Source organism: Serratia sp. 3ACOL1, assembly GCF_003668775.1.
Classification (GTDB): Bacteria; Pseudomonadota; Gammaproteobacteria; order Enterobacterales; family Enterobacteriaceae; genus Chania; species Chania fonticola.
This window is the reverse complement of record NZ_CP033055.1, coordinates 3,344,952-3,806,324: the sequence shown is the minus strand read 5'-3', so window position 1 is coordinate 3,806,324 and position 461,373 is coordinate 3,344,952. Positions and strand designations below refer to the sequence as shown.

At 53.5% G+C, this 461,373-nt stretch carries 392 protein-coding genes, 3 tRNA genes, 2 other RNA genes, 8 pseudogenes and 1 riboswitch (1 of these 406 cut by a window edge); of the genes and pseudogenes, 264 read left to right on the top strand and 141 right to left on the bottom strand.

All coding sequences use genetic code 11. From position 1 onward, the window contains the following. Position 1: 1 nt before the first annotated feature. Positions 2-256 carry a BolA family iron metabolism protein IbaG gene (ibaG, locus tag D9980_RS17100; RefSeq protein WP_021180689.1) on the top strand — a complete coding sequence of 85 codons (255 nt, stop codon included), beginning with the start codon at positions 2-4 and terminating at the stop codon, positions 254-256. 53 nt (positions 257-309) lie between these two features. After that, the gene (gene murA, locus D9980_RS17095) at positions 310-1,569 is read left to right on the top strand and encodes a UDP-N-acetylglucosamine 1-carboxyvinyltransferase (RefSeq protein WP_021180688.1); all 1,260 of its coding nucleotides are present in this window, start codon (positions 310-312) and stop codon (positions 1,567-1,569) included. 57 nt (positions 1,570-1,626) lie between these two features. Here the strand turns inward: murA and degS are convergent, their stop codons facing one another. The 3 genes from degS to zapG all read right to left on the bottom strand — a co-directional run bounded on the left by degS (position 1,627) and on the right by zapG (position 4,746). Next, positions 1,627-2,685, bottom strand: coding sequence for an outer membrane-stress sensor serine endopeptidase DegS (gene degS / locus D9980_RS17090; RefSeq protein ID WP_065684740.1), 1,059 nt, complete (start codon positions 2,683-2,685; stop codon positions 1,627-1,629). An 89-nt stretch (positions 2,686-2,774) separates the two neighbouring features. Further along, positions 2,775-4,148 carry a serine endoprotease DegQ gene (gene degQ / locus D9980_RS17085; RefSeq protein WP_121607931.1) on the bottom strand — a complete coding sequence of 458 codons (1,374 nt, stop codon included), beginning with the start codon at positions 4,146-4,148 and terminating at the stop codon, positions 2,775-2,777. A 199-nt stretch (positions 4,149-4,347) separates the two neighbouring features. Beyond that, on the bottom strand, positions 4,348-4,746 hold the full coding sequence (gene zapG, locus D9980_RS17080; protein WP_024483697.1) for a Z-ring associated protein ZapG: 399 nt from the start codon (positions 4,744-4,746) through the stop codon (positions 4,348-4,350). 230 nt (positions 4,747-4,976) lie between these two features. Between zapG and zapE the strand changes: the two genes are divergently transcribed. The 5 genes from zapE (at position 4,977) to sspB (ending at position 8,779) form a co-directional block, all read left to right on the top strand. Continuing rightward, positions 4,977-6,107 carry a cell division protein ZapE gene (gene zapE, locus D9980_RS17075; protein WP_121607930.1) on the top strand — a complete coding sequence of 377 codons (1,131 nt, stop codon included), beginning with the start codon at positions 4,977-4,979 and terminating at the stop codon, positions 6,105-6,107. 296 nt (positions 6,108-6,403) lie between these two features. Continuing rightward, the gene (gene rplM / locus D9980_RS17070; RefSeq protein WP_021180678.1) at positions 6,404-6,832 is read left to right on the top strand and encodes a 50S ribosomal protein L13; all 429 of its coding nucleotides are present in this window, start codon (positions 6,404-6,406) and stop codon (positions 6,830-6,832) included. 15 nt (positions 6,833-6,847) lie between these two features. Beyond that, positions 6,848-7,240 carry a 30S ribosomal protein S9 gene (rpsI, locus tag D9980_RS17065; protein ID WP_021180677.1) on the top strand — a complete coding sequence of 131 codons (393 nt, stop codon included), beginning with the start codon at positions 6,848-6,850 and terminating at the stop codon, positions 7,238-7,240. Between the two features lie 388 nt (positions 7,241-7,628). Continuing rightward, positions 7,629-8,270: a stringent starvation protein SspA gene (gene sspA / locus D9980_RS17060; RefSeq protein ID WP_024483694.1), complete on the top strand. Its 642-nt coding sequence runs from the start codon at positions 7,629-7,631 to the stop codon at positions 8,268-8,270. A 5-nt stretch (positions 8,271-8,275) separates the two neighbouring features. Further along, positions 8,276-8,779 (top strand): ClpXP protease specificity-enhancing factor, encoded by a 504-nt coding sequence (gene sspB / locus D9980_RS17055; protein ID WP_037376229.1) that lies wholly within the window; start codon positions 8,276-8,278, stop codon positions 8,777-8,779. Positions 8,780-9,168: 389 nt separating this feature from the next. Here sspB and D9980_RS17050 read toward each other — a convergent pair whose 3' ends face one another. Together D9980_RS17050 and gltB are read right to left on the bottom strand one after the other, a co-directional pair. Further along, positions 9,169-10,587 carry a glutamate synthase small subunit gene (locus D9980_RS17050; RefSeq protein WP_121607929.1) on the bottom strand — a complete coding sequence of 473 codons (1,419 nt, stop codon included), beginning with the start codon at positions 10,585-10,587 and terminating at the stop codon, positions 9,169-9,171. Positions 10,588-10,598: 11 nt separating this feature from the next. Then, on the bottom strand, positions 10,599-15,059 hold the full coding sequence (gltB, locus tag D9980_RS17045; RefSeq protein ID WP_121607928.1) for a glutamate synthase large subunit: 4,461 nt from the start codon (positions 15,057-15,059) through the stop codon (positions 10,599-10,601). An 819-nt stretch (positions 15,060-15,878) separates the two neighbouring features. Between gltB and D9980_RS17040 the strand changes: the two genes are divergently transcribed. The 4 genes from D9980_RS17040 to mtgA all read left to right on the top strand — a co-directional run bounded on the left by D9980_RS17040 (position 15,879) and on the right by mtgA (position 20,878). Then, complete coding sequence (locus D9980_RS17040) at positions 15,879-16,805, top strand: TIGR01212 family radical SAM protein (protein ID WP_121607927.1); 927 nt, start codon at positions 15,879-15,881, stop codon at positions 16,803-16,805. Positions 16,806-16,919: 114 nt separating this feature from the next. Beyond that, a complete protein-coding gene (arcB, locus tag D9980_RS17035; protein ID WP_121607926.1) occupies positions 16,920-19,259 on the top strand; it encodes an aerobic respiration two-component sensor histidine kinase ArcB in 2,340 nt (779 codons plus the stop codon). A gap of 237 nt (positions 19,260-19,496) precedes the next feature. Beyond that, positions 19,497-20,150 carry an isoprenoid biosynthesis glyoxalase ElbB gene (elbB, locus tag D9980_RS17030; RefSeq protein WP_121607925.1) on the top strand — a complete coding sequence of 218 codons (654 nt, stop codon included), beginning with the start codon at positions 19,497-19,499 and terminating at the stop codon, positions 20,148-20,150. After that, a complete protein-coding gene (gene mtgA / locus D9980_RS17025) occupies positions 20,147-20,878 on the top strand; it encodes a monofunctional biosynthetic peptidoglycan transglycosylase (protein ID WP_121607924.1) in 732 nt (243 codons plus the stop codon). The genes elbB and mtgA overlap by 4 nt, the downstream gene beginning before the upstream one ends. Positions 20,879-21,076: 198 nt before the next feature. On the opposite strand, the gene dolP is transcribed toward mtgA, so the two are convergent. Genes dolP through D9980_RS17005 form a run of 4 tightly spaced genes read right to left on the bottom strand, consistent with a single transcriptional unit; the run spans position 21,077 to position 24,667 of the window. Beyond that, entirely contained in the window at positions 21,077-21,652 is a 576-nt protein-coding gene (dolP, locus tag D9980_RS17020) for a division/outer membrane stress-associated lipid-binding lipoprotein (protein WP_021180667.1), read from the bottom strand. A 10-nt stretch (positions 21,653-21,662) separates the two neighbouring features. Beyond that, a complete protein-coding gene (diaA, locus tag D9980_RS17015) occupies positions 21,663-22,253 on the bottom strand; it encodes a DnaA initiator-associating protein DiaA (protein ID WP_021806942.1) in 591 nt (196 codons plus the stop codon). Positions 22,254-22,304: 51 nt separating this feature from the next. Then, on the bottom strand, positions 22,305-22,658 hold the full coding sequence (locus D9980_RS17010; RefSeq protein ID WP_024486687.1) for a YraN family protein: 354 nt from the start codon (positions 22,656-22,658) through the stop codon (positions 22,305-22,307). After that, the gene (locus D9980_RS17005) at positions 22,655-24,667 is read right to left on the bottom strand and encodes a penicillin-binding protein activator (protein ID WP_121607923.1); all 2,013 of its coding nucleotides are present in this window, start codon (positions 24,665-24,667) and stop codon (positions 22,655-22,657) included. The genes D9980_RS17010 and D9980_RS17005 overlap by 4 nt, the downstream gene beginning before the upstream one ends. 62 nt (positions 24,668-24,729) lie before the next feature. Between D9980_RS17005 and rsmI the strand changes: the two genes are divergently transcribed. Then, complete coding sequence (gene rsmI, locus D9980_RS17000) at positions 24,730-25,599, top strand: 16S rRNA (cytidine(1402)-2'-O)-methyltransferase (protein ID WP_121607922.1); 870 nt, start codon at positions 24,730-24,732, stop codon at positions 25,597-25,599. Positions 25,600-25,615: 16 nt separating this feature from the next. Here the strand turns inward: rsmI and D9980_RS16995 are convergent, their stop codons facing one another. Next, complete coding sequence (locus tag D9980_RS16995) at positions 25,616-26,110, bottom strand: ATP-binding protein (RefSeq protein WP_121607921.1); 495 nt, start codon at positions 26,108-26,110, stop codon at positions 25,616-25,618. Between the two features lie 235 nt (positions 26,111-26,345). Here D9980_RS16995 and rnpB point away from each other — a divergent pair. Continuing rightward, an RNA gene (gene rnpB, locus D9980_RS16990) (RNase P RNA component class A) lies at positions 26,346-26,724 on the top strand. Between the two features lie 54 nt (positions 26,725-26,778). Here rnpB and D9980_RS16985 read toward each other — a convergent pair. Then, entirely contained in the window at positions 26,779-27,480 is a 702-nt protein-coding gene (locus D9980_RS16985; RefSeq protein WP_098929722.1) for a pirin family protein, read from the bottom strand. Between the two features lie 107 nt (positions 27,481-27,587). Between D9980_RS16985 and D9980_RS16980 the strand changes: the two genes are divergently transcribed. Further along, a complete protein-coding gene (locus D9980_RS16980) occupies positions 27,588-28,493 on the top strand; it encodes a LysR family transcriptional regulator (protein WP_021180661.1) in 906 nt (301 codons plus the stop codon). 240 nt (positions 28,494-28,733) lie between these two features. Here D9980_RS16980 and D9980_RS16975 read toward each other — a convergent pair whose 3' ends face one another. The 11 genes from D9980_RS16975 to D9980_RS16925 all read right to left on the bottom strand — a co-directional run bounded on the left by D9980_RS16975 (position 28,734) and on the right by D9980_RS16925 (position 36,222). Beyond that, positions 28,734-29,720, bottom strand: coding sequence for a glutathione S-transferase family protein (locus D9980_RS16975; protein ID WP_121607920.1), 987 nt, complete (start codon positions 29,718-29,720; stop codon positions 28,734-28,736). Positions 29,721-29,798: 78 nt separating this feature from the next. Beyond that, positions 29,799-30,194: a DoxX family protein gene (locus D9980_RS16970; protein WP_099062123.1), complete on the bottom strand. Its 396-nt coding sequence runs from the start codon at positions 30,192-30,194 to the stop codon at positions 29,799-29,801. 278 nt (positions 30,195-30,472) lie between these two features. Then, positions 30,473-30,760 (bottom strand): YqjK-like family protein, encoded by a 288-nt coding sequence (locus D9980_RS16965; protein ID WP_024483096.1) that lies wholly within the window; start codon positions 30,758-30,760, stop codon positions 30,473-30,475. Continuing rightward, positions 30,738-31,157 (bottom strand): phage holin family protein, encoded by a 420-nt coding sequence (locus tag D9980_RS16960; protein WP_021180657.1) that lies wholly within the window; start codon positions 31,155-31,157, stop codon positions 30,738-30,740. The genes D9980_RS16965 and D9980_RS16960 overlap by 23 nt, the downstream gene beginning before the upstream one ends. A gap of 2 nt (positions 31,158-31,159) precedes the next feature. Continuing rightward, positions 31,160-31,465 (bottom strand): YqjD family protein, encoded by a 306-nt coding sequence (locus D9980_RS16955; protein WP_024483095.1) that lies wholly within the window; start codon positions 31,463-31,465, stop codon positions 31,160-31,162. 164 nt (positions 31,466-31,629) lie between these two features. After that, positions 31,630-32,001, bottom strand: coding sequence for a DUF1090 domain-containing protein (locus D9980_RS16950; protein WP_024483094.1), 372 nt, complete (start codon positions 31,999-32,001; stop codon positions 31,630-31,632). A gap of 213 nt (positions 32,002-32,214) precedes the next feature. Beyond that, complete coding sequence (gene mzrA, locus D9980_RS16945; RefSeq protein ID WP_121609042.1) at positions 32,215-32,586, bottom strand: EnvZ/OmpR regulon moderator MzrA; 372 nt, start codon at positions 32,584-32,586, stop codon at positions 32,215-32,217. Then, positions 32,586-33,260 (bottom strand): DedA family protein, encoded by a 675-nt coding sequence (locus D9980_RS16940; RefSeq protein WP_021180653.1) that lies wholly within the window; start codon positions 33,258-33,260, stop codon positions 32,586-32,588. The genes mzrA and D9980_RS16940 overlap by 1 nt, the downstream gene beginning before the upstream one ends. A gap of 132 nt (positions 33,261-33,392) precedes the next feature. Beyond that, complete coding sequence (locus D9980_RS16935; RefSeq protein WP_121607919.1) at positions 33,393-33,842, bottom strand: hypothetical protein; 450 nt, start codon at positions 33,840-33,842, stop codon at positions 33,393-33,395. Positions 33,843-34,029: 187 nt separating this feature from the next. After that, a complete protein-coding gene (gene exuR / locus D9980_RS16930) occupies positions 34,030-34,806 on the bottom strand; it encodes a transcriptional regulator ExuR (protein ID WP_024483091.1) in 777 nt (258 codons plus the stop codon). 117 nt (positions 34,807-34,923) lie between these two features. Beyond that, positions 34,924-36,222, bottom strand: coding sequence for an MFS transporter (locus D9980_RS16925; protein WP_121607918.1), 1,299 nt, complete (start codon positions 36,220-36,222; stop codon positions 34,924-34,926). A gap of 396 nt (positions 36,223-36,618) precedes the next feature. Between D9980_RS16925 and uxaC the strand changes: the two genes are divergently transcribed. The 3 genes from uxaC (at position 36,619) to D9980_RS16910 (ending at position 40,179) form a co-directional block, all read left to right on the top strand. After that, on the top strand, positions 36,619-38,031 hold the full coding sequence (gene uxaC, locus D9980_RS16920; protein ID WP_121607917.1) for a glucuronate isomerase: 1,413 nt from the start codon (positions 36,619-36,621) through the stop codon (positions 38,029-38,031). Positions 38,032-38,051: 20 nt separating this feature from the next. Further along, entirely contained in the window at positions 38,052-39,542 is a 1,491-nt protein-coding gene (locus D9980_RS16915) for a UxaA family hydrolase (protein WP_121607916.1), read from the top strand. A 76-nt stretch (positions 39,543-39,618) separates the two neighbouring features. Further along, positions 39,619-40,179 (top strand): YgjV family protein, encoded by a 561-nt coding sequence (locus D9980_RS16910; RefSeq protein WP_121607915.1) that lies wholly within the window; start codon positions 39,619-39,621, stop codon positions 40,177-40,179. A gap of 186 nt (positions 40,180-40,365) precedes the next feature. Here the strand turns inward: D9980_RS16910 and sstT are convergent, their stop codons facing one another. The 4 genes from sstT to D9980_RS16890 all read right to left on the bottom strand — a co-directional run bounded on the left by sstT (position 40,366) and on the right by D9980_RS16890 (position 44,210). Next, positions 40,366-41,601, bottom strand: coding sequence for a serine/threonine transporter SstT (gene sstT, locus D9980_RS16905; RefSeq protein WP_121607914.1), 1,236 nt, complete (start codon positions 41,599-41,601; stop codon positions 40,366-40,368). A 293-nt stretch (positions 41,602-41,894) separates the two neighbouring features. Continuing rightward, entirely contained in the window at positions 41,895-42,632 is a 738-nt protein-coding gene (locus D9980_RS16900) for a glutamine amidotransferase (protein WP_121607913.1), read from the bottom strand. 1 nt (position 42,633) lies between these two features. Then, a complete protein-coding gene (locus D9980_RS16895) occupies positions 42,634-43,614 on the bottom strand; it encodes a Gfo/Idh/MocA family protein (RefSeq protein WP_024483084.1) in 981 nt (326 codons plus the stop codon). An 89-nt stretch (positions 43,615-43,703) separates the two neighbouring features. Then, positions 43,704-44,210, bottom strand: a complete 507-nt coding sequence (locus D9980_RS16890) for a M48 family metallopeptidase (protein WP_021806929.1) — start codon at positions 44,208-44,210, stop codon at positions 43,704-43,706. A gap of 149 nt (positions 44,211-44,359) precedes the next feature. On the opposite strand from D9980_RS16890, the gene rlmG reads away from it, so the two are divergent. Then, the gene (gene rlmG, locus D9980_RS16885) at positions 44,360-45,499 is read left to right on the top strand and encodes a 23S rRNA (guanine(1835)-N(2))-methyltransferase RlmG (RefSeq protein WP_024483083.1); all 1,140 of its coding nucleotides are present in this window, start codon (positions 44,360-44,362) and stop codon (positions 45,497-45,499) included. A 39-nt stretch (positions 45,500-45,538) separates the two neighbouring features. Here rlmG and D9980_RS16880 read toward each other — a convergent pair whose 3' ends face one another. Beyond that, positions 45,539-47,560 carry an NADPH-dependent 2,4-dienoyl-CoA reductase gene (locus tag D9980_RS16880; RefSeq protein ID WP_121607912.1) on the bottom strand — a complete coding sequence of 674 codons (2,022 nt, stop codon included), beginning with the start codon at positions 47,558-47,560 and terminating at the stop codon, positions 45,539-45,541. A gap of 286 nt (positions 47,561-47,846) precedes the next feature. Between D9980_RS16880 and D9980_RS16875 the strand changes: the two genes are divergently transcribed. From D9980_RS16875 to D9980_RS16865, 3 genes are all read left to right on the top strand, one after another. Next, a complete protein-coding gene (locus tag D9980_RS16875) occupies positions 47,847-49,466 on the top strand; it encodes an ABC-F family ATP-binding cassette domain-containing protein (protein ID WP_121607911.1) in 1,620 nt (539 codons plus the stop codon). 74 nt (positions 49,467-49,540) lie between these two features. Then, positions 49,541-51,247, top strand: coding sequence for an amidohydrolase (locus tag D9980_RS16870; protein WP_121609041.1), 1,707 nt, complete (start codon positions 49,541-49,543; stop codon positions 51,245-51,247). 303 nt (positions 51,248-51,550) lie between these two features. Next, the gene (locus D9980_RS16865; protein WP_024483079.1) at positions 51,551-52,891 is read left to right on the top strand and encodes an APC family permease; all 1,341 of its coding nucleotides are present in this window, start codon (positions 51,551-51,553) and stop codon (positions 52,889-52,891) included. A 308-nt stretch (positions 52,892-53,199) separates the two neighbouring features. On the opposite strand, the gene D9980_RS16860 is transcribed toward D9980_RS16865, so the two are convergent. Next, positions 53,200-54,714 carry a PLP-dependent aminotransferase family protein gene (locus D9980_RS16860; RefSeq protein WP_121607910.1) on the bottom strand — a complete coding sequence of 505 codons (1,515 nt, stop codon included), beginning with the start codon at positions 54,712-54,714 and terminating at the stop codon, positions 53,200-53,202. Between the two features lie 120 nt (positions 54,715-54,834). Here D9980_RS16860 and D9980_RS16855 point away from each other — a divergent pair, with 120 nt between their 5' ends. Then, complete coding sequence (locus D9980_RS16855) at positions 54,835-56,100, top strand: 4-aminobutyrate--2-oxoglutarate transaminase (protein ID WP_121607909.1); 1,266 nt, start codon at positions 54,835-54,837, stop codon at positions 56,098-56,100. Positions 56,101-56,112: 12 nt separating this feature from the next. Next, positions 56,113-57,567 (top strand): NAD-dependent succinate-semialdehyde dehydrogenase, encoded by a 1,455-nt coding sequence (locus D9980_RS16850; protein ID WP_021180637.1) that lies wholly within the window; start codon positions 56,113-56,115, stop codon positions 57,565-57,567. Between the two features lie 110 nt (positions 57,568-57,677). On the opposite strand, the gene yfcF is transcribed toward D9980_RS16850, so the two are convergent. Together yfcF and D9980_RS16840 are read right to left on the bottom strand one after the other, a co-directional pair. Continuing rightward, positions 57,678-58,313, bottom strand: coding sequence for a glutathione transferase (yfcF, locus tag D9980_RS16845; RefSeq protein WP_121607908.1), 636 nt, complete (start codon positions 58,311-58,313; stop codon positions 57,678-57,680). A gap of 119 nt (positions 58,314-58,432) precedes the next feature. Continuing rightward, positions 58,433-59,086 carry a Qnr family pentapeptide repeat protein gene (locus D9980_RS16840; RefSeq protein WP_121607907.1) on the bottom strand — a complete coding sequence of 218 codons (654 nt, stop codon included), beginning with the start codon at positions 59,084-59,086 and terminating at the stop codon, positions 58,433-58,435. 204 nt (positions 59,087-59,290) lie between these two features. Between D9980_RS16840 and D9980_RS16835 the strand changes: the two genes are divergently transcribed. The 7 genes and pseudogenes from D9980_RS16835 to D9980_RS27050 form a co-directional block, all read left to right on the top strand. After that, the gene (locus D9980_RS16835) at positions 59,291-60,748 is read left to right on the top strand and encodes an EmmdR/YeeO family multidrug/toxin efflux MATE transporter (RefSeq protein WP_121607906.1); all 1,458 of its coding nucleotides are present in this window, start codon (positions 59,291-59,293) and stop codon (positions 60,746-60,748) included. A 103-nt stretch (positions 60,749-60,851) separates the two neighbouring features. Beyond that, the gene (locus D9980_RS16830; RefSeq protein ID WP_121607905.1) at positions 60,852-63,623 is read left to right on the top strand and encodes a DUF2339 domain-containing protein; all 2,772 of its coding nucleotides are present in this window, start codon (positions 60,852-60,854) and stop codon (positions 63,621-63,623) included. After that, positions 63,620-64,996, top strand: a complete 1,377-nt coding sequence (locus tag D9980_RS16825) for a DUF3999 family protein (RefSeq protein WP_121607904.1) — start codon at positions 63,620-63,622, stop codon at positions 64,994-64,996. The genes D9980_RS16830 and D9980_RS16825 overlap by 4 nt, the downstream gene beginning before the upstream one ends. A gap of 156 nt (positions 64,997-65,152) precedes the next feature. Further along, a complete protein-coding gene (locus D9980_RS26870) occupies positions 65,153-66,031 on the top strand; it encodes a hypothetical protein (RefSeq protein WP_202913961.1) in 879 nt (292 codons plus the stop codon). A gap of 10 nt (positions 66,032-66,041) precedes the next feature. Then, complete coding sequence (locus D9980_RS16815; RefSeq protein WP_162304283.1) at positions 66,042-66,494, top strand: hypothetical protein; 453 nt, start codon at positions 66,042-66,044, stop codon at positions 66,492-66,494. Between the two features lie 338 nt (positions 66,495-66,832). Continuing rightward, positions 66,833-67,390, top strand: coding sequence for a C39 family peptidase (locus D9980_RS16805; protein ID WP_121607901.1), 558 nt, complete (start codon positions 66,833-66,835; stop codon positions 67,388-67,390). A 113-nt stretch (positions 67,391-67,503) separates the two neighbouring features. Further along, positions 67,504-67,641, top strand: a pseudogene (locus tag D9980_RS27050) (Fic family protein); the annotation flags it as partial. Between the two features lie 3 nt (positions 67,642-67,644). On the opposite strand, the gene D9980_RS27045 reads toward D9980_RS27050, so the two are convergent. Continuing rightward, complete coding sequence (locus D9980_RS27045) at positions 67,645-67,803, bottom strand: hypothetical protein (RefSeq protein WP_238393648.1); 159 nt, start codon at positions 67,801-67,803, stop codon at positions 67,645-67,647. Between the two features lie 233 nt (positions 67,804-68,036). Next, positions 68,037-68,113 (bottom strand) — tRNA-Ile (locus D9980_RS16795). A gap of 148 nt (positions 68,114-68,261) precedes the next feature. Here D9980_RS16795 and mug point away from each other — a divergent pair. Beyond that, entirely contained in the window at positions 68,262-68,750 is a 489-nt protein-coding gene (gene mug, locus D9980_RS16790; protein WP_024483062.1) for a G/U mismatch-specific DNA glycosylase, read from the top strand. A gap of 49 nt (positions 68,751-68,799) precedes the next feature. Here the strand turns inward: mug and rpoD are convergent, their stop codons facing one another. The 3 genes from rpoD to rpsU all read right to left on the bottom strand — a co-directional run bounded on the left by rpoD (position 68,800) and on the right by rpsU (position 72,897). Continuing rightward, positions 68,800-70,638 carry an RNA polymerase sigma factor RpoD gene (rpoD, locus tag D9980_RS16785; RefSeq protein ID WP_024528266.1) on the bottom strand — a complete coding sequence of 613 codons (1,839 nt, stop codon included), beginning with the start codon at positions 70,636-70,638 and terminating at the stop codon, positions 68,800-68,802. A gap of 157 nt (positions 70,639-70,795) precedes the next feature. Next, on the bottom strand, positions 70,796-72,544 hold the full coding sequence (gene dnaG, locus D9980_RS16780; RefSeq protein ID WP_021179484.1) for a DNA primase: 1,749 nt from the start codon (positions 72,542-72,544) through the stop codon (positions 70,796-70,798). Between the two features lie 137 nt (positions 72,545-72,681). Then, a complete protein-coding gene (gene rpsU, locus D9980_RS16775) occupies positions 72,682-72,897 on the bottom strand; it encodes a 30S ribosomal protein S21 (RefSeq protein ID WP_001144069.1) in 216 nt (71 codons plus the stop codon). 324 nt (positions 72,898-73,221) lie between these two features. Between rpsU and tsaD the strand changes: the two genes are divergently transcribed. Then, positions 73,222-74,235 (top strand): tRNA (adenosine(37)-N6)-threonylcarbamoyltransferase complex transferase subunit TsaD, encoded by a 1,014-nt coding sequence (gene tsaD / locus D9980_RS16770; RefSeq protein WP_121607899.1) that lies wholly within the window; start codon positions 73,222-73,224, stop codon positions 74,233-74,235. Between the two features lie 31 nt (positions 74,236-74,266). Here tsaD and plsY read toward each other — a convergent pair whose 3' ends face one another. Beyond that, positions 74,267-74,905 carry a glycerol-3-phosphate 1-O-acyltransferase PlsY gene (gene plsY, locus D9980_RS16765; RefSeq protein WP_021179487.1) on the bottom strand — a complete coding sequence of 213 codons (639 nt, stop codon included), beginning with the start codon at positions 74,903-74,905 and terminating at the stop codon, positions 74,267-74,269. A 109-nt stretch (positions 74,906-75,014) separates the two neighbouring features. Here plsY and D9980_RS16760 point away from each other — a divergent pair, with 109 nt between their 5' ends. From D9980_RS16760 to lldD, 6 genes are all read left to right on the top strand, one after another. Continuing rightward, positions 75,015-76,145, top strand: a complete 1,131-nt coding sequence (locus tag D9980_RS16760; RefSeq protein WP_202913998.1) for an RNA-guided endonuclease TnpB family protein — start codon at positions 75,015-75,017, stop codon at positions 76,143-76,145. A 159-nt stretch (positions 76,146-76,304) separates the two neighbouring features. Next, a complete protein-coding gene (gene folB / locus D9980_RS16750) occupies positions 76,305-76,664 on the top strand; it encodes a bifunctional dihydroneopterin aldolase/7,8-dihydroneopterin epimerase (protein WP_024483059.1) in 360 nt (119 codons plus the stop codon). A 130-nt stretch (positions 76,665-76,794) separates the two neighbouring features. Beyond that, positions 76,795-77,622, top strand: a complete 828-nt coding sequence (bacA, locus tag D9980_RS16745; protein ID WP_071682113.1) for an undecaprenyl-diphosphate phosphatase — start codon at positions 76,795-76,797, stop codon at positions 77,620-77,622. Positions 77,623-77,890: 268 nt separating this feature from the next. Further along, entirely contained in the window at positions 77,891-79,546 is a 1,656-nt protein-coding gene (lldP, locus tag D9980_RS16740; protein WP_121607897.1) for an L-lactate permease, read from the top strand. Beyond that, positions 79,543-80,325, top strand: a complete 783-nt coding sequence (lldR, locus tag D9980_RS16735) for a transcriptional regulator LldR (RefSeq protein WP_121607896.1) — start codon at positions 79,543-79,545, stop codon at positions 80,323-80,325. The genes lldP and lldR overlap by 4 nt, the downstream gene beginning before the upstream one ends. A gap of 16 nt (positions 80,326-80,341) precedes the next feature. Further along, a complete protein-coding gene (gene lldD, locus D9980_RS16730) occupies positions 80,342-81,481 on the top strand; it encodes an FMN-dependent L-lactate dehydrogenase LldD (RefSeq protein ID WP_121607895.1) in 1,140 nt (379 codons plus the stop codon). A 29-nt stretch (positions 81,482-81,510) separates the two neighbouring features. On the opposite strand, the gene D9980_RS16725 is transcribed toward lldD, so the two are convergent. Together D9980_RS16725 and D9980_RS16720 are read right to left on the bottom strand one after the other, a co-directional pair. Continuing rightward, entirely contained in the window at positions 81,511-82,746 is a 1,236-nt protein-coding gene (locus D9980_RS16725) for a multifunctional CCA addition/repair protein (protein ID WP_121607894.1), read from the bottom strand. A gap of 244 nt (positions 82,747-82,990) precedes the next feature. Then, positions 82,991-83,608, bottom strand: coding sequence for a TIGR04211 family SH3 domain-containing protein (locus D9980_RS16720; protein ID WP_021179496.1), 618 nt, complete (start codon positions 83,606-83,608; stop codon positions 82,991-82,993). Between the two features lie 278 nt (positions 83,609-83,886). On the opposite strand from D9980_RS16720, the gene D9980_RS16715 reads away from it, so the two are divergent. The 4 genes from D9980_RS16715 to yjeH all read left to right on the top strand — a co-directional run bounded on the left by D9980_RS16715 (position 83,887) and on the right by yjeH (position 91,566). After that, on the top strand, positions 83,887-85,194 hold the full coding sequence (locus D9980_RS16715) for an inorganic triphosphatase (protein WP_121607893.1): 1,308 nt from the start codon (positions 83,887-83,889) through the stop codon (positions 85,192-85,194). 47 nt (positions 85,195-85,241) lie between these two features. Beyond that, positions 85,242-88,079, top strand: coding sequence for a bifunctional [glutamate--ammonia ligase]-adenylyl-L-tyrosine phosphorylase/[glutamate--ammonia-ligase] adenylyltransferase (gene glnE / locus D9980_RS16710; RefSeq protein ID WP_121607892.1), 2,838 nt, complete (start codon positions 85,242-85,244; stop codon positions 88,077-88,079). A gap of 598 nt (positions 88,080-88,677) precedes the next feature. Then, positions 88,678-90,108 (top strand): bifunctional D-glycero-beta-D-manno-heptose-7-phosphate kinase/D-glycero-beta-D-manno-heptose 1-phosphate adenylyltransferase HldE, encoded by a 1,431-nt coding sequence (gene hldE / locus D9980_RS16705; RefSeq protein WP_024483053.1) that lies wholly within the window; start codon positions 88,678-88,680, stop codon positions 90,106-90,108. A 207-nt stretch (positions 90,109-90,315) separates the two neighbouring features. Continuing rightward, entirely contained in the window at positions 90,316-91,566 is a 1,251-nt protein-coding gene (gene yjeH / locus D9980_RS16700; protein ID WP_121607891.1) for an L-methionine/branched-chain amino acid transporter, read from the top strand. A 32-nt stretch (positions 91,567-91,598) separates the two neighbouring features. Here the strand turns inward: yjeH and D9980_RS16695 are convergent, their stop codons facing one another. Continuing rightward, complete coding sequence (locus D9980_RS16695; protein WP_024528278.1) at positions 91,599-91,874, bottom strand: accessory factor UbiK family protein; 276 nt, start codon at positions 91,872-91,874, stop codon at positions 91,599-91,601. Positions 91,875-92,289: 415 nt separating this feature from the next. Further along, positions 92,290-92,451: riboswitch (FMN riboswitch) on the top strand. Positions 92,452-92,562: 111 nt separating this feature from the next. Between D9980_RS16695 and ribB the strand changes: the two genes are divergently transcribed. Then, positions 92,563-93,216 (top strand): 3,4-dihydroxy-2-butanone-4-phosphate synthase, encoded by a 654-nt coding sequence (gene ribB, locus D9980_RS16685; RefSeq protein WP_024483050.1) that lies wholly within the window; start codon positions 92,563-92,565, stop codon positions 93,214-93,216. Between the two features lie 59 nt (positions 93,217-93,275). Here ribB and zupT read toward each other — a convergent pair whose 3' ends face one another. After that, positions 93,276-94,043: a zinc transporter ZupT gene (zupT, locus tag D9980_RS16680; RefSeq protein ID WP_021806868.1), complete on the bottom strand. Its 768-nt coding sequence runs from the start codon at positions 94,041-94,043 to the stop codon at positions 93,276-93,278. A 207-nt stretch (positions 94,044-94,250) separates the two neighbouring features. Between zupT and ygiD the strand changes: the two genes are divergently transcribed. Beyond that, positions 94,251-95,033, top strand: a complete 783-nt coding sequence (gene ygiD / locus D9980_RS16675) for a 4,5-DOPA dioxygenase extradiol (RefSeq protein ID WP_024483049.1) — start codon at positions 94,251-94,253, stop codon at positions 95,031-95,033. A 25-nt stretch (positions 95,034-95,058) separates the two neighbouring features. Here ygiD and D9980_RS16670 read toward each other — a convergent pair whose 3' ends face one another. From D9980_RS16670 to D9980_RS16660, 3 genes are all read right to left on the bottom strand, one after another. After that, positions 95,059-95,634, bottom strand: coding sequence for a PIN domain-containing protein (locus D9980_RS16670; RefSeq protein ID WP_121607889.1), 576 nt, complete (start codon positions 95,632-95,634; stop codon positions 95,059-95,061). Then, entirely contained in the window at positions 95,634-96,095 is a 462-nt protein-coding gene (locus D9980_RS16665; protein WP_024483048.1) for a helix-turn-helix domain-containing protein, read from the bottom strand. Before D9980_RS16665 ends, D9980_RS16670 begins: the two co-directional genes overlap by 1 nt. Before the next feature lie 103 nt (positions 96,096-96,198). Continuing rightward, positions 96,199-97,209, bottom strand: coding sequence for a LacI family DNA-binding transcriptional regulator (locus D9980_RS16660; RefSeq protein WP_059201845.1), 1,011 nt, complete (start codon positions 97,207-97,209; stop codon positions 96,199-96,201). Between the two features lie 216 nt (positions 97,210-97,425). On the opposite strand from D9980_RS16660, the gene D9980_RS16655 reads away from it, so the two are divergent. The 5 genes from D9980_RS16655 to D9980_RS16635 are packed head-to-tail and all read left to right on the top strand — an operon-like array spanning position 97,426 to position 101,773. Next, positions 97,426-99,192, top strand: coding sequence for a class I mannose-6-phosphate isomerase (locus D9980_RS16655; RefSeq protein WP_121607888.1), 1,767 nt, complete (start codon positions 97,426-97,428; stop codon positions 99,190-99,192). A 4-nt stretch (positions 99,193-99,196) separates the two neighbouring features. Further along, the gene (locus D9980_RS16650; protein ID WP_024483043.1) at positions 99,197-99,625 is read left to right on the top strand and encodes a PTS sugar transporter subunit IIA; all 429 of its coding nucleotides are present in this window, start codon (positions 99,197-99,199) and stop codon (positions 99,623-99,625) included. A gap of 9 nt (positions 99,626-99,634) precedes the next feature. Then, entirely contained in the window at positions 99,635-100,135 is a 501-nt protein-coding gene (locus D9980_RS16645) for a PTS sugar transporter subunit IIB (RefSeq protein WP_024483042.1), read from the top strand. A 16-nt stretch (positions 100,136-100,151) separates the two neighbouring features. Next, entirely contained in the window at positions 100,152-100,952 is an 801-nt protein-coding gene (locus D9980_RS16640) for a PTS sugar transporter subunit IIC (protein ID WP_024483041.1), read from the top strand. Beyond that, positions 100,952-101,773, top strand: coding sequence for a PTS system mannose/fructose/sorbose family transporter subunit IID (locus D9980_RS16635; protein ID WP_024483040.1), 822 nt, complete (start codon positions 100,952-100,954; stop codon positions 101,771-101,773). The genes D9980_RS16640 and D9980_RS16635 overlap by 1 nt, the downstream gene beginning before the upstream one ends. 46 nt (positions 101,774-101,819) lie before the next feature. Here the strand turns inward: D9980_RS16635 and D9980_RS16630 are convergent, their stop codons facing one another. The 4 genes from D9980_RS16630 to D9980_RS16615 all read right to left on the bottom strand — a co-directional run bounded on the left by D9980_RS16630 (position 101,820) and on the right by D9980_RS16615 (position 105,114). Next, positions 101,820-102,602 carry a glucose-6-phosphate isomerase family protein gene (locus D9980_RS16630; protein ID WP_121607887.1) on the bottom strand — a complete coding sequence of 261 codons (783 nt, stop codon included), beginning with the start codon at positions 102,600-102,602 and terminating at the stop codon, positions 101,820-101,822. Then, positions 102,595-103,158 carry a glucose-6-phosphate isomerase family protein gene (locus tag D9980_RS16625; RefSeq protein WP_121607886.1) on the bottom strand — a complete coding sequence of 188 codons (564 nt, stop codon included), beginning with the start codon at positions 103,156-103,158 and terminating at the stop codon, positions 102,595-102,597. Before D9980_RS16625 ends, D9980_RS16630 begins: the two co-directional genes overlap by 8 nt. Before the next feature lie 132 nt (positions 103,159-103,290). Continuing rightward, complete coding sequence (locus D9980_RS16620) at positions 103,291-104,451, bottom strand: glutathionylspermidine synthase family protein (protein WP_121607885.1); 1,161 nt, start codon at positions 104,449-104,451, stop codon at positions 103,291-103,293. A 3-nt stretch (positions 104,452-104,454) separates the two neighbouring features. Then, the gene (locus tag D9980_RS16615) at positions 104,455-105,114 is read right to left on the bottom strand and encodes a DUF1190 family protein (protein ID WP_024483036.1); all 660 of its coding nucleotides are present in this window, start codon (positions 105,112-105,114) and stop codon (positions 104,455-104,457) included. Positions 105,115-105,453: 339 nt separating this feature from the next. On the opposite strand from D9980_RS16615, the gene D9980_RS16610 reads away from it, so the two are divergent. Genes D9980_RS16610 through dhaM form a run of 4 tightly spaced genes read left to right on the top strand, consistent with a single transcriptional unit; the run spans position 105,454 to position 109,747 of the window. Further along, positions 105,454-106,554, top strand: coding sequence for a glycerol dehydrogenase (locus D9980_RS16610; protein WP_121607884.1), 1,101 nt, complete (start codon positions 105,454-105,456; stop codon positions 106,552-106,554). A 50-nt stretch (positions 106,555-106,604) separates the two neighbouring features. Continuing rightward, positions 106,605-107,672, top strand: a complete 1,068-nt coding sequence (gene dhaK / locus D9980_RS16605) for a dihydroxyacetone kinase subunit DhaK (RefSeq protein WP_098929766.1) — start codon at positions 106,605-106,607, stop codon at positions 107,670-107,672. Positions 107,673-107,681: 9 nt separating this feature from the next. Beyond that, positions 107,682-108,320, top strand: a complete 639-nt coding sequence (gene dhaL, locus D9980_RS16600) for a dihydroxyacetone kinase subunit DhaL (protein WP_098929767.1) — start codon at positions 107,682-107,684, stop codon at positions 108,318-108,320. Next, positions 108,317-109,747 carry a dihydroxyacetone kinase phosphoryl donor subunit DhaM gene (gene dhaM / locus D9980_RS16595; protein ID WP_121607883.1) on the top strand — a complete coding sequence of 477 codons (1,431 nt, stop codon included), beginning with the start codon at positions 108,317-108,319 and terminating at the stop codon, positions 109,745-109,747. The genes dhaL and dhaM overlap by 4 nt, the downstream gene beginning before the upstream one ends. On the opposite strand, the gene dhaR is transcribed toward dhaM, so the two are convergent. Next, complete coding sequence (dhaR, locus tag D9980_RS16590) at positions 109,744-111,693, bottom strand: dihydroxyacetone kinase operon transcriptional regulator DhaR (protein ID WP_121607882.1); 1,950 nt, start codon at positions 111,691-111,693, stop codon at positions 109,744-109,746. The two genes, dhaM and dhaR, sit on opposite strands and share 4 nt — an antisense overlap. Before the next feature lie 158 nt (positions 111,694-111,851). Beyond that, on the bottom strand, positions 111,852-113,261 hold the full coding sequence (gene tolC / locus D9980_RS16585) for an outer membrane channel protein TolC (protein WP_046808021.1): 1,410 nt from the start codon (positions 113,259-113,261) through the stop codon (positions 111,852-111,854). A 283-nt stretch (positions 113,262-113,544) separates the two neighbouring features. Between tolC and nudF the strand changes: the two genes are divergently transcribed. From nudF to D9980_RS16555, 6 genes are all read left to right on the top strand, one after another. Further along, positions 113,545-114,177 carry an ADP-ribose diphosphatase gene (gene nudF / locus D9980_RS16580; RefSeq protein ID WP_021179513.1) on the top strand — a complete coding sequence of 211 codons (633 nt, stop codon included), beginning with the start codon at positions 113,545-113,547 and terminating at the stop codon, positions 114,175-114,177. After that, positions 114,178-114,603 carry a DUF1249 family protein gene (locus D9980_RS16575; protein WP_021179514.1) on the top strand — a complete coding sequence of 142 codons (426 nt, stop codon included), beginning with the start codon at positions 114,178-114,180 and terminating at the stop codon, positions 114,601-114,603. It abuts the gene before it with no gap. 27 nt (positions 114,604-114,630) lie between these two features. Next, complete coding sequence (gene cpdA, locus D9980_RS16570) at positions 114,631-115,458, top strand: 3',5'-cyclic-AMP phosphodiesterase (protein WP_024483030.1); 828 nt, start codon at positions 114,631-114,633, stop codon at positions 115,456-115,458. Beyond that, positions 115,458-116,033 (top strand): esterase YqiA, encoded by a 576-nt coding sequence (gene yqiA, locus D9980_RS16565; protein WP_121607881.1) that lies wholly within the window; start codon positions 115,458-115,460, stop codon positions 116,031-116,033. The genes cpdA and yqiA overlap by 1 nt, the downstream gene beginning before the upstream one ends. 89 nt (positions 116,034-116,122) lie before the next feature. Next, positions 116,123-118,018, top strand: a complete 1,896-nt coding sequence (parE, locus tag D9980_RS16560) for a DNA topoisomerase IV subunit B (RefSeq protein WP_021179517.1) — start codon at positions 116,123-116,125, stop codon at positions 118,016-118,018. A gap of 92 nt (positions 118,019-118,110) precedes the next feature. Beyond that, a complete protein-coding gene (locus tag D9980_RS16555; RefSeq protein WP_121607880.1) occupies positions 118,111-119,010 on the top strand; it encodes a LysR family transcriptional regulator in 900 nt (299 codons plus the stop codon). A 408-nt stretch (positions 119,011-119,418) separates the two neighbouring features. Here the strand turns inward: D9980_RS16555 and D9980_RS16550 are convergent, their stop codons facing one another. Together D9980_RS16550 and D9980_RS16545 are read right to left on the bottom strand one after the other, a co-directional pair. Continuing rightward, a complete protein-coding gene (locus D9980_RS16550) occupies positions 119,419-119,730 on the bottom strand; it encodes a putative quinol monooxygenase (RefSeq protein WP_024483026.1) in 312 nt (103 codons plus the stop codon). A gap of 45 nt (positions 119,731-119,775) precedes the next feature. Then, entirely contained in the window at positions 119,776-120,357 is a 582-nt protein-coding gene (locus D9980_RS16545; protein WP_024483025.1) for an NAD(P)H-dependent oxidoreductase, read from the bottom strand. Between the two features lie 278 nt (positions 120,358-120,635). Between D9980_RS16545 and parC the strand changes: the two genes are divergently transcribed. The 3 genes from parC to ftsP all read left to right on the top strand — a co-directional run bounded on the left by parC (position 120,636) and on the right by ftsP (position 125,457). Beyond that, entirely contained in the window at positions 120,636-122,909 is a 2,274-nt protein-coding gene (gene parC / locus D9980_RS16540; protein WP_024483024.1) for a DNA topoisomerase IV subunit A, read from the top strand. A 302-nt stretch (positions 122,910-123,211) separates the two neighbouring features. Then, positions 123,212-123,943, top strand: a complete 732-nt coding sequence (locus tag D9980_RS16535) for a 1-acylglycerol-3-phosphate O-acyltransferase (RefSeq protein ID WP_121607879.1) — start codon at positions 123,212-123,214, stop codon at positions 123,941-123,943. A 98-nt stretch (positions 123,944-124,041) separates the two neighbouring features. Then, complete coding sequence (gene ftsP, locus D9980_RS16530) at positions 124,042-125,457, top strand: cell division protein FtsP (RefSeq protein WP_021179523.1); 1,416 nt, start codon at positions 124,042-124,044, stop codon at positions 125,455-125,457. On the opposite strand, the gene D9980_RS16525 is transcribed toward ftsP, so the two are convergent. Then, positions 125,454-126,368: a LysR family transcriptional regulator gene (locus tag D9980_RS16525; protein WP_037411332.1), complete on the bottom strand. Its 915-nt coding sequence runs from the start codon at positions 126,366-126,368 to the stop codon at positions 125,454-125,456. The genes ftsP and D9980_RS16525 overlap by 4 nt on opposite strands. 130 nt (positions 126,369-126,498) lie before the next feature. Here D9980_RS16525 and xapA point away from each other — a divergent pair, with 130 nt between their 5' ends. Next, positions 126,499-127,320, top strand: a complete 822-nt coding sequence (xapA, locus tag D9980_RS16520) for a xanthosine phosphorylase (RefSeq protein WP_121607878.1) — start codon at positions 126,499-126,501, stop codon at positions 127,318-127,320. Positions 127,321-127,392: 72 nt separating this feature from the next. Continuing rightward, complete coding sequence (locus D9980_RS16515) at positions 127,393-128,652, top strand: nucleoside permease (protein ID WP_071682095.1); 1,260 nt, start codon at positions 127,393-127,395, stop codon at positions 128,650-128,652. A 36-nt stretch (positions 128,653-128,688) separates the two neighbouring features. Here the strand turns inward: D9980_RS16515 and D9980_RS16510 are convergent, their stop codons facing one another. From D9980_RS16510 to D9980_RS16500, 3 genes are read right to left on the bottom strand one after another with little or no spacing between them, the layout of a single operon-like run. Then, the gene (locus D9980_RS16510) at positions 128,689-129,618 is read right to left on the bottom strand and encodes a PfkB family carbohydrate kinase (RefSeq protein WP_121607877.1); all 930 of its coding nucleotides are present in this window, start codon (positions 129,616-129,618) and stop codon (positions 128,689-128,691) included. Further along, positions 129,615-131,012, bottom strand: coding sequence for a cytosine permease (locus tag D9980_RS16505; RefSeq protein ID WP_024483017.1), 1,398 nt, complete (start codon positions 131,010-131,012; stop codon positions 129,615-129,617). Before D9980_RS16505 ends, D9980_RS16510 begins: the two co-directional genes overlap by 4 nt. An 8-nt stretch (positions 131,013-131,020) precedes the next feature. After that, positions 131,021-132,037 carry an ADP-ribosylglycohydrolase family protein gene (locus D9980_RS16500; RefSeq protein WP_121607876.1) on the bottom strand — a complete coding sequence of 339 codons (1,017 nt, stop codon included), beginning with the start codon at positions 132,035-132,037 and terminating at the stop codon, positions 131,021-131,023. Between the two features lie 215 nt (positions 132,038-132,252). Between D9980_RS16500 and D9980_RS16495 the strand changes: the two genes are divergently transcribed. The 4 genes from D9980_RS16495 (at position 132,253) to D9980_RS16480 (ending at position 137,051) form a co-directional block, all read left to right on the top strand. After that, positions 132,253-132,987: a GntR family transcriptional regulator gene (locus D9980_RS16495; protein WP_121607875.1), complete on the top strand. Its 735-nt coding sequence runs from the start codon at positions 132,253-132,255 to the stop codon at positions 132,985-132,987. Positions 132,988-133,074: 87 nt separating this feature from the next. Next, positions 133,075-135,240, top strand: a complete 2,166-nt coding sequence (locus D9980_RS16490) for a YgiQ family radical SAM protein (RefSeq protein WP_121607874.1) — start codon at positions 133,075-133,077, stop codon at positions 135,238-135,240. 225 nt (positions 135,241-135,465) lie between these two features. Further along, positions 135,466-135,738 (top strand): type II toxin-antitoxin system antitoxin HipB, encoded by a 273-nt coding sequence (gene hipB / locus D9980_RS16485; RefSeq protein ID WP_024529137.1) that lies wholly within the window; start codon positions 135,466-135,468, stop codon positions 135,736-135,738. Next, positions 135,738-137,051 (top strand): type II toxin-antitoxin system HipA family toxin, encoded by a 1,314-nt coding sequence (locus tag D9980_RS16480; protein ID WP_121607873.1) that lies wholly within the window; start codon positions 135,738-135,740, stop codon positions 137,049-137,051. The genes hipB and D9980_RS16480 overlap by 1 nt, the downstream gene beginning before the upstream one ends. Before the next feature lie 9 nt (positions 137,052-137,060). On the opposite strand, the gene D9980_RS16475 is transcribed toward D9980_RS16480, so the two are convergent. The 4 genes and pseudogenes from D9980_RS16475 to yqhD all read right to left on the bottom strand — a co-directional run bounded on the left by D9980_RS16475 (position 137,061) and on the right by yqhD (position 141,074). Further along, entirely contained in the window at positions 137,061-137,666 is a 606-nt protein-coding gene (locus tag D9980_RS16475) for a transglycosylase SLT domain-containing protein (RefSeq protein ID WP_121607872.1), read from the bottom strand. A 139-nt stretch (positions 137,667-137,805) separates the two neighbouring features. Further along, complete coding sequence (gene dkgA / locus D9980_RS16470; protein ID WP_021179533.1) at positions 137,806-138,621, bottom strand: 2,5-didehydrogluconate reductase DkgA; 816 nt, start codon at positions 138,619-138,621, stop codon at positions 137,806-137,808. A gap of 87 nt (positions 138,622-138,708) precedes the next feature. Beyond that, positions 138,709-139,754, bottom strand: a pseudogene (locus D9980_RS16465) (NAD(P)-dependent alcohol dehydrogenase). A 156-nt stretch (positions 139,755-139,910) separates the two neighbouring features. Beyond that, positions 139,911-141,074, bottom strand: a complete 1,164-nt coding sequence (yqhD, locus tag D9980_RS16460) for an alcohol dehydrogenase (RefSeq protein ID WP_121607871.1) — start codon at positions 141,072-141,074, stop codon at positions 139,911-139,913. A 350-nt stretch (positions 141,075-141,424) separates the two neighbouring features. On the opposite strand from yqhD, the gene D9980_RS16455 reads away from it, so the two are divergent. Further along, the gene (locus tag D9980_RS16455) at positions 141,425-142,309 is read left to right on the top strand and encodes an AraC family transcriptional regulator (protein WP_235166928.1); all 885 of its coding nucleotides are present in this window, start codon (positions 141,425-141,427) and stop codon (positions 142,307-142,309) included. On the opposite strand, the gene D9980_RS16450 is transcribed toward D9980_RS16455, so the two are convergent. Continuing rightward, positions 142,306-143,328 (bottom strand): NAD(P)-dependent alcohol dehydrogenase, encoded by a 1,023-nt coding sequence (locus D9980_RS16450; RefSeq protein ID WP_121607870.1) that lies wholly within the window; start codon positions 143,326-143,328, stop codon positions 142,306-142,308. The two genes, D9980_RS16455 and D9980_RS16450, sit on opposite strands and share 4 nt — an antisense overlap. Before the next feature lie 105 nt (positions 143,329-143,433). Between D9980_RS16450 and D9980_RS16445 the strand changes: the two genes are divergently transcribed. Continuing rightward, complete coding sequence (locus D9980_RS16445; protein ID WP_121607869.1) at positions 143,434-144,339, top strand: LysR family transcriptional regulator; 906 nt, start codon at positions 143,434-143,436, stop codon at positions 144,337-144,339. On the opposite strand, the gene D9980_RS16440 is transcribed toward D9980_RS16445, so the two are convergent. Then, positions 144,334-145,818 (bottom strand): MFS transporter, encoded by a 1,485-nt coding sequence (locus D9980_RS16440; RefSeq protein WP_121607868.1) that lies wholly within the window; start codon positions 145,816-145,818, stop codon positions 144,334-144,336. The genes D9980_RS16445 and D9980_RS16440 overlap by 6 nt on opposite strands. A 111-nt stretch (positions 145,819-145,929) precedes the next feature. Between D9980_RS16440 and D9980_RS16435 the strand changes: the two are divergent. Further along, a pseudogene (locus tag D9980_RS16435) lies at positions 145,930-146,822 on the top strand (LysR family transcriptional regulator). 51 nt (positions 146,823-146,873) lie between these two features. Here D9980_RS16435 and D9980_RS16430 read toward each other — a convergent pair. Continuing rightward, the gene (locus D9980_RS16430) at positions 146,874-147,530 is read right to left on the bottom strand and encodes a DedA family protein (protein WP_021806837.1); all 657 of its coding nucleotides are present in this window, start codon (positions 147,528-147,530) and stop codon (positions 146,874-146,876) included. 590 nt (positions 147,531-148,120) lie between these two features. Here D9980_RS16430 and exbB point away from each other — a divergent pair. The 4 genes from exbB to cui all read left to right on the top strand — a co-directional run bounded on the left by exbB (position 148,121) and on the right by cui (position 152,240). Continuing rightward, on the top strand, positions 148,121-149,113 hold the full coding sequence (gene exbB, locus D9980_RS16425) for a tol-pal system-associated acyl-CoA thioesterase (protein WP_121607867.1): 993 nt from the start codon (positions 148,121-148,123) through the stop codon (positions 149,111-149,113). A gap of 3 nt (positions 149,114-149,116) precedes the next feature. Beyond that, complete coding sequence (gene exbD / locus D9980_RS16420; RefSeq protein WP_024483005.1) at positions 149,117-149,539, top strand: TonB system transport protein ExbD; 423 nt, start codon at positions 149,117-149,119, stop codon at positions 149,537-149,539. A 508-nt stretch (positions 149,540-150,047) separates the two neighbouring features. After that, the gene (ltrA, locus tag D9980_RS16415) at positions 150,048-151,436 is read left to right on the top strand and encodes a group II intron reverse transcriptase/maturase (RefSeq protein ID WP_121607866.1); all 1,389 of its coding nucleotides are present in this window, start codon (positions 150,048-150,050) and stop codon (positions 151,434-151,436) included. A gap of 279 nt (positions 151,437-151,715) precedes the next feature. After that, positions 151,716-152,240, top strand: a complete 525-nt coding sequence (cui, locus tag D9980_RS27315; RefSeq protein WP_121607865.1) for a colicin immunity protein Cui — start codon at positions 151,716-151,718, stop codon at positions 152,238-152,240. A gap of 17 nt (positions 152,241-152,257) precedes the next feature. Here cui and D9980_RS16405 read toward each other — a convergent pair whose 3' ends face one another. After that, entirely contained in the window at positions 152,258-152,770 is a 513-nt protein-coding gene (locus D9980_RS16405; protein ID WP_238393647.1) for a colicin-like pore-forming protein, read from the bottom strand. Positions 152,771-152,777: 7 nt separating this feature from the next. Beyond that, the gene (locus D9980_RS26720; protein WP_162304281.1) at positions 152,778-153,230 is read right to left on the bottom strand and encodes a hypothetical protein; all 453 of its coding nucleotides are present in this window, start codon (positions 153,228-153,230) and stop codon (positions 152,778-152,780) included. Positions 153,231-153,604: 374 nt separating this feature from the next. Here D9980_RS26720 and D9980_RS16400 point away from each other — a divergent pair, with 374 nt between their 5' ends. Then, positions 153,605-155,794 (top strand): TonB-dependent siderophore receptor, encoded by a 2,190-nt coding sequence (locus tag D9980_RS16400; RefSeq protein WP_121607863.1) that lies wholly within the window; start codon positions 153,605-153,607, stop codon positions 155,792-155,794. 42 nt (positions 155,795-155,836) lie between these two features. Here the strand turns inward: D9980_RS16400 and D9980_RS16395 are convergent, their stop codons facing one another. The 4 genes from D9980_RS16395 to D9980_RS16380 form a co-directional block, all read right to left on the bottom strand. After that, positions 155,837-156,655, bottom strand: a complete 819-nt coding sequence (locus D9980_RS16395) for a shikimate 5-dehydrogenase (protein WP_121607862.1) — start codon at positions 156,653-156,655, stop codon at positions 155,837-155,839. Positions 156,656-156,772: 117 nt separating this feature from the next. Then, positions 156,773-158,299 (bottom strand): p-aminobenzoyl-glutamate transporter, encoded by a 1,527-nt coding sequence (gene abgT / locus D9980_RS16390; protein ID WP_121607861.1) that lies wholly within the window; start codon positions 158,297-158,299, stop codon positions 156,773-156,775. A 96-nt stretch (positions 158,300-158,395) separates the two neighbouring features. Further along, positions 158,396-159,841 (bottom strand): M20 family metallopeptidase, encoded by a 1,446-nt coding sequence (locus D9980_RS16385; RefSeq protein WP_121607860.1) that lies wholly within the window; start codon positions 159,839-159,841, stop codon positions 158,396-158,398. Next, complete coding sequence (locus tag D9980_RS16380) at positions 159,838-161,154, bottom strand: M20 family metallo-hydrolase (RefSeq protein WP_121607859.1); 1,317 nt, start codon at positions 161,152-161,154, stop codon at positions 159,838-159,840. Before D9980_RS16380 ends, D9980_RS16385 begins: the two co-directional genes overlap by 4 nt. Before the next feature lie 259 nt (positions 161,155-161,413). Here D9980_RS16380 and D9980_RS16375 point away from each other — a divergent pair, with 259 nt between their 5' ends. Continuing rightward, entirely contained in the window at positions 161,414-162,310 is an 897-nt protein-coding gene (locus D9980_RS16375) for a LysR family transcriptional regulator (protein WP_024482999.1), read from the top strand. Positions 162,311-162,329: 19 nt separating this feature from the next. Here the strand turns inward: D9980_RS16375 and D9980_RS16370 are convergent, their stop codons facing one another. Further along, positions 162,330-162,806, bottom strand: a complete 477-nt coding sequence (locus tag D9980_RS16370) for a hypothetical protein (RefSeq protein ID WP_121607858.1) — start codon at positions 162,804-162,806, stop codon at positions 162,330-162,332. A 4-nt stretch (positions 162,807-162,810) separates the two neighbouring features. Further along, entirely contained in the window at positions 162,811-163,626 is an 816-nt protein-coding gene (locus tag D9980_RS16365; protein ID WP_121607857.1) for a winged helix-turn-helix domain-containing protein, read from the bottom strand. A 778-nt stretch (positions 163,627-164,404) separates the two neighbouring features. Here D9980_RS16365 and D9980_RS16360 point away from each other — a divergent pair. The 9 genes and pseudogenes from D9980_RS16360 to D9980_RS16320 all read left to right on the top strand — a co-directional run bounded on the left by D9980_RS16360 (position 164,405) and on the right by D9980_RS16320 (position 173,303). Next, the gene (locus D9980_RS16360; RefSeq protein WP_121607856.1) at positions 164,405-165,004 is read left to right on the top strand and encodes a LuxR C-terminal-related transcriptional regulator; all 600 of its coding nucleotides are present in this window, start codon (positions 164,405-164,407) and stop codon (positions 165,002-165,004) included. 208 nt (positions 165,005-165,212) lie between these two features. Next, positions 165,213-167,390, top strand: coding sequence for a hypothetical protein (locus tag D9980_RS16355; protein WP_121607855.1), 2,178 nt, complete (start codon positions 165,213-165,215; stop codon positions 167,388-167,390). Then, the gene (locus tag D9980_RS16350; RefSeq protein ID WP_121607854.1) at positions 167,360-168,136 is read left to right on the top strand and encodes a DUF3142 domain-containing protein; all 777 of its coding nucleotides are present in this window, start codon (positions 167,360-167,362) and stop codon (positions 168,134-168,136) included. Before D9980_RS16355 ends, D9980_RS16350 begins: the two co-directional genes overlap by 31 nt. After that, the gene (locus tag D9980_RS16345) at positions 168,129-168,383 is read left to right on the top strand and encodes a type II toxin-antitoxin system Phd/YefM family antitoxin (RefSeq protein ID WP_121607853.1); all 255 of its coding nucleotides are present in this window, start codon (positions 168,129-168,131) and stop codon (positions 168,381-168,383) included. Before D9980_RS16350 ends, D9980_RS16345 begins: the two co-directional genes overlap by 8 nt. A gap of 368 nt (positions 168,384-168,751) precedes the next feature. After that, the gene (locus tag D9980_RS16340) at positions 168,752-169,798 is read left to right on the top strand and encodes a LacI family DNA-binding transcriptional regulator (RefSeq protein ID WP_121607852.1); all 1,047 of its coding nucleotides are present in this window, start codon (positions 168,752-168,754) and stop codon (positions 169,796-169,798) included. 123 nt (positions 169,799-169,921) lie between these two features. Further along, positions 169,922-171,229 (top strand): MFS transporter, encoded by a 1,308-nt coding sequence (locus D9980_RS16335; RefSeq protein WP_046808016.1) that lies wholly within the window; start codon positions 169,922-169,924, stop codon positions 171,227-171,229. A 35-nt stretch (positions 171,230-171,264) separates the two neighbouring features. Further along, a pseudogene (locus tag D9980_RS16330) lies at positions 171,265-172,028 on the top strand (SDR family NAD(P)-dependent oxidoreductase). 145 nt (positions 172,029-172,173) lie between these two features. Continuing rightward, entirely contained in the window at positions 172,174-172,599 is a 426-nt protein-coding gene (locus tag D9980_RS16325; protein WP_024482990.1) for an RbsD/FucU domain-containing protein, read from the top strand. A 131-nt stretch (positions 172,600-172,730) separates the two neighbouring features. Next, complete coding sequence (locus D9980_RS16320) at positions 172,731-173,303, top strand: DJ-1/PfpI family protein (RefSeq protein ID WP_121607851.1); 573 nt, start codon at positions 172,731-172,733, stop codon at positions 173,301-173,303. A 32-nt stretch (positions 173,304-173,335) separates the two neighbouring features. Here the strand turns inward: D9980_RS16320 and D9980_RS16315 are convergent, their stop codons facing one another. Together D9980_RS16315 and D9980_RS16310 are read right to left on the bottom strand one after the other, a co-directional pair. Next, positions 173,336-174,115: a helix-turn-helix transcriptional regulator gene (locus D9980_RS16315; RefSeq protein WP_121607850.1), complete on the bottom strand. Its 780-nt coding sequence runs from the start codon at positions 174,113-174,115 to the stop codon at positions 173,336-173,338. A 115-nt stretch (positions 174,116-174,230) separates the two neighbouring features. After that, a complete protein-coding gene (locus D9980_RS16310) occupies positions 174,231-174,551 on the bottom strand; it encodes a FaeA/PapI family transcriptional regulator (RefSeq protein ID WP_024482987.1) in 321 nt (106 codons plus the stop codon). 761 nt (positions 174,552-175,312) lie between these two features. Between D9980_RS16310 and D9980_RS16305 the strand changes: the two genes are divergently transcribed. From D9980_RS16305 to D9980_RS26715, 8 genes are all read left to right on the top strand, one after another. After that, positions 175,313-175,849, top strand: coding sequence for a fimbrial protein (locus D9980_RS16305; RefSeq protein WP_024482986.1), 537 nt, complete (start codon positions 175,313-175,315; stop codon positions 175,847-175,849). A gap of 158 nt (positions 175,850-176,007) precedes the next feature. Then, positions 176,008-176,451: a fimbrial protein gene (locus D9980_RS16300; protein ID WP_121607849.1), complete on the top strand. Its 444-nt coding sequence runs from the start codon at positions 176,008-176,010 to the stop codon at positions 176,449-176,451. A gap of 122 nt (positions 176,452-176,573) precedes the next feature. Then, the gene (locus D9980_RS16295) at positions 176,574-179,150 is read left to right on the top strand and encodes an outer membrane usher protein (RefSeq protein ID WP_370454270.1); all 2,577 of its coding nucleotides are present in this window, start codon (positions 176,574-176,576) and stop codon (positions 179,148-179,150) included. 8 nt (positions 179,151-179,158) lie between these two features. After that, positions 179,159-179,908 (top strand): fimbria/pilus periplasmic chaperone, encoded by a 750-nt coding sequence (locus tag D9980_RS16290; RefSeq protein ID WP_121607847.1) that lies wholly within the window; start codon positions 179,159-179,161, stop codon positions 179,906-179,908. A 64-nt stretch (positions 179,909-179,972) separates the two neighbouring features. Continuing rightward, positions 179,973-180,509, top strand: coding sequence for a fimbrial protein (locus D9980_RS16285; RefSeq protein WP_237734198.1), 537 nt, complete (start codon positions 179,973-179,975; stop codon positions 180,507-180,509). A gap of 13 nt (positions 180,510-180,522) precedes the next feature. Next, positions 180,523-181,011 carry a fimbrial protein gene (locus tag D9980_RS16280; protein ID WP_121607846.1) on the top strand — a complete coding sequence of 163 codons (489 nt, stop codon included), beginning with the start codon at positions 180,523-180,525 and terminating at the stop codon, positions 181,009-181,011. A gap of 114 nt (positions 181,012-181,125) precedes the next feature. Beyond that, positions 181,126-181,557, top strand: coding sequence for a fimbrial protein (locus D9980_RS16275; protein ID WP_238393646.1), 432 nt, complete (start codon positions 181,126-181,128; stop codon positions 181,555-181,557). A 511-nt stretch (positions 181,558-182,068) separates the two neighbouring features. After that, a complete protein-coding gene (locus tag D9980_RS26715; protein WP_162304280.1) occupies positions 182,069-182,464 on the top strand; it encodes a hypothetical protein in 396 nt (131 codons plus the stop codon). 70 nt (positions 182,465-182,534) lie between these two features. Here D9980_RS26715 and D9980_RS16265 read toward each other — a convergent pair whose 3' ends face one another. Then, positions 182,535-182,939, bottom strand: a complete 405-nt coding sequence (locus tag D9980_RS16265) for a dTDP-glucose pyrophosphorylase (RefSeq protein ID WP_065684809.1) — start codon at positions 182,937-182,939, stop codon at positions 182,535-182,537. Between the two features lie 756 nt (positions 182,940-183,695). Here D9980_RS16265 and macA point away from each other — a divergent pair. The 4 genes from macA to D9980_RS16245 all read left to right on the top strand — a co-directional run bounded on the left by macA (position 183,696) and on the right by D9980_RS16245 (position 207,014). Then, entirely contained in the window at positions 183,696-184,805 is a 1,110-nt protein-coding gene (gene macA / locus D9980_RS16260; protein ID WP_121607843.1) for a macrolide transporter subunit MacA, read from the top strand. Further along, entirely contained in the window at positions 184,805-186,751 is a 1,947-nt protein-coding gene (gene macB / locus D9980_RS16255) for a macrolide ABC transporter ATP-binding protein/permease MacB (RefSeq protein WP_121607842.1), read from the top strand. Before macA ends, macB begins: the two co-directional genes overlap by 1 nt. Positions 186,752-186,920: 169 nt before the next feature. Further along, on the top strand, positions 186,921-206,285 hold the full coding sequence (locus D9980_RS16250) for a non-ribosomal peptide synthetase (protein ID WP_121607841.1): 19,365 nt from the start codon (positions 186,921-186,923) through the stop codon (positions 206,283-206,285). 69 nt (positions 206,286-206,354) lie between these two features. Beyond that, on the top strand, positions 206,355-207,014 hold the full coding sequence (locus D9980_RS16245) for a 4'-phosphopantetheinyl transferase superfamily protein (protein ID WP_162304279.1): 660 nt from the start codon (positions 206,355-206,357) through the stop codon (positions 207,012-207,014). 50 nt (positions 207,015-207,064) lie between these two features. On the opposite strand, the gene D9980_RS16240 is transcribed toward D9980_RS16245, so the two are convergent. Further along, positions 207,065-208,456, bottom strand: coding sequence for a Xaa-Pro peptidase family protein (locus D9980_RS16240; RefSeq protein WP_121607839.1), 1,392 nt, complete (start codon positions 208,454-208,456; stop codon positions 207,065-207,067). Between the two features lie 419 nt (positions 208,457-208,875). Between D9980_RS16240 and abiEi the strand changes: the two genes are divergently transcribed. Both abiEi and D9980_RS16225 read left to right on the top strand, forming a co-directional pair. Beyond that, positions 208,876-209,409: a type IV toxin-antitoxin system AbiEi family antitoxin gene (abiEi, locus tag D9980_RS16230; protein WP_115159334.1), complete on the top strand. Its 534-nt coding sequence runs from the start codon at positions 208,876-208,878 to the stop codon at positions 209,407-209,409. Next, a complete protein-coding gene (locus D9980_RS16225) occupies positions 209,402-210,322 on the top strand; it encodes a nucleotidyl transferase AbiEii/AbiGii toxin family protein (protein ID WP_121607837.1) in 921 nt (306 codons plus the stop codon). Before abiEi ends, D9980_RS16225 begins: the two co-directional genes overlap by 8 nt. Before the next feature lie 207 nt (positions 210,323-210,529). On the opposite strand, the gene D9980_RS16220 is transcribed toward D9980_RS16225, so the two are convergent. Continuing rightward, positions 210,530-210,605, bottom strand: a tRNA-Phe gene (locus D9980_RS16220). Positions 210,606-211,001: 396 nt separating this feature from the next. Here D9980_RS16220 and D9980_RS16215 point away from each other — a divergent pair. From D9980_RS16215 to D9980_RS16190, 6 genes are all read left to right on the top strand, one after another. Beyond that, positions 211,002-212,183: a NupC/NupG family nucleoside CNT transporter gene (locus D9980_RS16215; RefSeq protein ID WP_024483785.1), complete on the top strand. Its 1,182-nt coding sequence runs from the start codon at positions 211,002-211,004 to the stop codon at positions 212,181-212,183. Between the two features lie 68 nt (positions 212,184-212,251). Then, complete coding sequence (locus D9980_RS16210; protein WP_370454345.1) at positions 212,252-214,195, top strand: bifunctional 2',3'-cyclic-nucleotide 2'-phosphodiesterase/3'-nucleotidase; 1,944 nt, start codon at positions 212,252-212,254, stop codon at positions 214,193-214,195. A 17-nt stretch (positions 214,196-214,212) separates the two neighbouring features. Beyond that, positions 214,213-215,514, top strand: a complete 1,302-nt coding sequence (locus D9980_RS16205; RefSeq protein ID WP_121607835.1) for a pyrimidine-nucleoside phosphorylase — start codon at positions 214,213-214,215, stop codon at positions 215,512-215,514. Between the two features lie 111 nt (positions 215,515-215,625). Next, positions 215,626-216,972 carry an OprD family outer membrane porin gene (locus tag D9980_RS16200; RefSeq protein ID WP_121607834.1) on the top strand — a complete coding sequence of 449 codons (1,347 nt, stop codon included), beginning with the start codon at positions 215,626-215,628 and terminating at the stop codon, positions 216,970-216,972. Between the two features lie 485 nt (positions 216,973-217,457). Further along, positions 217,458-219,620: an ornithine decarboxylase SpeF gene (gene speF / locus D9980_RS16195; RefSeq protein ID WP_121609039.1), complete on the top strand. Its 2,163-nt coding sequence runs from the start codon at positions 217,458-217,460 to the stop codon at positions 219,618-219,620. 128 nt (positions 219,621-219,748) lie between these two features. Beyond that, positions 219,749-220,867, top strand: a complete 1,119-nt coding sequence (locus D9980_RS16190; protein WP_121607833.1) for a GGDEF domain-containing protein — start codon at positions 219,749-219,751, stop codon at positions 220,865-220,867. Between the two features lie 559 nt (positions 220,868-221,426). Here D9980_RS16190 and mltC read toward each other — a convergent pair. The 3 genes from mltC to mutY form a co-directional block, all read right to left on the bottom strand. Further along, the gene (mltC, locus tag D9980_RS16185) at positions 221,427-222,503 is read right to left on the bottom strand and encodes a membrane-bound lytic murein transglycosylase MltC (protein WP_024484084.1); all 1,077 of its coding nucleotides are present in this window, start codon (positions 222,501-222,503) and stop codon (positions 221,427-221,429) included. A 65-nt stretch (positions 222,504-222,568) separates the two neighbouring features. Beyond that, positions 222,569-222,841, bottom strand: a complete 273-nt coding sequence (locus D9980_RS16180) for an oxidative damage protection protein (protein ID WP_024484083.1) — start codon at positions 222,839-222,841, stop codon at positions 222,569-222,571. Further along, positions 222,838-223,938, bottom strand: a complete 1,101-nt coding sequence (gene mutY, locus D9980_RS16175) for an A/G-specific adenine glycosylase (RefSeq protein WP_121607832.1) — start codon at positions 223,936-223,938, stop codon at positions 222,838-222,840. The genes D9980_RS16180 and mutY overlap by 4 nt, the downstream gene beginning before the upstream one ends. Positions 223,939-224,118: 180 nt before the next feature. On the opposite strand from mutY, the gene trmB reads away from it, so the two are divergent. After that, positions 224,119-224,838 carry a tRNA (guanosine(46)-N7)-methyltransferase TrmB gene (gene trmB, locus D9980_RS16170; RefSeq protein ID WP_121607831.1) on the top strand — a complete coding sequence of 240 codons (720 nt, stop codon included), beginning with the start codon at positions 224,119-224,121 and terminating at the stop codon, positions 224,836-224,838. A gap of 439 nt (positions 224,839-225,277) precedes the next feature. Here the strand turns inward: trmB and D9980_RS16160 are convergent, their stop codons facing one another. The 7 genes from D9980_RS16160 to D9980_RS16130 form a co-directional block, all read right to left on the bottom strand. Further along, on the bottom strand, positions 225,278-225,637 hold the full coding sequence (locus D9980_RS16160) for a hypothetical protein (protein ID WP_024484080.1): 360 nt from the start codon (positions 225,635-225,637) through the stop codon (positions 225,278-225,280). Between the two features lie 23 nt (positions 225,638-225,660). After that, complete coding sequence (locus tag D9980_RS27185; protein WP_255417706.1) at positions 225,661-225,789, bottom strand: hypothetical protein; 129 nt, start codon at positions 225,787-225,789, stop codon at positions 225,661-225,663. A gap of 586 nt (positions 225,790-226,375) precedes the next feature. Continuing rightward, positions 226,376-227,020 (bottom strand): LuxR C-terminal-related transcriptional regulator, encoded by a 645-nt coding sequence (locus D9980_RS16150; RefSeq protein WP_024484079.1) that lies wholly within the window; start codon positions 227,018-227,020, stop codon positions 226,376-226,378. Then, on the bottom strand, positions 227,017-227,262 hold the full coding sequence (locus D9980_RS16145; RefSeq protein WP_121607829.1) for a hypothetical protein: 246 nt from the start codon (positions 227,260-227,262) through the stop codon (positions 227,017-227,019). Before D9980_RS16145 ends, D9980_RS16150 begins: the two co-directional genes overlap by 4 nt. Continuing rightward, positions 227,262-228,386 carry an O-antigen ligase gene (locus D9980_RS16140; RefSeq protein ID WP_162304278.1) on the bottom strand — a complete coding sequence of 375 codons (1,125 nt, stop codon included), beginning with the start codon at positions 228,384-228,386 and terminating at the stop codon, positions 227,262-227,264. The genes D9980_RS16145 and D9980_RS16140 overlap by 1 nt, the downstream gene beginning before the upstream one ends. A gap of 603 nt (positions 228,387-228,989) precedes the next feature. Next, positions 228,990-229,334, bottom strand: coding sequence for a hypothetical protein (locus D9980_RS16135; RefSeq protein ID WP_024484077.1), 345 nt, complete (start codon positions 229,332-229,334; stop codon positions 228,990-228,992). 143 nt (positions 229,335-229,477) lie between these two features. Beyond that, entirely contained in the window at positions 229,478-230,272 is a 795-nt protein-coding gene (locus tag D9980_RS16130; protein ID WP_121607827.1) for a winged helix-turn-helix domain-containing protein, read from the bottom strand. A gap of 490 nt (positions 230,273-230,762) precedes the next feature. On the opposite strand from D9980_RS16130, the gene D9980_RS16125 reads away from it, so the two are divergent. The 30 genes from D9980_RS16125 (at position 230,763) to D9980_RS15980 (ending at position 261,086) form a co-directional block, all read left to right on the top strand. Beyond that, positions 230,763-231,296, top strand: coding sequence for a fimbrial protein (locus tag D9980_RS16125; protein WP_024484075.1), 534 nt, complete (start codon positions 230,763-230,765; stop codon positions 231,294-231,296). A gap of 81 nt (positions 231,297-231,377) precedes the next feature. Further along, entirely contained in the window at positions 231,378-231,935 is a 558-nt protein-coding gene (locus D9980_RS16120) for a fimbrial protein (RefSeq protein ID WP_238393645.1), read from the top strand. Positions 231,936-231,984: 49 nt separating this feature from the next. Continuing rightward, positions 231,985-234,591: an outer membrane usher protein gene (locus tag D9980_RS16115; RefSeq protein ID WP_024484073.1), complete on the top strand. Its 2,607-nt coding sequence runs from the start codon at positions 231,985-231,987 to the stop codon at positions 234,589-234,591. Positions 234,592-234,661: 70 nt separating this feature from the next. Further along, a complete protein-coding gene (locus D9980_RS16110) occupies positions 234,662-235,393 on the top strand; it encodes a fimbria/pilus periplasmic chaperone (RefSeq protein WP_121609038.1) in 732 nt (243 codons plus the stop codon). 46 nt (positions 235,394-235,439) lie between these two features. Then, positions 235,440-235,856: a hypothetical protein gene (locus D9980_RS27040; RefSeq protein WP_024484071.1), complete on the top strand. Its 417-nt coding sequence runs from the start codon at positions 235,440-235,442 to the stop codon at positions 235,854-235,856. A 12-nt stretch (positions 235,857-235,868) separates the two neighbouring features. Further along, a complete protein-coding gene (locus D9980_RS16100; protein ID WP_121607826.1) occupies positions 235,869-236,369 on the top strand; it encodes a fimbrial protein in 501 nt (166 codons plus the stop codon). Between the two features lie 52 nt (positions 236,370-236,421). Beyond that, the gene (locus D9980_RS16095; RefSeq protein WP_121609037.1) at positions 236,422-236,943 is read left to right on the top strand and encodes a fimbrial protein; all 522 of its coding nucleotides are present in this window, start codon (positions 236,422-236,424) and stop codon (positions 236,941-236,943) included. 162 nt (positions 236,944-237,105) lie between these two features. Next, positions 237,106-237,603, top strand: a complete 498-nt coding sequence (locus D9980_RS16090; RefSeq protein ID WP_024484068.1) for a fimbrial protein — start codon at positions 237,106-237,108, stop codon at positions 237,601-237,603. Beyond that, positions 237,596-238,315 (top strand): hypothetical protein, encoded by a 720-nt coding sequence (locus D9980_RS16085; RefSeq protein WP_121607825.1) that lies wholly within the window; start codon positions 237,596-237,598, stop codon positions 238,313-238,315. Before D9980_RS16090 ends, D9980_RS16085 begins: the two co-directional genes overlap by 8 nt. 1,176 nt (positions 238,316-239,491) lie before the next feature. After that, a complete protein-coding gene (locus D9980_RS16080; protein WP_024484066.1) occupies positions 239,492-240,784 on the top strand; it encodes an HlyD family secretion protein in 1,293 nt (430 codons plus the stop codon). Continuing rightward, complete coding sequence (locus tag D9980_RS16075) at positions 240,777-242,900, top strand: peptidase domain-containing ABC transporter (protein ID WP_024484065.1); 2,124 nt, start codon at positions 240,777-240,779, stop codon at positions 242,898-242,900. Before D9980_RS16080 ends, D9980_RS16075 begins: the two co-directional genes overlap by 8 nt. A 927-nt stretch (positions 242,901-243,827) precedes the next feature. Beyond that, on the top strand, positions 243,828-244,439 hold the full coding sequence (locus tag D9980_RS16070) for a hypothetical protein (RefSeq protein WP_024484064.1): 612 nt from the start codon (positions 243,828-243,830) through the stop codon (positions 244,437-244,439). A 194-nt stretch (positions 244,440-244,633) separates the two neighbouring features. Continuing rightward, positions 244,634-244,867, top strand: coding sequence for a Flp family type IVb pilin (locus tag D9980_RS16065; RefSeq protein WP_024484063.1), 234 nt, complete (start codon positions 244,634-244,636; stop codon positions 244,865-244,867). A gap of 167 nt (positions 244,868-245,034) precedes the next feature. Beyond that, positions 245,035-245,460 carry a prepilin peptidase gene (locus tag D9980_RS16060; RefSeq protein WP_024484062.1) on the top strand — a complete coding sequence of 142 codons (426 nt, stop codon included), beginning with the start codon at positions 245,035-245,037 and terminating at the stop codon, positions 245,458-245,460. A gap of 27 nt (positions 245,461-245,487) precedes the next feature. Beyond that, entirely contained in the window at positions 245,488-246,315 is an 828-nt protein-coding gene (locus tag D9980_RS16055; protein WP_121607824.1) for a hypothetical protein, read from the top strand. Between the two features lie 104 nt (positions 246,316-246,419). Beyond that, positions 246,420-247,700: a type II and III secretion system protein family protein gene (locus tag D9980_RS16050; RefSeq protein ID WP_099049947.1), complete on the top strand. Its 1,281-nt coding sequence runs from the start codon at positions 246,420-246,422 to the stop codon at positions 247,698-247,700. Positions 247,701-247,874: 174 nt separating this feature from the next. Continuing rightward, entirely contained in the window at positions 247,875-248,921 is a 1,047-nt protein-coding gene (locus D9980_RS16045; RefSeq protein ID WP_024484059.1) for a hypothetical protein, read from the top strand. Positions 248,922-248,988: 67 nt separating this feature from the next. Then, entirely contained in the window at positions 248,989-250,275 is a 1,287-nt protein-coding gene (locus D9980_RS16040) for a CpaF family protein (protein WP_024484058.1), read from the top strand. Positions 250,276-250,278: 3 nt separating this feature from the next. After that, the gene (locus D9980_RS16035) at positions 250,279-251,154 is read left to right on the top strand and encodes a type II secretion system F family protein (RefSeq protein ID WP_121607823.1); all 876 of its coding nucleotides are present in this window, start codon (positions 250,279-250,281) and stop codon (positions 251,152-251,154) included. 131 nt (positions 251,155-251,285) lie between these two features. After that, entirely contained in the window at positions 251,286-251,993 is a 708-nt protein-coding gene (locus D9980_RS16030; protein ID WP_235166946.1) for a type II secretion system F family protein, read from the top strand. Next, positions 251,980-252,714 (top strand): lipopolysaccharide assembly protein LapB, encoded by a 735-nt coding sequence (locus tag D9980_RS16025; protein WP_051346258.1) that lies wholly within the window; start codon positions 251,980-251,982, stop codon positions 252,712-252,714. Before D9980_RS16030 ends, D9980_RS16025 begins: the two co-directional genes overlap by 14 nt. Further along, entirely contained in the window at positions 252,711-253,202 is a 492-nt protein-coding gene (locus D9980_RS16020) for a TadE/TadG family type IV pilus assembly protein (RefSeq protein ID WP_121607822.1), read from the top strand. Before D9980_RS16025 ends, D9980_RS16020 begins: the two co-directional genes overlap by 4 nt. Beyond that, the gene (tadF, locus tag D9980_RS16015) at positions 253,177-253,758 is read left to right on the top strand and encodes a tight adherence pilus pseudopilin TadF (RefSeq protein WP_080660672.1); all 582 of its coding nucleotides are present in this window, start codon (positions 253,177-253,179) and stop codon (positions 253,756-253,758) included. The genes D9980_RS16020 and tadF overlap by 26 nt, the downstream gene beginning before the upstream one ends. Positions 253,759-253,898: 140 nt before the next feature. Beyond that, positions 253,899-255,158, top strand: coding sequence for a TadE/TadG family type IV pilus assembly protein (locus D9980_RS16010; RefSeq protein WP_024484053.1), 1,260 nt, complete (start codon positions 253,899-253,901; stop codon positions 255,156-255,158). 193 nt (positions 255,159-255,351) lie between these two features. After that, a complete protein-coding gene (locus D9980_RS16005) occupies positions 255,352-255,894 on the top strand; it encodes a hypothetical protein (protein ID WP_024484052.1) in 543 nt (180 codons plus the stop codon). Between the two features lie 164 nt (positions 255,895-256,058). Continuing rightward, complete coding sequence (locus D9980_RS16000) at positions 256,059-256,454, top strand: hypothetical protein (RefSeq protein ID WP_152526584.1); 396 nt, start codon at positions 256,059-256,061, stop codon at positions 256,452-256,454. Positions 256,455-256,469: 15 nt separating this feature from the next. Continuing rightward, positions 256,470-259,052 (top strand): TcfC E-set like domain-containing protein, encoded by a 2,583-nt coding sequence (locus D9980_RS15995; RefSeq protein ID WP_202913959.1) that lies wholly within the window; start codon positions 256,470-256,472, stop codon positions 259,050-259,052. 7 nt (positions 259,053-259,059) lie between these two features. Next, a complete protein-coding gene (locus D9980_RS15990) occupies positions 259,060-259,755 on the top strand; it encodes a hypothetical protein (RefSeq protein ID WP_235166944.1) in 696 nt (231 codons plus the stop codon). A gap of 6 nt (positions 259,756-259,761) precedes the next feature. Next, the gene (locus tag D9980_RS15985) at positions 259,762-260,682 is read left to right on the top strand and encodes a hypothetical protein (protein WP_121607821.1); all 921 of its coding nucleotides are present in this window, start codon (positions 259,762-259,764) and stop codon (positions 260,680-260,682) included. Beyond that, positions 260,682-261,086 carry a hypothetical protein gene (locus D9980_RS15980; RefSeq protein WP_238393644.1) on the top strand — a complete coding sequence of 135 codons (405 nt, stop codon included), beginning with the start codon at positions 260,682-260,684 and terminating at the stop codon, positions 261,084-261,086. Before D9980_RS15985 ends, D9980_RS15980 begins: the two co-directional genes overlap by 1 nt. A 579-nt stretch (positions 261,087-261,665) precedes the next feature. On the opposite strand, the pseudogene D9980_RS27035 reads toward D9980_RS15980, so the two are convergent. Then, positions 261,666-261,904 (bottom strand): annotated as a pseudogene (locus D9980_RS27035) (IS630 family transposase); the annotation flags it as partial. Positions 261,905-262,205: 301 nt separating this feature from the next. On the opposite strand from D9980_RS27035, the gene D9980_RS15970 reads away from it, so the two are divergent. The 5 genes from D9980_RS15970 to D9980_RS26710 all read left to right on the top strand — a co-directional run bounded on the left by D9980_RS15970 (position 262,206) and on the right by D9980_RS26710 (position 265,015). Further along, the gene (locus tag D9980_RS15970; protein WP_021806298.1) at positions 262,206-262,532 is read left to right on the top strand and encodes a YggL family protein; all 327 of its coding nucleotides are present in this window, start codon (positions 262,206-262,208) and stop codon (positions 262,530-262,532) included. A gap of 80 nt (positions 262,533-262,612) precedes the next feature. Then, positions 262,613-263,536, top strand: coding sequence for a glutaminase B (gene glsB / locus D9980_RS15965; RefSeq protein ID WP_024484046.1), 924 nt, complete (start codon positions 262,613-262,615; stop codon positions 263,534-263,536). 40 nt (positions 263,537-263,576) lie between these two features. After that, positions 263,577-264,293, top strand: coding sequence for a DUF2884 domain-containing protein (locus tag D9980_RS15960; RefSeq protein WP_024484045.1), 717 nt, complete (start codon positions 263,577-263,579; stop codon positions 264,291-264,293). 106 nt (positions 264,294-264,399) lie between these two features. Then, positions 264,400-264,732 (top strand): DUF2645 family protein, encoded by a 333-nt coding sequence (locus tag D9980_RS27310; protein ID WP_121607820.1) that lies wholly within the window; start codon positions 264,400-264,402, stop codon positions 264,730-264,732. Between the two features lie 64 nt (positions 264,733-264,796). Continuing rightward, complete coding sequence (locus D9980_RS26710; protein ID WP_162304277.1) at positions 264,797-265,015, top strand: hypothetical protein; 219 nt, start codon at positions 264,797-264,799, stop codon at positions 265,013-265,015. Positions 265,016-265,098: 83 nt separating this feature from the next. On the opposite strand, the gene hemW is transcribed toward D9980_RS26710, so the two are convergent. The 6 genes from hemW to D9980_RS15925 all read right to left on the bottom strand — a co-directional run bounded on the left by hemW (position 265,099) and on the right by D9980_RS15925 (position 269,322). Continuing rightward, positions 265,099-266,250, bottom strand: coding sequence for a radical SAM family heme chaperone HemW (gene hemW / locus D9980_RS15950; RefSeq protein ID WP_121607819.1), 1,152 nt, complete (start codon positions 266,248-266,250; stop codon positions 265,099-265,101). Then, positions 266,240-266,836 carry an RdgB/HAM1 family non-canonical purine NTP pyrophosphatase gene (gene rdgB / locus D9980_RS15945; protein WP_121607818.1) on the bottom strand — a complete coding sequence of 199 codons (597 nt, stop codon included), beginning with the start codon at positions 266,834-266,836 and terminating at the stop codon, positions 266,240-266,242. Before rdgB ends, hemW begins: the two co-directional genes overlap by 11 nt. Before the next feature lie 16 nt (positions 266,837-266,852). Beyond that, positions 266,853-267,143 carry a DUF167 family protein YggU gene (gene yggU / locus D9980_RS15940; RefSeq protein ID WP_024484043.1) on the bottom strand — a complete coding sequence of 97 codons (291 nt, stop codon included), beginning with the start codon at positions 267,141-267,143 and terminating at the stop codon, positions 266,853-266,855. Beyond that, a complete protein-coding gene (locus D9980_RS15935; RefSeq protein ID WP_021179666.1) occupies positions 267,140-267,694 on the bottom strand; it encodes a YggT family protein in 555 nt (184 codons plus the stop codon). Before D9980_RS15935 ends, yggU begins: the two co-directional genes overlap by 4 nt. Before the next feature lie 82 nt (positions 267,695-267,776). After that, the gene (proC, locus tag D9980_RS15930) at positions 267,777-268,598 is read right to left on the bottom strand and encodes a pyrroline-5-carboxylate reductase (RefSeq protein WP_024484042.1); all 822 of its coding nucleotides are present in this window, start codon (positions 268,596-268,598) and stop codon (positions 267,777-267,779) included. Between the two features lie 10 nt (positions 268,599-268,608). Continuing rightward, complete coding sequence (locus tag D9980_RS15925; protein WP_024484041.1) at positions 268,609-269,322, bottom strand: YggS family pyridoxal phosphate-dependent enzyme; 714 nt, start codon at positions 269,320-269,322, stop codon at positions 268,609-268,611. 20 nt (positions 269,323-269,342) lie between these two features. Here D9980_RS15925 and D9980_RS15920 point away from each other — a divergent pair, with 20 nt between their 5' ends. The 6 genes from D9980_RS15920 (at position 269,343) to D9980_RS15895 (ending at position 277,470) form a co-directional block, all read left to right on the top strand. Next, positions 269,343-270,335, top strand: coding sequence for a type IV pilus twitching motility protein PilT (locus D9980_RS15920; RefSeq protein ID WP_021806291.1), 993 nt, complete (start codon positions 269,343-269,345; stop codon positions 270,333-270,335). Positions 270,336-270,512: 177 nt separating this feature from the next. Then, a complete protein-coding gene (locus D9980_RS15915; RefSeq protein WP_121607817.1) occupies positions 270,513-271,145 on the top strand; it encodes a response regulator transcription factor in 633 nt (210 codons plus the stop codon). A gap of 136 nt (positions 271,146-271,281) precedes the next feature. Next, positions 271,282-272,646 carry a transporter substrate-binding domain-containing protein gene (locus D9980_RS15910; protein WP_162304276.1) on the top strand — a complete coding sequence of 455 codons (1,365 nt, stop codon included), beginning with the start codon at positions 271,282-271,284 and terminating at the stop codon, positions 272,644-272,646. After that, positions 272,643-274,652: an ATP-binding protein gene (locus tag D9980_RS15905; RefSeq protein WP_121607815.1), complete on the top strand. Its 2,010-nt coding sequence runs from the start codon at positions 272,643-272,645 to the stop codon at positions 274,650-274,652. Before D9980_RS15910 ends, D9980_RS15905 begins: the two co-directional genes overlap by 4 nt. A gap of 122 nt (positions 274,653-274,774) precedes the next feature. After that, positions 274,775-275,218 carry a DUF1090 domain-containing protein gene (locus tag D9980_RS15900; RefSeq protein WP_021806288.1) on the top strand — a complete coding sequence of 148 codons (444 nt, stop codon included), beginning with the start codon at positions 274,775-274,777 and terminating at the stop codon, positions 275,216-275,218. An 83-nt stretch (positions 275,219-275,301) separates the two neighbouring features. After that, on the top strand, positions 275,302-277,470 hold the full coding sequence (locus tag D9980_RS15895; protein WP_121607814.1) for a fimbria/pilus outer membrane usher protein: 2,169 nt from the start codon (positions 275,302-275,304) through the stop codon (positions 277,468-277,470). On the opposite strand, the gene ruvX is transcribed toward D9980_RS15895, so the two are convergent. From ruvX to D9980_RS15865, 6 genes are all read right to left on the bottom strand, one after another. After that, positions 277,433-277,855, bottom strand: a complete 423-nt coding sequence (gene ruvX / locus D9980_RS15890; protein ID WP_121607813.1) for a Holliday junction resolvase RuvX — start codon at positions 277,853-277,855, stop codon at positions 277,433-277,435. The genes D9980_RS15895 and ruvX overlap by 38 nt on opposite strands. Then, positions 277,855-278,418, bottom strand: coding sequence for a YqgE/AlgH family protein (locus D9980_RS15885; protein ID WP_024484035.1), 564 nt, complete (start codon positions 278,416-278,418; stop codon positions 277,855-277,857). The genes ruvX and D9980_RS15885 overlap by 1 nt, the downstream gene beginning before the upstream one ends. 65 nt (positions 278,419-278,483) lie before the next feature. After that, positions 278,484-279,434 (bottom strand): glutathione synthase, encoded by a 951-nt coding sequence (gene gshB, locus D9980_RS15880; protein ID WP_024484034.1) that lies wholly within the window; start codon positions 279,432-279,434, stop codon positions 278,484-278,486. A gap of 32 nt (positions 279,435-279,466) precedes the next feature. After that, a complete protein-coding gene (gene rsmE, locus D9980_RS15875) occupies positions 279,467-280,198 on the bottom strand; it encodes a 16S rRNA (uracil(1498)-N(3))-methyltransferase (protein ID WP_024528354.1) in 732 nt (243 codons plus the stop codon). A 67-nt stretch (positions 280,199-280,265) separates the two neighbouring features. Continuing rightward, a complete protein-coding gene (gene endA / locus D9980_RS15870) occupies positions 280,266-280,964 on the bottom strand; it encodes a deoxyribonuclease I (protein WP_121607812.1) in 699 nt (232 codons plus the stop codon). A 114-nt stretch (positions 280,965-281,078) separates the two neighbouring features. Then, entirely contained in the window at positions 281,079-281,579 is a 501-nt protein-coding gene (locus tag D9980_RS15865) for a SprT family zinc-dependent metalloprotease (RefSeq protein ID WP_021806282.1), read from the bottom strand. A gap of 150 nt (positions 281,580-281,729) precedes the next feature. Between D9980_RS15865 and D9980_RS15860 the strand changes: the two genes are divergently transcribed. The 3 genes from D9980_RS15860 to D9980_RS15850 all read left to right on the top strand — a co-directional run bounded on the left by D9980_RS15860 (position 281,730) and on the right by D9980_RS15850 (position 286,897). Further along, a complete protein-coding gene (locus D9980_RS15860; RefSeq protein ID WP_121607811.1) occupies positions 281,730-283,691 on the top strand; it encodes a U32 family peptidase in 1,962 nt (653 codons plus the stop codon). A 508-nt stretch (positions 283,692-284,199) separates the two neighbouring features. Beyond that, complete coding sequence (gene fumA, locus D9980_RS15855) at positions 284,200-285,846, top strand: class I fumarate hydratase FumA (protein ID WP_024484031.1); 1,647 nt, start codon at positions 284,200-284,202, stop codon at positions 285,844-285,846. Positions 285,847-286,006: 160 nt separating this feature from the next. Next, positions 286,007-286,897, top strand: coding sequence for a helix-turn-helix domain-containing protein (locus tag D9980_RS15850; protein ID WP_121607810.1), 891 nt, complete (start codon positions 286,007-286,009; stop codon positions 286,895-286,897). Positions 286,898-286,951: 54 nt separating this feature from the next. Here the strand turns inward: D9980_RS15850 and D9980_RS15845 are convergent, their stop codons facing one another. The 3 genes from D9980_RS15845 to D9980_RS15835 form a co-directional block, all read right to left on the bottom strand. Next, positions 286,952-288,346: a sugar porter family MFS transporter gene (locus tag D9980_RS15845; protein WP_121607809.1), complete on the bottom strand. Its 1,395-nt coding sequence runs from the start codon at positions 288,344-288,346 to the stop codon at positions 286,952-286,954. Between the two features lie 261 nt (positions 288,347-288,607). Continuing rightward, positions 288,608-289,582: an XdhC family protein gene (locus tag D9980_RS15840; protein ID WP_024484028.1), complete on the bottom strand. Its 975-nt coding sequence runs from the start codon at positions 289,580-289,582 to the stop codon at positions 288,608-288,610. After that, on the bottom strand, positions 289,582-290,163 hold the full coding sequence (locus tag D9980_RS15835) for an NTP transferase domain-containing protein (RefSeq protein ID WP_121607808.1): 582 nt from the start codon (positions 290,161-290,163) through the stop codon (positions 289,582-289,584). The genes D9980_RS15840 and D9980_RS15835 overlap by 1 nt, the downstream gene beginning before the upstream one ends. A gap of 256 nt (positions 290,164-290,419) precedes the next feature. On the opposite strand from D9980_RS15835, the gene D9980_RS15830 reads away from it, so the two are divergent. The 3 genes from D9980_RS15830 to D9980_RS15820 are packed head-to-tail and all read left to right on the top strand — an operon-like array spanning position 290,420 to position 294,998. After that, the gene (locus D9980_RS15830; RefSeq protein WP_121607807.1) at positions 290,420-293,209 is read left to right on the top strand and encodes a xanthine dehydrogenase family protein molybdopterin-binding subunit; all 2,790 of its coding nucleotides are present in this window, start codon (positions 290,420-290,422) and stop codon (positions 293,207-293,209) included. Further along, complete coding sequence (locus D9980_RS15825; RefSeq protein ID WP_121607806.1) at positions 293,206-293,757, top strand: (2Fe-2S)-binding protein; 552 nt, start codon at positions 293,206-293,208, stop codon at positions 293,755-293,757. The genes D9980_RS15830 and D9980_RS15825 overlap by 4 nt, the downstream gene beginning before the upstream one ends. Then, complete coding sequence (locus tag D9980_RS15820; protein ID WP_121607805.1) at positions 293,757-294,998, top strand: cytochrome c; 1,242 nt, start codon at positions 293,757-293,759, stop codon at positions 294,996-294,998. The genes D9980_RS15825 and D9980_RS15820 overlap by 1 nt, the downstream gene beginning before the upstream one ends. Positions 294,999-295,014: 16 nt before the next feature. Here the strand turns inward: D9980_RS15820 and D9980_RS15815 are convergent, their stop codons facing one another. The 3 genes and pseudogenes from D9980_RS15815 to D9980_RS15805 form a co-directional block, all read right to left on the bottom strand. Next, on the bottom strand, positions 295,015-295,965 hold the full coding sequence (locus D9980_RS15815) for a family 43 glycosylhydrolase (protein ID WP_121607804.1): 951 nt from the start codon (positions 295,963-295,965) through the stop codon (positions 295,015-295,017). 9 nt (positions 295,966-295,974) lie between these two features. Further along, positions 295,975-297,375: a glycoside-pentoside-hexuronide (GPH):cation symporter gene (locus D9980_RS15810; protein ID WP_121607803.1), complete on the bottom strand. Its 1,401-nt coding sequence runs from the start codon at positions 297,373-297,375 to the stop codon at positions 295,975-295,977. 193 nt (positions 297,376-297,568) lie between these two features. Continuing rightward, a pseudogene (locus tag D9980_RS15805) lies at positions 297,569-298,944 on the bottom strand (amino acid permease). Positions 298,945-299,550: 606 nt separating this feature from the next. Here D9980_RS15805 and pdhR point away from each other — a divergent pair. The 5 genes from pdhR to tnpA all read left to right on the top strand — a co-directional run bounded on the left by pdhR (position 299,551) and on the right by tnpA (position 307,467). Next, a complete protein-coding gene (gene pdhR / locus D9980_RS15800; protein ID WP_021179689.1) occupies positions 299,551-300,315 on the top strand; it encodes a pyruvate dehydrogenase complex transcriptional repressor PdhR in 765 nt (254 codons plus the stop codon). Positions 300,316-300,480: 165 nt separating this feature from the next. Continuing rightward, positions 300,481-303,144, top strand: coding sequence for a pyruvate dehydrogenase (acetyl-transferring), homodimeric type (gene aceE, locus D9980_RS15795; protein WP_024484020.1), 2,664 nt, complete (start codon positions 300,481-300,483; stop codon positions 303,142-303,144). A gap of 13 nt (positions 303,145-303,157) precedes the next feature. Beyond that, on the top strand, positions 303,158-305,029 hold the full coding sequence (gene aceF / locus D9980_RS15790) for a pyruvate dehydrogenase complex dihydrolipoyllysine-residue acetyltransferase (RefSeq protein WP_065684542.1): 1,872 nt from the start codon (positions 303,158-303,160) through the stop codon (positions 305,027-305,029). Positions 305,030-305,386: 357 nt separating this feature from the next. Then, positions 305,387-306,811 (top strand): dihydrolipoyl dehydrogenase, encoded by a 1,425-nt coding sequence (lpdA, locus tag D9980_RS15785; protein WP_024484019.1) that lies wholly within the window; start codon positions 305,387-305,389, stop codon positions 306,809-306,811. A 197-nt stretch (positions 306,812-307,008) separates the two neighbouring features. Beyond that, positions 307,009-307,467, top strand: a complete 459-nt coding sequence (tnpA, locus tag D9980_RS15775; RefSeq protein ID WP_024531425.1) for an IS200/IS605-like element IS1541C family transposase — start codon at positions 307,009-307,011, stop codon at positions 307,465-307,467. A gap of 206 nt (positions 307,468-307,673) precedes the next feature. On the opposite strand, the gene D9980_RS27180 is transcribed toward tnpA, so the two are convergent. Continuing rightward, the gene (locus tag D9980_RS27180; RefSeq protein ID WP_255417705.1) at positions 307,674-307,796 is read right to left on the bottom strand and encodes a hypothetical protein; all 123 of its coding nucleotides are present in this window, start codon (positions 307,794-307,796) and stop codon (positions 307,674-307,676) included. Between D9980_RS27180 and D9980_RS26705 the strand changes: the two genes are divergently transcribed. The 10 genes from D9980_RS26705 to mdcH all read left to right on the top strand — a co-directional run bounded on the left by D9980_RS26705 (position 307,777) and on the right by mdcH (position 318,583). Beyond that, positions 307,777-307,923, top strand: a complete 147-nt coding sequence (locus D9980_RS26705) for a hypothetical protein (RefSeq protein ID WP_158006212.1) — start codon at positions 307,777-307,779, stop codon at positions 307,921-307,923. The two genes, D9980_RS27180 and D9980_RS26705, sit on opposite strands and share 20 nt — an antisense overlap. Before the next feature lie 682 nt (positions 307,924-308,605). Further along, positions 308,606-311,203 carry a bifunctional aconitate hydratase 2/2-methylisocitrate dehydratase gene (gene acnB, locus D9980_RS15765; RefSeq protein WP_121607801.1) on the top strand — a complete coding sequence of 866 codons (2,598 nt, stop codon included), beginning with the start codon at positions 308,606-308,608 and terminating at the stop codon, positions 311,201-311,203. Positions 311,204-311,423: 220 nt separating this feature from the next. Next, on the top strand, positions 311,424-313,085 hold the full coding sequence (gene mdcA, locus D9980_RS15760) for a malonate decarboxylase subunit alpha (RefSeq protein ID WP_059201743.1): 1,662 nt from the start codon (positions 311,424-311,426) through the stop codon (positions 313,083-313,085). Continuing rightward, positions 313,085-313,939 (top strand): triphosphoribosyl-dephospho-CoA synthase, encoded by an 855-nt coding sequence (locus D9980_RS15755; RefSeq protein WP_121607800.1) that lies wholly within the window; start codon positions 313,085-313,087, stop codon positions 313,937-313,939. The genes mdcA and D9980_RS15755 overlap by 1 nt, the downstream gene beginning before the upstream one ends. Positions 313,940-313,960: 21 nt before the next feature. Beyond that, positions 313,961-314,260, top strand: coding sequence for a malonate decarboxylase subunit delta (locus tag D9980_RS15750; RefSeq protein WP_021806268.1), 300 nt, complete (start codon positions 313,961-313,963; stop codon positions 314,258-314,260). Next, positions 314,253-315,089, top strand: coding sequence for a biotin-independent malonate decarboxylase subunit beta (locus D9980_RS15745; protein WP_024484328.1), 837 nt, complete (start codon positions 314,253-314,255; stop codon positions 315,087-315,089). Before D9980_RS15750 ends, D9980_RS15745 begins: the two co-directional genes overlap by 8 nt. Further along, complete coding sequence (gene mdcE / locus D9980_RS15740; RefSeq protein ID WP_024484329.1) at positions 315,086-315,892, top strand: biotin-independent malonate decarboxylase subunit gamma; 807 nt, start codon at positions 315,086-315,088, stop codon at positions 315,890-315,892. Before D9980_RS15745 ends, mdcE begins: the two co-directional genes overlap by 4 nt. 166 nt (positions 315,893-316,058) lie before the next feature. Next, on the top strand, positions 316,059-317,018 hold the full coding sequence (locus D9980_RS15735; protein ID WP_121607799.1) for an AEC family transporter: 960 nt from the start codon (positions 316,059-316,061) through the stop codon (positions 317,016-317,018). A gap of 12 nt (positions 317,019-317,030) precedes the next feature. Continuing rightward, a complete protein-coding gene (locus tag D9980_RS15730) occupies positions 317,031-317,654 on the top strand; it encodes a malonate decarboxylase holo-ACP synthase (RefSeq protein ID WP_121607798.1) in 624 nt (207 codons plus the stop codon). Further along, positions 317,654-318,583 (top strand): malonate decarboxylase subunit epsilon, encoded by a 930-nt coding sequence (gene mdcH, locus D9980_RS15725; protein WP_121607797.1) that lies wholly within the window; start codon positions 317,654-317,656, stop codon positions 318,581-318,583. Before D9980_RS15730 ends, mdcH begins: the two co-directional genes overlap by 1 nt. Here the strand turns inward: mdcH and D9980_RS15720 are convergent. After that, complete coding sequence (locus D9980_RS15720; protein ID WP_024484333.1) at positions 318,580-319,500, bottom strand: LysR family transcriptional regulator; 921 nt, start codon at positions 319,498-319,500, stop codon at positions 318,580-318,582. The two genes, mdcH and D9980_RS15720, sit on opposite strands and share 4 nt — an antisense overlap. A 208-nt stretch (positions 319,501-319,708) precedes the next feature. On the opposite strand from D9980_RS15720, the gene yacL reads away from it, so the two are divergent. From yacL to D9980_RS15695, 5 genes and pseudogenes are all read left to right on the top strand, one after another. Further along, positions 319,709-320,071, top strand: a complete 363-nt coding sequence (gene yacL / locus D9980_RS15715; protein WP_021179705.1) for a protein YacL — start codon at positions 319,709-319,711, stop codon at positions 320,069-320,071. 203 nt (positions 320,072-320,274) lie between these two features. Further along, a pseudogene (locus D9980_RS15710) lies at positions 320,275-321,230 on the top strand (2-keto-3-deoxygluconate permease 1). Continuing rightward, positions 321,227-322,498 carry a four-carbon acid sugar kinase family protein gene (locus D9980_RS15705; RefSeq protein ID WP_121607796.1) on the top strand — a complete coding sequence of 424 codons (1,272 nt, stop codon included), beginning with the start codon at positions 321,227-321,229 and terminating at the stop codon, positions 322,496-322,498. The pseudogene D9980_RS15710 and the gene D9980_RS15705 overlap by 4 nt, the downstream one beginning before the upstream one ends. Continuing rightward, a complete protein-coding gene (locus D9980_RS15700) occupies positions 322,458-323,471 on the top strand; it encodes a D-threonate 4-phosphate dehydrogenase (protein WP_237734009.1) in 1,014 nt (337 codons plus the stop codon). The genes D9980_RS15705 and D9980_RS15700 overlap by 41 nt, the downstream gene beginning before the upstream one ends. A gap of 13 nt (positions 323,472-323,484) precedes the next feature. Beyond that, positions 323,485-324,243 carry a DeoR/GlpR family DNA-binding transcription regulator gene (locus tag D9980_RS15695; protein ID WP_024484337.1) on the top strand — a complete coding sequence of 253 codons (759 nt, stop codon included), beginning with the start codon at positions 323,485-323,487 and terminating at the stop codon, positions 324,241-324,243. 36 nt (positions 324,244-324,279) lie between these two features. On the opposite strand, the gene speD is transcribed toward D9980_RS15695, so the two are convergent. The 3 genes from speD to D9980_RS15680 form a co-directional block, all read right to left on the bottom strand. Beyond that, positions 324,280-325,074 (bottom strand): adenosylmethionine decarboxylase, encoded by a 795-nt coding sequence (speD, locus tag D9980_RS15690; protein WP_121607794.1) that lies wholly within the window; start codon positions 325,072-325,074, stop codon positions 324,280-324,282. A 25-nt stretch (positions 325,075-325,099) separates the two neighbouring features. After that, complete coding sequence (speE, locus tag D9980_RS15685) at positions 325,100-325,963, bottom strand: polyamine aminopropyltransferase (protein WP_024484339.1); 864 nt, start codon at positions 325,961-325,963, stop codon at positions 325,100-325,102. A 154-nt stretch (positions 325,964-326,117) separates the two neighbouring features. Then, the gene (locus D9980_RS15680) at positions 326,118-326,465 is read right to left on the bottom strand and encodes a YacC family pilotin-like protein (protein WP_037375824.1); all 348 of its coding nucleotides are present in this window, start codon (positions 326,463-326,465) and stop codon (positions 326,118-326,120) included. Between the two features lie 171 nt (positions 326,466-326,636). On the opposite strand from D9980_RS15680, the gene cueO reads away from it, so the two are divergent. Further along, positions 326,637-328,253 (top strand): multicopper oxidase CueO, encoded by a 1,617-nt coding sequence (cueO, locus tag D9980_RS15675; RefSeq protein ID WP_121607793.1) that lies wholly within the window; start codon positions 326,637-326,639, stop codon positions 328,251-328,253. A 120-nt stretch (positions 328,254-328,373) separates the two neighbouring features. Beyond that, positions 328,374-328,910, top strand: coding sequence for a hypoxanthine phosphoribosyltransferase (gene hpt / locus D9980_RS15670; RefSeq protein ID WP_071681992.1), 537 nt, complete (start codon positions 328,374-328,376; stop codon positions 328,908-328,910). 41 nt (positions 328,911-328,951) lie between these two features. Here the strand turns inward: hpt and can are convergent, their stop codons facing one another. Then, complete coding sequence (gene can, locus D9980_RS15665; RefSeq protein WP_121607792.1) at positions 328,952-329,611, bottom strand: carbonate dehydratase; 660 nt, start codon at positions 329,609-329,611, stop codon at positions 328,952-328,954. Between the two features lie 389 nt (positions 329,612-330,000). On the opposite strand from can, the gene D9980_RS15660 reads away from it, so the two are divergent. From D9980_RS15660 to D9980_RS15650, 3 genes are all read left to right on the top strand, one after another. Beyond that, the gene (locus tag D9980_RS15660) at positions 330,001-330,924 is read left to right on the top strand and encodes an ABC transporter ATP-binding protein (protein ID WP_121607791.1); all 924 of its coding nucleotides are present in this window, start codon (positions 330,001-330,003) and stop codon (positions 330,922-330,924) included. Further along, complete coding sequence (locus tag D9980_RS15655) at positions 330,921-331,691, top strand: ABC transporter permease (protein ID WP_024484344.1); 771 nt, start codon at positions 330,921-330,923, stop codon at positions 331,689-331,691. The genes D9980_RS15660 and D9980_RS15655 overlap by 4 nt, the downstream gene beginning before the upstream one ends. A 175-nt stretch (positions 331,692-331,866) precedes the next feature. After that, positions 331,867-333,159, top strand: a complete 1,293-nt coding sequence (locus D9980_RS15650; RefSeq protein ID WP_121607790.1) for a polysaccharide deacetylase family protein — start codon at positions 331,867-331,869, stop codon at positions 333,157-333,159. 32 nt (positions 333,160-333,191) lie between these two features. Here the strand turns inward: D9980_RS15650 and panD are convergent, their stop codons facing one another. The 3 genes from panD to panB form a co-directional block, all read right to left on the bottom strand. Then, entirely contained in the window at positions 333,192-333,572 is a 381-nt protein-coding gene (gene panD, locus D9980_RS15645; protein WP_024484346.1) for an aspartate 1-decarboxylase, read from the bottom strand. A 136-nt stretch (positions 333,573-333,708) separates the two neighbouring features. Further along, a complete protein-coding gene (gene panC / locus D9980_RS15640; RefSeq protein WP_024484347.1) occupies positions 333,709-334,563 on the bottom strand; it encodes a pantoate--beta-alanine ligase in 855 nt (284 codons plus the stop codon). Between the two features lie 205 nt (positions 334,564-334,768). After that, positions 334,769-335,563, bottom strand: coding sequence for a 3-methyl-2-oxobutanoate hydroxymethyltransferase (panB, locus tag D9980_RS15635; protein ID WP_024484348.1), 795 nt, complete (start codon positions 335,561-335,563; stop codon positions 334,769-334,771). Between the two features lie 162 nt (positions 335,564-335,725). On the opposite strand from panB, the gene qseB reads away from it, so the two are divergent. Together qseB and qseC are read left to right on the top strand one after the other, a co-directional pair. Continuing rightward, positions 335,726-336,388, top strand: a complete 663-nt coding sequence (gene qseB, locus D9980_RS15630; RefSeq protein WP_024484349.1) for a quorum sensing response regulator transcription factor QseB — start codon at positions 335,726-335,728, stop codon at positions 336,386-336,388. Further along, the gene (qseC, locus tag D9980_RS15625) at positions 336,385-337,770 is read left to right on the top strand and encodes a quorum sensing histidine kinase QseC (protein ID WP_121607789.1); all 1,386 of its coding nucleotides are present in this window, start codon (positions 336,385-336,387) and stop codon (positions 337,768-337,770) included. The genes qseB and qseC overlap by 4 nt, the downstream gene beginning before the upstream one ends. Here the strand turns inward: qseC and folK are convergent. The 6 genes from folK to thpR form a co-directional block, all read right to left on the bottom strand. Next, a complete protein-coding gene (gene folK, locus D9980_RS15620) occupies positions 337,755-338,249 on the bottom strand; it encodes a 2-amino-4-hydroxy-6-hydroxymethyldihydropteridine diphosphokinase (RefSeq protein ID WP_121607788.1) in 495 nt (164 codons plus the stop codon). The two genes, qseC and folK, sit on opposite strands and share 16 nt — an antisense overlap. Further along, the gene (gene pcnB, locus D9980_RS15615; protein WP_024484352.1) at positions 338,249-339,565 is read right to left on the bottom strand and encodes a polynucleotide adenylyltransferase PcnB; all 1,317 of its coding nucleotides are present in this window, start codon (positions 339,563-339,565) and stop codon (positions 338,249-338,251) included. The genes folK and pcnB overlap by 1 nt, the downstream gene beginning before the upstream one ends. Before the next feature lie 292 nt (positions 339,566-339,857). Continuing rightward, positions 339,858-340,769 (bottom strand): tRNA glutamyl-Q(34) synthetase GluQRS, encoded by a 912-nt coding sequence (gene gluQRS, locus D9980_RS15610; protein WP_121607787.1) that lies wholly within the window; start codon positions 340,767-340,769, stop codon positions 339,858-339,860. 73 nt (positions 340,770-340,842) lie between these two features. Further along, the gene (gene dksA / locus D9980_RS15605; RefSeq protein ID WP_021179742.1) at positions 340,843-341,298 is read right to left on the bottom strand and encodes an RNA polymerase-binding protein DksA; all 456 of its coding nucleotides are present in this window, start codon (positions 341,296-341,298) and stop codon (positions 340,843-340,845) included. Positions 341,299-341,505: 207 nt separating this feature from the next. Further along, complete coding sequence (sfsA, locus tag D9980_RS15595; RefSeq protein ID WP_121607786.1) at positions 341,506-342,213, bottom strand: DNA/RNA nuclease SfsA; 708 nt, start codon at positions 342,211-342,213, stop codon at positions 341,506-341,508. Then, a complete protein-coding gene (gene thpR / locus D9980_RS15590) occupies positions 342,203-342,751 on the bottom strand; it encodes an RNA 2',3'-cyclic phosphodiesterase (protein ID WP_121607785.1) in 549 nt (182 codons plus the stop codon). Before thpR ends, sfsA begins: the two co-directional genes overlap by 11 nt. Before the next feature lie 67 nt (positions 342,752-342,818). Here thpR and hrpB point away from each other — a divergent pair, with 67 nt between their 5' ends. The 7 genes from hrpB to D9980_RS15555 all read left to right on the top strand — a co-directional run bounded on the left by hrpB (position 342,819) and on the right by D9980_RS15555 (position 354,642). Continuing rightward, positions 342,819-345,269, top strand: coding sequence for an ATP-dependent helicase HrpB (gene hrpB, locus D9980_RS15585; protein WP_238393730.1), 2,451 nt, complete (start codon positions 342,819-342,821; stop codon positions 345,267-345,269). Positions 345,270-345,489: 220 nt separating this feature from the next. Continuing rightward, a complete protein-coding gene (gene mrcB, locus D9980_RS15580; RefSeq protein ID WP_121607783.1) occupies positions 345,490-347,991 on the top strand; it encodes a bifunctional glycosyl transferase/transpeptidase in 2,502 nt (833 codons plus the stop codon). Between the two features lie 256 nt (positions 347,992-348,247). Then, entirely contained in the window at positions 348,248-350,449 is a 2,202-nt protein-coding gene (gene fhuA / locus D9980_RS15575) for a ferrichrome porin FhuA (RefSeq protein ID WP_121607782.1), read from the top strand. A gap of 47 nt (positions 350,450-350,496) precedes the next feature. Further along, on the top strand, positions 350,497-351,294 hold the full coding sequence (gene fhuC, locus D9980_RS15570) for a Fe3+-hydroxamate ABC transporter ATP-binding protein FhuC (RefSeq protein ID WP_121607781.1): 798 nt from the start codon (positions 350,497-350,499) through the stop codon (positions 351,292-351,294). Continuing rightward, positions 351,294-352,199, top strand: coding sequence for a Fe(3+)-hydroxamate ABC transporter substrate-binding protein FhuD (fhuD, locus tag D9980_RS15565; protein ID WP_121607780.1), 906 nt, complete (start codon positions 351,294-351,296; stop codon positions 352,197-352,199). Before fhuC ends, fhuD begins: the two co-directional genes overlap by 1 nt. Further along, positions 352,196-354,184 carry a Fe(3+)-hydroxamate ABC transporter permease FhuB gene (fhuB, locus tag D9980_RS15560; RefSeq protein ID WP_121607779.1) on the top strand — a complete coding sequence of 663 codons (1,989 nt, stop codon included), beginning with the start codon at positions 352,196-352,198 and terminating at the stop codon, positions 354,182-354,184. Before fhuD ends, fhuB begins: the two co-directional genes overlap by 4 nt. 305 nt (positions 354,185-354,489) lie before the next feature. Beyond that, on the top strand, positions 354,490-354,642 hold the full coding sequence (locus D9980_RS15555; protein WP_024484362.1) for a Hok/Gef family protein: 153 nt from the start codon (positions 354,490-354,492) through the stop codon (positions 354,640-354,642). A gap of 123 nt (positions 354,643-354,765) precedes the next feature. On the opposite strand, the gene metK is transcribed toward D9980_RS15555, so the two are convergent. Next, complete coding sequence (gene metK / locus D9980_RS15550; RefSeq protein WP_021806239.1) at positions 354,766-355,920, bottom strand: methionine adenosyltransferase; 1,155 nt, start codon at positions 355,918-355,920, stop codon at positions 354,766-354,768. Between metK and D9980_RS26700 the strand changes: the two genes are divergently transcribed. The 22 genes from D9980_RS26700 to D9980_RS15440 all read left to right on the top strand — a co-directional run bounded on the left by D9980_RS26700 (position 355,919) and on the right by D9980_RS15440 (position 379,404). Continuing rightward, a complete protein-coding gene (locus D9980_RS26700; RefSeq protein ID WP_021179752.1) occupies positions 355,919-356,065 on the top strand; it encodes a hypothetical protein in 147 nt (48 codons plus the stop codon). The two genes, metK and D9980_RS26700, sit on opposite strands and share 2 nt — an antisense overlap. A 749-nt stretch (positions 356,066-356,814) precedes the next feature. Continuing rightward, positions 356,815-358,791 carry a biosynthetic arginine decarboxylase gene (speA, locus tag D9980_RS15540; RefSeq protein WP_024484363.1) on the top strand — a complete coding sequence of 659 codons (1,977 nt, stop codon included), beginning with the start codon at positions 356,815-356,817 and terminating at the stop codon, positions 358,789-358,791. Between the two features lie 227 nt (positions 358,792-359,018). Then, positions 359,019-359,519 (top strand): peptide-methionine (R)-S-oxide reductase MsrB, encoded by a 501-nt coding sequence (gene msrB / locus D9980_RS15535; RefSeq protein WP_237737018.1) that lies wholly within the window; start codon positions 359,019-359,021, stop codon positions 359,517-359,519. Between the two features lie 20 nt (positions 359,520-359,539). Next, entirely contained in the window at positions 359,540-360,262 is a 723-nt protein-coding gene (msrA, locus tag D9980_RS15530) for a peptide-methionine (S)-S-oxide reductase MsrA (protein WP_121607778.1), read from the top strand. Positions 360,263-360,619: 357 nt separating this feature from the next. Further along, the gene (locus tag D9980_RS15525; protein WP_238393643.1) at positions 360,620-361,876 is read left to right on the top strand and encodes an HlyD family secretion protein; all 1,257 of its coding nucleotides are present in this window, start codon (positions 360,620-360,622) and stop codon (positions 361,874-361,876) included. A gap of 2 nt (positions 361,877-361,878) precedes the next feature. Continuing rightward, complete coding sequence (locus D9980_RS15520; protein ID WP_121607777.1) at positions 361,879-364,041, top strand: peptidase domain-containing ABC transporter; 2,163 nt, start codon at positions 361,879-361,881, stop codon at positions 364,039-364,041. Between the two features lie 142 nt (positions 364,042-364,183). Next, positions 364,184-365,104: an agmatinase gene (speB, locus tag D9980_RS15515; RefSeq protein WP_024484368.1), complete on the top strand. Its 921-nt coding sequence runs from the start codon at positions 364,184-364,186 to the stop codon at positions 365,102-365,104. Positions 365,105-365,251: 147 nt separating this feature from the next. Continuing rightward, positions 365,252-366,124 carry a 23S rRNA pseudouridine(2604) synthase RluF gene (gene rluF / locus D9980_RS15510; RefSeq protein WP_024484369.1) on the top strand — a complete coding sequence of 291 codons (873 nt, stop codon included), beginning with the start codon at positions 365,252-365,254 and terminating at the stop codon, positions 366,122-366,124. Between the two features lie 304 nt (positions 366,125-366,428). Further along, positions 366,429-366,746, top strand: a complete 318-nt coding sequence (locus tag D9980_RS15505; RefSeq protein ID WP_021179759.1) for a non-heme iron oxygenase ferredoxin subunit — start codon at positions 366,429-366,431, stop codon at positions 366,744-366,746. Between the two features lie 2 nt (positions 366,747-366,748). Continuing rightward, positions 366,749-367,057 carry a recombinase-like helix-turn-helix domain-containing protein gene (locus tag D9980_RS15500; RefSeq protein WP_024484370.1) on the top strand — a complete coding sequence of 103 codons (309 nt, stop codon included), beginning with the start codon at positions 366,749-366,751 and terminating at the stop codon, positions 367,055-367,057. A gap of 20 nt (positions 367,058-367,077) precedes the next feature. Beyond that, positions 367,078-368,121, top strand: coding sequence for an aromatic ring-hydroxylating dioxygenase subunit alpha (locus tag D9980_RS15495; protein WP_024484371.1), 1,044 nt, complete (start codon positions 367,078-367,080; stop codon positions 368,119-368,121). Further along, the gene (locus D9980_RS15490) at positions 368,118-368,873 is read left to right on the top strand and encodes an SDR family oxidoreductase (protein WP_059201723.1); all 756 of its coding nucleotides are present in this window, start codon (positions 368,118-368,120) and stop codon (positions 368,871-368,873) included. The genes D9980_RS15495 and D9980_RS15490 overlap by 4 nt, the downstream gene beginning before the upstream one ends. A gap of 36 nt (positions 368,874-368,909) precedes the next feature. Beyond that, a complete protein-coding gene (locus D9980_RS15485) occupies positions 368,910-369,704 on the top strand; it encodes an IclR family transcriptional regulator (protein ID WP_024484373.1) in 795 nt (264 codons plus the stop codon). 138 nt (positions 369,705-369,842) lie between these two features. Then, positions 369,843-370,784, top strand: a complete 942-nt coding sequence (locus D9980_RS15480) for a VOC family protein (RefSeq protein ID WP_021806231.1) — start codon at positions 369,843-369,845, stop codon at positions 370,782-370,784. Beyond that, positions 370,781-371,992, top strand: a complete 1,212-nt coding sequence (locus tag D9980_RS15475; protein WP_121607776.1) for an NAD(P)/FAD-dependent oxidoreductase — start codon at positions 370,781-370,783, stop codon at positions 371,990-371,992. Before D9980_RS15480 ends, D9980_RS15475 begins: the two co-directional genes overlap by 4 nt. Positions 371,993-372,016: 24 nt before the next feature. Further along, positions 372,017-373,279 carry an MFS transporter gene (locus tag D9980_RS15470; protein ID WP_021806229.1) on the top strand — a complete coding sequence of 421 codons (1,263 nt, stop codon included), beginning with the start codon at positions 372,017-372,019 and terminating at the stop codon, positions 373,277-373,279. A gap of 20 nt (positions 373,280-373,299) precedes the next feature. Further along, on the top strand, positions 373,300-373,824 hold the full coding sequence (locus D9980_RS15465; protein ID WP_121607775.1) for a cupin domain-containing protein: 525 nt from the start codon (positions 373,300-373,302) through the stop codon (positions 373,822-373,824). Beyond that, a complete protein-coding gene (locus tag D9980_RS15460; protein ID WP_121607774.1) occupies positions 373,824-374,642 on the top strand; it encodes an alpha/beta fold hydrolase in 819 nt (272 codons plus the stop codon). The genes D9980_RS15465 and D9980_RS15460 overlap by 1 nt, the downstream gene beginning before the upstream one ends. After that, positions 374,639-375,433 carry an SDR family oxidoreductase gene (locus D9980_RS15455; RefSeq protein ID WP_024528296.1) on the top strand — a complete coding sequence of 265 codons (795 nt, stop codon included), beginning with the start codon at positions 374,639-374,641 and terminating at the stop codon, positions 375,431-375,433. The genes D9980_RS15460 and D9980_RS15455 overlap by 4 nt, the downstream gene beginning before the upstream one ends. Positions 375,434-375,446: 13 nt before the next feature. Beyond that, positions 375,447-376,241, top strand: coding sequence for an aspartate dehydrogenase (locus D9980_RS15450; RefSeq protein ID WP_024484380.1), 795 nt, complete (start codon positions 375,447-375,449; stop codon positions 376,239-376,241). A 16-nt stretch (positions 376,242-376,257) separates the two neighbouring features. Beyond that, the gene (locus D9980_RS15445) at positions 376,258-377,727 is read left to right on the top strand and encodes an aldehyde dehydrogenase (protein ID WP_121607773.1); all 1,470 of its coding nucleotides are present in this window, start codon (positions 376,258-376,260) and stop codon (positions 377,725-377,727) included. A 39-nt stretch (positions 377,728-377,766) separates the two neighbouring features. Next, positions 377,767-379,404, top strand: a complete 1,638-nt coding sequence (locus tag D9980_RS15440; RefSeq protein WP_121607772.1) for a thiamine pyrophosphate-binding protein — start codon at positions 377,767-377,769, stop codon at positions 379,402-379,404. Positions 379,405-379,458: 54 nt separating this feature from the next. Here D9980_RS15440 and D9980_RS15435 read toward each other — a convergent pair whose 3' ends face one another. Continuing rightward, on the bottom strand, positions 379,459-380,211 hold the full coding sequence (locus tag D9980_RS15435) for a M48 family metallopeptidase (protein WP_024484382.1): 753 nt from the start codon (positions 380,209-380,211) through the stop codon (positions 379,459-379,461). A 226-nt stretch (positions 380,212-380,437) separates the two neighbouring features. Between D9980_RS15435 and tkt the strand changes: the two genes are divergently transcribed. The 4 genes from tkt (at position 380,438) to D9980_RS15415 (ending at position 387,003) form a co-directional block, all read left to right on the top strand. Continuing rightward, the gene (tkt, locus tag D9980_RS15430) at positions 380,438-382,432 is read left to right on the top strand and encodes a transketolase (RefSeq protein WP_024484383.1); all 1,995 of its coding nucleotides are present in this window, start codon (positions 380,438-380,440) and stop codon (positions 382,430-382,432) included. Between the two features lie 251 nt (positions 382,433-382,683). Further along, positions 382,684-383,769 carry an ABC transporter substrate-binding protein gene (locus tag D9980_RS15425; RefSeq protein ID WP_024484384.1) on the top strand — a complete coding sequence of 362 codons (1,086 nt, stop codon included), beginning with the start codon at positions 382,684-382,686 and terminating at the stop codon, positions 383,767-383,769. 401 nt (positions 383,770-384,170) lie between these two features. Further along, a complete protein-coding gene (locus tag D9980_RS15420) occupies positions 384,171-385,940 on the top strand; it encodes an iron ABC transporter permease (RefSeq protein WP_074029700.1) in 1,770 nt (589 codons plus the stop codon). Next, complete coding sequence (locus D9980_RS15415; RefSeq protein WP_121607771.1) at positions 385,933-387,003, top strand: ABC transporter ATP-binding protein; 1,071 nt, start codon at positions 385,933-385,935, stop codon at positions 387,001-387,003. The genes D9980_RS15420 and D9980_RS15415 overlap by 8 nt, the downstream gene beginning before the upstream one ends. 85 nt (positions 387,004-387,088) lie before the next feature. Here the strand turns inward: D9980_RS15415 and D9980_RS15410 are convergent, their stop codons facing one another. From D9980_RS15410 to D9980_RS15400, 3 genes are all read right to left on the bottom strand, one after another. Then, positions 387,089-387,694: a LuxR C-terminal-related transcriptional regulator gene (locus D9980_RS15410; protein WP_121607770.1), complete on the bottom strand. Its 606-nt coding sequence runs from the start codon at positions 387,692-387,694 to the stop codon at positions 387,089-387,091. A gap of 304 nt (positions 387,695-387,998) precedes the next feature. Then, on the bottom strand, positions 387,999-388,478 hold the full coding sequence (locus D9980_RS15405) for a hypothetical protein (protein WP_121607769.1): 480 nt from the start codon (positions 388,476-388,478) through the stop codon (positions 387,999-388,001). Between the two features lie 6 nt (positions 388,479-388,484). Next, positions 388,485-389,288 carry a winged helix-turn-helix domain-containing protein gene (locus D9980_RS15400; RefSeq protein WP_121607768.1) on the bottom strand — a complete coding sequence of 268 codons (804 nt, stop codon included), beginning with the start codon at positions 389,286-389,288 and terminating at the stop codon, positions 388,485-388,487. A 419-nt stretch (positions 389,289-389,707) separates the two neighbouring features. Between D9980_RS15400 and D9980_RS15395 the strand changes: the two genes are divergently transcribed. From D9980_RS15395 to D9980_RS15370, 6 genes are all read left to right on the top strand, one after another. Further along, complete coding sequence (locus D9980_RS15395) at positions 389,708-390,265, top strand: fimbrial protein (RefSeq protein WP_121607767.1); 558 nt, start codon at positions 389,708-389,710, stop codon at positions 390,263-390,265. Between the two features lie 135 nt (positions 390,266-390,400). Next, a complete protein-coding gene (locus D9980_RS15390) occupies positions 390,401-392,422 on the top strand; it encodes a fimbria/pilus outer membrane usher protein (protein ID WP_121607766.1) in 2,022 nt (673 codons plus the stop codon). Continuing rightward, the gene (locus D9980_RS27175; protein ID WP_370454344.1) at positions 392,347-392,931 is read left to right on the top strand and encodes a fimbria/pilus outer membrane usher protein; all 585 of its coding nucleotides are present in this window, start codon (positions 392,347-392,349) and stop codon (positions 392,929-392,931) included. The genes D9980_RS15390 and D9980_RS27175 overlap by 76 nt, the downstream gene beginning before the upstream one ends. After that, positions 392,928-393,653: a molecular chaperone gene (locus D9980_RS15380; protein ID WP_121607764.1), complete on the top strand. Its 726-nt coding sequence runs from the start codon at positions 392,928-392,930 to the stop codon at positions 393,651-393,653. The genes D9980_RS27175 and D9980_RS15380 overlap by 4 nt, the downstream gene beginning before the upstream one ends. After that, positions 393,650-394,882, top strand: coding sequence for a fimbrial protein (locus D9980_RS15375; protein ID WP_121607763.1), 1,233 nt, complete (start codon positions 393,650-393,652; stop codon positions 394,880-394,882). The genes D9980_RS15380 and D9980_RS15375 overlap by 4 nt, the downstream gene beginning before the upstream one ends. A 42-nt stretch (positions 394,883-394,924) precedes the next feature. Then, on the top strand, positions 394,925-395,431 hold the full coding sequence (locus D9980_RS15370) for a fimbrial protein (RefSeq protein WP_121607762.1): 507 nt from the start codon (positions 394,925-394,927) through the stop codon (positions 395,429-395,431). A 52-nt stretch (positions 395,432-395,483) separates the two neighbouring features. Here D9980_RS15370 and D9980_RS15365 read toward each other — a convergent pair whose 3' ends face one another. After that, the gene (locus tag D9980_RS15365; RefSeq protein WP_021806219.1) at positions 395,484-395,771 is read right to left on the bottom strand and encodes a putative quinol monooxygenase; all 288 of its coding nucleotides are present in this window, start codon (positions 395,769-395,771) and stop codon (positions 395,484-395,486) included. 573 nt (positions 395,772-396,344) lie between these two features. On the opposite strand from D9980_RS15365, the gene epd reads away from it, so the two are divergent. The 3 genes from epd to fbaA all read left to right on the top strand — a co-directional run bounded on the left by epd (position 396,345) and on the right by fbaA (position 399,832). Continuing rightward, on the top strand, positions 396,345-397,361 hold the full coding sequence (gene epd, locus D9980_RS15360; protein ID WP_021806218.1) for an erythrose-4-phosphate dehydrogenase: 1,017 nt from the start codon (positions 396,345-396,347) through the stop codon (positions 397,359-397,361). 72 nt (positions 397,362-397,433) lie between these two features. Then, positions 397,434-398,597, top strand: coding sequence for a phosphoglycerate kinase (pgk, locus tag D9980_RS15355; protein WP_024485678.1), 1,164 nt, complete (start codon positions 397,434-397,436; stop codon positions 398,595-398,597). A gap of 155 nt (positions 398,598-398,752) precedes the next feature. Continuing rightward, positions 398,753-399,832 (top strand): class II fructose-bisphosphate aldolase, encoded by a 1,080-nt coding sequence (fbaA, locus tag D9980_RS15350; protein ID WP_021179781.1) that lies wholly within the window; start codon positions 398,753-398,755, stop codon positions 399,830-399,832. Between the two features lie 173 nt (positions 399,833-400,005). On the opposite strand, the gene D9980_RS15345 is transcribed toward fbaA, so the two are convergent. Continuing rightward, positions 400,006-400,674 (bottom strand): DUF1345 domain-containing protein, encoded by a 669-nt coding sequence (locus D9980_RS15345; protein WP_121609033.1) that lies wholly within the window; start codon positions 400,672-400,674, stop codon positions 400,006-400,008. Between the two features lie 248 nt (positions 400,675-400,922). Between D9980_RS15345 and mscS (D9980_RS15340) the strand changes: the two genes are divergently transcribed. Both mscS (D9980_RS15340) and mscS (D9980_RS15335) read left to right on the top strand, forming a co-directional pair. Further along, complete coding sequence (mscS, locus tag D9980_RS15340) at positions 400,923-401,789, top strand: small-conductance mechanosensitive channel MscS (protein WP_121607761.1); 867 nt, start codon at positions 400,923-400,925, stop codon at positions 401,787-401,789. Positions 401,790-402,126: 337 nt separating this feature from the next. Continuing rightward, on the top strand, positions 402,127-402,993 hold the full coding sequence (gene mscS, locus D9980_RS15335) for a small-conductance mechanosensitive channel MscS (RefSeq protein WP_121607760.1): 867 nt from the start codon (positions 402,127-402,129) through the stop codon (positions 402,991-402,993). A gap of 44 nt (positions 402,994-403,037) precedes the next feature. On the opposite strand, the gene D9980_RS15330 is transcribed toward mscS (D9980_RS15335), so the two are convergent. Then, complete coding sequence (locus D9980_RS15330; RefSeq protein WP_121607759.1) at positions 403,038-404,237, bottom strand: NAD(P)/FAD-dependent oxidoreductase; 1,200 nt, start codon at positions 404,235-404,237, stop codon at positions 403,038-403,040. Between the two features lie 230 nt (positions 404,238-404,467). Here D9980_RS15330 and D9980_RS15325 point away from each other — a divergent pair, with 230 nt between their 5' ends. The 3 genes from D9980_RS15325 to D9980_RS15315 all read left to right on the top strand — a co-directional run bounded on the left by D9980_RS15325 (position 404,468) and on the right by D9980_RS15315 (position 406,598). Beyond that, entirely contained in the window at positions 404,468-404,974 is a 507-nt protein-coding gene (locus tag D9980_RS15325; RefSeq protein ID WP_021806214.1) for an Rrf2 family transcriptional regulator, read from the top strand. A gap of 124 nt (positions 404,975-405,098) precedes the next feature. Beyond that, on the top strand, positions 405,099-405,722 hold the full coding sequence (gene argO / locus D9980_RS15320) for an arginine exporter ArgO (protein WP_024485683.1): 624 nt from the start codon (positions 405,099-405,101) through the stop codon (positions 405,720-405,722). A 144-nt stretch (positions 405,723-405,866) separates the two neighbouring features. Next, on the top strand, positions 405,867-406,598 hold the full coding sequence (locus D9980_RS15315; RefSeq protein WP_021806211.1) for an oxidative stress defense protein: 732 nt from the start codon (positions 405,867-405,869) through the stop codon (positions 406,596-406,598). 37 nt (positions 406,599-406,635) lie between these two features. Here D9980_RS15315 and D9980_RS15310 read toward each other — a convergent pair whose 3' ends face one another. Next, positions 406,636-407,529, bottom strand: a complete 894-nt coding sequence (locus D9980_RS15310) for a LysR family transcriptional regulator ArgP (RefSeq protein WP_021179788.1) — start codon at positions 407,527-407,529, stop codon at positions 406,636-406,638. 215 nt (positions 407,530-407,744) lie between these two features. On the opposite strand from D9980_RS15310, the gene rpiA reads away from it, so the two are divergent. Both rpiA and serA read left to right on the top strand, forming a co-directional pair. Further along, positions 407,745-408,404 (top strand): ribose-5-phosphate isomerase RpiA, encoded by a 660-nt coding sequence (gene rpiA, locus D9980_RS15305; RefSeq protein ID WP_024485684.1) that lies wholly within the window; start codon positions 407,745-407,747, stop codon positions 408,402-408,404. A gap of 419 nt (positions 408,405-408,823) precedes the next feature. Beyond that, entirely contained in the window at positions 408,824-410,062 is a 1,239-nt protein-coding gene (gene serA, locus D9980_RS15300) for a phosphoglycerate dehydrogenase (protein WP_024486383.1), read from the top strand. Positions 410,063-410,136: 74 nt separating this feature from the next. On the opposite strand, the gene D9980_RS15295 is transcribed toward serA, so the two are convergent. The 3 genes from D9980_RS15295 to zapA form a co-directional block, all read right to left on the bottom strand. After that, positions 410,137-410,745, bottom strand: a complete 609-nt coding sequence (locus tag D9980_RS15295) for a 5-formyltetrahydrofolate cyclo-ligase (protein ID WP_024486382.1) — start codon at positions 410,743-410,745, stop codon at positions 410,137-410,139. Between the two features lie 52 nt (positions 410,746-410,797). After that, positions 410,798-410,981, bottom strand: a non-coding RNA gene (gene ssrS / locus D9980_RS15290) — 6S RNA. A 41-nt stretch (positions 410,982-411,022) separates the two neighbouring features. After that, the gene (zapA, locus tag D9980_RS15285) at positions 411,023-411,352 is read right to left on the bottom strand and encodes a cell division protein ZapA (RefSeq protein ID WP_021179791.1); all 330 of its coding nucleotides are present in this window, start codon (positions 411,350-411,352) and stop codon (positions 411,023-411,025) included. Positions 411,353-411,647: 295 nt separating this feature from the next. On the opposite strand from zapA, the gene D9980_RS15280 reads away from it, so the two are divergent. From D9980_RS15280 to ubiH, 3 genes are all read left to right on the top strand, one after another. After that, entirely contained in the window at positions 411,648-412,226 is a 579-nt protein-coding gene (locus tag D9980_RS15280; RefSeq protein ID WP_024486381.1) for a YecA family protein, read from the top strand. A 90-nt stretch (positions 412,227-412,316) separates the two neighbouring features. Then, the gene (gene pepP, locus D9980_RS15275; protein ID WP_121607758.1) at positions 412,317-413,630 is read left to right on the top strand and encodes a Xaa-Pro aminopeptidase; all 1,314 of its coding nucleotides are present in this window, start codon (positions 412,317-412,319) and stop codon (positions 413,628-413,630) included. A 1-nt stretch (position 413,631) separates the two neighbouring features. Further along, the gene (ubiH, locus tag D9980_RS15270) at positions 413,632-414,810 is read left to right on the top strand and encodes a 2-octaprenyl-6-methoxyphenyl hydroxylase (RefSeq protein ID WP_121607757.1); all 1,179 of its coding nucleotides are present in this window, start codon (positions 413,632-413,634) and stop codon (positions 414,808-414,810) included. Positions 414,811-414,892: 82 nt separating this feature from the next. Here the strand turns inward: ubiH and D9980_RS15265 are convergent, their stop codons facing one another. Continuing rightward, positions 414,893-415,081, bottom strand: coding sequence for a hypothetical protein (locus tag D9980_RS15265; RefSeq protein ID WP_121607756.1), 189 nt, complete (start codon positions 415,079-415,081; stop codon positions 414,893-414,895). Positions 415,082-415,259: 178 nt separating this feature from the next. On the opposite strand from D9980_RS15265, the gene ubiI reads away from it, so the two are divergent. The 6 genes from ubiI to D9980_RS15235 all read left to right on the top strand — a co-directional run bounded on the left by ubiI (position 415,260) and on the right by D9980_RS15235 (position 423,384). Next, entirely contained in the window at positions 415,260-416,462 is a 1,203-nt protein-coding gene (gene ubiI, locus D9980_RS15260) for an FAD-dependent 2-octaprenylphenol hydroxylase (protein WP_121607755.1), read from the top strand. 590 nt (positions 416,463-417,052) lie between these two features. Continuing rightward, positions 417,053-418,150, top strand: coding sequence for a glycine cleavage system aminomethyltransferase GcvT (gcvT, locus tag D9980_RS15255; protein WP_121607754.1), 1,098 nt, complete (start codon positions 417,053-417,055; stop codon positions 418,148-418,150). A 29-nt stretch (positions 418,151-418,179) separates the two neighbouring features. Further along, complete coding sequence (gcvH, locus tag D9980_RS15250) at positions 418,180-418,566, top strand: glycine cleavage system protein GcvH (protein WP_021806203.1); 387 nt, start codon at positions 418,180-418,182, stop codon at positions 418,564-418,566. An 85-nt stretch (positions 418,567-418,651) separates the two neighbouring features. After that, positions 418,652-421,531 carry an aminomethyl-transferring glycine dehydrogenase gene (gene gcvP, locus D9980_RS15245; RefSeq protein WP_121607753.1) on the top strand — a complete coding sequence of 960 codons (2,880 nt, stop codon included), beginning with the start codon at positions 418,652-418,654 and terminating at the stop codon, positions 421,529-421,531. Between the two features lie 121 nt (positions 421,532-421,652). After that, the gene (locus D9980_RS15240; RefSeq protein ID WP_121607752.1) at positions 421,653-422,618 is read left to right on the top strand and encodes a zinc-binding alcohol dehydrogenase family protein; all 966 of its coding nucleotides are present in this window, start codon (positions 421,653-421,655) and stop codon (positions 422,616-422,618) included. A 19-nt stretch (positions 422,619-422,637) separates the two neighbouring features. Continuing rightward, positions 422,638-423,384: an SDR family oxidoreductase gene (locus tag D9980_RS15235; protein WP_121607751.1), complete on the top strand. Its 747-nt coding sequence runs from the start codon at positions 422,638-422,640 to the stop codon at positions 423,382-423,384. 300 nt (positions 423,385-423,684) lie between these two features. Here the strand turns inward: D9980_RS15235 and D9980_RS15230 are convergent, their stop codons facing one another. After that, positions 423,685-424,293, bottom strand: coding sequence for an HD family hydrolase (locus D9980_RS15230; RefSeq protein WP_121607750.1), 609 nt, complete (start codon positions 424,291-424,293; stop codon positions 423,685-423,687). Positions 424,294-424,529: 236 nt separating this feature from the next. Here D9980_RS15230 and D9980_RS15225 point away from each other — a divergent pair, with 236 nt between their 5' ends. Both D9980_RS15225 and D9980_RS15220 read left to right on the top strand, forming a co-directional pair. After that, a complete protein-coding gene (locus tag D9980_RS15225; RefSeq protein ID WP_024486360.1) occupies positions 424,530-425,204 on the top strand; it encodes a hemolysin III family protein in 675 nt (224 codons plus the stop codon). A 232-nt stretch (positions 425,205-425,436) separates the two neighbouring features. Next, entirely contained in the window at positions 425,437-425,934 is a 498-nt protein-coding gene (locus tag D9980_RS15220; protein WP_021179803.1) for a DUF2165 family protein, read from the top strand. A gap of 39 nt (positions 425,935-425,973) precedes the next feature. On the opposite strand, the gene ygfZ is transcribed toward D9980_RS15220, so the two are convergent. Further along, the gene (ygfZ, locus tag D9980_RS15215) at positions 425,974-426,966 is read right to left on the bottom strand and encodes a tRNA-modifying protein YgfZ (protein WP_121609032.1); all 993 of its coding nucleotides are present in this window, start codon (positions 426,964-426,966) and stop codon (positions 425,974-425,976) included. A gap of 300 nt (positions 426,967-427,266) precedes the next feature. Between ygfZ and sdhE the strand changes: the two genes are divergently transcribed. The 5 genes from sdhE (at position 427,267) to creD (ending at position 431,538) form a co-directional block, all read left to right on the top strand. Then, the gene (gene sdhE / locus D9980_RS15210) at positions 427,267-427,533 is read left to right on the top strand and encodes an FAD assembly factor SdhE (protein ID WP_024486357.1); all 267 of its coding nucleotides are present in this window, start codon (positions 427,267-427,269) and stop codon (positions 427,531-427,533) included. Beyond that, positions 427,514-427,936, top strand: a complete 423-nt coding sequence (locus D9980_RS15205) for a protein YgfX (protein WP_024486356.1) — start codon at positions 427,514-427,516, stop codon at positions 427,934-427,936. Before sdhE ends, D9980_RS15205 begins: the two co-directional genes overlap by 20 nt. Continuing rightward, positions 427,936-428,631 (top strand): two-component system response regulator CreB, encoded by a 696-nt coding sequence (gene creB / locus D9980_RS15200; RefSeq protein WP_024486355.1) that lies wholly within the window; start codon positions 427,936-427,938, stop codon positions 428,629-428,631. The genes D9980_RS15205 and creB overlap by 1 nt, the downstream gene beginning before the upstream one ends. Continuing rightward, positions 428,628-430,046 carry a two-component system sensor histidine kinase CreC gene (gene creC, locus D9980_RS15195; RefSeq protein WP_121607749.1) on the top strand — a complete coding sequence of 473 codons (1,419 nt, stop codon included), beginning with the start codon at positions 428,628-428,630 and terminating at the stop codon, positions 430,044-430,046. The genes creB and creC overlap by 4 nt, the downstream gene beginning before the upstream one ends. Before the next feature lie 103 nt (positions 430,047-430,149). Then, a complete protein-coding gene (creD, locus tag D9980_RS15190; RefSeq protein ID WP_121607748.1) occupies positions 430,150-431,538 on the top strand; it encodes a cell envelope integrity protein CreD in 1,389 nt (462 codons plus the stop codon). 84 nt (positions 431,539-431,622) lie between these two features. Here the strand turns inward: creD and fldB are convergent, their stop codons facing one another. Further along, a complete protein-coding gene (gene fldB / locus D9980_RS15185) occupies positions 431,623-432,141 on the bottom strand; it encodes a flavodoxin FldB (protein WP_021179810.1) in 519 nt (172 codons plus the stop codon). A 93-nt stretch (positions 432,142-432,234) separates the two neighbouring features. On the opposite strand from fldB, the gene xerD reads away from it, so the two are divergent. The 7 genes and pseudogenes from xerD (at position 432,235) to D9980_RS15150 (ending at position 440,000) form a co-directional block, all read left to right on the top strand. Then, positions 432,235-433,134, top strand: a complete 900-nt coding sequence (xerD, locus tag D9980_RS15180; RefSeq protein WP_021179811.1) for a site-specific tyrosine recombinase XerD — start codon at positions 432,235-432,237, stop codon at positions 433,132-433,134. Between the two features lie 27 nt (positions 433,135-433,161). Then, complete coding sequence (gene dsbC, locus D9980_RS15175; protein ID WP_021179812.1) at positions 433,162-433,875, top strand: bifunctional protein-disulfide isomerase/oxidoreductase DsbC; 714 nt, start codon at positions 433,162-433,164, stop codon at positions 433,873-433,875. A 6-nt stretch (positions 433,876-433,881) separates the two neighbouring features. Beyond that, positions 433,882-435,614, top strand: a pseudogene (gene recJ / locus D9980_RS15170) (single-stranded-DNA-specific exonuclease RecJ). 184 nt (positions 435,615-435,798) lie between these two features. After that, a protein-coding gene (gene prfB / locus D9980_RS15165) for a peptide chain release factor 2 (protein ID WP_098929871.1) occupies positions 435,799-436,897 on the top strand; the annotation gives its coding sequence in 2 pieces (ribosomal slippage) (positions 435,799-435,873 and positions 435,875-436,897; 1,098 coding nt in all). Positions 436,898-436,906: 9 nt separating this feature from the next. Continuing rightward, a complete protein-coding gene (lysS, locus tag D9980_RS15160) occupies positions 436,907-438,424 on the top strand; it encodes a lysine--tRNA ligase (protein WP_021806189.1) in 1,518 nt (505 codons plus the stop codon). A 157-nt stretch (positions 438,425-438,581) separates the two neighbouring features. After that, a tRNA-Gly gene (locus D9980_RS15155) sits at positions 438,582-438,655 on the top strand. 577 nt (positions 438,656-439,232) lie between these two features. Beyond that, on the top strand, positions 439,233-440,000 hold the full coding sequence (locus D9980_RS15150) for a DUF1275 family protein (RefSeq protein ID WP_121607747.1): 768 nt from the start codon (positions 439,233-439,235) through the stop codon (positions 439,998-440,000). A 372-nt stretch (positions 440,001-440,372) separates the two neighbouring features. Here D9980_RS15150 and cfa read toward each other — a convergent pair whose 3' ends face one another. The 3 genes from cfa to aspT form a co-directional block, all read right to left on the bottom strand. Beyond that, positions 440,373-441,521: a cyclopropane fatty acyl phospholipid synthase gene (cfa, locus tag D9980_RS15145; RefSeq protein WP_121607746.1), complete on the bottom strand. Its 1,149-nt coding sequence runs from the start codon at positions 441,519-441,521 to the stop codon at positions 440,373-440,375. A 258-nt stretch (positions 441,522-441,779) separates the two neighbouring features. Then, the gene (locus D9980_RS15140; RefSeq protein ID WP_121607745.1) at positions 441,780-443,393 is read right to left on the bottom strand and encodes a bifunctional aspartate transaminase/aspartate 4-decarboxylase; all 1,614 of its coding nucleotides are present in this window, start codon (positions 443,391-443,393) and stop codon (positions 441,780-441,782) included. A gap of 19 nt (positions 443,394-443,412) precedes the next feature. Continuing rightward, a complete protein-coding gene (aspT, locus tag D9980_RS15135) occupies positions 443,413-445,098 on the bottom strand; it encodes an aspartate-alanine antiporter (RefSeq protein WP_121607744.1) in 1,686 nt (561 codons plus the stop codon). A 548-nt stretch (positions 445,099-445,646) separates the two neighbouring features. On the opposite strand from aspT, the gene D9980_RS15130 reads away from it, so the two are divergent. From D9980_RS15130 to D9980_RS15080, 11 genes are all read left to right on the top strand, one after another. Next, positions 445,647-447,434, top strand: a complete 1,788-nt coding sequence (locus tag D9980_RS15130; protein ID WP_162304275.1) for a sensor histidine kinase — start codon at positions 445,647-445,649, stop codon at positions 447,432-447,434. Next, the gene (locus D9980_RS15125; RefSeq protein ID WP_197724464.1) at positions 447,424-448,740 is read left to right on the top strand and encodes a sigma-54 dependent transcriptional regulator; all 1,317 of its coding nucleotides are present in this window, start codon (positions 447,424-447,426) and stop codon (positions 448,738-448,740) included. Before D9980_RS15130 ends, D9980_RS15125 begins: the two co-directional genes overlap by 11 nt. Before the next feature lie 244 nt (positions 448,741-448,984). Next, complete coding sequence (locus tag D9980_RS15120; RefSeq protein WP_121607741.1) at positions 448,985-449,710, top strand: type 1 fimbrial protein; 726 nt, start codon at positions 448,985-448,987, stop codon at positions 449,708-449,710. A 258-nt stretch (positions 449,711-449,968) separates the two neighbouring features. Next, complete coding sequence (locus D9980_RS15115; protein WP_121607740.1) at positions 449,969-450,592, top strand: fimbrial protein; 624 nt, start codon at positions 449,969-449,971, stop codon at positions 450,590-450,592. A gap of 71 nt (positions 450,593-450,663) precedes the next feature. Further along, entirely contained in the window at positions 450,664-451,395 is a 732-nt protein-coding gene (locus tag D9980_RS15110; protein WP_162304274.1) for a type 1 fimbrial protein, read from the top strand. A gap of 48 nt (positions 451,396-451,443) precedes the next feature. Beyond that, positions 451,444-452,277: a hypothetical protein gene (locus D9980_RS15105; RefSeq protein WP_121607738.1), complete on the top strand. Its 834-nt coding sequence runs from the start codon at positions 451,444-451,446 to the stop codon at positions 452,275-452,277. Positions 452,278-452,348: 71 nt separating this feature from the next. Further along, positions 452,349-454,766, top strand: coding sequence for a fimbria/pilus outer membrane usher protein (locus tag D9980_RS15100; RefSeq protein WP_121607737.1), 2,418 nt, complete (start codon positions 452,349-452,351; stop codon positions 454,764-454,766). 19 nt (positions 454,767-454,785) lie between these two features. Continuing rightward, complete coding sequence (locus D9980_RS15095) at positions 454,786-455,496, top strand: fimbria/pilus chaperone family protein (protein WP_197724463.1); 711 nt, start codon at positions 454,786-454,788, stop codon at positions 455,494-455,496. A gap of 49 nt (positions 455,497-455,545) precedes the next feature. Continuing rightward, positions 455,546-456,085: a response regulator gene (locus D9980_RS15090; RefSeq protein WP_121607736.1), complete on the top strand. Its 540-nt coding sequence runs from the start codon at positions 455,546-455,548 to the stop codon at positions 456,083-456,085. Between the two features lie 23 nt (positions 456,086-456,108). Then, a complete protein-coding gene (locus D9980_RS27305) occupies positions 456,109-456,222 on the top strand; it encodes a LuxR C-terminal-related transcriptional regulator (protein ID WP_370454269.1) in 114 nt (37 codons plus the stop codon). A 1-nt stretch (position 456,223) separates the two neighbouring features. Next, positions 456,224-459,772: a transporter substrate-binding domain-containing protein gene (locus D9980_RS15080; RefSeq protein WP_121607734.1), complete on the top strand. Its 3,549-nt coding sequence runs from the start codon at positions 456,224-456,226 to the stop codon at positions 459,770-459,772. 123 nt (positions 459,773-459,895) lie between these two features. Here the strand turns inward: D9980_RS15080 and D9980_RS15075 are convergent, their stop codons facing one another. The 3 genes from D9980_RS15075 to D9980_RS15065 form a co-directional block, all read right to left on the bottom strand. After that, complete coding sequence (locus tag D9980_RS15075; protein WP_121607733.1) at positions 459,896-460,543, bottom strand: DsbA family protein; 648 nt, start codon at positions 460,541-460,543, stop codon at positions 459,896-459,898. A gap of 373 nt (positions 460,544-460,916) precedes the next feature. Further along, positions 460,917-461,252: a low molecular weight protein tyrosine phosphatase family protein gene (locus D9980_RS15070; protein WP_121607732.1), complete on the bottom strand. Its 336-nt coding sequence runs from the start codon at positions 461,250-461,252 to the stop codon at positions 460,917-460,919. A 2-nt stretch (positions 461,253-461,254) separates the two neighbouring features. Next, on the bottom strand, positions 461,255-461,373 hold the 3' portion of the coding sequence (locus D9980_RS15065) for a hypothetical protein (RefSeq protein WP_024484986.1). The gene runs 100 nt beyond the window's last position; the window shows 119 of its 219 coding nt (coding positions 101-219); the start codon falls outside the window, past its right edge; its stop codon occupies positions 461,255-461,257.

The window sequence follows — 461,373 nt, the reverse complement described above, 5'->3', positions numbered from 1 at the left end:
TATGGAAAATAGCGAAATTAAAGACGTGCTGATGAAGGCGTTGGCACTGGAAGAAGCGCATGTGACCGGCGATGGCAGCCATTTTCAGGTGATCGCCGTGGGTGAACTGTTCGCCACCATGAGCCGAGTCAAGAAACAGCAAGCCGTCTATGCGCCGCTGATGGAATACATCGCGGACAACCGCATTCATGCTTTGTCGATCAAGGCATATACCCCAGAAGAGTGGCAGCGGGATCGCAAACTCAACGGATTTTAAGGCTGTTTGCCCGGCGGGCAGGCAGCTCAGAACAGATAACAGAGAGTAGTTAAATGGATAAATTTCGTGTGCATGGCCGGACCCGTCTTAGCGGTGAAGTGACCATTTCCGGGGCGAAAAACGCCGCCCTGCCGATCCTGTTTGCCGCCTTGCTGGCGGAAGAGCCTGTCGAACTGCAAAACGTCCCGAAGCTGAAGGACATTGACACCACCATCAAACTGCTCAGCCAGTTGGGTACCAAGATCGAGCGTAATGGCTCGGTCTATGTTGATGCCAGTGGCGTGAACGAGTTTTGTGCTCCCTACGATCTGGTGAAAACCATGCGTGCCTCCATTTGGGCATTGGGGCCACTGGTAGCGCGCTTTGGCCGTGGCCAGGTATCACTGCCAGGTGGTTGTGCCATTGGCGCACGTCCGGTTGACCTGCACATTACCGGCCTGGAGCAACTGGGTGCGGAAATCAAACTGGAAGAGGGCTACGTCAAGGCCTCTGTGGAAGGGCGCCTGAAGGGCGCACATATCGTGATGGATAAGGTCAGCGTAGGCGCGACAGTCACCATCATGAGTGCTGCAACCCTGGCGACTGGCACCACCATCATCGAGAACGCGGCACGTGAGCCGGAAATTGTCGATACCGCCAACTTCCTTAACACGCTGGGTGCCAAAATCAGCGGCGCGGGCACGGACAGGATCACCATCGAAGGCGTTGAGCGCCTGGGTGGCGGGGTTTACCGTGTGCTGCCAGACCGTATCGAAACCGGTACCTTCCTGGTTGCCGCTGCCGTTTCCGGTGGCAAGGTGCTGTGCCGTAATACCCGTCCAGATACGCTGGATGCGGTGTTGGCCAAACTGCGTGAAGCAGGGGCCGATATCGAAGTCGGTGAAGACTGGATCAGCCTGGACATGCATGGCAAACGCCCGAAAGCGGTAACCCTGCGTACAGCTCCACACCCTGGTTTCCCAACCGATATGCAGGCGCAGTTCAGCCTGTTAAACCTGGTAGCTGAAGGGACCGGTGTGATCACTGAGACGATCTTCGAAAACCGCTTTATGCACGTGCCTGAGCTGATCCGTATGGGTGCACACGCAGAAATCGAGAGCAACACCGTGATTTGCCACGGCGTAGAGCAGCTTTCTGGTGCACAGGTGATGGCGACCGATCTGCGAGCCTCTGCCAGCCTGGTATTGGCGGGTTGTATTGCCGAAGGCGTAACGGTGGTAGATCGTATTTATCACATCGATCGTGGCTACGAGCGCATCGAAGACAAACTGCGTGCGCTGGGTGCCAATATCGAACGTGTGAAAGGCGAGTAATCGAGAATTTTAGCCTGTTTGTGCGAATAAAGCCCGGCTTGCCGGGCTTTTTGCTGACTAATTATTATCCTCCGGGAACTCCCCCACCGCCATATGCAGCGTAATGCGTTGCCCATCGCGTAGCACCACCACCGGGATCTCCGTCCCTGGGCGGATCTCCGCCACCTGATCCATCGTCTCCAATACCGACACCGCCGGTTTGTTATCGACGTTAATGATGATGTCATTAATACGGAACCCCGCATTGGCGGCCGGGCCGTTAGGGGTAATTTCGGTCACGATGATCCCCTGCAGGCGATCGATGCCGGTCGCCGAGGTGCGCACCGGGATAATTTCTTTGCCCTGAATACCAAAGTAGCCGCGGATCACCCGGCCATCACGGATCAGCTTATCCATGATCTTGGTTGCCAGCTCTACCGGGATGGCAAAGCCAAGACCCTCTGGCGTTTCACCATCAGTGATCTTGTCGTAGGTCAGCGTGTTGATGCCCATCAGCTCACCCAGGGAGTTAACCAGCGCACCGCCGGAGTTACCTCGGTTGATTGAAGCATCGGTTTGCAGGAAGGTTTGCCGCCCGGTGGTGCTCAGGCTGATACGCCCGGTGGCGCTGATAATGCCCTGGGTAACGGTTTGCCCAAGGTTGTATGGGTTACCGATCGCCAGCGCTACATCACCTATGCGAGCGGGGCGTGCGGTATTGATTGGGATCACTGGCAAGTTGCCCGGATCGATTTTCAACACGGCCAGGTCGGTCAGGCTATCGGAACCGACCAATAACGCCTCATAGCGACGGCCATCTTGCAGTACGGCGGTGATCTGCTGGGCGTCTTTGATCACGTGGCGGTTGGTAATGATGTAGCCGCGATCGTTCATGATCACACCGGAGCCCAGGGAGAGCACGTTGGTCGCGCCGCTGATGTTGCGGTTGTAGATGTTGACGACGGCAGGGGCAGCCCGGCGCACGCCGGTGTTATAGCTGGCCGGCGTTTGATCGCTGGTATTCTCAGATTTGCTGGCGAATATGTTATTGGCGGAACGCAATACAGGCAGGGCGGCCAGCAGTATACCGGCAACGACCAAACCAATAACAATAGAACGCAAGAGCTTAGCAAACATAGAGTTTTAGTTAGTGTTGGGGAAGATGAACGGAGGATAGCACGAGTTAACCGGGCGCAGTATGCTGGCGCGCCCGGTTTCGCAACAAATTAACGTAGCAACAGATAAATGTTTTCGTCGCCACGAACGATGTTCAACGCCATCACCGCCGGTTTAGCCTCAAGCAGTTTACGCAGTGCGTTGATGTTTTCAACGCGCTGACGGTTGACGCCGATGATCACATCTCCTTTCTGCAGGCCAAACTGCGCCGCCGGAGTGCCTTTATCCACCTTGTCGATCTTCACGCCTTTATCACCGTTTGGCAGCGCACCGTTGGTGAGGGAGGCACCTTGCAGCGCAGGCGACAGCGTTTCGGCATTGGTTGATACGCTTTCGCTGTTATCCAGGGTGACGGCAACGTCCATGGCTTTGCCTTCACGCAGCAGGCCTATTTTAACGGTAGTGCCCGGTGCGGTGGTGCCCACTTTGGCACGCAGCTCGGCAAAGCTGCTGATAGGCTTGCCATCCAGGGAGACCAAAATGTCGCCAGCTTTGATCCCGGCTTTGGCGGCGGCGGATTTTGGCATTACTTCACTGATAAAGGCTCCGCGTTGGGCATCCGTATTGAATGCTTTCGCCATATCGGCGGTCATTTCACTGCCTTTGATGCCCAGCAGACCGCGCTTCACTTCGCCAAACTCAATCAACTGCTTGCTCAGGCTCTGTGCCATGTTACTTGGAATGGCGAAGCCGATACCGATGTTGCCGCCGCCCGGTGCCAGGATCGCGGTGTTGATACCGATCAGCTCACCGTTCAGGTTCACCAGCGCGCCGCCGGAGTTGCCACGGTTGATGGAGGCATCGGTCTGGATGAAGTTTTCCAGCCCTTCCAGGCTCAGGCCGCTACGGCCCAGTGCGGAGATGATGCCGGAGGTTGCCGTCTGACCAAGGCCGAACGGGTTACCGACGGCTACGGCGAAGTCACCAACACGCAGTTTGTCGGAGTCGGCGATTTTTACCGCCGTCAGGTTTTTGACATCGCTGACCTGCAGCAGGGCAATGTCAGACTGTTCGTCGCGGCCAATCAGCTTGGCGTCATATTCGCGGCCATCATTGAGCTGTACGCTGATCTTGTCGGCGTTGTTGATGACGTGATTGTTGGTGAGGATGTAACCCTTCGCCGCGTCAATAATCACACCGGAACCCAGCCCTTCAAACGGGCGAGTGCTTTCCTTCGGTGTAGGCATGTTCGGGCCAAAGAAGAACTTAAACTGCTCTGGCAGCTGTGGCTGGCGTTGTACCTGAGTGCCTTCTACACGCACGCTAACGACGGCGGGCAGCACTTTTTCCAGCATCGGCGCCAGGCTTGGCAGCGACTCACCAGCAACGGCGGCAGGCATGGCTGCGTTGGCTGCCGGGAGGGAGGCAAATGCCAGGCTAATGCTCATTGCTAATGCACTAAGAATTAAAGATCTTTTCTTCATTGGTTATAGCTCTCTCAAAATCTGCCGGTGAAATTTTTTACGATACTGCCATAGCAATACCATTTGTGAAGTCTAGGACAATGAATTTACGCGAAAAGTTCACTTAATCGTCAAGAGTAAGCATAGTCAGGGCGGGGAATTAGGGACGAACAAAGTGAACAACCCGTGGGTTTTCCCCACGGGTCAGTATAACGGGGAATTAATTGCTGCGTGGTGCGCCGCGCAGCAGGCCAGATGCCCCTTCGGAGTAGTCACGAGGCATCTCCACCGGAGCCTGATCGTTATCCGCTTCCGATTCGGACAGACGGTAGCGGAACGGGTTGTCCTGCATCGGCAGATCCGGCAGCAGGTTATTGGAGCTTTTCGCCATATGTTGATACAGCTGGCGATAGTCGCGCGCCATGTTATCCAACAGCTCGGCACTGCGGGCAAAATGGCCAACCAACTCCTGACGGTACTCTTCAAGCTCGGTTTTGCTTTTATCCAGTTCGTTTTGCAGCACCTGCTGCTGACGTAATTTACTGTTACCAAAACGCATCGCTACCGCACCGATCACGATACCGACCACCAAACCAATCAGCGCATACTCCCAGGTCATGATGACTCCTATTTTGACTTCGTTGTTCCGCAGGGATTTTTCACTTAATAATATCCACTATAACCGTTAACCTTGTCCGAGTGGAATCCTGATAAGCCAATACCTGCAGTTTGCAGGGGTTTTCTTGGGGTACAACGCCGATAAATGTGGCGATCAGGGTGCGAAGCGGCTGCCATCCGCCGCGAAAATTGGATAAATAAATTCTCAGCGTTGTTAGGGATTGCGAATACATGCAGGCACAGTCACCGTTATCACGCTACCAGCAGGCGCTGGATGCGGGGGAATATCAGGCCGATGCGGTTCAGCGCCAGGCCGTTACGCAGTTGGATCAAATTTTTCAGGCGTTGCAGCAGATCCCGGCTCCCGCCGCCGCTAACGCTGGCAAGCGCCGTAACCTGCTTAGCCGTTGGTTAGGTAAAAGTGAGGAAACCACCACGCAGCGGCCGGTACAGGGGCTGTATATGTGGGGAGGCGTTGGCCGGGGTAAAACCTGGCTGATGGACCTGTTTTTCCACAGTCTGCCCGGCGATCGCAAACTGCGGCTGCACTTTCACCGCTTTATGCTGCGGGTGCACGAAGAGCTGACGGAGCTGCAAGGGCAGGAAAACCCGCTGGAGATCGTCGCGGACGGCTTCAAGGCGCAAACGGACGTGCTGTGTTTTGACGAGTTCTTTGTCTCCGACATCACCGATGCCATGCTGCTGGCAACGCTGTTGCAGGCGCTGTTCGCTCGCGGTATTACGCTGGTGGCCACCTCTAACATTATTCCGGACAACCTGTATCGTAACGGGCTGCAACGCGCACGCTTCCTACCGGCGATCGATTTGATCAACGAGTATTGCGACGTGATGAACGTGGATGCGGGCATTGATTATCGCTTGCGTACCCTGACGCAGGCCCATCTGTATCTGACCCCGCTCAATCAGCAAACGCAGGACACGATGGACCACATCTTCCTCAAGCTGGCGGGCCACGCCGGGGAAGAGGCTCCGGTGCTGCAAATCAATCACCGGCCAATGCCTACCTTGCGTGCTGTGGAAGGGGTATTGGCGATCGATTTTCATACCCTGTGTGAAGAGCCGCGTAGCCAACTGGATTACATCGCGTTGTCACGCCTCTATCACAGCGTAATGCTGTATAATGTGCGCATTATGGGGCCGCTGAAGGAAAACACCGCCCGCCGCTTCCTGGCGCTGGTGGATGAATTCTATGAGCGCCACGTCAAACTGGTGATCGCCGCCGAAGCCTCGATGTTCGAGATCTACCAAGGCGAACAGCTGAAGTTCGAGTTTCAGCGTTGCCTGTCCCGCCTGCAGGAGATGCAGAGCGAGGGGTATCTGAAGCTGCCTCATCTGCCGTAAACGGCGTTCGGGCCTGGCTTTCAGGCCCAGTTTCATCCCCGATTATCGTCGCCAAATCGGTCCCCTGCGCTAAATCCGTTTTCCCGGTAAAAACAGGTCGACCTTTGTGAGCGACTTCTCTATAATCTTGCGACCCCACGTTACAACAAAGTTTTTTTCCCAAAACTTTGTATAGTGCCGGCAATGGCTATTCGAAGGGGTAGGTTTGCTGGACTTGTATGGTCGTGTGAGCCTCAACTGTTTTCGAGCGTTGGGTGAACACCTACGTGTAACTAAATTATTGGGTAAGCTTTCTAATGAAAACTTTTACAGCTAAACCAGAAACCGTAAAACGTGACTGGTACGTTGTTGATGCAGACGGTAAAACTTTAGGCCGTCTCGCTACTGAACTGGCTCGTCGTCTGCGCGGCAAGCATAAAGCGGAATACACCCCGCACGTTGATACCGGTGACTACATCATCGTTCTGAACGCAGAAAAAGTTGCTGTAACCGGCAACAAGCGTACAGACAAGGTGTATTACCACCACACCGGCCACATCGGTGGTATCAAGCAAGCGACCTTTGAAGAGATGATTGCCCGCCGTCCTGAGCGCGTGATTGAAATCGCGGTTAAAGGCATGCTGCCAAAGGGTCCGTTGGGTCGTGCAATGTTCCGTAAACTGAAAGTTTACGCGGGCACCGAGCACACTCACGCGGCACAGCAACCGCAAGTTCTTGACATCTAATCGGGATTATAGGCAATGGCTGAAAATCAATACTACGGCACTGGTCGCCGCAAAAGCTCCGCCGCTCGCGTTTTTATCAAGCCGGGCAGTGGTAACATCGTTATTAACCAGCGTAGCCTGGAACAGTACTTCGGTCGCGAAACTGCCCGCATGGTAGTTCGTCAACCGCTGGAACTGACCGACATGGTTGGCAAATTCGATTTGTACATCACCGTTAAAGGTGGTGGCATCTCTGGTCAAGCTGGCGCTATCCGTCACGGTATCACCCGTGCACTGATGGAGTACGACGAGACTCTGCGTGGTGAATTGCGTAAAGCTGGCTTCGTCACTCGTGACGCGCGTAAAGTTGAGCGTAAGAAAGTCGGTCTGCGTAAAGCACGTCGCCGTCCGCAGTTCTCCAAGCGTTAATTTTTTCTGCTTCGGCAGAACGATTTACGCGAAAAACCCGCCTCTTCGGCGGGTTTTTTTATGCCCGCAAAAAGATTAAAATTCATATAAATCAGTTTATTAGGTGATAAGGCAACGCATAATCACCACAAAACAGTCAAAATCTGGTAAACTATCATCCACTTTTGCGCCTGTTCGCCATGCAGTGCTGTCAGTCTACCTCCGAGGCCGTTTTCCAGACCTAAGGTTTATCTGTGAGCTGCGGGCTTGCGGTCACGATTATTCAGGATAGCAGCCTGAGATACCCAATCAATTTCACGTCGCAGCCAGGCGGCAACAACGCAATGGCTCGTGGAGTGATGGGTATTTTGGCTATTCGCCGTATTTTCTAGATAACTTGGAGGTTTTCATGGCTGTCGCTGCCAACAAACGTTCGGTAATGACGCTGTTCTCTGGCCCGACCGACATCTTTAGCCATCAAGTACGTATCGTACTGGCGGAAAAAGGCGTCAGCGTCGAGATCGAGCAGGTAGAACCCGATAATCTGCCGCAGGATCTGATCGACCTCAACCCATACCAAACGGTACCGACGTTGGTCGATCGCGAGCTGACGCTGTATGAATCCCGTATCATCATGGAATACCTTGATGAGCGTTTCCCTCACCCGCCGTTGATGCCGGTGTATCCGGTGGCACGTGGTGAAAGCCGTCTGATGATGCTGCGTATCGAGAGAAACTGGTACACGCTGATGTACAAAATCGAGCAGAGCAACGGCCAGGAAGCTGAATCAGCACGCCGTCAACTACGCGAAGAGCTGCTGGCGATTGCGCCAATCTTCGGCCAGACCCCGTATTTCATGAGCGAAGAGTTCAGCCTGGTAGACTGCTACCTGGCCCCGCTGTTGTGGCGTTTGCCGCAACTGGGTATCGAACTGAGCGGTGCCGGCTCCAAAGAGCTGAAAGGCTACATGACCCGCGTCTTCGAGCGTGATGCATTCCTGGCCTCTCTGACCGAAGCCGAGCGCGAAATGCGCCTGCAGACTCGGGGCTAAGCATCATGGATATGTCTCAGATGACCCCGCGCCGTCCTTATCTTTTGCGGGCATTCTATGACTGGCTGTTGGATAACCAACTGACTCCGCATCTGGTCGTAGACGTAATGCGCCCAGACGTGCAGGTTCCGATGGAATTTGCACGCGATGGTCAGATTGTGCTGAACATTGCTCCGCGTGCCGTAGGCAACCTGCAGTTGGGTGACGACGAAGTGACCTTCAACGCGCGCTTTGGTGGCGTACCTCGTCAGGTGCTGGTGCCAATGGCGGCCGTGCTGGCGATTTATGCACGGGAGAACGGGGCAGGTACCCTGTTTGAACCGGAAGCCAAGTATGAAGATGAAGGGGCTTTCGAAGGGTTGGAAGAGGTATCTAGCCCAACGGGTAGCCTGATGTCAGTGGTTGATAGCGATCGTCAGGATAGCTTGGAAGACGACAACGGCCCTGATGATGAACCGCCTCAGCCGCCACGCGGTGGTGGTCGTCCGGCGTTGCGTGTCGTGAAGTAAGCTACGGCAAGCAGGGAAAAAGGTGCAACTCAGGTTGCGCCTTTTTTATTGCCTGTAGATTGGGGGGATATCTAGGCTGCTGAGTCGTTGTTTCCCCTCACCCCAACCCTCTCCCAAAGGGCGAGGGGGCTGGCCGGAGCGCTTGGTTGGCCCGTGCGGCTTCGGGCAGTGGGGAGTAAGAAGGATGAGGCATATACTGTGAATTCGTTCGGCAAAGGGCAAGGTGGGGTGATTCGGTGGTGTGTTTGTAGGCTGTTTTACTACTCGTATTAAAGTTTGATGCAAGAGTTAATCGTGGCACATTCGGTTCCCTCTCCCTGTGGGAGAGGGTTAGGGTGAGGGGCATCACCTGAAGCATGACGCCACCTCTAGCCCTCAACCGATATAAATCACACTTCCAGATAACACATGATGCCTTCGGCAGCTTTGCGCCCTTCGGCAATCGCAGTAACCACCAGATCGGAACCGCGAACCGCATCGCCACCGGCGAAGATTTTCGGGTTGCTGGTCTGGAAGGCGTTATCGACCGATTCTGGGGCCACGATGCGGCCCTGCTTGTCCAACTGCACGTCGTGCGCGGCCAACCAGTCCATCTGGTGCGGGCGGAAGCCAAAGGCCATCACCACCGCATCGGCGTCGATCACGTGCTCAGATCCAGGTACCTGTTCAGCAACCTGGCGTCCATTGGCATCCGGGGCTCCCAACTGAGTGCGCACCATCTTGACGCCAGCGACGCGCCCCGCGCTGTTAAGCTCAATGCTCAACGGCTGCAGGTTGAACTGGAACTCGACCCCTTCCTCGCGCGCATTCTTCACTTCGCGTTTGGAACCCGGCATGTTCGCCTCATCCCGGCGATAGGCACAGATGACCTGAGTCGCGCCTTGACGAATAGAGGTGCGTACGCAGTCCATGGCGGTGTCACCACCACCCAGCACTACCACACGCTTGCCTTCCATGTTGACATACGGCTCGTGCTGTTCTGGCTGGTAGCCCATCAGTTGCTTGGTGTTGGCGATCAGGAACGGCAGCGCATCGTACACGCCCGGTGCCTCTTCGTTCTCCAATCCACCACGCATCGATTGATAGGTACCTACGCCGAGGAACACCGCATCGTATTCGCTCAGCAGCGCATCCATGGTGATGTCTTTACCGACCTCGGTATTGAGCTGGAACTCGATACCCATCTCGCTGAAGATGCCGCGGCGTTTTACCATCACCTCTTTTTCCAGCTTAAAGGCCGGGATACCGAAGGTCAGCAAACCGCCGATCTCTGGATGACGATCGTAAACCACTGCTTTCACGCCGTTACGGGTCAATACGTCGGCACAGGCCAGGCCCGCCGGGCCTGCACCAATAACGGCCACCCGCTTACCGGTTGGGTGCACGTGGGACATATCCGGCTTCCAGCCCATCTCGATGGCTTTATCGCTGATGTAACGCTCGATATTGCCGATGGTCACTGCACCAAACTCGTCGTTCAGGGTGCAGGAGCCTTCACACAGGCGATCTTGCGGGCAAACACGGCCACACACTTCCGGCAGGCTGTTGGTCTGGTGTGCCAGATCCGCCGCCTCCATGATGCGGCCTTCATTCGCCAGTTTCAGCCAGTTCGGAATATAGTTGTGAACCGGGCATTTCCATTCGCAATAGGGGTTGCCGCAGGACAGGCAACGGTCGGCCTGTGATTTCGCCTGGGTTTCCGAAAAGGGTTCATAGATCTCTACAAACTCAATTTTGCGGATCTTCAGCGGTTTCTTTGGCGGATCAACGCGCTGCAGGTCGATAAATTGATAAACGTTCTGACTCATTCAATGACCCCTTACTGCGCCTGAACCCGCAGCTCGGCTGCGGAACGACTACGGTGACCCAACAATGCTTTGACATCACTGGACTTCGGTTTGACCAGCGCAAACTTCGGCGCCCATACCGGCCAGTTAGCCAAGATCTCTTCTGCCCGTGATGAACCGGTCAGTTGCACATGCTCGGTGATCAAACCGCGCAAGTGCTCTTCATGGATCGCCAGTTGATCGACATCCAGCACTTCCACCAGTTCCGGGTTGACGCGTTTGCGGAACTCGCCGTCTTCGTCCAGTACATAGGCGAAGCCGCCGGTCATGCCCGCACCAAAGTTGATGCCGGTCTTGCCCAAGACGCAGACGATGCCACCGGTCATGTATTCACAGCCGTTATCGCCAATGCCTTCAACCACGGTAATTGCCCCGGAGTTACGCACGGCGAAACGCTCCCCGGCACGGCCTGCGGCGAACAGCTTGCCACCGGTTGCGCCGTACAGGCAGGTGTTGCCGATGATGCTGGCCTCGTGGCTGCGGAAGGCAGAGCCCACCGGAGGACGCACGGCTATACGGCCACCGGCCATCCCTTTACCGACGTAGTCGTTGGCATCGCCGGTCAGGGTCAGCTCAACGCCACCGGCATTCCATACGCCGAAGCTCTGGCCTGCGGTACCGGAGAAATGCGCCTTGATCGGATCGGCTGCCATCCCTTGGTCACCATGCAGTGTGGCAATGGCTCCTGACAAGGTCGCGCCGACGGAGCGATCGGTGTTACGAATATCGAAATAGAAGGTCTTGCTGTGCTTGGCCTCGATATGCGGTTGCGCCTGTGCCATCAGATCCTTGTTCAGCACGCCCTGATCGAACGGTGGGTTGCTGCTTTCGGTGCAGTGCAGGGCTTTGCCCGCGTGTGGCGTGGCGGTTTTCAGCAACGGCGACAGATCCAGCTTGTTCTGCTTGGCGGAGATCCCGTCGAGCTCGGTTAGGAACTCGGTGCGGCCAATCAGATCGACCAGTTGGCTGACACCCAACGTAGCCATGATCTCGCGGGTTTCCCGAGCGATAAACTGGAAGTAGTTGGTCACGCGCTCTGGCAGGCCGTGATAGTGATCGCGGCGCAGTTTTTCATCTTGAGTTGCCACGCCTGTCGCACAGTTGTTCAAGTGGCAGATACGCAGGTATTTACAACCCAGCGCGACCATCGGGCCAGTGCCGAAGCCAAAGCTCTCTGCACCCAGAATGGCCGCTTTGACAATGTCGACGCCGGTTTTCAGGCCACCATCCACCTGCAGGCGGATCTTGTGGCGCAGGCCGTTGGCCACCAGTGCCTGCTGAGTTTCCACTAGGCCAAGCTCCCACGGACAGCCAGCATATTTAACTGAAGATAACGGGCTTGCACCGGTGCCGCCGTCGTAACCGGCAATGGTGATCAGGTCGGCATAGGCTTTCGCTACGCCGGTGGCAATGGTGCCCACGCCCGGCTCGGAAACCAGCTTCACCGAAATCATCGCTTTCGGGTTCACCTGTTTCAGATCGAAAATCAGCTGTGCCAGATCTTCAATCGAATAGATATCGTGATGCGGCGGAGGCGAAATCAGGGTAACGCCTGGCACCGAATAACGCAGTTTGGCGATATACGGCGTGACCTTATCGCCAGGCAACTGACCGCCTTCACCTGGCTTGGCACCTTGGGCGACCTTAATCTGGATCACGTCGGCGTTCACCAGATAGGCTGGCGTCACGCCGAAGCGGCCAGAGGCCACCTGCTTGATACGGGACACCTTGTTGGTGCCGTAGCGCGCCGGATCTTCACCGCCTTCACCGGAGTTGGAGAAACCGCCCAGGCTGTTCATGGCAATCGCCAGCGACTCATGGGCTTCCGGGCTGAGTGCCCCGATGGACATGGCGGCGGTATCGAAGCGTTTGAACAGCGATTCGGCCGGTTCAACCTGATCGACCGGGATCGGCGCGCCTTTCGGGGTGATCGCCAGCAGATCGCGCAGTGTGGCAATCGGGCGCTCGTTCACCAGCTTTGCGTAAGCCTGGTAATCGCTGTATTCACCGCTGTGCACCGCTTTTTGCAGCGAGTTCACCACGTCTGGGTTATACGCATGGTATTCGCCATTGTGGACGAACTTCAGCAGGCCACCTTGATCCAGCGGCTTGCGTTTCAGCCAGGCGCGTTTGGACAGGTTTTGCAGATCTTGCTGGAAGTCGCTGAAGCTGGCACCGCCGATGCGGCTTACCACGCCCTGGAAGCAGAGCTCGGACAGGTCACGGTGCAGGCCGACGGCTTCAAACAGTTTGGAACAGCGGTAAGAGGCGATAGTCGAGATGCCCATTTTGGACATGATCTTGTACAGCCCTTTATTGATGCCGTTGCGGTAGTTGAGCATCACGTCGCGGTATTTCTTGTCGATCGCCTGGCTATCGACCAGCTTGGCCAGCGTTTCGTAGGCCAGATACGGGTAGACGGCGGTGGCACCAAAGCCCAGCAACACGGCGAAGTGATGCGGGTCGCGGGCGCTGGCGGTTTCAACGATGATGTTGGCATCGCAGCGCAGGTTCTTGTCCACCAGGCGGGTCTGGATTGCCCCCACCGCCATTGGCGCCGGTACCGGCAGACGCTGGTTGCTGATGGCACGGTCGGACAGGACCAGTAACACTGCACCGTCACGGACTTTACGTTCCGCTTCGTCGCACAGGGCATGGATGGTCTGCTCCAGATCCTGCTCCGCCGGATCGAAGGTCAGATCGAGGGTGTCGGCACGGTAATATTCGCCTTCCAGCGTCGTGAGCTGCTTGAAGTCTGAATAAAGCAGGATTGGCGATTTGAAGCTCAAGCGGTGAGCCTGGCCTTCGGCTTCGCAGAATACGTTCATCTCGCGGCCGATGCTGGTGGCCAGAGACATGACGTGGGCTTCACGCAGCGGATCGATCGGCGGGTTGGTGACCTGAGCGAACTGCTGGCGGAAGTAGTCATAAATAATGCGTGGACGGCTGGAAAGCACGGCGAATGGGGTATCGTCACCCATCGAACCGGTAGCTTCCTGGCCGATCTCGCCCAGTACGCGGATCACCTGGTCTAGCTCTTCGCTGCTGTAGCCGAACTGCTTCTGGTAGGTTTCCAGCGTGGCGTCATCCAGCTCGCGGCTGCCCACCTGATCTTCCGGCAGGTCTTCGAACGGCACCAGACGCTTAACGTTCTTCTCCATCCACTCTTTATACGGGTGGCGGCTTTTCAGATCGTTGTCGGTTTCGGCTGAGTGCAGGATCTTGCCGCTGCGGGTGTCGATCACCATCAGTTCGCCTGGCCCAACGCGGCCTTTTTCGATGACTTCATCCGGCTGGTAATCCCAGATGCCGACTTCTGAGGCACAGGTGATCAGCTTGTCTTTGGTGATGACGTAGCGCGCCGGACGCAGACCGTTACGGTCCAGGTTACAGGCGGCGTAGCGGCCATCGGACATCACGATGCCTGCCGGGCCGTCCCACGGCTCCATGTGCATCGAGTTGAAGTCAAAGAAGGCGCGCAGATCGGTGTCCATATCCGGGTTGTTCTGCCAGGCTGGTGGCACCAGCAAACGCATGGCACGGATCAGATCCATACCGCCTGCCAGCAACAGCTCCAGCATGTTATCCAGAGAGCTGGAGTCGGAGCCGGTTTCGTTAACGAAAGGCGCGGCGGCCTGCAAATCCGGGATCAGCGGGGTCTGGAACTTGTAGGTACGAGCACGTGCCCACTGGCGGTTACCGGTGATGGTGTTGATCTCACCGTTGTGCGCCAGATAGCGGAACGGCTGTGCCAAAGGCCAGCGCGGCACGGTATTGGTTGAGAAGCGCTGGTGGAACAGGCAGATGGCCGATTCCAGCCGCAGATCGGCCAGATCCAGATAGAAGCGTGGCAGATCGGCTGGCATGCACAGACCTTTGTAGATCGTCACCAGGTTGGAGAAACTGCACACATAGAAGCTGTCGTCCTGGACGCGCTTCTCGATACGGCGACGGGCCACAAACAGGCGGCGCTCCATATCACGTGGACGCCAGCCCGCAGGGGCGTTCACGAAAATCTGTTCAATACGCGGCAGGGAAGAGAGGGCGATCTCACCCAGAACGTCCGGGTTGGTAGGAACTTCGCGCCAGCCGACGATCGACAGCGTTTCGTTCTGCAGCTCTTCTTCAACAATGCGGCGGCTGGCACGGGCTTCCTCTTCGTTCTGGCTGAGGAACATCATGCCAACGGCGTAGTTCTTGGCTAAACGCCAGCCGCGCTCTTCCGCCACCATGCGGAAAAAGCGATCGGGCTTTTGCAATAACAGGCCGCAACCGTCGCCAGTCTTGCCGTCAGCAAGAATTGCACCACGGTGTTGCATGCGGGCCAATGCGTGAATAGCGGTCCTCACCACTTTGTGGCTAGGTTCGCCTTCTATGTGGGCGATCAGGCCGAAACCACAGTTGTCCCTCTCATGGGATTTATCGTACAGCATATCAGTGAACCTCCCCAGGCTCTGTGTGACTCTTACAACCCACTGCGAAGGGCCTGCTCAATTTCAGGCAGAAGTCCAATCAGCAAGGTTAATATCGCCAATCTGCTTTTCCGCCCTCCATCAATGGCCTCTCGTGACGGTTCTCACAAGTGGTAAATGACTTGTTTTAAGAGGGAGTCTTAAATTACTGCATAATTATGACGAGACGTTTGCCCGTCCAGAAAGCTTCCAGCGGACCTCCAACTTAGCGAGAAAGAATACGCAGGTCAAATATGGGCTTAACAGGGATTTCGATGGCTTGCATGAGGTTTATGATGATGAAAAATAAGTTTTTTCAGACGATTTTGGCTCGATGGAAAGGCAGGGGGAGTGCCGCAAAAATGTGAGCTGTCTCACTATAGTGCAATGCCTGAATCTCTGCACCATGCTAGTGCTGGCGGCAATGTCGGAATTTTATGCTGGGAAATTTATATTTATTGTTGTTTATAACTGTTTTTCATCGCTTTGTCATAAAGCTGTTAACAGTGCGCTGAGGATTAGAAACTTTCATCGAGATAAAAATGATTTTATTTGCACTAATAATGAATAGTTATGCCTGCGGCGGCCTTTGGGGAAAAGCGTTGATCCCTGTCATCGCGGGAAAAGCCTTATTATCATACCCTATGGAGTTCAAGTTGCAGCTAGGCGGCCAGCTTGCTCATCCCCAGGAGCTTACTTTTGGGTAAGTGACTGGGGTGTGCAAGTGCAGTCAACAACGCTGCGGCTTGAAATACGACGGGTATAGCGTAACGGCCTTCAAATACAGAGAACACCAAGATTATGCAGTTGCCGCAATTAGTCAATATGTTTGGTAGCGATCTTCAGCACCGTTATGGGGAGAAGATCCACAAACTCACGCTGCACGGTGGGTTTAGCTGCCCAAACCGCGACGGCACGCTGGGGCGCGGCGGCTGTACTTTCTGCAACGTGGCCTCTTTTGCCGATGAACAGATGCAGCAACAAAGCATTGCGGAGCAACTGGCCATTCAGGCGCAGAAGGTTAACCGGGCCAAGCGCTATCTGGCCTATTTCCAGGCCTATACCAGCACCTATGCCGAAGTTGAACTGTTGGCCAACATGTACCAGCAGGCGCTGACGCAGGCTGAGATGGTAGGCATCTGTGTCGGCACCCGGCCAGATTGCGTGCCGGAAGCAGCGCTCGATCTGCTGGCAGGCTATCGTGAACAGGGCTTCGAGGTGTGGCTGGAGCTGGGGCTGCAAACGGCGCACGATAAAACACTAAAGCGCATCAACCGTGGCCACGATTTCTCCTGTTACCAGCAGACCAGCCGCCTGGCGCGGGAACGCGGCCTGAAGGTATGCAGCCATCTGATCGTTGGCCTGCCCGGAGAGACTCATCAACACCATTTGGCCACGCTGCAAGCGGTGGCTGAGAGCGGGGTAGACGGCATCAAGCTGCACCCGCTGCATATCGTCACCGGTAGCACCATGGCGCGAGCCTGGCAGGCAGGGCGTTTGCCCGAGCTGTCGCTGGAGGATTACGCATTCAGCGCCGGGGAAATGATCCGCCATACGCCGAAGGAGATTATCTACCACCGCATCTCGGCCAGCGCCCGTCGCCCGACCCTGTTGGCACCATTATGGTGCGAAAACCGTTGGAACGGCATGCAGGCCGTCGGCGGCTATCTTCAGCGGCATGGTGGTCAGGGGTCGGCTTTGGCTGCAGACCAGCAATACCTGCCTTAAAACCCCGCTCTCAGGTTGTGAATTGCAACCATTCCCACAGTTCACAGTAAGGTTTCTTATCTTAACCGTATTTTACGGTATGATTTGAGAGATTATGTCTGTTGGGAATGGCTCATGAAGCAAATCCGGGTGTTAGCCCAGTACTACGTTGATTTGATGGTAAAACTGGGGCTGGTGCGCTTTTCACTGTTGCTGGCTTCAGCGCTGGTGATACTGGCGATGGTGGTGCAGATGGCGGTCACTATGCTGCTGCGTGGTGAAGTGGAAAGCATCGACGTGGTGCGCTCCATCTTCTTCGGCCTGCTGATCACGCCGTGGGCGGTTTACTTCCTTTCGGTGGTGGTGGAGCAACTGGAGGAATCGCGCCAGCGCCTGGCTAGGCTGGTGGATAAGCTGGAGGAGATGCGCAATCGCGATCTCGCGCTGAACCAACAGATGCAAGAGAACATCAGCCAGCTCAATCAGGAAATTGCCGACCGTATCAAGGCGGAGCAAGATCGCCAACAGGTGATGGATAAGCTGACCGAAGAGATGGAGCAGCGCGAACAGGCACAGGTGGAGTTGGGCCAACAATCGGTATTGCTACGCTCTTTCCTTGATGCCTCCCCCGATCTGGTTTACTACCGCAACGAAGAAAAAGAGTTTTCCGGCTGCAACCGGGCGATGGAATTGCTGACCGGAAAGAGTGAAAAACAGCTGATCGGCCTGACCCCCTTTGATGTCTACAGCAAAGAGATCGCCGAAAAAGTCATCGAAACCGATGAGAAAGTGTTCCGCCACAACGTCTCCCTGACCTATGAACAATGGCTGGTGTACCCAGACGGTCGCAAGGCCTGTTTTGAACTGCGCAAGGTGCCGTTTTACGACCGCGTGGGCAAACGTCACGGGCTGATGGGCTTTGGCCGCGATATAACCGAGCGTAAGCGCTACCAGGACGCGCTGGAGAATGCCAGCAGGGAGAAGACAACCTTTATCTCAACGATCAGCCACGAGCTTCGTACGCCGCTTAATGGCATCGTCGGCCTGAGCCGTATTCTGCTCGATACCGAACTGAACGATGAGCAACTGAAGTATTTGAAAACCATCCACGTCAGCGCCATCACCCTTGGCAATATTTTCAACGACATCATCGAGATGGATAAACTCGAGCGGCGTAAGGTCCAGTTGGACAATCAGCCGGTCGACTTTACCGGCTTCCTGGCGGATCTGGAGAACCTCTCCGGCCTGCTGGTGCAGCCGAAAGGGCTGCAGTTCGTGATGGAACCCGAGTTACCGCTACCGGAGAAAATCATTACGGACGGCACACGCCTGCGGCAGATCCTGTGGAACCTGATCGGCAATGCGGTGAAGTTCACTCAGCAAGGCCAGATCGTGGTGCGCGTCAGGCGTGAAGAGCAGGAACAGATCGTGTTTGAGGTTGAAGACTCAGGCATGGGGATCCCGCAGGATGAGCAAGACAAGATTTTCGCCATGTATTATCAGGTCAAAGACCAGAACGGCGGGCGTCCTGCGACCGGCACCGGGATCGGTCTGGCGGTCTCCAAACGGCTGGCGCAGAGTATGGGCGGAGATATCACGGTAAACAGCGCACAAGGGCACGGTTCTTGCTTCACCTTGACCATCAAGGCGCCAGCGGTGGAGGAAGTGGTCAATGAGGTCCAGGCGGTGGAAGAAATGCCGCTACCGGCGTTGCATATCCTGCTGGTGGAAGATATCGAACTGAACGTGATCGTGGCCCGTTCGGTGCTGGAGAAGCTGGGTAACAGCGTTGCGGTGGCCATGAACGGCCGCGATGCGCTAGCGATGTTCGACCCGGACGAGTTCGATCTGGCCCTGTTGGATATTCAACTGCCGGATATGAGCGGGCTGGATATCGCCCGTGAGCTGCGCGAGCGTTATGCGGGCCGCTCGCTGCCGCCGTTGATTGCGTTGACAGCTAATGTCCTGAAAGACAAGAAAGAGTATCTTGAAGCGGGCATGGACGATGTGCTGAGCAAGCCGTTGTCGGTACCGGCCTTGACCAAGATGATCAAACATTACTGGGATCATCAACCCCAACATACCACAAAGAAAACGGAGCAAAAGTCGATGCAGATTAATGAATCGTTATTGGATACCGCAATGCTGGAGCAGTACATGGATTTGGTGGGGCCACAGCTGATCCATCAGAGTCTGGCGATGTTTGAACAGGTGATGCCGGGGTATCTGGCGGTGCTGGATTCCAACATGACCGCGAAGGATGAGAAAGGGATCACCGAAGAGGGGCACAAAATCAAGGGTGCCGCTGGCTCCGTCGGGCTAAAACATCTGCAACAGTTGGCCCAGCAGATCCAGACGCCAACGTTACCAGCCTGGCAAGACAACGTGCAAGAGTGGGTCGATGAGCTGAAGCAGGAATGGCGCAATGACGTGGCGGTGCTGCGAGCTTGGGTAGAGAACGCTGAAAAAAAATGACCCCAGCCGAGGCCGGGGTGCGCGAATATTGCGCCAACACCAGGGAAATCATTAACCTGCGTATTGGTTTTTAGCGTTCTGGTAGAGCAGGTGGTACAAAATTCGTATACATCATACAGCGAACAACATAGCAAATGTAAGCGCTCTTGTTAGAAGAATCATTAAAATATGTGATGTAGTTAGTATTTGTCGCCTCTGGGCCTGCCTTTGCCGGCGGTCCTGGCTGGGAGAATGTCGATGAAACAGGTCGCTGTAGTGCTGAGTGGTTGTGGTGTTTATGACGGGGCAGAAATCCATGAGGCGGTGCTCACCTTGCTGGCTCTGGATCGTGCCGGTGCGCAGGCGGTATGCTTTGCACCCGATAAGGCACAACTGCATGTTATTAATCATTTATCCGGCGAAGAAATGCCAGAGAGTCGCAACGTTTTGCAGGAGTCGGCACGCATCGCGCGTGGCAAAATTCAGGCGCTTTCGCAGGCCGACGCCGAGCAGTTGGATGCCCTGATCGTACCCGGTGGATTTGGTGCGGCGAATAATTTGAGCAGCTTTGCCACGCAAGGGGCGGAATGTTCAGTGGATCCCGATTTGTCTAAGCTTATTCTGGAAATGCATAAGAGAAACAAACCAATGGGTTTTATGTGCATTGCGCCCACGCTGTTGCCGAAAGTTCTCGATCAACCGTTACGATTGACCATTGGTAACGATCCCGATCTGGGTGAAGTGATTGATGCCATGGGCGGTGAGCCGGTGATCTGCCCGGTAGATGACATCGTGGTTGATATTGAAAACAAGGTTGTCACGACCCCGGCTTACATGTTGGCCCAGTCGATCGGCGAGGCGGCGCAGGGAATTGATAAGCTGGTGTCACGAGTGCTGGATCTGGTGGAATGATAAGGTTTTCTCGTAAATCGTGGATTGTTCGCCTGTGGTTTTGGTTTAAACGAGGCGTTCTTGCGGTTATTGGCCTGTGGCTGGCGGGGATCATTCTGTTCGCTTTTCTGCCGGTGCCGTTTTCTGCGGTGATGGTGGAGCGGCAGCTCGGTGCCTGGCTGAGCAGGGATTTTGGCTATGTGGCGCATTCCGACTGGGTAGCGATGGACGATATTGCCCCCTCGATGGCGCTGGCAGTGATGGCGGCAGAGGATCAGAAATTCCCCGACCACTGGGGGTTTGACGTGGCGGCCATTGAAAAGGCGCTCAGCCACAATGAAAAGCGGCCAACGCGCATCCGTGGTGCTTCTACCCTTTCTCAGCAAACGGCAAAGAACCTGTTTTTGTGGGATGGGCGCAGCTGGGTGCGCAAGGGGTTGGAGGCTGGGCTAACGGCGGGTATTGAGCTGGTTTGGACCAAGCGGCGTATTCTGACGGTGTACTTGAATATCGTCGAGTTTGGTGACGGCATCTTCGGAGTGGAAGCGGCGGCTCAGCACTTTTTCCACAAGCCGGCAAGCCGTCTGACGGCGTCTGAAGCGGCGCTGCTGGCGGCGGTGCTGCCTAATCCGCATCGTTTCAAGGCTGGAGCTCCTTCGGGTTACGTAACCCAACGCCAACAGTGGATTATGCGTCAGATGCGCCAGTTGGGTGGGGAAGGGTTTCTTAAGGCCAACGATCTGAAATAATGACCCCTCACCCCAACCCTCTCCCACAGGGAGAGGGAGCTGAACGGAGCGCGTGCTTGGGTGTGAAGTTATTATTTAACTATTTGATATAAAGCAATTTACTGTCGTTAAGTGGTGGCTCGATCGGTCCCCTCTCCCTGTGGGAGAGGGTTAGGGTGAGGGCAGCCGACAACGCCGAACTCACCTCAGTTCGCGAGATTATTTAACGTAAGTAAACGCCGTTGTCACGTGTTTCACGCCGCTAACCTGGCTGGCAATCTGCGCCGCAGACTGGCCTTCCTGCTGTGTCACCAAACCTAACAAGAACACTTCGCCATTTTCGGTAGTGACCTTCACGTTTGAAGATTTGACGGTATCGCTGGTCAGGATCTGCGAACGTACCTTGGTGGTGATCCAGGTATCGGAAGAGGCGGTACCCAGGCTGACTGGTGTGCCCTGGCGGATCTCGTTATACACCTCAGCGGCACCATCGACGCCAAGTGCGATCTGCTTCGCCCGGCTGGCGAGTTCGGTGGTAGGAGCCTGGCCGGTCAACAGCACTTTGCCCTGATAGGCGGTGGCTACGACACGGGCCTCTTTCTTCAGTTGCTGATCTTTGCTGATGGCATTTTCGACCCGGGCTTCCAACGTGCCGTCATCGACCTGTGTGCCTACGGTACGTGGATCGGTCGCCGTTTTGGTGGCAACTGCGGCACTGCCAACGACAACGCCCGCGACGCAACCCTGCAACAATAGGGCGCTGAACAGCACTGCAAATGTGGCTCTTAGCTTCATCTCGGTTCCTTTAATCGTCCTGGTGGGGGAACAATGTGTTATCAATCAGGTCGCATAGGCAATTGACGGTAAGCATATGCATCTCCTGAATGCGTGCACTGCGGTGAGAGGGGATACGTATCTCCACATCCTGCTGGCCGAGTAAACCCGCCAACTCTCCGCCATCGTAGCCGGTAAGCGCAACAATGGTCATATCACGCGTTACCGCAGCTTCGACCGCTTTTACAATATCACGGCTATTGCCGCGGGTGGAAATTGCCAGCAGCACGTCACCGGTGTGGCCGAGTGCCCGCACCTGTTTGGCATACATTTCATCATGCAGACGATCGTTGCCGATGGCGGTCAGCACCACGTTATCGGCGTTTAGCGCGATCGCGGGCAGGCTGGGGCGTTCGGTTTCAAAGCGGTTGATCATGCAGGCGGCAAAATGCTGAGCGTTAGCCGCCGAAGTGCCGTTGCCACAGCACAGGATCTTGTTGCCGTTCAATAACGATTGAACCAGGGTCATCGCGGCACGGGATATCGCGTCAGGTAAGGCTTCCGCCGCCGCAATCTGGGTTTGGATACTCTCGGTAAAACAGACTTTGATTCTATCCAGCACGTTGTTTTAATCCACTAGGTCAAAGGGCCGGCATACACCGGTCAACAGGGTTTAATCCGCATTGAAGGCATTGGGTATCCATTCTAACTGGCTACCGGTAATGGCTAAAACATCAAAACGGCAAGATGATGTGTCAAAACTGGCTCCTCGCCCCGCCAGCCAAACGGCGGCGGCATGCAGCAATCGCCGTTGCTTGCGGTAAGTCACGCTGGCCGCTGCGTCACCAAAGGCGTCACTGCGGCGGTAGCGGACTTCGACGAACACCCAGGTTTGACCATCACGCATGATGAGATCGAGCTCACCCCCACGTACCGCCACGTTGGCGGCGGTGAAGGTAAGCCCCGCGCGCTCCAGGTATTGGCGGGCCTGGATCTCATAGCCCGCTCCCTTGGCGCGTTGACTCAGGAGACCGGAACGACCGAGCCCTGGCGGTATTGCAGCCAAGTCAGTTTCCTGGTGATCACGCAGTTAGGTGAAGATGTCAGCACACCTGTGGTTCCTGAAATCTGGAATCCTGGCAACTGGCGCATTTGAGCAAAGTGGTTGGCCAATGTCCAGGCATCCATCCCCATGGCGTAGAGACGCACTAGAGAATAGTCGTTGCGGAATTTGGCGGTAGCTTGCTGTTGCAACTGTGGATTGGCCCCTGCCAGCAGAGGAATATCACTGAATTGCAGGCCTTCCATTTCCAGACGGAAGTCTGGACCCGCACCGGCCTGATAGCTGCGCGAGCTGGCAAACATGGCAGGTTTGCTACGAGAGCTGGTGGTCATGTCGATCATCGGCTTGATCAGCGTCAACTGGTCTTGCGTGGCGACGATATACACCGAGTCCACGCCACCGCCGGTAGAGGCCGGGATATCGCTTGGTGGAGCTGGAATAGTCAGGCCAGCGATAGTCACCGACTGCTGCGCCGGAGTCTGTGAGGCCACAGGGGTGCCGCTCATGCGGATCCCGCCGCTGTTGACCATCTGGCGTAGCTCACCGGCAGAACCGATCCCTTGTTGTAGCACGGTCTGGCCACCGAGTTTCTGCCACTCTTCGGTGAAGGCTTTGGCAATGCGATCGCCAAACGTGCCGCGTGGCAGCAACAACAACGGCTGGCGCTTTTGTTGCTCCCAGATATGGCGAGCGGCGTCGCGGGCTTCATCTTCCGGTGACAGGGCGAAGTAACAGATATTCGGGCTGTCCTTCGGCTGCTCAGGTTGGTTGAGTGCCAGTACGTTCAGCGTCGTTGAGGTAGTGGCTAGCTGATCGACCTCGTTTTTCAATAGCGGCCCTACAATCAGGGTTGCGCCATCCTGTTGGGCTTGAGCCAACAACGCTGGCAGAGGCTGGCTGGTGGTATCGTAGACCTTCACTTGCCCACCGGTTGCCGGGGCTGGAGTGACCGGGAGCGGAGCAGGGGTAGCAGGTTGTACTGCGGCTACCTGAGTTGCATCCGCTTCAGGTGCTGAAGTACTGACGGCACCGTTGGCATTGTCTGGCGTTGCCGCCACGGTCTGGTCGGGATTAGTGGTTGGTTCCATTGCCTGAACAGGCGCGGTGAGTGCTATGCCACTTTGCGCAGCGTTAAAACCCTGTTGGATCGCATCGGCAAACACTTTGGCCTGGCCGTTCAGCGGCAGCAGCAGGGCGATATGCGAAGTTGAAGCCTGGGTGAAATTCAGCACCTGATTCAACTGGGCTGGCAGGCTTTTCGCCGCCGGATTCTGCGGATAGCGGTTCTGCCAGTCTTTGATCCCGGCCTTCAGCAGATCGGGATCCTGACGGTTGTCCTGATAGACACGTAACAGATCCAGCCAGCCTTGCAGCACGTTTTCGTTGGCGTTAATCACCAGGCTGTTCATGTCGGCCGGTTTCAGGCCAAGCAGCGTTTGCCAGGTTTTATCCAGATTATCCTGATGAGCCTGGCCGCTCAGTAACGGCTCCTGGGCAATATAGGCGCGGATCAGTGGCAGTGAGGCTTGGCCCTGATTTGCCGCGATCTGCGCCTGATACAGGCGAACCAGCTGATTCGGTGACAGCGCGCTACTGTCTATTTTATTTAACGCATCGCGGGCTGCGCCCAGATCCTTGTTGGCTACCTGCAGTTCTGCGCTCAAAAGCTGGCGCTCAAGCTGTTGTGTACTCGTCAGATTTTGCGGCAAGGTGCTCAGTTGCTCGTTAGCCTGTGGCAGTTTGCCTTCGCGAGTTAATGCGCGAATCGCAAGTAATTGCCAGTCAGCCTTGTTATCATCGCTGCTTTGCTGCAACTGTTGCAGATAGTAATCAGAGTTGGCACTGGCTTCGTCCTGGATATTTGAGGGCGGAGTTTGTGGAACCTGACTTGGACAACCAGCTAACAGCAAGGCTGCCAGTACAACAGGTACTAATCGCCCTGCTTTGGTACGAAGGAATGTTGAGGAAAGCATACTGTATCCAGTGATGTTTTTTTCAAGATGCTCAATATTAAATCGGCAATCCGGATGAAACAATGAATCAACACCAACAATCAGCTATTTCTGCATCGACACTGTACGTGGTGCCTACCCCCATCGGTAACCTGGGGGATATGACTCATCGGGCCATAGAGGTACTGAAAAGCGTCGATCTGATTGCGGCGGAAGATACGCGCCATACCGGGTTGCTGCTGCAACACTTTGCTATTAGCGCGCGGTTGTTTGCGCTGCACGACCATAACGAACAGCAGAAGGCGGACCAACTGCTGGCAAAACTGCAGGAAGGCCAAAGCATAGCACTGGTGAGTGACGCAGGCACGCCACTGATTAACGATCCGGGTTATCACCTGGTGCGCCGTTGCCGTGAAGCGGGGATCCGCGTCGTGCCGCTGCCGGGCGCCTGTGCTGCCACCACCGCGTTGTGTGCCGCCGGTGTGGCTTCCGATCGTTTCTGCTACGAAGGCTTCCTGCCAGCCAAAACCAAAGGCCGTAAGGATACCCTGCTGGCGCTGGCAGAGGAACCGCGAACGCTGATTTTCTATGAATCTACCCACCGTTTGTTGGAAAGTTTGCAGGACATGGTCACCGTGTGGGGGCCACAGCGCTACGTAGTGCTGGCGCGTGAACTGACCAAAACCTGGGAATCGATTCACGGTGCCCCAGTGGGGGAACTGCTGGCCTGGGTGCTGGAAGATGAGATGCGCCGCCGGGGGGAGATGGTGCTGATTGTGGAAGGCCACAAGGCGCAGGAAGACGATTTGCCGCTCGAGGCACTACGTACCTTGGCTCTGCTGCAAAAAGAGCTGCCGCTGAAAAAGGCAGCGGCGTTAACCGCAGAGATCCACGGCGTGAAGAAAAATGCGCTGTATAAACATGCGCTGGAGAAGCAGGAACAGGCTAACTGAGCCCCAGCTTTCTGACTCAGCTATGCCGAATGATGTTGAACCCTTCCTGGTCATTCGGCTCAACAAAATGGCGAATGATGAGATCAAACTGCTCATCGGTCGCGGCAAAATCATGAGTGCCCGACTGATTGCGGGCATGAAGTCTGGCCTTGCAGACATCATCGGGCACGTTGAGATAATGCAGTTGGTTATCGGCGCCCGACTCGCGGATGATATCCATCATCCATTCACGGCTGGCCACGGTATTGGCTGGAAAGTCCAGAATGAGGGTTACCCCGGCGTTAAGCAGCGCAATCAGATGGGGTTTGATGGTGTTTTTCAGCTTGGTACTACAGCGGACATAGTCTGCAACGGTCTGCATCTCATCGGCGTATAGCTGGGCAAGCCAGCGATCTTCCGCGATTATCACGCTACCAGGCTGGGTTGCCAACGTGGCTGAAAGCGTGGATTTTCCTGACGCTATTTTCCCGCATAGAAGATGTAGGGTTGGTTTCTGGGGCGAACGGGTCATGGTTAACCTCACTGGAGTGATGCCGGTAAGGCCCGCCTCACCGGCGGGAACAAACTGACGAGCGTCATCCCACCTTGGTTGGTAAGCGGTAAATAATAATCTCGACGCAAATCAGAGCTGAAGGTCTTTGTTTCATATCGCCAAGCTAGCATATCCATAGGGCGCGCCTCTAGATCTGTTTTCCTTTCCCCTAAAACGGTTGACCTGCCGCAACCACAACGCTACTATCCGCGCCGGAGTTGACCAGACAGTCGCCGCTTCATTGCCGTCCTCTTCGGGGGAGACAGATGGAGGGGAGGAAAGTCCGGGCTCCATAGGGCAGGGTGCCAGGTAACGCCTGGGAGGCGTAAGCCTACGACTAGTGCAACAGAGAGCAAACCGCCGATGGCCCGCGCAAGCGGGATCAGGTAAGGGTGAAAGGGTGCGGTAAGAGCGCACCGCGCGGCTGGCAACAGTCCGTGGCACGGTAAACTCCACCCGGAGCAAGGCCAAATAGGGGTTCACATGGTACGGCCCGTACTGAACCCGGGTAGGCTGCTTGAGCCAGTGAGCGATTGCTGGCCTAGAGGAATGACTGTCCACGACAGAACCCGGCTTACCGGTCAGCTCCCTCTATACAGATAACCCCGCGTGACGAGAGTCGCGCGGGGTTTTTCTTTATCTATATCCTACACTGGCAAATCAATCAGCAGTGCACGTAGCGGTGCTTCGGCCTGGATGGTTAGGCGGTTTTCCTCGCGGATAAACGCGCCGTCGCCACAGGTCAGGCGCTGGCTCTGGTGATGGTCGCCATTGACCTCAACGGTACCGTGGATCGATTGCAGGTAGGCACGTGGCCCATGCAAAGTAAGCGTCTGCTGTGCTCCCGCCGGTAAGTTCAAATGATGGATCCAGACCTGTTGGCGCAGTTGCAGGCTGCCTTGTGCACCATCCGGTGAGGCCAGCAGCGTATAGGGCTGATCTGGCAGGCTCAAACGCTGCACACGCTCATTGCTACGCTCTGGGCAGGCATCCAGCCACAGTTGCATCCGGGTCAGTGGCGTGCTGCTGCTGACGTTCTGTTCGCTATAGCTAAGCCCCGGTTGCGTAGCCAGCAATAACGCCTCTCCTGCCGCTGCGCGTACGGTATTGCCGTCGCTGTCCCGGTATTCGGCTTCACCCTGCAGGATCAGATTCAGGATATCTACGTTGGGATAGGTGCGTGGCTGGAAGGCGGCACCCGGTGCTAATACCTCTTGATTCAGTACCCGCAGCGACGCATAGCCCATCAGCTTGGGATCGAAGTAGTGGCCAAAGGAAAAGGTATAACGAGCCTGCAGCCAACCAAAGTCAGCTTGCCCGCATTGTTGTGCTGTTCTGCATGTGATCATGGCAATCGGCTCTCTAAATTCATTCTCTTGATGGTAAGCATCTGGACGGCGGATTGTTAGCCAGTTAATCTGGTCGGTATATTCAAATTTCCTGATAGAGAGTTTCGATGGCCAGAGATCGGGCGTTAACGCTTGAAGCGCTTAGGGTTATGGATGCGATCGACCGCCGTGGCAGCTTTGCCGCTGCTGCCGATGAGCTGGGGCGAGTGCCTTCGGCGCTCAGCTACACCATGCAAAAATTGGAAGAAGAACTGGATGTGGTGCTGTTTGACCGATCCGGGCATCGCACCAAATTTACTAATGTTGGGCGCATGCTGCTTGAGCGTGGCCGTGTATTGCTCGAGGCGGCGGACAAGCTGACTACCGATGCAGAGGCATTGGCGCGGGGGTGGGAAACTCATCTCACCATCGTCAGTGAAGCGCTATCCCCTGCCTACAAGCTGTTCCCTTTGGTTGATAAGCTGGCGCTGAAGGCCAATACCCAGGTTTCGATCTTTACCGAAGTGTTGGCCGGGGCATGGGAGCGGCTGGAGCAAGGGCGGGCCGATATCGTTATTGCGCCGGATATGCACTTTCGCGCCTCTTCTGAAATCAACACTCGCAAGCTGTATAAGGTGATGAGCGTGTACGTTGCTGCACCGGAACATCCAATCCACCTGGAGCCGGAGCCGCTGTCGGAGCTGACGCGGGTGAAATACCGCGGTATTGCGGTTGCAGATACCGCGCGGGAGCGGCCAGTGCTGACGGTGCAATTGCTGGATAAACAGCAGCGCCTGACGGTGAGCACCATCGAAGATAAGCGCCGCGCCTTGCTGGCCGGGCTGGGGGTTGCCACCATGCCATATCAGATGGTGGAGAAGGATATCGAGCAGGGGCGTTTACGCGTGGTGGGGCCGGAATATAGCCGTGAGGCGGACATTATCATGGCCTGGCGGCGCGACAGCATGGGCGAGGCTAAATCCTGGTTCCTGCGTGAGATCCCGCGCCTGTTTGCACGCGAGGAGAATCAGTAACTTCTTCGCACTTTCGCATAGTGTAAGGCCCCTCACCCTAACCCTCTCAGGGGGTTAGGGGACCGATCGAGTTCGCTAATTGCTCAGCGTTTTATCTTGCCTACTCCCTATTTTCCGAAGTTGTACGGGCTAATTACGCACTCCGGGCAGCTCCCTCTCCTTTTTGGGGAGAGGGCTGGGGTGAGGGGGGAATTGCGACGACGGAATAACAGACAGCACGCTATTTTCTCGCCCAACCTATCAACCAAAGCGCACATCGCGCCCGTGGGGTTCATCCAGATCCTGCGCGGGGCCGATCGAAATGATCCCGTGCGGGTTGATGGTGGCATGGCTGCGATAATAGTGGTTGCGGATATGCGCCATATCGACCGTTTCGGCAATCCCCGGCATCTGGTAGATATCGCGCAGGAAGCCGTACAGGTTGAGATAGTCGCTGATGCGGCGCTGGTCACATTTGAAATGAGTGACGTAGACCGCATCGAAACGGATCAGCGTGGTCCACAGGCGCAGATCGGCCTCGGTGAGTCGATCACCGGTCAGATAACGGTGCTGGCCGAGGATCTGCTCCAGCCGCTCCAAAGAGGCAAACACGCCGTTTACCGCTTCGTCATAGGCATCCTGGCTGGTAGCAAAACCGGCCTTGTACACTCCGTTGTTTACCGAGTCGTAAATCCAGCCGTTGAGCGAATCGATCTTTTCACGCAGTTCTGCCGGGTAGTAATCTCCAGCCCGTGCGCCGACGGCGTCGAAAGCGCTGTTGAACATGCGGATGATATCGGCAGACTCATTGCTGACGATGGTCTGTTGCTGTTTATCCCACAGCACTGGCACGGTAACGCGGCCGCTGTACTGCGGATCGGCCCGTAGATAGAGCTGGTAAAGAAAATCGGAGTGATACAGCGCATCGCCGGTTGCTGCCGGGAAATCCTGGCCGAAGGTCCAGCCGTTTTCCAACATCAGCGGATGCACCACGGAAACCGGGATGGTTTGCTCCAGCCCCTTCAGCTTGCGCATCAGCAGGGTACGGTGTGCCCAAGGGCAAGCCAGGGAAACATACAGATGGTAGCGATCTTGCTCGGCTTTAAAACCCGCTTTGCCATGCTCTCCCGCAGCGCCATCTGGGGTGACCCAATTGCGAAACTGAGAGGTTGAACGCTTGAAACGGCCCCCGGTGGATTTGGTGTCATACCAGGTGTCTTGCCAAACGCCATCAACGAGTTGTCCCATGAGATCCTCCAAAATATCCGAGAGTTAAAGTCAAAAGGCCCGGCATGAAGAGCCGAGCCTTTTGGCGATATTATAAGTTTACCATTTTTTGTTCAAAATGCGGTCAATGCTGAAGCCGCCAGGGCCTGCAACCGCCAGCACGATGAAGCCACCGGCAATGGTCAGGTTTTTCATAAACATCAGCTGGTTCACGCCTTCGGCAAAGTTGGTGTGGAACAGCAGCGCGGTCAGGATGGTGAAACCGGCAGTGAACAGCGCCACGGTACGGGTCAGGAAGCCGAACAGGATCGCCAGGCCACCGCCGAACTCCAGCAGGATGGTCAGTGGCAGCAAGAAGCCAGGTACGCCCATCGACTGCATGTATTGTTGGGTGCCGGCATAGGCATCACCCATTTTGCCGTAACCTGCAACGATAAACAGGATTGGCATCAGAATACGAGCAACCAGCAAACCTGTATCTTCTAATTTTTTCATCATTAACTCCAAAAAGTGTTGTTGCTTGCCAATCTTGGCATTGGTACCGCCAGGGGGTCTGTAGCCACCATGTCCGGTTGATGGAGTGAATGTTAGACGGGAACGCTGCGGGTTGTTAGCAAGTAAAACTGTCGTAATTTTTCAAAAAATCTGAATATCTGCCATGAGATAAAAGAATTTTTAAATCAATGCGTTAGCATGTTACGTTGGATTTTTGGATAGAAACCACGCAGAGGGGAAGGATTACCAACGGGATAATTGAACCTGTGGCAGCGCCGTTATTTTTTAGGAAGGGCGTTACGGATCAGGCGAACGGTGCCCCAGACGCTGAGCGCCCGCCGTGACCAGCGGATCAACTTGCTAGGATGGCGGATGCCGTACAGCGCAATCACACTGGAGCCAATAGCCATATATTTACGCAGACCATATAGGGTCTGCCAGCTGCGATCAAAGGATTCGGTCTTTTGCAGCCACTGACTTTTGTTGGCGGCCAGATCCAGACGTTGTTGCTGGATCTGCCGGATGAGTTGCTCTTTTCTGCGTTCACGGTACTGGCGGCGATTCATGTTTCTCCTCCAGTTCAGCACGGTCGAGTTCCAATTGCTGACGTGTTGCCCCTAACAGTGTCGAACGGCGAGCCTTGGATAGCGTCCAGACAAGCCCCACAACGGCCAGGAACAGCAGAACGGCGGTAGTCGTACCCAACGCCATCAGGCGATAAGCGGGGTCGATAGCCCAAAAGATGAGGATTAACAGGCTCATCAGGCCGAAGGCGGTAAACAGCAGGGTAAGCCCCGCCATCATCAGCAACTGGATGAGGTTGGCTTTCTCCTCTTCTAGCTCGATAACGGCCAGACGCACCCGGGTTTCCACCATGCCGACCATAATGGTGACAATCCGTTGGGCGATATCCAGGACCCCTTTACCGGGGCCCTGAGCGCGCGTTTGCGGCTGCTCTGCCATAATCAGCGGCGCGCGAGCAGAACGCCTAACACCACGCCAACCGCGGCGCCGATACCGATACCGGTCCACGGGTTTTCACGCACGTAATCATCAGCCTGGCCAGCCATCTGCTTGGTCTGGTGGGCCAGTTTGTCACTGGCATCGCTCAGACGGGCACGTGTTTCTTTCAGTGCACCTTCTGCTTTGGAGCGCAGTTTGTCCAGTTCAGCTTTAGGTTTATCGGTGGAAGAGTTCAGCACTTCTTCCAGCGTATCGGCCAGGGACTTCAGTTCAGCGCGTAAATTTTCTGCATGTGAATCATGTGCCATTTCGATAACTCCTTAACATTAACTTCGACAGACTTTTAACATAGCGGATTTATTCACTTAAGCAAAGGGCTTATCCCCGGTGGATATCACTAACCAATGTCATTATTGATTGGTAAAATCCCGCCAGATGGGGCTCTTAGCGATAAATCCGCTAATATAAAAAATTATTCGGCCTGCGCGGCTTTCAGCTCTGCCTGGGCTTCTGCCAGCTTTCTCTGCTTGTTGGCGATTTTATCTGCCTTGCCGGTTTCCTGAGCCTCTTTCAGCTCCTGCTCACGCTCGGCCACTTTCTCCTGCTTATCAGCAATCTTCTTCTGGCGATCGGCTTGTAAACCGGCCTCGGTGCAGTGGGTCTGTACTTCGCTCAAGGCTTTCTGCAGGCCTGCCACGCGGTGGCTGTTGCCGTGCTTAGTGGCATAATCGATCTGGGTCTGGATCTCCTGGGCTTTGCTGGCACAAGTCTCGACCGCTGCCTGTGAAAGCGCAGAAAAAGTGAACAGGGGGATGGCCAGTAACAATGTGTGGCGTAATTTCATGATTTCAATTCCTTAATGCTGGGAGATAACAAGGTTGCTCCCGGTTTCCTGCTGCCCAAGGGGCAGTACGACAGGTGGCCTACGCGGCTGACCCATGCAGACAATCAGCATAGTCACAAATTGCGTAGAACCCCAAATGTAGGGGCGCTGCATGCTGCGCCCGATTAGCCGGATGTAACGACAGCCAAGATAATCCCTTAAATGAGAAAGGGATTATCCCAGATTAAGTGGCGCACGTGCAAATTTACGCACCCAGCGGCTGGGGATAGGAGACTCGTTCAGGGCAATGGAATAACCGGGGGGCAGGATGTTTTCCAGGGCTTCACGGGCCAGCAACTGCTGTTCAGGGGAATCCAGGCGGATCACCAGGCCATCGCCCTCCGGCGTAATGCTCTTGATGCGGATACCGCGTTCATCCAGGCGCTGATAGACGTAAAAACCATCTGGCAACGATAAGCCCTGCTGAACCACGTGAATACGCAGTTCGTTTTCCGTACGCAAGATGTAAGGCGCCAGCACGGCGGCCAATGCCAGCAATGGTAATAAAAGCATCAGCGCGTATTGCCAGCGTGGGCGTTTGGCTATCACGCGTCTTTGCCTGCACGGTCGGCGCGCTTTTTGCGCCACAGTACCACTAGCGAACCGACCAGCCCGGCGACCAGTAGCACCAGTGGCAGCATCATCAGGCCGAACATCAACTGGTCTTCATACTTGCGGAACATCGGGGTTTTCCCGAGGGCAAAACCGACCGATACCAGGATCAGAACCCACAGTAAGCCGCTCATCCAGTTAAAGAACTGGAAGCGTGCGTTGCTCAAACCGGACAACCCGGCAATGGTAGGCAACAGCGTACGGACGAAAGCCAGGAAACGGCCAACCAGCAGGGCCGACAGGCCATGGCGGTGGAACAACTGGTGGGCACGTTGATGATAGTGGGCCGGTAGATGGGCTAGCCAACCCTGTACCGTAGGCGTATTGCCTAGCCATCGGCCTTGTATGTAGCTAACCCAGCACCCCAGGCTGGCTGCGGTGGTCAGGATAAGAATGGTCACCGGGAAATTCATGGTGCCTTTGGCGACCAGGACGCCGACCAGGATCAGCAGGCTATCACCCGGCAGGAAGGCGGCGGGCAGCAGGCCATTTTCCAGAAATAAAATCATAAACAGCAAGACGTACAGCGTCCAGACCAACGAGGGGTTGGCCAGCGTTTCAAAGTCTTGCTGCCATAAGGCATCCAACAGTTGCTTAATGATATCCATCCGGTGTTCCTAAAAACGTCATTGTTATTTTCGTTCAGCGGCTGGGGGGCGGTAAGCTCGCGGAGGGCCCTGGCTGCTGAAGATGATGAACGGTGTTGCTTTATTCTTTGGTTCTTTTGAGGCGACACCGGATCATGAGTGATACGTTAGCGAGCCACGGTAAAGTATGTTGCTTTCTTTCCAACCCCCGAGCCTGCTTTGCTGCTGCGGGAAGTTCAGCGTCCAATTGACCTGCCGCAACCGGTTAGGGGCTGGGTTATCTGCCTGCCGCTGAGGCCTCAGGCGGTAGCCCAGATCTGTTGCTAAAGTATAGGTCGGAACCGACTGGGTCGGGGCCTGCAACGAGCTGGGGTAGGAATGCATCCGGGGCAAAGACAGCAGTAGTTTGCTGAGGGGCTTGCGGCGGAGTTCACTGTGCGGACGGTAATCCTGATCGTAGGGGGAAACCACATGCTCATCAAATAATGCCTGAGCACTTAACGCGGAGGCTAAGGCTGCGGTTTGTGCTGCATAGAGCTTTGGGCCGGAGACCGAACCGGTCCAGCAGGAAAGAGCAATAAGCATGGCAAACAACCAGCGCATGTATTCGCGTTCCACCCCAAAGTCAGTCGATAAAAAAGTGGGCTAACTCTACCAAAATAGCACGATTGGCAACAGGGAAATCTACGTGGTCGCTGGGGAAATATCGCGCAGTGGGCGGCTGTACCGGGATCGATTCAGCCGTTTTTACAATACCTGACATTCGGTGCGATTTCTTGACGCCAAAACCCTATTTGGTGGTGGTGGCCATGTTATCCAAATGGATCACCGGATTCTCGGCAAACAGGTAGCGATCGGCGTTGTATTCGAAATCGTCGGTGGTGGCATTGAACAGCATCTGCTTGGTGTTTTCCAGATGTTGCCACATGGCCAGTTTGGCACCGTGAGGATCTTTACGTATCAGCGCTTTAAGGATCTCATCGTGATCGTCGCACCAGCTGGCAATGGAGCGCTCATCGATATGTTCGTGCAGTTTGATCCAGTAAGGGTTGCTGACACGCTGAGCCCACATTTTTTCCACTATGGTGGCCATGGCGGTATTCTGGGTCGCCAGTGCGACCTGAACGTGGAATTTGAGATCCCATTGCGAATCGCGGAAGCGATCCTCTTTGCGCGCCTGCTCCTGGATCTCCATCAGTTGGACGATATCCTGTTTGGTCACCTGGGTGGCGGCGAACTCGGCGATGTTACTTTCGATCAACTGGCGCGCCTGTAGCAGTTCAAAAGGCCCAGAGGTAGCGAATTCGAGGCTTTCGCCCGGAACCACCAGGTGCTTCTGCTGGTTGGAGATCACATGGATGCCCGAGCCTTTGCGCACTTCGACGTAACCTTCCACTTCCAGCATGATGATCGCCTCACGCACCACGGTGCGGCTAACGTTCATCTCTTCTGCGATATAACGCTCGGCTGGCAGTTTCTCACCGACCGGGTAGACCCCGCCCTCAATGCGCCGTTTTAGCTCGGCGGCCAATTGCTGATAAAGGCGTCTGGTTTCAGTGAATTCCATAGTGAATACTCGGTGGTAGAAGGGCGTGATGCCATAGGACCTGTTATACCACTTATCCGTTGTAGCTGCTAGCGAGTCAGATGCGAAAAACCCGGCACAAAGGCCGGGCTGTGGGGGTTAGCTGCTGGCATCTGCCGTTTGTAATCGTTCCTGTTCCAGTTCGGAAACCGGCTTGTTTTGCAGCACGGTCCAGATCACGATGGCGGCCAGGATATCGAACACCGACAGGGCGGCGAACAGCGGGCTGAAGCCCATGGTGTCAGCCAATGCGCCGACCACCAGAGCGAACATGGTGCTCGCCGTCCAGGCGGCCATCCCGGTCAGCCCATTGGCGGTAGCGACTTCGTTGCGACCAAAGACGTCCGACGACAGGGTGATCAGCGCACCGGACAGTGCCTGGTGGGCAAAGCCCCCGATGCACAGTAAGGCAATGGCGACATAAGGGCTGGTGAACAAGCCGATCATGCCTGGGCCAATCATCAACACGGCGCCCAGGGTGACCACCAGTTTGCGTGAGACGATCAGGTTGACGCCGAAATGTTTTTGGAAGAATGGCGGCAGATAGCCACCCAGGATGCAGCCGAAATCGGCGAACAGCATTGGCATCCAGGCGAACATGGCAATTTCTTTCAGGTTAAAGCCGTAAGCCTTGAACATGAATAGCGGGATCCAGGCGTTGAAGGTCCCCCAGGCGGGTTCAGCCAGGAAACGCGGCAGCGCGATGCCCCAGAACTGGCGGTTACGCAGGATCTGCCAGGCGGACATCTTCTTGGCATTGCTGGTCTGGTGGTGCGCTTCCTGACCATCCAGAATGTAGCTGCGTTCTTCGGAACTGAGTTTCTTCTGGTCTTTCGGGTGCTTATAGAAGATCAGCCAGCAGATGGCCCAGATCAGGCTCAGGACACCGGTAATGATAAACGCCATTTCCCAGCTGTGCGCCACAATCGCCCAGACCACCAAAGGGGGAGCGAGCATCGCGCCCACCGAGGATCCGACGTTAAAGTAACCCACCGCGATGGAGCGCTCTTTGGCCGGGAACCATTCGCTACTGGCTTTCAACCCGGCAGGGATCATCGCCGCTTCGGCCATACCGACCGCACCACGGGCCATAGCCAGACCGACCCAGCTGTTGGCCAGCGCGGTGCCCATACAGAAGATGGCCCACAGGATGGCAAACATCGCATAGCCGATTTTAGTGCCGAGCACGTCGAGGATATAGCCTGCAACGGGCTGCATCAGGGTATAGCAGGCTGAATAGGCGGCAACAATATAGGAATACTGTTGGGTCGTGATCCCCAGTGAACCTTCCAGCGAGGGGGCTGCGACGGACATCGCATTGCGGGTCAGATAACCGAGCACGGTGCCGATAGTCACCAGGCCGATCATATACCAGCGTAAGCCTTTAATTTTACGCATCCCAAATCTCTCCCAGTCTAAAAATTTCGGCCACCGGCAAGCCTGTGGCGGTCATGGTGGTGATTCCTTTTCATCTGGTTGCCGGTATTCCGCTTACCGACGCCGTCCTGCGCGTTGCCATTGAACCGTGGTTATAAACCAGTAGCAGGGTGGCGAGAAGATAACTTGTCATACAGATTTAAAAGTTGAGTGATATCACAAAAACCATTATTTTTTTAAGTGATAATGCTGGTCATCATAAGGCATTGGTTTAATGGGAGTCGTCTGGATAGGCGCTTGGAAGCCGTAATGATGGGTTAACCAAGGTGAAATTTAGCTAGACTCCACGATGAATTGGTGTGATAACTTTCCAAAAGTTGACAGCAAGGCTAGCCAGGAAAAAGGTGAGGAACCCATATGGCCACGTTTTTGAGCGATGATTTCTTGTTAGACAGTGAATTTGCCCGCCGCCTGTATCACGACTATGCAGCAGATCAGCCTATTTTCGACTATCACTGCCATCTGCCACCGCAACAGATTGCCGAAAACACTCGTTTTAAAAACATGTACGATATCTGGCTGAAGGGCGATCACTATAAGTGGCGCGCGATGCGCACCAACGGCGTGGCTGAACGCCTGTGTACCGGCGATGCCTCTGACCGGGAAAAATTTGATGCCTGGGCGGCAACGGTGCCGCATACCATTGGCAACCCCCTGTATCACTGGACGCACCTGGAACTGCGCCGTCCGTTTGGCATCACCGGCAAGCTGCTCTCCCCGACTACCGCAGATGAAATCTGGCAGCGCGGCAATGAACTGCTGTCGCAGGAGGCTTTCAGCGCTCGCGGCATCATGAAACAGATGAAGGTCAAAATGGTGGGCACCACCGACGATCCGATCGACGATCTGCGCCACCATCAAGCCATCGCCGCCGACAGTAGCTTCGATATCAAAGTATTGCCAAGCTGGCGCCCAGACAAGGCCTTCAATATTGAAGCCGCTGGGTTTAATGACTATATGCAACAGCTGGAAGCCGCCGCAGACACGTCCATCAGCCGCTTCAGCGATTTGTGCGATGCGCTGAAAAAACGCCTGGATCACTTTGCCGCTCACGGTTGTAAAGTTTCCGATCACGCGTTAGACGTGGTGATGTACGGAGAGGCCGATGAGGCCACGTTAGACAAGATCCTGGCTCAGCGCCTCAGCGGAGAGCTGCCAACGCAGCAGCAGATTGCCCAGTTCAAGACCGCCGTCCTGCTGTTCCTGGCTGCTGAATATCAGCGCCGCGAATGGGTGCAGCAATACCACATCGGCGCGCTGCGTAATAACAATAGCCGGATGTTCAAGACTATCGGCCCGGACATTGGCTTCGATTCCATTAACGATCAGCCGGTAGCCGAATCACTGTCCCGCCTGCTGGATGCTCAAGCCAAGCAGGGGGCGCTGCCGAAGACCATTCTTTACTGCCTGAACCCACGGGATAACGAAGTGATCGGCACCATGGTCGGCAACTTCCAGGGTGAAGGTACGCCGGGCAAGATCCAGTTTGGTTCAGGCTGGTGGTTTAACGATCAGAAAGACGGCATGCAGCGCCAGATGACGCAGTTGGCACAGCTTGGGCTACTTAGCCGCTTTGTGGGCATGCTGACCGACAGCCGCAGCTTCCTTTCCTACACGCGTCACGAATACTTCCGCCGCATCCTGTGCCAGATGATTGGCCGCTGGGTGGAAGATGGCGAAGCACCGGCGGACATTGCGTTGCTGGGTGAGATGGTGAAAAACATCTGCTTCGACAATGCCAAACACTATTTCGCTATCGAATTAGCGTAGTTCTAGCTCGAGGTTGGTTTATGCAAAGCATCATAAAGATCCATGCAAAAGATAATGTGGCGGTCGCACTGTGTGATTTGGCGGCTGGTGACCAGCCTGTCTGGGAAGGGCAGGCGATCGCACTGGCGCAAGACGTTGCTCGGGGGCACAAGTTTGCTCTTGAGCCGATCGCTGCCGGTGAGATGATCGTCAAGTACGGCTTGCCGATCGGGCATGCGCTGGTGGCCATCGCTGCGGGCGAACATATTCATTCGCAAAATGCCAAAACCAACCTGAGCGATCTCGACAGCTATCAGTATCAACCGGAGTTCCAGACCTTACTGGCGCAGGCGGCAGATCGTGAGGTACAGATTTACCGCCGCAGCAACGGTGATGTAGGGATCCGCAACGAACTGTGGATCATCCCGACCGTGGGCTGTGTGAACGGCATCGCCCGTCAGATCCTGCAACGTTTTTTGAAGGAAACCCGGGAAGCAGAGGGGATCGACGGCGTACATCTTTTTAGCCACCCCTTCGGCTGCTCGCAGCTCGGCCAGGATCATGAAAATACACGCACCATGCTGCAAAATATGGTGCGTCACCCCAATGCTGGTGCGGTTCTGGTGATTGGCCTGGGCTGTGAGAACAACCAGGTGGATGCCTTCCGCACTACGCTGGGTGAATATGATGAGCAGCGCGTGCGCTTTATGGTTTGCCAGCAACAGGATGATGAAGTTGCCGACGGATTGGCACATTTGCATGCGCTATACCAGATTATGCGCGACGATCGCCGCCAGCCGGGCAAGCTCAGCGAGCTGAAGTTTGGCCTGGAATGCGGGGGATCGGACGGTTTATCGGGGATCACGGCCAACCCGTTATTGGGCTGCTTCTCGGATTATGTGATTGCCAACGGCGGCACCACGGTACTGACCGAAGTGCCAGAAATGTTTGGTGCCGAGCGCATTCTGATGAGCCGCTGCCGCGATGAAGACACCTTTGAAAAAACTGTCAGCATGGTCAACGACTTCAAACAGTATTTTATTGCCCACAACCAACCGATTTACGAGAACCCTTCACCAGGCAACAAGGCTGGGGGCATCACCACGTTAGAAGAGAAATCTTTGGGATGTACCCAAAAAGCCGGGCAGAGCCAGGTGGTGGACGTGTTGAAATACGGTGAGCGCCTGCGTCTGCCGGGGCTGAACCTGCTGAGTGCGCCGGGCAATGATGCGGTCGCTACCAGCGCGCTGGCGGGAGCAGGGTGCCATATGGTGCTGTTCAGCACCGGGCGGGGGACGCCTTATGGTGGCTTTGTGCCAACGGTAAAACTGGCGACCAACTCGGAGCTGGCGGCGAAGAAACCGCATTGGATCGATTTTGATGCAGGCCGCCTGATCCATGGCTTGCCGATGGCGCAGATGCTGGAGCAGTTTGTCGATCTGATCGTGGGCATTGCCGATGGCGCTCCGGCGCGTAATGAAGTGAATGATTTCCGCGAGTTGGCGATCTTTAAAAGCGGTGTCACGTTGTAAAGCCTAGCCAGCGGGAGTAGCATAAAACGGCGTTTTGTTTTAAACGCCTTGCTACTTCCGCCCCAGGATCTCCCTAATGACGTTTTATTGGTTTGCGCAGTCCGTTGGCGTGCTGGCTTTTTTGGTTGGTATCACCAGCTTTTTTAATCGCGATGACCAGCGTTTCAAACTGCAACTGTCGGGTTACAGCCTGATTATCGGCATCCACTTTCTCCTGATGGGGGCGAATGCTGCAGGGAGTAGCGCACTGCTCAGCGCCTGCCGCAACCTGGTCTCGATGAAGACTCGCAGCCTATGGGTGATGTGGATCTTTATCTCCCTCACGCTCATCATCGGTTTATCCCGTTTTCACCACTGGATCGAAATACTCCCGATCTGCGGTACGACCGTCAGCACCTGGGCGTTGTTCCGCACCCGGGGTTTAACCACCCGCTGTGTAATGTGGTGTTCAACGGCCTGCTGGGTTACCCACAACATCTGGCTTGGTTCGATCGGGGGTTCGCTGATTGAAGGCAGTTTCCTGCTGATGAACGGTTTCAACATTATCCGCTTCCGCCGCCTGCAACTGCGCGGCATCGATCCTTTTGCGGTCGAAAAAAAGGTGTCTGCCGAAGAGTGTCAGCCTATTAAGCAATAAAGTGCAGGTTGCTGAGATTACCTCCACGCTTCCAACAGAGCAGAGGCTATCAGCTCCCTCTCTGTGGGAGAGAATGTCAGCCCATTAAGTAATAAAATGCAGGTTGCTGAGATTACCTCCACGCTTCCAACAGAGTAGAGGCTATCAGCTCCCTCTCCCTGTGGGAGAGGGTTGGGGTGAGGGGACTTAGCGAACTTTCAGCGGATCTTCATTGGCCAAGCGCTGGTCTTCCGCCTGACAGGCCGCTGCGGTAAACAGCACGTCGGTGGAGGAGTTGAGCGCGGTTTCAGCCGAGTCCTGCAGTACGCCGATGATAAAGCCGACGGCAACGACCTGCATCGCAATTTCGTTAGGAATACCGAACATGTTGCAAGCCAGCGGGATCAACAGCAGTGAACCACCGGCCACGCCGGAAGCCCCACAGGCACAGATCGCAGCAACCACGCTCAACAGCAGTGCAGTCGGCACATCGACAGGAATACCCAGCGTATGAACCGCCGCCAGCGTCAGTACAGTGATGGTGATCGCGGCACCGGCCATGTTGATGGTCGCCCCTAACGGGATGGAGACCGAATAGGTATCTTCGTTCAGATTCAGCTTTCTGCTAAGTTCCATATTCACCGGAATGTTGGCTGCGGAGCTGCGGGTAAAGAAGGCGGTAACGCCACTTTCGCGCAGGCAGGTGAACACCAGTGGATAAGGATTACGGCGGATCTTCCAGTAAACGATCAGCGGGTTCAGCACCAACGCCACCAGCAGCATACAGCCGATCAGCACGAACAGCAGTTGGGCATAGCCCCACAGTGCGCTAAAGCCGGTATCGGCCAGGGTTGACGCTACCAGGCCAAAGATACCCAGCGGCGCACAGCGGATCACCGCACGAACCACCATGGTCACGGCATGGGACATATCGGTGATCAGCGATTTGGTGGTATCAGAGGCATGGCGTAGTGCCAACCCCAAACCCACGGCCCAGGCCAGGATGCCGATATAGTTGGCGTTGATCAGCGCATTGAATGGGTTCGCCACCACGCTCATCAGTAAGCCTTTGAGCACTTCAACGATGCCACCCGGCGGGTTGATATCGGTGGTGCCTACAGCCAGCGCCAGCGTGGAAGGAAAAATAAAGCTGATCACCACGGCGGTAAGCGCGGCGGCAAAGGTACCCAGCAGGTAGAGGAACAGGATGGGGCGGATATTGGTTTTTTGGCCCTGCTTATGGTTGGCAATGGAGGCCATGACCAACACCAGTACCAGCAGCGGTGCCACCGCCTTCAGCGCGCCAACGAACAACGAGCCGAGCAGGCCAACGGCTGCTGCAGAGGCTGGCGAAACCAGTGCCACCACAATGCCCGCTACCAGGCCGATCAATATTTGCTTAACCAGGCTGCCCTGAGTGATGCGTAGTAAGAGTTTATTCATGATGCGTTTGCGTTTCCGCTCCCTGAGAATGTGATGTACAGATTGCTGCGCCTCGGCTGAAACGTGGCCGGGCAACTTATCGTCATATCTGTAACTAAGTATGTTTGCTATGCCAGTATTCAGTAAACGGGGGATCTTGAAAAGGGGAGATGATGAAATTACCTGCATGGATCAATGATTGATAACATGCTGTTTACATTTGTGTGATCGTCATAACATTTGGCGTTTATGGCTATTTGCCAAATAATCGTGGGGCGTCTAGCGCCCCGGATAACAGATTATGGCGGCTAACCTCAACCGACCCCGGCCAATGCCTGCTGGACGCCAAGGCTGGCGACAAAGTCCTGCAGCAACAACTGGCTGAACGGGGTATCGCTAACCTGTTGTTGTTTAAGCCGATAAGATTGCTGCTTGGCCGGTTCCAACTCGCTGAGCCAGCTCAGGTAGCGCTGCATGATCGCCCCGTTAAATTCCGGGTGGAACTGGGTGGTCAGGGCGTTATCGCCGTAACGCAGGATTTGGCAGGCGTCCTGTTGCGAGCGGGCCAGCACTTCAGCCCCTGGCGGCGGTGTTAGTACGCTTTGCGCATGGATCAGGTTCACGTTGAAGCGAGCAGGCAGGGTAGCAAGACGCTTATCTGAGCGGGCAGCGGGCAATAACTCGATCTCGAGAGTGCCAACCTCCATGCCCTGTGGGTGGTAGCCCACCTCGCCGCCCAGCGCATAAGCCAGAAGCTGGTGGCCGTAGCACACGCCAAAGATCGGCAGATTGATTTGCATTGCCTGGCGCAACCATTCTGCCGCCCGTTCGCTCCAGGGAAGTCGTTCGGTCACCATCGCAGCTGAACCGGTGATCACCACGCCGCAGTAATCTTCCGGAGGCAGCGGTGTTTCACCGGCGAGGACGTGCACGATATGTACTCGATCGGCGTCGATATTCCCCTGTTTTAGGAACATCTGCTCAAAGTTGTCCTGCTCCTGCTGGATCATCTGCGGTGCATCACCGGTTTGCATCAACAACAGCGGTTTCATTTCATTCTCCGTCAGCGGGGAACACTACGCCGGTCTGGCGGCGGATCTCCGTCAGCAGGCTGGCGACGATCAGGGAATTCTCCAGGCCCACATGCTCGACCTGCCGTTTTTCCACCAGTTCGGCAAACACTTGTGCTTCATACAGCATGGTATTGATGTGTTGCGGCTGGGTCAGTACCTGGCTATTTTCACCGCGTGGCGTCAGCACCACGCCTTGGGCTTCGGAGATTTTTTCAATCACCAGCGTGCCTTCTTCACCCTGGATCTCGCTCGGAATGTCCGAGTTGCTGACCTTGGAATGGCTGATCACCACGTCAAAGTCACCATAGTTCAGGCACACGCTGCCGTGGGCATCCACCCCGGTATCAAGCAATGTTGCGCTAGCCAATACCGTTTGTGGAGCACCAAACAACGCCACGGTGCTGGCCACGCAGTAATAGCCAATGTCCATGATCGAGCCGTTGGAAAAGTGCGGGTTGAAGGTATTCGGATTTTCACCGGCCAGGTAACGGGGATAGCGAGAGGAGTATTGGCAATAGTTGATAAATGCCTTACGCAGTTTGCCAATCTTCGGCAATGCCTGTTGCAGGATAAGAAAATTGGGCAAGTGGGCGCTTTTGAACGCTTCAAACAGCACCACCTGATTTTCCCGTGCGCAGGCCACCAGTTGTTCCACTTCGCGCAGATTTGACGCCAGCGGCTTCTCGCAAATCACATGCTTTTTATGGCTTAGGAATAGCAGAGATTGTTGGCAGTGCAGAGAGTTGGGGCTGGCAATATACACCGCATCAATCACGTCGGATTGCGCCAGCGCTTCCAACGAGTCAAAGAAGTGTTCGACCGGATAGTTGGCGCCAAAGGCCTGCGCCTGTTCGAGCTTACGCGAATAGATGGCGGTCAGCCTCATCTTGCCGCTTTCGTGAGCCGCATCGATAAAACGTTCGGTGATCCAGTTGGTGCCGACAACAGCAAAGCGAATCATGGGTGACTCCAGTTTCCACAGGAAGATAGCTCAAGGAACCAGATTATCACGCCGCAGAGATTAGGCGAATATTTGCTTAAAAAGGCTGATTATTCATAGAGTTCACCGAATAATGAGAGATGGGTCAGATACAGGCGGGTATCAAACTCCAACTGGTGATAGCTGGGTTCCATATGGCAGCACAGGCTGTAAAACGCCTTGTTGTGGTCTTTCTCTTTCAGGTGCGCCAACTCGTGGACCACGATCATGCGCAGGAAAGGCTCTGGGGCGTTTTTAAACACCGTCGCCACGCGGATCTCGGCTTTGGCCTTCAGCTTGCCACCTTGCACCCGGGAAATGGCGGTATGCAGCCCCAAGGCGTGCTTCATCACCTGGATTTTGCTGTCGTAGGCCACCTTGCTCAGCGGTTGAGCATTACGCAGATACTGATTTTTCAGATCGACGGTAAACTGATAAAGCGACTTGTCGGTGGTGCAGCCATGAACCTGCGGATAGCGTTGCAACAAAACCTCGCCCAGACGCTGTTGCTGGATGAGTTGTTGCACCTGCATTTGCAGATGATCGGGGTAGCCTTGCAGGTAGCTCAGTTCAGACATGTTATTCAGTATTCAGTGGTAAACCGGGGCGAGCATTGTATGACGTTTTCTTGCTCAAATCCCTTAAAGGGTAATTAATCCCAAAAAACATTTTACTGCCGAGCGTTTTTAGGGGATAAACAGCCCAAATTTACTATTCAGGAGGGGCAATGAGCCAACTCGATCTGGGAACACAGCAACTTGAGCTGGAGCGTTATCCCCAACAGGAAGAAGCCACCCAGCTGCAGGCGTGGGAAGCGGCGGACGAATATCTGCTGCAACAGCTGGAAAATGTCGATATCGGTGAACGCCCGGTACTGATTTTTAACGACAACTTCGGCACGCTGGCCTGTGCCCTGCATGGCTATAAGCCTTACAGCATCAGCGATTCTTACATGAGCCAGTTGGCGACGCGCCATAACCTCAAGCTGAACGAGCTCGATGTTGAACAGGTCACCTTGCAAGACAGCCTGGCCGAACTGCCTGCCAACCCGGCGGTAGTGTTGATCCGTATCCCGAAAGCGTTGGCGCTTCTGGAGCAGCAATTACGTGCCCTGCGTGACGTGGTGGCACCCGATACGCTGATCGTGGCCGGTGCAAAAGCACGTGACGTGCATACCTCGACCATGCAAGTGTTTGAGCGAGTGCTTGGCCCAACCCGCACCAGCCTGGCCTGGAAAAAGGCCCGCCTGATTTATTGCCAGGTAGCTGACATCGTGCCACCGGCAGCGCCGGAAACCACCGACTGGCTGCTCGACGGCACGGACTGGCTTATCCACAACCATGCCAACGTGTTCTCACGCGGCAGTCTGGATATTGGCGCACGCCTGTTCCTGGAAAACCTGCCGAAGGATTTGCAGGGCCATATTGTCGATCTCGGCTGTGGCAACGGTATTATCGGTATGCGTGCCTTGGTGCAGAACCCGCAAGCGCAGATGACCTTCGTCGATGAGTCTTACATGGCGGTGGCGTCCAGCGAGTTGAACGTGGCTCACAATCTGCCGCAGGAGATGGATCGCTGTCAGTTTGAAGTGAACAACTCGCTGGCGGGCATTGAGCGTGAAAGCCTGCAGGCGGTACTGTGCAACCCACCGTTCCACCAGCAGCATGCGATCACCGATCACACCGCCTGGCAGATGTTCTGCGACGCCAAGCGCTGCCTGCAAGTGGGTGGCGAGCTATGGATCGTGGGCAACCGCCATCTGGATTACTACCAGAAGCTGAGGCGTTTGTTCGGCAACTGCACCACCGTGGCCTCCAACCAGAAGTTCCTGATCCTCAAAGCGGTCAAGTCTGGCGCGCGTTATTAATGTAGAGGCGCAGCATGCTGCGCCCGTCTAATCAATAGATTACAGAGCCATGGCCAGCCGCGTGCCCTGATCGATAGCGCGGCGGGCATCCAGCTCGGCAGCCACGTCGGCACCGCCAATCAGATGCACCGTTTTCCCCATCTCCAGCAGTGGTTGCTGCAATTCACGGCGCGGTTCTTGCCCGGCACAAATCACCACCGTATCTACCGGCAAGCAGCTTTCCTGCTCAGCACGTAGGATATGCAGCCCTTCGTCGTCAATCCGTTGATAGTTCACGCTATTGAGCATCTTCACGCCGCGTACCGCCAGGCTGGTGCGATGGATCCAACCGGTGGTTTTACCCAGGCCTTCACCGACCTTGCTGGTTTTGCGTTGCAACAGAAATATCTGGCGTGGCGAGGCTGGTACTTCCGGCCCTTGGGCGCTCAGCCCCCCGCGTTGCTCTAGCAGCGAATCGATCCCCCATTCGCGGTTAAACGCTGCCGGATCCAGGCTACTGGAGGTGCCGTGCTGGCTGAGGTATTCGGCGACGTCGAAGCCAATTCCCCCGGCCCCAATGATGGCGACCCGTTGCCCAACCGGTTTTTTATCGCGCAAAACATCGAGATAGTTCATCACCTTGGCGTGTTCGATGCCCGCAATCGCTGGCATACGCGGCACGATACCGCAGGCGAGGATCACCTCATCGAAATCCGCCAGATCCTGCGGTTGCACCTGCTGTCCCAGTTTCAGTTCCACTTCATTGAGCGCCAACTGACGGCGGAAATAGCGCAGCGTCTGGTGAAACTCCTCCTTGCCGGGGATTTGCTTGGCGATATTGAACTGGCCACCGATCTGCTCGGCGGCGTCAAACAGGGTTACCTGATGCCCACGGCTGGCGGCGGTGGTGGCAAACGCCAACCCGGCAGGCCCGGCCCCCACCACGGCCAGTTTTTTAGGCATTGCCGTGGCGATGAGTGGCATTTCGGTTTCGCGGCAGGCGCGAGGGTTGACCAGGCAGGAAGTGAGTTTGTGATCGAAAATCTGATCCAGGCAGGCCTGATTGCAGCCAATGCAGGTGTTGATTTCGTCTGCACGGCCTTCAGCAGCTTTCTGCACGAACGCCGCATCCGCCAGGAACGGGCGCGCCATGGAGACCATGTCGGCACAGCCATCGGCCAAAACCTGTTCCGCCACCGCCGGATCGTTAATGCGGTTGGTGGTGATCAGCGGGATCTTCACTTTGCCCATCAGCTTGCGCGTCACCCAGCTGAACCCGGCGCGTGGCACCATGGTGGCGATGGTAGGAATGCGTGCTTCGTGCCAGCCGATACCGGTGTTGATCAGCGTTGCGCCAGCCTGTTCGATCGCCACGGCAAGCTGTTCGATCTCCTGCCAACTGGATCCATCCTCCACCAGATCGAGCATCGACAGGCGGTAGATCAGAATAAATTCCGGCCCGGTCGCTTCACGCACGGCCCGCACAATCTCGACGGCGAAACGCATGCGGTTGCTGAAGCTGCCGCCCCATTGGTCGGTGCGCTGGTTGGTGCGCGAGACCAGGAACTGGTTAATCAGGTAGCCCTCAGACCCCATGACTTCTACGCCGTCATAGCCAGCCTGCTGAGCCAATGCCGCGCAGTTGGCGAAGTCGGCAATGGTTTGTTCAACTTCCTGGGTAGTCAGCGCCGCTGGGCTGAATGGGTTAATCGGCGCTTGCAGCGCCGAAGGGGCTACCGGCTGTGGCTGATAGCTATAGCGCCCGGTATGCAGGATTTGCAGGGCAATCTTGCCCCCAGCCTGATGGACAGCCTCGGTCACGATCCGGTGATGGGCAACCTGCTGTGGCTGGTTCAGGACCGATGCCCCGCGATACACCACGCCTTTCTCATTGGGGGCAATACCGCCTGTCACGATCAGGGCGACACCGGCAGCGGCCCGTTCGGCATAGAATGCTGCCATACGCTCGGGGCCATCAGGCAGTTCTTCCAGGCCAGTGTGCATCGAGCCCATCAGCACCCGATTTTTCAGGGTGGTGAAGCCGAGATCCAGCGGCGCAAGCAGGTTGGGGTAAGCACTCATTGCAGTCTCCAATCGGGTTTATCGTTATAGTTATAGACGACCCTCAAGTGGTCGGATGAGATAAATTTAGCCGTTGTCGGCGTACTTGGGAAACGCGGATGTGCTGAATGTGATAGACCTCATGTTTGCAATCGGTATAAAAGATCGGCTAACATCGGTTCGCCTTATCCCTTTTCTCTCTGCGGAGCCATTACCGAAAATGAACAACCACACCTGCTGATATCTGGCCCTATACCGAGCACGCTCGTGCCGTATGGGGAGGTTTTGATTTCATTCAGGAGTGCTTATGGCTCATTTTGCGCAGTCCCCTTATTTCGTTTTACATCAATTAACCTGTCAGTTTGCCAATGGCGAAACGCTGTTTGGCCCGCTTAATCTGGCCGTTGAACAGCTGCACTGTGGCCTGGTGGGGCGTAACGGCGTGGGAAAAACTCGCCTGCTACGTCTGATTGCCGGGCTGGATCAACCCGCGTCAGGTCATATTGAGACGCAGGCAACCTTCGCCTATGTGGCGCAGCAGCCGCACTTCACCGAACAGACGACCCTGGCAACGCTGCTGGGCTACGGCGAGGTGTTTGCCGCCCAGGCCCGTCTTGAGCAAGGTTGCCCACGGCTGGACGATATCGATCGTCTTGAGGGCCAGTGGGATCTGGCGGATCGGCTGAGCACGGCTTTTGCGGCGGCGGGATTGCCTGATTTTGACCCGCAACGGTCAGCCGGTGAGTTGAGTGGCGGCGAGCGTATGCGTGCGGCTTTGTGTGGCGCGTTAATGTCGAGGGCCGATTTCCTGTTGCTGGACGAACCGACCAATCACCTCGATAGCACGGGCCGTGAATGGCTGTATCAGCAATTGGCACAGTGGCGGGGTGGTCAGTTGATTGCCAGCCACGATCGACAACTGCTGGCGCGGATGCAGCGGATCGTCGAACTGACCCCCGAGGCACTGCGCAGCTACGGTGGCAATTATCACGATTACCATCGGCTGCGGGAGCAAGAGCAACAGGCGGCGCGTGCCCAACTGGAACATGCCGCGTTGGAAAGACGGCGCGTCCGCGCCCGCCAGCAGAAAGAACATGACAATTACCAGCGCCATTCCGCCCGCACGCTGAGAACCGTGGATTCGCTGAATATCGCCTCTTTTGAGAAAGCGGCCCTCAAAGGGGCTGCGCGCGACACGATGGGCACCTTGCGTAAACAGCATCAGGGGCAAAAGAACACGCTGGATGAAGCGGTGCGCGAGGCGAGGGAACGGGTTGAAGAAGATAACCCGGTGATGCTGACCTTACCGGGCAGCGCGGTGGCTGCGGGTAAGCAGGTGTTGGTACTGGAACAGTTACAGCTGCCGTTTGTCAGCTTACCGCCGCTCGACTGGCGGATGGATGGCCCGATGCGCGTCGCCATCACCGGCCCCAACGGCTGTGGCAAATCCACGCTGTTGAAGGTGATCCTGGGGCAACTGGCTGCCAGCGCTGGTCATTGCCATTGCTCGGTATCGCTGGCCTATCTCGATCAAAACCTGTCCCAACTCGATCTGACGCGTTCGGTGGTCGATCATCTGGGTTTACAGGATACCCCGCTGGCCGAAGGAGTGTTGCGTAGCCAACTAGCGCAACGGCAACTGAATGCCGACCGGGTCACGCTGCCGTTGGTGGCATTGAGTGGCGGAGAGCGGTTGAAAGCGGCGCTGGCCTGTGTGCTGTGGCGGCGTGAGCCTGCGCAACTCCTGCTGCTGGATGAACCGACCAACCATTTGGATCTGGCCTCATCGCAGGCAATTGAAGCGGCGCTAGCGGAGTTCCCGGGGGCGATGCTGGTGGTATCGCACGATGAGGATTTTTTGCAGGCGCTGCGATTGACCCATCGTTTGGCTTGGTCGGCAGCGGGTTGGTGCTTTCAAGCAATGTAACCCCGCCTGAGGGGCCAAGCTGGGGAGTTTTTGGTATACTTAAGGTCATTTTGTGAGGTTTCGAGACAATGACTATGACTCCAGTGGCAACAGCAGCCGAGGTAATTTATTACAACGGCACTATCTTCACCGCAGATGCGGAAAATCGTGTTTGTAGTGCGTTGGCGATAGGGCAAGGATACATTCTTGCTGTAGGGACAGATGAGCAGGTGCTTGCGCTGGCGACACCCACCACCGAACGCATCGATCTGCATGGCAAAATGATGATGCCGGGCCTGATCGACAGCCATATGCACCCATTCTGGGGTGGCAAACAGCTCAAGGGGTGCAGCCTGCACTATGCGGCGCTGACGGCAGAACAGACCTTGCAGCATATACAGGATCATCTGGATAAGTATCCGGCTGGCGATGACGAATGGCTGACGGTGCGCGCCTGGCAGCGTCAGGCGATGATCCCGGTGGGTGCGGACATGAGCCGTGCGCTGCTGGACTCTCTGAACACCTGCCGCCCGGTAGCGTTGTTCGCTAACGATTGCCACACGCTGGCGGCTAACAGCCGTGCGCTGGAGATGTTGGGCATTGATGAAAATACGCCAGTGCCGCCAGATGGCAAGATCGCCCGCGATGCCAATGGCCGACTGACCGGGATCCTGGAAGATGCTCCGGCCATGCGCGCCTTCGACAGCATTCCTTCCGGCACGGCGGAACAGAACGTGCAGGTGGCGGCCCATGTGCAGCAGGTGTTGCATGAGCAGGGCGTAACCACGGTGATGGACACCCGCGTGTTTGCGGAACAGCTGGAGGCTTTCGCCGTACTGCGCGATCGCGGTGAGCTGACCTTACGCGTGCTGGGGGCTAAAGAAGTCACGCCAGACAGCGTACAAGGGCCGGAAGACGCTGCCCGTGCGGTGCAAGAGGTTGTCGCCTTTGCCGAACAGTGGAGCAGCCAGCCTTGGACGCCACAGGCCGGGATCTCTGTTGGCCATCTTAAGCTGTTTGTTGATGGTGTTTTGCAGCCACCCACTATGACAGCAGCGCTGCTGGAGCCTTACCGCGAACATCATGGGGAAGCCAAGAGTGAGCGTTATGGCGATCTCTACTTCACCACGCCGGTGCTGAACGCACTGATCGTCGAATGTGGTCGTGCTGGCCTGCATCCGCATACCCATACGGTAGGCGATGGGGCAATCGAGCAGGTGTTGGATGCGGTTGAGCTGATGCGTGCGGCCTGCCCTGGCAAGGATATCCGCCCAGGGTTGGCCCATAACGAACTGGTTGCGCCGCATCAGTATGCGCGCTTTGCCTCTTTGGCCGCGACGGCGGTACTTTCGTTCCAGTGGGCCGGTTTACCAGGCGTGCTGATCGATGAAGAGCGCGAGATGCTGGGTGAAGCTCGTTTCCCTCACCTGGAGCCCGCGGCACGCTTCCTGGATGCCGGTGCGCGGCTGGCCTATGGCAGCGACTGGCCGATCGATCGCCTGGATGAGTGGTATAACCTGCAGGTGGGGATGACCCGCCGCGCGTGGGATAGCGAAGGCAACCCTGCGGGGCCACGTCTGGATAACGATCGCGATCTGACCCTGATCGAGACGCTGCGCGCAGCCACCATCGATGCGGCCTATATGATCGCCAAAGAGCAGTATATTGGCTCACTGGAAGTGGGCAAATTTGCTGATGCGATCGTCCTGCACCATAATCTGTTTGAGCAACCGGCAGAGAAACTGTACCAAACCCGCATCGAGCGGACGTTGGTTGGTGGGAAGATCAGCTATCAATCCTGATAGCAATGTGAATTAAGCGGTCATTTTACCTGGAGGCGTTGCATGCAGCGCCTCTACAAATTCGGCAACATTGCCATGAAGGGTAATTTTTACCGCTTTTCCTCATCCTGCAAACAATAAATCAACGGGTTGTGCCCCAGTTCTTTACCTATTGCCACCTGGTTTTCTGAAAGCGGATTGTTAGCTTCCCCGGCAGCCTAACTTGTGCCAGAATCCGTCCCCTTGTTTTTACCGCAGCGAATCAAATAGCCTATTGGGATTGGCCCTGAATAGCGCTGAGCTGCGCCAGGAGATGATACGGTAATGCCGCAAAACATTCGGTTGCAACGAGTTCTTAAAACCCCCGCCCTGGTTGCGTTTGGCCTTGCCTATATGGTGCCACTGGGTGTGTTTACCACCTACGGTCAGGTTACCGTGTTAAGCCAGGGCCACTTACCCGTCGCTTATCTGGTTACCATCGTGACCATCCTGTTTACCGCCCTGAGCTATTGCCGGATGACCAACGCCATGCCGCTGGCAGGTTCGGCCTATTCCTACGTACAGCGCAGTTTTGGTGGTAAAACCGGTTTCCTGGTAGGTTGGGCGCAGATCCTCGATTATCTGTTCCTGCCGATGCTTAACTATCTGGTTTTAGGTATCTTCTTGCACGAGGCATTCCCGTCGATCCCTGCTTACGTGTTTATTCTTGGCTCCATTGCCAGCGTCAGCGCGCTGAATATTCTGGGCGTGCGCCTGCTTAGCTCGGTGAACTTCACGCTGATTGCCTTGCAGATGGTGTTTATCGTGCTGTTTATCGTGCTGGCGTTTAGCGAGGCCGATCTCAGCCCGGCGTCATTGATGAAGCCGCTGCTGGTGGATGCTGGTGATTTTTCCGGTCTGATCGCTGGGGCTGCGGTGCTGTGCCTGGCCTTCCTGGGCTTTGACGCTATTGCTACCATGGCTGAAGAGGCCGCCGACGCCAAACGCACTCTGCCGCGTGCGATCCTGATTACCGTGATCTGTGCCGGTGGCATCTTTGTTGCCGTCTCCTACGCCGCGCATCTGGCCTATCCTGACTGGCAATCACTGATCCCGCATCAGGACACCGCCAGCCTGATTATTTCGGAGCATGTCGGCGGCAAGTGGATGTACAACTTCTTTATGGCCACTTATCTCACCGGGGTGTATGCCTCTTCCATGTCTGCACAAACCGGCGTCTCACGTATTTTCTACGCCATGGGGCGTGAAGGCGTGTTGCCGCGCAAAGTGTTCTACCACCTTCATCCTCGTTTCCGCACTCCGTGGCGCGCGATTGTGTTTGTCGCGATCATCTCGTTGCTGGCGTTGTGGATGGATTTGAGCATGGTGGTGTCGATGATCAGCTTTGGTGCACTGGGGGCGTTCACCTTCGTTAATCTCAGCGTGATCAAACACTTCCTGATTAACCAAAAACGCCGTGGGCTGAACGCGATGTTCAAATACGGCCTGCTGCCGCTGATTGGTTTCGGTATGTCGGTATGGCTATGGGTCAACCTGGATCCCGAAGCGCTGAAAGTGGGCTTCACCTGGCTGTTTGCCGGTTTTATTTATCTGCTGTGGCTGACCAAGGGGATGCGTCAGGATCCTCCATCCACCCAGGATGATATCGGCGATTTGCTGGATTGATGCCCCTCACCCCAACCCTCTCCCACAGGGAGAGGGAGCTGTTAGCCCCTGCTCTTTTAGCAGTAACTCGCTCGGTTCCCACAATGGAGGGCGCTGTTAGTCTCTACTCTTTTTGCTGTAACTCGATCGGTTCTCAGAAAGGAGGGAGCTGTTAGTCTCTGCTCTTTTGGCAGTAACTCGCTCGGTTCCCAAAAGGGAGGGAGCTGTTAGTCTCTGCTCTTTTGGCAGTAAATAGGCAATCTCAGCAAACGCGAATGTCCCTTCAACCAAGGCGAATCAGCCGGTGCTCATGAAGAATCACGATACTTTCAGCCCACTCGATCGGTTCCCTCTCCCTGTGGGAGAGGGTTAGGGTGAGGGGAGCCTATACACTCCAATAACACGTCAAACGCCGCCGCCATCTGCTCTTCGGGCACGCAGGCAAAGCCCATTAGCAGCCCGCGCCGCGCGTTTGGCAGCATGTAATACCGTGACAACGCTCTTACCAACACCCCGCGTTCATTGGCCGCCGCAGCGATGGCGACATCGTCGGCATCATCCGGCAGATTGAGCACCAGGTGCAGCCCGGCATTGCTGTTGAACTCGCTTAACGCCTGCTTACCCAGATGCTGCTCAATCAACGCGGTGAGGAACCCACGGCGTTTGGCATACAGCAACCGCATGCGGCGGATATGCGCCGTATAGTGGCCCTCCTGAATAAACTGCGCCAGCGCCGCCTGAATGATCAGATGGCCACCACGGTAAAGCTCGGCGTGGGCCGTTTTTAACTCGTCCATCAGTGGCTTGGGAAGCACCACATAGCCCAGCCGCAGGGCCGGATAGAGCGTTTTGCTGAAGGTGCCGATGTAGATCACCGGCGCATCGGCTTCCAACCCCTGCAAGGCCGGGATCGGTTGGCCGGAGAAGCGGAATTCGCTGTCATAATCATCCTCCACGATCCAGCCGCCAGCCGCACGGGCCAAAGCTAGCAGCCGTTGCCGACGTGCCAGGCTCATCACCGAGCCCAACGGGTATTGGTGCGAAGGGGTGACAAAAATCAGCCGTGGCAAGGCCGCCGGTTGCTCTGGTGGCACCATCCCGGCCTCGTCCACCGCCCAGGGGCAGATATTGACGCCGTTCATGCGCAGGATATTGCGGATCCCCCAATAACCGGGCTCCTCGATCCAGACGTCATCTCCCGGATTACACAACATGCGGGTGACTAGATCGATCGCCTGGTGAATGCCTTCGGTGATCAGAATTTGTTCCGGTGAGCAGCGCACCGAACGCGACACCCGCAGATAGTCCACCAGCGCATGCCGCAGCTCCGGGCTGCCGCCCTGGTTGCTGTAGGTTAAGCGTTGCGATGTCGGGCGGCGGCTGATGCGTGCCTGGAGTTTGCTGAAGATGTGATGCGGGAATGCATTCACGTCGGGGACGCCGGGGATAAAGGCTCCCCACTGTTTCGGGCTGGCACTGGCGTGTTGCAGTAGCGTGATGCCACGTTGTGACAGCTCGGCACGCCGTGGCTCACCGTCACCACCAATCGGCTGGCTGGCGGTGGATAAACAGCTGTCGGGTACCGTTTCTGCGACGAAGGTTCCACTTCCCTGGCGCGAAAACACATATCCTTCCGCCAGCAATTGTTCATAAACGGTTAAAACCGTATTACGTGAGAGACCCAGCTCTTGTGCCAAATCGCGTGACGCCAGCAGGCGGCTGGAAGGGGGCAGGCTACCGTCCAGAATACTGGTACGAATGGCATTGTATAACCGCTTGTGCAGTTTATCATCGGGCTGCTCGCCGAGGCGTTGCAGCAGCAGGTCACCACTCAATGAGCGCAATTGGATCCCTCAATTAATCGTAACTGGCACTCGATTATAGGGCCACATCAGGTGTAAATAAACGCAATGTTTCACGTTTGTGAACAAAACCGATAACTGGTCCCGCCCGGAGAGAACAGCATGAAAAACGCAGAACTGAATCAACGTCGTCTGGCCGCTACCCCAAGAGGGATTGGCGTGATGTGTGGTTTTTACGCCGAGCGTGCAGAAAATGCCACCCTGTGGGATGTGGAAGGCAATGAGGTGATCGACTTTGCCTCGGGCATTGCGGTGCTTAATACCGGCCATCGTCATCCCAAAGTGATCGCCGCCATTGAAAAGCAGCTCCAGGCGTTTACCCATACGGCATACCAGATCGTTCCTTATGAAAGCTATATTTCGCTGGCAGAGCGTATCAACCAACGCGCTCCGATCGAAGGCACCTGTAAAACCGCTTTCTTTACTACTGGCGCAGAAGCGGTAGAGAACGCGGTGAAGATCGCCCGTGCTTATACCGGGCGCCCAGGCCTGATCACCTTCGGCGGCGGATTCCATGGCCGTACCTATATGACCATGGCGCTGACGGGTAAAGTGGCCCCTTACAAGCTGGGCTTTGGCCCGTTCCCTGGCTCCGTTTTCCACGGCCAGTATCCGAATGCGTTATATGGTGTCAGCACCGAAGATGCCATGAACAGCCTGGAACGCATCTTTAAGGCCGATATCGATCCCAAGCAGGTTGCCGCGATCGTACTGGAGCCGGTGCAGGGTGAAGGGGGCTTTAACGTGGCTCCGGCAGAATTCATGCAGGCGCTGCGTACGCTGTGTGACCAACACGGTATCCTGCTGATTGCCGATGAGGTGCAAACCGGCTTTGCCCGTACCGGCAAGCTGTTTGCGATGGACCACTATGCGGTGAAGCCGGACCTGATCACCATGGCGAAGAGCCTGGCTGGCGGTATGCCGCTGTCTGCCGTGGCGGGCCGTGCTGAAGTGATGGATGCCCCAGCCCCCGGTGGCCTTGGCGGTACCTACGCCGGTAACCCATTAGCCGTTGCTGCCGCGCTGGCGGTATTGGACGTAATTGATGAAGAGCAGCTGTGCCAACGCTCTCAGCGTTTGGGGCAACATTTGGTGGAAGTGCTGCAACAGGCACGTAGCCACTGCCCGGCGATTGTGGATATTCGCGCGCTGGGTTCCATGGTGGCAGTAGAGTTCAACGACCCGGCAACCGGTAAACCGTCGCCGGAGTTTACCCGTCAGGTACAGCAAAAAGCCCAGGAAGAAGGACTGTTGCTACTCAGCTGTGGGGTGAACGGTAACGTGATCCGTTTCCTGTACCCGCTGACCATTCCTGATGCCCAGTTTAACCAGGCGCTGGCAATCCTTTCCCGCGCGCTGGCCCAATAAGGAGCAATATCCATGAAACTGCAAAATCCCGATCTGCTGCGTAGCCAATGCCTGATTAACGGCGAGTGGTGCGATGCGCGCAGCGGCAAACGTGAAGCCGTGATCAACCCGGCCAACGGTGTGGAGCTGACAACGGTGCCTCTGGTGAGTGCAGAGGAAACTCAGCAGGCAATTAATGCCGCGCAGCAGGCACAAATCGGCTGGAAGCAACAGACCGCCAAGCAGCGTTCCGTATTGCTGCTGGCCTGGGCCGATAAAATCATGGCGGCTCAGGAAGATCTGGCGCAGCTGATGACCGCTGAGCAGGGTAAATCGCTGGCGGAAGCGCGTGGCGAAGTGGCCTATGCCGCCTCGTTTATTACCTGGTTCGCCGAAGAAGCCAAGCGTGTAGACGGTGCCGTATTACAGGCACCACAGGCTTCACAACGTCTGGTTGTGGTGAAACAGCCGATCGGCGTCTGTGCGGCGATCACTCCGTGGAACTTCCCGGCAGCGATGATCACCCGTAAGGCAGCACCTGCGCTGGCCGCAGGCTGCACCATGATCGTCAAACCGGCTGAGCAAACGCCGCTGACCGCATTGGCATTGGCCAAACTGGCGCAGGATGCCGGTATTCCCGCTGGCGTATTGCAGGTGGTAACCGGCGAAGCGGCACAGGTGGGTAAAGTGCTGTGCGATAGCCCGGTAGTGCGCAAGCTGAGCTTTACCGGATCGACCGAAGTTGGGCGCATCCTGATGGCCCAATGTGCGCCAACCATTAAAAAGCTTTCGTTGGAACTGGGCGGCAACGCGCCGGTCATCGTGTTTGACGACGCTAATTTGGACGCGGCCGTCGCCGGGATCATGGCCTCCAAATTCCGCAACAGCGGGCAGACCTGCGTTTGCGCCAACCGCATTTACGTTCAGGACGGTATCTACGATCGCCTGGTGGATAAGCTGGTGGCCGCGGTTGAGCAACTGAAAGTCGGTGATGGCACACAGGAAGGGACAACGCAGGGGCCGCTGATCGATGAGGCCGCGATAGAGAAAGTGCAGAGCCACATTGATGATGCGCTGATCAAAGGGGCGCAGATCGCCACCGGCGGGCAGCCGCATGCGCTGGGCCGTACCTTCTTCCAGCCAACGGTGGTTACCGGTGTGACCCAGCAGATGCGCTTCGCCAAAGAAGAAACCTTTGGCCCGGTGGCGCCGCTGTTCCGTTTCCATGATGAAGCGGAAGCTATCGCGATGGCCAATGATACCGAATTTGGTCTGGCTGCTTACCTGTTTACGCAAAACGCTGCCCGTCAATGGCGGGTGCCGGAGGCGTTGGAATACGGCATGGTGGGCATCAATACCGGTTTGATCTCTAACGAGGTGGCGCCTTTCGGCGGTATCAAACAGTCTGGGCTGGGGCGTGAAGGCTCTCGCTACGGCATTGAAGAGTATCTGGAACTGAAATATCTGTGTATTGACGTGAGCTGTTAACCCTCAAGACTTGAATGCTCCCCGCTGGCCTACGCTGGGGAGCGTTTCCTCCGAGCAAGAAGTGATGTTTCTCACCGTTGAGAACGGCGGCGTCGTGGCCGCCGGTTTTTTTAGCTCCGCATTTTCTCTGGTAATGCCAACCAAGCCTGCACCGATGGGCGCTGCCACTGTTTTTGCGCATAGTGGCGCAGCGGTTCCGGTACCTGATCGCCATGTATCACCAGCCGGTTGAGCATCAGGGCCAGATCGGTATCGGCGATGCACCATTCGTGGAACAGATGATCCTGGCCGTGGCTCAGCAACTTTTGCGCCGCGGTCAGCAGTTTGTTGGCTGCCCGTTGGGCATCCGCACTCAATGGGGCAAATTTGACCGCGCTGAAAATCACCTCGGTTGGGCGTTCGGCCCGCAGCGGCAACAGATCGCTACGCAACCATGCCTGGATCTCACGGGCTTTGGCTCGCTGTTTGATGTCACGCGGGTAGAGCGGATGGGCTGGGTGGAGTTCTTCCAAATATTCCTCAATGGCGGAAGACTCGGAAAGCTGGAAGCTGCCCATCACCAACGTCGGTACCCGCAGCGTTAACGACAGGCTGCCGTAGGCCTGGCTTTGCTGTTCCCCCAGTGAAAGATCCACCGGCTTGACGGTAAACGGCATGCCTTTCTCCGTGAGCGCCACGAAGGTAGACATGGCATAGGGGCTGAAAAAGTCGCTATCAGTGTAGAGAACAGTGGCCGATGGGTTCATACAGATCCTTGAGGATGGAAAAAGTATTTGGAATCATTGGCGAACGGCGCAATAAAATCAAGGCGATGGCCGATGATTAATCTTAATGGCGTATTAGGCACTGTGATGGCAGCTGGCAATCAGGAGTCACTGACCAGGATTATCCCCAGCCGATCGATTAGCCCAACGACTTGCTGGCTATCCAACTGTACCCCCTCCAGATCAACCTGGCGGATATCCATCTCCCCCAGCTCTGCGCCGGTCAGATTGCAGTGGTTGAAGGTGGCGGCCCGCCAGTCAAACTGATTGAACTCCCCGCCGGACAGATCGGAGCCAATAAAGCTGGCACCCAACACGTTAGCGCCACTCCAGCGGTTTTCCCACAGCTCACATTTCTCCAGCACCACCTTGGAGAAATTGCTGTAGCTCAGATTGCTTTTGATGATAAAGGCGCTGCAAAAATAGCTGCGCTGCGAAATCATGTTCATAAAGCTGGCGCCACGAAAATCGGCCCCCTGTGCCTTGCATTCGCGGATCTCCAGGCCGAGGGCCTGGGTATTTCTGAAATCGGCCAGCGAGAGATCGCAGCTTTTAAAGCTGGCATCTTTCAACACCGCGCGGCTGAAGTTGCAGCCGAGCTGGGTCTCTTCGTCATAGAAAACGCAGCCGATAAACTGGGTATCGGTCAGATCGGTGCCGGAGAAATCGCAGTTCAGAAACTTGCCGTTGGTGATGGTTTCACCACGGAATTGATCGCGGGAAATCTTGGCGGATTGCAGCAGTAAGGGTTGCATGTTTTTACCTGTTTTTTTATACAGTCTATGGCGATAGTACCCGAGGTGGGGGGGAAGGGAATGGTGGAATGTGGATTTTGGCGCCTGGATGGATAAATACTTTGTTGCCATTGTGTTGATATGTCGGGAAATAAAACCTTGCAGAATAAGCGCCGATAAACCATCATTTGAAACGACGTTTCACTTCCTTGCTACAGGCCAACCTTGAACTTACACGGGCTACTGCCCCAGCAGATTGCCAAGACGCATTGGCATGCCAAGCGAAAAAGCTATCGGGTGCTTTTTTGGCGCGAGATCACGCCACTGGCAGTACCGATCTTTCTAGAGAACACCTGCGTACTGCTGATGGGGGTGCTCAGCACCTTCCTGGTGAGCTGGCTCGGTAAAGAGTCGATGGCGGGTGTTGGCCTGGCAGACAGTTTCAACATGGTCATCATGGCCTTTTTCGCGGCGGTGGATCTGGGCACCACGGTGGTGGTGGCCTTTAGTCTTGGCACTCGCGATCGTAAACGGGCACGGGCCGCGGCACGCCAGTCGCTGGTATTAATGACCGTGCTGGCGGTGCTGCTGGCGGTTGGGATCCATTTGGCCGGGCAACAGATCATTAACGTGATCGCCGGTGAAGCCACGCCCGAAGTCAAAGCGCTGGCGCTCTCTTATTTGCAAACCACCGTCTGGAGCTACCCGGCAGCCGCCATCGCCCTGATTGGTAGCGGTGCTCTGCGTGGAGCTGGCAACACCAAGATCCCGCTACTGATCAATGGCGGCATGAATATCCTCAACATCCTCATCAGCAGTACGCTGATTTATGGGATATTTAGCTGGCAAGGGCTGGGTTTTGTTGGCGCGGGGCTGGGGCTGACCATTGCCCGCTATATTGGCGCGATCGCCATTATTGCTGTTCTGGCGGTGGGCTTTAATCCGGCGCTGCGTATTACGCTCAAAAGCTATTTTACGCCACTCAACAGCAGCATCCTGCGTGAGGTGCTGGGGATTGGTATTCCCGCCAGTATCGAATCAGTGCTGTTCAACGCGGGCAAACTGCTGACACAAATGTTTGTCGCCGGGATGGGCACCAACGTCATCGCCGGTAACTTTATCGCTTTCTCTATCGCTGCCCTGATTAACCTGCCGGGAAATGCTTTGGGATCTGCTTCGACCATCATCGTCGGCAGGCGTCTGGGGAAAGGGCAAATTGCTCAGGCCGAACGGCAGATGAAGCACGTCTTTTGGCTGGCGACGATTGGCCTGACGGTGATTGCCTGGGGAACCGCTCCCTTTGCCGGGCTGTTTGCCTCATTTTATACCCAGGAAGACGATGTTAAAGAGGTGGTCAAAATCCTGATTTGGCTTAATGCCGCGTTTATGCCGATTTGGGCTGCATCCTGGGTGTTACCCGCTGGGTTGAAGGGCGCGCGTGATGTCCGATTTGCCATGTGGGTGACTATGTTGGGCATGTGGGGCTGCCGGGTAGTCGCTGGTTATATCCTGGGCATCGTGCTGGGCATGGGCGTAGTGGGCGTCTGGCTAGGAATGTTCATGGACTGGGCCGTTCGCGGAGTCTTCTTCTACTGGCGTATGGTCAGTGGGCGCTGGCTATGGAAATATCCACGGCTCAGAAAAAACCAGCCTGAATCAGCCGAAGAACAGCCGCCAAGCTAACGGTATTTTATTAGCCTGAGCCGGGTTGGCAGTATCAATCCATTGTCGGCGGTTATGTTTTGGTGTAAGACTGATGCCACGATAAATGATCTAAAGGTGCACCATGGATGGATTGATATTTATCGCTGGTTTGGCGTTGTTCCTGTGCCTGGTGGTATTACCCATTTCAGTGGTGGTATCGCTCGGCCGTGGCAACCGCAACCAGCGGGAAATTGCCCAACTGACACTGACCATCACCCAGTTGCAAAAACAGGTGGATGATCTCCGCTTCGAGGAAACCGGGAGATCGCGGCCAACGCCAACGCCCGTTTCTCAGGTGCAACCTGTGGCTGCGAAGACAACGCATGACTTTGCGGCGCACGCGGCACAACAGTCTGCCGTTAAACCCGCAACTGACATGGCCGTTACCCCTCCGGTTATATCGCCATGGGAGCCCGCAGATCCAAAACCAGCCGCACCAGTAACAACCATTCCTCGCCCACCTATTACTGATAAACCTGCCATTGATAAGCCGCAGCAGCCGAAAAACGACCTGCTCAGCGGGCTGGTGGGCTGGTTTATGCAAGGTAACCCGCTGGCGAAGTTGGGTGTCTTGCTGCTGTTCTTCGGTTTGGCCTACCTGATGAAATACACCGTTGAACGCGACATGCTGCCTATTGAGTTCAGGTTAATGGGCGCGGCGGTGGCGAGCGGCGTTTTACTGTGGTTTGGCTGGCGTCTGCGTGTTAAACAGACGATGTATGCCCTGATCCTGCAAGGGGGCGCGGTTGGCGCGCTCTATATCACCGTATTTGGTGCCTTCCGGCTTTATCAACTATTGCCACATATGCTGGCATTTGGCCTGATGCTGGTGATCTGCGCCGCCAGCGTGGGCTTGGCCGTATTGCAGCGCGCCCTCAGCCTGGCGATGCTTGCCAGCATTGGCGGTTATCTTTCACCGTTGCTGCTGTCCACCGGTGGCGGTAGTCATATCGCGCTATTCTCCTATTATCTGCTGCTCTCGCTGGGCATTCTGGCGATCAGCGTCTGGCAGCCATGGCGGCCACTTAACCTGTTGGGTTTTGTTTTTTCCTTTGGCGTAGCCGGGCTGTGGGGAGTTAACAACTACCTGCCGGAATACTACCTGGGCTGCCAGCTGTTCCTGATTGCCAATATCGTGATTTTTGGCGTGCTATGCCTGGCTTTGACTCTACGTGCACAGTTGCCTGGCGAGAAGATTATCGATGGAGTGCTGCTGTTTGGCCCGCCGTTAATCGGTTTTGGCATGCAGTATCTGATCGTTCGCCAGTGGGAGTTTGGCCCGGCCTTCTCGGCGCTGGGCTTCGGTTTGGCTTACCTGTTACTGGCCTGGGCCGCATTGAAGCGCTACCCATCCCTGGGCCGCATGTTGGCGGTTTCCGGTTTGGCGCTGGGCGGAGTGTTCACTACGCTGGCGATCCCATTGGCACTGTCTGCTGAGTGGACATCCATGGCTTGGGCGCTGGAAGGGTTGGGCATTCTGTGGCTTGGTCGTGAACAAAAGCAAATCCGCATGAGCCTCAGCGGTTCTGGCCTGTTGGTGCTGGCCTTGGTTTCCGCCCTGGTCGCTCTTGGCGCTGGAATGACGACGCTCTCCTTCACGCTTGTGTTCGCCGTACTGGCATTAACTTGGCTCGTGGTGGCATTCCTCTGGCGCGATCTGGAGAGCGATGCTGCATTCAGGTTGGTGGTTAGCCGGTCCTTCCTGGCTGGTGGGATCCTGCTCTGGCTGGTTTGCCTGCTCGGTTTTGCCGGGCGATTGCCGCTTGATTATGGCTACGGGGCTTTCCTGGCGTTGGCCTTGTTGACGCTATCCGTAGTGCTGTGGCATTGGGTGGCACAAAGGTTGGCCTGGCTCGAACTGCGTTATAGCATTTGGCTGCTGTGGCCGGGCATGTTGGCCATGCTGTTGTTCCAATTAGTCGACTTTGATTCTTTATTGTTCTTCGGCTGGCCGAATCTGGTCTGGTTACTGACCTTGCCGGTGGCGTACTGGCTGCTGAAGCGCGAAGCAGGCTCTCTGCCGTTACTGCGCCTGCAGCAAGGATTACACCTGTCGCTGTTCTGGATGGTGGTGTTTGCGCTGGGTTATGAAGTTTTTTGGCGCACGATGCGCTTGCCGTGGGGTATGGATGAATGGCAGCTGGGCCTGCAAATGGGCTTCCTCTCCCTGATCATCTTGGCTACACATGGTGCGCTGCGCAAAGGATGCTGGCCGTTTGCCGAACATCGTCAACTGTATGGGGCGATTGCCCTGGCCCCATTGGCGGCGTTGGCTCTGCTGCTGTTGCTGGTAGGCAACGTGTTTGATGGGGTCAGTATAGGCTGGCGTTATTTACCGTTGTTGAACCCGTTGGAAGAGGGGGCTGGTTTTGCACTCTTGGCTCTGGTGACTCTGGGGCTGTTTGTCCGGCGGGAATACCCGCAATTTGCCGCATTGCTGAAACTGGCGCTGCCGCTGTTCACCCTCGCGATGCTGTTCTGGTGGGGCAATGGGGCGGTCCTGCGTGCGCTGGCCTATTACGCCGATATTGCCTGGCGGGCCGATACGCTCTGGGGCTCCCGTCTGGTGCAGACTACCTTCGCTTTGCTGTGGATGCTGATAGCGCTGATCGTCATGGTGTTATCAACCCGTCGTGGACAACGTGAGGTCTGGTTTGGCGGTGCGGCGTTGCTCGGTATCGTCATTGTTAAATTGATGCTGGTTGATAGCGCTCGGGGTGGGGGATTGGCTCGTGCCATCGCGTTTATCGGCGTGGCGATACTGGTGTTGATCGTGGGATATTTTTCTCCATTGCCACCCAAAGCGGTGCGCGGTAAGGAACCCAATGTGGCAAGCGAACGAGGGAATGTATGAAAGTAAAACTGAATAACTGGTTGCTGCTGGGATCGCTTTGTCTGGCTGGTGCGGCCCATGCGGAGCCGGTGGCTGAAAAACCGCAAGACTTTGCCTATGGCATATCGCTAACCACTGAAGGTAGCGCACCGTTTTTCCGTGTTGAACTGCCTGAGGCCGTGTATACCGAGAGCGTTTGGCCGGATCTGCGCGATGTGCGGGTGTTCAACAATCAGGGGCAGGCTGTCCCCTTTGCGCTGGCTGCGAACGTCACCACTCAGGAGAATAGCCAGACTTTCCCTCTGCGCCTGTTCCCGATGAAGGGTAAAAGGGTCACTAATCAGGAACAACAGGTGATTTCGTTAAAATCCGCGGGTGGTGTTGAAGTGACCTTGCCTGTGGATAGCGACCAGCCAATGGGGAACACCTATCTGCTGGAGATCCCGCAGCATGAGGGCAACTATCCCCGCCTGACCCAGTTGAAACTGGCCTGGGAGCGTCTGCCCGAAAATTGGCAGACCCGCGTTAGCCTGTTTCATAGCAGCGACTTAAAAGACTGGTCGAGCAGCGCTGAGGATGTGCCTTTGATGGATCTGGTTTCCGGCAGCGATCGGTTGCTGTTGGATACCATCGATCTTGATGACTATGCCAGACCTCGTTATTTGCTCTTGGTGTTCAACGATGCCAAAACGGCCCCTGATTTGAAGATCCAGTCAGTGCAGGGGATTGCGGCTTCCAGACACACCGAACAGCAAAGGATCGGCCTGACCGTCAACCAAAAAGCCATTACGGCTGGTGAGGCGGAATATAGTTGGCCGAATCCTCAGCCCTTGAACAATATCAGCATTCGGCCGACGCAGGGGAATACGGTGCTGCCACTCGAGATCGATTACCGCAGCGCAGCTAGTGACAGTTGGCACCCCCTGACCAAACAGGTGGTGTTCTCGGTGAATGGCCGCACCGCAGAGGCAATCCCTATGAACGGCTTGCTGGTGCAGGGTATCCGCTTGAAAGGTATCAACCAGCAATGGGGCGATTCACTGCCGGAAGTCTCGGCCCAGCGCGACAGCCAAACCTTGATATTCAATGCCCAGGGAACCACGCCATTCGTGTTGGCGTGGGGAAATAAAGCCGCCCAACCTCAGGCTATCCCTTTAGATAGCCTGATCCCGGCAGAGCTGCGTAAAACTATAGATGCCGATGCGTTGCCAGAAGCTGGATTGCAATCCCAAGTAACTCTGGGTGGCACCGAACGTTTGAGCGCGGTGGATGCCGCAGAAGAGGCCAGCATGTGGAAGAAAGGTCTGCTCTGGCTCCTGCTGGTTCTGGGGGCGGGGGGATTGGTGTTGCTGGCGCTGAAGTTGTGGAAAGAGGTTCAGCAGAAGCCGCAATAGGGGGGATGGCTGGTGGGATGGAAACCAAGGGGCGATGCTGCATGCGTTGCCCCTTGTGCATTGCAGGAAAAAAACGTACACAGTCATATTAAATTCTTGACATTTTACTTTCACGGTTGCAGTATCAAAAAATAGTCAATCGGAATGATTATCATTATGATTTCAAGAATCGTTTGTGTAACAGTAATGACAGGGATAGGAGTGGCTGCTTCAACTCAGGCAGCTGAAGTGTCTTCAACCCACCAAGCAGAAAGCCCAAAATCAATGCTCAAAATTGAGGATTTCTTCCCTGCCAAAAAGAAATGGTCGATAAGTGCCGGAACAAACATTCTTAATGGTAGCGACAAAGGAACCTCACCTGCATATTACATTAATCAAATATCGCCAGGCAACTTCACCATCGATCGTACTTCGCTTTCCTATAAGAAAGAGAATAATGGGGTTTCCGGTTATACCACGGTCATGTATGGGCTGACTAATCAATTATCTCTTGCGGCCACTCTCAACGGCCAATGGATGAATACGCGATATGTAACGGAAAATGGTTCTAGTGTAACGTCGAATAAATATTCTTTTAATGGAGTTGGCCTAGGAGGAAGCTATCAATTTTATCGTTTATCGGATTATACCGTTTTTTATGGTGGGTTGAATATCAAAAATGGGGACATCAATAGTTATGTTATAGGTTCATCTATGAACTGGATTTACGACCCTCTTGTATTAAGCTTTTCTCTGGGGTACTTGGATGGCATATCTAAAGAGAGGTTCTCGACAGGGTATAGAGCCTATACTACCACTGGTAATATTATCTTCGCTGTTAACCCCGAAGTGAATGTAAATTGGGGGGTGTCGAAAGATTATATATATGCTGATGAACCTTATGCAAAGAAAAAGGAAATTACGGCGAATACATCATTGCTTCTCGGTACATCAATTAATCTTATGCCAAATATTATAGGAAACATAAATGTAAAAGGAGGTGTAGGCGGTAATAATAACTCAACCCTATCTTTTAGCGCTACCTATAAAATATAGAGGGAATGTGATGACATATAAACAATATACACTATCAGTGATATCGATATTAACTTTGTTTTCTGCTTCATGTATTGCGATGGAAAACCGTCTTGAAAATGCGGAGGTAAATAGTAGTATCAGCATATTGCAATACGAAACATTCAAACGGCTCAATATAGAAGAACTTGAAGAAACAAAAGGGAAAATGGGGCCCGTAATCACCGGTGTTATTGGTGGTGTCGGTGGTGCGGCCACTTCCATTGCCGCGGATGTCAGCGCAAATCGGCCAATAAATTGGACCGGCGCAGGAATTAGTGCTGGGGCGGGTTTTGTCATGGGCGCGTCAGGAAACGTTCTAGGCGGTATTTCGGGAGGTATGGCAGGGGTTGCTCTTGGAACCAGTGCGTATGGTGGATTAAACGCTGCCTTTGGGGGGGCAGTGGGGGATGCAGTAGCTGTCACAGCATATACAGGTAAATGAAATAATAAGGGGGGCACGCTGATGTGGTTTTTGGTCAATGCTTTTATCATTTTTGCTTTTTTTGGTGTTTTCGCATTCAACAAGAATATAGCAAAATCAAAAAAGGTCTATTTGGCTATCGCAACAGGTGTTCTCAGTTATACGGTATATTATTATAGTGCTGCTAAATCGGTTTTCTTTGTTATTTGTCTTTTTGTATTTTTTGGTCTGGTTATTCAATGTCTAAATAATACTAACAGATTGTCATTGAAGTCTTTTGTGGATTTATATATGACCTACCTGATGCTACCTTTTTTATTCGTAATGCGCATTATTCTTTCATGGGCTGGAGTCATTTAATGGTGTTTATTAAAAAGACGCGGTTGTTTATCTTTTTACTCATATTGATCTCAAGTTGCTGTGCTAATAGTTCGTACTTAGAACGTAGGTTTCAAGGGGTAGATAGGCAACAGTTTGATAGCACCTGTGGTATAGCCTCTATCTCAAGTATATTGAAAAGGAATTATTCAGTAAACAAAACAGAGGCTGAGTTATTAGCTCTGATAAAAATAAAACCGGAATACTCATTTGTAGATTTAGCTCATGTAGCTAAAGCTCTTGGTATAGAAACTCTAGGTGTCAAGATAAGCCCCCAGCAACTGAAAGAGCTACACTCACCATCAATACTCTACCTCAATAGATTAGGGTATGGGCATTTTGTTATATTCAAAGGGATTAATAATGTTTGGGTTCAGATTGAAGATCCTGCATGGGGATTGCTAAATTACACCCATAGTCAGTTTGATGGGTATTGGTTACAGGCAGATGGGTTAGGCCGTGCCTTGATTTTCTTACAAGATAAGCCTAACCAAATTGATAATGAAAGGATATATTATAAGATGCTTTCATTATTATGATAAAATATCGCGTTTTAATGAATGTCTGATACGAACCTTGCTGGTGCAAGACATCTGTTTGAAAAGTATTAACCTTCAATAGTGCGAATCGCTGCCAGGAGTCGCTTTGTAGCGCTGAATGCTATGTGGAATTTATTCTTACCCATCCTTTTCGGGAAGGAAATGGGCGTTTATCGCGTTTGCTTTTTGATATCTTAGCTGTTCAGTCAGGTATATCTGGCAACTATAGTCCTATGATGCAATTGGTGAGCAGATTAACGAGCGAGGCCAACAGCTTTAGCCTGAGCCTGATTTTGTTTGAGTTGCTGCTCAATTTTTTGCACAGAAATGCCTGTTTCGATGGCGGTTGAACTGGCAACGGCACGGTAGATTTGAGTTTTAGTGGTGTGACTATGCGTTGTTTTTTTCGTCATGTTGAAAGCCTCGTGGTTTACGCTCCGATTCTAGTTCGGATAGATATAGCTCGCAAGGCAGATATTAGCCGGTAATGCTTCAGATAAGATTTGAGTTTGCAGAATATTAATTAAATGCAATCGCTCACAATTTTGCCTCACTGGGGGACGAAAAGGGGGGCACAGGTTGATATACCAACAAAAAAGCCACCTCGCGAGAAGTGGCTTAATCATATGATTTTACAGTAAAAATTTGGTGGCCCCTACTGGACTTGAACCAGTGACCAAGCGATTATGAGTCGCCTGCTCTAACCAACTGAGCTAAGGGGCCAGGCGGCGTGATTATACGGTAATCATGGGATGCAGGTCTACACCCATAAAACCATATGATGTTTTTATGCACAGTTCTAGCCTGTTGTAATTGCAGGCAGATTTTGCGATAACCGCTGTTAATTCTTTTTAACGGACTGGTGATACTCATGGAACTCTTGGCGCCAAACCTACAGGTGGTGTTCTGCGGCATCAATCCTGGCCTTTCCTCTGCCCATCAGGGCTATCCCTTTGCCAATGGCAGTAACCGCTTCTGGAAGGTGGTCCATCAGGCGGGCTTCACCGATCGCCAGTTGGCACCGGAACAGTGGCTACAACTGCAAGATAACGGTTGTGGGATCACCGCTCTGGTCGCGCGCCCAACGGTGGCGGCTAGTGAACTTTCACGTGATGAACTTCGCGGTGGTGGGGAGGCGTTAAAAGAAAAAATCCTGCGTTACCAACCCCGTGCTTTGGCGATCCTGGGAAAACAGGCGTTCAGCAGTGCGTTTGGCGTGCGTAATGCGGCCTGGGGGCGTCAGGAGATGATGCTGGGTAAAACCGAGGTGTGGGTATTGCCTAATCCCAGCGGATTGAATCGTGCCACGCTGGAGCAGCTTACCGAGAGTTACCGCGAGCTATTCCTGGCGTTAAAATAAGGCATAAAAAAACCCCGGCGAGCCGGGGTTCTTACGAGGTCGTTAAACCTTAGTCATCCAGGAAGCTACGCAGTACTTCTGAACGGCTTGGGTGGCGCAGTTTACGCAACGCTTTGGCTTCGATTTGACGAATACGCTCACGGGTAACGTCGAACTGTTTGCCCACTTCTTCCAGCGTGTGGTCAGTGTTCATATCGATACCGAAACGCATACGCAGCACCTTCGCTTCACGTGCGGTCAGGCCAGCCAGGACGTCGTGCGTGGCAGAACGCAGGCTTTCAGAAGTGGCAGAATCCAGTGGCAGCTCGAGGGTGGTATCCTCGATGAAATCGCCCAGATGTGAATCTTCATCATCACCAATCGGCGTTTCCATGGAGATCGGCTCTTTGGCGATCTTCAGCACCTTACGGATTTTGTCTTCTGGCATCAGCATACGCTCGGCCAGCTCTTCCGGCGTTGGCTCACGGCCCATCTCTTGCAGCATCTGGCGCGAAATACGGTTGAGCTTGTTGATAGTCTCAATCATATGCACCGGAATACGGATGGTACGTGCCTGGTCGGCGATAGAGCGGGTGATAGCCTGACGGATCCACCAGGTGGCGTAAGTTGAGAACTTGTAGCCACGACGGTATTCAAACTTGTCTACCGCTTTCATCAAGCCGATGTTGCCTTCCTGGATCAGATCCAGGAACTGCAGGCCACGGTTGGTGTATTTTTTGGCGATCGAGATAACCAGACGCAAGTTGGCTTCAACCATCTCTTTCTTCGCGCGGCGGGCTTTCGCTTCACCGATCGACATACGACGGTTGATGTCTTTCACCTGCTCGATGGTCAGGCCGGTTTCTTCTTCGATCTGACGCAGTTTTTGCAGGCTGCGCTGAACATCTTCATTAACGTCTTTCAGCTTCTCTGACCATGGTTTACCCATTGCCAGTGCCGCTGCGAACCAGGTATCGCTGGTTTCGTTGCCGGCGAACAGGGTGACGAAGTTTTTCTTCGGCATTTTGCACTGCTCAACGCACAGTTTCATGATGATACGTTCTTGCGTACGAACGCGATCCATCATGGTACGCATGCTGTTGACCAGGAAGTCGAACTGTTTTGGCACCAGGCGGAACTGCTTGAACACTTCAGACAGCTTCAGGATCTCTTCTGCTGCGCTGGCGTGGCTGCGGCCGTTCTTTTTGATAACCAGACGAGTAGCTTCGTACTGATCGCGCAGATCGGTAAACTTCTGGCGCGCCAGCTCTGGGTCGATGCTGTTGTCGTCTTCAGCTTCGTCTTCTTCGTCTTCGTCTTTTTCGTCGTCGTCCTGCTCTTCGGTGGTTAATTCAGAACCGATGTGCGTAGCGGTAGGGGCGATGTCCTCTTCCGCGTTAGGATCGACGAAGCCGGTGATCAGATCGGACAGGCGTGCTTCGCCAGCCTCGACACGATCGTACTGCTCCAGCAGATAGGTGATGGCTTCAGGGTACTCAGCAACCGAGCACTGCACCTGGTTGATGCCGTCTTCGATACGCTTGGCGATGTCGATTTCGCCTTCACGCGTCAGCAACTCAACGGTACCCATTTCACGCATGTACATGCGCACTGGGTCAGTGGTACGCCCGATTTCAGATTCTACGCTGGACAGCACCTGAGCGGCAGCTTCTTCCGCATCTTCGTCTGTGCTGTTGGTGTTTTCAGCCAGCAGCAGGTCATCGGCGTCCGGTGCTTCTTCCATCACCTGGATGCCCATGTCGTTAATCATCTGGATGATGTCTTCGATCTGATCGGAGTCGACGATATCTTCCGGCAGATGGTCATTGACCTCAGCATAGGTCAGATAGCCTTGCTCCTTACCACGTTGGACAAGAAGTTTAAGCTGTGACTGCGGGTTTTGCTCCATAAGACGGTATCCACACTTCAGAGTATTTGGGTTGGTGTCGGTCGGCGAAACCGCCAACAATAGCATTTGGGGCGTTTTTGTTGTTGCCGCGGCCCACTGTGGCGGCATATTGCAGGGCTCTGCCCTCGCATTTATCGGCACTTAAGCCGTTTGGTATTCAGTCTTTCTTCGCCAATGCCAGTTGTAATGACCAGAGTTCCTTGCGTTCGTCTGCATTCAGGCCATGCGTTCTGTCACGTGCGATCAAATCTTCCTGACGTTTTTCCAGCACCGAGTCATAGAGATTCGTCAGAGTATCTAAAAAGTGTTGCTCAACTTGTTCCTCAACGATCATATGGTTCCATGTCGCCAAGGTTTCAAGCTGCTGGCTCAATTTGTTATCTCGGTACAACTCCAGCAACTGGCCGGTAGTCAGGCCCGGCTGCGCTAAACAGGTCTGCACCAGTTCAACAAATAGCGGTAAACCCGCCTGTTTAGTCTGCTCGAGCCCTTCCAGAGAAGGGATAAGTGTAGCCAAACGCGGATTTTGCACCAGTAATCCTATCAGTATACGCATGGTTGTGCGTTTTAGCTGGGGCGCCTGATAAGTATTCGCATTTTCCGCCTGTTTGGGCATCAGCTTGTCGAGCTGGCTATCGTCCAGCAGGCCCAGTTTGCTGCCTAGCTGTTGGCGCAGGTAGAGACGTAATGTCTCGCCCGGCACCTGAGTGATCAGCGGTAGCGCCAAGGTACTCAGTTTGGCACGGCCATCCGGGCTGCTCAGGTCGACCTGTGGCATCAACGTTTCGAACAGGAAAGTGGAAAGCGGCTGCGCCAGCTCCATTCGTTGTTCGAAGGCGTCTTTGCCTTCTTTACGGACCAGGGTGTCCGGGTCTTCGCCGTCTGGCAAAAACATAAACCGTAACTGACGCCCATCGTTCAGATAGGGCAGTGCGGTTTCCAACGCGCGCCAGGCGGCTTCACGGCCAGCCCTGTCGCCGTCGTAACAGCAGACAACGTTATCGGTGGCGCGGAACAGCAGCTGAATATGTTCAGCCGTTGTCGAGGTTCCGAGTGAGGCAACGGCATAATCAATGCCATATTGCGCTAACGCCACCACGTCCATATAGCCTTCGACCACCAGCAAACGTTGCGGATTGGCGTGGCTCTGCTGCGCTTCATACAGGCCGTACAACTGACGGCCCTTGTGGAATACTTCGGTTTCCGGCGAGTTCAGGTACTTGGGCATACCGTCGCCCAATACGCGCCCACCAAAAGCGATTACCCGCCCGCGTTTGTCGCGGATGGGGAACATCACACGTTCGCGGAAGCGATCGTAAGTGCGCCCTTGATCGTTAGTCACCAACATTCCGGCATCGTTCAGTGCTGCCCGGCTGTCGGTATCACGCCCGAAACGCTTTAACGCATTATCCCAACCGGCAGGTGCAAAGCCGATGGCAAAATGGCGGATAACGTCGTCACTCAATCCGCGCTGTTGCAGGTAGTTGCGCGCCTGCGTACCGTTAGATTGATGCAGTGACTGTTGATAGAACGCGCTGAGCTGTTCCATCAGTTGATATAGGCTTTGACGCTGATGGCGTTCGATTGGCGTCGGTCCGGTACCTGCCTCGTAAGGCACTTCCAGCCCGTGCATGGTGGCCAGTTCCTCGATGGTTTCGACAAACTCGAGTCTGTCGTAATTCATCAGGAAGTCGACGGCGTTACCGTGCGCTCCACAACCAAAACAGTGATAAAACTGTTTGTCGCCATTAACGGTGAATGAAGGCGTTTTTTCGTGGTGGAACGGACAGCACGCGTGATAGTTCTTGCCCTGCTTTTTAAGCTTTACCCGGGCGTCGATCAGATCGACGATGTCGGTGCGAGCCAGCAAGTCATTGATAAATACACGCGGAATTCGTCCAGCCATAAGCCCCTGTTACGATTGCCTATAAACGAGAACAAGCCGCGCATTCCTTTCGGAAAGCACGGCCTTCGTATGCAACTACTCGGTCTGCGTGTTCTTGAAAAAGAAAAAAATCACGCGGTGGGGTTACCCCCGAAGGATTAATACAGACGAGTGCGGCGTGCGTTTTCGCGAGCCAGTTTCTTCGCGTGGCGTTTTACTGCAGAAGCTTTAGCGCGTTTACGTTCGGTAGTCGGTTTTTCATAGAACTCACGACGACGAACTTCAGCTAAAACACCTGCTTTTTCGCAGGAACGCTTGAAACGACGCAGTGCAACGTCAAATGGCTCGTTTTCACGTACTTTAATTACCGGCATGTGCCTCTCACCTCAATAGAATTCGGTTTGCTGCTGGCCAAGCGCCAGCCTTTTCAAAATGGTGCGGAATTTTACTTCAATGGATGCTGCTTTGTAAAGCACCATAGCAAATTGAAACACGCCGCGTTCCGGCAAACTCGCGCAATTATGCATCGGCCGCCGATTATAGACTAATCAGAAAAAATTGCTCGTTTTTAATCACCCGGCAGGCAACCTTGTGAATCATCGACATAGCGCACCATGGCGGCCAGGGTGCTGCAGGCTGGCGGTAAATGGCGTTGATTGTGATAAACTGGCGGCCGCACGTGAATGATGGGAAATGTAATGCGCGTATTGGGTATAGAAACGTCCTGCGATGAAACCGGTATTGCAGTGTATGACGATCAAGCCGGTTTGTTAGCCAACCAACTCTACAGCCAGGTGAAACTGCATGCCGATTACGGCGGCGTGGTGCCGGAGCTGGCTTCTCGCGATCACGTGCGCAAGACCGTGCCGCTGATCCAGGCCGCACTGAAAGAGGCGAACCTGAAGCCTACCGATATCGATGGCGTGGCGTATACCGCCGGGCCGGGTCTGGTGGGGGCCTTGTTGGTCGGGGCAACCATTGGCCGCGCATTGGCGTTTGCCTGGGGCGTGCCTGCGGTGCCGGTGCATCATATGGAAGGCCACTTGCTGGCACCGATGCTGGAAGACAACCCTCCGGAGTTTCCATTTGTGGCACTGCTGGTGTCTGGCGGCCATACCCAACTGATCAGCGTGACCGGGATCGGTGAATATACCTTGCTGGGGGAGTCGGTTGACGACGCCGCAGGCGAAGCGTTCGACAAAACCGCCAAGCTGTTAGGGCTGGATTATCCCGGCGGGCCGATGTTGTCGAAAATGGCGCAGCAGGGCATGGAAGGGCGTTTTACTTTCCCACGCCCAATGACCGACCGCCCAGGGCTGGATTTCAGCTTCTCCGGCCTGAAAACCTTTGCTGCCAACACCATCCGCTCTAACGGCAACGACGATCAAACCCGTGCCGACATTGCCCGTGCTTTTGAAGATGCGGTGGTGGATACGCTGGCGATCAAATGCAAACGAGCACTGGAGCAGACCGGGTTTAAACGCCTGGTGATGGCTGGTGGCGTCAGCGCCAACCGCACGTTGCGCAGCAAGCTGGCAGAGTTGATGAAAAAACGCGGTGGTGAAGTCTTCTATGCCCGCCCGGAATTCTGTACCGACAATGGGGCGATGATCGCCTATGCCGGGATGGTTCGAATGAAAAACGGGGGTAACCCGGAGTTGGGCGTTACCGTACGCCCACGTTGGCCGCTGGCAGAGCTGCCTGCGGTGTAAAAGCCAAGGGCCGGAATCCCCGGCCCTTCAATCATTCTTCTTTGTGCTCTTCCTGCTCTAAAACACCGTCTTTCTTCTTGCGGAACTTACCCCAGATCTTCCCTTCCTGGCCGCGCCACAGGCGTTGGATATTGTCGTGATGGCGCATCAGGATCAGGCAGGAGAGCATCGCTACCGGGAAGGTAAACTGCGGTTTGAACCACCAGACGTAGAACGGCGCAATCAGCGCGCTGACGATCGCCCCGAGCGAAGAATAGCCGCTCAGCAGCACGGTCAGCAGCCAGGTGCCGGTCATCAGGCCGGTGAGATCCCAGCCGATCGGCGCAATGGCACCGAATGCCGTCGCCACGCCCTTGCCCCCACGGAAGTGGAAGAATACCGGGTAGATATGCCCAAGACAGGCAGCGATTGCCGTCAGGCCCAGATACAGCGGTGGGACGTTGAACGCATAGGCCAACCAGACTGGCAGCATCCCTTTGAGAATATCGAACACCAACACCGTAGCCGCCGCCAGGCGGCCACCGATACGCAGGACGTTGGTCGCCCCTGGATTTCCCGATCCATGTTCACGCGGATCCGGTAGCCTGGCGATCCGGCAAACCAGGATCGCGCTGGAAATTGAGCCACACAGATACGCGAAGATAATCATGCCAAGCGCGGTAGCACTCATCGGCAGGCCTCCGGAAAGCCTCGGCCTTCAGACCGGGGAAAAAAAGAGGCGGTGTTAACTCTAACTTCTTTTTGCATTTTTACATCGACCTCGGTACTTTTGGAAAATGATGAAACGTGCCTATAAATACAGGTTTTACCCCACACCTGATCAGGTTCAGCTTTTAGCTCAAACCTTCGGGTGTGTCCGTTTCGTCTATAATTCAATCCTGCGTTGGCGAACCGATGCCTTCCAGGAACGGCAAGAAAAGATTGGCTATGCACAAGCAAGTTCCCGGCTAACAACGTTGAAAAAAACGCCGGAATTTTCCTGGCTGAGTGATGTTTCGTGCGTGCCGCTACAGCAATCGCTACGCCACCAACAGACGGCGTTTAAAAATTTCTTCGCAGGGCGAGCTGCATACCCGGCATTCAAGAGCAAACGCCACAGGCAGGCGGCTGAATTTACCGCTAGTGCGTTTAAATACGTTGATGGCAACTTGTTCATGGCAAAGAGCAAAGCGCCGCTCAAGGTACGCTGGACGCGGCCATTGCCGTCTGCACCCTCAACCGTCACCCTGTCAAAAGACAACGCTGGGCGATACTTTGTTTCCTGCCTGTGCGAGTTTGAACCAGTCTCACTGCCGGTTACTACATCCACTGTCGGCATTGATGTGGGTTTAAAAGCGCTATTTGTCACTGATACCGGATTCAAACAGGACAATCCCCGCCATACCGCGAAATATGCGAAGCGGCTCGCGTTGTTACAACGCCGTTTGAGCAAGAAACAAAAAGGCTCAAACAACTGTGCCAAAACCCGCATGAAAGTCGCGCGTATCCATGCAAAAATAGCGGATTGTCGATTGGATAACCTGCACAAGTTGTCCCGCAAACTGATTAACGAAAACCAAGTGGTTTGCATTGAATCCTTGAAAGTGAAAAACATGCTCCGCAATCCGTCCCTGTCAAAAGCGATAGCCGACGCGAGCTGGGGTGAGTTGGTTCGCCAGCTCCGGTACAAAGGCGAATGGTCGGGACGTAGCGTGGTTGCTATTGACCCATACTTCCCGTCGTCAAAACGCTGTAGCTGTTGCGGCTTTACCATGCCAAAAATGCCTCTTGATGTTCGCCAATGGGTTTGCCCGGCATGCAGCGAAACCCATGATCGTGATATCAACGCGGCGCGTAATATCAAAGCTGCCGGGCTGGCAGTGTTAGCCCACGGAGAGCGGGTAAATCCTGGATCGCGTAATGCGGCTTAGGTTCGGCTCTATGAAGTGGGAACTCTCACCCTTCTGGGTGGTGAGCAGTCAAAACGCGGTTCCGTTTAAAATTGTTCGTTTTACTCGCAACATCTATGGATAATACGCATATTCCGTCGGAAGTGGTATCCGGCAAGGCCAAAAACTGAGAATGACGTGATGGATATCGTATTTATTGAAGAGCTTACCGTGATCACCACCATTGGCGTTTATGATTGGGAACAAACCATTCAGCAAAAGCTGGTGTTCGATATCGAAATGGCGTGGGACAACCGCCAGGCAGCCGCCAGCGATGATGTGAATGATTGCCTGAGCTATGCCGATATCAGCGATGCGGTCATTCAGCATGTGCAGCCCAATCGTTTTGCGTTGGTGGAGCGGGTAGCAGAGGAGGTATCCGAAATTTTGCTACGGCGCTTTAAATCTCCCTGGGTCCGTATTAAGGTCAGCAAGCCGGGTGCAGTCGCGCATGCCAGCCGGGTAGGGGTGATCATCGAACGCGGTCAGCGCCCAGCCTGACAAGTTGTCACCAATATGCAACTAAAGACCGATATGCTGGTCTGTAACTAGAATTGTTTAAGCGGCAAGGTATTGAACATTGCCGCTTTTTTGTGCTTGTACCTTAAATTTGAAATGGGGTAGTGGTCTGATGGCGGACATGCATTCATTGTTTGTGGCATTCGTGCTTGGGGTAGTCGAAGGGCTGACAGAGTTCCTGCCGGTTTCCTCTACCGGGCACATGATTATCGTTGGTGAGTTACTGGGTTTTACCGGCGATAAGGCGAAAACCTTCGAAGTTATTATCCAACTGGGTTCGATCCTGGCGGTGGTAGTGGTGTTCTGGCGCCGTCTGTTTGGCCTGATCGGCATTCACTTTGGTGGCAAACCTGTTCCTCATGAAGGGCAGACGGCAGGGCAATTGAAGTTGGGCCATATCCTGCTGGCGATGATCCCGGCGGTAGCGCTGGGGTTGCTGCTCCACGATATGATCAAATCGCTATTTGAACCGAAAAACGTGATGTATGCGTTAGTGGTCGGGGGCCTGTTGCTGTTGGCCGCCGAATGGCTGAAACCGAAAAAACCAAGCGCGGTCGGGCTGGATGATATTACCTATCGGCAGGCCTTTTTGATCGGTTGCTTCCAGTGTCTGGCGCTGTGGCCTGGCTTTTCCCGTTCCGGCTCTACCATTTCGGGGGGCATGCTGGTGGGCGTGAGCCGTTTTGCGGCCTCGGAGTTCTCCTTTATTCTGGCAGTGCCAATGATGATCGGGGCCAGCGGCCTGGATCTGTACAAGAGCCTGCACTTCCTGACGCTCAGTGACCTGCCGATGTTTGCCGTCGGTTTCGCCACCGCGTTTGTGGTAGCGCTAATCGCGATCAAGACCTTCCTTCAGCTTATCAAGCGTATCTCGTTTGTGCCTTTCGCCATCTACCGCTTTATCGTCGCGGCGGCGGTCTACATGGTGTTTATTAATTAATTCTGGCGCCAGCTCGAACGGTTTCTCCTCTCCAATAGTGGGCTCTTTGCCCACTATGTTTATATTTAGTTGCCTTCGCCTCCCCCCTTTTGGTCCGACCAATGCCGGAAAAATGTGAACCTCTGGCACATAAACGGCAAAAACCCAAACAGACACATTGCATGTTTTTAACAGTAAGTTAACTATCGGTTATCAATTATATGACCTCGCCCTGTTGGTACGACCGATTAAGCGGAGGAGTATGTGAATAATCGCGGGAGTTATCTACATGGAAGTCTGGCAACAAGTTTATGATCCCATTGGCAATATTTGGCTATCAAGTGCGATTGCGGCGCTGCCCATTGCGTTTTTTTTCTTGGCGCTGATTAAACTGAAGCTCAAGGGGCATATTGCAGCAACGTTAACCGTTGGGATCGCTTTGCTGGTGGCGTTATTCCTCTACCGGATGCCCATTGACCGAGCGCTCGCTGCGGTGGTTTATGGTTTTTTCTATGGGCTGTGGCCGATAGCCTGGATCATTATTGCCGCGGTTTTTGTCTACCAGATTTCGGTGAAAACCGGGCAGTTTGACATCATCCGCTCCTCCATTCTCTCTATCACTCCCGACCAACGTTTACAGATGCTGATCGTCGGCTTCTGTTTTGGTGCCTTTCTGGAAGGTGCCGCCGGGTTTGGCGCACCGGTAGCCATTACCGCCGCCTTGTTGGTTGGGCTGGGGTTCAATCCTTTGTATGCCGCAGGGCTCTGTCTGATCGTCAACACCGCCCCGGTGGCTTTCGGCGCTATGGGCATCCCGATTATCGTTGCTGGCCAGGTGACCGGGTTGGACAGCTTTGAAATCGGCCAGATGGTCGGGCGCCAATTGCCGTTCCTGACGATTATCGTGCTGTTCTGGATCATGGCGATTATGGATGGTTGGCGCGGCATTAAAGAAACCTGGCCTGCGGTGGTCGTGGCGGGGGGAAGCTTTGCCTTGGCGCAGTATCTCAGCTCCAACTTTCTTGGGCCAGAGTTGCCAGACATCATCTCCTCGCTAGTTTCACTGGTATGCCTGACGTTGTTTCTGCGCGTTTGGCAGCCAAAACGCCTGTTCCGTTTTGATAATGCCGAGGGGGCGGTCGTCGACCAAACGCTGGTGCAGCAACACTATGCTTTAGGGCAGATTATTCGCGCCTGGATGCCGTTTATTTTTCTGACCGCTACGGTCACCTTGTGGAGCATCCCGCCGTTTAAAGCGTTGTTCGCGCAAGGTGGGGCGCTGTACGATTGGGTGTTCTCTATTCCGGTACCTTTTCTGGATAAGCTGGTGGCCAAAATGCCGCCGGTGGTGGCAAACATCACGCCTTATGTCGCCGTTTTCAAACTTGACTGGTTCTCTGCCACCGGCACCGCCATTATGGTTGCTGCGATCGCCTCTGTGATTTACCTGCGCATGAAGCCCAAAGACGCGCTCACCACGCTGGCTGAAACGCTAAAGGCGTTGATGCTGCCCATTTATTCCATTGGCATGGTGTTAGCCTTTGCCTTTATTTCCAACTATTCCGGCCTGTCGGCAACGTTGGCACTGGCATTGGCGCATACCGGTAGCGCGTTCACCTTTTTCTCACCGTTCCTTGGCTGGTTGGGCGTGTTCCTGACCGGCTCAGACACTTCGTCCAATGCGTTGTTCGCCGCTCTGCAAGCCACCACCGCCCAGCAGATCGGTGTTTCGGATGTGCTGTTGGTTGCGGCTAACACCACCGGCGGAGTGACAGGCAAAATGATTTCACCACAGTCTATCGCGATTGCCTGTGCTGCCGTGGGGTTGGTGGGGAAAGAGTCTGACCTGTTCCGCTTTACGGTAAAACACAGCCTGATCTTCACCTGTATGGTGGGGGTTATTACTACGCTTCAGGCTTACTGGCTGACCTGGATGATCCCATGACTGCAAATCTTCAACCCACTGATCCACTACGCTCGGCCGATCGCTTGGTTGAGCGTATCAAGGTGATGATCCGCGAACGCCAACTGGAAATGGGGATGCGCTTGCCCGCTGAGCGCCAGTTGGCCAACGAATTGGGTGTCTCGCGTTCCTCTTTACGCGAGGCGATTCAAAAGCTGATTGGTGAAAAAACGCTCATCAGCCGACGTGGCGGCGGAACCTATGTCTGCGACGAGCTTTCCCCCTGGTCGGAGCAATGCATCGTGGAACCGCTGAGAACCTTGGTTGCCGACGATCCTGACTATCGTTATGACATTCTGGAAGCTCGCCACGCCATTGAGGCCAGCACCGCCTGGCACGCGGCAATGCGAGCCACCGCCGCAGACAAAGAAAAGCTACAGGCTTGCTTTGACGCCATGTTAGCGCTTCAGGAGAGCGATCATCCTGAACTTGCCGCTCAGGCGGATGTGCGCTTCCATTTGGCGATTGCCGAGGCTTCACACAACGTGGTGTTACTGCAAACCATGCGCGGCTTTTTCGATTTAATGCGCTCCTCCGTCATGCATAGCCGCCAGCGTATGTACACCCAGCCGACGATCTTCACCCGGCTGACTGAACAGCACGAGGAACTGCTGCTGGCGATCCTGGCAGGCGATCCTGAACGGGCGGGTAAAGCGGCAAAATCTCACTTGGGATTCGTGCATTCCACCATTAAGAATTTGCATGAAGATGAGGCCAGGCAGGCGCGAATTACCCGCCTTCCTGATGACAATTCACTGTAACAAGGAAGATCGCTTGATGATTATCTCAGCAGCCACGGACTATCGCGCAGCGGCGCAACGTAAACTGCCGCCGTTTCTGTTTCACTACATTGATGGTGGCGCTTATGCCGAACACACTTTACGGCGTAACGTGAAAGATCTGGCTCAGGTCGCATTGAGGCAGCGTGTTCTTAAGAACATGTCGGCGCTCAGTCTGGAAACCAAACTGTTCAACGAAACTTTGGCGATGCCCGTCGTCCTTGGTCCGGTAGGGTTGTGTGGCATGTATGCTCGCCGTGGTGAGGTGCAGGCCGCGCGCGCCGCAGAGCAACAAGGCATTCCGTTTACGCTTTCCACCGTATCGGTGTGTCCAATCGAAGAGGTGGCGCCAGCCATCAAGCGGCCCATGTGGTTTCAACTGTATGTGTTGAAAGATCGTGGATTCATGCGTAATGCCTTGGAGCGGGCGAAAGCCGCGGGCTGTACCACCTTGGTCTTCACCGTGGATATGCCGACACCAGGCGCCCGTTACCGCGATGCGCATTCGGCAATGAGTGGCCCCTATGCTGCCCAACGGCGGTATTGGCAAGCCGTTACCCATCCTGCCTGGGCGTGGGATGTTGGCCTGAATGGGCGTCCGCACGATCTGGGGAATATTTCCTCTTACCTCGGAAAGCCCACCGGATTAGAAGATTATATCGGGTGGCTGGGGGCCAACTTTGACCCTTCGATTTCATGGAGTGATTTGGAATGGATCCGTGATTTCTGGCAGGGGCCGATGGTGATAAAGGGCATTCTCGACCCTGACGATGCACGTGATGCCGTACGCTTTGGCGCCGACGGCATTGTGGTTTCCAACCACGGTGGCCGTCAGTTGGATGGGGTGCTCTCCTCTGCCCGTGCGCTGCCGATGATTGCCGACGCGGTGAAGGGCGATATCACTATCCTGGCAGACAGCGGGATACGCAGCGGGTTAGACGTGGTGCGCATGATCGCGCTCGGGGCGGACAGTGTGCTGCTTGGGCGCGCTTATCTCTATGCGCTGGCGACTGCAGGCCAGGCTGGGGTGGAAAACCTGCTCGCATTGATCAAAAAAGAGATGTGCGTAGCGATGACGCTAACGGGGGCGAAAAGTATCGCTGAAATCAGCCGTGATTCGTTGGTGCTGGAGGGATAGGTAGGGGCGCATGCTGCGCCCGTTTTTACTTAAGACTGAGGTTCTTGCTGTTTCTTCCAGTCCGCCAACGCCTGCTGACGGCGGCGTTTGACCTCGTCGCGGATCGCCAGCCCTTGCAGGCCACTTTCCACCACCTCTTTGACCGAAACCGCGTTGGCGACCTGATAGGCCTGGCGCAGGTAATCGCCCTGCGGATAAGGGTTGTTTTCAAAACCGGTACGCCCGCGGGCATCGGCTTCGCTGGTAAGGATCATCTGCTCTAGCCGCTGCGGTTTACGCCACACGTCGATGGCATCAAACAGTTTTAACAGCGTTTCTGGCCGCAGTTTATTAACCGTGTGGATCAGGTCGTGATACTCCGCCACCAGCTTCGCCAGCTCACGTACTGGATTAGGCACACGCAGCCGTTGGCAAAGCTTTTCTACCAGCCTGACGCCCGCAGGGCCATGGCCATAGTGGTGTGGCCAGAGTTCTTGCGGCGTTATGCCTTTCCCGAGATCGTGGCAAAGAGCCGAGAAGCGGATATCCACCTCGGGGCTGAGTTGGGTGGCAATCGCCAGCGTCATCAGCGTGTGTACGCCGGTATCAATTTCCGGGTGCCATTTCTCTGGGGCTGGTACGCCAAACAGGGCGTCGATTTCCGGGAACAGCACTTTCAACGCTCCGCAGTCGCGTAGCACCTGGAAATACACCTGCGGGCTCTGACTCTGTAACGCCTTCTCGGTCTCTTTCCACACGCGTTCCGCCGTCAGGGAGGCCAGTTCACCGCTTTCGGCCATCTGCTGCATCAGCGCGTTGGTTTCAGGGGCAACGGTAAAGCCCAGGGAGGCAAAGCGAGCGGCAAAACGCGCCACGCGTAACACTCGCAGCGGATCTTCGCCAAAAGCGTCGGAGACATGGCGCAGCAGGCGGGCGTCGAGATCGGCCTTGCCGTTATAGGGGTCAACCAATACTCCATCATCACCCCGGGCCATGGCGTTGATGGTGAGATCGCGCCGCAGCAGATCCTCTTCCAGTGTCACGTCCGGGGCGGCGTAGCAGGTAAATCCGGTGTAACCCTGGCCGGATTTACGTTCGGTGCGGGCCAGCGCATATTCCTCATGAGTTTGCGGGTTGAGGAATACCGGGAAGTCTTTACCCACTTGCTGATAGCCAAGAGCCAACAGATCGGCAGGCGTTGCGCCGACCACCACCCAGTCGTGATCCACTACCGGTAAGTTGAGCAGGGTGTCACGGACGGCACCGCCGACCAGGTAAATATTCACGGTTTAACTCCTAAATGCGGTATACCCGTCGTCTTTCAAGCTGCAGCGTTGTTACCTGCGCTTGTCCACCCCAGTCACTTACAAAAGTAAGCTCCTGGGGATGAACAAGCTTGTCGCCTAGCTGCAGCTTGAAATCCATAGGGTATATATAGGTGGTTCGTTTGATCAGATTACATCAATTAGGCAACGGATGCGCCAGGCAATAAAAAAGCGCCCGAAGGCGCTTAAACTGGCGAAACGGTAATCAGTTCATCCAGCGGTTATTCTTGCGGCGTGGGATCAGGTGCGGCAACAGCAGACCGAGCAGCAAACCAACGCCGGCAACGCCGCCGCCGTACATAAACCATTGCAGAATAATGGTGCGCTGTTTGTCATCAAGTTGCAGATTCACCGCGTTCACCTTCTTCTGCGCCACAACCAGCTGATTTTTCAGATCCTGGTTTTCCTGCTGCAGGCCGCTGATGGTGCTGTCGCTGGCAGCCACTTTCTGCTGCATTTCAGCGGTGCGCTGGTTCCAGCTATTATCAATATTGGCCAGCTTGTCGGTCAGGGTTTTCACCTGCTGTTCCAGCTCTGGCACTTGGGTGCGCAGGCTTGGCGTCTGGCTCAGCTGATCCAGCGGGATCCAGACGCTGCGTCCTTTGGAGTCGCGGATCTGGCCGTAGCTGGTGCTGTCGTTGACGCTCAACAGCGTGACTTCTTCACCGGCATTCAAGGTGCCGACGATACGGTATTGGTTACCTGGGCCGCTATGGACATAAGTATTTAATTCATCGGAGATATAGCGTTTATCTTCGGCATGTGCGCCCCAAGTGATGCTAAAACTTAGCACGGCAAGGCAAATCAGGCGTAATTTCTGCATTATGTCATCGTTTCTGCGTGGATTTATGGAACGATAGTAGAGCGTTCAGTCTGACGGCGCAACGCCAAAACCGGAATGGGAACTATCTTACTATGCTAAATCCCGTCAGTTGCGCAGCATTCTATAACGTAACAGGTTTTTTCTGCAGTTGGCAGAGTCAAGTCAGGGGGAATCGCGGTAAGATACTCTCACTGTGCGTCGTCGGGCTGAGTGCGGCCGGCAGACTCCGCCGCCGTGAAGACTCACGCGAATGCCTAACCTATTGGTGTAAAAGAACTATGAGCGTTGAAATAGAACTGAAGTTTATTGTTTCCCCCGCAGCGATTGCCAGCCTACCGGAGCGGATTGCCGCCTGGCCCAATCAGCATTCTGCGCCGCAGAAGCTGACCAATATCTACTATGAAACCGCCGACAACTTCCTGCGCAACCATGATATTGGCCTGCGTATCCGCGGTTTTGACGATAGCTATGAAATGACCATCAAAACTGCTGGTTCGGTGGTGGGTGGGCTGCATCAGCGGCCGGAATATAACGTCGCCATCGCCAAACCCGCGCTGGCGCTGAAAAAATTCCCGGCGGATATCTGGCCGGAGGGCTGTAAATTGGCTCCGCTGCAAAAGGCGTTGCAGCCGCTGTTCCGCACCGACTTTGTACGTGAAAAGTGGGTGGTCACTTACGGCGCAAGCGAGATCGAGATTGGCCTCGACCAGGGTGAAGTGCGCGCGGGTGAACTGGCCGAACCGTTATGCGAGCTGGAGCTGGAGCTGAAAAGCGGTGAGACTGCTGATTTGCTGGCATTGGCCACCGCATTGGCGGAACAGGGTGGTTTACGCCAGGGCAGCCTCAGCAAAGCGGCTCGCGGCTATCATCTGGCGCAGGGCAATGCCGAACGTGAATTACGCCCATTAAGCGTGTTGAAACCAGCTCCTAAATCCACTGTAGAACAGGGCATGGTGGCCGCTTTCGAGCTGGCGCTGAGCCATTGGCAGTATCACGAAGAGCTGTGGCTGCGTGGCGACAAGCAGGCACGCCGCGCGGTAATGGAAGCGATCGGCCTGATCCGCCAGGCGTTGGTGATCTTTGGCGGATTGGTTCCGCGCAAGGCAAGCACCGATCTGCGCGCTCGGCTGACGGCTTTGGAGCCTTTGCTGGTGGATAAAAACACCCAGCCGCAGGAGCTGTGCTATGGCACGGAGTATCTGCAATGTAAGTTGGCACTCACATCGTGGTTGATCACCGGTGCATGGCGGCCATTTATCGATGCCAAATCGCAGGCCAAGCTGGATGGTTCATTCAAGCGTTTTAGCGACATCATGCTGGGCCGTAGCGCTTCAGAGCTGAAAGAAGCCTTTACGCGCACCCTGAATGAAGATGAATATCAAGAGCAACTGCCACGCCTGACGCGCCAGGTGCTGGCGTTTATCCTGCTTTCTGGTGCCTATCCGGATAGCGAAACCGGGCCGTATATCGACAGCTGGCGCGAACTGCAATCAGCCATTGCCGAGCGTCGTCAGGGTTGGTACGAAGCCAGCCGCAAACAGGCATTATCCCATGCGCCATTCTGGTTAAACGGCGCGGTTCGTTAACTCCAGCGGGCCTGCCGGGCTGCAGGCCACAGAACGGGTCATTCACTATGTTGCCACTCTCTGCTGCGTTACAGCTTCAGGCACAGAACATCGTGCAGCGATTTCAGGAAACTCAGGGCGCGGAGTTGATACTCAGCGCCGCAGAACAAAGCGTTCTGGCCTCGAGTGATTTTGTCAGCGACATGTTGCTCGGCCATCCTGAATGGTTGGTAACGTTACGCCAGCAGCAGCCGGTGGCCGATGAGTGGCAGCACTATGCCGCCTGGTTGCAGGATGAGCTTGAAGAGGTGCAGGACGAAGCGCAGTTAATGCGTGTGCTCCGTCTGTTCCGCCGTGAGAGCCTGGTGCGCATTGCCTGGGCGCAGGCTCAGCAGCTATGCACCACGCAAGAAACGCTACAGCAGCTGAGTGCCCTGGCAGAAACGCTGATCGTCAGCGCTCGTGACTGGCTCTATCAAACCTGTTGCCGTGAGTGGGGCACGCCTTGCAATGCCGATGGCGTGCCACAGCCTTTGCTGATCCTGGGTATGGGCAAACTCGGCGGTGGCGAACTGAATTTCTCCTCTGATATTGATCTGATCTTTGCCTATCCGGAAAACGGCCACACCCAAGGCGGGCGGCGTGAGCTGGATAATGCCCAATTCTTTACCCGCCTGGGGCAACGGCTGATCAAAGCGTTGGATCAGCAAACCATCGACGGCTTTGTCTACCGCGTCGATATGCGTCTGCGGCCGTTTGGCGATAGCGGCCCGCTGGTGATGAGCTTCGCAGCGCTGGAAGATTATTACCAGGAGCAGGGGCGCGATTGGGAACGTTATGCGATGGTCAAGGCGCGCCTGATGGGAGGGCATGAAGATGCCTACAGCCAGGAGCTGCGTAAGACATTGCGGCCATTCGTGTTCCGTCGCTATATCGATTTCAGCGTGATCCAGTCGCTGCGTAATATGAAGGGCATGATTGCCCGCGAAGTGCGGCGGCGGGGGCTGAAGGACAACATCAAGCTGGGTGCCGGTGGCATCCGCGAAATCGAATTTATCACCCAAGTGTTCCAACTGATCCGTGGCGGGCGTGAGCCCAGTTTGCAGGGGCGCTCATTGCTGCCGACGTTGCAGGCGGTTGGTGAACTGGGGTTGTTGACTGCGCAGCAGGTCGCTGAGCTGAGTGACGGTTATCTCTTCCTGCGGCGTCTGGAGAATCTGTTGCAGGCGATTGCCGACCAGCAGACGCAAACCTTACCGCAGGACGAGCTGGATCAGGCGCGCCTGGCCTGGGGAATGGATCAGCCAGACTGGCCGTCGTTGATGGCGGTGCTGGAAGAGCATATGCGCCAGGTCCGTGCGGTATTTGATGACCTGATCGGCGACGATAGCCCAGACGTAGGCGAAGATCCGAACTACCAGCATTATCACAGCCTGTGGCAGGATGCGCTGGACGAGAACGAGCTAGCGCCACTGACGCCCCATCTGGACGAAGAAGCGCGGCGGCAGATGTTGCGATCCATCGCCGACTTCCGCCACGACGTGGACAAACGTACCATTGGCCCGCGTGGCCGTGACGTGCTGGATCAACTGATGCCACGCTTGCTGGCCGAAGTGTGTTCGCGCGTGGACGCGGCCACGGCTCTGACGCGACTTACCCAGCTGTTGCTCAGCATCGTGACTCGAACTACCTACCTTGAGCTGCTGGTGGAATACCATGCCGCGCTCAGCCACCTGATCCGCCTTTGTGCTGCATCTCCGATGGTGGCCAGCCAACTGGCGCGTTACCCGCTGTTGCTCGACGAGCTGTTGGATCCGGCCACGCTGTACCAACCGGTGGCCCCGGATGCCTATCGCAGCGAACTGCGCCAATATCGCCTGCGGGTGCTGGAAGACGATGAAGAACAGCAGTTGGAAGCGTTGCGGCAGTTCAAACAGGCACAGCACTTGCGCATTGCCGCTGCGGATATCGCCGAGGCGCTGCCGGTGATGAAAGTGAGCGATCACTTAACCTATCTGGCCGAGGCGATCATTGATGCGGTGGTGCAGCAGGCGTGGAAAGACATGGTCGCGCGCTACGGCCAACCAACCCATCTGCATGAGCGGGAGGGGTTAGGGTTCGCGGTGATCGGCTACGGGAAGCTGGGGGGCTGGGAGCTAGGTTACAGCTCGGATCTCGACCTGGTGTTCCTGCTGGATTGTCCACCAGACGTAATGACGGATGGCGATCGCTGCATCGATGGACGCCAGTTCTATCTGCGTCTGGCACAGCGGGTGATGCATCTGTTCAGCACCCGCACCTCTTCCGGCATTCTCTATGAGGTGGATGCCCGTCTGCGTCCTTCCGGTGCTGCCGGGATGTTGGTCAGCACCGTCGAAGCCTTTGCCGATTATCAGCGTAACGAAGCCTGGACCTGGGAGCATCAGGCCCTGGTGCGGGCGCGCATTGTGTATGGCGATCCGGCGCTGCATCAGCAGTTCGATGCGATCCGCCGCGAAATTTTGTGCAAACCGCGTGAAGTGAATAAGCTGCAGCAGGAGGTGCGTGAAATGCGCGAGAAAATGCGCAACCATCTGGGCAGCAAACAGCGCGATCTGTTTGATATCAAAGCGGACGAAGGCGGGATCACCGATATCGAATTTATTGCCCAATACCTGGTCTTAGGTTATGCCGCGGGCGAGCCGCGCCTGACGCGTTGGTCGGATAACGTGCGTATTTTTGAGCTAATGGCCAATTACGACATCATGCCGGAAGACGAGGCCCGGGCGTTGACCCAGGCCTATGTCACCATGCGTGATGAGATCCACCATCTGGCGTTGCAGGAGCACTCCAGCAAAGTCAGCAGCGAACTGTTTGCTGCCGAGCGTGAGCAGGTGCGTGTCAGTTGGAGCAAATGGCTGGGCTGAGGGAGGCATATGTGTTCCCTCACCCTAACCCTCTCCCACAGGGAGAGGGGACCGATCGAGTGTGGTTTGAAATTATAGTGACTCACCCTGGCTTAGGAGGCGATCGAGTTTGTTGAGGTTATCGCTTTAGTGCCAAATGAGCAGTGGCTATCAGCTCCCTCTCCTTGGGGAGCTGTCTCTTATACACAACTCGGCATCTTACTGTTTTTTATGGGAATTATTTCAAGCAAATCAATAGGGCACTCGGAAAAATTCTCTTTAAAATCAGCCTGCTATGTTTCTCAAATTACGGCCATTTGACCGCAACTTGAGATGTGTATAAGAGACAGCCTTGGGGAGAGGGGATCGTCCATGCCACAACTTGGCTCTGTCATTTGGCTGTAGCTCCATCAGGGAGGGCGGATTTAACGTGTCAAAGATAGACCCCGGTACCTGACAGCAACTCCGTACCAGCTCCCTCTCCTTGGGGAGAGGGTTGGGGTGAGGGAGACGTATCGTTTGCTGAAGCATTGCGCTGGTTGGCAGTTTTTACGGGTATTGCAGGCTATTATGCTAATATCTGCCGAATTTATTTTTATGACTTGTTTGGAGTTATCGGATGAAAGTTACACTACCTGATTTTCGCCGCGCCGGTGTGTTGGTGGTTGGTGACGTCATGTTGGATCGCTATTGGTATGGGCCGACCAGCCGTATTTCACCGGAAGCGCCGGTGCCGGTGGTCAAGGTTGAAACCATCGAAGAGCGTCCCGGTGGTGCGGCTAACGTCGCGATGAACATCGCCTCGTTGGGTGCTAATTCACGCCTGGTGGGCTTGACGGGGATCGACGACGCGGCGCGTGCGCTGAGCGCCAAACTCAACGAAGTTAACGTGCGTTGTGACTTTGTCTCGGTGCCTACGCACCCAACCATCACCAAGCTGCGTGTACTTTCCCGTAACCAACAGTTGATCCGCCTGGACTTCGAGGAAGGTTTCTCCAACGTCGATCCGCAGCCGATCATGGAACGTATCCAGCAGGCATTACCGCAGATTGGCGCACTGGTGCTGTCGGATTACGCCAAGGGCGCGTTGAGCAAGGTGCAGGGCATGATCGCGCTGGCACGCGCTGCGAAGGTTCCGGTACTGATCGACCCGAAAGGCACCGATTTTGAACGTTACCGTGGCGCCACGCTGCTGACACCAAACCTGTCCGAATTTGAAGCCGTAGTCGGTCATTGCCAAAGCGAAGAAGAGCTGGTGGCGCGTGGGATGAAGCTGGTGGCGGACTTTGAACTGTCTGCATTGCTGATCACCCGTTCCGAGCAGGGGATGACGTTGCTGCAACCGGGCCGTGAGCCGTTGCATCTGCCAACTCAGGCGCAGGAAGTGTTCGACGTGACCGGGGCCGGTGATACGGTGATCGGTGTACTGGCTGCCGCCCTGGCTGCGGGTAATACGCTGGAAGAGTCATGCTTCCTGGCCAACGCCGCCGCTGGTGTGGTAGTGGGTAAGTTGGGCACCTCGACCGTCTCGCCAGTCGAACTGGAAAACGCCATTCGTGGCCGCGCCGAAACCGGGTTTGGTGTAATGACCGAGGCCGAGCTGAAAAAAGCGGTAGCGCAGGCGCGCCAACGCGGCGAGAAAGTGGTGATGACCAACGGCATCTTCGACATTCTGCACGCAGGCCATGTCTCGTACCTGGCGAATGCGCGTAAATTGGGCGATCGCCTGATTGTTGCAGTGAACAGCGATGCGTCAACCAAACGCCTGAAAGGGGAAACCCGCCCGGTTAACCTGTTGGAAAACCGTATGGTGGTATTGGGCGCGCTGGGTGCCGTGGACTGGGTAGTGCCGTTTGAAGAAGATACGCCGCAACGCCTGATCGCCGAAGTTCTGCCAGATTTACTGGTGAAGGGCGGCGACTACCAACCGCATGAAATTGCCGGCAGTGCCGAGGTCTGGGCCAACGGTGGCGATGTGCGGGTACTGAACTTTGAAGATGGGTTATCCACCACTAACATCATCAAGGCCATCAAGGATGGGCGCGGTTAACTTTATCTGTATATCTATACCCTATGGATTTCAAGCTGGCCGCTCTCAGTGCATCCCTGCACTCGCGGCATTTGTACATCCCTGTACAGCACAGCGGCGACAAGCTTACCCATCCCCAGGAGCTTACTTTTGTAAGTGACTGGGGTGGGTAAGCGCAGGTAACAACGCTGCAGCTTGAAAGACGACGGGTAAACAGGGTGGTTTGCAGTGAGTGGACTTAAGCAGGAGCTGAGTTTAGCGCAGGGCGTTGGGCTATTGTCCACTTCACTGCTGGGCACCGGGGTCTTTGCCGTTCCGGCATTGGCGGCACAGGTGGCGGGCGGCGATAGCCTGTGGGCCTGGCCAATACTGATTGTGCTGGTATTCCCGATCGCCATCGCTTTTGCGGCGTTGGGCCGCCATTTTCCCAGCGCCGGTGGTGCCGCGCATTTTGTCGGCCTGGCCTTTGGGCCACGCATGGCAAAGGTAACCGCTTGGCTGTTCCTCTCTGTGATCCCCGTGGGCTTGCCCGCCGCATTACAAATCGCTGCAGGGTTTTGGCAGGCCACCTTTGGTTGGGATGCCAACGGCCTGTTGCTGGTGCAAATAGTCACGCTAGTGGTGATTTGGCTGCTTGGCACACGCAGCGCCGGTTCCAGTGCCAATATTCAGACCTTGATTGCCCTTCTGGTGATCGCTCTGGTGGGGGCTATCTGGTGGCAAGGCGGTATTACTCCATCCCAAATCCCATGGCCAGCGGTCAGCGATATTTCTCCTCCTAATATGTTCCACGCGTTGGCGGTGATGTTCTGGTGCTTTGTCGGGCTGGAGGCATTTGCTCATCTGGCGACCGAGTTTCGCCATCCAGAGCGGGACTTTCCACGTGCGTTAATGCTCGGGTTGTTGGTGGCGGGAGCGGTCTATTGGGGCTGTACCGTAGCGGTGCTGCACTTCCATGCTTACGGCGAACATCAGGCGGCGGCCGCTTCATTGCCGGGGATCGTGGTGCAACTGTTTGGCGAACATGCGCTGTGGATTGCCTGCATCATCGGCTATCTGGCCTGTTTTGCCAGCGTGAATATCTACACCCAGAGCTTTGCCCGCCTGGTCTGGTCTCAGGCCCAGGAAAAGCCTGCTAGCGGCTTAGCCAAACTCTCTGCGGGCCAGGTGCCGGTCAATGCATTGAGCGCGGTGGTCGGTTGCTGCCTGCTGTTCACTTTGCTGATCTATACCCTGAAGCTGCCGCTGGATACGCTGCTGGTATACGCCAATGGCATTTTCGTGCTGATTTATCTGCTGTGTATGTTGGCGGGTTGGCGGATCTTGCAGGGGCGTTCGCGGTTGATGGCGATCGTTGGCTCCGCGTTGTGCTTGTTATTGCTGGTGATTATCGGCTGGAAAAGCCTGTATGCGTTGGCGATGTTGGTGCTGATCTGGCTGGTGCTGCCGCGTAAAACGCAGGCGGTGGTCTCCAAGTAATAAGGGCGCATTGATGCGCCCCGTACAACAACTTATTCGTCTGCTGGCTTGGCTACCGGCGCGGTGTTCAGCTTGCCTTCCAGCTCGGTCAGACGCTGTTCCAGCAATGCCAGCTTTTCACGGGTGCGCAGCAGGACTTGAGTCTGCACGTCAAATTCTTCGCGGTTAACCAGATCCAGACGGGTCAACTGCGCTTGCAGCACCTGACGGATTTTTTTCTCAACGTCTTCCCCGAATTCACGTACGCCTTTAGGCATCGACTCTTGGACCTGGCGTGCGATCTGTTCAATTTTTTTCGGGTCAATCATGGCGTTTCCCTTTCTGATATTTGGTGGCTGGATTTAGGCTGTGTCCCTCAATTGCACGTGAGCGCCGCTGGAGGTCATTTGGACGCGTGGCAAGGCACGAGCCGTGCAGTTTGGTGGGCCCAAATAAGCGGGGAGAAACGCAGATACGCGTTCAAATGGCCCCAGCCCGAAGGGTCGCGCCCCAAAAGCCCGTACTCTGCGTTGTCGGGTTTGAACTTAGACCCACTAGGCCCTGCACCCTTCGCCTTGATTACGGGCTTTTGTGTCTGCGACGGCGCCACGGTCAATTGAGGGACACAGCCTTAGTGTAATGCGAGTTGCTCGCTGGATAAACCATTACCGTGTTTGCTGCGCGATCCCTCATTACGCGACCGGATGGCTTGAAACACTAAAGCGATGGGGTTATAGTCGAGATGCTTATTCTCAGGGCGGGGTGCAAGTCCCCACCGGCGGTAAATCACCATTCACGGTGAAAGCCCGCGAGCGCTCAACCTATCTCTCAGGAGTGGGTTAGAGGTCAGCAGATCCGGTGTAATTCCGGGGCCGACGGTTATAGTCCGGATGGGAGAGAGTAACGACACCTGTCGGGCGTATGCCCCGCTTGCGTTATTTTTTTGGCTATTGGCATAGCCACTCCTCAAGATCGCCCTGGTTCTGGTAATCCATAATTTTAATGAGGTTTTTTACCATGAATCAGACTCTACTTTCAGATTTCGGCACGCCGGAAGAACGCGTTGAACGCGCTCTTGATGCACTGCGCAACGGGCGCGGTGTAATGGTGCTTGATGATGAAAACCGTGAAAACGAAGGTGATATGATCTTCGCCGCAGAAACCATGACCGTTGAGCAGATGGCACTGACCATTCGTCACGGTAGCGGCATTGTTTGCCTATGTATCACTGAAGATCGTCGCCAGCAGCTTGAGCTGCCGATGATGGTCACCAACAACTCCAGCCAGTTCCAGACCGCCTTTACCGTAACGATTGAAGCGGCGCAGGGCGTGACCACTGGCGTATCGGCTGGCGATCGCCTGACGACCATCCGTGCGGCCATTGCAGACGGTGCCAAGCCAAGCGATTTGAACCGCCCTGGCCACGTGTTCCCACTGCGTGCTCAGCCTGGTGGCGTATTGAACCGCCGTGGCCACACCGAAGCGACCATCGATCTGGTCTCAATGGCCGGTTTCAAACCCGCTGGCGTGCTGTGCGAGCTGACTAACGATGACGGCAGCATGGCGCATGCGCCGGAAGTGATCACCTTTGCCAAGCAGCATGACATGGTGGTGCTGACTATCGAAGATCTGGTGGCTTACCGCCAGTCGCACGAAAAGAAAGCCAGCTAAGTCGCTGACTAAAATGAAAAAGCCGCTTATGAAGCGGCTTTTTTTGTGCTTAAAATTCTTTAGCCGATGCCACCGCTTTGCAACAGCGTCAGGCTAAACCCCATCACCGCCATGCCGCACAGCACGCCATAGCTTGGGTTATTGTGTGGGTCGATCTCTTTGGCCAAGGGCATCAATTCATCTACCGACAGCGCCACCATAATCCCGGCTACCGCAGCCATAATCGACGCCATCACCACCGGTGAAACCATCGGGCCGAGCACCAGGAAGGCCAGTACGCCACCCAGAATTTCTGCCATCCCGGAGATCCCGGACCACAGTAGCGCTTTAGTTTTGGAGCCGGTTGCTGCATACACCGGCCCGGCGACTGCCAACCCTTCTGGAATATTGTGGATGGCGACCGCGAGCGCAATGCCCATCCCCAGTTCCAGATCGGCGCTGGCGGTGACAAAGGTGGCAATCCCTTCCGGGAAGTTGTGCAGGCTGATGCCGAGCGTCAGCAGCATGGCGGTGCGTTTCAGGTTATGGGGCTTGATGGGCTTTTGCACCAGGTCTTGCGGGTGCTGGTGTGGCAGCATGCGATCCAGCGCAAAGTAACCTAACAGCCCGAGCATAAACATGCCGTAGCCAAGCATGGGTGACATGCCGACGGTGTGCAGCGCAGCGGGCAGCATTTCCATCAGCGAGATCAACAGCATAATCCCTGCGGCAAAGCCGAGCGCAAACGCCAGCAGGCGGTTGGAGGGCTTCTGGCCAATAATGCCGAGCAGGGCACCGACAAAGGTAGCGCCCCCGGCTAACAAGGTCAGGATCAGCGGTACAGACATGCATTCTCCTTGTATGCCAATAATATTTATCAGTTTCTGATACTAACAGAGCCAAAGCATAAATCGAGTGGATTTGGCTGATGGTTTCAATCGCTCCAGCCATTCAAATTTCTTGAAGATCACCATCAGGGTTATCCGGCTGCCTTGGTAGGGCAAACAGCGTAATGTAGTCAGCAGAACACTTGTCATGCTAACCAAGGATATTTTATGACCACCTCTCGTATGCCTGCACTCTTTCTTGGTCACGGAAGCCCGATGAACGTGCTGGAAGAAAACCGCTATACCCAGGCCTGGCGTGCGTTGGGTGAGCAATTGCCACGGCCAAAGGCGATCGTTGCTGTGTCTGCCCACTGGTACACTCGTGGGACGGCAGTAACGGCGATGGAACATCCAAAAACCATTCACGATTTTGGCGGCTTCCCGCAGGCGCTGTTTGATACGCAGTATCCGGCACCGGGTTCACCAGAGCTGGCGGCAGAGCTGCAAAGCCTGTTGGCCCCGGCGCAGGTGATTGCCGATACCAGTGAATGGGGTTTGGATCACGGCAGTTGGGGCGTGCTGATCAAGATGTACCCGCAAGCCGATATCCCGGTGGTGCAACTGAGCATCGATGGGACTCAGCCAGCGGAATACCATTTTGAGCTGGGCCGTAAGCTGGCGGCGCTGCGCGATCGTGGGATAATGATCGTGGCCAGCGGCAACGTGGTGCATAACCTGCGCATGGTGAAATGGCAGGGTGACACCAGCCCGTATCCTTGGGCGGAGTCATTCAACCAGTACGTACGTGATAACCTGGATTATCAGGGCGAACATCACCCGCTGGTGAATTTTATGCAGCATGAAGGTGCAGCGTTGTCGAATCCGACGCCAGAGCATTATCTGCCGTTGCTGTATGTATTGGGCGGCTGGGATGGTAAAGAGCCGATCTCGGTACCGATCGATGGGATCGAAATGGCCGCGCTGAGCATGCTTTCGGTGCAGATTGGTTGATATAGAAGCCCCTTTGCGGGGCTTCTTATAGTATGAACTTGTAGTCTTCCAATGCCTTAACCGTTTTTGCCATCTCAATTTGAGCGAGTGAAGCTAGAAAACTATCCGCTGTCATGGGGGGATTCTTCAGTGCTTGCCTTAGATTGGTCACCGCCTCGAGTGCTAACGCATGGTTAAGATCAATAAGGTCTGACACGAAGTCGTCAGGATGTATGGCTTCGATACCAAAAGTCGATAAATAATCTACCGGAAAGTCTTTAAGGTTATAAGTGACGATGACCTCAGCGTTTGCAATTATTGCAGCTGCCAGAACATGGCGATCGTCTTGGTCAGGTAACCTAATGCTGTCTACCAATTGTTCGTGGCCTATCACATTCGCATCCGGCATTGCCTTATCCATTAGAGCATGAACGCGATCCAACTGCTCGGCCTGCAAATCTCGCCGATTAACCAGTAGATTACGCTTCCACTCGTCGTGGATTTGCGCTGTCCATTTGGGCTGATAAAGACCTCTTAGGCCTAAATGCATCAACAGGTCTCGCAGTCTTGCTGGGTAAAGCACACAAGCGTCAAGCAATGCTGGGTAAGGCGAATGCGTCATTAATAGATATCCATATCCTGTGAAAGACGAGTCAGTTCATCCATTGCTGCAGCAGCTTCGATGTCTCGCTGCTCTTTGTAGGCCATAAGGTCTGCAAAGCGTATGCGGCGATGACGCCCTGTTTTATGGAATTCGATTTTGCCTTCTTCTAGCATTTTCACAACATGCGGCCTGGATACATTAAGTAAATTGGCGGCTTCTTGGGTAGTCAATTCCGCATGAACGGGCACAACCTGAACAGCGTTCCCGTTTGCTAGTTCTCCTAGTATCTCAACGAGCATTTTCACCGCAGAAGGTGGAACCTCAATAGAGTGTTCATTTTGCTCATCGTCTCTGATCGAGAAGTGGCGAATATCTAGTTTTGTTGCCAACATCGCCGATAAATCTCGATAACCTTTTTGGGCAATCTCTTTTTCTTGCACACCAGGCAAGTTGATTTTGGAAAAAGTTGCACTGGTCATAATGGCATGTCTCTCTGATTTCTATAGCACGAAATACAATATATTCGAAATAATCGAAAATCGCAATATTCGAAACGCTTGCTGAAGCTCTACAAAAACCCTATTACCCCCCGTAACCGCAGGACTCACGGATCACCAGCGAAGGCGGCAGAATGATGCGCTTTGGCGGTTCATCGTTACCCTGAATGCGGCTATACAACAGTTCCCCGGCCTTGCGGCCAATCTCGCGTGAGGCGACGGATACCGTGGTCAGCCCCGGCTGTACCAGGGAAGCCTCGGTAATATCGTCAAAGCCAATCAGCGCAAAGTCGCGGCCTACCTGGCGGCCAAGTTTGCGTAAAGTCTGCATAACACCCAGCGCCACGATGTCCTGATAGCATAATGCGGCGGTGATCTCCGGGTACGCCGTAAACAGTTGCTCTGCGGTTTTAGCTCCGGAGCTTTGGCTAGCCTCACTGCAAACAATCCATTCCCCGTTGACCTGAATACCCCTTTCCAACAGCTTGCTGGTATAGCCACCCAGGCGTTGCGCGCGCGAGGTGGAACTGACCGAACCACCAATAAAGGCGATATGCCGATGGCCCAGATCCAGCAGGTGCTGCGTGGCTAGCTGAGTGCCCAAAAAGTTATCGGTACCGACAAAGTCAAAATGAGCGTCTGCAACCGGGCGAACCACCATAATGGCCGGGATCTTGCGGCGTTTGAGTGTTTCAAAAAACAGTGGTGGCGTTTGGCGTGCGGAGCACAGCACCATGCCACTGGCATTGTTCTGCAACAGCGAGTCGACAAATTTTTGCTGTCTGGGGGCAGACTCTTCGCTGTTAGCCAAAAACAGCATGAGCTGGTGGCGCTCCATCTCCTGGCTCAGCCCGGCGGTCATTTCCGCATAAAACGGGTTGGTGATGTCGTGTAGCAGCAGGCCGACCTGATTACTGCTGCGATTGCGCAGGTTAGCCGCGGTCTGGTTATAGACGTAGCCTAGCTCATCGATGGCGCTCAGTACGCGCTTGCGGGTTTCATCCGAGATGCGACCACGATTACGCAATACCATGGAAACCGTGGCGGTGGAGACTTTGGCTTGGGCGGCGACGTCGGCCAGCGTGATGGTGCTCATTTCATATCCTGTTTGCAGGCGGGATCTGCCATTAAGGTATAACGATTAACCTTATTCTGGCAATTGATGAAAATAATTTGTGATGCCCATCGCAATAATTTGGGTTTTAGTCCGCTTTATCGCCGTTTTTTGAGGTTAATCCCGTTAACCACGCTGTTTAAGATTGGGTTAATCGATTAATCTTTTATTATGTTTTCAGCGCATAGGCAAAAGATCATGTCCGAGCAACATCGTAAAGCAAACTATGACAAATACCCGGAACTGGTGGTGCAGGGGTTTGACCGCGCAGCTTGGCAAGGTTGGCCAGCCGTGGTGCAGGCCATCAGCAGCCATATCGCTGCGCAAGGATTGGCGAAAACCGTGCTGGTAGTGGATTGCTATCATGGTGTGGATCTGGGGGAACTCAAGTCACAGCTGATCGATCCTTTGCTACCCGCTCTGGCGCTGAACGCAGAGCAGGCCAAATATGATGAAAGCCATATCCACGCGATGATCGAGCGTAATCTGACAGATGACCGGGTCTTTGGCGTGTTGTCCTGCCACGAAATGCCGGAGTTTTTTGCCGATGAGGCCGTGCAGCAGCAGCGTGCGGAAATCGCGGCTGTCGAAAGCGGCTTGGTGGTGGTGTATGGGCCAGGGGCGGCACTCATCGCCGCAGGGGATGTATTGGTCTATGCCGATCTGGCCCGTTGGGAGATACAACAACGTTTTCGCCGGGGCGAGTTGGGCAACTGGGGCGTTGCCAACCTGAATGAAGACGTACTGCGCCGCTATAAGCGCGCGTTTTTTGTGGAATGGCGGGTCTTCGATCGTCATAAAACCCCCTTGTTGCAACGAGCCAACTTTGTACTGGATACCAATCAGGCCGGTTCACCCAAGCTGGTAGCCGGTACCGCGTTCCACGCCGGGTTGCAACAGGCCACTCAGCAACCGTTTCGCGTAGTCCCGTTCTTTGACCCCGGTGTATGGGGCGGTCAATGGATGAAGCAACAGTTCGATCTCGACCCGGCGGCAGCCAACTATGCATGGTGTTTTGACTGCGTGCCCGAGGAAAACAGCCTGCTAATGCGGTTTGGTGACGTCCGGGTCGAGATCCCCTCACAGGATTTGGTGCTGCTGTATCCTCGCCCTCTGTTGGGTGAACGAGTACATGCCCGGTTCGGCGCTGAATTCCCGATCCGTTTTGATTTCCTGGATACCGTCGGCGGGCAAAACCTCAGCTTCCAGGTGCACCCGATTACCGAATATATCCAGCAGCATTTCGGCATGCATTACACCCAGGATGAAAGTTACTACATTCTGGCGGCGGAGCCGGAAACCAAGGTTTATCTGGGCGTGAAAACCGGCACCGACCCACAGGCTATGATGGCCGATCTGGCTGCTGCTCAGCGGGGCGAAAAAGCCTTTGATGATGAGAGGTTTGTTAACCAGTTCCCGGCCAACAAACACGATCACTTCCTGATCCCGGCGGGAACGGTGCATTGCTCTGGCGATGGGGCAATGGTGCTGGAAATCAGTGCCACGCCTTATATCTTCACCTTTAAACTTTGGGACTGGGGTCGCCTGGGGCTGGATGGTTTACCGCGCCCGGTGCATCTGGAGCATGGCGAGCAGGTGATCGACTGGCAGCGTGACACAGCCTGGGTGCAGGAGCACCTGGTAAACCGTATCGAGCCGGTGGCCGAAGGGCCGGGCTGGCGGGAAGAGCGCACCGGCCTGCATGAGCGTGAATTTATTGAAACTCGTCGCCATTGGTTCAGTGAACCGGTGTTGCACCATACCGAAGGGCGGGTGAACGTGCTGAATCTGATCGAAGGGGAAGAGGCCGTGGTCGAGAGCCCTGAGGGCCGATTCGCCCCGTTTGTGGTGCATTATGCGGAAACCTTTATCGTCCCGGCGGCGGTGGGATCTTATCGTATCAGCCCTTATGGCAGCAGCCAGGGCAAAACCCTCGCCACCATCAAAGCCTGGGTAAGGGGATAAACCGATGTTGAAAGTGATTGTGATCTCGCATGGCCCACTGGCTGAGGCTCTGATGACCAGCGCCAGCATGGTTTATGGCGAGTTGCCACACACCAGTTATGTCAGCCTCGATGAAACCGGTGGTATTGAGGCTTTCAAGCAAGATTTTGCCACCGAACTGCAGCGGGTTAGCTCCGGTGCCGATGGTGTGTTGGTACTGTGCGATTTGCTGTGTGGCACCCCCTATAACGTGGCCTGTCGCCATGCGTTTGACCCGAATAACGCCGTGCCAATAGCGGTGGTGACCGGGGTGAACTTCCCCATGCTGTTGATGAGTGCCGACTTGCTGGAGGGCGTGGATGTGCAGCATGCCGCACAAGAGTTGGTGGCGCAGGGGGGCGAAACCATTGTGGTTGCCCGCCCGGCGCAAGCAGCACAACCGGACGATTTCTGAGGAAAAATCATGGCGATTTCATTTGTACGTATCGACGATCGGGTGATCCACGGCCAGCTGGTTACCCGTTGGGCGAAGGAGCTGCCCTGCGACGGGATTGTGGCGATCGACGATGAGGTAGCGGCAGATCCGCTGCTGTCATCGGTGATGAAAGGAGCGGTACAGGACACCAAGGTGTGGTTGTTCACCGTGGCACAGGCGATAGAAAAGCTGCCGAAGGTGATTGCCAGCGACAAGCAATACTTCGTGATCGGTAAATCGCCGGTCACGCTGCGCAGGCTGTTGGAAGCCGGTATCGATTTAAACAACCGTAACCAGAAGATCAACGTTGGGCCGATGTCGGCACGGGCACAGACCGTGACCATTGGTCCGAACCAGTCGGTAAATCACGAAGAGAGCGCTGCCTTCGATTTTCTCAGTGAACGTGGCCATGCGATCGAATTCCGTCTGGTACCCGACGCCAGCCATTTCAGCTGGCTAGATGCCAAAAAGAAACTCAAACAGGTCTGACTGACAGGAGTTAACTATGTGGTTTGAAGCGACGCTTATCGGGATACTCTGCTATCTCGGCGCGCTGAGTAGCCCTTGGCTGCTGGGGCTGACCGGAGGCTGGTATATTCTCAGCCGCCCGTTGGTCTCCGGTATGCTGGTGGGGGCGATCCTCGGCGATGTACAGACCGGTATCATCATCGGTGTTGCGGTTCAGGCGGTGTATATCGCCATGGTAACACCAGGAGGATCGATGCCGGCCGATCTCAACTTTGTCGCCTTCCCGGCGATCGCTCTGGGGATACTTTCCGGCAAGGGGCCGGAGGTGGCGGTCGCACTGGCGGCGACTATCGGCATCATGGGCACCGTGCTGTTCAACGCCATGATGGTGCTCAACTCCTATTGGAACCACCGTGCGGATGTGGCGGTAGAGCAGGGAGATGAGCGGGGGATCTATCTTAACAGCGCCATTTGGCCGCAGGTGACCAACTTCCTGCTGCGTTTTGTGCCGACCTTTATCGCGGTGTTCTTCGGGGCGCGCTACATCAACGCCTTTATGGACAGCCTGCCCGCGCTGGTGCTAACCACCATGAACGTGGTCGGTGGCATTCTGCCCGCGGTGGGGATTGCCATTCTTCTCAAGCAGATCATTAAAAACTACAGCATGCTGATTTACTTCCTGGTGGGGTTTATCTGCATCGTGTTCCTCAAGCTGAATATGGTGGCGCTGGTGATTGTTGGCGCGCTGTTAGCGCTGATCCACTACAACTATAAGCCGGAGCCGCAGGTTGCCAGCGCGCAGGCTGGGCCACAGGCCGATGATGAGGATGAATTCTGATGGAAACGCCAACACCCAAACTGAATAAACAGGATCTGCGCCGCTGCTGGCGCGCCTGGATGATGTATAACCTGTCCTCGATGAGCTTTGAGCGCCTGGAGTCTTATGGTTTTTGCCTGAGCATGATGCCGGCGCTGAAAAAGCTGTATCAGGACAAGCAGCAACGTATTGAAGCCATTCGCCGCCATACCTCATTTTATAATACCGAACCGCAGCTGGGCGCGATCGTCAACGGTATGGTGATCGGGCTGGAAGAGAAGCGGGCCAACGGGGAACCGATCGATGGTGAAACCATCAACACCTTGAAAGTGGGCCTTATGGGGCCTGTGGCCGGGATCGGCGATTCCATGTTGCCGGGGATGTTGATTCCCATCCTGCTGAGTATCGGCATGGCGCTGGCCGCCGGTGGCAGCGTGATTGGGCCGCTGTTTTACATTATTGCCTTCAGCCTGATCGTTATCCCTGGCTCTTACTGGCTGTTTATGAAGGGTTATAACATGGGGTCAGGCTCGGTGGAGATGCTGGTCAGCAGCAAATCCTCACGCCTGCGTGAAGCGCTTTCCCTGCTGGGGGTGTTTGTCATGGGCGGCGTGGCCGCCAGCTACGTCAAGCTGGGGACCGGGCTGGAGTTTATCACCAAGGATGGGGTGAACATTCAGCTGCAACACATGCTGGATGGTATTTTCCCTAACCTGATGCCGCTGATCGTAGTGCTGGCTACCTGGTATCTGATGGCTAAGCGCGGGCTTTCACCGGTGAAGGCGATGCTGGGCCTGCTGGTGTTGGCCGCTGCCGGAGTCGCCTGCGGTCTGTTTTCCTGATCCCTCTGCAATATCGGGCACAACCTTTGGTTGCGCCCGTCTTCCATCAAGGTTCAAATCTCTGCCATTGTTCCGCTACGCTGCCCGGCTTGGAAATAAACTGGAAGCGTGCCGGGTCCGCCTCAAATTGCGCATAGAGCGGCTCATCGCTCAGACCAAACTCGGCGTAATGCCGTGGCCCGATGGCGTGCAACCTGCCGGATTGATAATGCGGGTTTTGCTGCCAGACGATGTTATCGCCCTGCAATAATGGATACCATGCCAGCCCTTTGTAGGCCCGTACCGCCTCATACTCAAAGCCGTATTCGCGATCGCACCAGGCGGCAAAGGTTAGCGGCTGATGGGGATCGGCGGAAATGGTGGCATGTGCCCAACCCGGTGGCACCAGCACTTTTTCCCCAGGCCCGGCATGGACGGCAAAGCAGCGGCCAGGGTCCCGCTCGACCCGTTCCTGCATATAGATGATCGCTTTACCCTGCCAAATTTCGTACAGTTCCGGCGGGGACCAGCCGCTGTGCTCGCTGATGCGGTGAATATGCCCTTGGCTGCGTATCGGTTCACGCCCCAGTTGGCCTTTGGCATAGGTCACGATGCCAAACAACAACATGCGCTTTTTTAACTCCGCCAGATGTTGCTGCTTGGCCACGTCCATCACGATGGCGTATACCTGCTTTGGGCCATCACAGTCGGGGTCGCGTAGCGAAGGGCGGATTTGATCCAACGTGCGGATCTCTGGCAACGGACCTATCACCTCATCCCCATAGCCAAAACCCATCGGCTCGCGGGTAACGCGCACGTCCAACCCATACGGCAGCATGGAGTCACTCATATTGGGCCTCCGCTTTCCAACTTGCGCCGTCGGCGAACACCCGTAGTTTGAAGCCCTGCGGCTGTAAGGCACTGTAATCATGCCCGGCCACCGTTGGCCAGACCGCTAGCGCCGAGAGCACCTCATCGCCGATGTTAATCAGGCGGTGGGCGGTGAAGGAGGGAATATGGTGGACGCTGCCAGCAAACACTTGCTCAAGGATGCAGTCACCGTCCTGATGTTGCAGCAAGAGCAAGCCCTTACCGCGCAGCCCGAAGTAGAACTCGGCCTGTTCACGGCGCTGGTGGAAGTGCCCACGGGTCATAAAGAACTCGTTACCCACCTTGCCCGCCTGCAGGTGCGTAGTACCAACAAACAGCTCACCTTCCTGCGAGGGAGAAGGCAGCATCTCTACGCTGTAGACGGCAAACTCTGCTGGCATCTCCTGCCAGGCGTGACGATCGGCAAATATCCCCGCGAGGTTGCCCAGGGTCGTGGATTTATGTTGTACATCAGGTGCAGTAAAGCGCCCATCATGCAGGTTTACCTGCGGCGGGATAAGGGAAGTCAGCTTCATATCTGGTAGCTCCGCCCGAGGAGAACAGACGCTTTGAGTATATGAGGTTAATCGATTAATCACCAGCGGAGACCAATAAAAAAGGCGCGAAAAATTCGCGCCTCTACGGTCGAATAGGTTCGACCCTACGGATTAACCAAGAATAATATGCGGGTAGAAGCGTGACAGATCCTGGGTGATCAACTCGCGATCTTCACGCAGGCCGATGCCGCAAGGCTGATCGTTGACCAGCCAGCTGCCGATCAGCGTATAGCTGCCTTCAAACTGTGGCAACTGATGGAACTGCTGCACAATCATGCCTTCTTCGCCGTATGGCCCATCTACGCGCGCTACTTCCTGACCGTTCTGGACGATCTGGATGTTGGCACCCTCGCGTGAGAACAGCGGCTTGGTGACGTAATGATCCATCTGCGGATGATCGTCCTCGGCAAAGTAGGCTGGCAGCAGGTTTGGATGATCCGGGAACATTTCCCACAACAGCGGCAGCAGAGCCTTGTTGGAGATAATGCTCTTCCAGGCCGGTTCCAGCCAGCGTACGCCAGCGTCTTCCAGCTTGGTGGAGAACATCTCGCGCAGCATAAATTCCCACGGATAGAGCTTGAACAGGTTACTGATAACCTGATTTTGCAGATCGGTGAACTGGCCTTTCTCGCCCAGGCCAATCTCTTCCATAAACAGGAATTCGGTCGGCAGGCCCGCTTCCAGCGCGCAATCTTGCAGATATTGCACCGTACCGCGATCTTCCTCGCTGTCTTGGCAGCAGGCCAGATGCAGCAGGCTAAAGCCGTGGTTGGCTTGCAGATCGGCGAAACGTTCGATCAGTTTTTCTTGCAGGCTGTTGTACTGGTCGGCGGTGGGATCCAGCTTGCCGGCGTTGATCTGATCTTCCAGCCACAGCCATTGGAAGAATGCTGCCTCATACAGTGAGGTTGGCGTATCGGCGTTATTTTCCAATAGCTTGGGCGGATTGATGCCGTCATAGGCCAGATCGAGGCGTGAATACAGCGAAGGCTGATTAGTGCGCCAGGAGCTGCGAACGAATTCCCAGGTGTGCTTGGGGATGCAGAATTTGGTCATCAGTTGATCGCTGTTGACCACCTTATCAACCACCTTCAGGCACATTTGGTGCAGTTCGGCGGTGGCATCTTCAATCTCTTCGATCTGCGCCAATGTGAATTGGTAATAGGCATCTTCACACCAGTAGGGTTCGCCGTACATGGTGTGAAAGGCGAAACCAAATTCGGTGGCTTTTTCGCGCCAGTCTGGGCGCTCGCTAATCGCAACGCGTTTCATGTCTTAACCGCCCATGCTGCGTGAGCTGCTGGAGGTGGCGCTGCTGCGTTGCATGCTGGTCTGTTTGGCCACGGACTCACCGAAACCACCACGGGTAACGGTATTGGTCACCGCGGGTTTAGGGGCCATTGCGGTTTTAGGTACCGTCATGGAGCGGCCGCCTGCGGTTGCCGGGCCATAGCTTTTACCGCTGGCGTCAACAAACTTGCCGTTTGCCGGACTGGCGGCGTTTTTAGAGGAAAACAGCGGCTGTTGAGCGTAGCCCCCGCCACCCATCATGCGGCCCATCATGTAGCCCGCCATCAGCGGCATCCACATGCTGCCACTGCTTTGTGATTCTGCGGCCATGCCAGCCTGTGCTGGAGCCTGAGTACATTGTGCTTCGCCGAATTCGGCTACGCAGTCTTCACGAGTGGCGTATTTAGGCGCGGTTTTTTCCGCTTCTTTCAGCGCGTTGTTATACGCGGTGGTGCACTGCTCGCTCATCGACGGGTTGGAGGTTGAACAATCGTCGGCATTTTTATACAGGGAAACCGTCTCATCCGCCTGTTCGCAGCCGGCCAGCATAAACACTGCGCTGATCGCCAAAGCCACGGGGGCAACACGGTAGCTGCGCCAGGATTTGCGGAAGGTGTCTTTGTTGATGTTTTTGGTCCGTTTCATCGATATTTATCCCATCATGCGGGCTGTATTCGCCCTTGCCCAGTAGTGGTCGATAGGATAGGGGAAAGATGCTCAAAATTAAAGCTGAAACACCCGCAGGATCCACTCTTTACGCACTTATACGTTACGGTGTGCGCCAGTTCGCTTTACGGCGCATAACTGCAGCAAAAGCGTTACATAATGGAACGTTTTGCCCGAAGCTACGTTCCATTATGTAACGTTTTTTTCCTTACTCGCCAAGCGGCCGGCAGGTCGTATAGTCAGCAACAGAACAATACGTCGATATCACCATCTGAAATCTGAACGTTATTTGGTTAACGTCCCTACAAGGAGTCAGTTATGTTGAGAATCATTCAATCCCCGAGCAAATACATCCAGGGAGCCAATGCGTTGGCCTCCGTTGGCCAATATGCCAAAGCCCTTGCCGATCATTACTTTGTGATCGCCGACGATTTAGTTATGAAATTAGCGGGCGATACTGTGATGGGCAGCCTGCATCAGCATGGGGTGAAATATCACGCTGGTACGTTTAATGGCGAATGCTGCCGCAAGGAAATCGACCGCCTTGGCCAGGAGCTGAAAAGCCACGGCTGCAAAGGGGTGATCGGCATCGGTGGCGGTAAAACGTTAGATACCGCCAAGGCGATTGCCTATTACCAGCATGTGCCGGTGGTTCTGATGCCAACCATTGCTTCGACGGATGCGCCTACCAGCGCGTTGTCGGTGATCTACAGCGAAAGCGGCGAGTTTGAAGAATACCTGATCTACCCCGCCAACCCGAATATGGTGGTGATGGACAGCGCGATTATCGCTAAAGCGCCGGTTCGCCTGCTGGTGGCGGGCATGGGCGACGCGCTCTCCACCTATTTTGAAGCTCAGGCCTGCTTCGATGCTCAGGCCACCAGCATGGCGGGCGGCAAGTCTACGCTGGCGGCGCTCAATCTGGCGCGCCTATGCTATGAAACGCTGTTGGCTGAAGGAGTTAAGGCCAAGCTGGCTGCGGAGTCTGGTGTGGTCACCGAAGCGGTGGAACGCATTATCGAAGCCAACACCTATCTGAGCGGTATTGGTTTTGAAAGCAGTGGCCTGGCGGCGGCGCATGCCATCCACAATGGTTTTACCGTGCTGGAAGAGTGCCATCATCTGTATCACGGGGAAAAAGTGGCGTTCGGCACCCTGTCGCAACTGGTGCTGCAAAACAGCCCAATGGCACAGATTGAAACGGTGCTGAACTTCTGCCAGCAGGTCGGGCTGCCGATCACCCTGGCACAAATGGGCGTCACCGGTGAACTGACAGAAAAAATCGGCAAGGTGGCAGAGGCCAGCTGTGCCAAGGGTGAAACCATCCACAACATGCCGTTTAGCGTGACGCCGGAAAGTGTACTGGCGGCCATCCTGACGGCAGACAAACTGGGCAGCGCCTGGTTGCAACGAGCATAAATCATCGGGCGCGGTTAACGCGCCCGCTGTTCCCTACAGAGGAATTAACCGTGAAAAAGCTAATCAATCAGGTCGATTCGGTACTTAACGAACAGTTACTCGGCATGGCTGCTGCTCACCCGGAACTGCAGGTGCATCAGGATCCGGTATTTGTGACCCGCACGGCGGGGCCGATCCCAGGCAAAGTGGCGATCCTGTCTGGCGGTGGTAGCGGCCATGAGCCGATGCACTGCGGCTTCGTGGGCGAGGGAATGCTGGATGGTGCTTGCCCAGGGGAGATTTTCACCTCGCCGACGCCGGATAAAATGTATGACTGCGGCCAGGCCATTGACGGCGGTGCCGGGGTGTTGCTGATCATCAAGAACTACACCGGTGACATCCTCAACTTTGAAACGGCGACCGAATTGCTGCATGACAGCGGCGTGCCAGTGGCAACGGTGCTGGTGGATGATGATGTGGCGGTGAAAGACAGCCTATTTACCGCTGGCCGACGTGGGGTTGCCAATACGGTGCTGATGGAAAAACTGCTCGGCGCGGCAGCAGTACGGGGTGACGATCTGGACGCATTGGTCACGTTGGGGCACAAAATCAACAACCAAGGCCACTCGCTAGGGATCGCTCTGGGCGCTTGCACCGTGCCTGCGGCAGGTAAACCGTCGTTTACTTTGGCGGATAACGAGATGGAGTTTGGTGTTGGCATCCACGGCGAACCGGGGATCGAACGGCGGACGTTCACCACCCTCGATCAAACGGTGGATGACATGTTCCATACCCTGATCGATCACGGTGATTACCAGCGCTCGATCCGCGTTTGGGATCGTCAGCAGGGGGAGTGGCGTGAAGAGAGCCAGAGCAAACGAGCTTTGACGCAGGGCGACCGGGTGATTGCGCTGGTCAATAACCTTGGAGCGACGCCGCTTTCCGAACTGTATGGGGTTTACCACCGTTTGGCGCAGCGTTGCGCCGCAGCCGGGATCGTGATCGAGCGTAACCTGGTAGGCTCATACTGCACCGCATTGGATATGCAGGGGGTTTCCATCACCTTGCTACAAGTGGATGACGAGTTGTTATCGCTGTGGGATGCACCGGTGAACACACCAGCGCTGCGCTGGGGCTGAGGAGGAAACATGACATTAAGCAAACAGCAGGTCGTTGAGTGGTTGATGCGTTGTGGTGAGGTCTTTACCCGCGAGCGTGATTTCTTGACTCAGTTGGATAGCGATATCGGCGATGGCGACCACGGCCTGAATATGAACCGTGGCTTTAGCAAGGTGGTAGAAAAGCTGCCTTCGGTCGCGGACAAGGACATCGGCTTTATTCTCAAAAACACCGGTATGACGCTGCTCTCCAGCGTTGGTGGTGCCAGTGGTCCGCTGTTCGGCACCTTCTTCATCCGTGCGGCTCAGGCAGCCAACGCCAAGCAGAGCCTGGATCTGGCGGAGTTGAAACAGGTGATCCAGGAAGGCGCGGAAGGCGTAGCGATGCGTGGCAAGGCAGAGCCGGGTGATAAAACCATGTGTGATGTCTGGGGGCCGGTCGTTGCAAGCCTGGGCGAGTCGCTACAGCAGCAGCTCAGCGTGACCCAGGCGCTACAACAGGCCGCCGTTCGGGCGGAGCAGGCCGCACAGGCCACCATCGTGATGCAGGCCCGTAAAGGGCGCGCCAGCTATTTGGGCGAACGCAGCATCGGCCATCAGGATCCGGGCGCAACCTCCGTGATGCTGATGATAAAAACCCTGGCCCAGGTGGTCGAGGAGGCAGGATGATCAACATCGTCGTGGTTTCGCACAGTGCACAATTGGCGCAGGGTGTTGAGCAACTCGCCCGCCAGATGATGCGCGGCGAGGGGTGCAAACTGGTGCTGGCGGCGGGGGTCGATGATGAGCTCCACCCGATCGGCACGGATGCGGTAAAAGTGATGGAAGCGATCGAATCCGTGGCGGACGGAGAAGGGATCGTGGTGCTGATGGATCTCGGCAGCGCATTATTGAGTGCAGAAACCGCGCTTGAGTTACTCGACCCAGAGGTGGCGGCCAAGGTGGTGCTGTGTGCGGCACCGCTGGTGGAAGGCACGTTGGCGGCGGTCGTAGCGGCTAACGCGGGCGGTAGCCTGGAGCAGGTGCTGGCAGAGGCGCAAGGAGCCCTGCAGGCCAAGCAGGCACAGCTTGGTGAGGAGATACCCGCCAGCAAACCACTCAATTTACCGCTGAGTCAGGGAAAAAGCCTGAGTTGGACGGTACAGAATCCACACGGGTTGCACGCTCGCCCGGCGGCGCGTCTGGCAGAGGTTCTGGCTCCTTTTGCTGCGGAACTGGTGCTGGAAAAGCATGGCCAATGTGCCAACCCGCGCAGCCTGAATCAGCTGGCTTTGTTGCAGGTTCGCCACGGTGACACAATCCGTCTGATTGCAGATGGTGCCCAGGCCGATGAAGCGCTGGCGGCTTTCAAGGCGTTGGCAGAGCAGCATTTTGGTGAAACCGTATCTGAGCAGCAACTGCCTTCGCTGCACGGTATCCCCGTGGAGGAAAGCGTCAGCAGTGGTCCGATATTCCAGGTGTCGAGCTTCTGGCCGCAAACGGAAGAACGCCAGCTAGGGGCCGATGACGTGCTCAATGAACAGCAGCGCCTGCGTATCGCATTGCAGCAGACGTTAGACGATCTGAACAAGCTGGCCGATCGCACTGGCAACCTGATTGGTAAACCGCAGGCGGCGATCTTTGGGGCGCACAGCATGCTGCTAGACGATCCCGACCTGCAACAGGCCGCCTTTACCCGTATCGCCCAACAGCAATGCAGCGCGGAACTGGCGTGGCGGCAGGAGCTGGAGCAGATTGCCGCCGAATATCGGGCGCTGGATGATGAGTATTTGCAGGCGCGGGAACTGGATGTGCGCGACATGCTGCGCCGTACGCTGAGCCATCTGGCACGGCAACCTATCCCGGCGATCGTGCTCAATGAACCTGCGATCCTGGTGATGGATGAACTGATGCCCTCCGACGTCGTGATGCTCGATCGGCGTATGGTACTCGGTATTTGCCTGAGCGGCGGCAACGCCTTGTCACACACCGCGATCCTGGCCAAAGCGATGGGGATCCCGATGGTAGTCGGCATGAGCGAATGTATGAGCAAGACCCGCAGCGGCCAAAAAGCGATGCTGGATGCGGCGCGTGGCACCTTACAGCTCAGCCATTAACCCCGCAGCTTGAACTGGCTGATATCGATATTCAGCTGTTTGACTTTACGCCACAGAGTGGTGCGGCTGATGCCCAGCAGCTGCGCCATCTCGTTAAGCTGCCCGTGGCTGACGTTGGCCACGCGGATAATCGCCTGCAGCTCCATTTCCGCCAGCGTCATCAGTGGCATGGCCGGTTGAGAGTCGCTTTCCACAAGCGGCTGATGGCTGAGCAAGTGAGCGGGTAGGTCGGCCAGTTGAATATGGTGGCCGTGGCAAATCATCGCGGCGCGCTCTATCACCCCTTTCAGTTCCAGATCGTTACCCGGCCACAGGTACAGACCAAGCTGGGTCATTACCTCGTCGTCTACCCGGAAGCGGCACTGGAAGTGTTGCTCCAGGGCGCGCAGATGATGCTGGACCAGCAAAGGGATGTCACTGAGGCGCTGGCGTAACGGCGGAATTTGGATCTCGAAGGCCTGCAGGCTATAAAACAGCTGGCGGCGGAAGCGGTTCTGTTGCACCAACAGCGGCAGGTTGGCGGCGCTGGTAGCGATCACCCGGACGTTCACCGGGATCACGCGGCTGGAATCCATACGCATCACCACGCCGGTTTTTAGCACCTGCAACAGGGCGGACTGCATGGCCAGTGGCAGGTATTCGACCTGTTCAAGATACAGCGTGCCGCCATTGGCCAGTTCGAACTTGCTGAGCTGGCCGGCCTGTTCTTCGTTGGCATCACTGCCCAACAGCTCCTTCAATCCTTGCGCCTCGGGCAGCAACTGGCAGTTTAAGGCGATATAAGGCCCGGCGGCACGTTCGCTGGCATTGTGAATGGCCTGGCTGACCAGCTCTTTCCCCACCCCTTCTTCACCACACAGCAAAATCGGGTGATGGCCCTTCGCCGCCTGCTGGCCATAGCGGATCAGGCGGCGCATTTCCTGAGTGCCTGAGGGCATCTGTTCGAAGGTATGGCTGACCCGGCCGATCTGGCTGCTGACGTACTGATGCAGCCTTTCCAGAGGGTGCAGCAAGGCGATAAAGCTACAGTGCTCACCGTCCACGATCGGTTTGAGGGTGAGCAACGCGGCGATAAACTGGCCCTGACTTTCAAAGGTGACTTCCACATGCTGTAACGGCTGGCGTTGGCTGATGGCGCGGTTAAGCAAGGCCGGTAACGTCAGCAACTGTGCCAGCGGCTTGCCCTGGCTCTGCTGTTCGTGCAGCTTCAGCATAGCGGCGGCGCGCGGGTTGATATATTGCAGATAGCCCCGGTGATCCCAGGCCAAGACGCCGTCGTCTACGCTGTCCAGTAGTCCGTTGAGCTGATTGAGATGGCGGTTGGATTCGGCCAGCAGGCCGTCGGCGTTCAGGGCATTGCCGATCTCCCGGGCGATCGCCAGGATCAGGGAAAGATCGCCTGCATTACAATCGGCCAACTGGCAACCCAAAGCCAACATACCGCGCTGGCGGCCGCTATTGTCATGCACCGGTGCGGCGCAGAATGACCAGCCATGTAGCGCCTGGCGCACGTGTTCATCGCTATGGATCTGTACCGGATGGCCCTCGGATGCGGCCAGAGAAGGGGCATTGGTGCCGATGTCGCCTTCTGCCCAATAAGCACCAGGCGCAAAACCCAGTTCGAGCAGCTGTTCGCCGGTCGTCTTGTTGCCGCATTGCCACAGCGTACAGCCACTTTCGTCGAGGATCAGCAACACGCAGTGGCGCTGTTCCATATATTCCCAGGCATCTTCCAACGCGGCCTGGCCGAGCGTAATGAAATCATCCTTACGCCGACAGATCGAGTCGAAGGTGGTGCCCAAGGCACGATGTGGGGCTTTCCACACGGCGGGTTGCATCAGGTGGCTGCAGCGTAGCCAGGAGGCATAAATGGCCGGGGAGGGGCGCAGCTGTGGCGGTAACGCGCCTTCGGTGATCAACCGTTGCCAGAGTGAAGCGTTGTCCATCAGATCCCGTTCAGCAGGTAAACCCAAATAGGGAGCGAATCATAACATTAACCCATTTACAGAGGCTGTGAGGCGATGGGCAGAAGCGGGATTATTGGATAAAAAAACGGGGCGCGGCAAATGCCGGGCCCCGTTATTCGGTAGCTCAAAGCGGCTGGTTACGGTCTGGTGGTGCTGGAACCGTCAACATAGGCATCTTGCGCCGCTGTTGGTGGTGCTACCACGTCTGGCGCGGTGGAGATTGGCTTGCCTAGTGCTCCGTTCAGCATCATCAGATCGTTTTCGTTCAGCGTGCCGAGCGCCGATTTGATGTTCAACTGGTTGATCAGGTAAGAATAACGCGCATTGGAAAGCTGTTGCTTGGCGTTATATAGCGTGGTTGTCGCATCCAACACGTCAACGATGGTACGGGTACCCACTTCATAACCGGCTTCGGTCGCATCCAGAGAACTCTGGGCAGAAACCACCGCTTGTTTATAAGCGCTGATGCTGCTGATAGACGCAGAAACGTTGTTGAAGGAGGAACGCACGGTTTGCACCACGCTGCGGTGGGCGCTTTCCAACTGCTCGCTGGCACCGACGAAGTTGTACTGCGCCTGTTCTACACGCGAGTTGGTTACGCCGCCGTTGTACAGTGGCACGCTAACGCTGATGCCGACCTGGTTCTGGCCATTAATCGAGTCGTTGCCACTAGTCCCGGTGTTAGCTCTGGAACCGCTGTATTTGGAATTGGTGATCCCGGTAGAAGCATTTAAATCAACCGTTGGCATATAACCGGTTTGCGCCGATTTGATCTGCTCACGGGCCAGATCCTGGCTCAGGCGGGCAGACAGCAGGCTCAGGTTGCGGCTTTCCGCTTCCTTCAACAGACTGTTGACGGCATCCGGGCGCTTGGTGCTGAACTTGTTGGTATCCAGCGAGGCCAGTTCCGGGTAGAAGGTGCCAGTGATTTGGCGTAACGATTCTACCGCGTTATCCAGGTTGTTACGGGCGGTCACTTCGTTGGCCAGCACGGTATCGTAGTTGGCACGGGCGTTCTGCACGTCGGTAATGGCAACCAAGCCTACGTTAAAACGTTGGGTGGTCTGATCCAAGGTACGGTAAACCGCTTGTTTATTCGCCTGGGTGTAGGACAGGGCATCGATCGCCTGTAGTACGTTGAAATAGGCGGTAGCCGTATCCAGGATCAATTTCTGGGATGAAGTCTGGAAAGTGACATCGGTAATACCGGCGGCCTTTTCCTGCAGCGTCAGCGCGCGCCATTTGGACATATCAAAGATAGTTTGGGTCAGCGCCAGCGAGCCTTGGGTGGTGTTGCTGTCAAGCCCATTGGCATCGCGGAAGCCGTTGTTATAGGTATAACCGGCAGATAAGCCAAGCTGCGGTAGCAACGGGCTGCGTGCTTCGTTGATTTTTTCAAACGCCGCATCACGGTCAGCAGCGGTTTTACGCAGATCTGGGTTACTTTCCCTGGCCTGTTTGTAAACCTGCAACAGGTTCTCTGCCTGGCTCATGGTGCTGAAGCCAGCGAGGCTCAGACCAATAAGAAGGGGGAGCAGTTTCTTCATTTGCATTCCTTGTTGTGCAGCAATATTGCTATGTTAGCGCTGACGATAGACGAATAGTTGCCAATTCTAGCAGAGTCTGCCGAGCGCTGAGGGTGGCTTAATGTGCCATCTCACAGAACTTTTACCTTGGTGTACGCTACGTTTACTGACACTGGGCTATTTGCATCGGCGCTACCTGATATCATGGTTCACAATCTAACACAAAGCGGGTGAAGATAATCCCGCCGTTTCTGTCATCAAATCCCTTTATTTTGTCGGCATAATCACACAGGAGAATTCGTAGATGAACCGCTCGCAACCTTCACCCGTTACTTTCGACAAAAATGATGTAGAAATTATTGCACGTGAGACGCTATACCGTGGTTTTTTTTCACTCGACTTATATCGCTTTCGCCATCGTTTGTTCAACGGTGAGATGAGCGGTGAGGTCACCCGCGAAGTTTTTGAGCGCGGCCATGCGGCGGTGTTGCTACCCTATGATCCCATCAGGGACGAAGTGGTGTTGGTTGAACAACTGCGGATCCCGGCCATTGATAGTTCAGCTTCTCCTTGGCTGCTGGAAATGGTTGCGGGTATGATCGAAACGGGAGAAAGCGTTGAAGACGTATGCCGCCGCGAAGCATTGGAAGAGGCTGGGGTGGTGGTCGGGCGTTGCAAGCCGGTGCTGAGCTATCTTGCCAGCCCTGGTGGCACCAGCGAACGCCTGTCTATTATGGTCGGCGAGGTTGACGCCCTGACGGCCGAAGGGATCCACGGATTGCCCGAAGAGCATGAAGATATCCGTGTCCACGTGGTCAGCCGCGAACAGGCTTACCGCTGGGTTGAAGAAGGCGCGATTGATAATGCCGCATCAGTGATTGCATTGCAGTGGCTGGCGTTGCACCATGAATCGCTTAAAGCAGAATGGGCCAACTAAATGCAAAAGCGCTATACCCCTGACTTCCCCGAAATGATGAGATTGTGTGAAACCAACTTCGCGCAATTGCGGCGTTTGATGCCGCGTAACGACGAAGTCGATGAAACCGTCACTTATCAGGTGAATGGCGCCCACTATCGTCTGACTATTGTTGAATCTACCCGTTATACCACGCTGGTGCAGATTGAGCAGACTGCGCCTGCGGTCAGCTACTGGAGCCTGCCTGCGATGACGGTGAGGCTGTACCACGACGCGATGGTTGCGGAAGTGTGTTCAAGTCAGCAGATCTATCGGTTTAAAGCGCGTTATGATTATCCGAACAAAAAGTTGCATCAACGCGACGAAAAGCATCAAATTAACCAGTTTCTTGCTGATTGGTTGCGCTACTGTTTAGCGCATGGAGCAATGGCGGTTCCGGCTTGTTAGGCAGAATGAGATAACAAAGGACACCATTTGGAAAGCCTGTTTAGACTGCCCGTGGCGAGTGGGGCCAAGGTCAGGATCCTACAAATAACTGATACCCACCTGTTTGCTGGCAAGCATGAGACCTTGCTTGGCATAAATACCTATGCCAGCTATCACGCAGTGCTGGATGCGGTGATCGCGCAGCAGCGTGAGTGCGATCTGATCGTGGCAACCGGCGATCTGGCGCAGGATCATTCCCAGGCGGCATACCGGCACTTTGCCGATGGCATCACCCGTTTGCCCGCGCCCTGTGTCTGGCTGCCGGGGAACCACGATTTTCAGCCTGCGATGGTAGATGCACTGGCCGCTGCCGGTATCTCGCCTTCCAAGCAGGTGCTGCTGGGGGACAACTGGCAGGTGCTATTGCTGGATAGCCAGGTGTTTGGCGTACCGCACGGCGAGCTGAGCGAATACCAGTTGGAGTGGATGGAGCGTTGCCTGGAGGCTTACCCTGAGCGTTATACGCTGCTATTACTGCATCACCATCCGTTGCCTTCCGGCTGCACCTGGCTTGATCAACACAGTTTGCGTAACCCGCATACGCTGGCGGCCATGCTGTGGCGCTATCCGAAAGTGAATACCCTGCTGTGCGGGCATATCCACCAGGAATTGGATCTGGGCTGGCACGGACGTCGGCTGTTGGCCACGCCGTCCACCTGCGTGCAATTCAAGCCGCACTGCACCAATTTTACGATCGACGACGTTTCCCCAGGTTGGCGCTATCTCGACCTGTTGCCGGATGGCCGGGTGGAAACCCAGGTATTCCGGCTGGAAAACGATGACTTCCGCCCCGACATGGATTCGGACGGCTACTGATGCCTTCAACCTTACTTTACCTGCACGGTTTCAACAGCTCGCCGCTTTCGGCCAAGGCCACGGCTTTCAAAGCCTGGCTGGCGGAACATCATCCCAATATCGACATGCTGGTACCGCAGTTGCCGCCTTACCCGGCGGAGGCGGCAGAAATGCTGGAAGATCTGGTGATGGCGCGGGCAGGCCAGACGATGGGCGTGGTAGGCTCCTCGTTGGGCGGCTATTATGCCACCTGGTTATCGCAGTGTTTTGCGTTGCCAGCGGTAGTGGTAAACCCTGCGGTGAAGCCGTATGAGCTGCTGATCGACTATCTGGGGCGCAACGAGAACCCCTACACCGGGCAGCAATATGTGTTAGAGTCACGCCACGTTTATGATCTGAAAGTGATGCAGGTCGATCCCTTGGAGTCGCCGGATTTAATCTGGTTGCTACAGCAAACGGGCGATGAAATTCTCGATTACGGTCAGGCAGTGGCTTATTACACCGCCTGCCGGCAAACGGTGGAGTCGGGCGGAAACCACGCTTTCGTCGGTTTCGAGCACTACTTCCCCCAGATTGTGGATTTTTTAGGGCTATGACGCCGCAGCAACTTCAGCTATCACAGATATACTGAACAGGCAGCGGCCGATTTCGGCACCTTCCCTCAACCACGAAAAAATAATCAACGATGACTCAATCCAGCTATAACGCTGATGCCATTGAAGTACTCAGCGGTCTAGAACCAGTGCGCCGTCGTCCCGGTATGTATACCGACACGACGCGTCCGAACCACCTCGGCCAAGAGGTGATAGATAACAGCGTCGATGAAGCGTTGGCGGGCCATGCCAAGCGTATCGACGTGATCCTGCACGCCGATCAGTCACTGGAAGTGATCGACGACGGCCGCGGCATGCCGGTGGATATCCACCCTGAAGAAGGCGTACCGGCGGTTGAGTTGATCATGTGTCGTCTGCACGCGGGCGGTAAATTCTCCAACAAGAACTACCAGTTCTCCGGCGGCCTGCACGGCGTGGGGATTTCGGTGGTTAACGCCCTGTCCAAACGGGTGGAAGTCAACGTCAAGCGCGACGGTAACGTCTATAGCATCGCTTTTGAGAACGGCGACAAGGTGCAGGATTTGGCGGTAACCGGTAGCTGCGGCAAGCGCAACACCGGTACCAGCATTCACTTCTGGCCTGACGAGCAGTTCTTCGACAGCCCGCGCTTCTCGGTTTCCCGCCTGTCGCACCTGCTGAAAGCCAAAGCGGTGCTGTGCCCCGGTGTTGAAATCTACTTTATCGACAAGCTGAACAATACCGAGCAGCGCTGGTGCTACCAGGACGGCCTGACCGACTACCTGATGGAAGCGGTGAACGGCCTGATCACCCTGCCGGAAAAGGCGTTTGTCGGCAATTTTGCCGGTGATACAGAAGCAGTGGACTGGGCGTTGCTGTGGCTGCCGGAGGGCGGGGAACTGCTGACGGAGAGCTACGTCAACCTGATCCCAACCATGCAGGGTGGTACGCACGTCAACGGCCTGCGCCAAGGGCTGCTGGATGCGATGCGTGAGTTCTGTGAATTCCGCAATATCCTGCCGCGCGGCGTGAAGCTGTCTGCGGAAGATATCTGGGACCGCTGTGCCTACGTGCTGTCGGTGAAAATGCAGGATCCGCAATTCGCGGGCCAGACCAAAGAGCGGCTCTCTTCCCGTCAGTGCGCGGCGTTTGTTTCCGGCGTGGTGAAAGATGCCTTCAGCCTGTGGCTGAATCAGAACGTCCAGGCGGCCGAGCAACTGGCCGAACTGGCGATCTCCAGCGCTCAACGTCGCCTGCGTGCGGCGAAGAAAGTGGTGCGCAAGAAGCTGACCAGCGGGCCTGCGTTACCGGGCAAGCTGGCGGACTGCACCTCGCAGGATCTGAGCATGACCGAACTGTTCCTGGTGGAAGGGGACTCGGCGGGCGGCTCGGCCAAGCAGGCGCGCGATCGCGAATATCAGGCGATCATGCCGCTGAAGGGCAAGATCCTCAACACCTGGGAAGTGTCCTCAGACGAAGTGTTGGCCTCGCAGGAAGTGCATGATATCTCCGTGGCGATCGGCATCGATCCCGACAGCGAAGATCTCAGCCAACTGCGCTACGGCAAAATCTGTATCCTGGCGGATGCGGACTCCGACGGCCTGCACATCGCCACGCTGCTTTGTGCGCTATTTGTCCGCCACTTCCGTTCGCTGGTAAAGGGTGGCCATGTGCACGTTGCGATGCCACCGCTATACCGTATCGACCTGGGTAAAGAAGTCTATTACGCCCTCGACGAGGAAGAGAAAGCCGGCGTGCTGGAGCAGTTGAAGCGTAAGAAGGGCAAGCCGAACGTACAGCGCTTTAAAGGGCTGGGTGAGATGAACCCGCTGCAACTGCGTGAAACGACGCTCGATCCCAACACTCGCCGTCTGGTGCAGTTGACCATCGATGACGAGAATACCGATCAGACCATGGCCATTATGGACATGCTGTTGGCGAAGAAGCGTTCGGAAGACCGCCGCAACTGGCTGCAAGACAAGGGCGATACCGCCGAGCTTTCAGTCTGATGCCTGTGGGGCCGCAACCGCGGCCCCAAGTTTTTACACTGTGCCATCCCTGGCGCACTGCGTGCTGCGCCCGATAACCCAGGGCGGAATGCATGAAAATCACCCTCGAAGAACTCTTGGCTTATACCTCCGTGGTCGACAGCGGTTCAATCACTGCCGCCGCCGAGCAGCTTGGCCAAACTACCTCTGGCATCAGCCGGGCGCTGAGCCGTCTGGAAAAAAAACTCGATACTACCTTACTGCGCCGCACCACACGTCGTCTGGAATTGACCGAAGAGGGGCAGAGCTTTCTGGCCCATGCGCGGGAAATTATCAACTCGGTGGAACATGCTGAGGAACAGATGGCGCTACGTCGTCTGAACCCCGCAGGCAGGCTACGGGTCAACGCTGCCGCGCCCTTTATGGAACATGTGATCGTGCCGCTGGTCGCCGGTTTCCGCCAACGTTTCCCACAGATTGAGCTGGAGCTGAACACCGATAACCTGATTATCGATCTGCTGGAGAAACGCACCGATATCGCCATTCGTATTGGCGCATTGCGAGACTCCACTATTCACGCGCGCCTGCTGGGGGCGAGCCGGTTACGCATCCTTGCCAGCCCAGATTATATTGCCCGCTTTGGAGCACCGCAGAGTGTCGAAGAGCTAAATCACCATAGTCTGCTGGGCTTTACACAGCCCGAGTCGCTCAACCTGTGGCCGTTGCGCTATCGGCAGGCGGAGCGCTTTGCCATTACCCCAACGCTATCGGCCTCCAGCGGCGAAACGCTGCGGCAACTGGCGCTACGAGGGGAAGGGATCGCTCAATTGGCCGATTTTATGACGCGGGAAGATCAGCGGGAAGGGCGTCTGGTTCAGTTGCTGGCGGCAGAAACGTTGGATGTCCGCCAGCCGATTAACGCGGTGTATTATCGCAATGCCCAGTTGGCCGCACGGATCACCTGTTTTCTGGACTATGTCAGCGCGCATATCACCGATGCACAGAGCCTGTAGAGCGGAGATGTCTGTTGCCCTCACCCCAGCCCTCTCCCACAGGGCTGTCTCTTATACACATCTCAAGTTGCGGTCAAATGGCCGTAATTTGAGAAACATAGCAGGCTGATTTTAAAGAGAATTTTTCCGAGTGCCCTATTGATTCGCTTGAAATAATTCCCATAAAAAACAGTAAGATGCCGAGTTGTGTATAAGAGACAGCCCACAGGGAGAGGGGGCTGATACGGAGCGCGTGATAGGCCCGTGCCACTTCGGAAAGTAGGGCGTAAGAGCAAGAAATATAGAGTATTACGCAGCGCAATCAACAAACTCGATTGCCCCTTCACCTAGGTGAGTCAGCCAGCGTTCATGGAGAATCACTATGCTTTCAGTCCAACTCGATCGGTCCCCTCTCCCTGTGGGAGAGGGTTAGGGTGAGGGGTTATCCAGCACATAAATGGTCGTGTCCAGCACGCTGTCCTTGATGGTTTCCCGGTGCTTGAGCATGTGATCCATCTGCAGGTGCTGTTCCAGATGCGCCTGGCTCTGCCACTTCTCCAACATAAAGATCGAATCCGGCGAACGCTTCTGCCAAGGTGCCTGGGTATCGGCATCGATCATCGGCTGATAGCCGCCACAGCCTTCTTCTGCCAACACCGCTGGCAACAGCTTTTCAATCGCTTTTAAGACGCTTTCACGATGACCCGGTCTGGTTCTGATTTCTGCAATTACGGTGATCATTACGGCCTCACTGGTTAACGGTATGATTTATAAAACCCATCACAGTTAAGCAAACACTTCGCCCAGATGTGCGCGCAAACGTGCGATATCGTTGGCGATATCCGGCTGTTTGATGACGTCATTGCAGATGAAGGTCGGCAGTGCTTCCATCCCCAGAAACTGGTTGGCCTTGTGGAAGTGCAGATAAACGCCGTCTACGCCCACACCGTGGAAGAACTGGTCGGGATCGGTAAAGGCTTCCAACGGGGCATTCCAGGTCAAGCTCAGCATGTAGGTCTTGCCTTGGATCAGCCCGCCAGAACCGTATTTTTTGCTGGCATCGGAACGGGTGCGACCATCGCTGGCATACAGGCTGCCGTGGCCAGCGGTGAACACTTCGTCGAGGTATTTTTTCAGGATCCAGGGCTCGCCCATCCACCAGCCTGGCATCTGGTAAATCACCGTATCGGCCCACAGGTACTTCTGCACTTCGGCTTCGATATCATAGCCGTCATCGACTACGGTGACCTGTACATCGTGCTTGGCATCGCGCAGGAAACTTTCTGCTACGTCGCTCAGGGTCTGGTTCAGCTCACCGTTGGAGTGGCCGAATTGCTTCTTGGCGTTAATAATCAGGATATTGCTCATGGATGCTGGGTTCCTGTCAGAATGTAGAATGTGATGGCCGTGAGGCATATCGTTGAAACGGAGTGTAATCCTTCCTGAAGCAGGGAAAAATGCGATCTAGCGCACAACAGTGTTGACTGTGAGTCAATAAAGGCGGCCGCTGATGGCGAAATTTCGCATAAAGCGGGGCGATCGCCAGCATCAATGGCCAATCCACGCAGCATCTGTGACAGCCACCCCGCAGATGGGTTACTATCGCGGGCAGAATCGACCCTTTGTCGTCTGAGGATATCTGAGTAATGAGCGAACTGACTCATGACGGTGTTGAGCGTCTACCGCTGCACACATTCACTGAAAACGCCTATCTGAACTATTCCATGTACGTCATCATGGATCGGGCGCTGCCGTATATCGGCGATGGTTTAAAGCCGGTACAGCGCCGCATTATCTATGCCATGTCGGAGCTGGGGCTTAGCAACAACGCCAAATTCAAAAAATCTGCCCGTACCGTCGGTGACGTGTTGGGTAAGTATCATCCGCATGGTGATAGCGCCTGTTATGAAGCTATGGTGCTGATGGCGCAACCCTTCTCTTACCGCTACCCGCTGGTAGATGGTCAAGGGAACTGGGGGGCACCGGATGACCCTAAATCTTTCGCCGCGATGCGTTATACCGAATCGCGCCTGTCGAAATATGCCGAAGTGCTGCTGGGCGAGTTGGGCCAGGGCACCACGGACTGGGTGCCCAACTTCGACGGCACCATGCAAGAACCGAAGATGCTGCCTGCACGCCTGCCGAACATCCTGCTCAACGGGACAACCGGTATCGCGGTAGGGATGGCAACGGATATTCCACCGCATAACGTGCGTGAAATTGCCGCCGCGGCGGTAGCCCTGATCGACAAGCCAGGCTCATCGCTCGACGATTTGCTGGAGTTTGTGCAGGGGCCGGACTTCCCGACGGAAGCGGAAATTATTACCCCGCGCGAAGAGATCCGCAAAATTTACCAGAATGGCCGTGGCTCGGTACGCATGCGTGCCATCTGGAAGAAAGAAGACGGTAGCGCGGTGATCACCGCCTTACCGCACCAGGTTTCCGGTGCCAAAGTGCTGGAGCAAATCGCCAGCCAGATGCGCGCCAAAAAGCTGCCGATGGTGGAAGACCTGCGCGATGAATCCGACCACGAAAACCCGACCCGTCTGGTGATTGTGCCGCGCTCTAACCGTATCGATCTGGATCAGGTGATGAACCACCTGTTTGCCACCACCGATCTGGAGCGCAGCTACCGCATCAACATGAACATGATCGGTCTGGACAACCGCCCGCAGGTTAAAGGGCTGGTGGAGATCCTTTCCGAATGGCTGGTCTTCCGCCGTGATACGGTGCGCCGCCGCCTGAATTACCGCCTGGAAAAAGTGCTCAAACGGCTGCACATCCTGGAAGGTTTGCTGGTTGCGTTCCTCAATATCGACGAAGTGATCCACATCATTCGCAGCGAAGATGAGCCAAAGCCGGTGTTGATGCAGCGGTTTGGCATCTCAGATACTCAGGCCGAAGCGATCCTCGAGCTGAAGCTGCGCCATTTGGCCAAGCTGGAAGAAGTGAAGATCCGCGGCGAGCAGGATGAGCTGGCAAAAGAGCGCGATCATCTGCAGGCGTTGCTGGCTTCCGAGCGCAAGCTGAACAACCTGATCAAGAAAGAAATCCAGGCCGATGCGCAGGCTTATGGCGACGATCGTCGCTCACCGTTGACCGAACGTGAAGAAGCCAAGGCCATGAGCGAGCACGATTTTGTGCCTTCCGAGCCGGTGACGATTGTGCTGTCGCAAATGGGCTGGGTGCGTAGCGCCAAGGGCCACGATATCGATCCGAGCGGCCTGAGTTACAAGGCCGGGGATAGCTTCCTTGCCGCCGCACGCGGCAAGACTAACCAGCCGGTGGTGTTCATCGACTCGACTGGCCGCAGCTACGCGCTCGATCCGCTGACGTTGCCTTCGGCACGTGGCCAGGGTGAACCGTTAACCGGTAAGCTGACGCCACCGCCAGGTGCTACCATCGAGCAGGTGCTGATGGCTGCGGACGATCAGAAGCTGCTGATGGCCTCCGATGCTGGCTACGGCTTCGTGTGTACCTTCAACGATCTGGTCGCACGCAACCGCGCCGGTAAGGTGATGATCACCCTGCCGGACAACGCCAAGGCACTGCCGCCGATGGAAATCCACGGCAGCGACGATATGCTGCTGTCAATCAGCACCGCTGGCCGTATGTTGATGTTCCCGGTCGCCGATCTGCCACAGCTGTCGAAGGGCAAGGGCAACAAGATTATCTCGATACCGTCGGCGCAGGCCGCCAGCGGGGAAGATAAACTGGCCTGGCTGTTCGTATTGCCGCCGCAGACCTCGATCACCCTGCACGTGGGCAAGCGCAAGCTGAAACTGCGCCCGGAAGATCTGCAGAAATTCCGCGCCGAGCGTGGCCGTAAAGGTACGTTGTTGCCACGTGGCCTGCAGCGTATCGATCGGGTTGAGGTGGATATGCCAGAGCGCGAATCGTTGGGTGACAGCGAAGAGTAAAGCGGTGATATACCCTGCATGGGTGCAATAAATTGCGCCCATGCGATCTCGGGTATTCCTACTAGGGGCGCTGCACGCTGCGCCCGCTTAGCTGCATGCTTCGCTCGTTCAGGCTTTTTTATCCTGATGTTTTTTTAAGTTAGTTAATTTTTCCGGCTATAAATTTATTGTGCCGATCGCTGGCTGGCGGGAAAATAGAGAACTTAGAAGCGCCGCGCGTTCTTCCGCCTGCGCTCCTCATACAAAAAGAAATCTTCCCTGCCGCTCAGCGGCCGGGTTGGCAGTGTGCTAATGAGGTTGTTATGTTATTGATATTACGTGCGATCATTGTCACGGTCTATTGCCTGTTGGTGAGTTTTTTCGGTTCGCTTTACTGCTTGTTCAGCCCGCGTAACCCCCGCCATGTAGCGACCTTTGGCCATCTGTTTGGTCGCCTGTCGACAGTGTTCGGCATCAAGGTTGAACTCCGTAAGCCTGCTAGCGCGGACAATAACGGCAAATGTATTTACATTGCCAACCATCAGAACAACTACGACATGGTGACGGTTTCTAATGCGGTACAGCCACGCACCGTGACCGTGGGCAAAAAAAGCCTGGTGTGGATCCCGTTTTTCGGCCAGCTTTACTGGTTGACCGGTAACCTGCTGATCGACCGGGATAACCGCGCTAAAGCCCATGGCACCATTGCTCAGGTGGTGGATGCCTTCAAGAAACAGGACATCTCGATCTGGATGTTCCCTGAAGGAACCCGCAGCCGTGGCCGTGGTTTACTGCCGTTTAAAACCGGTGCGTTCCACGCGGCGATCGCGGCCGGTGTGCCGATTGTGCCGATCTGTGTTTCTTCTACCGACAAGATCAAGCTGAACCGTTGGAACAACGGCCATGTGATTGTGGAGATGCTGGAACCTGTCGATACCAGTCATTACAGTAAAGAACAGGTGCGTGAGCTGGCGGCCCATTGTCGCGAGCTGATGAAGGCGAAGATTGACCAGTTGGATGCGGAAGTCGCCAAGTTAGACGCCGCCAAAAAATAATAGAACGCAGTAAGCTATTTTCATACGGCCTCATGCCGTTTATGCCCCGCTTTAGCGGGGCTTTGCACAAGGTTCAGCTTTGTTTTCATGGAGAAGATATGTCACTCAGTCGACGTCAGTTTATTCAAGCATCGGGCTTGGCGCTATGCGCGGGAACGGTGCCGCTGAGGGCTGAAGCGAGCGGGATGCCAACTCCGTTACCGATCCCGCCACTGCTGGAATCCCGCCGTGGCCAGCCGCTGTTTTTAACCCTGCAACGTGCCCATTGGGCCTTTATGGACAACCGTAAAGCGTCCGTCTGGGGGGTTAACGGCATGTATCTGGGGCCGACGGTGCGGGTCTACAACGGTGACGACGTCAAACTGATCTACAGCAACCGCCTGCCCGAGCCGGTATCGATGACCATCAGCGGGTTGCAGGTGCCAGGTACCCTGATGGGCGGTGCGCCGCGCATGATGTCGCCCAACGTTGACTGGTCGCCAGTGATCCCTATTCGTCAGGCTGCGGCCACCTGCTGGTATCACGCCAACACGCCGAACCGTATGGCGCCGCACGTCTACAACGGCCTGGCTGGCCTATGGCTGGTCGAGGATGAAATCAGTAAAAACCTGCCGTTGCCGAACCATTATGGCGTCGATGATTTCCCGCTGATCATTCAGGACAAGCGCCTGGATAACTTCGGTACGCCGGAATACGATCCTCCGGCGCAGGGGGGCTTTATTGGCGATACGTTGTTGGTCAACGGCGTGCAGAACCCGTTTATCGAAGTCTCACGTGGCTGGGTTCGCCTGCGCCTGCTGAACGCCTCAAACTCACGGCGCTATTCGTTGCAGCTGAGTGATGGGCGGCCGATCAACGTGATCGCCAGCGATCAAGGGTTCCTGCCTGCACCGGTCGCGGTACAGCAACTTTCTCTGGCTCCAGGTGAGCGCCGCGAAGTGCTGATCGACATGTCGCAGGGGGCTGAAGTGACCCTAACCGCCGGTGAAGCGGCAGGGATCATGGATCGTTTGCGCGGCCTGTTTGAACCTTCCAGCATGCTGGTTTCTACCCAGGTACTGACGTTGAAACCGACGGGCCTGTTGCCGCTGGTCACCGACAATCTGCCGATGCGCCTGCTGGCGGATCAACTGCTGGATGGTAACGTCAGCCGCTCGCGTGAATTCCGTCTGGGAGATAAGATGGCTGGCATCAACGGGGCTATCTGGGACATGAACCGCATCGACGTACAAACGATGCAGGGTACCTGGGAGCGTTGGACCATTCATGCCGATACGCCGCAGGCGTTCCACATCCAGGGCGTGCAGTTCCTGGTGAAACGCGTCAATGGCGCACAGCCGATGGCGGAAGATCGCGGCTGGAAGGATACCGTCTGGGTCGACGGCGACGTGGAGCTGCTGGTGTACTTCAACCAGGTTTCCTCGGAGCACTTCCCGTTCCTGTTCTACAGCCAGACGCTGGAAATGGCCGATCGCGGTTCGACCGGCCAGTTTGTGGTTCAGGCTTCCGCTTAAACAGCCCCGGGCGTTCGCAGCATTTTCAAGAACGCCTTCACCACCGGTGTGGCACTTTCGGCGTGGTAGATCGCATACAGATCCGCCGAAGGGGCCGCCTGCAACGGGCAGAAACGCACGCCGGGCCACGGTATGCGCCCATAGCTGTCCGGCAGTAACGTGATGCCAAAACCTTCCGCCACCAGCGCCATCAAGGTCTGCGGCTCATTGACCTGATGGACGATGTCTGGCGCAAAGCCATGCTGCAGACACAGGTTGTGCAGATACAGTCCTAGGCTGGCCTCGTTGGGCGGCAGCACGATAAATTTGTCATGCTCTAGGGCTTGTAGTGGGATTTCTTCCCCCGTAGCCAGTGGATGCCCCGTCGGCAGCACCACCGAGATCTTCTCCCGCGCTAATAATTGACAGGCCAGCCCCGGCAGCGCCTGTTGTTTTGCCTCACGCCAGACCCCGATATCGATATGTCGCTTCTGCAATGAGACGATCTGCTGGCTGGGAGTTTGTTCATTCAATGTCCAGGTGACTTTCTCTTCCTGCCCGGTAAAGCGTTTCAGTGCCGGGATCAAACCGCCCCAGACCGACGTGCCTACCATGCCAATTACCATATGGCCGGCCTCGCCACGGCCCAGTTGCTGCACCTGATTGAGCGCATTGCCTGCCTGATCCAGCAACGTTTCGACGTTATGGAACAGCGTGCGGCCAGCCTGCGTCAGCGCCATGGAGCGGGTGGTACGTTTGAACAGCTCCACCCCCAGCTGGCTTTCCAGCTCTTTGATATGTTTGCTGAGCGGCGGTTGGGACATGTTCAGCCGCTGTGCGGCTTGGGTAAAGTTCATCTCCTCTGCCACCACGCGGAAATAGTGCAGCAGGCGAAAGTTGATCCGGCTAGGGTCGGGTAGTGGCTTTTTCATGGTTTTTTTCGGGCCTCCCGATGCAGGGTATTTATAGGTAAACAGAATAAATCAGCGGGCAACAATGTATTGGTCGCCACCCGCTGTCGCTCTCTACTATGGGGATTAACCCCCTACAGAAGAGAATACTATGTTTAATCAAGACGATGCTTTTTCTTGTGCCGACGTGCTGCGGACCAGACTACCAGGCTTTCAACCCCGTGCTGCATTGATTCTGGGATCGGGACTGGGGGCGCTGGCAGACGTAATGACCGACGCCGTAACCATCGACTATACCGAATTACCAGGTTTCCCGGTGAGCGGCGTAGTGGGCCACGCAGGGCAACTGGTGGCGGGCTGGCTGGAGGACGTGCCGGTGCTGTGCATGAAAGGACGCGGGCATTTCTATGAGGGCCGTGGCATGCAGGTGATGACCACCGCCGTGCGCACCTTCAAACTGCTGGGCTGTGAATTCCTGTTGGCGACCAATGCCGCTGGTTCACTGCGTAAATCGGTAGCTCCGGGTAGCCTGGTGGCACTGACCGACCACATCAACTTTATGCCGGAATCCCCGCTGGTGGGGGCTAACGACGAGCGTTTTGGTCCACGCTTCTTCAGCCTGGCTAACGCCTACGATCGTGACCTGCGTGCGCAACTGGCGGCGGTAGCGGCCAAGGCCGGTATCCCACTGGCAGAAGGGGTATTTGCCGCCTACACCGGCCCGAACTTTGAAACCCCGGCCGAGATCCGCATGATGCAGACGCTGGGCTGTGACGTGGTGGGGATGTCGATCGTGCCCGAAGTGCTTTCGGCCCGGCACTGCGGCCTGAAAGTGCTGGTGGTCTCGGCGATGACCAACTATGCCGAAGGGTTATCCGATACGCCGCTTTCCCATGAGCAGACGCTGAGCTGCGCTGCGCTGGCGGCAGACGACTTTATGCGCCTGATCCGAGAGTTCTTCAAAACGCTGTAATTCTTATTTCCATCCGACTACCCCGCGGCAAGCCCTACCTTGCCGCGTAAATCACAACAATAGGTGATGGTAATGGCAATAAAAACACGATTGAAGGTGATGATCTTTCTCCAGTTCTTTATCTGGGGCGCCTGGTTGGTGACGTTGGGATCCTACATGATCAACACCCTGCACTTCAGCGGGGCGCAGGTAGGCATGGTGTACAGTTCGAAAGGGATCGCCGCGCTGATCATGCCAAGCTTGGCAGGGATCATTGCCGATCGTTGGATCAAGGCCAACCGTCTGTATGGCCTGTGTCATCTGCTGGGGGCGGTGGCGTTGTACTACGCCGCACAGGTCGATCAGCCGATGGTGATGTTCTGGGTCATGCTGTTCAACGCGATGGTCTATATGCCCACCATGGCGCTTTCCAACGCCATTTCTTACTTCTGTCTGGAAAAGCACGGTTTTGATACGGTCAAGGATTTCCCGCCGGTGCGGGTTTATGGCACCGTAGGCTTTATTCTGGCGATGTGGTTGATCAGCTTCAGCCGCATTGAATTGAGCAATATGCAACTGTATCTGGCTTCCGCGGTGTCGCTGCTATTGGCAGTCTACTCCCTGACGTTGCCAAATTGCCCGACCAACAAGGTGAAACGCTCGCAAAGCTGGGTCAGCATGTTGGGGCTGGATGCGTTCGTGCTGTTCAAGCAAAAGCGCATGGCGGTGTTCTTCCTGTTTGCCATGTTGCTGGGGGCGGCGCTGCAAATCACCAATACCTTCGGCAACCCGTTCCTGCACGATTTCTCTCTTAATCCGCTGTATCAAGACAGCCTCAGCGTACGCTATCCTTCGGTGCTGCTCTCACTGTCGCAAATCTCAGAGGTGTTTTTCATCCTCACCATCCCGTTCTTCCTGCGTAGATACGGCATCAAGCAGGTGATGCTGATCAGCATGGCGGCCTGGACGTTGCGTTTCCTGTTCCTGGCCTACGGTACTCCTGCCGGGTTCGGCTTCCTGCTGCTTCTGCTTTCAATGATCGTTTATGGCTGCGCGTTTGATTTCTTCAATATTTCCGGCGCCATCTTTGTGGAAAAGGAAACCGACCACCGCATCCGTGCCAGCGCTCAGGGGCTGTTTATGACCATGGTTAACGGGGCAGGGGCTTACGTTGGAGCCATCGCCAGCGGCGAGGTCGTGGACTTCTTCACCCATAACGGGGTGAAAGATTGGCAGAGTATATGGCTGGTGTTTGCCGCCTATACGCTGGTGCTGGGGGTGATTTTTGCCCTGTCTTTCAACTACCAACATCGGCCGGAAGAGATGAACGGCGAACTGCAGAAGGCGCATTAAGGTAAAACAAAGGGGCTGAGTTCAGCCCCTTTGATATCAGATAGGAAAACGCTGTTGCAACTGTTGCCAGTCTGGTGCTCCGGCGGCACCACGGCTGGCTACCACGCAGGCGGCTACGCGGTTGGCAAGATCGACGGCTTGTACCAGCGGCAGGCTAGCGGAAAGTCCGGCTAGCAAACCCGCACAATGGGCATCCCCCGCGCCGATGGTATCAACGACGTCAACCGGGTAAACGGGCACATGCTGCGGCTCATTGTGGCCATCACAGACCCAGGCACCGTCACGATCCAACCGGCAGATCAGGGTAATGTTATGCGCAGTGGCATAACGTTGTGCGGCGCTGACTGCGTCACCTTCCCCACACAAGATCGCGACTTCGTCGCGGTTGAGGGTGAGTAGGGTGTGGCTGTCGCTAAGCATGGCGAAAAACTCTTCACCTAGTTGATCGACGCGCGGGCCGGGATCCAGCAGCCGCCACTGATCGAACGGCAGGCGGGTAAGCCAGTCTCGCAGTGCTTCACCGGGTTCTCCCACCAGTTCATAGCCGTTGGCATACACCACCGTTTCCGGCGTTAGCGGCAGGGTGGCCAGTTGCGCCTTATTCCAATGCGCTTCACAACCGGTTACGGTAACAAAAGTACGTTCACCGTTGGGTTCCACCAACGCCAGGCACCAACCATTATCCAACTGGCCATGCCGTAACAGCACCGGCAGATCCAGCTCCTGCATGGCGGCTTCGATGGCCGTTCCCCAGTCTCCGTTGCCAACCGGCATACCGTTAATCACGGGGACATCCAGGCGGCGTAGCGCCCGTGCTACGTTGAAGGCGCAACCGCCAATCTGTCGCTCTTGTGGCTGCGCTTCGATATCTTCACCGCTGGCTGGCAGCTTTGGTAGTGTGAGAACTACGTCACCTACGGCACCGCCTACCACCAGAATAGGTTTTACTGCGACAAATTCACTCATTGATGTCCTTTGTTACTTGCCAGATAGAGGCCATAGGCAATCAGGCTGACCAGGAAGGAAACGAACAGCCCCAGGCTGGAGTCAGCGAACAGGCCTTTAGCCAATGGGCCATCGATAAAGCCGGTTTTGGTCACCAGCAGCCCGCACAAGGCGCCGAGGAACCAGCAGAATAACGGCACCTTACGCACTCCGCGGTTCTGTCCGTTCAGGCCGTACAGGGCATTACCGTCGTAACCATGATGACGGCGCACTTTAGCATAATCGAGAATGAAAATGGCCTCCCAGGCGGCAAGGAATACCCCACAGAACACCAGGAACGAGATGAATGGCCCCATAAAGTCGCCAGAGATAAACAGCACATAAATGGCGATGCCAAGGATCACTACGGCATCAATGGAGACGGCTAACGACTGTTTCACCTTCACGCCTAGCGTTAGCAGGTTAAGGCTGGCGGAGTAGAGGCTGAGCACGGCAATAGTGACGATACCGGCGGTTGCGGCCAACAGATAAGGGATGGCCATCCACTTTGGCAGCACCGAGCCGATTAACGCAATCGGGTTGGCGGCGCTGGCCAGATCCGGCAGTTGTACCGAAAGCAGAATGCCGGTGAACATCAGCAGGATCAGGGGCAGACAGGCACCGCCCACCACGGCGGCAAAGATGCTTTTATCTGAAGATTCTGGGCTTTGATAACGGCTGTAATCGGCCCCGGCGATAGCCCAACTGATACCGGTACCGGCGGCGATCACCGAAACGGCGGGCAGGAACCCGGTCAACCAACTGCCGGAAGGCAGTGACAGCACTTTGCCCCATTCGGTGGTGAAGACGATATACAGCACCACAATCAGCGTCATGGTGCCGAATATCCGGCTGAACCAGCTCTGCATCCAGACTACCGTGTTCTGGCCCAGTAGGCTGACTACGATGGTCAAGCCACCAAACAGCAACAGGCTGATAGCGGTAAGGGAGTGGCTTTCACCCAGGCCTATGGCCTGGAACAGCGCCGCCAGGGTGAGCGTGCCGGTAATGACGTTCACCGCTTCCCAGCCCATCAGGTTGATCCAACTGAAGGTGGTGGGGGCGATGTTGCCCTTCAGGCCAAAAATCACCCGCGATAAGGTCAAAGTAGAGGTACGGCCACGTTTCCCGGCGAAGCTGGTGTAACCGACCAAAGCAAAACTGGCTACCCCGACCAATGCGGCCAGGATTGACTGGATAAAGGACAGGCCGAACGCGACAATAATTGCCCCGTACACCACGCCGAGAATGCCGATGTTGGCGGCAGACCATATCCAGAACAGCTCGAGCGGTTTACCGGTCTGCTCTGCATCCGGTACGCGATCGATCCCCGTGCTTTCTACTTTCCATGTCTCACTGCGGTTGATTTCACTCATGATGCGATTTATTCCTGTTTGCGCAGCCTGAGGAGAGCGGCCGCGTAGGGCTCAAAATCTATTTGATTGGCGCTATTGATCGTGGCGATCCACTCCGTCGGGAAAGCGGCTACGCCGCGTAAGGCTCCGCAGATTGCCGTTGCCATTGCGCCAATGGTATCGGTATCTCCACCCAGATTGGCGGCCAGGATCGCACAACGTTGCGGATCGGTGTCTGCCAGTTCAACCAGCGCCAACGCCATCGGGATTGACTCGATAGTGTCCATCCCGGCACCGACGGTATGGTAAAGCTCCGCCAATGCTTCGCTATCCGGCAGATGGCCCAGGTTAGCGGTGAACTCCAGCGCCCAAACCAGACGGCGACTGAGCGAAGGGCTGAAGGTGGTGATATGTTGCTGTTGCACCTGCTCCACCCGTGCGGGCAGTTCTTGCTTGATGGTGGCCCAATCCGCGCCTTCGACAGCCCGGCTAACGGCCCAGGCAATGGCAAAAGCGCCGGCCACGGCGATATCCGACTTGTGGGTCGGGCTGCAAGACAACCTTATCGCTGTGATAAAGGCTGGCAAATCGCCGCTTGGCAGCAGGCAGCCTAACGGAGCTACACGCATGGCTGCTCCATTGGTCACGCCGTTAGCGGCGATCTCTGCCACCGGCGTACCGGCGCGAAACGCCAACAGCGCGGCTTTGGAGCTGGGGCCGAGGATATTTTTCTCAAAGGCTCCGATCCGTTCTGCCCACAGCATGATGTGGTGAGCAATACGTTCCGGCTCGACCCGGCCCTCGGCGGCCAACAGCGCATCCATCAAGGCCACTGCCTGCTGGGTGTCATCCGTGTATTCCCCGGCGATAAAGCCGTTTGCTGCGATATTTTCTGCCGGGCCAGGCAGGAAGTGGGTGATCCAACCAAAATAATCACTAACCTGTTGTAATGGCCACAGTTCTGACGGCATCCCCATCGCATCGCCCACGGCTTGCCCATAGAGCGCCCCGAGTATGGCGTGGTGAGGATTTTTTATATTTTTCATTTATATGGGTGTTCCCTGGTGTTGGTGCTAACCGATGTAAAACATCAGTGTTGCTAATGTTAGTCGTAAAATGGATCCAATTAAAGTCCAATGGTTGAAAAATGTGACTCCAATCTAAGTCCAATGCAAGCGCACATGGTGTAATTACCCTGAATGTGACAAATATGGTAAAAACGAGGCGGTTGAGGAATGCGAACAAATCAGAGGTGGGTCCGATGAATGATTTTATTGCCTGGCTGCGTCAGCAGTTTACACAGGCAGCGGCGGCACCACGTTACATCCAGCTAGCGAATACCCTGGAAATTGCCATCAAGCAGCGTGTCCTGGGCGTTGGCGATTTTTTACCGCCGGAACGCATGCTGGCTGAAGCATTGGATTTGTCACGCGTTACCGTCAGTAAGGCGATGAGGTTGCTGGAAGAAAAAGCGCTGGTCTCACGCCAACAGGGCATTGGTACTCGAGTGGCCATGCACATCGGTTATTCCCTCAATCAGGATAACGGCTTTACCGCGCAGGTTTTGCGCAGTGGCAGCAGCGTCAGTAACCAATGGCTGTTGCGTTCCTGCATAAAGGCACCCAGCGAGGTAGCCAAGGCGCTGGAGTTGGCAAGCGACAGTATCGTGATCAAGCTACGCCGCCTGCGGTTGATGGATGGAAATCCGGTATCGTTGGAAACCACCTATATCCCGACCCGTTTTCTGCCCGATCCCGAAGAGCTGGAACACTCGCTGTATGCCCTATGGAGGTCGCGAGGTATTGTGCCAGAGGGTAGGCATTTTTTATTGAAGGCGGTTGCCAGCAGTGACGAAAACGCCAGTTTGCTCAACGTGCAAAGCGGCACGCCGCTGTTACGCATTGTCCAGACCAGCCGCAATGCCCAGGGAGAAGTGCTGGAGTTCAGCGAAACGCTGTGCCGCAGCGATGTGTACGAGTTTGAGGTCAAAAGCTGAGTAATCTGAGAAATAACCATGCTCTTTTGGCGGCGAGTGCGTATAATCGCCGCCCGGCGATAAATTAACCTGCACAAGAGCACCCGAATGAGCACTACCAGCCTGATCCAACCCGAACGTGAATTGTTCTCCTACGAGCCTTATTGGGCCGAATGTTTTGGCCCCGCGCCGTTTTTACCGATGTCGCGTGAGGAGATGGACCAATTAGGCTGGGATAGCTGCGATGTGATTGTGATCAGCGGGGACGCTTACGTCGATCACCCAAGCTTTGGCATGGCGATTGTGGGCCGCATGCTGGAGGCTCAGGGCTTCCGCGTAGGGATCATTGCTCAGCCGGACTGGAGCAACAAAGAAGACTTTATGCGTTTGGGCAAACCGAACCTGTTCTTCGGCGTGACCGCCGGCAATATGGATTCGATGATCAACCGCTACACCGCCGATCGTAAACTGCGTCATGACGATGCCTACACCGCCGGTAACGTGGGTGGCAAACGCCCGGATCGCGCCACCCTGGTCTATAGCCAACGCTGTAGAGAAGCCTATAAAGATGTGCCCGTCATCCTGGGCGGTATCGAAGCCAGCCTGCGCCGCATTGCCCATTATGATTACTGGTCGGATACCGTACGCCGCTCGGTCCTGGTGGATTCCAAGGCTGATATGCTGATCTACGGCAACGGCGAACGCCCGCTGGTGGAGTTGGCGCATCGCCTGGCGGCAGGTGAAAAAATTCAGGATATCCACGATATCCGTAACACCGCAGTGATGCGTAAAGGGGCCATGCCGGGCTGGAGCGGGGTGGATTCCACTCGCCTGGACAAGCCAGGCCGTATCGAGGCAATCCCTAATCCTTACGGTGAGGATTTGCCCTGTGCCGACGGCAGCACGCCAGAGCCAGAGGCCAAGCCCGTCACCGTGCGTGCCGCCAAGCCCAAGCCGTGGGAAAAAACCTACGTGCTGCTGCCTTCCTTCGAGAAGGTGAAGGCGGACAAGGTGCTGTATGCCCACACTTCACGCATCTTGCACCATGAAACCAACCCTGGCTGCGCCCGCGCCTTGATGCAAAAACATGGCGACCGCTACGTGTGGATCAACCCACCGGCGATCCCACTCACCACGCCGGAAATGGACAGCGTGTTTGCCCTGCCCTACCAGCGTGTGCCGCACCCATCCTATGGCGAAGATCGCATCCCGGCCTACGATATGATCCGCTTCTCGGTGAATATTATGCGCGGCTGCTACGGCGGTTGTTCATTCTGTTCGATCACCGAGCATGAAGGGCGCATCATCCAGAGCCGTTCAGAAGACTCGATCGTGCGTGAAATCGAAGAGATCCGCGACAAGGTGCCAGGTTTTACTGGGGTGATCTCCGATCTGGGTGGCCCAACAGCCAACATGTATATGCTGCGCTGCACCAACCCGCGTGCCGAGCAAACCTGCCGCCGTGCCTCCTGCGTGTATCCGGAAATCTGTACCTATATGGATACCAACCATGAGCCGACCATCAAACTTTACCGCCGCGCCCGTGAGCTGGAAGGGATCAAGAAGATCCTGATCGCCTCCGGGGTGCGTTACGATCTGGCGGTTGAAGATCCGCGCTATATCAAGGAACTGGCGACCCATCACGTGGGTGGCTATCTGAAGATCGCGCCAGAGCATACCGAAACCGGGCCATTGTCCAAGATGATGAAGCCGGGGATGGGCAGCTACGATCGCTTCAAGCAGCTGTTCGATCAGTATTCCAAACAGGCAGGTAAAGAGCAGTACCTGATCCCTTATTTCATCTCCTCGCATCCGGGCACCCGCGATGAAGACATGGTGAATCTGGCCCTGTGGCTGAAGAAAAACCGTTTCCGTCTCGATCAGGTACAGAACTTCTACCCGTCGCCAATGGCTAACTCCACCACCATGTATTACAGCGGCAAGAACCCGTTGGGTAAGGTGGGGTATAAGAGTGAAGACGTGTTTATTCCGAAGGGCGATCGCCAGCGCCGCCTGCATAAGGCATTGTTGCGCTATCACGATCCGCTTAACTGGCCGCTGATCCGTACGGCGTTGGAAGAGATGGGGATGAAGCACCTGATTGGTGGCCGTCGCGAATGCCTGGTACCAGCACCGAGCATCGACGAACAGCGCGAGGCCAAGCGCCTACAGCGGCATACCCGCCCGGCGTTGACCAAGCACACGGACATTACCCGCCAGCGCACACCGTCCAACAAGCCACCGCGCAAGCCTATCCGCAACGGTAAGGCCTGATAGAGCAGGGAGCCCAAGTGGCTCCCTCGTACTAGCCCTCTCCCTGAGGGCATAGCTTTTTATACATCACTTAAAAACTTTCAATAGCCGCTGGATCCAGAATCGTGATTATCCCCTTGTGGGGATATACTTATCATTATCCCTTTGTGAGGATATTTATTCCTTTATCCTCATCAGAGGATATACTGATAATTATCCTTTAGTGTGGATACCTAGGAGGTCAGTGTGATGAGTCCACCAAAAATTTATAGCCCGGCCCAACTGGCAAACTATCTAAAACTAGTGCGGCAGAGAAACCATTGGACGCAAAGCGATCTTGCCGGTCGGATCGGTATTAAGCAGGCAACCATTTCCAACTTCGAAAACAACCCCGAAAAAACAACGCTAACTACGCTGTTTAAAATATTGCAATCACTTGAAATGTCTATGGTTGTATGCGAAAAAAATGATATGACAGCCGTCTGTGATAAGGAAAATCAACAGGAGCTTGACTGGTAATGGCAACGCTTATTACGTGGATGAACAACGAACTAGTCGGTGAGTTGACGAAGCAGACAACCGGTGCGCATACGTTCAGATATGATGATAGTTGGATGCGCAATCCGCGCGCTAGGCCTCTTTCTCTATCTCTGCCTTTAGAGGTAGGCAACATCACATCTGATGCGGTGATTAACTACTTTGATAACCTGTTGCCGGACAACCCAAAGGTTCGGGAGCGAATTGTTAAAAGGTATCACGCCAAATCGACACAACCCTTTGATCTTCTTGCCGAGATAGGGAGAGATAGTGTGGGAGCTGTGACGTTACTTCCGCCAGGGAAAACTGTCACCGAACTGACATTAACATGGCAGCCACTGGATAAAATCCGACTGGAAACGTTACTCACCGCATACCAATCAGATATTCCGCTTGGCATGATTAATGAAGAAGACGATTTCAGAATATCGGTTGCAGGTGCCCAGGAAAAGACGGCGCTGCTGAAGATTAATGAGGATTGGTGTCTCCCGAGTGGAATGACGCCAACTACCCACATCATTAAGCTGCCGATAGGCGAAATAAAACAGCCTAATGCCACGCTGGATCTGCGTGAGAGTGTTGATAATGAATATTTATGTCTGGCATTAGCACGTGAACTTGGATTTGCTGTGCCTGATACCGAGATCATCAGGACTGAGACCATCAGGGCTCTGGCAGTTGAACGGTTTGATCGTCGCTGGGTGAAGAACAGAACCGAGTTGCTTCGCTTGCCGCAAGAAGATCTCTGCCAAGTTTTCGGTCTGCCCTCATCAGTGAAGTATGAATCAGACGGGGGGCCAGGAATTGCCAAGATCATGGATTTTTTGCTTGGTTCCAGCACCGCGTTAAAAGACCGATATGACTTTATGAAATTTCAGGTTTTTCAATGGCTGCTTGGTGCAACGGATGGGCATGCGAAAAATTTCTCCATTTTTATTCAGGCAGGCGGTAGCTTTAGATTAACTCCCTTCTACGACATTATTTCTGCCTTTCCCGTGCTCGGTGGGCAAGGTTTACATATGAGCGATCTTAAGTTGGCAATGAGCCTGAAAGCCAGCAAGGGAAGGAAAAACGAGATTGGCAAGATCTATCCCCGTCACTTTGTGGCGACAGCAAAGGAGGTGAATTTCCCCGCAGAGCAAATGATGGAGATCCTGCATTATTTCGCGGAGAACGTTCCGAGAGCCATCGATGCGGTAACAAAAACTTTACCTGGCGATTTTTCAACCCATGTCTACCGCTCCATCGTGTCAAATTTGCAGAAATTCCACGGTAGGTTATCAGGGATAGCCTGAGTATTCTGGCTACAAACTGTTATACGCCGCCTCGACCTTCAGCATATAGCGCGGTGCCTGCGGAGACGGATGATACTGGCGCACATGCCAGTGAAAGGCTTCCGGTGACAGGCTGTTGATCATTCTGATGGCTTTTTGGCGATCGCTGGAGAAGGTACGTAGCAAGGCTCCCGCGCCGTTGGCATAAGCCACCTCAGTGGCATAGCGACGGGTCACCGGATCGTCAATCCACTTCAGTTGCTGCTGTTGCAGCGCCCCGATATAGGCCGCCCCCAGATCGATATTGGTTTCTGGATCCAACAGGTCGTCATCATCCGGGCAGCCGCGTTTGCCTTTAAAACGGTAGGCATCACAGCCGGCGGTGTTCGCCTTAAGCTGCATCAGGCCGATGGCGTTGGAAGGGCTGACAGCTTTAGGGTTAAAGCCGGACTCTACCTGAATAATGGCGGCGATCAGCTTGCGATCGATTTTGTATTCGTTGGCCGCGTCTTCGATTTCATCGTCATAGGCGTGAGGATTGTGGCTGGTGCGCTGGTGCTTGCTGGAACAGCCTGCCAGCACCAATAGCATTAACACCATGGTCAGGCGCGGCAAAGATGAGAAAGAGAAAGTCATGAAACTCCAAGCTGCTGTGATCGGATTGCTGCGCCATATCATAGCGTCAGCGACCGATAAGATCTTGGGTTAAAAGCCAATTAACGCGAGAGGCTACCAACAATATAGCAACGGGGCCGACAGTGCGGCCCCGCCATGTTTACAGAGAATCAGGATCCGGCCCCAGGCGGTTGCCGATATCCAGCTTGGTGATTTCGCCCAGTTCGTCCTTATCCAGTTTGAAATCAAATACCTCAAAGTTTTCGCGAATGCGCGCTGGCGTAACCGATTTCGGGATCACGATCAGGCCGCTGTCCAGATGCCAGCGCACGACGATCTGTGCAGGCGTCTTGTTGTACTTCTCTGCCAGCTTCTTAATCAGCGGTTGATCGAAGACGCCTTCGCCCCCTTGCGCCAACGGGCTCCAGGATTCGGTAGCGATATGGTGGGTGGCATTCCAGGCGCGCAGCTGGCGCTGTTGCAGCAGCGGGTGCAGTTCGATCTGGTTGATCACTGGTGCGACGCTGGTTTCATCCAACAGGCGTTGCAGATGTGGCGTGTGGAAGTTACAGACGCCGATGCTTTTCACCAGCCCTTGCTCACGCAGTTTGATCAAGCCGCGCCAGGCTTCGACATACTGATCCTGTGCCGGTTTCGGCCAGTGGATCAGGTAGAGATCGACGTAATCCAGCTTCAGCTTTTTCAGGCTGGTTTCGAGCGCCGCCTGCGGATCGCCCTGATCGTCGTTCCACAGTTTTGTGGTGATAAACAGCTCTTCGCGTGGGATCGCGGTGGCTTGCAGCGCGGCACCCACTCCTTCTTCATTTTTGTAAATCGCGGCGGTATCGATGGAGCGATAGCCGACTTCCAGCGCTTTGGTGACGGCCTGCGTGGTTTCTTCAATGCTGGCTTGCCATACGCCGAGACCCAACTGCGGCATCAGATTACCATCGTGGAGTTTGATGATGGGTTGCATGCGCTATCTCCTTATGACTGCTTTCAGGCCAAGGCCTGCTTACATGAATTTTAGTTCGCCACCTCAGCGCTTGCCGAGTTTGCGACCTCAAGCGTGCATATCCAGTACGATACGGTAACGGGCCTTGCCCGCTTCCAAATGCGCGATGGCATCGTTGACCTTGCTCAGTGGGAAATGCTCCACCTGTGGCTCTATGCCGTGCCGGGCGCAGAACGCCAGCATATCGGCCAGGCGTGAAGGGGCTCCGGTAGGTGAAGCGGAAAGCTCGGCCTGTTTGCTGATAAACGAGAACACCTGAACCGGCACTGGGTCTGGGATCGCGCCAACGAAGTGCAGGCGGCCTTTCGGGGCCAAGGTGCCGATAAAGGCATCCCAATCTAAAGAGGCGCTGGCGGTGACCAGAATAAAGTCGAGCTGATTGGCGATGGCCTGCAACGCTGCGCTGTCATTGCTGGCTACCACGCGGTGTGCACCTAGCGAAAGCGCTTCGTCACGTTTGCTGTTGGACGAGGTGAAGGCGGTGACTTCACAGCCCCAGGCATGCATAAAGCGGATCGCCATGTGGCCCAGGCCGCCGATACCGACCACACCAACGCGCTGTGTTGGGCGGACATCGTATTGCAATAGCGGGTTGAACACCGTGATCCCGCCGCAGAACAGCGGCCCGGCGCTGGTCACGTCAACGTCTTCCGGCAGTGGGATCGCCCAGGCCCAGTGGCTGCGGATGCGATCGGCAAAACCGCCGTGGCGACCAATAATGGTAGGTTGTACCTCGTTGCACAGATGTTGATCGCCAGACATACAGGGGTGGCAGTGCATACAGCTGCCGCGATTCCAGCCAACGCCCACCACCTGGCCAATCTTCAGCCCTTTGTTCTGCGCATGGGCCCCAGCTTGGTGACTTTGCCCACCACCTCATGGCCGGGCACGAACGGATAGTGGGTCATGCCCCATTCATTATTGAGCATGGAGAGGTCGGAGTGGCAGACGCCACAGTAATCGATAGCAACTTCAATCTCATCGTCGCCTAATGCACCGGCGTCGAAGGTAAAAGGTTCAAGCGGCTGTCCCTTGCCGGGCGCGGCCCAGGCACGAATGCTATTGTCAGATGCGGAGCTGGATTGGTTCGCCATAAAATTCTCCCATGAGTTAACGAGACGATGTTATGCGATGCGATCGAAAGCGCGGATAAGGCGCACAACCGTGCCCGTTGATCGGTCGGGCACGGTAAGTAGAAACTAAAGCCTAGCAGGAAACTGTGATGTTGCGATGAAATCGTGCGCTAGCAATTAGCGTGCCGCTTGATAAATGCGTTGGCTGACTTCCAGCGTAATGTCCCCATGCTCGCCCAGTGCGGTCATGCCGTGCTGGTGCAATTTGTCGATCAGCGCAGGGATGGAGCTACCGTCGAGTTGATAATCAGACAGACGGGTTGGCACGCCCATTTGTTCAAAGAAGGCACGGGTGGCGGCAATCGCGCCGTCGATACGGCTTTCTTCGGAACCCTCACGCAGACCCCAGACGCGATCGGCGTACTGCAGCAATTTTTCGCGTTTCTGGGCTTTTTTCTCTACCAGCAAGGCAGGCAGGACGACGGCCAGGGTTTGCGCATGATCCAGGCCGTGCATAGCGGTTAGCTCATGGCCGAGCATATGCGTTGCCCAGTCCTGCGGCACACCGGCACCGATCAGGCCGTTCAGCGCCATGGTGGCACTCCACATCACGTTGGCACGTACCGCATAGTTTTCCGGTTCGGCCAGCGCACGTGGGCCATCCTCCAGCAGCGTTAACAGCAGGCCTTCGGCAAAGCGATCCTGCACCTTGGCATCGACCGGGTAAGTCAGGTATTGCTCAATGGTGTGGACAAAGGCATCCACTACGCCGTTGGCGATTTGGCGCGGTGGCAGTGAATAGGTCACCACCGGATCGAGCACTGCGAACAGAGGCTGCACCAGCGGAGAGAAGAAGTGCTGTTTGTCGCCGCTGCTTTTACGGGTGATCACCGCGCCGCTGTTGGACTCGGAGCCGGTTGCTGGCAAGGTCAGCACACAGCCCATCGGTATCGCGCTGACGATCTCGCTGCCCACGGTTTTCAGGATATGCCAAGGATCGCGATCGGCCTGGTAGTCGGCCGCTGCCGCGATAAATTTGGTGCCATCAACCACTGAGCCGCCGCCGACCGCCAGCAGAAAGTCGATCTTTTCTGCCCGCACGACTTCCACCGCTTTCATCAGGGTTTCATAGGTCGGGTTAGGCTCGATACCGGAGAACTCCTGCACGTTGCGGCCAGCCAGTGCGGTATAGACCTGATCCAGCACGCCGTTGTTCTTCACGCTGCCACCGCCGTAGGTGATCAGGATGCGGGCATCTGCCGGGATTTGTTTGCCTAATTCGGCAATCTGGTCTTTACCGAACAGGATTTTGGTTGGGGTGTGGAGGATGAAGTTTTGCATTATCGTATTCTCTTTTGTATACCCGTCGTCTTTCAAGCTGCAGCGTTGTTACCTGCACTATCTCACCCCAGTCACTTACTAAAAGTAAGCTCCTGGGGCTGAGATAGCTTGTCGCCTAGCTGCAGCTTGAAATCCATAGGGTATGGCTATAAAGGAAGCGCCAGCGGCGCAAAATAACTGGAGTCTATTGTCGGCAACCTGGCACGATCGCACAATGCACATTCCTGTCGGTGTCTTGCCTATTCCTACACTACACTGTAGAAAATGCATGTTTATGGTTATTATCCGTGTCGAATTATTCAGGCGACTAGAGGGGCTTGCTGATGGACAACGTTGAACTACGTAGCCGTATGGCGCGCCAGGCGATGCGCTTTGCTGCTGCCAAAGGCTATAGCCCAACGCCCGTACCTATGGTGAAGGTGCTGTATTCCGACGAATATTACCCGCGTCAGCCGGTGATGTATGAGCCAGGCATTGTCATCATCTTTCAGGGCCACAAGGTGGGCTACTGTGGCAGCAAGGTGTTTCAGTACGATCCGCGCAATTACCTGCTGATGACGGTATCGCTGCCGTTTGAGTGTGAAACCTTTGCCAGCCCGGAACAGCCGCTGGTGGGGCTGGCGGTCAATATCGACACCCAGATGCTACAGGATCTGCTGATCGATATCGGTGATGACGATTACCTGATGCAGCCTAGGGGTGAAAGCTGCGGCGTTAACCTCTCAGTGCTTAGCGATGAAATGCTGTGCGCCACCGAACGTCTGTTGGACGTGATGGAGAAACCGCTGGATGCTCGGGTGCTGGGGCCACAGATCGTGCGTGAGCTGCTTTATTACGTGCTGCGTGGCAGTTGCGGTGCTTCGTTGCAGGAACTGGTTAACCGGCATACCCATTTCAGCCAGATCGCCAAGGCGTTACGGCGGATTGAGAATCAATATGCCGAGAACCTCAACGTCGAACAGTTGGCGTACGAAGTGAACATGAGCGTGTCGGCGTTTCACCATAACTTCAAGGCGGTGACCAACACCTCGCCGCTGCAGTATGTGAAGTCGTATCGTCTGCACAAGGCGCGTTTGCTGATGGTACATGACGGTCTTAAGGCCAGCACGGCGGCGATCCGCGTGGGCTACGAGAGCGCTTCGCAGTTCAGCCGCGAGTTTAAGCGGCTGTTTGGCATTACGCCGAGCGATGAAATCGCCCGGCTGCGGGACAACAGCGCCATCATGCAGGGTTAACGCGTCAGTACGATTTTGCCGAACGGGCCGCGATCGAGGTGATCGAGCGCCGCGGGTAGCTGATCGAAACGGTAACGCTGGTCGATGACAGGCTTGATGCCGTTGGCGTCGACGGCGCGTACCAGATCTTCCAATGCGCGGCGATGGCCTACACCGATTCCCTGGATCTGCGGCGATTTCAGCAGCAATAGGCTAGCTGGAATGGCAATATCAAAACCCTCCAGCACGCCAATGACCGAGATATGACCATGTATCGCCACGGCGCGTAGTGAGTTGACCAGATTGCTGCCGCCAACGGTTTCGACAATATGATCGATACCGCGATCCTGCGTCAGTTGATAGAGCGTCTCCACCCAATCCTCTCGCAGGCGGTGAATGCCGTGATCGGCCCCTAACGCCTTGGCACGTAGCAGCTTCTCTTCGCTGCCGGAAGTGATAAAGACCTCTGCTCCGTGGGCTTTGGCAATCTGTAGCGCGAACAAGGCAACGCCACCGGTGCCTTGCACCAATACCGATTCCCCGGCACGCAAATGGCCGCGTTCTACCAAGGCGAACCAGGCCGTCAGTCCGGCGCAGGGCAGGGTACTGGCTTGGGCATCGTCTAATGTGGTAGGTGACGCGCTTAGCCAGGTTTCATCGACCACTACGTATTCCGCCAGCATTCCCTGATAAGTACCGCCTGCCGTACGATAAGGCGGGGTGCGGGCATCACCGTCAGGTTTTCCGTCGATCCAGTCTGGGCTAAAGGTAGAGATCACCCGATCGCCAGGGCGAAAACGCGTGCTGTCGCTTCCCACCGCGTCTACCACCCCAGCCATATCCGAGGCAGGGGTAAACGGCAGCGGCAGATCCAACGGCATGGTGCCTTCTATCACCATCTTATCGCGGTAGTTCAGCGCCACAGCGTTCACTTTCACCCGTACCTGATGTGGGCCCGGCTGTGGAATGGCGCTTTCGGTTAATTGCAGATGCTCACGCCCTACGGCGTTCATTGTCCAACGTTGCATGGTATCGGCCATGTGGTGCTCCTGATGGGTTGAAGATATCCAGAGATAATAGCGTTGATTTAAAGTCACCAGTGGCGATAATCTTTCTCAAGATTGTTTCCTAAAAGGATACAAAAGATGAACGACCGATTAAGTGGCATCTCGGTATTAGTCAGCGTGGTGGAGGCGGGCAGCTTTGCGCTGGCGGCCAACAGGCTGCATCTTTCCCGTTCGGCGGTGGGCAAAACTATCGCTCGGCTGGAACAACGACTGGGTGTGCGCCTGTTTCACCGCACCACCCGCAGTCTGAATCTGACTGACGATGGCGCGCTGTTCTATGAGCGTTGTTTACGGGCGTTGGAGGAGATCCGCGTCGCAGAGAACCTGCTGGAAAGCGGTAAGCGGCAGGTCAGTGGCCGGTTGCGGGTCTCGATGCCGGTGCTGATTGGCCGCCTGTGTATCGCGCCGGTGCTTACCGCGTTGGCGCGTGAGCATCCAGGATTGGAACTCGATCTTTCATTTAGCGATCGGGTGGTGGATGTGGCTGAGGAGGGATTCGATCTGGCTGTGCGTAACGGCCCATTGCCGGACAGTGCCGGGCTGGTGGCTAGAAGGCTAGGGGATAACCGCATGACCCTATGCGCCTCGCCGGATTATCTGGCTCGCTGTGGTATGCCGAGCAGCGTTGAGGAACTGCCCCAGCACGATGCTATCGCTTATCGCTACGCCGCAATGATACGTAGCTGGTTGATCCCGCAGGCAGACGGAACAATGCGAGAAGTGATGCCTAAACCCCGTTTGTTGATGGACGATCTGCAGGCGATTGCTGACGCGGCGGTGGCCGGGTTTGGCATTGCCTGGCTGCCATGCTGGCTAATCCGTGATGCCTTGCTGGAAGGCCGATTGCAGCAGGTGTTGGGAGAAATCCCGGGGAAAGACTTTGAAGTGCATGCCGTCTGGCCGCTGACGCCGCATTTACCCTTGAAAGTGCGGCTGGCGGTGGATGCGCTGGTCAGCCACCTGCCCGCGAGGATGGCGCTATAGGCGCGCCTTCCGGCTCAGCAAGAAGAACGCAGCGCAAGATGAAATAATAGTAAAAAGCGAGAGTATCAACATTAGGGTGCTAAAGCCCTCCTGGTATGCGGTCAGTACCTGCGCATGGTCTAGATTTTTCGAGAGGCTCATATCCCCCATGATTAGGCGTTGGACCAGCTCGCTATTATCATTCTGCGGTTGCAGCCTAAGGAGGCTGCTGTTGACCAGGGTAGTGAGCATGGCAATGGAGATTGCAAGTGCGATACCTTCTCCAGCGACACGAGTGGTGTTAAAAATTCCAGCCGCCATGCCCGCTTGTTCTTTAGGTACCACGCTTACCGCTAGTCCATCCATCAGCCCCCAGGGAAAACCTGTTCCGATACCGATGATTAGCATGGCCAAGATCAACTGCCGGTGATCGCCGACGGGCACTTGGCTGAGCATGTACAGCCCTGTGGCTGCTAGCAGAAAACCGACGCCAGAGAGGGTTCCAGCAGTGATCCAACGGGTTAACCAAGCGGCCAGTAACGGCACCACCAGCATCGGTGCCGAAAGTGCCAGCATGACCAGGCCGCTTTGTATGGGAGAAATACCTTCAACGCCGGTCAGCCTGAATGGCAGCAGCACTATCAGAACGATGTAGCAATAGCAGGTTCCTAAAGGAAGTATCTGGACACCGATGAAACGTGGATGCCTGAGCAGGCTGAGTTCGAGCATCGGCTCCTTTGAGTGTAGCTCAATAACCACGAACGCTATCAGGCAAGTCAGCGCGCTGATAAGTATGCCCACGATCAACGATGAATCCCACCCAGCTTGTGGGGCGAGGATGATCCCGGTAGTGAAAAGCACGAGCATCGCTGAAAAACTCGCCAAACCGGGAAGATCCAGCTTTTGAGACTGCGGATTCTTGCTTTCGTGCATCTGTGAAACGGCGGCGATCAGCGCTGTTGCGGCGAGTATTGCGGTGGTAATGAAGATCGAGCGCCAGCCGAACTGTTCAATCAGCGCACCAGCAATCATTGGGCCAAATGCCAGGCCGAGGCCGAAGGTCGTTCCCAGCAGGCTAAAGGCTCGGGTTCTGTCATGCCCTTCGAACTCTTGCGCCAGAGCGGCCGAACCGCTAGCGAGTGCTGCTGCGGCGGCTATCCCCTGAATTGCCCGCAATATATCCAGCCAGACAATGCTGGTGGCACTGGCCAGAAGTAAGCTGACGATGACGAATAGCATAAGGCCCCAGGTGAATAAGCGTTTACGGCCGTAAATGTCCGAAAGCGTGCCGGCGGCCATGAGTAGGCTACCGAAACTCAGCATGAACGCGTTGGTTACCCAGGCTTGGGCAGGTGGGCCGGCGTTGAAAACCTTGCTGATGGTTGGGGTGGCGACGGCACCCCCGGTGAAACTCAGCGGTAATACCAAGGCGGCTAGGCAAGTAGCACCGAGAACGTAGTAACGACCTTTTTGTAGGGAGTGATCGGAATTGTTACCCATTGCGTAATCCCTCATTTTTGTAGCAATCTGGGAAACTAAATCTATAGAGGTCGCAATGTTGAATAAATGGGTTAAAACTCCACTTATAATGAACAAAAAGGTCTTAATCCTATGGAGAGTCTCACCAGCATCCTCTCGTTCGTGAAAACCGCAGAATCGTTGAGCTTTGTCTCTGCCGCACGTGCCATAGGCATTTCCGCAACGGCGGTAGGAAAGAATGTTGCGAGGCTTGAAGGGTCTCTGAACGTTCGCTTGTTTCAGCGTAGTACCCGCAAGGTTAGTCTCACTGTTGAAGGGGAAATGTTCTACCAACGATGCCGGAAAATCCTTGATGACTTGCAGGACGCTGAGGCCATGCTGTCGCATTCGGTTCAAGCGCCCCGAGGTCGTTTGCGGGTCAGTTTGCCCACCATCGGGTACCGCTTTCTGTTACCAATGATGCCTGACTTTCGCAAAGCCTACCCAGAAGTTGAGTTAGAGTTGGATTTCAACGATCAACTCGTTGATCTCATCGATGATGGGTTTGATGTGGTGATACGGAGCGGTGATCTTGTGGATTCGCGGCTGATGTCGCGTAGGCTTGGGCCTTTCCGTTTTGTTCTTTGTGCCGCCCCTGGTTATCTGAAACGTAAAGGACGACCTGAGAAGTTGCTCGATCTGGAGTTGCATGATTGCCTTCGTTACCGTTTTGTCACGACAGGTAAAATCATGGACTGGACATTAACGGCAGATCCGGAAATAACCCAGTTGCGCCTAAACTCATCCCTGACGTTGAATAACATGGAGGCAATGCTGATGGCGACCATTGACGGGCATGGCATTGCTTACATGCCTGATTTTTTAGTCAAGGAGGCGTTGGCCGTGGGCGATCTTGAAACGTTGTTAGATACTTACACCAAGGATCAGGGGGCTTTTGGGCGCTCTGGCCTTCCAGTCGGCATCTATCACCAAAGATTCGAGTATTTGTGGATTTTATCTGCGACCAACTTTTTAAACAGGGATAAGAGGCATCACGATATGGGTTACTGTGGCGGTGGGTAAAACCGCCACCTGACTCAGGAGGCGCGTTTTTTACGCCAAACGACCAGCATCACGCCCAGCAGTCCAACGACCAACAGCACCATCGGCAGGATCATCAGCCCGGCCATCACCTGATCTTCGTGGCGTTTCACCAGCGGGATTTGGCTAAAGGCATAGCCCAGCGTGACTACCGAGCCTACCCACAGCAAGCCGCTGAGCCAGTTAAAGATTTGAAAACGGGCGCTATTGAGGCCCGAGATACCGGCCATGGTAGGCAACAGGGTGCGTACAAATGCCAGGAAACGGCCAATCAGCAAAGCGACCAGGCCGTGGCGGTTAAACAGCATGTGCGCGCGCTGGTGGTATTGCGCCGGTAGCTGTAGCAACCAGCCTTTCACCACCGAGGTATGGCCAAGCCATCGCCCTTGCAGATAGCTGAGCCAACAGCCAAGGCTGGCGGCGACCGTCAGAATAATCAGCGTGGGGATAAAGTTCATCACCCCTTTGGCGATCAAGGCACCGGCCAACAGCAGTAAGCTATCTCCGGGCAGGAAGGAAGCGGGCAACAAACCGTTTTCCAAAAACAAGGTGGTAAAAAGGACGGCATAAACCACCCAAATCACGCTGGGATCGGCAAGTGCAGTAAAGTCTTGCGTCCACAGTGCGTGAACAATCTCTCTTAATACATCCATTCTTTATCCTGGGGTGCCTGGGCTGACTTTCTATAGGCTACCGTGCTGTTTTAGCCGTGCTCACCGGTATATATAGGCCACACACGGCGGTGAGGCCCTAGAGCACTATATAGTGTACCGCTATTAGCTTAAGCGGACATTAAACAGAGCATAGAAAATGTGGCAAAGGCCGTAAAACTCGGAAAAAGTACAGGTGACCGTGGGTATGGCCAAGTAAAAACGCGGTAAAACCTCGCGCCTTACTGTGTGATTTTATTCTAGCCACTCTTCATCAACCGGGCCTTACGTAGGGGCGCTGCATGCTGCGCCTGCAGACGTTTTCCCGCAGTGATGGCGTGAGATATTCACTCCGTTTGTGGCCAGTTGGGGTATAAATCAGCAGTTTGAGTGATGATTTTGTTAGCGTTATGGGTAGGCAATGTTATGCCAAACGACGCGCAAACCCTGACAGTGACTGGGGTTGTATCATTTTTTGCTCCTCGATGCGTAATTCTTCAAATAATAATGATAACTACTATCAATCCCTGATTGGTTTGATATGATCGCATGCTGAATTCTTCCTTAAATGTTGAAATGGGTGGAGGCACAGCGTGAAAACGGCTGGCAAAATGACAAATCAAAGTGCTCAGGGCGCAGGCCGTGGGCAATGGGGCGCATTGGGGCGCAGTGTGATCGCCTCACTGGTATTGGTGGTGGGGTTGGCGGGCAACGCTCAGGCGGCACCGGCCACTGCACCAGCAGTCGCTGAAAGCGTTGCCGCGGCAACGACACCGGCCACACCAACAGCGGTAACCCCAGTGGCGGGTACCCCGGAAAATATCACTCCGGTTAATCCTGAACCGACCATCCAACCGCCAGAAACGCGTGGTATGGACCTTTCCGTCTGGGGCATGTATCAGCACGCCGATATCGTGGTGAAAATCGTGATGATTGGCCTGGTGCTGGCGTCTATCGTCACCTGGACCATTCTGTTTGCCAAAGGCAGTGAGCTGTTTCGGTCCAAGCGCCGTCTGCGCCGTGAGCAGTTGGCGCTGGCCGACGTGCGTTCGCTGGACGATGCCTCCGAATTGGCGCAAAGCTTCTCGCAAGAGAGCATCAGTGCGGTGCTGCTGCAAGACGCGCAGAACGAACTGGAGCTGTCGGCGGCTTCTAACGACAACAACGGCATTAAAGAGCGTACCGGTTTCCGTCTGGAACGCCGCGTAGCGGCCTATGGGCGTCAACTGGGGCGCGGCAATGGCTTCCTGGCTACCATCGGCGCCATTTCACCGTTTGTCGGCCTGTTCGGCACCGTATGGGGCATCATGAACAGCTTTATCGGCATTGCTCATTCGCAAACCACTAACCTGGCGGTCGTTGCCCCGGGGATTGCGGAAGCCTTGCTGGCCACCGCGCTCGGTTTGGTTGCGGCCATCCCGGCGGTAGTGATCTACAACATCTTTGCTCGCGTCATTGGCGGCCACCGTGCTCAGGTGGGCGATGTGGCGGCACAGGTGCTGCTGCTGTTGGGCCGCGATCTGGATCTGGCGGCCTCGGCCGATGCCAAACGTTCGCAGCATGCGCACCAACTGCGGGTGGGGTGAGTTATGGCGATGCGCTTAAATGAAGATCTGGACGACAGCGGCGAACTGCATGAAATCAACGTGACGCCGTTTATCGACGTCATGCTGGTGCTGTTGATCATCTTTATGGTGGCTGCGCCGCTGGCAACGGTAGATATTCGTGTCGATCTGCCCGCTTCTTCCGCTAAACCGCAGCCGCGTCCGGAAAAACCGGTGTTCCTGTCGGTGAAGGCAGACAAGCAGCTGTATGTCGGTGATGAACCGGTGACGGCGGAACAGCTGACGTCGGTGCTGGATCAACGCACGCAGTCGAATAAAGAAACCACCATCTTTTTCCAGGCGGACAAGACCGTAGATTATGAAACGCTGATGAGCGTGATGGATACGCTACGCAAATCCGGCTACCTGAAAGTTGGGTTGGTGGGGATGGAAGGCGTGGCCAAGTAACGCTTAACACCGCTGTTAAAAACATCTGAAGGGGCTGTTTAGCCCCTTTGTCTTAGTGCGCCGGGCATGGCGCGTTGCGCGTCAGCGCAACTGGTTTGGCTGTGGTGGTCAAACCGGTGACTTGGAGGTGAGAGTCCTCTACACACCCGGCAAGGGGAAGTGTTAGCCGAACGGCAAGGGTGCCCATCGCGAGGTGGGATCCGAAGGAAGCTGAAGGCAAAATGCTGGCCTGACGAACAGGAAGCAGATTAGGCGGCGCAGCGGGGTAAGGCGGCTAATATCGTCAAAGCCCAATACTTGCACGGAACGCTGTGACGTAAATCTGACAGGCATAAGCAGGAAGGTCGCGCGAATTACCCCGGGAGATCTGTTGTTCTGCCACAGTGCTACTGACATCGCGAGGTGTTGGGAGGGAATAACAGAAGTCAGCCGAGGCCGTAGTAGTGATGCAAAACCGGCATGATGAAGGGCTGAACATTGATAACCGTGATTAGGACGCCTTATCTCGATGGACGTTGATGATGCACAAGTGCGGGAAACCGCAGCCCGAGCAGAAGGAAGCGAGCAGAACTCGCGAGGGTCTGTTGTGGGTGCTGAAGCGTACACGGCGAAAGGTGAGCAAACGAAAGCGGAAGTGCCGCTGAGTATGGACGCGGTGATAACCCGAAGCAACCTGATGCTGGCCTACCAGCGAGTCGTGGAGAATAAAGGCGCAGCAGGGGTAGATAACTTGAGCGTCGGTGAACTCAAAGGCTGGCTGAAGCAACACTGGGCGAGCGTCAGAGAAGCTTTATTGCAAGGGAACTATGTCCCGCAGGCGATACGCCAGGTAGAAATCCCCAAGCCCGATGGTGGGGTACGGACACTGGGTATCCCGACGGTAGTAGACAGACTGATACAGCAAGCCATCCAACAACATCTCACGCCTTATTATGAATCCGAGTTCTCAGACTCCAGCTATGGCTTCCGACCGGGTCGCAATGCGGGGCAGGCAGTGCAACAAGCCCAATCCTATATGCAAAGTGGCCGCCGGTGGGTGGTTGACCTGGATCTGGAAAAGTTCTTTGACCGAGTCAACCATGACATCCTGATGTCGCGGCTGAGCGGGAAAATCAAAGATGTTCGGCTACTCAAACTGATCAGGCGGTATCTGGAAGCGGACAGGGTCGTAGGAAGTGAAATAACGAGGCGACGGGAAGGAATGCCACAAGGTAGCCCGCTCTCGCCGTTATTATCGAACATTTTACTGACAGATCTTGATCGTGAACTGGAGCGGCGAGGCCACAAGTTCTGCCGGTATGCGGACGACTGCAATATCTATGTATGCAGTCGTCAGGCAGGCGAACACGCGATGAAAGAGATAAGCCACTATCTGGAAACTAAACTCAGGTTAAAGGTAAACCCTCACAAAAGCGCGGTGGACAGACCGTGGAAGCGAAAGTTCCTGGGGTACAGTGTCACCCAGCACAAAATAACGAAGTTGAAGATCTCGGAGAGCAGTCTCTCGCGGTTGAAGGATAAAATCCGTAGGCTGACGATGGGAAACAGCTCTCGATCGGTAAAGGCAGTTCTCAGAGAGCTCAACCCGGTGTTGCGGGGCTGGATGAAGTACTTCGGGCTAACGGAAGTGAAGGGATGCCTGGAAGAGCTGGATGGTTGGATACGACGGAGACTGCGCAGCCTGATATGGCAAAACAGGAAAAGGTTGTATGCCCGAGCAAGAATGCTAATGAGAAGAGGGTTAACAGAGGAGAAGGCATGGATATCCGCGAGCAATCAACGAGGTCCGTGGTGGAACTCTGGAGCGAGCCACATGAACCATGCGTTCCCGAAGAAGTGGTTCTCAGAAGCAGGATTATTATCACTGCTGGAACTCAAGCGGCAGTTCCAGCGTTAACAATGAACCGCCGTATACGGAACCGTACGTACGGTGGTGTGAGAGGACGGCGGGAGCAATCCCGCCTCCTACTCGATTCTAGATACCAACCTGAAAACTCCTACGCTACTCACTGATTGCGCTTCAATAGCCTGAATGGTGCCTGTGGTATTCCGGCATTGAACATTTCTTGCAGAAATTCTGGCATGTTATAATTGATAATGATACTCTTTATCAATTGAGTGTATTCAAGAATGGTATAGAGACTAATTAGCATTAATTGCAAAATTTGGGGGCGTGATGCGGGAAGGGGAAAGCGGTATCGCTGAGAGAAAACTGTTTATGACATTAGCTGTTGGGCTATGTCCCTTGTTTTTGCTTTTCTGTTACTTTAAATTAAATCCAACTGCCCAACTATTTGAACTTGGCGTTGAGATAACTAAAATTCACCCGATAAATATATCCTCTGATAATATTTTATTAAGTTCAGTCTTAGGGTTGTATTGCAAGTTAGCGTTATTTTTTGCCTTTTACTTTGTCATTAAATACAGAAATCATCTAAGGCTTAAGCTTAGTAGTGTCGGTTTGTATTCGATAATAGTCAGATTTTTTCTCTTTTCTATCGTTTACGCTATATATATTTATATGTTTATTTTTTGCTCACTTGATGTATCACATGGAAACAGACTGCTTAAATTCTTATCTTCTAATGATTATTTTCTTTTTGTCTATTACGTGATTACTTTTACTGGGATATATTTATTTACTTCACTTTTCTTATGGTTTTTGGTGAGGTTCCCATCAGAGTACGCAGCCCGACGATAAGAGCGCCGGGCTTTATATCAATTTAATAAATCAATGATTTTATTGTTCAGTGTTTCGGCAAGTGAAGCATCAATAAAAGATGACGCAATGCTAATTACCAGGATGGCGGCTATTACTGGTAATACAGACATTGAAAATAAAGAGAGTATTCCAGTCACTATTGCCAAGGCAACACTAGACGCTACTCCACTCAACACCATGGCTTCCACCTCTAACATCAGTGGCTTCCAGTTTCCAGATTCGTAGCCCTCTATACTTTTTTCGCGTATTTTTTCAGCCTTAATCACCAGGTCTGCGACTTTAAAGAATCGGCCAAAATTACTGAGCTTGTTTGCCATGTCGTTAACATTAGTATATCTCCATGCATGAATAAGAGCATCTCTGTCTCCCTTGTTGATTTTCATACCTGGGTTTGACATTATTTTATTTAAAGATGCCATTGCATCATCAAAATTTCTTATTCTCTTTCCTTGGAAGTTTTTAATGTTAATCGCAATTTCATCAGCTGCAAGTTGGTAATTTTTACCCAAACGTTTACTAATCCCTTCCGCTGAACTGGAAACAATGGTAGAAATGCTCAGCAAAAACGCTTTTTCGGCTTTGGCCTTTGCCTCCTTTTGTTTTTTTAAGTGCCTCTTTAAATATGCCTTTATTCATTCCACCAAATTGAGCAAATCGAGTCATGTATACTTTTTTGGCTAAAGGCATATTACCTTTGCTCAATGCACTTCTGAGTTCTTTATAATCTTTTCCATTCTTTATATAGGGACAGTTTTTCTGTCCGCAGCGCAGGCAAATATTATTGTCTAATAACTCCTTGGTTTGGTCAGATACTGAGTTATCTCCTGCAGGCCAAACAGTCATTAGATCGCCAGAGTCAATACCTGTTGTAGGCCAACCCCATGCGCCACCGTCCCATGCTAGCCCCGGTTCTGGAGCTACTCCATTATTCCAACTGTAGGGATCGTAGCCAACAATTTCATCAATCATATGAGTTCCTCTTCTTGTTCACAATTAGGTTGAGCTCTGTATATGTGTTTATATACAGTATTGAGAATGATATTCGTTTCTAATGAATAACTCAATTAATGATAATGATTCTCAGTTGTGCCGTAACTGACACAAAACTGACAAGTGTTGGCTTTGCCAGCTATCCTCGCAGCTCCCTGATGTGCCGCCTTTTGCATAATCCTCGATAGCCATATTCGCCATTCTTCCGCTTATAAAATAACCAGTCAGAAGTATGGAGAAATTGTGAATTTACGCTTTCCTGCGTTTAAATAGAAATGGTTATCATTACAATTCGCAATTACAAAAATAGTTACAAATATTATTATCTACTTTAAATAAAAGGGATTATTTCGATGTTTATACCGAAAAAAAACAGACTGCGACCTGGTGCGATCCTGCTGGCGGGGCTTTTCAGTAGCGGTGGGATGGCGGCAGAGGAGGTGCCAACAGAGGACAGCGAGACCATGGTGGTGCGTGCCACCGCGGCGGAGGAACTGAAACAACAGCCCGGGGTTTCGATTATCACCGCCGAGGATATACGCAAAACGCCACCGGTTAACGACCTCTCAGACATCATCCGCAGAATGCCCGGCGTAAACCTCACCGGCAACAGCGCCAGCGGTAGCCGAGGTAATAATCGGCAGATTGATATACGAGGAATGGGGCCGGAAAACACCTTGATCCTGATCGATGGTGTCCCGGCAACCTCACGTGATTCAGTGCGTTATAGCTGGCGTGGCGAAAGGGATACCCGTGGCGATACCAACTGGGTGCCCGCAGAAATGGTTGAACGCATTGAGGTGTTACGTGGCCCGGCGGCAGCCCGCTATGGCTCGGGTGCAGCTGGCGGGGTGGTTAATATCATTACCAAACGCCCAACCAAAGATTGGCATGGTACGCTTTCGCTGTTTACCAACCAGCCCGAAAACAGCAAGGAAGGGGCGACCAACCGCGCCAACTTCAGTTTAAGCGGCCCGCTGGTCAGTGACGTGCTGACCATGCGCCTGTTCGGTAACCTCAATAAAACCGATGCCGATGCCTATGACATCAACACCCAGCAGAACGGCTCCTATGCCGCAGGGCGTGAAGGCGTCAGAAACAAAGATATCAATGCGTCACTCTCCTGGAAAATAGACCCGCAGCAGATCCTCGACTTTGACTATGCCTACAGCCGCCAAGGTAATATCTACGCGGGCGATACGCAGTACAGCAATGGCAATCTCAGCCCAGGCGGTCTGGTGGCTTCGCTGTACGGCCAGGAAACTAACCGCCTGTATCGCCAGAGTTACGGCATTACCCATAATGGCATCTGGGATTGGGGCCAATCCCGGCTGAACTTTAACTATGAGAAAACCAACAATACCCGTCTGGCGGAGGGCACAACTGGCCGCATTGAGGGGATGATCAACGACGATACATACAACACCAGCCGGTTGGAGAATTACCGCACCGGCGGTGAGCTGAATATCCCGCTGGATCTGCTGTTTGAGCAGAACGTCACGCTGGGTGCCGAGTGGAATCGTGAAAAGCTCAACGATCCGGCATCCATGCAGATGACTGACTCCAGTGGCATCATCATCGGCGGCGTCTCTGGCGATCCCTCCGAGCGCAGCGCTAAAAATAGCGCCGACATCAGTTCACTTTATTTTGAGGATAACATCGAGCCGCTGCCGGGAACCTTTGTGATCCATGGGCTGCGCTTCGACTATCACAATAAATATGGCGCTAACTGGAGCCCAAGCCTGAACATTTCGCAGGAGCTTGGCGAGTATTTCAAACTGAAGGCCGGTATTGCCCGAGCCTTTAAAGCGCCAAATCTGTACCAGTCCAGCGAAGGCTATCTGTTATCCACCCGTGGTAACGGGTGCCCGAAGGACATAGTTTCAGGTAGCTGCTATCTGCTGGGGAATAACGATCTGGATCCGGAAACCAGCGTTAACAAAGAGATCGGCCTGGAATTTACCTGGGCGGGTTACGATGCGGGTATTACCTATTTCCGCAACGACTATAAAAACAAGATCGTGGCGGGCACCGAGATTGTTGGCTATGCCTCTAACGGTTACAACATCTTGCGTTGGGAAAACGGCGGTAAAGCGCTGGTCGAAGGGTTGGAGGGCAACCTGGTGGTGCCGTTGGTTGAGGATATGCTCACCTGGCGCACTAACGCGACCTATATGATCACCTCTGAAAACAAGGATACCGGTAATCCTCTGTCGGTGATCCCCAAGTACACGGTGAATACCCTGCTGGATTATCAGGTCACCGATAAGCTCTCCACCAACCTGAATTGGACGCTGTATGGTCGGCAAAAACCGCGCGAATATGCGGAGAGCCGTAACGAAGCCGGCACGCTTGCCACTCAGGAAGTTGGGGCTTATTCGGTGGTGGGCATTGGCGTCAATTACGATCTGATGAAGGATCTGAGCCTGAAAACCGGCGTCACCAACCTGTTCGACAAGCAGATCTACCGTGAAAACGAAGGGGCTTCGACCTACAACGAACCGGGCCGGGCCTATTACGCGGGCCTGACCCTGTCGTTCTAATCGCGGCTGGTATTACGTATCCCCTCTAGCGAGGGGATATCATTAGCCACGAGCATGTGCCGCAGCGCGGGTGATTTGCTCATCGGAAGGGCGCACACCGGTGTACAACACAAACTGCTCCAAAGCCTGTAAAGCGATCACTTCGGCACCGGTCACCACCTGCAAACCTTGTTCACGGGCATAGCGGATCAGCGGGGTTTCTGCTGGTAAGGCCACCACGTCGAAGGCGATTTTCGCCGCCTTGATAGTGGCCGGTTCAAAGGACAACTGCTCGGCTTCGCTACCGCCCGCCATGCCGATCGGCGTGACGTTAATCACCATCTCAACCTGCAAATCGCCCACTTCTGGCTGCCACTGATAACCATATTGCGCCGCCAGAGCCTGGCCCGCCTGTGGGTTGCGAGCAATGATATGGCCGTTCTTGAACCCGGCATCGCGCAGGGCTGCGGTGACCGCCTTAGCCATACCGCCGCTGCCACGCAGAGCAAACGAGGTGGCCGGAGGGATCTGGTATTTCGCCAGCAGTTTGGCGATGGCGATATAGTCGGTGTTATAGGCCCGCAGGAAGCCGTCGTCGTTGACGATGGTATTGACTGACTCAATTGCCGTGGCCGACGCATCCAGCTCATCAAGGAACGGAATACAGCTCTCCTTGAACGGCATGGAAACCGCACAGCCGCGAATACCCAAAGCGCGCACGCCGCCGACCGCTGCCTGAATGTCTTTGGTGGTGAACGCCTTATAGATGAAGTTCAGATCCAGTTCCTGATACAGATAGTTGTGGAAACGGGTGCCGAAATTGCCTGGCCGACCGGCCAGCGACATACACAGCTGCGTATCTTTGTTGATTTCACGACTCATGACGTGCCCTTAGCTCATTGGGAAAAATGTCCCCACTGGCGGACAAGCACCCGGTGGGGATAATCAGTTTACCTTACGCCAAAAGTCGCGTTATCAAGTACAAAATATTGCCCCCCTTCATCCCATTTTCGGGTAGACCCCAGGTCCGATAGGCAGCCCCAGCATGTACCACACCACCAACAGCAGGGTCCAGACGGCGAAGAACACCAGCGGATACGGCATGATCAGCACGTAGTAGGTGCCGAGTTTGGCGTCTTTCAGGTAGCGTTGCAGAAAGCCAAGGAATAGCGGCAGGAATGGCGACATCGGTGCCAGCGGCAGCACGGATGAGTCCGCGATGCGGAAAATCATCTGGGCGAAGGCCGGGTGAAAGCCCAACAGCATAAACATCGGCACGAAGATCGGGGCCAGGATCGACCAGATGGCGGAACCGCTGGCAATAAACATGCACAGGAAGGCGGACAGGAACATCAGGCCAAGGAACGCCGGTGCACCGCTCATTCCGGCCGCCTCCAGCAGATCCGTCAGGCCGATGGCCATGAACTTGCCCATGTTGCTCCAGTTGAAGAACGCCACAAACTGCGACAGCGGGAACACCATGACGATAAAGCCCGCCATGTTCTTCATCGGCTCGACCAGTTGGTTGGGAATATCGTCCGGGCGGCGGATGCTCTTGGTGACGACGCCGTAAGTGATGGCGACGGTGAAGAAGAACAGGATGATGATCGGCACTATGCCTTTAATAAAGGGCGAGGGGATCACCGAGCCGGTTTGCGGATCGCGCAGTGGGGCACCCTCAGGCACTACCAGTGCGGCCATCACGGCGATAAACACCAGTGCGGAGATCCCGCTCATTATCAGGCCACGGTTTTGTAATGGGGTTAGTTCCTCGAGCTTGTCTTCGGCGGTGCCTTGCCATTTTGGTAGCCGTGGCTCGATAAATTTATCCGTTAGCAACGCGCCGGTAATGGTCAGGACGATCACCGAGGTGGCCATAAAGTACCAGTTATCGATCACGCTGACGTGGATTGCGCCGTCAACCGCTTTGGCCGCTTCGGTACTGATGCCGGAAAGCAGCACATCGGTGGTGACAATCAGCAGGTTGGCGGTAAAACCCGAGCCGACACCGGCGATCGCCGCCAGTAGCCCGGCAATGGGGTTACGCCCGACGGCCAGGAAGATCAACGCCCCCAGCGGCGGCATCACTACCAGCGCGGCATCGGAGGAGATATGGCTGAAGAAAGCGATAAACAGCACCATATAACTGGCGTAGCCGGCGCTGACGTGTGAGGCCATTTTGTACATCAGCGCCTGTAACAGGCCGACCTTTTCCGCCAGACCGGCACCGATCACCAGCGCCAGGATCGCCCCCAATGGCGCAAATCCGCTGAAGTTGTGGATGATATTGGGAAGGATCCATTGTATTCCCTCCACGCTCAGCAGATTTTTTACCTGGATCATTTCCCCGGTGGCTGGGTTTTTCACCACCAGGCCCAACCAGGAAATGAGCGCGGTGGCGAGCATTAACACCACGATCAAATAAACGAATAACAGGAAGGGATTGGGGATTTTATTACCGATACGTTCTACCCAGTAAAAAATACGCCCGGGGCTTTTATTGGCGGATGATGCTATCTCACTCATGATATTACCCTCTTGTCCGTCATCAGATTTTTATAGTTTTATGGGTCGCTATGGAGTCCTGGCTCGGAACGGGAGCCAGAACGGTCGGGATTTACTTCAATGGGAAGGTTTCACCCCCGCAGGGATGGGGCATTGATAAGGCTGTTCGGCACGTTGCTGGCGGAATTCCTCGCGGCAGGCGTTCAGTAAGGCGTTATCGCTCAGTAAAGCGACGGCGGTAGCAGCCATCACTTTACCGGCCAGGCACATGCCCTTATGGGCTATTGAGGTGCGGCCCTGGGCGACCAACTGCCAGGTATGCAACGGCGTCCCCAGAGTAAAGCAGGGGCTGAAGCACTGGGCCGTTGGCGTGACCCAACTGACGTCGCCGACGTCGGTAGAGCCGTACAGAATTTCTTGTGACTCCACGTAGGGAGCGACCTCGTCCATCAACACCTTATCGCCCAACTGCCGTACCCATTCCTGCCCAGCCACTCCACCGGTACGTGAAATGTTCAGCTTGGCATTACGCAGGTCGTCTTTACTGAGCGTTTGGCGGATCTCCGTGGCAAAACGCCGCTCTTCGTCGCTGTAATCCGGCAAGCCGAAATCGCACACGTACTGATACATCGCCTGTTCCAGGCGGCGATTGGGGACGTAGTTGGAACAGGCTTTTTCAAAGTGCACCGTCATCTGAGTATCAGTCATCAGCGCAGCGCCTTTGGCCACGTTGACCAGGCGCTGGTAAATATCCTGCACCTGATCGAGCTGTGGAGCGCGCACCAGGTACAACACTTCTGCATCGGCCTGCACCACGTTGGGGGAACTGCCGCCGGTATTGGTGACCGCATAATGCAGCCGGGCTTCCTGCACGATATGTTCACGCAGAAAGTTGGCTCCGGTGTTCATCAGCGTCACGGCATCCAGCGCGCTGCGGCCGAGATGCGGCGAGTTGGCCGCGTGGGCGGCGACGCCCTTGAAGCGGAACGCAGCCTGAATATTGGCCAGGCTGCTGGTATTGAACATGCCGCTGAAGCCTTCCGGATGCCAGGTGAGGGCGGCATCCACATCGGCGAACAGTCCTTCACGCACCATAAAGGTTTTACCAGAGCCGCCTTCTTCCCCTGGGCAACCGTAAAAGCGTATCGTGCCGGTTAACTGTTGCTGTTCCATCCAGGCTTTAACCGCAAAGGCCCCGGCCAGTGCGGCGGTGCCGAGCAGGTTATGCCCACAGCCGTGACCATTGCCGTTTTCCACCAGCGGAGACGGGGTGGCACAGCCCGCATGCTGGCTCAGACCGGCCAATGCATCGTATTCACCCAATAAGGCAATCACCGGATGGCCGCTACCGAAGCTGGCGATAAACGCCGTTTCAATGCCGCCAACGCCGCGTTCAACCTCAAAACCCTCTTGTTCCAAGGCGTTTGCCAGTAGCTCGGCTGAGTGGATTTCGGTAAAGCGGGTTTCCGGGTGATCCCAGATCTCATCGCTTAAGGCACTGAAATGGGCCTGATGACTATCGATGTAATGGTGGATAAAAGAGACCAGTTCCGGTTGTTTCATACTGCGCTCCCAAAAGTCGGTAGGTTCAGTGCCAGGGTAGCCAGCGTTTTTACCGCCACGGTGAGTACCTGCTCGTCAAAGTCGAATTTCTCGTTGTGATGCCCGGCGCTGAGTTCGCAACCGAAAATCACATAGGATGCTTGCCCACCGTGAGATTTCACCCGTTCCATCATGTAGGTGGCATCCTCAGAGCCTGCCGCCTGCTCGCGGCGATCCACCACTGAACCAAGCTCGCTGATGCTGAGTGCCTGGCGATGGATGTAATCCACCCAAGGTTGCGTCGGCTGGCTGCTTTGCGCCGCGCCCATCAGGGTGATGTCGTATTCCACCCCCTGCATGGTCGCGGCCCCTTGGATGACGTTGAGCGCCTGTTGATAGACAAACTCGTTGATCTCATTGGTGGCACCGCGTGTCTCTACCTTCATAAAGGCGCTGTCTGCGATGACGTTACGGCCGGTGCCCGCCTGCAACACGCCAACGTTGATACGGGAGCTGCCTTCACTGTGGCGGGGGATAGCATATAGCCCAACGCTGGCCTGAGCTGCCGCCAGCAGGGCATTGCGGCCATCCTCCGGTTTGGCCCCAGCATGGGAGGCCACGCCACGGAAGGTGACGTCCAGCTTGGTGGTAGCCATAAAGCTGTCGCTGCCGCACACCAGTTCCCCGACCGGTACGCCGGTGCCGATATGCACGGCGGTAAAGAAATCGACGTCATCGACCACGCCGGCTTCCACCATCGATTTGGCTCCACGGGTGCCTTCCTCGGCCGGTTGGAAGATCAGCTTGATGCGGCCATGCAGCTGTGGCTCCAGGCTCTTGAAAACGCGCGCCAACCCTAGGCCGATTGTGGTATGCCCATCGTGCCCGCAGGCGTGCATCATGCCGCTATTGCAGGAGGCGAAGCCTTCACGGAATGGCAGATGGTCGGGATGTAGCAGTTCATTGAGATCGAGCGCGTCCATATCGACGCGAAAGGCGATGGTGGGGCCTGGGCGGCCGGTATCCAGCGTGGCGACAATGCCGGTAAAACCGCCGGAGAAGAAGGGCAGCCATTTCGCCTGGGCACCTTGTTCGATGGCGCGTTGTTCTTGCGCCGCCAGGATTTGTGCAGAGGGTAGCCCCATACGGGCTTCGGCGTTGATCACCTCGCGGCCGAGTTGCAACTGATAACCTAACCGATCCAACTCTTCCGCCACCAGTGAAGCGGTACGAAATTCAAGCCAGCCGGATTCGGCATAGTGGTGGAAGTCACGGCGCCAGGCTTGCAGTTGCGGGTACAGTTCGGTCACCAACGTTGAAAGCGGAGTGTTCATAGCAGTTTTCCATTAGTTATCACGCCTTGAATAAAACTCAGGCAGCAGTGAAGGTCAGACAATTAAATTAAAATTGAATATTTACGTAATTAGTTGCTAAAAGCCGTGAATGGCGCTTATTGAGCGCGATACTGCGTTGAAATAAGCGAAATGATGATTGGGTTATTTATTATGTTTTTTCGAATGTACACAATGGTATCGGGTTAAATAAGATGCCAATATCTTGCTACTGATAAACAACGGTTATCGCCAATCGCCTATGCCAGCCTCGATAAAATTGCACCAGTTACGTGCCTTTGTGGAAGTCAGCCGCCAGGGCAGTATCCGCGCCGCCAGCCGTACCTGTAACCTTTCCCAGCCTGCGTTGACCAAGTCAATTCAGGAACTGGAGGAGGTGCTCGGCGCCAAGCTGTTTGTCCGCCGCAGCAAAGGGGTGGTCTTAACCGACTGCGGTGATAACTTTTTTCAGCATGCCAGCCTGATCCTCGAAGAGCTGCGAGTGGCGCAGGAGGATATTCAGCAGCGGTTGGGGCTAGCGGGCGGCTCGGTCAATATCGGTGTCGGTGGCAGCGTTGCCCGCACGGTAATGCCGAAAGTGATCACCCAGTTTCACCGCGAATATCCCAATGTGAAGGTGCGCATCGTGGAGGGGCAACTGGTCTCGATGATCCCGGAGTTACGCCAGGGGGAACTGGATTTTACCATTAATACCTACTACCCCAGCAGCATGGACAATGAGTTGAGCTTTGAGCGGCTGATGGAAAGAGAATACAAGGTGGTGGTGCGCAAAGGGCACCCTTGTGAGAACGCCCGCACGCTCAAGGAGCTGCAACATTGCGATTGGACTATGCCAACCCCCAATGGCAGCTACTACCGCCTGCTACATGAACTGTTTGGTGATATGGGGATGGCACCGGCGATCAGCGTCACCTGCGAAACCTTTATGGCCTGTACCAGCCTGGTGGCGCAGAGTGACTTTGTCAGCATTCTGTCGGTTGATGTGATCTCCGATCCTATCCTGGGCCGTCATCTGGTCGCGTTAGAATTGGATGAAGCCTTACCACAAGCTACCTTCTACCTGATCCAACGAAAGGATACGACGCTCACGCCGATGGGTGCCTACCTGGCCCGCCTGTTCAGGCAGCATTGCCGGTAGCAGCCTATCCGTGGTGCCGTTAGCGGCGAATACAGACGATCAGAGGATTAGTAAATCCTTTGATAATAATGGCATTTCTATCTAAATCCCTGATCTTTGAGTAAAACCCGATGCCCGGGGTTTGCGGTAACACTCTGTTCTGCCAAAGGTCTGCTGGCGTATTATCCGTGGGGTGGCTCTCTGTACGGGTAAAGACGATTTCGTTCACATTTTCCAGCTCTGACGGGGCAACGGTAAAGTAGACGGTCCTTCTCAGGATATAGTCATGGCCCTTATTCTTGATTGAGCCGGAAAATTTCAAAATCCCATCATATGCCGACCTAAAAATGACGTCGACATGGGTGTTGACCTCGACTTCGTCAGCTTCATTGATTCTGAGGTGCGCGAACAGCTGAGCATCACAATGGAACGGCTTGCGGGACTGCACCTGATAAATATAAAAAAGGGTTGAACAAAAACTAATAATCAACAGCAGGGCTACGACGATTTTTTTCATATTATTACTCTACTGTTTTGTAATTTAAACAATTTTTATAACTGGTGGCATCAATTTTACTGCAGGCAGCGAGCAGCCGAACTCTGAAACGGTCGTTATTAGGGTGTGCCTCTGCATAAAAAACATCCAGATCCTCCCGCGAACAGTCTATGCCTTCCGCTGCTATCTCCTTGACGATTTTAGCCGTAAACTCTTGATTTGGCTTGTCGTCATTTAAGTTATAGATACTGCATTTTTCATGAGTCACCACGAAGTTCACGCTCTCCTTTTGGTTGTGTCTCAGCATTGTCGTGCCAGTTACCGTGGTTAGTAACAGTAAAAGAGCAAGTATGTAGATTATCATCTTGTGTTTTTTTAACGACAAATAGATAGATTGATGTTCTCCTTGCTCAGTCATTGTCGGCGGTAGGGTTTCTGATGAGGTGTGAGATTCTTCAGTGACAGGAACCCTGGAGACCGGTGCTTCTTCTGTGATCCCCTGCTCCGATTTTTGTATCGGATGGATTTCCGCATCCATTCTAAAACCGACGCGGGGAACGGTGGAAATTATATCCTTACTCACGCCGAGATTAGTGAAGGCTTTGCGTAGCTCACTAATATGGTTATTCAGGCTGGCATTAGACGGTGAAAAGCCATAGTCCGCCCAGACATTTTTTAGCAGGTCATCGCGAGCAAGGTTAACTCTATTGTTGTTGATCAACTCACTGAGTAACCGGGTTGCTGGCTTTGATAATTCAACAGATTGCTGAATGTCGTTTTTAACCGTCAATATTCTATTGTCAGGATCAAAGATAATATTAAGGTTTATTATATATTTCATGGCGATAACCGAGCATCCTTGGTGTTAGTGTTGAACTGCGTCCAGTGATAAGAATAGTCTTAATGGCTTGACTGTGCGTAGGAATTTAGTTGTAACCCGCTACCCTAGTCAACCCTGATTTGAACTATTTTTTCAGCAATAATAACTAGTTGAATTCAAGACAGTATTACCTACTCGCTTATCGGTTTTTTTTTGCCCAAAACGGAATTAAATATATTAAAATTGATAATTTTTAGTCATTAAATCTAATTTTTATCTATTAAGTAGGTTATTTTGCTTGTTCACTATCTAGTCATTAAGATTTATCGCAACGCCAAACCACTGGCGAAAGCGTTTAAAGAGTGTACGTAACGGTGAAATCGGTAACGAGCCAAATGCCAACAACAAAGTGACGGTGTCCTTCAATGGTAACGTCGCTGCCGTCGCAGACCCTTGGATATTGTGGGCTAGCCCCGTCATTGAGGATGCTAGCGGTCCTATTAAGCTGACTGAGCCAACCACCATCCAAAAGCTGCCAAAAAGCATAATCCCCTGAACTTCAGTGCCTATCTGCAGGGTGATGGTGCGTCTGCCACTGTTACCAAAGGCTAATTCAAGGCGGTTGCCGGCCTCACTTTAGCTGACCAGTCATCGGCTACGTCATTATAGGCATAACCTATTTTTGGCATGCGGAGGTATCCGCATCTCTTGTTTGGGGGTGTTAGCGTCAAGGATGATTTGTCATATAAACGAAACCCATATTATCGCGTGTTTTCATGCCGATTTATAAGGAACTAAAATGACACCACATATTGTTATCACTATTCAGGATAGCAACCGTTATTTTGCTCTGGGCATTCAACATATTTTGCAGGACTATTTTTTAGCTAAAGGCTGTACATGGAGTTTTGTGCCGGTTGCGCCTGGGATAACGATCGACCTGATGGTTTGTGTCAACCCCTTTGGCTGGTCTTCGCGGTTCAATTCTCGCCGGGAAAATCCGCAGAACCGGCGGCTTGGGACGATTATCATAAACGATACGGCTGGTGAGAATAAAATACGTCAGCATGAACTTGCGCTATTAGGTCGCAAGGAACGGCCTGATGCCGTGGTGCGTCTGGTTGAGGAATTGTTTGAGCAGGCAAGTCAGTCGTCTTTGACAGACGATACGGTAAGTGTGTGTCGGCATTTGCATCTGACCCCGCGTGAGCGCGACGTTCTGCAAGGGATCTCACAGGAATTAACACCTGACGAGATCGCGAGCAAACTTTCGCTTAACGTTAAGACAGTCAGCACCCATAAACTCACGGCGATGCGCAAGCTGGGCTTCAAGCGTAATGGCGAGTTATATTACTGGCTGCTGCAAGGTGGCCTGTGGTTGGGAAATAGCACGCGATAAACCAAATACAGCTGCCAGCGGCGCAAGCGCTGGGAGATCAGAGCCTTTTGTTGAGCCCTGTGGCCGTTTAGGTGAGGATTGGGCTCGCATAATTCCTAATTATGCCGGTTGGTTTTTGCCGTATTGTTTTTTCTCAATGCTTACGACACTATCTCAGGCAAAATTCACTCGGGATGAGAGTGAGCACTGGAGATAAGTAAGGATATCGATGAAAAAACTCATAGTAGCCGCGGTGGTCTCAACCCTCGCTGGTACCAGCCAGTTCTCACTGGCCTCTTCCGATGAAACTGGCTGCCGCTGGAGCGACTATTGCGCAATGGGCGGTGTGCCTTACCTGGCCGCTGATAATGATACCCGCGTCAATCTACTGATGCTGGCGGCGGGAATGCGTAATTTACCCGTGGCGTTGTCGTCATTGCCGCAGGATATCAGCCGCAGTAGAGGCTACCAGTTTGGCGTATTTCCTGGTGAAGCAGCGCCTGCAACCGATCAGACCACCACACCAGGCCAGACAGCCGTGCCGCAGGAAGACCCACTCGATGCGCTAGCATTAAGCCTGGGCATTAAACCTTCGGGGTTAACCGGCTTTTCAGCCGAATATGAAGGCCGCTGGATCTCTAATAATCCGCTGTCACTCAGCCAATTTTTCCAGACCTTGTTGGACGACCAGCAGTTAGATCAGGCCGAACGCGATTTACTGGCGTTGCGCCGGGCCAAAATTTACCGGGGTGAAGCGCAGCCGGAGCAGTTTTTACCGCTGATGGCCAACTATGCCGCAGGGTCTCATGCGGCGGCGTTCAGAGATTACCTCACCAGTGCGGAACAGTTTTATCAGGGGCAGTTTGCCGATGCGGATACTGGGTTCCAACGGCTTAAAGAGTCGGATCAACCATGGGTAGCCGAAACCGCCGCTTATATGTTGTTCCGCGTGGCCTTGAACCAGATCACTGAAAATGCCACGGATCAGTACGGCATGTTCGATCCGCAGCGGGCAAATAAAGAGGCGGGCGCTCTGGCATTGCAACGTGCGCAGGACTATCTGGCCGCTTACCCCAAAGGTGAATATGTGGCTTCCGTGCAGGGATTACAGCGCCGGGTGAATTGGTATCTGTCCGACTGGCCACGATTGGCACAGCTGTATGAAAGCGAGATAACCGCTGCCACCGATATCAATACGCTTGGCGCGATGATTGATGAAGGGGACCAAATTCTGCTGAGCCGCAACATTCCTTATGACAGCGCAGAACAGCCTTTCGTCAGCAGTGCCGATGCCCCGTTGTTGACCTTTACCCAAACCATGAAGTGGCTGCGTAAATACAATCTCGATAACCAGTCGATGCCGAAAGTGAGCGATGAGATGCTGCAGGGTTACAAACCGATGTTTGCTGCCGCCAATCAGTTGCCGCTCTGGGAATATATGCATAATGCCTGGCTGTTCTATCAGCAAAAGGATTATGCCGCGGTCACCAAGGCGATCCAGCCAGCGGCACAGTTGGCAGCGAACGATCTCATCGCGTTCAGCCAACAGATCCTCTACGGCGATGCCCTGGTGATGCAGGAAAATTGGCAGGGTGCCGAAGCCCATTGGCGTCATCTGCTTGGCATGAAGCTTGCTCCTTATCAGCAACAGTATCTGCAGCAGATGTTGACCACCGCCTTGGTGCAGGAAAATAAAACTGCCGCTATTTTTGCCCCAGACAGCCCAATCAATAGCCTGCGTTATCGCTCCGTGGTGCTCAAAAGCCTGGCCAACAAAGCGTTGCTGCAACAGCAAGCCGCTGGCGCACCCAATGACGAAGAAAAGACCATCGCTCTGCATACGCTGCTGTTCAAGGATTTGATGGTAGGCGACTACCAGGGGTTTATTGCCGACAGCCAACTGAAAAAAAATATCAAGCAGACGCCTGACCCACAGGTATATGGCGATGTCGCACTCAGCGTTTTCGATTGGGATGGCAGTCAGACTGAGCCTGGCTATTTCTGTGCTTCTTTAGACGCTAACGTTGCCGTATTGGCGAAGAATAAGACCGATGCGCACGCCATGAACTGTGTGGCAGAGTTCTTGCGTACCACCTTTGCCGATATCAGCACCGAAGCGGAAATGGGGGGTAATGAACAGTTGGATGACCTGGCTGGGGCCGAACTGAGTAAAGATAAAGCGCACGGCAGATTAAAATATTATCAGCAAGTGATCGCCGATCCCAAGGCCGAACCGGAAGATAAAACCTATGCGCTGTACCGGGCGGTGATGTGTTTCTCACCTTCCGGCTACAACAGCTGCGATCGGCAGGAGATCTCGCAAAAAACCCGCCAACGTTGGTTTAACCTGTTGAAGAGCCAGTATAAAGGTAACCAATGGGAACAAAAGCTCAAATACTATTGGTGATGCGGTTATTGCTGCTGCTGTGGTTGCCGGTCTTTGCAACCGCCGCAGCGGCGGATAACGCAGCTGGCCGGTATGTCAATGCGTATGATTACCGCGCATTCTGGCTTTGGTCCGGGGTTTGGCCGCAGCCTGCGTTGCGGCAGGCCGATCTGCTCTATCTCCATCAGGGGGAAATCGTGAACGGCCGCCAGGGCGCTCGTTTTCTGAAGTTAGGGCTGCCGTTGAGCAAGCTCCAGGCACCCGCCGTCTGGATCACCGTACGTGTTGCTACTCTGGACATGTCCGACGAAGTATTGGCTTCGGCGGTGCGTTTGCCTGCCCGTTGGGCAGCGGCAGGCAATCGGGTGGTAGGGCTACAGATCGACTTTGACGCGGCAACCTATCAACTGGATAAGTACGCGGAGTTTCTCGACAAGCTGCGCGGTCGGTTACCTAAAGAATATGCTTTGGGCGTGACTGGCCTGCTCGATTGGGCAAAGACCGGTAACGTCAGCCAGTTGAATGCGTTGCCAATCGATGAGTTGGTGATCCAAACCTATCAGGGGAGGCGCACGGTCACGGAATATGAACGCTATCTCCCCGCGCTGCTTAAGCTACAAATCCCCTTCAAAATCGGTCTGGTGCAGCAGGGCGACTGGAACTCCGAGTGGCAACGGCGGCTGGCCACATCGCCTTATTATCGCGGTGAGGTGGTTTTTTTGTTGAATACCACTAGGAAAACATCCTTAGGAGATAACAATGGTTAACTTTACGGTCAGTCAGGCCAAAACCCAGTTTAAACAAATGATGGCTACGGCCCAGCGTGAACCAATTTGTATCACTCAAAACGGTCAACCCTCCGTAGTGGTCATGCCTGTTGAGGGCTACAATGAGTTTGCAGATTTTAAGTTACAAAACCTGCGCGCCAAGCTTGAGCACTCTATAAATCAAGCCAAGCTAGGAAAGTTACATGAGGGAGAGTGGGTATTTGACGAACTGATAAAAGATCTATGATGGCTTAGTAACTTACTCCAACCGACCATTATATGTAGGGGCGCTGCATGCTGCGCCCGACCAAACCCCGTTCCAGCCTTTAATCCCACCACTAAACACTGACTAAACAGCCGGGGATTTTACCCGTGTTTAGTAATGCCATGGCGCTGGGCTTGATAGCTTTCACAAAAGCATCACGCAACCGCGGTGCGGCCGGTAAAGTCGCTTGATTGAGTCATATCTCCGCTATAAATTGATCTGCATCGTTTCACTAAAACGATACAGATTATGTCAAAGGTTCTATTTAACGTATTGATTGTGTGGTGATTTATCGGATTGTCGTCCATAACGTCACCGATTAACGTCAGCACCGGAGGGGGAGCGAAAATATGGCCAATATTCGTGATGTCGCGCATCTCGCCGGTGTTTCCGTGAGCAGCGTTTCCAACGTGTTAAATGGGCGCAGCAATCAAATGCGCCCGGAAACCCGGCTGCGTATCGAACAGGTGATGCGCGAATTGAACTATCAGCCCAACAGAGTGGCGCAGCAGTTGAAAACCGGGCATGCCCGGATGATCGGTCTGCTGGTTCCCTCGATCGTCAACCCCAGCTTTTCTGCCCTGGCTCGCGAGGTTGACCTGGCGGCTAAAGAACACCGCTACCGGGTGCTGTTGGGCAACACCTATCGGCAAGAAGATGAAGAGCGCACCTTTATCGAAGATATGTTCGCCCATGGGGTGCGCGGCATTATCGTTGCGGCGAGTGATATCCGTAAGACCCATTTTGCACAGGCAGCCGAAATGGGAATGATGATCGTCAACTACGATAACCGGATGGCGGGGAGCTTCACCGCTGATGCCCGGTTATTCGACAGCGTCTCAATGGACAACGTAGAGGCCGGTCGGCTGGCGGCTCAACACCTGATCGAGCGCGGTTGCCGCAATATCGTCTTTGCCACCGAGTCCAGTCTGACCATGAGCCGCAGCCATAAGATTGAAGGGTTTCTCACCGTGGTGCGTAATCATCGCCTGCCCGCTAAGCAGCGGGTGATAGAAGGCAAAGCCAGCGGAGAGTATGGCGATACCGAGATGGCCGAACTGGGCTTTACCCTGGCCGCTCAGGTACTTGCTCTTTCTCCGCGCCCGGATGGCGTGGTGGCTATCAACGATGCTCTGGGTATCGGCCTGTTGGCGGGGCTGCGGGAAGCTGGAGTGGCGGTGCCTGGTGAGATATCGGTGGTGGGTATCGACAATATTCCGCTCTCGGGGCTGGTGTGGCCCGCACTGACCTCCGTCATGCCACCGCTTGCCGAGATGGCCCAGGTGATGGTGGAGCGTTTATTGCAACGCGTGGGGGATCCTACATTAATCCCTGAAGAGTTTATTTTCCCGCCGACGTTAGTCAGCCGCCAGTCGGTAATAACTATTACGCCATAACTCGAATAGCGTAACGAGAACGATTAAATAGCATTATTTATTATCAGGTAAATATACCTGTATCCATCAGGCATGCCTGTAGCAGATTATTATTCCGATTAACAACGTTGGAAGTATTCTATTATGCAAAAAAGAACGCCTCAGGAAATTGAACGCAGTGCCATTAGGAAAATGACGCTGAATATTGTCCCGTTAATGATCTTATTATACTTTCTGGCTTTTTTGGATCGTAATAATATGGCCTATGCGGCAATTGCTCTGGAAGATAGCCTGGGGTTAACCGCCTCGGCCTTTGGCTTTGCCTCTGGGATATTCTTTATCGGCTATTTTATGTTTGAAATCCCCAGTAATGCGGGAACCATCAAGTTTGGGCCGCGTATCTGGTTTGCCAGGATCCTTATCACCTGGGGAATATTTGCCGTGTTGATGGGTTTTGTCCGCACGCCGATGGAGTTGTATATCTGTAGATTTATGCTGGGAGTCTGTGAGGCGGGCTTTTTCCCCTCGGTTGTCTATTACTTCACGGTGTTTTTCCCAGAGAAGTACCGCACCAAAATCCTCGGCATGTTTATCATCGTACAGCCGTTGTCGAACGCTATCGGTTCACCGATTTCCGGGCTGATCCTTAACATCGAACATGGCTGGTTTGGCCTGGAGCCCTGGCAGTGGCTGTTTATCCTCGAAGGCATTCCACCGGTGATTATTGGCCTGTTTATCCCTTTTATTATCAAGAACTCACCGAAAGATGTGGGCTATCTTGATGTGGAAGAGAAAGCCTGGCTGATGGACAACGCCACGCGCAGCAAATCGGGTTCCAAGGTCAAGCTGTCTGATTTCATGCAGGGCATAAAAAATAAAAAGTATCTGTTATACGCCATGTTGAATTTTGGCATGGTGTGCGGGATCTACGGTTTCGGGATGTGGCTGCCTTCCATTATCACAGCTATCTCTGGCGATGATATTTTCCACGTCAGTCTGATTGCTTTTATTCCCTATGGCTTGGCCGCTCTGCTGGTTTATCCGTGGAGCCTGTGGGCCAGTAAAAGCAAAAAAATCGGCGTGTTTGCCGGTATCAGCATGATTGTCGCCGCCTTTGGCCTGATAGGTGCCGTGGTGTTCTTTAACTACAACGTATTTATTGCGTTGATGTTCCTGAGCGTTGCTGCGATAGGTATTTATACCTCGGTTCCTTCATTCCTTTCCATGCCCGCCAATATTTCTACCGGGGCGGCGGCAGCGGCCGGACTGGCGGTGGTGAGCTGTATCGGTAATATCGGGGGTTTTGTCGCGCCTTATGTGGTCGGGTTATTAAAGGACGTTACTAACAGTAATACTTCGGGGCTGATTTTCCTGTCGCTGTGTTTATTGGTTACCGGATTGATCTGCATTTTTTACTGCGCCAAACAGCGTGAAGGCGTTATTCGCTCATAACTGGTTTTATCTACAAATAATCGAGAGGTAATAAAATGGGAAATCTAACGGGTAAGAAAGTGTTTATCACCGGAGCCGAGCAGGGGATTGGCAAAGCTACCGCAGAGCAGTTGATTAACGCCGGGTGTGACATCTACATCCACTATTTCAGCGGCGAAGAGGGGCCAAAGGAACTGGCTGAGCTAGCCCATTCACGCGGTCAACGCGCCGCCTATGGTTATGCTGATTTAACCGATACCGCAGATACTCAGCGATGTGTCGCTGCCGCCGCCGAGTTTTTGGGGGGATAGACATACTGATCAATAACGTGGGCGGCATTATCGCCCGTAAATGGCTCGGTGAGATCGACCGCCAATTCTGGCAAACGGTGGTTGATGTCAATATGACGACCATGCTGAACGTCACGCAAAGCGCGCTACCTTACTTAAAAAGCGCCAAGGACGGAGCCAGCGTTGTCAATCTGGCCTCACTGGCTGGCCGTGCCGGCGGGCATTCTGGTTCACTGGTTTACTCCATGGCCAAAGGGGCGGTATTAACCTGGACCCGTTCCCTGGCTGCGGAACTGGGTGAACATGGCATCAGGGTCAACGCCGTAGCGCCGGGGCTTATTCTTGGCACTCGCTTCCATAACCTGCATACCAGCAAAGAATCTGCCGATGAAACCATCCACGGCATCCCCCTTGGCCGCGCGGGGAGCCCGGAAGACGTTGCTCGGGTGATTAAATTCCTCGCCTCGGAATATGACGGCTTCGTCTCTGGTGCCACCATCGACATTAACGGCGGTATTTACCGTATGTGATCCTACCCAACCCTCTGCCTAAAAAGGAGAGGGAGCTGGTACGAAGCTGTGGCCAGGTATGGGAAGCAATCTGTAACACCCACAACCGGGCTCAAACGTAGGGGCGCTGCATGCTGCGCCCACCTGCCTTCACTACGGGAAAACTATGATCAAAGCCGATATTATTCATCCGCAACTGTTGGGCGCCCTGGCGCTGTGCGGGCATAAAACCCAGATCCTCATCGCCGATGGTAACTATTCGTTCGTCACCAACTCGTCGAAAGAGGCCACGATTGTCTATCTGAACCTGGCCCCAGGAATGATCGCCAGCAGCGTGATATTAGATAAAGTGCTCAAGCATATTAACGTGGAACACGCCTCAATGATGGCCTGGCCGCAGGACTTCACCAACACCATCGCTACCGAATATCAGCAACTGCTGCCTGACGGTTGCCCCATCAATTACCTCAACCGTGAGGCTTTCTATCATGCGGCAAAATCACAGGAGACATTACTGGTGATCGCCAGCGGTGAGATGCGGCGTTTTGCCAACCTGCTGTTGACCGTAGCACCGGTTTCGCTGGCTGATTGAATGCGAGTTATCTTTGCGGGAGTGGGCCTCTGTTGGCTACTGACAGAAACTGTCAACAGTGCAGGTTACTCTTGGTTTTTGCGGGTAGGAAAATCCTGAAAATTGCCCCCATTACTGACAAGGACACTCCGATGATACGTGCTATTACTCTCCTGACTGAAAACTTTTCCGATTGGGAAACCGCTCTGATCAACTCGACGGGGCGTGGGTACTTCGGTTTTGACTGCCGTTTTGCTACTCCTGGCGCAGCCCAGGTCACCTCTTCAGGTGGCATGCTGGTTTCCCCTCATCTGGCAATAGAAGCCATTCAGCCTGATGAAGTCGATCTGCTGATTGTCTGCGGGGGCACTATCTGGCAAACCGCACAGGCGCCGGATATCACCGCCTTGGTTGCCGCGGCTTATCAAAGTAACGCTATCGTCGCGGGGATTTGCGATGGCACTCGCGTTTTAGCGCAGGCGGGCGTGCTTGATGCGGTCCGCCATACTTCTAATTCGGCAGAAAACCTGTTGAGCCTGAACTATGGTGGTGCGCAATACTATCAGGATGTGCCTTATGCCATCGCCGATCGGCGCGTTATCACGGCACCGGGTACCGCGCCGGTCAGCTTCATGGCCGCAATCCTGAGCACGTTGGGTCTGGGGGACGAAAACCTCAATGCCTACCTTACGATGCATGCTGCGGAGCACCGCAAGCCAGGCTAAACCACGATTATAATTTGCCTCCGAGGGCCACTTCACGTGGAGACCGGCTCCCTCTGGCCGAGGGGGTCTGCCTGCTTGTGCGTGGACAAGGCAGCGTAAGGGCGGTCTTTTCTCTGCCGTCCCACTAATTGTGCCGGAGAGATGAGGTTGGTTTCTGCCAGCAACGTTGGTGGCTGCGGCAAGCGCGGTTGAGTGATTGACGACCGTTCGTTCAGATAGTTTCCTCCCCCCTGCAGCAGCCACTGATACAGCTCCTGATTGCATCTGAAATTGAGCTTGCGCATGGCGTTCTGCTTATGGGCATTGGCGGTTTTATTGCTGATTTGCAAATAGTTGCCGGTATCCTGCCCATTCATTCCCATGTGTATACAACGCAACACCTCCTCTTCCCGCGACGTCAACGGAGACATACATGTGCAATCGTGGCTTGATGCTATTAGCGATGCGAAGGGCGAAAACAGCACGCTATCCAACCGCTCGTATAATGAGGATAACGGCTGGTGGCGGTACAGCGCCCTGGTATGGCATTGTTCGCAATGCACCCTTGGCTTGAGCTGGTTTTTGTTGCGCCCCTGCTCAGTGATAAAGAACACCATCGGATGATTTTTCCGTTGATGCAAGCGGTAATGCCATGGGTAGCTAGTGACCAGATCGCCCAGGAAAATGATGTCGATATCGCTGCCAACCTGTGTTTCCTCAAGCAGACGGATGTCCTGCTGACGGGCCTGAAAATAGGCTTGCAGCCCCAAGCCCAGACCATAGGTAAAATAACGGTCAGCATCGATTATCATGATGGACAGAGGTTGTTTCATGGCATGAGTTCCTTTCAACCGGCGTGTCTGCCTTACGTGGAACACCGTGGCAGACACGGGATAGATAAATGTCAGTAGAAAAAAATCAAACACAAGTCAGAAGGGGGAGGCGTATTTAGCCTTCCGCCGCAACGGGCTGCGCTTCCCTTTTTTCATGATGTTTAGGTGATGGCGATGGCTCAGCAATATACCAGCGTAAACTGTTATTGAGAGCGCCAGAGGTAACATAAGCTTTTTTGTTTTCAACTAATCGCAGCAGATAGTAACGAGCAAGGTATATTGTCGTCTCGGAGTATTCTGCGATTTCCCTTGTCTTGGGCCATTGAACTTGCGGGGGAACGCCTGTGTGATGAATGTCGCGCTTGCAAAGGGTTTGTAGAGCAATAAAAACATTATTTAGCTGCTTTTCCCTTTCTTTATTGGTGCGATAAGACATGTCACTACCTCCTTTTAATGCGTCTTGATGGGTGCTATTCGAAATGGAATAATCCTATGCTGCTGGCTTTTGTTGCTAACTTTTCTAGGTGATCACAGGGGAATACTGTCAGAATCATAACCCCCATTTCTTCCTTATGAGGCGTCAGTTTACCATTCTAAGCTATCATGGACTATTGTTTCGTGAAAACCAAATTTACGATCAATGAGTTCGCAAATATCGCATTTCGCAGCATAAAATACTAAGTAATTCGTTTTTGCGACCGTAGTCGTCGCAATAAGAATATTCTTGCATATAAATAAGGTTTTTATGGCGAAATTGCTCTGTTTGGAAAACAACACTTTCAAAAATTATAGGTATTTGCAATAATTTTTTGGCGACAGGAGATGAGGTTGTCCGATGGAAGGGTCTGAGAATTATCTTATCATAAATACCCGGGTCAATGAAAAAATTGGTGTGTGGCTGCTTTATGGTTGAAATTCTATCTATTCAGGGCTGTCGTATAAAGTTGTATTTTAATAATTCGCTTTATTCATCGGATGAAGCGCCGGAAGAGTCTTGTCTTTTCTGGTGAGCTGCCCCTTCGCAAATAAAGGGGAAGGAAAGGGATGCCTTCTTTTATACCAAATGAAAGGATGCTGCCGGGTATATCAATGACCGTCAAATAAAACAGCGTTGTTCTGATAGGCACCGTTTTAATTGTGTCGGGCTAGGTATGTCTGGATTTCTCGTTAAATTAACGTTTTAAGGATAAAGAAAACATGAAACTGACTAACATTGCGCTGGCTACGGTTCTGTCTCTGGGTATGGTCTCTCTGGCAAATGCTGATGCGGGTTCGGGCAAGGTAAATTTCGAAGGTAAAATCATTGATGCACCTTGCTCTATCGCTCCAGAAAGCCTGGATCAGACCAAGAGCTTTGGCCAGGTGGCGAATGTGGCTCTGGTGAACGGCGGTAAATCCAGCGTTCTGAACTTTGATATCAAACTGCAAGGTTGTGATATCTCTAGCAAGAACAAGGTACAGGTCACCTTCGCTGGTCCAAATGGCGGCGCAACTGGCACCACCAACACCTTGCTGGCCATCACTGGCGTGGCAAAAGGTGCAAGCATCGCGATGTTTGATGGTTCTAACCAACCGATCACCCTGGGTACTGCGACTACCGTCCAGAACCTGATCGCTGGTAACAACACTCTGAGCTTCTCTGCCTATCTGCAAGGGCATGCCGGTACCACGTTGGCGGATATCGAGGAAGGTGACTTCACCTCGACCACTAACTTTACTCTGGCTTACAACTAAAAGTCGGTGTGACTGCATGCGGTTTCCGCATGCAGTTTTTGCTGTTCTTGTGGATTACGGGAGCCAGGGATGTCGGTGAATAGTTTTACGGCTACCTCGTTGTTTTTACTGGTGGGTGCGATGACTGCACTGCCGGTTTGGGGGGCAGCCAGCTCAGCATGAACGGGGCGATAGTCGCCACCGCCTGTGATATTGACACCACCAGCCGAGACCAGACCGTTGATATGGGCACGCTGCCCTTTGATCGGATTGTTAATGACAGTCGGGCATTGTCGCGGCCATTCAGTATCCGGCTGGTGAACTGCACGCTTAAGCACAGCAACAATAACATTCTGGGCAAGCAGCACTTTCGCGTCACGTTTGACGGCCGCAATGAGGATGGGCACTTCGGTGTTGAGGGGGAGGCACGCGGCGTAGCGCTGGTGCTGAACGATGCGTTGGGGAATGAGGCCGTTCCAGGTAAGGAGTTGCCGCCGCAGACGCCGGTGTTGCAGGGCAAAGAAATGCTGCTGAATTACAGCGCACGGATGGTCGCCAACAACCAGCCGTTGCAGACGGGCACCTATAGCGCCCAGGTGCGCTACCAACTGGAATATCACTGAGCTGCAGGCTGACATGATAACGGATAGTCAGCACGCCTAGACAGATTGACTTCCCCGGCAGGGTATTCCCTTTAATAACAACCATAACGCCCGGGAAAGTTTTAACGCATAAAGGTCAATGGATGATGAGCACCCCACTTGTAGGAGTACAGGTTCCGCGCACCCGCTTGTTGCCGCTGTTGATTGCGCTGGCACTGGTGAATGGCCAGGTTTCTGCCGCAAAACCCATCGAATTCAATACCGACGTGCTCGATGTTCAGGAGCGCGGCAATATCGATTTGGGACGTTTTTCCCGCAGTGGTTACGTGATGCCGGGTGAATACAGCCTGCTGATTAGCGTCAACCAGCAAGAACTGCCTGAACAGACGATCCCATTTTATCCCACGGACAAAGATCCAAATGTTACCGAAGCCTGTTTGTCTGCCGCTCTGGTGGAACAAATGGGGCTGAAAGAGGAATTTACCCGCGATCTGGCCTGGTGGCACAACGGGCAATGTCTGGTGATCGGTAGCCTCGAGGGGATGACGGCGCGCCCCGAGCTGGGCAGCAACACACTCTATCTCAGCGTTCCGCAGGCTTACCTGGAATACAGCTCTCCCGATTGGGATCCACCTGCACGCTGGGATAACGGTATTCCCGGGCTGCTGCTGGATTACAACCTCAATGCTCAGAGCCAACGTCAGGATCAAAATGACGGTGTCGAGAAAGGCTATAACCTGAGCGGCAACGGGGTGGTGGGCGCCAATGCGGGAAGCTGGCGGCTGCGTGCCAGTTGGCAGACACAGATTGATCATCAAACCGGCTCTGGGCAGTCCAGCCAGCGCAACTTTGAGTGGACACAGTATACCGCTTACCGGGCGATCGCGCGGCTCCGCGCCAAATTGACTGTGGGTGAAGACTTCCTCAACTCCGACATTTTCGACAGCTTCCGCTACACCGGGCTAAGCCTGGTGAGCGACGACGCGATGCTGCCACCGAACCTGCGCGGCTATGCGCCAGAGGTGAGTGGCGTGGCACGTACCAACGCCCGTGTGGTGGTCAGCCAGCAGGGGCGAGTGTTGTATGAATCTCTGGTGCCAGCTGGCCCGTTCCGTATTCAGGATCTGAGCAACGCGGTATCGGGGCTGATGGACGTGCGGATCGAAGAGCAAGACGGCAGCGTCCAGGCGTTCACTATCAGCACGGCGAGCATCCCTTACCTGACCCGCCCGGGAATGGTGCGCTACAAGCTGGCGAGTGGGCGGCCAACAGACTGGCGGCACCGTACGCAAGGGCCGCTATTCGGTAGTGGTGAATTCTCTTGGGGCGTCAGCAATGGTTGGTCACTGTTCGGCGGTGGCGTGGTGGCCGGTGACGAGTACAACGCGTTGGCGGTGGGGATTGGCCGCGACCTGATGGCGTTTGGTGCTCTGTCGTTTGACGTGACGCAGTCGCGGGCCAATTTGCCTCAGGGGGATACCCTGAGCGGTGGCTCTTATCGCCTGCGCTATTCGAAGAACTTTGACCAGATTGGTGGTCAGGTGACCTTTGCCGGTTACCGCTTCTCTGAACGCAGCTTTATGACCATGGGGGAATTCCTGGAGGTACGTAACCTCGGAACCCGCAGTCAGAGCAGCAAAGAGATGTACACGGTGTCCTACAGCCAGCAATTCCGCGAGATAGGGCTGACGGCCAACCTGAACTATGACCACCAGACCTATTGGGATCGGGACGCCAACGATCGCTACAGCCTGTCGCTGATGCGCTACATGGATATTGGTCGCTTCAAGAACCTCAGCCTGTCGATGACCGGCTACCGCAATCAGTACAACGGGCAGAATGACGACGGGGTGTTCCTGTCACTGTCGCTGCCGTGGGGCAACAGCGGTTCGGTGAGCTACAGCGGTACGCTGGATCGTAATGACAATACCCACCGGGTCAGCTACTCAGACCGGGTCGGCGATCGCGGCAGCTATCAGGTGAGCAGCGGCTGGAACCGCAAAGGGCCATTGGCCAGTGGTTTCTATAGCCACGAGGCGGATTGGGCACAGATTAACGCTACAGCCAGTGCTCAATCCGGGAGCTACAGCACGGTGGGGTTGGCATTGCAGGGTGGGGTAACGGCGACTGCGGAAGGTGCAGCAATGCACCGGGTCGCTATCCCGGGGGGCACCCGTTTGCTGGTCGACACCGATGGTGTAGCCAATATCCCGATCCGTAACTACGGTGCCCCAGTGCGCACCAACCGCTACGGCAAAGCCGTGGTGGCTGACATGAACAGCTATTACCGCAACCGGGTGAATATCGATCTGGATAAGTTGCCGGATAACGCCGAAGCGATGAAGTCGGTGGTGCAGGCCACGCTGACGGAAGGCGCGATAGGTTATCGGCGGTTTGACGTGATAGCGGGTGAGAAGGCCATGGCGGTGATCCGTCTGGCAGACGGCACGATGCCGCCGTTCGGGGCGACGGTGCAGAACCTGAAAAAACGCGATGTGGGGATCGTCAGTGACGCCGGCAGCGTGTACCTGAGTGGTATTGAGCGCGGTGAAACGATGACGGTTCACTGGGATGAACAGGCGCAGTGTGAACTGACATTACCGGCGGTATTGCCAGCGAACGGCATGGCTGAACTCTTGCTGCCTTGCCGGGCGATAACCGCGAAAAAAGACACCACAGACCTGGCCGCAATACAGAAAAAGGCTGAGACAATACAATGAGATACGAAATGACGAAAACCAATACGGGGATGGCGCTGGTCGCCGCAACCTTACTGTGCGCGCTGACCACGCAGGCCCAGGCGGCGATCGCGCTAGATCGTACCCGGATCATCTTTCCTGGCGGCGATAAGTCGGTCAGCCTGAGCGTCAACAATGACAACCCGCAATTGCCGTATCTGGCGCAGGGCTGGATAGAGGATACCAAGGGCAACAAGGTGACCAGTCCGTTAACGGTACTGCCGCCGGTACAGCGTATCGAACCGGGTGCCAAGAGCCAGGTGAAGGTACAGGCGTTACCGGTGTTGAGCCAACTGCCACAGGATCGGGAAACGCTGTTCTACTTTAACCTGCGTGAAATCCCGCCGAAGAGTGACAAGGCTAACACCTTGCAACTGGCGTTGCAGACGCGCATCAAACTGTTCTATCGGCCAAAAGCGTTGGTGAAAACGGTCACCGAGATGGCGACGCCGTGGCAAGACCAACTGACGTTGACCAAGCAGGGCGACAAGTATGTGGTGAACAACCCGACGCCGTATTACGTGACGCTGGTGGATGCGGGCAGCAGAAAGGGCGTCAGCGCAACGGGTTTTGAGCCGCTGATGCTGGAGCCGAAAAGCAGTGCTCCTTTAGGTATCAGCGCGTCGGTATTAGGGGCATCGCCAGTGCTGACCTACGTCAACGATTATGGCGGCCGCCCAGTGCTGACGTTCCGTTGCGGCGGATCGGACTGCCAGGTGGAACCGGCGAAGAAGAGTTAATTGAAACCGGTCGTGCCAGGTTACAGGGAGAGGGCGCGGGGTCAGGTCTGCAAGGAGAGAACGTATGCAACAATATTATCCTGTTCCTGGTAAGCATCGCCGGGGGAGCATGAGATCGAGGGCCTCAGGCTGTTGTTTTGCCGGGGCGCTATTCAGTGTCGTGCTGACCAGCGTTCCGGTCAGCGCGATGCCGGTGAATATCAGGGGAACCGTTATACTGCCACCGCCCTGTACGATTAATAATAATCAAACCATTCGGGTGGACTTTGGCGATGAGGTGATGACGACCCGGATTGATGGCGTCAACTATAAGCAGACCATTGCCTATAGCCTGAATTGTGACATTCAGAAATCCAACAATCTGAAAATGAGTATTCAGGGCGGCACGGCGGGCTTTGGGACCGGATATTTGAGCACCAATAAAAGCGATTTGGGTATCGCTTTGTACTATGGGACGCAACGGTTAAATATCAATACCTGGTTTAACTACACCTACCCCAATCAGCCAGTGCTGTATGCGGTGCCGGTCAAGCGTAGCGGGGCCACCTTGACGGGGGGCGAATTTACCGCCTCCGCCACGTTATTAATTGATTACCAGTAAGGGAACATAAGACATGCGAATTCTACTGTTATCCCTACTGGCTGCGGGTATAAGTGGCTTGTTATCTACTGCATTTGCTGCAGGGGGCGATATGGAGTTTCGAGGAACGCTGCTCGAGCCACCTCCTTGTCGCATTAACAGCGGTAATAATGTCATCGTTGATTTTGGCCTTAAGGTCGGTGTCAAAAAAGTGGATGGCGTTAACTATATGCAGGACATTAATTATGATCTGGTTTGTGAGCCAAATACCCATGGTTGGGCGTTGAAGTTGAAGCTCACAGGCAACCCCATATCTTTTGATAACGCCGCGGTGCAAACCAATATTAACGGGCTGGGGATTAAAATCCTGCGTGACGGTCAACCCTTTGTTCTTGGAAGTGAAATAACCATCACGCCGGCCAGTAAACCCCATCTTAAAGCCGTGCCAGTACAGCAGGTAGGCATAGTTTTAACGGAAGGCGCGTTTGAAGCAACGGCAACGCTGCAGGCTGATTATCAATAACAGGGAGAAACCATCATGCGATTTTCGGCACTGTTAATATCCCTGACTATAGGGCTTGGCAGTTTATCCAGCGTATCCCAGGCGGTTGATAATTTACGCTTTAGAGGCGCTCTGGTGGCTGACCCTTGCACATTGCGAGTCACGGATGAAAATATCAATATCGATTTTGGCTCGATCGTTGAGAAATATCTTTATCTCAACACCCGTACGCTAGGGGTGCCATTGGTATTACATCTCGATGATTGCGATCTTAGCCTGGGAAATATGGTGAAGTTGACCTTTTCCGGTACGGAAAATAGCAGGCTGAATGGTCTGCTGGCGATATCCGGGGCGAGTCAGACCAGCGGTATTGGCATCGGTATTGAAACGCAACAGGGAAATAAGGTTGCGATCAATACCGGCAGCTATAACCAAGGGCTGATCTCGGGCAATAATACCATTAGCCTGCGGACCTATGTGCAGGGTGAACCCGATGCGATTAGCCAAAAAACCATTAACCCTGGCGACTTTACCGCCAGCGCGACGTTTTTATTGGAATACGAGTAGCCCGTAATACGGCTTACCCTGAAATCGACGGCGTGACTAATGAGTCCGCGGTAGATAAGGGATGATCACAGGGGCAGTTATGAAAGCCATTAAAGCGATACTTTTGGCTGTCACGTTGCTGACAGCGTATAGCGCCAATAGCGCAATTTATTCTTATATTACTCGTAGTGAGGGCACGCCTTCCAATGCCAAATATTGGTGGACTGTAGAATACTGGGACACTATTGATGTTACACCAAACCCGTGCTTCGGGTGGGCGCAATGTACGGTATTTATCGGCCACCGACACAGTGATGCGGGGGAGGCGGGGCCAGCTGTTTCAGATGCCTACGAATACCTTGATGGTATCCAAACTTATAGGACGGTAGGAGAGGTAGGAGCGGCTTTTCAGCGCAAATATTCGCTTCCGCGTAGTGGAACTCAGGAGCACTCGGGACCTGCGGTGACGCAGGAATGCGTTGGGATGTACTTTAAGGCGACTACCGGGACCGCAAATGCAGGTGGCAGTAGAATGATGCCCAGCAGCCTATGCGGGATCGTACCGCCGCCGGTAGGTAAATGTGAGTTTACCGAAACCAGCGTTGAACTGACCCATGGCCAGGTTCAACTTAGGGATATTGAAGGGCATCAGGCGCGGCAGACAGGTTATATCCGTTGCACGCAAACAATGGACGTGATGGTTTACCTTGCAGGGTCGGCCGGAAACGGTATGGTCAATCTCAGAAGCGACGGTAGCCTGCAAACCCGCTTGACCATAGGTGGGGTGAGTGGCTCTACCGGGGTCAGGATCCATGCTTTAGCAGCGACCAAGATGCCGCTGGAGTTTATGTCTACGCTGACTAAAGTGGGTACCGTTGAAGCCGGTGATTTCTTCGGTTCGGCCACCGCAATACTGACGATGCCTTAGTTACTGATATCGGGCGCGGCATGCGGCTGAGGTTGCTTCAACCGCATGCTACGCCCGTTTAATCCAATCATCAGGTCTTTCGCACCGTAAACTCCAGCGCCACGCCAATGAGCGTCATGTTTTTTACCGACTGAGATTCTGTTACCGGGATGAGGCTTCCCTGAAACTTAACCTTCTTCAGCGGTCCATTGATCACCAATTTGGCCCGCAGGTTGGGTAGGGACTGGGGACAAATGGGGTAAATGACCCGTCCTTTGATAGCGACCGGGATCTTCCGCAGGTCAATTCGTTGCAAAACGCCAATCGAAGCATACAGCACCGCCACCGGAGTTATGGATACCAGCGGCCGCGGCGTCACGCTGATAAAATCCAGTAATAGCTCCGGTTTGAGGTAATGCAGGCCGTCATGAGGTACGGTGACGCCGGTGATTTCTGGCATCGCGAGAGTATTAGGCGAAGAGGATAAGTCTGTCATCGGGTCAGCCTTTGTCTGGAGTTGCCGCAGGAGCGTTAGTTTGCTCTCACTGAACATCCCCTCTACCAAACCTCCTTTTTTGTCTCTCAAGCAAGGGCGGATGCCAGATAATTTGAAAAACGGGATTCAGCTCACTCTTCTTCGCCCTTTAAAGGGGCTTTTGCCTAAACTCAAATGCTTGGTTGAGGTCTGCATCGTGTTGGCATCAATGGTGCCAATAGATAGCGCCATTAATAATCCATCTGAATAACTCAATTGATAATTAATCATATTATCTTATATTTAAATAAGATGCTTCTTGTTTTATATTAAGTAATAACTTAGATATTAAGAATATACACCAATAAATACAGGATTATTTGCCTGTTTTAGGGAAGATTCTATTTGAACTATCAGAAAAATTAATCAATAATGGTTGTCATTCAAAATTTCAATCAGTTTTATTATAACTCATGTCAATTTAAACGTATTTGTTCACTACAGGTTCGGCACACGATTGGGGGCGGCGGCTTTGCTATCCGGCCTGCGCCATTGTGCCTTGATAAAAACCATTCCTGAATTAGGGGTAAATGATTTTATTTATAGCTTAAGCGTTATGAAAGAGATGGAAGTTATAAGTAATATCAATAATAGGCTCTCTGCACATATTGGCCTTGGCGTAGGGGATTATGGATTCACGTGATGGTTTAATTCGATGGCGGCTTTGCGGCTAGAAATTGGCAGGAATAGACGAAATAGCTAGGGAAAAATATCCATATGTTAAAAGGACGAACAAAACTTAGGCTGCTAGGGGGAGGCGCTTTAGTGGCGATTGCCATGCTGGCCTATTGGCATTTCAGCCAACCGCTACCTGCGGAGTTTAAAACGGTTAAGGTTACCCAGCGTGATTTTCAACAGAACGTTTTGGCGACTGGCCAACTGGATGCGGTACGTAAGGTTGATGTGGGAGCTCAGGTCAGCGGACAGCTGGAGAGCCTGAAGGTCGAGATTGGCGATAAGGTGCAAAAAGGCCAACTGCTCGGCGTGATCGATCCCCAACAGGCACGAAACAGCATTCGCGAAGGCGAGGCCACGCTACAGCAACTGCAAGCCCAGCTGCAACAGGCGCAGGCGGAGCAGCAACTGGCAGAGGTCACCTTGCAGCGTAACCGTGAACTGGCCAAGGTGCAGGCGTTATCGCGCCAGGATCTGGATAAATTGACCACCGATCTGGCGGTGAAAAAGGCGCAGGTGGCAAACACCTGGGCGCAGATCGCCAAAAATCAGGCCAGTCTGGATACCGCCAAAATCAATCTGGCCTATACCCGCATTGAAGCGCCGATGGACGGTGATGTGGTGCAGATCACCACCTTTCAGGGCCAAACGGTGATCGCCGCACAGCAGGCACCCAACATTCTGACGTTGGCAGACATGAGTACCATGCTGGTGAAGGCCCAGGTTTCTGAGGCGGACGTGATCCACCTCAAGCCGGGGTTGAAAGCCTGGTTTACCGTGCTGGGCGATCCGAACACACGCTTTGAGGGCGTGCTGAAAGACATCCAACCCACCCCAGAGAAGGTCAATAACGCCATCTTTTATTACGCGCGTTTCGAAGTGCCCAATCCGCAGGGATTGCTGCGCCTGCAAATGACCGCGCAGGTGCATATTCAGCTGGCTGGCGCCAGCGATGCGCTGGTTATTCCGCTGGTAGCGTTAGGGGAGCAGATCGCCGATAACCGTTACCACGTTGCGGTGCTGCAACATGGCCAGAAACAGCTGCGGGAGGTGACGATCGGCATGCGTAACAACCTGGATGTGCAAATTGTCAGTGGATTGACAGCCGGTGAAGAGGTGATTGTCAGCCGCGGCGGCGTGGAGGACAGCTGATGGCCGCACTGTTGGAACTGAGTGATATCCGGCGTAGTTATCAATCCGGCGATCAAACCCTGGAGGTATTGAAAAGCGTCAGCCTGCGGATAGATGCCGGTGAGATGGTGGCGATCATTGGGGCTTCCGGCTCCGGTAAATCGACGTTGATGAACATTCTCGGCTGTCTGGACAAACCCAACAGCGGCATTTACCGCGTGGCCGGGCAGGACGTGGCCACGCTCAATGGCGATGCATTGGCTCAACTGCGGCGCGAGCATTTCGGCTTTATCTTCCAGCGTTATCATTTGCTGCCACATTTGAGTGCGGCGCATAACGTGGAGGTGCCTGCCGTTTACGCTGGGATGAATAACTCGGCCCGGCATGCCAGGGCGGCGGCCTTGCTGCAACGCCTGGGGTTAGGGGAACGTATCGCCTATCGGCCAAGCCAGCTGTCCGGTGGGCAGCAGCAGCGTGTCAGCATTGCGCGGGCATTGATGAACGGTGGCCAGGTGATCCTGGCGGATGAACCAACCGGTGCGCTCGATAGCCACTCAGGTAAAGAGGTGATGACGATCCTCAAGCAGCTGTGCGAGCAGGGACACACCGTGATCATCGTTACCCACGATCCGGCGGTAGCGCAGCAGGCCGAGCGGATTATCGAAATCCACGATGGTGAAATCATTGGCGACTCTCGGCCACAGGCGCAGGGCAAGCCACAGGCCAAATCATTGGAACTGGCCACGCCAGCCCCGTCCTGGCAGCAGATGGCCGACCGTTTCCGGGAGGCGTTGTCGATGGCCTGGTGGGCGATGGCGGCCAACAAGATGCGCACCTTATTGACCATGCTGGGGATCGTCATCGGTATTGCCTCGGTGATCTCGATCCTGGTGATAGGGGATGCAGTCCAACAGCAGGTGTTGGCCGAGATCAAATCCATCGGCACCAACACCGTGGACGTCTATCCCGGTAAGGATTTTGGTGACGATGACCCAACCCTCCGCCAGGCGTTGAAATATGACGATCTGAGCGCATTGGATGCACAACCTTATATCAGCGCGCTTTCTCCCATGACTCGCAGCAGCATGCGTCTGCGCTTTGGCAATATCGATGTGGCGGCTAATGTGGCGGGCGTCAGCGAGCAGTTTTTCCGGGTGTACGGCATGGAGTTTTCCCAGGGAACGGCTATTGATGTCAGGCAGGTAGAGTCCCAGACGCAGACGGTGGTGATCGATACCAACACCCAGCGCCGTCTGTTCCCGCAACAAAAAAACGTGCTGGGTGAGGTGATCCTGATTGGCAATATGCCTGCGACCGTGGTGGGGGTGGCGAAGGAAAAGCAAACCATGTTTGGCAGTAGCAAGATGCTCAGCGTCTGGGTGCCTTATACCACGATGGCCAATCGCCTGATGGGCAACGACTACTTCGATTCTATCACCGTGCGTATCCGCGATGGCTATAACAGCCAGGAGGCAGAACAGCAACTGACGCGGCTGTTGACGCTGCGCCACGGCAAGAAAGACTTCTTTACCTACAACATGGATAGCCTGGTGCAAACGGCGGAGAAAACCACCCGTACGCTGCAACTGTTCCTGATCCTGGTGGCGGTGATTTCGTTGGTGGTGGGGGGTATTGGGGTGATGAATATTATGCTGGTCTCGGTAACAGAAAGAACGCGAGAAATCGGCATCCGCATGGCCGTTGGCGCTCGTTCCGGCGACGTTCTGCAACAGTTCCTGATTGAGGCGGTGCTGGTCTGCCTGGTGGGGGGGATTTTAGGGATCGTACTGTCGTTCACCATCGGCTTGCTGGTGCAGTTGGCGATGCCGGGCTGGCAGATCAACTTCCCGCCGGTGGCACTGCTGAGTGCGTTCCTGTGTTCCACCGGTATTGGTGTCGTGTTCGGTTATTTGCCTGCGCGCAGCGCTGCACGGCTCGATCCCATTGACGCATTGGCACGGGAATAATCAGCCAAACCCTAATTTCATCCTGATCGGCGAGTACTGCTGAACCCTCGGCACAATAACGTTCAGGTGATACCTATTGCTGTGAGTCGATGCTCACGGTGTTGGCCGTGCTATGGCTCAAGCCAGCCGAAGTATTTATAAATAAAATATCTCAAGGAGTAAAATAATTATGGCGAATAATATGGAAAAAATAACGCTCACCCCCTACCAGACAATTTTTTATTATGAGTGGCTACAGGACCCCGATCGCAGTGATTACAATATTGTGATCGACAATACTATTGTTGGCGAAATAGACAAAAAAAAGTATAACGATAGTTTTGAACAAATGCTTAACGAGCATTTTATTACCCGTCATAACATTGATGATGGACCTGATGGCGCCTTTTGGGTACCGAGAGAGCCCGTTTTCAATTTAGTCACCTATCACGACACCCCGTTAACCGATGAAGAAATTTATGCGTTAGTTTCTGCCCCCTTTGACTTAAGAAATGGTCCACTGGTACGGATACATTTGATTTATCTTGGGGCAGAGCGATACCGTACATTGTTTATTTTTCACCATATTGTTGTCGATGGCATCAGTACTGAAGAGATCTGGGACAAATGGCGTAAACGCTACAATGGCATCGACTATCAGGTGCCATCGCTGCAGGAACAGGGGGTTATGCACCAGCAGCTTTGCCATAATTTCGTCACGCTTCTGCAAGAAAAAGGCGAACAAATGCGTGAGTTTTGGCGCGAGCGTCTGGGCGATCTTGAAGGCGTTGATTTACGCTTTTTACAAACGGGCCGCCAGCTTACAACCGCTGCAACCCGGCGTCAGATCGGCGAGTTACTGTTTGGTTTTGATGAAGATATCAGCCGACGCGTAAAGCTGTTACTGCGTAAGTATAAGTTGACCACTTACCTGTTCGGGCAAATGGTCATGGCGCTGCTGTTACACAAAATGTCAGGGCAAAAAGCCGTTGCGCTCGCTTACCCGGTGGCGATCTCTGAAGGTAAGGAGCTGTTGTATGGCGCGCATATCAATACCTTGGCCATCGATTATCGCTTTGCGGATGATGCGACGATCCGTAGCGTTATTGCCAGTGTTCATCGTTATTACAAATCATTAAAACAGACAAAAGCCAAATATTTACCTGTCCATGAGATCCTGGCTTGTGGTGAGGCCACCGGCGTACTGGATGTCGCTTTTGCCCAGACTTTCCTGCGCGATCATCAGACCCATTTTAGCGGCGTCGTGGATGAGTCGGCCAATCACGACTTTCATATCGACCTGGTGAATGAGCTGCTGTTTGAACAGGAAGTGTTAGCGAGTGGTATCAACTATCGCGTCAGGTTTGATAGCAACGTCCTTGATGCCGCATTGGTTGAGAATTTTATTGAGCTCTATAAAGATCTGTTTATTAATACGCTCGATAAGCTGCTGGCGGGTGAAGTAGACACGCCAATAAATTCCATCACGCTGATTGCGCAGCTGCCACACCACACCCAGCATGTATGCGCTGGCGCTAAAGTCCCTCAACATTCGATTGTCGAACAGTTTGAGCGTATGGCCGCGACTTACCCAGCCCGCAACGCCGTTGTTTGTGGCAATCAAACACTTTCCTATCAACAGCTTAATCAGCAGGCCAACCGTCTGGCTGATTATCTAAGGTGTGAACTGCGGATTAAGAGTGGCGATTTCGTCGCCCTGTGTCTTGAAAAGTCGGCAGCAATGCCCGTATGTATTCTTGCCATACTCAAAACTGGTGCCGCCTATGTTCCGCTTAACTCTGGCGAGGCCGGGAACAGGTTAAGTTTTATTCTGCAGGACACACAAGCTAAAGCCATCTTGGGCGATAGCGCCAGCGTGAGCTATTTGAATGAGATTGCAGAGCTGCCGCAGGTGCCCATTATTGCCGTTGATAACCTACAGTTTCAGCGCGATCTGGTTGCTCAGCAGCAGTCAGAGAACCTTGATATCGCTATAGATCTGAAGCAGTTAGCCTATATTATTTATACCAGCGGCACGACAGGTAAGCCAAAAGGCGTCATGATCGAACACGCGGGCTTAATCAATCTGGCGCGGGTTCAGGGCGAAGCGTTTGGCCTGGCACCTGGCGAGGCGTCGGTAAAGCAATGTCTTTGGTATGCCGCCTATGTTTTTGATGCTCATGTCTCTGAGTTGTTTACGGCGATTGCCAATGGCCATGTGATACATATTTTGCCGGAAGATAAGCGCAAGGATTTTGACGCGTTAGCGGCATATATTGCCGATGCCAGCATTGATATTGCCACTATTCCCCCGGCGTTATTGGATAAAAACTCTCTGTTAGCGCTCTCTACTCTGGTGGTTGCCGGTGAACCTTGTAATCGTGAGATTATGCAACGTTATCGTGCGCAGGGAACCACGGTCATCAATGCCTATGGCCCGACGGAAAGCAGCGTCTGTGCGACGTTGCACTATTACGAAAATGGCGATAGCAACCTCAATATCGGCCTGCCGCTGCTGAATCTTGATGTACATGTTTTAGATGAGCACCTGGCACCTGTCCCCGTCGGTGTGATCGGTGAGCTTTATATCAGTGGCGTTGGCCTGGCCCGGGGGTATCTGAATGATCCACAGCAGACCGAGCGCGCCTTTATCGCCAACCCCTTCCAGAGCGACGCGCAAAAACAGCGCAATGAAGCGGCTCGGCTGTATAAAACCGGCGATCTTGTCCGCCGCTTGGCCGACGGTCACATTGAGTATGTCGGCAGGCGAGACTCCCAGCTGAAGATCCGCGGTTTCAGAATTGAATTAAGCGAAATTGAAATGCAGCTGGTGCAAATTCCGCAGATTATCCAATCGGCGGTCGTTGCACATAAGCTCCCGACGGGAGCGCTGTCGTTAGTTGCCTATTATGTTGCGGAAGTTGCTTTGGACAAAGAGCAGATCATTGGGCACCTGGCGGATGCTTTGCCTGACTATATGATCCCGCTGGCCTATGTTCACTTAACGGCGTTCCCGATGACGGTTAACGGTAAATTAAACCGTAAGGCATTACCGCTGCCCGATCTGAGCGGGCAGGATGACTATGTCGCTCCTGCCGATGAGATGGAAAGGGCGCTATGCCAGATCTATGGTGAAATATTAGGCCAGGCGCCGGGTCAGGTCGGCGTTAATGACGATTTCTTTAAGCTGGGCGGCGACAGTATCAGCGCCATTCAGATGGTGAGAATGATCCGTCAAAGGCTAAAGGGGACGGCCAGCGTCAAAGATATTTTCGACTGCAAAACCGTTCGTTTACTGGCCCGGAATATCGTGCTGGATAGCGATGAACATCACATCAAACATCTCTCCGAGTCTGGGATGTTGAGCGGCCCTGCACAGTTGCTGCCGATCCAGCAGTGGTTCTTCGATCGTGTCGATCAGGGGACTTTTGCCGCTTATCAGCACTGGAACCAATCCTTTGTGCTGGATGTTCCCCCGTTGGATATTGGCATACTCAACAAGAGCCTGGCGCTGTTATTTGCCTATCATGATGCCCTGAGACTGGTCTTTACGCGTGACGGTAACGGGGGTTACAGCCAGCACTACCAATCAGACGTCGGCGAAATACCGCTGTCGGTTATTGATGACCCCGTGGATGCCGAGCAACAAATTACGCTCTTTGAGCGGTGGCAAAGTGAGTTTGATATCTTCGGCGGCAAGCTGTGCCATATTGGCTATATAACAAGCGAAAATGCGCCGCGGGCGAAGCTGCACTTTGCATTCCATCACCTGATTATGGATGCGGTAAGTTGGCATATCATCAAACAGGATCTGGAAAGGATTTATCGCGCGCTGGAAGCAAATGCGGCGAGCATTAGCGATCCCGTTGAGATTTTAGGTGATAAACCCACCAGTTATCGTCAGTGGGCTGCCCAGGTACAGGATTATGCCAACCATCAGGGAGCCAATGAGGAAACGCTTTATTGGCGTACTGTTATTGGCGGCCTGGGTGACTATCGCCAACGGATAGCGCCGCTTTTCACCTCGCCATCGTTGAGCCAACGCGAGTTATCGTTAAACAAAACCTTAACGCAGCCTCTGTTGGGTGGGGTACATCATGTGTTCAATACCCAGGTTAACGATCTTCTGTTAGCCAGCTTCGTTGAGATCCTCAATGAGTTTACCGGGCTGCATACCCAGTACCTGACGCTGGAAGGCCATGGCCGAGAAGCGCTCGATATCAGCGTCGATATCAACCGTACGGTAGGTTGGTTGACCACTATGTACCCGGTCCGCTTGAGCAGCGAGGGGGACTGGCGTCAACGGATCGTGACCGTCAAAGAGACCGTTGGCGGGATCCCGCGCCGGGGCGTTGGATTTGCGCCGCTGATGGGGTATGACGCCGACCAACTGCCACCGGTTAGCTTTAACTATTTAGGGCGCTTTGATGAGGTGCAGCAGGAGGGATGGTGCTTCAGCCCGACAAACAGCGGACAAACCGTTGCGCATGAGAATGGCGAAGCGCATCTGCTTAGCGTCAACTGTGGTGTCGTTGGCGGGGAACTGAGAATACGCCTCTCCGGTTACCTGACGGATGACGTATTGCAACACCTGGCGAGCCGTTACCAGGGGGCGATTGCAGGCGTTATTGAGCGCTTGCTGGCGGAAAGCCGCACCTATCTGACCGCGCGAGATATTGACGGGGTAATACCGCAAGCAACCCTTGACGCTCTGCAGCGTGATACTGAGCTGGAGTCGGTTTATCTGGCCAATAGTTTGCAGGAAGGCTTTATTTACCACGCGTTATCGCAGGGTGAAGTCGACGATGCCTACCATACCCAGATGTTCTGGGACTATGACAATGCGCTGGATATCGCCTGTCTGAAGCAGGCGTGGTTGCAGGCGCAACAGCATTATCCAACGCTCCGTCTGCGGTTTAATTGGGATGAGGAGTTGGTGCAGATTGTCGATGCCCATGCCGCTCTGAACTGGCATTTCTTTGACCTCAGCGGAAAAAGCGAGCAGCAACAGCAAGCCTTCTTCTCTGATTTATCTGCCCAGGATCGAGCAAGGCCTTATGACTTGTCGATCAGCGGGATCTTCCGTGTCTATGTGGTCAAAAATGCGGATCAACGTTACCGCTGCATTTTCAGCTGTCATCACGCCATCATGGATGGCTGGAGTAACCCGCTGCTGATTGAAGCGGTGCATAAATTCTATCTGGCGTTGTTGCGTGGTGACACATTGCCGCAGGCATGTGACCACGGTTTCCACCAGGTTCAGCGCTATATACAGTCGCACAAAAGCGAGCATTTACCCTACTGGCGAGACTATCTGGCAGCACAGGATGAACCCGAAGATTTAAATATCTTGCTGTGCGGGCAGGCGAAGCACGTTCAGTTAAATGAATATAAGCACATTAAAACGTCGAAAACACAGCAGTTGATGTTTGATGAACCGTGTTACCAACAGCTGAAATCGTTCACCGCCGAGAACGCAATAACCCTTAATGCGCTATTACAATATTGCTGGCACAAAGTGCTCAGTATTTATTCTGGCAATGCGGCCAGCATCGTTGGCACGGTGGTTTCAGGCCGTAACCTGCCCGTGGATGGCATTGATCAAACGGTAGGATTATTGATCAACACACTGCCGCTGATCGTCGCTCATCAGGCTTCTGTGTCGGTCCTCACGGCTATTCAAAACCTGCAGGACGCGATCAACGAGGCGAATACCCGCAGCCATGTCAATCTGGCTCAGCTACAACCGGCAGGAAAACGCCTGTTTAACTCTTTGTTTGTCTATGAAAACTACCCGATGCCCAGTGGGGATATCGATAGCGATTTACGGCTACGTTTTGCCAGCGCTAACGAGAAACAAGATTATCCGTTGGTAGTGACCGTGCTGGAACAGCAGCACCTGGCATTGAGCCTGCATTATGCCGGTGAACTGTTTGACGACGTGCTGATCGAACAGCTGCTGAACACGATGAGAACGTTGGTAGAAAATATTGTTCAGGGTGCCTCTCAGTCTCAAACCGAGTTGCCTTATCTACAGGCGGTGCAGTATCAAACGATAATCCACCAGTGGAATGATATCCGCAGGCCCTACGAGCATGATAAAACCCTCGCCGCGTTGTTTGAGGCTCGCGTAGCCGCCTCACCAGACAGCGTCGCCGTAGAATTTAACGACGTGGTGTTAACGTACGCCCAGTTAAATCAACAGGCGAACCAGCTAGCGCATTATTTGCAGCAATGTTGCCAGCTGCGCGCCAACGATCTCGTGGGTCTTTATCTTGAACGCAGTGAGCAGTTGGTCATTGCTATTCTGGCCATACTGAAAGCGGGCGCGGCCTATGTGCCGATGGATCCGGATTCCCCCGATGAGCGCAATAGCTATATTATCGCGGATGCCAAGGTAAAAGCGGTGCTTTGCCAACGGCAGGCTTTGCAAAGGGTAGACCTGATGGCACCCGGAGCCATGCTTATCCCTCTTGACGCACCAGATACCACCGCGCGTTTGGCGCGCTGTGCAACAGATAACCCATGCAGCAATACCGGCCCCGAAGACCTGGCGTATGTCATTTATACCAGTGGCACGACGGGATACCCTAAAGGGACGTTGATAGAGCAACGCTGTGTGAACCGGCTGGTGATTAATCCCAACTATGTTGAGATCGGTGAACAGGATCGCATTCTTGGTATTTCAGGCTATCAGTTTGATGCCTCCATTTATGACATCTTTGGCGCGTTGTTAAATGGCGCCGCGTTGGTGATTGCCGATAAGCCAAATATCCTGGACTTAGACCGTCTCTCTCAGCTGATTGTCGATCGTCAGATCAGCAATTTCTTTGCCACGACCGCCTTCTTTAATACGCTGGTGGATGCTGAACTGCCTGGGTTGCAGCGGTTGAACTACCTGCTGTTCGGCGGTGAGCAGGTGTCCGTTAACCATGTTAATCGTTTCAGAACGCTTTATCCTCAGGTCAAGTTGGTGCATGTTTACGGGCCGACGGAAACGACAACCTACGCTACGGCCTATTTGACCAACACGGCGACGCAGGCGTTTGATTACACCGTTCCTATCGGTCAGCCAATCAGTAATACCCAGCTGTATATACTCGACGAACAGCTGCGCCCCGTCCCACAGGGGGCGATCGGTGAGCTGTATATCGGTGGCGCTGGCGTTGGGCGCGGCTATCTGAATAATCCGCAGGCGACAGCGGACGCGTTTATTGCCAATCCGTTCCGCAGTGACGCCGAACGCAGCCGTGGTGAAAACGCCCGCCTTTATAAAACCGGGGATCAAGGCCGTTATCTGCCGGACGGTAACATCGAATACCTGGGCCGCAATGACTTCCAGGTTAAAATCCGTGGCTTCCGTATTGAGCTAGGGGAGATCGAAGCCCGGCTGATCGACCATCCTGCCATCCAGCAGGCACTGGTCCTGGCGAGCACTAACCCTGCGGGGCATACCCATCTGACGGCATACTACGTCGCACAGGATCCATTGAAGCAAGATGTGTTGCACGCCCATCTGCAACAGGTTCTGCCGGACTACATGGTACCGTCTGCCCTGGTTCACCTGCTGTCGCTACCGATGACCGTCAACGGCAAGGTCGATCGCGCGGCCTTGCCGGTCCCGACGTTTGAGGCGCAGGCAGGCCGGGTAGCACCAGAGACGGCGACCGAGCAGCAACTGGCCGAGGTCTTCGCCGAACTGCTCGCCATCCCGCAGGACAGCCTCAGCATGCTGGACGACTTCTATCGCCTGGGGGGCAACAGTATCCTGGCGATCAAGCTGGTGGGCCGTTTGACCCGCGCGTTAGAAAAAAGCGTGCACGTCTCTGACCTGTTCCGCCTGAGATCCATCCGGGCGCTGGCGGCATTTATTGACGGCGAAGCGCAAGGCTGCCAGGTCATCCAGGCACCGTCGATCTCCCGACCTGAGGAACAAAGGCTGTCGTTTGCCCAGGAGCGCCTGTGGTTTATCGACCGTTATGAAGAAGGCAGCAACGCCTACAACGTCCCACTTACGCTCAAACTGCAGGCCGGTACCGATCCGCAGAAAGTGGCCCAGGCCCTGATGAAGGTGATCGCGCGTCATGAAGCGCTGCGCACCCTGATCCTGTGTGACGACGACGGGCAGGGTTATCAACAGATCCTGCCAGCAGAGACCTTCTCACTGACCGTACCGCACGAAACATGCGACAGCGTGCAAGCGCTGCATGCGCGGCTGCACGAGCATCAGCACCGGGTATTTGACCTGGCGCAGGAGTGTCCAATTGCAGCCAGCAGTTATACGCTGGCGGGAGCCGACTACTTCAGCATCGTTATTCACCACATCGCGTTTGACGGTTGGTCGGTGGATCTGCTGCTAAAAGAGTTGCTGCACTATTACCGCGTGTTCACCGGAGAGGCCAGCAATGAACTCCCGGCACCGCCGGTGCAGTACCGGGAATTTGCGTTGTGGCAACGCCAACACCTGCAAGGGGCCACGCTGGACAAGCAACTGGCCTACTGGCACGGGCAACTGGCGGATCATGAACCGCTCAACCTGCCGACGGACCATGTGCGCCCACTGCAATTGGATTACCGCGGCGACGATATCACCTTCCAGTTGGATGCTTCGACCAGTGCCGAACTGCGGGCGTTGGCCGCCTCGTTGAACGTTAGCCTGTATACGGTATTGCTGAGCGGCTATTACCTGCTGTTGGGGGTCTACAGTAACCAGCAGGATATCGTGTTGGGGACGCCGATAGCGGGCAGGCATTACCCGGGGGTGGAAGACACCATGGGGCTGTTCGTCAATACGCTGGTCCTGAGAAGGCAGATAGACGTCAGCCAAACGGTCAGAGCATTTATTGGCGAAACGGGGCAGCAGGTCAGTGAAGCGCATACCCATCAGGATCTGCCTTTTGAAAAACTGGTTGAAGTGCTGAAAGCGGAGAAAGACAGTTCAAGGCACCCGATATTCCAGGTGATGTTCAGTCTCCAATCGTTTGGCGCCACAGGACGTACCGAAGGAGAAAGCCTGTTTGAGCAGTATGACGCGCAAGAAGGGGCGTATCGGGCAGCGAAGTTCGATTTGACCGTGATGCTGGACGACAGTGAAGAGGCGATCGGTGGCGTCTTCAACTATGCGACGGCACTGTTCAACGGACAAACGATGCGGAACTACATTGCGACCTACCAGCATATCCTGAGCCAACTGGGTACGCTGTGCAGTCAGGGGCGTTCCCTTGCGGAACTTCAGTACCTGGATACGGCGCAATACGAGCAAATCATCTGCCAGGGGAACCGCACCGAATGCGACTACCCGCGGGAGATGACGATCCACGAAATGTTCGAGGCGCAGGTAGCGAGAACCCCAGAGAATATCGCACTGGTGTTTGAGGGCGTGAGCCTGACCTATCGGCAGTTGAATGAACGTGCCAACCGGTTGGCGGCTTACTTGAGAGCGCAGTTTGTTTTACAACCGGACCATCTGATCGGGCTTTGCCTGGAAAGATCGGAGCGCATGATCGTGAGTATCCTGGCGGTATTGAAAGCCGGAGCCGCCTATGTACCGCTTAGCCCCGATATGCCCGCGGAGAGAATGCTCTGGACGATAGAAAATATTCATTCCCGCGTTATTCTGACGGAGTTGGGCACGCAAGAGGCGCTGGCCAAACTGATTAATCCACAGCAGACGGCGCTGCTGTGCGTGGACGATCCTGAGTTGATTGCGCAGGCTGCCAGCCACCCGGTGGTTAATGTGGCAACCCAAACCAGACCTGACAATCTGATTTATGTCATCTATACCAGCGGGACGACGGGCACCCCTAAAGGGGTGATGATTGAGCATCATTCTGTCGCCAATCTTGTGGAGGCGCAGCGGAGTATCTTTGGCACTGAGATCTGCCAGGCCGGAGAGCCGACAAAAAGTTACCTCTTCTATTCAAATTATACCTTTGACGCGCATGTCCTGGATGTGTTCAGCCCGTTGCTGACCGGTCATTGCTTACATGTCTTGTCTAAAGAGATACGTTTGAATTTCGCGGCGCTGGCTGCCTACATTAAACAACATGCCATTGATATCGGCTTTGTGCCTCCTGCATTGCTAAATAACAATGAAACACTGGCGCTTTCCACGCTAATCCTGGGTGGAGAGGTAGCCAGTAGCAGCGTGATAGAGCGCTATAGCGCTCAGGGGGTAAAAATAGTTAACTGCTATGGCCCGACGGAAACCACGGTCTTTGTCACCAGGAACGTTTACCAAACGGGCGATAGCAACACCATCATTGGCCGGCCGATAGGCAATGCTGACGCTTATATTCTGGACAGTTGTCTACGGCCGCTCCCTGCGGGTGCCGTGGGTGAACTCTATATCAGTGGTGACTGTGTAGGCCGTGGCTATTTAAATAACCCAGAGGCGACTCGTCAGGCGTTTATCGTCAATCCATTGCAAAGTGATGAAGATAAAGCGCGAGGACGTCACGATCGGCTGTATAAAACGGGCGATTTAGTCCGTTACCTGAACGACGGAAAGATTGACTATATTGGGCGTAATGATGCACAGGTGAAGATCCGTGGCTTCAGGATCGAATTGGCCGAAATCGAAAACTGTCTGGCCCAGTACCCACAGATTGAACAGGTAGTGGTCCTGGCGCTGGAGCATGACTCGGGGCAAAAGTACCTGGTAGCCTATTATGTTGCACCAGACGCATTGCCAGCAGATGTGCTGTCTGAGCATCTGCAACAGCGTTTACCTGCCTACATGATCCCCACCGCGTTTGTTCATTTAACGGCATTGCCGATGAACATGAACAATAAGTTGGATCGCAAAGCCTTACCTCTGCCGATATTAACGGACGAGGTGAACTACGTGGCCCCAGCCAACGAGAGTGAAATGCTGATCTGCCGCGTATTTGCGGAGGTATTACAGCTGAAGGATTATGCGGTGGGGGTCACCGATGATTTCTTCCGCTTGGGCGGGGACAGTATCAGCAGTATCCAACTGGCGAACAAACTCAAAAAGTTGTCTGGCCACCATCTCACGGTGAAAGACATCTTTGCCCACAGAACGGCCAAGGCATTGAGCACTTACCTGCTGCAACGTCAGGGTGACAATTTGCCGGTTATCCAGTCAGAGGCAGGTATGCTGATGGATGAGCTACCCTTGGCGCCGATCCAGCGCTGGTTCTTCCAGGCCGTCGAATCGGGGAAATTGCCTGATGCTGGGCATTGGAACCAGGCATTTATGGTTAAAGTGCCCACGTTAAACGTTGAGCTACTGCGTTTGAGCGTGGCGAAACTGGTTGAATACCATGATATTTTGCGGGCCGTTTACCCGAAAGATGCCGCTGCCGGCCACTACCGTCAAACGATAGCGACGTTGCCATTTGATGCGATCAATCAACAGGACTTCACAGCCGTTCAGCTCGATGCGCAGTTGACGGCCTGGCAGAACCGTTTTTGCCTGACAGAAGGGCCACTGTTCCATATCGGTTATATTGCGGGCTACGCTGACGAGACTGCGCGTATCCATGTGGCGGTACACCATCTCAATATTGATGCGGTCAGCTGGCGGATTATTAACCAAGACTTACGCACGCTTTACCAGTTCTTTGCCGCACAAGGCGATAACCTGGATGCGACGGTTGATGCGCAAACTATCCTGGGCCAGAAAGGCACGAGTTACCGCCAATGGGTCAACTCACTGCAAAACTACCCAGCCGTTGCCGTGAACAACCATAGGGATGAGAGGCATTACTGGGATAACCTGACCACGGATTTGGACGGCTGGCACCAGCGTTTGGACGCCCATCGCGTGGGGACGCTCAATCGTACGATGATAAGCCTGTCGCCAGAGCACACCGGTTGTCTGTTGCGAGACCTTCATCATGTTTATCACACCGAGGTGAACGATATTCTGCTGACCGTACTGGCGGATGCGTTGTCGCAGGTGGTTGGCGGTGACAGCCAGTATGTCCTGCTGGAAGGACATGGCCGAGAGGCGATGTTTGACGATGTGGATATCAACAATACCGTCGGTTGGTTTACCTGCATGTATCCGGTCAATCTGCGTATTGAGCAGCGTGACCTTGTACGCAATTTACCGCTGATTAAAGACAGGCTACGAACCCCTCCTCATCATGGCTTTGGCTATGGCGTGCTGGTTGGCTATGATGCGCAGGCATTGCCCGCCGTGACCTTCAACTACCTTGGCCAGTTCGATGGCGATGAACGAGATGGCGAGTGGGCGTTTGTTCAGGAATCTACGGGGTTGGCATTATCAGCGAATAACCGCACAACGGACTTCTTAGCGCTGAACGGCGGTGTGCTCAATGGCCAATTACAGTTCCTGGTCGAGGGTGATCTCAGCCCGGAACAGCTCGAACTGTTTGCCACGACTTATCGCCAGCGGTTAATCCAGTTGATCGACGAGCTTAAGCGGTCAACTCGCTCTTATCTCACCGAGTCTGATGTTAAGGGTGTGGTCTCCGGTGAATTGTTAGCGCGCCTCCAGCAGGATGAAGAGGTGGCGGCGATTTATCCGGCTAACAGCCTGCAACAAGGATTTATTTATCATTACGTCCTGCAAGGCGATATCGACAACGCCTACCGTACGCAAATGGTCTGGCACTATCGCAATGCGTTGGATGTCGAGCTGTTAAAACGGGCGTGGCAATGCAGCCAGGCGAAATATCCGGCGCTGCGGCTAAGATTCTCCTGGCAGGAAGAGTTTGTGCAGATTGTCGATCAGCAAGGCACCTTTGGTTGGCAGTTTATCGATATCAGTGAGCAGGACGAACGTGCACGAGCAAGCACCGTGGCTGAACTCGTCAAGCAGGATCAGCAGACCCATTTCGATTTGTCTGCTAGCGGGTTATTCCGGCTGTATATCGTTAAGTGCGCGGACGATCACTATATTTGTCTGTTTAATAACCATCACGCGATTCTGGACGGCTGGAGCCTGCCGATCTTGCTCAATGACGTGCACCAAAATTATCTGGCCCTGCAACAGGGAAGCGCGCCAGAGCAAGCCGCAGATCAAAGCTATCTGGAGGCACAGGCATTGCTACAGACGGTTAACCAGGAAACCGAGCAGTTCTGGCACAACTATCTGGGTGGCTTAGAGGTGCAAGAGAATCTCACCGGCCTGCTAAAGCCGGAGATGAAACACGTCAATTTAAGTGAATATAAACACCTGCAAGATCCCCAGACGGTATCGACCGCATTGGCTGGTGAGCTTTACCACGGGCTGAAGGCGCTCTCGCGGCAGCATGGCGTGACGTTGAATGCGCTGATGCAGTATTGCTGGCACCAACAGCTCAGTCTTTATAGCCATGCGGACGTGACGATCGTGGGCATGACGGTGTCTGGTCGTAACCTGCCGGTGGAGGAGATTGAACGCTCTGTTGGTCTATATATCAATACGTTGCCTGTGGTTCTGGCACACACCGATGATGCGATTATTGAGAATGTCAAACGCCTGCAGGCCCATATTAATGACATCAATAGCTACAGCAATATCAGCCTGATCACGCTGCAAAAGGCGGGGATACGGCTGTTCAACTCGCTCTTCGTGTTTGAAAACTATCCGGTGCCTGCCGATAACGGCGAGAGCCTGTTCAAACTCGAGTTTGAGGACAGTGATGAAAAACTGGATTACCCGCTGGGCATCATGGTGTATGAACAGGATGGACGGATTGAGTTCAAGATCAACTATGCGGGCGAGCTGTTCAGCCGCTCGGCCATTGAGGGCGTGCTGCAAGGAATACGGCTCACCGTACAGCAGTTGATCGCAGACCCGGCCATTGTTCCCCAGGCGTTATCGCTGCTGACGCAGGACAACTATACGCAGCTGGTAGCAAACCAGCCGCGGGTTCAGGTTGCCGTGGAGCGACATAAACGGGTCGGTCAGATGTTTGAAGAGCAGGCGGCCAGAACACCTGATGCTTTGGCGTTGGTGTATCAGGATACGCGGTTGACGTATTGCGAGTTAAATCAGCGGGTGAACCAGTTGGCGGCTTATCTGCAGGCGAACTTTGCGATACAGCCTGACAGCGCGATTGCCCTCTATTTTGATAAGTCGACCCATATGGTCATTGCCATGCTGGCCGTGCTCAAGGCCGGGGCGGCCTATGTCCCGATTAGCCCTCAGGCACCGTTGGAGCGCTTGAGCCTGCTGGTCGACGACGTTAAACCGGTGCTGATCCTGACACAGCAGCATTATGGTGCACGCATCGCTGGCTGTGGTTTCCCTCTGCTGGATATTGATAACCCGCAACTGGCCAACAGGCTGGCGCAGATCGATGACAGCAACGTGCAGTCACGCACCCAGCCAGACGATTTGGCTTATATCATCTATACCAGCGGCACCACTGGCCGGCCAAAAGGGGTGATGATTGAACATCACTCGTTAATCAACCTGGCGCAAGGGCAGTCAGACCTGCTAGGTATGCCTACGGGCTATGAGCAGGCTGCCAGGCTAAACACGCTGTGGTACTCGGAATATGTTTTCGATGCTCATGCGCTGGATGTCTTCTGTGCCTTGTTGAATGGCCATTGCCTGCATATTCTGGCAGAACAGCAACGTCTCGACTTTATCGCGCTCTCTGCCTATATCAGGGATCATGCCATCGAGTTCGCCTTTATTCCTCCGGCGTTACTGGCACAAAATGAACTCCTGGAGCTGTCCACGCTGGTTGTTGGTGGGGAGTGTCTCGACGCGGCGATGATTGACCGCTACTGTGAGGCTGGAGTCCGGTTGATCAACGGTTACGGGCCTAGCGAAACCACCGTGTGGGCGACGGCGCGGATCTATCAACCTGGCGATGCCAATACCAATATCGGCAAGGCGATCAACAACGTTTGTGTTTATCTGCTGGATCACCACCTGCGCCCCGTCCCACAAGGTGCGATCGGTGAGCTATATATCGGTGGCGCTGGCGTTGGGCGCGGTTATCTGAATAATCCGCAGGCGACAGCGGACGCGTTTATTGCCAATCCGTTCCGCAGTGATGCCGAGCGTAGCCGTGGTGAAAACGCCCGCCTTTATAAAACCGGGGACCGGGGCCGTTATCTGCCGGACGGTAATATCGAATACCTGGGCCGCAATGACTTCCAGGTTAAAATCCGTGGCTTCCGCATTGAGCCGGGGGAGATCGAAGCCCGGTTGAACGACCATCCTGCCATCCAGCAGGCGCTGGTCCTGGCGAGCACTAACCCGGCGGGGCATACCCATCTGACGGCGTACTACGTCGCGCAGGAGCCCTTGGAACAGGAGATGTTGCGCGACCATCTGCAGCAGGTTCTGCCGGACTACATGGTACCGTCGGCTCTGGTTCACCTGCTATCGCTACCGATGACCGTCAACGGCAAGGTTGATCGTGCCGCCTTGCCGGTCCCGACGTTTGAAGCGCAGGCAGATCGGATAGCACCAGAGACGGCGACCGAGCAGCAGCTGGCCGAGGTCTTCGCCGAGCTGCTCGCCATCCCGCAGGACAGCCTCAGCGTGCTGGACGACTTCTATCGCCTGGGGGGCAACAGCATTCTGGCGATCAAGCTGGTGGGCCGTTTGACCCGCGCGTTAGAAAAAAGCGTGCATGTCTCTGACCTGTTCCGCCTGAGATCCATCCGGGCGCTGGCGGCATTTATTGACAATACCGCGCAGGGTAGCCAGATCATCCAGGCACCGTCGATCGCCCGGCCTGAGGAGCAGCGGCTGTCGTTTGCCCAGGAGCGCCTGTGGTTTATCGACCGTTATGAAGAAGGCAGCAATGCCTACAACATCCCGCTTACGCTCAAATTGCAGGCCGGTACCGATCCGCAGAAAGTGGCACAGGCGCTGATGAAGGTGGTTGACCGGCACGAAGTGCTGCGCACCCTGATCCTGTGCGATGCCGACGGGCAGGGGTATCAACATATTCTGCCAGCCGAGACATTCTCACTGAGCATACCGCACGAAACATGCGACAGCGTGCAAACGCTGCATGCGCGGCTGCATGAGCATCAGCACCGGGTGTTTGACCTGGCGCAGGAATGCCCGATTGTGGCCCAGTGCTATACGCTGGCGGGAGCAGACTACTTCAGCATCGTTATTCACCACATCGCGTTTGACGGCTGGTCGGTAGATCTGCTGCTAAAAGAGTTGCTGCACTATTACCGCGTGTTCACCGGAGAGGCCAGCAATGAACTCCCGGCACCGCCGGTGCAGTACCGGGAATTTGCGCTATGGCAGCGTCAACACCTGCAAGGTGCCACGCTGGACAAGCAACTGGCCTACTGGCACGGGCAACTGGCGGACCATGAACCGCTCAACCTGCCGACGGACCATGTGCGCCCACTGCAGTTGGATTACCGCGGCGACGATATCACCTTCCAGTTGGATGCTTCGACCAGTGCCGAGCTGCGGGCATTGGCCGCCTCGTTGAACGTTAGCCTGTATACGGTATTGCTTAGCGGCTATTACCTGCTGCTGGGGGTTTACAGTAACCAGCAGGATATCGTGTTGGGGACGCCGATAGCGGGCAGGCATTACCCGGGGGTGGAAGACACCATGGGCCTGTTTGTCAATACGCTGGTCCTGAGAAGGCAGATAGACGTCAGCCAAACGGTCAGAGCATTTATTGGCGAAACGGGCCAGCAGGTCAGTGAAGCGCATACCCACCAGGATCTGCCTTTTGAAAAACTGGTGGAAGTGCTGAAAACGGAAAAGGACAGTTCAAGGCACCCGATATTCCAGGTGATGTTCAGTCTCCAATCGTTTGGCGCAGCGGGACGGACCGAAGGAGAAAGCCTGTTTGAGCAGTATGACGCGCAAGAAGGGGCGTATCGGGCAGCGAAGTTCGATTTGACCGTGATGCTGGACGACAGTGAAGAGGCGATCGGTGGCGTCTTCAACTATGCGACGGCGCTGTTCAACGGGCAAACGATGCAGAACTACATTGCGACCTACCAGCATATCCTGCGCCAACTGGGTACGCTGTGCAGTCAGGGGCGTTCCCTCGCTGAGCTTCAGTACCTGGATTCGGCGCAATACGAGCAAATCATTTTCCAAGGGAACCGCACCGAATGCGACTACCCACGGGAGATGACGATCCACGGGATGTTCGAGGCGCAGGTAGCGAGAACCCCAGAGAATATCGCTCTGGTGTTTGAGGGTGTGAGCCTGACCTATCGGCAGTTGAATGAACGGGCTAACCGCTTGTCGGTTTACTTGAGAGAACGCTTTGCTGTCCGCACCGGCGATCTGGTGGCGCTGTGTTTAAACCGCTCTGAGCATATGCAGGTCGCGATACTGGCCATTCTCAAGGCGGGGGGCGCTTACGTTCCACTGGATCCACTGGCGCCGGATGACCGGGTCAGCTACATGCTGGACAACGCCGGTATCGATATCATCTTGACGGCACACCCCGGCGACGAGAAAGCCGCAGCGCTAGCGGCAACCGGCAGAACCGTTATCGATGTCGCCGATCGGGAAACGTCATCCGATATTGCCCGCTACCCAGGCGAAAACCAGCCTTCATCGGTGCGGTCTAGCGATTTGGCTTACATCATCTATACCAGCGGCACCACGGGCAATCCTAAAGGCGTCATGCTAGAGCATCACAGTGTGATCAACCGTATTGTCTGGATGCACAAGCAATATCCGATCACGGCGCAGGATCGTATCTTGCAAAAGACCAACTACACCTTCGATGTTTCAGTGTGGGAGCTGTTCTGGGCTAACTGGTACGGGGCCTGTATCGTTTTTGCCTCGCAGGAGGCCTATAAAGATAATGTTTATCTGGCAGAACTGATTGAACAGCAACAGGTAACGACGCTCCATTTCGTCCCCTCAATGCTGTCGGCATTCCTTGAAACCCTGGAAGGGCAGAGCGCGTTGCAGGCAAAACTGGGCAGCCTTAACTATCTGTTTTGCAGCGGAGAGGCGTTAAACGTGGGGGAAGTCAGAAAATGCCAGCGTTTACTGCCGCATTGCCAGATCCACAATCTCTATGGCCCAACTGAAGCAACGGTGGATGTGTTGTTCTACGACTGTAACGCACGCTCCATCAAGGATGTGTTAATCGGTAAGCCGATCGACAATACTTCCGCCTATGTGCTGAATGCACAAATGCAACCCATTCCACCGGGGGCTATTGGCGAGTTATTCATTGGTGGCGTCGGTGTCGCTAGAGGTTACATGAATAATAAGCTATTGACGGATAAGGCTTTCCTAATCAATCCATTCCAGAGCAATGAGGAAAAGCGACGGGGTTACAATGGCCGGATGTATAAAACCGGCGATGTAGTTCGCTATTTAGCCGATGGCAATATCCAATATCTGGGCCGCAATGACTTCCAGGTTAAAGTGCGCGGTTACCGTATTGAGCTGGGCGAAATCGAGACGCGCCTGGCCAGTTATCCGGACGTTAATCATGCGGTGGTGATCGCCAGTGAGCGTGGCAGCAACGATAAATATCTGGTGGCTTATTATGTTGCCGCGCAGGAAATTTCCACCGAAAAGCTATGCGCTCATCTGCGGGAAACCCTGCCAGATTATATGGTGCCTAGCGTATTTGTTCATTTGACGGCGCTGCCGGTGACCTCCAACGGTAAGTTGAACAGAAGGTTGTTACCTGAGCCGCAAATAACCCATTCCGTGACCTATGTGGCACCGGAAAACAAGGTTGAAAAAACGCTGTGTGAGTTACTCGCCGATACGCTGCAAGTTTCCTTTGAGGCAATCAGCATGGAGGATAACTTCTTTGCGCTGGGCGGCAACAGTATCCTGGCGATGAGGTTGAATAACCGGATTAACCAGGTGCTGAGGGTTAAAATACGTCTGCTTGATATTATCAATGCGCGCACCCTCAGCGAGTTATCGCAAGCCATTGCACAGGCTCAAGGGAAGTCCTTTGAGGTGATAGTGCCATTTAATACGGTAACGCAAAAACCACAGATGTTTATGGTTCACCCTGGGATGGGGAACTGTTCGGTCTACCAATCCTTGGCCAATAGGCTGAGTGAGCGTTACTGCTGTTATGGGGTTGATTCATATAACTTCTATCATGAGCAGAAGATCGAGCAGCTTGATGAGTTGGCGCGTTATTATCTGGAGCATATCGATCGCATTCTTGATGTCAGCCAACCGGTCACCTTATTAGGTTGGTCGTTGGGCGGGAAGATTGCACTGGAGATCGCGGCCTATTTAGAAGCGCGTGGGGTTAAGGCGATCACGGTCTATCTGCTGGATACCTGGTTGTTAAGTGAAGATCATTATCAGCGCAATGAGTCATCCTTTAACCTGGACTCTATGATGGAGCGGTTACAAATTCCACATTATTTAAGACATAATGTCGAATCGGTTGTCGTAAGCGATAAGGTATTGAATATAAAGCCACTATCTGCCGTATTAAAACATACGCAGATCGTGTTGTTTAAGGCGACGGAGGAGATCGGTTATGAGGAGTATCAACAATACCGGTTTAACAACGTTGATGCTGGTGTTGAAAACATTGCCCAACTACAGCTCTTTGAAATAGCAGCCAGTCACTTTACCTTGCTAGAAAAGGAGGATGAGTTGATTAGCCACATCCGCTAATTGCTTTCTTGGCGCTGGGCAGGGGTTCTATTACCTGCCCAGCATACTGTAGGTGAAGGGCTAAACAACATGACCAATTATATCTACTGCTCTCGTATTGACGAGCTAAGCAGCGAACTGCTTTATTCGCAACGGGATTATCTTGATAAAGACCAACGGATCCTCTTCGATCGGTTTAGATTTGATGACGATAAACGTCGGTCATTATTAGGTAGAATGCTGCTACGTTATGCATTAAAAAAACATGTTGGGTATCAGGGAAGTCATTTTCCCAAGCTGCACTATAACCGCTATGGCAAACCTGCGGTGATGGGAATGAAAGGGGCTTTTAATCTTTCCCATGCGGGGGACTGGGCCGTGTGTGCCTATACTACGCAGGGGGATATCGGCGTTGATGTGGAAAAAAGAGTCCCGATTGACATACATGACTACCAGGAAGTGCTCACCCCTGAGGAGTTTACACAACTTGTTCAGGGGGAAAACGTTGATTTCTTTCGTCTGTGGTCGTTGAAAGAAGCCATCATAAAAGCGGATGGCCGGGGTTTTGCTTTATCTCCGACCACGTTTACCTTACCTCACCCTTTTGCCAATGGCTTAACCGTCGACGTGGCTGAAAAACGTTGGTACTTGTACTCACAGGACATTGGGGAGGAATACGTATTATCCAGCGCCTCAACATCCTATGAAACTGCACTGTTTTCGTTAGCCTTTGACACTTTGTTGACCTGAGTTACTCGTTGCCGCTCTCTGCCAAAGTCATACGCGATATGGCTGGTCGCTCAGCTCTGGCAGACAAAAGCGCTGTCCTTGTCCAGCAAATAAGGGCGCAAATAGGCAACCGTGCTGCACATCGGCAAGATATCTGCTGACAGCGTTATCCCCAACGTTTCGACCAGGTATTTTCTACGCTGCTGCATCCGCTGCCATAGCTGTGGATACTGCCGTTGGATCTCCAACTTCAGCTGTTCATCCGCCAGTAGCACGGTGCTTTCGGCAGAAACGCCACCAAAGTTGGGCACTGAAGGGATAATATCAATCTGCAGGATCATGCCGCTCAACAGCTTTTGCCGAGAGCCTTGGTAAATGGGTGAAGACATCCACTCTTCTTCAGCGGTCAAGTGCCCTGGGCACAGTGACCAACCGTACTTTGAGCGTGGTAAGACCGCTTCCACGTGATCAAACAGCTCGCCGCCACGCATGCCAACGCTAATCACTTCAAGCCAGTGGGCATAGGCAGAGAAGTAGGGCTTGGCGACCGCATCCAGATAGTTTTTCGCCTCTGTTGATAACTCACCATCAGCATTTACCGCATAACCCGCCCGGCTTGAGGCCCCGCCGCGATAGCCAACGGTTAACGAGATCGTATCACCGTACTTCACGGTGTTGTCGGTTGGGAACAGATTACCCTTGATAAAGCGTGGGCCGCTGGAAGCAATGGTGACGATACTCGGGTGCTGGCCAAAGCGTACCAGGCAATCCCCTAACTGCTGCTCTGTGACGCCTGGGGCCAGCTTATTCATCGCATCCAGAATGCAATCGGAGGCTAATGCAGCACCATACTCGTAGTGAGCCACCTCGTTGGCATTATTGACCGTTCTTACCCCGTGCTCGCCGATAAACAAGTCGGTCTCATTGGATAAGCAGGCTTCATCACCGACAATGTTGCGGAGGGTATCGACAATAAATGACGGGAGGTCGTAGATTTTCTTGTCGATCTCTGGCCCGTTGGTAAACATCTTCCAGCCAACCAGGCCGGTGCGGGCATTTTCCCGAATGCCGGCTTCAACCAGCAGCTCTTTAATCGACTTATCGTTTCTACCGGGTTGATTTGGCAATGAAAATTGAGATAGGTGTACCGCCTTGGCCTGGATCCGCGCTTTGCTGACCTTATTGAGATTCTCGTTCCCCAGCACCAGCGTCATTTCGCCATCGGCGTTGATCACCAGCAAGGCTTCTTCAAAGCGGGTGAAAAAGCCGACCAGATATTCAAAATTGCCGCCGTGCTCGACATCACAGTAAATCACCAGTTGATCAAGCCCACGTTGCTTCATCCTGCTGAGGATGTTGCTCTTTCTTTGTTGGATGGTTTCGTCCGTTAGTGCAACGGGCACGCCAGTGCAGTCCTTTTGTGGCTCTGGGATGGTTTTTAAGCTTACTTGCTGGTTTTTCATCTGACCCTCTCTGCCTAGTGGGGGGGACCACCTATTCCACCACTTTCGGCTAAGTTGTTGGCTAATCCAGTAAGATTATGCCTTTATTTTTGCCAAGCGATAGGTCATCTCTTTTGCGACACCGGGATCGTCGGAGTGAGAGAACTTCTTGATTAGCTCAATCGCTTCCGGGGTATGGATACTGGCAAGCGCATGGCTGAACCATTTTGTAATGGTTTCATTCTCAGAGCACGTGTATTCCAGATCCGTACCCTTCAACCTCTCCTGCGAAACGATGAACAAATTCAAAAGTAGAATAGTGTCTTCATCTTTACTAAAAAGACACAAATAAATGTTATTTTTGTATAGATAACCGTGCTAAACTCTCTTGTGTGTACAAAAAATACTCATGTAAAGGTCTTTCATGTAAAGGTGTGGCAATGAACAAACTGACAGCCATCAACAAACTGGATGAGTTCAGCCGTAACGGGCGTTACGTTTTTCATTTGCGCGACTTTGGCAAAATCTTCCCCGATGAGTCGGAGCGGGCACTGAAAGCGTCAATTAAGCGTTTGGTGGAAAGCGACATTCTCACGCGTGCGGTCTATGGTGTGTATGTTTACAATCGTGCCACACAGGATAGTTATATTCTTGAGCACATTGTTAAAACCCTGCGTCGGGGTGAGTATAGCTATGTCAGCCTGGAATCCGCGCTGTCGCAATATGGGGTAATCTCGCAAATCCCAATTGATCGCTTAACGGTCATGACTACCGGGCGAAGTGGTGAATATCAAACGCCATGGGGAGTTATTGAATTGACCCATACGGCACGTTCCGTCAATGATATTCTGGCCGGGACGATTGAAACAAAATCCCCCATCCGCTTTGCCAAAAAAGAAACGGCAGTCAGAGATTTGCTCCGGGTTGGGCGCAACACTCATTTAATTGATAACACGGAGCTGACGAATGTCTAAACGTATCATTTTTGACACTCTGGTTACAGAGGCAATTCGGCAGAATGGACTGGCGGCGCTCCGGCCTGTGGTGGAAAAAGAACTGCTGCATTACGATATATTGTTCTGCCTGTCTGAAGCCGGATTATTGAAGAGCCTGACGTTTCAGGGGGGAACTTCACTCAGGCTATGTTACAACTCAAACCGTTTCAGTGAAGATCTGGACTTTGCCGGAGGAACTGAATTCTGTTCGGCTGATCTGGCTGAAATGAAAGAGTGTATTGAGGATTACCTCGGTAACCGCTACGGACTGGAAGTGACGGTTAAAGAACCGAAAGAGCTGCGTAACGAGCCAGCCTATGCGGAAGTCAACGTTGATAAATGGCAGATTTCGGTCACTACCGCACCCGAACGACGCGATATTCCCCGGCAGCGTATTAAGATTGAAGTAGCCAATGTTACCGCCTACACTCGCACTGTCAGGCAGTTGGTGCGTAACTACTCCGTATTGCCGGACGGATACAGCGATATATTAATTAACGTTGAAACATTAGACGAAGTGATGGCGGATAAACTGCTCGCTTTCCCTGCTTCGACCAAGCATATTCGCTATCGGGATATGTGGGATCTGGTGTGGCTTAAGCAACAGGGGGCAAGTTTAAATTCGGCGCTGGTGAGTAAGAAATTGTCGGACTACCGTATTGAGGATTTTAGAGAGAAACTCCAAGCGCGAATTGACTCTCTGCCAAGTATTATCTCTGGGGTTGAATTTTACCAAGAGATGAAACGATTTATTCCTGCACCTGTTTATCAAAATACTCTGGGGAAAGAGGGTTTTTCGTTATTTTTGCAGAGTGCTTTGGTTGAGCTTTTAACCCAGTTGAGAAAGGAGTTATATGAGACTGGTAATACGATGGATTCGTTTGTTTTGTGATGGCTTTCTGAAAAGATCTATCTCAATGATAAAAACAGGAAAGGGGGCCTAGACTCCGAAAAATCCGTCTGGAACAGATTTAACAATGCTATGCGTTGACCCGCAACGGGGGAGCTACAGAGATGTAGATCATAATCGAACGTAGTTCGATGAAGAGCCCACACTCAGAAAGCAAAAAACCCGCCATAGGCGGGTTCTTCTAAATGATGGTGCCCGGACTCGGAATCGAACCAAGGACACGGGGATTTTCAATCCCCTGCTCTACCGACTGAGCTATCCGGGCAACGGGGCGCATTAAACCGTATTTGGCCCTGTGTCGTCAATGGGTTTCTGTCACAAAGCCGAGCGATTGCTCTAATTTCAAGCAAGGGCAGGGCTACCTTCCTGCGCCAGCATTCTCCCTTCTTCCCCAAAATGCCCGATACCAGAGATCGAAACACTCACCCCCAACAATGTTCATCCCTGCCTATTCCCTAATCAAGTTAATGTTAGTGATAAGTACAACATGTTACATATATGTATTTTAAGGCTATTGTCATTTTTAAATGTGATCGGTGTAACTTTAATAACATATTGTCTGTGTTATGTTTCGATAATAACATCATTAGTTCCCGGCAAACGTCAGGGTACAAGGCTCGGCAACGGAACGTAAAAGTTCACAGATAATTTTGGGGAAAAGATGAAATATATCATAGGGATAGTGTGTATCGTTACTATCTGTATTTTGGCACTTTTAGTGAGCAACGATCGCAAAAACATCCGCTATCGTCCGATTTTCGTCATGCTGGCCTGCCAGTTTTTGATGACCGCACTGCTGCTTAAGACCGACGTAGGCAACAAAGTGATTGGCGTGATCGCCGGGGTATTTGGCAATTTACTGTCCTATGCCAACGAAGGGGTAAACTTCGTCTTTGGTGGTTTGGTGAATCACGGTGAGATCTCTTTCTTCCTGTCCGTTTTGCTGCCCATCGTGTTTATCTCCGCGCTGATCGGCATCCTGCAACACTGGCGTATCCTGGGCTTTATCATCAAGTACATCGGCCTGGCGCTGAGCAAGGTCAACGGCATGGGGCGCTTGGAATCCTATAACGCGGTGGCTTCGGCGATCCTCGGCCAGTCTGAAGTGTTCATCTCGGTGAAAAAACAGCTCGGCCTGCTGCCGGAGCACCGCCTGTATACGCTGTGTACCTCAGCCATGTCGACGGTCTCAATGGCGATTGTGGGCGCTTACATGGTGATGCTAGATCCGCGCTATGTAGTGACTGCCTTGGTGCTGAACCTGTTTGGTGGCTTTATCATGGCGTCGCTGATCAACCCTTATCAGGTCAAACCTGAGGAAGACATTCTGGATGTCATTGAAGGGGAGAAGCAGAGCTTCTTCGAAGTCCTGAGCGAATACATCCTCGATGGCTTCAAGGTGGCTATTATCGTTGGCGCGATGCTGATCGGCTTTATTGCGCTGATCACTATGGCTAACGCGCTATTCACCGCTGCATTTGGCATTTCCTTCCAAGGCGTGTTGGGTTACGTGTTCTCTCCGCTCGCTTTCCTGGTGGGTGTGCCGTGGAACGAAGCAGTGCAGGCCGGTGGCCTGATGGCAACCAAGATCGTCAGCAACGAATTTGTTGCCATGCTCAACCTGTCACAGGGTGATTACAACTTCTCTGAACGTACCATGGCGATTATCTCGGTGTTCCTGGTGTCGTTCGCCAACTTCTCCTCAATCGGCATTATTGTCGGTGCCATCAAGGCGTTGGATTCCAAGCAAGGTAACGCCGCAGCCCGCTTTGGCCTGAAGCTGCTTTACGGCTCCACGCTGGTCAGCTTCCTGAACGCCGCCGTCGTAGGTTTCTTCTTTTAATTATCTCAAGGCCACATCGAGAGGTTGTGGCCTGCTATCGCTATAACAATAAGGAATATGTGATGAAAATGACTTCTCCCCTCAAACTATCGTTATTGGCCCTGTTGGTTGCAGGCGCTGCGCATGCCGCAACGGTGGATCTCCGTATCATGGAAACCACCGACGTTCACGGCAACATGATGGATTATGACTATTACAAAGATAAAGCCACCGCTCAGTACGGCTTGGTGAGAGCGGCCACGTTGATTGATGCTGCCCGCGCGGAAGCGACCAACAGCGTGCTGGTCGATAACGGCGATATCATTCAGGGTAGCCCGATGGCGGACTATGCCGCAGCCAACCTGAAAAAGGGCGATGTGCATCCGGTTTATCAGGCGATGAACACTCTGGGTTATGCGGTCGGCAGCCTGGGCAACCACGAGTTCAACTACGGGCTGGATTACCTGAAAATGGCGATTAGCGGGGCCAAATTCCCGTACATCAACGCCAACGTCTACGACGCCAAAACCAACAAACCTTATTTCAAACAGTACCTGATCGTAGAAACGCCGGTAAAAGATACCGAGGGTAAAGAGCATAAGCTGCGTATCGGTTATATCGGCTTTGTACCACCACAGGTAGTGCTGTGGGACAAGGACAAGCTGTCGGGCAAGGTGATTACCAAAGATATTACCGAAACCGCCAAAGAGCTGGTGCCACAGATGCGTAAAGAAGGGGCGGATATCGTGATTGCTATCGCCCACTCCGGCATCTCTGCCGATCCTTACAAGGCGCTGGCAGAAAACTCGGTCTACTACCTCACGCAGGTTCCAGGCATCGATGCCATTACCTTTGGCCACTCTCACGGTATTTTCCCAAGCAAGGATTTCGCCGCTATTCCTGGGGTAGATCTGGAAAAGGGGACGGTCAACGGCGTACCTGCAGTCATGCCGGGCCACTGGGCAGATAACCTGGGGGTGATCGATCTGGTGCTGGAAGGGGAAACCAATAAGTGGAAGGTGGTCTCCAGCCGTGCAGAAGCGCGCCCAATCTTTGATAAGAAGAATGACAAATCGCTGGTCGATGCCAAGGCCTCGTTGGTGAAAACGCTGGAGCAGGCACATAACGACACCCGTGAGTTCGTTAACAAGCCGATTGGCACCATTGCCGAAGATACCAATACCTATCTGTCATTAGTGCAGGACTCCTCGGCCATCCAGATCATCCGCGCGGCGCAGAAAGCCTACGTTGAACACTTTATTCAGGGCGATCCGGATCTTGCTGATATCCCGGTACTGTCTGCTGCGGCACCGTTCAAGGCGGGTGGCCGGAAGAACGATCCGGCGGCCTTTGTTGATATGCGTAAAGGGCCTCTGAGCTTCCGTAACGCCGCCGATCTGTACCAGTATTCCAACACGCTGGCGGCAGTGAAAGTTAAGGGGAGCGATCTTAAAGAGTGGTTGGAGTGCTCTGCGGGCATGTACAACCAGATCGACGTGAAAAGCGATAAGCCACAGTCACTGCTTAACTGGAACGGCTTCCGAGCCTACAACTTCGATATGTTTGACGATCTGAGCTATCAGATCGACGTGACCCAGCCAGCGCGTTATGACGTGGATTGCAACGTGATCAATCCACAGGCCCAGCGTATCAAGTCGCTGACCTATAAAGGTAAGCCGGTGGTGGCAGACGCGCCATTCCTGGTTGCCGTGAACAATTACCGGGCATTTACCGGCAAGTTCGCCGGTACGGGTGAAAAAAATATCGTTATCTCCTCGCCGGATGAAGTGCGCACTATCGTGGCCAACTACATCTCCGAGCAGACCAAACAGCATGGCGCATATAAGCCAGAGGTAAAAAACAACTGGCGGATCGCGCAAATTACTGCGGATAAGCCGTTGGATATCCGCATCGAGACCTCACCAAGCCAGAATGCGGCTGATTACATCAAACAGTCCGCACAGCATCCAATGACGCTGGTAGGAAAAGACGATATCGGCTTTGCCGTTTACAAGATTGATTTACAGAAATAAAGAGCCGGGGAATGACAATGAGAATGGTTGATATCATCGCTAAAAAGCGCGATGGAAAAGAGCTGACTACGCAAGAGATTGAGTTTTTTGTTAACGGCTACACCCGGGGAGATATTCCGGATTACCAGGCCAGTGCGCTGGCGATGGCGATCTTCTTCCAGGATATGAACGATCGTGAGCGTGCCGATCTGACCATGTCGATGGTGAACTCCGGTGACGTGATCGATCTCTCGGCGATCGAAGGCGTCAAGGTAGACAAGCACTCCACCGGCGGCGTGGGTGATACCACCACGCTGGTGCTGGCACCGCTGGTAGCGGCGCTGGATATCCCGGTGGCGAAGATGTCGGGCCGCGGTCTGGGGCATACCGGTGGCACTATTGATAAGCTGGAAGCGGTAGCCGGTTTCCACGTGGAAATATCCAGCAAACAGTTTATCGAGCTGGTGAATCGCGACAAGGTGGCGGTGATTGGCCAAACCGGTAACCTGACCCCGGCGGATAAGAAGCTGTATGCGCTGCGTGATGTGACCGGCACGGTGAACTCTATTCCGCTGATTGCCGGTTCGATCATGAGCAAAAAGATTGCGGCGGGTGCCGATGCCATCGTGCTGGACGTGAAAACCGGTGCCGGTGCGTTTATGAAAACCACCGAGGATGCCGTCGAGCTGGCCACGGCGATGGTGCGCATTGGTAACCACGTGGGTCGTAATACCATGGCGGTGATCTCCGATATGTCGCAGCCCTTGGGCTACGCCATCGGTAATGCGCTGGAAGTGAAGGAAGCCATCGATACGCTGCGTGGCGAAGGCCCGGAAGATCTGACCGAACTGGTCATGCAGTTGGGTAGCCAAATGGTCGTGCTGGCGAAGAAGGCCGATTCGTTACCGGCTGCGCGTGCCATGCTGCAAGAGGTGATCGATAACGGCAAGGCGCTGGCCAAGTTCCGTGACTTCCTGGCTAACCAGGGCGGCGATGCTTCAATGGTGGACCATCCAGAGAAGCTGCCGCAGGCTAAATACCTGATTGAAGTCCCCGCCAAGCAGGCCGGTGTGGTAGCCAATATCGTGGCCGACGAAATCGGTGTGGCAGCCATGTTGCTCGGTGCCGGTCGTGCCACCAAGGAAGATGACATCGATCTGGCCGTGGGCCTGATGATGCATAAAAAAGTCGGCGATCGGGTCGCCATTGGTGACTCGCTGGTAACGATCCATGCCAACCGCCCGGATGTGGAGAACGTCATGGCGAAAATCTATGACAGCATCACCCTTGCCGATAAGGCGCAAGCGCCAAAACTGATCCATACCATTATTACAGAATAATAATATGAGCCGTGTGTCACCCTAGTTGTAGGGTGACACATTTTCAACATTATCTAGAAATAATTTAATTAAAATAGTTCTGGGTGAGTAGATAGAAAACGGGATTTTTCTATGTATCAAATTAATAAATTTAAAATTAAAAAACCTCTGGCACTGTTTGCTCTGATGTTCTCTTTACCCCTCAGCGCAGAGGAAATAAAAGTAAGCGATCGTCTCTTCTCAAGTTTTATTAACGATAGCCACGCAGACCTTTCTTTCCGTAACGTGTTTAAAAATTTAAGCACCGAGGATTATGGGGAGCGCTCCATCCAAACGGCCTGGGGGCAGGGGATCACCCTTGATTATCAGTCCGGCTATTTTGCGGATATGTTGGGAGTAGACGCTTCTTATTATGGCGTGATTAAGCTGGCCGCCAGCGATGATTTCTGGGGCCGTAGCGTGTTGTATAACGACAACGGCCAGGCAAAAGGTTTCAACAAGATGGGTCAGCTCTACCTGAAAGGACGTTTGGGTGATGAAGACACCTATTTACATCTCTATTCCGGTTGGCAGCAGATTAAAAAATGGGGCGCACTCAATAACTCCACGCGTGCCATTCCAAGTACCTATCTGGGCTTGCGTGGCGAAGCGGCTACCGGGCCAGTACGGTTACGTGGCGCCTACGTGACCCGTTATAGCGACAGGGATTCTCCGGATAAGATCCATTTCCGTACTGCGGATAAAAAGGAGATCAGCAGCATTGCGACCGGTGAATTGAGCTATAGCGATCACGGCTATAGCGCGCTCTATTTCCTGGGTGAAAGCCATAACTATATGCAACGTCACGGGGTGGAGCTGGGTTGGCAACCGGCGTCCTGGGCAGTGAATCGCCTCAAGTTTGCCAGCCAGGTATATTACAACCATGGTTTGCAAGACTGGACCCGCATGTCTACCCGTCACAAGACGTTCGATGATGATGCCTACCATTATGCGATGTATGCCGAATGGCGCGCCGAGCGTTGGAAGCACAAGGTTGGGGCTTCATACACCCGGGCCTCACTCGATAATGGCAACGGGTTAGGGCGCTTTGAGTGGCACCTGGCTAAACACAGCCGCGGCACCTTTAACTCCATGGCCGATAGTTGGGGTAACGACTATGTGGGCGATAAGGAAAAGATGCTGGCCTGGACCTTCGGCTATGCCGTTACGCCAGAAGTTGAGTTAGGGATGGTCACCAACTATGGCTGGGGGATGAAGTACCGTGGCCATAGCATCGAGCGTGGTGAAACCCTGGTTTACTCCCGTTGGACGCCGTCACAGCCTGCGCTGAAGAATCTGGCGTTCCAGCTGTCCGGTGGCCCATCCTGGAACTACCAGAGCCAGAGTAACCAGCCGAAGCTGACCTCGGATGGCAAGCCGATGCGCGCTCAGAACCACTCGATTGAGTTCCAGGTGGATTACAAGTTCAACCTGTTCTAATCAACGCCTGCCTGGCCGTGTGGGAAACCCACACGGCATCACTAAATAATTATGCATTAATAGTAACTATTAACCGGCTTGAACCCTCGAAAAAAACGTGTAATCATTGCGCGAATTCCCCATTTCATCACAGAGGAGTACAGGCATGACGGGTTTAACCACCTCAGCGCAACTGCGCTCCAGAAGCCTGATGACGCCCTCACTCCGAGTTTCCTTAACGCCATTTATGCGAATACCGCTGCCCCTTATGCGGTAAAGCTAGCCAATGCTCGCTGTTAGGCATGATTAAAAATAGAGCTGCGGCTCTGATTTTACTGATGTCTATCGGACGCTGCCGATCCCAGTCCCCGATAGTTGTCTGATGCCTACCCGCATCGGCCGGTCATGGTTGCGCCTTGGCTCATCACTTTGCCGGGATAACCAGGGTTATCTCATTATGTGCCCAGTGGCACACCCTCATCCTTAACCGTTTGAGACTCAGCATGATGAAAGAATTGAAGATAGCAACCAGCGCCAGCCTGGTAGCCAGCATTGAAACCCTGCGCGAAATCGTGCGCGTGGGGCAGACTGATTATACCGATGTGGCGGCTGCCGTGGTCTCCGTTAGCGATGTGGATGCCGGTATTCTGGCAACGCTCAAAGCGACCGGCTTTGAGATCCCGACGTTTGTTGCCGTTGAGGGGGATGAACAGCTCTCCCCGGATCACCTGCCGTTGATTACTGGCGTATTTGCCTTGGCTGCCGCGACCAAAGCGTTTTACATGGCGCAGTTGGAGGCCGCCGCCGATGCCTACGAGCAGGCGCTGTTACCGCCGTTCTTCAAAACGCTGAAAACCTACGTGGAGATGGAGAACTCAACCTTTGCCTGCCCAGGCCATCAGGGCGGCGAGTTTTTCCGCAAGCACCCGGCAGGGCGCAAGTTTTTCGAGTTTTACGGCGAAACGATTTTCCGTTCGGACATGTGCAACGCCGATGTGAAGCTCGGCGATCTGCTGATCCACGAAGGCTCGGCCAAGGATGCGCAAAAACACGCGGCGAAAGTGTTCAACGCTGATAAAACCTACTTCGTGCTGAACGGTACTTCGGCCTCCAATAAAGTGGTGACCAACGCGCTGCTGACGCGTGGCGATCTGGTACTGTTCGATCGCAATAACCATAAATCCAATCACCACGGCGCGTTGATCCAGGCTGGGGCGACGCCGGTGTATCTGGAAACCGCGCGTAACCCGTTTGGTTTTATCGGCGGCATCGATTCCCAATGCTTTGATGAAGCTTACCTGCGCGAGCAGATCCGCCATGTTGCCCCGGAAAAAGCCGCTGCGGCACGGCCTTTCCGCCTGGCGATCATCCAGCTCGGCACCTATGACGGCACGATTTACAACGCCCGTCAGGTGATCGATACCATCGGCCATCTGTGCGATTACATCCTGTTTGATTCGGCCTGGGTGGGGTATGAAGGCTTTATCCCGATGCTGAAAGAGTGCTCGCCGCTGCTGTTGGAACTGGATGAGCACGATCCGGGTATTTTCGTCACGCAATCGGTGCATAAGCAGCAGGCCGGGTTCTCGCAGACTTCGCAGATCCATAAAAAAGACGATCACATCAAAGGCCAGAAGCGCCACTGCAACCATAAGCATCTCAATAATGCGTTTATGCTGCATGCCTCAACCAGCCCGTTTTATCCGCTGTTTGCCGCGCTGGACGTCAACGCCAAGATGCATGCTGGTGCCGCTGGCCGCCGCATGTGGATGGAGTGCGTCAAGCTGGGGATCGACACGCGTAAACAGCTGTTGGCACGCTGCTCGCAGCTGCGGCCCTTTATTCCGCCGCAGGTGGCAGGCAAGAACTGGCAGGACTACGATACCGACCTGATCGCCAACGATGCACGCTTCTTCAACTTTGTACCGGGCGAGCAATGGCACGGTTTTGCAGGCTATGCGCAGGGGCAGTATCTGGTCGATCCTTGCAAGCTGCTGCTGACCACTCCGGGGATTGATGCGGCCACCGGTCAGTACACCGAGTTCGGTATCCCGGCGACCATTCTGGCCAACTTCCTGCGTGAGAACGGCATCGTGCCGGAGAAGTGCGATCTCAACTCGATCCTGTTCCTGCTCACCCCGGCGGAGAACCCGGCGAAAATGGATCATCTGGTGGATATGCTGGTGCAGTTCGAGCGTTACGTCGAGGCAGATGCGCCACTGAGTGAGGTCTTGCCGACGGTCTATCGCAAGAATCAGCAGCGTTATGCAGGCTACACCCTTCGTCAGCTGTGCCAGGAGATGCACGATCTGTACGTCAGCTTCGACGTGAAGCAGTTGCAAAAAGAGATGTTCCGTCAGGATCATTTCCCGCCGGTGATGATGAATCCGCAGGATGCCAACGTCGAGTTTATCCGCGATAACGTTGAGCTGGTGCCGATCGCTCAGGCAGCCGGGCGCATAGCGGCAGAAGGTGCCTTACCTTATCCACCGGGCGTACTGTGCGTGGTGCCAGGCGAAGTGTGGGGCGGCGCGGTACAGCGTTACTTCCTGGCGCTGGAGGAGGGCATCAACCGCTTGCCAGGATTCTCACCGGAGCTGCAGGGCGTGTACATCGAGAAGAAAGATCACGGCTGGAAACGGATTTTTGGCTATATGATCAAGCCGTAAAATCGCAACCAATTTGCCTTGCTGTAGGGGCGCCGCATGCTTAGCCGTATGCCGCCCCGTCTATCTTGCATGACAAAGACGGATGTCACCGCTACATTGAGTAGAGTGGTATGACAACGAGTCCAACGATGAAAGATAGAAAATACGCCGCCTGGGTTGCCAAAGAAAAAAGAAAGTCCACGTTTCACAGTTTTGACTGGTTTTTGCTGGTTAACGCCTTGTTCTCTTTCTACCTGTTCCTACAGCGTCTGGGGTCAGGGCTTTACGAGTCGTTAAGCCATTTGCTACGTTCAGCTCCGGCGATCACCGGCGTGATGTTGGTCGCCTTCGTCACCTATGTAGTGTTGAGATTATTACGGCCATACGGTGAGAAAGCCCGCTGGTGGGGGTTGATCGCCAGTGTGACGGTTTTGTCGCTATGTTGGTGTGCTGCCTTTCATCACCTGATTGTCATGGACAACGTTACCCTGGTCTACCCCTTGCTGATTGGCTTGGTGTTTGCCTCTCTGATCCCCTTTTACCTCTCTCCTTTGCTGCTGTGCCTGTTTACGATACCGATATTGGTGATGTCCATCAGCGAAAATATTATCCTGCGCGGTGCGGCCTCTGTGGCGAACGTGTTCTCTTATTTGCTGATGCTGTTTCTGATCTACTCGGCCAAACGCATGTTGGAGAAATGGTTTATGTTGGCCATCGAGCGGGAAAGGGAGAACAAGCAACTGATTGACCGCCTGGGGAAATTGGCTAACCGCGATCCGCTGACCGGGCTGGCCAATCGGCGCTATTTCAGCAACTACTTCGACTCGGTGTTTTCTCGGGAGGCGGAGAGTCGCGAACCTTTCGCCATCATCCTGCTAGACGTGGATTTCTTTAAAAAATATAACGACCATTACGGCCACCAGATGGGGGATGAGTGCCTGATCCGCCTGGCTGAATGCTTTGAAAATAGCGTACGTCGTTCACAGGATCTGGTGGCACGTTACGGTGGTGAGGAATTTATCATTCTGCTGCCAAAAGCCGATCGTGCCGAGGCGATAGCGGTGGCCGAAAGGATCAAGTCTCAGGTCGCGGCGATCGCGATCCCGCATGAAGGCTCCGACGTTGGGCAATGGGTCACGGTGAGCCAGGGGATTGCATTATGGCGAGCAGACGTGGGGCGTGAGCAACTGGTAGAGATGGCCGACAAGGCTCTGTATCAAGCCAAGGCTAATGGACGCAACGGCTATACATTGGCGGAAAAAGGGTAGCTCTCAAGTCCAGTCTTTGCCCCTCACCCCAACCCTCTCCCACAGGGAGAGGGAGCTGACCGGTGTGGTGGTTAGGTGTGGCGTAAAGCTGTGGCATGTTCGATTTGATGTGGCGGTTGGATACTGGAGTTAAGTTGTGGCACGTTCGGTCCCCTTATTTTTCGGGAGAGGGAGCTGACCGGAGTGGTGGTTAGGTGTGGCGTAAAGCTGTGGCATGTTCGATTTGATGTAGCGGGGAGTTAAGTTGTTGCACGTTCGGTCCCCTCACTTTTCGGGAGAGGGAGCTGACCGGAGTGCTTGGTTGGCCTGTGCTGCTCCTGTAAATGCGGAGTAAGAAGAACGAGGATGGGGGTATGGCGCAGAAAAATCAGCGTACTCGATCTGTCCCCAAAAAGGAGTTGGTGCTGTGCTCAGATGTGGAAGTTATTCTGTAAGAAGGTGATGTTGAGGACGAATACCGTAGTTAAGATCTGGCACGGTCGGTCCCCTCTCCCTGTGGGAGAGGGTTAGGGTGAGGGGAAACATGTCTCCCCCCAGCCCCGTATTTTCCCACCAGCGATTACTTCCGCCGGTAGTTTTTCTGCGCGTTGTTAACCTTCACCAGATAACGGCGCGATTCACCCGCCGGATGCTTGGTGGTCAGGGTTTGATAAATATCACCAGGCTGCATGCTGTTGATGATAGTTACCGCTTTGGCCTTGTCACTATTGAACACCCGCAGCACGCTGCCAGCCCCACCGTTGTAAGCAGTGATCACCGCATAACGACGTGAGGTCGGGTTCTGAATGCCGCCCAGGTAGTTGTTCTGCAAGATGGCCAGATAGGCGGTACCGGTATCAATGTTGTTCTCCGGATCGAACAGATAGCTGCGGCTTGGTGTGCCCCATTTACCTTTGCTTTGGAACACGTCTTTACCCGCGGTATGTTGCACTACCTGCATCAGGCCCAGCGCGTCGGAACCACTTACCGCATACGGGTTAAAGCTGGATTCGGTCTGCATAATCGCCAGGATCAGCGACTCTTCGACGCCGTATTTCTCAGACGCCTGGCGAACCATCGGCAGATATTTGTGTGCACGTTTATCCAGGTGGTTAGGCACCAGTTGCATCGTCACCGAGTAGATCACGTGCAGGCCCGAGGTGCGCCTCTTTAGCTTGTTTTGCAGCAGGTAGTCGGCGAAGTGCGCTGCCCGCCATTCCCAGCGGATGGGTTGGCCCTTGTTATCCAGCACCTGGCCGTACAGGAACGGCTCTTTGCTGATCTGGATATCATTGGCGTCGGAATAGAGGTCGATCGAGCCTGGATCGTCACCCATCAACAGGGTGCTGATCACCGCCTGGCGCAGATGAGCCGCAGGATCGGTGGTGGCGATGGTTTCGATAGTGATGGTGCCCGAATCAAAGTTGATGTGGCTACGGGTCTGATATTGGTCGGTATATTTGACGTAGTCTTTTGGCCCGGCGATCAGAACTTCGCTCAGCCCCCAGATGTTCTCGATATTGTGGGCAAATTGGCCCATCAAAATATCAAAGGCGTTGGTGTCTTTGACATAGGCTTCCGTGACCACGTCGTTTTTTTTGCCGGAACAGGAGATCAGCAAAGGCGCTATCACTAGCAAAGCTAATATTTTCTTCATCTTGTTAAAGCCGTATACGCGAAGAATTAAACAGGGGGAAAGGGCCAGCGCTGGCCCGGAAAATCTTATTCGCTCGGTGGCGTATAGCCTTCGATGTGGACCTCATGCCCTTCGAACAGGAAGCGGACCATCTCTTGTTCCAGCAGTTTGCGGTCATCCACGTTCATCATGTTGAGCTTTTTCTCGTTGATCAGCATGGTCTGCTTCTTCATCCATTCTCCCCAGGCTTCCTTGGAGATTTCGTTGTAGATGCGCTTGCCGACTTCCCCTGGATAGAGCTGGAAGTCTTGCCCATCGGCGTCACGCTGCAGGAAGGTACAAAAAATGGTTCTGCTCATGCTAATTCCTCGTCAATGGCGCTGTTGCCAAATAAACCGGGTTGGGTCGGGGACTGTTTGGCCAACTGCTGTAGCAGGCGCTCAACCGGCGCGGCCAGCCCGACCGAAGGGGGCTGCGTTAAGTTATACCAGAGACCGGAACCCGCATCCATGGCGCTACCCGCTTTGTCGATATTCAGCCACATAGGCACAATATCCAGATGGAAATGGCTGAAGGTGTGGCGGAAGGCGGTCATTTGCTCTAAACGGCTACCTTGCAGGCCGCGTTGTTGCAGCCAGAGTTCCAGATCGATCCGCGCGCTAAACTGCGGGAAGCAGAATAACCCGCCCCATAGGCCAACTCCTGGGCGCTGTTCCAGCCAGACGCCATCGCCCTGTTGCAGCATCAGGAAGTAGGCGGTTTTTTCCGGCAGGGTTTGCTTGGGCTTTTTGCCCGGGTAGTTGGCCCAACTGCTGTTGCCGTTAGCGATGCAGCCGACATTGAGCGGGCATAGCTCACATTTGGGTTTGCTACGGGTGCAGACCATCGCTCCCAGATCCATCATCGCCTGATTGAACTGGCCAACCCCTTTTGCTGGAGTGACCTCTTCGCTGATCTCCCACAGGCGATTTTCCACCTCTTTTTTGCCCGGCCAGCCAGCTATTGCATAGCAACGGGCCAGTACGCGCTTGACGTTACCGTCGAGGATCGGATAGTGCTGCCCCTGGGACAGAGAGAGAATGGCACCGGCAGTAGAACGGCCTACGCCAGGCAGCGCGACAATTTCTTCAAAGGTTGTCGGGAACTCACCGCTGTGCTGTGCGACAATGGTCTGCGCCGCTTTATGCAGGTTTCTGGCGCGGGCATAATAGCCAAGCCCGGTCCACAGATGCAGGACTTCATCCTGCGGCGCTTCGGCCAAGGCTCTCACGTTCGGAAAGTGTGCCATAAAGCGCTGAAAATAAGGAATAACGGTGGCAACCTGAGTTTGTTGCAGCATCACCTCAGAGAGCCATACTTGATAAGGCGTTTTATCGAGTTGCCACGGCAGCGTTTTACGGCCATAGCGTTGGTACCAGTCAAGCACTACGTGCGAGAACTGTTGTGCTTGCATCATGAGCGAGTTCGCTATCCGGCAGATAAATAATGATGCGCGATTGCAGCATAGAGTGATGGTGCTGTAAACCGGAACTTTCCGCAGTAGCACATCCGGTATGATGATGAACGCTTGCTAAAGCAAGGTATCTTTGCATAATGCGCGTTCCCCTAATTGGCAGCCAAATAGACAGAAAGCACTATGATTAATGACGTCATCTCCCCAGAATTTGATGAGAACGGCCGCGCGATGCGCCGTATCCGCAGTTTTGTTCGCCGCCAGGGGCGGTTGACCAAAGGCCAGCAGCAGGCGCTGGACAACTATTGGCCGGTGATGGGCGTGGAATATCAGGCTGAACCTGTCGATATCGCCGCGCTGTTTGGCCGTGAAGCGCCAACCGTGCTGGAGATTGGTTTTGGCATGGGGGCTTCGCTGGTCACCATGGCGGGCAACAACCCGCAGCAGAACTTCCTGGGGATCGAGGTTCACTCGCCGGGCGTGGGTGCCTGCCTGGCCGATGCCCATGAGGCGGAGTTGGCCAACCTGCGGGTGATGTGCCACGATGCGGTAGAAGTTTTGCAGAATATGATCCCGGACGCTTCACTGGATATGGTGCAGCTGTTCTTCCCGGATCCTTGGCACAAGGCACGCCACAACAAACGCCGCATCGTACAGACGCCGTTTGTTGAGCTGGTGCAGCGCAAATTAAAAGTCGGTGGCGTATTCCATATGGCCACCGACTGGCAACCCTATGCGGAACACATGCTGGAAGTCATGAACAGCAGCGCAGGCTACCGTAATCTCTCCGAGAGTAATGATTACGTACCGCGTCCGGACTCGCGTCCGCTGACAAAATTTGAATTACGTGGCCAGCGTCTGGGACATGGCGTTTGGGATTTGATGTTTGAGAGGATGGAATAATGGCTAATTATAGTAACCAAACCATTTTTTCGTGATGAGTCAATAGGGATATTTGCGCATTAAATTGATTTTAAAATGAGTGTCATGTAACAGTGACACTCATGGAGTTAACTAGTTGGACAAAAAGAGAAAAAACACCATCAGCCAAAATTATTGAAACCATGAAACCAGGCGATAAAGACAAAGCTGACACAGGCGAAAATCGAACATTACGGATCACTTGTGGAGTGACCCCGAACCCGTAGACAAATCTGGCCTATATTTTGAGAATAGGAGGAGTCTATGGGCACACCCCAGGCCATCAGCGTCTGAATATCTAGGCCCAGCGCAACCCACGCCGCGTAGGACAGGCGTACGTTATCCTACACCAATTGGATTGGGGTGATATTCCACGATGATCGTTTGCGCACGTCATCGAGTTCTGCCTGTGTCTGTTGGGTTATCGTTTTCTGTTTTGCCAGCTTCTGCTCATTGTCCTGCTGGGAGGTGCGTAAGCCTGCTGGTCCTCTCGCTGCCGTTGTTCATGGGCCTCCTCGGTTTGTTGCGCCCTTGCGGTCTGCTGTGTCGCCTGACGAAGCAGGGCGGCGCTGTGTAGCGCATCGGGCGAACCGCGCCAGGCTTCGCTCAGCCCGGCAACCCAGCGTTGCAACAGGTGCAGCTCGGGCAGTGAGTTGGGAGCCATGACTGCGGGGAACGCCGTTTTTTCAGCCCGTAGCACGGTAACCTCCTGACGCAGCGCTTCTAGTTCGAGTCGTTGGTGCGCCAGTTGCTGCCTGCTTTGGACTGATGTCGCGGACATATTCCCCCTGTAGGGGAAGCCGGTCAGGGCGGCTTTTTCTGTTGGGTGGTCGTTTTCGGCGCGGGCGATTTTTCGGTGCTTGTGGGGGCGGCAATCACCGGCTGTTGGCGTTGCTGCTGATACTGCTCGGCAAACTGCAACAGTGCCGGCACGTCGTCATTTGCCGGTCATCACCAGGGCCGTCAGCGCCATGTCCCCCAGGTTAGCAAGCACGTTTTGCGCCTCATTTAACCGGTTCCTCTTTCATCTGCTTCCCCTGTTCGGCCAGCCCGATCAATACGGCCTGGCTGACACCGGCACATAGGTAGTTGATTTTGTAGTGATACAACGCATCCTCCGCCTCCTAGGTCGTGTCATTGACTCGTGCTTGCAGACAGGCATAGTGGGACTCGCTGTTCATCAGATGATCAAAGGTCTGTTTGTACTGTTGGTATTGTTTGGGGTTTATATTTTGCAACACCCTTAATTGTGTTTGGCACTGCGTTAATCGCTCAGTCTCACGTTGTTTGAGTGGGGCGTTTCCAGCGCCCGCCTGCTCTGCGACGGCGGCACGCGAGTCGGGCTTACTCGCCTTTGGGGGCTGGCAGGCTGAGGTACCCAGCGCGAGCAGACACAGAAGGGCGGTACGAAGTGTGCGAAGGAGCGGTGTGTTCACTCTGTTTACGTATCCTGTTAGCGGAGGTGTTGGGTGTTTATCGTGGTGACGCCACCCGTCACTGCGTGGTGGCTTGCAAGGGGTCACGTCCTGGAGGGGCCCTTCCCATCGCCTGAGGCCGGTATTGCCCGGTGGCGATGTAGCCGCACAGGAGTCAATGCATTCTGGTTGTGCAACCAAAGATACAGGTCGTGAACGCGGGCGAGCCCCAGCTCGCGCATGGCGGCGCACTTATGAGCGCTGACCGTTTTGACGCTCAGGCCATACAGCCGGGCTATCCGGTTCGGTGTCAGTCCGCGGGCCAGGGCGGATAAAATCTCGCGTTGCCTGGCAGTTAGGTTCGGCCTGCCAGGTAACGCTTCTCTGGTGAGGCCGTCATAGTGCCTTGCGAACATCAGTTCAATCATCGCCCGCACGGAGTTGATGCTGTCGCGACGATTGATGACACCGATGTCGGGCTGGACCCGAGAAGCTGTCTGGTAACGGACGCGGTCCTGGATAACGAGCATGTTATGCCGGCCTTGTATCGCAGGAGGAGAGTCGGTCCTGATGTGCGTACGGGCATCATTCGTGACAATAAGAACGTCGGCCCTATGGCGGTGTGCGGGGGTTAAAAACGTCACGCTGGTATTCCTGCGTTGGCACTCCGCGTGCAGCAGGGCGGTAAGACCCTCGGCAAAATACCGGTTGGTGTCTTGTATGAGGATGTTGATATGATTTTTTTTCATCGCCTGTCCTTACTACTGAGTGTGGTCGTCATGTCGGTTGAAGGAGTAAAACGCACGTCGGTGGGGAAAAATACGGCCGCTTCGTGACGATAACGCTGAGCTTTTTCTGGGTATCCCTGGTGCTGCAATATGGTTATCAGACTGACATAGACATTCTTGTCGATACGGCGCAGCAGGTAGCTCTGAGCCCACTGGCTGTAGCTTTGCAGCAGATGTTTATCCCCGGTCTGGTTGTAGGCCATCAGGGCCCTACCTGTTCATCAAAGGTGACTCGCTCCAAGAGCAGGTGACGCGATAGTTGGGGTAAGGTGTTTAAGGGCGTCACGTCTTCCATACCAAATCGTTCCACTTGCGTGAGCGTTATTTCTCCACGGAGGGTAAATCCGGCCAGCACGGAAACACTCAGTGCCAATGCAGCCATGACGAAACTCAGTCTTGTGCTTGTAGTGTCCAACAATGTGCGCTGCGTCCGTACCGATGTGCCGATACAGTCGGCCAAGGAGAGCAGTAGTAGGAACGTGACAAAATGCAGCGTCGAGAGGTAGAACGGGTACTCCAACTGGGTATGAGTGGCCATCGGCAGAGCTGTAAGGCACAGCGCAGTCGGTACTCCGGCCATGCGATGGCCGGCACGCAGAGCGCTGCGGTCTCGTTGTATGGACTGACGGACAATCACACCTACGCCAGCCAGCATCAGGCCCACTCCGGTCAGTCCAATCCCGCCGCCTTCCACAACCCACAGCAATATTTCGTTATGGGGATGGCGGGCAATTTCGGTCACCGGGGTTGGCGGCACCTGGTTGACACGAAAATGCTGGAAGTTGTACTCGAACCCACCGTAGCCCCATCCCAGCAACGGTTTGTCGATAATCATGGCAAGCGTATCGCGCAGCATGCTCCAGCGAGCCAGGTTGCTGCCGGTGTGGTCCGCCAGTGGCAGGAGGGTATGACCGGAAAGCAACCAAGCGCTTCCCAGGGCAACCCCTCCACTCAGTGCGATAATGGCACCCCGGGTATTCGTGGTGTTGATACGACCAAAGCGAAAGAGCAGCAACACTGCGGCGGCGATGCCGCCCAGCCAGCCGGTCCGTGACTGAATGCACACCAACAGTGTCGTGAACCCAGCCAGCATACCGAACAAGATTGACCGGCGTATGCCATTCAGGCGAGCGGGGCGCGCCGCCAGGCCGGGCAACAGCAGCAGTACAAGAGTTAGGGTGATACCGGTGGCGATCAGACTGGCGAGGACATTGGGCTGAAAGAAAGTGCCATAGACCCGATTGCCATACAGTGGAACCCAGGCACGGTGAGGCATCAGCCACTGCTGACCGGCAATAATAGTTTCGGCAGTAACCAGAACAAGCACGCCGTAGAGGGTTGCGAGCAGCCTGTGTCGATGCCATTGGAGTTGCAGGCAGGAAAGAAACCAAAAGGCTCCGAACGCCACTCCGGCGACCCGCCAGGCCGCCGTCGCAAACCGCATATCCGGGGTATATAACAAGGGAAGAGCCAGTATCGCCCCCCAGCAGTGAAACAAGCCAGGGTTGGCGAAACGAAGATGGTACGGCGACGGACTGCACGCCATAGCCAAAAAACAAACAATCCCAGCGACAACCCAAGTGTCATCAATATGTTGACGTGAAAAACCACGTTGATTCCTTTATTTATTATTTTGTCTATTCATAGGTACGGTTATTAGATGGCTGCTTACACTGCGTTGCGAACACTATCTGGGTGATATCCGGTCCCTCATTTTTAAGATGTGAATAAAAATAAAACTGATTACCTCTTGGTATATGATGGCAAAGGTGATTATCGGAACGCAATTTAATAATTATAATTTTTATTTGTTTTTTATATTAAGTTTATTTTTAATTTAATTTTTTTAACTAAGTGCTATTGTTTTGATGGGTGCGCGGCTTTGCTAGGTGGCGAGCCTCAATTATAGAAATTAAGGCTCTCTGTGATGCTAGTCTTGTATGGTGCAAACAAAGATAGGGTTGTCTAATGCCTTGATAATTAAGGCGTTTCTCTTAAGTTTTAAACTTTTAATATAGATTGGTAAGTCTCTGGTTATAGGTAGTGCGTATTTATTCCACAAATCGGCAGGAACATTATCTCTGGGGTATAGAGATTCTTTAGTAATAGCAATAGTCGATGTGTTTTTTATTGGGCCTTCTTGTTTGGTTAGAAGGATTCTCCTGGTGATTGTATAACTTTCATTTGAATGTTTAAACGTGCCAAATAAGAAAATTTCGCTTTGATTATCATCATCATTGACTACATCAATATCCACGTTGAGCTCAACTTTCATACCATCCTTTAATGTGTATTTTGTCACTTCGTGAGTATAACACCGCTCCCATTTCTGCGTTGAGGTATTTAAGTATAGAAAAAAAAGCTCAAACCCAAGGTGATAGCAATAAATACAGCTATAATGTATTTTTTCATTTTAATTTACTCGATCGATTTATAGTTGTTACAGGACACATATATTCCATTTTTTCCGATATTGCAAACAGCTATGAACGTCATTTTACCAATTTCATTTCTGGTTCGGTATTCCATATAGTAAACATCGCTATTAATGTTAGAGCATTCTATACCTTCTTTATCAAGAATATTATTTATTTTATTTTGCGCATTAATATATCCGTATTCATTGTTTAATGCATACACATTACACTTATCTTGGGTAAATATTAATGCGGGTTCTTTGTTCCTGCTTTTTAATGTAATGACGAAGATGACCACAATACTAATAGCTAAAATGAAAAGTGATGCCAACTTCACATGGTTCCGTGGCCCTTTCTTTGACAGCAGAGGAACATGTTTCAATTCATCATTTTTATTCGTGTGAAGGTTTATCTCTCGCATATCTATGTCGATGGAGGGGGGCTGATCTATTTTTTTAATGGATTTTAGTTCTGGGTGGATCTCTGCATCCATTTTGAAACCTATCCTAGATATCGTCATGATAACATCTTTGCTTCCACCCGCAGTTTCAAAGGCTTTTCTGAGTTCACTAATGTGATTACTCAATGTTGCACTGGAGGGTGAAAATCCATAATCTTCCCAAACTCTTTTTATGAGTACTTCACGGGTTAGCACTTCTTTATTATTTTTTATCAACTCGGTTAATAGTCGAGCCGCAGGCTTAGATAACCCCACTGTTAACTCATCGTTGTTTTTCAGTAGTAATAGCTTGTTTTCAGGGTCGAAGACGATAGTTAAGTTTATGATGAATCTCATTTTTAAATACTCATTCTTATATTTCTAAAGGCCTTTTCTGGCAATAGGAATTATCTTGCTTTATTAATCTAGGTGTGTTCCTGGAAATAGTCAATTATTTTGTGATCATTGCATTAAGGGGATAAGAACGGCTGATTTATGAAATAGTTATTGGGGGTGATTTATGGCCTCATTTCGTTTTTTTATTCTGCATTTTTGTTTTTCATCTTTAGCTTGTGGTTAATAATTCTAATTTTACTGCATTTTAAAGATTAATTGTCTGTTGTTGTTTTTGTTTGTTATCATTTTTCTCGTCGCCGCTTGCCCTCGTTGTGGCTGGCGCTCGACATGCTGTGACTTGCTTGTGGACGCTTTTTTACTGACAACCTAAATCACTCAGGAGGGGGTAAATGAGTATCTCTACAATCAGCAGGTCTGAGCAAGTCGAGGTGGCTTGCATTATAAGTTGGCGACTCAACTCAATAAAAAATTTCTTAACAAGGGTGTAAAAATGAAAGCTAACAAAACTCTATTGGCTGCTGTGGCAGTATTTGGTCTGTCTTCTCTGGCGCACGCCGCCGACCAGGGTAACGGCAAAGTGACCTTCACCGGCTCTATTATCGATGCGCCATGTTCTATCGCCCCGGACTCTGCCGATCAGACTATTGAGCTGGGTCAAATTTCCAAGGTTGCACTGAAAGACGGTGGCAAATCCACGCCGCGTAACTTTGATATCCAACTGGAAAACTGTTCAGTCTCTGAAAAGGATAGCCAGAACAAGGTTCAAATCACCTTCACTGGTATGAAGTCTCCAGCTAAAAACGGCCTGCTGGGTATCACTGGTTCTGCGAAGGGTGCCAGCGTAGCTGTTACCGATGGTAGTGGTGCAGTGATTGAACTGGGTAAGCCAAGCACAGCCCAGGAATTGTCTGACGGTACGAACACCCTGAGCTTCGCTGCGTACGTGCAAGGTGACGGCGCTTCTGCCGCCATCACCGAAGGTGAGTTCCAGGCGGTGGCTGACTTCACCCTGGCATATAACTAAGTTCGTTACTTGCCCCTTTGTTTTATTTTAAATAGTAGCGTACTGATGCATGCGGGTCATCCGCATGCATTTTAAAAACTCTTGCTAAAAAGAATATGGAAAATACCTATTAATACGAAACCATTAATTGTGTTTTTCTGCCTGTTATTTCCTGCTGTTTTTTCCTCTAATACGACTGCCGGCCTGGCGGGATGGGGGCGGGTCAATATGCAGGGCAGCATTATCGATACTGCCTGTACCATAGCGGTAGACAGTCGCGAGCAAATTATCGATATGGGTGTTGTCCCCGTGGTCGATATTATTCGTGATGGCCAGGGGCGTAGCAAATATTTTTCTATCCACTTGGTTGATTGTTTGTTGGAACGCCAGGGGAAAGAAGGTTGGAAGCATTTTCAGGTGACCTTTGACGGTGATGCAGAAGCGGGGTTGTTTGGTGTTCACGGTGATACTTCAGGCGTTGGCCTGCAAATTTCTGATGGGTTGGGGAATATTGCCTTGCCTGGGGAAGCGTTGCCTTTAACCGATGTTGTTCCCGGTAACCTGCGGATGGATTACTCACTAAAACTGGTAGCTAACAACCATGCCGTTAAATCCGGTGATTATTTTTCCTCGATACGTTTCAAGCTGGATTATTTTTGAATGTCTGCCGGGATAGTGGAAAGGATTATTAAAATAACAAGGTAAGAGTATGGAATTGTCACCGACAGGAAAACGAGTTCGAATTCAGACTGTGGGGCTGTGTATTTCGCTCGCAATGAGTTCACCGATGACAGTGGTCTATGCAGCCGATGATATTCAGTTCAATACGGATGTGCTGGATGTCAATGACCGGCAGAACATCGATCTGAGCCAGTTTTCCCGTGGTGGCTACATCATGCCGGGTACGTACGACATGGTGGTGCGTATCAACAAAAATGACCTGCCGGAGCAACAAATCCCCTTTTATGCCCTGAAGGATGACCCCAAGGGTAGCCGCGCGTGTATTACCCGGGCACTGGCGAACGAACTGGGGTTCAAGGAAGAGGTGCTGGCCGGGCTGACCTGGTGGTATGACGGCGCGTGTCTGGACGAAAACAGTGTGCAGGGTATGGAGGTGCGGGGCGACTTGTCCACCAATGCTCTTTACCTGAGTATCCCACAGGCCTTTCTGGAATACACCGATGAGAATTGGGATCCACCGTCACGCTGGGATGAGGGCATTCTCGGCGTGTTACTGGACTACAACGTTAACGCACGCAGCCAGCAACAACTGAAGCAGGGGACCCGCGGGTATAGCCTGAGCGGCAACGGTACACTCGGTGCCAACCTGGGGGCCTGGCGTCTGCGGGCGGACTGGCAGGCTAACCTTGGCCACCAGACCGGCAGTGGGCCGTCGACTCGTCAACAGTTGGACTGGAGCCGCTATTACGCCTACCGGGCGGTGCCGTCGTTGCGTTCGAAGCTGACGATTGGAGAGAGCTACCTTGACTCCGGTATGTTCGACAGCTTCCGTTTCATCGGGGCCAGTCTAGTATCGGACGACAATATGCTGCCGCCGAACCTGCGGGGCTATGCGCCAGAAGTGGTGGGGGTCGCCAAGACCAACGCCAAGGTGATCATCACCCAGCAGGATCGTGTGCTGTATGAAACCACGGTCGCGTCGGGGCCGTTCCGCATTCAGGACATCAACGATGCGGTCAGCGGTGAGTTAAAGGTCCGGGTCGAGGAGCAGGATGGCAGCGTGCAGGAGTTTGTGGTCAACACCGCCAGCATTCCTTACCTGACTCGCCCCGGCATGGTGCGCTACAAGCTAGCGGCGGGCAAGCCCTCGGATTTTGACCATCATTCACGCGGCCCGATATTCGGTACCGGCGAGTTCTCCTGGGGGGTAAGCAACGGCTGGTCGCTGTATGGCGGGGCCCTTGCAGGCGGCGATTATAACGCGCTGTCTCTCGGTATCGGGCGTGACCTGATGATGCTGGGCGCATTGTCATTCGATGCTACCCAGTCGCGGGCCCGGTTGCTGCAGGAAGGCGGCACGCTCAGCGGTGGCTCGTACCGTATGAGTTATTCGAAAAACTTCGACGAGTATGACAGCCAGGTGACGTTTGCCGGTTACCGCTTCTCGGAACAGAACTTTATGAGTATGAGCGAGTATCTGGATGCACGTAATTACGGTGCTCGAACCGGCAACGGCAAGGAGATGTACACCATCACCTTCAACAAGCATTTTCGTGACTTGGGGTTAAGCAGTTATATCAACTACAGCCACGAGACATATTGGGACCGGCCGGCCAACAACCGTTATAACCTGACCGTGTCGCGTTATTTCGACGTGGGCCGCTTGCATAATGTGAGCCTGTCGCTGTCGGCGTATCGCAATCAGTACAACGGTACTAACGACGACGGGGGGTATCTGTCACTGTCGATGCCGTGGGGAACCAGTTCAACCGTCAGTTATAACACCTCGATCAATCGTCGCGATACGACACATCAGGTTGGTTATTACGACAGGATTGACGAACATAACAATTACCAACTGAACGCCGGGATGTCGCGTAGCGGAGGTACCGCGAGCGGATATTACAGTCATGAAGGGGATATGGCGCGCATGAGCGCCAACGCCAGTTACCAGCAGGACCGTTACAGCGCCTTCGGCGTGTCGATGCTGGGAGGGATGACCGCCACGCTGGAGGGGGCTGCCGCCCACCGCGGCGGTGTGGCAGGTGGCACCCGGATGTTGATTGACACCGGTGGTGTGTCGAATGTGCCGGTGCGCGGTTACGGGAACACGACCAGCACCAACGTTTGGGGCAAAGCGGTGATAGGCGATGTGAGTAGCTATTACCGTAACAAGGCGAGCATTGACCTAAACCAATTGGGTGACAACGCGGAGGCCGCCACGTCGGTGGTGCAGGCGACCCTGACCGAGGGTGCCATTGGCTACCGGAGATTTAATGTGATTGCGGGTGCCAAGGCAATGGCGGTCATCAAGCTGGCCGACGGCAGCGAGCCGCCGTTTGGCGCCACGGTGCTGAATGCCCGTAAGCAGGAAACCGGCCTCGTCAATGACGGCGGCAGCGTGTACCTGAGCGGCATTAATGCCGGTGAGCAGATGACTGTGCACTGGGGCGGCGCGGCACAGTGCGATGTGCAGATGCCGACCCCACTACCGGCGGACATGTTGATGAATACGTTGCTGTTGCCGTGCCATCCGAAACGTCAGGCCCTTGAGAAAGCCGCTGAGTCGGCGTTAACCGAAACTGAAACCCTGTTGAAAGCGGCCACTGAGGCCGGGGAAGAGAAAAATGCATAACACTGAGTTAAACGAGTTAAATATGAATAAAAACGTTACGCGGCTGTGCGACGTGTCGGCCCGTACCGTCATGCCGATGGCCCTGACCTTATTGCTGTTGGGCACTCTGGTTGCCCAGCAGGCACAAGCTGCCATCGCGCTGGATCGGACCCGGGTGATTTTTGACGGCAGCCAGAAGTCGGTGAGCCTGAATGTCAGCAACCAGAACAAGCAGCTGCCGTATCTGGCACAGGGTTGGATAGAGGATGAGCAGGGCAATAAAATCCAGAGCCCTCTGACAGTATTACCTCCGGTGCAGCGCATCGAACCGGGGAAACCGAGCCAGGTGAAAATTCAGGCGCTGCCGCCGGCGAAGCTGCTGAACCAAGACAAGGAGACCCTGTACTACTTCAACTTGCGTGAAATACCGCCGAAGAGTAGCAAGCCGAACACCCTGCAGATTGCGCTGCAGAGCCGTATCAAGTTGTTTTACCGCCCTGCGGGATTGAGCATTGACCCTAACGCTGCGCCCCCTCAGGAGCAAATGACACTGACGAAGCAGGGCGACAAATACGTGGTCAACAATCCGACGCCGTATTACGTGACCCTGGTCGACGCTAGCAACAAGAAAGACGGCCCCGGCATCAAGGATTTTGAGCCAATGATGGTACCGCCGAAAGGCAGCCTGCCTCTGACGGTGAGTGCGGCCAGCGTGGGTGGCAACCCGGTGCTGACCTATGTCAATGACTACGGCGGCCGTCCGCAACTGAGTTTTAGTTGCAGTGGCACCACCTGCACGGTGGTACCGGCGAAGAAGGTATAACCGGATTAACGCCCAGGCGGACACCGGCGAGGCGAAGGACAAGAGCATGACAGGCAAGAAGGACGGCCGCTGGCAAGGCCGGTTCGGGTCGGCTGAACTGAAATACTACGGCACGCTGGGCGGTCTGGCGCTGATGGTGCCGCTAACGCTGGGTGTGATGCTGTGGCTGCTGCCATCTGCCCAAGCGACGGTAGATAACTGGGTGGTCGAGGGTGCTAACGGGACGCTGTATGTGCATGTAGGCCCTGTCACGGCCTTTGACAGCACCGTGCTATGGACTAACAAAAATGGATTGGGTATCCAATTGCTGCAGGGCAGTACCAAGCTGCCTGTCAACACATGGCTGAACTTCACCTACCCCAATAAGCCTGAACTGTGGTCGGTGCCGGTGAAGCCGAGCTGGGTAACCCTAAAGGGCGGGGAGTTTGCCGCAGGTGCCACCATGAAAGTGGATTACCAGTAACGGGAGCAGAGCATGAGCAGAATGATGATGATCCTGCTGCTGACCAGCGGCCTGGCAGGCGTTACCAGCCCGGCGCAGGCAAAGGACGGCGAGGCGGACATAACGTTCCACGGTACGCTGATAACCTCGCCGCCGTGCACCATCAACGACGACAACCGGATAGACGTGGACTTCGGCGAACGGGTGGGCATCAACAAGGTGGACGGGGTGAGCTACCGTCAGTTGATTAACTATCAGATAACCTGCAGGGAGGGCGACCCTGGACAATGGGCAATGACACTGAGTCTGAGCGGCAATGCGGCGGGGTTCGATAATGAGGCGCTGCTGACTGACAAGGCAAACCTGGGTATACGCGTCTATCAAAATGACCAGCCCTTTACGCCGAACACCACGCTAAAAATTGACCGCGATAACCCGCCGCGGCTGGAGGCGGTGCCGGTGAAAAATACCGGCGCGACCTTGACCGAAGGGACCTTTGAGGCCTGGGCAACGCTGCGTGCAGAATACCAATAAGGAACCCGTGATGAAACGTAACAGAAGCCGTTTTTTTGACCGGGCAGTAACGATGAGCGTAGCGGTTCCTTTGTTTGTGGCAATAACGACGGCGCCTGCCGAGGCTGCCGGGGAGAATAACGTTCACCTGTATGGTGCCCTGGTGGCGGAGCCCTGTGTAATACGGCCAGGTGATGAAGAAATCGCGCTGGATTTTGGCAGTGTTATTGACAAAGACCTGTATCTGAACACGCGCACGGTGGGCCAGGCCTTCGAGATACACCTGGAGGAATGTGATCTGACGGTGGGCAAGACGGTGAACGTAACCTTTACCGGCACTGAAAACGGCACCTTGCCGGGTCTGTTGGCCATCAAGGGCGGCAGTCAAGCAACGGGCATTGCCATCGGGTTTGAGACACCGTCTGCCAAACCCCTGCAGCTTAATCAGGCTGGCAGCAAACTTTTGCTGCAGGAAGGGCACAACATTATTGCGCTAAAGGCCTATGTGCAGGGCGAGCCTGATGCGCTCAGGGAACGGCGTATTGAGCGGGGTGCGTTCAGTGCGGCGGCCACGTTCAGCCTTGAGTATGAGTAGGCATGGTATGACTACCATCGAGCGTTTTAAATATGTGGACCAGAGTGGCAGAGACCAAGAGTAAGCCCTGGCAGGCTTTTGTGGGCCAATGGCTTATCCGGTTAGTAAGGTAATTGCCAATCATTCATTTGGGTATACTGACACCACCATAGGCTAGCAATAATGGAAAAAATAAAATTGGAATATAAACCCATCGGTTGCTGGGTAATTGTGATGCTAATGTTCCTTGGTGTTGCTGAAGCGTCGCAAGAGTCCTTTATTATGTTTGATGTTACCGTTATGGCCCCAACATGCACGATAAACGACAACAGGGAAATCGCCGTCGATTTTGGAACTAATGTCATCATTAGCCATCTCGGTGAGTATGGTTATAAATTGACACCGATTATATTTACCTTGAACTGCGCGGCACCCGGGAATTACTCTTTTATGGTTCAAGGTGCTGGAGCTGTCTTTGATGAGGAGCTCCTTGCTACAAATAAACAACAGCTTGGCATAGAGATTACCTATGATGGAAGGCGCCTCCCTCTAAATACGCGACTCTCATTTACCTATCCCAATATTCCAGTGTTGCAGGCTCAGCCAATAGCGAGTAAAATTGGTCTGCTCGCTCCTGGTGAATTTTCAGCAACGGCAAGCGTTCGGGTTAGTTATGATTAAAAAGTATTTACCATTTTTATTCCTGCTTCCATTTCAGGCATATTGCAATAACCTTCACTTCGCTCCTATTTCAAGTGGCGGGTATTTGGTTGCTGGAGAGGTGGACCCCAATTTGATAACTCTCTACCCAGATCCTGGATGGGGGAGGTTTTATGTTAACGTCCATGAAACAAAGGATGATTACTATATTTTCATTAATAAATACAGCCAATATTGTTCTGTAGATAGAAATGAGGCGGCTGCATATATGAATCGTTTGCTCAAGGATGGAGTGAGGGCTACAAGTAAGGCTTCATTTGCCGACCGCCGCGGGAATTGGACTGTGAGTGTGTCTTGCCAAGTCAGTGCCACCGAATCCTGGTATGCTGAGACAACCCTCCCTTCACCACCTTCCAGTGCGAGATGTGATATTGATTATCCATCAACAGTGTCTTTTGGAAGTGTGGTATTGGGTGAGCGGAAAAGTATTAATGCCAATATAAAGATTACTTGTAGCAAATACGCTTATATGAAGGTAAGTCTGTCTAAAAATATCATAGACCTTAATGATGCTAAGGTGAAATATGCGTTCCCTAATGGAAGTAATTCATTCCAGGGAGGTATTAATGGCTCTACCCCCGCAAGTTTTGACGTAACATTTACGTTAGATAATACCGGCACGGCGGTTGGCTATAAATCTGGTAGTGCCGTCATGCTTTTTCAGTGGGAGTAAGTTTTGAATCACGGCTCGAGAGGCGAGCTATGGGAACAACCAAACAGGGAGGCGGCATGTTTTCTCCGCAGGTTGAAGGACTGCCTGCGCACTTCGGCGGGCGGTCGTGGCGAGCGTACCCGCGCGTTCGGGGCGACACACAACTTATCGTACAACGAGGGCTTATGGAATTACGGAAGCGGTACACTACGATCATAGTCATGCTGACAGCATTCGCCTCGGTGCACTGCAAAGGTTAAGTTATTGATATTACAATATAAAACAGCTACAGCTGTAGCTACGAAGCCCTCGGTATCGGTAGATGGGACGTGCTGGCGGAGGGTATGGCTCGTATGTCCAGTTTGATGGGAGAAAAAATGGCTTCCTTCGTCGCTGCACATGCTATGGGACCTTTACCGTTATCCTGCCACCGCTTCAGTGCCTGGTTAGTCAGATTCGTCCGTTCGACCTTGGCACCATTAATGCCGGGGATTCAGTCACTTGTAGCGTCAATGCCCCGGTTCTATTACGTGCAATGCAACTGCAAACACGAGTGCTAAAATTCGTACTCAATTGCAGCTGGAGGGACAAGACGTTGAGTTCACCATGAATGGTAAAACTTTAGGTCTGCAGCCTACCGTGATCGCTAGGGGGTATAACCATACATCAAAGGTGCACAGTGGTGCATAGTAGAGTGATGAGCAGTTAGTTTGTAATTAATTGATTTAAAGCAATTAATTTAATGCGTGAACAGTAAGCATAGTTTTTACATAAATCTTTCTTGAGTAATGAAACTAGGAGGGGTGGCGAAGTATTGTTCATGCAATGGGGTCACTCCAAAGGCCTGCGATTCAGTGAAACGCGTTTTATTCATGATGAGCCTCCATTGGTTGTATTTAAACCAGAGAACTCCATCAAGCGGTAAGACTAAATTCGGGAGGAGGTTACAATTTTTTGTCTTCTCGGATGCAGGAATTAATACCTGTCGAGTAAAAATCTATTAAAAAGAAAGGGGCGGCATTTTATCCGCATGAGCAGCAATTTTACCGTGTTGGAAGCAAAGCATGTGAGGGCGTAGAACCAGATTTTAAATGAGAAGTTTTGAGAATAAAGGAGAGCTAAAAAAGGATTAATTTTTTTAGATCACTAACATCCTTTTCACAAAAAATACGTCTTTTCAATCATAAGAAGCCAGGGATGAGTCAGAGAAAATTGTTTCGTGAAGAATCAGTAAAGCACCAGCAAGATAAGTGGGCAGGCAAAGCCATGCTTCTGTCTTCGCTACCAGCAAAGTGGGTAGCAACCTTTTCAATATTATTTATTCTTACACTGATTGCGTTTCTGATATTTGGTAGTTACACGCGCCGTATTCAGGTGAGCGGTGAGGTTACCACTCAACCCGGGGCAATGAACGTTTTTTCGACTCAGCAGGGTATTATCAGCAAGCGTTATGTTAAGACAGGTCAGTGGGTGAAGAAAGGGCAGCCATTATACAGGATTGATCTTGGCAGGGTTACTGACTCGGGCAAAGTTAGCGTGATGACTCGCATTTCAATTGAAAGTCAGCTCACAAAAAACCACAGTATGATTAACAACCTAAAAAAGAATAAAAAAGCAACATTAGATAATGTAGTGGCGCAGCGTGAGCAATATGTTAAAGCGCATAAGCTCACGGAAAAATTGTTGGAAAAAACACTTAAAGATCTTGAAAGCATGCGCAAGTCCAGCCAGAGCTATGCGGAGTATCAGAGGCGTGGGTTAGTTACCAAAGAGCAGTCAAACAACCAGCAGTACATGTATTCCCAACAACAAAATACCTATCAGACACTGTTTAGCCAGAGTATGCAGGAGTCGGTCCAGATTGCCACGCTCGGGACAGATTTAGTGACCCGCAGTGCTGAATTTGATAACCAAATCGCACAGCTGGAAGCACAGATGAATGACCTCGAACGTCAGCAATCTGAAGCAGAAGCTAGCGGCACGATTATTATAAATGCACCTGATGATGGCAGGGTAGAGTCACTGAGTGTAACCCAAGGGCAGATGGTAAATATCGGCGATAGCCTCGCACAGCTTTTGCCAGGAAATAAGGTAACCTATTATTTAATATTGTGGGTACCTAACAATAGCGTTCCCTATATTAAAAAGGGTGATCGGTTAAATTTACGATATGAAGCATTTGCCTATGAAAAATTTGGGCAGTTTCCGGGGGAGATCGCTAATATCTCCTATTTACCCACATCAGCTCAGGAAATGTCAACTTATCATAGCTCTCCTTTGAAAGGGGAGGAGAAAAGTAGCAATGCTTATTATAAGGTACTGGTCGATATTGATAGTACGGCATTCAAATATAAAGACAAAGAGTTACACCTTTCCAGTGGGTTAAAAGCAGACGCAACACTATTTTTGGAGACAAGGCCACTTTATCAGTGGATGTTTGCACCATTTTACCGTATTCAAAAAAGTATAACCGGAGTAGTAAATGAATAAGAATAATAAGATACGCGAACTCTACAACCGGTTACACCTGTCCTGGCGACGCCGGACACCTAAAATGCTGCAAACGGAAGAGGCGGAGTGTGGCCTGGCCTGTTTAGCGATGATTGGAAACTTCCACGGTGTAGATGCAGACTTACTTTCTTTACGTCAGCGTTTTGGTGTGTCATCTCAGGGGACATCATTGACAACATTAATGACGATTGCCGAGAAGCTCAAACTTGATTCACGTGCACTATCATTGGATATCAATGAAGTCAGTGAACTCAAGTTGCCATGTGTTTTACACTGGAACCACAACCATTATGTGGTGCTGACCGAGGTAAAGCATGCACATTTTGTCATCCATGACCCAGGTTTTGGTGAGCGAGTAATCAGTTATAATGAGTTTTCACAAAACTTTACCGGCGTGGCTCTGGAAGTATGGCCTGCGAGTGATTTCGTTACTGTCAAATGGCGGGATAAGTTAAAATTACGCTCCCTGCTAAAGAATGTTCGTGGTCTACCTTCGGCACTAACTAAAATATTTTTTCTCTCTTTGGTTATTGAAGCCATTAACCTGATTTTTCCAGTGGGCATTCAGCTGGTCATGGACCATGTCGTACAGGCAAGTGATCGGGACTTGCTAACCGTAATTTGCTCTGGATTGCTTGTTTTGGTGCTGCTTCGCACAGGAATGATGGTGTTGCGTTCGTGGACTTCAGTAGTGATGAATGCGCTGATAGATATTCAGTGGAAAAATGGATTATTCAATCACCTGTTAAAACTACCTGTTACCTATTTTGAAAAACGTAAACTGGGTGATATCCAGTCACGCTTCGGATCTCTCAATACCTTACGAGAAACCTTCACCAGTAATATCGTCAGCGGGATTATTGATATTATCGTAGCGATAGGCGTGCTGATAATGATGGTCCTATATGGCGGCTGGCTGGTATGGGTAGTTCTGGGCTTTACTTCGCTGTATACCATTTTGCGCGTATCAACCTATCGCTTGTATCGTCAGGCAAATGAAGAACACGTGATAAAAGAAGCGAAAGCAGAATCGCATTTTATGGAAACCTTGTACGGAGTCACGACGCTCAAATCAATGGGACTGGCTAGTACTCGCTCGCGTTCGTGGATGAATTTAAACATTGATACAGTGAATGCACAAATTCGCATTTCACGCCTCGATATGGTGTTTAACAGTGTGAGCACGTTGATTGCAACCTTCGATGAAATATTGATTTTATGGCTGGGTGCAGCGATGGTCATCGATAGCAAACTGACCTTTGGCATGTTTATTGCCTTTAATGCTTACCGAACTCAATTCACAGAGCGCACCAATAACCTTATTGATGTCGTATTACAGCTTCGAATGTTAAGCCTCCATAATGAAAGGGTTGCAGATATCGCACTGACGCCACCGGAAACTGAAGCAGCACCGAGGCGAATTATACCTGCTGTGGGACCAGCAAAATTTGAAGTTACCAATCTACACTATCAGTATGACGATATCAGTCAACCCATTCTCAGGGGATTTAACCTCTCTATTGCAGCAGGCGAAAGTGTGGCAATTGTGGGGCCTTCGGGTGTGGGAAAAACAACATTGCTGAAGATCCTTAGCGGTCTGGTTCCTCCGACTGAAGGAACGTTGAAAATTAATGATATTGACATACAAACTGCAGGTATTAATAACTATCGCCACTGTATAGCGAGCGTGCTCCAGGAGGATAAATTGTTCTCTGGTACTATCGCTGAAAACATTGTGGGTTTTGAATCAGAAATAGATGAAGAACACATGATTCAGTGCTGTAAAGATAGCCACATACATGAAGATATTATGAGTATGGCAATGGGATATTACTCACTAATTAGTGAGTTGGGTGGAAGTCTGTCGGGAGGTCAAAAACAGCGACTATTTATTGCACGGGCACTCTATCGTAGGCCATCTATTCTCTTTATGGATGAGGCTACCAGCCATCTTGATGTTAACAATGAGGCACGAATCAATGAAGCAATTGCAGCATTGAATATCACTAAGGTTATTGTTGCTCATCGCCAGTCAACAATTAATTCTGCTGACAGAATTATTGAACTAAAGAGAGATAAAATTGAGACAAAATGAGGGTGGTGAGATAAAAAAAGGTTATGATTAGATTGTTGCGACAAAGAGCGCAGTAAAAAGGTGAGCATTACTTGAAAAATGATGTTCAGTATATTAATTAGAGTTCTAACTATTTCTTATGGGAAATAAAAATGAAGGTATTATCAACTCAGGAAACTAACCAGGTTGTAGGTGGTTTTTTCTTCTTTAAATTGTTCTCTTGCGTTATCTCAAAGTTCTGCGGATATAAAAATTCGTCCAGACCACAAGTAGTGAATCCACCCGCTGTTAAACCGCCAGTAGTGAAGCCACCGGTTGTTCACCCGCGCTAAATGATAAATTCAGGCATTAATGGATCAATGCCTGATGCAGCGTAAATGAAATCGGCAGGTGGCTAACCTGCCGATTTTAGCGTAAAGAGTTTAAAATCAAACTGATAAGGTGATGTTAATCATTTCGACTTACAGGGAATGTGCTGGTTCATCCTTTCCTGTCGATTTCATTATACTTCTGAAGTTTTAAACAATTATGACATCACCCCCGCGATAAGAATAAAGATTGGACGTTAACGTGCGATTGATATCGCTATGGATAAACTGTCCCTCTTACAGGTGTCCTCAGGGTTGTGGAGAATGCGGATTTACAGCTACAGTATCAGACTATTATTCTTTAAAATCATATATGCAAGTTAGTAATGCTGTATGAATTATTTTTTATCAAGATGTGGGCATTAAAATATTGCAATATATCATGATGATGTAAATGAGTAGTTAAGATGATTAAGTAAGGTTATAATATGAATCAATGAGCTCGCAAAAGATTTATTGAGTGCTATTCTTGACGGAAAAAATGAGTAAGTAATATACTTATTTTACAAGGCAGTATAAAATGTTTAAGAATGGTTTTTAGGGGATTTTATAATTCGGGTATGGAAATCGGAGTTAGCACATGCATGGTACGGAAGGATATCAAGATATTATATTTACTCTCGATAACGGCGTAATATTCGTTCCTTCAAAACGCTGTTTGATATCAGATAGTGATAAGATTTTTGAACTGTCAGAAAACAGTTATCGTTTTCTGTTATTGCTATTGCAGGGTGAAACAGATAAGCAAAATATTATTAAAAAAGTGTGGCATGAGCAGCGCGGATCTGTTTCAGAGAGCAGCTATTATGGCCAACTCTATCTGCTACGACAGGCATTCACCTTCGTCGGGTTATCTAATACCTTGATCAAAACTATTCCTCGCCGCGGAGTAAAGTACATTGGTTATGTTACCAGTGGAAAGATTGCAGAAACCGAGTTATTAGAGCGCATTACCAGTAATGATAAGAATGTCGTTGCAGAGAACCTCGGCCCGATAAATTCACCCCTGCCGACCGCAGAAACTCCAGTGGATACAGAAATACTCCATTCCGAGAGTATCAGTAACGAAACATCCATAGACAACTGGTATCAGACCAGGAGTTGGAATATTTTTGTCACTACGCTTGCTGTGTTAGCAGTGTGCTGGCTCACTACTATCATCTTTTTTATGGTTGTCTTTCTCAAAAAATGAAAAAAACACTCTATTGTGATATTTATAAAAATAAAATGAGAGTGAAGTGAAGATCTTGATAAATGAGTAGTGTTTAATTTGATGGTCAGGTAGTCAAGCGAGTGGAGAGTATCTCTAGTCAGTATTTTATTGCTTGTGCCTTTCTTATCGATAACATATTTTTTAAAAAACGCTACTAGAATAGGGAGTTTTAAATGACTAACATCATCACGAAAGCATACATTATGGTACAATTACGTAGTGAGCAGTTCCTTAAAGACCAGCGCGGCGTAACAGCAATCGAATATGCGCTTATTGGTGTGGCTATGGCAACCTTGCTGGCAGCTATCTTTGGTAACCAAAATTCCGGCTTCCTCGGTGCGATTAATACGGCCTTTACCAAAATAGTTAGTTCAATTACCAGTGTTACTACCGGGAACGGAAAGTAAGCATACTTTTTTTGGGGGGGGCGCCCCCCAATACTAACAGAAAAATTTTAATTTCAGATGTCTATTTTGTTTGATAGATAAACACCTGATTTTAAGTAGAGTTTAATTAGAAAATAAAACTTGTATAGAACGATATTTTTCGAACGTAAAGATAAAGGGGACATTCTGTGCAGTGGTTGAATAATGTTTGTTACCTGATAATAATAATTATCCTGGCTAAAGTTTGCATGGATGATCTTCGCAAAAGAATAATAAGTAATACAAATGTGTTGTTGATAATTTTCATGGTATGTATTTTGAGTTTATCAGCAGATACAAGTCCTAATATTTTTCTTTCATTATTTGTTTTATTTTTTGGGTTCATGCTCTTTATCAGTAAAATTTTGGGGGCTGGCGATGTGAAATTGATTGTTGCTCTCTCTTTTGCCTTTAACTATGTTCAGTTCATCAATTATCTTTTCTTGGTAGCAGTGCTAGGTGGAGTATGTGCGATCATCGGATTACTTTTTTATCATAAAAACGTCAAGAAAAATGGTATTCCCTATGGCGTTCCTATTGCATTAGCATTCATGCTTTCCTACCCCGTAGGATAACGTAAATATTTTTTAAGGAGCCTGAAGTTGAGTCACCGGACACTATTAATTTTGTCAGTTTTATTACTGGCAGTCGGCGTTGTCGGTATTGTTTGTAACAAAAATGAAACTATTGTAAAGACTGAGATTCCTCCTTCCTCAACAAAAGAGCGAAAAATTCAGGTTGCAGTAGCGAACAATGCATTGCAGCTACGAGAAATATTACGAGCGGAAGACTATAAAATCTCCACGATTACCATTCCTGCGGAGTCTACGGATAATCGTGATATAAGTTCTTACTCAAAAGGTGATATAAGTGGATTTTTGATAAGAAACAATGTCGAGGCAGGCAGTGTATTGACAGCCGAATTGCTTGAATCACCAGAGAGTCCAACTTTTTTTCAACATGCCATAAAGTCTGATGAGATTCCTTATCCACTTATAATTAATTCCATTGACTCTTATTTGCTCTCATTACTTCATTCTGGGGATAGTATTTCATTGTATTTGCGATATTCTAAAGGGAGTGAGAAGAAAACTGGGGGAGGTGCAGTCATTCAGGAAGTGTCTGGGGCTATGAGAAGTGAAAGTGAAAAAAAATTAGACCTCATTTTCTCTCGATTGAAAGTTTTGGAAGTTAAACCGGTTGAAAAACATAATTCTATTGATGCACCATTCGCCGGTGATGAAAAAAAAGTCGGTACTATCGCTGTGAAAGTCAGTACAAAACAATATGCCCAGCTTAAAGTCATTGAAGGTAAAGGTGAGCTAATAATTATTCCAGAAAGCCCTGGGCAGAAACTACCTTCACGTATAAGAGTTGGTAATTTATTACCGGTATTTAGTTCCATAGATGAATTGCGAGGGAAAAATTGAACGTCAAGGTAATCTTCCACGCGAACCTGTTTCGCAATTTTTTAGTTATATTGTCTCTGTTCGTGTCCGTGCACAGTCAGACTTCGTTCGCTGCAGAGTCATATTTGTCACCTGGCGAATCTCAAGTTATACAGGTAAAGGGGAGTGTTGATACTGTTTTCATGTCTTCACCCGAGGTCGCTGATTATGAGATGATCGGCGATCGGAGCATCGTGGCCTACGCGCGTAAAGAGGGGAAAACAGATGTTATTGCTTTTGACGAAAATGGAGAGCAGATATTTAAGACAACGTTGGTAGTAAACTCATTGCTCGGCGAAGTACATAAAAACATCAGCAGAATATTCCCTAGCAGTGATATTGAGATTAAAAAAATAGGCCAAAGTTATGTTATCTCGGGAACGGTGGCATCAGAAGATGAAAAAGATAAGATTTATCAGATAGTAGGAGAGGGGATTGGTGCGGCGGCGACTATAAATCAGAAAAAAGTCAGCGCTATCCAGGGGGCTGATAGTACGAGCGACGATAGCAACAATAGTAGTGGATGGCTTGATGAGGTCATTTATAAAGGCGTTATTAATAAGTTGCAGATGCCACTTGCCAATCAGGTCAATGTTAAACTTACCGTGGTCGAAGTCACTAAAAACTTCAGTGAAAATCTGGGCGTTGACTGGGGAACTATCACAGGAGCGTCGTCCAGTGTTACACCTGGTGCATTTCGTTTTGTGAAATTTAACGCTGATACGCTATCTAGTATGGTCCATGCGATTAGTAACGACTCAGTAGCCCGTGTACTGGCTGAGCCGAATTTGTCGGTACTATCCGGAGAAACAGCTCAGTTCTTGGTGGGAGGAGAAGTTCCGCTAGTCACATCATCGCAGAATGGCACGAGCGTACAATATAAAGACTTCGGCATAAAATTGAATATCGGCGCCAAAGTACGAGATACGGGACATATCCGTATCTCACTTAATGAAGAGGTGAGTAATATTGATTCGACGTTCAATAGTCAGGCGGGGATGAGCTTTCCAACTTTCCAGACCCGAAGGGCCCAAACCATCGTAGAACTGGCGGATGGTGAAAGCTTCCTCCTTGCTGGATTGGTGAATAATAGCGAACGTGAAGCACTATCGAAGATCCCGTTTATTGGCGATGTACCTCTCTTAGGTGGGATGTTTCGTAATGCTGCAACTGAGCGTTCGAACAGTGAGTTAGTTGTGGTTGCTACGGTAAATCTGGTTAAACCTGCTAATAAGCGTAATATCAAGATACCTGATTTCCAGCGAACCTCTACGTTGTCCAGATTTTTTAATCTTAGCAAAATTGACAATCGTCTTGAAAGAAAGCGCGCACGGGAATTTATAGAGCAGGGTGGTTTTTCCCATTGATAAGGGTGCACTGATCCATTTCATGGCATGGGGGCGCAACCATGCTTTTTATATACCTGAAATACAGTATATATAGATTCGGGTTATTTCATACCAAGAAGCGCAAGGTGAAAATTAGTCTGTGCGCCTTTCAATGATGGTAGTTCTCTTCTATAGGGATGTTAAGGGAAAGTAATGTTGTTATTTCCGCAAAAAAGCGTTTCATCTAATGATGTTAATAAGAAAGAATTTTATATATTATCTCCTCGTGTTGGAGTTTTTACAGCATTGAGTGAAAACCTGCGCATGGCAGGTATCAGCTCGGTTGAAAAAATCCGCGTTGATATTACCACGCAGCAACTTAGCGTGCCTGAGAATGCCAATGGGGTAGTGGTCGACATAGGAACCAGCGTTGAGGTTGACAAGATTATGCTGACAATTCATTCACAGATACCACGTGGAGCTTGGTGCTGTCTGGTGGGTGATAGCGATTCAATAGGTCTGGCCCAAAGCTTTATGAAAAATAACATCCACTATTTCAATATACATTCACAGCAGGATAATCTGGTACAGGCGGCGGTGTTGGGTACTGAATTGAAGAGTATCCGCCATCCGGTAAGCGTCAGCGTTCTGGGTTGTAAAGGTGGGATTGGAACTACAACTTTAGGGTTTCTGCTGGCTAATGAGATTGTTCGAGCCCGTAAGTTACCTTCGTTATTTGTGCAGGGTAAGTTTGGCTCACGTGATTTGGACCTCATTACTGGAAAAAAACTGTTGCCTGAGCTGACCCCTGTGTCGAAACAGCTTGATTTAATGAGTAGGGAGAGCGAATTCCTCCCGGACCTTAGCCAACCTGATTTGCAAAAATATAACTTCGTGGTGTTTGAGCAAGCGATCAATGTCGCGAATAAAGAATTGCAACGTGACTTAGCCGAACAGTCGAAATGCGTTGTACTGGTACTTGACCGCTCGATGTCATCAGTGCGTGTAGCACGGAATATGATTGAAAATATCGAAGTTTTGAAACGTTCGAATCGTGTATCGCGTCGTTTATTTGTCTGTATCAGTGATACCAGACCAGTAACGATAAATTCGTTGACTCATGATGATATGAGGGTGCTGTTGAATCATCCTATTGATGCCGTCATACCCTACTCGCGGGAAAAGGGGGGGGTAGTGCTAGGAGAAAAATGTTTTTCAATAATCCTTCACCATTGCAAGAGCTGGCACGGCAGGTGTTAGGCGGCGCGGTGCAAAAAAAACAAAATCTGTGGCGAAATATTATTATGAATGGCAGGAAGGTTAACTGATGAATAATAGCGTAGATATTGAGCTTCAGGAGATCTTGCGCAATGGTGTACTGAGCAATATCGATATCAATGTTATCGAACATCTGGTGACCGATCGTGCACAGTTGATAACTGAAATGAATCGCATTCTTGAGCGAATCGTTGAGTTGCAAAATATTTATTTGAATGTGGTCGGTCAGCGCCAGATGGCTGAAATGATGGCAGATGAAGTCATTGGATTTGGCCCCCTGCGGCCACTGCTGGAAGATGATACCGTTAGCGATATCCTGGTTAATGGCCCAACAAAAATTTTCGTTGAGCGATTTGGCAAGCTGGAATTAACCCAGCATCGATTCATTAATAATGCACAGTTGACTGACATCGCTAAACGGCTGGTGCAGAAAGTTGGCAGAAGGCTCGACGAGGGGTGTCCTCTGGTGGATGCTCGCCTATCAGACGGCAGCCGTTTGAATGTCGCCATACCCCCCATCGTCTTAGACGGGACGTCGATTTCAATTCGCAAGTTTGGGAAGTCATCTTTACAACTGGCGGATCTTGTTGAACATGGTGCATTGAGTGGGCAGATGGCGAACTTTCTGGTCATTGCCGCACGTTGCAGAGTGAACATTATCATCTCTGGGGGAACTGGTTCTGGTAAAACGACATTGCTTAATTCATTGTCGAAATATATTGATGAAAGTGAACGTATCATCACTATGGAAGACGCAGCAGAGCTGAGACTAATGCAACCTCATGTACTAAGAATGGAAACACGCCTTGCTGGAGTTGAAAATACGGGGCAGGTCACCATGCGTGCATTGCTGATCAACTCATTACGTATGCGACCAGACAGAATCATTGTTGGTGAGTGTCGCGGTGAGGAGGCATTCGAGATGCTGCAAGCCATGAATACAGGTCATGATGGTTCCATGTCAACGCTACATGCTAACAATCCCCGCGATGCAGTATCACGTCTTGAAAATATGGTCATGATGGCGGGCATGAATATACCGATGGAGTCGATAAGGAAGAATATCGTTTCCGCTGTAAATCTTATCATTCAGGTTTCCCGACTAAATGATGGTTCTAGGAAAATCATGAATATTAGTGAGATCATGGGTATTGAGGGTGACAGAATTATTTTACAGGATATCTTTCATTTCAAAAGCCAGAATGAGCGTGATGAGACAGGGAAAATACAAGGTGAGTTTGTTAATAATGGGTTGTTGATGCGTTCAAGTGTAATGAATAATGCGATAATGTTTAACCTGAGTAATGAGTTGAAGTTGATATTTGGAATGAGTTAATTCATGTACTATTTATTGTTTTTTTACGGGCTAGGTTTGCTATTAGTCAATCTGTATTATTGGCGTCGTATGATGAAAGGCGCTATAGGAGCGGCAGAACGGTCTGTAGCCAGGTTCGGTATTATAAATCTCTTAAGAAAACGACTGGATGAATGGTGTTTGTATGCCATTTCCGATAATACAATAAAAGGAATGCGTGGGTTAATTATTGCCTTTTTGTTTTTATTAGCGGCACTAATATCTAACTACCTCTGGTTGCATTTTGATTGGATTGGGCTGATCATTATCACTAGTGTAACGATATTTTTTGGGCAGATTAATATTGGCCGGATGCTGCATCATAAAAACTATGAGGCTCGCTTCCCAGAAGCGTTGTCGATTATCAATGCTGCGGTTTCGGCAGGTAACAGCATTCATCAGGCATTGCAGCGTTGTGGTCAAGGGATCGATGGAGAAATGGGGCAGACTTTCAATCGTATCGCGCGAAGACTGAATCTGGGTGAAGAACCTGAAAGGGTAATGAAGGATGCCAGGGGGCTTTATCCTTACCGCGAGTTCTACTTTTTCTCTGTGATTATTTTGATTAGTATTCAGCGTGGTGGACAGTTACGTGTGCTTATTAGTCGACTTTCCCGGATAGTTAACAATAGTAAAACTATCGCTCGGCGTAAAAAGGCCATGACATCAGAGGCACGTTCTTCGGCGAAGATTGTTGCAGCGATCCCTATCTTGTTTTTTATAAGCATGAAATTTTTGAGTCCGCAGAATTATGACTTTATTATTAACGATCCGCTGGGGAGAATGATCTTATACTATGCAGTGAGTAGTGAGGCTTTGGGTATGTTTATTATCTGGCTGCTATTACGTAAGGCGACGTAATGATATTTATATATAGCGTAACCCTAGTGTTTGGTCTGGTAGTGACAATCTGTACTCTGCTAAGAATGCAGTCACTGTCGAGCCAGAAAAAAATTATTGAGCAAAGTCACGAGTCGAACAGTAATGAAATTTTGACGACTATTGATCACCGCTTACTTATTATTAACAACAATTTATGGTTAAGTCGCCTGGATCTACTTGATAAAAAAGTTAGCCTGAAATTGAGGTTGTGTGGTGCTGTAGGAGGGGGGGCTCTACTGCTAAAATTTACAGGTGCATGGAACCTGTCAATGCAGGAGTTGGCGATGATATTACTGATTGTGTTAGTGATAATTATTGTCACTCCAGGCATTCTGGTCAATATGGGAGTGAAAACGCGTATGAAATTACTCATTGACGCAATTCCATACTATATCGATCTTGTGGCGGTTTGTGTGCAATCCGGGATGACTGTTGAAAGTGCATTACGGTTTGTTTGTGATAATTTCCATGAAATTGATCCAAATTTAGCCAGTCTAATGTTAATTGTTGTTAAAAAGGCGGATGTCAGTGGTCTGCAGTCTGGCCTAGAAGAACTATACCGATCCATGGAGGAAACGGAAATGCGCATGTTTTGCTCTACACTTCAGCAAAGTGTATTTTATGGGACCTCTTTATATGAGAACCTCCTCGAGATATCAAGAGAAATTCGTGAGTTACAACTACTTGATACTGAGGAGAAGGTTGGAAGCCTGTCAGCAAAGATGAGCATTCCTCTTATTGTATTTATCATGTTCCCAATTGTCGTTTTGATCGCGGCGCCAGGTATTTTAAGGATAATGAAAAGTGCTGTTTTTTAAGAAATCAATTATTATTGTTTCATTTTGCACAATACTATCTGGCTGTAATTTGCTGGAAGGGAAAACTGCGCGAGATGATAAAGTAAAAGAAACCGTCTTGTTACAAACTAAGGATTACGATGGGTTGATCAATTTATATCGTGGAAGTTTAAAAGAGCGAAATAATCCTCAGGACCGTTTTAAACTGGCTTTTTATTATCATGAAGCTGGTGATTATAAATCATCCCTTTACTATCTGGAACCACTGGCTGGGGAGAATAGTGAAACGGACATACTGTTAACTAAGGACCTAATATATTTAGGACAATATGATAAGGCGCTAGCGGTGACTCAAAATATGATTAAGAGAAACCCGAATAATGCTGAAGCCTGGAACCTACAAGGTGTTGCCAGTGCGCTAAATGGAGACTCTGTCGCTGCGCGTCGCTTCCTGTTGTCTGCCCGTGACCATTTTCTTGCTGATGAGAAAAGTATCAACAATTTAGCCATGCTATCAATCATGGATGGAGATTATAGTGATGCCGTTGCCATGTTACTACCACAATATTTTCGTGGTAAAAAGAGCAGAGTGATGATGCATAACCTGGTGTTTGCACTGGTTAAGACATCGGATTTGCAATCGGCTTACAATATTATTGAAAGAGAAAATCTCTCAGAGCATCCTTACGATCTCATCGAATCGCTTAGTCAAGTCCTATTAACCGATAAAATGAAAATATGAAGAAATTAATTTCGGTTTTTTTTAAAAATAACCGTGGCGTAGCCAGTATTGAATTTTCTTTAACCGTTATATTGTTCATCTTTATGGTTATGTTTGTCGCTGAAATTGCTCGTATGGCATATATATCCTCGGTGTTAGATTTAGCTATATCTGAGGGAGCTAAGGACGCAAAAAATTACTCATCTGCTAGTGGTAATGATTACCAGACTCGCTTCAGACAACGTATGACAGAGCAGGGAGGAACCTTGTGGGGTTTCCTGGCTGAAAAAGATATGCTGGCTATAAACGTTTCTTATGCTAGCTCAATAGCTGAAATGATTTATAGCGGTGGTGGAGTCAGTGGAAGAAATAAACCGTTGGCAAGATATTTTGTAAGATATCGCTATCAACCTATTTTTTTTCCGGTACCTGATGTATGGAAAGAATCAACATTTATCCGAGAGGTGATTTTTGTTCAGGAATATGAACGTTCGGAATTTATGGACTGATCAGCGAGCGTCGATAACGGTGGAGTTCGTCTTTATCGCTATTGCTCTGGTAACATTTATTTATTTCCTTGGGGATTTAGTTATGCGTCAGGCACTGATTGGACGCCTGGATCGTACTGCCTATTCGATAGCCGGAGTACTACGAGAAAGAACGCAACTGTACGCTGCGCGTGAAAATTTATCGCAATACGACGTTGATAGTGCGCTTTTACTAACAAAGAAAATATTGGCAGATATGGACCCTGCAATAGACCAAAATGCCATTGGTTTGATAGTAGAAGAGGCGCATTTTTATCCTCCCTCTAATGTTAATGATACTTCAAAAAATTTAAAGATGTATCGGTTATGGACGGCAAATAACTCATCCGTTAGCTGTGCGCCTCCGGTATTACTGTCCAGACAACTGGCTCTATCTCCCAGAGGAAGTTATACCCGCTGGGTGCCTATTTATCAAATTACGGTTTGTGCACCCACTTCTAGTATCTATACAAGGATGACCAGCGGGTTATGGACTAAGCCGGTGATGACATCGTATGCATCCGTTATGGTTCGCTAATTCATCATTATTAATTGTTATCCGCCACTGAGTTTTTACCAACGGAAACAGGTCTGCCATTTTCTTGGTCAGCCAGCCGCATACGTGAGCTTTATAAGAAGGTTGGTATGGATAACATTAATCATGAACCGAGGTAAATCATGTTAAAAATTAGAAGATTATTGAAGACGCCAGGAGCATTTCTTCGCGATCAGGGAGGGGCATTTGCCGTCAGCTTCGTCATGATGAGTGGTTTTCTGCTTGCAATGGCAACGTTGGGCCTTGAAGGATCGAGGATTATCACAGACAAAGCCAGACTATCTGATGCGATGGAACAAGCTGCACTAGCGCTAACTGCAGAAGATAACGGAGCAGGAAATCCCCGTAATAACGTTATTGCTACCGCTTATTTTAATGCTTACATGCGCCACAATACGGCAGTATATACACCAAAAATTACTGTGTTAAATGGACGTTCTGGATACGATGGTAATCTATCTTATGTCGAATACCGAGTTTCTGGTCAGACCGTGCAAGATGCCTGGCTTGCATCGCCTCTTTTCCCTAACTTCGGGAAAAAAATTGTGGTGGGTAACAATGCGGCAGCCCGTAAGTATCGTTCAAATATCGATGTGGTTTTTGTCACGGATTTCTCCAGTTCGATGACCGATTACATCGATGGCTATCAGAAGATTACGGAGCTAAAAAGAATCGTTCTGAAACTCTCGAATGAGCTTTTTTCACAGAATGTAGGCAATAAAGTTGGTTTTGTACCATTTAGCTGGGGGACGCGTACCGGAGATCACTGTACTCCACAATTTGTGACTCGCGTGCCGGCCCCCAAAGGGATCCTCAGTGAGTTTGAGTCTATGGAAAATCTGGGCCAGTACATTGATAGCCGTGCCACCGTTGCGGCTATCCCCAATAGGGTGGACGATATTAACGTACCGATCGATGATGTTTACGAAGATCTGTGTCTTAAATTCGCTAATGCCAAACAAATTCCGCTCACCGGTAGCATGACAGATATTTCAAAAATCAATGCAATGACCGCCCATGGGGGGACGCTAGTTAGCTCCGGTGTACTTGCTGGTACGCAGGTTTTGGCAAAGGGAAGTGGCAACCGTAAAGTGTTAGTAATTATTTCTGATGGTATGGACGACCCTGATGCAGCGAAGGTTCCTATCACTCGAAATCTCATTGCCGCAGGGATGTGCGACAAAGTGAGGAATTCACTACAGGTTGGTAGGGCGATAGGTAAGATTGCTTTCATCGCACTAGGCTATAATCCGACGGTAAACTGGAGTGCCTGCGTAGGGGCCACTAACTACTATACCCCACATAGTCTGAGACAGTTTGAAGACTCATTACGCCGGGCCGTATTTGAAGAAGTAGGGCACAACACGATTAAAGATTATTAGATAATAACTAATTAAACTTTTATACGGATTTATAAGGTCTCAATCAGGTAAATAAGGATTAGTGATGTTAATATTCTCTATCATTGGCAGGGTGAGAAGGAATATATTATCTTGCTAATGCGGATGTAATTAATGCCATCCTTTAATGGATGGGGTAATTACTAAAATATCTGTACTTTTAAGGACTAAACAAATGAAAAAGATTTTCGCGCTTTCTCTTATCACTGGTGCTATGTTCTCTGCTTCAGTATTTGCCGCAACGCCAGCAAGTTATGATACTAAATTCAACGTTAGCGCTAACGTACCTGACAGTGCGCACATCACCGATGCAAGTGGCCGTCCTCTGACCGATCTTGATGTTGAGTTAAAGCCTGCTGCAAGTGGCTTCATGGAAGCGACTACTCCGGCACTGCGTCTGTGGAACAATGACGTGGCAAAGCTGGAGGTTTCACTGATCCTTGACGATGGCCAGAACGCAAGTGGTGGTGCTTTTACTCTGTACAGCACCGATCGTGACACGTTGTCTTCTTTAAGCTATAAAATTAATACCATCACTGAAGTGGGTCAGAAAGCTTACGTTAAGTCAGGCGATTCTCAAGATTTTACCCTGCAAGCTAACGGCACCCATGGCGAGCTGCCGGTGGCATTCAAGTTTGTTTCTGACGCTAAATACAGCGAACTGGGACAGGGTAACTACACCGGCGTAGTTTACGCTAACGTAAATGCGAAAGCCTAACTCTTAATCGAGTGTCAGGGTTAGGTAACTGACCCTGTTTTTTAATGATAAAACTAATTCAAACAATAATTACTCTCGTTATCATAATCGTAGCGATGACGGACTGTGTTGCAATAGAGTCACCTAAGTTTGACGTTAATATTAATGCGGAGTCGATACCACGAGTGGCGCTATATTATAAGTTGCGTCCGATCAGTAACGGTGAAATTGATTTCCCATTACCTATAAATGGGGCTTCAAAACATTTTGAAAATACCTCTACCTCATTTTATATAGTAGGAAATATTCCGGGTGCTGAAGTGGTATTTTCCGATTCGGATTTTACTCTCTATTCGTTGTCAGGAAGAGATAATGTCATCAATCTTACGGGGGAGTTTGTTTTCAATAATAATCACTCGTCAGCTTTGCAGATGATTTCTATTCCTGTTCTTAAGAATATACTGTTTGCAAACTCGACTAATGGATTTAAAGTTCATTTCAAGTCAAAATCCCTAGCGGGTAATTATTCCCAGGGTGGTTATGCAAACTCCTTCACATTATTAGTAAAACCAACGCTTTAATTCTGGCAGGGAAGTATGAAAAGTAGAATGGCGCTAGGAATGGTATGTTTTGTATGGTGGATGGGTTTAAGGCCTTTTACTGTTCAGGCTTCCGTAATAGAATTGCCTGTCGGATTTGAAGAGATTTTCAATGCTCAACAAAACGAAATATTTGATTTTATTTATAGCGGCGCCTCTATCGGTTCATTCACTGCACTTTTCGATAACGATAAGGTCATGCTAGATGCACCGCAAAATATATTTGAGCAGTTAACCGCCGCAGATATGCCTGCATTAAGTGTAGATAGAAATAAATTACTAAAAGAACTTTCTGCACCTTTGAAAAGAGTGGCGGGGCAGGAATTTGGAAATCATAGCATTACTGTGTGGATAAACAGTTCTGATGCTTCTTTGCACCTGTTGTTACCTGCAGAGTACTTTTCCTCTTCTGAGGGTGTGACTAAAAAAAATTATATTACTTATAAAAAACAGTCCGGGTTCGTACATAACCACAATGCAAATTTCTTAGCAGATAGTTATGGCGATAGCTTTACCTTTTCATCGGTAGATACATTAAATCTTACCGGTAATAGCTATTTAAAAGGTGCATGGAGTTACTCGAAAGAAATAAAATATCATATTGATGAACTGACATTATATTTTGAGAAAAATAGTACGCGTTTCAAGGCTGGTCGCCAGCGTATTAATGATAACTATACTTATAGCACTCCCTCATTGCGCTACAGTTTTTTCAATCCTCTGAGTTTTGATGGGATATCGGTAGGATATATGACCGATAACTATTTGGATCTGACGCGAGGGGCTGCCTCCGGTGTCACTGTTTTTCTGCCGCAGTCAGGTACGGTTGAGATTTATGCTAATGGAAAAATGATTGATTTACAGCAATTACCTCCGGGATTGCAAACCCTTAATACGGATAGCTGGCCGATGGGGGGCTATGATGTACAACTTGTTACCATCCTGACAAATGGTGCCCGTGAAACTAAAATTCAACCGTTCTTTAAGCGTAGCGGAATGTTCCGCTCGGGCGATCTCGAGTATACTCTTCAGGTTGGTAGTTACGACCGGGAACAGTCTAACGTCATTCCCAGTCGTAATTATGAGTGCGTTGAATGTATGGGCAATCAACGACGTGATAAATCCGCCCGTAGTACACTGGCGAGTTTCGCTGCGGGTTATACCACTAGCTCTGTCGTCTCTTTTGGCGGTGGTGCGTTACTTGATTATAGTAATTCCTACCTCAATGGCAACCTGGATATACCGGTTGACAGCTGGGTTGCAGAACAACTGCATACCGATTTTATCATTGGCAATGATGGTAGCTATGGTTATCAACTGGGGATGAATAAAAACCTTAATCATCTGGGTCTTAATCTTAGCTACCGTAGCCATCGCTATCGTGGTGACGAGCCGGATTACCGTCGGCAGGGCGCGGTGCCAGCTTATGACTTTAATTTTTTTCAGCTTGGTGCCACAACTTTTATACCATGGAATATCGGGCTTTCAGCAACATATAGCATGAACACTCAATATCAGCAGTATAAGATGCGTGATAAAAATAACTATAATTCCTGGGATATTTCATTAAACCGGGATATGCCTCTTTCACATATGATGAACTTGCGTGTCGAGCTGGGCTACCATCAGGCCTCAAATAAATCTATCCGTACGCTGGCGGGACGTGACTCATTGAGTAAAAGCAATGACGACCGTTTTTTTGCAAACTTTACCCTCGGATTCCGTGAGCAGAGCTTTAACCACTATCAGACTTTTAACCTGCGTGGTAAGCTCAGTGATAACCCGCAGGAAAAAGCTGATTACAGTACTGACTATGCCGTAGATTTATACAATCCCGATTTTGACCGAAGTGGGATCTATTCACTGAGCGCCAGCGCCAGCGCCAGTCAAAGTCAGGGCAATCAACGTAGCGCAGGAGGCAGCCTGTTAGTTGATAATAATCTAGGATACAGCTCAGCGGGAATAGTTCACACGCTCGGCAGCGGAAGTTATAACCAGTACTATTTTTCCCAACGTAGTGGTTTCGCCATAGGCGATAATTCCATGGCGTGGGGTAAAACCGATAATACGTCTGCCTTGATTATCGATGCGACTGAACTGCCTCGCGGTCAGTATTTCGAAATCAATAATCGTGATAGCCAGGGGGTTGTCGTTATGGGGGGTAAAAAAACGACGCTTAACATACAACCTTATCGTAAGATTTTACCTATTGCAGAACAGTTGTTTAATGATGAAATAAATCAATTTTATAATTTGTCCACCCGCTCTGCGTCGACATGGGCGCTACCAGGCCAAGTATATAATGTAAAGTTGATGGCAACGAAAAATCAAACCGTAACTGGCCGTGTTTATTCTAAGGGGTATCCTTTGCCTAATGCCCGCATCGTGGGGGGCAATGCGATCACTGACAGTGAAGGCTACTTTGTTGGTGATTTTATACTCAATATTCATAGTCAGTTGGGCAGTCTTAAAGTAGAAAAAGATGGCATCAAATACCAGTGTCCATTGCAGAATGAAAATATCAAATTAACACATGGCGTAATGCAAATTCGAGAGGTTCAGTGTGAGGTTAAGTCGTAGTGCTACAATGCTTTCTGTTGTCGTTTCAGTTTGTCTACTTTCGGTTGATTCAGTTAAGGCAATTGAAGTATTTCCAATTATTAAAGAAGTCAAAAGTAACTCGCCAAGAGACAACTATTTAACTGTAAAGTCAAATTTTCAGGTTTCTACTGATGATACCAATACAAATTCGGATAGTCAGCAATATGAATTTGTGACGCTAGAGTTATACTCCGTAATCAATCCAGGTTTTGAAAAAGAGCGGCTGGAAAAAGTGCTGACTCAGGAGGACCCTGAAATTATCTATTCTCCTTCACGGATGGTTGTGCCATATGGTGAAGAGCGAAAAGTACGATTGATGCCACTTAAAGCAGTAGATGTGGAGAAAGTGTATCGGCTACGAATTCGCCCCAGCTATCCTGAACATGAAATAGATAAAGGAAAAGTCCGGTTTGCCATCGGCTATGATGTGCTATTACGCTATTTACCAGAAGGTAAACATACGACAGGAGTAGCTATTCGTTGCAATGGTGATAACTGGGAAATTAGTGCAACCGGGAATGTCCGTAGTGAGTTAAGGAATCTGGTCATTGATGGCAGGAAGGACAAAGTAAACTTTAATGTTTACCCGACATCCAATCGTTCCTTGCATGTTAAGCATAATCTGGCCTTTGAGATGGATAAAACCACTTACAGATATCAAGACTGTAGGCTAAAGGAATAAATAATTATGCGTCTACTGTCCATGATATTGCTAATGTTTAATATTCACTCTGCGCTGGCAAATGAGTTACTCCTTCGTCCCCTGCCGGCAGGTGGCTGGAGTATTACTCAGGCAGGAGCGGTGACTGACATGGCGCCGAATATTGTTTCGCAACCGCAACCAGCGGGCAAGGCATTAGTCATCCAGATTATGCCTGCCGGTTATGGTACCTGTGAAGGGAACCGGCTTAGTGGCTTGGGTCGACTTTCGTCAGTCAATATTTCCTTCAGTGCCGTCTCAGGAAGTGGAAAACATTCGTCTGAGATGATGAGCTGCGGTCAGTCGATAAATATTACCGGACCAACCGAATTGCAACATCCGGCTGTTAAAGCAGAGATAGTTAACGTCGATAAGCGAGTATTTAAAAGTGATCTTCTGGAATTGTATGGGCAAAGAATATTATTGGGGAGTATTACTTTCATCAACGAAGGTAACCGGCCAGTCATTCATCATATTTACCTTGATCTGACGCTGTTGCCCACAGCGGCCCCAGCGTTACAGGCATCATTCAACAAGGCGACATTATTACTTGGTGAGGTTAATGCGTTTAGGGATGCTCGACAAAGGTTAATGTTGAGTATCAGTAAAACTCAATATGCTGGTAATCTGGCACAGCCATATATTTTGAAATTTGAGTCAAGCCAGATGAAGGATAATAGTTATCAATTAAAATCTGTACAGGGAGATATTCATGTGCCATATAAGGTTATGATCCATGACGTAAATATTTCTCCAGGCGATGAGTATCGTGGCGTGGTTGCCGCTGGCGAAGCAACATCTGATATCGTTCAGATTGAATTCTTACTGCCTTCAACACAGGTGGGAGGGATAGCCGCAGGGACTAAACTTTCCGATGTTTTAACAGCTGTGATTATTCCGGACAGTTAATGAGGGTTGTCATTTTGCATCTGTCAAAAATATTTTTTTATTCCCTTACTGTTTTCTGTTCCGTAAAGGTGAGTGCAGCAATTGTGCCAGTACGAACAGACATCAATGTTCAGGCCGAGGTTTCAACTGCCGTGCAGATTTTCGTGAACGGCAAGGATGTTACTAACGGCAGTATAAACCTAAGTTTGGTTGAAAATAAAGGGTATCTCTCGGCTACCACACCGCCATTTCTTTTTATCGGTAATGCCCGAAATGTCTCCCTGAGTTTACTTCAGCCAGCGAGAAAATCATTACTTTCTCAAAACGGTGATGCCATGCAACTTGCCGTTAAGTGGATACGGCTTGATGGGGGATGGTGTACGCTGATTATGATTACAGTAATATCCCAGTCTATCCCAGACTAGCAGAAGTTCCTGACCCAAATGGTGGGGTAAAAGTCCTTTTTGAATCTGTAAACAGAGCCGAGTCCTACCCCTTAGGGATATATAGTGGTACTTATACGGTTATTGTTACTCCATCTGCTTGATTGTTAATTTTCCCCGTGATTGCGGGCGTTGCGTATCTAATGGCTCCTTAAATATGCAGCGTTTCCGCATCCTTTTTAATTTTTAGCCTGGAGGGGGCATTACTTTCTGGGGGGCGCGCAAATTTAATATGTTAATGCTACTGAAATTCTGGCAATCACAGGGTAAATGCTATCTGGCAAGTATTTGTCGCGCTCTGGCTTGATTTAATTCACGACGTTAAGTTTATCTTGCTAGCCCATACAGCGAATTTAAGGCCCCTGTGGACCCTTACGTTTCAGACATCGCTGCGCAGTGGTACAGCGTATTATTATCTGCCTTTTAAGTCTTACGGAAGTTAGCGTAAAAGATCTCATATTGGCATCTATTCTGACTTCATTTAATCCCGGTTATTATAAAGTTAATCTCTGGTGAATACGCTGCCTCAATGGCATAAACAGTTTCCGCCCCTTCCATGCCACGCTTTATGCGCCTGGCGGGGAGGGACTGAAGCCCTTCAATACTGTACAACGTAAACCAGTAATCCATCGACCCACTGATGAACGGGGGCAGCAGAGCGTTCTGACCACAAAGCTGACTCGGTTGCCCGCAGCATCAGCACGGCACCCAGCCTGCGGGTGTGGTTCTTGTCACGCGTTTATGGATAGTTTTTGCATTAGATGTCGTTCGGTACGGGGTATGGGGGCTATGATCGGCATACCTCAGTCCGGTTGGTGGTTTGGGATATTCAGCGATTGATCAGATCGCTTAAATCAGACCGAGTTCCCTCTGGTGACCTACTCTTTAGAACGGCTATTTAGGCGAAATTACGCTAATGGTCTAAGCGCGTCCTGGCAGTGGCAAGCTGAGGCTGGAGAGGGTAAAATAGACAGAATGATCGAGATAAGTGCTTAAAAAATAAAAGTGCTTTAAATTCATATGGTTGATTAACTGTAGGTTAAAATTAAGATTTTAGTCATAGCGCTTAAAAAACCCATAAAATCAAAATAGGATGGAATAATGGCTAAGAACCGTAGTCGTCGTTTACGTAAAAAGTTGCATATCGAAGAGTTTCAGGAACTGGGCTTCTCTGTAGCCTGGCGTTTTGCTGAAGGGACCGCCGTTGAAGATATCGACAGCACCCTGGACGCGTTTATCGAGGAAGTGATCGAGCCGAACGGCCTGGCGTTTGACGGCAGTGGCTATCTGCAGTGGGAAGGTTTGATCTGCCTGCAGACGATTGGTCATTGCACCGACGAACACCGTGAGCTGATCAAAAACTGGCTGGAAGCACGTAAGCTGAACGATGTGAAAACCAGCGATCTGTTCGACATCTGGTGGGATTGATCCCGTCCGATTAGCATTGCCGAAGGTGCCTTAATGGCACCTTTGTTTTATCTGGTGTCCTTTCTGGAGTAGTGAGCGCGGTGGTAACAACATTAGATAACGCGTTGCTGGAAGAGATCCTGCAACAGGTACGCCCGTTGATTGGGCAAGGTAAGGTTGCAGACTATATTCCCGCTTTGGCAGAAGTCGCCGCCGATCGGCTGGCGATCGCCGTCTGTACCGTTGACGGTGAGCTGTTTCAGGCCGGGGACGCGACGGAGCGCTTTTCGATCCAGTCGATCTCCAAGGTATTGAGCCTGACGCTGGCGCTAACGCGTTATCAGGAAGGTGAAATCTGGCAGCGGGTGGGGAAAGAGCCCTCTGGCCTGCCGTTTAATTCGTTGCTGCAGTTGGAGATGGAGCAGGGCAAACCGCGCAATCCGTTTATCAACCCCGGAGCGCTGGTGGTATGCGATATGCTGCAAACCCGGCTTAGTGCTCCCAAGCAGCGGATGCTGGAAGTGGTGCGCCAGTTGGCAGGCGTTGATGACTTATCCTATGACACCCGCGTGGCGCGCTCTGAATTTGAGCATTCCGACCGCAATGCCGCCATTGCCTATCTGATGAAGTCGTTCGGTAACTTCGACAATGACGTGCTGACCGTGCTGCAAACCTATTTTCACTACTGCGCGTTACGTATGAGCTGCATTGAGCTGGCACGCAGCTTTGTCTACCTGGCTAACCAGGGCCGGACGCTTGATGGCGAAGAGGTGATCAGCCCCTTGCAAGCCCGGCAGATTAACGCCTTGATGATGACCAGCGGTATGTATGATGGCGCAGGCGAGTTTGCCTATCGGGTTGGCATGCCGGGCAAGTCTGGAGTGGGCGGCGGTATCATCGCCATCGTCCCTGATGAACTGTCGATTGTCGTCTGGTCGCCGGAGCTGGATGCATCCGGTAACTCATTGGCGGGAACTGCTGCACTAGAACTGTTGTCTCAACGCATTAGCCGTTCGATTTTTTAACTCCATCGCACATGCGGTTGGAAGGGAGTCAGGAGAAACTATGTTAAAGAGAACCGGATTGGCCTTGCTGTTGTTAACGGCTTCGCAGGCGCATGCCGAGTACCAGTGCAGCGTTAGGCCACAGGACGACGTGATTATCAGCCCACAGACCGTACAGGTGGTAGGTGCCAGCGGTAACCTGCAAATCACCGCCGACGGCGATGTCACTCGTGATGGCAAAGCATTGAGCCTCAACGATAGCCAGCGCCAGAAGGCGTTCAGCTACCAGAACGCATTGCGTAAAGACTTACCCTGGATCGATCAGGGTGCGCAGCAGCATCTGGAAAAGGCGCGGGTAGCGCTGGATAAAGTCATCGTTCAGGAGTTGGGCACAGACAGTAACGTACGCAACCGCCTGACCACGCTCAACGATCAGTTGAAGCAGCAGATGAACCGTATTATTGAACACCGCAGCGACGGCCTCACGTTCCACCACAAGGCGATCGCTCAGGTGGAGCAGGATGGCCGCAATATCGTGCAGCAGAGCATGGGCGGCGTATTGCAGGACAGCCTGAACGAAATGGGCGTCAAGCAGGTCGCCAACAGCAATGGCAACCCGTTGCAGGCGATTATGGGCAACCTGGGTGGGCTACAGCAGGCCATCAAGAACGAATGGAATAATCAGGAGCAGGACTTCCAGAACTTTGGTCGCGACGTGTGTAAGCGCGTAACGGCTCTGGAAACCCAGCGTAAGGATCTGGTTAAGGCGCTGAACTAAGGTTTGACGTTAACAGGTTCCGTTGTTTTAAGAGTTGCACTCTTAACTCGACGGAACCTTTTTTTCTGCCAGGGAAGCGCGACGACCTCTGCGAGGCGATTTAATCATGGATACTTTCAAGTCCGTACTCAAGCTGCTCAGCCCTCTCATCTTCCTTTATTATCTCGTATGCATTTTCTACATAATGATATTTTCAGTAATAGAGTATGAATGGGCGATTGGAGAAGAGGGGATAGAAAATATCTGCGATGTTATTCTGCACTTTAATATTGATGATGTCAGTGATGTTGGAATTCCCTTTACTGCAGCGATTATCTTTCCGCTAATCATATATTCTATTTATAGGGTTAGGCAACGAAGATTCATACCAGTAATAGTAACTAGCTTGTTAGTGATTTACTGGTGGTGGGCATTCTTTGGTCGGTTTTTATCTTGTTGATAGTAAGACATGTATTATGATTTTCTAACGTCGTACAAAGACACATCAAATGGGAGGGCTTGTTATGCCATTATGCCATAAAACCATACGCTCTCATGCTGGGGCAGATGAGAAAGAGTTATTGCAAGCACTTGCCACTGTTGAGCTTGCAACGACTTCCCACGCTGATGCGGAAGAAGTTCTTCGTCATGAACTTCAGGAAAGGCAGAAAAGATCTTCTGCTACGTTGTTACGTAACAAGCTCAGCCAGCTAACGCTAAAACGCGAATATCAGAAAATCTGACCAAAGGGTTTCTTGCGCAACCTTTCAGATTGAGGGCCGCAAGCAGCTAAACGGGCGCAGCATGCGGCGCCCCTACAGGTTAGTTAGTCTTCCGGCAAGAACAGTTCCAACAGCGAATTAAGGAACAGTTTGCCATGCTCGGTGATCTGCCAATATTCTGGCGTCTCTAGCAGATAGCCTTTAGCCAGTGCTTCGTCCAATGGCGCGCGGATCACACTCTCATCCAGCCCGGTATATTGGGCGAACTCGGCGCGTGGCGCAGCTTCCAGCAGGCGGAAACGGTTCATAAAGAACTCGAATGGCCGATCGTGCGCCTCGACTTCATGCAGCTTGTCCCGATAGTCACCCCGCATAAAGCCGCGCGGATGCTTGGTTTTGGCGGTGCGCAGAATGCGACCATCGGCAAAGGTCAGCTTGCCGTGTGCGCCACAACCAATCCCCAGATAGTCGCCAAAGCGCCAGTAGTTGAGGTTGTGCTGACACTGATAACCCGGTTTGGCGTAGGCCGAGGTCTCGTACTGCTGATAACCGGCGGCACTCAACAGCTCATGTCCTTGTTCAAAGATATTCCACAGCGCGTCATCATCCGGTAATACCGGCGGGCGTGAGCTGAACAGGGTATTTGGCTCGATGGTGAGTTGGTACCAGGACAGATGCGGCGGATTAAGGGCGATAGCCTGGCGCAGGTCGTCCAGCGCTTCTTCCAGTGACTGATCCGGCAAGCCATGCATCAGGTCCAGATTGAAACTGCGTAGGCCCAGGCCGGTTGCCAGATGCGCCGCGCGTTTGGCCTCATCCGGGCCATGAATGCGCCCCAGACGGGTTAACTTCTCGGCGCTAAAGCTTTGTACGCCAATTGAGATGCGGTTCACCCCGGCGCGTTGATAGCCACTGAAGCGATCGGCTTCCACGGTGCCTGGGTTGGCTTCCATGGTGATCTCGGCGTCATCCGCGACGTGAATGCGTGCCCGCACGCCATCCAGCAGCGCCTGCATAGCTTCGGCACTCAACAGGCTCGGCGTACCCCCACCGATAAAGATGGTGCTGATTGCACGACCGCTGGCGAGCGGCAAATCGGCATCCAGATCCGCCAGCAGATGATCGACATATTCCTGGTGCGGCACTTCGCCCTTCAAGGCATGCGAGTTGAAATCGCAGTACGGGCACTTTTGTACGCACCAGGGAATATGGATGTACAGGCTGAGCGGTGGCAGTTGTACGCTGTTAGCTGGCATTACGCATCGCTTCCAACATCAACTTCAACGCCTTGCCACGGTGAGAAATGGCAATTTTCTCTTCCCGCGTCAGCTCTGCTGCGGTGCAGCCCAACTCTGGCACATAGAAGATCGGATCGTAACCGAAACCGCCAACGCCGGCCGCTTCAAAAGTGATCTCACCGTTCCAGCAACCGTGGAATACCAGCGGAGTTGGATCTTCTGCATGACGCATATAGACCAGCACGCAATGGAATTGAGCACCGCGCTTGCCCGCAGGCACGTCTTTCAGCGTCACCAGCAGCTTGTCCAGATTCTGCTGGTCGCTGGCCTCTAAACCGGCATAGCGGGCAGAGTAGATACCCGGAGCACCGCCCAAGACATCGACTGCCAGGCCAGAGTCGTCGGCAATCGCTGGCAGACCGGTGATCTGCGCGGCATGGCGGGCTTTGAGAATGGCGTTTTCAATAAACGTCAGGCCGGTTTCTTCGGCGGAGTCTACGCCAAGCTCGGTTTGCGCTACCACGTCAAAGCCGAAATCGGCCAGCAGTTCGGCGAGTTCACGCACTTTGCCGGGGTTGCCGGTGGCAAGAACGATTTTTTGCATAATAGATACCTTGAAATTATTCGATGAGCGCCGCGATGGCCTCAGGGATCTGTTGCGGGTTGAGGATGCGCAATTGCTTGTGCCGCCCCAGTTCGCCTTTCTCGATGATCACGTTGCTTTTCGCCACCTTGAACTGCTTGGCGATAAACTTGATGAGATGGGCATTGGCCTGGCCATCAACCGGCGGTGCGGTGATGGCGACTTTTATCTCGTCGCCATGCAGGCCAATAATCTGATCGCGGCTGGCTTTGGGCTGAATATATAGCCTGACCACCAGCCCGTCCAGTTGCGGGGTAACTGCACTCACAGCAGGAACCAGAGCTCGCCAAACAGATCCATCCCCAGGTAGTTGATCAGATACAGGATCAGGATCACCACCATCGCGGAGAAATCAATACCGCCCATCGCCGGGATCACGCGGCGGATAGGGGCCATCAATGGCTCGGTAAGCTGGAACATCACATAATCAATCGGGCTGCGGCCCTGGCTGATCCAACTCATCAAGGCGCGAATGATCATCACCCAGAAGATCAGGTAGCCGACGGATTTGATCAGAGAAATCAGGCCAAACAGCAAGTTGTACAGGCTGAGTGACAGGGTACCGCTCTGGATCAGCAGCAGTAGCGGATATTTGATGGTCATCAGCAGGAACGCCAACAGCAATGAGGCGCTATCTACCGGACCCATCGAAGGAACGATGCGGCGCAGAGGGCCGACGATCGGCTGGGTGATTTTCACCACAAACTGCGAAAACGGGTTATAAAAGTCAGTGCGCGTCAGTTGCATCCAGATGCGCAACAGCAGCACCATGACGTAAATATCAACGACGGTTTTGACCAGGAAAGTCAGCGTTAGCATGTAAGTTACCCTTCTCCTTAACTTCTGGGTTATCCCCTTGGTTATCAGACCACCGTGGCGGCCTGAAACTCATCGGGCATAGTTAAAATGATTTTTCCATTTCCTGCGCACGGGAAACGGCGGCCTGCATGGCTTTGGCAACGGTCTCTGGCAACCGCTGTTCGTTGAATACCCGCAACGCCTCGGCGGTGGTGCCCCCTTTGGAGGTCACCTGCTCACGTAGCGTGGTTAGCGAGATCTCCGGGTTGGCGGCGGCTAATGCCGCAGCACCGATAGCGGCTTGCTGCACCAGATCGCGAGCGGCCTGGCTGCTGAATCCCATACGTTCGGCTTCCTGTTGCATGGCATCCATAAACAGGAAGAAATAGGCCGGTGCACTGCCTGCGGCGGCGATCACGCCATTGATGCCGTTTTCGTCATCAACCCAGCAGACTTTACCCACCGAGCTCATGAGATCGCTGGTGTAATCACGATCCTGTTGGCTAACCTGCTCGGGAGCATACAGCCCGCTCATTCCTTTACCGACCAATGAAGGGGTATTGGGCATGATGCGCACGATATTCAAGCCTTCGCCGAGCATTTGATAGAAACGGCTCACCAGAATACCGGCGGCGATCGACAGCACCAGTTTACCGGAGAAATCGACCTGTTCCTGTAAAGGTAAGCAAACCTGCGCCATCATTTGCGGTTTCACTGCCAGGACCACGACGTCGGCCTGTTGTGCACAGCTGATGTTGTCTGCGCTGCTGTTGATGCCATATTCGGCGGCCAGGGCGTCACGGTTTTTTGCCGATGGCGCACAAACGCTGATGGCCGTTGCCGGATAGCCACCGGCGACCAGGCCAGCAATGATAGCGCGAGCCATATTACCGGCACCAATAAAGGTAATTTTGCGATGTTGCATCCAATCCTCGTTAGACGGTGGTGTGCGAGTAGTCACGGGCGCCAAAAATTGCGGTGCCGATACGAACCATCGTGCTGCCAGCGGCGATCGCCGCCTGCATATCATCTGTCATGCCCATCGACAGCGTATCCACCTGCGGATAGCGCAGCTTGAGCTCCTGGAAAGCGTCATTCATCTGGCCGAATGTCGCCAACTGGCGCTGATAGTCGTGTTCCGGGGCCGGGATGGCCATCAGCCCACGCAAGCACAGGTTAGGCAATGCGGCGACCGCCTCGGCCAGCGCAGGCAGCTCACTCAATACAATGCCAGATTTACTCTGCTCGTCACTGATATTTATCTGGATCAGCACGTTTAATGGCGGCATTTCTGCGGGGCGCTGATCGCTCAGGCGCAGGGCAATACGCAAGCGGTCAACGGTGTGGCACCAGGCAAAGTGCTCTGCCACCAGCCTGCTTTTATTGGATTGCAGCGGGCCGATAAAGTGCCATTCCAATCCAGCCCCTTCCGGCCGCTGGGCAAAATACTGGATCTTGTCTACCCCTTCCTGCACGTAATTCTCGCCGAACGCGTGCTGGCCTGCGGCGATGGCTTGTGCGATCGCCTCCGCAGGTTTGGTTTTGCTGACTGCAAGCAATGTCACTTCTTCTGGAATGCGTGCGCAGTCTTGAGCGGCCGCTGCGATGCGGCTCCTGACATCCTGCAGATTCTGTTGGATAGTGCTCATGATTAACCCGGGAGATTGATATGGATATCGATGAATTTGTGGCCCTTAGTGTAAAGCATAATGCCTCCGATCTGCACCTATGTACCGGCCATCTGCCAATGTTACGTATCGATGGGGAACTCCAGGCCGTGGAAAGTGGGGAAATCCTCACTCAACAACAGATGGCGGCATGGTGCCAAACGCAGTTGTCGCAGACGATGTGGCAGCAACTACAGCAGGTGGGGCAGCTCGATCTGGCGCTAGCCCTGGCTGATGGTACCCGGCTGCGTGCCAATTTCTTTTTGCAGAACGCCGGGGTCTCTGTGGCGCTACGCAGGATAGCCAGCCAGTGCCCAACGTTGGCCGAACTGACTACCCCGGAAATTATTCCGGCGCTGCTGCAGCGTGAAGATGGCTTGATACTCGTCACTGGCGCTACCGGCAGCGGCAAGTCGACCACGTTGGCGGCGATGATCGACTTTATTAATCGGCATCAGCGCCGCCATATCCTCACGCTGGAAGATCCGATCGAGTTTATCCACCGTAGCCAGCGTTCCCTAATCCAGCAGCGGGAGTTAGGGCGGGATACCCACAGTTTTGACGATGCGCTGCGGGCCGCACTGCGTGAAGATCCAGACGTGATCCTGCTGGGGGAGCTACGTGATACCACCACCGTTCGGCTGGCGTTGACCGCGGCAGAAACCGGCCATTTAGTTCTGGCTACCTTGCATACCCGAAGCGCGCCACAGGCGGTGGAACGGCTGGTGGATGTATTCCCGGCGGAAGAGAAAGCCTATGTTCGGGCCCAGTTGGCCAGTAGCCTGCAGGCGGTGATCGCGCAAAAGCTGCTGAGCAAGCCCGGGGGAGGGCGTGTGGCCATTTACGAGATCCTCACGGCCACGGCGGCGGTGAGCAGCATGATCCGCGAAGGTAAAACCCATCAGTTGGTCAGCGTATTGCAAACCGGTGCGCAGTCAGGCATGCAAACTTTTGAACAAGGGTTGCAACAGCGTGTTGCGCAGGGAATATTATAATGCCACAATCGATTAGCTATTTTCCCCTTATACCTTATATTTAATTGCAATCAATAGCGCAGAGGTTGCGTGCGAGAGCGAAATATATTGGTAATTCAAGAGCGAATTGTGTTGCAGTATAAGCAACTATCTATGGGCTGTTATTTTTAGGACTAGTATTAGGATAAGGATATTCTTATGGGTTCTTGGCTGATTGTTGACGATCACCCCGCAATTTGTTTCGCTGTGAAAGCAATTTTATCTTCATTAGGTAATGACTCGATCCAGACCGCAACTAACGGTCTGGATGCCATGGCGCGAATAAGGGAAAATACGCCGCAGCTGGTGATCCTTGATATCATGCTGAACAAAATGGATGGGCTGCAGATCCTGCAGCATATTCGCCAGGTGGACAGCGCTATTAAAGTGGTGGTCTATACCAGCCTGCCCACGGGGAGCTATGCAGAAAGAGCGTTGCGTGCCGGAGCTAGCGGGTTTTTCAACAAGGATCAGGATATCAGTCAATTGGCACCATTGTGCCAACTGGTGCTGCAAGGCTATGCCTGTTTTCCACAGATTACTCTGATGCCTTTGCTAAACCCACCGCAAAAGAGCGAGAATAATCTTACGAACCTTTCCAATCGTGAATTGACCGTGTTACGGTATTTGTCAGAGGGTCTTAGCAATAAGGAAATAGCCGATCGTCTGATTTTGAGCAATAAAACTATCAGCACTTATAAGACACGTCTGATGGAAAAACTAAAAGTTAGCAGTACAGAAGATTTGGTGGATTTTTTTCACCATCAGAGTGAACGACCTGACGATGAATAAATTGCTTTTGATACTTTTGTTTTTTTGCTGCGGTGTTTCCGCTGGGGAAGTTCCAGCATTTCGTGAAACTAATTTGCTTAGCCGTAGCCAGGTTCAATTATCCGAGCCCGAGTTAACCAGTGATGATTGGCAATGGTTGCGCCGTAAACGTGTGCTGGTTTTCGGCATTGCGGCACCCAATTATTCTCCTTTTGATATCATCAGTGGTACCCGGGATTATGGCGGTATCAATGCTGATTACCTGGGGATTGTCGGCTATAACCTTAACGTACAGATAAAGGTGCGTTACTACGAAGATGCCTCAGCCCTGCGGCGGAGTCTGGATAAGGGAGAAGTCGATCTGATCGGCAATGTCGCTGCAAAAAACGTAGCCGATCCCGACATGCTGCTTTCTACACCTTATGTCTCTGCCTCACCGGCATTGGTGGTGCGCACCGACAGCCTGCTGCAACATAGTTCCCCCAAGCGCATTGCTATCGAGCGCCTATACAGCGGTAATCAGGGCTTGGTAGCACGCTTTCCGGCGGATTATCAGGTTTTTGACATACCGCGCCGGGCGCTGGAGGCGTTGTCGTTCAAGAAGCTGGACGCGTTTATTGGTGATGCCACGGTAGCTCGCTATTTAATCAATCAGGGCAACCTGAACAATCTGCGTTTGCAGCTACTGCCGCAGCAGGATATCAAAGGTTTCTCCTTTGGTATGGCCAGCGGGAACGTGTGTTTACAGCGAATATTGAACGCTGTTTTAGCGAGAATTCCGGAAAGCACTCAAGCAGAGATCCAAAGCCGCTGGAATGGCGGGATCCCCATGTCACAAAGTGATGAACACCTGCTGCTGACCTCACTGGAAAGAAAGTGGGTGGAAGAGCATCCCAGGGTGCGCTTGGCCGTGAATGGCGATTTTGCCCCTCTGGGCTTTTTCGACGTTCAGGGGGAGTTCCGTGGTTTGACGGCGGATGTCATGGAGGCTATCTCTAGCCGTATAGGGCTAAAATTCGACATTATCCGCGCGCAATCACTGCAAGACTCCCTGGATGCGGTGAAAACCGGCAGGGCTGACATTGTCGCAGGCGTGACGCTAGATGCAATCTGGCCTAACGGGTTGCTGACCACTCGTTCTTATTTATTCAACTCTTGGGTATTGCTGGGGATCCAGGAGCAGATTAGCCATGATCCTCCGCAGTTGATTGCCCTGGTCGCAGGGCACCCTCTGCAGGTTATCTTGCGGGAACAGTACCCCGAGAGCCGGATCATTACCGTGCCTTCACCCCAAGCCGGTATTGAGGCGCTAAAAGCGGGGAAGGCTGAAGCACTCGTGTTGCCGATGATTAGCGCCGATTACTTCCTGGCTCGGGAACCCACATCGGGGCTTAGTATTCTGAGTGCTCTGGATATTGAACCGGCGCGTTTTGTGATTGGTGTCTCTGGTAATGAATATCCCTTGGCAACCATCCTCGACAAGGCATTGCTGAATATCCCCCAGAGGATATCCATGCGATGACCAGCAATTGGTATAACAACACCTATCTGCTTGAAGGGACCCCGGGTGATGGAGAATTGCTTGCCCACTGTTATTCCACTGCGTGGTTACCGATCGTTCTGTTGTTGGCAATGCTGGTGATCGTCTTGGTTATCAGCCGGTTGCGCAGTAAGCGCCGCCTAGTGCAGCGTTGCCAGGCGATAATTGATAGCGTGCCCCTGCCGATTTACATCACCAATCTGAAAGACCAGATAGTGATGGCGAACACGCCGTTTTTTAATGCCATCAATGTTCCCGCAGAGACGGTGATCGGTAGCTCACTGGAAAATTACCCACTGCAACTGCCTGTTACGCTGGATATTGGTCGGGGCGGTGAGCAGGAACAGGTTTTATCTGTTATGCAGTTGGGAGGCCAGTCGCATACTTTGCAGCAGTGGGGCCAATTGCTGATTACTGAAGATCAGCGTGCAGAAGGAAAAATCGGCGGGTGGTTCGACGTGACCGAACGCGATCGCCTGATTGCGCAGTTACAGCAGGCGAAAGAGCGCGCAGACAGTGCCAACCGGGCTAAAACCACCTTCCTGGCCACCATGAGCCATGAGATCCGTACCCCACTCAATGCCATTATCGGCATGTTGGAACTGTTGCTGAACCGCCCGCAGCGGGAGGAAACATCAGATCGAGAACTGCTGAGCGTTGCACATGAGTCCGCCCATTCTCTGCTGGCCCTGATTGGTGACATTCTTGATATCTCACGCATTGAGGCGGACCGTCTGATCCTGCATCCACAACGTGCAGATATCCGCCACCTGATTGAAGCCGTGGCGATGTTATTTGACGGGGTGGCACGCCAAAAAGGGTTAGCGTTCAGGTTGGATATTGACGCGGAGATCACCGGCGATGTGTTAGTTGATCCCATGCGTTTCAAGCAGGTGCTATCCAATCTGGTGAGTAATGCCATCAAGTTTACCGAGCAAGGGCAGGTCACGCTCAGCGTCGTGGTCGATCAGATTAGCGAAGAACGAGCGGATCTGCGGCTACGTGTTTCTGATACTGGCAAGGGGATTGATGCTGTTACTCAAGCGCGTCTTTTCCAACCCTTTACTCAGGGCAAAGGAGAGGCTGGCGGGACAGGACTTGGGCTGTATATTTGCCGCAAGCTGGTGGAGATGATGGGGGGGACCATCGCATTGAACAGTGAGGTGGGTATTGGCAGCGACGTCACCGTGCTGCTTTCGGTGCCGAGATTGCTGAAATTCCCCCCTCAAACACTTCTGGAGGAACCAGCCCCGGTGGCATCATCCCAACTGCGGGTACTGATCGTTGAAGATCATCCTGCGGGCAGAATGTTGTTGACCCAACAGTTACAGTTTCTAGGCCATCAGCCCAGTGCGGTGGGGGATGGGGAGCAGGCGCTGCAGTTGCTGGAGCAAGAGAGCTTCAACCTGATTATTACCGACTGCCAGATGCCTGAACGTGATGGTTACAGCCTGAGCCGCCAAATCAGGCACCTCGAGCATGAACAGCAGTCCGATCCTACGGTGATCTGGGGGCTGACGGCCAATGCGCAAGAAAGTGCACGGGAGGCATGCCTGCAGGCGGGAATGGATGACTGCCTGTTCAAGCCGGTTAACCTGAGCATATTAAAAGCGAAATTGTCTACGCTGCCACTGACTGATGCGGGGAACAGTGAAGAGGAACCCGCGTTTATCGTGGAAGATTTGCCAGCGGAATTGCGCCAGCCAAAGGTATTGCGGGAGTTCATCCAAACCCTGCTGGATTGTTTACAGGAAGACTGCGCGCAACTTGCCATGGACATGAAGCAACAACCCATGGACCTGATAAGCATACGGGCGTTGGCCCATAAATTGGCCGGCGCGGCCCGGTTGGTGAATGCTGAAAGACTGAATGAAGCTTGTCAGTCATTGCATGACAACCCCGTTCAGGCAGCCGCCACGGCGGTGCAGGGGGAAGCACAGCGGCTGCTCAGCACCTTAAGGAAGGTACAACGGACTACAGAAGAATAGTCCCTTCCTACAGAGTGATTAAGGCTTCTGTAGATATTAAGGTAAGGGCGATCATTTTATTCTTTGTTGCACAGGAAGGGGGGCTTTTGGGCTCCTCATGTGTAATAACGTTTAAGGATTAAATGATGAAAAACACCACTAAATTAGCGATTCTGCCACTGGTTCTGGTTCTGGGCGCGAGCTTCTCTACCATGGCTAATGCGGCTTACGACTGTAACGCCAAGCGTGCTGCGATCGAATATCAGATCCAGCAGGCTGAGAAGTACGGTAACTACAACCGCGTAGCGGGTCTGAAGCGTGCTCTGAGCGAAGTTAATGCCCATTGCACCAACGGCAGCGTGCTGCAGGACGCGCAGAAGAAAGTCACCAAGCTGGAACAGAAACTGGCTGACAAGCAGCAAGACGTCCAGGAAATTAAAGCCGACCTGCGCGAAGCTCAGGCTAAAGGTGACGCCAAGAAAGTGGCCAAGTACCAGAAAAAACTGCAAGAAAAGCAGGCTGACGTAAAAGAAATCAAACAAGAGCTGAAGCAGGCTCGTGCTGAACTGGCCGCTGCACAGAAATAAGCAGTCATGATTTGGTAATTAAGGGGCGCAGATGCGCCTCTTTTTGTGTCGGATAAATATTGTGGTTTGCACTCAGGGAAAGAATGAAACCCACTTTTCATATTGCCATTATGTCGTTAGGCCTGTTGGTTAACGGTGCCAGGGCTGAAACAAATAACGTCTATCTCATTATTAACGATAACTTTAAGGGCGAGGTGGCCGTTAACCTGGGGCTGGATGGGCAGCCGTGTATTAATGCCCCATTGCTACGTGAGTGGGGGATACGTGATGCCGTGATAGTGATGGAAACGACCCCTGAAGGCTGTATTCTGCCCGACGTATTGAGTGCCCGAAAAATTGGGGTTTTCTATGAGCCGATAGCACAATTGCTGACGGTAGATATCCCGGCTGGCATACTGGGTGACAGCAAGCTGGCAGGCCGCTGGGATGACGGCATCAATGCGGCATTTGTTAACTATCAGTTCAATTACGGCCATTATGCGGGCGAAAACTATCGCGATACGCAACGGCACGACAGCCTGTATGCCGATATCACGACCGGGGTAAACGTGGGCCCTTGGCGGCTGCGTTATCAGCCCGTCTATCAGAAAGAGATCTGGGGCAACCCGACTTGGCACACCGAAAGGGCGCTAGCCTATCGGGATATCAAAGCCTGGCGCGCCACGCTGACCTTGGGCGACAGCGTGACGCCGTCAGTTTTGTTCGACAACGTCCGATTCCGTGGCATCAGTCTGGTATCGGATAGCCGAATGCTGCCGGATGGCCTGCGGCAGTTTTCACCTTGGGTACGCGGCTTCGCACGCAGTAATGCGGAGGTGAGGGTGCGCCAGAACGGTGAAATCATCTATCAGACGTTTGTTTCCCCGGGAGCATTCGTGTTGAAAGACGTCTATCCGCCCGCGCTCGAAGGGGATCTTACCGTCACGATACGCGAAAGCGACAGTACCGAAACCGAACGAAAAATCCCCTACTCCTCCATGCCCAACCTGGTTTACGCCGGCCAGTGGCGCTATGACGCCTCGGTGGGTAAATACCAACCCTATTACGGTATGGAAGAGGAGCAGCCAGGCTTTGCCCAGGCATCGGTCAGCTATGGGCTACCGGGAAAGGTCACGCTGTACGGTGGTTTCCAGGGGGCGGATATTTATCGCAGTGCGGCGGTCGGGATTGGTAAGAGCCTTAATCAGTGGGGAGCGATCTCGGCGGATTACACGTTTTCGTCTGCCCGTCAGCCAAGGCGTTCAGCGCCGGACACCGGCGGCATGGCGCGTATGCGTTACGCCAAGGCTTTCCCGGCCTGGGAGTCTTCCCTCAGCCTGATGGCGCAATATTATCCGCGGCAGCGCTATCGTACGTTTGGCACGGCGATAGATCAGCAGAGCACCTATTGGTGGGACTGGGAAGACGGCATTTTTGTCGGTGACTTTGACGAGGAAAAAAAGTATCGCCTGGAAGCGCGCTATAACCAGTATCTGTCCGATTCAGACAGCCTTTACCTGACGTTGGCTCGAGAAGCCACTCGGGGTAATCAAAGAGGCGAAACCAGCGTCGAGATGGGTTTCAGCGCCAGCCTGGGTAAGGTAGACGTTGCGCTGTATGCGGAATATAACCGCCCCTCGTATGGCAAAGAACAGGCGCAGTTGGGGCTTTCTGTCTCGCTGCCGTTGAACGCGCTCGGCGCACCACGTATGAAGCTGAACTATGATCATACGTTGGCTAACGATCGGACCGACAGCCGGCGGATAGGCGTCAGCGGTACGCTGCTTGACGACTATAGCCTGAGCTACAACGCCAGCACCAGTCAGAGCCAACGCAATGGCAGCAGCCAGGATCTGAGCGCCAATTATCAATATAACGCAGGTGACCTGCGGGTAGGTCATTCGCAAGGGGCAGGCTATCGCCAGCAGAATCTGGAGCTTGCTGGCAGCCTGATGGCGCATCAGGAAGGGCTCACGCTGGGGCAGACGTTAGGCGAAACCGTGGCCATCGTCAGCGTGCCGGGGACACCGGGGATTGGCATCGATAATCAGTATGGCGTCACCACCGACTGGCGGGGCTATGCGCTGATAGGCAATCTGACGCCGTACCGTATCAACAGTCTGACGCTGGACAGCCTTGAACTACCGGATACGCTTGAATTGCCTGAATCCGATCAGGAAGTGGTGCCTACCGCCGGTGCGATCATGTTCAGCCGCTTTGCTCCGGCACGGAAAATCAGCCCAGATGCTGCTCAAACCAGCTTTCCAGAATAACCACGGCGGAGGCAGAATCGACGCTGCCTTTATCCAATGCGCGGAATCCTCCATGGTCAAACAGATTGGCCCGTGCTTCAACGGTGCTCAGGCGCTCGTCATGCAGGGCAATCTGCACGCCAAAGCGGCCATGCAGCCGGTTGGCAAATTTACGTGCTCGTTCGGTCAGCGGCTGTTCGGTGCCATCCATATTCAACGGTAAGCCAACCACCACCAGGTCTGGCTGCCATTCTTTCAGCAGGCGCTCGATCTTCTGCCAGTCAGGTACACCGTCCTGGGCTTTAAAGGCTGCCAGCGCTCGAGCGGTGCCGGTAATTTCCTGGCCGATCGCTGCGCCGATGCTTTTGGTTCCGAAGTCGAAGGCGATAATGGTGCGGTTAGTCATCAGGCGTGTCCTGCGTGGCTGGCAATGCTGCGAATATCGATGCCAAGGCGGTTGGCTGCTTCACGCCAGCGGTTGGCGATCGGCGTGTGGAACAGAATGTCGGTGTCAGCCTCGGTGGTCAGCCAGGCATTCTCCAGTAGCTCTTGTTCCAACTGGCCCTTTTCCCAGCCCGCATAGCCAAGCGCCACCAGCACATCAGCGGGTTGATCTGGCGTGCCAAGCGTTTCCAGCACGTCTTTTGAGGTGGTGATCATGGTGGCCGGTGAGATTTGAATGCTGGAACCAAAGCCTTTGCGTGGGGTATGCAGAATAAAACCGCGATCGTCAGCCAGCGGGCCGCCGGCGAACACTGGCTTATCCAGGCTGATCGCCGGATCGCGCGGTGAAGGCTTGATGTCGAGTTTATCCAGCACCGTCTCCACGGTGAAATGTTCCACGGGCTTGTTGATCACTAATCCCATGGCTCCGTCGTCATTATGTTCGCAAACGTATATCACCGAACGTTTGAAGCGCGGATCTTGCATTGCGGGCATGGCAATCAGGAAATGGTGCTGTAAATTCATGGCGTTAATTCAATTCGGAAGTAAAATGCATGCCCTCTCCCAATGAGAGAGGGCGCGTCGTCGGCCTACTTCGCGGCCAGACGTTTTTCAATGGCGTCCATCAGCATGCCGGTGACGGAAACCGGGAATGCAGCTTCGATCTCACGGGCACAGGTTGGGCTGGTGACGTTGATCTCGGTAAGGCGATCGCCGATCACGTCCAGGCCAACAAAGATCAGCCCTTTCTCTTTTAGCGTTGGGGCAACTGCGCGGGCAATTTTCCAGTCGCTTTCGCTCAGCGGGCGCGCTTCACCACGGCCACCGGCGGCCAGGTTACCACGGGTTTCGCCTTGGGCAGGGATACGCGCCAGGCAGTATGGCACTGGCTCGCCATCCACCACCAGGATTCGTTTGTCCCCATCCTTGATGGCTGGCAGGAAGTTTTGCGCCATGCAGAAACGGCTGCCGTGTTCGGTCAGGGTTTCGATAATCACCGACAGGTTGGGATCGTCCTGCTTCACGCGGAAGATTGAAGCTCCGCCCATGCCGTCCAGCGGCTTGAGGATGATGTCACCGTGCTGCTGGTGGAATTTGCGAATATGGGCAGCGCTGCGGCTGACCAAGGTGTCTGGCGTCAGCTCCGGGAACCAGGCGGTGAACAGCTTTTCGTTACAGTCACGCAGGCTCTGTGGCTTGTTGACCACCAAAGTACCTTTCACTTCGGCACGTTCCAGGATGTAGGTCGCATAGATGTATTCAGTGTCGAACGGCGGATCTTTGCGCATCAGGATCACGTCCAGATCCTGCAACGCCAAATCCTGCTCGCTGCCAAAGCTGAACCAGCTCTCTTTATCTTCTTTCACGTTCAGCAGGCGCGTGCGGGCACGGCCATCACCGGCATGCAGATAGAGATCGTTCATCTCCATATAATGCAGTTCCCAGCCGCGGCGCTGCGCTTCGAGCAGCATGGCAAAGCTGGTGTCTTTTTTGATATTGATGGATGCGATAGGGTCCATCACGATGCCGAGCTTGATCATCTCTTCTCCTTACGAACCTGTGAGACAGGTCCTTAGCCCAGGTCGCCGAAACGGACCTGCAAAGCGGTAATTGCGGTGAGCGCGGTGGTTTCTGTACGCAAAACGCGTGGCCCCAGCAGGATATCAGTAAATCCATAGTCTGTGGTCATGGCAATTTCTTCGGCGGATAATCCGCCCTCCGGCCCAATGAGCAGACGTACGCTCACTACCGGCAGCGGCAGGGTATTGATACTTTGGCTGGCGCGTGGGTGCAGGTTCAGCTTGAGGCTATCGTCCTGCTCGGCGCACCAGTGTTCCAGAGTCATCGCTGGGCGGATCTCCGGAATGCGGTTGCGGCCGCATTGCTCGCAGGCCGCGATGGCGATTTTTTGCCACTGCTGGAGCTTTTTCTCCAGGCGCTCGCCGTCGAGTTTAACGCCGCAGCGCTCGGAAAATAGCGGAGTGATCACGTTCACCCCCAACTCGATGGATTTCTGGATGGTGAATTCCATCTTTTCGCCACGTGAGATCACCTGGCCAAGATGTAAGTTGAGCGGTGATTCGCGATCTTCCAGTTGCCCGGCGTTGATCTGAACCAGCACGTTCTTTTTATCCACCCGGGTGATTTCTGCTTCAAACACCTGGTTGCTGCCATCGAACAGTTGCAGTGCCTGCCCGGCGCTCATCCGCAGCACGCGGCCGACATGATTGGCCGCATCCTCGCTCAATGCAATTTCTGCACTGGCGCTCAAGGGCTCTGGATGGTAAATGCGGGGTTTACGCATAATGATTGTCAGATCCTGGCTCAATGATACGGCGCTGCCGATGGCAGCGCGAAAGCACTATAGTAGGTCAGCCTTTTCGCTGCTGACAAGCCTGTTGAATATAAGGGTTGTGATTCCCTTGTACCATGGCGATGCGTGCTTCACGGCGACATTCCCAGGTGTTGACCGGATACTGGCGGTTCCAGGCTTCAAACAACTGGGTTTGCTGGCGTGAAAGCGGCAACTGGTAGCGATCGCGCATGTAGAAGTAGGTGCGGGCGATGGCGCCTCGCGCACGGGCCGGTGGCTCGGCCTGCTTGTTCTTGAAGTCTACCTTCATCTGGCACTGTCCGTATTGCCCTTCGCCACCCCGCCACTGGCTGTACATAAAGTTATTGCGGTCACCGTTGACTTCACCGATGGCAGGTTGCAGGTTGTGCAAGTCGATCTCTATCTGGCGATAAACCGGATCCTTGTTGCAGTTTTTACGCCCACCCTGCTGCCAGCACTGTAACTGATGGCCGAACTGCCAGGCCGGAACCACATGTTCCCACTCGATACGCTCGGCGCGTTGGGCATTTTTACGCACCTGATAGCCACAGCTACCGAGATCGGGAATACCTTTCTTACCTTGCCAGTCGATCTTGCAGCCACAATAAAAGCTGCCTGGGGCGTCCTGGTTGATTTTGGCGGCAGCAGCCTTGGCCTGGGTAAAGTTATTAATCCCCTTGGCTAGCGTGCCGCTGGAGGCCGTCAATACGACTAAAAATAAAATTTTGCGATGCATATTCCAAAACAGCTCAAAATTGGAAAGGCAGGCAGGGTAACGGAAGTCACCGATAGGTGCAAATAGAGATAATGGATTGTTTTAACTTATAAATATGATTGTTAACGGCTTTGATTAACCGGAAAATGTCAGCTTTTCACCACACTGGCGGCAGCGGTATTCGCTCTCGCCGCGCATCACCCGATTATGGCGGCGCAGGGTCAGCTGATGTTGCTGGCAATCGCAGCGGTAAGGGAAGGTTTTGCTCTGTACCGAGCGGGTCTCAAACTGGTGGGTACGGCTGGCGGGAACCTGCAATACGTTTTCCATCATCCAGCGCCATTCCCGGCCATGCGGCGGCACGCGGCCAAACTGGCGGAAGACCAGCAGATGAGCCAACTCATGGGGGACCACTTCGTCGATAAACGGCTGTTGGTTTTCCATCAGCAGCACCGGGTTGAGGCGGATTTCCCAGGCTTGCAGCCAGGCGGTGCCCGCGCTGGTGCCGCGTTGCTGATACAGGATCTTGGGCTCTGGGAACTCGACGGCAAAATGCTGCCGCGCCAGCTGCAACTTGTCTCGCAGGCAGCGCATTACCGCCTGTTGCAGCGCAATGGGGATTCTTACTCTGTTCATAGTGGCGCTAGCTTAAGCAATGATGCGGCGGCTGGCAACGGGGCAGTAAGGAAAAGTCTATGGGCTCTTAACCGTCACGCAAGGCTTGTATGTACGAGGCTTGTGTCTACAATAGCAGCGATTTTCCCTCTTACCCTAACGGCGATAACCATGCTTTTACCGAACCAGATTGAATTACTCAGCCCCGCCCGCGATGCAGGTATCGCCCGTGAAGCTATTTTGCACGGGGCCGATGCGATCTATATCGGTGGCCCAGGTTTCGGCGCCCGCCATAATGCTGGCAACAGCCTGAGCGATATCGCCGGACTGGTTGAATTTGCCCGCCGCTACCGGGCCAAAGTGTTCATCGCCCTCAACACCATTTTGCATGATAACGAGCTGGAGCCGGCACGCCGCTTGATCCATCAACTGTATGACACCGGAGTCGATGCGCTTATCGTGCAAGATATGGGGATCCTGGAGCTGGATATTCCACCCTTTGAGCTGCATGCCAGTACCCAGACCGACATCCGTAGCGTAGAGAAGGCTCGCTTCCTGTCCGATGCCGGTTTTTCCCAGTTGGTATTGGCGCGTGAGCTGAATCTCACTCAGATAAAAGCTATCAGTGACAACGTTGACGCCGCCGTCGAGTTTTTCATCCATGGCGCGTTGTGTGTGGCCTTCTCCGGCCAGTGTAACATTTCCCACGCCCAGACCGGACGCAGTGCCAACCGTGGCGACTGTTCGCAGGCGTGCCGGCTTCCTTACACCCTGAAAGATGAGCAGGGGCGGGTAGTTGCGTATGAAAAGCATCTGCTGTCGATGAAAGACAACGATCAAAGCCGCAACCTGACGGCGTTGATCGACGCCGGTGTTCGCTCATTCAAGATTGAAGGGCGTTATAAGGATATGAGCTATGTGAAAAACATCACTGCGTACTATCGTCAGCACCTGGATGCCATTCTCAACGATCGTTCCGATCTGACGCCGGCATCGTCAGGCCGCACGGAACACTTTTTTATTCCGTCGCCGGATAAAACCTTCCACCGTGGCAGTACCGATTACTTCGTTAACCAACGCCAGATGGATATTGGTGCCTTTGACTCACCCAAGTTCATTGGCCTGCCTATAGGAGAGGTGCTAAAGGTGGGTAAAGATCATCTGGAAGTAGAAGTGAAAGAATTGCTGACCAATGGTGATGGACTTAACGTGCTGATCAAGCGCGATATCGTCGGCTTCCGTGCTAATAAGGCGGATAAAATTGCTGAAGGGCGCTACCGGGTTTGGCCTAACGAAATGCCGGCGGGTCTGGATAAGCTGCGCCCAAATCATCCACTTAATCGTAACCTCGATCACAACTGGCAACAGGCGCTGCTAAAAACCTCATCGGAACGCCGCATCGCTGTCGATATTCTGCTGACACAAAGCAGCGACGGAGTGACGCTAACCCTGATCAGCGAAGAGGGCATCAGCGTCAGCCATACGCTGCAGGGCGAATTCGGCGCCGCCAACCAGCCGGAGAAAGCGCTTGTCACACTGCGTGACGGACTGAGCAAACTGGGGCAAAGCCTTTATTACCCGCGTGACGTTCATATTGATCTGCCGATGGTTTGCTTCATACCCAACAGCCAGGTCAACCAACTGCGCCGCGATGCGGTGGAAGCGCTGGACGCCGCACGCCTGGCGGTAAACGAACGTGGCGACCGCAAACCGGTTTCCGTCCCGCCGCCGGTTTATCCGGATACGCACCTGACGTTTCTTGCCAATGTTTACAACCAGAAGGCGCGTAAGTTCTACCAGCGTTATGGTGTCACATTGATTGATGCCGCCTTCGAGGCGCACGAAGAAAAAGGGGATGTACCGGTAATGATCACCAAGCACTGCCTGCGCTTCGCCTTCAACCTCTGCCCTAAACAGGCCAAGGGTGTGCAGGGTGTGAAGGGGCGGGCATCGCCGATGCAGTTGGTACATCAGGGTGAGGTGTTGACGTTGAAGTTTGACTGCAAGCCATGTGAGATGCATGTGATTGGCAAGATCAAAAATCATATTTTGCGGATGCCAGTGCCGGGGAGTGTGGCAGGAGGTATCTCGGTAGAGGAGCTCAAGGCGACTCTACCGGGGAAGAAAAAATAGCCGTATACCAGAGACTGCTGACAAACCCTCACCGGGCTAACAATGTAGGGGCGCTGCATGCTGCGCCCGTCTGGATAATCAATGGGTTAGCAAATATTGGTATAGATAGATCCCGACCAATTCAGCAATATTGCCACTTTGTCAGCAATCTGATACCAGGTCATTGATGAAAACGGCTTGGTGTGGACATGAGGCAGCAAGGCAATTGTCGCAACGCTATTTTCCTACAATGATAAGCCGATCGACTCACACAGATTGTAATCATTGTGTTAACTGCGGGATAATAATCCGTGCATGATGAGTCTGTACCCGCAGTTCTCACCGGATGAGGTCAGAAAAACATCGCCAGCGTTAAGTCCTTACGTTAATAGAGGTTATTTTGCGATTTGGCGCAATAACTGACTACCTAAAAATACGTAAGGTGTGGGGAGTTTTTTTGACGCAGCGCGCCCCGAGCACGCTGGGTAAGTGTGAATTTAACGCAGCTGATGTTGCAAGTGAGAGATCAATGTCGAATAAACCGTTTCATTATCAAGATCCGTTCCCGCTGAAGAAAGACGATACCGAATACTATCTGCTAAGCCGTGACCACGTTTCCGTCGGCGAATTTGCCGGCCAGGAAGTCCTCAAGGTTGACCCTCAAGCCCTGACCCTGCTCGCCCAGCACGCTTTCCACGACGCCTCGTTCATGTTGCGCCCTGCGCACCAGCAGCAGGTGGCGGATATCCTCAACGACCCCGATGCCAGTGAAAACGACAAGTACGTTGCGCTGCAATTTTTGCGTAACTCAGAAATCGCCGCCAAGGGTATTTTGCCAACCTGCCAGGATACCGGCACGGCGATCATCATGGGTAAAAAGGGCCAGCGCGTCTGGACCGGTGGTGGGGACGAAGAAGCCCTGTCGCGTGGGGTGTACAACACCTTTATCGAAGACAACCTGCGCTATTCGCAAAACGCCGCGCTGGATATGTACCAGGAGGTCAATACCGGCAGCAACCTGCCTGCGCAGATCGATCTCTACAGCGTGGATGGTGACGAGTATAAATTCCTGTGCATCGCCAAGGGCGGTGGTTCGGCCAATAAAACCTACCTGTATCAGGAAACCAAGGCGCTGCTGTCCCCAGGTAAGTTGAAAGACTATCTGGTCGACAAGATGCGTACTCTGGGCACCGCGGCCTGCCCACCGTATCACGTGGCCTTTGTGATTGGCGGCACTTCGGCGGAAGCCACGCTGAAGACCGTGAAGCTGGCTTCAACCAAATACTATGATGCGCTGCCAACCGAAGGCAACGAACACGGCCAGGCGTTCCGCGATGTGGCGCTGGAAGAGGAACTGCTGAAAGAAGCCCAGAATTTGGGCCTGGGTGCACAGTTTGGCGGCAAATACTTTGCCCACGACGTGCGCGTAGTGCGTTTGCCACGCCACGGCGCTTCTTGCCCGGTGGGGATGGGGGTTTCCTGCTCCGCCGACCGGAATATCAAAGGCAAGATCAACCGTGAGGGGATCTGGCTGGAGAAACTGGAGCATAACCCAGGTAAATTTATTCCACAGGAACTGCGCCGTGCGGGTGAAGGGGAAGCGATCAAGGTGGATCTGAACCGCCCGATGGCTGATATCCTCAAGCAGCTGTCACAGTATCCGGTGTCTACCCGCCTTTCCCTGAGCGGCACCATCATCGTTGGGCGTGATATTGCCCACGCCAAGCTGAAAGAGCGCCTGGATCGTGGCGAAGGTTTACCGCAGTATGTGAAAGATCACCCGATCTACTACGCGGGCCCGGCCAAAACGCCAGAAGGCTATGCTTCAGGTTCTCTGGGGCCAACTACGGCAGGGCGCATGGACTCCTATGTCGATCTGTTGCAGTCACACGGCGGCAGCATGATCATGCTGGCCAAAGGTAACCGCAGCCAGCAGGTGACGGATGCCTGCCACAAGCACGGCGGATTCTATCTTGGCAGCATTGGTGGCCCGGCGGCGGTGCTGGCACAGCAGAGCATCAAGAGCCTGGAGTGCGTGGAATATCCTGAACTGGGTATGGAAGCGATCTGGAAAATCGAAGTGGAAGATTTCCCGGCCTTTATTCTGGTAGATGACAAAGGTAATGATTTCTTCCAGAAGATCCAGGAATCTCAATGTACGCGCTGTGTGAAGTAAGCTGATTGATAGCCGCCCCCGGTGGGCGGCTTGTACTTTGAGTAACAAGCTGCGATGTTTGTGATGAATTCGTCAGCCTTTGTAAAATAGTGTCGTCGCTTTGGACGCTCTAAATAAATCTGTATACCATTGCCGTGGACAATTTTGGCTAGGAAAAGTAATGGTGACGCAGGAAACACATATCAAAGAATTACTGGTCTGGATAGAAAACAACCTACGCAATCCACTATCACTGGATATTGTTTGCGAGAAATCCGGCTACTCTAAATGGTATCTGCAGCGCATGTTCCGCCAACAGACCAACCTGCCCCTTGCTGCTTATATCCGCGCCCGTCGCCTCTATCTGGCGGCCTTCTCATTACGCTTTACGCAAAAAAGCATTCTGGATATTTCGTTGGAGTATCAGTTCGATTCCCAACAGACATTCTCACGCTGTTTCAAAAAACATTTCTCTGTCACACCTAGCGCCTACCGTAAGGCCCAGAATTGTGACTTCAGCCATCTGGTGCAATCGCTGTCGCTGAATCAACCCAGCGATATCTCTATTGACTATGTTGAGGTTAAACCAGACAGCTACTCGCTGGCCGGTCAGTATTATTCTTATCACATCGATATTGAACAGTTGGGCGAATCCCACGCGACAATTCGTGATGGAATAAAGGATCGTTTTTGTGATGAGTTTAAATTAAATCCAGACAAACTTTATGCGCTAACCAATTTTACGCCCGATGGTGAGCGGGTGAAGGTCGACTATTTTGTGGCGGTAGATAAAACCATCGCCAAAGGTAAATCGTTGCTGGAACTACCGGAAATCAGCGGCGGTTATTGCCGCTTTCGCTATGCTGGCAAGCCAGTGGCCCTTCACGAGTATATCGCCAGCGTTTATACCAAACTTCTGCCGCAGTTTAATCTGGTACGCCGGGAAGGGTACGATATCGCGCAGCATAGCTACTCGCTCGATGGCGACGAAGAGCTGTACCTGGAATATGAGTATCTAATCCCGATAGTGCCAGACAAAGCCTTTGCAGAGAAAACCAGTCCGCGCTCCTGATTGCCATTGCGGATGTAAATACCGCCCGAAACGGGCGGTAATCAAAGACCTCGATCAGTGTGAACCAATCTCCCGTAGCGGTTTCCCAGCCATCAAATTCCGCTCGATATGTTCCAGAGAGATATTTTTGGTTTCAGGTATCAGAGCAATGGTAATGAAGATAAATACCAGGTTCAGCCCGGCATAGATCCAGAAGGTATGCGCGCTGCCCAGGGTGTTGAGCATAGTCAGGAAGGTGGCCCCCACGATCATGTTGGCGATCCAGTTTACCGTCGTTGAGCAGGTGATACCGAAATCACGGCCTTTAAGCGGTTGGATCTCTGAACACAATACCCAAATCAGCGGGCCGGCACTCATTGCAAAACCGACAATAAACATCAGCAACATCAGTATCGCGAAGTATTGAGCCGCAGGCGTATCCATGCCGATATTCATCATGGTACCCAATGTTCCCATGCCGATGGCCATCACCAGGAAGCCCAGCTTCAGCGTAGGTTTACGGCCCCAACGATCCACCAGTCCGATGGCAATAAAGGTTGCCAGCACGTTCACTAACCCGACGATCACCGTTCCCCACATTTGTTGCGCTGTACTGGCAAAACCGGCCAGATCGAAAATTTTCGGCGCGTAATACATGATGACATTCATGCCGGTGAACTGCTGCATGACCTGAAGCAATACGCCAAGATAGACCGCACGGCGGAAATTCTTGTTGTCTTTGAACAGTGACCAGCCGCTTTGCTTTATTTTCAGGCTTTCACGGATCTCATCCAGTTCGGCTTTCGCCTGTTCAGTCGTATCTCGCAGCATTTCCAGCACTTTCCTGGCTTCTGCATCACGGCCACGTGACGCTAACCAGCGAGGGCTGCGGGGCAGGAAGAACACGCCAACGAACAGCAACAAAGCCGGAAGGGTGATGATACCCAGCATCCAGCGCCATGAACCGCTGTAGCTGAAAGCCGTATCGGACAGATAAGCCCCCAGGATCCCTATCGTAATCATTAACTGGTACATGGAAATCATGCTACCGCGAATGCGCTCAGGCGCGATTTCAGAAAGGTACAGTGGGGCAGTGAAGGATGCGATACCTACTGCCAGGCCGAGCAGAACGCGGGAAATCAGCAGCACATCGTTGTTGGGGGCGAAAGCAGAGCAAAGCGAGCCAATGACAAACAGCACGGCGCCAATCATCAGGCTGTATTTGCGCCCCAGCCGGTAAGAGAGCCAGCCACTGCCGATAGCGCCAACCGCTGCGCCGAACATCATTGAGCTCACCACCCATTCTTGTTGCTGGGAAGTGATTTGGAACTCATGAGCAATAAAAGGTAATGCTCCGGCAATCACGCCGATATCCAGTCCAAACAATAAGCCTGCCAGTGCTGCCAGAAAACAGACAAAGAAGGTCATTTGGGCATTCGATCTGCCTTTACTTGTTGATGATGTACTCATAACGGCCTCAGTTAACCAGATAGGTGATTCGTTAGTAGGCTATGTTATTTGTCTGGATGATGATTTAACGTGCTATCGATCACATTTGGTGTAATCGGTTACACTTGGCGTGTTTATGGTTTGTCATTTAACATCATGAATATGAGATGTTAAACCAAGGGTTAAGATGGGGTTGGTGATTTTTGATGTCAATTTGTGTAATCGCTTTCATTTTTTGACCGGACAATGATTTGCCATAGCAGGAGGGATCGCGTCAGGTATTCAACTGGGTTGGCGGTGTTGGTTCTTCTGCTGCACGATATCGGCCATCACGGCCAGAGCGATCTCCGCCGGGGTTTTACTGCCAAGCGGCAGGCCGATCGGCGCATGGATACGGCCGAGTTCCTGCGGGCTGAATTCGGCGATCTGTTGCAGCCGTTGGCGGCGGCGATCGCTGTTCCGTTGGGAACCCATCGCACCGATGTAAAATGCCGGGGTGTGGATCGCCTCCATCAGGGTTAAGTCATCCATGCGCGGATCGTGGGTCAGCGCCACAATTGCGGTGTTGGCGTGGCAACCGCCTTCCTCAATGAATTTGGCCGGGAACTGGCGCAGCAGGGTGATATGCGGTTTGAGCTGCGTAGCGAAGTTCTCCAGAGCTTCCGGACGGCTTTCGCATACCAGCACTTCAAAGCCGAGTGCGCTGGCAAAGTCGGCGCAATACAGCGCCACGCTGGAAAGCCCGGCAATCAGCAACCGAGGAGCGGCGGCGATGTGCAACTGGATCTCCTGTTGGTTGCGCACGACCTGGGTGGCGCTGGCAAAGCTGGTGGTTTCCAGCGCGCTACAGGCATTGGGCAAGGTCAGGTGTTTGACCAGGGCATGATGGCCGGCCAACGCCTCGGCGATATTGCGCAAGTAGCTAATGCTGGCAGGGCCCGCGGGCAGATGCTCGATCAATACGTCCAGCACGCCACCACAGGGCAGCGCCACGCTGGGGGTTAGCCCGCCAGCACCGTAGCGGATCACCTGGCTGGCGGCTTGATATTCCCCCTCTGCCAGACGGCGTAAAAAGTCCTCTTCCACGCAGCCACCGGATAACGATCCACAATAGTGTCCGTCGCGGGTAGCCACCATCAACGCGCCAGGAGAACGTGGTGATGAGCCATAAGTGTTCAATACGGTACACAGCCATACCGGCTGCTGTTCCAGCCAGTTGATTGCCTGGCTGACTACGGTGATATCAAGGTGTTGCATTAATTAATGGACTCGTTGGCTACTAGCTGGGAAGGGAGATCGATATCTTGCACGATGCCCGGTTGGTCGAGATGGAGCAGGTAAACCTCCCCGTGACTGCGTAGCAGCTCTCGCGCACCATTATCGCCATGCAGCGCACACAGTTGTTTGCGCAAAATGGCGGTGAAGCCCACCGGGTGGCCGGGATGGTGCTGGAAACTGGGGCGAACGATACTGTGTTGGCTCAGGGCTGCGGCTACCTGTACAAAGATCTGCGGCGAGACAAACGGCATATCCGCCAAATGGATCAGCCAGCCGTCCCAGTCTGCCGTTGCGGCAACGCCAGCGGCAATAGACTCACCCAGCCCACCGCTGGCCAGTAAGGTGCAGGGAACCTGATGCGCAGCACAAGCCTGTTGCACCGGCAGGTTTTCTGGCCGGGTGACGACCTGTACCGGTAAACCGGAGGCCAGCGCCTGTTGCAGCGTCTGTTCGAACACCGTCTTGCCCTGCAATAGGGCGTTAAGCTTGTTGCCACTGCCACCGGCCTGAATAAAACGCTTACCCCGCCCGGCGGCGGTAATCACGATACCTGTCGTCATCTCTTTTGCCCACGTTTGCGCAAATCAGCCACACTATAGAGGCATTATATGTTTCCAAGTGTTTCATTTTATGAAAACAAAATGTTAATACTCACATAATTTTGGTTATAAGCTTATGATTATAACGTCTTCGGCAAGGTTACTAGCGGTTGCGCAACAAAACCGATAAAAAAAACGACTTACCTCCAGCCTTCGGGTTAAGGCGCTAATGCCGTATCTGGATGCTAGGGGTAGATAAGAACGTAAAGGATATTTTATGAGCAATTTCAACCCGTCACGACGCCGCTTTATCAAGGGTGCCGTGATAGCGGGGGTGTCTGTTTACCTCGCGCCTCTGTACAGCCGCGCCTATGCCGCGCTGTTTGAGCAGAAGATCCTGCAATCGCCCAACTGGGATGCGCAGACTAAACGCATTCGCTACCGTATCGATGGCCGCTCCAAGGTCATGGGCCAGAAAGTGTTTGCCCGCGATATTCGTGCCGTTGATATGCCGCACTGGCCGCAGCAGCAGGCTCATGCCTTTATTCTGCGCGCCACCAAAGCCGATCGTCTGTTTACCGGCATCGATCTCTCCTTGCTAGGTGAAGATCTGCAACCGGATCGTTTAGTAACGGCAGAAGATCTTGAGCGAGACGGCTTGGCCTTCCCGGCGTTTTATGGCGATGACATGCTGCTGCCCAAAGGGAAAACCCCAGCCTATCTCGGCCATGCGGTGGCAATCCTGATTTATCATGATTTTGCTCGTTTCCGCTTTGCCAAAGACAAGCTGAAATTCCACGACGAAGTGATCCAGTATGGTACTGAAACCGGCCCGTTACAGCGCGATCCTTGGGGTAGCTTCCGCTACGTGCGCGTCGGGGGCGAAAAGCCATTCGATGACGATCGCTTCTCCAGCCTGAAAGACACTCCTATCTTCCCACTGTCAATGCGCAGACACCTGCCGGTGTGGCCGGAAGGACGTGAGGGTGGCAAGCTGGATCAGGAAGGCATGTATTACGCCGGGATGATTGCCGACCAACTGCAAACCCCACCGCAGGACTGGTTGGTGATGTCACGCCGCTATACCACGCAATCCGTTGATACTTCGGCGCTGGAGCCGGACAACGCCAATGGCTGGTTTGATACTGCCAGCCAGACCCTGCACCTGGTGATCCCGACCCAGTCCCCGCAGGAGGTGGCGGACGAAATGCCACGCATGTTGGCCAAACGTCATCAGCCGGTCAAACAGCTGATCCTGCACCCTTGTTACACCGTGGGCTACGGCTCGAAAGACCACTATAACTTCCCGTATTACGGTGCGGTTGCCGCGTTGTACGGTGACGGGCTACCGGTGCGGCTGGCTAATGACCGCTATGAGCAGTTCCAGACCTCGATCAAGCGCCATGCCTTCGATATGGATTACCGTATTGCGGTAGACAAGCAGACCGGCGTATTGCAGGCCTTCCAAGGGGCGATGACCGCCGACGGTGGCGGGCGCTGTAACTTTACGCCATCGGTGGTGATGGTTGGCGCTACGGCGGCCCAGTCGATTTACTACTTCCCAAAAAGCGATCTTTCCTCGGTCGGGCTGGCCTCTCGTGCCATCGATGCGGGTTCCGCACGCGGTTACGGCACGTTGCAAAGCATGGCCGCCACCGAGATGATGATGGACGAATTGGCACAAGAGCTGAAGCTCGACCCGATCGAGTTTCGTTTGCGCAACGTGCTCAAGTCCGGCATGAAAAATACCCAGGGGGCGATCCCGGCAGGGGCTATTCGCGCCGATGAAGTGCTGGTGAAAGCCTCACAGCATGAGATGTGGCGCAAACGCGCCGAACGCAAGGTGGAGTTTGAGAGCCAGAATCCCGGCAAACGCTATGGCGTAGGCTTTGGCTGTGTGCAGAAAGACTTTGGCACCGGGGCTGAAACCTCTTTTGCTCGCGTGGAGTTCAGCGAGGACGGGCGTATCTCGCTGTTTCACAGCGGGGCCGAAATGGGCACCGGCATGTCAACGTCGCAGTCGGTGCTATGTGCGCAATGGCTGGGTAAACCGGCGGATGAGGCTCATTTCTCGGTGACTGATTGGGCGCTGTTACCGATGGTGACCAGCGGCGATCCCTACACGATGTCGCAGGATGAGCAGGACAAGCTGCAAACCAATCCGAACTGGACGCCAAGCTACTGTTCACCTTCCAGCGCCAGTAACTCCGCTTACTATTTCTCTCACAGTACGCGTGAAGCGGCCCGGTTGGTGTTTGAACAAGGGCTGTGGCCTGCCGCGCTGTCTATCTGGCAGTCTGGTATTGGTGGTGGCCAGGCGGCACCGCTGGTGGTGCGTAAAGAAGATGCTCGCTGGGTCGAAGGTGGCCTGACGGCGGCCGGGATGCAGATATTGCCGTTTGAGCTGTTGGCTAAGAAAGCCTATCAGATGGGTAACCTGACTGGCGCAGTGGTGCACGTCTTCAACCGCTGGCAGTGGGCGGAAGCGGACTTCAAGCTGAATAATCACAGCGAGCGCCTGCCTGTCGACGGTTTGTCGGTACGCATTGGTAACGGTGAATTCAGCACCCTGGCACGTGAGCAGGTTTATTACCCGCCAACCCAGCGTAATAACGCGGCTGTGACCTATTACAGCGCCGTGGGTACGTTGACGGAAATAGCGGTGGATATCGCTACCGGCAAGGTTGAATTGCTGAATCATCATTCGATTATGGAGTGTGGCAACCTGATCGTGCCTGAGCTGGTTTCTGGCCAGTTGCAGGGCGGTTTGGCGATGGGGATTGGCCATGCGCTGCATGAGTATTTACCGCTGTACGAAGATGGGCCAGGTAACGGTACCTGGAACTTTAACCGTTACCATTTGCCGCGCGCCAGCGATGTGGCGGTCTGGAAACAGACCGGTGACATCCTGCCTGCGCTGTCGGAAACCGATCCGCCGAAAGGAATGGCGGAAGTCGTCATGATCCCAGTGGTCGCCGCATTGGTTAACGCCATTGCCCACGCCACCGGCCATCGTTTCCGTGATTTGCCTGTCCGTGCCGAAAATATTCTTGAGGTGTTACCATGAGCATTAAAACCCAACCCATTACCCTGACCGTTAACGGCAAACAATATGGCCCCGTCGAGGTACCGGAAGGGCTGATGATGATCGATTTTCTGCATGAATATCTCGATCTGACCGGCTCACGTCTCGGCTGCGGGCAGGGCATCTGCCACGCCTGCGTGGCGATCCTCGACCATCCAAGCGGCACTAGCGAAGAAATCCGTACCTGCATCACCGGCGCTCACTTTTTCAATGGTAAACAGGTACGCACTATCGAAGGCATTGCGCAGGTGGATAATCAGGGCGAAGTGGTTGAACTCTCGCCAATCCAGCAGTCGTTCCTCGATCATTACAGCTTCCAGTGCGGCTATTGCACCCCGGGCTTTGTCAATGCGGCCACCATCTTTGTCGAGAAGCTCAAGCGCGAGCCAATTCCGCGCGATCAGTTGGAAGGCGCGATTGAGCAGGCGTTGGAAAACCATATCTGCCGTTGCACCGGCTATGTCCGTTATTACGAAGCGGTGCGTGACGTAGTGTTGAAAACCCCTGGTCTGCTGAAGGAGACGGCGTAATGAAAAAACGTCTCGCATTGTTGATTGTGCTGATTGCGGCGATTGTCATCGCCGTGCTGTGGTGGCGAGAAAACCGCAGCTACGACGGCCCAGTCCAGCAGGTTACCTCCAGCAGCGAACAGATTGCCCGTGGGCGTTATCTGACGCAGGCTGCCGACTGCGCTGCCTGCCATACCGCCGCTGGTGGAGCACCGCTAGCGGGTGGCTATCCTCTGGATACTCCATTCGGCACCATTTATGGCAGCAACCTGACGCCTTCTGCCGACCAGGGGATTGGCCGTTGGACCAAGGATGACTTCTTCCTGGCGTTGACACAGGGGGTTGCTCCAGGTGGCCGCCATCTGTACCCGGCGATGCCTTATACCTCCTACAAAGGCATTTCGCGTGAGGATGCGGATGCTATTTATGCCTATCTGATGTCGCGCCCGGCGGTGGACGTAGCCATTCCAGCCAACGAGATGCCGTTCCCGTTCAACCAGCGGATGGCGTTGATCGGTTGGAATTTGCTGTTCCGCAACAGCGATCCGTTACCAGCCAGCTCGCAAGGGAGCTCCGCCGAATGGCTGAGTGGGCGTTACCTGTCTGACGTGCTTGGGCACTGTGGCGAATGTCATACGCCACGGGGCATGCTGGGGCAGATGGAAGTGAACAAGCCAATGCAGGGCGGCGATCTGGGGCGCTTTATCGCGCCGGATATCACGCCACAGGCTTTGGCACAGCGCGGCTGGACGCCAGAGGATCTGAGCCGTTTCCTGAGCACCGGGTTAGCGCCGCAGGGTTCGGCGTTTAGCGAAATGCACATGGTGGTCGATCTCAGCACTCGTCATTTGACGCCGGAAGATCATCGGGCGTTGGTGACCTACCTGATGGGCGACAAGCCACCGCAGCCGGTGGCCGCTAAGATCGGGCAGGGCAGCGATGCCGGGCGTATCACCTATCTCGATCAGTGCTCCGCCTGCCATGAGCGTGATGGTGCAGGTATACCGCATGTGGCGGTGGCGATGCGTGATAATGCCACACTGCGCCAACCAGACGGCAAGAACCTGATCGTTTCGGTGCTGGATGGGCTACCAGCTCAGCAATTCCCCGGCAACGAAAGCATGCAGAGCATGCCGGGCTTTGCCGATCGTCTGGACGATGCGCAAATTGCCGAGCTGGTGAATTACCTGCGTGTCACTTGGGGCGGGCTGCCGGCGGATATCACCGCCGAGCAGGTGAAGGCACTGCGCAAAGCTCATTAACCCCGTCAACTGTGGGCTAGTGATTATCTGCCGGGGGAACGCCAAACAACGGCATTCCTTCGGCATCCCACTCCAGAGTTTTAATCCGCGTATGGCGATTCGGATCGTATAACGGATCGCCTTCTATTTCCGTGTAATTGCGGGCGTGGTAGACCAGCACGTCATTACCCTTTTCATCCACGGTAAAACTGTTGTGCCCTGGGCCGAACTGGCGGTTGGCATAGCTGGTGCGAAACACCGGTTCGCTGGCCTTATGCCATTGTGTCGGATCGAGGAGATCGGCATCGATGTCTGCCCACAGCAGGCCGATGCAATAATTCTCGTCGGTGGCGCTGGCCGAGTAGCTGATGAAGATCCGCTTACCGTGTTTGATCACCGCCGGGCCTTCGTTCACCCAAAACCCAATGGTTTCCCAAGGCAACTCCGGTTTGCTCAGCATCACCGGGGCCCCTGTTAGCGTCCAGGGATTGGCCATTTCTGCCAGATACAGGTTGGAGTTTCCCCGGATCTGCGGGTCTTGCTGCGCCCAGAGATAATAGTGCTTTCCCTGATGCTCAAAGTGAGTGGCATCGAGCGAGAAGCTGTCGATCGGGGTTGCAATACGCCCTTTCTCTACCCATTCTCCCTCCAGCGGGTTGGCGGCGCTGCACTCCAGCGCAAACATGCGATGCTGGAACAGGCCGTCGGCAATCTCCGGGCTATGGGCCGCCGCAAAGTAGACATACCACTTACCGTCGATAACGTGCAGCTCAGGTGCCCAGATCAGGTTGCTCATAGGCCCAGACGCGGGTTTACGCCAGATGACCTGCGCTGGGGCCTGTGCAAGCTCCGTCAGTTGCCGAGTGCGGCGCAGTTCCAGGCGATCGTACTCCGGCACCGAGGCGATAAAATAGTAATAGCCGTCGCTATGGCGATAGATAAAGGGATCGGCACGCTGTTCAATCAGTGGGTTAGGGTAAATAGACATCTGTTCCTCTCAAGAGTGTTTGGCTTCGAGCTGTTGTTCGCGGTATTCCGCCAGTTCCTGATAATTGACGCGGCGCTTTTCCAGATCGCTCTGGATCTGTGACATCAGGTTGCGATCCACTTTCAGCAAACGAACCACGCCAGCGGTGATCAGGTAGCCCACGCCAGGGATCACGGTAAACAGCAAGACGATGCTCTGCAGTGCCCCGGCGCTTTGAGCTCCTGCATCGGCCTGATAGCCGGAGTAAGACATCACGAAACCCACCATTGCCCCGGCAACCGCCAGCCCGACCTTCAGGAAGAACAGGTTGCCGGAGAAGCTGATACCGGTGATGCGCTTGCCGGTTTTCCATTCGCCGTAGTCGTCCACGTCGGCCATCAGCGACCAGTGCAGCGGGGAAGGGATCTGATGCAGGATATTCAGCAGGAAGTAGGCCACCACGATCAGCGAGGTCAACTGCGGATTGAGGAAGTAGAAGCCGCTGGAAAAGATGGCCAGCACGATGTTGGTCCAGAAGAATACCTTCAGCTTGCAGAAGCGGTCGGTTAACGGCTTGGCCAGGGCGCTGCCGATCATCATACCGACCACGCCCAAGGCGATAAACAGGCTGGCGAACGAGGTGGATTGCTGCATGACGTAGGTGACGTAATACATGGTGGCGGCCATGCGAATAAAGCCGGGGCAAACGTTGCAGAAAGTCAGCAGCAGAATGCGTACCCACTGATCGTTTTTCCACACGTCTTTCAGATCGGCCTTCAGCGCATCGTGAGTGGGCACCGCCGGGCGGATACGTTCTTTCACCGTCGCAAAGCAGAACAGGAACATAGCCAGTGCGATCAACGCCATCACGCCCATCGACATTTGGTAGCCCTTGGCCTTGTCGGCCCCGCCGAACCATTCCGCCATCGGTAACAAGGTTAGCGAGAGGATTAGCGTTGCGATGCCGACCATGATGAAACGGTACGACTGGCAGGAAACGCGCTCTTGCGGGTCGGCGGTGATCACTCCTCCCAGCGAGCAGTAGGGAATGTTGATGGCGGTGTAGGTCAGCGACATCAGGAAATAGGTGACAAAGGCGTAAATCACCTTGCTGTTATAGCTCCACTCCGGGGTGGTAAACATCAACACGCTAAACAGCACGTAAGGCAGGGAAACCCATAACAGCCAAGGGCGGAAACGGCCAAAACGGCTTTGGGTTCTATCGGCAATCGCTCCCATAATGGGATCGCTCACGGCGTCCAGTACGCGTACGGACAGCAGCAAAATCCCCACCAGTGCTGGGGTAATGCCAAAGATATCGGTATAGAAGTAGTTGAGGAACAGCATGATTGCGCCGCCGATCATGTTGCAACCGGCGTCTCCCATGCCGTAGCCAATCTTTTCTTTTATCGATAGGGCATTGCTCTTCATGGACATTTTCTCCGCGATGACAGGATCGGACTGTTGGATAACGATTATTGCCCTGCGTGGCGGTGAACTATCAGAAATTAATGGTTGTAGAGATGGACAAATCAGCCACTGCGGAAAAAGTGTGAGCCAGTTGGCAAAAAGCGTAGGGTAAAAAAAGGCCCGCGTTGGCGGGCCTGAGAAAACTGATTCAAGATTAACGGCTTGCGGCACTGGCCGGTTGTTGGCCACGCTGCTTGATGAAGTAACCGATGCCGAGAATAGCGAGCCATACCGGGATCAGCAGCACGGAAATCTGGATCCCCGGCGTCAGATACATGATCACCAGAATGGCAGCCAAAAAGGCCAGGCACAGATAGTTGCTGAACGGATACCAGAAGGCTTTGAACTTCGGTTCGACGCCCTCATGGTTTTTCGCCTTGCGGAATTTCAGGTGTGCCAGGCTGATCATCGCCCAGTTGATCACCAGGGCAGACACCACCAGCGCCATCAGCAGCTCAAAGGCACGGCCTGGGATCAGGTAGTTAATCAGCACGCACAGTGCGGTTGCCAACGCAGAGAAACCGATGGCAACTACCGGCACACCGCGGCTATCCACTTTCAGCAGGGCTTTCGGGCCATTGCCCTGTTTGGCCAAGCCGTACAGCATGCGGCTGTTGCAATAGACGCAGCTGTTGTAGACCGACAGCGCAGCCGTCAGCACCACGATATTGAGCACCGTTGCGACCATATTGCTGTTCAGCGCATGGAAGATCAGCACGAACGGGCTGCCGCCTTCGACCACTTTGCCCCACGGATAGAGTGACAGCAGAATAGTCAGCGAACCGATATAGAACAGCAGGATGCGGTAGATCACCTGGTTGGTGGCTTTCGGGATGCTTTTTTCCGGGTTATCGGCTTCGGCGGCGGTAATGCCCACCAGCTCCAATCCACCGAAGGAGAACATGATCACCGCCATCGCCATGAGCAACCCCATGGTGCCGTTCGGGAAGAACCCGCCCTGGGCCCACAGGTTGGTGACGCTGGCTTCCGGGCCGCCGAGGCCGCTGAACAGCAGGTAGGCGCCAAAGACGATCATGCCAATGATGGCGACTACTTTGATGATGGCGAACCAGAACTCCATTTCACCATAGACCTTCACACTCGACAGGTTGATGGCGTTGATGGCCAGGAAGAACACGGCAGCGGAGATCCAGGTGGGGATCTCCGGCCACCAGTACTGTACGTAAATGCCCACCGCGGTCAGTTCCGCCATGGCAACCAGCACGTACAGCACCCAGTAGTTCCAGCCGGACGCGAAACCGGCGAAGTTCCCCAGTATTTATAGGCGAAGTGGCTGAAAGAACCGGCCACCGGTTCCTCTACCACCATTTCACCCAGTTGACGCATGATCAGGAAGGCAATAAAACCGCCAATTGCATAACCAAGGATGACCGACGGGCCGGCCATTTTTATTGTTTGAGCGATACCGAGGAACAGGCCGGTACCTATTGCGCCACCTAAGGCGATCAGCTGGATATGGCGGTTTTTCAGGCCGCGCTTCAGCTGGTCGCCATGCTGTTGACCATCCATCAATGAAACCCTCTGTGCTGACATAATGCTCATTACCGTAAAGTAATGATTACGATGTGTGTTGTTTTTTGTTTACGACGTTATAGCTATAAATTCCGCGGCGTCGCTACCGTTTGGCAGAGAATAATGGTATGTGCGAAAGTTTGCACCTGCTTTGTTGTTCGAATGATGAAGATTGCAGCAGTTTAGGCAACAAAATGCGGGTTGTGTGACGAGCGGGGGGATTGCGTGCACGAAATAAGCAATAACTCACAGAATTGGCAAAAATAATCGCCATTGTTGTTGTTTTTTTGTTAACAGGACAGAGCTCGGAAAGCGGTAGTAAAGCGAAAATAACCCTTAATCTCCTTGCCATATAACCCGGGCATTCTTCTAACCAGAGGTTTCACAAAAGTTAAATTCGGCGGCTACCTCGTAAATGGTATTACCAACGCTGAGTTGCCGGTTTGCAAAGGCTTATGGATTGAAGTGTTAAAATGTGCGGCATTCATGATTTCGATCAAGGCCCATATGGACAGGAGGTGAATACTTTGTTACTTTACCGTCACGTTTTTGAAATTGGTATTACCAATTGACTCCGGGCACTTCGCAGAGAAGAAATCACCCATGGCCTACAGCAAAATCCGCCAACCCAAGTTGTCAGATGTTATCGAGCAGCAGCTCGAATACCTGATCCTCGAGGGTACGCTACGTCCAGGCGAAAAGCTGCCTCCAGAGCGCGAGCTGGCGAAACAGTTTGATGTTTCCCGTCCTTCTCTGAGAGAGGCAATTCAGCGTCTGGAAGCTAAAGGGCTGCTCCTGCGTCGCCAGGGAGGCGGCACCTTTGTACAAACTAATCTGTGGCAGAGCTTCAGCGATCCGCTGGCTGAGCTGCTGGCCGATCATCCTGAATCACAATTCGATCTGCTCGAAACCCGTCATGCCCTCGAAGGTATCGCTGCCTATTATGCGGCGTTGCGTGGGACTGACGAAGATCTGGCGCGCATCCGCGACTGCCATCATGTGATCCAGCAAGCTCAGGACAGCGGCGATCTAGACGCCGAAGCCGACGCGGTCATGCAATACCAAATTGCCGTGACCGAGGCTGCCCACAACGTTGTGTTACTCCATCTGCTGCGCTGTATGGGCCCGATGCTGGAACAGAACGTTCGTCAGAACTTTGAATTGCTCTACTCGCGCCGTGAGATGTTGGCAACAGTGAGTAGCCATCGCGCCGGGATCTTTGAGGCGATTGTGGCACGCGAACCTGAAAAGGCCCGTGAAGCCTCGCACCGCCATTTGGCGTTTATCGAGGAAATTTTGCTGGATCTCAGCAGGGAACACACCCGGCGTGATCGATCGCTGCGGCGTCTCCAGCAACGCAAGGATTAAGAGTGGTTCTCTTCAAGGCACACCAGCTTGTAGAGATAAAGCTCGGAGTGCTTAGTTAAGTACTTAAGCGGCAACCAAACTGATGAGCCTGTCTTCGTGCGTTTTACGATAGAGCGCAGGAAGACAGGCTCCAAACAAACCATTAGACAGATAAGGAATACCACCATGTCAGAACGTTTAAACAATGACGTGGATCCGATCGAAACCCGCGACTGGCTGCAGGCGATCGAATCGGTCATCCGTGAAGAGGGTGTTGAACGCGCTCAGTTCCTGATTGATCAGGTGCTGGGAGAAGCCCGCAAGGGCGGTGTTAGCGTTGCAGCTGGTGCTGCGGCTAACAACTACGTCAACACCATCGCGGTAGAAGACGAACCGGCATACCCGGGCAACCTGGATCTGGAGCGTCGTATTCGTTCTGCTATCCGTTGGAATGCCGTGATGACCGTGTTGCGTGCTTCCAAGAAAGATCTGGATCTGGGCGGCCACATGGCTTCCTTCCAATCTTCCGCGACCTTCTATGAAGTCTGCTTTAACCACTTCTTCCGTGCTCGCAACGAAAAAGACGGCGGCGATCTGGTTTACTTCCAGGGCCACATCTCTCCGGGCGTTTATGCACGTGCCTTCCTTGAAGGCCGCCTGACCGAAGATCAAATGAACAACTTCCGTCAGGAAGTGCACGGTAAAGGCCTGTCCTCTTACCCGCATCCAAAACTGATGCCTGAATTCTGGCAGTTCCCGACCGTCTCCATGGGTCTGGGCCCAATCAGCGCCATCTATCAGGCCAAGTTCCTCAAGTATCTGGAACACCGTGGTCTGAAAGACACCTCTGGCCAGACCGTTTATGCCTTCCTGGGCGACGGCGAGATGGACGAACCAGAATCCAAAGGGGCGATCACCATCGCAACCCGTGAGAAACTGGACAACCTGGTATTCGTCATCAACTGCAACCTGCAGCGTCTGGACGGCCCGGTCACCGGTAACGGCAAGATCATCAACGAGCTGGAAGGCATCTTCGCAGGTGCTGGCTGGCAGGTGCTGAAAGTGATCTGGGGCGGTCGTTGGGATGAACTGCTGCGTAAAGACACCAGCGGCAAGCTGATCCAACTGATGAACGAAACCCTGGACGGCGACTACCAGACCTTCAAATCCAAAGACGGCGCTTACGTGCGTGAGCACTTCTTCGGCCGCTTCCCGGAAACCGCTGCGCTGGTCAAAGATATGACCGACGACGAGATCTGGTCTCTGAACCGTGGTGGTCACGATCCGAAGAAAGTCTTTGCTGCTCTGAAAAAAGCGCAGGATACCCAAGGTAAACCAACCGTGATCCTGGCCCATACCATCAAAGGTTACGGCATGGGTGAAACTGCGGAAGGTAAAAACATCGCTCACCAGGTGAAGAAAATGAACATGGAAGGGGTTCACCACTTCCGCGATCGTTTCAACGTGCCAGTGGCCGATGCCGATATCGAAAAACTGCCATACATCACCTTCGAGAAAGACTCCGAAGAGTACAAGTATCTGCACGAACGTCGTCAGGCGCTGGAAGGCTACGTGCCAACCCGCATGCCGAAATTCACCGAGAAGCTGGAAATGCCAGCTCTGGAAGATTTCAGCTCCTTGCTGGAAGAGCAGAACAAAGAAATTTCTACCACCATCGCCTTTGTGCGTGCCCTGAACGTGATGTTGAAGAACAAGTCGATCAAAGATCGCCTGGTGCCAATCATCGCCGACGAAGCGCGTACCTTCGGTATGGAAGGTCTGTTCCGTCAGATCGGTATCTACAGCCCGAACGGCCAGCAGTACACCCCGCAGGACCGTGAGCAGGTTGCATACTACAAAGAAGACGAGAAAGGCCAGATCCTGCAGGAAGGTATCAACGAACTGGGTGCTGCCTCTTCATGGCTGGCCGCAGCGACTTCCTACAGCACCAACAATCTGCCGATGATCCCGTTCTACATCTACTACTCCATGTTCGGTTTCCAACGTATCGGCGACCTGTGCTGGGCAGCAGGTGACCAACAGGCGCGTGGCTTCCTGATCGGCGGGACTTCAGGGCGTACTACCCTGAACGGCGAAGGTCTGCAGCACGAAGATGGCCACAGCCACATTCAGTCTCTGACCATCCCTAACTGCATCTCTTACGATCCGGCTTACGCGTATGAAGTGGCAGTGATCATGCATGATGGTCTGGTACGTATGTACGGTGACGCGCAAGAAAACGTCTACTACTACCTGACTACGCTGAACGAAAACTACCATATGCCTGCCATGCCGAAGGGCGCAGAAGAGGGTATCCGTAAAGGTATCTACAAGCTGGAAACTCTGGAAGGTAGCAAAGGTAAAGTACAGCTGCTGGGCTCCGGCTCAATCCTGCGCCATGTGCGTGAAGCTGCGCAGATCCTGGCGAAAGACTACGGCGTGGGTTCTGACACCTACAGCGTAACTTCCTTCACCGAACTGGCGCGTGATGGTCAGGACTGTGAGCGTTGGAACATGCTGCACCCAACCGAAACCCCACGTGTGCCTTACATCGCTCAGGTGATGAACGAGGCGCCAGCGGTAGCTTCTACCGACTACATGAAGTTGTTCGCAGAGCAGGTTCGTACTTTCGTACCAGCCAGCGATTATCGCGTACTGGGTACTGACGGCTTCGGTCGTTCAGACAGCCGCGAAAACCTGCGTCACCACTTCGAAGTTGATGCTTCCTACGTGGTGGTTGCTGCTCTGGGTGAACTGGCTAAACGCGGTGAAATTGAAGCTTCTGTGGTCGCTGATGCGATTAAGAAATTCGACATCAACCCAGAAAAAGTTAACCCGCGTCTGGCATAAGAGGTACTGAACAATGTCTATCGAAATCAAAGTGCCGGACATCGGTGCAGATGAAGTTGAAATCACCGAGATCCTGGTGAAGGTTGGCGATAAGGTTGAAGTTGAACAATCGCTGATCACCGTGGAAGGCGACAAAGCCTCCATGGAAGTGCCTTCGCCGCAGGCTGGCGTGGTGAAAGAGATCAAAGTGGCCGTCGGTGATAAAACCGAGACTGGCAAACTGCTGATGATCTTTGAAGCAGAAGGTGCGGCCGCTGCCGCACCAGCCGCCAAGGCTGAAGAAAAACCAGCCGCAGCTCCTGCAGCTGCCGCAGCCAAAGATGTTGAAGTACCAGACATCGGGGCTGATGAAGTTGAAGTCACCGAGATCCTGGTGAAGGTTGGCGATACCGTGACTGCCGAGCAGTCTCTGATCACCGTAGAAGGCGACAAGGCCTCTATGGAAGTGCCTGCGCCATTCGCCGGTACCGTGAAAGAGATCAAAATCAACACCGGTGACAAAGTGAAAACCGGTTCCCTGATTATGGTCTTCGAAGTGGCTGGCGCGGCTTCTGCTGCCCCTGCTGCTGCGGCTACCCAGGCGGCTCCGGCTGCTGCCCCTGCGGCAAGCGCGGCGAAAAACGTCGAAGTGCCAGACATTGGCGGCGACGAAGTAGAAGTGACCGAAGTGATGGTGAAAGTGGGCGATAAAGTTGCCGCTGAGCAGTCACTGATCACCGTTGAAGGTGACAAGGCTTCTATGGAAGTTCCGGCTCCGTTCGCGGGCACCGTGAAAGAAATTAAAATCGCTACCGGCGACAAAGTGAAAACCGGTTCTCTGATCATGGTGTTCGAAGTGGAAGGCGCTGCACCAGCACCTGCCGCTGCTCCGGCCCAGAAAGCAGAAGCTGCTCCGGCTCCGGCCAAGCAGGAAGCCAAAGCGGCTGCACCTGCCGCTGGTAAAGGCGAGTTCGCTGAAAACGACGCCTACGTTCACGCTACCCCAGTCATCCGCCGCTTGGCGCGTGAGTTCGGTGTTAACCTGGCGAAAGTGAAGGGCACTGGTCGTAAAGGCCGTATCCTGCGCGAAGACGTTCAGGCTTACGTGAAAGACGCGGTCAAACGCGCCGAAGCCGCTCCTGCCGCTACCGGTGGTGGCCTGCCAGGCATGCTGCCGTGGCCGAAAGTGGACTTCAGCAAGTTTGGTGAGATCGAAGAAGTTGAACTGGGCCGCATCCAGAAAATCTCTGGTGCCAACCTGAGCCGCAACTGGGTGATGATCCCGCACGTGACTCACTTCGACAAGACCGATATCACCGATCTGGAAGCGTTCCGTAAGCAGCAGAACGACGAAGCTGCCAAGCGTAAGCTGGACGTGAAGTTCACCCCGGTGGTGTTCATCATGAAAGCCGTTGCCGCTGCCCTGGAGCAGATGCCACGCTTCAACAGCTCACTGTCTGAAGATGGCCAGAAGCTGACGCTGAAGAAATACATCAACATCGGCGTGGCGGTAGATACGCCAAATGGCCTGGTGGTTCCGGTATTCAAGGATGTGAACAAGAAGAGCATCACTGAGCTGTCCCGTGAACTGATGGCGATCTCCAAAAAAGCGCGTGACGGTAAGTTGACCGCAGGCGAAATGCAGGGCGGTTGTTTCACCATCTCCAGCCTGGGTGGTATCGGGACTACTCACTTCGCGCCGATTGTTAACGCGCCGGAAGTGGCTATCCTGGGTGTCTCCAAGTCTGCGATGGAGCCGGTCTGGAACGGTAAAGAGTTCACTCCGCGTCTGATGATGCCAATGTCGCTCTCCTTCGACCACCGTGTGATTGACGGTGCTGATGGTGCACGCTTTATCACCATCATCAACAACATGCTGGCCGACATTCGCCGTCTGGTGATGTAATGAAAAAAGGGCGCAGCATGCTGCGCCCTTAGTAATTCAGTAGCAGTTTTGTCGGGTTTTGCATGACTCGACAGAATTGTTGGGACACGGGTCACTCGAACACGCTTTGCAGATTATTAACAATTCTGTAAACTGCTCGCGGTGTATGCGTCCCGGTGGATGAAGGGCGTTATGAGATTGATTAATAATATGCCCAATGGATTTCAAGCTGCAGTTAGGCGGTAAGTTCGTGAGTCCCCAGTAGCCTACTTGAGTAAGTGACTGGGGGGAACGAATGAAACCAACAACGCTGCAGCTTGAAAGACGAAGGGGATAAAATGACGTCTGACCCGCCGGACAACTAATTAAGAGGTCATGATGAGTACTGAAATTAAAACTCAGGTCGTGGTACTTGGGGCGGGCCCTGCAGGTTACTCCGCTGCTTTTCGTTGCGCTGACTTAGGTCTGGAAACCATTCTGGTTGAGCGTTACTCCACTCTGGGTGGTGTTTGCCTGAACGTGGGCTGTATTCCTTCCAAAGCACTGTTGCACGTTGCCAAAGTGATCGAAGAAGCCAAAGCGCTGGCCGAGCACGGCATCGTTTTCGGCGAGCCGAAAACCGACATCGACAAAGTGCGCGTCTGGAAAGAGAAAGTCATCAATCAGCTGACCGGTGGTCTGGCTGGCATGGCTAAAGGCCGCAAAGTGAAAGTGGTCAACGGCCTGGGTAAATTCACCGGCGCCAACACGCTAGTGGTTGAAGGTGAGAATGGTGCTACTACCATCAACTTCGACAATGCCATCATCGCCGCAGGCTCCCGTCCGATCCAACTGCCATTTATTCCTCATGAAGATCCACGCGTGTGGGATTCCACCGATGCACTGGCGCTGAAAACCGTTCCAGAGCGCATGCTGGTTATGGGCGGCGGTATCATCGGCCTGGAAATGGGCACCGTATACCATGCACTGGGTTCACAGATCGACGTGGTTGAAATGTTCGACCAGGTGATCCCGGCTGCAGATAAAGACGTGGTGAAAGTCTTTACCAAGCGTATCAGCAAGCAGTTCAACCTGATGCTGGAAACCAAAGTGACCGCGGTAGAAGCCAAAGAAGACGGCATCTACGTCACGATGGAAGGTAAAAAAGCCCCTGCAGAACCACAGCGCTACGACGCGGTGCTGGTAGCGATCGGCCGTGTGCCGAACGGTAAACTGCTGGACGCTGGCCAAGCCGGTGTAGAAGTTGACGAACGTGGCTTTATCCACGTCGACAAACAACTGCGTACCAACGTGCCGCACATCTTCGCGATTGGTGACATCGTCGGTCAACCGATGCTGGCGCACAAAGGCGTGCATGAAGGCCACGTAGCTGCTGAAGTTATCGCCGGTATGAAGCACTACTTCGACCCGAAAGTGATCCCATCGATCGCTTACACCGAGCCAGAAGTGGCATGGGTAGGGATGACCGAGAAAGAAGCCAAAGAGAAAGGCATCAGCTACGAAACTTCCACCTTCCCGTGGGCAGCTTCAGGCCGTGCTATCGCTTCTGACTGTGCAGACGGTATGACCAAACTGATCTTCGACAAAGAAACGCACCGTATCATCGGTGGCGCGATTGTCGGCACCAACGGCGGCGAGCTGTTGGGTGAAATCGGTCTGGCAATCGAGATGGGTTGTGACGCAGAAGATATCGCATTGACTATCCACGCTCACCCAACCCTGCACGAATCTGTAGGCTTGGCAGCAGAGATCTACGAAGGCAGCATCACCGATCTGCCAAACCCGAAAGCCAAGAAGAAGTAATTTCTGCGGTTGGTAAGGTTGATAAGCGGCTCCTGTAAAGGGGCCGTTTTTATTGTGCACAGAAAACCTCCAGCTAGGCTGGAGGTTCCGTAAAGCTTTCAGCTTTGAGCCAGTTATAAAAACCCCTTTTGATTTGTTAAAACAGTTTGCGGTCTGGCAACTGCAAAGGTTCAACAAGAAATCAAAAGGGGGTCCCTATGAGGGACGAAAAGAGCTTAGCGCACACGCGATGGAACTGTAAATATCACATAGTATTTGCGCCGAAGTACCGAAGAAAGGTGTTCTACGGGGAAAAGCGTAAAGCGATTGGCAGTATCTTAAGAAAGCTGTGCGAATGGAAAAACGTGAATATTCTGGAAGCGGAATGTTGTGTGGATCACATCCATATGCTTCTGGAAATCCCGCCCAAGATGAGTGTGTCGGGCTTTATGGGATACCTGAAGGGAAAGAGTAGCCTGATGCTTTATGAGCAGTTTGGCGATTTGAAGTTCAAATACCGTAACAGGGAGTTCTGGTGCCGAGGGTATTACGTTGATACGGTTGGTAAAAATACAGCCAGGATACAAGAATACATAAAGCACCAACTGGAAGAGGATAAAATGGGTGAGCAGTTGTCGATCCCCTATCCGGGTAGCCCGTTTACGGGCAGTAAGTAATCCATAAATGCAAATGTCAGATCGCAATGCGCCTGTTAGGGCGCGGCTGGCAACAGAGCCTTATAGGCGCATATGAAAAACCTCCGGCTATGCCGGAGGATATTTATTTGGCGAGTTGTAGACATTCCCGCTCCGGACTTAAAACGTAGGGGCGCTGCATGCTGCGCCCGCCTGGATAAAAGGCCGCTCAAAGAGCGGCCAGTAGCTTACTTGTTCTGGAATACGACGTTGAAGATCAGTTGGTTGCCGGAAACTGACCAGCCACCTTTACTGACTCCAAACACCGATCCCAGTACAATGAGCAGGATAATGAGTGATCTCCCTTTCATTGCGCGTTCCTTGTGGAACCACGACCACCGCGACTTCACCGGAAAAATCCCGGCGGAACAAGCGTTCGTCAGCGCTTGTATCGCAGTAGTTGCAGCACTGTTCTCAAGCCCGATGACCGGCTGCTAAACCGGCAGAACAGACCCAAAATCAGGGTACATAAAACAAAGGGCTTTTGCATCCCAATGGTTGATTTTTTAACCGACTTTACGCACAATGAACTTGTTCGTCAGCGCTTGTATCGTTCTTAACGATGTAAGAAATCTGTTCGGTGCCTGCTAACACCGCGCGGATACAAAAGAACCGTCTTTATGGCGGTTTTTTTGTGCCCAATGCCCGCCAATTTCCCCAACTCTATCGATAACCATTGTAAAAGTATGGACGTTATGTTGTGCTCATTGGGCTGAGATTGCTGTTGTGCCGTAACGAACCCGAGCCCGTCCCGCCTGCTTTGCAGCCGATTACGCTGCGGTCAACGATTCAGCAAAGATTTAATGTTGCTTTTATGTGAACGAATTAACAACCGATTCAAATCCTGATATGCTGGCTGGGCGGAACCGGGCACTGTACCTTACTTACAGTCCAGGATATCGACAGCAGTGCCCGACAAGTATCACCGTACGCTCTACCCGTCGTCTTTCGAGCCGTAGCGTTGTTGACTGCACTCGCTCACCCCAGTCACTTACTGTAGTAAGCTCCTGGGGATGAACGAGCTGGTCGCCTAGCTACAACTCGAAATCCATAGGGTATAAAAACGGTTGAATATAAAACGCCAGGCACAATAAATGACAATGAGAGCGAGGAGAAAGTCGTGCTAGAAGAATACCGTAAGCACGTGGCCGAGCGTGCTGCAGAGGGCATCGTCCCTAAGCCATTAGATGCGACACAAATGGCAGCGCTGGTTGAATCATTAAAAAATCCGCCAAAAGGCGAAGAAGAATTTCTGTTAGACCTGCTGATTAACCGTGTACCACCGGGCGTCGATGAAGCCGCCTATGTCAAAGCAGGTTTTCTGGCAGCCGTTGCCAAAGGCGAAGCCACTTCCCCCCTGGTTACCCCCGAAAAAGCCATTGAACTGCTAGGCACCATGCAGGGCGGTTACAACATTCATCCGCTGATCGATGCGTTGGATAACGAAAAGCTGGCACCGATTGCTGCCAAGGCGCTTTCCCATACGCTGCTGATGTTTGATAACTTCTACGACGTAGAAGAGAAAGCCAAAGCCGGTAACCCACACGCCAAGCAGATCATGCAGTCCTGGGCCGATGCCGAATGGTATCTGTCTCGCTCACCGTTGGCGGAAAAGATCACCGTGACCGTGTTCAAAGTGACTGGCGAAACCAACACCGACGATCTGTCACCCGCTCCGGATGCCTGGTCACGTCCAGATATCCCACTGCATGCGTTGGCTATGCTCAAGAGCGAACGTGAAGGTATTTTCCCGGATCAGCCGGGTAGCGTTGGCCCGATCAAGCAGATTGAAGAGCTGAACAAGAAAGGTTTCCCGCTGGCCTACGTCGGTGACGTGGTCGGTACCGGTTCTTCTCGTAAATCAGCCACCAACTCGGTGCTGTGGTTTATGGGTGACGACATCCCCTACGTGCCGAACAAGCGTGGCGGCGGTGTGGTGCTGGGTGGCAAGATTGCGCCAATCTTCTTTAACACTATGGAAGATGCCGGTGCGTTGCCGATCGAAGTGGACGTCTCCAACTTGAACATGGGCGATGTGATCGACATCTTCCCGTATAAAGGCGAAGTGCGTAACCATGAAACCGGTGAACTGGTTGCCAGCTTCGAGCTGAAAACTGATGTGCTGCTGGATGAAGTGCGTGCCGGTGGCCGTATCCCACTGATTATCGGCCGTGGCTTGACCACCAAGGCGCGTGAAGCGCTGGGCCTGCCGCACAGCGAAGTGTTCCGCATTGCCAAGCCGGTAGCGGCTAGCAGCAAGGGCTTCTCGCTGGCGCAGAAAATGGTTGGCCGCGCCTGTGGCGTTGCTGGTGTTCGCCCTGGCGAATACTGCGAACCTAAGATGACCTCGGTTGGTTCACAGGATACCACCGGCCCGATGACCCGTGACGAGCTGAAAGATCTGGCTTGCCTGGGCTTCTCTGCCGATCTGGTGATGCAGTCGTTCTGTCACACTGCCGCGTACCCGAAACCGGTAGACGTCACGACTCACCATACGCTGCCAGACTTCATCATGAACCGTGGCGGCGTTTCACTGCGCCCGGGTGATGGTGTGATCCACTCCTGGCTGAACCGCATGTTACTGCCGGATACCGTCGGTACCGGTGGCGATTCCCACACCCGCTTCCCGATCGGCATTTCCTTCCCGGCCGGCTCTGGTCTGGTGGCCTTTGCTGCCGCGACCGGTGTGATGCCGCTGGATATGCCTGAGTCGGTGCTGGTGCGCTTCAAAGGCAAAATGCAGCCTGGTATCACCTTGCGTGATCTGGTGCATGCTATCCCTTACTACGCGATCCAGCAGGGCCTGTTGACCGTAGAGAAGAAGGGCAAGAAGAACATCTTCTCTGGCCGTATTCTGGAGATCGAAGGTCTGCCGGAACTGAAGGTTGAGCAGGCGTTTGAGCTGACCGATGCCTCGGCAGAACGTTCCGCTGCCGGTTGTACCATCAAGCTGGATAAGGCACCGATCGCCGAATATCTGAGCTCTAACATCGTGCTGCTGAAGTGGATGATCTCCGAAGGTTATGGCGATCGCCGTACTCTGGAGCGCCGTATTCAGGGGATGGAAAAATGGTTGGCGGATCCGCAGTTGCTGGAAGGCGATGCGGATGCGGAATATGCCGCAGTGATCGAAATCGATCTGGCCGATATCAAGCAGCCAATCCTGTGTGCGCCGAACGATCCGGACGACGCGCGCCTGCTGTCCGACGTGGCCAACAGCAAGATCGACGAAGTGTTTATCGGTTCCTGCATGACCAACATCGGCCACTTCCGTGCGGCGGGTAAACTGTTGGATCAGCATAAAGGCCAACTGCCAACTCGCCTGTGGGTGGCTCCGCCAACCAAGATGGACGCAGCGCAACTGACTGAAGAAGGCTACTACAGCGTCTTTGGCAAGAGCGGGGCGCGTATCGAGATCCCTGGCTGTTCACTGTGTATGGGTAACCAGGCACGCGTAGCGGACGGTGCGACCGTGGTTTCCACCTCGACCCGTAACTTCCCGAACCGTCTGGGTACCGGTGCCAACGTTTATCTGGCTTCCGCAGAACTGGCTGCAGTGGCATCACTGCTGGGCCGTCTGCCAACGCCTGATGAGTATCAGACCTATATGGCGCAGGTCGACAAGACGGCGGCGGATACCTATCGCTACCTGAACTTCGACCAGTTGACCCAGTACACGGAAAAAGCCGACGGTGTGATCTTCCAAACCGCGGTGTAATTCGGTACTAAGTTAGCATCATCACGGGGAGCCTTTGGGTTCCCCATTTTTTTGTGATCGTCTCCCGCTTTTATGGATATTAACTGATTGATTAGTCTTGTTTTGATGAAATCATTACTCTCAGGCTAATAAACCATCCCCCTGCTTGATTGATGGCGCTCTCCTAGACTCTTACTCTAACCGTACTGAACAGAACCAAGTAAACCCAGGAGGTTGAGGTATGTCGCTTCATCAAAGCCCCACGCGCGTTTGGGATACCCGGCGGCAGGAAAAAAAACGCCGTATCGCGAGTGTGCAAGGGCAGTCGCAGGGCAAAGTGATCCCCACCGCCGATTTGACCAGCGTGCTGGAAAAACTGCTGGTTTCTGGCGATCGGGTAGTGCTGGAAGGCAATAACCAGAAACAGGCCGATTTTCTCTCCCGTATGCTCGCCGAGGTCAACCCCGCCAAGGTCCACGATCTGCATATGATCATGCCAAGCGTTGGCCGCGCCGAGCATCTGGATATTTTTGAAAAGGGAATCGCCCGCAAGCTCGATTTTGCCTTCTCTGGTACCCAGAGCCTGCGCATTTCCCAACTGCTGGAAGATGGGCAGCTCGAAATCGGTGCCATCCACACCTATATCGAACTCTATTCCCGCCTGTATGTGGATCTGGTGCCGAACGTGGCGCTAGTGGCCGGGTTCAAGGCCGATCGTCATGGCAATCTGTACACCGGGCCAAGTACCGAAGATACCCCGGCACTGGTGGAAGCCACTGCGTTTAAAGACGGCATCGTCATCGCTCAGGTCAACGAACTGGTTGATGATGAAACGGACCTGCCAAGAGTTGATATCCCCGGCTCCTGGATCGATTTTGTCGTGGTGGCAGACAAGCCGTTCTTTATTGAACCGCTGTTTACCCGCGATCCGCGCCTGATCAAACCGGTGCACGTGTTGATGGGGATGATGGCAATCAAAGGCATCTACGCCAAACATCAGGTGCAATCGCTGAACCACGGTATCGGTTTTAACACCGCCGCCATCGAGCTGCTGTTACCTACCTACGGTGAGCAGCTGGGCCTGAAAGGTAAAATCTGTAAACACTGGACTCTGAACCCACATCCAACCCTAATCCCGGCGATCGAAAGCGGTTGGGTTGAGACCGTGCACTGCTTTGGCGGTGAGCTGGGGATGGAGAATTACATTGCCGCTCGCCCGGATATTTTCTTTACCGGTAGTGACGGCTCCATGCGTTCCAACCGCGCGTTTTGCCAGATGGCCGGTCAGTACGCCGTAGATATGTTTATCGGCTCCACCTTACAGATCGACGGTATGGCTCACTCTTCTACCGTGACCCGTGGCCGCCTCTCCGGTTTTGGCGGCGCACCGAACATGGGGCACGATCCACACGGTCGTCGCCACGCTACGCCTGCCTGGTTGGATATGATCGAAGAGCCGGATCCGTTGGCTCGTGGCCGCAAGCTGGTGGTGCAGATGGTGGAAACCTTCCAGGCAGGTGCCAAACCGACCTTCGTAGAAAAACTCGATGCCGTCGATGTGGCGCAAGAGTCTGGCATGCCGTTGGCGCCAGTGATGATTTACGGCGATGACGTGACCCACGTGCTGACCGAAGAAGGCATCGCTTATCTGTATCGTGCACGCTCGTTGGAAGAGCGCCGCGCCATGGTGGCTGCGGTGGCCGGTATCACCGATATCGGGCTGGGTGTGGACGCCAAACGCGTGGCCGAACTGCGCCGCGAAGGCAAAGTGGTGTTCCCGGAAGATCTCGATATTCGCCGTACCGATGCTTCGCGTTCTTTGCTGGCCGCGGGCAGCGTAGCGGATCTGGTCGAGTGGTCCGGCGGCTTGTATAACCCGCCAGCTAAATTCCGGAGCTGGTAATGAAACTTTCCCCCTGTTTAATCGCCTCTGATGCGGATCTGGTTGCCGCACGATTGGCGGAGTTTGCCACGCAGGCGCTAGTGGATGAGGCGCGCCTCAGCCCGAAACCGGGGCTGGTGGATGCCCGGGGTTCCGGTGCGCATCAGGATCTGACGCTGGCGTTGATGGAGCGTTCGGCCCACAGCCTGACGCCGGTCTTCCATCGGCTGGCGATTGCCGGTTGGCAGCGTCCGGCAGATAGTGCGTTACGCCAGGAAGTTGGCCGGATTGGCCGGGAAGGTGAACAGCGGATGATGGCAGCCACTGCCGGTGTTAATACACATCGCGGGGCGATCTGGGCGATGGGCCTGCTGGTGACGGCGGTAGCCATGCAGGGGGGGAACGCAACACCATCCAGCAGTTGCGCATTAGCCGCCCAGTTGGCGCAGTTGCCGGATCACGCCAGCCCGAAGGTGTTCAGCAAAGGCTTGCGAGCCACTCAACGTTACCAGGTACCCGGCGCGCGGGAAGAGGCCCAGCAAGGTTTTCCGCACGTCATGCAACGGGCGTTGCCGCAGCTGTGGCACAGCAGGAGCCAGGGGGCCAGTGAGTCTGCCGCGCAGATTGATGCGCTGATGGCCATCATGACCACCCTGAGCGATACCTGCGTGCTGTCGCGTGGTGGGTTAACGGCGCTGAATGCGATGCAGCAGGGGGCAGCCGAGGTACTGCATGCCGGAGGATATCAACATTCGGCAGGACAGGCGGCGTTGGCCAAACTGGAACAACGGCTATTGGCGAGCAACGCTTCACCCGGCGGCGCGGCCGATTTACTGGCTGCGGCTCTGTTCCTCGATCGGGCTACGGCCCGCTGAATAATCAATCCAGAGGATGTTATGGAACATATCGATTTGAGTTATCCGGCCAGCATTACGCTGCCGGGTAAGGCACTCACCGGCGTCGTGGGCTCCGGTGACATGGAGGCTCTATTTGAGCCTGCGGCTGACGGCACACTGACGGTGGCGATCAAAACCTCCGTAGACGGTAGTCGTCAGCGTTGGCAGCATCTGTTTGAACGCCTGGCCTCTTTGCGCGACTTACCTGCCGGGCGGCTAGAGATTAACGACTTCGGCGCTACGCCGGGGGTGGCTCGGCTGCGTATTGAACAGGTATTTGAGGAGGCCGCCCATGCGTGATGATCTCAGCTTCATCGAACTCAGCGCCAGGGAGCGCGCCCGCAATCTGCTGGACAGCGGCAGTTTCCGTGAACTATTGGGGCCATTTGAGCGTATTACTTCGCCCTGGTTGGAGCCGCAGGGCATCGTCACCCAGGCCGATGACGGTATGGTGGTCGCCAAAGGCACCATTGATGGTAAACCGGCGGTGGTGGTGGCGGTAGAAGGGGCATTTCAGGGCGGTAGCATGGGGGAGGTTTCCGGTGCCAAGATGGCCGCGGCCCTGGAGCTGGCAGCAGAAGATAACCGCAACGGCATTGCGACTCAGGCAGTCTTACTGCTGGAAACCGGTGGCGTGCGTTTGCAGGAAGCCAACCTGGGGCTGGCAGCGATCGCGGATATTCATGCGGCGATTGTCGATCTACGCCGATATACCCCGGTGGTGGGTATTATTGCCGGTACCGTGGGCTGCTTTGGCGGTATGTCGATCGCAGCTGCATTATGCAGCTACCTGATCGTCACCCGTGAAGCGCGCCTGGGCTTGAACGGCCCACAAGTAATTGAACAGGAAGCCGGTATCGAAGAATACGATTCCCGCGATCGGCCTTTCATTTGGAGCATGACCGGTGGCGATGTGCGCTATCGCAGCGGCTTTGTCGATGAAGAAGTCCCGGATGCGCTGCATGCGGTCAAGGCGGCGATGACAGGTTGCCTGCAACGCGGCGTGCCTGCTCAGCATCGCTCCGACAATTATCACTACTACTTGCCGAAATTGTCGCAGTTCGACACCCGCCAGCAGGCGGACTCGGCGGTCATTGCTCAACTGTTTGCTGCGGAGGATCGGGTATGAGTACGTCATCATCAAGCCGTGGAGAATATTGGTTCTCTTTGCTGACGGAGGGGGCCGATCAGCGCCAGGGGCAGTGCGCCTCGATCCGGGTCGCGGACGCTGAACTAGAGGGTCAACCGGTGCGTTTTATCGCCGTGGTGCCGGATGCAAATAACCATTACCCACGCGCCGCACGCGGTGAAGTGGGTTTACTGGAAGGTTGGACATTAGCCCAGGTAGTCAGTGAAGCGGTCGCGGCTGATGTTGATAAAGCACAAAAGCGAGCCATCGTGGCGGTGATCGATGTGCCGAGCCAGGCTTACGGGCGTAGGGAAGAGGCCTTTGGTATTCATCAGGCGTTGGCCGGTGCGGCCGGGGCTTATGCCAAGGCTCGGCTGGCAGGCCATCCGGTGATTGGTTTGATCGTTGGTAAAGCCATGTCCGGCGCGTTTCTGGCGCACGGCTATCAGGCCAACCGCTTGATTGCCTTCAACGATGCAGGCGTGATGATCCATGCGATGGGCAAAGAGTCTGCGGCGCGCATCACGTTACGTTCCGTAGAGGCGCTGGAGAAGCTGGCAGCAACCATTCCACCGATGGCCTATGACATCGAGCATTACAGCTCGCTGGGCCTACTGGAACAGTTACTGGATATCCGTGACCCGCTGCAGGCCAGTGAGCAGGAGCTTAATCTGGTGCGCCACTCGGTGGTTCAGGCGATTGCTAAAACTCGCAGTGAAGGCGTTGGTTTAACTAACCGCCTGGGGGCAGACAACCGCCATAGTTCTTCGCTGGTGCGTGAACGTATGCGCGCAGAGTGGTAATGCCACGTTAGCCATTTTTACGTCAGAGATTCAGGAATCTAATACGACCGCCGGGAGAGCGCCTTTGATGCGTTCCATCCCGGCATATAGCTTCACCTGCATATAACAATATAACTAACACCATCGCACCTGATCTGACTGATTTTTTCTTTTTAACAGGTGATTTATGACATACGTAATTATTCATGCCTTGGCACCGATTTTTGTCATTATGCTGCTGGGCTTTTTTGCCGGTAAGGCAAAAATGGTCGATAACCAGAACGTTTCATTACTCAACATCTTCGTGATGGATTTTGCACTACCGGCGGCCCTGTTCGGTGCCACCGTACAAACGCCTTGGGCGGGGATCGTTGAGCAGTCGCCGCTGATCGTGGTGTTGGTGCTGGCGATGTGGATCACCTATGCGGCGATCTATTTTACCTGCACCGGGATCTTCCATAAGTCTCCGCAGGATGCCGCGGTGCTGACGCTCACCGTGGCGTTGCCCAACTATGCCGCGCTTGGCCTGCCGATCCTCGGTAGCGTACTGGGGGAAACGCCGGGAACCTTGCTGTCCGTGGCGGTGGCAATCGCCTGTGGTTCGGTACTGATGACGCCGTTCTGCCTGCTGATCCTAGAGCGTGAAAAAGCCCGCGCAGCTGGTGCGGTTCAAGGTTCCAGCCTGGGCATGTTGCCGGTGCTGATGTGGCGCTCGGTGAAAAAACCGATCGTCTGGGGGCCGCTGCTTGGGGTGGTGCTGTCGGCGGTAGGCGTGCATATGCCTGAAATGGTGCTGGCCGCGATCAAACCGCTTGGCCTGTCGGCTACGGCGACAGCGCTGTTCCTGACCGGCGTGATCCTGTCTGCCCGTAAGTTGCAGATCAACGGCCCGGTGCTGCTGTCGAGCGTAACCAAACTGCTGATCCAACCGTTTATTGCCTGGGGGCTGGTGCTGGCATTGGGCCTGCACGGTAGCGTGGCCATCACCGCTATTTTGATGATTGCCCTTTCCGCCGGCTTCTTCGGTATCGTCTTTGGTAACCGTTTTGGCGTACAGTCGCCGGATGCCGAAGCCACGTTACTGATCAGTTCCGTGTTGTGTATCATTACCTTACCGCTGTTTATCACCCTGACCTCAGGGATGTAACTGGAGCAACTGATGATTCGCCCGCATGACCTCATTTGGATTAGTGACCGTTCTGCCCTCAGCGCCGACCAGGCGTTGCCGGAGTGGGTTAGCCAGCAGTGGCGCACCTCATTACCGTTGGTGGTGCGGCGCGATGTTCAGGGCAACGGGCGGATCCCGGTGGGGATCCGGGGTATGAAACGCAGCCAGCGCGCCGCAGCTTGGGTTAGTGCAGAGGCTATCCGGCGCGTAGTGACGCCGGAGTCTTTGGTGAGTGAGCCGTTGGCGTTGCTGCACTCGCGCTTTGTTTCCCAGCCTCCGGTGCAGGCGCTCATAATGCTGGCTCAGCGGCCTTGGCCGTGGGGCTGGGGCGTGACCGGCAGCTGTGGTTATGCGCTGGCGACCGAAATCCCGGTGATGCATGCCGACAGCGATCTGGATCTGTTGGTTCGCTGCCCGCAGCCTGCCAGCCCCGAGGAGTTGCAGCGGCTGGCACAGTGGTTACAGGCGCTGCCTTGCCGCGCCGATGCCCAAATAGAAACACCGCTCGGCGGCTTTGCCCTGAGCGAATGGCTGCGGGATGGACGAGCGATGCTGAAAACCGCTGAGGGGCCGTTGTTGACGACGGATCCATGGGCCAGCTCTCAGGAGATCTGATGAAGATTTTATTTACCTTTCCCGGCCAGGGACCGCAGGTGCCTCAAATGCTGCACCAACTGCCGGCCAATGAAACTACCCGACAGTTGTTAAGCGAGGCCAGCTCGGTTCTTGACCAGGACGTACTGGCGTTGGATAACGCCGAAGCCTTACAGAAAACCCGGGCGGTGCAGCTGTGCCTGCTGATAGCCGGTGTGGCCTACGCGCGGGAATTACAGCAGAACGGGATCGAGGCTGATTTTGTCAGTGGACTATCCATCGGCGCTTTTCCGGCCGCGGTGATTGCTGGGGCCTTGGCATTTCCCGATGCCGTCCGGCTGGTGGCGTTGCGCGGCCAGCTAATGGAGGAGGCTTACCCTGCGGGATATGGCTTGGCGGCGATTGTCGGTTTGCCGTTGCGCCAGGTGGAAAGGCTGATAGCAGAGGTCAATAGCGCGGAGTTACCGGCCTATCTGGCCAATATCAATGCCGAAGACCAATTGGTTATCGCGGGTAGCGAAGCCGCGATGGCGCAGGTCATGGCGTTGGCAAAAACCGCCGGTGCGGCGAAAACCCAGCGTTTGGCTGTGAGTGTCCCTTCCCACTGTGCCCTGTTGGCACAACCGGCGGAAAAGCTGGCGCAGGCCATGAAGCAGGTAAACATCAACCGGCCGCAGATTGCGTATCTCAGTGGCAGTACCGGGCGTGTGCTATGGCAGCCGGAACGGATTGCCGACGACCTGGCTTTCAACATGGCTCGCACCGTGCGCTGGCATGAGGCGATGGTGGCAGCCTACGAACGAGAAGTCCGTCTGGCGATCGAAATGCCGCCGGGCGCAGTATTAACCGGCTTGACCAAAAAAGTGATGGAGCAAGGGGAAGCGCTGTCCCGCTGCCAACTGGGGCTGAACGCGGTCTGCGGCATTGTGGCCAAATATCGGCGCGATTAAACCGGCCCTTCACCGCGTGCGTACATGCGGCCTTCCGCCGTTAACGCCAGCAGGTTCGGATCCTGCTGCTGGTTACGGTTGAACACCAGCGCGATGGTTTGGCGCATCTGGTATTGTTCGCACAGCGGCAGTAATTTCAAGGTGTGTTCATACATCTTCTTCATTCGCCCTGGCACCAGCGTGTAGCCCACCCCGGCCTGCACCAGGCTGAGCATTGAGAAAATATCATTCACCCGGGTGACGATTTCCGGTTCAAAACCGGCAATCTGAAACGCTTCGCTAAAGCCGTGGTAGGTGGCGAAGCCTTCGGTCAGGGAGACAAACTTCTGGCTGCGAAAGTCTTGCAGGTCTGCCGTGCCATCGCTGTTTAGCGCCGAGGCTGCCGGTGCGGCAAGATAGATATCATCTTCAAACAGCGGCAGGATCTCAAAGCGCAGCGGATCGATTTGACTGTCCGAAACCGAAATCAGGATGGCGTCCAGCAATTGGTTTTCCAACTGGGCCAGCAGATCCTCATTCGATCCCATCGTCAGGCTAATCTCCATGGCCGGGCGGCGTACCTTCAGCCCCATGATCAACCGTGGAATAGTTTCCAGCGTCAGTGAGTAGAGCGTGCCGATACGCATGCGTTGCTGGCCAAACCCCGCCTTCAACCGAGTTTCTTCGATGCCTTTGTAGGTGAGATCCACGATATCGCGTGCGTATTCTGCCAGCGTAAGTGCTGCGGGCAGGGGCAGCAGGTTGCGCCCTTTATGAATAAACAGCGGGCAGCGGAAGCCCTCTTCCAGGGTATGTAACGCACGATGTACGCTAACGCTGCTCAAGCCAAGCTGTTCTGCGGCTCGGCCGATGTTCTCCTTCTCCATAAACGCCAGAAAGATTTCCAATTTTTTCAGGGTGATTTCGCTGTCGATCATCGGCTCAGGCTTGGGTAAGGGCAAATGAGAGCCATGATAACAACAATTACCCGTCCATAGCAGGCACCAAGAGCCTTCCCGCTTCCCAAGCGGAGGGCGGGCCGTTATATTGCGCCACGAATTATTGAACAACTTTGCGAGCGCTCACTGAGTTAGCCGCGAATTTAGGGTTAAACTCAGTCTTATACACGGCTCAGGAGGGCATGCTATGGATTACGAATTTCTGCGTGACGTAACCGGTCAGGTGGTGGTCAGATTTTCGATGGGGCATGAGGCCATCGGCCATTGGATTAACGAAGAGCTCAACGGTGATTTTAACCTGCTGGACCGTATTGAAGCCGGTGCGGCAGGGGTCAAGGGCAGTGAGCGTCAGTGGCAGTTGGAAGGCCACGAATACACGTTGCTGATGGACGGTGAAGAGGTGATGATCCGCGCCAACCAGTTGGAGTTCGAAGGTGACGAAATGGAAGAGGGGATGAACTACTACGACGAAGAGAGCCTCTCTTTCTGCGGCATCGAAGACTTCCTGACGGTGCTGAAAGCCTACCGCTCGTTTATGCTCAACTACTGATTATCCAGACGGGCGCAGGATGCTGCGCCCCTTGTGAGTCCCAGGTAGCCGATTCTCGGCCGCCTTTCCTCCCTTCTGTAGTGATTAAATAAAATCAAATAATCATGTTACTGATTTTTTAATCTGCGACACAGCGCCGATTTTTTATTTTTTGATTCAATATAATCATTTTGATTAAAATAAATCATAATGACGAGGGTAGGATGAAAATTAAGGCGACAATAGAGAAAATCCCTGGGGGATGATGGTCGTCCCACTGGTGCTTGGCGCAATGATCAACACCTTTGCTCCACAGGCGCTGGATATCGGCGGCTTCACCACGGCACTGTTTAAAAACGGTGCGGCTCCACTGATTGGTGCTTTCCTGCTGTGCATGGGGGCCGGCATCAGCTTCAAGGCGGCTCCGCAGGCACTGTTGCAAGGTGGCACCATAACCCTGACCAAGCTGTTGGTTGCCATGGCTTTGGGGTTAGGCGTTGAACATCTGTTTGGTGCTGAAGGTATTTTCGGCCTGACTGGTGTGGCAATTATTGCCGCAATGAGCAACTCCAACGGTGGCCTGTATGCGGCGTTGGTGGGCGAGTTTGGTAATGAGCGGGACGTAGGGGCGATTTCGATCCTATCCCTGAATGACGGGCCGTTCTTCACCATGATCGCGTTGGGTGCGGCAGGTATGGCGAATATCCCACTGATGGCGCTGGTGGCGGTGTTGGTTCCCCTACTGGTAGGGATGATGTTGGGTAATCTGGATCATCAGATGCGCGACTTCCTCACCAAGGGGGGCCCAATCCTGATCCCATTCTTTGCCTTCGCGCTCGGTGCTGGCATCAATCTGGAAATGTTACTGCAAGGCGGTATGGCCGGGGTTCTGCTTGGCGTGTTGACCACTTTTGTCGGCGGTTTCTTTAATATTCGCGCCGATCGACTGGTAGGGGGCTCAGGCATTGCCGGTGCGGCTGCATCAAGCACTGCCGGTAATGCGGTGGCGACGCCATTGGCGATTGCCCAGGCGGATCCTTCGTTGGCTAGCGTCGCGGCTGCTGCGGCCCCATTGATTGCCGCTTCGGTGATCACCACCGCTATACTGACCCCGATTCTCAGCTCTTGGGTGGCGAAGCGTAATGCCGCGAAGGGCGCAGCGCTGAAGGAGACAGCATGAAGATGATCGTGATTGCCGATGATTTTACCGGAGCCAACGATACCGGTGTGCAATTGGCAAAAAAGGGCGCGCGTACCGATGTAGTGCTCAACGAGCTACCACAGTCTACCCGGCGCACGGATGTGCTGGTGATCAATACCGAAAGCCGGGCGTTATCTCCTGCAATGGCGAGCGCCAAGGTGAGCGAAGCCTTGCGGGCTTATTGCCAGAGCGATACGCCGCCCCTGGTGTATAAAAAAATCGACTCGACCTTTCGCGGTAACGTAGGGGCAGAAATCGAAGCGGCGATGATCGCCAGCGGTGCGCAGTTGGCTATCGTGGCCGCAGCCATCCCTGCAGCGGGTCGGGTAACGCTCAATGGTGAATGCCGGGTTCACGGCGTACCGTTGGTGGAGACCGAGTTCGCCAGCGATCCGAAAACGCCGATCGTTTCTTCTCATATCAAGACCTTGATTGGCTTGCAGACGGCCTACCCGATCCATGAGTTGGATTTACAGGTAGTACGCAGTGGCGAGCTGGGCCGCGAGCTACCGCTCCTGAGCCACAACGGGCCAGCGATTGTGGTAGTTGATGCTGAAACGGATGGCGATCTGGCGCAGTTGGCGCAGGCAATTCAGCAACTCGGCTGCCGTTATCTGCTGGTGGGCGCTGCCGGGCTGGCAAATGCATTGCCAGCCAGCAGCTATCTGGCCGCTCGCCAGCGCCTGCCTGTGCTGGTGGTTGCCGGATCGATGAGTGAAGCCACCCGGCAGCAGATTGTGTTTGCTGCAGAAGAAAAGTCGCTCGGCATACTGGACATTGATGTCGAAGCCTTGTTGCAACCGCACAGCCAGTCTGCGGTAGATGAAATTATTCGCCAGGCCGTCAGCGTACTGCGAGATCGGCAGCACTGTGTACTACGCACCTGTAGAGATGCCGATGCCCGCCAGATGATAGATACGCTGTGTGAAAAGCATGACCTTTCGCGCCAGCAGTTGGGGGACAAAATCAGCCAGACATTAGGCTCCATCACCTTGGCGATTATCAATCAGGCTCAGATTGGTGGCTTGTTCCTGACCGGTGGTGACATCGCCATTGCGGTTGCGAGAGCGCTGGGCGCGGAAGGTTACCGTATTACCAGTGAGGTTGTTCCTTGTGTGCCCTGTGGCACTTTCGTCAACAGCGAGATCGACGATCTGCCGGTGATCACCAAGGCTGGCGGATTTGGCGGTGCTTCAACGTTGCGGGATGCACTTTATTTTATTGAGGAGATGTACAGTGGCAAATAACACGATTGCGGTCACCATGGGCGATCCGGCAGGCATTGGGCCAGAAATTATCATTAAGGCGCTGTCTGAAGGCGAGTTGGCGGGAACGCCAGCGGTCGTGGTGGGCTGTCTGCAAACGTTGCAACGCATTCAGGCATTGGGGATCGTGCCAAAGGTCGAATTGAGGCCGATCCTGAACGTTTCGGAGGCACGCTTTGCGCCCGGAATTATCAACGTGATTGATGAACCGCTAGAGGATCCCGCAGCGCTGACACCGGGGAAAGTGCAGGCACAAGCGGGCGATCTGGCTTACCGATGCGTAAAGCGTGCCACCGAACTGGCCATGGCGGGTGAGGTGATGGCCATCGCCACGGCGCCGCTGAATAAAGAGGCCCTGCATCTGGCCGGGCATCTGTATCCAGGCCATACGGAGCTGTTGGCAAAACTGACCAACAGCCGGGATTATGCGATGGTGTTGTACACCGATAAGTTGAAGGTGATCCATGTTTCCACCCATATCGCCCTGCGCAAGTTCCTTGATACGCTGAATGCCGAGCGGATCGAAACGGTGGTGACGATGGCGGATACCTTCCTCAAGCGCGTCGGTTTTAAACATCCAAGGATCGCGGTCGCGGGCGTTAACCCCCACGCGGGTGAACATGGCCTGTTTGGCGATGAAGAGATCAACATCGTCAGCCCGGCGATTGCGGCAGTAAAACAGCGGGGGATCGATGTCTCAGGCCCGTGCCCACCGGATACCGTCTTCCTGCAGGCTTATGAAGGTCAGTACGATATGGTGGTCGCCATGTATCACGATCAGGGGCATATTCCCCTCAAGCTGCTGGGCTTCTACGACGGGGTTAACATCACGGCGGGCTTGCCGTTTATCCGGACTTCTGCCGACCACGGTACCGCGTTTGATATTGCCTGGACAGGTAAAGCCAAGTCTGAGAGCATGGCGATCTCGATTAAATTAGCCACTCAGTTGGCGTGATACCACGGACGTCATGAAGCCACAAACTCGCCAGGACCAGATTCTGGAATACCTGAAAGCCCATAATCTGGTCACCGTTGAGCAATTAGTCAGCGCTATCGATGCTTCTCCTGCCACCATCCGGCGCGATCTTATCAAGCTGGATGAGCAGGGGATCATCAATCGCAGCCATGGCGGCGTGGCCCTCAACCGTTTTATCCCCGCACAGCCCACCACTAACGAAAAGCAGCTGCGTAACCCGCAGGAGAAGCGGGCGATCGCCCTGTATGCGGCCACGATGGTTAAAGCCGGTGACGCAGTGGTGCTGGACGCAGGCACCACCATGCTGGAGCTGGCGCGGCACTTGACCCACCTCCCGCTACGAGTGATCACCGCCGATCTGCATATCGCACTGTTTCTCTCAGGATTTAAACAGATCGAAGTGACCATCATTGGTGGCCGTATTGATGACAGCAGCCAGTCCTGCGTCGGCGATCATGGGCGCAGGTTGCTGCGAGGGATCTACCCGGATATTGCGTTTGTCAGCTGTAACTCGTGGAGTATTGAGAACGGTATTACCACCCCAACCGAAGAGAAGGCGGGTTTGAAGCAAGATCTGATGGCCAATGCCCGCCAGCGGGTGCTGTTGGCAGACAGCAGTAAATATGCTGCCTATTCATTATTTTGTGTGGCTCCGCTTGGCAGCCTGACGGATATCGTCACCGATAAGGCGCTGCCTGCCACCGCACAGCAGCAACTGGCGGATTTACCCGCAGGCTTGCATCTGGTGTAACTGACAGGGCAACCTTGGCTGCCCTGTATCTCAACATCACAGGTGCGGAATATTGCGCCCGTAGTAGATCTCCTGCATCTCTTTCCACAGCAGATCGGTGATCCTTTTCCGCTCCGCCTCGCTCAGTTCGTCCGGCCTGGCGTTGAACAGATAGTGCTTCAGATCGAAATCCTTCAGCAGCATCTTGGTGTGGAAGATGTTCTCCTGATACACGTTCACATCCATCATGTGGTACAGCGCCTTCATATCCTCGGACATAAAGTTCTGGATCGAATTGATCTCATGATCGATGTAATGCTTCACGCCGTCGACATCGCGGGTGAAACCGCGTACGCGATAGTCCATGGTGACGATATCAGATTCCAACTGATGGATCAGATAGTTCAGCGCTTTGAGCGGTGAAATCACGCCGCAGGTAGAGACTTCAATATCGGCCCGGAAGGTACACAGACCGCCTTCTGGGTGGCTTTCCGGATAGGTGTGGACGCAGATATGGCTTTTATCCAGATGTGCCACCACCGTCTTTGGCAGCGGCCCTGGGTGCTCAGAGGTATCCACGTCTTTCGGATCGACAGGCTCTTCGCTCATCAGGATGGTGACGCTGGCGCCTTGTGGATCGTAGTCCTGGCGGGCGACGTTGAGAATATTGGCGCCAATGATCGAGCAGGTTTCACTGAGGATCTCGGTCAGGCGGTTGGCATTGTACTGTTCGTCAATGTAGGCGATATAGCCATCGCGATCGTCTGCGGTTTTGGCATAACAAATATCGTAAATACAAAAACTCAGGCTTTTGGTCAGGTTATTGAAGCCGTGCAGTTTAATCTTTTGCAATTAGTTTTAGCCCCTATCTTCTCGCTTAACGTGAAACGTTCAGTGCATTAAGCAAATACTGCGGCAGGGCAAAGCTGCCAGCGTGAATTGCCGGATTGTAGTAGCGGCAGTCTAAGCCACTTTGATGAAAGCGTTGTTGCAGTGTGGTGACATCCAACTGGCGCAAGGCCGGGTTCTGGCTGGCCCAGGCAAAGGTCATGATGCCGCCGTAATAGGTCGGGATCGCTGCCTGATAGAAGCTGACGTCGTTAAAATACTGGCTGAGCTTGGTGTGGCTGTTGACCGCTTCGTCCTGCTGCAGGAAGCAGACGCCGTTCTGGGCTACGAAGATGCCACCCTCGTTGAGGCAGCGTGCGCAACCTTCATAGAACGCCGAGGTAAACAGGCTTTCACCAGGGCCGATCGGATCGGTACAGTCAGAAATAATCACGTCGAACTTTTCGTCGCTCTGGTTGACGAAATTGACGCCATCGTCGATCACCAGCTTGAAGCGGGGATCGTCATAGGCCCCGGCGTTGTGATTCGGTAAGTATTGGCGGCAGAACTCCACCACGCCCGCGTCGATCTCAACCATGGTGATATGTTCAACGCCCTGATGACGGCAGACTTCACGCAGCATAGCGCCGTCGCCACCGCCGATAATCAGCACTTTCCTGGCCTGGCCATGGGCCAGCAGCGGCACGTGGGTCATCATTTCGTGATAGATAAACTCATCGCGCTCGGTGGTCTGCACCACGCCATCGAGAGCCATCACGCGGCCCAGCACCGGGTTTTCAAAGATCACCAGATCCTGATGTTCGGTTTTCTCACGGTAAAGTACCTGCTCCACTGAGAAGTACTGGCCAAAGTTGGCATGCAGCGTTTCATACCAAATCTCTTTCTGGGTCATGTGCGGGTTACTCCGTAATAACAACCATGAAAAATGAGCGCAACATCATAAACCCTCCGTGTGGCAAATTACAGCATTGTCGGCAGGGCAACAGATAGGCGATAGCAAACCCTGCCAGCTATCGTTGGCAAGGCTGAGAGAAAGCAGGGGGAAGTTAGTTGGCGTAGGCCAGAAGGCTCAAGGAGTCGCGCGCCAGAGATTTGCACTTATTGGGGGTAGGGATAGCAATGCCGCTGAGATCGCGGTAGCTGTCTTCACCCAGGGATTTCATATTAAAGCTATTATAGTTAGTCAAATCCCAACGGTTTTGCTGGGCGAAGTACACGATGGCGCGTTTGATTTGCGCGTTGGGCAAATCATTATAGCCACAGTCGTTTTTGAGATAGACAAACACCGCGGTCAGATCGGCCAGATCTTCCGCTTCGGATTCATTCAGCGCCAGGCTGGCATTGGAAAAGCCCAGCATAGTCAGCAATAGCATCAACAACGTTGTTTTTTTCATCATGAAATAGACCTAGTCAATATCTGCTGACGTTACCACACTTGGCTGTAAAGGCACCAAATTAATTATGCGGGCTTAACACTCCTTAATAGTAGCTCTTGACCTTCCACTAAGGGGAGGGTTTAGGCTGCGGACCTTAAGCTTTCAATCACTGAGAAAAGGGAACCAGCGATGTTACGCCGTGATTTTATCAAACTGACCGCCGCAATAGGTGCCGCAAGCGCCTTGCCATTATGGAGCCGTGCCGCCTGGGCCGCCGATCGCCCAGCCTTGCCGATCCCACCGATTTTGACGCCAGATGCGCAAGGAAAGATCGCGTTGGCGCTGCAAACCGGTGAGATGAACTGGTTGCCTAACGTGGCTACCCGCACCTGGGGGATCAACGGTGCGTTGCTTGGCCCTGCGGTCCGTTTGCAACGGGGTAAGCCGGTGACGGTGGATATCAGTAATAAACTGCCAGAGGCCAGCACGGTGCACTGGCACGGTTTAGAGATCCCCGGTAATGTCGACGGTGGTCCACACGCTTTAATCCAACCTGGCACCACCCGGACGGTGAGTTTCACTGCCGATCAGCCAGCGTCTACCTGCTGGTTCCATCCCCATACGCATGGCAAAACCGGCGAGCAAGTGATGAAGGGGCTGGGGGGACTGGTGCTGCTGGAAGATGACGAAAGCAGCCAGTTGCCCTTGCCGAAAACCTGGGGAACAGATGATATTCCCGTGATCCTGCAAGATAAGCGCCTGGGCAAAGACGGCCAAATCGAATATCAGTTGGATATCATGAGCGCGGCCGTGGGCTGGTTTGGTGACCGCATGTTCACCAACGGTGCCAGCTATCCGCAACACATCGCGCCACGCGGCTGGCTGCGTCTGCGTTTCCTGAACGGCTGTAACGCCCGCTCGCTTAACCTGTCCACCAGCGACAATCGGCCATTATACGTGATTGCCAGTGACGGTGGCTTCCTGGGCGAACCGGTTAAGCTGACCGAACTGCCGATGCTGATGGGCGAGCGTTTTGAAGTGTTGGTCGATGCCTCCGATGGTAAGCCGTTCGATATCGTTACCCTGCCGGTGAAGCAAATGGGTATGACGTTGGCCCCGTTCGACCAGCCGCTGCCGGTATTGCATATTCAACCATCGTTGGCGCTGGGCGTGAAATCCATGCCGGACAACCTGGTGAAATTGCCTACACTGCCATCGCTGGCCGGGGTTCAGGAACGCTGGTTGCAACTGATGATGGATCCTAAGCTGGATATGCTGGGGATGCAGGCTCTGATGGATCGCTATGGTCATCAGGCGATGGCCGGGATGAGCATGGATCACGGCAATGCCGCGGGTAACATGGCTGGTATGGACCATAGTAAGATGCAAGGCATGGATCAGAGCAACATGGCGGGAATGGACCACAGCAAGATGGATCATGGCAGCAAGCCGTTTGATTTCAGCCATGCCAACACCATCAATGGCAAAGCCTTCGATATGAACAAGCCCGCATTTGAGGCTAAACGGGGCAAATATGAGAAATGGACCATCTCTGGTGAAGGCGACATGATGCTGCACCCGTTCCATATCCATGGCACCCAGTTCCGCATTCTGTCGGAAAACGGCAAGCCACCGGTGGCCCACCGGGCAGGTTGGAAAGATACGGTGTTGGTAGAAGGTTGGCGCAGCGAAGTGCTGGTGCGTTTCAATCATCTGGCCAGTGCCGATCAGGCCTATATGGCCCACTGCCATCTGCTGGAACATGAAGATACAGGGATGATGCTCGGCTTTACCGTAGCTGAATAAGTTATCCCAGGCTGCGGCAAACTACGCCGCAGCCTGTAAAGTGGTGACGCACTCGCGTCGCCACCGCCCGCCAGCTATGCTAAACTCTGCGCCCTTCTTCCGGCAACTGACCTGAAAACTATGAAACACACTGTAGAAGTAATGATTTCCGAGCAGGAAGTTAAGACCCGTATTGCTGAACTTGGCCGCCAGATCACCGAAGACTACCGCGATAGCGGCAGCGATATGGTGCTGGTCGGGTTGCTGCGTGGTTCTTTCATGTTTATGGCCGATCTGTGCCGCACTATTGAGGTGCCGCATGAGGTCGATTTCATGACCGCTTCCAGCTACGGCAGCGGCATGTCTACCACCCGCGATGTAAAAATCCTCAAAGATCTGGATGAAGACATCCGCGGTAAAGACGTATTGATCGTCGAAGACATCATCGATTCCGGCAACACCCTGAACAAGGTGCGCGAGATCCTGGCATTGCGTGGGCCGAAGTCGTTGGCGATTTGTACGCTGCTGGACAAGCCTGAGCGCCGTGAGGTTGAAGTACCGGTGGAATATGTCGGCTTCCCGATCCCGGACGAGTTCGTAGTGGGTTATGGCATCGATTACGCCCAGCGTTATCGCCATCTGCCTTACATCGGCAAAGTGGTGATGCTGGACGAATAATCCGGCCGGGATTCAGCAGGGCGCTGAACCCCGATAAGGCGCTAGAACAGGCCTTTCTCCTGCTTGAGTGTGGCTATCGCTTTGCGGTAGCCCATCTCCAGGCTCTCACGGCTGGTGGCGGTGACTTCCAGATCGTGCAGACGACCGTCCTGGATCCCGTATACCCAACCGTGGATCATCACTCTCTGACCGCGTTTCCAGGCAGACTGCATGATGGTTGAGTGGCCCAGGTTATACACCTGCTCAATGACGTTGATCTCGCACAGCACATCCAGACGTTGTTCCGGTTCCAGCTCGCCGAGCAGGGAACTGTGCTTGTACCACAGATCGCGAATGTGCAGCAGCCAGTTGTTGATCAACCCCAGTTCCGGGTTCTCTACTGCCGCTTCTACCCCACCGCAGCCCAAGTGACCACAGATAATGATATGTTCCACCTCCAGCACGTCGACGGCATACTGCACCACTGACAGGCAGTTCAAATCGGTATGGATCACCAGATTGGCGACGTTACGGTGAACGAACAGCTCACCCGGCTCCAGGCCGGTCAGGCGTTCGGCAGGCACGCGGCTGTCTGAGCAGCCGATCCACAAGAATCGCGGTTTTTGCGCTTGAGCCAAACGTTCAAAAAAGCCGGGATCTTCCTTGTTGATGTTAGCGGACCAGGCTTGGTTATTGGCGATAAGCCTTTCGATTTCTTGCATGGCGGTTATTGGCCTGTTATGAACGAATTGCGTTGATGTAATATATGGCAAGCGTCACAATTTGGAAATCGGAACAGTTGATCAAATTTATATCCTATGAATTTCAAGCCACAGCTAGACGACAAGCTATCTCATCCCCAGGAGCTTATGTTTAGTAAGTGACTGGGGTGTGACAAATCTGTCTGGAACAGATTTGAACGCTGTACACAGCGGCCACGTAGGGGTGAGGCCCAGGGATGGGCCGAATAGCTGTGCAGGTAACAACGCTGTGGTTTGAAAGACGACGGATATTTGCGCACGGATTCAACTCGGTAATAAGGCCGCTGATGATAAACTCCCTCTTAGACAAGTTCGGCAGCCAACTCCATCACAAGGTACTCTCATAACTTATGAATTATGCACTGGAAATAGCGCAGCTGACCAAAACCTACGCGGGTGGCGTCAAGGCATTGCGCGGTATCAATCTGAACGTGGAGGCGGGGGACTTTTATGCCCTGCTGGGGCCGAATGGCGCCGGGAAATCCACCACCATCGGCATTATCAGTTCGCTGGTCAACAAGACGGCGGGCACGGTGCGAGTGTTTGGTTACGATATCGATAAGGATATCGTTAACGCCAAGCGTCAGCTCGGTCTGGTGCCGCAGGAGTTCAACTTTAACCCGTTTGAAACCGTGCTGCAGATTGTGGTCAACCAGGCGGGATATTATGGCGTGGAACGTCGCGAGGCGATGGTGCGGGCAGAAAAGTACCTCAATCAGCTCGATCTTTGGGGTAAACGTAACGAGCGGGCGCGTATGCTGTCTGGCGGGATGAAACGCCGTCTGATGATTGCCCGTGCGCTGATGCATCAGCCCAAACTGCTGATCCTCGACGAACCGACTGCTGGGGTGGATATCGAGCTGCGTCGCTCAATGTGGGGCTTCCTCAAAGAGCTGAACGCCCAGGGCACCACCATTATCCTGACCACGCACTATCTGGAGGAGGCAGAAATGCTGTGCCGCAATATCGGCATCATCCAGAACGGTGAGCTGGTAGAAAACACCTCGATGAAGGGGCTGTTGGCCAAGCTGAAGTCCGAAACCTTCATCCTCGATCTGGCGGCGAAAAGCCCATTGCCCCATCTTGAGGGTTACCACAGCCGTTTGACGGACACCTCTACGCTGGAAGTGGAAGTGATGCGTGAGCAAGGTCTGAACGGTCTGTTCACCCAACTGAGCGCGCAGGGGATCCAGGTCCTGAGTATGCGTAACAAGGCCAACCGGCTGGAAGAGCTGTTCGTCAACCTGGTGAATGGCAATGGAGAACAAGCATGATGCATTTGTATTGGGTGGCCTTGAAAAGCATCTGGGCCAAAGAGATCAACCGCTTCGCCCGCATCTGGATCCAGACGCTGGTACCGCCAGTGATCACCATGACCCTGTATTTCATCATCTTTGGCAACCTGATTGGGTCGCGTATTGGTGAGATGCACGGTTTTGATTATATGCAGTTTATCGTGCCGGGCCTGATCATGATGGCGGTGATCACCAACTCCTACGCTAACGTGGCGGCGTCTTTCTTTAGTGCCAAGTTCCAGCGGAATATTGAAGAGCTGCTGGTGGCACCTGTGCCGACGCACGTGGTGATTGCCGGTTATGTTGGCGGTGGCGTAGCGCGTGGTATCTGTGTGGGGATCCTGGTAACGGTGATCTCGCTGTTCTTCGTTCCCCTGGTAGTCCATTCATGGTGGGTGATTGCGGTGACGCTGCTATTAACGGCGATCCTGTTCTCGCTAGGCGGTTTGCTTAATGCCGTCTTTGCCAACACGTTCGACGATATCAGCCTGATCCCGACCTTTGTGCTGACGCCGCTGACTTATCTGGGCGGGGTATTTTACTCGCTGACGCTGTTACCGCCGTTCTGGCAGGCGGTCTCCAAACTGAACCCTATCGTCTACATGATCAGCGGTTTTCGCTTCGGCTTCCTGGGCATTTCCGACGTGCCGTTAGCGCTGACCATGCTGGTGCTGGTAGCATTCATTGCGGTGTTCTACGGGCTGGCCTGGTATCTGATTGAGCGTGGCCGCGGCTTGCGTTCCTGATGTCATTTCCCTCCCCCTGTTGCCGGGGGAGGGCGTTTATTGATTTAGCACATACATCACTTAAATCTATAGAATTAAGGCAATAAGCCCTTTCTCCCGGCGATTTAAATCGTGCTATGCTGGCGCTCCACATTTTCTTCATTTTTTCATGACGCACTCGTAAGCAGAACAAACCATGCAGCCTCAACATAAGATAGCAGCAGGGCTACTCGGCATTGTTATGTCGCTGTTGGCACCGGCGGCGTTGGCGGATTTGCTGTCAGAAGACAGTGCTATTCAAGCCCAATACATGGAAGTGCAGCGTAACAGCGAGGTTTATTCGTTGATCGGTGAGCATGTGATCCCGGTCGGTGAAGTGAAAAAAGGGCAACTGATCCAGATGTTCCCGGCGGATGCGGAATATTACGAGCTCAAGTTTGGTAATGGCACCGGCTTTATCGATAAAAACGACGTTCGCGCCATCAGCAAAACTCGTAAGGTGAAGGACGATCTGGGAGATCTGAACAAACCGTTGACCAATCAGAATCTGATCACTCAGCGCGCAATTAACGTCTACACGGCGGCGGATAATAAAAGTGAAATCTTTGGCGTACTGGAAGAGAACCTGCGCTATCCGATTATCGGCAAGCTGAAAGATCGGCTGAATAACACCTGGTATGAGGTCAATATCGGCGATCGTCTGGGATTTATCAGTGAGTTGGACTGCGAGGTCGACAACGGCATTCCGGTGCTGACCTATCACCACCTGCTGAAAAACGAAGAGAACAAACGTTTCCGCAATACCTCGACGACCACCTCGGACGTGGCCTTCAGCAACCAGATGACCTATTTGAAGCAGACGGGTTATGACACCATCTCGATGTATCAGCTGGAAGCCTACCTGAATAATCAAATCAACCTGCCGGGCAAAGTGGTGCTGCTGACTTTTGATGACGGGTTGAAGTCGGTTTATCGCTATGCGTATCCGGTACTGAAGGATTACGGTTTCCGCGCTACGGCGTTTATCATCTCTTCGCGTATCAAACGTCACCCACAGAAATGGAATCCGGATTCGCTGCAGTTTATGAGCATTTCAGAGCTGAAAACGATCCAGGATGTGTTTGATATCCAGTCACACACCCATTTCCTACATCGTACCGATGGCAACCGTAGGCCGATCCTGCTTAGCCGTTCACTGCATAATATCGAATTCGACTTTGAACACTCAAGACGGGCGCTAGAGCAATTTAACCCGCATGTGCTGTACCTTTCCTATCCGTTTGGTGGCTATAACCAAAAGGCGATCCAGGCGGCAAAAGATGCCGGTCTGCATTTGGCCGTGACCACGGTGCAGGGCAAAGTGAAACCGGGTGATAATCCTTATACTTTAAAACGGCTGTATATCCTGCGTACCGACTCGATCCCTACCATGGCGGAGCGGATAGCCAACAAGCCTGGTGCGTTGCCAGGTGTGACGGTAACAGAATAGAGAGAAGACGGGCGCTGAAAGCGCCCGATTTTTTAGGCAACCTGAACGGGGACGGCTTTTGCCTTGCGTTGCAGGTGATTGTCACCTTCGAAGTAGGCGACTTTGGGGTGGTGCTGGCGGGCATCGGCATCGCTCATCTGCACGTAAGAACAGATGATCAGTTTGTCACCCACACAGGCACAGCGGGCGGCCGCACCGTTGACCGAAATAATGCGCGAACCGCGTTCGGCGGCGATGGCATAGGTGGAGAAACGTTGGCCGTTATCCACGTTGTAAATATCGATCGCTTCATATTCCAGGATCCCGGCGGCTTCCAGAAAATCCTGGTCAATGGCGCAGGAGCCTTCGTAGTGCAGGTCAGCCTGAGTCACTTTCACCCGATGCAGCTTGCCTTGCAACATAGTACGTATCATAGCGTTACCTAACTGAATATCGGCCTTTTCAGGCGGCTGAAGAAGAACTGCTTCCTTGCACTATTTATCGTCACCGAAAACCCGGCCAGTCTACCGCCAACCGGGTAAAAACGGCAACGACTGTACAATAAAGGGCTTACTGCGTCAGATCGACCTGTTGATTATCGATCAGGCGGGCTTTGCCCAACCAGGCGGCCATCAGCACCACGGCCCGGCGGCTTTCTACGCCCAGCGGTTGCAGCGTGTCGGCATCGCGAATAAACAGCTCGTCTGGGGTGAAACCTGCTGCGCGCAGCTTTTCGGCCGTCTGCGCCAGCAACTCTTCGATATGGCGTTCGCCGTTGCCGAGCTGCTCTGCCAGGGCGTTCATGATTTTGCTCAACTGTGGCGCGATCTTGCGTTCTTCTGCGGTGAGATAGCCGTTGCGGGAGCTAAGCGCCAGCCCGTCTTTGGCCCGCACCGTTGGTACACCAACGATATCAATGTCATAGCCCATATCCGCCACCATCTTGCGGATCAACGCCAACTGCTGATAATCCTTCTCGCCAAAGCAGGCCAGATCCGGTTGGATCAGATTGAACAGTTTGCTGACGATGGTGGAGACACCGCGGAAGTGGCCCGGACGGCTGGCGCCTTCCAACATGGTGGAGATCACCGGTACGTCGACGCTGGTGTGTTCTTCCAGCCCTTTGGGGTAAATTTCTGCCGGGGCAGGGGCGAAGATCAACTCGACATTACGGCGATTGAGCTTTTCACAGTCTTCCTGCAAGGTGCGCGGATAGCGCTCCAGATCGTCTGCACGTTCGAACTGCAGCGGGTTAACGAAAATGCTCACTACTACCACGTCGGCACGGGCGCGGGCTTCTTCCACCAGCGTCATGTGGCCCTCATGCAGATTGCCCATGGTGGGCACCAGCGCAACGCGTTTGCCCTCTTGCCGCCAGCGGCGGATCTGTTGGCGCAGCAGTGGCAGGGTTTCGATAATTACCATTCCATAACTCCTCGGTGTCTCCCCCGGTGTTGAAGTACCAGGGGATAAGCTAGTTAGCTATACCCGTCGTCTTTCAAGTTGCAGCGTTGTTACCTGCACTTACTCACCCCAGTCACTTACCCAAAAGTAAGCTCCTGGGGATGAGTAAGCTTGTCGCCTAGCTGCAACTTGAAATCCATAGGGTATATCAATCGTGGCCGGTCACTCAGTTGAACGAGTGCTCTTCGTCGGGATAAATACCTTGCTCGACTTCCCGAATATACAGCTGCACGGCACCGCGAATATCGCCGCCCTGCGCCAGAAAGTTTTTGGCAAATTTAGGGGTATGGCCGCCGGTGATCCCCAAGGCGTCATGCATCACCAGGATCTGGCCATCGGTAGCGTTGCCGGCACCAATACCGATCACCGGGATCGACAAGGCTTCAGTAACCTGGCGGGCCAGTTCGGTCGGTACGCACTCCAGCACCAGCAGTTGCATACCGGCCAGTTCCAGATTCTGGGCGTCGATCAGCAGTTGCTTGGCCGCCAACTCGTCACGCCCCTGCACCTTGTAGCCGCCAAACACGTTGACGGACTGTGGCGTGAGGCCGAGATGGCCGCAGACGGGGACGGCGCGCTCCGCGAGCATTTTCACCGTTTCGCAGAGCCAACTACCGCCTTCTATTTTGACCATGTTGGCCCCGGCGCGCATCACCTCGGCCGCGCTTTGGCAGGCAAGCTCAGGCGTGGCGTAACTCATGAAAGGCAGGTCGGCCAACAGCAGGCTGGCTGGTGCCCCACGGCGTACCGCGCGGGTATGGTAAGCCACGTCGGCCACGGTTACCGGCAGCGTTGAGTCATGCCCTTGCAGCGTCATTCCCAGCGAGTCTCCGACCAGTAATACTTTAATACCTTGTTCTTCAAACAGCTGGGCAAAGCTGGCATCGTAGGCGGTAATAGTCGCAAACTTGCGCTGCTCCTGCTTCCACTGGCGTAAATGGCTCAGGGTGGTAGGTTTCATCACAACGTCTCCTGCAGTAACCGCGCGGCCTGGATTTGTAGCACGGTGGTAAAAAGTGTTGTCATTCTACTGTAACCCTTCAGGGGTGGGTAGCTCCGATGCTGATGGTTAAGATGTTCTTAAGAAGCTTATGATGTAATGGTCTATCCAAAGGGAGAGCGCATGAGAATTCTGTTGATTGAAGATGACAAACTGATCGGTGATGGCATCAAGGCGGGCTTGACCAAGCTGGGGTTTAACCTCGACTGGTTCACCGATGGCATCGTCGGTAAGAACGCCCTGGACAGTGCACCTTATGATGCGGTGATCCTCGATCTCAGCTTGCCGGGGTTGGACGGGTTGGATTTGTTGCGCCAGTGGCGTCAGGCCGGGCAGGATGTGCCGGTGCTGATCCTGACCGCGCGTGACGCGTTGGAACAGCGTGTCAGCGGGTTGCAAAGCGGAGCCGATGATTACCTGTGCAAGCCTTTTGCTCTAACGGAGGTTGCCGCGCGGTTACAGGCGTTGATCCGCCGCCGCCATGGGCAACTGACGCCTCAACTGGTCCACGGCAACCTGGTGTTTGATGCTGCATCCCGCAGCGTGAGCTGCAACGGTGAGCCCGTGACGTTGACCCCGCGCGAACTGGCGGTGCTGGAACTGTTTCTGCACAACAAGGGGCGTGTGCTGGCACGGCCGCTGATCCAGGAAAAACTGTATAACTGGGATGACGACGTGAGCAGTAACGCGGTTGAGGTCCATATCCATCATCTGCGGCGCAAGTTGGGTAATGGTTTTATCCGCACCGTACATGGCGTGGGCTACACGCTAGGGGATGAGCCGTGAAGTCATTGAGTTTGCGGTTGCGGCTGATCCTGATCTTCAGCCTGCTGGCATTGCTGACCTGGTGCTCCGCCAGCATGGTGGCGTGGATGATGACGCGCCACAATATCAACGAAGTGTTCGACACCCAACAGATGCTGTTTGCCAAACGGCTGGCGACCGCCGATCTGGGGGATTTGCTGGCTAATCAGCAAGTGCGCAGCCTGCCAAAAACCAAGAAGATGCTGAACCACGGCAAGCGCGGAGAGCAGGACGATGATGCGTTGGCATTCGCCATCTTTTCCCACGATGGGCGCATGCTGCTCAACGACGGTGAGAACGGTGAGGATTTTCAGTTTGACGGCGAGCGGCAAGGGTTTGTCGATGGTCAACGCAAAGGAGATAGCGACAGTTGGCGGTTGCTATGGCTCACCAGCCCGGATGGGCGTTACCGCATTGTGGTCGGCCAGGAATGGGATTATCGGCATGATATGGCGTTGGGGTTGGTGATGGGGCAGTTGCTGCCCTGGCTGGTGACGTTGCCGATCCTGATGTTGCTGATCGCCCTGATGGTTGGCCGCGAGCTAAGACCGTTGCGCGAGGTGGCCGCCAGCCTACGCCAACGAGCTCCAGACGACGCTACGCCGCTGAATGCACACCAGGTACCCAGTGAGGTGCGCCCGCTGGTGGAAGCGTTGAATACGCTGTTTACGCGCATTAATAGCCTGCTGGTGCGTGAGCGTCGGTTTACTTCGGATGCTGCCCATGAGTTGCGCAGCCCATTGGCCGCATTGCGGGTGCAGACCGAGGTGGTGCAACTGGCGGGGGACGATGTACCCATGCGTGAACATGCGGTGAATAACCTAACGGTGGGTATCGATCGAGCCACGCGCCTGGTGGATCAACTGCTCACCTTGTCCCGGCTGGACTCGCTCGCCGATTTGCACGATCTGGCCTTGGTCGACTGGTGCCAACTGGTGCCGATGACCCTGGCGGAGCTGGATCGACAGGCGCATACCTCCGGGATCACGCTGCGTTACCAGCAACAGGGCGAACCTCCTGCACTATCGGGCCAGCCGCTGCTGTTATCGCTGTTGGTGCGCAATCTGGTGGACAATGCGGTACGTTACACTCCGGCCGGTGGCACGGTAACGGTCACGCTCAGCCAGCGGCAACTGACGGTGGAGGACGACGGCCCTGGCGTCACGGCTGAGCATCTGGAAAGACTGGGGGAGCGCTTTTATCGCCCACCGGGGCAGGAACAGACGGGAAGCGGGCTGGGCTTGTCCATTGTACAGCGGATTGCCAGCTTGCACGGACTGCGGGTGAGCTTTGCCAATCGGCCGGAAGGTGGGTTTATCGCGACGTTAACGTTGTCTGGGAGTGGTATTCAACCCTTGGGCTGATGCCACAGCGTCATGCCGTTTTTTGGCACGCGTTGTAAGCACTCCGCGAGGGTTTCACCGTCTGGGAATATCAGATCCGGAGCGATATCCGCCAGCGGGTAGAGCATAAATTCACGTTCTTTCAGGCCGTAATGGGGCACGGTGAGGCGTTCGGTGTTGATCACCAGATCGCCGTACAACATCATATCCAGATCCAGCGTGCGAGGGCCCCAGCGTTCATCTTTGCGCACTCGGCCCTGATTGCGTTCAATCGCCTGGGTGTGATCGAGCAGCTGTTCCGGTGGCAACTGGGTATCCAGTGCCACCACCGCGTTGAGATAATCCGGCTGGTTCTGTGGCCCCAGCGGTTTGGTGCGGTATAGCGGTGAACAAACGATCAGACGGGTGCGTGGAATATGCTCCAACGCCTCCAGCGCGGTATTCACCTGTTGCAAAGGTTGCGCCAGATTGCTACCCAGCGCGATATAAACGCGGATCATTATGCTCCTTCGTTATTTGGAGACCTGCGGCGTGGGCGGCGCTGACGAGCCCGACGCGGTGCCGGATCTTCGCCTAGCGTGCTCAACATGTTTTTCTGGCGGGCCGCGGTGGCCACCTGGAATTCATCCCACCATTCGGCAAGACGCAGCATCTCCGGGTTGTTTTCCACTTCGGCACGCAGTGCCAGCAAATCATACGCCGCACGGAATTTAGGGTGTTCCATCAGTTTGTGCGCACGCTTACCCTGACGACGGGACAGGCGTAACTGCAGTTGCCAGATGTCACGTACCAGTGTAGTGATTCGTTTGGGGATTGCCAGTGAACGGCACTCTTCGTCCAGCACATCGTTCATGGCCAGGGCAAAGGCGTCGTAATAGGCCAGGCCGCTTTCCTGCGCCAGTTTCTGTGCGTGCTCCAGCAGTGGGTACCAAAGCATGGCGGCAAACAGGAACGCCGGGTTGACGCGCTTGTCGTTTTGCAGGCGGTGATCGGTATTTTTCAGTACCTGCTCTAGAATGCGCTCCATCGGCGTGTCGTGATTCGGCGTGAAGTTACGCGCGATCAATGGGAACAGCGGCTGGAACAGCTGATATTCACACAGCTTCAGGTAGGTCTGGTAACCGTAACCCGTTTGCAGCAGCTTCAGCGCCTCTTCAAACAGGCGAGCCGGTGGAATTTCGTGCAGCAGCGAGGCCAGGCGTGGAATAGGCTCGGCGGTTTCTTCGCTGATTGTCATATCCAGCTTGGCGGCAAAGCGTACCGCGCGCAGCATCCGCACCGGATCTTCGCGGTAGCGGGTTTCCGGATCGCCGATCAGGCGGATCACGCCCTGTTGCAGATCGCGCAGGCCCCCAACGTAATCACGCAGGGCAAAGTCGGCTACGCCGTAATACAGGCTGTTGATGGTAAAATCGCGGCGCTGGGCATCGTCTTCGATGGTACCGAAGATGTTATCGCGCAGCAGCATGCCGTTCTGGGCCTGCTGGGAAGAGTTCTTGTCAGATTCCTGACTCTGTTCGTGGTGGCCACGGAAGGTGGCGACTTCGATGATTTCCGGCCCGAACATCACGTGTGCCAGCCTGAAACGGCGGCCTACCAGGCGGCAGTTGCGGAACAGTTTGCGCACCTGCTCTGGGGTAGCGTTGGTGGTAATGTCGAAATCTTTCGGCTTTTTGCCGAGCAACAGATCGCGTACACCGCCGCCGACCAGATAGGCTTCATAGCCAGATTTATTCAGGCGATACAGCACCTTCAGCGCATTTTCGCTGATATCTTTGCGCGAGATCGCATGTTGATCGCGGGGGATAACGGTCATTGAGCGCGTTCCCTCTGCGGCTACAAATGGCGGGCGTTTACGCGGCGCAGGACGGCGGGCAGGTGTTTCCCTGCCGCTCTCGGTAGAGCGCGGTGGCGTTGTTGCTAACGGTTCTGCAGGCGCGCTTTCTTCGCGGACTTGGTTTTTATCGCTGGCCGGCGCATCTTCGCGGGTCAACTTGTCATCGCGGATTAGTACCTTACGGCAGAAATTGGCTACTCGGGTAAAAATGGTACACCTCGATAGTGACGGATAAAAATGGCGCTAACAAAAAATAGCGGCTAATCATAGCTTACCCCGGCTGTTTTGAGAATGCCGTTGTGTTTTCACACTGTGGGATCGCTTGCTGACGTGGCACATTTGCCAACTGCCAATGCTCAACCGCCCAGCTCAATAATAACGGCAGATCAAGATCTTGCCAGTTTTCTGGCAGCGGTTGGCGCAGAAACTTCAGGGCAGCAACCAGTACTGGCCGTGGATCGCCAGTGGGCAGCGCGGGAGCATGATTTTGCTTCGACAGTTTAATGCCGTTGTTCCCCAGCGCCAGTGGCAAATGCACATAGTCGGGAACCGGTGCCTGTAATTGCTGATACAGCGCAATCTGGCGCACCGTGGGTTCGATCAGATCGGCACCGCGGACGATTTCGGTCACGCCTTGAAAATGATCGTCGATCACCACCGCCAGATTGTAGGCAAACAGGCCGTCGCGGCGGCGGATGATGAAATCTTCCTGTGCCAGCGCCGGATCGGCCCGTAGCTCGCCCTGCAACCGATCGTGGAAGGCATACACCGGGTTTGATTGACGTAAGCGGATTGCGGCACCCTGCGGGCCAAGCCGTAAGTGGCGGCAATGACCATCGTACAAACCGCCGATCTGCTGGATGCGGCTGCGGGTACAGGTGCAGTAATAGCTGAGATCCTGGCGTTGCAGCCAATCAAGGGTTGCGCGGTAAGCTTCAGAGCGTTGGGATTGATAGATGACCTGGCCGTCCCAGTGGAGACCATAGTGTTCAAGTGCGGATAAGATACGCCCGGCAGCTCCGGCGACTTCGCGCGGAGGGTCGATATCTTCAATACGTACCAGCCATTGCCCGCGTTGAGCACGAGCCTGGAGGTAGCTTCCCAGAGCGGCAATCAGCGAACCGAAATGCAGATCCCCGGAAGGCGATGGGGCAAAGCGCCCCACATAGTGACTTGCTAGCATATCTGAAGGGATTGCTTCCCTTAACTCTGTGCGGCGCGCGTTATTGGCACGCGCCGCAGGAGGTAACAACTGCTTAGCCGGCCATCTGCTTTTCGCGGATTTCGGCCAACGTCTTGCAGTCGATGCACAAATCAGCAGTCGGACGCGCTTCAAGGCGACGAATGCCAATCTCCACGCCGCAAGACTCGCAGAAGCCGAAATCATCGTCTTCTACTTTCTTCAGCGTTTTCTCGATCTTTTTGATCAGTTTGCGCTCGCGGTCACGGTTACGCAGTTCGAGGCTGAACTCTTCTTCCTGAGTGGCACGGTCTGCCGGATCCGGGAAGTTGGCTGCCTCTTCTTGCATATGCGACACAGTACGATCGACTTCGTCCCTGAGTTGGTTGCGCCATGCTTCAAGGATGCGCCTGAAATGCGTCAACTGGGCGTCGTTCATGTACTCTTCGCCCGGTTTCTCTTGATACGGCTCCACCCCAGCGATGGCGAGAATGCTCAAGGACGAGGTTTTACGGGTTTGCCCTTCTTGCATATTGCTTCTCCTACATACACACGCACTATACCCTTTAATGCTAGTAGGGTATGTCGAATCCCCAATACGGGGGAAAAACAGGCCGCTATAAATAACAGAAGGGAAGAGGGATGGCAATTATTCCTGTCGCCTGCTTGACAATGGTGTGAAGGAAGGCGTATTTGGCGAAGCAATATCCGGTTGTCGATTTATTTGTGCCCGGCACCGCTAGCCAATAAAAAACGGTAACTTAGCGCTTAGCGAGATACCGTCAGGTGATAATTTTGCCCCGTAACAAACAACTTCCACTCCCAACTGCTGAACCTGCGCTAGTAGCACCGCATAATGCTCATCAATATGATTTGCTGGGGTGACCCGATCGATGCCGCTGTGTAACACGGCAAAGAACAGCACCGCCCGCTGCCCTTGTTCAACCACGTTTTGCAACTCACGCAGATGCTTCTGCCCTCTCAGCGTTACGGCATCAGGGAAGTAGCCCTGTTGATGTTGCAATAGTGTGACTGACTTAACTTCAATATAGCAGTCAACCCGGTTTTCTGCCTGTAATAACAAATCGATACGGCTGTTTTCGTCGCCATATTTCACTTCGCCGGTGATTTTACTGTAACCGGATAATTCACTGATTATATTCTGTTCAATAGCTTCACGAACCAGGGTGTTGGCACGCAGGGTATTGACGCAGATCCAGTCGCCAGCCTGGGTATGTGTCAGCTCCCAACTGTGGGCATATTTGCGTTTGGCGTTGTCCGAAGTGGAGTACCAAACGGTGTCCCCTGGCGTAGCACAGCCGGTCATGGCGCCGGTGTTGGCGCAGTGCAGGGTAAAGGTTTCACCTTCGGGGGTGATCACATCGGCCAGAAAACGTTTGTAGCGCTTGATGAGCGTGGCCGGTTTTAGCGGTGGGTCAAAAATCATGATTTATCCTGTCGGCGAGTGGCCACTGCTCTAATTCGTGATAGCGGGTGCGGCCCTGTTCAAACGACGATTGGTAGAGTGAGAAATGGCTGGCGTTGAACGGCCAACCCGGCGTGCCAGGAGGAATAGCGACCGGCTGGGTTGCTGCCCGCAATAGCGTGATATGGGGATGAAACGGCATCGGGCTTTGATAACAGCCGCTGCGGGCCGCTTGCGAACGCAGCAATTCCGCCAGCTGTAACAGCGCGCGTGGGGGGCGTTTGCTGCCCAACCATACCACTCCGGGGCGCGGCCAGTGGCCAAGATCGTCCAGATTGAGGCTAAAACCCGCCTGCGTGATACGCCCGGCCTGCGTTTTTAGCGCCAGCTCTTTCTGTGCACTGACCTCGCCGAGAAAGGCTAGCGTCAGATGCAGATTGGCGGCGGCCACCGGGCGGCCATCTTCGGGTTTAAATGCCTCGGCCCGCCAGCGGATCACCTGCTGCTGCAAGGCATCGGGTAGCGACAAGGCGAAGAACAGGCGGCGCGAGCTGGACATGGAACCCCGGTAAATGAATGAAATGCTGAGCCTAATGCTACAATGTGCGCTGTCCATTAACTACCCCATGGAGAGTTTTGTGTCCTCACTGCCCGTCAGCGCGGTTCTTGATGAGCTGCTTGCCGCACTGCAATCTGCCCCACAGGTGTTGTTGCATGCCCCCACCGGTGCCGGGAAATCCACCTGGCTGCCGTTGCAGATCCTGGCAAAAGCCGGGCTGCCGGGGCGTATCATCATGCTGGAGCCACGGCGGCTGGCGGCAAAAAACGTCGCTTATCGGTTGGCACAACAGTTGGGTGAAGAACCGGGTCAGACCGTGGGCTATCGCATGCGTGCCGAGAGCAAAAGTGGGCCGCATACGCGGCTGGAGGTGGTGACCGAGGGCATTCTCACCCGCATGTTGCAGCAGGACGCCGAACTGCAGGGTGTCTCGCTGATTATTCTTGATGAATTCCACGAGCGTAGTTTACAGGCCGATCTGGCCCTGGCCCTGCTGCTGGATGTGCAGCAAGGGCTGCGTGACGATCTGAAACTGCTGATCATGTCCGCGACGCTGGATAATGCGCGGCTGTCGCAACTGCTGCCGCAAGCGCCGGTGGTGGTGTCGGAAGGGCGTAGCTACCCGGTTGAACGGCAGTACCAACCTTTGCCAAGCCATCAACGGTTGGAGGATGGCGTTGCCTCGGCGGTGAAGCGTCTGTTGGCTGAGCAATCAGGTTCGCTGCTGTTATTCCTGCCCGGCGTGGCGGAGATTAACCGCGTGCAGGAACGGCTCATTGGCGAGGTGCCAGCGGATACCGATCTCTGCCCGCTGTACGGCGCATTGCCGTTGGCACAGCAGCAAAAGGCGATCCAGCCGGCGCAGCACGGGCGGCGTAAAGTGGTGTTGGCGACCAATATTGCCGAAACCAGCTTGACCATTGAAGGCATCCGTCTGGTCGTCGACAGCGGGCTGGAGCGCGTAGCACGTTATGACGTCCGTAATGGCCTGACGCGATTGGTCACCCAGCGTATCAGCCAGGCTTCAATGATCCAGCGCGCCGGGCGTGCCGGGCGCTTGGAGCCGGGAATTTGCTGGCATCTGTTTGCCAAAGAGCAGGCGGAGCGTGCTGCGGAACATGCTGAACCGGAGATCCTGCAAAGCGATCTGGCCAGCTTCTGGCTGGAACTGCTGCAATGGGGCTGTGTGGATGTGGATCAACTCACCTGGCTCGATCGGCCGCCGTTGGCCGCATTAGCTGCCGCTCGCCGTTTATTACATACCCTGGCAGCTATCGACGACGGTGAGAAGCTCACAACCATTGGTCGTCAAATGGCCGGGTTGGGTTGCGATCCCAGACTGGCGGCTATGCTGTGTGCCGGTGCCAATATGGGAGCCGATGGATTAGCCACGGCGGCGATGTTGGCCGCTTTGCTGGAGGAGCCGCCGCGCAGTGGACAGATGGATATCGGTTATTGGCTGAGCCGCCCCCAGCCACATTGGCAACGCCGGGCGGCGCAACTGAGTAAGCGCTTACCGCAAAAAAGTGGGCAGATTGATGCCGATCTGGCCGCTCCTTTGCTGGCGCAGGCTTTTGCCGATCGTATCGCCCAACGGCGCGGGCAGGATGGGCGCTATCTGTTGGCCAATGGCCTGGGCGCAGCGATGGATCAGGACGAAGCGCTCTCCAGGGCTCCCTGGTTGATTATTCCTAGCCTGTTGCAAGGCCATAACAGCCCGGATGCCCGTATCCTGCTGGCGTTACCCATCGAAATTGATGCGCTGGTGGCGAGGTGGCCCGAGATTGTCAGTAGCCAGACCGCCGTCGAGTGGGATGAGGAAAAGGGCACCCTGCGGGCCTGGAAGCGCCAACAGATTGGCCGCTTGACGCTGCGGGCTCAGCCGCTGGCCAAGCCGGCGGAAGAGGAACTGCAACAGGCACTGATAAACTGGGTCCGCGCCCAGGGATTGGCCGTGCTTAATTGGGATACCTCTGCCGAACAGTTGCGCCTGCGTTTACACTGTGCCCAGCGTTGGTTGCCAGAGGCCGACTGGCCGCCGGTGGATGACGAGACGTTGCTCGACTCCCTGGAAAGCTGGTTGCTGCCGTCATTGAGCGGCGTTCGCGATCTGCGCGGATTAAAGCAGGTCAATATCGCTGAAGCCTTGGCCCGCCGGTTAGACTGGCAGCAAAAGCAACGGCTGGATAATGCCCTGCCAACTCATTATGCTGTGCCGACCGGTAGCCGTTTGCCGATCCGCTACGATGCCGACAAACCGCCGGTATTGGCGGTGCGTTTACAGGAGATGTTTGGTGAGCAGCGTAGCCCAACGTTGGCTGAGGGTCGCATCCCGGTGGTGCTTGAGTTACTCTCTCCGGCGCACCGACCATTGCAGATCACCGGCGATCTGGCCGCCTTCTGGCAAGGGGCGTACCGCGAGGTGCAAAAGGAAATGAAGGGGCGCTATCCCAAGCACGTATGGCCAGACGACCCGGCCAATACCGCCCCCACCAGGCGCACCAAGAAATACCAGTAACGAATTCAGATGTTTCTTCTGTTCAGCCAGATGGCTTAGGGACAGATTAAGCGACAAAATAACGGACCCGTCGTCTTTCAAGCTGCAGCGTTGTTACCTGCACTATCTCACCCCAGCCACTTACCCAAAAGTAAGCTCCTGGGGATGAGATAGTTTGTCGCCTAGCCGCAGCTTGAAATCCATAGGGTATAAATTGCAGCAAGCGTGGAGAAGAACCGCAATGGCTGGGGATGACCGCGAGCCCATCGGGCGCAAAGGCAAACAACCAAAACGTAATGTGCCGCGTAAACCGGCGCGTCGTCAACGTGACGACGATTATGAAGAAGACGAGTATCAGGATGAGTATGACGATGATGAGTACGATGACGACGAAGAGGAACAACGCATGCCGCCCAAGGTAAAAGCGAAGTCGCCGCGTAAAAAGCGCCGTTGGCTCGGCCTGCTGATAAAACTGTTCCTGGTGATTGCGGTGCTGCTGGCGATCTACGGTGTTTATCTGGATTCCCAGATCCGTAGCCGCATCGATGGCAAAGTCTGGCAGTTACCGGCGGCGGTGTATGGCCGCATGGTTAACCTTGAGCCGGGCATGCCGTATAGCAAAAAGGAAATGGTCGCCCTGCTGGAAGGGATGCAATATCGCCAGGTTAGCCGCATGACCCGGCCTGGGGAGTTTACCGTGCAGGCCAACAGCATCGAGATGCTGCGCCGCCCGTTTGATTTCCCGGATGGCAAAGAAGGCCAGATCCACGCTCGCCTCGATTTCCAAAACAATGGCCTGGCGAAAATCGTCAACATGGAAAATCAGCGTAACTTTGGCTTCTTCCGCCTCGATCCGCGCCTGATCACCATGCTGCAATCGCCGAATGGCGAGCAACGCCTGTTTGTTCCGCGCTCTGGTTTCCCAGACCTGCTGGTCGATACGCTAATCGCTACCGAAGACCGCCATTTCTATGAGCATGATGGTATCAGCTTCTACTCCATTGGCCGTGCTGTGGTGGCCAACCTGACCGCCGGGCGTGCGGTGCAGGGCGGCAGTACCTTGACTCAGCAACTGGTAAAAAACCTGTTCCTGACCAACGAGCGTTCGCTGTGGCGTAAGGCCAACGAAGCCTACATGGCTTTGCTGGTAGATTACCGTTATAGCAAAGACCGTATTCTGGAGCTGTATCTGAACGAGGTGTATCTCGGCCAGAGCGGCAGCGATCAGATCCGTGGCTTCCCGTTGGCCAGCCTGTACTACTTTGGTCGCCCGGTCGATGAACTGAGCCTGGATCAGCAGGCGCTGTTGGTGGGCATGGTGAAAGGGGCCTCGCTGTATAACCCTTGGCGTAACCCAAAGTTGGCGCTGGAGCGTCGTAACCTGGTGCTCAAGCTGTTACAGAACCAGGGGGTGATCGACGCTGAGCTGTATAACATGCTGAGCGCTCGCCCGCTGGGCGTACAGCCGAAAGGTGGGGTGATTTCACCGCAGCCTGCGTTTATGCAACTGGTGCGTCAGGAGTTGCAGGCCAAGCTGGGTGACAAGGTTAACGATCTTTCCGGCGTGAAGATCTTCACTACGTTGGATCCGGTTTCACAGGATGCGGCCGAGAAGGCGGTGGAAGACGGTATCCCGGCGCTACGTGCCGCTCGTCATCTGAACGATTTGGAAGCGGCGATGGTGATTGTCGATCGCTTTACCGGGGAGGTTCGCGCCATGGTGGGCGGTGCCGATCCTCAGTTTGCTGGCTTTAACCGTGCTCTGCAGGCGCGCCGTCTGGTAGGGTCACTGGCCAAGCCGCCAACCTATCTGACCGCGCTGTCGGAACCGGATAAGTATCGGCTCAATACCTGGCTGGCCGATCAGCCGCTGTCGATCAAACTACCGAACGGCAGCTCGTGGCAGCCGAATAACTACGATCGCCAGTTCCGTGGCCGGGTGATGCTGGTGGATGCGTTGGCCAACTCGCTCAACGTGCCAACGGTCAACCTGGGGATGTCGGTAGGGCTGGATCAGATCAGCGCGACCCTGCAAAAGTTGGGTATTCCTAAATCGGCGATCACTCCGGTGCCTTCCATGTTGCTGGGGGCCATCGGCCTGACGCCGATGGAAGTGGCACAGGAATACCAGACCATCGCCAGTGGGGGTAACCGTGCGCCGCTGTCTGCCGTGCGTTCAGTGATCGCGGAAGACGGCACCGCGTTGTATCAGAGCTTCCCGCAGGCGGAACGTATGGTGCCAGCACAGGCGGCTTACCTGACGCTGTATGCTATGCAGCAGGGTGTGGCACGCGGGACTTCACGTTCGCTGTCGGTCAAGTTCCCTAATTACAACCTGGCCGCTAAAACCGGTACCACTAACGATCTGCGTGACAGCTGGTTTGCCGGTATCGACGGCAAGGAAGTGGCGATTGCCTGGGTAGGGCGTGACAATAACGGCCCAGCCAAATTGACAGGTGCCAACGGTGCTTTGACGCTGTATCGCCGCTATCTGGAAAACCAGACGCCGCTGGTGCTGAAGCTGCAACAACCGGAAGGCATTAGCCAGATGGGGATTGATTCTGCCGGTAACTTTATCTGTGGTGGCAGCAGTTGGCGCACCATCCCTGTTTGGACTGAAAACCCGCAGGAGCTATGCCAGGCAAGCCAGGCCGAGCAGCAACAAACTCAACAGCAGCAAGCCGGCGAACAGAAAGATGCCGATGGCGTTGCTGGCTGGATAAAAGATATGTTTGGCAAATAAACCCCAGCCGTTATGTTAAGCATATTTATCATTTGATTTTACTGTGTTATCAAGCCCGTAGCGTTCTGTTACGGGCTTTCCTTTCTGTGTTGTTGGTTTTATTTCCACTCTGTTAATGCGGTTACCACACCAATCCCATAGCTTTTTTACGGCCGAAATACGCTTGCAGTTCCGCTAGCCTTCTGCATAAAATGCCGCGCTTATAATAATTATTATCGTTCACATTCGTTATCAAATCACATCAGAGAAACCAGACATGCCGACCAAGCGTCATTCCTCATCACCGGCCAAATCAGGCTTGTTCCCCGTAAGCGTTTTGGCTGCCACGATCGCGGCTACGCTAACCTTGCCTGCGGTTGCAGCTCAGACGACGGCTGCCGCGGATGCCGATACTATTACGGTGGTAGGGGGCGGCAGCGGTGGTGCTTCACAGGAAAGCGCCTGGGGCCCAGTTGGCACCATCGTGGCGAAACGCAGCGCGACCGGCACCAAAACGGATACGCCGTTGGTGAAGACCCCTCAATCGGTGTCTGTGGTCACGCGTGAACAAATGGACGTTATGCAGCCTTCCTCGGTGAAAGAAGCGTTAGGCTTCACCCCTGGTGTGATGGTGGGCAGCCGCGGCAGCTCCAACGTCTATGATGCGGTTTATATTCGTGGTTTTGGCTCGGTCAACCAGAATATCTATCTGGACGGTTTGAAGCTGCAAGGCGACTATTTTAACGAAGCCGTAATCGATCCTTATTTCCTGGAGCGGGCCGAAGTGCTGCGCGGGCCTTCTTCCGTGCTTTACGGTAAAAGCAGCCCGGGTGGGATTATCTCGCTGATCAGCAAGCGCCCAACCACGGAACCGCTGAAAGAAATCCAATTTAAAATGGGTACAGATAACCTGTTCCAGACTGGCTTTGATTTCAGCAATGCGTTGGATGATGACGGCAAGTATTCCTTCCGCCTGACCGGGTTGGCCAAAGACGCTGACGCTCAGCAGGAGATGGCCAAGGAGAAACGCTATACCATTGCGCCTTCATTCAGTTGGCAGCCCGATGAGCATACCAACCTGACGCTGTATTCTTACCTGCAAAACGATCCTAACCTCGGCTACTACGGCTGGTTACCGATGCAGGGAACGGTGGTCAACGCGCCTTATGGCAAGCTGCCAACCAGCTTCAACGAAGGCGAAAAGAGTAACTTCTATTCGCGCCAGACGCGGATGTTTGGTTACAGCTTCTCTCATGATTTCGATGATACCTGGGCCGTACGCCAGAACCTGCGTTATATGCAGTTGCATACCAACCAGAACAATATCTATGGCACTGGCGTAAACGCCGACAACACGACCCTCAACCGTAACTATATCGCTTCGGATGAGCGCCTGAATAACTTCAGCGTCGATACCCAAGGCCAGGCCAAGTTTGCTACTGGCCGTGTGGATCATACGTTGCTGGCTGGCGTAGATTTTATGCGCATGAGTAACGATATTCAGGGCGGCTGGGGCGTGGCCAGTCCACTGGATCTGGCAAACCCGCAGTTTGGTAATTATACCAAGGGGACGTTAAACCCAACCAGTAAGGTCAATGGTCAACGGCAGGTGGGTATTTACCTGCAGGAACAGGCCGAATGGAACCAATGGATCCTGACAGCCGGTACGCGCTATGACTGGGCTAAGAGCACCGTTGAGGATCGCACCGACATGGCTACGATCCCCTACAGCGAGCAGAAAGATCACCAGTCTACCAATCGCATCGGCCTTAACTATCTGTTCGACAACGGCATCTCGCCGTATGTCAGTTACGCGCAATCTTTCGAGCCGAACGTGGGCGCAGGTTATGACGGCAAAGCCTTCGTTCCTTCCAAAGGCGAACAGTATGAAGCTGGCGTGAAATACATGCCAAAAGATCGCCCTGTCTCTGCCACCATTGCCATCTATCAACTGACCAAGTCAAATAACCTGGTCACGGATGTTGAGCATGCCGATAAAGGTTGGTTCCAGCAGCAAACCGGGGAGATCCGCTCTCGCGGCGTAGAGTTGGAAGGCAAAGCGGCGCTGACGGCTAACGTCAACCTGCTGGCGTCCTATACCTATACCGATGCTGAATACACCGAAGACACCACCAACCAGGGCAATACGCCAGCGATCATTCCTAAGCATATGGCCTCGCTGTGGGGAGATTACACCTTCCATGAAACCGCGTTGAGTGGCCTGACGCTGGGTGCGGGTGTGCGTTATACCGGCTCAACCTATGGTGACGAAGCCAACACCTTTAAAGTGCCGGACTACACCGTGTGGAATACCGTGATCAAATATGATTTGGCACGCTTCAACCTGCCAGGTTCTTCCGTAGCGCTTAACGTTAACAACCTGTTTGATAAAGAGTATGTCTCTAGCTGTTTCGCCACCTATGGCTGCTTCTGGGGTGCAGAACGTCAAGTGGTCGCTACGGCAACCTTCAGTTTCTAATCGGCTACCGGGAGCGGCCTTTGGTCGCTCCCCGCCAAGCAGGGCCTATGCAGGATAAACACCTTAATCGCGATGCTACGTTCCAGCTCGACCGCGTGAGCTTTGCCGTGCCAGGGCGGGTGCTGTTACAGCCGCTGTCATTGGCCTTTCCTCAAGGCAAAGTGTGTGGATTGATTGGTCATAATGGCTCCGGCAAATCCACGCTGCTGAAAATCCTCGGTCGTCACCAAAATCCTACCTCCGGCCAGGCGCTGCTTAACGGGCAACCGCTGGGCCAATGGGATAGCAAAGCCTTCGCTCGCCAAGTAGCCTATCTGCCGCAGCAATTGCCCGCAGCGGAAGGGATGACGGTGCGCGAACTGGTCGCCATCGGCCGCTACCCGTGGCACGGCGCGTTAGGCCGTTTCAAGGCTGTCGATCGCGAGCTGGTAGAAGAGGCGATCGGGCTGGTGGGGCTCAAACCCTTTGCCAACCGCCTGGTAGACAGCCTCTCCGGCGGTGAACGTCAACGGGCCTGGCTGGCGATGATGGTCGCGCAGGACAGCCGTTGTTTGTTGCTGGATGAACCGACTTCGGCGTTGGATATTGCTCATCAGGTTGAAGTGCTGGCGTTGATCCAACGCCTGAGCCATGAGCGCGGCCTGACGGTGATTGCAGTGCTGCATGACATCAACATGGCGGCTCGGTATTGCGACCATCTGGTGGCGTTACGCGGTGGCGAAATGATTGCCCAGGGGTCATCGCTTGAGCTGATGCAAGGGCCGGTGCTGGAACAGATCTACGGCATCCCGATGGGCATATTGCCGCATCCAAGTGGCGGTGCACCAGTGAGCTTCGTTTATTAATGCCTACCTCTGCCGATTTTCATCATGATCCGCTGCGCCGGCGTTTATTAACGGCGATGGCATTATCGCCTCTGCTGTTCTCTTTACCGTCGCGAGCGACAGATTTGCCCGATATCACCCGCATCGCGGCATTGGAGTGGCTACCGGTCGAGCTGCTGATCGCACTGGGCGTGATGCCGCAGGCGGTTGCCGATATCCACAACTACAACCTGTGGGTACAAGACCCTCGGTTGCCGGACTCGGTGATCGACGTCGGTCAACGTACCGAACCTAATCTGGAGCTGTTGCAACAGCTCAAACCTTCTCTGATCCTGCTTTCCAAAGGCTATGGTCCTTCGCCACAAAAACTGCAGCCTATCGGCCCGACCATGGAGTTTGGCTTTAACGACGGCAGCGGTAAACCGCTCACCGTGGGCAAAAACTCGTTGCTGCAATTGGCACAGCGGATAGGTCTGGAGGCGCGGGCTACCCAACATCTGCAACAGTTTGATGCTTTCATGCTGGAGGCGCGTAACCGCCTGGCGGGGTACCGGCAACAGCCGCTGCTGCTGTTTTCTTTGCTCGATCCTCGGCACGTGTTGGTCATCGGCCAGAAGAGTCTGTTTCAGGAAGTGATGGATCAGCTAGGCATCGAGAATGCCTGGCACGGGGAAACCAACTTCTGGGGAACTTCGGTGGTGGGGATAGAACGTCTGGCGACAATAAAAAATGCGCGAGCGATTTATCTCGATCACGGTAATCAAGCCATGATGGATAAGGTCAGCAAGACGCCGCTGTGGCAGGCCTTGCCGTTTATCCGTCAGGGCCAACTGCGGCAGGTGCCAGCGGTGTGGTTCTACGGCGCCACGCTGTCGGCCATGCGTTTTTGCCGCTTGCTGGAGCAGGCGCAGGAGACCCGCTCATGAGTGCACGCCTGCGTATCTTGCCGATAGCGCTGATCCTGCTATTGCTGGCAGCGGCGGGTGGCCTGACGCTCTTCAACCTGCTGCATCAACTGCCGTGGGACCAGTGGTCACAGGCGTTGGTACAACCAGACATCGACAATGTCGATCAGATGCTGTTTCACTACAGCCTGTTGCCACGCCTGTCGGTGTCGTTGCTGGTGGGGGCCGGACTGGGATTGGTCGGCGTACTGTTCCAGCAGGTATTACGCAATCCATTGGCGGAACCCGCCACGCTCGGCGTGGCTGCCGGGGCTCAGCTAGGCTTGACGATTGCCACACTGTGGATGCTGCCTGGGGGCGAATTGACCCGACAGCTGGCGGCGATGGTCGGTGCCATTGTGGTCGGCGGGTTGGTGTTCGGCGTTGCCTGGGGCAAACGGATGTCGCCCGTGACGTTGATTCTGGCCGGTCTGGTTCTTGGGCTGTACTGCGGTGCGGTCAATAGCCTGCTGGCGTTGTTCAATTACGATCAGCTGCAAGGCCTGTTCCTGTGGAGCACCGGTGCGCTAAATCAGCAGGATTGGGGGACGGTGCAGTTTATCCTGCCGCGCTTGCTGCTGGTTGCCGTGCTGGCCGCGTTATTGATCCGACCGTTAACGCTGTTAGGGTTGGACGACGGCGTGGCACGTAATCTGGGCCTAGGCCTGGCAATGTCGCGCTTTGCCGCGTTGGCGGTGGCGATTGTGTTCAGCGCCATGTTGGTCAATGCGGTCGGGGTGATCGGTTTTATCGGCCTATTTGCCCCGTTGATGGCCAAGATGCTGGGAGCTCGCCGTCTGGCGCACCGCATGATGCTGGCTCCGCTATTGGGTGCATTGCTGCTGTGGTTGACCGATCAGGTGATGATCTGGCTGACATTGGTATGGCGTGAAATCCCGACCGGCGCGGCAACGGCACTGATTGGTGCACCGTTGTTGCTTTGGCTACTGCCACGCTTACGCAGCAGCGCAACCCCGCCGCCGATGGATCTTGGTGACAGAGTGCCTGTCGAACGTGGCAACTTGCCGATATGGATCCTGCTGGGGAGCGTTTTACTATTGGCCGGGATTGCGGTGGCGCTGATGTTTGGGCAAAACCCCCACGGCTGGCACTGGAGCGTAGGCAGTGAATTACAGGCGTTGATGCCTTGGCGCTGGCCACGAGTGGTTTCTGCCCTGGCGGCCGGGATGATGCTGGCGGTAGCCGGAACGCTGATCCAGAAACTGACCGGTAACCCGATGTCCAGCCCGGAAGTGCTGGGGATCAGTTCCGGCGCAGCTTTCGGCGTGGTGGTGATGCTGTTTATCGTCCCTGGTGATGCTTTTATCTGGCTGTTACCCGCCGGGAGTCTGGGGGCGGCGGCTACGCTGTTGATCATCATGATTGCGGCTGGGCGCGGCGGATTCTCTACCGAACGTATGCTGTTGGCGGGGATCGCCCTCAGCACCGCCTTTAGTACCACCATTTTCCTACTGCTGGCCAGTGGCGATCCCCGTATGGGGGGGCTGTTGGTGTGGCTTTCCGGCTCTACCTACTCGGTGGATGCTCCGCAGGCAATACGTACGGCGGCGATTGCTGGCGTGTTGATAGTGTTGGCCCCGCTGTGTAGACGTTGGCTGACAATTCTGCCGTTGGGCGGCGCTACAGCACGTTCCGTAGGGATTGCCCTGACGCCGACCAGGCTGAGCATTTTGCTGCTGGCGGCAACGCTGACCGCGATGGCAACGCTAACCGTTGGGCCGCTGAGCTTTATTGGCCTGATGGCACCGCATATGGCCCGCATGTTGGGATTCCGCCGGGCGCTGCCGCAGATGGTGATTGCTGCGTTGCTAGGCGGCCTGCTGATGGTGTTTGCGGACTGGTGTGGCAGGATGGTGATGTTCCCTTACCAAATCCCCGCCGGGCTGCTGGCGACCTTTATTGGCGCGCCGTACTTTGTCTATCTGCTGCGTAAGCAAACTTCGTAGACTATCTCGGGTTACCACCATTGCCATCAAGGGCTCAGCATTGCTGGGCCCTTGGTTTTTCAGGCAGTTGCAAAGCATTGCGTGGCATTGCGCAAAGTTGGTATTTAGCTGTGAAACAGCCGCCAGTCGGGCTGGAGAGGTGAATATACTGCGGGTGGGTGCTCTGGATCTTTGTATCTGGAGCCTGAGCGAAAGGTACAAAGAGAAAAGCCCCGAGTCGATAATATCAACCCGAGGCCAACTCTAACGCTCGACAACGTTAGGTTAGCTTCTTACTCGCCGCGAGGCAAGGATAAGGAGGCATGATGCCAAACAGAGGAGATATCGTAAAACTGGTCGTTATCTGTACCACGGTGATCTTGTTGGTATGGATAACGCGCAGCAAACTTTGTGAGCTGCGCATTCGATCGGGCAACACGGAGGTTGCGGCCATTTTGGCCTACGAATCCGAACGGTAAGGCAACCCAACGGCGGGGGGCTGCTCCCGCCCGTTGGTTGTAAGCGTACAGATCTATGAGCACCCATCTACAAACTAAAACGGCGAGCCTCAGGCTCGCCGTTGTTACGTCTAACGCTCAGGCTTACTTCAAACCAGCCGCTTCACGCAGCTGGGCTGCCTTGTCGGTCGCTTCCCATGGGAAGTGTTCGCGGCCAAAGTGGCCGTAAGCTGCGGTTTCGCGGTAGATCGGTTGCAGCAGATCCATCATCTGGATCAGGCCGTATGGGCGCAGATCGAAGAATTCACGCACCAGCAGGGTCAGTTGCTCGGTTGAGATCTTCTCGGTGCCGAAGGTTTCCACCATGATGGAGGTAGGTTCCGCTACGCCGATAGCGTAGGACACCTGGATCTCACAGCGATCTGCCAGACCCGCAGCCACGATGTTTTTTGCCACGTAGCGTGCAGCATACGCCGCAGAGCGGTCAACCTTGGAAGGATCCTTGCCGGAGAACGCGCCGCCACCGTGACGTGCCATGCCGCCGTAGGTATCAACGATGATTTTACGGCCAGTCAGACCACAGTCACCCATTGGGCCACCGATAACAAAACGGCCGGTTGGGTTGATGTGGTATTTGGTGCCTGCGGTCAGCCACTCGGCGGGCAGTACCGGCTTGATGATCTCTTCCATCACCGCTTCTTGCAGATCTTTCAGCGCGATATCATCGGAGTGCTGGGTGGACAGAACCACGGCATCAATACCGACGATTTTGCCATCGTCATACTGGAACGTGACCTGGCTTTTGGCGTCTGGGCGCAGCCAAGGCAGGGTGCCATTTTTACGCACTTCGGCCTGGCGCTGAACCAGACGGTGGGCATAAGTGATTGGCGCAGGCATCAACACGTCGGTTTCATTAGAGGCATAACCGAACATCAAGCCCTGATCGCCAGCACCTTGCTCCAGCGGATCGCTACGGTCAACACCCTGGTTGATATCTGGGGATTGTTTACCGATGGCGCTCAGTACGGCACAGGAGTTGGCATCAAAGCCCATATCGGAATGGACATAGCCAATCTCGCGCACGGTTTTGCGGGTGATCTCTTCGATATCGACCCAGGCGCTGGTGGTGATCTCGCCGCCAACCAGCACCATGCCGGTTTTCACGTAGGTTTCGCAGGCTACGCGGGCTTTTGGATCCTGTTCCAGGATGGCATCAAGAACGGCATCCGAGATCTGATCGGCAATTTTATCCGGATGTCCTTCGGAAACAGATTCGGACGTGAAGAGGTGTTTAGCCATGGTGTTCTTTACCTTGCAAAAGACGGGTTGGAAATTACTGCACAGCGCTGGAGATCCGGGCATCAAAGCGAAGGGTCTTCCGCTGATGGCGAGATGCATCCTGCAACGCCCCTCAGGCAAAGCCGTTAAGCAGTTTATCGGTTAATCAGTATAGATGGATTAACATCTGGACGTCTATTTTAGGTCAGCCTTTAGCCGGATTGCCAGCAATTTTTTGCCCTAACGCTCTTTTGGGCAAACCGCTTGCCGCCATTTTCATCGCTTGAAACAGTTTCTGGCGAATTTTCATTTTGCATTTTGCCCGGGGGTCCGGTATAAACTGCGCGCGCGGTTCATTTGGTGCACAGCGTGTTGCAGAAAATTGAAACTTTCTGTAAACCCGGCAACGCCGCGCCATGATCTACCGTAGGTACCCAATGATGGGGCCGCCGCTTCATTGAACGTTCACGTTCTTATACTATATAGAGGCTTTGTCGTTCATCGCGAGCGGCATGCGTGGAGGTGGTTGGATTAATGATCCGTTGTCTACTGGTTGTTGGTTCTCAACAGCAGTGCCGTTCTGGCGCGCATTCTTGTGCTATTTCCCGTCTTGTCTCTACACCATCTACCCGATGTTACACACATCTGGGCGCTACTCAGGATTCTCGGGCCGGTTAACGGCTGTCTGAAGCACTGAACAAGGGTAGCCTACAGCTCTCCTGTGGGATGATTCTTTACCCGATTCACGAGGTTTGAACAGGGTGTCTTACAATAAATCTATTGGGTATAAACCGATCGCTGACCACGAACGGCAGGTGAATTCACTGCTAAAATGGGGTGTTTCCGGGTTGTTCTCGCGGGTTGTAGCTGCGATAGTGGCTGACTATATCGTCAGTATGCAAGGTGAGGCGAGTAATGTCTGAAGATATGCCGATCCAACGCCCGTCAGTAGCGGGTGATAATTTATCTTTACGCTCCATGCAGGAGGTTGCCATGAATGATCGTAATGCCAGCAAGATGCTGCGCACTTATAACGTCGCCTACTGGGGCAACAATTACTTTGACGTCAATGAGTTGGGCCACATCAGCGTGTGCCCGGACCCAGACGTCCCGCATGCGCGCGTCGATCTCGCCGAGTTGGTGAAAGAGCGCCAAAAAGATGGCCAGCGCCTGCCCGCCTTGTTCTGCTTCCCGCAGATCTTGCAGCATCGTCTGCGTTCCATTAACGCCGCGTTCAAACGTGCGCGTGAATCCTTCGGCTATGAAGGTGGCTACTTCCTGGTTTACCCGATCAAGGTTAACCAGCACCGTCGCGTCATTGAATCACTGGTCAACTCCGGTGAACCACTGGGGCTGGAAGCCGGTTCCAAGGCGGAACTGATGGCGGTACTGGCCCACGCCGGTATGACCCGCTCGGTGATCGTCTGTAATGGCTACAAAGACCGTGAATATGTTCGTCTGGCGCTGATCGGTGAAAAGCTGGGGCACAAAGTGTACCTGGTGATCGAGAAGATGTCGGAAATCCAGATGGTGCTGGAAGAAGCTGAGCGCCTGAATGTGATCCCACGCCTGGGTGTGCGTGCCCGCCTGGCCTCACAAGGGGCAGGTAAATGGCAGTCGAGCGGTGGCGAAAAATCCAAGTTCGGTCTGGCAGCCATTCAGGTATTGAAACTGGTGGAAACCCTGCGTGAAGCGGGCCGCCTGGATAGCCTACAACTGCTGCATTTCCACCTGGGTTCTCAGTTGGCCAACATTCGCGATATCGCCACTGGCGTACGTGAGTCTGCGCGTTTCTACGTAGAGCTGCATAAGCTGGGTGTTAACATTCAATGTTTCGACGTGGGTGGTGGCCTGGGTGTGGATTATGAAGGCACCCGTTCGCAGTCCGACTGTTCGGTCAACTACGGCCTGAATGAATATGCCAACAACGTGATTTGGGGGATCGGTGATGCCTGTAATGAGCATGGCCTGCCGCATCCAACGGTGATCACCGAGTCTGGCCGTGCCGTAACTGCCCACCATACGGTGCTGGTTTCCAACGTCATTGGCGTTGAGCGCAACGAATTCTGTGAGCCGGTTCCTCCGGTCGAAGATGCGCCGCGCGCGCTGGAAAGCATGTGGGAAACCTGGCAGGAAATGAACGAGCCGGAAAACCGTCGTTCGCTGCGTGAATGGTTGCACGATAGCCAGATGGATCTGCACGATGTGCATACCCAGTATGCCCATGGCATGTTGGATCTGACCAAGCGTGCCTACGCCGAGCAGCTGTATCTGAACATCTGCAACAAGATCCAGCAGCAGCTCGATCCAAGCAATCGTGCGCACCGGCCAATCATTGATGAATTGCAGGAGCGGATGGCGGACAAGTTCTACGTCAACTTCTCACTGTTCCAGTCGATGCCGGATGCCTGGGGTATCGACCAGTTGTTCCCGGTCTTGCCGTTGGAAGGCTTGGACAAGCCGCCGGAAGGCCGTGCGGTATTGCTGGATATCACCTGTGACTCCGATGGCACCATCGATCACTATATTGATGGTGACGGCGTAGCCACCACCATGCCGATGCCCCCGTACGATCCGGAAAACCCGCCTCTGCTTGGGTTCTTCATGGTTGGTGCCTATCAGGAAATCCTGGGCAATATGCACAACCTGTTTGGCGATACGGCTTCGGTAGACGTGTTTGTGTTCCCTGATGGCAGCGTAGAGACCGAGCTGTCTGATGAAGGCGATAGCGTAGCCGACATGCTGGAATATGTGCAGCTCGATCCGATCGCGCTGCTGGCTAAATTCCGCGATCAGGTGAAAGAAACCGATCTTGACGCGGAGTTGCAGGCTCAATTTGTCGAAGAGTTTGAGGCCGGTCTGTATGGCTATACTTATCTCGAAGATGAGTAAGCTATCCCGATAAGCTGACATACTTTCTCTCCAGGAGCGCGGCAGAGGCTGCGCTCCTTCATTTACCCTTCTTAGCCCTTACCCCGCCAAATTAGAAATTCCATTTAAACTTTCAACGTATTAATGCAGCGTTCCCAGTTATCACAAATTTGTGAACTCTCCGTGAGGATTTGGTCACGACTTTCTCTGTAGTTTGTCATTGTCGGTGAATAGCACCAGAGGTAACGATGATGATCAACAGACGGTATTTTATTCTGGGCGGTGGGGCACTCTCTGTGGCCTATGCCGTAGGCTTGCTGCCTGCACTTTTTTCTCGTTCGGCGATGGCGGAGTCGTTTGCCGTCAACTATACCGCAGAGCAATGGCGGCAACGGCTCTCCGCCAGCCAATATGCAGTTTTGCGCGAGGAAGGCACAGAGCCACCTTACAGCAGCCCGCTTAACGAGGAGCACCGCGATGGTCAGTTTGCCTGTGCGGGTTGCCAGCAGGCGCTGTTTTCTTCCCACACCAAATTTGACAGCCATACCGGCTGGCCCAGTTTCTGGCAACCTCTCGAACAGGCGGTGGCGACGCGTAAGGATCGAACGCTGGGCATGGTCCGCGAAGAGGTGCATTGCAGCCGCTGCGGCGGGCATTTGGGGCACGTATTTGATGATGGCCCGCAACCCACCGGTTTGCGCTACTGCATGAATGGCATCGCCATGCTGTTCACGCCAAGCTCGGTCTGACCAGAATAGTGAGGAATAATATGAGAAACGTAGACAAAACGCTGCCATCGCTAGGTAAATACGGCATATGGGGCGCGGTATTGGTTGCCGCTGGATTCTGTTTGCAAAGCGTTGCCTGGCCACTGGGTGATGCCGAGGCGGCGGTAGAGATCCCTGCGCCGGTAAAAGACGAAGCGCCAACGGCATCGCGCACGGAAACCGCGATCTTTGCCGGCGGTTGTTTCTGGGGCGTGCAGGGGGTTTTCCAGCACGTTAAAGGCGTGACCAATGCCATATCCGGTTATACCGGAGGTACGGCACAAACGGCTAATTATGAGGCCGTCAGCGGAGGGGATACCGGCCATGCAGAGTCGGTACAGGTCACCTTTGATCCACAGCAGATTACCTATGGCCAACTGCTGCAAATCTATTTTTCGGTAGCACATAACCCAACCGAGCTCGATCGCCAAGGGCCGGACAGCGGCACGCAATATCGCTCAGCCGTTTTCCCACTGACGGCGTCACAACAGCAGGTTGCCAAGGCTTATATTGCACAGCTGGATGCCAGTAAACGCTTTGCCAAACCGCTGGTGACCCGCATTGAGGACAAGGGTCATTTTTATCCTGCCGAGGCTTACCACCAAAACTATCTCACCCTTAACCCGGAACAACCCTATATCGTGGTGAATGATTTGCCGAAGGTAAAACAGTTACAGCAGCTGTTCCCAACGCAATATCGTGCAGATCCGGTGTTGGTGAAATAATAACAGTCTCTGTTGTAATATATTAGCCAGTGGAGTTTTCCCAGTAGCCTCAAGCCATCTCCCCGGAGATGGCTTTTACTTATTTATTTTACGTTATCAATCAACTAATAATAGTTGACGGTGTTGTTGAGTTGTTCTGTTTATTTTGGTAATTTCATTGTTAAAGAAAACCTCTGTTCAAAAATCAAGTAAATAACAATCTGTCACTTTTAATTAAATAACTAATGCTCAAGTGTCGATTAGTAATAATCGCTATTAATTTCATTTACAGGGAACGGTAATATTTATGGTTAATAATAGATTGCTGGAACAGCGTTATATCACCGGCAAGACGATTAAATTGGCTGATCCAATCACGTGACGCGTCTCTACCGCCAGGCCTATTTTGCCGCCCAGGCCACGCGAGCCGAAGGGGGGATTTTGATTTCCCCCAGTCCGGATATGACGCTTTATGCCTGTGCCAGCGTGCTCTTGGTGGTTGCATTAATCGCTTTTTTAATCGGTGGCGAATATACCCGTAAAGCCCGTTTGGAAGGTGTCGTGATGCCTTCAACCGGAGTCGTCAAAGTAGTTGCGCGTACGCAAGGGCGGGTTGAGGCCTTGTTGGTTAACGAGGGCGATGAGGTTGCAGCAGGCCAATTACTCTACCGGCTAAGTGGTGAGCGCTATGACGGCCAGGGGTTGGCCACCTTGGCGACGCTGAAAAACTCCCTGGCGCAGCAGTATCAGATGTTGGTGCAGCAACAGCATCAGGAGGTTGCCGCCATTACCCTGCAGATACAGGGATTACGGCAGCGGGCAAGCCAACTGAAGGATGAACTGCGCAGCGCCGATGGGGCTCTGAAACAGACGCTGCGCCAGGCGGCGTTAACCCGCTCAATGATGGAGCGTTATCACCGTTTGGTGCGGCAAAAGTATGTCTCCGAGCTTGAGTATCAGCAAAAGCAGATTGAACTGGCGGCGGCGGAAGGTTATGTCGAAAACCAGCGGCAGGTACAACAGCGCCTGAAGCGTGAGTTGACCTCGGTTGAAACGGATCAGGGGAGTTTGTTGCAGCAGGGGCAAAGCCGCCGGGTGGAGCTGGATCGGTTACTACAAGGGATCCGTCAGCAACAAATAGAGTTGCAATCACAGGAGGAGAGCACGCTGGCTGCCCCGGTGGCAGGGCGTGTTGCTGCGGTGTTGGTCAAGGCGGGGCAAACGGTCAACCAAAATGAGCCGCTGTTAACGCTGGTGCCACAGGCGGCCCAAATGCAGATTGAGCTGTATGCGCCGAGCAAGTCCGTTGGGTTTATCAAGCCTCATCAGCGGGTTGGCCTGCGTTTCGCGGCTTATCCTTATGAAAAATTTGGTGTGCAGTATGGCACGACGCGGGAAGTGACCCGCATCAGCCTCAGCCCGACAGATGTCATGCCGCATAACCCGGTGGTGTGGAAAGAAAACGAGGGGCATTACCGGGTGATTGTCGTGCCAGATAAACCCAGCGTGACCGTATATGGCCATCAGGAATTACTGCGCACCGGGATGGTGGTGGCAGCAGATATCGAGCTGGACAAGCGGCGACTGTACGAATGGTTGCTGGAACCGTTATGGAGCCTGCAAGGAAAAATATAGCCATGGAATGGACCGAGCATTTGCACCTGAATTTGCATTGGCGCCGCCGCTTGCCGTTGATCCGTCAAACCGAGTCGGCGGAATGTGGGGTGGCCTGCCTGGCGATGGTCGCCGGTTGGCACGGTTATCGTATTGACCTCCCCAGCCTGCGTGCAAGATTCAATGTTTCGACGCAGGGCATGACTTTCGTGCATTTGATGGAATGCGCTCAGAACCTGAAATTAACAGGTCGTGCAGTACGTTTAGAGCTGGAGGAACTCGGCCAACTGACCGTACCCTGCATTTTGCACTGGGATCTCAACCACTTTGTAGTGCTTAAACGGGTACGTGGCAACGAGATCGAACTGCACGATCCGGCACGCGGGGCGGTTAACATGTCGTTGGTAGAGGCTAACCGTCATTTTACCGGTGTCGCGCTGGAACTGACGCCAACCCATGACTTTGAGCAGCGTGACGAACGCAAGAAAGTGCGGCTAACCGAATTGGTCGGCAAGACCGTAGGGTTGAAGGCTGCGTTGGCGCGCATTTTCTGCTTTGCCCTGGCGTTGGAAGTCTTGGCCTTGCTTAGTCCGTTGATCAATCAGATCGTGATCGATGAAGTCCTGGTGGCGCTGGATGATAGCCTGCTGGTGCTGATCGTCATTGCCATGCTGCTGATGAGTGCGACCCAGACGTTGATTGGCCTGGCCCGGCAATGGGCCACCATCACCATGGCGGTCAATTTCAATATGCAGTGGACGGCCAACGTGTTCCATCACCTGCTGCGTCTGCCGATCGACTGGTTTGAGAAGCGTGACATTGGCAATGTCAGCGCCAAGTTTGATGCGGTCGATACCATTCAGGATACGCTCACCACCAGCATCCTTGAGGCGCTGCTAGACGTATTGCTGGTGGTCGGTACCTTGGGCATGATGTTGCTCTACAGCGTGTCGTTATCCATGCTGGCGTTAGGCGCGGCGCTGATTTATGGCTTATTACGCGTGTTATGGTTTCGCACCCTGCGCCGGGCAGCAGAGGACAGCTGGACTGCGGGTACCCTGGAATCAAGCCACTTTCTGGAAACGCTGCATGGCATGCTTAGCCTGCGGGTTAACGGAGCGCTGGCCCAGCGGGAATCTGCATGGCGTAACCTGAATATCGCCAGACGTAATAGCCAACTGCGTGAGCATAAGCTGGCCATCGGCTACGACATCATTAACCAGGTCATTGGTAGCCTGGTGGGTGCGGCGGTGCTGTGGTTTGGTGCCAATTCGGTGCTGTCGGGCTCGTTTTCGATCGGCATGCTGGTGGCGTATATGTCATTTCAAGGGCGTTTTTCCGCCAGCATCAATGGCCTGATCGATAAGGCGTTTGCCTGGCGAATGCTGGATGTCTATAACGAACGGCTGGCAGATATTGTGCTGACCCAGAAGGAGGGCGGTGCTCAGGCGGCAGAATCTCTTACCGTAGCTTTCCCCGTGCAAAGAGAGGATCGCCCGGTTATTGAACTGGAAAATATCACCTTCAGCTACGGCCAGGGAGGTAATGATATCCTGGCTGGAGCGGCGTTGCGTATTATGCCTGGGGAGGTGGTGGCGCTGGTAGGGCGCTCCGGCTGCGGGAAAACCACCCTGGCGAAGATCCTGCTGGGGCTTTACCCGCCAACGGCCGGGAGGTTGCAGGTGTTTGGCATCGATCATCATCATGCGGGCTATCGGCAGGTTCGCCAGATGATCGGCGCGGTGATGCAAGAGGATCGGTTATTCCGTGGGGCAATACTCGACAACATCACTTTTTTCTCTCAACACAGCGATCTGGATTGGGCGCAACACTGTGCTCAACTGGCACAGCTGCATGAGGATATCATCGCGTTACCGATGGGCTACCAGACGTTGATTGGGGAAATGGGGAATTCGTTATCGGGGGGCCAAAAGCAGCGGCTGCTGTTGGCCCGGGCATTATACAAACGCCCACGGTTACTGATCCTGGACGAGGCAACCAGCCATCTTGATGTCACCAATGAAATCCTGATCGGCAGCACTTTGCGCAACCTGGGCTTAACCATCCTGCTGATTGCTCACCGGCCTGAGACGATAGCCTCTGCCGATCGAGTGGTCGAACTCGATGCTGGCAGGTTGGTTGTTCCTTCTTCTGCATCTGCAGACAACGGGCACCTTGAAGAGTGAACCAATTGCGGCGATAATCTATCCATTGAAACAGACATCGAATAAATCCCTTTCTCGTCGGGCTAACGACGCGGGAGGGATTTTTTTTTGCTACCGCCCAAGCGTCCGGCTACGGGCGAACCGTTGAAAAATGAGGGTAAATATGAGTACCTTAGGCCATCAGCCCGATAATTCCTTAGTGTCCAACGCCTTTGGTTTCCTGCGCTTTCCGCTGAACTTTATGCCTTACGATAGCGATGCAGAGTGGGTGATCACCGGTGTTCCTTTTGATATGGCTACCTCCGGCCGTGCCGGTGGACGTCATGGCCCTGCGGCGATCCGCCAGGTTTCTACCAATCTGGCATGGGAAGGGGCGCGCTGGCCGTGGAACTTTGATCTGCGCGATCGTCTGAACGTGGTCGATTGTGGTGACGTGGTATTCAACTTTGGTGATGCTCAGGATATGAGCGACAAGCTGCAGGCGCACGCAGAAAAACTGCTGGCAGCCGGCAAACGCATGCTCTCTTTCGGTGGTGACCACTTCGTGACGCTGCCGTTGCTGCGCGCGCATGCCAAGCATTTTGGCAAAATGGCGCTGGTGCATTTCGATGCCCATACCGACACCTATGCCAACGGCAGCAAGTTTGACCACGGCACCATGTTCTTCCATGCGCCGAACGAAGGCCTGATCGATCCCAATCACTCCGTGCAAATCGGTATCCGTACCGAGTTCGATCGTGACAACGGCTTCACCGTACTGGATGCTGCGCAGGTTAACGATCGTGGCGTGGACGATCTGCTGGCGCAGATCAAACAGATCGTTGGCGATATGCCGGTTTATCTGACCTTCGATATCGACTGCCTGGATCCGGCTTTCGCACCTGGCACCGGCACCCCGGTGATCGGCGGCCTGACCTCCGATCGCGCCCTGAAATTGGTGCGTGGTATGCAGTCGCTGAACATTGTCGGCATGGATGTGGTAGAAGTAGCTCCGGCTTACGACCAGTCAGAGATCACCGCACTGGCTGCGGCGACCTTGGGTCTGGAAATGTTGTATCTACAAGCTGCCAAAAAGCAGGGCTAAATCAGTTTGCTGAATGGGTAGGGGTCGTACATAGTCGACCGTAGGGGCGCTGCATGCTGCGCCCGCTTGGCAGCGGCCCTTACCCGTCAACCCATCATGAAAATATTGCCGTGAAGATAAAGTGTATTTCGCGTTTACGGAGGAACCGTGCTGACTAAACCATCTATACGCCTCAACAAATATATTAGCGAGAGCGGCATCTGCTCGCGTCGCGATGCCGATCGTTACATCGAACAGGGCAATGTTTTTATCAACGGTAAGCGCGTAGCGCTCGGCGATCGGGTATTCGCTGGCGATGTGGTCAAGGTTAACGGGCAGCTTATTGAACCCCGTAACGAAGACAACCTGATTTTTATTGCGCTGAACAAGCCGGTGGGTATCGTCAGCACCACCGAAGACGGTGAGAAAGACAATATTGTCGATTTCGTCAACCACAGTACCCGTGTCTTCCCGATCGGGCGCTTGGATAAAGACTCGCAGGGGCTGATCTTCCTTACCAACCACGGCGATCTGGTGAACAAGATCCTGCGTGCTGGTAACGATCACGAGAAGGAATATCTGGTCACGGTTAACAAACCGGTGACCGACGATTTTATCCGTGGTTTGGGTGCCGGAGTGCCGATGCTGGGCACGGTGACCAAGAAATGCAAGGTGAAGAAAGAAGCCCCCTTTGTGTTCCGTATCGTGCTGGTGCAGGGGCTTAACCGCCAGATCCGCCGTATGTGTGAGCATTTCGGTTATGAAGTGACCAAGCTGGAGCGCACCCGCATCATGAACGTAGGCCTGTCTGGGCTGCCGTTAGGGGAGTGGCGCGATTTGACGGACGACGAGCTGGTTGAGCTGTTTAAGTTGATTGAGGACTCGTCCTCAGAGGCTAAACCGACCAAGAAAGCGGCCAAGCCCAAGCCTGCGGTGAAAAAACCGGCGAGCAGCGGGCAGAAAGCCGCGGATAAAGCGGGCAGTCAAGCACCGGCGCGTAAGCGTTTTGCTCAGCCAGGGCGCAAAAAGAAAGGGCGCTAAGTCGGCGTTTTCTGCCAATCACTGCTGATTAAACGGCCTCAGTCATCATGACTGGGGCCTTTTTCTTGTAGGGGCGAACATGTCCAACCGTAGGGGCGCGGCATGCTGCGCCCGGCCCTTTTATCTTGTTTTCACCCCCGGTGCATTTTTTCGTGATCCACTCCGCAGTTGTAACTTTAAAATAACCAATCATTAACATTCTTCCCTTTGCTGTCTTGACGAAAGATTCGCCATACCTATAGTGACTGTATTAAATAAGAAACTGAGTTTCATATATGAAACAATCAGATAGAGGACAGAAGCAATGAGCTGGAAGAACGTGTGCGAAGTGTCTCAAGTTAAAGAAGATTTTCCTTTCTCCGCCAATATTGAGGGAAAAGAGGTCGGCGTCTATTTGATCGACGGTCAATATTACGCGCTGGAAGACGTCTGCCCGCATGCCTATGCCTTGCTCAGCCAAGGGTTTGTCGATGACGGAAAAGTGGAGTGTCCACTGCACGAAGCGGTGTTCGATGTGCGTAGCGGCCAATGCCTGCGCGAACCCGGTGGCCGTGATCTGCAAACCTACCCTACCCGGGTGATCGACAATCAAATCCAAATCACCTTTATCGCGGAGGAATAAGCATGCAGCACATTACCGATTTCAACCCTTGGCTGCCGGATACCCAACAGGTGATCCCGGCGCGTGAGGGCGGCAACGGCCAAATCCACCAACCCGGCCAGTTTCAGAATGTGATCTGGCAAACCCGGGCACGTGTACCAGACGGGTTTGAAACCTCGCTGGTGGCCGCGCTGGAAGAGATCTTCGAGCAAGGGGCTGAGGAGCTGGAGCAGATCGTCAGCGCGCTCAATCAGCGTCGCCTGTTCGATCGCAGTGGTCAGCCATGGAATGAAGCCACGTTCCGCGAATTCCTACACGTCAACGGTTTCTGAGCCGCACAGGGAGAAGGACAATGACAGCAAACACAACATCCTCCGCGCAGACGGTACAAGACTATCTGGATCAGGGCCTGCGCGGTATGTGGTATCCGGTATTGGCCAGTTGGGAAGTGGGTAACAACCCGGTGGGCATCACCCGTCTTGAACAACAGATCGTGGTGTGGCGCGATAAACAAGGGGCGATCCACGCACTGGAAGATCGTTGCCCGCATCGTGGCGCGCGCCTGTCGATGGGCTGGAACCTTGGCGATCGCATTGCCTGCTGGTATCACGGCGTTGAAGTGGGTGGCGATGGCGAGGTTAAAGATGTGCCAGCTGTTGACCGTTGCCCGCTGGTGGGGCAGAAATGCCTGAAATCCTACCCGGCAAAAGAGGCTTACGGTGCGGTGTTCCTGTATTTCGGCGTCACTGCCGACGAACAGCCTGCCGAACTGAGCTTCCCGCAGGAACTGGCGGATGAGGCCAACTACAGTAACTTCCTGTGTACCGCCAGCTGGGACTGTAATTATCAATACGCATTGGAAAACGTGATGGATCCGATGCATGGCACCTACCTGCACTCCTCATCGCATTCGATGGCGGAAGGGGATCGCAAGGCCGATATGGCGCTGGAACCTACCGATAGCGGTTTCATCTTTAAAAAGAACGGCCAGATTGGCGTGAACTTCGACTGGGTCGAATTTGGCAGCAGCGGTGCCTATTGGATGCGCCTGTCGATCCCTTACAAAAAGCGTTTTGGGCCAGGCGGCCATTTCTGGATCATCGGCATGGTGGTGCCGGAAGATAAAGATCACTGCCGGGTATTCTTCTGGCGTATCCGCAAAGTGAAAGACTGGCAGCGTGACGCATGGCGCTTTATGTATCGCAACCGTCTGGAAGAACTGCACTGGGACGTACTCGAGCAGGATCGCATCGTGCTGGAGAACATGGCACCGAACGCGCGCGGTCGTGAATACCTGTATCAGCACGATGTAGGCCTCTCCCGCCTGCGCCGTATGATGCAGAAAGAGGCACAAAAGCAGCTGGCAACGCTCAGCGAGCTGGAGGCGGCACAGTGAGCGGCTTGCTGGCAGGAAAACGTATCGTAGTCACCGGAGCGGCACGTGGGCTGGGGCGCAGCTTTGCCGCTGCGGTGGCTCAGGCCGGGGCCAGCGTGGTGATGTGCGATATTCTGGCGGAGGAGTTGCAGGACAGCGCCGCCAGCCTGCGTGAGCAGGGGGCACAGGTTGAAGCTCAGGTTATCGATCTGGCTTCACCACAATCCATCACTGCGGCGTTCAGTGCGATTGCCAAGGGCGGCGCGATCGACGGGCTGGTGAACAACGCCGCGATGGCAACCGGTGTCGGTGGCAAAACCATGATGGAATACGACATTGAGCTGTGGGACAAGGTCATGCAGGTCAACGTACGAGGGACCTGGTTGGTGAGTCAGGCGGCGGTGCCATTATTAGCCCAAACGCCGCACGCCAAAATCGTCAATGTTGCCTCGGATACCGCCTTGTGGGGCGCGCCGAAACTGATGGCCTATGTGGCGAGCAAAGGGGCGATCATCTCGATGACCCGCTCCATGGCACGTGAGCTGGGGCCACAGGGCATCTGCGTCAACGCCATAGCACCGGGCTTGACGCGCGTTGAAGCCACTGAGTATGTCCCTGCCGAACGGCATCAGCTTTACGAGCAAGGCCGGGCACTGGCAGGCGCACAGCATCCGGACGATGTGACCGGTAGCGTGCTCTATCTGCTGTCGCCGCTGGCGGATTTTGTCACCGGCCAACTGATACCGGTCAACGGTGGTTTCGTGTTTAACTGACCGCCTGACGGACAGGCAAACATTTAGGAGCAGCACATGGCAGACGATCAAGCGTGTAAATATCTGATCCCGGGGCTGGATCGCGGGTTACAACTGTTGCTGGCCTTTGGCGAGCAGCATAAGGAAATGACCTTTGCAGAATTACATCGCCTGGTCGATATGCCAAAGGCAACCGCCTACCGCGTGGTGCAAACGCTGGAGCATCTGGGCTTTTTGGAGCGCAATCCACGCACCAATACCTTTGCGTTGGGGATCAAAGTGCTGCGTCTGGGCTTTGAGTATATCGCCTCGCTGGACGTGGCCCAGGCTGGCCAACCGGTGATTGAGCAACTGCGCGATCGCAGCCAATGCAGCAGCCATCTGGCGATCCGCGATGGGCATGACGTGATCTATATCGCCCGCGTCAGTGCGGCTGGCTCGCAGATCAACCAGGTAAGCGTCGGTACCCGTTTACCAGCGCACCGCACCTCTCTTGGCCGTATGCTGCTGACCAGCACCAGCCGGGAAGAGTTTGAACGCCTGTTCCCGCATGAAGCCTTGCCCGATGCGGCACCAGGGACACCGGCCAATCGCGAAGCGCTGTGGCAGATGGTGCAACAGGATAAGGCTCGTGGCTATGTGATTGGCGAATCCTTCTTCCGCCATGGCATTTCCTCGATCGTCTATCCGATCTTTAACCGTGAACAGCGGGTGGAAGCGGTGGTCAGCATTATGGTGCCTTCCGATGAGATCCCTAAGGCAGATCGCGAGCGGTTGCGCATGGAAGTGCGCGACGCCGCAGTGAAAATTTCAGGCCTGCTGGGCGCGCCACCGCAGGCTAACGTCGGCTAACCGGCCGAACGCTTTGTTGTCTGGGCGAAGCTATTCGCCCACTACCAATCACTCAGGCAGGGATAAGACTCATGAGCTTCATGGGCCGGGGTCGATCATGCCTGAAAAACGCATTCAGCGAGAACGTGAGGCACAATAATGAGCATAACCGGAATCGAAAAGCTGGAATTTGGCGTCGAAGATCTGCCAACGTGCGAAAAATTCATGCAGGACTTCGGTCTGCAACCGACGCTACAGCATTGGGGCGAACCGCGCCGTGAATTTACCACGTTGAGCGGGGCTAGCGTGGTGCTGTATCCGCAAGACAGCGAGGTCTTACCGGCCGCGTTTGAGGCAGGTTCCACCTTGCGCCGCATGACCTGGGCGGTTGAAAGCCCTGCTGCGCTGGCTGCGTTGCAACCCCTGTTGGCGCAGATGCCAGGCTTTCGCCACGTTGGCGAAGAACTGGAATGTCGCGATCCCAACGGTATGACGCTGCGTTTTGCCGTTACGGCGCAGCAACCGGTGGAACTGCCCGTTTCGCCTATCAACCAATGGGGCGATGTACGCCGCATTGACCAGCCTAGCCCGGTTTATGCCAAAGCCGAGCCGGTCAATATCGGCCACGTAGTATTCTTCGTTGAGGATTTGGCTGCTACCGAACGCTTCTACTGCGATCTGCTCGGCTTCCAGGTTTCCGATCGCTATATCGATCGCGCCGTCTTCCTGCGCACCCAGGCTCGGGGTGGCCATCACAACCTGTTCCTGCTGAAACTGCCTAACCGCCCACGGGGCCTGAACCACGTCGCCTTCACCGTACGCGATATCCATGAAGTGATCGGCGGCGGCATCGCGATGAATAAAGAGCAGTGGAGCACCTTTATTGGCCCAGGCCGTCACCCGATCTCCTCGGCCTATTTTTGGTACGTCAACAGCCCGACCGGCGGTGCCTTTGAGTATTACACCAATGATGACTACCTGACGGAAAACTGGCAGCCGCGTGAGCTGGAGCATTCGCTGGTGTCGTTTACCGAATGGGCGGTCGAAGGCGGTATCGATCACGATACCCGCCGCCAACATAAGAAGCCGGGGGCGGTATGAGCCAACCAACCCGTGCAGGCATTGTCATTATCGGCGGCGGTCAGGCCGGTGGTTGGGCTGCGAAAACGCTGCGCGATCGCGGTTATAGCGGCAGGTTGTCGGTGATCAGTGACGAGCCTTATGATTTTTACGAACGTCCACCGCTCTCCAAGGCGGCGCTGTTGGATGGCAGTGCACCACTCAGCCGCCTGTTCGGTGAAGAGGTGGTGGCCGGGATGAATATCGACTGGTACCGTCCACTTCGTGCCGAAGCCATCGACGGACAGCAGCAAATCGTCACGCTCAGCGACGGCAGCCAGTTGCAGTTCGATCAACTGCTGATCGCCACCGGTGGCCGACCACGCCTGCCGGATGCCAGTTGGGCTAAGCACCCGCGAGTAATGACCCTACGTTCCTGGGATGATGCGGCACGCCTGCGCCAGGGCCTACAGCAATGCCAAAAGCTGGCGATTGTGGGTGGTGGCTGGATCGGGCTGGAGATTGCCGCCTCGGCCCGCAAGCTGGGTGTTGACGTGACGGTGTTTGAGCGCCAACCCGCGCTGTGTATGCGTAGCGTAGGGGCTGGCGTTTCCCAGGCGTTGTTGGAACTGCATCAACAGCAAGGCGTCACCGTGCATTGCGACTGCGGCGAGATAACGCTTGAAGATCGCGAGGGTGAAGCCTGGATTGGCAGCGCCAGCAGTGCCGCGCAGCCCTTCGACCTGGTGGTTGTCGGCATCGGCGTTGAGCTGAATCTGGAACTGGCCCACAGCGCCGGGCTGAAGCTTGAAGGCGGGATCGTCGTCGATGGGCAAGGGCGTACCAGCCACCCGGCCATTTTTGCCGCAGGCGATGTTGCGCGCCATCCCACCCTCGGCCTGTGTCTGCAATCCTGGGCCTACGCACAGAATCAGGCGATCAGCACCGCTTGCGCGATGTTGGATGCGTTTGCCGCGCCTTACGATGATGTTGCCTGGCTGTGGTCGGATCAATACGACGCCAATATCCAAATCCTGGGCGTCCCTACCGGCGGCGTTCACCAGATAGTGCGCCGCACGCCGCAGTCACAACTGTTCTTCACCCTGAATGCCGATCGGCAACTGGTGCAACTGGTGGCGTTTAACGACGCGCGCACCATCAAGCTGGGTAAACGCTGGCTGGCCAGCGGCCGGGTACTGGATCCGCAGCAACTGGCGGATGTGGAATTTTCTCTGATGGCGTTGAAATAACGCCCGACCCAAAGGGAGCGTTTTATGACTACGCAAGATATTGACGCCCGCAGCGGTCGGGTGGGGGATGCTGTTGCCGAAAATTCACCAACCAGCGTGCGTTGGTCGGTGCCGGCAGCCCTGTTTGCCTGTGTGCTGTTGGCGTTTTTCGACAAGATCAGCATTGCCGCGCTGTTTTCTGACCACGAGTTTCAGCAGGCGATGGGCATCGGCTTTGATCCCACCCGGCTCGGGCTGCTGATGAGTGCCTTTTTGTTCTCCTATGGCTTCTCTTCGATGTTGTTGAGCGGCATTGGCGATCGGCTCAATCCGGTCAAAGTGCTGATTGGCATGATGGTGACCTGGGGCGTGCTGATGGTGCTGATGGGGATGACGCGCTCTTATCACACCATGATGACGCTGCGTATCCTGCTGGGCATCGCCGAAGGGCCGCTGTTGCCAATGGCCTATGCCATCGTGCGCCAGGCTTTTCCGCAACGTCTCCAGGCGCGTGCCACCATGCTGTGGCTGCTGGGAACCCCGATTGGCGCGGCGCTGGGCTTCCCGGTCACGCTGTTCATTCTCAGCCGCTTTAACTGGGAAACCACCTTCTTCTTTATGGCGTTTCTGACCGTGCCGGTGATGTTACTGGTGCTGTTTGGTATGCGTCACCTTAACGTGGCACGTCCAGCGGCCAGCACCACCAGTAAACCGGCTGTTGCCGAACGTAAACAGCTGCGCCGCGAACTGTTCAGCACCCCACATTTTTGGATGATTTGCCTGTTTAACATCGCGTTTCTCACCTACCTGTGGGGCATGAACGGCTGGCTGCCGAGCTATCTGATCGAAGGCAAAGGCATTCATCTGGAGCACGCCGGATACCTGTCATCACTGCCGTTTATTGCCATGTTGCTTGGCGAGGTGGTGGGGGCCTGGCTGTCGGACAAGATGGATCGCCGCGCGTTGGCCTGTTTCATCTCGCTGTGCGGTGCCGGGATCGGTTTGGGTGTCGTTCTGTATATGCAAGGCACCTACAGCGTGATCGCCGCCATGTCCTTCAGCACCTTTATGTGGGGAGCCGGCGCGCCAAACATCTTCGCGCTGTTGGCCAAGGCTACCAGCAGCCGGGTGAGCGCCACCGCTGGCGGGGTATTTAACGGATTGGGTAATTTTGCCGGCGCATTGGCACCGGTGCTGATGGGGGCACTGATCGCCGCCACCGGCAATATGGATAACGGTTTGCTGTTCCTGGTGGTGATGGCCTTTGTCGGCTGCGCCATTCTGCTGCCGTTACTGAATAAGTATTGATGCAACGAAGGAGAGACAACATGTCCCAGGTTGAGAATAAAGCCGGCATCAAGCCGCAGGATCTGACGATGGAAAACTGGGTGGAATCGCGTATCGCCCGTTTTGAAGGCCGTAAATATGACTGGAACGCACTGAAGTTCCAGGCCGATTACGATCCGAAGTACCGCCGTGCGCAGATGCGCTATATCGGCACCGGTGCCACCGGCGTCGTCAGCGACACCAACACCATTCCGGCGGGGAACTTTACCTTCTCCACCATGGTGCTGCCGTCAAAATGTGAGGGGCCATTGCACCTGCATGACGACGTTGAAGAAGTGTTCTTTATGCTCAAAGGCAAGATCACGCTGATGATCCAGGACGGTGAAGAGTATTACGAAACCATCCTGAAAGAGCGCGATCTGATTTCTGTTCCGGCGGGGATTTATCGCGGCCTGTTCAATCACGGCGAAGAAGAAGCGCTGATGTGCGTGATGCTCGGTACTTCCAAGCCGGAAACCCCGACTTACCCGGCCGATCACCCGTTGTCGAAAGTGAAGCGTAACTGATGAACGGCTTACCGGAACGCCAGCAGGCGGATTGTGGAGGCCAGCGGCTAAGTTGGCGCGAAGCCGGGCATGGTCGGGCAGTAGTGCTGCTGCATGGCATCAGTTCCGGTTCTGCTTCGTGGGTGAAGCAGTTCAGCGATCGCGCCCTGACAGACGGCCACCGCCTGATTGCCTGGGATGCTCCGGGTTATGGCGGTAGCGCCGCGTTGGCACAGACAGAGCCAAATGCTGCCGCTTATGCCAACGCGCTGGCGGAGTTGATCGCCGAGTTGCAGTTACAACAGCCGCTGATCGTAGGGCATTCGCTCGGTGCGTTGATCGGCAGTGCCTTTGCCGCTGCCAACCCGGATGGGCTGAGTGGACTGGTACTGGCCGATCCGGCTCAGGGCTATGCCACTGCGCCGCTGGAAAAACGCCAGCAGGTGTATGGCCAACGCAAACAGATGATCGAAACGCTTGGCCCGCAGGGCTACGGTGAACAGCGTGCGGCGGCATTGCTGCGTGAAGATGCGGATCCGCAGGATATTGCCTGGGTACGCAGCGGCATGCAGCAACTTAATCCGGCCGGTTTTCTCAGCGCCGCCTGGATGCTGGCCAATGATGATATCAACCGCTACCTGTTGCGCTATCGCGGCCCGTTACAGGTGTGGTGTGGCAGTGTCGATCGCATCACGCCACCGCAGGGGGCCGCAACGTTGGCGCAACAGCAGGATGCGACAATGCGCCTGATTGATGTGGCGGGGCATGCCAGCTATCTCGATGCGCCAGCGCTGTTTAACCGCTATTTGCAGGACTTTACGGGGGCAATCCAACCATGAATTTTCAGATTGAACGGCGAGTGGCGGTGGTCACCGGAGGATCCTCGGGGATCGGTTTTGAAACGCTGCGTCTATTGCTGGCCGAAGGGGCGAAAGTCGCTTTCTGTGGCCGCAATCAGGACAAACTGGCCAGCGCCGAGGCCAGCCTGCGTGAAGAGTTCCCGCAGGCGGAGATCCTGGCGTTACGCTGCGATGTGCTCGACGCCGAGCAGGTTGCCAAGTTTGCCGAGCAGGTCAGCACGCATTTTGGCGCTGTGGATATGTTAATCAACAACGCCGGGCAGGGGTTTGTGGCGCATTTTGATCAGACACCGCGTGAAGCCTGGTTGCATGAGGCAGAGCTGAAACTGTTCGGGGTGATCAACCCGGTGCAGGCCTTTTTACCGGCGCTGGAGCGTTCAGATATCGCCTCCATTACCTGCGTTAACTCATTGCTGGCCCTGCAGCCGGAAGAGCACATGATTGCCACCTCGGCGGCCCGTGCCGCGTTGCTCAATATGACACTGACCTTATCCAAAGAGCTGGTGAGCAAAGGGGTTCGCGTCAATTCCATCCTGCTGGGCATGGTGGAGTCGGGCCAATGGCGGCGGCGCTTTGCCGAGCGCCAGGATCAACAACAAAGCTGGGAACAGTGGACGGCGGCGATTGCCGAGCGGCGTGGCATCCCTATGGGGCGTTTAGGTAAACCACAGGAACCGGCACGGGCGCTGCTGTTTTTAGCCTCCCCCATGTCCTCCTTTACCACCGGCGCGGCGCTGGACGTTTCCGGCGGTTTCAATCGCCATCTCTGACGGGACTGAAAAGATGAAGAAGATCATGATGATTGGTTATGGCGCGATGGCAAAAGAGGTGCTGGCGCGCCTGCCGGAGGGCGTGGCAGTCGGTTGGATCGTGGCACGGGAAACGCATCATGCCGAGATCGACGCTGCGTTTGCCGGACAGGTGCAGGCGCTGACCCATCCTGACCAGTGTACCGAGCAACCTGATTTGGTGCTGGAGTGTGCCAGCCAGCAGGCGGTCGCCGAGTTTGGTGAGGCCATCGTTAAACGTGGCTGGCGGCTGGCGGTGATCTCTACTGGCGCTCTGGCAGATGCTGCATTGCAACTGCGTTTGCAGCAGGCCTGCACACGCTACCACGGGCGGCTGATTGTGTTGTCTGGTGCGGTGGCGGGTATGGATGGCTTGGCTTCGGCGCGGGAAGGCGGGTTGGACAGTGTGACCTATCAGTCCAGCAAAAGCCCGGCCAGTTGGCGAGGCAGCCCGGCGGAAAAACTGATTAATCTGGATGCCGTCAGCGAAGCGCAGGTGTTCTTTGAAGGGTCAGCCCGAGAAGCCGCAAGCATGTTCCCAGCCAACGCCAACGTAGCGGCCACCATTGCGCTGCATGGCTTGGGGATGGATGCCACGCGGGTACGCTTACAGGTAGATCCTCATACTCAACGTAATACTCACCGCTTACAGGTGTGTGGCCAGTTTGGCGAGTTCCAGATTGAGCTGTGCGGCAACCCACTGGCCAGCAACCCGAAAACGTCAACGCTGGCGGCGCTGAGTGCGGTACAAGCCTGCCGCAGTCTGGTGGACGGCGGTTTTATTGCCTGAATGGCAGGAGCAAAGCATGGAAACGTTAAAGATTTTTCTTGCCGGCCGCTGGTGCGAAGGGCGCGGCGAAGAGATGAGTTCGGTTTTCCCGGCTGATGGCAGCGTGAATGCTCGCCTGCGAGCGGCCAACGTCGAGGATGTGAATGAGGCCGTTGCGGCGGCAGAAAAAGCCTGGCGCGATCCGAGCTGGCGTGGACTGGTGCCGCATCAGCGCGCGGCGATCCTGCATCGCGTCAGCGATTTGATTACAGAACAAGTGGAAGCCCTGGCGCAGCTGCAAACCCGTGACAATGGCAAACCGCTGACGGAAACCCGTGGTCTGGTCATGAGTGCGGCGGCTACGGCTCGTTATTTTGCTGCTGCCTGTGAGGTGCTGGAGGGAGAGCTTCCCACCCAGCGTAACCGTGACGCGATGACGCTGAGCCAGTATCAGCCGCTGGGCGTGATAGCGGCGATCACGCCGTGGAACTCACCGATTGCCAGTGAAATGCAGAAGGTGGCTCCGGCGCTGGCGGCAGGGAATGCGGTGGTACTGAAACCGGCAGAGGCCACGCCGTTAATGGCGCTGAAGCTGGCCGAACTGTTTGAACAGGCAGGCTTGCCTGCCGGATTGCTCAGCGTATTGCCGGGCAAGGGCTCGGTGATTGGTGAAGCCTTGGCTCGCCATCCGTTGGTGAAAAAGATCTCCTTCACCGGCGGGACCTCCACTGGCCGTCATTTGGCACATATTGCCGCAGAAAAACTGATCCCTACCTCGTTAGAGTTGGGGGGCAAGTCGCCCACCATCGTGCTGGAAGATGCGGATCTGGAACAGGCTGCTCGTGGTATCTGTTACGGCATTTTCAGCTCGGCCGGGCAGGCATGTATCGCCGGTTCACGGCTGTTTGTGCACCGTTCGCTGTATCAGCCGCTGTTGGCCCGTTTATGTGAGCTGACCGCCGGGCTGCGTATTGGTAACCCGCTGCAAGCCGGTGTCCACCTCGGCCCGCTGATCAGCCACAAGCATCGCCAGAGCGTGGCGGACTACGTGGCCTTGGCTCAGCAGGAAGGGGGCCGGGTGCTCATTGGCGGTGAAGCCCCTGCCGATCCGCAGTTGGCTCAGGGTAGCTATTACCTGCCGACAATTATTGAAGGGCTGAGCAACAGTGCCCGCACTTGCCAGGAAGAGATCTTTGGCCCGGTGCTGGTGGTGTTGCCGTTTGATGATGAACAGCAGCTGATCGAACAGGCCAACGACTCGATCTATGGCCTGGCTGCCGGGATCTGGAGCCGTGATTTTGCCCGCTCGATGGCGCTGGCGGAACAGCTGGAAACCGGCACCGTCTGGATCAATACCTACAAGACATTCTCGATTTCCACACCGTTTGGTGGCTTTAAACAAAGCGGCCTGGGGCGCGAAAAGGGCCTGCATGGCATCCAGGCCTATATGCAGCAAAAGAGTTTGTATCTCTCCCTTAACAACCAACCTAACAGCTGGAGCAATTAAGCTGCGGTCAGAAACCCATAGATAATAAGAAGGCAGAAGATGAGCGAAAAAATTACGGTTGGTGAGGCGATAGCCCGAACGTTGGAACAGTACGAGGTGGCGGCAATGTACGGCATCATCTCGATCCATAATCTGCCGATTGCCGATGCCGTTGGGCAGCGTGGCGCGATCCGTTTTGTTCCGGCGCGCGGTGAGGCAGGTGCTGTAACTATGGCTGATGCCCATGGGCGCTTTTCTGGCTTGGGGGTGGCGCTGACCAGTACCGGAGCCGGAGCCGGTAACGCCGTCGGTGCGATGATTGAAGCGCTGAATGCCAATACGCCGCTGTTGCATATCACCGGTCAGGTAGAGAAAGCCTATCTGGATGCGGATGCCGGGTTTATCCATGAAACCAAGGATCAACTGGGCTTCCTGCGCGCCTGTTCTAAACAGGCTTATCGGGTGAACTCGCCGGAGCAGGCGGTCGCGGTGATCCAGCGCGCCATTCTGGATGCGCAGACCGTGCCTTGTGGCCCGGTGGCGGTAGAGATCCCGATCGATATTCAGAACAGCCTGGTTCCCGCCAGCCTGGTAGGGAAGGTGGTGCTGCCTCCTGCTCTGCCTGCTGCGGACGAAGCTGCGGTTGAACGTCTTTACCAACAGGTGAAGCATGCCAAACGTCCATTACTGTGGGTCGGTGGTGGTGCGCTGGCCTGCCGTGAGGCGGTAAAACGGTTGGCGGATGCCGGTGTGGTCGTGATCTCCAGCACCCATGGGCGTGGGATTTTACCGGACAGCCATCCGCGCAGCCTGCGGGCCTTCCACAACTCACCAAGCGTTGAGGCGATCCTGACGCAGTGTGATTTGACGCTGGTGGCCGGTTCCCGCCTGCGGAGTAACGAAACTCGTACCTGGTCACTCCCACTGCCGCGCCCGTTGGTACAGATTGATATCGATCCGGCAGCGGCCAACCGCAATTATCTGGCGGATGAGCAGGTTTATGGCGACTGTTCCGCCTTACTGAGTGCGCTGGCAGCACGCCTTGCCCCCGGCGAGAAGGTGAATGCCGAGTGGGATGCCGAGATTGGCCGTGCGGTTGAGTTGGCCGAAACTGCGCTGCGCCAGCAGTCTGGTGAGTACGCCAAATTGAATGATGCCATCGCCGCCTCGCTGCCGCAGGATGGCCTGCTGGTACGTGATATCACCGTTTCTGGCAGCGTGTGGGGTAGCCGTCTGTTCCGGGCCATCTCGCCTTTATGCAATATTCACTCGCTGGCCGGGGCTATCGGCATGGGGTTACCGATGGCGATCGGCACGGCCATTGCCAACCCGCAGCGTAAGGTGGTTGGCTTGGTCGGGGACGGCGGTTTGGCGCTGGGCCTGGGGGAACTGGCAACCATGGCGCAGGAACAGGCCAATATCACTTTGCTGATCATGAACGACGGCGGCTATGGCGTGATGCGTGGCATTCAGGACAAGTATTTCTCTGGACGCCAGTATTATAACGAACTGCATACTCCGGCGTTCTGCCAGGTAGCGGAAGCTATGGGGCTGAAAGCCTGGAAAGTGAGCGATGCCGCGCAGTTTGGTGGCGTGCTGGCGGAGGCGATTAATTACCCTGGGCCATCGGTGGTAGAGGTTGATATGAAAAGCGTTGGGCCGTTGACCTTCGCTGGCCCACCGCAGAAGCTGTACTGATTGCTTGCTCGGTTCCCTCTCTAGAGACGTACTCCCAAGAGAGGGAACATAGCGTTACTTACCGGCGGCGATGCGATCGCGAATGTGCTTGGCACGGGCTTCGGAAGTTGGGTGGCTGTCAAACATGCTGCTTTCATGACCACCGTCTAATTTCGCCAGTTTATCGAAACTGGTGGCCAGGCCTGCAGGATTGATGCCGCGTTTTTTCAGCAGATCGAACGAGTAATCATCCGCTTCACTTTCCTGTTTCTGTGAGAACTGGGCATTGACCAGTTTTTCGCCCAGATCGGCCAACTGCGACTGAGACAGTGAGGCAGCTACGCCGCCAGCTGAAGATGCTGCGGTACGTAATGCCACGGTCCCATAAGCGACCTGCATGGCTTTACGAGTGTGGCCCAGCGCAACGTGGCCCATTTCATGGCCCAGTACGCCTTCGACTTCGTTATCATCCATCATGTCCATCAGGCCGCTGTAGACGCGGATACAGCCGTTAGCCATCGCCCAGGCATTGACGTCTTTGGTCACGTAAACCTTGTAGTTTGCAGGGGTACCGTTGATGTTATCCCCCAACGCTGCGGCAATCTTGTTCAGGCGCTTGGTATAGTCGCTGCTTGCTGGCGCAATTTGCTCCTGGCTATCCATCTCTGCGCAGGATTTATCACTGAGTGCCTTGACGTCGCTATCGCTCAGCGTCGCCGCCTGGTAGGCCTGGGCGCCGGATTGTAGTAGGGTATCGGTATTAAGGTTTTGACAGCCGCTCAATAAAGCAGTAATGCTCAGTGCAATCAAAGAAGTACGGATTTTCATCGTTCTATCGTCCTGTGATAGTTAAGGGGGAGATCTGCTGCCATTATTCTGCGCATAGCCTAGTGTACGGCAGGCTTGGTCGAAATAGCTATATTCCGAAATGTGTTCCGAACGTGCGCATTAGTGATGAACTCGCTCTCATTCGGTATTAGGGATTGCTGTTTCAATGCCGAGTCTGAGAAAATAGAAATCTTGATCGCTTTTTTAATCCGACCTGGAGTAAAACATGTCCTCTCGTAAAGAGCTTGCCAACGCCATTCGCGCACTTAGCATGGATGCCGTACAAAAAGCCAATTCCGGCCACCCGGGTGCCCCTATGGGCATGGCAGATATCGCCGAAGTCCTGTGGCGTGACTACCTGAACCACAACCCGACTAACCCGCACTGGGCTGACCGCGACCGTTTCGTGTTGTCTAACGGCCATGGCTCAATGCTGATTTACAGCCTGTTGCACCTCACCGGCTACGATCTGCCGATGAGCGAGCTGGAAAACTTCCGCCAGCTGCATTCCAAAACTCCGGGTCACCCAGAATATGGTTATACCCCAGGCGTAGAAACCACCACCGGTCCGCTGGGCCAGGGGATCGCCAACGCGATCGGTTTCGCCATTGCTGAACGTACGCTGGCCGCGCAGTTCAACCGCCCGGGCCACGACATTGTTGACCACCACACCTACGCCTTCATGGGCGATGGCTGCATGATGGAAGGCATCTCTCACGAAGTCTGTTCCCTGGCTGGTACCATGAAGCTGGGCAAACTGACTGCGTTCTATGATGACAACGGTATCTCCATCGACGGCCACGTAGAAGGATGGTTCACCGACGATACCGCCAAGCGTTTCGAAGCCTATGGCTGGCACGTGGTGCGTGGCGTTGACGGCCACAACAGCGACTCTATCAAAGCCGCGATCGAAGAAGCCCATAAGGTCACCGACAAACCTTCCCTGCTGATGTGCAAAACCGTGATTGGCTTCGGTTCACCACACAAAGCGGGCACCCATGATTCCCACGGTGCTCCACTGGGCGCAGCCGAAGTTGCGGCTACCCGTGAAGCTCTGGGCTGGAAATACGCTGCCTTCGAAATCCCGCAGGACATTTATGCCCAGTGGGATGCCAAAGAAGCTGGTAAGGCTAAAGAAGCCGCCTGGAACGAGAAACTGGCCGCTTACACCAAAGCCTTCCCGGAACTGGCCGCAGAGTTCAAACGCCGCACCAGCGGTGAACTGCCAGCCAACTGGAAAGCGGAAGCGAAGAAATTCGTTGAGCAGTTGCAGGCTAACCCAGCCAACATCGCCAGCCGTAAGGCATCACAGAACTCACTGGAAGCCTTCGGCAAACTGCTGCCTGAATTCCTCGGTGGTTCTGCGGACCTGGCACCAAGTAACCTGACCATGTGGTCTGGCTCCAAGTCTCTGGGTGACGATCTGGCGGGTAACTATATCCATTACGGCGTGCGCGAATTCGGCATGACCGCCATCACCAACGGTATCGCGCTGCACGGTGGTTTCCTGCCGTACTCTGCAACCTTCCTGATGTTCGTGGAATACGCCCGTAACGCGGTGCGTATGGCTGCGCTGATGAAAATCCGCAACGTGTTCGTCTACACCCACGACTCTATCGGTCTGGGCGAAGATGGCCCGACGCACCAGCCGGTTGAGCAATTGGCCAGCCTGCGCGTGACTCCGAACATGAGCACCTGGCGTCCTTGTGACCAAGTGGAATCCGCTGTCGCTTGGCAGTACGGCATCGAGCGCAATGATGGCCCGACCACGCTGGTGTTCTCCCGTCAGAACCTGACCCAGCAGCCACGTACCGCCGAGCAATTGGCGAACGTTTATCGCGGTGGTTATGTGCTGAAAGACTGCGCAGGTACTCCGGACGTGATCCTGATTGCTACCGGTTCTGAAGTAGGTATCACCGTTGAAGCTGCCGACAAGCTGACCGCCGAAGGGCGTAAAGTGCGCGTGGTATCCATGCCGTCTACCGACGCCTTCGACAAGCAGGACGCGGCCTACCGTGAATCTGTGCTGCCAGCGGCAGTTTCTGCTCGCGTAGCGGTAGAAGCGGGTATCGCGGATTACTGGTACAAGTATGTTGGCCTGAACGGCGCTATCGTGGGCATGACCACCTTCGGTGAGTCTGCTCCGGCAGAGCTGTTGTTCAAAGAGTTCGGCTTCACCGTCGACAATGTGGTAGCCAAGGCTAACGCGCTGTTGAAATAACGACTGAGCTTTAACTGTGCGAGGGGCGAATATTCGCCCCTTATTTTTTACTCCTCGCCAACCAACCTCTCTCCATCCACAGCCAGGCAACATTAAGAAATCCTTAATGATTGGATAATCATGGCTGTTGCTGTCCAAAAATCGCCCACCATCACAAAACAGCAACATGGCGAATTAACGGCGTTGCTTAACCACCGCCATTCGCTATATGTTAATTTTTGGTTTTATAAATGTAACCAGGAGTTAATGATATGTTTTTGAAGATTGGCGTATCCATGGCGGCTGCCGTCTTGATCTCTGCTCCGGCCTTCGCGCAGTTCCCGGCAGGCTACCCGGCCGATTATCAAAAGATTGTCGATGCGGCGAAAAAAGAAGGCAAGGTAGTGGTGTACTCCACCACGGATACCAAAGCCGCGGGGCCACTGATCCAGGGGTTTGAAGCGCTGTATCCTGGTATCAAAGTCGAATACAACGATATGAACAGCACCGAGCTGTATAACCGCTATATCAGCGAACAGGCGGCTGGGGGCACCAGTGGTGACGTGGTGTGGAGTTCCTCCATGGATACCGCGCTGAAGCTGGCCACCGACTATGCGTTGGAATATGCCTCGCCAGAGCAGGGGCAATTGCCTAAGTGGGCCGTGTGGAAAGATAAGGCCTATGGCACAACTTATGAGCCGGTGGTGTTTATCTACAACAAGCGCCTGATCCCGCAGGGTGAAGTGCCAGACTCCCATGCTGCGCTGGCTAAACTGATTGCCAGCCAGCCGGATAAATTCAAAAAGAAAGTCACCACCTATGACATCGAGAAGTCGGGCCTGGGCTTCATGCTCTCGGTGCAAGACTTCAAGGCCGATCCAAACTACTTCGCTACCTTGGCCGATATCGCCAAGGGCGGGTTGGCCGTGCAGTCTTCCACCGGCACCATGATGGAAAGGGTCTCGTCAGGCGAAAACCTGATTGGCTTTAATATCCTGGGGTCCTATGCCGAGGCGCGGGCCAAAACCGACCCTTCACTCGGTATCTCATATCCCAAAGACTACACGCTGGTGTTGTCACGCGTGACCTTTATCAGCCAGGAAGCGGCCAACAGCAATGCGGCCAAACTGTGGGTGAACTACGTGCTGTCTGAGCAAGGGCAGAACATCCTGGCCAACAAGGCGGATATCCCCTCCATTCGCAACGATATCGAAGGCAAGAACGACATCGATGGCATGACGCAGATGTTGGGCAAAGCGTTGAAGCCGATCCCGGTGGACGAAAGCCTGCTGGAATATCTGGAACCTGCCAAACGCCTGGACTACATCAAACAGTGGCGTACCGCCGCCGCGAAGTAATGGTGGAATTGGGGCCATGCTAATCATTGTTGCCCCTCACCCCAACCCTCTCCCACAGGGAGAGGGAGCCAGTTCAGTGTTGTGGGTGGGGGCAGAAGTTAATCTGTAACAGGATTAATGCTTGGGGTGGGTGCCGTGATTGAGTTGTGGCACATTCAGTCCCCTCTTCCTGTGGGAGAGAAGTTAATCTGTAACAGGATTAATGCTTGGGGCGGGTGCCGTGATTGAGTTGTGGCACATTCAGTCCCCTCTCCCTGTGGGAGAGGGTTAGGGTGAGGGGAACTGCACAGAGCTAAAATCTCTGCGGCGTTCTCCTTCAGCATGAAGCCTGTATTGCTTAAACAGGGAACTCTACCCCGGTGCATCTCAGGATGCAGGGGATATCACCATCGGGACAGTCTATGAAAGCATTGCGCAACAAGTGGCAGAGTCTGCCGCGCGGCTTGGTGGTGCTGATAACCGCGCTGGTTATCTACGTACCACTGTCGTTTATCGTGATCCAAAGCTTCCTTTCCGCGCCGTTTTTCTCGCCTTCCAAGGTGTTCAGCCTTGAGGCCTTCCGCTTTATCTTTACCGACCCCGATTTCTACAAGGCGCTGAAAAGCGGGTTTATTCTGGCATTTGGTCTGGTGGTCATCTCCATTCCGTTGGGCGGCGTACTGGCGTTTTTAATGGTGAGAACCGATCTGCCGGGCCGCCGCTTTATTGAACCGCTGATCCTGGTGCCCATCTTCGTCTCGCCGATGGTGTTGGGTTTTGGCTACGTGGTGGCCGCCGGGCCGGTCGGTTTCTTCTCGCTGTGGGCGGAATCCTTGCTGGGTTTTGTGCCCTGGAATATCTATGCGATGGGTAGCATCGTGGTGATTGCCGGGCTGACGCATGTTCCCCACGCTTATCTCTATATTTCATCGGCGCTGCGCAGCGTCGGCTCGGATGTCGAAGAGGCCGCCCGCACCGCCGGGGCTTCTCCGTTGCAGGTGATGACTGCCGTCAGCTTGCCCATGGTGCGCCCGTCGATCCTGTACGCCAGCGTCTTGCTGTTCTTCCTGGGGCTGGAAGTGTTTGGGCTGATGCTGGTGCTGGGCGATCCGGAAGGCAACCTGGTGCTGGCGACTTACCTGTATCAACTGACCAACAAGCTGGGTACGCCGTCTTACCACCTGATGGCGGCGGTGGCGGTGGTGTTGATCTGCATTACCATTCCATTGGTTATGCTGCAACGGCGTCTGATGCGTACCGCCAACCGCTTTGTCACGGTCAAGGGCAAAGCCTCACAGGCCCGTGCATTACCCTTGGGTAAATGGCGCTGGGTTGCCGGTGGCGTGGTGGTCTTGTGGCTTACCGTGACCATCGGTGTTCCGCTGGTGGGCGTGGTGCTGCGTGCCTTTATCTCCAACTGGGGCGTCGGGGTTTCCATTTGGGATGAGCTTTCACTCAACACCTTCCGCACCATTTGGCAGCAACCTAACTTGCTGCGGGCGATCGTTAACTCGATGGCAATCGGGGTGTTCGGTGGTGCGCTGGCGGTGGTGTGTTATCTGTTTATCGGCATTGCGATGCACCGTAAACCTGACGGCGTAACCCGTTTTCTGGATTACAGCGTACTGGTGCCGCGAGCGGTGCCTGGCTTACTGGCAGGCTTGGCCTTCCTGTGGGTGTTCTTGTTCCTGCCGATGTGGCTGGATAAATCGCTAAAAGCCGGTTGGCTCTCCGCGCTGCCGATCGCCGAATGGTTACGCGAAAACCTGGTGGTATGGCTACGCTCTCTGCGCAGCACTATCTTCAGCGTCTGGCTGGCTTATACCGTGGTGTGGATGGCTTATGGCCTGCGGCTGATCTCATCGACGCTGTTGCAGGTTGCTCCCGAGTTGGAGGAGGCTGCACGCAGCACCGGCGCCTCTCGCGGGCAGATCACGCGCCATGTGACGATCCCGCTCTCCCGTTACGGCCTGATTGGTTCCTGGCTGCTGATGTTCCTGATCTTCGAACGTGAATATTCCACCGGGGTCTATCTGCTGTCACCGGGTACTGAAACCATAGGTTCCATGCTGGTTTCCCTGTGGGCGGCGGGGGCGATTGACATTGTCGCCGCGCTCTCTTTTATTAACATCCTTCTGGTCGTGTTAGGACTAGGGATTGCCCTGCGATTTGGAGTGAAAATCCATGATTGAGCTTTCAGTAGATAACCTGCACCTGACCTACGGCGATAACCCGGTATTGAAGGGCGTTTCGATGCAGCTCAAACGGGGGGAGGTAGTTTCACTACTCGGGCCGTCAGGCAGTGGCAAAACCACCTTGCTGCGCGCGGTGGCCGGATTGGAAAAACCTACCCAGGGGAAAATCGTCATTGGCAACAATACCGTCTATGACGGCACGGCGCGCAGCGAGATCCCGGCGGAAGAACGCAATCTGGGCCTGGTGTTTCAATCCTATGCGTTATGGCCCCACAAAACCGTGTTTGATAACGTGGCCTATCCGCTGAAATTACGCAAAACGCCTGCAGCGGAAGTTACTCAGCGTGTACAAGCGGTACTTGAACAGCTCGGTCTGGGGCAGTTAGGTAAGCGTCATCCCCATCAACTCTCCGGTGGTCAGCAGCAGCGCGTGGCGATTGGTCGTGCGTTGGTCTATAACCCGCCGGTGATCTTGTTGGATGAGCCGCTATCTAACCTGGACGCCAAGCTGCGTGAGGAAGCACGGGTGTTCCTGCGTGAGCTGATCATCAAACTGGGTCTTTCTGCGCTGATGGTGACTCACGATCAGAACGAGGCGATGGCGATCTCCGATCGGATCCTGCTGCTCAATAACGGCAAGATCGAACAGCAGGGCACACCACAGGAAATGTACGGTTCGCCTGCCACGTTGTTTACCGCCGAGTTTATGGGCAGCAATAACCGTCTGTTTGGCAAGGTGACGGAGATCCGTGAAGGCAACGCGCGGATCGAAGGTAAAGACTGGGTGCTGTGGGGCAAGGCCGGGGCTGGATTAACCACCGGGCAGGAAGCAACGGCGGTGATCCGCGTTGAGCGCGTACGCTTGGGGGAGGATCCGCAAGGCAATCAGATCGCGTTACCCCTGCTGACCAGCATGTATCTAGGTGACCGTTGGGAATATCTGTTCCGCACGGTAGCAGAGGACTTTGTGGTTCGCGCCTATGGCACAGAGGTTCGGGGGCAGGAAATGTGCACGCTTTCCCTACCTGCCGACCATCTGTGGATATTCCCCAAGGTATAGCGAGGGGTTGATAACGCAGGGCGCAGAGATCGCCCTGCGGACAATGAGATGCACTTAGCCATGTAGTTGCGCAACCCGGTGGCAATTACCGGCTCAGGTTTAAAGTTAAACCGCTATGCAGCAGCCAGTGAAACAATTCACTGTTGCGGGTGAAGTTCAGTTTCTGCATTGCTGAGCGTTTATGTGAGTGCACGGTTTTCACTTTCAGTTGCAGAATACACGCCGCCTGAGACTGGCTCATCCCTTGCCGCAGATAATACAAAACCTGGCGTTCCCGTTCGCTCAGGCTTTGGCGATGGCAGGCTGGGCAACGCTGCGCCCTTTCTTGTGGTAGAGAGTTGAACTGCATGGCCAGTTTTACCATCCCCAGTATGTCGTCGATACTTTGGTTACGGTATAGCGTACTACTCTTGGCGATGCAGCGGATAGGCGGAGTAAACTGCCTTTCAGCTTTATCACGTATCACAAAATAGAGCGGTTGAGGTGCGTCAGCAGGAAGGCGCCGACAGATGTCGGTTTTTTCACCCTGATACAGCGACTGAAAAATGATGTCTGGCCTCTTGCTGGAGTAACCGCTAAAAAAGTCAACCTGAGTGCGTATATCGGTAAAGTATTCAATCAGTGCGTACTGCAGACCCGCTAAGAAGTAACTATTGTGATCGTTTAATGAGATGGATACCTTGTTCTTCATGGTCAAATTCCATTTAGTGTTGTGTCTATTTTCAGCAACTACCGAGAAGATCGTTTGGGGGCTATAAATGCAATGCGTTAACTATGGGGATGACTTTTCTGCATAATATTTTATACAAACGCATTTAATGTACCAAACTAACTCACTTAACCTCATTATATTGGTTTTTAATTTTGAGGATTTAATCTTTACGAGGTGGTTGTTGGGTTAGTGTGGTTTTTCATGGCATAGCATTAGGCTTTTATACTATGCCATTTTCCACTAAAGCATGGCAGCAGCCCAACGGTGGGATTAAAAGGCCGAGTTAGTCCTGCTTTATGCAGACCAGGAACGGATTGCTAAACCCACGAATTAATAATGCGTTGTGGAATAAAGGGACAACTTCCGTGTAAATATCAACGAGTTCAACCTCCGGCATGACATATTTTCGCCAGATGTAGTCCGGCGTGTTGTCGGCGGGGTGAACTTGTTCATGAGTGAATTGGACATTGTTACCACTTTTTATTTCTGATGGCGTGATGGTGAAGGCGGTATTGCGATCCAGCAGATAGCGGGTGTCATTTTCTTTGATCGAACCGCTGATGTAAAACATGCCAGATTTTGATGAGGAAAATAGGATGGTAGCACTTGCCTTAAGCACAATATTACTTTTTGCTTTCACCTGCAGCGACACTTGCTGAGTATCGCAGCGGAAAGGTTTTCTACCCTGATGATGAACGTTGAAGTACCACAGGCACATCAGTAGGACAGTAAGGAGTAACGCTGCGCCAATAATTTTTTTCATTTCAGTTTACTCAACGGTTTTAAATATTTTGCAATGCTGATAATCGCCTTCAGTCGGGTCTTTTTGACAGGAGGCCAGAAAAGTTATCTTCAATAGTTCGTTATCGGGGCGCTCTTCAGTATAAAAAATGTCTTGTCTGACCAGGTCGCAATCCAGTTTTTCTGACTCCAATATCTTTTTTGCCCTGAACTCTGAGCCGGGGACGGGGTCTTTTCTTATGGAATAAATATCACATTGCTTATAGTAGCCAATCAACTTAAACGGAGTTGCTGGTGGCCAAAGTAGTAAAGCTAGGCCGATGATGATGCCCAATACAATCACCAGAGTCAGGATAGGCATCACCATGGCTTTTTTAATCAATTTTTCTGGCATGACCAGTGGAAGGGGGCTAACGGTTTCTGCCTGTTTAACAGCCACCACTTTCTCGGGTTTCGTCGCCACCGGTTCCACTTTATTTATCTTGGCATCGGCTTCTTGTTTTGGAGCAGGATGAATATCTGCCTCCATTCTAAACCCTACTCTAGGAAGGGTTATAATGATGGGTTTCTCTATTCCCAGGCTAACAAAAGATTTCCTCAAGTCACTGATGCAGTTGTTCAAGCTGGCGTTGGAAGGGGGAAAACCATAATCCTCCCACGCATTTTTCAGTAACGAGTCACGGGATAAGTTATCCCCACTGTTTTTGATCAATTCATTAAGCACGCGGCAAGAGGGTTTTGAGAGTTCAATCGCCGTCTGATTATTATTATTTAACGCGAGTGTTCGATGCTCTGGATCGAAGACAACGATTAAGTTTATGGTGTATTTCATTTGGTAATCAACGCCCTGACTGCTGTTTGTGAGATGATTTTTCTGATTAGGAATAATCTCGTTTTTTAAATTTAGGAGAAATCTAAGTTAAGTGTGTATAGCGAGTCAAGTGTGAATTAAGAATTAATTTTTCACTGATGATCCTGTTGATTTTGAGTAAGTTATAAATGTTGTTCGGCGACTCCTGTTTGGCTTAATTTGGTTTTTAATGTTAACTGAATTAATTTTTTAGATTTAAAATCTAACATTTGGCTTATCTTTAGATTAATTTGCTGTTTCTTGGGATTGTCCATAGTATTTATCGGGTCGCCGACAGAGGGGCATCAGCCGTTAGGCCAGGCCCTCAACGTATAAGGTAATGCGATATTCAAGAGCGGCGGCAACAATAGTATAGGAAAACTTCTCAAGGAATTTATGCAATGAAAATGAAACTTCGCACACTCGCTCTGACCACGCTAGCAACTGCAATGTTATCAGGTTACGCCTTCGCTGATGTTCCTCCGGGCTCTCAGGGGAACGGTGAAATCATGTTTAAAGGCTCTGTTATCAAAGCGCCTTGTGGCTTGGCTCCTGGCCAGGATGGTGACAACCAGAACATCAATCTGGGGCAAATTGCCGATGCACAGTTGAAGACTGTGGGTTACAGCGCACCGAAAGAGTTCAAAATCAAACTGATTGGCTGCAGCTTTGATCCTGCTGCGACTGCGGAAACCAAGGTCAACGTGCGCTTTGACGGTATGTCTGTCGGCGCTGCCAACGGCTTCCTGGGTGTAAGCGGTGATGCAAAAGGTGTCGCTATCCGCCTGCTGGATGCTGCCAACAAGCACGTTAAAATTGGTGCTACCTCAGACAACTACAGCCTGCGTACTGGGGATAACACCCTGCAATTCTCCGCTCAGGTTGTAGCGTTGGATGGTCAGGATATTATAGCTGGTACTTACGATGCAATGACCAACTTCTCTCTGACTTATCTCTAAGCTATAACATTTTAGAGTAGTACCCCAGTGCCAAATTACCGCAGAGAAAGGTAATTTGGTGCTGTCTCCTATTTAGAGAGGGCATTCACTGACAGGCCCCGTTCCACGTTGTTGCCTTAATGGGTTAATATAATTATGGATGATAAGAAGAAATACTCATTTATTTCTACCGTTATTCTTTGCCTCATCGCGGTGGACTCGGCCAAAGCCGATGGTGATAACATAGAGTTTGAAACCAGAGCGCTTGAATTGCGTGATAATAACAATATTAACCTGAGTAATTTTTCTCGCCCTGATTATATCCCTGAGGGGATTTATCCCCTGTCTTTAAAAATCAATGACCGGGTTATCACCAGTGATAGCTTTAGCGTTATCAATCTGGATGGTAAGAGTCAGATCTGCTTTGCGCCTCAAACTATAGAGCAATTTGGCTTTAAAGAAACGCCATTGGCAGAACTGATAAAACGTGCTGTGCCTGGCAAACCGAATTGCCTATTGATTGCCGGTTATAAAGGGATCACTGCCCGTATCGATCGCGGCAAGAGCGAGCTATTGGTGAGTATTCCCCAGGCGTTACTCAAGTACAGCGATCCGGACTGGACGCCACCGGCACAGTGGGATGATGGTATTCCCGGCATGTTGTTTGACTACACGTTGAGCGGCAATAAGTATCAGGGCCGTAATACCAGCAATAGTGCGTTTTCCAGTTACGGTACCCTTGGTGCTAATTATCAAGGCTGGCGCTTGAGAAGTAACTACCAGGCGTCGTTGTACAGCAGTGGTTATGGCGATGATCAACGCCAATTCACCACGACGACCGTTTATGCTGCTCGTGCACTGAAAGAGGCAGGGGCGAATCTGACGATCGGTAAAAACTATCTCCAATCCGACGTTTTTGATTCGATCAATTACACTGGGGTGGCGGTCGTCAGCGATGACCGTATGTTGCCTCCGGCGCTACGTGGCTACGCCCCGCAATTGACAGGCGTTGCCAATAGTAATGCCCGTATCACCGTAACGCGCGGTGACAGCATTATCTATGAAAAGATGGTTCCACCAGGTGAGTTCGTTATCCAGGATCTCACAGATGCTACCTCTGGCCAGTTAAAAATGACCATCCGTGAGGAAAATGGCGAAGAACGGGTTTCTACCATAGAAACGTCAAACGTGCCTTTTCTTACCCGCTCAGGTCATATTCGTTATAAAGGTATGGTGGGGCAAATGAACCAGACCAATGGTTCGATCAAACCGTTATTGGCGACCGGTGAGGCTTCCGTTGGTGTTTTCTCCGGCGGCTCGGCGTTTGGTGGCGTATTGCTAACGGATGAGAATTATTACGCCCTCAACGGGGGTATTGGCTATGACATGAATACGTTGGGGGCGATATCCGTCGATATGACGCACGCCAGTTCTAAGTTGGAACACCAAACCCTGAAGGGCGAGAGCTACCGTTTTAATTACTCCAAAGTGTTCGACAGTATCGACAGCCAGATCACCTTTGCCGGTTACCGCTTCTCAGAGAAAAACTATCTCTCGTTGGATAATTTTGTGGCGATGAAGGTATCACCTGATTTCACCTCCACCAACAAGGAAAGTTATAACCTGGTTGCCAGCAAGAACTTCCGTGATTTAGGGATATCGGTTAACGCCATCTATAACCGTCAGACCTATTGGCAGGACGTCTCTGATAGCAACAGCTATGGCCTGAGCGTCGCCAAATCTTTTGATATAGGTAGCCTGAAAAACGTCAATGCCTACGTCTCGCTTAACCGTACCGAGTATAAAACCAGCTTTGTCTCGCAAGAGCAGAAGAATAACAACACCGTGTATTTCAGCTTGAGCATACCGTTAAATTCGCAATCCTATCTCAGTACCGCGATGCGGGTCAGCAATGGCAGCGTTTCGCCGAGTGCCACTTATACCAACAACTCAGACCCTGGAAATACCTGGTCAATCGGCAGTAGCTCATCGAGTTCGTTCAGCAACAGCAACCTGAATGGCAATATGGTTATGAACCGCGATGCGTATGCCGCGACGCTAAACACCTCCATGAGCAGCAAAGACTACTACCTGGGGGGAGTATCAAATCGGGTATTACCGCTACCGAGCACGGTATTGCCGTACATCGTGATGGTTATGCTGGCAATACCCGCCTGATGGTTGATACCGGCGGGATTGAGGGCGTTTATGTCGGTGGCCGGGGGAATAACAACGCGATGCCAACCAATGCCAACGGTATCGCGGTGATCAACAACGTGCCTGACTATTACCGCACCAACTACACCATCGATACCAACCTGTTACCCGATGATGTCGAGAGCACCAACCCCAATATCCAGATGGTTTTGACCGAGGGGGCGATCGGTTATCGCAAGTTAAACGTCTATCGCGGCATCAAGGCATTGATTAAATTGACTGACTCGCAGGGCCGGGCCATTCCTTTCGGTACCACGGTAGAAGAAAACCAGGAGCGGCGTCAGGTCGGTGTGGTGGGTGAAAATGGTGAAACCTATATTTCCGGCATTGGTGCGCAAGCTCATCTGAGCGTACTGGATAGCGACGGCCAGCGCTGCCTGTTTACTCTTCCAGCCCAGGGGCTTTCTTTATCTTCTGCCTTGCCGATTGCTTGCCGTATTGATTCATCCTCTCAAGGAACTTCACAATGATGCATAAATCACTTTCCGCTGGCTTGGTCAGCGGGCTGCTGTTTCTGTTTGCCGGTACGGCACAGGCGGCTATTTCTATTGACCGGACCCGAGTCATTCTATTAGGAGATGAGAAGTCATCTCCGGTAAATGTCATCAACCACAGTAAAACATTGCCCTATCTGGCACAAACCTGGCTGGAGAATGAAGCAGGTGAGAAAATCAGCTCGCCATTAACCGCGCTGCCGCCGCTGCAGCGGGTAGAGAAAGACAGCACCGTGCAGATACGCGTAACGCCTCTGGCGGATGCCGCACGTCTGCCACAGGATCGGGAATCGCTGTTTTTCTTTGTATTGCAGGAGATCCCACCCAAGTCGGATAAGGCCAATGCGATCCAGTTAGCACTGCGCATCAAGGTTAAAGTCTTTTATCGCCCTGCCTCACTGAAGCCATTGGCCGAGAAGGTATGGCAGGACGAGATCCGTCTTGAGCCTGGCAGCCAAGGCTTGAAGTTAGTGAACCCCACACCGTTTTTTGTCATTCTGCCGGAGGTGATGGAGGGGAAACGTACGCTGTTGGCAGAGGATGAAGCTATTACTCTCAGGCCGAAAAGTGAAGTCACGCTGGCTAGCATCAAGCCGCAAACACAGAAAATTACGCTCAAATATATCAATGATTATGGTGCCTACCAGCCGCTGAATTACAGCTGTACGGCGACAACCTGCGTGCGGGATAAGTCATGATGAAAACAGTGAAGAGGCGTTTGCAACGGCAGATAAAAATCTTGCTGACGGCACTGATACTGGCGTTATGCTCTCTAAACAATACGGCTCTGGCGGCCGAGGATCTGATGGCCTGCGAATGGGAGAACCTTAATGACAAATTTGTCAGGCTGACTTCCGGCAGTTTCCGTGATGTTATAGAACCCTTTATAGAATGGAAAAAAGAGGCTTACGACTGTGATAAGGACGGGTGTTATTATCGCTATTATTGGTTTATCCCCAACCGCACGTATACGGTAACCGCTTCGACCGCCGTAAGGTGTATTAATATGGGCCGGAAGGCCGGGCCCATCCGGTTTTCTTTTGAGAGAGAGTTTACCGGTAAACCAACCCACTACCAAAATTTGACGATGAAGATTTCAGGCGCGGGTTCGTTATCTCTAAGCGGTCTAGAGAATATGAGTGGGGGAACCATCAGAAATTGGAGCGATGGTACCTTAGCCCCCTGCCAGAAAAACTGTTACAGTGTGAGTACCGGTTGGCCGCAGTATTATAAGACGATGTCGTTCACATTTACCGTACGGCCGATCAAGAGCAGGGTCGATTATGGTGTAATGCCTAACTATGATGGCATCAATATGTTAGGAAACCTTTGGGTACACGCAAGCAGTGATGACCCTGGTATGAGCTATTACGGCTGGGGCACGAGTCTTCCGGGTATCTGTGGGTTGATGAATTCGGATATGAGTGGTTGCAGCCCGTCTAGTGGAGGTGGTGGAGCGGGTCCGATTAAACCCCCAACTCCGACGTGCACGTTGACCATTACTACTCCGGGCGTGGTTGAATTTCAGCCGATCTCGTCTGACGATTTGAGTCGTAATAGAGTGAGGATGGAAGACTTTACGCTGACCGCCACCAAGGGGCCGGTTCAGTCGCAGACCTGTGTTGGCAGCGTCTATAATCTGCCGGGCACCATTAAGACCGAGGGCGGATATTCGATCAGCAGTACCTTCTGGGGAATTAATCATTCCAGTGGTTCGCCGCAGGGGATTGGCTTGAAACTCTTTGATCTGGGTAAAGGTAGTTATCTGCAGTTCAATCATACCTACCCGTCATTTATCGCCAATATTTCCAGTATGAGCGAAACCAAAAGGATCCGCGCCGAGATTGCGGCTACCACCAACGATCTGAAAAGGATCAAGGATGGAGAATATAGCCAGGTATTGATTTTTGAAGTCAAGATGCCTTGATTGCTAACGGGGGGCCGTCTGGTTCCTCGTGATTTGGAGTGAATGATGAAAAAACTGATTTATTTATTATTGCTCTCTGCGTCGTTGGCTAATATGGCGCAGGCTGAATTGGTAGCCAGCAGCAGGACGGTATTCAAAGGCCGTATCACGATTGCCACCTGCAATATTGTGGTGGGTGATGACAATCAGACGGTTTACCTGGGGGAGATATCGACCGCCGAGCTGGATACCAAAGGGCAATCTACCCCGGTCCCGTTCACTATCCGCCTGTATGGTTGCAATACCGCAGACAAGATCGTCAAAACCCTGTTTGATAAAACCGGCAAAGGGGCAATTGGTTCGGTGATCCCGGTTGATGGCGTTAGCGGGGTGGGACTAAGCCTGCTCGATGGTGCAGGCAATCGACTGAATTTCGGCCAAAATTCTGGCGGGCAGAAGATCCAGGGCGGGGATAACGTGCTGCTCTATTCTGCCTATATGGTAAAAACCGGTGCGGTTCAGCCAGGGAATTTTGCGCGTTTACTGCATTACACGCTGTCTTATGAATAGAGGGTGAGGCAACGTAAAGGGGCGCATCAGGCTGTGCCCCTCATCGATACGATTACAGCTGAGTCAGTTTTTTCACTTCCAGACTGACCAGTTTCCCTTCCAATTCGGCCAGGAAGGCATCGTGGTAAGACATCGCCATGTGCTCTTTCAGCGCTTGCTCAGAAGTCCAGCGTTCGATAAACACGAAAGCGCCCGGATGGCCCTGCTCTTCATGCAAATCATATTGGATGCAGCCTGGCTCGGAACGGCTTGGGGCGACCATGGCGCGCACGGCTTTGTCTACCGCAGCACGGTGTTCCGGCATGGCTTTGATCAGGGCGACTACTTTGATTTCACTCATCTTGGTTCCTTGTAGAAAACAGTAAAAGATAGAGAGACTGCAGACATTTCCCCACAGGCTCACAACATGGGGGCCGCTGCTAGGCGGGCGCAGCATGCAGCGCCCCTACGGTCGAACATCTGCGACCCCTACCCATTCAGCAATCTGAGGGTAAAGAATATTTCCATCAGCATTTGCTTCACCTAACAAACGCAGGGTCTATTATGGTGGTCTTGACGTTACCGGCAAGTCATTTGCGCATTCGAACTCAATTCGGCTAGCGGGGGCTGAGGGTAAAAATGTGCGCTAGATCATTTTATTTTCGCAAAGTCCCCTCGACATGACAGGCAGCGCATTGCGCCTGTTCCTTTTGGCAAAACTTTGGTTTATGCTCGGCTGAAGCGTTTCAGTTATCACTGTTGTCAGTGGAAATGCAGAGTGAGCGGTTGCGATGAGCAACGGGGTTTGACGAATAATGCAAAGCAGCGATTCACAGCAGGCGGTACGCTAAAGTACTCTAGGCGAGATAATCAGTCTGCGCGATCCTTGAAGTGGAACACCACCGTCAGGGAGCGCCCTTTTTCAGGGAGTAGCATGACCATCCGCATAGCGATAAACGGCTTTGGCCGTATTGGCCGCAGCGTTTTACGCGCACTGTACGAATCGGGACGACGCGCTGAAATTTCCGTCGTCGCCATCAACGAACTGGCACATGCCGAGGGGATGGCCCACCTGCTGAAATATGACTCCAGCCACGGCCGCTTTGCCTGGGATGTGCGCCAGGAATGTGACGTGTTGAGCGTGGGGGATGACAGCATTCGTTTGTTGCATCAGCCAGAGCTGGACCAGTTGCCCTGGGGCGAACTGGGCGTGGATGTGGTGCTGGATTGCAGCGGTGTGTACGGCAGCAGGGCAGATGGCGAAGCTCATCTGGCGGCAGGGGCAAAAAAAGTGCTGTTTGCCCATCCGGGCGGTAACGATCTGGATGCAACCATCGTGTTTGGGGTTAACCACCAAACGCTGCGTGGCGAGCATCGCATCGTGTCCAATGCCTCCTGTACCACCAACTGCATTATTCCGATTATCAAGCTGTTGGACGATGCCTACAGCATTGAGTCCGGCACGGTAACCACCATCCACTCCTCGATGAACGATCAACCGGTGATAGACGCCTATCATCAGGATTTGCGACGTACCCGCGCGGCGAGCCAGTCGATTATACCGGTCGACACCAAGCTGGCAGCGGGCATTACGCGCATCTTCCCGCAGTTTTGTGATCGTTTTGAAGCGATCTCCGTGCGGGTGCCGACGATCAACGTAACGGCCATCGATCTTAGCGTCAGCGTAAGCTCGAAGGTGTTGGTCACAGAGGTAAACCAGCTGTTGCAAAAGGCGGCACAGGGATCATTTCGTGGTATAGTTGACTATACAGAACTACCATTAGTCTCGATTGATTTTAACCATGACCCGCACAGCGCCATCGTTGATGGGACGCAAACCCGGGTCAGCGGACAGCACCTGATCAAGACCTTGGTCTGGTGTGATAACGAATGGGGCTTTGCCAACCGGATGTTGGATACAACACGGGCAATGGCCGCAAGCGGTTTCTAGTAAGGCGCTATCAACGTGGTGTTGATGCGTCGCTCAGGCAACTTTATAGAGAATCAACAAAGAGGGTTCACCATGTCTGTAATTAAGATGTCCGATCTGGATCTGGCGGGTAAACGCGTTCTGATCCGTTCCGATCTGAACGTACCAGTGAAAGACGGCAAAGTGACTTCAGATGCGCGTATCCGTGCCTCCCTGCCAACTATCGAAGCTGCGCTGAAACAAGGCGCCCGCGTGATGGTAACTTCCCACCTGGGTCGTCCTACCGAAGGCGAGTACAACGAAGAGTTCTCCCTGCTGCCAGTGGTCAACTACCTGAAAGAGCATCTGAAATCCCCAGTCCGTCTGGCGAAGGATTATCTGGAAGGCGTTGACGTTGCAGAAGGTGAACTGGTTGTTCTGGAAAACGTTCGCTTCAACAAAGGCGAGAAGAAAGACGACGAAGTGCTGTCCAAGAAATATGCTGCGCTGTGCGACGTGTATGTGATGGACGCCTTTGGTACCGCACACCGTGCACAGGCTTCTACACATGGCGTGGGCAAATTTGCTCCGGTTGCCTGTGCAGGCCCGCTGCTGTCTGCGGAACTGGAAGCCCTGGGCAAAGCGCTGGGTAACCCGGCTCGCCCAATGGTGGCTATCGTTGGTGGTTCTAAAGTGTCTACCAAACTGACCGTGCTGGATTCTCTGTCCAAGATCGCCGATCAGCTGATCGTTGGTGGCGGCATCGCTAACACCTTCGTGGCGGCACAAGGGAATAACGTGGGGCAGTCCCTGTACGAACCCGATCTGATCCCGAACGCGCAAAAACTGTTGGAAACCTGCGATATTCCGGTGCCAACCGACGTACGCGTAGCGACCGAGTTCTCTGAAACCGCAGTGGCCACTGTGAAGCAGGCCAACGAGATCCAAGACAACGAGCAAATTCTGGATATGGGCGATGTCTCTGCCGAGCGTCTGGCCGTTATCCTGAAGAACGCCAAAACCATTCTGTGGAATGGCCCGGTTGGCGTATTCGAGTTCCCTAACTTCCGTCGTGGCACCGAAATCGTTGCACGCGCTATCGCAGATAGCGAAGCCTTCTCCATTGCAGGCGGCGGCGACACCCTGGCAGCTATCGATCTGTTCGGTATCGCTGACAAAATTTCCTACATCTCTACCGGCGGCGGTGCCTTCCTGGAATTCGTTGAAGGGAAACCTCTGCCTGCAGTAGTAATGCTGGAAGAGCGCGCTAAGCAGTAATTCAGATAACGGGGGGCGCAAGCCGCCCGTTTGTTTATGCTCCCCAGCTGAGCTGTGGGGGTAAAAAATCGCTATTTATCCATCGCTACCACTAGCTTGCAGGTTGTAGCTTGCAAGACGACGGGTATACGGCCAACGAAACAGGACAACGTCTAATGTCTAAAATTTTTGATTTCGTAAAACCAGGTGTCATCACAGGTGATGACGTGCAGAAAGTCTTCGCAGTTGCCAAAGAGAACAACTTTGCGCTGCCAGCGGTAAACTGCGTGGGTACCGACTCCATCAACGCAGTGCTGGAAACAGCAGCCAAGGTGCGTGCTCCAGTAATCGTTCAGTTCTCTAACGGCGGTGCTGGCTTTATCGCGGGTAAAGGCATCAAAACTGACGTGCCACAAGGTGCTGCGATCCTGGGCGCAATCTCTGGCGCGCACCACGTGCATCAGATGGCTGAACATTACGGCGTGCCAGTGATCCTGCACACCGACCACTGCGCGAAGAAACTGCTGCCATGGTTAGACGGCCTGTTGGACGCGGGTGAGAAGCACTTCGCGGCGACCGGTAAGCCACTGTTCTCTTCACACATGATCGACCTGTCTGAAGAATCACTGGAAGAAAACATCGAAATTTGCAGCAAGTACCTGACCCGCATGGCGAAGATCGGTATGACCCTGGAAATCGAACTGGGCTGCACCGGCGGTGAAGAAGATGGCGTAGACAACAGCCACATGGACGCTTCTTCCCTGTACACTCAGCCACAAGACGTTGATTACGCGTACGAAAAACTGAACGCTATCAGCCCACGCTTCACCATCGCTGCCTCTTTCGGCAACGTGCACGGTGTTTACAAGCCAGGCAACGTGAAACTGACCCCAACCATTCTGCGTGATTCTCAGGACTATGTTTCCAAGAAACACAACCTGCCGCACAATGCGTTGAACTTCGTGTTCCACGGTGGTTCAGGTTCTACCGCAGCAGAAATCAAAGAAGCGGTCAGCTACGGCGTAGTGAAAATGAACATCGATACCGACACCCAGTGGGCAACTTGGGAAGGTATCCTGAACTACTACAAAAAGAACGAAGGCTATCTGCAGGGCCAACTGGGTAACCCAGAAGGTGCCGACAAGCCGAACAAGAAATACTACGATCCACGCGTATGGACTCGTGCTGCTCAGACTTCCATGATCACCCGTCTGGAACTGGCATTCAAAGAACTGAACGCGGTAGACGTGCTGTAATAGCGTCCCTTCGTACAGATTGACGCTAAAAGGCTCCCTCGGGAGCCTTTTTTATGATGAAGCGGGCGCAGCATGCGGCGCCCCTACAGGGTAAGACTCGTGACAATGTATTTGTAGTGGCGAGCATGTTCGACCGTAGGGGCGCTGCATGCTGCGCCCGTTCACCTAATCAGCTACCCCAATAACCCCGCCCCGACGTTAATCGACAATCCCAGTATCAAGATATTGAAGACAAAAGAGATCACCGATTGCAGCAAGGTGATTTTACGCACGTCTGCGGTGCCCACGGCCACGTCTGCGGTTTGTGACGCCACGGCAATGGTGAAGGAGAAATAAGCGAAGTCCCAATAGTTTGGCTCGGTCAGCTTGCCGGGAAACAATAGCGGTAACACCTCCGTATTGGCCCGCTGGCGGTAAAACAGATGGGCGTAGTGCATGGTGAATGCCGTGGGTAGCAGCAGCCAGGAAACCACCAGTGTGGAGCCGGTCAGGGCCAGATGCAGCGTTTTCAACGCCTCGCTGACCTGTTTGGCGGTGCTCAATTCAAACAGGATGGCCAGAATGCTCACCACGCAGCCCAAACTGACCAGCGCCAATACCTGGCTGGCACTTTCGTCCTGCTTGCGTGCCAATTGCCGGGTACGTTGTGGCGTGCAGCCCAGCATCAGATGCCAAAGGCACAATAAATAGATCCAGGCCATCACGTTCCAACCAACGATCAGTCGTTGCAGCCATGGCAGATGAGTAGGAAGCAGCCCGACACACACAAGCCCAGCACCTACCGAAATCAATAATCTGGGGCGTACTTGCCAATAGTGCTTGATTGAGAGGGGAAGGTCGATCACTGCGCGTTCCTTGTCGTTAATTTTGCCAGTATGGCTAGTTTCATCATAGTTGACCTGGCTGGCGCTGTTCACGTGCCAGTAAAGGGAATTGCTATGTGGTTATACCAAAGGAGTTTTTTCCTATGGCGATTGGCGTCGGGTTGAAATGTTGCATACCCTTAAGCTGCGGTTTTCTGACCGGCATTAAGTGTCGGTTTATTTCGCCTATTCCCGCTATTTGGGGGAAATAAAGTAGGAATACATGAATGGAAGATCTCAACGTTGTAGAAGGCATTAATCATGCCGGCAGTTGGTTGATAGATCATCAGGATCTGTTGATTCGTTATGCGGTTAACATCGTTACCGCGCTTGTTATTTTCATTATTGGTTCGATCATCGCCCGTGTTGTCAGCAATATGCTCACTCGTGTAATGAGGCTGCGCGGTATTGATGTCACCGTTTCTGACTTCTTGGCAGCGATGGTGCGTTACAGCATTCTGGTCTTCACCTTCATTGCCGTATTGGGGCGTGTGGGCGTGCAGACCACCTCATTGATTGCGGTGCTGGGGGCCGCTGGGTTGGCGATTGGCTTGGCGCTACAAGGATCACTGTCCAACTTTGCCGCAGGGGTAGTGTTAGTGGTGTTTCGCCCGATGCGCACAGGTGAGTATGTCGATCTGGGGAGTGTGGCTGGTACGGTCTACCAGGTGCATATTTTCTCTACCACTCTGCGTACTTCAGATAACAAAATCATTATGGTGCCCAATGGAAAAATCATCGCTGGCAATATCATCAACTATTCCCGTGAACCCAACCGCCGCGTGGATATTGTGGTCGGAGTGGCCTATGACGCCGATATTGATGTAGTGAAAAAAGTGCTGGGTGACGTGATTGCGGGCGATAAGCGCATCATGCATGACAAAGGGGTCACCGTACGTTTAAACGAAATGGCTCCGTCTTCGCTGAATTTTGTGACTCGCTCCTGGACCACCAATGCGGAGTATTGGAACGTCTATTTTGACCTGATGGAAAACTTTAAGCGTCAGTTAGATGCCCACAAGATTGGCATTCCCTATCCGCAAATGGATGTGCATGTGCGCCACGTAGAGAAGTCGCCCGAACAACCGGAATAATGGCACCCTGTCTCGGTAGCATGGCTTACACATGCCCGCGTGATATTGAATGCTGGTGACTTAAGGTTACTGGCATTTTTTTTAGGATATTTCTGTGCATTGCCGTAACATCTCCTTGTTAAAGTAACGCCCGTTGGCACTCCGCTGTATATTTGTATATTCCGCTGCATCTAAGAGCTTTCTAGCGACTTTTTTCGGTGGCGCAGGATTTTTCCTGTGGCAGTTGGCGCGACGTTAAAATGTTGGTTACCCTTAGCCGGTGGTTTTCTTGCTGATATTGTTTCGTCAGTATATTTTGCTCATTTCTCCCTTAGGGGATTTCAAGTAGGACGTCAGAATGGAAGAACTTAACGTAGTAGAAGGTATTAACAATGCCAGCAGTTGGCTAGTCAATCATCAGGATATGCTGATCCAGTATGCGGTGAATATTGTTGCCGCAATCGTGATTTTCATTATTGGTTCGGTGGTGGCTCGCGTAGTGAGTAATGCGCTCAGCCGTGTGATGAAGCTGCGCGGCATCGATGCCACCGTGGCGGATTTCCTGGCTGCGATGGCACGTTACAGCATCCTGGCGTTTACCTTTATTGCGGTGCTGGGGCGTGTTGGTGTTCAGACTACCTCGGTAATTGCCGTTCTGGGTGCGGCCGGTCTGGCCGTGGGTTTGGCGCTGCAAGGCTCCTTGTCCAACTTTGCGGCTGGCGTGCTGCTGGTGGCTTTCCGTCCGCTGCGGGCCGGGGAGTTTGTCGATCTGGGTGGCGTTTCAGGTACGGTAGATCAGGTGCAAATCTTCTCCACTACGCTGCGTACCGCTGATAACAAAACCATTGTGGTGCCGAACGGTAAAATCATCGCGGGCAATATCATCAACTACTCCCGTGAGCCAAACCGCCGCGTGGATATCGTGGTCGGTGTGGCCTATGACGCTGATATCGATCTGGTGAAGAAAGTGTTGGGTGATGTGATCGCGGCAGATAAGCGCATCATGCACGATAAAGGCGTGACGGTTCGCCTCAATGAAATGGCCCCTTCTTCACTGAACTTTGTGACTCGCTCCTGGACCACCAATGCCGAGTACTGGAACGTGTACTTTGATCTGATGGAAAACTTCAAGCGTCAGCTGGATGCCCACCAGATCGGTATTCCATTCCCACAGATGGACGTGCATGTCCGCCATGTCGCGAAAGCGGCAGAGCAGCCGGAGTAATGATCTGACGTTCCCTCACTTTGTAGTGAGGGAACGGATTTCAATCAAACAAACGGAGCTAACGGATCGGCGGCGGCAAAGGCCGTTTCACGTTCTGCCAGCGGGGGATAGATCAACTCGTTGGTAATGGAGACTTTGATTTTCTTTCCCTCTTCTTTGGTGAATTTCACCACCTGATCCCAACCTTCGCTGTAGACCGCGCCCCAGGACCCCAGATCCAGACAGGTAACGTAATTCACCTGGCGGTAGGGCAAGGGTTCAATACCGATCAGATCGGCGGCGACGTTATGGCCGACAAAGCGCCCTAACATAATGGCGTGCTGGCAGGTCATCAGGGCGTGATTGCCTTGATCGTCAGTACTGGCAAAGGCGACATCGCCGGTCGCATAAACCGCGTTCTGCCCTATCACTTTTAAGTGCTGATCGACGTGCAGCCTGCCTTGCGGATCGCGCTCACCCGGGATTTGCCGGGTTAACGGGCTGGCCTGTACGCCCACGGTTAAAATCACGGTGCTGGAAGCGATATGTTCGCCGTTTTTCAGCGTCAGCCCGCTCTCGTCAATGGCCTTAATCTCGCTATTCAGCCGCCACTCGACGCCCAACTCTAGCGAGGCTTGGCTAATTACGTCGCGCAGTTGCTCGCTGTAACGGCCTCCCGCCACCGGGCTGCGATCGACGACAATCACACGAATTGCAGCTGAATCACCGAGGATCGCCCGTAAGCGTGATGGCATTTCGGTGGCCACCTCAATACCGGTAAAGCCGCCGCCACAAACGATGACGGTATTACGTGCGGCGCTATCAGGCTGCTCGGCCAATGTAGCAAGATGCCGCTCCAGGCGGGCTGCACTCTCCATTTGATCGACGTCGAAGGCGTGCTGCTGTGCTCCAGGCAAGGTATGCGCGATATGGCTACCGGTCGCCATGATCAGGCGATCGTAACGTACGGCAGTCAGTTGGTCCTGCTCGTTGTGGTACCAAACCTGCTGGCTGGCGTTATCAATCTCACTGGCAACCCCGGCGATAAATTTTACCCCGGTTACTGCGAATAATGGCAGCAGCGGAGCGGCGTAGTTTTCCACTTCTGACTCATAGAAACGGGGGCGAACACGTAGCTCTGCCTGAGGGGACAGCACGGTGATCTCGATATCGTGACGATCGTGGAGATCGGTTAATCGTGCCGCGCTCAATGCCGCCCACATCCCTGCAAAACCGGCACCCAGGATAAGAATTTGTTGTTTCATGTAGTCACTCCGCTGTTGTTTCATCTGTAAATTGGCTTAATCGCATAACTACGACTATATTGATCGCAGTTAAGATCATCAAGCCTTTTACCAGTAATCGTGGGTGTGGTTTGTTTAATTATTTGAATTTTATTGTATTTTAAATTTTTATGGTGTGACTGCATGCTGGCATTGCATCGCTGAAGGGAAGAAATTACTATCTAACTCAGAATTAATCGCGCGGAGATAACATGGCGTTCTACAGTTCCGGGGTGGAGTATGGCATCCATAGCCTGATGTGTATGGTCGATAGCAAAGGCGAAGGGCGTGAGATGAGCGTGCGTGAAATCGCCGAATTGCAGGGCGTGCCTTATGACTACCTGGCCAAGATATTCACCAAGTTTTCCAAGGCTAAGTTGGTTGAAAGCAGCGAGGGTAAGGGCGGTGGCTTCCGGCTGGCCAAACCGGCCGATCAGATCACCGTGCTGGATATCGTGGCGGCTATCGACGGTGAAAAGGCCATCTTCGACTGCAAAGAAATCCGCCAACGCTTGGCCGTCTTTGATGAACCTGCGCCCGACTGGGCCTGTGAAGGCATCTGCGGCGTGCGCCAGGTGATGAATATTGCCCAGCAACGTATGGAAGAGGCGCTATCGCAACATACCGTGCTGGACCTGGTGCGGCGGATGTTGAGAAAGGCGCCGGATGTCTTCCCGATCCAGATTGAAGAGTGGATCGATCATCGCCGTAACGATTGAGCATTAGTATTACTGATGCCTGATTAGAAATATCCATTTCCCCTAATAATTTTCTCTTCGTATGATGCGCGTGTTGAACAGCACACGCCGCATTCCCGGCGCTGATATTTCCAGAAGGAACACCATGTTAGCCATCTATCTGCAAGGCTTTGCCTTGAGCGCCGCGATGATCCTGCCGCTTGGCCCACAAAACGTGTTTGTGATGAACCAGGGGATCCGTCGCCATTATCATCTGATGACCGCCTCGCTGTGTGCGTTGAGCGATATCATTCTGATTTGCGCCGGTATTTTTGGCGGTAGCGCCTTGCTCAGCAGTTCACCTATGCTATTGGCGCTGGTGACCTGGGGCGGCGTTGCTTTCCTGTTGTGGTACGGCTGGGGGGCTTTCCGCACCGCGTTTAGCCAACATCTGGAACTGGCTACGGCGCAAGAGATGAAGCAAAACCGCTGGCGCATTGTGGTGACCATGTTGGCTGTCACCTGGCTGAACCCGCATGTGTACCTCGATACCTTTGTGGTGCTCGGCAGCCTGGGAGGGCAACTGACGCCAGACATTCGTTCCTGGTTTGCCCTTGGCGCGGTCAGTGCTTCGGTCGTCTGGTTCTTTGCCTTGGCATTACTGGCCTCATGGCTGGCTCCATGGTTGAAAACCCTGACGGCACAACGGATTATCAACGTTCTGGTCGGGCTGGTGATGTGGGTCATTGCACTGCAATTGGCCTGGCATGGGCTAACCGCTAATTGGTAATAATCGGCCATAGGGGCGAGCCGGGCGCAGCATGTGGCGACCCTACAGCCCGATCAGCCCTTATATTTGTCACTAATCCGAATTCCAAGGGCGGCAGGATGTGTTAGCTTTGAAGGCAAGCATTTAGTCATTCAAGGAGACACTGTGAAGCTTAAAGCATTGGCCATGGCCGCAATGATTGGATTAGGCACGTTACCTCTGGCGCTGCAGGCAGCAGAAGTACCTGAAGGGCCGCACGTGGTCACTTCCGGCACGGCCAGCGTAGACGCCACCCCGGATATTGCCACACTGGCGATCGAAGTCAGCGTCTCTGCCAAAGATGCCGCCCAGGCGAAAAAACAGGTTGATGAACGCGTAGCGCAGTATTTTGACTTCCTGCAGAAAAACGGCATTGAAAAGAAAGATATCAATGCGGCCAACCTGCGTACCCAGCCAGAATATGACTATCTGAAAACCGGTGAATCACAGCTGAAAGGCTACCAGGCCGTGCGCCAGGTGCAGGTGACCTTGCGCCAGTTGGATAAACTCAACGAACTGTTGGACGGTGCGCTGAAATCGGGTTTGAACGAAATTCGTGCGGTTGAGCTTGGGGTGGCCAAGCCAGAGGTTTATCGCGAACAAGCGCGTCAGAAAGCGATTGAAAATGCCACTCAGCAAGCCGCTTCGTTGGCGCAGGGCTTTAAGGCCAAGCTGGGGCCGGTGTACAGCATTCGCTATCACGTTGCCAACTACCAGCCGATGCCGGTCGCACGCATGTTTAAGGCCGCTTCTGCGGCACCGGAAAGCGATGCCGCTCAGACTTACGAACAGCAAAGTATCCACTTTGACGATCAGGTGGACGTGGTATTCGAGCTGAAAACCAACGCCGCGCAGTAAGCAATCTCTTGCCATGGCGCGGTGTTATGCCGCGCCTTTAATCCTGCCTTAATACCTGATGCCCGTGAGACAGCAGCGCATCGGTGACCTTACGCATCATGCGGCTCTCCGGTGCAAAGCGGTGCCAGAACAGCATACGGCGCTGGAACAGGCCCGGAGTCAGGTCGATCAGTTCTCCGCTAGCCAGCTCTCTCTCAATCTGCAAATGCGGGATCATACAGCAGGTGGTGCCTTGCCGTGCCAACTGAACAAATGCCTCTGACGAGTTAACGATATGGCAGGGAACGCTGCCCGGCGAGAGATCGAAGTTCTGCTGTAAAAACGCCTGATGCATATCATCGAGATGATCGAAAGCCACCGCCGGTGCCTTCAGCAGGGCAGAACGGGTCACGCCATTAGGGAAATAGCGATCGGCAAAGGCTTTCGAGGCGACAAACAGATAGTCCAGCGCGCCCAACCGATCGACCAGGCAGCTCGGCAGCGGCTGCGGCTGGATACTCACCGCACCCACCACTTCCCCCCGGCGCAGACGTTCCTGCGTGCGGGTTTCGTCTTCCACCTGCAAATTCAGGCGCACAGGAGAATCGGCCAGCACCGGTTTTAGCGCCGGTAACAGCCAGGTTGCCAGGCTGTCGGCGTTGACCGCCAGTGACAGCAACAGCGGCGTATCGACCCCATTGTCATTCCCTAACCACTCCTCTTCCAGCAGCTCGACCTGATGCAGCAAGGCCAGCAGTTTTTGACCCTGCTCGGTTGGGCGCGGTGGCACGGTGCGTACCAGTAGCGGTTGGCCGAACAGGTTTTCCAACTGTTTGATGCGCTGGGATACCGCCGATTGGGTGATGCAAAGTTTTTGTGCCGCGCGCTCAAAGCCACGCTCACGGATCACCGCGTCCAGCGCTTGCAGCGTTCTATAGTCTGGGCGTTTCATCGGAGAGAAGATCCCTTTTAGTAAATTGATTCAGGCACTATGCCACATTTTTGCACTTTCTCAGGTGAAAAAATCCCGCCGCTCTTTTCAGCGCGGGCGCCGTAGGGAAGGGCAGAAATGTGCGTCAGGTTAAATAAGTGTGTTTTAGCCTAAGTTGCCGTCAGTGATTTACCCTATAATACGCACACGTTTTCGTATATAGGCAATGAGACATCATGACTCAGGATGAACTGAAAAAAGCGGTAGGCTGGGCAGCATTGGAATTCGTGAAGCCTGGCACTATCGTGGGCGTGGGCACCGGCTCTACTGCGGCTCACTTTATCGATGCGTTGGGTTCGATCAAACACCAGATCGAAGGCGCGGTATCCAGCTCAGACGCGTCGACCGCCAAGCTGAAAAGCCTGGGGATCCACGTTTTTGATAGCAATGAAGTGGATTCGTTGGATATCTACGTGGACGGTGCCGATGAAATCAACGGCCACATGCAGATGATTAAAGGCGGTGGCGCAGCGTTGACCCGCGAGAAGATCATTGCTGCCATTGCCCGTCAGTTTATCTGCATTGTCGATTCCACCAAGCAGGTTGATGTGCTGGGTAAATTCCCGCTGCCGGTAGAAGTGATCCCGATGGCCCGCTCCTACGTAGCGCGTGAGCTGGTCAAACTGGGCGGCCTGCCGGAATACCGCCAGAACGTGTTAACCGATAACGGCAACGTGATCCTGGACGTGCACAACCTGGAAATCCTTGACGCTATCGCGTTGGAAAATAAGATCAACAGCATCGCTGGTGTGGTTACCGTGGGTCTGTTTGCCAACCGTGGCGCGGACGTTGCACTGGTCGGCACGCCGGATGGCGTAAAAAAAGTGGTCAGATAATCTGGCCGTTAACAGGTTGAGCAATCCCAGCCTGTTCACTAAGTAGGGGCGCTGCATGCTGCGCCCTTTAACCGTGCCCGTCATAATTCTTGTCTTAAAATATCTTTTCTCAAAATCGACGAATTTGGTGACATATGTCACATTCCGTTAATAACCTCCGTTAAGCTTCTGCCTAAATCTTTCCCAATGGCATTTTCCACCAGAAAGCATCGACATCACTGAGCCTTGTGCTAACGGGCAGGCAATCGTTTGTATTGCCGGGCGCGTTATTTTTGTTATGTTGGAGGGACGTGCTGTTGATTTTGGGTTGCTGCCAGTGTGGTGGCAATTTGAAAGCTATCCCCGTCGTGTGGTTTAAAGGATGGCGGGTATAAAGGGGAAAACAGCCGCTTCTGAAGTCTGATTATAGGGTCGGGTAAATGGCAAAAGTATCATTGGAGAAAGACAGGATTAAGTTCCTGTTGGTAGAAGGGGTTCATCAGAGCACCGTAGATAACCTGCGTGCTGCCGGATATAGCAACATCGAATATCACAAAGGTGCGTTAGACACCGAAGCGCTGAAAGCATCGATCCGCGATGCACACTTCGTAGGTATCCGATCGCGCACACATCTGTCCGAGGAAGTCTTCGCGGCCGCAGAGAAGCTGGTCGCGGTGGGCTGTTTCTGTATCGGCACCAACCAGGTTGATTTGAAAGCGGCGACCAAACGCGGCATTCCGGTGTTTAACGCGCCTTTCTCCAATACTCGATCCGTGGCCGAAATGGTGCTGGGTGAGCTGCTGTTGATGCTGCGTGGGATCCCAACGGCCAACGCCAAGGCACACCGTGGCCAGTGGCAGAAACTGGCCGTGGGCTCGTATGAAGCACGGGGCAAGAAACTGGGGATCATCGGCTACGGCCATATCGGGACTCAGCTCGGCATCCTGGCGGAAGGCCTGGGGATGAAGGTGTTCTTCTACGACATCGAGAACAAGCTGCCGCTGGGTAATGCCCAACAGGTGCGCCATCTGTCCGATCTGCTCAATATGAGCGACGTGGTCACGCTGCACGTGCCGGAAACGCTGTCGACCAAGAACATGATCGGCACCGAAGAGCTGGCGCTGATGAAGCCAGGTGCGATCCTGATCAACGCCTCACGCGGCACCGTGGTGGATATCCCGGCACTGTGTAACGCCTTGGCGAGCGACCATCTGGCCGGTGCGGCAATCGACGTGTTCCCGGAAGAGCCGGCAACCAACAGCGATCCGTTCAATTCTCCACTGTGCGAGTTCGATAACGTGCTGTTGACGCCGCATATCGGCGGTTCAACCCAGGAAGCGCAGGAGAACATCGGTGATGAGGTGGCTGGCAAGCTGGCGAAGTATTCCGATAACGGCTCAACGCTGTCTGCGGTCAACTTCCCAGAGGTGTCGCTGCCAGCTCATGGCCCGAACGCCAGCCGTTTGCTGCATATTCATGAAAACCGCCCAGGTATCCTGACGCAGATTAACCAGATCTTCGCCGAAGAAGGGGTGAACATCGCGGCCCAGTATCTGCAGACCAGCTCGGAAATCGGCTACGTGGTTATCGATATCGAAGCGGAAACCGAACGTGCGGATGCCGCGTTGCAACGTATGAAAGCGATCGAAGGGACTATCCGCGCCCGCCTGTTGCTCTAACTGGCCATACAACGGGCGCAGCATGCGGCGCCCCTACGACGAACCATCTGAGGCCGGAGCAATCCGGCCTTTTGCTATGTGGAGAGCGGCCAGGCCCAGCTTTGTGACGGGGTAATAATTTCTGGCAGAGGGATATCCCATTGCTCCACCGGCAAGGCGCTAACCCGTTGGCAATCGTGCGCAATCCCCATCGGATAGGGGCCTGCGTGCTGCCAGTTTTGTAAGGTGCGATCGTAAAACCCGCCGCCCATCCCCAGACGTTGCCCTGCCGAATCGAAGGCGACCAGCGGTGTCAATACCACATCCAACAGCGACACCGGCAAGACGTGGCGGACATCGAGCGCTGGCTCAAGAATGTTGAAGCGGTTGCTAACCAGTGATGTTTGCGCGGTGTAATGCAGGAACAGCAAGTTACCGGGGCTGAACGGATGCAAAACCGGCAGATAAACCTGTTTACCCAGTTGCCACAGCTGCTCGATCAGCGGGCCAGTATCTAGTTCACCATCAAAAGAGAGAAATGCCGCGATGTACCTGGCTGCCTGAATGCGTGGATGCTGCGCAATATTGCTGGCCATTTGCTGGGCGAAATCATGCTGTTGAGCGGGCGTTAAGGCACGGCGTCGTTGACGTATTTCGTTACGGATGAGTTGGCGTTGCTGAGCGAACTGAGGTTGCAAAGACATAGTGTTAGATTCGCCAGTAGTGGTGAGTTAACACACTGAAAACGCAGGTGAAGGGATCTCCGAGATGCCGTCGCAGGCTGTAACCCTTGAACCCATGGTTCAAGGTGAACGTGCTGTCACAATCTTAAGGCTTCTCGGACGGGCCGAGCATGCACACCGATCGTGGATCATCACATTCTGTTGGTACTAAATATCGGCTCAGGGGACTGGCCCGCTGGCAAACATCTCAGAGAAATTTTTCACTCATTGCCGGAGCCTTCAACTCCAGCAACTTAAGTTATTCGAATTGTGCATCCTGACGTTCAGAGATGCGACCCTGTTCAAGCAGTGCTTGTTCAATGGTCTGTTGCAGCATACGAATTCGTTGTTCCATATTGGCCGCATAGTCACGCGTTTTCAAGCGTTCTTGAGCAAGTTCGTGACAGACGTTCAATGCTGCGATAAATACGAGCTGCTCTGTATTTGTGACTCTAGTGCGAACTTTAAGATCTTGCAACCGTTGGTTAAGATCTTCTGCTGCCATGTTCAACGCATCTTGTTGTTCTGGCGGGCAATTGACTCTTAACGAGCGGCCAAAAATTTGAATATCTACCGGTTGTGCAGACATGCCACCTTCCTGCCTAAATTTCGCGCCAGCACCGGTCAGCCATTGCCGGGCTGCCGAAGCGGGCGTCACTATATATACCTGGGTACCAAGATTCAACACTTTTTCAGTACCTGGTTGTAATCTACCGCGCCTAACATTACCAGACAAAAAACGGTTGCAAAATGCGTATTTACCGTACGTTTGCCCGGACTGCGCTGATTATAACTAGCCACTGAGGTGTTGCCTCAACTGGTATACCAACGGACCTTGGTGGTAGCATAACACGAACTTATCCTGCCAACGATGACGAATGCGCATGTCTATACAGAATACATTTCCAAGTTACCAATCTTTGACCGTGGCTCTTAACCAGCAGGCGGTTGCTTTGACCGCAGCCGAGATGCACGGTTTGATCAGTGGCCTGCTGTGCGGCGGCAACCGTGACGCCAGCTGGCAGACGCTGGTGTTTGATCTGACCAACGAGGGCATTGCCTTCCCGCAGGCGTTGAGCCAACCGTTACAGCAGCTGCATGAAATCACTCGTGATACGCTGGAAGATGACGAATTCATGTTCCAACTGATGATGCCGGAAGGCGAAACCGTCAGCGTGTTTGACCGTGCGGATGCCTTGGCAGGTTGGGTAAACCACTTCCTGTTGGGGCTGGGCATGATGCAGCCGAAGCTGGCGCAGGTGAAAGATGAAGTGGGCGAGGCGATCGACGATCTGCGTAATATCGCTCAACTGGGTTATGACGAAGGCGAAGACCAGGAGGAACTGGAACAGTCGCTGGAAGAAGTGGTGGAGTACGTGCGCGTTGCTGCGCTGCTTTGCCATACTGAATTTACCCGCCAGAAACCGACGGCCCCGGAAAATAAAAGGCCAACGTTGCACTGACCGGCGGATCCCACGTCCGTTGGCCGAGGGCGCTGATAACCCCTACTGACCGCGTTCAGTAGGTGGCATAAACCGATTTCAGGAGATGTGATGACCCAGCAGGAATTTCATAAACGCCGTCAGGCTTTGTTGGCACAGATGGCTCCGGCCAGCGCGGCAGTGATTTTTGCCGCACCGGAAGCGACGCGTAGTGCAGACTCTGAATATCCTTATCGTCAGAACAGTGATTTCTGGTATCTGACCGGTTTCAACGAGCCGGAAGCGGTGCTGATCCTGGTGAAGAGTGATGAAACTCATAACCACAGCGTGCTGTTCAACCGCGTACGCGATCTGACGGCAGAAATCTGGTTTGGCCGCCGTTTGGGGCAAGACGCGGCTCCGGCCAAGCTGGGGGTAGACCGCGCGCTGGCCTTCGACGAAATCAACGATCAACTGCACCTGCTGCTCAACGGCCTGGACGTGGTATATCACGCGCAGGGGCAATATGCCTATGCCGATGAAATCCTGTTCGGCGCGCTGGATAAACTGCGTAAAGGCTTCCGTCAGAATCTGGAAGCTCCTGCAACCCTGACGGATTACCGTCCGTGGCTACATGACATGCGCCTGTTCAAATCAGCAGAAGAAGTTGCTGTTATGCGCCGCGCCGGTGAGATCAGCGCCATGGCACATACTCGTGCAATGGAAAAGTGCCGCCCGGGCATGTTCGAATATCAGCTAGAAGGGGAGATCCTGCACGAGTTTAATCGCTTGGGTGCCCGTTTCCCGTCTTACAACACCATCGTCGGCAGCGGAGAAAATGGCTGCATCCTGCACTACACCGAGAACGAGTGTGAAATGCGTGACGGCGATTTGGTGCTGATTGATGCCGGTTGTGAATATCGTGGTTATGCTGGCGATATCACCCGTACTTTCCCGGTCAACGGCAAGTTCAGCAAGCCGCAGCGTGAGGTATATGACATCGTGCTGGCGTCGATCAACAAGGCGCTGGAAATGTTTAAACCGGGGATCAGCATTCGCGAAGTGAACGATCAGGTCGTGCGCATCATGATCGCCGGGTTGGTTGAGCTGGGCGTGATGAAGGGCGACGTGGAACAGCTGTTTGCCGAGCAGGCACACCGCCAGTTCTTTATGCACGGCCTGAGCCATTGGTTGGGGCTGGATGTGCATGACGTGGGCCACTATGGCTCAGCGAGCCGCGATCGCGTGCTGGAGCCTGGCATGGTGTTGACGGTAGAACCTGGCCTGTATATCGCACCGGATGCCGATGTGCCGCAGGAGTATCGCGGTATCGGTATTCGCATCGAAGATGACATCCTGATCACCCAAGACGGCAATGAGAATTTGACCGCCAGCGTGGTGAAGGATGCCGACGCGATTGAAGCCCTGATGGTGGCGGCCAGATAACATGAGCGTAATCATTGTGGGTGGTGGGATGGCGGGCGCTACGTTGGCGCTGGCGATTTCATCACTGACGCAGGGCAAGGTGGCCGTCGATCTGGTGGAGGCCACCCGGCCGGACGATCGTGCGCATCCAGGCTTTGATGCACGGGCTATCGCTCTGGCGCAGGGAACCTGCCAACAGCTGGCGCGTATCAGCGTTTGGGCTGCCTTGCGGGACTGTGCCACGGCGATCACACACGTCCACGTCAGCGATCGCGGGCATGCCGGTTTTGTGAACCTGCACGCGCAAGACTATCAGGTGGAGGCGTTGGGGCAGGTGATTGAACTGCACGACGCTGGGCAGCGGTTGTTTGCTCTGCTGGCGAAGGCCCCTGGGGTCACTCTGCATTGTCCGGCCAAAGTGGTCGACGTGCTGCGCACCGCCGATCGTGCTGAAGTGCAGTTGGATAACGGGCAGCGCCTGACGGGCCAGTTGCTGGTGGCGGCGGACGGTTCACGTTCGGCGCTGGCGCAGGTCTGCAATATCCAGTGGCAGCAGAGTGATTACCCGCAGTTTGCCACCATTGCCAACGTTTCGACGGCCGAGGCTCCGCAAGGGCGGGCGTTCGAACGTTTCACCCGCTATGGGCCGTTGGCGCTGTTGCCGATGTCTGGTGGGCGTAGCTCGTTGGTTTGGTGCCATGCACGGGAAAATCGTCAGCAGGTCGATAGCTGGAGTGATGAGCGTTTTCTCAGTGAGCTGCAACAGGCCTTCGGCTGGCGGCTGGGTAAGATACTGAAGGCGGGTAAGCGCCACAGTTACCCTCTTAGCCTGCTGAAGGCCAATCAGCACGTTAGCCACCGTCTGGCGCTGGTTGGCAACGCGGCGCAGACGCTGCATCCGATCGCCGGGCAGGGATTCAATCTGGGTTTGCGAGACGTGATGTCGCTGGCGGAAACCTTGGCAGAAGCCGCGCAGGCTGGCACCGATTTGGGTGCCTATGCGTTATTGGGCCAGTATCAGCAACGTCGGCAACAGGATCAGCAGGCGACTATTGGCGTCACCGACGGTTTGATCCGCCTGTTTGCCAATAGCTACGCGCCGCTGGTCGCCGGGCGTAATCTGGGGCTGATGGCAATGGAGCAGCTACCGGCCATGCGCGATGCCTTTGCCAAACGCACGTTAGGTTGGGTTGAACGCTAATTTTTCCCTTAGCTATGTGCTGAAGTCGGTCAGAATGTTGACTGTTGTCACCGTACCAACTCCCTCTCCCGGTGGGATAGAGTTAGGCCGAAGTTGGGATGAACACTAATTTTTGCCCTACCACCTTGCCGATGTGGGGCAATATTTTGATAAAAGTCGCCAAATCAGCTCCCTCTCCCTTGTGGGATAGAGTGAGGCCGAAGTTGGGATGAACACTAATTTTTGCCCTACCTGCCTTGCCGAAGTGGGGCAATATTTTGATAAAAGTCACTAAATCAGCTCCCTCTCCCTAGTGGGATAGAGTTAGGCCGACGTTGGGATGAACACTAATTTTTGCCCTACCTGCCTTGCCGAAGTGGGGCAATATTTTGATAAAAGTCACCAAATCAGCTCCCTCTCCCTGTGGGAGAGGGTTGGGGTGAGGGGCAAATTTAAGGAACTCAAGCAGCATGCAATCATTTGATGTGATTATCGCCGGTGGCGGTATGGTGGGATTGGCACTGGCCTGCGGCTTGCAGGGAAGTGGCCTGCGCGTCGCGGTGCTGGAACAACGGCAGCCGGAACTATCGCCGTTGCCAGAACAACCCGCGTTGCGCGTATCTGCCATTAACGCCGCCAGCGAGCGCTTGCTGCAAAGCATTGGCGTGTGGGATGAGATTCGCAACCTGCGCGCCAGCCCGTATAACGCGATGGAAGTCTGGGATCGTGACAGCTTCGGTAAGATCGCGTTTCGCGGCGACGAATGTGGTTTCAGCCATCTCGGCCATATCATTGAAAACGAGGTGATCCAGCAGGCGCTGTGGCACAAGGCGGCCACCTTGGCCGATGTGACACTGCTCGCTCCGGCCGCGCTGAAACAGGTGGCATGGGGGGAAAACGACGCCTTCGTCACGTTGGAAGATGGCCGCATGTTAACCGCCCGACTGATGATCGGGGCCGACGGAGCCAACTCCTGGCTGCGCCAGCACGCCGATATCCCGTTGACCTTCTGGGACTACCGCCACAGCGCGCTGGTGGCCACCATTCGCACCGAAGAGCCCCATTTGGCCACGGCCCGCCAGGTGTTTCATGGCGAAGGGATCCTGGCCTTCCTGCCGTTTAGCGATCCGCATTTGAGTTCGATCGTCTGGTCGGTTGCGCCAGAAGAAGCTGAACGGCTGCAACAGCTGGAACCGGAAGCCTTTAACCGGGAACTGGCAATGACCTTCGATATGCGTTTGGGTAACTGCCAGCTCGAAAGCGAGCGGCTGACCTTCCCGCTTACCGGGCGATACGCCCGCAGCTTTGCCGCCCATCGTCTGGCGCTGGTGGGGGATGCGGCACACACCGTGCATCCGCTGGCCGGGCAGGGCGTGAACCTGGGCTTTATGGACGCCGCCGAGCTGATATCCGAGCTGAAGCGCCTGCAACGCCAGGGCAAGGATATCGGCCAACATCTGTATCTGCGCCGTTATGAGCGCCGCCGCAAGCACGGTGCCGCAGTGATGCTGGCGAGCATGCAAGGGTTCCGCGAACTGTTTGCAGGCCATAACCCGGCGAAGAAGCTGCTGCGTGACGTGGGCTTAAGGTTGGCCGACAGCCTGCCGGGCGTGAAGCCGAAACTGGTGCGGCAGGCCATGGGGCTTAACGATCTGCCGGACTGGCTCGCCTAAAACCAGTGTAGCTGTCAAACGGGCGCAGCATGCGGCGCGCCCCTACGGCCGAATACTTCAGCAACCATGGCGTTGCGGCAAAAACTTGACCGATTCACTACGTCGTAGGGGGGGCCACATGCCGCGCCCGCTAATCTGCATGTTTACCCGTCATCGATTTCCCTTATACCTCCCTTCGTTTGAGAAATTCTAATTTCAGGCAGAATTTCTCATTACTTTTTCTAATTCCATGGTCGGTTATCAAAAACCGAAATTCTCTATCCCAGCCTCTGTTTGTTATATAACTTCGGATTTTTGCCGCTTTAATTGTTAATTTTGTGCCTCAAAGCGCATTTTTCCAGTGAAAAACTCTGCAAACTAACGCGGCATTTTACCGACCCTGAACCCGGTCGAGCCTATTTTAACTTATGGTTAATAGGGGCGTTCGGTGTTAACGTCAGGGCAAAGGTATCGTTTGCGTCGTTGACCATTGGCGAGGCAATTTGTGTTGAGCAGCCAGCGTGTTTCGCGCAATCAGGCCCGCGAGCTACACCCGCCTTATTGCGTAATAACACCCTGTCTTCGGCTACTTGAGTGGAAAGAGGGAAAAGATGGCAAAGCAAACCCCACTGTACGACCAGCACGTGGCGTGCGGTGCGCGCATGGTTGATTTTCATGGCTGGATGATGCCGCTGCACTATGGCTCCCAGATTGATGAACACCACGCCGTGCGTCAGGATGCCGGCATGTTCGATGTCTCCCATATGACCATCGTGGATCTGCGCGGTGCTCGTACCCGTGAATTCCTGCGTTACCTGTTGGCGAACGATGTCGCCAAACTCACTCAATCTGGTAAAGCGCTGTATACCGGCATGCTGAATGCGTCCGGCGGCGTGATCGACGATCTGATCGTCTATTTCTTTACCGAAGACTATTTCCGCCTGGTGGTGAACTCCGCCACCCGCGAAAAGGATCTGGCCTGGATCGAACAGCATGCGGCTCCGTACAACGTTGAGCTGACGGTGCGTGACGATCTGGCGCTGGTTGCGGTGCAAGGTCCACAGGCCAAAGAGCGCGCCGCCACCTTATTTACCCCAGAACAGAAGCAGGCTGTGGAAGGCATGAAGCCGTTCTTCGGCGTGCAGGCGGGTGACCTGTTTATTGCTACCACCGGCTATACCGGCGAAGCGGGCTATGAAATTGCCCTGCCAAAAGAGCAGGTGGTGGATTTCTGGCAGAAACTGCTGGCCGCTGGGGTCAAACCTGCCGGACTGGGTGCCCGCGACACCCTGCGCCTGGAAGCCGGTATGAACCTCTACGGCCAGGAAATGGACGAAGGCGTTTCACCACTGGCTGCCAATATGGGCTGGACCGTTGCCTGGGAACCGCAGGATCGTCAGTTTATCGGCCGTGAAGCGTTGGAACAGCAGCGTGAAAATGGCACCGAACAACTGGTCGGCTTGATCATGACGGAAAAAGGCGTATTACGTAATGAGCTGCCGGTGCATTTCACCGATGCGAACGGTCAACCCCAGGTTGGGGTGATCACCAGCGGTTCTTTCTCGCCAACCTTGGGCTTCAGCATTGCGTTGGCAAGGGTTCCGGCCGGTATCGGTGAGCAGGCTATCGTACAGATCCGTAACCGTGAAATGCCAGTGAAAGTCTGTAAGCCAGGTTTTGTACGTGCCGGTAAGTCACTGATCAATTAGTTTTTATTCTTCGAAGGAGTAGCAGGCCAATGAGCAATGTGCCAACAGAATTGAAATACGCCACCTCCCATGAGTGGGTGCGTGACGCAGGCAACGGTGAATATGTTGTCGGTATCACCGAACACGCGCAGGAACTGCTGGGCGATATGGTCTTTGTCGATCTGCCGGAAGTCGGCACCACGGTTTCCGCGGGCGATGACTGTGCCGTTGCGGAGTCGGTCAAGGCCGCTTCCGATATTTACGCGCCAATCAGCGGTGAGATCATCGCGGTTAACGGCGAACTGGAAAGCTCCCCGGAGCTGGTCAACAGCGAGCCATACGGCGAAGGTTGGCTGTTCCGCATCAAGGCATCCGATGCGGCAGAGCTAGACAAGCTGCTAGATGCGGGTGCTTACCAGGCCTCCATCGACGAATAATCACTATCACGCCCCACCTACCTGTGGGGCGTTTTGCAGTTCAGGCTATATCCCGTACCCCGCAAGCATTCAGGAATTTGTAGCAATGACTCAGACACTCAGCCAACTTGAACACAGCGAAGCGTTCATCGAGCGCCACATCGGCTCTTCCGCAGAGCAACAGCAGCAGATGCTGGAAGCCGTGGGCGCTCGCTCGCTCAGCGCGCTGATCCAACAGATTGTGCCAGCCGATATCCAACTGCCAGGGCCTCCGCCGGTAGGCGATGCGGCCACGGAACATCAGGCGCTGGCCGAACTGAAGGCGATTGCCTCACAGAATCAGCGCTACAAATCCTATATCGGTATGGGCTACAGCGCGGTGCTGACGCCGCCGGTGATCCTGCGCAACATGCTGGAAAACCCAGGCTGGTATACCGCTTATACCCCTTATCAGCCGGAAGTGTCGCAAGGCCGCCTTGAGGCGCTGCTCAACTTCCAGACGCTGACTCTCGATCTGACCGGGCTGGATCTGGCCTCTGCCTCCTTGCTGGATGAAGCTACCGCTGCCGCAGAAGCGATGGCGTTGGCCAAACGTGCCAGCAAACTGAAAGACGCCAACCGCTTCTTTGTGGCTGACGATGTGCACCCACAAACGCTGGACGTGGTCCGTACCCGTGCCGAAACCTTTGGCTTTGACGTGATCGTCGACAAACCGGCGAAGGTGTTGGAGCTGCAAGGCGTGTTTGGCGTACTGCTGCAACAGGTTGGCACCACTGGTGAACTGCACGATTACAGCGCCCTGTTGGCAGAGCTGAAAACGCGTAAAATCATCACCAGCGTGGCAGCCGATATCATGGCGCTGGTGCTGCTGACGGCACCGGGCAAGCAAGGAGCCGACGTGGTATTCGGTTCTGCGCAACGCTTTGGCGTACCAATGGGCTACGGTGGCCCACACGCGGCGTTCTTCGCCTGCCGTGACGAATTCAAACGCGCGATGCCTGGCCGTATTATCGGGGTGTCCCGCGATGCTGCCGGCAATACCGCGCTACGCATGGCGATGCAAACTCGTGAGCAACATATCCGCCGCGAAAAGGCCAACTCGAATATCTGTACCTCGCAGGTGCTGCTGGCCAATATCGCCAGCCTGTATGCGGTGTACCATGGTCCACAAGGCCTGCAACGTATTGCCGGGCGTATCCATCGCCTGACCGATATTCTGGCCGCTGGCCTGCAACAAGCGGGCCTGACACTGCGCCATCAAACCTGGTTCGACACGCTGACCGTGGAAGTGAAAGACAAGGCGGCGGTGCTGGAACGCGCGCTGGGCTTTGGCATCAACCTGCGTACCGATATCCATGGGGCAGTAGGCATCACCCTGGATGAAGCGACTTCCCGTGAAGATGTGCAGACGCTGTTTGCCCTGTTGGTCGGCGATAACCACGGTTTGGATATCGATGCGCTGGATGCCGTCGTGAGCAAAAACAGCCAGTCGATCCCGGCGGTAATGCTGCGTAAAGATCCGATCCTCACGCATCCGGTATTTAACCGCTATCACAGCGAAACCGAGATGATGCGTTATATGCACCGTCTTGAGCGTAAAGATCTGGCGTTGAACCAGGCGATGATCCCGCTGGGCTCCTGCACCATGAAGCTGAACGCCGCTGCGGAAATGATCCCGATCACCTGGCCTGAATTCTCTGAACTGCACCCGTTCTGCCCACCGGAGCAGGCCGCAGGTTATCAAGTGATGATTGGGCAGCTTTCACAATGGTTGGTGCAACTGACCGGTTACGATGCGGTGTGCATGCAGCCTAACTCGGGCGCGCAGGGCGAATATGCCGGTCTGCTGGCGATCCGTCGCTACCATGAAAGCCGCAATGAGGCTGGGCGTAATATCTGCCTGATCCCAAGCTCGGCGCACGGTACCAACCCGGCTTCTGCCCAGATGGCGGGCATGGGCGTGGTGGTCGTGGCCTGTGACAAGAACGGCAACATCGATCTGCACGATCTGCGGGTGAAAGCCGAGCAGGCCGGGGAAGCCCTGTCGTGCATCATGGTGACCTACCCGTCAACCCACGGCGTGTATGAAGAAACCATCCGCGAAGTGTGCCAGATCGTGCATCAGTTTGGCGGCCAGGTTTACCTGGACGGTGCCAACATGAACGCGCAGGTGGGGATCACCACGCCGGGCTATATCGGCGCGGACGTATCGCACCTCAACCTGCATAAAACCTTCTGTATCCCTCACGGCGGTGGCGGCCCAGGCATGGGACCTATCGGCGTGAAGTCTCATCTGGCACCTTTCGTACCAGGCCACAGCGTGGTGCAGATTGATGGCGTTACCACCCAGCAGGGCGCGGTTTCTGCCGCACCGTTCGGCAGCGCCTCTATCTTACCTATCAGCTGGATGTATATCCGCATGATGGGCGCGGAAGGGCTGAAGCAGGCCAGCCAGGTGGCGATCCTGAATGCCAACTACATCGCCACTCGTCTGAAAGACGCTTATCCGGTGCTGTATACCGGCCGCGATCACCGCGTGGCGCACGAATGTATTCTGGATATTCGTCCGCTGAAAGAAGAGACCGGCATTAGCGAGATGGATATCGCCAAGCGCCTGATCGACTACGGTTTCCATGCGCCGACCATGTCATTCCCGGTAGCAGGCACGCTGATGGTTGAACCGACCGAGTCGGAAAACAAAGTGGAACTGGATCGCTTTATCGATGCGATGCTGGCTATCCGCAGTGAGATTGACCGCGTGCAGCAAGGCGAATGGCCACTGGAAGACAACCCATTGGTTAACGCACCGCACGTGCAGGCGGAACTGGTTAACGACTGGCAGCATGCTTACAGCCGCGAGCTGGCGGTATTCCCGATAGCTGGCGTACGTGAGAATAAATACTGGCCGAGCGTGAAGCGCCTGGATGATGTTTACGGCGATCGTAATCTGTTCTGCTCTTGCGTACCGATGAGCGACTACGAATAACACCATCTGCCAAAATGATGATCGAGGGACACTGCATGATGCCGTGTCCCTTTTTTATTGCAGCTCCACAGTGATTGCTGTTCACTGAGTAACGGGTCACCCGAACGAACAAGGAAACGGTATGAAAGCGGCAGTCGTTAATACGTTAGGTCAGGCACCACAGTTAGGCGTTTTTGCTGCCCCACAGCCATTAGACGGCGAAGTGGCTATCGAAGTGATGGTTGCCGGTATCAAACAGTTGGATCGCGCCATTGTGGCTGGTAAACACTACTCCAGCCCGAAGGATCTGCCGTTTGTCCCCGGCACCGATGGTGTAGGCAGAACACCAGATGGGCAGCGGGTGTACTTTGCTTCTTTTCGCCAGCCATACGGCGCATTGGCCGAGCGTACCGTTGCGTCATGGACGGTTCCAGTGCCCGATGCGCTGGATGATGCGACCGCCGCAGCGTTGATCAATCCGGCGCTGGCGGCATGGTTGCCGCTGTTCTGGCGTGCCAATATTCAGCCAGGGGAAACCGTCTTGATCATTGGCGCGACGGGCACTTCAGGCAAGCTGGCGGTTGCGGCGGCACGTCAGGCTGGTGCCGGGCGAATTGTCGCGGCTGGACGGCGGCAGAGCGTTCTGGATGCGTTAGCAGTGGATGCCACGGTGGATCTGAGCCTTGAGGGCATTGAACTACAGCAAGCCTTTACCGCCGCTGCGGGGCCGCAAGGCTATGACGTGGTGGTGGATTATATCTGGGGGCCCGCTACGGAGGCACTGCTGGCGACCTTCAATAATCACGATCTTTCCTCTCATGCTGGTGGGCTGGGCATCCGCTTGGTGAACGTAGGCTCCATGGCTGGGCCTACCATTAGTTTGCCTGCGGCGGTGCTGCGCAGTACGCAGTTGCAGATCCTGGGTAGTGGCACGGGCAACTTCCCGCCGATCCCGCAATTAAAAACCATCGTGGCCGATATTCTTGCACTGGCAGCGGAAGGAAAAATCAGTGTCGATACCCAGGAACATGCCTTTGCCGATATTGCCGAAGCGTGGGATATCAACAAGAAAAGCGATACCCGCTCCGTTATCCGCATCCGCGACTAAGCGCAGTTAAGGAACAGAAATGACAAAAGTAGTATTAGTGACCGGTGCCAGCCGTGGGATAGGCCGCGCGACGGCATTATTATTAGCCCAACAAGGCTATGCGGTGGGCGTCAATTATCTGCGCGATAGTGAGGCGGCTGAGCAGGTAGTGGCGCAAATCCGCCAACAGGGTGGCAAGGCGCAGGCACTGCAAGCCGATATCGCTGAAGAAGCAGAAATGGTGGCGATGTTTGCTGAATTGGAGGCCACGCTGGGGCCAATCGGCGCTCTGGTCAATAACGCGGGCATTCTGTTCCAACAGGCGAGCATTGAGCAACTCACCGCCGAGCGGATCAATAAGGTGCTGACGACCAACGTCACCGGGTATTTTCTCTGCTGCCGCGAAGCGGTAAAACGTATGGCTCTACGCCATGGTGGGCAGGGCGGAGCGATCGTCAATGTGTCTTCCGCTGCGTCGCGTCTGGGGGCCCCGTGGGAATATATCGACTATGCGGCGTCAAAAGGGGCTGTGGATACGTTGACTACCGGTCTGGCGTTGGAAGTGGCGGCACAGGGGATACGCGTCAACTGTGTAAGGCCAGGTTGTATTTATACCGAGATGCATGCCAGCGGAGGAGAGCCGGGGCGGGTAGATCGGGTGAAGTCAGCGTTGCCAATGCAGCGGGGTGGTCAGCCAGAGGAAGTGGCGCAAGCTGTTGCCTGGCTGCTTTCCGATGCGGCGTCCTACGTCACCGGCACTTTTATCGAAGCCGCTGGCGGTCGTTAAGCACGGCAATTGCGGTATCCCCTCACCCCAACCCTCTCCCACAGGGAGAGGGAGCTAGTACTGAGTCGTAATCAGGTATAGGTGTTAATCTTTAACAGGGGCGATTTAGGGGACGAATACAGAAGCTGATATGTAGCACGTTAAGTCCCCTCTCCCTGTGGGAAAGAGGGAGCTAGTACTGAGTCGTAATCAGGTATAGGTGTTAATCTTTAACGGGGCGATTTAGGGGACGAATACAGAAGCTAATATGTAGCACGTTAAGTCCCCTCTCCCTGTGGGAGAGGGTTAGGGTGAGGGGCATTACTTCAGCCAGCCTTTACGCTGTGCATCCTGCAAATGCTGCTCCAAATAGTGCCACAGCTCAGGATTGATATCGGCAATCATCGTATTACGGTCCAATACCTGCTGCAGGCTGATATCATTCTCTACCCAGCTCTGACCGCCATTGTGCAGGTTCATCAGCATTGGCATGCAGCGATCCAGCACCAGCGCAAAGCGGGCATCGGCGCTTTCGCCTGCTTCATATTCCTGCCACAGCGCGGTGAAAACCCCGCGTTGAGGTTCAGGTAATATCCCGAACAGCCGTTTTGCCGCCGCCACTTCCTGATCGTGGATCGCCGCCCGTGCCGCCAGATCGTAAACCATAACGTCACCGGCATCGATCTCGACGATATCGTGCAGCAGGGCCATCTGGATCACGCGCTGAATATCCACTTCATCGCTGGCATAAGGGGCCAGGCTCAAAGCCGCAATGGCAAAGTGCCAACTGTGCTCGGCCGAGTTTTCCTGACGTTGGGTGCCCATCACCTTGGTACGGCGTTGCACGCTTTTAAGTTTGTCGATTTCCATCAGAAACTGGATGGTTTGAGTCATGGAGCCAAAGTCTAACGCGGGTACAGCGGATGACATGGTACGAACCTCGAGGTGAATGATGGGATACCCGCCGTCTTCCAGCCGTAACTGAAATCCATAGGGTGCAAAGCATATCGATTGTAGCCCAGCGGGCTGAGGATTTCGATGTTAGCGTGGTGTTACAAGCGCTCACAGTTTTATTTTAGCGTACACGTGTACACTGGAATCGTTCTCAGTTAATCTCATTTGCGGTTAATTCGCACAATATGCGTTGTTTTGAGGAGTTGCGCGTTATGGGGAAAAAGGACGAAGTGAAAGCCGGGGCCGACCAGTTGCCCGCCACGGCTTATCCATGGGCAGAGGAAATTGCCAACAGCATTAGCCACGGTATTGGCTTGGTGTTTGGGATTGTCGGCCTGGTGCTGCTGTTGGTTCAGGCGGTAAACGACGGCGCTGGGGTAACGGCCATTACCAGTTATAGCCTATATGGCGGCAGTATGATCCTGCTGTTCCTGGCTTCCACGCTGTACCATGCTATTCCACATCAAAGAGCCAAGCACTGGCTGAAAAAATTTGACCACTGCGCCATCTACCTGCTGATCGCCGGAACCTATACGCCGTTCCTGCTGGTGGGGCTGGACTCACCGTTGGCGCGAGGGCTGATGGTGGTGATCTGGGGGCTGGCGCTGTTCGGCGTGATCTTCAAACTGGCATTTGCGCACCGTTTCGAGGTGCTGTCGCTGGTGACCTATCTGACCATGGGCTGGCTATCGCTGATCGTGATCTACCAGTTGGCAATGCGCCTGGACGTCGGTGGAGTCACTTTACTGGCGGTGGGGGGCGTGGTGTATACGCTAGGGGTGATTTTCTACGCCTCGAAACGCTTCCGCTTTGGCCATGCGATATGGCACGGTTTTGTGCTCGGCGGCAGTGTGTGCCACTTCATGGCGATCTACCTTTACGTATAATCCGCCCATCTGTTGTCGATATATTGCCAAAGCGTTTCTTTTGGGTTAAAAAGAGGCGCTTGTTTCTTTCGGGTATCCAGCAAGCCTTAGCTTTATTTCTGAGCCCGCCAAACCCCTCGCTTTCAAGTCGCAGGGGGTTGGCTGCGCTTGCTGCTGGCTGACCTGCATCTTGAGATCTATGGGGTAGTTTGCACCTCCCGGTGCCTTTAATCATTACCCAGGACTCTTCACTATGATCGTTCGTTTATCCAAAGCCCTGCTGGTTTGCGCTATCGCGCTATTTGCCTCACTGGTGGCCTTTGGCAATATCACCGATTACGACACCAACTTCGCCTTCGTACGCCATGTTTTTATGATGGATACGATCTTCCCTGATGCCACTATCACCTATCGTTCCATTCAGTCGCCATGGCTGCATCAGGTGGGGTATATCGGCATTATTGCGTTGGAAACCCTCACTGCTATTTTGTGTTGGATTGGGGGGATCCGCCTGCTGTGCGGCCTGAAATTGCCTGCGGCCAGCTTTAACCGTGCCAAGACCTTTGCCATCGCAGGGTTGACGTTAGGCTTCCTCACCTGGCAGGTGGCCTTTATGTCGGTTGGTGGTGAGTGGTTTGGCATGTGGATGTCAAAACAGTGGAACGGGGTGCCCGATGCCTTCCGCTTCTTTGTCACTATTTTGCTGGTGCTGATTTATCTGGTGCCGCGTGATGGGGAATTGGACGAATAACTCGTCTGGCCGCAGGCGCGATGCCTGCGGCCAAACCATTTACTTTTCTTCTGCCAGTGAGTAAGGCAGAGGCTTGATGGTTAACTGGCTGCTGGCATCATCGCGTACGCGCAGCACGCTGTCCGCTTCCAGATCGTTATTCATTACCACCTGCACCCACAGTGTCCCGTTAGCCAGCGAGCTTGCCGCCAATACGGTGCCGGTACGGCGCCAGTTTTCACCCAGCTTCAACTCCAGATCGTCACCCGCCTGTGGAACCTGACTGCTTTTACCTTCCAGCCAGTACAGGGCACGTTTGTTGGCTCCCCGGAACTTGGCACGAGCTACCATTTCCTGCCCGGTGTAGCAGCCTTTACTGAAGCTGATCCCGTCCAGCGCCTGTAGATTGGTCGCCTGAGGGATCAACTGTGCACTGTTTGCAGCATCAATCACCGGATAACCGGCCTCGATATCCAGTGCCAGCCATTGACGGCTGTCGTTCAGTTCAGCCTGACCTTCCAGCTTGGAAGCTAGCAGAGCGGCGGTTTCTGCCGTGGTAATCAGCACAAAACGTTCTTCTGGCAGCGCAAAGTGCAGCAAGGTGGTATCGCCGTCTTGCACTACTTGATGTTCTGCATCCGGCAGGGTGCTAAACATCTTCGCCAATGCGGCCCGAGCCTCAAGGCCAGCTAGGCCCAGCAGCACCGCATCGCTGTCTGCCGCGATGGTGATTTTAGAGAACACCGCGTATTTCTTTATTTCCGCCAGTTGGCTTTCCAGCACGCTGCGGCGCTCAAGATAGGCAAAGCCTTCACCGCGGTGGAATAAACGCAGATTGCTCCACATTTTGCCTTTGGCATCGCAATGGCCGCACAGCACGTGTTGATCGGCCGCCAGTTTGTCGATATCAGCCGTTACCTGGCCCTGAAGATATTTTACCGTGTCTGGCCCGCTCAACTGCACCATGGCCCAATCTTCCAGTGAGATCAGCGTCAGTGGCAGATGGGAAGAGGCGGAAGGTTGACGGGGTGGAAAAGGAATATTGAACGCCATAATCGGTTCCTGCTGCATGTTTAGCATACCTGTTGGGGTTGCTACCATGGTAAAAGAGGTGGCTGGCTTTGCAAACAGTTATTACCAGGCAGCGCTTTTTTTGACATTTTACGTTTTGTTGGGTGAACGCCCTTCCCGGCGAGTATGTCAAATTGTTACTCTAGGCGCTTACGGCCAACGAGACCCAATTGCACCCAAATCGTTGGCTGACGGAATTAAATTGCGCGCGCGTTGCCATACCAAGTGTCGGTTGCCCAAGAGCATGGCAAGCCATGCCGAAAAGAGGTTAGTCATAACAACATGGATATTAATAATAAAGCACGTATTCACTGGGCCTGCCGCCGCGGCATGCGCGAGTTGGATATCTCGATCATGCCGTTTTTCGAACATGAATACGATACGCTGAGTGATGCAGACAAGGCCGTATTCATCCGCTTGCTCGAATGTGACGACCCCGATTTGTTTAACTGGCTGATGAATCATGGCGCTCCGCACGATCAAGATCTGCAGAGAATGGTGTCCCTGATCCAAACGCGAAATAAAGCCCGTGGCCCAGTGGCGATGTGATGTCCGCGTTTCCTGGCGTACCCAGTTAATCTCGTTGTTGACTCACGGCCTGCTGATTTTGCTGATCCTGATCGCCCCGTGGCCGGAAGGCTATGGCCCGATTTGGTTGGTGCTGTTGACGTTGGTGGTGTTTGAGTGCATTCGCAGCCAAAAGCGCATTGCATCCAGGCAGGGAGAACTGCGGTTGCTGGCTGAACGCCGGATTGAGTGGCATGGCCAGGAATGGCTGATGGTGAACAAGCCCTGGATGCCTGGGTTCGGTATTTTACTGTCGCTTCAGCAGATCGACGGCAAGAAACGCCATCGGCTGTGGTTGGCTTCGGATTCCATGAGCAAAGCGGATTGGCGCCAACTGCGTCAGGGGTTGTTGTTTGAACAATCCGCTACCGACGAGGACGTATAATGAAACCGCTGCTTTGGCTGGTAGAAGACGAGCCCAGCATTGCGGATACGCTGATTTATACCCTGGAGAGCGAAGGCTTTCAGGTGCGTTGGTTTGAACGTGGCGAGCCTGCTTTGCAGGCTCTGCAACAGGGCTTACCGGCGTTGGTGATCCTCGACGTCGGTCTGCCCGATATCAACGGTTTTGAGCTTTGCCGTCGGCTGCTGGCGCAGGCGGCGGATTTACCGATCCTGTTCCTTACCGCCCGTAGCGGCGAGCTCGATCGCCTGATCGGGCTGGAAATCGGTGCCGATGACTATGTCGCCAAACCCTTTTCCCCGCGTGAGGTTAGCGCTCGTGTACGCACGATCCTGCGGCGTTTACACAAACAGCAGCGCTTGCAGCAGCCGACTCTCTATCATTTTGGTGCCTTCAGCCTGGATGAAGAGGGGGCCACGATCTGCTACCACCAACAGCCGCTGCCGCTGACCCGCTATGAATTCCTGTTGTTGAAAACCCTGTTGCAAGCGCCTGGCCGGGTGTTCTCCCGCCAGCAGTTGATGGATATCGTTTGGGCCCAGGCGGAAGAGAGCCTGGATCGTACCGTCGATACTCATATCAAAACGCTGCGGGCCAAACTGCGGGCGATCGACGCCGCAGAACCCCCGATCCATACCCATCGTGGCTTAGGCTATAGCGTGAGCCGCCAACCATGAGGATTGGCCTGCGCCTGCTGTTGGGCTATTTCCTGATTGTGGCGGTGGCGGGCTATTTCGTACTGAGCATTTTCGTTCAGGAGGTCAAACCTGGCGTACGGCGTGCCACCGAAGGCACTCTGGTGGATACTGCCAACCTGCTGGCGCAGGTGGCGCGGCTGGATATGAGACATGGGGATGCGGCAAAAGGCCAGTTAGCACAGGCTATCGCCCAGCTTAATAAGAGGCCGATCGGGGCCAATATCGCCGGGATCCGCAAAGATCGTAACGAATATCGCGTCTATCTTACCGATGGGCGCGGCAAGGTGATTTTCGATTCATCGGGCCAGGCGCTGGGGCAGGATTACTCCCGCTGGAACGATGTTTATCTGACATTACGTGGCCAATACGGTGCGCGTAGCACCCGAACGATTGCCGAAGATGAGAGCAGTTCGGTGATGTATGTCGCCGCACCGGTGGTAGAGCAAGGGCAGATTATCGGCGTGTTGAGCGTCGGCAAGCCCAACAGCACCATGGCTCCGGTGATCCGCCGCAGCGAGCGGCGTATTTTGCTGGCGGGCGCGGTGCTTCTGGGGATTGCGCTGGCGATCGGCCTGGGCTTCGTCTGGTGGATTAACCGCTCGATTAACCGTCTGGTGCGTTATGCCGACGGAGTGGCGCACGGCGAGGCGGTGCCGTTACCACGCATGGGCAGCGTTGAGTTGACCCAACTGGCGCAAGCGCTGGAAAGCATGCGCATGAAGCTGGAGGGCAAGGCCTATATTGAGCAGTATGTGCATACCCTGACTCACGAGTTGAAAAGCCCGCTGGCGGCGATCCGTGGCGCGGCGGAACTCTTGCAGGAATCACCGCCTCCCGCGACGGCGAAACGCTTTTTGACCAACATCGAACAGCAGAGCGCCCGCATTCAGCAATTGGTCGATAAGCTGTTGGTGCAGGCGCAGTTAGAAAGCCGGCCCGGTTTGGAATTGGCTGCGGTAGCGATGGTGCCGTTAGTCCGGCAGATTGTCGCGGGTAAAGAAGCACAGGCCGCGCAGCGTGGTGTCACGATCAAACTGGGAGAGTTAGCTGAAACCTCAGTGACCGGGGATGCCTTTTTACTGGGGCAGGCACTGAGCAACCTGCTGGATAACGCCCTGGATTTCACCCCAGCAGGTGGCTCGGTCAGTATCGATGGCGAGCGGTTAGAGCATCACTACCAGATCACCATTTGCGATACCGGCAGCGGCATACCCGACTATGCGCTGGATAAAGTGTTTGAACGCTTCTATTCCCTGGCGCGGGAAGATAAACCCAAGAGCAGCGGCCTGGGCCTGAACTTTGTGCAGGAAGTGGCGCGCCTGCATCGTGGCACCATCCGTTTGCAAAACCTGCAACCCACCGGCGCGAAGGCTATCCTCACTTTACCTCTCTGATTACAACTTATTGCCCGCACTTCACCTTCTCTTCACATAACCACATTCTGATTTCACTTGCCGACTTTATCGTAGCGACATTACCTACAAGGAGTCTGCCACGATGTTTAAATCGGTACTGTTTTGGAAAATAACCACCCTGCTGGGATTGATGATCCTGATGATGATCCCGGTGGGTATGCTCATGGATGTGGTACAGGAACGCAGCGGCTATCGCCAGAGCGTGGTGGGGCAAGTGAGTGAAAGCACCAGCCGGGCGCAGCGTATTCTTGGGCCAGTGATCGTGATCCCTTACACCTTGCGAGAAGAGAAGAAGAATGAAAAAGGTGAAATCAAGATAGAGACCAGCCGCTATCAACGCTTTGTCTTGCCCGAATCCTTGGTGGTGAATGGCAGGCCAAACGTTGAGATCCGCAAGCTGGGTATCTACCAGACTCAGGTGTATCAGGGGCCACTGGATTTCCAGGTGAAATTCGGCCAACCCGATCTGGAGGATTTGCAGCATAGCAACATCACGGTTGGCCAACCCTTCCTGATGGTGTCATTGAGCGATTCTCGCGGTATCAAAAGCATTTCTGCCCTCAACGGCATTCAACAGCAGGCCAAGTTTGAGCCGGGTACTTTGGTCAGCGGGCTTTCTCAGGGGATCCATGCGCCTCTAGCCCTGGCCTCGTTGCAGAAAGAAGGGCTGACGGCGGATTTCACACTGAACCTGGCAGGGACCAGCAGCTTGTCCCTGGTGCCGGTAGGGCGTAGTTCCGAACTGCTGCTGCAAAGCAACTGGCCGCACCCGAACTTCCTGGGCAACTTCCTGCCGGATGAGCGCAAGGTGACCGATAGAGGCTTCTCTGCCCGCTGGCGCAGCACCTGGTTTGCCAACAACATCAATAGCGCCTTCATGTATGACAACGGCATTATGGAAGAGGAAAAGCTGCCGACCTTCACCACCAGCCTGATCGAACCGGTCGATCACTATCAACTGACCGAGCGGGCGGTGAAGTATGCGGTGCTGTTCCTGGGGCTGACGTTTATGGCGTTCTTCCTGTTCGAAACCCTGACCGGTCTGCGGGTGCACCCAATCCAGTATCTGCTGGTGGGGGCGGCTCTGGTGCTGTTCTACCTGATCCTGCTGGCTTTCTCGGAACATCTGGGGTTCGACGTAGCCTACCTGCTGGCAAGCGTGGCCTGTAGTGGACTGATTGCCTTCTACCTCAGTGCGGTACTGCGCGGGATGCGCCGTGGGATGCTGTTCGCCGCCAGTCTGCTATTGCTGTATGGCATTCTGTATATGCTGTTGCAGTCGGAAGATAACGCGCTGGTATTAGGGTCGGTGCTGCTGTTCGGGGTTCTGGCGGGCATTATGCTGCTGACACGTAAGCTGGACTGGTATCAGGTGGCCGACCCGGCTCGCTTGAAGGGCAACGCTGCCGAACCAGAAACCGCTGAGACGCCAGCCAGTAATGGCGAGAGCCGCTTCAGATTGTGGAAGTAAGATTGTCGGGTCGAACATGTTCGACCCCTACAAATTTAGCTCGGAGTTCGTGATGTAGGGGCGCAGCATGCTGCGCCGGTTGCGTTACAGCAGAGGTTCCATCTCCAACAGGATCTGTTCACACCACTGTTGCAGGCGTTCTTCGCTCAGGTCGTATTGATTCACTTCATCCAGCGCCAGGCCAACAAAGTGTTTGCCGTCGGCGCTGAGCGGTTTGGGGCTGGTAAATTCAAACCCGTCAATCGGCCAGAAACCGATAAACTGCACGCCCTGTGGGGCAAGCTGGTCGTGTAACATCCCCAGCGCATCCAGGAACCATTCGCCATAACCCAACTGATCGCCCATCCCGTACATGGCGACGATCTTGCCTTTCAGGTCTAGTTCAGTCAGTTGCGGCCAGATCGCTTCCCAATCCTCTTGCAGCTCACCAAAATCCCAGGTTGGAATACCCAGGATCAGGATGGAATAGTCTTCCATCAGCTTGGGGGAAACGTCTTTCAGGTTGTGCAGGTCGACCAGGTCTTCACCCAGAATCTCACGGATTTTTTCTGCCGCCATCTCGGTGTAGCAGGTGCTGGAGCCGTAAAACAGACCAATCTTCATGTTTAAACCATTTATAATGCCGTAGGTAGAATTGCAACGAGTATACCTTAAGGCATAATGCCTGTGGCATAAACGTAACCAAGAGAGGACCGCGTGCAACAGCAAGACAGTGCGCTGATTGAGCAATTCCTGGATGCGTTGTGGATCGAACGCAATCTGGCAGAGAATACGCTGGCCTCTTATCGGCTCGATTTACAGGCGCTGGCCGGTTGGTTGGCTCTCAACAACCGCAGCCTGTTACAGGCCGAAGCGTTGGACTTACAGGCCTTTCTCGCCGAACGGGTGGAGGGAGGATATAAAGCGACCAGTTCAGCCCGGTTGTTAAGCGCGATGCGCCGCCTGTTCCAATATCTCAACCGTGAAAAAATGCGGGCGGATGACCCTACCGCGTTGCTGGCCTCGCCCAAATTACCGCAGCGGTTACCCAAGGATCTGAGCGAAGCCCAGGTTGAGGCCTTGCTACAGGCACCTTGCGTCGATCAACCGTTGGAGCTGCGTGACAAGGCTATGCTCGAGGTGTTGTATGCCACCGGGTTGCGCGTGTCGGAACTGGTGGGGTTGACCATCAGCGATGTCAGCCTGCGCCAGGGCGTGGTGCGGGTGATCGGTAAAGGCAACAAAGAGCGCCTGGTGCCGTTGGGTGAAGAAGCGGTGTACTGGATCGAAAATTATCTGGAACACGGCAGGCCCTGGATGCTGAACGGCCAGACGCTGGATGTGCTGTTCCCCAGCAACCGCAGCCAGCAAATGACCCGCCAGACGTTCTGGCATCGGATTAAACACTATGCGATCCTAGCGGGAATCGACAGCGAACGGCTGTCTCCGCATGTGCTGCGCCACGCTTTCGCCACCCACTTACTGAACCATGGGGCCGATCTTCGTGTCGTACAGATGTTATTGGGGCATAGCGACCTCTCAACCACACAAATTTATACTCATGTAGCCACTGAAAGATTGAAACAGCTACATCAACAGCATCACCCGCGCGCCTGACGCGCAGGGATCGAAAGGATTGGAAGAATGAAAAAAGGTTTAATGCTGCTCTCCCTGCTGGTGGCTTCGGTTACTGGTGCGGCCCATGCTGACGATGCAGCCATTCAGAAAGCACTAGGTAGCCTGGGCATTAAGCAGGCAGACGTGCAACCCTCGCCGGTCGCCGGTTTGAAAACCGTATTGACCGAAGGCGGCACGCTGTATGTGACGGAAGATGGTAAACACGTGTTGCAAGGGCCACTGTATGACGTCAGCGGCGGTGAGCCGGTCAACGTGACTAACCAGCTGTTGATGACCCGTCTGGAAGCGCTGAAAGATCAGATGATCGTCTACAAAGCGCCGAAAGAGAAACACGTGATCACCGTGTTTACCGATATCACCTGTGGCTATTGCCACAAGCTGCACGAGCAGATGAAAGAGTACAACGATCTGGGGATCACCGTGCGCTATCTGGCGTTCCCGCGTCAGGGGCTGGAATCTCAGGCAGAGAAAGATATGCGTTCCATCTGGTGTACCGCAGACCGGGCTAAAGCCTTCGATGCTGCCATGAAGGGCGACGCGGTGTCTCCGGCAACCTGCAAAACCGATATCAGCCAGCATTATGCGCTGGGCGTACAGTTTGGTATCAACGGCACCCCGGCTATCGTGCTGAAAAACGGCATGGTTGTCCCTGGCTACCAAGGGCCGAAAGAGATGGCCGCGATGTTGGATGCGCATGCAGCCTCCGCAGCCACGAAATAAGTCACGGTGAGTATTAAAACCCAATTACGCCGCCGCGAGGCGGCAGATGCCAGCCATTTACCCGCCAGCCTGCCCCCCTGTTGCGCCGCTTATACGCGTTGCGCGGAGTTAAGGGCGAGCAGGAGCTGGAGCGTAGCGTCAAGGGCATGTTGCCTTGGCAACAGTTGAGCGGTATCGATGCTGCGGTAGCGATATTGCAGCAGGCACTGGCCGATGGCCGCCGCATCATGGTGGTGGGCGACTTTGATGCCGACGGCGCCACCAGTACCGCACTGACGGTGCTGGCCTTGCGCAGCATGGGCTGTAGCTCCATCGAATATCTGGTACCCAACCGTTTTGAAGATGGTTATGGCCTGAGTCCCGAAGTGGTGGAGCAGGCGGCGGCTCGGGGTGCTGAGCTGATCGTCACGGTCGATAACGGTATTTCCTCGCATGCGGGCGTTGACGTTGCGCACGGCTTGGGAATACAGGTGCTGGTCACCGATCACCATCTGCCGGGGGATACTTTGCCTGCGGCAGAGGCGATCGTTAACCCGAACCTGCGTGACTGCGATTTTCCCTCCAAATCCCTGGCTGGTGTCGGTGTTGCCTTTTATCTGATGCTGGCTTTGCGGGCCAAGCTGCGTGAAAGTGGCTGGTTTGAACAGCGTGCGCTGGCTATGCCTAATCTGGCCGAATTGCTGGATCTGGTGGCGCTGGGCACGGTGGCGGACGTGGTGCCGCTGGATGCCAACAACCGTATTCTGGTGTATCAGGGGCTGAACCGCATCCGGGCTGGCAAGTGTCGGCCAGGTATTCGCGCTCTGCTGGAAGTGGCCAACCGCGATGCGCGGCAATTGGCGGCCAGCGATCTCGGCTTTGCCCTTGGGCCACGGCTGAACGCGGCAGGGCGGCTGGACGATATGTCGATCGGCGTAGCCATGCTGTTGAGCGACGATATTGCCCAGGCGCGTATGCTGGCCAACGATCTCGACGCGCTCAACCAGACCCGGCGTGAGATTGAGCAGGGGATGCAGGTGGAGGCGCTGGAGCTGTGCGATCAACTGGAACGCACTACCACTGAACTGCCTTACGGGTTAGCGATGTATCACCCAGAATGGCATCAGGGCGTGGTGGGTATTCTGGCTTCGCGCATTAAAGAGCGTTTCCATCGCCCGGTGATCGCCTTTGCCCCTGCGGGCGACGGCATTCTGAAAGGCTCTGGCCGCTCGGTGGCCGGGTTGCATATGCGTGATGCGCTGGAGCGGCTCGATACCCTGAATCCTGGGCTGATGATGAAGTTCGGCGGCCATGCGATGGCGGCGGGCTTGTCGCTGGAAGAGGCCAAGTTTGACGAGTTCCGCCAGCGTTTTGGCGAGCTGGTCGGCGAATGGCTCGATCCGGCGATGCTGGAAGGCGTGATCTGGTCGGATGGCGAACTGATGATGCAGGAACTGACCCTGACCACCGCAGAGCTTCTGCGTGAGGGCGGGCCGTGGGGGCAGGCGTTTCCTGAGCCAACCTTTGACGGCAAGTTCCGTATCCTGCAACAGCGGCTGGTGGGCGAGAAACACCTGAAGCTGATGATCGAACCGCTCGGTGGCGGCCCATTGTTGGACGGCATTGCCTTCAACATCGACACCACACAGTGGCCGGACAGCAGCATCAAAGAAGTGGAACTGGCGTACAAACTGGACGTGAATGAGTTCCGTGGCAACCGTAACGTGCAGTTGCTAATCCAACACCTCTGGCCGCGTTAACCTGCTGGCCCCTCTCCCAAAGGGAGGGGGGACTTAACGTGCCACATGTTGATTCCTGCATCCGATCGCCGATCCCCCACAAAAACTGACCAACTCGCTATAAACTGGCCGCTGGATCCGCTAGAATTACCGGTTCCAATGGCATTTCGCCATCGACGACATCAACGTAAGAACGCAAAAAATCATGTTTGAAATTAATCCGGTAAAAAACCGCATTCAGGATGTGTCCGAGCGGACAGCCGTTCTCAGGGGGTATCTTTGACTATGATGCCAAGAAAGAACGCTTAGAAGAAGTTAACGCCGAGCTGGAACAGCCGGACGTTTGGAACGAACCTGAACGCGCACAGGCATTAGGCAAAGAGCGCTCGTCGCTGGAAGCCATTGTCGAAACCATCGATCAGTTGGAACAGGGCTGTGAAGACGTCACTGGCCTGCTGGAACTGGCGGTTGAGGCGGAAGACGAAGACACCTTCAACGAGACCGTAGTTGAGCTCGATCAACTGAGCGCCAAGCTGGAACAATTAGAATTCCGTCGTATGTTCTCTGGTGAATACGACAGCGCGGACTGCTATCTGGATATCCAGGCAGGCTCCGGCGGCACCGAAGCGCAGGACTGGGCCAGCATGCTGCTGCGCATGTACCTGCGTTGGGCGGAATCCAAAGGCTTTAAAACGGAAGTGATTGAAGAGTCCGACGGCGACGTCGCGGGCCTGAAATCGGCAACCATCAAGATTATCGGCGACTACGCGTTTGGCTGGTTACGTACTGAAACCGGCGTGCATCGCCTGGTACGCAAGAGCCCATTCGATTCCGGCGGCCGTCGCCATACCTCTTTCAGTTCCGTATTTATCTATCCGGAAGTGGATGACGATATCGATATCGAAATCAACCCGGCCGATCTGCGCATTGACGTTTACCGCGCCTCCGGTGCCGGTGGTCAGCACGTTAACAAAACCGAGTCGGCGGTGCGTATTACCCACTTGCCAACCAACATTGTGGTGCAGTGCCAGAACGATCGCTCTCAGCATAAGAACAAGGATCAGGCATTCAAACAGCTACGCGCCAAGCTGTATGAATACGAGATGCAAAAGAAAAATGCTGACAAGCAAATGCTGGAAGACAACAAGTCCGATATCGGCTGGGGCAGCCAAATCCGTTCTTACGTGCTGGATGACTCCCGCATCAAGGATTTGCGCACCAACGTCGAAACACGTAATACGCAGGCCGTACTGGATGGCGACCTGGATAAATTCATTGAGGCAAGTTTGAAAGCCGGGTTATGAGGAACAGAAATGTCTGAGCAACAAGCACAAGGCGCCGAACAGGCGTTGGATCTCAACAACGAGCTGCAGTCACGCCGTGAAAAACTGGCCGCGCTGCGCGAGAACGGCATTGCGTTCCCGAACGACTTCCGTCGTGATACCACCTCCGACAAGCTGCATGCCGAATACGGCAGCAAAGAAAACGAAGAGCTGGAATCACTGGGTATCGAAGTGACCGTGGCTGGCCGTATGATGACCCGCCGTATCATGGGTAAAGCCTCCTTCGTGACGCTGCAGGACGTGGGTGGCCGCATTCAGCTCTACGTCGCACGCGACGATCTGCCTGAAGGCGTTTACAACGAGCAGTTCAAGAAATGGGATCTGGGCGATATCCTCGGCGCGCGCGGTAAGCTGTTCAAGACCAAAACTGGCGAACTGTCTATCCACTGCACCGAGCTGCGTCTGCTGACCAAAGCACTGCGTCCGTTGCCAGACAAGTTCCACGGCCTGGCCGATCAGGAAACCCGTTATCGCCAGCGTTATCTGGATCTGATCGCCAACGAAGAATCCCGTAACACCTTCAAGATCCGTTCGCAGGTGATGGCGGCGATCCGTAACTTCATGGTGGGTCGAGGCTTTATGGAAGTCGAAACCCCGATGATGCAGGTGATCCCTGGCGGTGCGTCTGCTCGTCCGTTCGTGACTCACCACAACGCGTTGGACATCGACATGTACCTGCGTATCGCGCCAGAGCTGTATCTGAAGCGCCTGGTGGTAGGTGGCTTCGAGCGCGTGTTCGAGATCAACCGTAACTTCCGTAACGAAGGTGTTTCCCCGCGTCATAACCCAGAGTTCACCATGATGGAACTCTATATGGCGTATGCGGATTACAAAGACCTGATTGAGCTGACCGAGTCGCTGTTCCGTACGCTGGCGCAGGACGTGTTGGGTGACGTCAAGGTGCCTTATGGTGATGAGGTGTTCGACTTCGGCAAGCCGTTTGAAAAGCTGACCATGCGCGAAGCGATCAAGAAATACCGCCCGGAAACCAACCTCGACGATCTGAACGAGATGGCTAGCGCGGTAGCGATTGCCGAATCAATCGGCATCAAGGTAGAGAAGAGCTGGGGTCTGGGTCGCGTGGTTACCGAGATCTTCGAAGAGACCGCAGAAAGCCATCTGATCCAGCCAACCTTCATCACCGAGTACCCGGCAGAGGTTTCTCCGCTGGCACGTCGTAACGACGAGAACCCGGAAATCACCGACCGTTTCGAATTCTTCATCGGCGGGCGTGAAATCGGTAACGGCTTCTCGGAGCTGAATGATGCAGAAGATCAGGCGCAGCGTTTTGCCGATCAGGTTAGCGCGAAAGATGCTGGTGACGACGAAGCGATGTTCTACGACGAAGATTACGTCACCGCACTGGAACACGGCTTGCCGCCAACCGCGGGTCTGGGCATCGGTATCGACCGTATGGTAATGCTGTTGACCAACAGCCACACCATCCGCGACGTGATCCTGTTCCCGGCCATGCGCCCGAGCAAGTAACGTTTGCTGAGTGATTAAGCCGGTACAGGCGACTGTGCCGGTTTTTTTTCGCCCGAAGAGAACCGGTTGTTGCTAACCGCTTAAAACATCGGCAGTTATGCGTTATCTTCGCTTGCCCGGCGCGCATAACCGGTTATAATGCCAGTCGCACACCTAAGCGGGTGTAGTTCAATGGTAGAACGGCAGCTTCCCAAGCTGCATACGAGGGTTCGATTCCCTTCACCCGCTCCAAACTCAAGTCTTCTGAACTCAACGGTTCCCTTACTCTACTTCATAGTCATCACATAGCTTGTTGCGCATAACGATATTGCGTAAACCGGCTAGGCATACGTCATATAAAACTATCTTGAATTGCCTCAACAGGGCTCTCAATCGTTGCTGCATCGTGGCATTTCTTGAACCAAACCGTGGCTCAGAGCACGTTGCGGATAGGATCATCAGCCTAAAACAACCCCCCTCAGGGATTAGCTATATCCAAAATGTAGAGCATAGGTACTCAGCAAATATGCTCCACAACCGAAAAATTCATGATATCTAATTCGCCACTATTGTGCCAGTCAAGCGAAAATATGAAAGTACTAAATTTATAAAGTAAGAATATGAGTAAGTTTATGAGTAATGAATAAATATGTTACAAAAGGTATACACTAATTTATTCAATGTGCGATGGGGTGTCTTAATTTATTTAAATTAATGCGTTAATTAACGATCTACTTTATCATTGATATGGATCATGTTAAAAATAAAATATAAACGTATATACTGGCATGAGAAAATAATAGATCTTTATTAAGCATATAGGCTGGGCATGAAAAAGATACACTCGTTAATCTACCGTTCAATGAACCACGAGATTCATTATGCGATGAGCTTTATTGGAGGTGGCGTTGAAATAATTAGCTTCATCTATCTATACAAAGCCCTCATCGGTTTTATGACTTCAAACCTAATCTTTGGTATTAATACGCTAGCCAACGGGAAGTTCGATTTCATATCAATTTATCATATTTTGATAATTGTTATATGGATGTTGATAGCTGCGGTTCATCAAATTATGATTATAAAATTCCAACGATTAAAAATGAAAACACCATGGCATTGTTATGCGATTGCCCTCACAATAAACTGCTTTTTGTTAGGGTCATTTATCATTCTAGGGCAGAGGATGCTCACTTCTGGTGCTATAGGAGCAGAACCTACTCCAGTCGTTATTCCTTTGGTTATTAATGGTCTTATCTTTATGTACATTCAAAACTTTTTAATAAAAAGCGGAGGTACAAACCATCCAACAACGACATCTGTAGTAACCACTGTTTACATACTCATGGTAACAAAAATCGTAGCTTATTTTAATAAAGAACATTCGCAAAGCGATCGTAAAGCCTCTTTAGATGAAGGGACTCACTATCTTATGGTTCTTCTTCACTTCTCGATTGGTGCTTTTATTATTGCCAAATTGAGCGATGCATTTGGATTTTACAGTCTAGGGCTAATGCTATTAGTGCTGATTTTTATTACATTTAAAACCTGGAGGGCTCACAAGACATCCCTAAGAGATGATGTTATCAAAGAGTAGCTAACTGAAGATAATATGAAGTGAGTTTCTTATCTGAATATTTTTTTGGATGAATCGGTCTTTGATAGATAATTTCCCTATTAGATACTTCATCAGGTAAATTTTCACGCCGTTATACATCATTTTGTATAATGCTCAATTCATCGCCATTTCGGCCACCTGGCGCTAGTTGAATTGATAACTCGGCTGTGCTCATCAATTGACAATCATTGGCGCTAATATGCAATTGAGGGACACAGCCAGGTTGGGTTTATGTATATTTACCCTCCGTAAATATCAATTTTTACTCAAGTGAGTTAAGCTATACATGTAATGTTGTTAAGAGCTGTTTAAATAATCAAGTGTATTTATAGTTATTAATAACTATAGTAATTAGCGTGTGACGCGCAGTCCACCATCAATACCACGGGTAAATACGAACTGCCATAGTTGAATGTTTCTGGACCTGAAAGCTCCCGCGCAAGACTTTAAATAATAGCTGAACATACGATAAAAACGTTCAGAGTATTTTTCTTCTATCTCAGGCCAGAATAACTCAAAGCGTTGATGCCAGGCCATTAGGGTCTTATCGTAATCAGTACCAAAATTATGTAAATCTTCAAGTACAAACTTTGATTCGCTCGCGTTAGAAATCTGTAATATTGAAGGCAGACATCCATTTGGGAATATATATTTATTAATCCATGGGTCTACGTTGTTACTCGACTCATTAGACCCAATGGTGTGTAGCAGAAAGATACCTTGAGGTTTAAGGTTTTTATTTACGACATTGAAGTAGTCATTATAATTTTTAGGCCCCACGTGTTCAAACATGCCTACCGATACAATACGATCAAATTGCATGTCTAGGTCGCGATAATCCTTAAGCATTATCTCAACATCCTGCAACTTACAGCGTTCTTCAGCTGATTTTTTTTGTTCTTCAGAAATGGTAATGCCAGTAACCTTTACACCATAATTTTTTGCTGCATATTCTGCCAGACCTCCCCATCCACAGCCAATATCTAGCAAGGTCATACCTTTTGCCAGTTGCAGTTTTTCGCAGATGAGTCTTAACTTATCTTCCTGTGCCTGAAAAAGATCGTCAGATGTATGCCAGTAACCACAGGAGTATTGCATCCACGGGTCTAGCATTAAGTCAAATAAATCATTTCCGAGGTCATAATGTTCTTTACCCACAATCCAGGCACGTTTTTTTGATTGAAGATTGAATAATTTTGCTGACATTATACGTATTACATCTTTAAAGTTGCTAACAAGCGCATTCCTCAGGTCTGCTTTCATAATGCGATTAATGAACTCATCCAGTTGCTCGCAATCCCACCACCCATCCATGTAGCTTTCACCGAGACCTAATGATCCTTCTTTCAGAACTCGTTTAAAAAAATTCTGGTTGTGAACTTGAATATCAAAAGGTCTGTGGCCGTTGATTATGATATCTGCTTCAGTGAGTAATGAACGGCAAATTTCATTCCATGGATTAGCTTCATTGTGGCGAGTGTCGGAATCTGCAATACTCATAATATTTATCCCAATAGAAGGTGAATAGTGTCACTTTATGAACTTTACTCAATATTTGTGAGTTAATTTTATTAAAATGATGAATATATCGCCAGTGTAAATACTGGATAACGGATAAGATATTTTTACAAGGGGATATTCTCAGCAATGTCTGTTGACAATATAAGATGTGATATCATGCCCTGACTTTATTATATGGGAGGAAGGGGGCTCAAATAATAGAGCCCCCGATAAATATTATAACTAAGTAGTATATTATTAATGCTCGTATTTTTTGTCTGTTACTTCGTCAGATTTTTTATATAAAAGGTAGTATTCGCTAGCCATTTTCTTCAGTAAACGACCAATCTCAGCGTATTGATATTCGTTAAGATTTGCCAATGAAACCCGGCCTGAAGGATGTTGACTACCAAAGCCTTTACCCGGTAAAAGCACAATCCCGGTTTCCGACGCGATGCGGAAAAACAGTTCATTATGAGAGAAGTTTGTACGTAACCACAGAGCAAAGTCGGCATCAAATAGCTCGGTGGCGATGGTTTCTAAATCCAGCAAGGTGTAATAGTCAACAGAGTACGGATCTTGCGGAACCGATACGCCAAGTTCACGATAAAGTGTACATTGACGCTTACGGATAACTTTCTTCAGTACACTTTTGTAGAGATCGTTTTCATCCATCAGTGCAAACAGTGAGAACATCACCATTTGAATTTGCTGTGGTAGAGAGAGGCCTGCAGTGTGGTTTAACGCGACCGCACGGCTATCGGCGACCAGCCGGTCGATAAAGTGCAGATCTGCTACATTGGTAATTATCGAGGTGTAGCGGCGATTTAACTGCTCCTTCATTTCTGAAGGTAAGTTTTTCAGTTTCTCATCCAGGACATTGTCTTTATGGATCGCAATGGTACCCAGGCGCCACCCGGTAGCACCAAAGTATTTTGAGAATGAATAGACCAAAATCGTATTGTGCGGGCAAACTGCAAACAGGGATTTAAAGTTGTCGGCAAAGGTGCCGTAAACATCGTCGGTAAGAATGATAAGATCCTTACGGTCATTATCAACAATGCTCTTGATTTTATTTAAACAGCGGTCATCCAGTTTAACCGAAGCAGGGTTGCTTGGGTTAACACAGAAGAAAACTTTAATCGCAGGATCTTTCAGTTTCTCAAGCTCTGCGTCACTGTACTGCCAGTTATTCTCTGCATCAGAGTTAATCTGTACAATTTCAAGACCATACTCATCAAGTTCTGGAATTTCAATATAGGGGGTAAAGACAGGCATGCCAATGGCAACTTTGTCACCCTTTTTGACCAGGTTATTTTCTTTGAGTGAATCGAAGATATACGCCATGGCAGCAGTGCCACCTTCAACGGCAAAAACTTCAATATCATCAGTTGAAGCATCGCTTCCTGACATTTCGCGCAGTAAATAATGACGAACAATTTGTTCGCTGATTTTTAACATACGCGAAGGTACTGGGTAATTACAGCCAAGGATACCTTCTACCAATTCCTGGAGATAACCTTGTGCGGATAAGCCGAGCTGATCTTTCACATAGCTTAACGTACTATGCAGGAAGTTAACCTCTGGCAGGTGAGCGTTTTCATTAGTAAAGCGTTCAAAACGGTCCATCATTCCTTCACCATCAGGAATGCCGCCAATGTCTTGCTTCATATACGAATAAGATAGCTCAGATTCGCTGGTAGCAAATAAACCAAGTTGAAAGAAAGCACGGCGTGGCAGCGTAGCTAAAAAGTTAGGGTTACCACGGCCCGCATTTAACATAGTATGGTTTTTGTCGCTTGAAGCATGCTGGATCAGCTCATCTTTGAGTTCAAATGGACTAAGTTGAGCGAGTTTTTTTAAGTCAGTCATAATAAAACCTCAGTTATATTTAAACAAGTGCAACAATTAATGGGCCTAATAATGTCAGGAATACATTAGCAAGAGCATAGGTGATTGCGAATGGAACGGTAGGTACTGAATTTCCTGCTTTAACCAATATTTCACCAAAGGCTGGATTTGCACTTCGCGTACCCGATAAAGCACCGGCAAAAATAGCGGTATTGTCATAACGTAAAATATATTTTCCGACCAACATCGTTATGATTAAAGGTACAATGGTCACTACTACACCAATAAAGAATATTGAGACGCCACTCTGTGCGATAGTGTGTATGGCTTGTTGGCCAGACTGCAGGCCAACGACGGCGACAAATCCGGCGAGCCCTAGGTCTTTCAATAGGCCAGATGCTGCTGTCGGCATATTCCCCATCACCATATGACGGGAACGATACCAACCAAAAATCAAACCAGAAAACAGAGCACCGCCACCTGCACCGAGGGTTAGCGGGATCGAACCGATATGAACCACGGCCAACCCAATTAATAAGCCAACGGCAACACCGATGCCATGATAAATGAAGTCGGTTTTCTCACTGACGGCAATGACAGGGCCAATTTCCTGGGCGAGTCGTAAAATATCTTCATTAAGCCCATAGACGGTAACAACATCACCAGCCTTAATGGTCGTGGAGCTGGACAGAGGGATCGCATGCTGCCCTCTGGAGAGGCTTAAGAAGTAAATGCCATGCCGCAGAGCCTTACTGGTAGTCTGTAGTTGCGAGATGGTTTTATTGGCATAAATTTTATTAGAAATGATGATGTCGCGAGTGACAACTACCATCTCCATTCCGTCATTATCTGTGGTTTCAGGCCCAACCAGCTCATCGAGATGAACCATGCCGGCTCGTCTACCCACAATTAACAGGATATCGTCCCGCTCCAGAATCAGATCGGAGCTTAAGCCAATGATATCACCACGGCGCTTGACTCTTTCAACGGTGATTTTCCCTGCCGATGCCGAGTCTTCAATTTGTGCCACGGTTTTACCGGCAGCATAGGCAACTTTGAAGACGCGACCTACCAGATCGGGAAGCGCAGGAGTTTCACCCGGTTCGTATTTTTTTTGCCCATTCAACAGGGCCGCCTCGGCTTTGATGGCGTCCTCACGTAGCCCACGGCGCATAAACCATGGGAGTATGTTGACACAGATAATGATGGCGCCAAGCGAGCCAAAGATATAGGTTACTGCATAGCCAATAGCTACATTTGACTGTAGGTGTTGTGATATATCAGGAGACAAGCCTAGTTTTTCTATAGCAGAACTGGCGGTACCAATAATAGCTGACTGAGTGAGAGCGCCTGCGGCGATGCCCGCAGCGGTACCTTTGTCTAGATCGAATACTCTTGCCAAGATAACGACAGTCGCTAAACCGCTGACGGCTAAAACCACCGCGAGCACGATCTCTTTAATCGATTTTAGGCCCAATGAACTGAAAAATTGCGGGCCGCTCTCAAAACCAACCGCATAAATAAACAGCGCGAACAAGACTCCTTTGATGCCGTCATCAATAGTCACGCCAAACTGGCTTAGGATTACTGAAATAACCAAGGCACCGGCAACGCCACCTAATTGAAACTTACCAAATTTGAACTTTCCAATCCATGTGCCCAGAGCAAGCGCAATAAACAACGCTATCTCAGGGCTCAATTGGAAGATGGAGTGTATTAAAATCACGGCGTACAATTCCTCTTGAAGGATAAAAATCAGACAGCCAACCTCTATCCAGAAAAAATGGATAAATAGTCTGAAGCCAAACTAATAAGGTTTCTTAACGCCCTGCAACGTCATGGTTGCTCTGCGCTTTAGAGGCCGGATTATATTGCTCGCGCCGTTCGAATAATCATGATCCAGATCAATTTAAAACTATTAACTTAATATTATAAATTTTAATAATTAAAAAAATCCGGATTAACGAAAGGTATTTGTGGGGTTATTTTCGGGAATCCGAACGTTATGCTTTTAAATCGATAATCTATTTATTCTAAACATAGAAAGGGAGAAATATATTTAGACTTGATTGTTTATACTGAGGGGTAGGTAGGGTTAGATAAATTATGTTATGCTTTTAGCAAGTTACATTATCTCCGATTTATCGATACCCGAAATGGGCTTGATCATCGACCTATTGGCGAGGTTCTATGAGGTTAAACCGCTCGACTTTTTCAGTTGCTCCCTCTAGTTCGAGGTTCACCACTCGTCGTCAAGTGCAGGCTGTGGTGATAATGATTATCATTGTCGCATTTTCGTCTGCCGGATTGCTGATCCATGATGAGCTTAAAAAGCAAATTAACTTTTTAAGTGATCAATTAAACCAGAAAAGCCTTGAGTTAAAACTGAGGGTGAAACGCTACGAATTTATTCCCTACTCACTTTCGCTTGATGACAAGATCACGAATTTCCTGAGTAAGCCCAATAAAACCGCTAAAGAACAGGAAGCGTTGAGTCATTATCTGCATGCAATACAGCAACAAACCGGTGCGTTGGCAATCTATCTGCTGGATGAGCAGGCATCCGTCATTGCGGCCAGTGATATCGCTTCCGAAGTTAGCGCAATCGGAAAAAACTTATCTTATCGTCCTTATTTTCATGACGCTAAACCGGGCGAAACGCTAGGCTACTTTGGTGTTGGTACCACGAACTCTGTTTCCGGCTATTATCAGGCGAATGGCATTTTCGTTGAGGGAGTTAAACTTGGTGTTGTTGTCGTCAAGATCAACCTGAATGAGTATCTTAATAACCGTACGGTAGGCTATCAAACCGTATTGCTGGATAGAAATAATATTGTTGCCTGCTCGACTCACCCGGAGTGGTTCTATCATGCACTAGAGACATTACCTTTGTCTGAGAGCGATCAAATCAACAGGGAAAAAAGGTACTCTAATAATATTATTAAATTCCCTGATGTTAAGCGAAAGCTGTCGTTGGGTGATGCTTCAGGCGTGATTGGTTTTAATGAAAAGTACTTTATTTACACCTATCAATGTATTCCTGAAATCAAGATGGTACTAGCGGCGCTATTACCTATACAAGACATTATCGAGGGAGTATTTCCTGGTCTGGTTATCGTTAATCTTATTTTTATATTTATTCTGATCTTGCTTTACATCGCTAAGCAAAAAAATCAAATTACTAAGCTTAAGCTTGAAAGGCAACAGACGTTAGAGGAACAAAACGGGGAGTTGGAGTTTTTAATTGCCGAGAGAACGAGGGAGTTAAAAATTAAGAGTGAATTTCTCAAGGCAGAAATAAAAGAACGTATTGATACAGAAACCATGCTAAGGAATACACAAAAAGAACTGGTACATAGTGAAAAACTGGCGGTTATAGGACAACTGTCGGCTGGGTTAGCTCATGAAATCAACCAACCCTTGTCAGCCATCAGTATGATGTCGGCCAATACATTAAAGTTTATGGATATTGGTGAGATGGATGAGGCGCGGGAAAACATCAAGCGGATTTTACGTTCTGTCGATTTCATTGCACAACTGAGTAATCAGTTGCGGACTTTCTCCAGAACGGGCGATGATACCCTAAGCCCGGTATCGATCAAGGTGAGTATTGATAATGCTATGTTATTGCTGAGCCATAGGTTTAAAAAAATCGGTTGTAAATTTATCAGAGCTTCTCAATATGTTGATGTTTGGTGTATGTGCAATCATTTAAGATTAGAGCAAGTGCTGGTGAACCTCATTAGTAACGCACTTGATGCCGTCATGGTTAATGACTCTGACCGAGAGATTTATGTGAGGTGGTTTATTAATGGTGACTATGCAGTCATAGAGATTGAAGATAATGGTGTTGGTATTGCACCAGAAATCGCCGGATCTATATTTGAACCCTTTTTTACTACCAAGAGCAATCATGGTTTAGGATTAGGGTTGGCCATCTCTGCTGATATCATCAAGTCTTATCATGGCACCTTACGCGCTACCAATGGTGAGCAGGGGGCATGTTTTATATTATGTCTACCACAGGTAGAAAATCATAGTAAGGAGTTAAATGATGACTAACGTCGATGTTCTGGTGATCGAAGATGATATGGACGTACAACTCGGGTGTGTCCAGGCTTTAAAACTGGATAAAATTCATGCTGTAGGGGTTAGCTCAGTAGAAGATGCTCGTTATTTCCTGCCGGCGTTACGCCATCATGGTGTTATCGTGACAGATATGCAACTACCTGGCATGAGCGGTTTTACTTTTCAGAAAAGTTTTAACGAGACAGATCGTGATGTTCCTATCATCATTATTACCGGGCATGGGGATATTGAGACCGCCGTTGAGGCAATGCATAATGGCGCCTATGATTTCCTGCCAAAACCTTTTAGCCCACAACAGTTAACAAATATTGTCAGGCGAGCATTGGACAAGCGTAGACTGACTGATGAAAATAACCAACTCCGCCGCAAGCTAGCAGACGTTAGTACGCTTGAAAACCGCCTGATAGGTAACTCTGTCGCCATTATTGAAGTAAGAGAAAAAATAAAAGATGTTGCCATGACTCCCGCTAACATCATGATTTATGGTGAAACAGGGACGGGAAAAGAGCTGGTTGCCAAATGTATACACGATCTAAGTGGTCGAACCGGACCTTTTGTGGCGCTAAATTGTGGTGGATTGCCAGAACATTTATTTGATAGTGAGATATTTGGCCATGATTCTGGCGTATTTCCTGGTGCATCAAAAAAGCGAGTTGGGAAAATAGAGTATGCAGATAAAGGCACGCTGTTTCTTGATGAAATCGAGAGTATGCCATTAAATTTGCAAGTGAAATTATTAAGAGTGTTGGAAGAAAAGAGTTTTGAGCGCTTGGGATCGAATAAGCCTATAGCTATAGATATTCGTATCATTACGGCTGGAAAAACTAATCTGCAGGGGATGGTTGACTCTGGGTTATTTCGTCCAGACCTACACTTTAGGCTAAGTGTTATTCATATAGAAGTGCCGCCGTTACGTGATAGAACTGAGGATATTCCACTCCTTTTTAGCCTCTTTGTTAATCAGGCTGCGTTATCATTTAATCGTGCTGAGCCAGAAATAAAACGCTCCTTTTTACAGGAACTCATGTCTCAACCGTGGCCAGGGAATGTTAGAGAATTACGTAATCAGGCGGAAAGGTTTGTGCTAGGCATACAGGAAGTTAAAAATGATAATAATATCGGCAAGTCCCTCGCTCAGATCGTGGAGAACTTCGAACGTAGTATAATACTCGATGAGCTTAATCAACATAATGGAAATTTAACCAAAACGGCGGACGCTCTAAATATAGCCAAAAGTACCCTGTTTGATAAAATAAAAAAGTACTCTTTAAATTACTAATGCTATTTTATTATTGAGCACTTCACCGACGTGTTTAACCGATTTGATTCTCCAATCCTCCTGGTGCAATACAACTTGCCTACTTATGTAGGCATTTATTCCATTGCCTGTAGCTATCGTCTGATATCGTCTAACTAGACGAGACTCTACCATTCTCAGTTGCCGCAGCCTTTTTGCTACGGATTGTCTGTTTCCTCCGGATTGGAGGAGGCGCGTGCCTGTACAATGTGTTGAGATCAAACCTATGTTCAAGAATACCCTGTTAACCCTCACCCTGTCTGCCGTTGCGGGTTCTGTTGCCGCTGCGCCGGTCGCTAACCTGAAAATCAACGGCGACATCAAGCCACCAACCTGTACGGTCAACGGCGGTGACCAGGCTGATTTGATTTATAATCTCGGGGCGGTGTCGCCGTCAGTGATCCCTCAGTCTGCGGGCTATAATGGTTTGCCTAGCGTTGCTAACACCCTGACTGTGGACTGTGATGCTGCGACTTATCTGACTTTTAAGGCCACGGATAATTATCAGAATCCCTTTGTCCAGGCTCCAGAGATGAACAATAACTTCAAAGTCCATGCGTTCAGCCTGGTCGATGTCAACGCTCCCGCGAAGACGGTTGGTGGCATAACCTATAAATGGCGAAATGTTTCTGCGGATGGCGTTACTGCCTATCTTTCACGTGCCAATGACGGTCCCAATGATGATGGAAAGTCGGTAGCCGCTGAGCAGATGGTCAAAAATGCGACAAATGGTTGGACCATGACCCAGCAAAAGTTCGTGAGCCCATCTGCGCTTGATTTAATATCCGGTAAGGAATTTTCGGCAGAATTATATAATGAAATATCAATATCTTACGGTTGGTCCCATACCTATTTGTTATCCAAGGATGAGTTGACTAAACAGGGTGTCGATTTTTCAGAGGGTGTTGACTATACCGGTAACGTCTTGCTGACCTTTAACTTCGGTGTCTGATAATCAGTAACGCTCTAGTGCCGTATTTTACACCCCTCTGCAAATTCAGAGGGGTATTTTCGTTTTTTTTACCACTTTAATCCCGCTGTTAGGGACTACGTCTGTAGTTATTTATTTCTCTGGCTGTAAATCCCGTCTGATATCTCCGAGCCGCACAAGCCTTTACTATTCCCACCTTGCCGCAGCCTGTTTGCTACGGATGATCTGTTTCCTCCGGATTGGGGGAGGCGCGTGCTTTTTAATGTTGAGATAAATCCTATGTTCAAGAAAACCCTGTTAGTTCTCGCTCTGACCGCTGTTGTTGGTTCTGCTGTTGCTGCCCCAGTTGCCAACCTGAAAGTCACCGGCAGCATCACGCCGCCGACCTGTACCGTAAACGGCGTGGACGAAGCTGACGTGTTGTACACCTTTGACGTGTCCCCAGGTCTGTTCCCGGCCAGCGGCAACCTGACCATGGCACCGCAGTCTCAGAACATCCAAGTGGTGTGTGACGCAACGACTTATCTGTCGTTCACCGCGAGCGATGAGCGTGCAGGCACCGAGCTGACCGCGGGTAACACCAACTTTGGTCTGGGCCAGTACGGCGACGATACCAAGGTTGGTTTCTACAAAGTGACCATGGAAAACGCGACGATAAAAGCCGATGAGAATGCTGCTGATAAAACCGTAGGCGTGCTGGTTGGTACTACCTACGCCACTAGCGGTGTGTTGGATAAAACGCAGACCGTTGCCTGGGCCACGGATAAAGACACGCTGGCCGCTGGCCAGGTATTTGCTGCTGACTTCGCGGTAGCACCGACACTGAATTCCGTGCTGAAAAACAGCGATGGTACAGCGCAACTGGACGGCCATGCGGTGCTGACGTTCGCTTTCGGCGTCTAAGTTTGCGGTAGGTCCGAGAAAACCAGCCCACAAAGGCTGGTTTATTTCATAATGAACGCGATGATGGAAGTATGATGAATAAACAAACCTTAGGGATGATTGGGGTTGCGATACTGGTCTCGGCAACCGCGACGGCAGCGCCGGTGGCGAATCTGAAAATCAACGGCGATATCAAGCCCCCGACCTGTACGGTCAACGGCGGCGACCAGGCGGATTTGATTTACAATCTGGGGGCGGTGTCGCCGTCAGTGATCCCTCAGTCTACGGGTTACAATGGCCTGCTTAAAAACTCCAACACGTTAACCGTAAGTTGTGATGCCGCCACCTACCTGACCTTCAAGGCGACGGATGTGTATCCGAATCCCTTTATCCAGGCTCCGGGGATGAACATAAACTATAGAGCTCATGCGTTCAACATGGTCGACGTCAACGCGCCAGACAAGACGGTGGGTGGGATCAGCTACTATTGGAAAACGGTTACAGCGGATGGGCAAACCGCTTTTATTTCTCGGGCAAATGATGGCACGGGTGACAATGGTACTTGGTCACGTCCTAACTGGCTAGTCAAAGATGCCACCAGCGGTTGGACGAAGACACAACAAACATATGTAAACCCAACAGATTTAGACTTGCTATCGGCGAAAGAGTTTTCGGCAACACTTATAAATGATAACACTTTAAACTTTGGTTGGGCCCTAACTTATCTATTATCAAAAGATGAGTTAACCAAGCAGGGTATCGATATTTCAAACGGTGTTGATTACACCAGTAATGTCACGCTGACATTTAACTTCGGCGTTTAATTTTCGTTGATTTATGTAAATACCAAGACCATTCCTACAGGTGTAGGAATGGTCCTGCATGATGAATGCGCTTTGCCTAATGTGAATTTCTTTATATTTTACGTATCCTTAATTTTCTCCGGTACGGTTATTTACCGTTTTTATATAGGCATGATGCTAGGTTCGGATGTTGATTTCGATCATGGGAATGAATTCAAGGTTATATTAATGGTTGCCAAAAAGTTAACGCGTCGTTTATTTCCATCGGATTATATTCGGGGGCTATTGATTACCCTGATGACCGGGTTTGCCGCCAGTGCGCAGGCACATAACCTTAGCCAAATGGATATGCCACCGTTGGAGGTCCAACCCGCGCCGTCCTGCGATATTCAGGCACCCGATGGTGGTGAATACGCCTATGCACAGCTTCATGCCAGCCAATTTCAGGCGAGGCAATCTACTGCGTTGCCGCCTATGACCCGGCGCTGGGCCGTGGTATGTGATGCGCCAACTGCACTGACGCTTCAGGTGCGGGACGTTCAGAGTAGCAGCGCTCCCATGGGTGACAGCACCCAGTTTGGTCTGGGTAAGGTCAATGGTAGCGGCAATCTGGGGCATTATCAGATCACGCTAAGCCATGCGGATATTGATGGCAGAGCGGCGCAACTCTATGAAACCAGCGATGCATCTGCCCCCGGTATTGCAGCCGGTCAGTGGGCAATTTCCACAGAAAAATACTATGGCTGGACTGAACGTGACGGCGGTGCCAGTCACGGTAAATTATTTGCCGCCGACATTACCGTTTCCCCGGTCCTCAATAGCTTGCAGCTCACTAATGGGCCTCTGGTGAATGGGGCGGAGCTTAATGGTTTGGCAGAAGTTATTTTCACCTTTGGTCTTTGATTTATATTGTGCTTTATCCGCAAGATAGCGAAACAAATCAATATCGAGCGGGCAGAAGCTGACAGGTTATCATGATGCGTTATTCCTCGCTTGTTATCGGTATTCTGATTGCCCTGTCAGGAACGAAGACTGCATGGTCAAATGAAACTATCGCCGCGAACAAACCGGCAGGTGTGGTTGATTTTGATCTGGATTCACTAAAGTCCCTGGGTTATGGCTCTGAAGTCGCTGATTTTTTTAAAAACGGTAATCAATTTTATCCGGGCCAGCATGACGTGGTGATTAACGTCAATGGCGCTGGCAGTTATGCGGCAACCGTCACCACCGGTGACCACGGGCAGCTTTGTGTCACACCGGAGTTGCTCAAGCAACTCCGGCTGAAGACCGTACCGCTGGAGCCTGGCTGCACCACATTGAACGACATTTTACCCGCTGCCAAGGTAACACCGCACCCCTCCAGGTTCGCTATTGATGTGGTAGTGCCGGAAGACGCGTTTGACGACCAGTTGCGTGGCAGCAATCTGACCTCGGGCGGGTTTGCGCTGATGAACAACTACCGGATTTACGGGATGCGTATGCAAAACCGTGACTCTCAGCAGTTTTATCAGGGGCAGTTTGAAACCGGCATGAACCTGCGCAACTGGGTGTTACGTAATAACAGCAGTTTTACCTCGGGCAAAGACAGCACGAAATACGAATTTAACGAAACGACGCTTGGCCGTGCTATTGAGCCGCTGAAGTCCATTCTGCAAATGGGCCAGATCAATACTCAGGGGGCGCAGTTCGGCGGAACTCCACTCAATGGTTTACAGCTATACAGCGATTCCTCCTTGCAGGAAAGCGGCCGCCTGCTGGTGCCAGTGACCGGGCTGACGGAAACCCCTGCAACGGTGGAGATCAGCCAGAACGGGCGTCTGTTGTACCGTACGCTGGTGCCTGCGGGGCCGTTTCAACTGGATCGTGTCAATGGCGTGATCGGGGGTCAGCCTCTGGATGTCAGCATCTTGCAGAATGACGGGCGAACCCAGCGCTTCCAGGTGACTACCTCACCGTTGGATAAAAATGCGCGCGGAGAGATGAATTATCAGCTGGCGCTAGGTACCTACCGGGATCGCAGCAGTAGTAGTGATAGCGATAAGCCGTTGATTGCCAGTGCGGAAGGGGATATCTCCATCGGGCAGGCTCAGTTTGCCGGGGGAGCGCTGTTTTCCAGCCCCTACCAGGCCGCGAGCAGCCGGGTGAATCTCTACTGGTTGGGCGATCGCTCCGTTACCGTCGGTTTGGGGATGAGTGGGGCACGTAGCCGCGAGGATCAGGGGTTGCAGGTTGATACGAGCCTTGGCCTGGCGCTCGGCTCCATCTCACTCGGTCTCAGCACGCTGATGCGCAGTGCGCAATACCCGACGCTGGAGTCTACTTTGCAGCGCAGCGAGCCTGAATCCTCACCCGATGAGGAGCAAAATTGGCAGGCACAGGATGTCGGTATTTCGACCTCGACCTCGCTCTCGCTCAGTTGGGTCGATGCTGCATGGGGACGGCTTGGGTACAGCCTGGGGTTTAATCAGTTTCATGGCGATAAAGAGGCCACGTTGCTGCACACCCTCAGCTATGGGCGCAAGTTTGGCAATGTGACGATGAATCTCAGCTTCCAGGCTGCCAGCGATCGGGATAACCGCCTGTTCCTCAGCGCTTCGCTACCTCTGGGACGGCGTGCATCATTGAGCAGCCAGATGCAACGTTATCAAGGGGAAAACAACTACACCACGACGTTTTCCCACAATCCGAGTGACCTGTGGGGCTACTCCGTAGGAGCGAGTCATAACCAAAGTCAGAGCCGCCTGAACGGTTCAATGCGTGCGACCACGGCCTACAGTCAGCTGTCGGCCAACGGCACCTTGGGTAATGAAAACTCCAGATCGATGATGTTCTCCGCATCCGGCGCAGCCGCTTATGCAGGGGGGATGTTTGCGACCTCACCGTACGCGTTAAGCGATACCTTTGGCATTGTCAGCGTTCCTGGGCAGTCCGGCGTGCGCGTCAGCGCGATGGGCAGTGGCACCACGATCACCAACCACTTCGGTAATGCAGCCATACCGTCTATGCCGGTGAACAAGAAGACGACCATACAGCTTAATACCAAGAATTTGCCGTTAAATATCCGCCTAAGCACGACATCGTTTGATGTCGCCGTCTCGCGGGGCACAGTCATTACCCGTGAAATCAAGGCCGCAGTGATCAAGCAACTGCTGTTGACCATCAAGATGGTCAATGGTCAACCGGCTCCTGCCGGGGCAAGCGTGCTGGATCAACAAGGTGTGCTGGCCGGTGTCATCATGGGGCAAGGCAACCTGATTCTCAGTAACGAGCAAATTGATAAATCGCTGTTTCTTCGTATCCCTAACCAGAGCGATTGCCGCCTGCGTTTTAAGGTACCGGATTATTTTGATCCGAACGCGCTGTATGAAGAAGCAGATGCAGAATGTCACTAAACTACTAATTGGAGCTTTAATGTTTTACTCAAACCGTCTCGTCCAGAAACTCAAAGGCCATGCAGGTAAGGTCATGTTTGCCACCGCTATTTTAATGGTGGCACCTGCGGTACAAGCCAGTTTCCAACTAGAAACTATGACGGTGATCCTGGACGCCAACGATGGGCGTAAGGTCTTCAGCGTCAAGAATATGTCTAAAGAGCCGATTTTGCTTTCTACCAAAGTGGAAGACATTCCAGGCGATCTGCCGATTGCCAAGGATATTCTGGTCTCTCCGCCGATCATTCGTATCGAGCCGGAGGAAAGTCAGCAAATTAACTTTGTGCTGAAGAAGGGCGTTTCGATCCCGCACGAAATCATCCTGAAAGCCTCATTCCAGGGGGTTGGCGCCGCTAAACAGAATGTCACCAAAATGCCTATTCGTCAGGAAGTGGCGATGTTGGTTATTCCTGATGGTATGGTGGAAAGCCAAAAGCCTTGGGAAAAGATGCTGGTGAAACAGTCCGCTAACCAGTTAACCCTCACCAACGAAGGGCAACAGGTTATTCGTATGTCACCTAATTTCACCACGCTGCCGGATGGCAAGGTGCATGGCATCGGTCAGTTTTACCTGCGCCCGGGCGAATCAAAAAGCGTGGAGGTTCAGGGTAGTGTTAAAGACATCAAACTGTCTCCGCTGAGCCGTTACGGTTTTCGTATGGCCAATGATGCCACTGTGGCTGTTAAATAAACAAGGGGCCGTCAGGCGTTAACAGTAAATAAATGACGGCCAAAATAAAATGAAAGATACCGATCAGCAAAATAAAATGTCACTGTTAGTGGATGAAGGTGCCCCCAGGGTTGAGTCGGCGGTGATCATAGACGATCACCCTATGGCAGCAATGGCGCTGGAGGCTCTGCTAAAAAAACATGGCATTCAGGTCACTAATAAGTGTGGTGATGGCGATGAGGGGCTGGCCACGCTGCTTCAGGTAAAGCCGGATGTAGCGATTATCGATATTGACGTGCCGGGGATTAATGGCCTTGAGGTAATTAAATCTGCCAGGCGTGCCGGGATTAAAAGTATTCTGGTGGTTTTTTCAACCAAAAATGACGTGTTTTATGGTAAAAAATGTGTTGCTGCGGGTGCCAATGGGTTCGTCAGTAAGAAAAAAGGCATGGACAACATTATTAATGCTATTCGCGCGGCGCGCAATGGCTATAGCTATTTCCCGTTCGAACTGAATTATTTCTTAGGTAATGTGACGACGGAAGAGAGCCTGATCGATGCACTATCAGAACAAGAAGTCAATGTGTTGCAATATCTTCTTCGGGGGTGACTGTTGGTGCTGTGGCGGAGGCAATGGGCATTAATGCTAAAACTGTGAGTACTTATAAATATCGCCTAATGCAAAAGCTTGGCTGTAATTCAATAGTAGAGTTGCTAGATTTTTCAGCCAGAAATAATATAAGATAATATGATGCGTTATTGGGTGTTTGTATTACTATTAATGGCCTGGGGGATAGGCGGTGCGCTAGCAGATCAGAGTGTGATGGTGAAAAGCGAACAGGATTTTTCACCGCCGTTTTCACCCTGTGCTGCTGTACCCGCAACGCTCACCATCGGTATTTACCGGCCGCTGATAATGCCGCTCAATTTCATTGATAATTACGGTGCTCTGCGCGGTGTTGATGCCGAGTTTATTTCATTGCTGAATAATAACCTGCAAATGAAAAGCACCGTCAAGATTTATGATAGTCAGGCTGAAGCGCTGGCAGCCTTGGCTAAAGGAACCGTTGATATTATCCTGCCCTCGCTTTCTGACTCGTCGACGCAGGAATTCCGTACCGTGGATACGGTATTCAGAAAGATACTGCTGTTACAGACACAGATTGTTGCGGTGACGAAGGTGCAAAACCTGATATCCAGGCCGGGCGAGAATAAGCGGATGAGAATTGCTACGGTGGCAAATCCATTCTATGCTGCATTTATCAAACAAAAATTCCCTGGCGCATGCGTGAAGCGATACAGTGAGATTTATGCTGCACTTAACTCGGTAGAAGATGGTGAAAATGATCTGTACATTGGCAATAGTCTGGATACGGGTTATTATCTAACCAATGATTTCTCGCATACTCTTGATATAAAAAAATCCTGGTCCGAAAATGCACCGGGAAAATATTTCGTCATTAATCCCCAAAACACTACGCTTGCCGCCAAACTCAATGATTTCGTCACCCATCTGTCAGCCAAACAAAAAAATAACTTGCTCGATTACTGGATTAATACCGATAAAATGCTGCTGGCCGTAGAGGAAATGGATCTGACCCCTGAGGAAACTGAATGGCTTAAAAACCATCAGACGATCCGTGTTCTGGTTAATCCTTACTATGCCCCTTTTTCCATGATGGACTCGGCGACAGATATCAATGGCGTAGCGGGGGATCTGTTAAAAATGCTCTCGCTAAAAACGGGGCTGAAATTTGATATTAACTATGTTAATACTGAAAGTGAGATGGCAGAGGTGATCAAAACGGGGCAGTGGGATATGATTCCGGCTGCCACCGCAACCAAAAAAAGAGAAAAGTCTGCACTGTTCACCAATAGCTACCTTTCTACGCCTTACGTGTTTCTCTCCAAGCATAGCGATATGCTGAAGGAAGGAGCATCGGCTCCCGTGCGCATTGCCGTTCCTTGTCACTATGCACTGTGCCAGTTTTTAAAAAAGAAATACCCCCATGCCGTGTTTATTAATACGGACAGCTCCACTCAGGCACTTTCTTATCTGATTGAAGATAAGGCCGATGTGGCCGTGGCTAACAAGGTCACCGCCCGCTTTTTTATCGGCCATTATTTCCATGAAGCGATAAAGTACGCTGATATCCCTGATGCACCTATGGCGAATATTGCTGTCGCCATTAACCAAGACCAGCCCGTTCTGTGGGATATTATTAATAAAGCCATTGCGAGTGTACCTTCGAAACAGGTTATCTATTCCATAGATAAGTGGAACAGCATCCGCGATCCGCAGCTGAATACCTGGAAGCTGTACCGTAATGAATTCTATTGCGTTTCAGCATTTTTTACACTGCTTATTGTAACCAGCCTTATATGGGGGATTTACTTGCTACGCGAGACGCGTAAGAGAAAAGCGTCCGAGATGCATCTTATCGATCAGCTAAATTATAGCGCCGAGTTGTCTAATGCACTGCCTATGCCAATTTATACGATTGATATTGAAGGTAAAGTAGGGACCTATAATTCTGCTTTTCTGAGCGCAGTGGTGCCCCATCACCCAACGGAAAGCATCGCGGTACAACACCCACTTTCAACGGTGTTCAGGCAGATAAAAACACACTTTAACGCGGGTATGCTTCCTCATGTGGTGATCAAGTTTGAAGAAAGGTTGAACTTGCGGGGGAAAATCAGTGACGTTATCCACTGGTTCGTACCGTTTAAGCGCAGTGGTGATGCTACCACTTCCTTTATCTGCGGCTGGCAGGATATGACCGAGCACACCAGGCTGCTCCATGACCTGCAGGCAGAGAAAGAGAATGCGATCGGCGCAAATAATGCCAAACGGTTGTTTTTAGCCAGAATGAGCCATGAAATACGTACGCCTGTCAGCGCGGTGATCGGTTTCCTCGAAATACTCCAGCATAAATATCCGCAGGATAAAGACATTGCTCTGGCCTATAACGCGGGCGCGACATTGCTCGGGGTTGCCGGAGATGTTATTGATATCGAAAAAATTGAATCCGGTAGCTACGAAATCAATAAGAACTGGGTATGTATTGGTGCTTTGCTTGAGCAAATCACCCATATGTTTGATGGTTTGGCCGAACAGAAAAAGTTGGCGCTGTGTTACCACTCAGCCATTACTGATTGTATGGAGTATGACCTTGCCGCGCAGCCGCTACGCCAGATAGTAGTGAACCTGTTAAGTAATGCGGTTAAGTTCACCGACAAGGGAACGATTTGCGTTGCCGTCAGAACGGAATATGCCAATGTTAATCTCGCTTATCTTATTATCTCTGTGACGGATTCAGGTTTAGGGATCGCTCCCGAGGAACAGTGTAAGCTCTTTTTACCTTTTAGCCAGACGGAGTCCGGCAAACGAAGGGCTGGCTCAGGCCTTGGGCTGTCTATCTGCCGCCATCTGGCCACTATGATGGAAGGTCATCTGGCGGTACATTCTGCTACTGGTGCAGGCAGTACTTTCACGCTTAAGTTACCTGTGGCGTTCAGACCAAACCGATCTTTTGGCACAACACCACAAGCTATCCCTATCTTGGGTGAAAAAAACCATGACTTAAGCATTTTGATCGTGGACGATAGCCTGACTAACCGGCTGCTATTGAAGCAACAATTGCAGATTTTAGGCTACCAGGCCGATGAGGCAGCCAATGGCCTTGAGGCATTAAATGCGATTAAACATGCAGCCTATGATCTGGTGATTACCGATCTGGATATGCCTGAAATGAACGGTACGGAGCTAGCGAGTGCGGTACGAGAATTCGACGATCGCCTATTTATCATCGGCCTGACCGCTAACGCTCAGGAAAGTGAGAGAGAGCGCTGTATTCAGGCAGGAATGAATGACCTTACCTTTAAACCGATGGATTTTAACCAGCTAAATCTGTTGCTCTCTAGTTGCCCGGGTAGAGGAGTCTTGCATGACCACACTCTGGCATTGCCGGAGCTGGAGGAGTTATTTGGCGAAGACACTGCTGGGTATATCACTTTCCTACAGCAAGCAGAGAGTGATGTGATATCAGATATGAAGGAAATAAACCGCAATCTTAATGGCAAAGACTGGAAGATGATCGATAAAAGAATACATCGGCTATGCGGTACTGCACAGATAATGAGTGTTGAGAGCTTAATAACTCAGCTAGACAAATATTATGCTATTGATAAGGATAGTTGGCCAGAAGTTCAGTCGTATTTTGTTGCGTTGATGGCTCAGCTTGATGAGCTGGTTAAGAATATCGAAATAATACGATCGCGGTTATCCCATTATTAACCCTCTGTTACAGCATTATTTTCTGTATCTTGTTTTACTACCGAGCTAAGGACAATTCGTGGCACGTACTGTCCCCTCTCCTTTTGGGAGAGGGGTAGGAGCAACAGGCCACAGGTTTTTGCGTTATGGCTGTTCTAGCAAAAGATAGTTTACTAATGATGAGAACCTTTTAGGGTAAAGCTCGATGGAGTCTCCAGATGAAAGGCTGACTCCGCCATTGTTAATCCGGTACTTCCCAGAGACATAAACAGCAGGTGTCCCTGTCACTTTAAGTGCTTTAACTGCCTCATTTTGCTTATAAATAAGCGACTTTACAGGCAGGCTACCTCTGGTCTTTTCGTACTCTTCAGGTGTGACACCCGCAGCATTAAATATATTTTCAATATCGTTCATGCTGTTAATGGTACGGTCCTTCAGTATTCCTTCAAATAGCGGTTTCTCGACTTTATCCTGGATGCCAAGCACCATAGCGACGGACCAGGCCTCAGTAAGTTCGTGGCCAAGATTCCCCATGGCGCCAACATGGTATTTAACAAATTTAGCATTGTCTGGCAGATTGTTGCTGATGGTGTTACCGATATGGTAGGTTTCGTTGAATAAATAACATGGCCCACAGTAAAATGAAAAAAACTCTACAACATCTGGGGCTTCTGATGAAGCCGTGTTCAGTTTTGTATATTGATTTCCCTCTTGAAAACTTGTTGCGTGCGCAGTTGAAAATAACGTGGAAATCACCAGGGTTGCCATTAAGACATTGGGCTTGCTCAGCATGTTTATACCTGTTATTAAATTGATTAACCATTTTATAATTATCACGTAAGCAAGTATATAGGTCCTGGCCTGTGCGTTTGTAGGTGGCTTCCTACACGCGTAGTCACGAAAAGGACACCCCAGTAAATCGCAGCATGGGTCCCCTCTTATGGCAGGAAAAATGTGTAGAGAAATAATAGCGGGTTCATTAATAGCCGTTGGGATAAAGGAACAGGGTGAGCAACTTCAGTCTCTATATACAACCAAGGTATACTCTAGAAAACTATCCCTAAAGAAGGGGTGAGACTAAAAATCACCGTAATGAACGCTATGATTAATATCATAACCAGCAACCACAGCCATCCACCGCTTACGGGGCATGTGCCCGACAAGATTATTTTTTGATGAAAGGTGCCAGGAACGGCTCGGTAGATTGCTCTAGCAGCGTGATAAGTTCAGGATCCATATAATGATAGTCATCGGGGATATCGAGAACATGCAGGGGCTTATGTTCCAGCAGGCGGCGATGCTCGGCAACCAGCCGGTTTTTGTGTTTTTGCTCCATGACAAAAATCATATCCGCCCAGAGCAACAACTCCGGCGTCACCGTTTTTATGGCATTACGGCTGGTCCCGGCCGACCTTGCGGTCAGGCCGGGAGTTCTGCGCCATATGCGCTCTGCGGTTGGGCTGCGCCATTGGTTACGGCTGCAGACAAACAGCACATTCATGGTCAATCGATCTCATCAAGTGCGTTACGCCGGGCTACGGCGCGGGATATCTGTGGATACTCAATACCCAATTGACTCGCTCGCGTTATTTTATGTGAGCGGGTGTAGAGCATTTTCCACC

Excerpts from the sequence above, each read along its gene's own strand:
- zapG (WP_024483697.1), bottom strand. The coding sequence starts at position 4,746 with ATGACCTGGGAGTATGCGCTGATTGGTTTGGTGGTCGGTATCGTGATC.
- dksA (WP_021179742.1), bottom strand. The coding sequence starts at position 341,298 with ATGCAAGAAGGGCAAACCCGTAAAACCTCGTCCTTGAGCATTCTCGCC.
- D9980_RS16150 (WP_024484079.1), bottom strand. The coding sequence starts at position 227,020 with ATGAAAAAAAATCATATCAACATCCTCATACAAGACACCAACCGGTAT.
- D9980_RS16245 (WP_162304279.1), top strand. The coding sequence starts at position 206,355 with ATGACCAATTATATCTACTGCTCTCGTATTGACGAGCTAAGCAGCGAA.
- rpsU (WP_001144069.1), bottom strand. The coding sequence starts at position 72,897 with ATGCCGGTAATTAAAGTACGTGAAAACGAGCCATTTGACGTTGCACTG.
- D9980_RS27040 (WP_024484071.1), top strand. The coding sequence starts at position 235,440 with ATGACAGGCAAGAAGGACGGCCGCTGGCAAGGCCGGTTCGGGTCGGCT.
- D9980_RS26700 (WP_021179752.1), top strand. The coding sequence starts at position 355,919 with ATGGTGTTCTTTACCTTGCAAAAGACGGGTTGGAAATTACTGCACAGC.
- rdgB (WP_121607818.1), bottom strand. The coding sequence starts at position 266,836 with ATGCAAAAAATCGTTCTTGCCACCGGCAACCCCGGCAAAGTGCGTGAA.
- D9980_RS16870 (WP_121609041.1), top strand. The coding sequence starts at position 49,541 with ATGACTCCAGTGGCAACAGCAGCCGAGGTAATTTATTACAACGGCACT.
- D9980_RS16970 (WP_099062123.1), bottom strand. The coding sequence starts at position 30,194 with ATGAAAAAATTAGAAGATACAGGTTTGCTGGTTGCTCGTATTCTGATG.
- D9980_RS16085 (WP_121607825.1), top strand. The coding sequence starts at position 237,596 with ATGATTAAAAAGTATTTACCATTTTTATTCCTGCTTCCATTTCAGGCA.
- D9980_RS16115 (WP_024484073.1), top strand. The coding sequence starts at position 231,985 with ATGGAATTGTCACCGACAGGAAAACGAGTTCGAATTCAGACTGTGGGG.
- degS (WP_065684740.1), bottom strand. The coding sequence starts at position 2,685 with ATGTTTGCTAAGCTCTTGCGTTCTATTGTTATTGGTTTGGTCGTTGCC.
- pgk (WP_024485678.1), top strand. The coding sequence starts at position 397,434 with ATGTCTGTAATTAAGATGTCCGATCTGGATCTGGCGGGTAAACGCGTT.
- D9980_RS15435 (WP_024484382.1), bottom strand. The coding sequence starts at position 380,211 with ATGAAAATCCGTACTTCTTTGATTGCACTGAGCATTACTGCTTTATTG.
- tsaD (WP_121607899.1), top strand. The coding sequence starts at position 73,222 with ATGCGCGTATTGGGTATAGAAACGTCCTGCGATGAAACCGGTATTGCA.
- zupT (WP_021806868.1), bottom strand. The coding sequence starts at position 94,043 with ATGTCTGTACCGCTGATCCTGACCTTGTTAGCCGGGGGCGCTACCTTT.
- fumA (WP_024484031.1), top strand. The coding sequence starts at position 284,200 with ATGTCGAATAAACCGTTTCATTATCAAGATCCGTTCCCGCTGAAGAAA.
- D9980_RS16430 (WP_021806837.1), bottom strand. The coding sequence starts at position 147,530 with ATGGATGTATTAAGAGAGATTGTTCACGCACTGTGGACGCAAGACTTT.
- mutY (WP_121607832.1), bottom strand. The coding sequence starts at position 223,938 with ATGATGCAAGCACAACAGTTCTCGCACGTAGTGCTTGACTGGTACCAA.
- D9980_RS16215 (WP_024483785.1), top strand. The coding sequence starts at position 211,002 with ATGAAATATATCATAGGGATAGTGTGTATCGTTACTATCTGTATTTTG.
- D9980_RS16445 (WP_121607869.1), top strand. The coding sequence starts at position 143,434 with ATGAACGACCGATTAAGTGGCATCTCGGTATTAGTCAGCGTGGTGGAG.
- zapE (WP_121607930.1), top strand. The coding sequence starts at position 4,977 with ATGCAGGCACAGTCACCGTTATCACGCTACCAGCAGGCGCTGGATGCG.
- D9980_RS16500 (WP_121607876.1), bottom strand. The coding sequence starts at position 132,037 with ATGAAAAATATAAAAAATCCTCACCACGCCATACTCGGGGCGCTCTAT.
- fldB (WP_021179810.1), bottom strand. The coding sequence starts at position 432,141 with ATGAAGATTGGTCTGTTTTACGGCTCCAGCACCTGCTACACCGAGATG.
- ruvX (WP_121607813.1), bottom strand. The coding sequence starts at position 277,855 with ATGACTAACCGCACCATTATCGCCTTCGACTTCGGAACCAAAAGCATC.
- D9980_RS16145 (WP_121607829.1), bottom strand. The coding sequence starts at position 227,262 with ATGGCCTACAACCAGACCGGGGATAAACATCTGCTGCAAAGCTACAGC.
- plsY (WP_021179487.1), bottom strand. The coding sequence starts at position 74,905 with ATGAGTGCTACCGCGCTTGGCATGATTATCTTCGCGTATCTGTGTGGC.
- D9980_RS16190 (WP_121607833.1), top strand. The coding sequence starts at position 219,749 with ATGAAAGATAGAAAATACGCCGCCTGGGTTGCCAAAGAAAAAAGAAAG.
- D9980_RS16715 (WP_121607893.1), top strand. The coding sequence starts at position 83,887 with ATGAGCGTTGAAATAGAACTGAAGTTTATTGTTTCCCCCGCAGCGATT.
- D9980_RS16360 (WP_121607856.1), top strand. The coding sequence starts at position 164,405 with ATGACACCACATATTGTTATCACTATTCAGGATAGCAACCGTTATTTT.
- D9980_RS15140 (WP_121607745.1), bottom strand. The coding sequence starts at position 443,393 with ATGACTGACTTAAAAAAACTCGCTCAACTTAGTCCATTTGAACTCAAA.
- D9980_RS17005 (WP_121607923.1), bottom strand. The coding sequence starts at position 24,667 with ATGCTTTCCTCAACATTCCTTCGTACCAAAGCAGGGCGATTAGTACCT.
- D9980_RS16385 (WP_121607860.1), bottom strand. The coding sequence starts at position 159,841 with ATGAAACAACCGGAACTGGTCTCTTTTATCCACCATTACATCGATAGT.
- D9980_RS15075 (WP_121607733.1), bottom strand. The coding sequence starts at position 460,543 with ATGCTGAGCAAGCCCAATGTCTTAATGGCAACCCTGGTGATTTCCACG.
- D9980_RS26720 (WP_162304281.1), bottom strand. The coding sequence starts at position 153,230 with ATGATTGATGAAATTGTTGGCTACGATCCCTACAGTTGGAATAATGGA.
- D9980_RS16070 (WP_024484064.1), top strand. The coding sequence starts at position 243,828 with ATGCATGGTACGGAAGGATATCAAGATATTATATTTACTCTCGATAAC.
- D9980_RS15475 (WP_121607776.1), top strand. The coding sequence starts at position 370,781 with ATGAGCCAACCAACCCGTGCAGGCATTGTCATTATCGGCGGCGGTCAG.
- D9980_RS16975 (WP_121607920.1), bottom strand. The coding sequence starts at position 29,720 with ATGGGACAACTCGTTGATGGCGTTTGGCAAGACACCTGGTATGACACC.
- D9980_RS15220 (WP_021179803.1), top strand. The coding sequence starts at position 425,437 with ATGATCGTTCGTTTATCCAAAGCCCTGCTGGTTTGCGCTATCGCGCTA.
- D9980_RS16620 (WP_121607885.1), bottom strand. The coding sequence starts at position 104,451 with ATGAAACGCGTTGCGATTAGCGAGCGCCCAGACTGGCGCGAAAAAGCC.
- D9980_RS15395 (WP_121607767.1), top strand. The coding sequence starts at position 389,708 with ATGAAAATGAAACTTCGCACACTCGCTCTGACCACGCTAGCAACTGCA.
- D9980_RS15240 (WP_121607752.1), top strand. The coding sequence starts at position 421,653 with ATGAAAGCGGCAGTCGTTAATACGTTAGGTCAGGCACCACAGTTAGGC.
- cui (WP_121607865.1), top strand. The coding sequence starts at position 151,716 with ATGCGGGAAGGGGAAAGCGGTATCGCTGAGAGAAAACTGTTTATGACA.
- folB (WP_024483059.1), top strand. The coding sequence starts at position 76,305 with ATGGATATCGTATTTATTGAAGAGCTTACCGTGATCACCACCATTGGC.
- D9980_RS15380 (WP_121607764.1), top strand. The coding sequence starts at position 392,928 with ATGATGCATAAATCACTTTCCGCTGGCTTGGTCAGCGGGCTGCTGTTT.
- D9980_RS16640 (WP_024483041.1), top strand. The coding sequence starts at position 100,152 with ATGTGGTTTGAAGCGACGCTTATCGGGATACTCTGCTATCTCGGCGCG.
- D9980_RS27045 (WP_238393648.1), bottom strand. The coding sequence starts at position 67,803 with ATGACGAAAAAAACAACGCATAGTCACACCACTAAAACTCAAATCTAC.
- D9980_RS15445 (WP_121607773.1), top strand. The coding sequence starts at position 376,258 with ATGGAAACGTTAAAGATTTTTCTTGCCGGCCGCTGGTGCGAAGGGCGC.
- D9980_RS15470 (WP_021806229.1), top strand. The coding sequence starts at position 372,017 with ATGACTACGCAAGATATTGACGCCCGCAGCGGTCGGGTGGGGGATGCT.
- D9980_RS15925 (WP_024484041.1), bottom strand. The coding sequence starts at position 269,322 with ATGAGCACTATCCAACAGAATCTGCAGGATGTCAGGAGCCGCATCGCA.
- sstT (WP_121607914.1), bottom strand. The coding sequence starts at position 41,601 with ATGAATAAACTCTTACTACGCATCACTCAGGGCAGCCTGGTTAAGCAA.
- msrA (WP_121607778.1), top strand. The coding sequence starts at position 359,540 with ATGAGAAACGTAGACAAAACGCTGCCATCGCTAGGTAAATACGGCATA.
- folK (WP_121607788.1), bottom strand. The coding sequence starts at position 338,249 with ATGATCCGCGTTTATATCGCGCTGGGTAGCAATCTGGCGCAACCTTTG.
- fhuD (WP_121607780.1), top strand. The coding sequence starts at position 351,294 with ATGCCTACCTCTGCCGATTTTCATCATGATCCGCTGCGCCGGCGTTTA.
- D9980_RS15370 (WP_121607762.1), top strand. The coding sequence starts at position 394,925 with ATGATGAAAAAACTGATTTATTTATTATTGCTCTCTGCGTCGTTGGCT.
- yfcF (WP_121607908.1), bottom strand. The coding sequence starts at position 58,313 with ATGAACCCATCGGCCACTGTTCTCTACACTGATAGCGACTTTTTCAGC.
- D9980_RS16850 (WP_021180637.1), top strand. The coding sequence starts at position 56,113 with ATGAAACTGCAAAATCCCGATCTGCTGCGTAGCCAATGCCTGATTAAC.
- D9980_RS16160 (WP_024484080.1), bottom strand. The coding sequence starts at position 225,637 with ATGTCCGCGACATCAGTCCAAAGCAGGCAGCAACTGGCGCACCAACGA.
- lpdA (WP_024484019.1), top strand. The coding sequence starts at position 305,387 with ATGAGTACTGAAATTAAAACTCAGGTCGTGGTACTTGGGGCGGGCCCT.
- mltC (WP_024484084.1), bottom strand. The coding sequence starts at position 222,503 with ATGAAGAAAATATTAGCTTTGCTAGTGATAGCGCCTTTGCTGATCTCC.
- D9980_RS16375 (WP_024482999.1), top strand. The coding sequence starts at position 161,414 with ATGCCAGCCTCGATAAAATTGCACCAGTTACGTGCCTTTGTGGAAGTC.
- ygiD (WP_024483049.1), top strand. The coding sequence starts at position 94,251 with ATGACCACCTCTCGTATGCCTGCACTCTTTCTTGGTCACGGAAGCCCG.
- lldD (WP_121607895.1), top strand. The coding sequence starts at position 80,342 with ATGATTATCTCAGCAGCCACGGACTATCGCGCAGCGGCGCAACGTAAA.
- D9980_RS16370 (WP_121607858.1), bottom strand. The coding sequence starts at position 162,806 with ATGAAAAAAATCGTCGTAGCCCTGCTGTTGATTATTAGTTTTTGTTCA.
- D9980_RS16320 (WP_121607851.1), top strand. The coding sequence starts at position 172,731 with ATGATACGTGCTATTACTCTCCTGACTGAAAACTTTTCCGATTGGGAA.
- D9980_RS15465 (WP_121607775.1), top strand. The coding sequence starts at position 373,300 with ATGTCCCAGGTTGAGAATAAAGCCGGCATCAAGCCGCAGGATCTGACG.
- panB (WP_024484348.1), bottom strand. The coding sequence starts at position 335,563 with ATGAAACCTACCACCCTGAGCCATTTACGCCAGTGGAAGCAGGAGCAG.
- hrpB (WP_238393730.1), top strand. The coding sequence starts at position 342,819 with ATGGAGAGTTTTGTGTCCTCACTGCCCGTCAGCGCGGTTCTTGATGAG.
- endA (WP_121607812.1), bottom strand. The coding sequence starts at position 280,964 with ATGCATCGCAAAATTTTATTTTTAGTCGTATTGACGGCCTCCAGCGGC.
- tnpA (WP_024531425.1), top strand. The coding sequence starts at position 307,009 with ATGAGGGACGAAAAGAGCTTAGCGCACACGCGATGGAACTGTAAATAT.
- D9980_RS15090 (WP_121607736.1), top strand. The coding sequence starts at position 455,546 with ATGAAAGATACCGATCAGCAAAATAAAATGTCACTGTTAGTGGATGAA.
- D9980_RS15900 (WP_021806288.1), top strand. The coding sequence starts at position 274,775 with ATGATGAAAAACACCACTAAATTAGCGATTCTGCCACTGGTTCTGGTT.
- mrcB (WP_121607783.1), top strand. The coding sequence starts at position 345,490 with ATGGCTGGGGATGACCGCGAGCCCATCGGGCGCAAAGGCAAACAACCA.
- rsmI (WP_121607922.1), top strand. The coding sequence starts at position 24,730 with ATGAATCAACACCAACAATCAGCTATTTCTGCATCGACACTGTACGTG.
- D9980_RS15985 (WP_121607821.1), top strand. The coding sequence starts at position 259,762 with ATGCGTCTACTGTCCATGATATTGCTAATGTTTAATATTCACTCTGCG.
- D9980_RS26710 (WP_162304277.1), top strand. The coding sequence starts at position 264,797 with ATGCCATTATGCCATAAAACCATACGCTCTCATGCTGGGGCAGATGAG.
- D9980_RS16660 (WP_059201845.1), bottom strand. The coding sequence starts at position 97,209 with ATGAGCACCATCACGCTGGCCGACGTCGCCGCCCAAGCCAAAGTCTCC.
- D9980_RS27310 (WP_121607820.1), top strand. The coding sequence starts at position 264,400 with ATGGATACTTTCAAGTCCGTACTCAAGCTGCTCAGCCCTCTCATCTTC.
- lysS (WP_021806189.1), top strand. The coding sequence starts at position 436,907 with ATGTCTGAGCAACAAGCACAAGGCGCCGAACAGGCGTTGGATCTCAAC.
- D9980_RS15860 (WP_121607811.1), top strand. The coding sequence starts at position 281,730 with ATGCTTTTACCGAACCAGATTGAATTACTCAGCCCCGCCCGCGATGCA.
- fhuA (WP_121607782.1), top strand. The coding sequence starts at position 348,248 with ATGCCGACCAAGCGTCATTCCTCATCACCGGCCAAATCAGGCTTGTTC.
- D9980_RS16815 (WP_162304283.1), top strand. The coding sequence starts at position 66,042 with ATGACATATAAACAATATACACTATCAGTGATATCGATATTAACTTTG.
- aceE (WP_024484020.1), top strand. The coding sequence starts at position 300,481 with ATGTCAGAACGTTTAAACAATGACGTGGATCCGATCGAAACCCGCGAC.
- D9980_RS15455 (WP_024528296.1), top strand. The coding sequence starts at position 374,639 with ATGAATTTTCAGATTGAACGGCGAGTGGCGGTGGTCACCGGAGGATCC.
- D9980_RS16240 (WP_121607839.1), bottom strand. The coding sequence starts at position 208,456 with ATGAAAAACCAGCAAGTAAGCTTAAAAACCATCCCAGAGCCACAAAAG.
- D9980_RS15505 (WP_021179759.1), top strand. The coding sequence starts at position 366,429 with ATGAGCTGGAAGAACGTGTGCGAAGTGTCTCAAGTTAAAGAAGATTTT.
- pcnB (WP_024484352.1), bottom strand. The coding sequence starts at position 339,565 with ATGACCGTTATCCCCCGCGATCAACATGCGATCTCGCGCAAAGATATC.
- D9980_RS16080 (WP_024484066.1), top strand. The coding sequence starts at position 239,492 with ATGAGTCAGAGAAAATTGTTTCGTGAAGAATCAGTAAAGCACCAGCAA.
- D9980_RS15440 (WP_121607772.1), top strand. The coding sequence starts at position 377,767 with ATGAGCGAAAAAATTACGGTTGGTGAGGCGATAGCCCGAACGTTGGAA.
- D9980_RS16505 (WP_024483017.1), bottom strand. The coding sequence starts at position 131,012 with ATGAGTGAAATCAACCGCAGTGAGACATGGAAAGTAGAAAGCACGGGG.
- D9980_RS16960 (WP_021180657.1), bottom strand. The coding sequence starts at position 31,157 with ATGGCAGAGCAGCCGCAAACGCGCGCTCAGGGCCCCGGTAAAGGGGTC.
- tadF (WP_080660672.1), top strand. The coding sequence starts at position 253,177 with ATGAACGTTCGGAATTTATGGACTGATCAGCGAGCGTCGATAACGGTG.
- cfa (WP_121607746.1), bottom strand. The coding sequence starts at position 441,521 with ATGAGTATTGCAGATTCCGACACTCGCCACAATGAAGCTAATCCATGG.
- D9980_RS26870 (WP_202913961.1), top strand. The coding sequence starts at position 65,153 with ATGATTTCAAGAATCGTTTGTGTAACAGTAATGACAGGGATAGGAGTG.
- gcvH (WP_021806203.1), top strand. The coding sequence starts at position 418,180 with ATGAGCAATGTGCCAACAGAATTGAAATACGCCACCTCCCATGAGTGG.
- D9980_RS16925 (WP_121607918.1), bottom strand. The coding sequence starts at position 36,222 with ATGCGTAAAATTAAAGGCTTACGCTGGTATATGATCGGCCTGGTGACT.
- mscS (WP_121607760.1), top strand. The coding sequence starts at position 402,127 with ATGGAAGAACTTAACGTAGTAGAAGGTATTAACAATGCCAGCAGTTGG.
- macA (WP_121607843.1), top strand. The coding sequence starts at position 183,696 with ATGTTAAAAGGACGAACAAAACTTAGGCTGCTAGGGGGAGGCGCTTTA.
- D9980_RS16090 (WP_024484068.1), top strand. The coding sequence starts at position 237,106 with ATGGAAAAAATAAAATTGGAATATAAACCCATCGGTTGCTGGGTAATT.
- D9980_RS27180 (WP_255417705.1), bottom strand. The coding sequence starts at position 307,796 with ATGAAAGGGAGATCACTCATTATCCTGCTCATTGTACTGGGATCGGTG.
- ubiH (WP_121607757.1), top strand. The coding sequence starts at position 413,632 with ATGAGCGTAATCATTGTGGGTGGTGGGATGGCGGGCGCTACGTTGGCG.
- D9980_RS16575 (WP_021179514.1), top strand. The coding sequence starts at position 114,178 with ATGCAAAAGCGCTATACCCCTGACTTCCCCGAAATGATGAGATTGTGT.
- D9980_RS15755 (WP_121607800.1), top strand. The coding sequence starts at position 313,085 with ATGAAACTTTCCCCCTGTTTAATCGCCTCTGATGCGGATCTGGTTGCC.
- D9980_RS15325 (WP_021806214.1), top strand. The coding sequence starts at position 404,468 with ATGGCGTTCTACAGTTCCGGGGTGGAGTATGGCATCCATAGCCTGATG.
- D9980_RS16340 (WP_121607852.1), top strand. The coding sequence starts at position 168,752 with ATGGCCAATATTCGTGATGTCGCGCATCTCGCCGGTGTTTCCGTGAGC.
- D9980_RS16205 (WP_121607835.1), top strand. The coding sequence starts at position 214,213 with ATGAGAATGGTTGATATCATCGCTAAAAAGCGCGATGGAAAAGAGCTG.
- D9980_RS15810 (WP_121607803.1), bottom strand. The coding sequence starts at position 297,375 with ATGAAGAGCAATGCCCTATCGATAAAAGAAAAGATTGGCTACGGCATG.
- rsmE (WP_024528354.1), bottom strand. The coding sequence starts at position 280,198 with ATGCGTAAACCCCGCATTTACCATCCAGAGCCCTTGAGCGCCAGTGCA.
- uxaC (WP_121607917.1), top strand. The coding sequence starts at position 36,619 with ATGGCCACGTTTTTGAGCGATGATTTCTTGTTAGACAGTGAATTTGCC.
- D9980_RS15555 (WP_024484362.1), top strand. The coding sequence starts at position 354,490 with ATGCCAAACAGAGGAGATATCGTAAAACTGGTCGTTATCTGTACCACG.
- D9980_RS16495 (WP_121607875.1), top strand. The coding sequence starts at position 132,253 with ATGAATGATTTTATTGCCTGGCTGCGTCAGCAGTTTACACAGGCAGCG.
- sdhE (WP_024486357.1), top strand. The coding sequence starts at position 427,267 with ATGGATATTAATAATAAAGCACGTATTCACTGGGCCTGCCGCCGCGGC.
- D9980_RS16450 (WP_121607870.1), bottom strand. The coding sequence starts at position 143,328 with ATGGCCGATACCATGCAACGTTGGACAATGAACGCCGTAGGGCGTGAG.
- D9980_RS16985 (WP_098929722.1), bottom strand. The coding sequence starts at position 27,480 with ATGATCACATGCAGAACAGCACAACAATGCGGGCAAGCTGACTTTGGT.
- D9980_RS15280 (WP_024486381.1), top strand. The coding sequence starts at position 411,648 with ATGTCTATACAGAATACATTTCCAAGTTACCAATCTTTGACCGTGGCT.
- D9980_RS15520 (WP_121607777.1), top strand. The coding sequence starts at position 361,879 with ATGGAATGGACCGAGCATTTGCACCTGAATTTGCATTGGCGCCGCCGC.
- D9980_RS16890 (WP_021806929.1), bottom strand. The coding sequence starts at position 44,210 with ATGTCTGAACTGAGCTACCTGCAAGGCTACCCCGATCATCTGCAAATG.
- argO (WP_024485683.1), top strand. The coding sequence starts at position 405,099 with ATGTTAGCCATCTATCTGCAAGGCTTTGCCTTGAGCGCCGCGATGATC.
- D9980_RS16395 (WP_121607862.1), bottom strand. The coding sequence starts at position 156,655 with ATGAGTCGTGAAATCAACAAAGATACGCAGCTGTGTATGTCGCTGGCC.
- D9980_RS15935 (WP_021179666.1), bottom strand. The coding sequence starts at position 267,694 with ATGCTAACGCTGACTTTCCTGGTCAAAACCGTCGTTGATATTTACGTC.
- exbD (WP_024483005.1), top strand. The coding sequence starts at position 149,117 with ATGGCGATGCGCTTAAATGAAGATCTGGACGACAGCGGCGAACTGCAT.
- D9980_RS15310 (WP_021179788.1), bottom strand. The coding sequence starts at position 407,529 with ATGAAACGCCCAGACTATAGAACGCTGCAAGCGCTGGACGCGGTGATC.
- D9980_RS17040 (WP_121607927.1), top strand. The coding sequence starts at position 15,879 with ATGCAGTTGCCGCAATTAGTCAATATGTTTGGTAGCGATCTTCAGCAC.
- D9980_RS16345 (WP_121607853.1), top strand. The coding sequence starts at position 168,129 with ATGGTTAACTTTACGGTCAGTCAGGCCAAAACCCAGTTTAAACAAATG.
- parE (WP_021179517.1), top strand. The coding sequence starts at position 116,123 with ATGACTCAATCCAGCTATAACGCTGATGCCATTGAAGTACTCAGCGGT.
- D9980_RS16630 (WP_121607887.1), bottom strand. The coding sequence starts at position 102,602 with ATGAGTGACTCCATGCTGCCGTATGGGTTGGACGTGCGCGTTACCCGC.
- D9980_RS15990 (WP_235166944.1), top strand. The coding sequence starts at position 259,060 with ATGCTTTCTGTTGTCGTTTCAGTTTGTCTACTTTCGGTTGATTCAGTT.
- D9980_RS16095 (WP_121609037.1), top strand. The coding sequence starts at position 236,422 with ATGAGCGTAGCGGTTCCTTTGTTTGTGGCAATAACGACGGCGCCTGCC.
- D9980_RS15295 (WP_024486382.1), bottom strand. The coding sequence starts at position 410,745 with ATGTCTTTGCAACCTCAGTTCGCTCAGCAACGCCAACTCATCCGTAAC.
- D9980_RS16625 (WP_121607886.1), bottom strand. The coding sequence starts at position 103,158 with ATGAAGCTGACTTCCCTTATCCCGCCGCAGGTAAACCTGCATGATGGG.
- D9980_RS15115 (WP_121607740.1), top strand. The coding sequence starts at position 449,969 with ATGTTCAAGAAAACCCTGTTAGTTCTCGCTCTGACCGCTGTTGTTGGT.
- arcB (WP_121607926.1), top strand. The coding sequence starts at position 16,920 with ATGAAGCAAATCCGGGTGTTAGCCCAGTACTACGTTGATTTGATGGTA.
- speA (WP_024484363.1), top strand. The coding sequence starts at position 356,815 with ATGTCTGAAGATATGCCGATCCAACGCCCGTCAGTAGCGGGTGATAAT.
- gluQRS (WP_121607787.1), bottom strand. The coding sequence starts at position 340,769 with ATGCTAGCAAGTCACTATGTGGGGCGCTTTGCCCCATCGCCTTCCGGG.
- degQ (WP_121607931.1), bottom strand. The coding sequence starts at position 4,148 with ATGAAGAAAAGATCTTTAATTCTTAGTGCATTAGCAATGAGCATTAGC.
- D9980_RS15105 (WP_121607738.1), top strand. The coding sequence starts at position 451,444 with ATGGTCCTGCATGATGAATGCGCTTTGCCTAATGTGAATTTCTTTATA.
- D9980_RS15495 (WP_024484371.1), top strand. The coding sequence starts at position 367,078 with ATGACAGCAAACACAACATCCTCCGCGCAGACGGTACAAGACTATCTG.
- hemW (WP_121607819.1), bottom strand. The coding sequence starts at position 266,250 with ATGCCAGCTAACAGCGTACAACTGCCACCGCTCAGCCTGTACATCCAT.
- D9980_RS16645 (WP_024483042.1), top strand. The coding sequence starts at position 99,635 with ATGGCGATTTCATTTGTACGTATCGACGATCGGGTGATCCACGGCCAG.
- D9980_RS15660 (WP_121607791.1), top strand. The coding sequence starts at position 330,001 with ATGAATTATGCACTGGAAATAGCGCAGCTGACCAAAACCTACGCGGGT.
- D9980_RS16005 (WP_024484052.1), top strand. The coding sequence starts at position 255,352 with ATGAAAAAGATTTTCGCGCTTTCTCTTATCACTGGTGCTATGTTCTCT.
- D9980_RS16535 (WP_121607879.1), top strand. The coding sequence starts at position 123,212 with ATGTTATTGATATTACGTGCGATCATTGTCACGGTCTATTGCCTGTTG.
- abiEi (WP_115159334.1), top strand. The coding sequence starts at position 208,876 with ATGAACAAACTGACAGCCATCAACAAACTGGATGAGTTCAGCCGTAAC.
- D9980_RS16995 (WP_121607921.1), bottom strand. The coding sequence starts at position 26,110 with ATGACCCGTTCGCCCCAGAAACCAACCCTACATCTTCTATGCGGGAAA.
- sspA (WP_024483694.1), top strand. The coding sequence starts at position 7,629 with ATGGCTGTCGCTGCCAACAAACGTTCGGTAATGACGCTGTTCTCTGGC.
- D9980_RS16350 (WP_121607854.1), top strand. The coding sequence starts at position 167,360 with ATGGGAACAAAAGCTCAAATACTATTGGTGATGCGGTTATTGCTGCTG.
- mdcE (WP_024484329.1), top strand. The coding sequence starts at position 315,086 with ATGAGTACGTCATCATCAAGCCGTGGAGAATATTGGTTCTCTTTGCTG.
- D9980_RS15410 (WP_121607770.1), bottom strand. The coding sequence starts at position 387,694 with ATGAAGAACAAGGTATCCATCTCATTAAACGATCACAATAGTTACTTC.
- D9980_RS16475 (WP_121607872.1), bottom strand. The coding sequence starts at position 137,666 with ATGACTTTCTCTTTCTCATCTTTGCCGCGCCTGACCATGGTGTTAATG.
- D9980_RS15235 (WP_121607751.1), top strand. The coding sequence starts at position 422,638 with ATGACAAAAGTAGTATTAGTGACCGGTGCCAGCCGTGGGATAGGCCGC.
- D9980_RS16325 (WP_024482990.1), top strand. The coding sequence starts at position 172,174 with ATGATCAAAGCCGATATTATTCATCCGCAACTGTTGGGCGCCCTGGCG.
- D9980_RS16855 (WP_121607909.1), top strand. The coding sequence starts at position 54,835 with ATGAAAAACGCAGAACTGAATCAACGTCGTCTGGCCGCTACCCCAAGA.
- D9980_RS16865 (WP_024483079.1), top strand. The coding sequence starts at position 51,551 with ATGCCGCAAAACATTCGGTTGCAACGAGTTCTTAAAACCCCCGCCCTG.
- D9980_RS16480 (WP_121607873.1), top strand. The coding sequence starts at position 135,738 with ATGGCAACGCTTATTACGTGGATGAACAACGAACTAGTCGGTGAGTTG.
- D9980_RS16880 (WP_121607912.1), bottom strand. The coding sequence starts at position 47,560 with ATGAGTGCTTACCCCAACCTGCTTGCGCCGCTGGATCTCGGCTTCACC.
- exuR (WP_024483091.1), bottom strand. The coding sequence starts at position 34,806 with ATGGAATTCACTGAAACCAGACGCCTTTATCAGCAATTGGCCGCCGAG.
- D9980_RS16915 (WP_121607916.1), top strand. The coding sequence starts at position 38,052 with ATGCAAAGCATCATAAAGATCCATGCAAAAGATAATGTGGCGGTCGCA.
- D9980_RS15840 (WP_024484028.1), bottom strand. The coding sequence starts at position 289,582 with ATGCAACACCTTGATATCACCGTAGTCAGCCAGGCAATCAACTGGCTG.
- speF (WP_121609039.1), top strand. The coding sequence starts at position 217,458 with ATGAAAGAATTGAAGATAGCAACCAGCGCCAGCCTGGTAGCCAGCATT.
- D9980_RS16295 (WP_370454270.1), top strand. The coding sequence starts at position 176,574 with ATGATGAGCACCCCACTTGTAGGAGTACAGGTTCCGCGCACCCGCTTG.
- D9980_RS16335 (WP_046808016.1), top strand. The coding sequence starts at position 169,922 with ATGCAAAAAAGAACGCCTCAGGAAATTGAACGCAGTGCCATTAGGAAA.
- D9980_RS15500 (WP_024484370.1), top strand. The coding sequence starts at position 366,749 with ATGCAGCACATTACCGATTTCAACCCTTGGCTGCCGGATACCCAACAG.
- D9980_RS15390 (WP_121607766.1), top strand. The coding sequence starts at position 390,401 with ATGGATGATAAGAAGAAATACTCATTTATTTCTACCGTTATTCTTTGC.
- trmB (WP_121607831.1), top strand. The coding sequence starts at position 224,119 with ATGATTAATGACGTCATCTCCCCAGAATTTGATGAGAACGGCCGCGCG.
- elbB (WP_121607925.1), top strand. The coding sequence starts at position 19,497 with ATGAAACAGGTCGCTGTAGTGCTGAGTGGTTGTGGTGTTTATGACGGG.
- D9980_RS16825 (WP_121607904.1), top strand. The coding sequence starts at position 63,620 with ATGAAAGTAAAACTGAATAACTGGTTGCTGCTGGGATCGCTTTGTCTG.
- D9980_RS16305 (WP_024482986.1), top strand. The coding sequence starts at position 175,313 with ATGAAACTGACTAACATTGCGCTGGCTACGGTTCTGTCTCTGGGTATG.
- D9980_RS16635 (WP_024483040.1), top strand. The coding sequence starts at position 100,952 with ATGGAAACGCCAACACCCAAACTGAATAAACAGGATCTGCGCCGCTGC.
- glnE (WP_121607892.1), top strand. The coding sequence starts at position 85,242 with ATGTTGCCACTCTCTGCTGCGTTACAGCTTCAGGCACAGAACATCGTG.
- D9980_RS16650 (WP_024483043.1), top strand. The coding sequence starts at position 99,197 with ATGTTGAAAGTGATTGTGATCTCGCATGGCCCACTGGCTGAGGCTCTG.
- D9980_RS16200 (WP_121607834.1), top strand. The coding sequence starts at position 215,626 with ATGTATCAAATTAATAAATTTAAAATTAAAAAACCTCTGGCACTGTTT.
- D9980_RS16545 (WP_024483025.1), bottom strand. The coding sequence starts at position 120,357 with ATGAGCAATATCCTGATTATTAACGCCAAGAAGCAATTCGGCCACTCC.
- D9980_RS16695 (WP_024528278.1), bottom strand. The coding sequence starts at position 91,874 with ATGATTGACCCGAAAAAAATTGAACAGATCGCACGCCAGGTCCAAGAG.
- panD (WP_024484346.1), bottom strand. The coding sequence starts at position 333,572 with ATGATACGTACTATGTTGCAAGGCAAGCTGCATCGGGTGAAAGTGACT.
- D9980_RS15970 (WP_021806298.1), top strand. The coding sequence starts at position 262,206 with ATGGCTAAGAACCGTAGTCGTCGTTTACGTAAAAAGTTGCATATCGAA.
- abgT (WP_121607861.1), bottom strand. The coding sequence starts at position 158,299 with ATGAGTGAGATAGCATCATCCGCCAATAAAAGCCCCGGGCGTATTTTT.
- D9980_RS15415 (WP_121607771.1), top strand. The coding sequence starts at position 385,933 with ATGATTGAGCTTTCAGTAGATAACCTGCACCTGACCTACGGCGATAAC.
- D9980_RS16440 (WP_121607868.1), bottom strand. The coding sequence starts at position 145,818 with ATGGGTAACAATTCCGATCACTCCCTACAAAAAGGTCGTTACTACGTT.
- panC (WP_024484347.1), bottom strand. The coding sequence starts at position 334,563 with ATGGTAATTATCGAAACCCTGCCACTGCTGCGCCAACAGATCCGCCGC.
- D9980_RS16300 (WP_121607849.1), top strand. The coding sequence starts at position 176,008 with ATGAACGGGGCGATAGTCGCCACCGCCTGTGATATTGACACCACCAGC.
- D9980_RS16875 (WP_121607911.1), top strand. The coding sequence starts at position 47,847 with ATGGCTCATTTTGCGCAGTCCCCTTATTTCGTTTTACATCAATTAACC.
- rpoD (WP_024528266.1), bottom strand. The coding sequence starts at position 70,638 with ATGGAGCAAAACCCGCAGTCACAGCTTAAACTTCTTGTCCAACGTGGT.
- mug (WP_024483062.1), top strand. The coding sequence starts at position 68,262 with ATGGAACTCTTGGCGCCAAACCTACAGGTGGTGTTCTGCGGCATCAAT.
- D9980_RS16895 (WP_024483084.1), bottom strand. The coding sequence starts at position 43,614 with ATGATTCGCTTTGCTGTTGTCGGCACCAACTGGATCACCGAACGTTTT.
- gcvP (WP_121607753.1), top strand. The coding sequence starts at position 418,652 with ATGACTCAGACACTCAGCCAACTTGAACACAGCGAAGCGTTCATCGAG.
- D9980_RS15720 (WP_024484333.1), bottom strand. The coding sequence starts at position 319,500 with ATGATCGACAGCGAAATCACCCTGAAAAAATTGGAAATCTTTCTGGCG.
- D9980_RS15825 (WP_121607806.1), top strand. The coding sequence starts at position 293,206 with ATGAGCATTAAAACCCAACCCATTACCCTGACCGTTAACGGCAAACAA.
- D9980_RS16665 (WP_024483048.1), bottom strand. The coding sequence starts at position 96,095 with ATGACCAGTGCAACTTTTTCCAAAATCAACTTGCCTGGTGTGCAAGAA.
- dhaM (WP_121607883.1), top strand. The coding sequence starts at position 108,317 with ATGATCAACATCGTCGTGGTTTCGCACAGTGCACAATTGGCGCAGGGT.
- pepP (WP_121607758.1), top strand. The coding sequence starts at position 412,317 with ATGACCCAGCAGGAATTTCATAAACGCCGTCAGGCTTTGTTGGCACAG.
- D9980_RS15460 (WP_121607774.1), top strand. The coding sequence starts at position 373,824 with ATGAACGGCTTACCGGAACGCCAGCAGGCGGATTGTGGAGGCCAGCGG.
- metK (WP_021806239.1), bottom strand. The coding sequence starts at position 355,920 with ATGGCTAAACACCTCTTCACGTCCGAATCTGTTTCCGAAGGACATCCG.
- D9980_RS16280 (WP_121607846.1), top strand. The coding sequence starts at position 180,523 with ATGCGAATTCTACTGTTATCCCTACTGGCTGCGGGTATAAGTGGCTTG.
- D9980_RS15695 (WP_024484337.1), top strand. The coding sequence starts at position 323,485 with ATGAAGCCACAAACTCGCCAGGACCAGATTCTGGAATACCTGAAAGCC.
- creC (WP_121607749.1), top strand. The coding sequence starts at position 428,628 with ATGAGGATTGGCCTGCGCCTGCTGTTGGGCTATTTCCTGATTGTGGCG.
- D9980_RS16655 (WP_121607888.1), top strand. The coding sequence starts at position 97,426 with ATGTCCGAGCAACATCGTAAAGCAAACTATGACAAATACCCGGAACTG.
- D9980_RS15110 (WP_162304274.1), top strand. The coding sequence starts at position 450,664 with ATGATGAATAAACAAACCTTAGGGATGATTGGGGTTGCGATACTGGTC.
- D9980_RS16100 (WP_121607826.1), top strand. The coding sequence starts at position 235,869 with ATGAGCAGAATGATGATGATCCTGCTGCTGACCAGCGGCCTGGCAGGC.
- gltB (WP_121607928.1), bottom strand. The coding sequence starts at position 15,059 with ATGCTGTACGATAAATCCCATGAGAGGGACAACTGTGGTTTCGGCCTG.
- proC (WP_024484042.1), bottom strand. The coding sequence starts at position 268,598 with ATGCAACATCGCAAAATTACCTTTATTGGTGCCGGTAATATGGCTCGC.
- D9980_RS17050 (WP_121607929.1), bottom strand. The coding sequence starts at position 10,587 with ATGAGTCAGAACGTTTATCAATTTATCGACCTGCAGCGCGTTGATCCG.
- rplM (WP_021180678.1), top strand. The coding sequence starts at position 6,404 with ATGAAAACTTTTACAGCTAAACCAGAAACCGTAAAACGTGACTGGTAC.
- D9980_RS15735 (WP_121607799.1), top strand. The coding sequence starts at position 316,059 with ATGACATACGTAATTATTCATGCCTTGGCACCGATTTTTGTCATTATG.
- D9980_RS26705 (WP_158006212.1), top strand. The coding sequence starts at position 307,777 with ATGAGTGATCTCCCTTTCATTGCGCGTTCCTTGTGGAACCACGACCAC.
- ubiI (WP_121607755.1), top strand. The coding sequence starts at position 415,260 with ATGCAATCATTTGATGTGATTATCGCCGGTGGCGGTATGGTGGGATTG.
- fhuB (WP_121607779.1), top strand. The coding sequence starts at position 352,196 with ATGAGTGCACGCCTGCGTATCTTGCCGATAGCGCTGATCCTGCTATTG.
- D9980_RS16040 (WP_024484058.1), top strand. The coding sequence starts at position 248,989 with ATGAATAATAGCGTAGATATTGAGCTTCAGGAGATCTTGCGCAATGGT.
- rlmG (WP_024483083.1), top strand. The coding sequence starts at position 44,360 with ATGAGCCAACTCGATCTGGGAACACAGCAACTTGAGCTGGAGCGTTAT.
- D9980_RS16380 (WP_121607859.1), bottom strand. The coding sequence starts at position 161,154 with ATGAACACTCCGCTTTCAACGTTGGTGACCGAACTGTACCCGCAACTG.
- qseB (WP_024484349.1), top strand. The coding sequence starts at position 335,726 with ATGAGAATTCTGTTGATTGAAGATGACAAACTGATCGGTGATGGCATC.
- D9980_RS15915 (WP_121607817.1), top strand. The coding sequence starts at position 270,513 with ATGGGTTCTTGGCTGATTGTTGACGATCACCCCGCAATTTGTTTCGCT.
- D9980_RS15420 (WP_074029700.1), top strand. The coding sequence starts at position 384,171 with ATGAAAGCATTGCGCAACAAGTGGCAGAGTCTGCCGCGCGGCTTGGTG.
- tkt (WP_024484383.1), top strand. The coding sequence starts at position 380,438 with ATGTCCTCTCGTAAAGAGCTTGCCAACGCCATTCGCGCACTTAGCATG.
- D9980_RS15920 (WP_021806291.1), top strand. The coding sequence starts at position 269,343 with ATGGATATCGATGAATTTGTGGCCCTTAGTGTAAAGCATAATGCCTCC.
- D9980_RS15125 (WP_197724464.1), top strand. The coding sequence starts at position 447,424 with ATGATGACTAACGTCGATGTTCTGGTGATCGAAGATGATATGGACGTA.
- tolC (WP_046808021.1), bottom strand. The coding sequence starts at position 113,261 with ATGAAGAAACTGCTCCCCCTTCTTATTGGTCTGAGCCTCGCTGGCTTC.
- mscS (WP_121607761.1), top strand. The coding sequence starts at position 400,923 with ATGGAAGATCTCAACGTTGTAGAAGGCATTAATCATGCCGGCAGTTGG.
- D9980_RS15745 (WP_024484328.1), top strand. The coding sequence starts at position 314,253 with ATGCGTGATGATCTCAGCTTCATCGAACTCAGCGCCAGGGAGCGCGCC.
- D9980_RS15830 (WP_121607807.1), top strand. The coding sequence starts at position 290,420 with ATGAGCAATTTCAACCCGTCACGACGCCGCTTTATCAAGGGTGCCGTG.
- creD (WP_121607748.1), top strand. The coding sequence starts at position 430,150 with ATGTTTAAATCGGTACTGTTTTGGAAAATAACCACCCTGCTGGGATTG.
- yqiA (WP_121607881.1), top strand. The coding sequence starts at position 115,458 with ATGCCTTCAACCTTACTTTACCTGCACGGTTTCAACAGCTCGCCGCTT.
- D9980_RS16045 (WP_024484059.1), top strand. The coding sequence starts at position 247,875 with ATGTTGTTATTTCCGCAAAAAAGCGTTTCATCTAATGATGTTAATAAG.
- dnaG (WP_021179484.1), bottom strand. The coding sequence starts at position 72,544 with ATGGCTGGACGAATTCCGCGTGTATTTATCAATGACTTGCTGGCTCGC.
- fhuC (WP_121607781.1), top strand. The coding sequence starts at position 350,497 with ATGCAGGATAAACACCTTAATCGCGATGCTACGTTCCAGCTCGACCGC.
- mtgA (WP_121607924.1), top strand. The coding sequence starts at position 20,147 with ATGATAAGGTTTTCTCGTAAATCGTGGATTGTTCGCCTGTGGTTTTGG.
- nudF (WP_021179513.1), top strand. The coding sequence starts at position 113,545 with ATGAACCGCTCGCAACCTTCACCCGTTACTTTCGACAAAAATGATGTA.
- D9980_RS15095 (WP_197724463.1), top strand. The coding sequence starts at position 454,786 with ATGTTTTACTCAAACCGTCTCGTCCAGAAACTCAAAGGCCATGCAGGT.
- D9980_RS15100 (WP_121607737.1), top strand. The coding sequence starts at position 452,349 with ATGATGCGTTATTCCTCGCTTGTTATCGGTATTCTGATTGCCCTGTCA.
- D9980_RS16935 (WP_121607919.1), bottom strand. The coding sequence starts at position 33,842 with ATGCGCTGGTTGTTTGCCATGCTTATTGCTCTTTCCTGCTGGACCGGT.
- D9980_RS15845 (WP_121607809.1), bottom strand. The coding sequence starts at position 288,346 with ATGAGTACATCATCAACAAGTAAAGGCAGATCGAATGCCCAAATGACC.
- D9980_RS16210 (WP_370454345.1), top strand. The coding sequence starts at position 212,252 with ATGACTTCTCCCCTCAAACTATCGTTATTGGCCCTGTTGGTTGCAGGC.
- D9980_RS15865 (WP_021806282.1), bottom strand. The coding sequence starts at position 281,579 with ATGAACAGAGTAAGAATCCCCATTGCGCTGCAACAGGCGGTAATGCGC.
- speE (WP_024484339.1), bottom strand. The coding sequence starts at position 325,963 with ATGACCCAGAAAGAGATTTGGTATGAAACGCTGCATGCCAACTTTGGC.
- lldR (WP_121607896.1), top strand. The coding sequence starts at position 79,543 with ATGACTGCAAATCTTCAACCCACTGATCCACTACGCTCGGCCGATCGC.
- D9980_RS16955 (WP_024483095.1), bottom strand. The coding sequence starts at position 31,465 with ATGGCACATGATTCACATGCAGAAAATTTACGCGCTGAACTGAAGTCC.
- D9980_RS16365 (WP_121607857.1), bottom strand. The coding sequence starts at position 163,626 with ATGAAATATATAATAAACCTTAATATTATCTTTGATCCTGACAATAGA.
- D9980_RS15995 (WP_202913959.1), top strand. The coding sequence starts at position 256,470 with ATGAAAAGTAGAATGGCGCTAGGAATGGTATGTTTTGTATGGTGGATG.
- macB (WP_121607842.1), top strand. The coding sequence starts at position 184,805 with ATGGCCGCACTGTTGGAACTGAGTGATATCCGGCGTAGTTATCAATCC.
- D9980_RS16525 (WP_037411332.1), bottom strand. The coding sequence starts at position 126,368 with ATGAAAAAGCCACTACCCGACCCTAGCCGGATCAACTTTCGCCTGCTG.
- D9980_RS16125 (WP_024484075.1), top strand. The coding sequence starts at position 230,763 with ATGAAAGCTAACAAAACTCTATTGGCTGCTGTGGCAGTATTTGGTCTG.
- D9980_RS16840 (WP_121607907.1), bottom strand. The coding sequence starts at position 59,086 with ATGCAACCCTTACTGCTGCAATCCGCCAAGATTTCCCGCGATCAATTC.
- D9980_RS15705 (WP_121607796.1), top strand. The coding sequence starts at position 321,227 with ATGAAGATGATCGTGATTGCCGATGATTTTACCGGAGCCAACGATACC.
- murA (WP_021180688.1), top strand. The coding sequence starts at position 310 with ATGGATAAATTTCGTGTGCATGGCCGGACCCGTCTTAGCGGTGAAGTG.
- D9980_RS16180 (WP_024484083.1), bottom strand. The coding sequence starts at position 222,841 with ATGAGCAGAACCATTTTTTGTACCTTCCTGCAGCGTGACGCCGATGGG.
- D9980_RS16355 (WP_121607855.1), top strand. The coding sequence starts at position 165,213 with ATGAAAAAACTCATAGTAGCCGCGGTGGTCTCAACCCTCGCTGGTACC.
- cueO (WP_121607793.1), top strand. The coding sequence starts at position 326,637 with ATGTTACGCCGTGATTTTATCAAACTGACCGCCGCAATAGGTGCCGCA.
- D9980_RS15080 (WP_121607734.1), top strand. The coding sequence starts at position 456,224 with ATGATGCGTTATTGGGTGTTTGTATTACTATTAATGGCCTGGGGGATA.
- D9980_RS15485 (WP_024484373.1), top strand. The coding sequence starts at position 368,910 with ATGGCAGACGATCAAGCGTGTAAATATCTGATCCCGGGGCTGGATCGC.
- xapA (WP_121607878.1), top strand. The coding sequence starts at position 126,499 with ATGTTTAATCAAGACGATGCTTTTTCTTGTGCCGACGTGCTGCGGACC.
- D9980_RS16950 (WP_024483094.1), bottom strand. The coding sequence starts at position 32,001 with ATGAAATTACGCCACACATTGTTACTGGCCATCCCCCTGTTCACTTTT.
- dhaR (WP_121607882.1), bottom strand. The coding sequence starts at position 111,693 with ATGGACAACGCTTCACTCTGGCAACGGTTGATCACCGAAGGCGCGTTA.
- epd (WP_021806218.1), top strand. The coding sequence starts at position 396,345 with ATGACCATCCGCATAGCGATAAACGGCTTTGGCCGTATTGGCCGCAGC.
- D9980_RS16075 (WP_024484065.1), top strand. The coding sequence starts at position 240,777 with ATGAATAAGAATAATAAGATACGCGAACTCTACAACCGGTTACACCTG.
- D9980_RS16135 (WP_024484077.1), bottom strand. The coding sequence starts at position 229,334 with ATGAAAGTTGAGCTCAACGTGGATATTGATGTAGTCAATGATGATGAT.
- D9980_RS16900 (WP_121607913.1), bottom strand. The coding sequence starts at position 42,632 with ATGAAACCGCTGTTGTTGATGCAAACCGGTGATGCACCGCAGATGATC.
- parC (WP_024483024.1), top strand. The coding sequence starts at position 120,636 with ATGAGCGAACTGACTCATGACGGTGTTGAGCGTCTACCGCTGCACACA.
- D9980_RS16555 (WP_121607880.1), top strand. The coding sequence starts at position 118,111 with ATGAAAATCACCCTCGAAGAACTCTTGGCTTATACCTCCGTGGTCGAC.
- D9980_RS16130 (WP_121607827.1), bottom strand. The coding sequence starts at position 230,272 with ATGAGATTCATCATAAACTTAACTATCGTCTTCGACCCTGAAAACAAG.
- D9980_RS16225 (WP_121607837.1), top strand. The coding sequence starts at position 209,402 with ATGTCTAAACGTATCATTTTTGACACTCTGGTTACAGAGGCAATTCGG.
- D9980_RS15400 (WP_121607768.1), bottom strand. The coding sequence starts at position 389,288 with ATGAAATACACCATAAACTTAATCGTTGTCTTCGATCCAGAGCATCGA.
- pdhR (WP_021179689.1), top strand. The coding sequence starts at position 299,551 with ATGGCCTACAGCAAAATCCGCCAACCCAAGTTGTCAGATGTTATCGAG.
- aceF (WP_065684542.1), top strand. The coding sequence starts at position 303,158 with ATGTCTATCGAAATCAAAGTGCCGGACATCGGTGCAGATGAAGTTGAA.
- D9980_RS15120 (WP_121607741.1), top strand. The coding sequence starts at position 448,985 with ATGTTCAAGAATACCCTGTTAACCCTCACCCTGTCTGCCGTTGCGGGT.
- bacA (WP_071682113.1), top strand. The coding sequence starts at position 76,795 with ATGGCGGACATGCATTCATTGTTTGTGGCATTCGTGCTTGGGGTAGTC.
- D9980_RS16285 (WP_237734198.1), top strand. The coding sequence starts at position 179,973 with ATGCAACAATATTATCCTGTTCCTGGTAAGCATCGCCGGGGGAGCATG.
- can (WP_121607792.1), bottom strand. The coding sequence starts at position 329,611 with ATGCAAGAAATCGAAAGGCTTATCGCCAATAACCAAGCCTGGTCCGCT.
- D9980_RS15375 (WP_121607763.1), top strand. The coding sequence starts at position 393,650 with ATGATGAAAACAGTGAAGAGGCGTTTGCAACGGCAGATAAAAATCTTG.
- hpt (WP_071681992.1), top strand. The coding sequence starts at position 328,374 with ATGAAACACACTGTAGAAGTAATGATTTCCGAGCAGGAAGTTAAGACC.
- D9980_RS16020 (WP_121607822.1), top strand. The coding sequence starts at position 252,711 with ATGAAGAAATTAATTTCGGTTTTTTTTAAAAATAACCGTGGCGTAGCC.
- D9980_RS16910 (WP_121607915.1), top strand. The coding sequence starts at position 39,619 with ATGACGTTTTATTGGTTTGCGCAGTCCGTTGGCGTGCTGGCTTTTTTG.
- D9980_RS16830 (WP_121607905.1), top strand. The coding sequence starts at position 60,852 with ATGGATGGATTGATATTTATCGCTGGTTTGGCGTTGTTCCTGTGCCTG.
- gshB (WP_024484034.1), bottom strand. The coding sequence starts at position 279,434 with ATGATCAAGCTCGGCATCGTGATGGACCCTATCGCATCCATCAATATC.
- D9980_RS16035 (WP_121607823.1), top strand. The coding sequence starts at position 250,279 with ATGTACTATTTATTGTTTTTTTACGGGCTAGGTTTGCTATTAGTCAAT.
- sfsA (WP_121607786.1), bottom strand. The coding sequence starts at position 342,213 with ATGATTTTTGACCCACCGCTAAAACCGGCCACGCTCATCAAGCGCTAC.
- D9980_RS15700 (WP_237734009.1), top strand. The coding sequence starts at position 322,458 with ATGCACTTTATTTTATTGAGGAGATGTACAGTGGCAAATAACACGATT.
- ygfZ (WP_121609032.1), bottom strand. The coding sequence starts at position 426,966 with ATGGCGTTCAATATTCCTTTTCCACCCCGTCAACCTTCCGCCTCTTCC.
- D9980_RS16250 (WP_121607841.1), top strand. The coding sequence starts at position 186,921 with ATGGCGAATAATATGGAAAAAATAACGCTCACCCCCTACCAGACAATT.
- D9980_RS16610 (WP_121607884.1), top strand. The coding sequence starts at position 105,454 with ATGTTGAGAATCATTCAATCCCCGAGCAAATACATCCAGGGAGCCAAT.
- rpiA (WP_024485684.1), top strand. The coding sequence starts at position 407,745 with ATGACTCAGGATGAACTGAAAAAAGCGGTAGGCTGGGCAGCATTGGAA.
- D9980_RS15650 (WP_121607790.1), top strand. The coding sequence starts at position 331,867 with ATGCAGCCTCAACATAAGATAGCAGCAGGGCTACTCGGCATTGTTATG.
- D9980_RS15150 (WP_121607747.1), top strand. The coding sequence starts at position 439,233 with ATGAAAAAGATACACTCGTTAATCTACCGTTCAATGAACCACGAGATT.
- D9980_RS16550 (WP_024483026.1), bottom strand. The coding sequence starts at position 119,730 with ATGATCACCGTAATTGCAGAAATCAGAACCAGACCGGGTCATCGTGAA.
- D9980_RS15980 (WP_238393644.1), top strand. The coding sequence starts at position 260,682 with ATGAGGGTTGTCATTTTGCATCTGTCAAAAATATTTTTTTATTCCCTT.
- D9980_RS15450 (WP_024484380.1), top strand. The coding sequence starts at position 375,447 with ATGAAGAAGATCATGATGATTGGTTATGGCGCGATGGCAAAAGAGGTG.
- D9980_RS16110 (WP_121609038.1), top strand. The coding sequence starts at position 234,662 with ATGCCGATGGCCCTGACCTTATTGCTGTTGGGCACTCTGGTTGCCCAG.
- D9980_RS15750 (WP_021806268.1), top strand. The coding sequence starts at position 313,961 with ATGGAACATATCGATTTGAGTTATCCGGCCAGCATTACGCTGCCGGGT.
- yqhD (WP_121607871.1), bottom strand. The coding sequence starts at position 141,074 with ATGCAAAACTTCATCCTCCACACCCCAACCAAAATCCTGTTCGGTAAA.
- D9980_RS15885 (WP_024484035.1), bottom strand. The coding sequence starts at position 278,418 with ATGAATTTACAGCACCATTTCCTGATTGCCATGCCCGCAATGCAAGAT.
- speB (WP_024484368.1), top strand. The coding sequence starts at position 364,184 with ATGAGTACCTTAGGCCATCAGCCCGATAATTCCTTAGTGTCCAACGCC.
- D9980_RS16760 (WP_202913998.1), top strand. The coding sequence starts at position 75,015 with ATGAAACGTGCCTATAAATACAGGTTTTACCCCACACCTGATCAGGTT.
- rpsI (WP_021180677.1), top strand. The coding sequence starts at position 6,848 with ATGGCTGAAAATCAATACTACGGCACTGGTCGCCGCAAAAGCTCCGCC.
- gcvT (WP_121607754.1), top strand. The coding sequence starts at position 417,053 with ATGGCAAAGCAAACCCCACTGTACGACCAGCACGTGGCGTGCGGTGCG.
- dkgA (WP_021179533.1), bottom strand. The coding sequence starts at position 138,621 with ATGCAACCCATCATCAAACTCCACGATGGTAATCTGATGCCGCAGTTG.
- D9980_RS16310 (WP_024482987.1), bottom strand. The coding sequence starts at position 174,551 with ATGTCTTATCGCACCAATAAAGAAAGGGAAAAGCAGCTAAATAATGTT.
- D9980_RS16510 (WP_121607877.1), bottom strand. The coding sequence starts at position 129,618 with ATGAGTGAATTTGTCGCAGTAAAACCTATTCTGGTGGTAGGCGGTGCC.
- dhaL (WP_098929767.1), top strand. The coding sequence starts at position 107,682 with ATGACATTAAGCAAACAGCAGGTCGTTGAGTGGTTGATGCGTTGTGGT.
- D9980_RS16265 (WP_065684809.1), bottom strand. The coding sequence starts at position 182,939 with ATGACAGACTTATCCTCTTCGCCTAATACTCTCGCGATGCCAGAAATC.
- ltrA (WP_121607866.1), top strand. The coding sequence starts at position 150,048 with ATGGACGTTGATGATGCACAAGTGCGGGAAACCGCAGCCCGAGCAGAA.
- dsbC (WP_021179812.1), top strand. The coding sequence starts at position 433,162 with ATGAAAAAAGGTTTAATGCTGCTCTCCCTGCTGGTGGCTTCGGTTACT.
- D9980_RS16670 (WP_121607889.1), bottom strand. The coding sequence starts at position 95,634 with ATGACGCATTCGCCTTACCCAGCATTGCTTGACGCTTGTGTGCTTTAC.
- D9980_RS15070 (WP_121607732.1), bottom strand. The coding sequence starts at position 461,252 with ATGAATGTGCTGTTTGTCTGCAGCCGTAACCAATGGCGCAGCCCAACC.
- D9980_RS16720 (WP_021179496.1), bottom strand. The coding sequence starts at position 83,608 with ATGCAGAAATTACGCCTGATTTGCCTTGCCGTGCTAAGTTTTAGCATC.
- D9980_RS16805 (WP_121607901.1), top strand. The coding sequence starts at position 66,833 with ATGGTGTTTATTAAAAAGACGCGGTTGTTTATCTTTTTACTCATATTG.
- D9980_RS16065 (WP_024484063.1), top strand. The coding sequence starts at position 244,634 with ATGACTAACATCATCACGAAAGCATACATTATGGTACAATTACGTAGT.
- creB (WP_024486355.1), top strand. The coding sequence starts at position 427,936 with ATGAAACCGCTGCTTTGGCTGGTAGAAGACGAGCCCAGCATTGCGGAT.
- D9980_RS15680 (WP_037375824.1), bottom strand. The coding sequence starts at position 326,465 with ATGAAAAAAACAACGTTGTTGATGCTATTGCTGACTATGCTGGGCTTT.
- D9980_RS15815 (WP_121607804.1), bottom strand. The coding sequence starts at position 295,965 with ATGTCTATTTACCCTAACCCACTGATTGAACAGCGTGCCGATCCCTTT.
- D9980_RS16290 (WP_121607847.1), top strand. The coding sequence starts at position 179,159 with ATGACGAAAACCAATACGGGGATGGCGCTGGTCGCCGCAACCTTACTG.
- D9980_RS15330 (WP_121607759.1), bottom strand. The coding sequence starts at position 404,237 with ATGAAACAACAAATTCTTATCCTGGGTGCCGGTTTTGCAGGGATGTGG.
- D9980_RS15655 (WP_024484344.1), top strand. The coding sequence starts at position 330,921 with ATGATGCATTTGTATTGGGTGGCCTTGAAAAGCATCTGGGCCAAAGAG.
- yacL (WP_021179705.1), top strand. The coding sequence starts at position 319,709 with ATGGATTACGAATTTCTGCGTGACGTAACCGGTCAGGTGGTGGTCAGA.
- zapA (WP_021179791.1), bottom strand. The coding sequence starts at position 411,352 with ATGTCTGCACAACCGGTAGATATTCAAATTTTTGGCCGCTCGTTAAGA.
- D9980_RS15365 (WP_021806219.1), bottom strand. The coding sequence starts at position 395,771 with ATGAGTGAAATCAAAGTAGTCGCCCTGATCAAAGCCATGCCGGAACAC.
- ibaG (WP_021180689.1), top strand. The coding sequence starts at position 2 with ATGGAAAATAGCGAAATTAAAGACGTGCTGATGAAGGCGTTGGCACTG.
- D9980_RS15850 (WP_121607810.1), top strand. The coding sequence starts at position 286,007 with ATGGTGACGCAGGAAACACATATCAAAGAATTACTGGTCTGGATAGAA.
- sspB (WP_037376229.1), top strand. The coding sequence starts at position 8,276 with ATGGATATGTCTCAGATGACCCCGCGCCGTCCTTATCTTTTGCGGGCA.
- D9980_RS26715 (WP_162304280.1), top strand. The coding sequence starts at position 182,069 with ATGATGCCCAGCAGCCTATGCGGGATCGTACCGCCGCCGGTAGGTAAA.
- mdcA (WP_059201743.1), top strand. The coding sequence starts at position 311,424 with ATGTCGCTTCATCAAAGCCCCACGCGCGTTTGGGATACCCGGCGGCAG.
- fbaA (WP_021179781.1), top strand. The coding sequence starts at position 398,753 with ATGTCTAAAATTTTTGATTTCGTAAAACCAGGTGTCATCACAGGTGAT.
- msrB (WP_237737018.1), top strand. The coding sequence starts at position 359,019 with ATGATGATCAACAGACGGTATTTTATTCTGGGCGGTGGGGCACTCTCT.
- D9980_RS16490 (WP_121607874.1), top strand. The coding sequence starts at position 133,075 with ATGAGCACTACCAGCCTGATCCAACCCGAACGTGAATTGTTCTCCTAC.
- D9980_RS15425 (WP_024484384.1), top strand. The coding sequence starts at position 382,684 with ATGTTTTTGAAGATTGGCGTATCCATGGCGGCTGCCGTCTTGATCTCT.
- D9980_RS16455 (WP_235166928.1), top strand. The coding sequence starts at position 141,425 with ATGGCGCGCCAGGCGATGCGCTTTGCTGCTGCCAAAGGCTATAGCCCA.
- D9980_RS16965 (WP_024483096.1), bottom strand. The coding sequence starts at position 30,760 with ATGAATCGCCGCCAGTACCGTGAACGCAGAAAAGAGCAACTCATCCGG.
- D9980_RS15820 (WP_121607805.1), top strand. The coding sequence starts at position 293,757 with ATGAAAAAACGTCTCGCATTGTTGATTGTGCTGATTGCGGCGATTGTC.
- D9980_RS15405 (WP_121607769.1), bottom strand. The coding sequence starts at position 388,478 with ATGAAAAAAATTATTGGCGCAGCGTTACTCCTTACTGTCCTACTGATG.
- ribB (WP_024483050.1), top strand. The coding sequence starts at position 92,563 with ATGAATCAGACTCTACTTTCAGATTTCGGCACGCCGGAAGAACGCGTT.
- D9980_RS16315 (WP_121607850.1), bottom strand. The coding sequence starts at position 174,115 with ATGAAACAACCTCTGTCCATCATGATAATCGATGCTGACCGTTATTTT.
- D9980_RS15835 (WP_121607808.1), bottom strand. The coding sequence starts at position 290,163 with ATGACGACAGGTATCGTGATTACCGCCGCCGGGCGGGGTAAGCGTTTT.
- mdcH (WP_121607797.1), top strand. The coding sequence starts at position 317,654 with ATGAAGATTTTATTTACCTTTCCCGGCCAGGGACCGCAGGTGCCTCAA.
- dolP (WP_021180667.1), bottom strand. The coding sequence starts at position 21,652 with ATGAAGCTAAGAGCCACATTTGCAGTGCTGTTCAGCGCCCTATTGTTG.
- D9980_RS16615 (WP_024483036.1), bottom strand. The coding sequence starts at position 105,114 with ATGAAACGGACCAAAAACATCAACAAAGACACCTTCCGCAAATCCTGG.
- hldE (WP_024483053.1), top strand. The coding sequence starts at position 88,678 with ATGAAAGTTACACTACCTGATTTTCGCCGCGCCGGTGTGTTGGTGGTT.
- D9980_RS15225 (WP_024486360.1), top strand. The coding sequence starts at position 424,530 with ATGGGGAAAAAGGACGAAGTGAAAGCCGGGGCCGACCAGTTGCCCGCC.
- D9980_RS16515 (WP_071682095.1), top strand. The coding sequence starts at position 127,393 with ATGGCAATAAAAACACGATTGAAGGTGATGATCTTTCTCCAGTTCTTT.
- D9980_RS16010 (WP_024484053.1), top strand. The coding sequence starts at position 253,899 with ATGTTAAAAATTAGAAGATTATTGAAGACGCCAGGAGCATTTCTTCGC.
- serA (WP_024486383.1), top strand. The coding sequence starts at position 408,824 with ATGGCAAAAGTATCATTGGAGAAAGACAGGATTAAGTTCCTGTTGGTA.
- D9980_RS16400 (WP_121607863.1), top strand. The coding sequence starts at position 153,605 with ATGTTTATACCGAAAAAAAACAGACTGCGACCTGGTGCGATCCTGCTG.
- D9980_RS15960 (WP_024484045.1), top strand. The coding sequence starts at position 263,577 with ATGTTAAAGAGAACCGGATTGGCCTTGCTGTTGTTAACGGCTTCGCAG.
- D9980_RS15230 (WP_121607750.1), bottom strand. The coding sequence starts at position 424,293 with ATGTCATCCGCTGTACCCGCGTTAGACTTTGGCTCCATGACTCAAACC.
- D9980_RS15730 (WP_121607798.1), top strand. The coding sequence starts at position 317,031 with ATGATTCGCCCGCATGACCTCATTTGGATTAGTGACCGTTCTGCCCTC.
- lldP (WP_121607897.1), top strand. The coding sequence starts at position 77,891 with ATGGAAGTCTGGCAACAAGTTTATGATCCCATTGGCAATATTTGGCTA.
- thpR (WP_121607785.1), bottom strand. The coding sequence starts at position 342,751 with ATGTCCAGCTCGCGCCGCCTGTTCTTCGCCTTGTCGCTACCCGATGCC.
- D9980_RS15480 (WP_021806231.1), top strand. The coding sequence starts at position 369,843 with ATGAGCATAACCGGAATCGAAAAGCTGGAATTTGGCGTCGAAGATCTG.
- D9980_RS15905 (WP_121607815.1), top strand. The coding sequence starts at position 272,643 with ATGACCAGCAATTGGTATAACAACACCTATCTGCTTGAAGGGACCCCG.
- D9980_RS16980 (WP_021180661.1), top strand. The coding sequence starts at position 27,588 with ATGGCCAGAGATCGGGCGTTAACGCTTGAAGCGCTTAGGGTTATGGAT.
- D9980_RS15130 (WP_162304275.1), top strand. The coding sequence starts at position 445,647 with ATGATTATCATTGTCGCATTTTCGTCTGCCGGATTGCTGATCCATGAT.
- ftsP (WP_021179523.1), top strand. The coding sequence starts at position 124,042 with ATGTCACTCAGTCGACGTCAGTTTATTCAAGCATCGGGCTTGGCGCTA.
- D9980_RS16940 (WP_021180653.1), bottom strand. The coding sequence starts at position 33,260 with ATGGATATCATTAAGCAACTGTTGGATGCCTTATGGCAGCAAGACTTT.
- D9980_RS15895 (WP_121607814.1), top strand. The coding sequence starts at position 275,302 with ATGAAACCCACTTTTCATATTGCCATTATGTCGTTAGGCCTGTTGGTT.
- D9980_RS27305 (WP_370454269.1), top strand. The coding sequence starts at position 456,109 with ATGGGCATTAATGCTAAAACTGTGAGTACTTATAAATATCGCCTAATG.